This is a genomic window from Cobetia sp. L2A1 (assembly GCF_009796845.1).
GTDB lineage: Bacteria > Pseudomonadota > Gammaproteobacteria > Pseudomonadales > Halomonadaceae > Cobetia.
Map to the genome: position 1 here is coordinate 3,054,233 of NZ_CP047025.1, position 461,373 is coordinate 3,515,605.

At 58.6% G+C, this 461,373-nt stretch carries 365 protein-coding genes, 10 tRNA genes, 1 other RNA gene, 5 pseudogenes and 2 riboswitches (2 of these 383 only partly in view); of the genes and pseudogenes, 160 read left to right on the forward strand and 221 right to left on the reverse strand.

The annotated features are described in order from the left end of the window. The 9 genes from lon to nrdR all read right to left on the reverse strand — a co-directional run. Positions 1-1,444: the 5' portion of an endopeptidase La gene (gene lon / locus GQR90_RS13035; RefSeq protein WP_158774483.1), read on the reverse strand. 1,013 nt of this gene lie to the left of the window's left edge; 1,444 of the gene's 2,457 nt are visible here — the first part of the coding sequence; it begins with the start codon at positions 1,442-1,444; its stop codon lies off the left edge, out of view. A gap of 198 nt (positions 1,445-1,642) precedes the next feature. Further along, entirely contained in the window at positions 1,643-2,923 is a 1,281-nt protein-coding gene (locus GQR90_RS13040) for a DUF945 family protein (RefSeq protein WP_158774484.1), read from the reverse strand. A gap of 119 nt (positions 2,924-3,042) precedes the next feature. Beyond that, the gene (locus GQR90_RS13045) at positions 3,043-3,516 is read right to left on the reverse strand and encodes a phosphatidylglycerophosphatase A family protein (RefSeq protein WP_158774485.1); all 474 of its coding nucleotides are present in this window, start codon (positions 3,514-3,516) and stop codon (positions 3,043-3,045) included. Then, positions 3,513-4,598, reverse strand: coding sequence for a thiamine-phosphate kinase (locus tag GQR90_RS13050; protein WP_158774486.1), 1,086 nt, complete (start codon positions 4,596-4,598; stop codon positions 3,513-3,515). Before GQR90_RS13050 ends, GQR90_RS13045 begins: the two co-directional genes overlap by 4 nt. 1 nt (position 4,599) lies before the next feature. Next, positions 4,600-5,115 (reverse strand): transcription antitermination factor NusB, encoded by a 516-nt coding sequence (gene nusB, locus GQR90_RS13055; protein WP_158774487.1) that lies wholly within the window; start codon positions 5,113-5,115, stop codon positions 4,600-4,602. Beyond that, a complete protein-coding gene (gene ribH, locus GQR90_RS13060; protein ID WP_158774488.1) occupies positions 5,112-5,594 on the reverse strand; it encodes a 6,7-dimethyl-8-ribityllumazine synthase in 483 nt (160 codons plus the stop codon). The genes nusB and ribH overlap by 4 nt, the downstream gene beginning before the upstream one ends. A gap of 112 nt (positions 5,595-5,706) precedes the next feature. Beyond that, positions 5,707-6,864: a bifunctional 3,4-dihydroxy-2-butanone-4-phosphate synthase/GTP cyclohydrolase II gene (gene ribBA, locus GQR90_RS13065; protein ID WP_158774489.1), complete on the reverse strand. Its 1,158-nt coding sequence runs from the start codon at positions 6,862-6,864 to the stop codon at positions 5,707-5,709. Positions 6,865-7,020: 156 nt separating this feature from the next. Next, positions 7,021-8,247 (reverse strand): bifunctional diaminohydroxyphosphoribosylaminopyrimidine deaminase/5-amino-6-(5-phosphoribosylamino)uracil reductase RibD, encoded by a 1,227-nt coding sequence (gene ribD, locus GQR90_RS13070; protein ID WP_158774490.1) that lies wholly within the window; start codon positions 8,245-8,247, stop codon positions 7,021-7,023. A gap of 53 nt (positions 8,248-8,300) precedes the next feature. Beyond that, positions 8,301-8,789, reverse strand: a complete 489-nt coding sequence (gene nrdR / locus GQR90_RS13075) for a transcriptional regulator NrdR (RefSeq protein ID WP_158774491.1) — start codon at positions 8,787-8,789, stop codon at positions 8,301-8,303. 300 nt (positions 8,790-9,089) lie between these two features. Here nrdR and GQR90_RS13080 point away from each other — a divergent pair, with 300 nt between their 5' ends. Continuing rightward, positions 9,090-9,338, forward strand: a complete 249-nt coding sequence (locus GQR90_RS13080; protein WP_024951164.1) for a GlsB/YeaQ/YmgE family stress response membrane protein — start codon at positions 9,090-9,092, stop codon at positions 9,336-9,338. 143 nt (positions 9,339-9,481) lie between these two features. Further along, positions 9,482-11,332: a sugar phosphorylase gene (locus GQR90_RS13085; RefSeq protein ID WP_158774492.1), complete on the forward strand. Its 1,851-nt coding sequence runs from the start codon at positions 9,482-9,484 to the stop codon at positions 11,330-11,332. A gap of 133 nt (positions 11,333-11,465) precedes the next feature. Here the strand turns inward: GQR90_RS13085 and GQR90_RS13090 are convergent, their stop codons facing one another. The 10 genes from GQR90_RS13090 to GQR90_RS13135 form a co-directional block, all read right to left on the reverse strand. Then, positions 11,466-12,677: a glycosyl transferase gene (locus GQR90_RS13090; RefSeq protein ID WP_158774493.1), complete on the reverse strand. Its 1,212-nt coding sequence runs from the start codon at positions 12,675-12,677 to the stop codon at positions 11,466-11,468. 1 nt (position 12,678) lies between these two features. Further along, positions 12,679-13,569, reverse strand: a complete 891-nt coding sequence (locus tag GQR90_RS13095; protein ID WP_158774494.1) for an HAD-IIB family hydrolase — start codon at positions 13,567-13,569, stop codon at positions 12,679-12,681. 357 nt (positions 13,570-13,926) lie between these two features. Beyond that, positions 13,927-15,228 (reverse strand): TRAP transporter large permease, encoded by a 1,302-nt coding sequence (locus GQR90_RS13100; protein WP_158774495.1) that lies wholly within the window; start codon positions 15,226-15,228, stop codon positions 13,927-13,929. Further along, positions 15,228-15,863, reverse strand: coding sequence for a TRAP transporter small permease subunit (locus GQR90_RS13105; protein WP_158774496.1), 636 nt, complete (start codon positions 15,861-15,863; stop codon positions 15,228-15,230). The genes GQR90_RS13100 and GQR90_RS13105 overlap by 1 nt, the downstream gene beginning before the upstream one ends. Before the next feature lie 141 nt (positions 15,864-16,004). Then, a complete protein-coding gene (locus GQR90_RS13110; RefSeq protein ID WP_158774497.1) occupies positions 16,005-17,048 on the reverse strand; it encodes a TRAP transporter substrate-binding protein in 1,044 nt (347 codons plus the stop codon). A 172-nt stretch (positions 17,049-17,220) separates the two neighbouring features. Further along, positions 17,221-18,081, reverse strand: a complete 861-nt coding sequence (locus GQR90_RS13115) for a FadR/GntR family transcriptional regulator (RefSeq protein ID WP_158774498.1) — start codon at positions 18,079-18,081, stop codon at positions 17,221-17,223. A gap of 354 nt (positions 18,082-18,435) precedes the next feature. Next, positions 18,436-18,717, reverse strand: coding sequence for a DUF6506 family protein (locus GQR90_RS13120; RefSeq protein ID WP_158774499.1), 282 nt, complete (start codon positions 18,715-18,717; stop codon positions 18,436-18,438). Between the two features lie 220 nt (positions 18,718-18,937). Further along, positions 18,938-20,200, reverse strand: coding sequence for a serine hydroxymethyltransferase (gene glyA / locus GQR90_RS13125; RefSeq protein ID WP_158774500.1), 1,263 nt, complete (start codon positions 20,198-20,200; stop codon positions 18,938-18,940). A gap of 228 nt (positions 20,201-20,428) precedes the next feature. Then, complete coding sequence (locus GQR90_RS13130) at positions 20,429-23,092, reverse strand: ABC transporter permease (protein ID WP_158775511.1); 2,664 nt, start codon at positions 23,090-23,092, stop codon at positions 20,429-20,431. Between the two features lie 79 nt (positions 23,093-23,171). After that, positions 23,172-23,960, reverse strand: a complete 789-nt coding sequence (locus GQR90_RS13135) for an ABC transporter ATP-binding protein (RefSeq protein WP_158774501.1) — start codon at positions 23,958-23,960, stop codon at positions 23,172-23,174. Positions 23,961-24,045: 85 nt separating this feature from the next. On the opposite strand from GQR90_RS13135, the gene GQR90_RS13140 reads away from it, so the two are divergent. Both GQR90_RS13140 and ppk2 read left to right on the forward strand, forming a co-directional pair. Next, entirely contained in the window at positions 24,046-24,789 is a 744-nt protein-coding gene (locus tag GQR90_RS13140) for an arylesterase (protein ID WP_233266298.1), read from the forward strand. Between the two features lie 94 nt (positions 24,790-24,883). Further along, positions 24,884-25,810: a polyphosphate kinase 2 gene (gene ppk2 / locus GQR90_RS13145; protein WP_158774502.1), complete on the forward strand. Its 927-nt coding sequence runs from the start codon at positions 24,884-24,886 to the stop codon at positions 25,808-25,810. Here the strand turns inward: ppk2 and GQR90_RS13150 are convergent. Next, positions 25,807-26,721, reverse strand: coding sequence for a DMT family transporter (locus tag GQR90_RS13150; RefSeq protein ID WP_158774503.1), 915 nt, complete (start codon positions 26,719-26,721; stop codon positions 25,807-25,809). The two genes, ppk2 and GQR90_RS13150, sit on opposite strands and share 4 nt — an antisense overlap. A gap of 152 nt (positions 26,722-26,873) precedes the next feature. On the opposite strand from GQR90_RS13150, the gene GQR90_RS13155 reads away from it, so the two are divergent. Next, the gene (locus tag GQR90_RS13155) at positions 26,874-27,884 is read left to right on the forward strand and encodes a zinc transporter ZntB (protein ID WP_158774504.1); all 1,011 of its coding nucleotides are present in this window, start codon (positions 26,874-26,876) and stop codon (positions 27,882-27,884) included. 98 nt (positions 27,885-27,982) lie between these two features. On the opposite strand, the gene GQR90_RS13160 is transcribed toward GQR90_RS13155, so the two are convergent. After that, complete coding sequence (locus GQR90_RS13160) at positions 27,983-28,315, reverse strand: SelT/SelW/SelH family protein (protein WP_158774505.1); 333 nt, start codon at positions 28,313-28,315, stop codon at positions 27,983-27,985. A 251-nt stretch (positions 28,316-28,566) separates the two neighbouring features. On the opposite strand from GQR90_RS13160, the gene GQR90_RS13165 reads away from it, so the two are divergent. The 5 genes from GQR90_RS13165 (at position 28,567) to GQR90_RS13185 (ending at position 34,468) form a co-directional block, all read left to right on the forward strand. After that, a complete protein-coding gene (locus tag GQR90_RS13165; RefSeq protein WP_233266539.1) occupies positions 28,567-29,886 on the forward strand; it encodes an MFS transporter in 1,320 nt (439 codons plus the stop codon). A 208-nt stretch (positions 29,887-30,094) separates the two neighbouring features. Continuing rightward, the gene (locus GQR90_RS13170) at positions 30,095-30,535 is read left to right on the forward strand and encodes a PAS domain-containing protein (RefSeq protein ID WP_158774507.1); all 441 of its coding nucleotides are present in this window, start codon (positions 30,095-30,097) and stop codon (positions 30,533-30,535) included. A 284-nt stretch (positions 30,536-30,819) separates the two neighbouring features. After that, entirely contained in the window at positions 30,820-31,065 is a 246-nt protein-coding gene (locus tag GQR90_RS13175) for a PA3496 family putative envelope integrity protein (RefSeq protein ID WP_158774508.1), read from the forward strand. Between the two features lie 167 nt (positions 31,066-31,232). Next, positions 31,233-32,894, forward strand: coding sequence for an energy-dependent translational throttle protein EttA (gene ettA / locus GQR90_RS13180; RefSeq protein ID WP_158774509.1), 1,662 nt, complete (start codon positions 31,233-31,235; stop codon positions 32,892-32,894). 197 nt (positions 32,895-33,091) lie between these two features. Then, on the forward strand, positions 33,092-34,468 hold the full coding sequence (locus GQR90_RS13185; RefSeq protein WP_158774510.1) for a DUF2254 domain-containing protein: 1,377 nt from the start codon (positions 33,092-33,094) through the stop codon (positions 34,466-34,468). A 96-nt stretch (positions 34,469-34,564) separates the two neighbouring features. Here GQR90_RS13185 and GQR90_RS13190 read toward each other — a convergent pair whose 3' ends face one another. The 15 genes from GQR90_RS13190 to GQR90_RS13260 form a co-directional block, all read right to left on the reverse strand. Beyond that, complete coding sequence (locus GQR90_RS13190; protein ID WP_024951135.1) at positions 34,565-34,726, reverse strand: DUF1328 domain-containing protein; 162 nt, start codon at positions 34,724-34,726, stop codon at positions 34,565-34,567. A 383-nt stretch (positions 34,727-35,109) separates the two neighbouring features. Then, positions 35,110-35,493 (reverse strand): TlpA family protein disulfide reductase, encoded by a 384-nt coding sequence (locus GQR90_RS13195; RefSeq protein WP_158774511.1) that lies wholly within the window; start codon positions 35,491-35,493, stop codon positions 35,110-35,112. An 8-nt stretch (positions 35,494-35,501) separates the two neighbouring features. Continuing rightward, on the reverse strand, positions 35,502-36,419 hold the full coding sequence (gene lpxL, locus GQR90_RS13200; protein WP_158774512.1) for an LpxL/LpxP family Kdo(2)-lipid IV(A) lauroyl/palmitoleoyl acyltransferase: 918 nt from the start codon (positions 36,417-36,419) through the stop codon (positions 35,502-35,504). A 60-nt stretch (positions 36,420-36,479) separates the two neighbouring features. Beyond that, a complete protein-coding gene (gene alr, locus GQR90_RS13205) occupies positions 36,480-37,613 on the reverse strand; it encodes an alanine racemase (RefSeq protein ID WP_158774513.1) in 1,134 nt (377 codons plus the stop codon). Positions 37,614-38,088: 475 nt separating this feature from the next. Next, positions 38,089-39,462: a TolC family outer membrane protein gene (locus GQR90_RS13210; protein ID WP_158774514.1), complete on the reverse strand. Its 1,374-nt coding sequence runs from the start codon at positions 39,460-39,462 to the stop codon at positions 38,089-38,091. A gap of 411 nt (positions 39,463-39,873) precedes the next feature. Further along, positions 39,874-40,848 (reverse strand): RNA polymerase sigma factor RpoS, encoded by a 975-nt coding sequence (rpoS, locus tag GQR90_RS13215; RefSeq protein ID WP_158774515.1) that lies wholly within the window; start codon positions 40,846-40,848, stop codon positions 39,874-39,876. Between the two features lie 61 nt (positions 40,849-40,909). Next, complete coding sequence (locus tag GQR90_RS13220; protein ID WP_233266300.1) at positions 40,910-42,163, reverse strand: peptidoglycan DD-metalloendopeptidase family protein; 1,254 nt, start codon at positions 42,161-42,163, stop codon at positions 40,910-40,912. After that, positions 42,156-43,109, reverse strand: coding sequence for a DUF368 domain-containing protein (locus GQR90_RS13225; protein WP_158774516.1), 954 nt, complete (start codon positions 43,107-43,109; stop codon positions 42,156-42,158). Before GQR90_RS13225 ends, GQR90_RS13220 begins: the two co-directional genes overlap by 8 nt. Further along, positions 43,106-43,762, reverse strand: coding sequence for a protein-L-isoaspartate(D-aspartate) O-methyltransferase (locus GQR90_RS13230; RefSeq protein ID WP_233266540.1), 657 nt, complete (start codon positions 43,760-43,762; stop codon positions 43,106-43,108). Before GQR90_RS13230 ends, GQR90_RS13225 begins: the two co-directional genes overlap by 4 nt. A gap of 239 nt (positions 43,763-44,001) precedes the next feature. Further along, complete coding sequence (surE, locus tag GQR90_RS13235; RefSeq protein ID WP_158774517.1) at positions 44,002-44,748, reverse strand: 5'/3'-nucleotidase SurE; 747 nt, start codon at positions 44,746-44,748, stop codon at positions 44,002-44,004. A 98-nt stretch (positions 44,749-44,846) separates the two neighbouring features. Beyond that, complete coding sequence (truD, locus tag GQR90_RS13240) at positions 44,847-45,989, reverse strand: tRNA pseudouridine(13) synthase TruD (RefSeq protein WP_233266302.1); 1,143 nt, start codon at positions 45,987-45,989, stop codon at positions 44,847-44,849. After that, complete coding sequence (gene ispF, locus GQR90_RS13245; RefSeq protein ID WP_158775516.1) at positions 45,982-46,482, reverse strand: 2-C-methyl-D-erythritol 2,4-cyclodiphosphate synthase; 501 nt, start codon at positions 46,480-46,482, stop codon at positions 45,982-45,984. Before ispF ends, truD begins: the two co-directional genes overlap by 8 nt. An 82-nt stretch (positions 46,483-46,564) precedes the next feature. Continuing rightward, the gene (gene ispD, locus GQR90_RS13250; protein WP_158774518.1) at positions 46,565-47,329 is read right to left on the reverse strand and encodes a 2-C-methyl-D-erythritol 4-phosphate cytidylyltransferase; all 765 of its coding nucleotides are present in this window, start codon (positions 47,327-47,329) and stop codon (positions 46,565-46,567) included. Then, entirely contained in the window at positions 47,326-47,700 is a 375-nt protein-coding gene (gene ftsB, locus GQR90_RS13255) for a cell division protein FtsB (RefSeq protein WP_158774519.1), read from the reverse strand. The genes ispD and ftsB overlap by 4 nt, the downstream gene beginning before the upstream one ends. A gap of 330 nt (positions 47,701-48,030) precedes the next feature. Further along, complete coding sequence (locus tag GQR90_RS13260; RefSeq protein WP_158774520.1) at positions 48,031-48,627, reverse strand: NUDIX hydrolase; 597 nt, start codon at positions 48,625-48,627, stop codon at positions 48,031-48,033. A 149-nt stretch (positions 48,628-48,776) separates the two neighbouring features. Here GQR90_RS13260 and GQR90_RS13265 point away from each other — a divergent pair, with 149 nt between their 5' ends. Together GQR90_RS13265 and GQR90_RS13270 are read left to right on the forward strand one after the other, a co-directional pair. Then, complete coding sequence (locus tag GQR90_RS13265) at positions 48,777-49,406, forward strand: CoA pyrophosphatase (RefSeq protein WP_158774521.1); 630 nt, start codon at positions 48,777-48,779, stop codon at positions 49,404-49,406. 55 nt (positions 49,407-49,461) lie between these two features. Beyond that, positions 49,462-50,121, forward strand: a complete 660-nt coding sequence (locus tag GQR90_RS13270; RefSeq protein ID WP_158774522.1) for a 2OG-Fe(II) oxygenase — start codon at positions 49,462-49,464, stop codon at positions 50,119-50,121. 48 nt (positions 50,122-50,169) lie between these two features. Here GQR90_RS13270 and GQR90_RS13275 read toward each other — a convergent pair whose 3' ends face one another. Continuing rightward, on the reverse strand, positions 50,170-51,621 hold the full coding sequence (locus GQR90_RS13275; RefSeq protein WP_158774523.1) for an MFS transporter: 1,452 nt from the start codon (positions 51,619-51,621) through the stop codon (positions 50,170-50,172). Positions 51,622-51,840: 219 nt separating this feature from the next. Further along, positions 51,841-52,593, reverse strand: a complete 753-nt coding sequence (locus tag GQR90_RS13280) for a class I SAM-dependent methyltransferase (protein WP_158774524.1) — start codon at positions 52,591-52,593, stop codon at positions 51,841-51,843. Positions 52,594-53,010: 417 nt separating this feature from the next. Between GQR90_RS13280 and GQR90_RS13285 the strand changes: the two genes are divergently transcribed. The 6 genes from GQR90_RS13285 (at position 53,011) to thiC (ending at position 60,742) form a co-directional block, all read left to right on the forward strand. Beyond that, on the forward strand, positions 53,011-54,045 hold the full coding sequence (locus GQR90_RS13285; RefSeq protein ID WP_233266541.1) for a lysophospholipid acyltransferase family protein: 1,035 nt from the start codon (positions 53,011-53,013) through the stop codon (positions 54,043-54,045). Between the two features lie 78 nt (positions 54,046-54,123). Beyond that, positions 54,124-55,455, forward strand: coding sequence for a PQQ-dependent sugar dehydrogenase (locus GQR90_RS13290; RefSeq protein ID WP_158774525.1), 1,332 nt, complete (start codon positions 54,124-54,126; stop codon positions 55,453-55,455). 283 nt (positions 55,456-55,738) lie between these two features. Beyond that, positions 55,739-56,545, forward strand: coding sequence for a TIGR04283 family arsenosugar biosynthesis glycosyltransferase (locus GQR90_RS13295; RefSeq protein WP_158774526.1), 807 nt, complete (start codon positions 55,739-55,741; stop codon positions 56,543-56,545). A gap of 85 nt (positions 56,546-56,630) precedes the next feature. After that, positions 56,631-57,338, forward strand: a complete 708-nt coding sequence (locus tag GQR90_RS13300) for a TIGR04282 family arsenosugar biosynthesis glycosyltransferase (RefSeq protein WP_158774527.1) — start codon at positions 56,631-56,633, stop codon at positions 57,336-57,338. An 82-nt stretch (positions 57,339-57,420) separates the two neighbouring features. Further along, a riboswitch (TPP riboswitch) is annotated at positions 57,421-57,559 on the forward strand. Positions 57,560-57,688: 129 nt separating this feature from the next. After that, positions 57,689-58,348, forward strand: a complete 660-nt coding sequence (gene tenA / locus GQR90_RS13305; protein ID WP_158774528.1) for a thiaminase II — start codon at positions 57,689-57,691, stop codon at positions 58,346-58,348. Between the two features lie 127 nt (positions 58,349-58,475). Further along, positions 58,476-58,618, forward strand: a riboswitch (TPP riboswitch). A 282-nt stretch (positions 58,619-58,900) separates the two neighbouring features. Beyond that, positions 58,901-60,742 carry a phosphomethylpyrimidine synthase ThiC gene (gene thiC / locus GQR90_RS13310; RefSeq protein ID WP_199269557.1) on the forward strand — a complete coding sequence of 614 codons (1,842 nt, stop codon included), beginning with the start codon at positions 58,901-58,903 and terminating at the stop codon, positions 60,740-60,742. Positions 60,743-60,871: 129 nt separating this feature from the next. Here thiC and GQR90_RS13315 read toward each other — a convergent pair whose 3' ends face one another. The 4 genes from GQR90_RS13315 to GQR90_RS13330 all read right to left on the reverse strand — a co-directional run bounded on the left by GQR90_RS13315 (position 60,872) and on the right by GQR90_RS13330 (position 64,882). Beyond that, entirely contained in the window at positions 60,872-61,150 is a 279-nt protein-coding gene (locus tag GQR90_RS13315; RefSeq protein ID WP_158774530.1) for a peptidylprolyl isomerase, read from the reverse strand. Positions 61,151-61,428: 278 nt separating this feature from the next. After that, on the reverse strand, positions 61,429-61,827 hold the full coding sequence (locus GQR90_RS13320; protein WP_158774531.1) for a phasin family protein: 399 nt from the start codon (positions 61,825-61,827) through the stop codon (positions 61,429-61,431). A gap of 269 nt (positions 61,828-62,096) precedes the next feature. Beyond that, on the reverse strand, positions 62,097-63,368 hold the full coding sequence (locus GQR90_RS13325) for a nuclease-related domain-containing protein (protein WP_158774532.1): 1,272 nt from the start codon (positions 63,366-63,368) through the stop codon (positions 62,097-62,099). Positions 63,369-63,580: 212 nt separating this feature from the next. Further along, positions 63,581-64,882, reverse strand: a complete 1,302-nt coding sequence (locus GQR90_RS13330; protein ID WP_233266306.1) for a GNAT family N-acetyltransferase — start codon at positions 64,880-64,882, stop codon at positions 63,581-63,583. Between the two features lie 89 nt (positions 64,883-64,971). On the opposite strand from GQR90_RS13330, the gene GQR90_RS13335 reads away from it, so the two are divergent. Both GQR90_RS13335 and pncB read left to right on the forward strand, forming a co-directional pair. Then, positions 64,972-65,334 carry a DUF4190 domain-containing protein gene (locus GQR90_RS13335; protein WP_233266309.1) on the forward strand — a complete coding sequence of 121 codons (363 nt, stop codon included), beginning with the start codon at positions 64,972-64,974 and terminating at the stop codon, positions 65,332-65,334. Between the two features lie 185 nt (positions 65,335-65,519). Next, a complete protein-coding gene (pncB, locus tag GQR90_RS13340) occupies positions 65,520-66,692 on the forward strand; it encodes a nicotinate phosphoribosyltransferase (RefSeq protein ID WP_158774533.1) in 1,173 nt (390 codons plus the stop codon). Between the two features lie 117 nt (positions 66,693-66,809). Here the strand turns inward: pncB and GQR90_RS13345 are convergent, their stop codons facing one another. The 4 genes from GQR90_RS13345 to gap form a co-directional block, all read right to left on the reverse strand. Beyond that, positions 66,810-67,670, reverse strand: coding sequence for a dienelactone hydrolase family protein (locus tag GQR90_RS13345; RefSeq protein WP_158774534.1), 861 nt, complete (start codon positions 67,668-67,670; stop codon positions 66,810-66,812). Between the two features lie 66 nt (positions 67,671-67,736). Next, entirely contained in the window at positions 67,737-70,163 is a 2,427-nt protein-coding gene (locus GQR90_RS13350) for a diguanylate cyclase (protein WP_158774535.1), read from the reverse strand. A 205-nt stretch (positions 70,164-70,368) separates the two neighbouring features. Then, complete coding sequence (locus tag GQR90_RS13355) at positions 70,369-70,773, reverse strand: hypothetical protein (RefSeq protein WP_158774536.1); 405 nt, start codon at positions 70,771-70,773, stop codon at positions 70,369-70,371. Positions 70,774-71,425: 652 nt separating this feature from the next. Next, positions 71,426-72,430, reverse strand: a complete 1,005-nt coding sequence (gap, locus tag GQR90_RS13360; RefSeq protein ID WP_158774537.1) for a type I glyceraldehyde-3-phosphate dehydrogenase — start codon at positions 72,428-72,430, stop codon at positions 71,426-71,428. Between the two features lie 356 nt (positions 72,431-72,786). On the opposite strand from gap, the gene edd reads away from it, so the two are divergent. The 5 genes from edd (at position 72,787) to GQR90_RS13385 (ending at position 79,486) form a co-directional block, all read left to right on the forward strand. Next, positions 72,787-74,643: a phosphogluconate dehydratase gene (edd, locus tag GQR90_RS13365; protein WP_158774538.1), complete on the forward strand. Its 1,857-nt coding sequence runs from the start codon at positions 72,787-72,789 to the stop codon at positions 74,641-74,643. Positions 74,644-74,656: 13 nt separating this feature from the next. Beyond that, positions 74,657-75,673: a glucokinase gene (gene glk / locus GQR90_RS13370; RefSeq protein WP_158774539.1), complete on the forward strand. Its 1,017-nt coding sequence runs from the start codon at positions 74,657-74,659 to the stop codon at positions 75,671-75,673. A gap of 44 nt (positions 75,674-75,717) precedes the next feature. Further along, positions 75,718-76,596 carry a D-hexose-6-phosphate mutarotase gene (locus GQR90_RS13375; protein WP_158774540.1) on the forward strand — a complete coding sequence of 293 codons (879 nt, stop codon included), beginning with the start codon at positions 75,718-75,720 and terminating at the stop codon, positions 76,594-76,596. Positions 76,597-76,799: 203 nt separating this feature from the next. Next, positions 76,800-78,503: a glucose-6-phosphate isomerase gene (gene pgi, locus GQR90_RS13380; RefSeq protein ID WP_158774541.1), complete on the forward strand. Its 1,704-nt coding sequence runs from the start codon at positions 76,800-76,802 to the stop codon at positions 78,501-78,503. Further along, positions 78,503-79,486 (forward strand): carbohydrate kinase family protein, encoded by a 984-nt coding sequence (locus GQR90_RS13385; protein ID WP_158774542.1) that lies wholly within the window; start codon positions 78,503-78,505, stop codon positions 79,484-79,486. The genes pgi and GQR90_RS13385 overlap by 1 nt, the downstream gene beginning before the upstream one ends. Before the next feature lie 233 nt (positions 79,487-79,719). Here GQR90_RS13385 and GQR90_RS13390 read toward each other — a convergent pair whose 3' ends face one another. The 10 genes from GQR90_RS13390 to GQR90_RS13435 form a co-directional block, all read right to left on the reverse strand. Beyond that, a complete protein-coding gene (locus GQR90_RS13390) occupies positions 79,720-80,790 on the reverse strand; it encodes a porin (protein ID WP_158774543.1) in 1,071 nt (356 codons plus the stop codon). 666 nt (positions 80,791-81,456) lie between these two features. Further along, positions 81,457-82,842, reverse strand: coding sequence for a TRAP transporter large permease (locus GQR90_RS13395; protein ID WP_158774544.1), 1,386 nt, complete (start codon positions 82,840-82,842; stop codon positions 81,457-81,459). After that, on the reverse strand, positions 82,839-83,411 hold the full coding sequence (locus tag GQR90_RS13400; RefSeq protein ID WP_199269431.1) for a TRAP transporter small permease: 573 nt from the start codon (positions 83,409-83,411) through the stop codon (positions 82,839-82,841). The genes GQR90_RS13395 and GQR90_RS13400 overlap by 4 nt, the downstream gene beginning before the upstream one ends. A 180-nt stretch (positions 83,412-83,591) precedes the next feature. After that, a complete protein-coding gene (locus GQR90_RS13405; protein WP_158774545.1) occupies positions 83,592-84,581 on the reverse strand; it encodes a TRAP transporter substrate-binding protein in 990 nt (329 codons plus the stop codon). Between the two features lie 426 nt (positions 84,582-85,007). Then, positions 85,008-86,036 carry a ProQ/FINO family protein gene (locus GQR90_RS17655; protein ID WP_233266542.1) on the reverse strand — a complete coding sequence of 343 codons (1,029 nt, stop codon included), beginning with the start codon at positions 86,034-86,036 and terminating at the stop codon, positions 85,008-85,010. A gap of 104 nt (positions 86,037-86,140) precedes the next feature. Next, positions 86,141-86,692 (reverse strand): dihydrofolate reductase, encoded by a 552-nt coding sequence (locus tag GQR90_RS13415; RefSeq protein WP_158774546.1) that lies wholly within the window; start codon positions 86,690-86,692, stop codon positions 86,141-86,143. Beyond that, positions 86,689-87,483: a thymidylate synthase gene (locus GQR90_RS13420; protein WP_158774547.1), complete on the reverse strand. Its 795-nt coding sequence runs from the start codon at positions 87,481-87,483 to the stop codon at positions 86,689-86,691. Before GQR90_RS13420 ends, GQR90_RS13415 begins: the two co-directional genes overlap by 4 nt. Before the next feature lie 184 nt (positions 87,484-87,667). Then, positions 87,668-88,471 carry a prolipoprotein diacylglyceryl transferase gene (lgt, locus tag GQR90_RS13425; protein WP_158774548.1) on the reverse strand — a complete coding sequence of 268 codons (804 nt, stop codon included), beginning with the start codon at positions 88,469-88,471 and terminating at the stop codon, positions 87,668-87,670. A gap of 126 nt (positions 88,472-88,597) precedes the next feature. Continuing rightward, positions 88,598-89,380, reverse strand: coding sequence for a sulfite exporter TauE/SafE family protein (locus GQR90_RS13430; RefSeq protein WP_158774549.1), 783 nt, complete (start codon positions 89,378-89,380; stop codon positions 88,598-88,600). A gap of 125 nt (positions 89,381-89,505) precedes the next feature. Beyond that, positions 89,506-92,325 (reverse strand): response regulator, encoded by a 2,820-nt coding sequence (locus tag GQR90_RS13435; protein ID WP_158774550.1) that lies wholly within the window; start codon positions 92,323-92,325, stop codon positions 89,506-89,508. Positions 92,326-92,560: 235 nt separating this feature from the next. Here GQR90_RS13435 and GQR90_RS13440 point away from each other — a divergent pair, with 235 nt between their 5' ends. Then, positions 92,561-93,451, forward strand: a complete 891-nt coding sequence (locus GQR90_RS13440) for an NRDE family protein (RefSeq protein WP_158774551.1) — start codon at positions 92,561-92,563, stop codon at positions 93,449-93,451. A 77-nt stretch (positions 93,452-93,528) separates the two neighbouring features. Here the strand turns inward: GQR90_RS13440 and ptsP (GQR90_RS13445) are convergent, their stop codons facing one another. Together ptsP (GQR90_RS13445) and GQR90_RS13450 are read right to left on the reverse strand one after the other, a co-directional pair. Beyond that, the gene (gene ptsP / locus GQR90_RS13445; RefSeq protein ID WP_158774552.1) at positions 93,529-95,826 is read right to left on the reverse strand and encodes a phosphoenolpyruvate--protein phosphotransferase; all 2,298 of its coding nucleotides are present in this window, start codon (positions 95,824-95,826) and stop codon (positions 93,529-93,531) included. 153 nt (positions 95,827-95,979) lie between these two features. Then, a pseudogene (locus GQR90_RS13450) lies at positions 95,980-96,465 on the reverse strand (RNA pyrophosphohydrolase); the annotation flags it as partial. Positions 96,466-96,725: 260 nt separating this feature from the next. On the opposite strand from GQR90_RS13450, the gene GQR90_RS13455 reads away from it, so the two are divergent. Beyond that, positions 96,726-97,394: an HAD family hydrolase gene (locus tag GQR90_RS13455; protein ID WP_158774554.1), complete on the forward strand. Its 669-nt coding sequence runs from the start codon at positions 96,726-96,728 to the stop codon at positions 97,392-97,394. A gap of 256 nt (positions 97,395-97,650) precedes the next feature. Continuing rightward, positions 97,651-99,042, forward strand: a complete 1,392-nt coding sequence (locus tag GQR90_RS13460; RefSeq protein WP_158774555.1) for an FAD-dependent oxidoreductase — start codon at positions 97,651-97,653, stop codon at positions 99,040-99,042. A 112-nt stretch (positions 99,043-99,154) separates the two neighbouring features. On the opposite strand, the gene rsd is transcribed toward GQR90_RS13460, so the two are convergent. From rsd to GQR90_RS13490, 6 genes are all read right to left on the reverse strand, one after another. Beyond that, the gene (gene rsd, locus GQR90_RS13465) at positions 99,155-99,652 is read right to left on the reverse strand and encodes a sigma D regulator (protein ID WP_158774556.1); all 498 of its coding nucleotides are present in this window, start codon (positions 99,650-99,652) and stop codon (positions 99,155-99,157) included. A gap of 127 nt (positions 99,653-99,779) precedes the next feature. Continuing rightward, positions 99,780-100,337 carry a disulfide bond formation protein B gene (locus GQR90_RS13470; RefSeq protein ID WP_158774557.1) on the reverse strand — a complete coding sequence of 186 codons (558 nt, stop codon included), beginning with the start codon at positions 100,335-100,337 and terminating at the stop codon, positions 99,780-99,782. Positions 100,338-100,593: 256 nt separating this feature from the next. Continuing rightward, a complete protein-coding gene (gene gshA / locus GQR90_RS13475) occupies positions 100,594-102,192 on the reverse strand; it encodes a glutamate--cysteine ligase (RefSeq protein ID WP_158774558.1) in 1,599 nt (532 codons plus the stop codon). A 164-nt stretch (positions 102,193-102,356) separates the two neighbouring features. Next, positions 102,357-104,780 (reverse strand): Tex family protein, encoded by a 2,424-nt coding sequence (locus tag GQR90_RS13480; RefSeq protein WP_158774559.1) that lies wholly within the window; start codon positions 104,778-104,780, stop codon positions 102,357-102,359. A 154-nt stretch (positions 104,781-104,934) separates the two neighbouring features. After that, on the reverse strand, positions 104,935-105,432 hold the full coding sequence (gene msrB / locus GQR90_RS13485) for a peptide-methionine (R)-S-oxide reductase MsrB (RefSeq protein ID WP_158774560.1): 498 nt from the start codon (positions 105,430-105,432) through the stop codon (positions 104,935-104,937). A 233-nt stretch (positions 105,433-105,665) separates the two neighbouring features. Next, entirely contained in the window at positions 105,666-106,427 is a 762-nt protein-coding gene (locus GQR90_RS13490; protein ID WP_158774561.1) for an SDR family oxidoreductase, read from the reverse strand. A 455-nt stretch (positions 106,428-106,882) separates the two neighbouring features. Between GQR90_RS13490 and GQR90_RS13495 the strand changes: the two genes are divergently transcribed. The 5 genes from GQR90_RS13495 to GQR90_RS13515 all read left to right on the forward strand — a co-directional run bounded on the left by GQR90_RS13495 (position 106,883) and on the right by GQR90_RS13515 (position 111,503). After that, positions 106,883-107,443 (forward strand): FxsA family protein, encoded by a 561-nt coding sequence (locus GQR90_RS13495; protein ID WP_158774562.1) that lies wholly within the window; start codon positions 106,883-106,885, stop codon positions 107,441-107,443. A gap of 564 nt (positions 107,444-108,007) precedes the next feature. Continuing rightward, positions 108,008-108,301 (forward strand): co-chaperone GroES, encoded by a 294-nt coding sequence (locus tag GQR90_RS13500; protein WP_158774563.1) that lies wholly within the window; start codon positions 108,008-108,010, stop codon positions 108,299-108,301. 56 nt (positions 108,302-108,357) lie between these two features. After that, a complete protein-coding gene (gene groL, locus GQR90_RS13505) occupies positions 108,358-109,998 on the forward strand; it encodes a chaperonin GroEL (protein WP_158774564.1) in 1,641 nt (546 codons plus the stop codon). A gap of 193 nt (positions 109,999-110,191) precedes the next feature. After that, the gene (locus tag GQR90_RS13510; protein ID WP_158774565.1) at positions 110,192-111,025 is read left to right on the forward strand and encodes an RNA methyltransferase; all 834 of its coding nucleotides are present in this window, start codon (positions 110,192-110,194) and stop codon (positions 111,023-111,025) included. Between the two features lie 274 nt (positions 111,026-111,299). Next, entirely contained in the window at positions 111,300-111,503 is a 204-nt protein-coding gene (locus tag GQR90_RS13515; protein WP_158774566.1) for a hypothetical protein, read from the forward strand. Positions 111,504-111,709: 206 nt separating this feature from the next. On the opposite strand, the gene rpsA is transcribed toward GQR90_RS13515, so the two are convergent. The 8 genes from rpsA to GQR90_RS13555 form a co-directional block, all read right to left on the reverse strand. Then, the gene (gene rpsA / locus GQR90_RS13520; RefSeq protein ID WP_158774567.1) at positions 111,710-113,398 is read right to left on the reverse strand and encodes a 30S ribosomal protein S1; all 1,689 of its coding nucleotides are present in this window, start codon (positions 113,396-113,398) and stop codon (positions 111,710-111,712) included. A 305-nt stretch (positions 113,399-113,703) separates the two neighbouring features. Then, positions 113,704-114,423: a (d)CMP kinase gene (gene cmk, locus GQR90_RS13525; protein WP_158774568.1), complete on the reverse strand. Its 720-nt coding sequence runs from the start codon at positions 114,421-114,423 to the stop codon at positions 113,704-113,706. Then, positions 114,420-116,708: a bifunctional prephenate dehydrogenase/3-phosphoshikimate 1-carboxyvinyltransferase gene (locus GQR90_RS13530; protein WP_158774569.1), complete on the reverse strand. Its 2,289-nt coding sequence runs from the start codon at positions 116,706-116,708 to the stop codon at positions 114,420-114,422. Before GQR90_RS13530 ends, cmk begins: the two co-directional genes overlap by 4 nt. Positions 116,709-116,719: 11 nt before the next feature. Further along, positions 116,720-117,841 carry a prephenate dehydratase gene (pheA, locus tag GQR90_RS13535; protein ID WP_158774570.1) on the reverse strand — a complete coding sequence of 374 codons (1,122 nt, stop codon included), beginning with the start codon at positions 117,839-117,841 and terminating at the stop codon, positions 116,720-116,722. Positions 117,842-117,853: 12 nt separating this feature from the next. Continuing rightward, entirely contained in the window at positions 117,854-118,945 is a 1,092-nt protein-coding gene (gene serC, locus GQR90_RS13540) for a 3-phosphoserine/phosphohydroxythreonine transaminase (RefSeq protein ID WP_158774571.1), read from the reverse strand. 58 nt (positions 118,946-119,003) lie between these two features. Next, on the reverse strand, positions 119,004-121,838 hold the full coding sequence (gene gyrA / locus GQR90_RS13545; RefSeq protein WP_158774572.1) for a DNA gyrase subunit A: 2,835 nt from the start codon (positions 121,836-121,838) through the stop codon (positions 119,004-119,006). A gap of 220 nt (positions 121,839-122,058) precedes the next feature. After that, positions 122,059-122,541 carry an acyl-CoA thioesterase gene (locus GQR90_RS13550; protein ID WP_158774573.1) on the reverse strand — a complete coding sequence of 161 codons (483 nt, stop codon included), beginning with the start codon at positions 122,539-122,541 and terminating at the stop codon, positions 122,059-122,061. 184 nt (positions 122,542-122,725) lie between these two features. Then, positions 122,726-123,841 carry a YHYH protein gene (locus tag GQR90_RS13555; protein WP_158774574.1) on the reverse strand — a complete coding sequence of 372 codons (1,116 nt, stop codon included), beginning with the start codon at positions 123,839-123,841 and terminating at the stop codon, positions 122,726-122,728. A 245-nt stretch (positions 123,842-124,086) separates the two neighbouring features. On the opposite strand from GQR90_RS13555, the gene GQR90_RS13560 reads away from it, so the two are divergent. Together GQR90_RS13560 and GQR90_RS13565 are read left to right on the forward strand one after the other, a co-directional pair. Next, positions 124,087-125,007: a recombination-associated protein RdgC gene (locus GQR90_RS13560; RefSeq protein WP_158774575.1), complete on the forward strand. Its 921-nt coding sequence runs from the start codon at positions 124,087-124,089 to the stop codon at positions 125,005-125,007. 108 nt (positions 125,008-125,115) lie between these two features. Beyond that, a complete protein-coding gene (locus tag GQR90_RS13565) occupies positions 125,116-126,378 on the forward strand; it encodes a 1-acyl-sn-glycerol-3-phosphate acyltransferase (protein WP_158774576.1) in 1,263 nt (420 codons plus the stop codon). Between the two features lie 178 nt (positions 126,379-126,556). On the opposite strand, the gene GQR90_RS13570 is transcribed toward GQR90_RS13565, so the two are convergent. Then, a complete protein-coding gene (locus GQR90_RS13570) occupies positions 126,557-128,029 on the reverse strand; it encodes a TrkH family potassium uptake protein (RefSeq protein ID WP_158775523.1) in 1,473 nt (490 codons plus the stop codon). Between the two features lie 384 nt (positions 128,030-128,413). Here GQR90_RS13570 and GQR90_RS13575 point away from each other — a divergent pair, with 384 nt between their 5' ends. From GQR90_RS13575 to GQR90_RS13670, 20 genes are all read left to right on the forward strand, one after another. Continuing rightward, complete coding sequence (locus GQR90_RS13575; protein ID WP_158774577.1) at positions 128,414-129,145, forward strand: beta-ketoacyl synthase chain length factor; 732 nt, start codon at positions 128,414-128,416, stop codon at positions 129,143-129,145. Continuing rightward, complete coding sequence (locus tag GQR90_RS13580; protein WP_158774578.1) at positions 129,145-130,020, forward strand: lysophospholipid acyltransferase family protein; 876 nt, start codon at positions 129,145-129,147, stop codon at positions 130,018-130,020. Before GQR90_RS13575 ends, GQR90_RS13580 begins: the two co-directional genes overlap by 1 nt. A 40-nt stretch (positions 130,021-130,060) precedes the next feature. After that, positions 130,061-130,330, forward strand: a complete 270-nt coding sequence (locus GQR90_RS13585; protein ID WP_158774579.1) for a phosphopantetheine-binding protein — start codon at positions 130,061-130,063, stop codon at positions 130,328-130,330. Further along, positions 130,320-130,592 carry an acyl carrier protein gene (locus GQR90_RS13590; RefSeq protein WP_233266311.1) on the forward strand — a complete coding sequence of 91 codons (273 nt, stop codon included), beginning with the start codon at positions 130,320-130,322 and terminating at the stop codon, positions 130,590-130,592. Before GQR90_RS13585 ends, GQR90_RS13590 begins: the two co-directional genes overlap by 11 nt. Beyond that, complete coding sequence (locus GQR90_RS13595; protein WP_233266313.1) at positions 130,589-131,227, forward strand: hypothetical protein; 639 nt, start codon at positions 130,589-130,591, stop codon at positions 131,225-131,227. The genes GQR90_RS13590 and GQR90_RS13595 overlap by 4 nt, the downstream gene beginning before the upstream one ends. Beyond that, complete coding sequence (locus GQR90_RS13600) at positions 131,227-133,209, forward strand: AMP-binding protein (RefSeq protein ID WP_158774581.1); 1,983 nt, start codon at positions 131,227-131,229, stop codon at positions 133,207-133,209. Before GQR90_RS13595 ends, GQR90_RS13600 begins: the two co-directional genes overlap by 1 nt. Continuing rightward, positions 133,206-134,024, forward strand: a complete 819-nt coding sequence (locus GQR90_RS13605; protein WP_158774582.1) for a glycosyltransferase family 2 protein — start codon at positions 133,206-133,208, stop codon at positions 134,022-134,024. The genes GQR90_RS13600 and GQR90_RS13605 overlap by 4 nt, the downstream gene beginning before the upstream one ends. Further along, positions 134,021-135,088 carry a glycosyl transferase gene (locus tag GQR90_RS13610; protein ID WP_199269432.1) on the forward strand — a complete coding sequence of 356 codons (1,068 nt, stop codon included), beginning with the start codon at positions 134,021-134,023 and terminating at the stop codon, positions 135,086-135,088. Before GQR90_RS13605 ends, GQR90_RS13610 begins: the two co-directional genes overlap by 4 nt. A gap of 37 nt (positions 135,089-135,125) precedes the next feature. Beyond that, positions 135,126-136,751: an HAL/PAL/TAL family ammonia-lyase gene (locus GQR90_RS13615; RefSeq protein ID WP_158774583.1), complete on the forward strand. Its 1,626-nt coding sequence runs from the start codon at positions 135,126-135,128 to the stop codon at positions 136,749-136,751. Then, a complete protein-coding gene (locus GQR90_RS17830) occupies positions 136,748-137,320 on the forward strand; it encodes an acyl-CoA thioesterase (RefSeq protein ID WP_158774584.1) in 573 nt (190 codons plus the stop codon). The genes GQR90_RS13615 and GQR90_RS17830 overlap by 4 nt, the downstream gene beginning before the upstream one ends. Beyond that, positions 137,317-137,913 (forward strand): LolA family protein, encoded by a 597-nt coding sequence (locus GQR90_RS13625; protein ID WP_158774585.1) that lies wholly within the window; start codon positions 137,317-137,319, stop codon positions 137,911-137,913. The genes GQR90_RS17830 and GQR90_RS13625 overlap by 4 nt, the downstream gene beginning before the upstream one ends. Beyond that, positions 137,910-140,306 carry an MMPL family transporter gene (locus tag GQR90_RS13630; RefSeq protein WP_158774586.1) on the forward strand — a complete coding sequence of 799 codons (2,397 nt, stop codon included), beginning with the start codon at positions 137,910-137,912 and terminating at the stop codon, positions 140,304-140,306. The genes GQR90_RS13625 and GQR90_RS13630 overlap by 4 nt, the downstream gene beginning before the upstream one ends. 136 nt (positions 140,307-140,442) lie before the next feature. Further along, the gene (locus GQR90_RS13635) at positions 140,443-141,792 is read left to right on the forward strand and encodes an NAD(P)/FAD-dependent oxidoreductase (RefSeq protein ID WP_158774587.1); all 1,350 of its coding nucleotides are present in this window, start codon (positions 140,443-140,445) and stop codon (positions 141,790-141,792) included. After that, positions 141,789-142,619, forward strand: coding sequence for a DUF3261 domain-containing protein (locus tag GQR90_RS13640; RefSeq protein ID WP_158774588.1), 831 nt, complete (start codon positions 141,789-141,791; stop codon positions 142,617-142,619). Before GQR90_RS13635 ends, GQR90_RS13640 begins: the two co-directional genes overlap by 4 nt. Continuing rightward, the gene (locus tag GQR90_RS13645; RefSeq protein WP_158774589.1) at positions 142,612-144,018 is read left to right on the forward strand and encodes a beta-ketoacyl-ACP synthase; all 1,407 of its coding nucleotides are present in this window, start codon (positions 142,612-142,614) and stop codon (positions 144,016-144,018) included. The genes GQR90_RS13640 and GQR90_RS13645 overlap by 8 nt, the downstream gene beginning before the upstream one ends. Then, the gene (locus GQR90_RS13650) at positions 144,012-144,587 is read left to right on the forward strand and encodes an ApeP family dehydratase (RefSeq protein WP_199269433.1); all 576 of its coding nucleotides are present in this window, start codon (positions 144,012-144,014) and stop codon (positions 144,585-144,587) included. The genes GQR90_RS13645 and GQR90_RS13650 overlap by 7 nt, the downstream gene beginning before the upstream one ends. Then, positions 144,587-145,402: a 3-oxoacyl-ACP reductase FabG gene (gene fabG, locus GQR90_RS13655; RefSeq protein WP_158774590.1), complete on the forward strand. Its 816-nt coding sequence runs from the start codon at positions 144,587-144,589 to the stop codon at positions 145,400-145,402. Before GQR90_RS13650 ends, fabG begins: the two co-directional genes overlap by 1 nt. Then, a complete protein-coding gene (locus GQR90_RS13660; RefSeq protein ID WP_158774591.1) occupies positions 145,402-146,658 on the forward strand; it encodes a beta-ketoacyl-ACP synthase in 1,257 nt (418 codons plus the stop codon). The genes fabG and GQR90_RS13660 overlap by 1 nt, the downstream gene beginning before the upstream one ends. Before the next feature lie 182 nt (positions 146,659-146,840). Next, positions 146,841-147,362: a heavy metal-binding domain-containing protein gene (locus GQR90_RS13665; RefSeq protein WP_158774592.1), complete on the forward strand. Its 522-nt coding sequence runs from the start codon at positions 146,841-146,843 to the stop codon at positions 147,360-147,362. Between the two features lie 44 nt (positions 147,363-147,406). Further along, positions 147,407-148,159: a 4'-phosphopantetheinyl transferase family protein gene (locus GQR90_RS13670; protein ID WP_158774593.1), complete on the forward strand. Its 753-nt coding sequence runs from the start codon at positions 147,407-147,409 to the stop codon at positions 148,157-148,159. A 5-nt stretch (positions 148,160-148,164) separates the two neighbouring features. On the opposite strand, the gene GQR90_RS13675 is transcribed toward GQR90_RS13670, so the two are convergent. The 11 genes from GQR90_RS13675 to GQR90_RS13725 form a co-directional block, all read right to left on the reverse strand. Beyond that, positions 148,165-149,913, reverse strand: coding sequence for an ATP-dependent nuclease (locus GQR90_RS13675; RefSeq protein WP_158774594.1), 1,749 nt, complete (start codon positions 149,911-149,913; stop codon positions 148,165-148,167). A 109-nt stretch (positions 149,914-150,022) separates the two neighbouring features. After that, positions 150,023-150,379 carry a RidA family protein gene (locus tag GQR90_RS13680; protein ID WP_158774595.1) on the reverse strand — a complete coding sequence of 119 codons (357 nt, stop codon included), beginning with the start codon at positions 150,377-150,379 and terminating at the stop codon, positions 150,023-150,025. Positions 150,380-150,665: 286 nt separating this feature from the next. Beyond that, a complete protein-coding gene (locus tag GQR90_RS13685) occupies positions 150,666-151,559 on the reverse strand; it encodes a universal stress protein (RefSeq protein WP_158774596.1) in 894 nt (297 codons plus the stop codon). Positions 151,560-151,766: 207 nt separating this feature from the next. Continuing rightward, positions 151,767-153,254: a SulP family inorganic anion transporter gene (locus GQR90_RS13690; RefSeq protein WP_158774597.1), complete on the reverse strand. Its 1,488-nt coding sequence runs from the start codon at positions 153,252-153,254 to the stop codon at positions 151,767-151,769. A gap of 215 nt (positions 153,255-153,469) precedes the next feature. Beyond that, entirely contained in the window at positions 153,470-154,432 is a 963-nt protein-coding gene (locus tag GQR90_RS13695) for a DMT family transporter (protein WP_158774598.1), read from the reverse strand. Further along, entirely contained in the window at positions 154,432-155,292 is an 861-nt protein-coding gene (locus GQR90_RS13700; RefSeq protein WP_158774599.1) for an HAD family hydrolase, read from the reverse strand. The genes GQR90_RS13695 and GQR90_RS13700 overlap by 1 nt, the downstream gene beginning before the upstream one ends. A 132-nt stretch (positions 155,293-155,424) precedes the next feature. After that, entirely contained in the window at positions 155,425-156,393 is a 969-nt protein-coding gene (locus GQR90_RS13705) for a cyclodeaminase (protein ID WP_158774600.1), read from the reverse strand. A 99-nt stretch (positions 156,394-156,492) separates the two neighbouring features. Continuing rightward, positions 156,493-157,614 carry a pyridoxal-phosphate dependent enzyme gene (locus GQR90_RS13710; RefSeq protein WP_158774601.1) on the reverse strand — a complete coding sequence of 374 codons (1,122 nt, stop codon included), beginning with the start codon at positions 157,612-157,614 and terminating at the stop codon, positions 156,493-156,495. Between the two features lie 3 nt (positions 157,615-157,617). Then, complete coding sequence (locus GQR90_RS13715) at positions 157,618-159,063, reverse strand: aminotransferase (RefSeq protein ID WP_158774602.1); 1,446 nt, start codon at positions 159,061-159,063, stop codon at positions 157,618-157,620. Between the two features lie 74 nt (positions 159,064-159,137). Then, on the reverse strand, positions 159,138-160,655 hold the full coding sequence (locus tag GQR90_RS13720; protein ID WP_442778526.1) for an NAD-dependent succinate-semialdehyde dehydrogenase: 1,518 nt from the start codon (positions 160,653-160,655) through the stop codon (positions 159,138-159,140). Between the two features lie 239 nt (positions 160,656-160,894). After that, entirely contained in the window at positions 160,895-161,443 is a 549-nt protein-coding gene (locus GQR90_RS13725; RefSeq protein ID WP_158774603.1) for a hemerythrin domain-containing protein, read from the reverse strand. A gap of 299 nt (positions 161,444-161,742) precedes the next feature. Between GQR90_RS13725 and GQR90_RS13730 the strand changes: the two genes are divergently transcribed. Beyond that, on the forward strand, positions 161,743-163,104 hold the full coding sequence (locus GQR90_RS13730) for a replication-associated recombination protein A (protein ID WP_158775528.1): 1,362 nt from the start codon (positions 161,743-161,745) through the stop codon (positions 163,102-163,104). 207 nt (positions 163,105-163,311) lie between these two features. On the opposite strand, the gene lolA is transcribed toward GQR90_RS13730, so the two are convergent. The 3 genes and pseudogenes from lolA to GQR90_RS17840 form a co-directional block, all read right to left on the reverse strand. Next, on the reverse strand, positions 163,312-164,037 hold the full coding sequence (lolA, locus tag GQR90_RS13735) for an outer membrane lipoprotein chaperone LolA (RefSeq protein ID WP_158774604.1): 726 nt from the start codon (positions 164,035-164,037) through the stop codon (positions 163,312-163,314). 189 nt (positions 164,038-164,226) lie between these two features. After that, positions 164,227-165,795, reverse strand: a pseudogene (locus GQR90_RS17835) (DNA translocase FtsK); the annotation flags it as partial. Between the two features lie 1,488 nt (positions 165,796-167,283). Continuing rightward, positions 167,284-168,237: pseudogene (locus GQR90_RS17840) on the reverse strand (DNA translocase FtsK 4TM domain-containing protein); the annotation flags it as partial. 86 nt (positions 168,238-168,323) lie between these two features. Here GQR90_RS17840 and aat point away from each other — a divergent pair. From aat to infA, 3 genes are all read left to right on the forward strand, one after another. After that, on the forward strand, positions 168,324-169,037 hold the full coding sequence (gene aat / locus GQR90_RS13745) for a leucyl/phenylalanyl-tRNA--protein transferase (protein ID WP_158774605.1): 714 nt from the start codon (positions 168,324-168,326) through the stop codon (positions 169,035-169,037). Positions 169,038-169,155: 118 nt separating this feature from the next. Next, positions 169,156-169,956: an arginyltransferase gene (locus GQR90_RS13750; RefSeq protein WP_158774606.1), complete on the forward strand. Its 801-nt coding sequence runs from the start codon at positions 169,156-169,158 to the stop codon at positions 169,954-169,956. Positions 169,957-170,261: 305 nt separating this feature from the next. Beyond that, complete coding sequence (gene infA / locus GQR90_RS13755; protein WP_024953359.1) at positions 170,262-170,480, forward strand: translation initiation factor IF-1; 219 nt, start codon at positions 170,262-170,264, stop codon at positions 170,478-170,480. 488 nt (positions 170,481-170,968) lie between these two features. Here infA and clpA read toward each other — a convergent pair whose 3' ends face one another. The 3 genes from clpA to icd all read right to left on the reverse strand — a co-directional run bounded on the left by clpA (position 170,969) and on the right by icd (position 175,328). Beyond that, positions 170,969-173,236 (reverse strand): ATP-dependent Clp protease ATP-binding subunit ClpA, encoded by a 2,268-nt coding sequence (gene clpA / locus GQR90_RS13760; RefSeq protein ID WP_158774607.1) that lies wholly within the window; start codon positions 173,234-173,236, stop codon positions 170,969-170,971. Between the two features lie 33 nt (positions 173,237-173,269). Beyond that, complete coding sequence (gene clpS, locus GQR90_RS13765; protein WP_158774608.1) at positions 173,270-173,671, reverse strand: ATP-dependent Clp protease adapter ClpS; 402 nt, start codon at positions 173,669-173,671, stop codon at positions 173,270-173,272. 394 nt (positions 173,672-174,065) lie between these two features. Further along, positions 174,066-175,328, reverse strand: a complete 1,263-nt coding sequence (icd, locus tag GQR90_RS13770) for an NADP-dependent isocitrate dehydrogenase (protein WP_158774609.1) — start codon at positions 175,326-175,328, stop codon at positions 174,066-174,068. Between the two features lie 100 nt (positions 175,329-175,428). Here icd and GQR90_RS13775 point away from each other — a divergent pair, with 100 nt between their 5' ends. The 10 genes from GQR90_RS13775 (at position 175,429) to GQR90_RS13820 (ending at position 185,643) form a co-directional block, all read left to right on the forward strand. Continuing rightward, positions 175,429-176,151 carry a pseudouridine synthase gene (locus GQR90_RS13775; RefSeq protein WP_158774610.1) on the forward strand — a complete coding sequence of 241 codons (723 nt, stop codon included), beginning with the start codon at positions 175,429-175,431 and terminating at the stop codon, positions 176,149-176,151. Further along, a complete protein-coding gene (locus GQR90_RS13780) occupies positions 176,151-176,600 on the forward strand; it encodes an NUDIX domain-containing protein (RefSeq protein WP_158774611.1) in 450 nt (149 codons plus the stop codon). Before GQR90_RS13775 ends, GQR90_RS13780 begins: the two co-directional genes overlap by 1 nt. 195 nt (positions 176,601-176,795) lie before the next feature. Beyond that, positions 176,796-177,959, forward strand: a complete 1,164-nt coding sequence (gene mnmA, locus GQR90_RS13785; protein ID WP_158774612.1) for a tRNA 2-thiouridine(34) synthase MnmA — start codon at positions 176,796-176,798, stop codon at positions 177,957-177,959. Further along, complete coding sequence (gene hflD, locus GQR90_RS13790; protein ID WP_158774613.1) at positions 177,956-178,591, forward strand: high frequency lysogenization protein HflD; 636 nt, start codon at positions 177,956-177,958, stop codon at positions 178,589-178,591. The genes mnmA and hflD overlap by 4 nt, the downstream gene beginning before the upstream one ends. Positions 178,592-178,726: 135 nt before the next feature. Continuing rightward, a complete protein-coding gene (gene purB, locus GQR90_RS13795) occupies positions 178,727-180,094 on the forward strand; it encodes an adenylosuccinate lyase (protein WP_158774614.1) in 1,368 nt (455 codons plus the stop codon). A 302-nt stretch (positions 180,095-180,396) separates the two neighbouring features. Next, positions 180,397-181,632: a cupin domain-containing protein gene (locus GQR90_RS13800; protein WP_158774615.1), complete on the forward strand. Its 1,236-nt coding sequence runs from the start codon at positions 180,397-180,399 to the stop codon at positions 181,630-181,632. 5 nt (positions 181,633-181,637) lie between these two features. Continuing rightward, positions 181,638-182,069 (forward strand): GNAT family N-acetyltransferase, encoded by a 432-nt coding sequence (locus GQR90_RS13805; protein ID WP_158774616.1) that lies wholly within the window; start codon positions 181,638-181,640, stop codon positions 182,067-182,069. 428 nt (positions 182,070-182,497) lie between these two features. Continuing rightward, complete coding sequence (locus GQR90_RS13810) at positions 182,498-183,157, forward strand: hypothetical protein (RefSeq protein WP_158774617.1); 660 nt, start codon at positions 182,498-182,500, stop codon at positions 183,155-183,157. Positions 183,158-183,387: 230 nt separating this feature from the next. Beyond that, a complete protein-coding gene (gene aceA / locus GQR90_RS13815) occupies positions 183,388-184,698 on the forward strand; it encodes an isocitrate lyase (protein ID WP_158774618.1) in 1,311 nt (436 codons plus the stop codon). A 441-nt stretch (positions 184,699-185,139) separates the two neighbouring features. Then, positions 185,140-185,643 carry a glycine zipper 2TM domain-containing protein gene (locus GQR90_RS13820; protein WP_158774619.1) on the forward strand — a complete coding sequence of 168 codons (504 nt, stop codon included), beginning with the start codon at positions 185,140-185,142 and terminating at the stop codon, positions 185,641-185,643. Positions 185,644-186,219: 576 nt separating this feature from the next. Here the strand turns inward: GQR90_RS13820 and GQR90_RS13825 are convergent. Then, positions 186,220-186,504, reverse strand: coding sequence for a hypothetical protein (locus GQR90_RS13825; RefSeq protein WP_158774620.1), 285 nt, complete (start codon positions 186,502-186,504; stop codon positions 186,220-186,222). Positions 186,505-187,026: 522 nt separating this feature from the next. Here GQR90_RS13825 and GQR90_RS13830 point away from each other — a divergent pair. Then, on the forward strand, positions 187,027-187,509 hold the full coding sequence (locus GQR90_RS13830) for an FKBP-type peptidyl-prolyl cis-trans isomerase (protein WP_158774621.1): 483 nt from the start codon (positions 187,027-187,029) through the stop codon (positions 187,507-187,509). 142 nt (positions 187,510-187,651) lie between these two features. On the opposite strand, the gene GQR90_RS13835 is transcribed toward GQR90_RS13830, so the two are convergent. From GQR90_RS13835 to GQR90_RS13855, 5 genes are all read right to left on the reverse strand, one after another. Further along, positions 187,652-188,347 (reverse strand): DUF3047 domain-containing protein, encoded by a 696-nt coding sequence (locus GQR90_RS13835; RefSeq protein ID WP_158774622.1) that lies wholly within the window; start codon positions 188,345-188,347, stop codon positions 187,652-187,654. An 81-nt stretch (positions 188,348-188,428) separates the two neighbouring features. Then, positions 188,429-189,046 carry a CDP-alcohol phosphatidyltransferase family protein gene (locus GQR90_RS13840; RefSeq protein ID WP_158774623.1) on the reverse strand — a complete coding sequence of 206 codons (618 nt, stop codon included), beginning with the start codon at positions 189,044-189,046 and terminating at the stop codon, positions 188,429-188,431. Between the two features lie 101 nt (positions 189,047-189,147). After that, positions 189,148-190,899 carry an ABC transporter permease gene (locus GQR90_RS13845; protein WP_158774624.1) on the reverse strand — a complete coding sequence of 584 codons (1,752 nt, stop codon included), beginning with the start codon at positions 190,897-190,899 and terminating at the stop codon, positions 189,148-189,150. An 8-nt stretch (positions 190,900-190,907) separates the two neighbouring features. Beyond that, on the reverse strand, positions 190,908-192,191 hold the full coding sequence (locus GQR90_RS13850) for an ABC transporter substrate-binding protein (RefSeq protein ID WP_158774625.1): 1,284 nt from the start codon (positions 192,189-192,191) through the stop codon (positions 190,908-190,910). A gap of 66 nt (positions 192,192-192,257) precedes the next feature. Then, on the reverse strand, positions 192,258-194,525 hold the full coding sequence (locus GQR90_RS13855) for an FAD-dependent oxidoreductase (RefSeq protein ID WP_199269434.1): 2,268 nt from the start codon (positions 194,523-194,525) through the stop codon (positions 192,258-192,260). A 360-nt stretch (positions 194,526-194,885) separates the two neighbouring features. Between GQR90_RS13855 and msrA the strand changes: the two genes are divergently transcribed. Beyond that, complete coding sequence (gene msrA, locus GQR90_RS13860) at positions 194,886-195,575, forward strand: peptide-methionine (S)-S-oxide reductase MsrA (RefSeq protein ID WP_158774627.1); 690 nt, start codon at positions 194,886-194,888, stop codon at positions 195,573-195,575. An 89-nt stretch (positions 195,576-195,664) separates the two neighbouring features. Here the strand turns inward: msrA and GQR90_RS13865 are convergent, their stop codons facing one another. Further along, positions 195,665-196,936, reverse strand: a complete 1,272-nt coding sequence (locus GQR90_RS13865) for an MFS transporter (RefSeq protein WP_158774628.1) — start codon at positions 196,934-196,936, stop codon at positions 195,665-195,667. 222 nt (positions 196,937-197,158) lie between these two features. On the opposite strand from GQR90_RS13865, the gene GQR90_RS13870 reads away from it, so the two are divergent. After that, positions 197,159-198,079: a LysR family transcriptional regulator gene (locus GQR90_RS13870; RefSeq protein WP_158774629.1), complete on the forward strand. Its 921-nt coding sequence runs from the start codon at positions 197,159-197,161 to the stop codon at positions 198,077-198,079. Positions 198,080-198,147: 68 nt separating this feature from the next. On the opposite strand, the gene GQR90_RS13875 is transcribed toward GQR90_RS13870, so the two are convergent. The 5 genes from GQR90_RS13875 to GQR90_RS13895 all read right to left on the reverse strand — a co-directional run bounded on the left by GQR90_RS13875 (position 198,148) and on the right by GQR90_RS13895 (position 206,917). Continuing rightward, a complete protein-coding gene (locus GQR90_RS13875) occupies positions 198,148-198,753 on the reverse strand; it encodes a C40 family peptidase (protein ID WP_158774630.1) in 606 nt (201 codons plus the stop codon). Between the two features lie 327 nt (positions 198,754-199,080). Further along, positions 199,081-201,708, reverse strand: coding sequence for a DUF1266 domain-containing protein (locus tag GQR90_RS13880; protein WP_158774631.1), 2,628 nt, complete (start codon positions 201,706-201,708; stop codon positions 199,081-199,083). A 256-nt stretch (positions 201,709-201,964) separates the two neighbouring features. Then, positions 201,965-205,045, reverse strand: coding sequence for an efflux RND transporter permease subunit (locus GQR90_RS13885; RefSeq protein ID WP_158774632.1), 3,081 nt, complete (start codon positions 205,043-205,045; stop codon positions 201,965-201,967). 3 nt (positions 205,046-205,048) lie between these two features. Next, on the reverse strand, positions 205,049-206,203 hold the full coding sequence (locus tag GQR90_RS13890; protein ID WP_158774633.1) for an efflux RND transporter periplasmic adaptor subunit: 1,155 nt from the start codon (positions 206,201-206,203) through the stop codon (positions 205,049-205,051). Between the two features lie 102 nt (positions 206,204-206,305). Next, a complete protein-coding gene (locus GQR90_RS13895; RefSeq protein WP_158774634.1) occupies positions 206,306-206,917 on the reverse strand; it encodes a TetR/AcrR family transcriptional regulator in 612 nt (203 codons plus the stop codon). A 310-nt stretch (positions 206,918-207,227) separates the two neighbouring features. On the opposite strand from GQR90_RS13895, the gene GQR90_RS13900 reads away from it, so the two are divergent. Further along, positions 207,228-207,587 carry a putative quinol monooxygenase gene (locus GQR90_RS13900; RefSeq protein ID WP_158774635.1) on the forward strand — a complete coding sequence of 120 codons (360 nt, stop codon included), beginning with the start codon at positions 207,228-207,230 and terminating at the stop codon, positions 207,585-207,587. A 117-nt stretch (positions 207,588-207,704) separates the two neighbouring features. Here GQR90_RS13900 and GQR90_RS13905 read toward each other — a convergent pair whose 3' ends face one another. From GQR90_RS13905 to GQR90_RS13940, 8 genes are all read right to left on the reverse strand, one after another. Beyond that, on the reverse strand, positions 207,705-208,184 hold the full coding sequence (locus GQR90_RS13905; RefSeq protein WP_158774636.1) for a YcgN family cysteine cluster protein: 480 nt from the start codon (positions 208,182-208,184) through the stop codon (positions 207,705-207,707). 85 nt (positions 208,185-208,269) lie between these two features. Further along, positions 208,270-208,566: a YcgL domain-containing protein gene (locus GQR90_RS13910; RefSeq protein ID WP_158774637.1), complete on the reverse strand. Its 297-nt coding sequence runs from the start codon at positions 208,564-208,566 to the stop codon at positions 208,270-208,272. Between the two features lie 104 nt (positions 208,567-208,670). After that, positions 208,671-209,858, reverse strand: a complete 1,188-nt coding sequence (gene rnd, locus GQR90_RS13915; protein ID WP_158774638.1) for a ribonuclease D — start codon at positions 209,856-209,858, stop codon at positions 208,671-208,673. A 160-nt stretch (positions 209,859-210,018) separates the two neighbouring features. After that, positions 210,019-210,645 carry a recombination mediator RecR gene (gene recR, locus GQR90_RS13920; RefSeq protein ID WP_158774639.1) on the reverse strand — a complete coding sequence of 209 codons (627 nt, stop codon included), beginning with the start codon at positions 210,643-210,645 and terminating at the stop codon, positions 210,019-210,021. Then, positions 210,645-210,977: a YbaB/EbfC family nucleoid-associated protein gene (locus GQR90_RS13925; RefSeq protein ID WP_158774640.1), complete on the reverse strand. Its 333-nt coding sequence runs from the start codon at positions 210,975-210,977 to the stop codon at positions 210,645-210,647. The genes recR and GQR90_RS13925 overlap by 1 nt, the downstream gene beginning before the upstream one ends. 157 nt (positions 210,978-211,134) lie before the next feature. Beyond that, entirely contained in the window at positions 211,135-213,387 is a 2,253-nt protein-coding gene (gene dnaX / locus GQR90_RS13930; protein ID WP_158774641.1) for a DNA polymerase III subunit gamma/tau, read from the reverse strand. 361 nt (positions 213,388-213,748) lie between these two features. Then, positions 213,749-213,845: signal recognition particle sRNA small type (gene ffs / locus GQR90_RS13935), an RNA gene on the reverse strand. Between the two features lie 133 nt (positions 213,846-213,978). Next, positions 213,979-215,076: an AbrB family transcriptional regulator gene (locus GQR90_RS13940; protein WP_325064274.1), complete on the reverse strand. Its 1,098-nt coding sequence runs from the start codon at positions 215,074-215,076 to the stop codon at positions 213,979-213,981. 200 nt (positions 215,077-215,276) lie between these two features. On the opposite strand from GQR90_RS13940, the gene GQR90_RS13945 reads away from it, so the two are divergent. From GQR90_RS13945 to GQR90_RS13955, 3 genes are read left to right on the forward strand one after another with little or no spacing between them, the layout of a single operon-like run. After that, a complete protein-coding gene (locus GQR90_RS13945; protein ID WP_158774642.1) occupies positions 215,277-216,077 on the forward strand; it encodes a response regulator transcription factor in 801 nt (266 codons plus the stop codon). After that, positions 216,074-217,732 carry a sensor histidine kinase gene (locus GQR90_RS13950; RefSeq protein WP_233266315.1) on the forward strand — a complete coding sequence of 553 codons (1,659 nt, stop codon included), beginning with the start codon at positions 216,074-216,076 and terminating at the stop codon, positions 217,730-217,732. Before GQR90_RS13945 ends, GQR90_RS13950 begins: the two co-directional genes overlap by 4 nt. Then, positions 217,726-219,018: an ABC transporter substrate-binding protein gene (locus tag GQR90_RS13955; protein WP_158774643.1), complete on the forward strand. Its 1,293-nt coding sequence runs from the start codon at positions 217,726-217,728 to the stop codon at positions 219,016-219,018. The genes GQR90_RS13950 and GQR90_RS13955 overlap by 7 nt, the downstream gene beginning before the upstream one ends. Before the next feature lie 77 nt (positions 219,019-219,095). On the opposite strand, the gene mscK is transcribed toward GQR90_RS13955, so the two are convergent. Next, positions 219,096-222,704: a mechanosensitive channel MscK gene (mscK, locus tag GQR90_RS13960; protein ID WP_233266316.1), complete on the reverse strand. Its 3,609-nt coding sequence runs from the start codon at positions 222,702-222,704 to the stop codon at positions 219,096-219,098. A gap of 274 nt (positions 222,705-222,978) precedes the next feature. Between mscK and GQR90_RS13965 the strand changes: the two genes are divergently transcribed. The 4 genes from GQR90_RS13965 (at position 222,979) to GQR90_RS13980 (ending at position 225,779) form a co-directional block, all read left to right on the forward strand. After that, positions 222,979-224,157 carry a phospholipase A gene (locus tag GQR90_RS13965; protein ID WP_233266319.1) on the forward strand — a complete coding sequence of 393 codons (1,179 nt, stop codon included), beginning with the start codon at positions 222,979-222,981 and terminating at the stop codon, positions 224,155-224,157. A 437-nt stretch (positions 224,158-224,594) separates the two neighbouring features. Further along, positions 224,595-224,933, forward strand: a complete 339-nt coding sequence (locus tag GQR90_RS13970) for a DUF883 family protein (RefSeq protein WP_233266321.1) — start codon at positions 224,595-224,597, stop codon at positions 224,931-224,933. Then, complete coding sequence (locus tag GQR90_RS13975) at positions 224,933-225,355, forward strand: phage holin family protein (protein ID WP_158774644.1); 423 nt, start codon at positions 224,933-224,935, stop codon at positions 225,353-225,355. The genes GQR90_RS13970 and GQR90_RS13975 overlap by 1 nt, the downstream gene beginning before the upstream one ends. Positions 225,356-225,428: 73 nt before the next feature. Beyond that, the gene (locus GQR90_RS13980) at positions 225,429-225,779 is read left to right on the forward strand and encodes a YqjK-like family protein (RefSeq protein ID WP_158774645.1); all 351 of its coding nucleotides are present in this window, start codon (positions 225,429-225,431) and stop codon (positions 225,777-225,779) included. Between the two features lie 172 nt (positions 225,780-225,951). Here GQR90_RS13980 and GQR90_RS13985 read toward each other — a convergent pair whose 3' ends face one another. After that, on the reverse strand, positions 225,952-227,151 hold the full coding sequence (locus tag GQR90_RS13985; RefSeq protein ID WP_158774646.1) for an MFS transporter: 1,200 nt from the start codon (positions 227,149-227,151) through the stop codon (positions 225,952-225,954). 175 nt (positions 227,152-227,326) lie between these two features. Between GQR90_RS13985 and GQR90_RS13990 the strand changes: the two genes are divergently transcribed. Continuing rightward, on the forward strand, positions 227,327-228,235 hold the full coding sequence (locus GQR90_RS13990; protein ID WP_158774647.1) for a LysR family transcriptional regulator: 909 nt from the start codon (positions 227,327-227,329) through the stop codon (positions 228,233-228,235). A gap of 107 nt (positions 228,236-228,342) precedes the next feature. Here the strand turns inward: GQR90_RS13990 and GQR90_RS13995 are convergent, their stop codons facing one another. The 17 genes from GQR90_RS13995 to GQR90_RS14075 form a co-directional block, all read right to left on the reverse strand. Beyond that, positions 228,343-229,539 (reverse strand): NAD(P)/FAD-dependent oxidoreductase, encoded by a 1,197-nt coding sequence (locus GQR90_RS13995; RefSeq protein ID WP_158774648.1) that lies wholly within the window; start codon positions 229,537-229,539, stop codon positions 228,343-228,345. Positions 229,540-229,741: 202 nt separating this feature from the next. Continuing rightward, the gene (locus tag GQR90_RS14000; protein WP_088742768.1) at positions 229,742-231,331 is read right to left on the reverse strand and encodes an ABC-F family ATPase; all 1,590 of its coding nucleotides are present in this window, start codon (positions 231,329-231,331) and stop codon (positions 229,742-229,744) included. A gap of 109 nt (positions 231,332-231,440) precedes the next feature. After that, positions 231,441-231,722, reverse strand: coding sequence for a peptidylprolyl isomerase (locus GQR90_RS14005; RefSeq protein WP_158774649.1), 282 nt, complete (start codon positions 231,720-231,722; stop codon positions 231,441-231,443). Positions 231,723-231,969: 247 nt separating this feature from the next. Then, positions 231,970-232,057, reverse strand: a tRNA-Ser gene (locus tag GQR90_RS14010). A 148-nt stretch (positions 232,058-232,205) separates the two neighbouring features. Continuing rightward, positions 232,206-232,778 (reverse strand): YiiD C-terminal domain-containing protein, encoded by a 573-nt coding sequence (locus GQR90_RS14015; RefSeq protein ID WP_233266323.1) that lies wholly within the window; start codon positions 232,776-232,778, stop codon positions 232,206-232,208. Further along, positions 232,778-233,338, reverse strand: coding sequence for a nitroreductase family protein (locus GQR90_RS14020; protein WP_158774650.1), 561 nt, complete (start codon positions 233,336-233,338; stop codon positions 232,778-232,780). The genes GQR90_RS14015 and GQR90_RS14020 overlap by 1 nt, the downstream gene beginning before the upstream one ends. A 57-nt stretch (positions 233,339-233,395) precedes the next feature. Further along, entirely contained in the window at positions 233,396-234,274 is an 879-nt protein-coding gene (gene queF / locus GQR90_RS14025; RefSeq protein WP_158774651.1) for an NADPH-dependent 7-cyano-7-deazaguanine reductase QueF, read from the reverse strand. Between the two features lie 144 nt (positions 234,275-234,418). After that, positions 234,419-235,192 carry an ABC transporter permease gene (locus GQR90_RS14030; RefSeq protein ID WP_158774652.1) on the reverse strand — a complete coding sequence of 258 codons (774 nt, stop codon included), beginning with the start codon at positions 235,190-235,192 and terminating at the stop codon, positions 234,419-234,421. Next, entirely contained in the window at positions 235,189-236,157 is a 969-nt protein-coding gene (locus tag GQR90_RS14035) for an ABC transporter ATP-binding protein (RefSeq protein ID WP_158774653.1), read from the reverse strand. The genes GQR90_RS14030 and GQR90_RS14035 overlap by 4 nt, the downstream gene beginning before the upstream one ends. Positions 236,158-236,587: 430 nt before the next feature. Then, positions 236,588-236,662 (reverse strand) — tRNA-Gly (locus GQR90_RS14040). Between the two features lie 28 nt (positions 236,663-236,690). Further along, positions 236,691-236,766, reverse strand: a tRNA-Glu gene (locus tag GQR90_RS14045). A 4-nt stretch (positions 236,767-236,770) separates the two neighbouring features. Beyond that, positions 236,771-236,845: transfer RNA gene (locus GQR90_RS14050), tRNA-Gly, on the reverse strand. Positions 236,846-236,915: 70 nt separating this feature from the next. Next, positions 236,916-236,991, reverse strand: a tRNA-Glu gene (locus tag GQR90_RS14055). A gap of 72 nt (positions 236,992-237,063) precedes the next feature. Beyond that, positions 237,064-237,138, reverse strand: a tRNA-Gly gene (locus GQR90_RS14060). A gap of 37 nt (positions 237,139-237,175) precedes the next feature. After that, a tRNA-Glu gene (locus GQR90_RS14065) sits at positions 237,176-237,251 on the reverse strand. 72 nt (positions 237,252-237,323) lie between these two features. Next, positions 237,324-237,398, reverse strand: a tRNA-Gly gene (locus tag GQR90_RS14070). Between the two features lie 27 nt (positions 237,399-237,425). After that, positions 237,426-237,501 (reverse strand) — tRNA-Glu (locus tag GQR90_RS14075). A gap of 253 nt (positions 237,502-237,754) precedes the next feature. Between GQR90_RS14075 and msrB (GQR90_RS14080) the strand changes: the two genes are divergently transcribed. From msrB (GQR90_RS14080) to htpX, 4 genes are all read left to right on the forward strand, one after another. Next, positions 237,755-238,201, forward strand: coding sequence for a peptide-methionine (R)-S-oxide reductase MsrB (gene msrB / locus GQR90_RS14080; RefSeq protein WP_158774654.1), 447 nt, complete (start codon positions 237,755-237,757; stop codon positions 238,199-238,201). A gap of 169 nt (positions 238,202-238,370) precedes the next feature. Continuing rightward, on the forward strand, positions 238,371-239,366 hold the full coding sequence (gene ylqF, locus GQR90_RS14085) for a ribosome biogenesis GTPase YlqF (protein ID WP_158774655.1): 996 nt from the start codon (positions 238,371-238,373) through the stop codon (positions 239,364-239,366). Between the two features lie 194 nt (positions 239,367-239,560). Next, positions 239,561-240,799, forward strand: coding sequence for a pyridoxal phosphate-dependent aminotransferase (locus GQR90_RS14090; RefSeq protein WP_158774656.1), 1,239 nt, complete (start codon positions 239,561-239,563; stop codon positions 240,797-240,799). 176 nt (positions 240,800-240,975) lie between these two features. Continuing rightward, positions 240,976-241,875, forward strand: a complete 900-nt coding sequence (gene htpX / locus GQR90_RS14095) for a protease HtpX (protein ID WP_158774657.1) — start codon at positions 240,976-240,978, stop codon at positions 241,873-241,875. 111 nt (positions 241,876-241,986) lie between these two features. On the opposite strand, the gene GQR90_RS14100 is transcribed toward htpX, so the two are convergent. Next, entirely contained in the window at positions 241,987-242,610 is a 624-nt protein-coding gene (locus GQR90_RS14100; RefSeq protein WP_158774658.1) for a TetR/AcrR family transcriptional regulator, read from the reverse strand. Between the two features lie 10 nt (positions 242,611-242,620). Beyond that, on the reverse strand, positions 242,621-243,514 hold the full coding sequence (locus tag GQR90_RS14105; RefSeq protein ID WP_158774659.1) for a dimethylarginine dimethylaminohydrolase family protein: 894 nt from the start codon (positions 243,512-243,514) through the stop codon (positions 242,621-242,623). A gap of 164 nt (positions 243,515-243,678) precedes the next feature. Between GQR90_RS14105 and GQR90_RS14110 the strand changes: the two genes are divergently transcribed. Genes GQR90_RS14110 through argE form a run of 6 tightly spaced genes read left to right on the forward strand, consistent with a single transcriptional unit; the run spans position 243,679 to position 247,986 of the window. Further along, positions 243,679-244,479 carry an amino acid ABC transporter ATP-binding protein gene (locus GQR90_RS14110; protein WP_325064275.1) on the forward strand — a complete coding sequence of 267 codons (801 nt, stop codon included), beginning with the start codon at positions 243,679-243,681 and terminating at the stop codon, positions 244,477-244,479. An 18-nt stretch (positions 244,480-244,497) separates the two neighbouring features. Continuing rightward, a complete protein-coding gene (locus GQR90_RS14115) occupies positions 244,498-245,277 on the forward strand; it encodes a transporter substrate-binding domain-containing protein (protein WP_158774660.1) in 780 nt (259 codons plus the stop codon). Between the two features lie 58 nt (positions 245,278-245,335). Continuing rightward, a complete protein-coding gene (locus GQR90_RS14120; protein ID WP_267902034.1) occupies positions 245,336-245,863 on the forward strand; it encodes an ABC transporter permease subunit in 528 nt (175 codons plus the stop codon). Further along, positions 245,797-246,066 carry an ABC transporter permease subunit gene (locus GQR90_RS17765; RefSeq protein WP_267902035.1) on the forward strand — a complete coding sequence of 90 codons (270 nt, stop codon included), beginning with the start codon at positions 245,797-245,799 and terminating at the stop codon, positions 246,064-246,066. Before GQR90_RS14120 ends, GQR90_RS17765 begins: the two co-directional genes overlap by 67 nt. Further along, positions 246,059-246,823, forward strand: coding sequence for an ABC transporter permease (locus GQR90_RS14125; RefSeq protein ID WP_158774661.1), 765 nt, complete (start codon positions 246,059-246,061; stop codon positions 246,821-246,823). The genes GQR90_RS17765 and GQR90_RS14125 overlap by 8 nt, the downstream gene beginning before the upstream one ends. 8 nt (positions 246,824-246,831) lie before the next feature. Next, positions 246,832-247,986 carry an acetylornithine deacetylase gene (gene argE / locus GQR90_RS14130; RefSeq protein ID WP_199269435.1) on the forward strand — a complete coding sequence of 385 codons (1,155 nt, stop codon included), beginning with the start codon at positions 246,832-246,834 and terminating at the stop codon, positions 247,984-247,986. Between the two features lie 97 nt (positions 247,987-248,083). Here the strand turns inward: argE and nhaC are convergent, their stop codons facing one another. Together nhaC and pdxB are read right to left on the reverse strand one after the other, a co-directional pair. Beyond that, positions 248,084-249,634 (reverse strand): Na+/H+ antiporter NhaC, encoded by a 1,551-nt coding sequence (nhaC, locus tag GQR90_RS14135; RefSeq protein WP_158774663.1) that lies wholly within the window; start codon positions 249,632-249,634, stop codon positions 248,084-248,086. Between the two features lie 343 nt (positions 249,635-249,977). Then, complete coding sequence (pdxB, locus tag GQR90_RS14140) at positions 249,978-251,156, reverse strand: 4-phosphoerythronate dehydrogenase PdxB (RefSeq protein WP_158774664.1); 1,179 nt, start codon at positions 251,154-251,156, stop codon at positions 249,978-249,980. A 215-nt stretch (positions 251,157-251,371) separates the two neighbouring features. Here pdxB and GQR90_RS14145 point away from each other — a divergent pair, with 215 nt between their 5' ends. Beyond that, positions 251,372-251,650 (forward strand): WGR domain-containing protein, encoded by a 279-nt coding sequence (locus GQR90_RS14145; RefSeq protein ID WP_158774665.1) that lies wholly within the window; start codon positions 251,372-251,374, stop codon positions 251,648-251,650. 161 nt (positions 251,651-251,811) lie between these two features. Here the strand turns inward: GQR90_RS14145 and GQR90_RS14150 are convergent, their stop codons facing one another. Together GQR90_RS14150 and rlmKL are read right to left on the reverse strand one after the other, a co-directional pair. After that, entirely contained in the window at positions 251,812-252,153 is a 342-nt protein-coding gene (locus tag GQR90_RS14150) for a glutaredoxin family protein (protein ID WP_158774666.1), read from the reverse strand. Positions 252,154-252,157: 4 nt separating this feature from the next. Further along, positions 252,158-254,374, reverse strand: a complete 2,217-nt coding sequence (rlmKL, locus tag GQR90_RS14155; protein ID WP_158774667.1) for a bifunctional 23S rRNA (guanine(2069)-N(7))-methyltransferase RlmK/23S rRNA (guanine(2445)-N(2))-methyltransferase RlmL — start codon at positions 254,372-254,374, stop codon at positions 252,158-252,160. A gap of 489 nt (positions 254,375-254,863) precedes the next feature. Between rlmKL and rmf the strand changes: the two genes are divergently transcribed. Beyond that, on the forward strand, positions 254,864-255,073 hold the full coding sequence (gene rmf, locus GQR90_RS14160) for a ribosome modulation factor (RefSeq protein WP_024953135.1): 210 nt from the start codon (positions 254,864-254,866) through the stop codon (positions 255,071-255,073). Positions 255,074-255,899: 826 nt separating this feature from the next. Here rmf and GQR90_RS14165 read toward each other — a convergent pair. The 8 genes from GQR90_RS14165 to doeA form a co-directional block, all read right to left on the reverse strand. After that, positions 255,900-256,946, reverse strand: a complete 1,047-nt coding sequence (locus GQR90_RS14165) for a quinone-dependent dihydroorotate dehydrogenase (protein ID WP_158774668.1) — start codon at positions 256,944-256,946, stop codon at positions 255,900-255,902. Positions 256,947-257,167: 221 nt separating this feature from the next. Next, a complete protein-coding gene (locus tag GQR90_RS14170) occupies positions 257,168-258,271 on the reverse strand; it encodes a hypothetical protein (RefSeq protein ID WP_158774669.1) in 1,104 nt (367 codons plus the stop codon). 279 nt (positions 258,272-258,550) lie between these two features. Beyond that, positions 258,551-263,389: an NAD-glutamate dehydrogenase gene (locus tag GQR90_RS14175; RefSeq protein ID WP_158774670.1), complete on the reverse strand. Its 4,839-nt coding sequence runs from the start codon at positions 263,387-263,389 to the stop codon at positions 258,551-258,553. Between the two features lie 422 nt (positions 263,390-263,811). Next, entirely contained in the window at positions 263,812-264,942 is a 1,131-nt protein-coding gene (gene trmA / locus GQR90_RS14180; RefSeq protein ID WP_158774671.1) for a tRNA (uridine(54)-C5)-methyltransferase TrmA, read from the reverse strand. A 222-nt stretch (positions 264,943-265,164) separates the two neighbouring features. Then, positions 265,165-266,115 (reverse strand): glutamate racemase, encoded by a 951-nt coding sequence (gene murI, locus GQR90_RS14185; protein WP_158774672.1) that lies wholly within the window; start codon positions 266,113-266,115, stop codon positions 265,165-265,167. 50 nt (positions 266,116-266,165) lie between these two features. Further along, the gene (locus GQR90_RS14190) at positions 266,166-266,660 is read right to left on the reverse strand and encodes an Lrp/AsnC family transcriptional regulator (RefSeq protein ID WP_158774673.1); all 495 of its coding nucleotides are present in this window, start codon (positions 266,658-266,660) and stop codon (positions 266,166-266,168) included. Further along, entirely contained in the window at positions 266,657-267,745 is a 1,089-nt protein-coding gene (gene doeB / locus GQR90_RS14195; RefSeq protein ID WP_158774674.1) for a N(2)-acetyl-L-2,4-diaminobutanoate deacetylase DoeB, read from the reverse strand. Before doeB ends, GQR90_RS14190 begins: the two co-directional genes overlap by 4 nt. Positions 267,746-267,787: 42 nt before the next feature. After that, positions 267,788-269,098 (reverse strand): ectoine hydrolase DoeA, encoded by a 1,311-nt coding sequence (doeA, locus tag GQR90_RS14200; RefSeq protein ID WP_158774675.1) that lies wholly within the window; start codon positions 269,096-269,098, stop codon positions 267,788-267,790. A gap of 378 nt (positions 269,099-269,476) precedes the next feature. On the opposite strand from doeA, the gene GQR90_RS14205 reads away from it, so the two are divergent. Next, on the forward strand, positions 269,477-270,424 hold the full coding sequence (locus tag GQR90_RS14205) for a 2-hydroxyacid dehydrogenase (protein WP_158774676.1): 948 nt from the start codon (positions 269,477-269,479) through the stop codon (positions 270,422-270,424). A gap of 34 nt (positions 270,425-270,458) precedes the next feature. On the opposite strand, the gene GQR90_RS14210 is transcribed toward GQR90_RS14205, so the two are convergent. Beyond that, complete coding sequence (locus GQR90_RS14210) at positions 270,459-270,914, reverse strand: Lrp/AsnC family transcriptional regulator (protein ID WP_158774677.1); 456 nt, start codon at positions 270,912-270,914, stop codon at positions 270,459-270,461. A gap of 132 nt (positions 270,915-271,046) precedes the next feature. On the opposite strand from GQR90_RS14210, the gene GQR90_RS14215 reads away from it, so the two are divergent. After that, entirely contained in the window at positions 271,047-272,216 is a 1,170-nt protein-coding gene (locus GQR90_RS14215; protein ID WP_158774678.1) for a PLP-dependent cysteine synthase family protein, read from the forward strand. A gap of 137 nt (positions 272,217-272,353) precedes the next feature. Here GQR90_RS14215 and GQR90_RS14220 read toward each other — a convergent pair whose 3' ends face one another. Beyond that, complete coding sequence (locus tag GQR90_RS14220) at positions 272,354-272,914, reverse strand: DJ-1/PfpI family protein (protein ID WP_158774679.1); 561 nt, start codon at positions 272,912-272,914, stop codon at positions 272,354-272,356. 276 nt (positions 272,915-273,190) lie between these two features. Here GQR90_RS14220 and GQR90_RS14225 point away from each other — a divergent pair, with 276 nt between their 5' ends. The 3 genes from GQR90_RS14225 (at position 273,191) to GQR90_RS14235 (ending at position 276,262) form a co-directional block, all read left to right on the forward strand. Further along, positions 273,191-273,973, forward strand: a complete 783-nt coding sequence (locus tag GQR90_RS14225) for a hypothetical protein (protein ID WP_158774680.1) — start codon at positions 273,191-273,193, stop codon at positions 273,971-273,973. 176 nt (positions 273,974-274,149) lie between these two features. Then, a complete protein-coding gene (locus tag GQR90_RS14230; protein WP_158774681.1) occupies positions 274,150-275,076 on the forward strand; it encodes a lysine exporter LysO family protein in 927 nt (308 codons plus the stop codon). A gap of 163 nt (positions 275,077-275,239) precedes the next feature. After that, positions 275,240-276,262, forward strand: a complete 1,023-nt coding sequence (locus GQR90_RS14235) for a LacI family DNA-binding transcriptional regulator (RefSeq protein ID WP_233266325.1) — start codon at positions 275,240-275,242, stop codon at positions 276,260-276,262. 26 nt (positions 276,263-276,288) lie between these two features. Here GQR90_RS14235 and GQR90_RS14240 read toward each other — a convergent pair whose 3' ends face one another. Continuing rightward, a complete protein-coding gene (locus tag GQR90_RS14240; protein WP_325064276.1) occupies positions 276,289-276,885 on the reverse strand; it encodes a gluconokinase in 597 nt (198 codons plus the stop codon). Between the two features lie 249 nt (positions 276,886-277,134). Between GQR90_RS14240 and GQR90_RS14245 the strand changes: the two genes are divergently transcribed. From GQR90_RS14245 to betT, 7 genes are all read left to right on the forward strand, one after another. Next, positions 277,135-278,493 carry a GntP family permease gene (locus GQR90_RS14245; protein WP_158774683.1) on the forward strand — a complete coding sequence of 453 codons (1,359 nt, stop codon included), beginning with the start codon at positions 277,135-277,137 and terminating at the stop codon, positions 278,491-278,493. Between the two features lie 300 nt (positions 278,494-278,793). Further along, the gene (locus GQR90_RS14250) at positions 278,794-280,146 is read left to right on the forward strand and encodes an efflux RND transporter periplasmic adaptor subunit (protein ID WP_158774684.1); all 1,353 of its coding nucleotides are present in this window, start codon (positions 278,794-278,796) and stop codon (positions 280,144-280,146) included. Next, positions 280,143-283,268, forward strand: coding sequence for an efflux RND transporter permease subunit (locus GQR90_RS14255; protein WP_158774685.1), 3,126 nt, complete (start codon positions 280,143-280,145; stop codon positions 283,266-283,268). Before GQR90_RS14250 ends, GQR90_RS14255 begins: the two co-directional genes overlap by 4 nt. Continuing rightward, the gene (locus GQR90_RS14260) at positions 283,265-284,701 is read left to right on the forward strand and encodes an ATP-binding protein (RefSeq protein WP_158774686.1); all 1,437 of its coding nucleotides are present in this window, start codon (positions 283,265-283,267) and stop codon (positions 284,699-284,701) included. Before GQR90_RS14255 ends, GQR90_RS14260 begins: the two co-directional genes overlap by 4 nt. 59 nt (positions 284,702-284,760) lie before the next feature. Continuing rightward, positions 284,761-285,504 carry a response regulator gene (locus GQR90_RS14265; protein WP_158774687.1) on the forward strand — a complete coding sequence of 248 codons (744 nt, stop codon included), beginning with the start codon at positions 284,761-284,763 and terminating at the stop codon, positions 285,502-285,504. A 348-nt stretch (positions 285,505-285,852) separates the two neighbouring features. Continuing rightward, complete coding sequence (locus GQR90_RS14270; protein ID WP_158774688.1) at positions 285,853-286,965, forward strand: Spy/CpxP family protein refolding chaperone; 1,113 nt, start codon at positions 285,853-285,855, stop codon at positions 286,963-286,965. A 733-nt stretch (positions 286,966-287,698) separates the two neighbouring features. Next, positions 287,699-289,732 (forward strand): choline BCCT transporter BetT, encoded by a 2,034-nt coding sequence (gene betT / locus GQR90_RS14275; RefSeq protein ID WP_158774689.1) that lies wholly within the window; start codon positions 287,699-287,701, stop codon positions 289,730-289,732. A 122-nt stretch (positions 289,733-289,854) separates the two neighbouring features. Here the strand turns inward: betT and GQR90_RS14280 are convergent, their stop codons facing one another. Genes GQR90_RS14280 through ptsP (GQR90_RS14290) form a run of 3 tightly spaced genes read right to left on the reverse strand, consistent with a single transcriptional unit; the run spans position 289,855 to position 295,705 of the window. After that, positions 289,855-291,621 carry a PTS fructose-like transporter subunit IIB gene (locus tag GQR90_RS14280; RefSeq protein ID WP_158774690.1) on the reverse strand — a complete coding sequence of 589 codons (1,767 nt, stop codon included), beginning with the start codon at positions 291,619-291,621 and terminating at the stop codon, positions 289,855-289,857. Next, a complete protein-coding gene (locus GQR90_RS14285; protein ID WP_158774691.1) occupies positions 291,618-292,691 on the reverse strand; it encodes a 1-phosphofructokinase family hexose kinase in 1,074 nt (357 codons plus the stop codon). The genes GQR90_RS14280 and GQR90_RS14285 overlap by 4 nt, the downstream gene beginning before the upstream one ends. 23 nt (positions 292,692-292,714) lie before the next feature. Then, positions 292,715-295,705, reverse strand: a complete 2,991-nt coding sequence (gene ptsP / locus GQR90_RS14290) for a phosphoenolpyruvate--protein phosphotransferase (RefSeq protein ID WP_158774692.1) — start codon at positions 295,703-295,705, stop codon at positions 292,715-292,717. Between the two features lie 290 nt (positions 295,706-295,995). Here ptsP (GQR90_RS14290) and cra point away from each other — a divergent pair, with 290 nt between their 5' ends. After that, complete coding sequence (gene cra / locus GQR90_RS14295; RefSeq protein ID WP_158774693.1) at positions 295,996-297,027, forward strand: catabolite repressor/activator; 1,032 nt, start codon at positions 295,996-295,998, stop codon at positions 297,025-297,027. 43 nt (positions 297,028-297,070) lie between these two features. Here the strand turns inward: cra and GQR90_RS14300 are convergent, their stop codons facing one another. Then, complete coding sequence (locus GQR90_RS14300) at positions 297,071-299,455, reverse strand: ATP-binding protein (protein WP_158774694.1); 2,385 nt, start codon at positions 299,453-299,455, stop codon at positions 297,071-297,073. Positions 299,456-299,580: 125 nt separating this feature from the next. Beyond that, positions 299,581-300,222 carry an oxidoreductase gene (locus tag GQR90_RS14305; protein ID WP_158774695.1) on the reverse strand — a complete coding sequence of 214 codons (642 nt, stop codon included), beginning with the start codon at positions 300,220-300,222 and terminating at the stop codon, positions 299,581-299,583. Between the two features lie 255 nt (positions 300,223-300,477). On the opposite strand from GQR90_RS14305, the gene GQR90_RS14310 reads away from it, so the two are divergent. Then, positions 300,478-302,676, forward strand: a complete 2,199-nt coding sequence (locus GQR90_RS14310) for an alkaline phosphatase family protein (RefSeq protein ID WP_158774696.1) — start codon at positions 300,478-300,480, stop codon at positions 302,674-302,676. A 54-nt stretch (positions 302,677-302,730) separates the two neighbouring features. Further along, entirely contained in the window at positions 302,731-303,744 is a 1,014-nt protein-coding gene (locus tag GQR90_RS14315) for a histone deacetylase family protein (protein WP_158774697.1), read from the forward strand. Positions 303,745-303,915: 171 nt separating this feature from the next. Here the strand turns inward: GQR90_RS14315 and GQR90_RS14320 are convergent, their stop codons facing one another. From GQR90_RS14320 to GQR90_RS14350, 7 genes are all read right to left on the reverse strand, one after another. Continuing rightward, a complete protein-coding gene (locus tag GQR90_RS14320; protein ID WP_158774698.1) occupies positions 303,916-304,734 on the reverse strand; it encodes an MOSC domain-containing protein in 819 nt (272 codons plus the stop codon). Positions 304,735-304,805: 71 nt separating this feature from the next. After that, on the reverse strand, positions 304,806-305,987 hold the full coding sequence (gene modC, locus GQR90_RS14325) for a molybdenum ABC transporter ATP-binding protein (protein WP_158774699.1): 1,182 nt from the start codon (positions 305,985-305,987) through the stop codon (positions 304,806-304,808). After that, entirely contained in the window at positions 305,980-306,672 is a 693-nt protein-coding gene (gene modB / locus GQR90_RS14330; RefSeq protein ID WP_158774700.1) for a molybdate ABC transporter permease subunit, read from the reverse strand. The genes modC and modB overlap by 8 nt, the downstream gene beginning before the upstream one ends. Positions 306,673-306,813: 141 nt before the next feature. Beyond that, on the reverse strand, positions 306,814-307,707 hold the full coding sequence (gene modA / locus GQR90_RS14335; RefSeq protein WP_233266327.1) for a molybdate ABC transporter substrate-binding protein: 894 nt from the start codon (positions 307,705-307,707) through the stop codon (positions 306,814-306,816). Positions 307,708-308,105: 398 nt separating this feature from the next. Beyond that, entirely contained in the window at positions 308,106-308,525 is a 420-nt protein-coding gene (locus tag GQR90_RS14340; protein ID WP_158774701.1) for a DUF6789 family protein, read from the reverse strand. A 316-nt stretch (positions 308,526-308,841) separates the two neighbouring features. Beyond that, the gene (locus tag GQR90_RS14345; protein WP_158774702.1) at positions 308,842-309,531 is read right to left on the reverse strand and encodes a glutathione S-transferase N-terminal domain-containing protein; all 690 of its coding nucleotides are present in this window, start codon (positions 309,529-309,531) and stop codon (positions 308,842-308,844) included. 93 nt (positions 309,532-309,624) lie between these two features. Beyond that, entirely contained in the window at positions 309,625-310,344 is a 720-nt protein-coding gene (locus GQR90_RS14350) for a glutathione S-transferase N-terminal domain-containing protein (RefSeq protein ID WP_158774703.1), read from the reverse strand. 277 nt (positions 310,345-310,621) lie between these two features. On the opposite strand from GQR90_RS14350, the gene GQR90_RS14355 reads away from it, so the two are divergent. Both GQR90_RS14355 and GQR90_RS14360 read left to right on the forward strand, forming a co-directional pair. Next, positions 310,622-312,181, forward strand: coding sequence for a carbon-nitrogen hydrolase family protein (locus GQR90_RS14355; RefSeq protein WP_158774704.1), 1,560 nt, complete (start codon positions 310,622-310,624; stop codon positions 312,179-312,181). 4 nt (positions 312,182-312,185) lie between these two features. Beyond that, the gene (locus tag GQR90_RS14360) at positions 312,186-313,067 is read left to right on the forward strand and encodes a zinc-dependent peptidase (RefSeq protein ID WP_233266329.1); all 882 of its coding nucleotides are present in this window, start codon (positions 312,186-312,188) and stop codon (positions 313,065-313,067) included. A gap of 37 nt (positions 313,068-313,104) precedes the next feature. Here the strand turns inward: GQR90_RS14360 and GQR90_RS14365 are convergent, their stop codons facing one another. Then, on the reverse strand, positions 313,105-314,040 hold the full coding sequence (locus GQR90_RS14365; protein WP_233266331.1) for a LysR family transcriptional regulator: 936 nt from the start codon (positions 314,038-314,040) through the stop codon (positions 313,105-313,107). A 214-nt stretch (positions 314,041-314,254) separates the two neighbouring features. Here GQR90_RS14365 and GQR90_RS14370 point away from each other — a divergent pair, with 214 nt between their 5' ends. The 12 genes from GQR90_RS14370 (at position 314,255) to GQR90_RS14425 (ending at position 329,213) form a co-directional block, all read left to right on the forward strand. Then, on the forward strand, positions 314,255-315,460 hold the full coding sequence (locus GQR90_RS14370; RefSeq protein WP_158774705.1) for a TauD/TfdA family dioxygenase: 1,206 nt from the start codon (positions 314,255-314,257) through the stop codon (positions 315,458-315,460). A 125-nt stretch (positions 315,461-315,585) separates the two neighbouring features. Continuing rightward, the gene (locus tag GQR90_RS14375) at positions 315,586-316,761 is read left to right on the forward strand and encodes a GGDEF domain-containing protein (RefSeq protein ID WP_158774706.1); all 1,176 of its coding nucleotides are present in this window, start codon (positions 315,586-315,588) and stop codon (positions 316,759-316,761) included. A 279-nt stretch (positions 316,762-317,040) separates the two neighbouring features. Beyond that, complete coding sequence (locus tag GQR90_RS14380) at positions 317,041-317,862, forward strand: DUF1338 domain-containing protein (RefSeq protein ID WP_158774707.1); 822 nt, start codon at positions 317,041-317,043, stop codon at positions 317,860-317,862. Next, positions 317,859-318,917, forward strand: coding sequence for a succinylglutamate desuccinylase (locus GQR90_RS14385; RefSeq protein WP_158774708.1), 1,059 nt, complete (start codon positions 317,859-317,861; stop codon positions 318,915-318,917). Before GQR90_RS14380 ends, GQR90_RS14385 begins: the two co-directional genes overlap by 4 nt. A 493-nt stretch (positions 318,918-319,410) precedes the next feature. Further along, positions 319,411-320,211, forward strand: coding sequence for an ABC transporter ATP-binding protein (locus GQR90_RS14390; protein ID WP_158774709.1), 801 nt, complete (start codon positions 319,411-319,413; stop codon positions 320,209-320,211). A gap of 126 nt (positions 320,212-320,337) precedes the next feature. After that, positions 320,338-321,162 carry a transporter substrate-binding domain-containing protein gene (locus GQR90_RS14395; RefSeq protein WP_158774710.1) on the forward strand — a complete coding sequence of 275 codons (825 nt, stop codon included), beginning with the start codon at positions 320,338-320,340 and terminating at the stop codon, positions 321,160-321,162. 142 nt (positions 321,163-321,304) lie between these two features. Next, positions 321,305-322,021, forward strand: a complete 717-nt coding sequence (locus GQR90_RS14400) for an ABC transporter permease (RefSeq protein ID WP_158774711.1) — start codon at positions 321,305-321,307, stop codon at positions 322,019-322,021. A 41-nt stretch (positions 322,022-322,062) separates the two neighbouring features. Beyond that, positions 322,063-322,815 carry an ABC transporter permease gene (locus GQR90_RS14405; RefSeq protein WP_158775551.1) on the forward strand — a complete coding sequence of 251 codons (753 nt, stop codon included), beginning with the start codon at positions 322,063-322,065 and terminating at the stop codon, positions 322,813-322,815. Positions 322,816-323,050: 235 nt separating this feature from the next. Further along, the gene (locus GQR90_RS14410) at positions 323,051-323,815 is read left to right on the forward strand and encodes a transporter substrate-binding domain-containing protein (RefSeq protein ID WP_158774712.1); all 765 of its coding nucleotides are present in this window, start codon (positions 323,051-323,053) and stop codon (positions 323,813-323,815) included. Positions 323,816-324,168: 353 nt separating this feature from the next. Next, a complete protein-coding gene (locus GQR90_RS14415; protein WP_158774713.1) occupies positions 324,169-325,455 on the forward strand; it encodes an efflux RND transporter periplasmic adaptor subunit in 1,287 nt (428 codons plus the stop codon). After that, positions 325,452-328,646, forward strand: a complete 3,195-nt coding sequence (locus GQR90_RS14420; protein ID WP_158774714.1) for an efflux RND transporter permease subunit — start codon at positions 325,452-325,454, stop codon at positions 328,644-328,646. The genes GQR90_RS14415 and GQR90_RS14420 overlap by 4 nt, the downstream gene beginning before the upstream one ends. 156 nt (positions 328,647-328,802) lie before the next feature. Then, positions 328,803-329,213, forward strand: a complete 411-nt coding sequence (locus tag GQR90_RS14425; protein ID WP_158774715.1) for a hypothetical protein — start codon at positions 328,803-328,805, stop codon at positions 329,211-329,213. A 132-nt stretch (positions 329,214-329,345) separates the two neighbouring features. Here the strand turns inward: GQR90_RS14425 and GQR90_RS14430 are convergent, their stop codons facing one another. The 5 genes from GQR90_RS14430 to GQR90_RS14450 form a co-directional block, all read right to left on the reverse strand. Continuing rightward, positions 329,346-329,987, reverse strand: a complete 642-nt coding sequence (locus GQR90_RS14430) for a nucleotidyltransferase family protein (protein ID WP_158774716.1) — start codon at positions 329,985-329,987, stop codon at positions 329,346-329,348. Next, complete coding sequence (locus GQR90_RS14435; RefSeq protein ID WP_158774717.1) at positions 329,984-331,024, reverse strand: XdhC family protein; 1,041 nt, start codon at positions 331,022-331,024, stop codon at positions 329,984-329,986. The genes GQR90_RS14430 and GQR90_RS14435 overlap by 4 nt, the downstream gene beginning before the upstream one ends. A 107-nt stretch (positions 331,025-331,131) precedes the next feature. Next, complete coding sequence (locus GQR90_RS14440; protein WP_158774718.1) at positions 331,132-333,510, reverse strand: xanthine dehydrogenase family protein molybdopterin-binding subunit; 2,379 nt, start codon at positions 333,508-333,510, stop codon at positions 331,132-331,134. Continuing rightward, positions 333,497-334,099 carry a (2Fe-2S)-binding protein gene (locus GQR90_RS14445; protein ID WP_158774719.1) on the reverse strand — a complete coding sequence of 201 codons (603 nt, stop codon included), beginning with the start codon at positions 334,097-334,099 and terminating at the stop codon, positions 333,497-333,499. Before GQR90_RS14445 ends, GQR90_RS14440 begins: the two co-directional genes overlap by 14 nt. A gap of 514 nt (positions 334,100-334,613) precedes the next feature. After that, positions 334,614-335,336 carry a glutamine amidotransferase-related protein gene (locus GQR90_RS14450; protein WP_158774720.1) on the reverse strand — a complete coding sequence of 241 codons (723 nt, stop codon included), beginning with the start codon at positions 335,334-335,336 and terminating at the stop codon, positions 334,614-334,616. Positions 335,337-335,610: 274 nt separating this feature from the next. On the opposite strand from GQR90_RS14450, the gene GQR90_RS14455 reads away from it, so the two are divergent. Next, positions 335,611-336,801 (forward strand): MFS transporter, encoded by a 1,191-nt coding sequence (locus GQR90_RS14455; RefSeq protein ID WP_158774721.1) that lies wholly within the window; start codon positions 335,611-335,613, stop codon positions 336,799-336,801. A 93-nt stretch (positions 336,802-336,894) separates the two neighbouring features. Here the strand turns inward: GQR90_RS14455 and astB are convergent, their stop codons facing one another. The 8 genes from astB to GQR90_RS14495 form a co-directional block, all read right to left on the reverse strand. Continuing rightward, positions 336,895-338,256, reverse strand: a complete 1,362-nt coding sequence (gene astB, locus GQR90_RS14460; RefSeq protein WP_158774722.1) for an N-succinylarginine dihydrolase — start codon at positions 338,254-338,256, stop codon at positions 336,895-336,897. 107 nt (positions 338,257-338,363) lie between these two features. After that, on the reverse strand, positions 338,364-339,863 hold the full coding sequence (gene astD, locus GQR90_RS14465; RefSeq protein ID WP_158774723.1) for a succinylglutamate-semialdehyde dehydrogenase: 1,500 nt from the start codon (positions 339,861-339,863) through the stop codon (positions 338,364-338,366). Positions 339,864-340,004: 141 nt separating this feature from the next. Next, on the reverse strand, positions 340,005-341,036 hold the full coding sequence (gene astA / locus GQR90_RS14470) for an arginine N-succinyltransferase (RefSeq protein ID WP_158774724.1): 1,032 nt from the start codon (positions 341,034-341,036) through the stop codon (positions 340,005-340,007). After that, complete coding sequence (locus GQR90_RS14475) at positions 341,036-342,097, reverse strand: arginine N-succinyltransferase (protein ID WP_158775552.1); 1,062 nt, start codon at positions 342,095-342,097, stop codon at positions 341,036-341,038. Before GQR90_RS14475 ends, astA begins: the two co-directional genes overlap by 1 nt. An 11-nt stretch (positions 342,098-342,108) precedes the next feature. Next, entirely contained in the window at positions 342,109-343,329 is a 1,221-nt protein-coding gene (locus tag GQR90_RS14480; RefSeq protein WP_158774725.1) for an aspartate aminotransferase family protein, read from the reverse strand. Positions 343,330-343,506: 177 nt separating this feature from the next. After that, positions 343,507-344,508, reverse strand: coding sequence for a GlxA family transcriptional regulator (locus tag GQR90_RS14485; protein WP_158774726.1), 1,002 nt, complete (start codon positions 344,506-344,508; stop codon positions 343,507-343,509). A gap of 206 nt (positions 344,509-344,714) precedes the next feature. Then, positions 344,715-345,917 carry an enoyl-ACP reductase FabV gene (fabV, locus tag GQR90_RS14490; protein WP_158774727.1) on the reverse strand — a complete coding sequence of 401 codons (1,203 nt, stop codon included), beginning with the start codon at positions 345,915-345,917 and terminating at the stop codon, positions 344,715-344,717. Between the two features lie 162 nt (positions 345,918-346,079). Then, a complete protein-coding gene (locus GQR90_RS14495; RefSeq protein WP_158774728.1) occupies positions 346,080-346,250 on the reverse strand; it encodes a hypothetical protein in 171 nt (56 codons plus the stop codon). On the opposite strand from GQR90_RS14495, the gene GQR90_RS14500 reads away from it, so the two are divergent. After that, positions 346,249-346,653: a DUF7079 family protein gene (locus GQR90_RS14500; protein ID WP_158774729.1), complete on the forward strand. Its 405-nt coding sequence runs from the start codon at positions 346,249-346,251 to the stop codon at positions 346,651-346,653. The two genes, GQR90_RS14495 and GQR90_RS14500, sit on opposite strands and share 2 nt — an antisense overlap. Before the next feature lie 175 nt (positions 346,654-346,828). On the opposite strand, the gene GQR90_RS14505 is transcribed toward GQR90_RS14500, so the two are convergent. From GQR90_RS14505 to GQR90_RS14555, 12 genes and pseudogenes are all read right to left on the reverse strand, one after another. Further along, entirely contained in the window at positions 346,829-347,497 is a 669-nt protein-coding gene (locus tag GQR90_RS14505; protein ID WP_199269436.1) for a transglutaminase-like cysteine peptidase, read from the reverse strand. Between the two features lie 20 nt (positions 347,498-347,517). Next, entirely contained in the window at positions 347,518-349,446 is a 1,929-nt protein-coding gene (locus GQR90_RS14510) for a bifunctional diguanylate cyclase/phosphodiesterase (protein WP_158774730.1), read from the reverse strand. A 68-nt stretch (positions 349,447-349,514) separates the two neighbouring features. Continuing rightward, entirely contained in the window at positions 349,515-350,822 is a 1,308-nt protein-coding gene (locus tag GQR90_RS14515) for a TolC family outer membrane protein (protein ID WP_158774731.1), read from the reverse strand. Positions 350,823-350,855: 33 nt separating this feature from the next. Continuing rightward, positions 350,856-352,241 (reverse strand): HlyD family type I secretion periplasmic adaptor subunit, encoded by a 1,386-nt coding sequence (locus tag GQR90_RS14520; protein WP_158774732.1) that lies wholly within the window; start codon positions 352,239-352,241, stop codon positions 350,856-350,858. Continuing rightward, a complete protein-coding gene (locus GQR90_RS14525; protein WP_233266334.1) occupies positions 352,234-354,408 on the reverse strand; it encodes a type I secretion system permease/ATPase in 2,175 nt (724 codons plus the stop codon). Before GQR90_RS14525 ends, GQR90_RS14520 begins: the two co-directional genes overlap by 8 nt. 97 nt (positions 354,409-354,505) lie before the next feature. Continuing rightward, positions 354,506-364,507 carry a VCBS domain-containing protein gene (locus tag GQR90_RS17675; protein ID WP_442778550.1) on the reverse strand — a complete coding sequence of 3,334 codons (10,002 nt, stop codon included), beginning with the start codon at positions 364,505-364,507 and terminating at the stop codon, positions 354,506-354,508. Beyond that, a pseudogene (locus GQR90_RS17845) lies at positions 364,490-364,819 on the reverse strand (VCBS domain-containing protein); the annotation flags it as partial. The pseudogene GQR90_RS17845 and the gene GQR90_RS17675, both read right to left, overlap by 18 nt. After that, positions 364,749-370,370, reverse strand: a pseudogene (locus tag GQR90_RS14535) (VCBS domain-containing protein); the annotation flags it as partial. The pseudogenes GQR90_RS14535 and GQR90_RS17845, both read right to left, overlap by 71 nt. Before the next feature lie 180 nt (positions 370,371-370,550). Next, positions 370,551-372,671, reverse strand: coding sequence for a transglutaminase family protein (locus GQR90_RS14540; protein ID WP_158774735.1), 2,121 nt, complete (start codon positions 372,669-372,671; stop codon positions 370,551-370,553). Positions 372,672-372,687: 16 nt separating this feature from the next. Further along, positions 372,688-373,686 carry a DUF58 domain-containing protein gene (locus GQR90_RS14545; RefSeq protein ID WP_158774736.1) on the reverse strand — a complete coding sequence of 333 codons (999 nt, stop codon included), beginning with the start codon at positions 373,684-373,686 and terminating at the stop codon, positions 372,688-372,690. Continuing rightward, positions 373,683-374,612, reverse strand: coding sequence for an AAA family ATPase (locus GQR90_RS14550; protein WP_158774737.1), 930 nt, complete (start codon positions 374,610-374,612; stop codon positions 373,683-373,685). Before GQR90_RS14550 ends, GQR90_RS14545 begins: the two co-directional genes overlap by 4 nt. A gap of 80 nt (positions 374,613-374,692) precedes the next feature. After that, positions 374,693-375,256, reverse strand: a complete 564-nt coding sequence (locus tag GQR90_RS14555; RefSeq protein ID WP_233266335.1) for an NUDIX hydrolase — start codon at positions 375,254-375,256, stop codon at positions 374,693-374,695. 102 nt (positions 375,257-375,358) lie between these two features. On the opposite strand from GQR90_RS14555, the gene GQR90_RS14560 reads away from it, so the two are divergent. Together GQR90_RS14560 and GQR90_RS14565 are read left to right on the forward strand one after the other, a co-directional pair. Continuing rightward, complete coding sequence (locus GQR90_RS14560) at positions 375,359-377,050, forward strand: acyl-CoA dehydrogenase family protein (protein WP_233266336.1); 1,692 nt, start codon at positions 375,359-375,361, stop codon at positions 377,048-377,050. After that, positions 377,047-377,574, forward strand: coding sequence for a copper chaperone PCu(A)C (locus tag GQR90_RS14565; RefSeq protein ID WP_158774738.1), 528 nt, complete (start codon positions 377,047-377,049; stop codon positions 377,572-377,574). Before GQR90_RS14560 ends, GQR90_RS14565 begins: the two co-directional genes overlap by 4 nt. A 179-nt stretch (positions 377,575-377,753) precedes the next feature. Here the strand turns inward: GQR90_RS14565 and GQR90_RS14570 are convergent, their stop codons facing one another. Beyond that, on the reverse strand, positions 377,754-378,365 hold the full coding sequence (locus tag GQR90_RS14570; RefSeq protein ID WP_158775560.1) for a LysE family translocator: 612 nt from the start codon (positions 378,363-378,365) through the stop codon (positions 377,754-377,756). Between the two features lie 294 nt (positions 378,366-378,659). Further along, positions 378,660-378,745: transfer RNA gene (locus GQR90_RS14575), tRNA-Leu, on the reverse strand. Positions 378,746-379,102: 357 nt separating this feature from the next. On the opposite strand from GQR90_RS14575, the gene queA reads away from it, so the two are divergent. The 5 genes from queA (at position 379,103) to secF (ending at position 384,782) form a co-directional block, all read left to right on the forward strand. Further along, positions 379,103-380,131 carry a tRNA preQ1(34) S-adenosylmethionine ribosyltransferase-isomerase QueA gene (gene queA, locus GQR90_RS14580; protein ID WP_442778551.1) on the forward strand — a complete coding sequence of 343 codons (1,029 nt, stop codon included), beginning with the start codon at positions 379,103-379,105 and terminating at the stop codon, positions 380,129-380,131. Between the two features lie 165 nt (positions 380,132-380,296). After that, positions 380,297-381,415, forward strand: coding sequence for a tRNA guanosine(34) transglycosylase Tgt (gene tgt, locus GQR90_RS14585; RefSeq protein WP_439644509.1), 1,119 nt, complete (start codon positions 380,297-380,299; stop codon positions 381,413-381,415). 191 nt (positions 381,416-381,606) lie between these two features. Then, entirely contained in the window at positions 381,607-381,942 is a 336-nt protein-coding gene (gene yajC, locus GQR90_RS14590; RefSeq protein ID WP_158774740.1) for a preprotein translocase subunit YajC, read from the forward strand. A 71-nt stretch (positions 381,943-382,013) separates the two neighbouring features. Next, the gene (secD, locus tag GQR90_RS14595) at positions 382,014-383,864 is read left to right on the forward strand and encodes a protein translocase subunit SecD (protein ID WP_158774741.1); all 1,851 of its coding nucleotides are present in this window, start codon (positions 382,014-382,016) and stop codon (positions 383,862-383,864) included. A gap of 12 nt (positions 383,865-383,876) precedes the next feature. Further along, complete coding sequence (gene secF / locus GQR90_RS14600) at positions 383,877-384,782, forward strand: protein translocase subunit SecF (protein WP_158774742.1); 906 nt, start codon at positions 383,877-383,879, stop codon at positions 384,780-384,782. Between the two features lie 166 nt (positions 384,783-384,948). Here secF and GQR90_RS14605 read toward each other — a convergent pair whose 3' ends face one another. After that, entirely contained in the window at positions 384,949-385,743 is a 795-nt protein-coding gene (locus GQR90_RS14605) for an inositol monophosphatase family protein (RefSeq protein ID WP_158774743.1), read from the reverse strand. A 472-nt stretch (positions 385,744-386,215) separates the two neighbouring features. Between GQR90_RS14605 and GQR90_RS14610 the strand changes: the two genes are divergently transcribed. The 14 genes from GQR90_RS14610 (at position 386,216) to der (ending at position 401,006) form a co-directional block, all read left to right on the forward strand. Continuing rightward, positions 386,216-387,013: an RNA methyltransferase gene (locus GQR90_RS14610; RefSeq protein WP_158774744.1), complete on the forward strand. Its 798-nt coding sequence runs from the start codon at positions 386,216-386,218 to the stop codon at positions 387,011-387,013. Between the two features lie 9 nt (positions 387,014-387,022). Next, positions 387,023-387,979 carry a serine O-acetyltransferase gene (gene cysE / locus GQR90_RS14615; RefSeq protein ID WP_158774745.1) on the forward strand — a complete coding sequence of 319 codons (957 nt, stop codon included), beginning with the start codon at positions 387,023-387,025 and terminating at the stop codon, positions 387,977-387,979. A 212-nt stretch (positions 387,980-388,191) separates the two neighbouring features. Next, complete coding sequence (locus GQR90_RS14620; RefSeq protein ID WP_158774746.1) at positions 388,192-388,665, forward strand: Fe-S cluster assembly transcription factor; 474 nt, start codon at positions 388,192-388,194, stop codon at positions 388,663-388,665. Positions 388,666-388,763: 98 nt separating this feature from the next. Next, complete coding sequence (locus tag GQR90_RS14625; RefSeq protein ID WP_158774747.1) at positions 388,764-389,912, forward strand: aminotransferase class V-fold PLP-dependent enzyme; 1,149 nt, start codon at positions 388,764-388,766, stop codon at positions 389,910-389,912. A 15-nt stretch (positions 389,913-389,927) separates the two neighbouring features. Next, the gene (locus GQR90_RS14630) at positions 389,928-390,254 is read left to right on the forward strand and encodes a HesB/IscA family protein (RefSeq protein ID WP_158774748.1); all 327 of its coding nucleotides are present in this window, start codon (positions 389,928-389,930) and stop codon (positions 390,252-390,254) included. Between the two features lie 262 nt (positions 390,255-390,516). Then, positions 390,517-390,945, forward strand: a complete 429-nt coding sequence (gene ndk / locus GQR90_RS14635; RefSeq protein ID WP_024952379.1) for a nucleoside-diphosphate kinase — start codon at positions 390,517-390,519, stop codon at positions 390,943-390,945. Between the two features lie 326 nt (positions 390,946-391,271). Next, entirely contained in the window at positions 391,272-392,429 is a 1,158-nt protein-coding gene (gene rlmN, locus GQR90_RS14640) for a 23S rRNA (adenine(2503)-C(2))-methyltransferase RlmN (RefSeq protein WP_158774749.1), read from the forward strand. Positions 392,430-392,683: 254 nt separating this feature from the next. Next, entirely contained in the window at positions 392,684-393,493 is an 810-nt protein-coding gene (gene pilW, locus GQR90_RS14645) for a type IV pilus biogenesis/stability protein PilW (RefSeq protein WP_158774750.1), read from the forward strand. A 273-nt stretch (positions 393,494-393,766) separates the two neighbouring features. Beyond that, entirely contained in the window at positions 393,767-394,732 is a 966-nt protein-coding gene (locus tag GQR90_RS14650) for a RodZ domain-containing protein (RefSeq protein WP_158774751.1), read from the forward strand. An 11-nt stretch (positions 394,733-394,743) separates the two neighbouring features. Next, positions 394,744-395,859, forward strand: coding sequence for a flavodoxin-dependent (E)-4-hydroxy-3-methylbut-2-enyl-diphosphate synthase (gene ispG, locus GQR90_RS14655; protein ID WP_158774752.1), 1,116 nt, complete (start codon positions 394,744-394,746; stop codon positions 395,857-395,859). Between the two features lie 111 nt (positions 395,860-395,970). Next, positions 395,971-397,254 carry a histidine--tRNA ligase gene (hisS, locus tag GQR90_RS14660; RefSeq protein WP_158774753.1) on the forward strand — a complete coding sequence of 428 codons (1,284 nt, stop codon included), beginning with the start codon at positions 395,971-395,973 and terminating at the stop codon, positions 397,252-397,254. A gap of 90 nt (positions 397,255-397,344) precedes the next feature. Continuing rightward, on the forward strand, positions 397,345-398,001 hold the full coding sequence (locus tag GQR90_RS14665; RefSeq protein WP_158774754.1) for a YfgM family protein: 657 nt from the start codon (positions 397,345-397,347) through the stop codon (positions 397,999-398,001). Further along, complete coding sequence (bamB, locus tag GQR90_RS14670; protein ID WP_158774755.1) at positions 397,998-399,173, forward strand: outer membrane protein assembly factor BamB; 1,176 nt, start codon at positions 397,998-398,000, stop codon at positions 399,171-399,173. The genes GQR90_RS14665 and bamB overlap by 4 nt, the downstream gene beginning before the upstream one ends. 408 nt (positions 399,174-399,581) lie before the next feature. Then, the gene (der, locus tag GQR90_RS14675; protein WP_024952386.1) at positions 399,582-401,006 is read left to right on the forward strand and encodes a ribosome biogenesis GTPase Der; all 1,425 of its coding nucleotides are present in this window, start codon (positions 399,582-399,584) and stop codon (positions 401,004-401,006) included. 119 nt (positions 401,007-401,125) lie between these two features. Here der and GQR90_RS14680 read toward each other — a convergent pair whose 3' ends face one another. Then, complete coding sequence (locus GQR90_RS14680; RefSeq protein ID WP_158774756.1) at positions 401,126-401,989, reverse strand: ATP-binding protein; 864 nt, start codon at positions 401,987-401,989, stop codon at positions 401,126-401,128. A 232-nt stretch (positions 401,990-402,221) separates the two neighbouring features. Between GQR90_RS14680 and GQR90_RS14685 the strand changes: the two genes are divergently transcribed. Both GQR90_RS14685 and GQR90_RS14690 read left to right on the forward strand, forming a co-directional pair. Then, positions 402,222-403,058 carry a M48 family metallopeptidase gene (locus GQR90_RS14685; protein ID WP_158774757.1) on the forward strand — a complete coding sequence of 279 codons (837 nt, stop codon included), beginning with the start codon at positions 402,222-402,224 and terminating at the stop codon, positions 403,056-403,058. A 195-nt stretch (positions 403,059-403,253) separates the two neighbouring features. Then, a complete protein-coding gene (locus tag GQR90_RS14690; RefSeq protein ID WP_158774758.1) occupies positions 403,254-404,450 on the forward strand; it encodes an EAL domain-containing response regulator in 1,197 nt (398 codons plus the stop codon). 144 nt (positions 404,451-404,594) lie between these two features. On the opposite strand, the gene GQR90_RS14695 is transcribed toward GQR90_RS14690, so the two are convergent. The 3 genes from GQR90_RS14695 to GQR90_RS14705 form a co-directional block, all read right to left on the reverse strand. Continuing rightward, positions 404,595-404,909 (reverse strand): Hpt domain-containing protein, encoded by a 315-nt coding sequence (locus GQR90_RS14695; RefSeq protein WP_158774759.1) that lies wholly within the window; start codon positions 404,907-404,909, stop codon positions 404,595-404,597. 219 nt (positions 404,910-405,128) lie between these two features. Next, positions 405,129-406,949, reverse strand: coding sequence for an ATP-binding protein (locus tag GQR90_RS14700; RefSeq protein ID WP_158774760.1), 1,821 nt, complete (start codon positions 406,947-406,949; stop codon positions 405,129-405,131). A 36-nt stretch (positions 406,950-406,985) separates the two neighbouring features. Next, positions 406,986-407,534 (reverse strand): hypothetical protein, encoded by a 549-nt coding sequence (locus GQR90_RS14705; RefSeq protein ID WP_233266337.1) that lies wholly within the window; start codon positions 407,532-407,534, stop codon positions 406,986-406,988. Between the two features lie 135 nt (positions 407,535-407,669). Here GQR90_RS14705 and GQR90_RS17680 point away from each other — a divergent pair, with 135 nt between their 5' ends. Together GQR90_RS17680 and GQR90_RS17685 are read left to right on the forward strand one after the other, a co-directional pair. Then, positions 407,670-408,068: a response regulator gene (locus tag GQR90_RS17680; RefSeq protein WP_158774761.1), complete on the forward strand. Its 399-nt coding sequence runs from the start codon at positions 407,670-407,672 to the stop codon at positions 408,066-408,068. Between the two features lie 5 nt (positions 408,069-408,073). Continuing rightward, positions 408,074-408,406, forward strand: coding sequence for a winged helix-turn-helix domain-containing protein (locus tag GQR90_RS17685; protein ID WP_233266338.1), 333 nt, complete (start codon positions 408,074-408,076; stop codon positions 408,404-408,406). Between the two features lie 9 nt (positions 408,407-408,415). Here GQR90_RS17685 and aroE read toward each other — a convergent pair whose 3' ends face one another. The 3 genes from aroE to GQR90_RS14730 all read right to left on the reverse strand — a co-directional run bounded on the left by aroE (position 408,416) and on the right by GQR90_RS14730 (position 410,957). Then, complete coding sequence (gene aroE, locus GQR90_RS14720) at positions 408,416-409,246, reverse strand: shikimate dehydrogenase (RefSeq protein ID WP_158774762.1); 831 nt, start codon at positions 409,244-409,246, stop codon at positions 408,416-408,418. A 45-nt stretch (positions 409,247-409,291) separates the two neighbouring features. Continuing rightward, positions 409,292-410,212, reverse strand: coding sequence for an oxygen-dependent coproporphyrinogen oxidase (gene hemF / locus GQR90_RS14725; protein WP_158774763.1), 921 nt, complete (start codon positions 410,210-410,212; stop codon positions 409,292-409,294). Positions 410,213-410,375: 163 nt separating this feature from the next. Next, positions 410,376-410,957 (reverse strand): L-threonylcarbamoyladenylate synthase, encoded by a 582-nt coding sequence (locus tag GQR90_RS14730; RefSeq protein WP_158774764.1) that lies wholly within the window; start codon positions 410,955-410,957, stop codon positions 410,376-410,378. Positions 410,958-411,195: 238 nt separating this feature from the next. Here GQR90_RS14730 and GQR90_RS14735 point away from each other — a divergent pair, with 238 nt between their 5' ends. Further along, entirely contained in the window at positions 411,196-412,089 is an 894-nt protein-coding gene (locus GQR90_RS14735) for a 5'-nucleotidase, lipoprotein e(P4) family (RefSeq protein ID WP_158774765.1), read from the forward strand. 148 nt (positions 412,090-412,237) lie between these two features. Here the strand turns inward: GQR90_RS14735 and dprA are convergent, their stop codons facing one another. Together dprA and GQR90_RS14745 are read right to left on the reverse strand one after the other, a co-directional pair. Further along, positions 412,238-413,464: a DNA-processing protein DprA gene (dprA, locus tag GQR90_RS14740; RefSeq protein ID WP_158774766.1), complete on the reverse strand. Its 1,227-nt coding sequence runs from the start codon at positions 413,462-413,464 to the stop codon at positions 412,238-412,240. 85 nt (positions 413,465-413,549) lie between these two features. Then, entirely contained in the window at positions 413,550-414,602 is a 1,053-nt protein-coding gene (locus GQR90_RS14745) for a LysM peptidoglycan-binding domain-containing protein (RefSeq protein WP_199269437.1), read from the reverse strand. Positions 414,603-414,848: 246 nt separating this feature from the next. Here GQR90_RS14745 and def point away from each other — a divergent pair, with 246 nt between their 5' ends. The 5 genes from def to GQR90_RS14770 all read left to right on the forward strand — a co-directional run bounded on the left by def (position 414,849) and on the right by GQR90_RS14770 (position 421,007). Continuing rightward, entirely contained in the window at positions 414,849-415,358 is a 510-nt protein-coding gene (gene def / locus GQR90_RS14750; protein WP_158774767.1) for a peptide deformylase, read from the forward strand. Positions 415,359-415,559: 201 nt separating this feature from the next. Further along, positions 415,560-416,552, forward strand: a complete 993-nt coding sequence (gene fmt / locus GQR90_RS14755; protein WP_158774768.1) for a methionyl-tRNA formyltransferase — start codon at positions 415,560-415,562, stop codon at positions 416,550-416,552. Then, positions 416,549-418,000 carry a 16S rRNA (cytosine(967)-C(5))-methyltransferase RsmB gene (gene rsmB / locus GQR90_RS14760; RefSeq protein WP_158774769.1) on the forward strand — a complete coding sequence of 484 codons (1,452 nt, stop codon included), beginning with the start codon at positions 416,549-416,551 and terminating at the stop codon, positions 417,998-418,000. Before fmt ends, rsmB begins: the two co-directional genes overlap by 4 nt. 123 nt (positions 418,001-418,123) lie before the next feature. Then, positions 418,124-419,497 carry a Trk system potassium transporter TrkA gene (gene trkA / locus GQR90_RS14765; protein WP_158774770.1) on the forward strand — a complete coding sequence of 458 codons (1,374 nt, stop codon included), beginning with the start codon at positions 418,124-418,126 and terminating at the stop codon, positions 419,495-419,497. Between the two features lie 61 nt (positions 419,498-419,558). Continuing rightward, complete coding sequence (locus GQR90_RS14770) at positions 419,559-421,007, forward strand: TrkH family potassium uptake protein (RefSeq protein ID WP_158774771.1); 1,449 nt, start codon at positions 419,559-419,561, stop codon at positions 421,005-421,007. Positions 421,008-421,104: 97 nt separating this feature from the next. On the opposite strand, the gene GQR90_RS14775 is transcribed toward GQR90_RS14770, so the two are convergent. The 10 genes from GQR90_RS14775 to GQR90_RS14820 form a co-directional block, all read right to left on the reverse strand. Continuing rightward, positions 421,105-421,977, reverse strand: a complete 873-nt coding sequence (locus GQR90_RS14775) for a tRNA-uridine aminocarboxypropyltransferase (RefSeq protein WP_158774772.1) — start codon at positions 421,975-421,977, stop codon at positions 421,105-421,107. 105 nt (positions 421,978-422,082) lie between these two features. Next, positions 422,083-423,027: a bile acid:sodium symporter family protein gene (locus GQR90_RS14780; RefSeq protein ID WP_158774773.1), complete on the reverse strand. Its 945-nt coding sequence runs from the start codon at positions 423,025-423,027 to the stop codon at positions 422,083-422,085. An 81-nt stretch (positions 423,028-423,108) separates the two neighbouring features. Beyond that, positions 423,109-423,858 carry an SIR2 family NAD-dependent protein deacylase gene (locus GQR90_RS14785; protein WP_158774774.1) on the reverse strand — a complete coding sequence of 250 codons (750 nt, stop codon included), beginning with the start codon at positions 423,856-423,858 and terminating at the stop codon, positions 423,109-423,111. Between the two features lie 85 nt (positions 423,859-423,943). Continuing rightward, the gene (aceK, locus tag GQR90_RS14790; RefSeq protein ID WP_158774775.1) at positions 423,944-425,719 is read right to left on the reverse strand and encodes a bifunctional isocitrate dehydrogenase kinase/phosphatase; all 1,776 of its coding nucleotides are present in this window, start codon (positions 425,717-425,719) and stop codon (positions 423,944-423,946) included. Positions 425,720-425,980: 261 nt separating this feature from the next. Further along, the gene (ttcA, locus tag GQR90_RS14795; protein WP_158774776.1) at positions 425,981-426,952 is read right to left on the reverse strand and encodes a tRNA 2-thiocytidine(32) synthetase TtcA; all 972 of its coding nucleotides are present in this window, start codon (positions 426,950-426,952) and stop codon (positions 425,981-425,983) included. 196 nt (positions 426,953-427,148) lie between these two features. After that, entirely contained in the window at positions 427,149-427,370 is a 222-nt protein-coding gene (locus tag GQR90_RS14800) for a hypothetical protein (RefSeq protein WP_158774777.1), read from the reverse strand. 412 nt (positions 427,371-427,782) lie between these two features. Beyond that, positions 427,783-428,430 carry a 3'-5' exonuclease gene (locus tag GQR90_RS14805; RefSeq protein ID WP_158774778.1) on the reverse strand — a complete coding sequence of 216 codons (648 nt, stop codon included), beginning with the start codon at positions 428,428-428,430 and terminating at the stop codon, positions 427,783-427,785. Positions 428,431-428,475: 45 nt separating this feature from the next. Further along, on the reverse strand, positions 428,476-430,428 hold the full coding sequence (locus GQR90_RS14810; protein WP_233266339.1) for a DUF294 nucleotidyltransferase-like domain-containing protein: 1,953 nt from the start codon (positions 430,426-430,428) through the stop codon (positions 428,476-428,478). A 161-nt stretch (positions 430,429-430,589) separates the two neighbouring features. Beyond that, entirely contained in the window at positions 430,590-432,392 is a 1,803-nt protein-coding gene (locus GQR90_RS14815; RefSeq protein WP_158774779.1) for a sodium:solute symporter family protein, read from the reverse strand. Between the two features lie 63 nt (positions 432,393-432,455). Next, positions 432,456-432,713 carry a DUF4212 domain-containing protein gene (locus GQR90_RS14820; protein WP_024950819.1) on the reverse strand — a complete coding sequence of 86 codons (258 nt, stop codon included), beginning with the start codon at positions 432,711-432,713 and terminating at the stop codon, positions 432,456-432,458. 549 nt (positions 432,714-433,262) lie between these two features. On the opposite strand from GQR90_RS14820, the gene GQR90_RS14825 reads away from it, so the two are divergent. Further along, positions 433,263-437,282 (forward strand): hybrid sensor histidine kinase/response regulator, encoded by a 4,020-nt coding sequence (locus GQR90_RS14825; protein WP_158774780.1) that lies wholly within the window; start codon positions 433,263-433,265, stop codon positions 437,280-437,282. A 212-nt stretch (positions 437,283-437,494) separates the two neighbouring features. Here the strand turns inward: GQR90_RS14825 and GQR90_RS14830 are convergent, their stop codons facing one another. The 4 genes from GQR90_RS14830 to GQR90_RS14845 all read right to left on the reverse strand — a co-directional run bounded on the left by GQR90_RS14830 (position 437,495) and on the right by GQR90_RS14845 (position 442,575). Next, positions 437,495-438,157 carry a response regulator gene (locus GQR90_RS14830; protein ID WP_158774781.1) on the reverse strand — a complete coding sequence of 221 codons (663 nt, stop codon included), beginning with the start codon at positions 438,155-438,157 and terminating at the stop codon, positions 437,495-437,497. A gap of 228 nt (positions 438,158-438,385) precedes the next feature. Continuing rightward, positions 438,386-439,348, reverse strand: a complete 963-nt coding sequence (locus GQR90_RS14835; RefSeq protein WP_233266340.1) for a DMT family transporter — start codon at positions 439,346-439,348, stop codon at positions 438,386-438,388. Positions 439,349-439,626: 278 nt separating this feature from the next. Then, entirely contained in the window at positions 439,627-441,573 is a 1,947-nt protein-coding gene (acs, locus tag GQR90_RS14840; RefSeq protein ID WP_158774782.1) for an acetate--CoA ligase, read from the reverse strand. A 363-nt stretch (positions 441,574-441,936) separates the two neighbouring features. Then, positions 441,937-442,575 (reverse strand): SprT family zinc-dependent metalloprotease, encoded by a 639-nt coding sequence (locus tag GQR90_RS14845; protein WP_158774783.1) that lies wholly within the window; start codon positions 442,573-442,575, stop codon positions 441,937-441,939. A 173-nt stretch (positions 442,576-442,748) separates the two neighbouring features. On the opposite strand from GQR90_RS14845, the gene GQR90_RS14850 reads away from it, so the two are divergent. After that, on the forward strand, positions 442,749-443,465 hold the full coding sequence (locus GQR90_RS14850; protein WP_158774784.1) for a YecA/YgfB family protein: 717 nt from the start codon (positions 442,749-442,751) through the stop codon (positions 443,463-443,465). Between the two features lie 95 nt (positions 443,466-443,560). Here GQR90_RS14850 and GQR90_RS14855 read toward each other — a convergent pair whose 3' ends face one another. Beyond that, positions 443,561-444,682 carry a phospholipase D-like domain-containing protein gene (locus tag GQR90_RS14855; RefSeq protein ID WP_158774785.1) on the reverse strand — a complete coding sequence of 374 codons (1,122 nt, stop codon included), beginning with the start codon at positions 444,680-444,682 and terminating at the stop codon, positions 443,561-443,563. Positions 444,683-444,911: 229 nt separating this feature from the next. Between GQR90_RS14855 and plsB the strand changes: the two genes are divergently transcribed. Next, positions 444,912-447,446, forward strand: coding sequence for a glycerol-3-phosphate 1-O-acyltransferase PlsB (gene plsB, locus GQR90_RS14860; RefSeq protein ID WP_158774786.1), 2,535 nt, complete (start codon positions 444,912-444,914; stop codon positions 447,444-447,446). A 124-nt stretch (positions 447,447-447,570) separates the two neighbouring features. On the opposite strand, the gene GQR90_RS14865 is transcribed toward plsB, so the two are convergent. The 8 genes from GQR90_RS14865 to ampD all read right to left on the reverse strand — a co-directional run bounded on the left by GQR90_RS14865 (position 447,571) and on the right by ampD (position 458,402). After that, positions 447,571-448,407 (reverse strand): class I SAM-dependent methyltransferase, encoded by an 837-nt coding sequence (locus tag GQR90_RS14865; RefSeq protein ID WP_158774787.1) that lies wholly within the window; start codon positions 448,405-448,407, stop codon positions 447,571-447,573. A gap of 159 nt (positions 448,408-448,566) precedes the next feature. Then, the gene (locus GQR90_RS14870) at positions 448,567-449,382 is read right to left on the reverse strand and encodes an undecaprenyl-diphosphate phosphatase (RefSeq protein ID WP_158774788.1); all 816 of its coding nucleotides are present in this window, start codon (positions 449,380-449,382) and stop codon (positions 448,567-448,569) included. Between the two features lie 124 nt (positions 449,383-449,506). Then, a complete protein-coding gene (tsaB, locus tag GQR90_RS14875) occupies positions 449,507-450,202 on the reverse strand; it encodes a tRNA (adenosine(37)-N6)-threonylcarbamoyltransferase complex dimerization subunit type 1 TsaB (protein WP_158774789.1) in 696 nt (231 codons plus the stop codon). Between the two features lie 252 nt (positions 450,203-450,454). Next, positions 450,455-451,111, reverse strand: coding sequence for an adenylate kinase (adk, locus tag GQR90_RS14880; RefSeq protein WP_158774790.1), 657 nt, complete (start codon positions 451,109-451,111; stop codon positions 450,455-450,457). A gap of 461 nt (positions 451,112-451,572) precedes the next feature. Continuing rightward, entirely contained in the window at positions 451,573-452,334 is a 762-nt protein-coding gene (locus tag GQR90_RS14885; RefSeq protein WP_158774791.1) for a TerC family protein, read from the reverse strand. A gap of 208 nt (positions 452,335-452,542) precedes the next feature. Continuing rightward, positions 452,543-454,564: a pyruvate dehydrogenase complex dihydrolipoyllysine-residue acetyltransferase gene (gene aceF, locus GQR90_RS14890; RefSeq protein ID WP_158774792.1), complete on the reverse strand. Its 2,022-nt coding sequence runs from the start codon at positions 454,562-454,564 to the stop codon at positions 452,543-452,545. Between the two features lie 94 nt (positions 454,565-454,658). Next, the gene (gene aceE / locus GQR90_RS14895) at positions 454,659-457,334 is read right to left on the reverse strand and encodes a pyruvate dehydrogenase (acetyl-transferring), homodimeric type (protein WP_158774793.1); all 2,676 of its coding nucleotides are present in this window, start codon (positions 457,332-457,334) and stop codon (positions 454,659-454,661) included. A gap of 456 nt (positions 457,335-457,790) precedes the next feature. Further along, entirely contained in the window at positions 457,791-458,402 is a 612-nt protein-coding gene (gene ampD / locus GQR90_RS14900) for a 1,6-anhydro-N-acetylmuramyl-L-alanine amidase AmpD (RefSeq protein WP_158774794.1), read from the reverse strand. A 222-nt stretch (positions 458,403-458,624) separates the two neighbouring features. Here ampD and nadC point away from each other — a divergent pair, with 222 nt between their 5' ends. Then, positions 458,625-459,488 carry a carboxylating nicotinate-nucleotide diphosphorylase gene (gene nadC / locus GQR90_RS14905; protein ID WP_158774795.1) on the forward strand — a complete coding sequence of 288 codons (864 nt, stop codon included), beginning with the start codon at positions 458,625-458,627 and terminating at the stop codon, positions 459,486-459,488. A 65-nt stretch (positions 459,489-459,553) separates the two neighbouring features. Continuing rightward, positions 459,554-460,228: a class I SAM-dependent methyltransferase gene (locus GQR90_RS14910; protein WP_158774796.1), complete on the forward strand. Its 675-nt coding sequence runs from the start codon at positions 459,554-459,556 to the stop codon at positions 460,226-460,228. A 126-nt stretch (positions 460,229-460,354) separates the two neighbouring features. Here the strand turns inward: GQR90_RS14910 and GQR90_RS14915 are convergent, their stop codons facing one another. Then, complete coding sequence (locus GQR90_RS14915) at positions 460,355-460,888, reverse strand: GNAT family N-acetyltransferase (RefSeq protein ID WP_233266341.1); 534 nt, start codon at positions 460,886-460,888, stop codon at positions 460,355-460,357. A 69-nt stretch (positions 460,889-460,957) separates the two neighbouring features. Then, positions 460,958-461,373, reverse strand: the 3' portion of a protein-coding gene (gene mtnC / locus GQR90_RS14920; RefSeq protein WP_158774797.1) for an acireductone synthase. The gene runs 265 nt beyond the window's last position; only the last 416 of its 681 coding nucleotides appear in the window; the start codon falls outside the window, past its right edge; the stop codon is at positions 460,958-460,960.

A 461,373-nucleotide genomic window follows, 5' to 3' on the forward strand; every position in this document is an offset into this window, starting at 1 on the left:
GCACCTCAAGTAGTGCCGAGGCAGGGTCACCCTGGAAGGATTGCCCCAGCTTGTCGATCTCATCCAGCATGATCACCGGGTTCTCGACTTTCACTTCCTTGAGTGCCTGTACCAACTTGCCAGGCATCGCGCCGACGTAGGTGCGACGGTGGCCTTTGATCTCCGACTCATCACGCATGCCCCCTACCGAGAAGCGGTAGAACTCGCGCCCCAAAGCCTGAGCGATAGAACGACCGATGGAAGTCTTGCCTACTCCGGGCGGGCCGACCAACAAAAGGATTGAACCGCCAACGTCACCCTTGAAGGTCCCTTCAGCGAGGAACTCGACAATCCGCGATTTGACATCTTCCAGGCCATCATGATCCCGATTGAGCACCGTACGCGCATGGGCCAAGTTCAGCTGATCGGTCGAGGTGATGCCCCACGGCAATGAGGTCAACCAATCGAGATAGTTACGCGTCGTACCATATTCCGGTGAGCCGGTTTCCAGCACCGACAACTTGTCGAGCTCATCATCGATACGCGACTGGACACGCTCTGGCACCTTCAATGCCTCGAGACGGCCACGAAAGGTATCGACATCATTCTCGCGATCATCCTTGGAGATACCCAATTCACGCTGGATGACCTTGAGCTGCTCGCGCAGGAAGAACTCGCGCTGATGCTTCTCCATCTGCGCATTCACCTGCTGAGAGATTTCGGTCTGCAACTGGGCGACCTCGATCTCCTTACGCAGCAGGGGTAACACCTTCTGCATGCGCTCCATCACCGGTAGAGACTCCAGCACCTCCTGTAGCTCTGCCCCCTTGGCGGAAGTGATGGCAGCAGCGAAATCCGTCAGTGGACCCGGTTCATGAGGGCTGAAGCGATTGAGATACTGTTTGAGCTCCTCACCATAGAGCGGATTGATCGGCAGCAGCTCCTTGATGCCATTGATCATGGCCATCGCGTAGGCGCGTGTTTCATCGCTTTCGGTATCCACCAGCTCTCGCGGGTAGGTCACTTCCACCAGATACGGCGGTTTGCGTGACAGCCAGCGCTTGATGCGGAAACGCCGCAAGCCCTGTGCGATGAACTGCACCTGCTCTTCCCCGTCTTCCGGTTTGTGCACACGCACGGCCGAGCCAATCTCGGGGAAGCTATCGACCTCGAGCTCATCGACCTCAACATCGCCGACAAAGACAAGACCCACAGCATGATGCGGCGTATTGCCTACCAGCTGCATGGTCTCAGCCCAGCGCTGCTTATTGATCACCAGCGGCTGCACCTGGGCAGGAAAGAAGGGACGATTGTGGATAGGCAGCAGATAAAGACGCTCAGGTAGCTGATCACCACTGGGCACCAGGCCACCAGTCGTCGGCTGGTCATGCTCCTCGGTCTGGGTGTCATCCTCGAAGCCAGAGAGAATATCGTCGTGATCGGAAGTCTTTTCGTGACGTGACATGTAACCCTCTTGAAACCGGGCCTCGGCTGAGGCGATTAACGTCTGCAATGCGGCCAACCACACGCTTTATCAAGTCCAGTAACAAACGGGAATACGGAAACGACGATGCCCGCCAAAAGGCGGGCATCGTGACAACATCGTACGGACCTCTCTCGATACTGCACTTATCGCAGCGTCGAGAGAGACTGCACCAGAGACTCAGTAGATCGGAGTACCGTTGATGCTCAGCTTGTCACCGTCAATGGTCAGCACCACATTCTTGTCAGCAGCTTCCGGCGACAGACCTGCCATCAGCGCCAACATCGGCGGCACGTTACGGAATTCAAAACGGCCACTCATGCGGTTGAGGAATGCCTGCTGGCCTTGCGTAGTCTGCAGCTCGGCAATGCTCAAGCCAGTAATGTCGGTTCCGTCCAGAATCAGCTGGCCATCACCCTGCATATCAACACCAAAGACCTGGCTTTTGGCTTCGAATGACTCGAGTGTCAAACGCGGGGAAGTGCTCAGCATCGTGAACAGCGGCGCCTCAACTTTCTCGAGCATCGCCATCTGCTCATCTTCACTCAGCTCTTCAAAGGGCTTGCCTGCCTCTTCCATCAGCCCTTGCAGCTGAGTAATGAGGTCATAAACAGCGGCGCCCTGCAGACGATCAAGCGACATTGATAGCTTGCCACTCGCCATTTGCTGGTCTCCAGCACTCACATCCTTGACAGCCAGTTTCATCAAATAACGCAGCTCTGTCGGATCAAGACGCGTCTCACCAGCGTAGCTGATGCCTGTCGCGACAACTGGCGGCTGGCCCGTGCCATTGTCGACGGTCAGAGTATCAAGCGTGATGTTGTCATCCTGACGGAAATCATTGTCCTCACCACGGTAGAGCCCATTCAGACTCAGGGTGCCGACGCTGATCGTTTCCTTGCCATTCATGATATCAAAGGGAGTGATCTCACCTTTGACCTTGATTTCAGGAGCATCACTACCGTCATGGGAGGCCGTTAGTTCACCGCCCTTGAAGTCAAACCGCGTGCCGCTCTCAGGGTCCTGCCACACGAAAGCCGGCAGTGTCAGCACAGTGTCGCTGGCGCCGCTGAGGTTATCGACACTGCCATCAAAGGTAATCGCCTTGTCATCACCGATGACATCGGAGATGACGTCGTGCGCCGGCGTACCCAACAGCAACTTGACGTTACCCTTCATGTGGGTAGATAGCAGGCCGTGACCCGCTTCATAAGGCAGCTCAATGCGGACGGGGCCTTGCTCTGCGCCAGTCGACAGCTCCATCTCGACACGACCGGTAGACCCGAACCAGCCGCTATCAACATCAGTACGACTCGCCTTGATATCAGAGCTCTTGTCGAGCTCCGCAATCATGCGCGCCATTTCATCGTCAAAACGCTGACTGGAATAAGCCACACCGCCAACATAACCGGCAGCACCAATCGCGACGACTACCGCCGCAGTTACAAGTCCCTTGCCCATCGTCATTATCCCTTGTGTCTCGTTATTTAAGCATCGCACCGTCTGCGCAGTACGTCATATATCGCGTAACGAAGCCATTCATACAACGGGCGCCAGCAACGTCGGTGAAGCCATCAACGTCAGTGGAACCATAGCCAGAGATGCATCGTCGACCAGGCAAAGATACCAGCAAAGATGTCGTCCAGCATGATGCCGAATCCACCTGCCACACGGCGGTCCGCCCAGCGTATCGGCCACGGTTTTAGTATGTCGAAGACTCGGAAGACCACGAAACCCCACAAGGCAGCCTGCCATGAGAACGGAACGGCCACCATCGTGATCCAGTAACCGACAAACTCATCCCAGACGATACCCGAGTGATCGTGAACCCCCAGATCCTTCGAGGTGCGATCACAGATCCAGATACCAACCAGTGACGCTACCAGCACTATTGCAAGATAGGGCCATAGACTGAGGCTTGCCATCATCCAGTAGAAGGGAATCGCAGCGAGAGTCCCGAAGGTTCCCGGTGCAAAGGGTGCAGTACCGCTGCCCAACCCGAAGGCCAGGAAGTGAACAGGCCGCCGCCACACACTGGCAGGTGCACGATTCATGAAGACACCTCCGCAGTATCATCCGCTGGAAAATGCTGCCAACTTTGCCCTGCTGCCGTCTGCTCGACGCCGTCATTCAGCAAAGACACACGATGCGTCCCACTCTGTGTCGTCTGCATACGGCCAATGACGGTCAATGACAGATTGAAGGTGTGCAGAGCCGCAATGGCCGTCTCGAGGTTGGCCTCAGGAAGTGTCAGCAGCAATTCGTAGTCATCGCCACCATTGAGTACAGCCTGCTGGGCTTCCTGCTCGCCTAGCGCAGCAATGAGTTCTGGCGCCAGTGGCAACTGACCCAACTCGAGAACTGCTGACAATTGGCTGGCACGACAGATATGCGCCAAGTCGCCCATTACCCCATCGGACACGTCCAATGCGGCACTTGCAAGTTCGCGTAGCGCCAGACCAGCATCAATACGAGGTTCAGGACGAAGATAGGCGGCAAGACAGGGATCAAGTACATCACGCTGCCCAGTCTGCCATGCCTTAAGGCCGGCATGTGCCAACCCCGGCTGGCCCGTAATGACGACAAGATCACCCTCACGGGCACCATCGCGGCGAAGAATCGGCAGCGAAGCACTGTCTTCAATGTGCTTGTCAGTGAGGCTTTCGTGACAAGCGGGATCTCTCACACCGCCACGTACCAGCGAAGAGCTACCCAACACCAAGGGCAGCTCACCATGCACGGTAATCGTGATGGAGAGCGGGCCACTCGTGACATCTCCGCCGACCAGCGCAATGCCGTACCGATCAGCCAATGCGTGAAAACCGGCGGCAAATCCATGCAGCCAATCTTCATCGACATTCGGTAGTGTCAATGCCAACAATGCCCAGCGTGGCGTGGCTCCCATGGCAGCAAGGTCAGACAGATTGACCGCCAGAGCCCGGTGCCCGATAGCAGATGCCGGCGCATCCGGCGGAAAATGTACACCCGCCACTGAGGTATCGACACTGACTGCCAATTGCATGCCGTCGCCGGTAGCAAGGAGTGCACAGTCGTCACCCGGCCCCATCAATACGCCCGGAACCCCAGACAGATCACGATGGAAGTAGCGGGCAATCAGCTCGAATTCACCCGGCATGTCAGCGCAGGCGAGCCTGGGTTACCTCGGCGCTGCGCAGTCTCACTGCCAGCTTGTCGAGGATCCCGTTGACGTATTTGTGCCCATCAGTGGCACCAAACGTCTTGGCCAGCTCGACCCCTTCGTTGATCGCCACGCGATACGGTACGTCCATGCGTTTGGATAGCTCGTAAGCCCCAATACGCAGGATCGCGAGTTCAATTTCGTCGAGATCCTGCAAGCGACGATCCAATAGCGGGCTGATGCTGGCATCCAGCTCTTTCTGGAAGCGCGGCACGTTGTGCAGCAGCTCGTGGAAAAGTGCCTGGTCGGCGATGCGCATCACCTCGACCCAGTTTTCGTGCAGTTCAACGTCATCATCGATCGGCTGGCTACGGAACTCAGCTTCAATCGTCGTCATGCTCTTGCCGGTCATCTGCCACTGGTAGATGCCCTGCACGGCCAACTCACGCGCGGCACGACGTGCCTGCTGCTGCTTGGACGGTGCACGTTCGTTACGCTCTTTACGTTCGCTCACGCGTCACCTCCGAGAGCCTTGAGCAAGGAGACCATTTCCATCGCCGCCATGGCAGCTTCAGTACCCTTGTTGCCGGCTTTGGTGCCAGCACGCTCAATGGCCTGCTCAATGGAGTTGACCGTCAGCACGCCATTGGCGACCGGAGTATTGAACTCGAGCTGCAGACGCGACATGGCAGAATTGCATTCACCCGCCACGAATTCGAAATGCGGCGTGCCGCCACGAATCACGGCACCCAGCGCAATGACGGCGTGCGGCTTGACCTTGGCCAGCACCATCTTCACGGCCAGCGGAAGTTCCCAGGCACCCGGCACATGAATCAGATCGATGTTTTCCTCATCGACGCCGTGGCGTACCAGAGAATCGACCGCGCCTTCCACCAGGCTGTCGACGACATGGTGGTTGAAACGCCCGACGACGATGACGTAACGGCCATCGACATTGGTGAAAGTGCCTTCAAGTTGAGCAATCGGTTGCATGGTCAGTCCACAATGCTAGCGCCCCGGAAGACCGGGGCGGGGATATCGTTCATACCGAGAGTGACGGCCGGAACAAGGCTGCCACCCCCGCCATTTGGGGTTGCCGGAACGCTTACGCGCCCTCGGCCTCAGCGCCTGCATCAGTCGCCGTGTCATCACTGCCGACCAGCTCGACCACTTCAAGGCCAAAGCCGGACAAGGCAGAGAACTTCCACGGTGAACTGAGCAGACGCATCCGGCCGACACCAAGATCCCGTAGGATCTGAGCGCCAGTACCGGTCGTCAGATAGTTGCCCGCACCATCGGACTCGTTGGTGCGCTGCGCACGGCGTCGTCCGAAGAAGACGTCGAGACGATCCTTGTAATCCATCTGGTCACTGCCAGTATCCAACAGTACCAGTACGCCTGCGTCTGCGGCGGCCACTTCGCTCAGCGCATCATTGAGTGCCCAGCTACTGGTGCTACCCGGCTGACGCAGAGTGAGAAGATCGCGCATCGGGTCCTGTACATGCACGCGCACTGTCGTCAGTGCGTCGACTGTCGGCGTGCCTTTGACCAATGCCAGGTGATGACGACCCTGAATACGATCGCTGAAGCAATGCAGTGTCAACGAGCCAAAGGCCGTCTCGACCTCTTCACTGTCCAGCACTTCAACCGTCTGCTCATTGTTGATGCGATACTCGATCAAATCGGCAATCGTGCCGACTTTGATGTCGTGCTGCGCCGCAAACAGTTCGAGCTCTTCACGACGCGCCATGCTGCCGTCATCATTCATGACCTCACAGATCACGCCCGTCGGCCCAAAGCCGGCCATCTCGGCCAGATCACATGCGGCTTCGGTATGGCCTGCGCGGCGCAGAACACCGCCCGGCTCTGCCATCAACGGGAAGATGTGACCCGGCTGCACGATATCCGCGGGGCGCGCGTTACGTGCGGCAGCAGCCTGAACGGTACGTGCGCGATCAGCAGCTGAAATGCCGGTAGTCACGCCTTCGGTGGCTTCGATGGACAGTGTGAACTTGGTGCCAAAACCGGAGCCATTGGCTTGAACCATCAGTGGCAGCTTGAGCTGTTCACAGTGTTCACGCGACATCGGCATGCAGATCAGACCGCGTGCATGGCGAGCCATGAAGTTGATGTGTTCAGCAGTCACGGCCTCGGCGGCGACAATGATGTCACCCTCGTTCTCACGATCCTCGTCATCCATGAGGATGACCATCTTGCCTTGCCGGATATCCTCGACGAGTGCTGCGATGCCTGATAGCGCCATGCTTGCTCCACTTTACGGGCCGCGCCGACCATAACCAGGCCCGCGCGTGTTATCAAAAAGTCGGGCGTCAGGGTACCCCGCCGCCTCGTTTTGCGCCAGCTCCCCGCGACGCCACTGTCGCCAGACAGCGGCAAGTGCGTGCGCAGGCTGACAAATTCAATCGCTCGTTACAGCGTTAACGCCTGTCCCGTCTTCTATCTCAACATCCGACGTCTCGACCTCCGTCAACGTGGCAGGCACTGCCGTGATACGCCAGTCGCGACCTATCGCACGAATCTCGCGAATTTCAAGGCGGCGCTGATTGGCCATGCTATCCAGTCCCGGCAGTGCCAACAGTGGACGGGCTTCACCGCCCAACAGTGTCGGTGCCATGAATAGCTGCATCTCATCGACCAGCCCGGCACTCAGCATGGCACCTGCCAGCACCGCTCCTGTCTCCAACAGCACCTCATTGGCCTGCTCATGCTCGGCGAGATAGGACATCAGAGCCGCAAGATCGACACGACCGTCCTTTCCTGCTGGCAAGGACAACACCTCAGCGCCAGCCGCTTCCAATAGCATGCGGCGCTCCGCCAGCGCGGACGCCTTATCCGCAACGCAAACTAGCAAGGTTCTACCATCCTGCTCGAGAATACGCGCCGCCAGTGGTAAGCGCAGGCGAGAATCCACGACGACTCGTAGTGGCTGAAGAGCCGCCAGCGCCTCGATGCCCAGCGGGTGGTCTTCAAGACCGAGCTGGTCCGCTCGGACATTGAGGCGCGAATCATCAAAGATGACCGATTCGATACCGCTCATTACCACGCTGGAACGTGCACGAAGGCGCTGCACGGCGCTTCGCGCCTCAGGGCCGGTGATCCACTGGGATTCACCGGAAGCCATCGCGGTACGGCCATCCAGGCTCATGGCCTGCTTGAGGCGCACGAAAGGACGACCGCGCTCCATCCGCGACAGGAAGCCGGGATTGAGCGCCCTTGCCTCTGACATCATTACCCCGACAGTCACGGTGATGCCTGCTCCTTCGAGCAGCGCGATACCGCGACCGGCCACCTGCGGGTTCGGGTCACGCATGGCAATCACGACACGCGACACGCCCGCGGCAATCAAGGCACGAGCACATGGCCCGGTACGGCCCGTATGTGAGCAGGGTTCCAGCGTGACGTAGGCGACTGCCCCCACTGCACGTTCACCGGCAGACGCGAGCGCATTGACCTCAGCGTGCCCCTCACCTGCGCGCACATGAAAGCCGGTGGCGATCACGCTATCAGTATCTGAATCCACCAATACGCAACCGACGCGTGGATTCGGATGAGTGGTGTAGCTACCTAGCCGCGCAAGACGCAAGGCGTGCGACATATGGGCGATATCGCGGGATTCGGGAGACATGCAAATCCTTGGAGACATGATAAGAGGCAAGCGGGGTCCGTCAGCGCCCGGCGTCAGACCTGGTCGTCGTCTTCACCAGGCAAGAAATTCGGTTCCTGAGCAAGGCGGTCGATCTCGGCGCGAAACTCATCGAGATCCTGAAAGCGACGATAAACAGAGGCAAAGCGAATATAGGCGACCTGATCGAGGCGCTTGAGTTGCTGCATGACCTCATCCCCGATACGACGCGCTTCTATCTCGCGCTCACCGGTCGCGCGTAGGCGCTGGCGAATACGCTCGACCGCCGCCTCGATAAGCTCCGAGGATACCGGACGCTTCTCAAGCGCACGCAACATGCCGGCGCGCAGCTTGTGCTCATCGAAGCTCTCCCGTGAACCATCGCCCTTCACCACCCGAGGCATGACCAGCTCGGCCGTCTCATAGGTCGTGAAGCGCTCACCACAGGTTGCACACTGCCGACGCCTACGCACCTGATCACCCTCGACCACCAGACGTGAATCCGTGACCTTGGTTTCATGAGTTCCGCAGAAGGGACAGTGCATTGTAAGGGGCCTGCTTGGGTGCGAGGCGGCTGCGTCCTGTGCCGTGAAGCAAAAGGCAATGGACAAAAGGCAGCGATGCCGAGAGAACATGGAATGACCACTATTGTAACCGCTAAGGCGCTTGCACGGGAGCCTATGTCAGTGAGATCACTTCTAAGCTAGCCTTGGGGAGTGAACTTGAAATTCGCGCGCTTCACCCTGAGCCTGAAGACAGGCGGCAAAGTCTCACAAAGACAGCCGCCCACAATGTGAATGACCTTCACACTTACGATACTTACGAATGACGCAAGGAGACGCGACATGGGAATCATTGCCTGGATCATCTTTGGACTGATCGCCGGCATTATCGCCAAGGTCATCATGCCCGGCAAAGACCCCGGCGGCATCATCGTCACCAGCATCATCGGTATTCTGGGTGCTGTCATCGGTGGCTGGGTGGGCACAATGATGGGCTTTGGACAGGTGACTGGATTCAACCTGGCCAGTTTCATCATCGCCGTGGTAGGCGCAGTCATTCTGCTGATTCTGTATCGGGTTATTCGCAAGTAGCGGACATTAGGCTAACGGCGCTGACTGTGGCCGTATTTGCTCTGTAAACGCCCGATGACAAGACAACGGCCAGTCGGCATACGCAGTCTGGCCGTTGTCTTGCATGGTCAAGTGACATGCCCTGATGCCTTCGAGGATTGTTCATGCCCGATACGCCACCTCCTGCTCACTCATCCGCGCTTCATTCGCTCTGCCAGCCCTTGTCACACGACGCCTTTCTCAAGCACGCACAACAGTTGCTCGCACAGCTCTACCCTGAGCGCCAGGATGAAGTGCTCCGACGAATGGAGACTCTGCTCGACTTCCATCGCACTCGGCTAGCCCCGCGTGTCGCGGCAGGAGAAGCGCTCTGGAGCGAACGCGACCAGTGGCTGATCACCTACGGTGATAGCCTGCAGCGACCCGATGAAGCACCACTGGCTACCCTCAATGACTTCCTCACCAGTCAACTAGGCGAATGCCTCTCCGGTGTCCACGTATTGCCCTTCTTCCCGTGGAGCAGCGATGACGGCTTCAGCGTGGTGCACTACCGCGAGGTCAATCCAGCACTGGGAGATTGGCAGGACATCCGCCGCCTGAGTGAACAGCGTGACCTGATGGCCGATCTGGTCATCAATCATTGCTCTCGTGAGTCGCTGTGGTTTGCCGATTATCTCGCGGGTGTACAACCAGGCCGCGACTACTTCATCGAGATGGACCCCGAGACCGACGTATCTGCCGTCGTGCGCCCGCGCCCCTCTGCTCTGCTCACACCGGTGCATACTCGTCGTGGCCTGCGCCATCTATGGGCGACCTTCTCGGATGATCAGATAGACCTCAACTTCGGCAATCCGGATGTACTGCTCGAGTTCATTGGCATTCTGCTCTATTACCTCGAACAGGGGGCACGCATGATTCGCCTCGATGCCGTCGCCTTCCTCTGGAAACGCCTCGGCACCTCCTGTATTCATCTCGAAGAAACGCATGCGGTGGTGCGCCTGCTGCGCGCCATCGTCGATCATCTCGCCCCCGGTAGCCTGTTGATCACCGAGACCAACGTTCCGCACGCCGAAAACATGTCGTACTTTGGCCTGGATCGTCTCTCGGAGAAGAACCTCAAGGCGATCGACGGCAAGGCTCAGGCCGATGAAGCTCACCTCATCTACCAGTTCACGCTGCCGCCACTGACGCTTCACACGCTCACCTCGGGTGATGCCAGCGCCCTGACCACCTGGGCGACCAGCCTGCCGAAGCTGCCCGCTGGCTGCAGCTACTTCAACTTCACCGCCAGCCATGACGGGATCGGCGTCCGCGCACTTGAAGGCCTACTACCGGATCACGAACGCGATACGCTGGTGAGGCTAGTGCATGACTTCGGTGGCTACGTCAGCATGCGTGCCAACCCCGGCCTCGCTGATACGCCGTATGAGCTCAACATCAGCTACTTCGATGCTCTCAAGGGCACACGACGTGGACGTGATCCGTGGCAGATCGAGCGCTTCATCGCCAGCCAGACACTGATGTTGAGCCTGCAAGGGATTCCTGGCCTGTACCTACACTCGCTGACCGCCACCCCGAATCATCAGGAAGGGGTTGAGCGCGATGGTCACCTGCGGGCCATCAATCGCCGCAAGTGGCAGCGCGACGAGCTGGAAGCGCTACTCGCCAGTCCCAATACCGCGACACACGAAGTCTTCCATGCCTTGAAGCGCCGTATGGAGCTTCGCCGCGAAGAGCCCTGCTTCCATCCTGATGCGCAGCAACAGGTCTTTGATCTCGGGCCAGATTTCTTCGTCTTCGAGCGCGTCAATCATGAGGGCCGCCGTCTGCTGTTCGCCCTCAATGTGACGGATCAGCCGCGCGTATTACCGCTACCAGAGCACTGGCAGAACGTACCGCTCACTGATCATCTTTGCCACGACAAGGCCTTCGATCCGGCCATGGCGCGTCGCCCGTATCAAGCCGCCTGGCTGATGGAGCAGAGTGTGCGACCTCCGGCCATTGAGGTGGTATGACGACGCATTGCCAGCACTGCTGTCGCCATCACGCAGCACATTCGCACTTCACACGTCAGATGACACCGTAAAAGAAAAGAGGCTGCCATTGGCAGCCTCTTTTCATGGTGCGTAACGCATGAGCTAGCAGCGCTTACTGGTTATCCAGCTCAACGGCTTCGTGCATGCGCTCGAGAAGGTCCGGCACCGCGGCTTGCACGCGATTCCAGCTGGGAATGAATGGCTTGTCGCGCGGGTTATCGAGGAAAGCAGTGCCGGCATCCATGATATTGGCAGCAAACAGCTCGACTGCCGCTTCTTCACTGTGGCGATCGACGGTCAGGCCATTCATCAAGGCATCGTTGTAGTAGGTTTCAATCAGGTCCAGCGCGATACGGTAATAAGTTGCCTTGATGGTACGGAAGGTTTCGCCGTGAATCTCGACGCCCAATGTTGCCAGCTTGCGGTACATCGCCTTGGCGATATCGAGACTCATGCGATTGAGCCCCCCGAGGGCATCTTCCTCCGACAACGGCTGATGCTTGTGGTCGTACGCATCGGCGATATCGACCTGACACAGGCGCTTGGTGGAGTAGTTACGATGCACCTCTGATAGCACACCGATTTCCAACCCCCAATCACTGGGGATGCGAATGTCAGCCAATACATCAGTGCGCATCGAGAACTCGCCGGACAGCGGGTAACGATAGCTATCGAGATAATCAAGGTACGGCAAGGGTCCGTAAACTTTCTTGAGCGCGCGAATCAGTGGCGTCACCATCAAGCGTGCCACTCGCCCATTCAACTTACCGCCTGCGATACGCGAGTAATAGCCCTTGCAGAATTCATAGTGGAACTGCGGATGTGCAACCGGGTAAATCAGTCGCGCCAGCAAGCTGCGATCATAGGTAACGATGTCGCAGTCGTGCAACGCCACCGCTTCGGCAATACCGGAGGCCTGTACATAGCCGGAGCAGTACCAGACATTGCGTCCCTTGCCTGCCTCCATCGGTGCCAGACCATGCTCGGTCAGCTCGTCATCCAGTGCGCGCAGGCGCGGGCCGTCATTCCACAGGATGCGGTGATGCTGCGGCAGATGGGAGAAGAATTCCTTTGCGTGCTCGAACTGGTCACGATCAGCGCGATCCAGCCCAATGACGATCTCGCTAAGATAAGGCACACGGGCCAGCTCATCGACAATATGCTTGAGTGCTGGTCCTTCGAGCTCGGAATATAGCGATGGCAGAATGAGGCTCATCGGCCGCTTGCGCGAGAAGCGCATCAGGTCTGCCTCGAGGTCCTCCACCGGACGGTCAGTCAAGTTATGGAAGTTGGTGATAATGCCGTTCTGATAGAAATCACTCATGTCAGCTCCTCGTGGCGTATTCGTGATGCGTGAATCCATTCGCTAACCAGTGCGACAGCCCCTCGACCCAACCTATAGGCCCTGGAGCACTCGCTCGGTAGCAGCGACGCTCGTCTCTCAGTCCGGGGAACTCTGCCAGTTCGCGATCACGCTGCGAGGTGTCGCCCTCACTTGGAATCAAGACTCCGTTATCCACTGCCGCCAATAGCGGTAGGTCATTGGCACCATCACCAAAGCCCAGTGTCCATGGACGAACCCGTTCGCAGAGTCGATAGCGGGCAATCAGATAGCGGGCTGCAACGCCCTTGTCAGTCTGGCCGGTGACGTGATGGAAGCGTCCGCCGCGCGTCAAACGAAGATCATTGGCTGCCAGTCGCGCCTTGAAAGCGTCGAGGCGCGCAGGGCTGTCTTGCCATATCAAAGGCTCGCTGGCATCGCGGCATGCCGCCAACGCTGCCTCTTGCGGCGCGAGCCCCGTCAGTTCACAGATGCGCTCAGTACTCATGCTGGCAAAGCCTTCAAAGGAAAACTCCTCTTCCAGCGACACAAGTACCGCCAGAATCGTGCTACGCGGCGTCGCGACGGCAACACGGCATAGATCATGCTCGTCCGGGTCGCTCGCTTGCTCAAGCGGATACGCTGCCAGCCAATGCGCCGGCAATGCCACGACCCCTCCGTTCTCGGCGATCCACGGCTGTCCTGCCAGACCCAGTGACTGCATGAGCGGTGCAAGCTCTGCGGCAGTCTTTGAGGTATTCGGCACTATCCAGTCACCTCTGGCCCGTAATCGGGTCAGCCAGGCACGCGCCGGACCAGGCGAGTAATCATGGTGGTCCAGCAATGAACCATCCAGATCCGTCAGCAACAGTAATGGGGGTTGTACCTCGGACATGCGTACTCTCCTTTTAAGACGCCTATGCGCCTTCAGCCCTGCATCCGGCCCTGCCTTTCAATGCGACATCTGTTCTCTCGAAAACATGTTCCAGGAAACATGCTTAGCGAGAACATTGCAGGGAATGTGCCACTCTGGTGCACCTGTAACGGTAGTCCACCTGTTTCATCTTCAGTAGTGCTAACCTCATACGAGTTATGCACCGTAATAGTGCGCAAAACCTCTTGTCTCTCGCACTACGCAACATTGCAGCGCAACCAGAAACGCCTTCGCATGAGCGAAGGCGTTGTGAGGTGACACTATCGACATCATTCAGACGAGGTCTACGCGGTAGGCCCCGAAGGCGCTGTAAACCACCTAGACCAGCCACAATGATAACTGCGGCCACAGCAACAGCAGTGCCAGTACACACAATTGGATGGCGATGAACGGTAGCAGCGAGACGAAGATGTCCTTCAGGCTGATGCCCTCAGGGGCTACGCCCTTGAGATAGAAGGCGGCAGGCCCGAAGGGTGGCGACAGGAAGGACACCTGCATGTTGACCGCGAACAGCACACCGAACCACACCGGGTCGTAACCGAGCTGAATGATGATCGGCACGAAGATCGGCAGGGTCAGCATCGCGATGCCGATCCAGTCGAGGAACAGCCCAAGCAGCAGCAGGATCGCCATCATCACCATGATGATCGCCAGCGGCGGAATATCGAGTCCCAGAATCATGCTCGACACGAAGCGGTTGCCGCCCATCAGGTTGTAGACCCCGACCAGCGCCGCCGCACCGATGCCGATCCAGATGATCATGCCGCAGGTGTTCATGGTCTGGGACAGCGCGCGCTGCATCAGGGTGATGGAGAATTCACCACGCAGCATCACCGCCACCAGCACGCCGAAGCTGCCCATCGCCGCGGCTTCCGTCACCGAGGCCACACCGCCGTAGATGGAGCCAAGTACCAGCCCCGCGATGATCGCCGGAACACCGACAGCCTTCAAAAGCTCACGCTTGCTCTGGAAGCTGGCGCGCCGCTCTTCCTCAGGCATCACCGGCCCCAGCGCGGGATTGCGCAGGCAGCGGATCAGCACATAGAGGATATAGCTTGCCATCAGCACGATGGCCGGCGTGATGGCCGCGGTGAACAGATCAGCAATTGATTGGTTGGCGATCAGGCCATAGATGATCAACACGATGGAGGGCGGCATCATGGTGCCCAGCGAGCCCCCGGCACATACCACGCCGATGGCGATGTGCTTGTCATACCCGAGCCTGAGCATCTGCGGCAATGCCAGAATCCCCAGCAGCACGATCTCGCCGCCGATGATGCCGGACATCGCGGCGAGGAAGAACGCCACCACGATGGTCTGGATCGCCACGCCACCGGGCAGGCGTCCTGCCATCACCCGCATGGCATTGAACAGATCCTTCGCGATACCAGAGCGATCCAGCAGCGACGCCATCAACACGAACATCGGCACCGCGACCAGCGAATACTCGGTGACGAAGCCATAGACCCGACTGGTGACCAGCGGCAGCGCCATCGGGCCGAACCAGCCAAACGTATAGCCCAGCGCTACTAGCCCGGTGACAAAAGCCAGCGGTAGACCCGTGACCAGCAACGCGAAGATCGCGCCGACCAACAGCATCGTAGCCGTTGCAATATCCATCAGCGCTGCTCCTGTTCATGCGTGCCGTGGCTCGCGTCATTGCGCTTTGCGCCGCCATTCGCATCCGGTGCCTTGGGCGAGAAGAAGGTCTGATACAGATGCCACAGCGCCTGCAGGGTCATCACTGCCAGCGCGAACAGGATCACGCCCTTGGTCATCGCCGGAAACGGCGGATTCCATGAGGTGCCAGAACGCTCCAACTGCCACTCCCCCAGTGGACTGTGCGACGCACGCCAGAACATCACCCATGCCGCGTAGCTCATCGCCATGCAGAACACCAATGTCATCACGTCATTGAAGCAGTCCAGCGCGTAGCGAAAGCGTGCGCCGACCAGGTCGTAGAGCACGCGCACGCGAATATGGCGGTTGTTGGCCAGCGCCGCCGGGCCGCCCAGCGCGAAGCTGGTCGCAACCAGGAAGATCACCGTCTCATGCACCCATGAGGTCGGCGAATTGAGGCCATAGCGCATCACCACCTCAAACACGCTGATCGCCATCGCCAGCAATACCACCCACGCTGCCGCACGCGTGCCCTTGCCGACCCAGCGGTCCAGCGGCGTACGTGTTCCCAGATTCGGGTCGTGATCATCAGACGCCTCCGGCAAGCCGGGCGACGCCACATCATGTTCCGCCATATCGAATTCCTTGCTGACTCACAGCATTGGTAACCGACGCCTTGTGAACGGCGCCTTGTAAACGACAACCGGCGTACCCTCAGGACACGCCGGCCGTCTCCTCTGCGCCTCATGACACACATGAGAAACTCGCGCGGAGAGTTACATCAGGTTGCGATCAGTCAGGAAGGTGACCACGGACTCATAGACCTTGCCGGTCAGCTCGTTCTTCTCGGACCACACCTTCCACTCCTGCTGAGCGATACGACGGAACTTGGCACGCTCTTCCGGCGCCATATCAATGACGTCGATCTCCGGATTGGCACGTGCAGCGCTGACGGCCTTGAGGTCGCGCGCTTTAAGAATGAACACCATGTCATAGGCCATTGAGTCGGTCGCGGTCTCCATGATCGCCTTCAGATCTACCGGCAGACCGTCCCAGATCTCTTTATTCATCGATACTGCCACCATCGGCAATGAGTGGAAGCCCGGATAAGACGGATACTTGGCGAAGCTGTGCAGGCCCTGGTCGTCATTGGTGGCGAAGACGGTGTAGTCGGCGGCATCGATCACACCCTTCTCGAGACCGGTGTAGACCTCGGAGCCCGGCAGGTTGACGGGGGCAGCACCTGCCTTCTGGAAGATGTTGTAGACCATGCCTTCTGGCGCACGCACCTTGAGGCCCTTGAGATCATCGACAGTACGAATCGGTCGTTTGGAGACGAAGGACTCGAGACCCGTGGCACCGGCACCGATCAGATGCACGCCATAGGGCTCGACCAGTTCGTTGTAGAGCTCCTCACCCCCGCCGTGCTGCATGTACTCAAGAAACTCCAGCGGATCGCCCCAGGCGCCGACCAGATTGCCCAGCATGCCAAAGGCGGGATTCTGACCAGAGAAGTAGGATGGATCTGTCAGATGGCCCTGCAAGATGCCCGAACTAACCGCATCCAGTGTCTGGTTGGCCTGTACCACGGCGTTGACCGGGAGAATCTCAATGGCGATACGGCCATCTGACATGGTCTTGATGTTGTCAGCCCAAGCCTTCTTGACCTCAAACTGCGGTTCACCCGCAGTTTCGGAGGTTTGAAAGGTCCACTCATATTCAGCAGCCCAGCTAGGCGAAGCCAGCATGGCCCCTGCGACGACGCCAGATAGCAGTAGGCTGTTACGAAGACGGCGAGTGGAGATAGTGGGAAGCGGCATGGTGAAACTCCTTGCTTGTTGTTATGGCTGGCGATGGCTTGTTGTCATGACTCACCCGATATGGCGTGAGGTATGCAGGATGGCGCCATGTCGACGGAGAACATGACACTCGTGAGAGTACGCAATGATGAAATACGGCATGGCGACACTGGCGCTGGCTACGCGCACTGGCTTAGTCGCGCCCTAGCGGGGCCGACAGACTGGGTAACCGACCGAAGCGGCGCAGAAGTTCAAGCGGCTCCTGGGCACGACTCTTGCTGACAACGTCTTCATCCAGCTCCGCCACCACCAGCCCCAAGTCACGTGCTGTACGGTCCAGCACGCTCAATGTCGCAGCATGCGCGGCCTCAGGTTGGCGCAGGCGAATCGCCTCCATCACCGCACGATGACGGCCGAGACTATCGCCGAGTTCCGACGCATTATGATTGGAGGTGGCGACCAACAGGCTGATAGAGGGCTTGAGCACATGGCCAAGCTGCGCCCAGATGACATTATGGGTCGCGGAAAATATCGCATCATGAAAGGCAATGTCAGCGGTATCGAATTCAGCCATTGCGCTACCACCAGTGACAGCGGCAGCCATGCCGTTATAGGCCTGCTCGATGGCCGAGAGGTCCTGGGCGGTCGCTTCTGTCGCTGCCAATGCGGCGACGAAAGGTTCAATTGAAACGCGGAAGGCATAGATATCGCGGGCCAGCTGAGGATGCGGCATCGCGTAGCGCGTCATCCAGCCAGTCACACGAGGGTCAAGCAGATGCCACCCACTAAGCGGATTGACGCGCGTTCCCTGTCCCGTGGTGCGAGTAAGAATGCCCGCGTTGACAAGACTTTGGATCGCGGTACGCACCGTGGCGCGACTCTGAGAATGCTGATCACAGAGATCCAGCTCACGGGGAATCATGCTGCCTGGTGGGTAGCGATTCTCGAAGATGGCTTGAGCCAGCCACTCGGCAACATCAATGCGGGTAGCCGTCGACGGCTCTGTCGGACACGGGCTACCAGAGCCTACAGCGCCCGAGCGAGAAATGGTCATGGTGTAGCATCCCTTGATGGCGTGGCGCGATTATTGTTCGCAGAGACCTTCACCCTCGAGATCTTTGCTTCAGCGCGCTCTTGTCGATCAAGGAATAGCCCATGTCAGACATGACGGCAAGACAGGTTAGACCAACGACGGGCCCAGACTTTGGTCATGCATTTTCGCAACCTCATGTTGCAAAAGGGCTTTCTCTAATCCCATTTCCAAGCGGTCAACCTGGCTTGCAAGAGATGGCCTTGGCGTCAAAGGCAGGAAAAGCTAATTAGAAGGGCTGCTAATAAGCTATAGCTAAAATAGTTAGTTGGAATAGACAGTTGGAATGGACGGCTGGAAGAAGCATCCAATAGGGACTCAAGATGCGAATTGCACGCGCCCGACACTCACCAGACGCTCAGCACCACTGTCGGCGATGACCGTTCTGACAACCGCTTCTCCCGCCTCACCAAAGCTGCTGGATAGCTCTATCTGACTTACCCCTTGCGCCACCAGCTCACTGACCAAGCGTTCGGCTGCCCTGAGCGAGCTGAGCGTCGCCACTGACAGGCGTACCTCACCGCTACCCTGACTGCTCAGGGAGGTATTGCCGCTACTCTCGACCAGAATCAAGAACGCGTAATGCTGCATGCTGGCCATGATAGCCTCCTTGCACTTGTTGAGATGACTCAGTGTGAGACTAGACTGTTGGATCAGCGATGTAGGCTGACTTTTCTGAGCCATCGATCACCTCGCGACCGATACAGAACGGGGGATGGCTGCCACCGATCACTCATGAAAAAACGCCTGCCGCTTTCGCGACAGGCGTTCTCATGTCCAGCCTTGCTTGAGCCCGATAGGCGAACTCACTCAAACGCGCTTACGCGTAGACCGGCAGACGCGCACAGACGGTGGATACCTTGGCCTGCACTTCAGCTTCGATAGCCGTGGAATCACCGGCTACCATCGCGTCGAGGATGTCGCAGATCCAGCCTGCCAGATCCAGACACTCCTGCTCCTTGAAGCCACGAGTCGTGACCGCCGGCGTCCCGATACGCAGACCGGACGTGACGAACGGCGACTGCGGGTCACCCGGAACGGCATTCTTGTTGACGGTGATGTGGGCACGGCCCAGCGCAGCGTCAGCATCCTTGCCGGTCAGGCCCTGCTTGACCAGCGACAGCAGGAACAGGTGGTCTTCAGTACCGCCGGAGACGACTTCGAAGCCGCGCTCGAGGAACACGGACGCCATCGCCTGAGCATTCTTCACCACTTGCTTCTGGTACGTGGTGAAGGACGGATCCATCGCTTCCTTGAAGCAGATCGCCTTGGCCGCGATGACGTGCATCAGCGGGCCACCCTGGCCACCCGGGAAGACAGCGGAGTTCAGCTTCTTCTCGATGGCAGCGTCACCTTCGGCTGACAGGATCAGCCCGCCACGCGGACCGCGCAGGGTCTTGTGCGTGGTGGTGGTGACAACGTGTGCGTGGGGCAGTGGGCTCGGGTAGATACCGGCCGCGACCAGACCCGCCACATGCGCCATGTCGACCAGCAGGTAGGCACCTACTTCGTCAGCGATCTTGCGGAATTCTGCCCAATCGATGATCTGGGAGTAGGCGGAGAAGCCAGCGATGATCATCTTCGGCTGGTGCTCACGCGCCAGGCGCGCGACTTCGGCGTAGTCGATCAGGCCATTCTCGCCCAGACCGTACTGGACGGCATTGTAGTGCTTGCCGGAAAAGTTCGGACGTGCACCGTGAGTCAGGTGACCGCCGGCGTCCAGGCTCATGCCCAGAATGGTGTCACCCGGCGTGACCAACGCCTGGAAGACAGCGCTGTTGGCCTGGGAACCAGCGTGCGGCTGAACGTTGGCATAGGTCGCGCCAAACAATTCGCAGGCACGATCTATGGCCAGCTGCTCGACCTTGTCGACGAACTCGCAACCGCCATAGTAACGCTTGCCCGGATAGCCTTCCGCATACTTGTTGGTCAGCTGGGTGCCTTGTGCCTGCATGACCCGGGGGCTTGCGTAGTTCTCGGAGGCGATCAGCTCGATATGAGCTTCCTGGCGAACGACTTCGTCGTCCATCGCGCTCAGAAGCGCATCATCAAAACCGGCAATCTGCATGTCACGGGTGAACATCGGGTGTCCTCGCCTGAAGGGTGATGACGACAGCGATGTCCGGCACGGCCGGTTCGCCATCTAGGGGTAAGATCAGGACCAGCATGATACCTCAGCCAGCGACGCGATTCACATGAATCAGCGTCATTGTTAATGCGAAAAGAACTGATCAACTGAGCAAGGCGGCCCCATGAATGAGGGAACATCCATGAGGCCGAAAAGCACGCTATCCTCTACCGAGCGAGTGGATCACTGCAGGGCGCGCAGGCCCGCCATCGGGGGCTGACGCCGCACCTCGCGCGACAGCCAGAACCCCAGCCCACCGACCAGCAGTGCCCCCAGCAAAGGCAAGCTGATCCAAAGCCAGGGATGCAGCGCCACCGGCAGCCCCAACCAGCCGGAATAGAGACCGACCGCCGCCCCTTCCGCCAGCATCGCCCCCAGCAGGCCACTGAGCATCCCCAACAGCACGAATTCCGCCGCCTGAAGACGCGCCAGCAAGCTCTGGCCGGCGCCGAACACCTTGTAGAGCGCCCCTTCATGCTCACGTGCGGGACGACTGGCGACCAGCGCCGCGTAGAGCACACTGGCACCTGCCAGCAGTACCAGACCGAGAATCAATTCCACAGCCCGCGAGACCTGGGCGATCAACTCCTGCACTCGTGACAGGATAGCGTCGATATTGATCAACGAGACGCTGGGATAGTCCCGCACCAGCGGTGCCAACTTGCGATCATCCTCGAGATGGAAGGCCGTCATGTAGCTGTGCGCAAAGCCATCCAATGCGCCCGGTGGGAAGACGACGTAGAAGTTGGGTTGGAAGCTGTCCCAATCGACGAAGCGGGTATTGACCACTTGCGCCTTGATGACCTCGCTGCCGACGGTAAATGACAGCGTATCGCCCAACGTGAGTCCCATGCGCTCCGCAAGGTCCTCCTCCATCGAGACGGGGACACCCTGTTCACCGGCAATGGTGATGCGCTGCGCCGGAGTGGCATCGGCAAAGGTTTCCATCGGTGTCCAATCACCAGCCGTCAAACGATTGTGGTTCGGCAGGTCACGGTGCCAGGTCAGGTTGAGCTCACGTTGCGGTACGCCCTGCTTCTCCCCATCCCCTTCGCGATCAGCGCCCTCCTGCATACCACCTGCCGCCGGCTCCTGGTCAGCGTCAGCCTTTTCCAGCGCACGTTGCTGAGAACGACCCAGCAGAGACTCGCCATTGAGCACCGTGATGCGTCCTCGCACCATCGGGTAAAGCTCACTCTGACTGTCACCCGCCTGTTCATCGACCAACGCGGCCAGCTGCTCACCAAACGCCTGCTGCTGAGAGGACTGGATATTGATGGCGAAGTGATTGGGCGCATCGACGGGAATCTGTGCCTGCCAGCGACTGATCAGATCGCCACGCACCAGCGCGATCAAGGCCACCGCCGCAAAGGTGACGGCGAAGGCCACCAGCTGCCCGAGGCTCGCGCCACGCCGCCTGGCAAGCAGACCGCCAGCAATGCGGATCGGACGACTCCAGGCGCCCTGGCCACGCGTGCGCGCCACGATGCGCACCATCAGTGCCAGCAATAGATGCCCCACGACCAGCAGCAGCCCAAGGCCGACGATGCCACCGACCAGCAAGCCAGCCGCCAGCACCAGATCGCCCGAGTAGAGCCACATCAGCGCGCCGAACACCAGGCTCGCCATCGCCACCACGATCCACGCCGAGGCCGGCATGGGCGCCAGTTCACGCCGCAGTACCTTGAGTGCACTGACCTGACGCAATCTCAGCAGCATCGGGCCTGCAAAGCCCACCAGCACCGCCAGCGCCGTCAGAATGCCCAGCAGCAACGGCAGCGGCCCGGGGGCAGGCAAGGTCAGCGGCAGGAAGCGCTCCAACAGCGCCACAAGCCCCATCTGGCCCAGCAGGCCAAGCACGGCCCCCGCGGTACTCGCCAGCAATGCCAACCAGCCAAGCTGTGCGGCAAACAGGCGTGACAGTTGACGCTGGGAAGCACCGAAGCAGCGCCATAGCGCCGCACTGTCCAGATGACGCTCCACATAGCGGCGTGTGGACATCGCCACCGCAACACCGGCCAGCAACACCGCGACCAGCCCGGCCAGACTCAGGTACTTGTCAGCCCGCTCCAGCGAACGCCCCAGACGCGGCCGATCCTCGCGCACATCCTTGAGACGCACCTCAGCGTTGTCAGCGCTCGCCAATAGCGGTGCAATGGCATCACGCGCCTGTTGAACCGCGGCGGGATCACCGGCGGCCAGCAGTCGATATTCCATCCGCGATCCTGGCTGAATCAGACCGGTGGCGTCGAGATCCTGCATGTTGAACATCAGCCGCGGACTGAATTCAGAGAAACCGCCCTGCTGGTCCGGCTCCCGCGTGATGAGCCCCGTCACGGTCAGCGTCTTGCTGCCCACCGTGACGCTGTCGCCAAGTTCAAGACCCAGCGCCGTGGCCAGCCTCGAGACCAGCCATGCTTCGCCCGGCGGGGGGATGGCAGCACGTGTCTCGGACCCCGACGTTTCGCCACCAGAAGACTCACCGCTCATACCTTCAACGAGAGTGTCGGGAGTATCGGAAGCCAGCTCGACCTTGCCCATCAAGGGGTAACCCGGCGTAACGGCCTTGAGGCTTGAGAGCACGAAGGCATCATCATGCGAGGCCATCGAGACCATGCCCAGCTGTGGCGACATCGTCAGGCCAGCCTCCTCGAAGGCTTGCGTAAAACGAGGGTCGAGCGGGTTGCTGGATTCCAGCACCAGATCACCGCCCAGCAGCTGACCGGCCTGACGCGTCAGGCCACGATCAAGGCGATCCAGAAAGAAACCGATCATGGTGGTGGCGGCGACCGCCAACATCAAAGCCAGAAACAGTGCGCGCACATCACTGGCACGCAGGTCGCGCATCAGGCCGCGCAATGCCAGCGGCAGACGTGCGCTTCGAGAGCGGGGCGGCGATGAAGAGGTGCGCGAAGACGATGTGACCTCAGACATGCTGTCCTCCTGGAGCATCCGGTATCGCGTTGGCGTCTGATGTTGCCTGCCACTCCACGAGTTTTCCGTCTTCAAGGTTCAGACAGCGATCACAACGACGCGCCAGCGTCAGATCATGCGTCACCAGAACCAGCGTCGTGCCACGCTCACGATTGAGCGTGAACAGTAGATCTGCAATGCGATCGCCTGTGGCGGTATCCAGGTTACCGGTCGGCTCGTCGGCAAATACCAGCCCGGGAGCTGCCACAAAGGCCCGCGCGATAGCGACACGCTGCTGCTCTCCTCCAGAAAGATGTCGCGGCAGGTGGCTCACTCGCTCAGCTAACCCTACCCTCGCCAGCCAATCACGCGCCTTCGCCTCGATATCTCCTTGAGGGGCGAGCTCCAGCGGCATCAGCACGTTTTCAAGCGCCGTCAGCGTCGGCAATAACTGGAAATTCTGGAACACGAAGCCGACTTGCCCCGCGCGCAGCGCGGCACGCCCATCCTCATCAAGCCCGGAGAGTGAGGTGCCAAACAGGCGAATCTCACCCTCGGTGGGACTATCGAGTCCCGCCAGCAACCCCAGCAACGTCGACTTGCCTGAGCCACTCGCGCCGATGATTGCCACGCTCTCACCGGAGTTCACGCACAGCTCGAGATGCTCGAGAATGGTCAAGCGCCCCTCACCACTGACGACGCGCTGCGCTAGTCCGCTGACTTCAAGCACCGGGCGCGGGGCCTGAGACACCAGATGATTTGACGTGAGTGGTGCGTCGTTAATGATAGCGTTATGTGACATCGTGTCTGCTCGCTTATGGTAGAGAACGGAGCGGGGACAGGCCCTGAATCCGAAGAAGAGAGTCCGAAGTAGACGGAGATGAACAATGAGAATGCTGTCTGAGTGGCGCCTCACACCCCAACGCCCTTTTCTGAATACGCTGCGCCTGAGCAATCTGCGCCTGAACAACGTGCTGACAACGCTACGTGCAACGCTAAGTTCGGCGGCACTCGCCGCCCTACTGACACTGAGCTCACAGGCTGCGTCTGCGGCCAGCACAACGACCGACGGCCCTTGGCTGGTGCTGGGCGACTCCATCTCGGCAGGCTACGGTATCGATAGCAGCCAAGGCTGGGTCGCCCTGCTGGATAAACGTCTTGATGAGACACTTGGACGTGATGCACCTGATGTCATCAACGCCAGTATCAGCGGCGACACGACAGAGGGTGGTCGTAATCGTCTCGCTGCGTTGCTCGACAAACATCATCCCTCACTGGTCATGATCGAGCTAGGCGGCAACGATGGCCTTCGTGGGCTACCGCCCCAGCGCATGCAAGCCAACCTGGCCAGCATGCTGGAAACGGTTCAGGCGACGGGTGCGCAGCCTGTACTGCTGGGCATCGAGATTCCACCCAACTACGGCCCGGCCTACACCAAGGCGTTCCGTCAGGTCTACCGGACGCTCGAAACCCAGTATTCGGTGCCCCTGGTGCCCTTCATTCTTGACGGAATCGCCACGGCACCTGCCAGCCAGGAGCTAATGCAGCAGGATCGCATTCATCCTACGGCCAAAGCGCAACCGCAGTTGCTGGATATCATCTGGCCGACACTCGCACCGCTCGCAGAATAACCCTGCACTCTCCCACCTTGCTGAGAGATGACATCCCTCGGCAAGGGGGATAACGGATCACTTCTCGTTGTTCACCTAACGTGAGATTCCTGCCATGAATACACCTCGCAAGCGTACCTCGGCCTCGAAACAGAACAAGACCTCGAAACAGAGCAAGGCCACGAAACAGAGCAAGTCTTCGTCACAGGAGGCCCCTCAAGGGCCACGCATGACGCTGGGGCCGGTCTCAACCGATGCCTACCCGTACGAGAAGCGACTCAAGCGCAAGATCTACGAAGCGGAGAAGCGTGCCCTGCAGATAGAGCTGCTCAAGGTGCAACATTGGCTGCGAGAGAGTGGTGAACGACTGGCCATCGTGTTCGAGGGGCGAGATGCCGCGGGCAAGGGCGGTACCATCAAGCGCTTCATGGAATATCTCAATCCGCGTTTTGCGCGCGTCGTGGCACTGGACAAGCCCAACGAGACCGAAAAGGGTCAATGGTATTTCCAGCGCTATGTTTCACGCTTCCCGACCAGCGGTGAGATCGTGCTGTTCGATCGCAGCTGGTACAACCGCGCCGGTGTCGAGAGCGTGATGGGATTTGCCAGCGAAGTGGAGATCGAGCGCTTTCTGGTGCAGGTGCCGCAGCAGGAGCGCCTTTGGGTGGAGGACGGCCTGCACTTGGTGAAACTGTATTTTTCCGTCTCCCGCGAGGAACAGTCCAACCGCTTTGCCAAGCGCGCCGCCGATCCCCTGACACATTGGAAGCTGTCCCCCATGGATGCCGTCGCGCAGGAGAAGTGGGATGACTACACCCGTGCCGCTGAAAGCATGTTCGCACGGACTCACAGTCGCCACGCGCCGTGGACACTGATTCGCTCCGATGACAAACGCCGTGCACGGATCGAGGCAATACGGCATGTACTCAGCCAACTCGACTATCCAGGCAAGGACAGCACGCTGATCGGTACCCCGGACCCGCTGATCGTGGTGGATGCCGATCGACTGATACTGCCGGATGAAGACAAGCAGAGTGACTAGACTTCCAAGGGTGTAGGCGCCTTCTGCAACTGTTGCAGACCCAATCCGGCAAGTATCAGTATCAGTCCAGCAAGGGTCGAGGTGAGGATCGGCTCACCGACAATGAAGTGCAGTAGCGTCAATGAAACCGGCGGTGACAGGAAGATAAGGTTGGAGACCTTGGCAGTACGCGACACCTTGTGGACTGCCAATTGCCAGAGCACGAAGGCAATGCCCATCTCGCACACACCGACATACACGCCTGCCGCCAGCGCCTGCGGATTGGCATTACTGCCGATCAAGTTCTCGAAACCCGGCCCCATGGCGACCAGCACTGTCAGTACCGGTACTGCAATGCTGAAATTCTGCCACTGCGCAACCAGCGGGGCGCGAGCATCACGCGCATTCAGTAACCAGTAAAGCGCCCACAGTAGCGTCGAGCCCAACGCCAGCCCGACACCGAGCGGATCAGCAAAGGCGACATTGAGCACCTCACCCCGCGTGGCGATGGTCCACACCCCCGCATAGGCGATCAGTCCGGCGGCAACATCAATACGCGTCAAGCGCTGAGCCAGGATGGGCACCGCGAGGAAGGCCATCGCCAGTGCCCAGGTGTAATTCAGCGCCATGGCTTCCTGTCCCGGTAGACGCGCATAGGCACCAAACAGCACCAAGTAATAACCGACCGGATTCATCAGTCCTGCCCACAACGCTGTGCGCCAACCACCACGCCAACCGGTACTTAGCGCTTCGCGCAGGCGACCCTGGCGCCACATCAGCACACCAATCAACGCCCAGGAAACCAGTGCCGCCAACCACACCAGCTCCAGCGGCGTCATCTGCACCAGTGCGAGCTTGAAGGCGGTCGCGACGGTCGACCACAAGCCAACCGCACCGAGCCCGTAAAGCATGGCTTCCCTGTCCCGACTCATGGCATCCTTCCTTACATTTCTGGTGTTGCCTTCCTGGCAACGATAACGACAGCTGCCATGCTGCCTGAGGCTTCATGGCGCTTGAGCCAACGGCTTGAGCATGACGTGCCCTACCTGGTGCTGCAAGCGGGCCATTGAAAGGAATCTCGTGAATGACATCTGTAACTGACCCACAGACACTCGCTAGTCAAGACTCGCCCGCCACCGCACTAGTGAGCGCCTATCGCCTTGACGGCAAGGGCGGCGCTACTGTGTTGAATGACGCAGGACTCCGCTGCGAGTGGCAGGATCCCGAGGCATTGATCTGGATGCATCTCGATTACACCCGCGGCGACGTCAATGACTATCTGGAGGGTATCGCACAGCTGGATGGGCCTAGCATCGAGGCGCTGACAGAGTTGGACACCCGGCCACGTGTCGCGCGCTTTGGCGGCGGCATGGTCACTACTCTGCGTGGCATCAACCTCAACCCGGGTGCCGCTCCGGAAGATCTGCTCTCACTGCGCCTGTGGATGAGCCCGACACGTCTGATCACACTGCGCCGCCGCCCCTTCCAATCGATTACCCAGGTACGCGAGCAGCTGGAAGCCGGCCAGGGCGCCGAAAGCATCTCCTGGCTGCTGGCCATGATCAGTGATGCGCTGGTGGATCGGGTCGCGGAGCTGAGTCACCGACTCGATGATCAACTGGCCATCATCGAGGATGATCAGCTCAACGACATCGATATCGACCCAGACGACATCACGCGTCTGCGCCGCCCGTTGATCACGCTGCGACGCTTCATGGGCCCGCAGCGCGACTGCCTCGCCCAGCTCGCCCAAGGGCCACTGTGGATCGACGAGTCAGCACGGCTCGACCTGCGCGAGATTGCCAACCAGCTGTCACGCTACGTGGAAGATTTTCAGGCCATGCAGGAACGCGCGTTGATCATTCACGAGCAGCGCACCAGCGAACACAACGAACAGCTCAACCAGCGCATGTATCTCCTCTCGGTCATCACCGCCGTCTTCCTGCCGCTGGGCTTTCTGACGGGCCTGCTGGGCGTCAATGTCGGCGGTATTCCTGGTAGCGATAGCCCATGGGGCTTCACCGCCTTTGTCGGCATGACCCTCGGCGTAGTCGCGATGCAGATGTGGCTGCTCAAGCGCAAACGCTGGTGGTAAGCGATTCGCCATGACGTGCTGTTTCACTGGCCAAACGTTCACTGGTCACTCAATCACTGACCAGCACGCAACATCCAGCGACACCGTCACTCTTTTCGTCATTGTGACGGTGTCGCTTGCTCGCGGCTGGCACGGTCGATGTGGCCGAGGTCACGCTCCGGATCCAGCACGTCGCGAACGCGCTGCTTGAGATCACGACTATCAGGGAAGCCGCCATCACGCTTGCGCTCCCATAGCACCTGCCACTCGTCATCTGGGGCTGGCTGGCACAGCACCTCAAAGTGGCCGCCGTGGCTAGGCGCCAGTGCCACTTCACCGAGATCCTCCCCGAAAGTGGAAAGTAGCTCCTGCGCATACCAGGCAGCTCTTAGGAGCCAGTTGCAGCCAGTGCAGTAGTGAATGCGAATCTTGAGAGTGGACGGATGTTCCATGAGCCTATGCTTTCCTGTTGTCAGCGAATGATCAGATGCACTCACTTCACTGCAGTGAACGTATAAGGTCAATGCCGTGTTATCAGCGTCATGCTGTGCATTCACAGACGGGCATATGATAATAGCGTCTCAGTCGACGATCTGCGGAGCCTCTCATGTCAGCCCCCTCGCCCTCCTCTTCCGGCATCCCTTCTGACGTTGCCTCTGCTGCCAATGGCCATCGCACTGTGCAAAGTCGCTTTTTTGAGCGCATGACCGGCGATGAAGACTCACGCATGTGCAAGGAAATTTCCGAGGATGCCTGTCATCAGCAACCCGGCAACTTCATGCGCCACCTGCTGGCCTCGTTGGGTACCAAGCTGGCCGATGAATTGGCGAGTGCGCGCCTGGTGTTGCCGTGGTTATTGGGACTGATTGGTGCGCCGGTATGGATGGTCGGCCTGCTGGTACCGATTAGGGAAGCCGGTGCCCTGTTACCACAATTACTGGTCGCCGGTTTCATCCGACCACTGCCACAGCGCAAATGGGTGTGGGTCGCTGGCGCTGCGTTACAAGCACTGATGGCTCTCGGACTAGTGATGATTGCGCTGCTGTCACAGAGTGATGCCGCATCTCGTCACGGGCTGGATAGCACTCTTGATGGCACCCTGGCGGGCAGCCTGGTATTGGCACTGCTGGTCGTACTCTCACTGGGACGAGGGGTCGCCTCCATCGCCACCAAGGACGTACTGGGCAAGACGATCGCCAAGAAGCGTCGTGGTCGCCTGATGGGATGGAGTGGAGGCGTGGCCGGAGCCCTGACGCTCATTTCCGGCGGCGCGTTGATGCTGCTGGACCAGCAACCCGGCCAACAGGTGCTGGCCATCCTGATGGCCATCGCAGCGCTTGGCTGGATACTCAATGCCGTGTGCGCGGCGCTGATTCAGGAAGATAGCGGTGCCACTGGAGGTGGTGCCAATGCGTGGGATACCGTGCGCGAAGGCTTCCGTCAGCTCAAACATGACGCTGCCTTCCGCAACTTCAATCTGGCCCGCGCCCTGCTGTTATCAAGTGCTTTGGCGCTGCCCTACATTGCCCTGCTGGGTCAGCAGCAAAGCGGCGAGAGTCTCGGCGGCCTGGGCGTACTGGTACTGGTGTCCGGGCTCGCGGGCATGGTCGCCAGCCCCATCTGGGGCAAGCTTGCTGACACCTCAAGCCGGCGTGTGATGCGCAATGCAGGCGCGGGGGCATCGGTCTGCTGTGCCGTGGCCGGTAGCATGGTGTGGTGGCCAGAATCACTTGCCAATAACGTCTGGAGCTACGCACTCGTCTATGGGGCGCTAGTGGTGGCGCACGCCGGCATTCGCCTTGGCCGCAAGACCTACGTGGTTGACTTGGCCAGCGCCGACAACCGCGCCCTGTATGTCGCGCTCTCCAATACGCTGACCGGCGTATTGATGCTGGCACTGGGGCTAGTCATCGGTGGACTGGCCCAGTGGCTGGGCAGTGAATGGCTACTACTGATTCTGTCAGGAGTGGCCGCCAGTGCTGCCCTGTGTGCCCAACGATTGCCCGAGGTGGAGGATGACTGAGGCTGCCCGCCGCTAGCCTTGCCACCGCCATGCACGCCCAGCGACGCCATCACATTAGCGGCTGCGATTGCATAAGCCGTCATGCCCCGCCATAGTAAAACCCATCAAGGTGCTGTGCTGTCCGGGGACACGGACAGGCGCCGGTTTATCAAGTTCTCTCAGGCTCGGCCCCAGGGCCGGGTTCTTCTGCCGCAAGGATCAGAGTCAGATGAAAAGACCCCACATGATCAGCCCCGAGCTGCTCGAGAGAGTCGTGAATGCCTCGGACGATGGCATCGTGGTGGCCGAACAGGAAGGCGATGAGAACATCCTGATCTACGTCAATCAGGGCTTCGAGCGTCTTACCGGCTACAGCGCCGACGAAATTCTCTATCGCGACTGCCGCTTCTTGCAGAATGACGATCGCGATCAGCCGCAGCTGGATCGCGTACGCGATGCTTTGCGTGAAAAACGTCCGTGCCGGGAGGTCCTGCGCAACTATCGCAAGGATGGCAGTCTGTTCTGGAATGAACTGTCCATGACGCCCGTCTTCGATGAGCATGACAATCTGCAATACTTCATCGGTGTACAGAAGGATGTCACTGATCTGATGACAGCCCTTGAAGAGCTTGAGCGCTTGCGCGCGGCACAAGGCATCAGTGCCAACTGATCTCTCAGCAGTTACCTGAGTGGATGACGGCCTTGTGCGCCCTTTCTGATAACCGACAACGCCTCCCGATTTGGGAGGCGTTGTCGTATCCAGTGATCACGATCGAGACCGATGACGTATTTAGCACCACTTCCATGTTTGCAATGAGGGCGCCCATCTCACGTGAAAGGCTTGTCATCGTCAGCCGTGAGCGCTATATAGCCAATGAGCCCTCGGCACGATGCCGACGGCGGTGTCTGACGCCTGTCGTTGGGCAGACTGTTTCATGATCGGGAGGTCCGCCAATGGCCCGCGAGCAATTCCTCGACGATATTGATGCCACTGCATTGGCCGAAGACGCGCCCAGCGAGGTCGACTTCGAGCTTTCCTCATCCCGTGCCCAGAGCAAGGCTGTCCGCAGCGACTCTCGCCAACGCCTTGAAGCCTTGATGGAAGAGCGCGCACTTGCGCGCGCCATTCGTGAGGGCTGGGACGAAGAAGCGGATGATGACGAGGTGCTGGATGCCATCGATTGGGGGGAAGAGGAGTAATTCACTCCTTTAGCCAGTGACGTACGTGAAATGATGATTGTCTGTCGTGCTGCAGGAGGTACGACAGACAATCACGGCAATGACATGCATGCTCCCCGACTGGTCAAGCGCGGCAGCGGGCACTATCATCAGCGCGTCATTCCATTCTCCAACCTAATTGGAATTCCATGGCGCAATTCGTCTATACCATGAACCGGGTGGGCAAGGTCGTTCCCCCGAAGCGCGAGATCCTCAAGGACATCTCGCTGTCCTTCTTCCCGGGTGCCAAGATCGGTGTACTCGGTCTCAACGGCTCCGGCAAGTCCTCGCTGCTGCGCATCATGGCAGGCGTCGATCAGGACTATAACGGCGAAGCTCGTCCCATGCCGGGCCTGAATGTCGGCTACCTGCCGCAGGAGCCGGAGCTGGACAATTCCAAGAACGTACGCGAGTGCGTCGAGGAATCTCTCGCCCACATCAAGAACGCCCAGAGTGAGCTTGATGAAGTCTACGCGGCCTACGCCGAGCCAGATGCCGATTTCGACGTTCTCGCGTCACGTCAGGCCAAGCTGGAAGACCTGATTCAGGCCTCCGATGCCCACAACCTGGAGCGCAAGCTGGAAGTGGCCGCCGAAGCGCTACGTCTACCACCGTGGGACGCCAATGTCGGCGTATTGTCCGGTGGTGAGCGTCGTCGTGTTGCACTATGCCGTCTGCTGCTTTCAAGCCCGGACATGCTGCTGCTGGATGAGCCGACCAACCACCTGGATGCCGAATCCGTCGCCTGGCTGGAACGCTTCCTCCACGACTATGCTGGCACCGTTGTGGCCATCACTCACGATCGCTACTTCCTCGATAACGTCGCAGGCTGGATTCTCGAGCTTGATCGTGGCCAGGGTATTCCCTTCGAAGGCAACTACTCCTCATGGCTTGAGCAGAAGGACGCCCGTCTGCAACAGGAATCCAAGCAGGAAGCCTCGCGTAACAAGGCTATCCAGCAGGAACTGGAGTGGGTGCGTCAGAATGCCAAAGGCCGGCAGGCCAAGAGCAAGGCGCGTCTCAACCGCTTCGAGGAAATGCAGTCCGGTGATTTCCAGAAGCGTAACGAGACCAACGAAATCTACATTCCGCCGGGACCGCGCCTCGGCGACAAGGTCATCGAGCTGCACAATGTCACCAAGCGTTTTGATGACAAGCTACTGTTTGATGACCTGTCCTTCACCATCCCGCAGGGTGCCATCGTCGGCATCGTCGGTGGTAACGGTGCGGGTAAGTCAACGCTCTTCAAACTGCTGACCGACATGGACACACCGGATAGCGGTGAAGTCGTGCTGGGCGAGACCGTCAAGATCGCCTATGTCGAGCAGCTGCGTGATGGCCTGGAAGATAACCAGACCGTCTGGGAAGCCGTCTCCGACGGCCAGGACATCCTCAACATCAACGGCCATGAAGTGTCGTCGCGTGCCTATGTCGGCCGCTTCAACTTCAAGGGTACTGACCAGCAGAAGCGCCTGTCTGATCTCTCCGGTGGTGAGCGCGGTCGTCTGCAGCTGGCTCAGACCCTCAAGCAAGCAGCCAATGTGCTGCTGCTGGATGAGCCGTCCAACGATCTGGACATCGAGACACTGCGTGCACTGGAAGAGGCCCTACTGGCCTTCCCGGGCTGCGCGATGGTCATCTCGCACGATCGCTGGTTCCTGGATCGCATCGCAACCCACATCCTCGCCTATGAAGGTGAGTCCAATGTGGTGCTCTTCGAGGGGGGGTACTCGGATTACGAAGCGGATTATCACGCCCGTGTCGGTAACGATGCACCCAAGCGCATGAAGTACAAGCGCATCGATGCCTGATCACTGAATGTGATCAACTCATCTGAAAAACGCGTTTGATCAAGACGCCCTCACTGGCCAACCAGTGGGGGCGTCTTGCCATCCAGCATTCTTGCAGTTACCGCCGTGACAGGTCATAACGGTCACAACGCGCTCTGCAGCGTCTCGCCTCAAGGGAGGCCTCATGATCGAGAAGTGCTTATGACAAGGAAACACTCATGACCCGTTGGATACGACAACCTCTCATGTGGTTACGCGCCTACACGACCAGCATTGCCTACCTGCCTAGCTTGCTGGCAACGCTCTACATCACGTTGGGCCTGCTTTCTGTGTTGCCCTCGGGATTGACTACTGCGTCTTCATTACCTGGCAGTGACCTTCTCCAGGCACTGACTTTCAAGGAGCACGACACACCGCGCACATTGTTGGCAGCATTGGTGGGCGGTCTTATCTCACTGATGGTATTCAGTTTCACCATGGTGATGAGTGTGCTGACTCAGGCCGGTGCGCAGTTCTCTCACAAGCTATTGCTGGGATTAGTCACCGAGCGCCACCATCAGCTGGTACTCGGCCATTATCTCGGTAGCCTGCTATTCCTGCTGATCAATCTCATGGTCCCCAACGAAGGTGATGCTCCCACGCTGTGGCGCTCGCTGGCGGTCTATCTCGGCGTGATGATGATGGTCAACTGCCTGGGCATGTTCATCTACTTCATCCATCAGGCATCACAATCGGTACAGATCAACGCTGTCGCGCGCCGACTGGCCGGGCGGACCCGTGCCTCACTCGAGCGCCTACGTAAGCGTAATCGCGGCAACGGTTATAGCGAGCGGGAAGTCACTCGCAATGATGATCACTGTCAGCTGCTACGCGCCCGTCGCCGAGGCTATGTCCAGCAGGTCGACTTCGCCGCCCTCCGCATACTCGCCACTGAGCATGACATGGTGGTGCATCTGGACTTCGCTCTCGGTGCCTTTATCGTCAGCGGCATGCCGTTGATGCGCATCGAATGGCCAAATGGACTGCCAGAGGGCTTCACTGCTGGAGATGAGCTCGATGAGACCCAGCAGGCAGAGTTGATCAATAAACTGCGTGCGGCTCTGGGCTACCTGGATGGTGAGTCAGTGGATGACCTTCATGAGCATGGCCTCACCCAGTTGATGGAGGTCGCCATCAAGGCGCTGTCTCCCGGTATCAATGACCCCGGCACTGCCCGCCTCTGCCTGCATCAGCTTACCGAGCTGCTCGGTGAGCGCATGCTGCTACCCTCCTGTAACTGCTGCGTCGATGATCAGAAACGGGTCAGGGTCAGCTGGGCCATGGAGTCCTTTGACAGCCTGCTCTATCGTTCCATTTCGCCCATCCTGCACTATGGCCGAGATGACCTCTCGATCTGCCTGGCATTGCTGGAGCTGCTCAAGACATTGTCATTGCTGGGTGCAGAGCCCGGGCATATTGCGCTACTGCAACAACATGCCGACAAGGTCGTCGATGCCATTCTTCCCCAGGCAGACTTCGAGATAGATCGGCGCTTCATTGAACTGAGCCTCAAGGCCGGCCATCATCAGCTATCGCTCCCCAGCACGCCTTGGTAGGCCAGTCGCAGTAGGTCAGTCGCAGTAAAATACGAACGCCCGCATCGGTTCATCACCGAGTGCGGGCGTTTCTTGTTGAAGCAAAGCCTTGCTAGATCAGGGCTTGCGACGTCCTTTGAAGAACGACACCAGGAACAGAATCAGGAAGATAACGAACAGCACCTTGGCAATGGTGGCTGCTGTACCCGCGATACCGCCAAAGCCGAGTACCGCAGCGATGACAGCAACGATCAGAAAGATAATGGCATAGTTGAGCATGGCAATTCCTTATGTCATGTGAGTAGGAACAGGGCGCGACCCTAGCATGGGCGGTAAGTCCGGCAGCAGCTCAGGTGGCGGCGATCAATTTCCGCAGCCCGCATAGGTGAATATCGTGATAAAAGGTATTGATGTCAAGGCAATGTCTTACTCCCGTGCAATTCTTGATTCAGTTTTTCAGCAGGGGTTGAAAGTCATCAGCATGAGCCGCACGTCTTGTATCAGGCACGCGACAGGTTGCACTCGGTTGACCGCACGCATGCAAGCTCGGACAAGTGGCGTGACTTGTCGGGTGCCTCCTCCTTCCATCAAAAAGCCCCGACAGGCATTGCCTGTCGGGGCTTTTTGATGGTGTCACCAGTCATGTCGAGAAGAATCAATCGTTACAGGGCAGCGATGAGCGCCTCGGCGTAGGCGACAAGATCCTGTTCATTCATCACTTCAACACGATTGAGGCCACTAGCAATGCTGGCTGGCTGGCCATGACGCACCAGCAAAGTGCGCGGATAGCCGGCACCGCCGATTCGCTCACTCAGCTGAGCATGAGCATCACTGAGGTAGACGCCTCGCGTCTCCTGCACACACAGGGTGATCAGCGGCAAACCACCTCGTGCCAACGCCGCTTCAAAAGCCACCAGTGCCGGGCGCTGACGTACGGCACAGTCCGGACACCATTCAGCGATCTGGTTGAGTACGAAGCTATCTCCTGCAGCAAGGCGCGCTTCGACATCAGACAGTGCAGCGCGGGAAGACAGATCACTAGACATAAATCACCTCAATACAAGGACGGGTCGGTTTTCTGGGGACGCGTCTTGAAGCGCCGATGCAACCATAGATACTGCTCGGGATGCTTGCGGATCGCTCCTTCGATGAAGGCATTGATACAGGTGGCATCTGCTACTTCATCACTGCTGGGGAAGTTTTCCAGCGCCGGCAGATACTCAAGCGTATAGGTATGATCATCCGGATTACGATGGAACATCAGCGGCATGACAGGCGCCCCCGTCATACGTGCGATCTTGGCCGTCAGCCTGATAGAGGCAGCATCGATACCAAAGAAAGGGGCGAAGACACTGACATCACGCCCAAAATCCTGGTCCGGAGAATACCAGACATTATGACCACCCTTGATGCGCCGTACCACGCCCCGCAGGTCATGGCGATCAATGGCAGAACCAAAGAAGCTATTGCGGCCACGTGTCATGAAGCGCTCAAACAGCGGATTGTCATGCGGACGATAGACGGCATCAGCGGGGAAGAACAGCGAGTGCAATGCCCCGCCGATATCCAGCGTCGAGAAGTGGACACCGATGATCAGCGCCCCCTTGCCCTGTGCCATTGTCCGCTCCATGTGCTCCTGCCCCTTGAAGGTGACACGATCTCGCATGTGCTCGGGATCACGACACCAGGCAGTGGCTGTCTCGAAGATGCCGATGCCATTGGCATGAAATGTCCTGCGTACCTGGCGTTTGCGCTCGGCCTCACTCCATTCGGGAAAACATAACTTCAGATTGGTATCGGCAATGTGGCGGCGACTCTTGGCAACGCGCCACGCTAGCTCACCGATACCTCGCCCCAGCCATAACTTGGCGCTCCAAGGCAAAAAGGCTGACACCTTCATGGCACCGATGCTCAGCCAGGTCAGCCAATAGCGGGGATGTGCGAAACTTTCGGGATAGGTCTTCTTGGCCATGGCTCTCTCGTTCAACGGGCAACTGCGGCCATTGTAGCCCGCCCAAGCCTTGCCGTCAGGTCAGGCGTAAGTGCCACCAGTCCCAGAGATACTCTGTGCAGCAATGCTCTGGCGGCCACCGTGATAGCACTTGGGAACACGCGGCAGTATGCCGGTCAGCAGTGTGTAGCTGATGGTGTCGCAACTGGCAGCAACACGATTGACATCAAGCCCCTTGCCCCATAACACCACGCGGGACCCGACTTGCGCCCCGGTGATATCCGTAATATCGATTGTCATCATGTCCATCGATACCTTGCCCGCCAGTACGGTCTCCTGCCCTTCCACGAGTACCGGCGTGCCATCCACGGCATGGCGGTCATAGCCATCACCGTAGCCACACGCAATAACGCCGATACGGGTCGGACGTGTCGCCACGAAACGGCCGGCATACCCCACAGGCTCACCTACGGCGACCTCGCGTACCGCAATGATGGCGGTGGAGAGCGTCATGACAGGCTTCAGTCGACGGCTGGCATCATTGGCCCCTTCAAGCGGATCGGCCCCGTAGAGCATGATGCCCGGACGGTTCCAGTCACCGTGAGCCTCGGGGCAAGCCAAGGTGGCAGGGGAATTGGCCAGACATAACGGCAACTCCAGTGTGGAGGCAAGTGTCTGGACAGCAGCCAGCTGTTTGCGAAAGTAGTCAGGCGATAGGCTATCTGCAGTGGAAAAATGCGTCATCAGGTGCAAGTCACGTGCCTTGCCACTCGCCTCAAGTCGCGTCTTGGCCTCAACGGCCTCCTCTGCAGTAAAGCCCAGACGATGCATACCGGAGTCGAACTTAATCCAGCAGGAGAGTGGCGCAGAAAGTTCGGTAGCTTCCAGCGCGGCTAACTGCCATTCACTGTGAATCGCACACCAGAAGCCTTGTTGAGCCGCCAGCACATACTCTGCGGCCTCAAACACACCTTCCAGCAGTACCACAGGATGCGTGACGCCACCGTCACGTAGCGCCAGTGCCTCTTCGATTGTCGCAACGGCAAACGCTGGAGCGAGGTCTGCCAGTGCATGCGCGCACGCGACAGCACCGTGACCATAGGCATCAGCCTTGATGACGGCTAGAGAGCGCGAACCGGGCGCCAGCTCACAGGCGAGCTGATAATTATGACGCAAGGCATCCAGATCAATATCGGCACGCAGCGGGCGAGACATGGGAAATACTCCAGCAAGGGTAAAAGTCAGACGGGGCAACAATAAGACAACACAAGGCTGTGCCTTGATGCCTTTGAACTGCCTTCAATTATTTTCCATTGAAGCGTTCAGGTCACGCCCAAAAACACCAAACTTTCCACACATTAAATTAGCTATAATCTGCCTTTATCAATTAAAACAGTTTTATCATCTACACGATGACTTTCAGGCTAGTCATCCTGTCTGTCGGCAAGGCACTTGACTGATCAATCCCTGCTGGATGGCGCTTTCACGTGACCGCGAGGCGCGACTCGTTCAGCAACCATTTCTGCCATGCGCAGGTGGCAAGGACCACTCACATCTTGTGGCCCAAAGACGCCAATACCCCCGCAGGCATTGCCTGCGGGGGTATTGGGAATACGGCATGATATACAGCCAGCGCCATCAAATTTCAGACAACTGGCCGCTGAATGTCGCTCACACGACATTCAGGGTGTCATTGGTCGAGGCTTGCCGGCTGTTCCGGTTCTTCATCCGCCAGCAGCAGTGACACCTGTTGGTCATTGACGAGACTCTCGTTCAGGTCACGCACGGTGCTGATGTCGATGATGCCTGCTGCCTGACGCAGATTGAGCAGATCCAGCACATAGGTGTAGCGCGAGGTCGCGTAATCTGACAAGGCTTCGTAGAGGGCCTGTTCGGCATCCAGCACATCCACGATATTGCGAGTGCCCACTTCATAGCCGGAACGCGTCGCTTCCAGCGCACTGCGGCTGGAGACGATGGCCTGCTTGCGTGCCTTGACGGTCAACACATCACTGCGCACCTGGCTGTAGAGAGAACGCACACTCTGGGTCGTGGTGCGTTGCTGGTTGAGCAAGTCATATTGACTCTGCTCCAGCAGGTGAGAGTTCTGACGAACCTGGGCAGAGGTACGACCACCCGTATAGATCGGAACCTCCGCCTGAATGCCAATCTGATTGTATTCTTCGAAGCCATCGGAAATCTCGGCCGCACTGTCTTCGTAGAAGTAACTGGCAAAGGCGCTGAGAACCGGCAAGTGACCCGCCTGTGCCGTCTTGACGTCACCCTTGGCGACATCGATACCCTTTTGAGCCGCACCAATCAGCGGGTTGTTGGCCAGACCCATTTCCACCCACTTCTGACGACTGGCCGGCACCGGCGCTTCGATGGCGAGATCTTCCTTCAGTCCATCAATGGAGTCGTACTGCTTGCCGGTCAGCTGCTGAAGGTCTTCAAAACTGACCTGCAGGTCTGCCGCTGCGGAGATACGTTCAGCACGCGCATCATCGTAGGAGGCGCGCGCTTCCTGAACGTCGGTGATGGCGATCAAGCCGACCTCGAACTGCTGGTTGGCCTGATCCAGCTGACGAGAGAAGGCCTTCTCCTGAGCGATCTTGGCATCCAGAATGTCATTGTTGCTCAGGATGGTGAAATAGGCCGAAGCCACATCATAGAGAATCTGTTGCTGATCAGAATCCAGCAGCAGCTTCTGTTGCCTGGTCGTGTCCTTGCTGGTCGACAGCTCATACCAGCTGGCCGCATCGAAAAGCGCCTGGCTGGCCGAGACTTCAATGCTGCTGCCGAAATAACTGCCCTCGGAAGACGGGCTGGAACTGTAGTTGGTGATATCCGTATGTTGCGCCGTGGCGGTCGCGGAAATCTGAGGGAGCAGATCAGCAAGCTCGATGCGCTCATTGTCCTCGACACTCTGATAGAGAGAGCGGCTGGATGACAAGCTAGCATTGTGCTTTACGGCATCACGCGTGATGTCGAGCAAATTGGCAGCCTGAGCCTGGGTCGCGAAACCCATCGCCAGCACCAGTGGCAAGATACGAAATTTGGCCATTTATGCGTGTTCCTGATCGGTGACAGTCGTGACCTGCATGATGCACCAAAGGCACCAGAGCAAGGTGAAAAGTCTCTTTCACAAGCCGGCTGGACAAGTGCCTCAGCCGGCCTCAGCGGGTCGGGAGAAAAGTGAGCCTCAGTCTAATCGCCGCTCTGTGAAGCGTCCAGTTAGTTGGCTAACTTTATGAACGATACAGCGTTTCCCTGAAGACAACAGTGAGACTAGAACGTGACCCGGGATGCAAGGCTGGACCGAAGTCGGCGTCACCGCTTTCAGGATGCATCGTCGGCTGAAGGTAGCCACCTTGTCTGAATAATAATCAGGAAATATGAAAACGGCCCACCTCGATCAGAGGCAGGCCGCTTCAATGGTGACCATCGCAAGAAGACGATGAAGAACGGCAGCGATTCACTCGAAGATGGATTCCAACGACAGCCCCTGTTTTTCAAGCATGCGCCGCAGTTTCTTGAGGGCCTCGACCTGAATCTGACGCACCCGCTCACGCGTCAAACCAATCTCTTCCCCCACCTCTTCAAGAGTGGCTGCTTCGTGGCCGCGAAGGCCGAAGCGCCGTACCACCACTTCCATCTGTTTTTCCGTCAGTTCCGCCAGCCACTCATCTACATGTGCCTTGACGTCGACATCCACCAGACTGGATTCGGGGCTGGTATCGTTTTCGTCCGCAATGGTCTCGATCAGAGGCTTGTCGCTCTCGCCTCCCATGGGATAATCGACAGAGGAAACACGCTCGTTAAGACCCAGCATCTTCTTGACCGTGGCGACCGGCTTGTCGAGGAAATTTGCAATTTCCTCGGCCGTCGCCTCGTGATCAAGCTTTTGAGTCAACTGACGCGCGGCTCTCAGATAGATATTGAGTTCCTTGACGACATGAATCGGCAGACGAATAGTGCGTGTCTGATTCATCAATGCTCGCTCAATGGTTTGCCGGATCCACCAGGTCGCATAGGTCGAGAAGCGGAATCCGCGCTCGGGATCAAACTTCTCGACGGCACGAATCAGCCCGAGATTTCCTTCCTCGATCAGATCAAGCAGCGACAGACCTCTGTTCAGATAGCGCCGCGCAATCTTGACCACAAGGCGCAGGTTCGACTCGATCATGCGCTGACGACCCGCGGGGTCGCCGGCTTGCGCCAGACGCCCGAAGAAGACCTCTTCCTCGGGCTTGAGCAACGGGGAGAAGCCAATCTCGTTGAGGTAGATCTGGGTAGCATCCAGGCTTTGGTAGTGCTTGCGCTCTTCACGGTTCAAGGCGCGTTCAAAGGCAGCCTCTTCCGCTTCAGCCTCAAGCGTCTCGTCTTCCTCGACATCATCGAGAGACAACTCCGCCTCAGCCTGATCGATATCCTTTTCCAGCATGCTCATGTCGATACCCCGTTGTCTCTGATCTGATGCCAGGAACTTGTTGTTGTGGCAGCGGCGGGAATCAGCGGTTGGGCAAGAACTTCAGTGGGTCTTTCGGTTGCCCATCCTCACGAATCTCGAAGTGCAGCTGCGCGCGTTCGGCGTCAGTCGCTCCCAAGGTGGCAATTACCTGTCCGGCATCGACAACATCATTCTCCGATACCTTCAGACTTTCATTGTGTGCGTAGGCACTCAAATAACGGTTGTTGTGCTTGAGGATAATGAGGTTTCCGTACCCGCGCACACCACTACCGGCGTAAACCACAATGCCCGGCCCTGCTGCCTTGACAGGTTGCCCCTTTTGACCAGCGATATCAATGCCACCTGTGACACTCTTGGACTCACCGAACTTGCCGATGATTTCGCCTTGCGTAGGCCACTGCCAGTCAACGTCTTTTACGGGGACGTAGGTTTTCTTGGCAGGTACGGCCTCGGGCGTCGCGCCAGCCACATTGGTGCCTTTTTCAACTGTATCAGCGCCATTTTTCACGCTAGCAGCAGCCTTCTCACGCTCAGCCTGTGCAGAAGCCGCTGCTTGATCTGCCTTTTCCTGTGTTGCCTTGCGTGCTGCGGCCTGCGCTGCGGCGGCACTATTGGACGCATTTGTCGCAGCAGAGTCTGCAGCCGTTCTGTTGGAAGCGAGGGAGTCAGAGGCAGTAGAACTGGCCTGAGAGACAGACTCATTGGCGGTGCGAGCCGTTTCTGCCAACGCCTCTTCACTGCCTTCCTGATAGATCGGGCCGGGCGCCGTACCTGCGGCTGCAGCGGCGCCCGTGGCGGCTGAAGAGACACCACCAGCTCCCGTGGTCAATGACTGTGCCTGGCTTGAGCGCTGCTTCTGCTGAGCAAGCGCAGCTTCATCCGGCGCTAACCAGTCCGGCACTTCCGTACCTGCAATATTGCCACTATCACCACTGCCCAATCCTGTGGCAACCACTCCACTACCCGAGGCCGCATTGACAGTACCGGCATCACTGGCATTCGCTGGCAACTGCGCCTTGGGATCCAGACGCAGTGTCTGCCCTGGCTGCAGAGTGTAAGGGGGATTCAAGCCATTCATACGTGCCACATCACGGAAGTCCTGGCCGCTCTGCCAAGCGATGCCATACAGCGTATCGCCACGCTGAACGGAGTAGGTATTGGACGTGATGCGAGCATTGCCGCCGGTAAGATCCTGAACCTGTGGCCGCGTCGTCGCTGTACTGCATGCTGCCAAGGCGCCTAATACCAGCCCTGCCAGCGTAAGCCTGATTCCCTTGTTCATCCTGTCATTCATGTTCCTGCTCCTTGCGGGAATTCTTGGAAGAGTCGTCTGAACTGGAGCGTTCTCCAGCAAACCAGACCAGCAATATGCCAGCCAGCATCACGGCGATCGCGACCCACAACTGGGCAGGCTCTCCCGTCACGCTGGTATAGGTGTCCGGCGTCATGAATTGATAGTCCAGCGGTACTTGCTCACCTTTGGGACCGATACGATAATCGGTAATCGTGCGCCACGGCCAGAGTACCGGCAGTGACCCGAGAATGAAGCCGGTCAATAGCATCAGTGTCGCGGTGTGATGGTGACGAAACAACCATGACAATAAACGCGAGAAGGTAAAGAGGCCTATTGCGCAACCACTGCCAAACAGCAGAATAAGCTGTACATCGAAACTTTTGATACCTGTCATCACGGTGCCATACAGGCCCATGGTCAATAACAGGAAACTACCGGATACCCCTGGCAGCAGCATTGCACTGATGGCGATGGCGCCCCCAGCCACCAATACCCAGGAGGCATCACTCGCAGCAGGCAACAGACTGGGTAGCTTGCTGGCCAGTACCACGCCGAGCGCAAGCCAGATCAGATAGCCGATCTTGAATTCGGTAATACGCCGCGCCACGATCACACCGGAGCACACGACCAGCCCGAAAAAGAAGGCATTGAGCAATAGCGGTTGAGTACCCATCAACCAGGTGACCAGATGCGCCACCGTGATCAGACTGGCAAAGATACCGATGACCAATGGCAGTAGAAACGCCAAATTCAGATGCTGCCACAGCGCCTTGAAACCATCTTTGCGCCATACGCCGATGGCAGAAGGTCCGAAGCGCTTGATGGTATCGATCAATTCTTCATAGATGCCGGTTACAAAGGCAATCGTGCCGCCGGATACCCCGGGCACCGCATCGGCAGCTCCCATGCCGACACCCTTGAAGAACACGCTCAAAGCTCGTTTCACCTGATCACTCCTTCGAGCAGCGGCACGAAGCGCACCGCCTCGAGTCGCTGAATATCCTGAGTATCACCAACGTGGCGCACTCGTGTCAGCCACTGGCGATCACTATCGTCTTCGGCCAATGGCACAATCATCACACCGCCAGGTGCCAGCTGATCCAGCAACGCTTGAGGCAGCTGGGAGGCGCATGCCGTTACCACTATTAGATCAAAACCCTCTGCTAGCCCTTCCCAACCGTGGCCACCATCGGCATGACGCAGTTCAATATTATCCAGTGCGAACCAACCGAGTCGCTGCCGAGCACGCAGATGCAATGAGGCAATACGCTCAAGCGATGCAACCCGACCAAATAACCGTGCCAGTAGCAAGGTCTGATACCCCGAACCGGTACCCACCTCAAGCACGTTGCATTCCCCGAGCGGACGGGGAGCCGCTATCAGCGCCAGTTCTGTCATGCGGGCATGCATATAGGGCTGGGAGAGCGTCTGCCCTTGCCCGAGTGGTAACGCAGTATCTTCATAGGCACGGTGCGCCAGCGCTTCATCGAGGAAGAGATGGCGTGGCTCACTGGCCATCAAGGCCAGCACTCGCTCATCGTGAATACCGGCATCTTCCAGACGCGCCACCATGCGGTCACGAGTCCGCTGCGACGTCATACCAATACCGCTTAGCTGTTTGGTATCCGGCCGTCTCAACTGCAGCGAACCATAACTTTCAGGCAAGTCTTCTGACGAGTTGTCTGACTGCAGAAGAGAGAAACCGTTCTGATACGCATCCTTCATGGTATTCATTTGCATCCTATCAACCGACGTATTGGGCGCCCGGCTCTCTGATCATTCTTCGAGCGTGCCATGCATCAGCCCCGCGTATCGAAGCAGCTCAACAGAACTACCTCTTAGGTCAGCGCTTCAAGCCACTGCTCAACATCATGTCGAGCAGAATGGGAGGTCAGGTCCGTCATCAATGGTGTGATGGAGACATAACCTGCTGCCACGGCAGCAAAATCAGTATCGTCACCACCATCAATGCCTTCACCCGCCAAGGCGATCCAGTAGCGAGTGCGCCCACGAGGATCATGCACTGCGATAGGCGCCCCCGCCGGACCACGATGTCCCTGCCGTGTGACACGGAAGCCACGAATCTCGCTCCATGGCAGGTCTGGCACATTGACGTTGAGCAGCGAGCGCGGGGGCAGGGCCAATGTCTCGGAAGCGCCGACGAGGCTAGCGGCCACGCGACCAGCGGTCTCGAAATGGGTCTTGCCGCACAGCGACATCGCTATCGCTGACATGCCGAGCGAGCGCCCTTCCATCGCTGCCGCCACGGTGCCTGAATACAACACGTCATCGCCAAGATTGGCACCATGGTTGATTCCAGAAATCACGATATCCGGCTTCTCATCCCAAATACCATTGACGCCGAGATAGACACAGTCCGCTGGCGTACCGTCGACGCTATAAAAGCCGTTGTCCATCGCCGACAGCATCAGTGGGCGACTGAGTGTCAACGAGTTACTGGCCCCGGAGCGATCACGATCTGGCGCGACAACGCGAATACGCGCCTGCCCCACCAATGCATCATGTAACGCCTTCAGGCCCGGGGCATGCACTCCATCGTCATTGGAAAGCAAAATCTTGCGCATCATCTCGCCTTTTGGTGATCGTGTCGGTATCGATTGACCAGTCACGGCACTACCGTGACGGTGCGAGACAGTATCGCGACTGATGCGACTGGCTGGCGTTACAACAACGGATGCGTGATCAGCTCACGCAACAGGCCGGTCGCAAAGCTGCCGCGCGGCAAATCAAAGTGCAGCCAGACACTGGCATCCGCCCCCGATTCATTGGCCATGGCCGGTGTCACATCCCACTCAAGGCGTGGCTGGCTCGGTATCAGACGCAGCGGACGACGCTCGGTTTTGACTCCAGCCTGTTCAAGCCCGGCACACAACTGTGGCCAGCACGCCGGCAGCGCCTGCTCAAGTTCAGCGACCTGCGCATGCGTCTCAAGACGTCCGGTTCCCCATAACGGTCCAGTAGGATGGATATCGCCACTCGCCAAGCGCTCCGCCAATGTGTCAGCAGCTTCGCTTCCATCGGTCACGAAGCGAGAACCGGTACCATTGAGTGAAAACACCTCTCCGGTCAGCGCCGTGGTCCAGCAATGCGCGGTGATACGTGCGGCCAGTACCTCGTTGAACAGGAAGCTGCGTGCGGTAGATAGCAGCATGCCGCTGCGATCATCACGCTTGCGCCAGCCCCTCGCCAGTACCGCGCGAGCACGCCCAAGGTTATGACCTTGATGGCCAAACCGCTGCGGGCCGAAATAGTTGGGCACGCCCTCACGAATCAAGGTCGCCCAGCGCGTCTCGAAGCCAGGATGTGCAATGGCCTCACCGCTGACCTTGAGCGCAAAGCGATTACCGCGATGCACGCCACGCTTGAGTTTGCGTGGGTGGCGCACACTGGCAAGTACGCGCACGCCAAGCTCCGCCAGTGAATCAGTGAGTGAAGCCGGCGCTTCACGTCCCGGCAGCCACACCGACACCCACTGCTGTGTTACGGCTTGCTTGTCCTTGAGGCCTGCGATACCGATATCACGCGGCGCGACCTCACACAGACTTGCCAAGTGGCGACATAGATCATCCGTGGTCAAGCCACGTTTCTCGACCCATAGCCACTGGTGTTCGCCATGCCCTTCCGGCACGAAGTCCATCAGTTCGGTGACCTGAAAGTCTTCCGGTGATTGACGAAAATGGCCTGTGCCAAGCGGTCCACCATGTGCATGCGGCCAGCGTTGCATCAACTCAGCTTCCTTGACCCAGGCTTCACTGCCGGCCAATTTAAGCTGGGCGAGTGCCGCCGTAAATAGCGCCTCAGACATGCTGCTCTCCACGACCCGTCGGCAATACACCCAACAGCACTACTGCCTCAGCAGCGATGCCTTCCTTGCGACCAGTGAAACCCAATTGCTCGGTGGTCGTGGCCTTGACGTTGACGACGGCCATCGGCACAGCGAGATCCTGTGCGATGACAGTGCGCATCGCCTCGATATGTGGTGCCATCTTTGGCGCCTGGGCCATCAGCGTGAGATCGACATTACCGACACCGAAGCCCGCAGCATGCACTAGACCCACGACATGGCGCAGCAGGCCACGACTATCCGCCCCCGACCACTCACTGTCGGTATCGGGAAAGTGTTTGCCGATATCACCCATTGCACACGCCCCCAGCAATGCATCGCACAAGGCATGCAGAAGCACATCACCATCGGAGTGAGCGACAAAGCCGTGATCGTAGGCAATCTTCACGCCGCCAATCATCAGGTGATCGCCATCACCAAAGCGATGCACATCGAAGCCATGGCCAATACGCAGTGCCATGGGCACATGGCCAGCATGGGTAGCAGGTGAGCAGGATATCTTGCCAGGGTCAGTCATAGCATTGCAGTCAGTCATGTCAGGCAGGCGTCCGGGAACGATCGGCAAGTACCTCGCGCGCCGCCAATAACAGGCATGCCATGGCGAGGTCTTCCGGATGAGTGATCTTGAGATTATCGCGAGCACCGACGACCAACATCGGCGCACGGCCACATGCCTCCAGTGCCGATGCTTCGTCTGTGATCAGCAAGGGATTCGATGCCAGTGCATCACGCAGCGCTGTGCGGAGTAATCCCAACCGGAAGGCCTGCGGCGTGAGTGCATGCCACAGGCCAACACGTGATTCGGTATGCGAGATCTGCGGGCTATCGCTTGAGGAACTGGCAGCGGCACGCTTCATCGTATCGCTGGCAGGCGCCGCCAGGATGGCCCCATCTTCGGCCTGCTGTGCGGCAGCGACCAGTGTGCGGATATCGTCTTCACGCACACAGGGGCGCGCGACATCGTGCACCAGTATGAGGTCATCATCGTTGGCGATCTGGCTCAGACACTCAAGGCCAGAGAGTACGCTGTTGGCCCGTTCAGTACCGCCATCGGCCCGCAGCCAGTCCTGCCACGGCACCATTGATGGTGAGAAGTAGCCATCATCCGCACCCAGTACCAGACACAGGCCAGCATCAGGCAGTGCACGCTTGAGGGTGGCAAGCGTCGCCTCAAGCACGCAACATTCAGGCGAGAGTTCAAGATACTGCTTGGGTCGATCTGCTTGCATACGACTCCCCACACCAGCAGCAGGCACCAGGTACCATACGCGTACTGACGGGGCCGAGGCACTCAGCGTCATTGATTGAGTACCTTGGGCAATCCTTCTTCCAACCCCTTGCCTTCCAGCGCACCATCAGCCACTTCGTCAGGTGACGGCGCCTTACGCTCGGGCACCGCGACATTGGGCACCCACAGGAACTGCTCGTCCTTGCGCACCATGCCGAGATCGTTGCGCGAACGCTCCTCGATTGCCGCCAGACCATTCTTGAGGTCAACCACCTCGGCGCCCAAGCGCTGGTTGCGATTATCCAGCACCGCATCTTCCCTGGAGAGCTGTTGCACACGCGCCCGAATATCGAATAGTTCGGTGATGCCATTTTCGCCCCACCACAACCGGTACTGAAGCATTACCAGCAGTAATAGCAGTGAGATATTGATCCATTTGAGCATGGCAGTGTCCTTGGCCGTTGCAGCGGGCATTATGCCATCATCATGGGCCGTGGCGCAGGCTCTGCGCGTGCAAGCATCACGATCATTTGCCCACGATATTGAAAGAGGCACATGACAGGTACATGCTGGCTTTATGTATTCCCGGCGCGGCACTGGAAAGCGTCAAGGAAGCGGCCTTTACCACCGGTGCTTGACGCATTGGCAACTATGACGCCTGCTTTGAAACACGTGGTTACGAGGAAGTCGCCTTCGATTGCTGGCAACTGGAAAGCCTTTGAGTCAGAAACGGCCCACTGCTGAGTCGCGAGGCCAGCCGTACCATGTCAGGCATCAGCCAGGCAGGTAGGTGGTAGCAAAGAAGCGCTCACGGGTTTCAAGATCAATCTGCTCGGTATGCATTGGATAACTATCAGCAGTACCCGTCACGCCCTGGGCTTGACGCTTGCGGTCTTCGAAGTATCGCCGCAACGTCACTTCCATGGTCGGGAAGGCCAGCGACTGCCAGGGAATCTCTTCTTCTGCGAACAGCGCGACTTCGAGACTCTCGATACCGGCAGAAAAGTCACTGATCAGATCCGCCCGAAACAACATGTAGACCTGATTGATATGCGGCAGGTCAATCAGCGTATAGAGGCCCTTGAGATCGACCTCGGCACCCGCTTCTTCACGGGTTTCACGCGCTGCGGCTTCTGCCATCGTCTCGGCGTTCTCCATGAAACCGGCAGGTAGCGTCCAATAACCTAACCGCGGCTCTATGGCACGACGGCACAGCAGTACCTTGCCGTCACGTACCGGCAATGTGCCAGCAATGATGCGCGGGTTCTGATAATGAATGGTGCCGCAGCTATCGCACAGATAGCGCATTCGATCATCACCTTCTGGCACCCCCAGACGCACCGTCTCGCCACAGTGGCTGCAGTAATTCATCCGCTCTCCCGTAAGGCCTATCGGCTTCTGCTGATGGTGTACTGATGGATTGATACTAAATGGTGCTGCTGCTCATCTTGCGGATCACGGCATTCACCTTGACCGGCTCAACGCTAGCGCCACAAGATGGAAGCCACAGAGGACCCGACATGCTAGAAGCCCTGCGCCAGCGTCTGCAAACATATGAACCGCACATCTCGACCAGCGAACAGCCTCGTGCTGCGGTGTTGATCGCGCTGATCGATCGCCCAGAACCGACGCTGCTACTGACGCGACGTGCCAGCCATCTTGCTCAGCACCCCGGTCAGGTCGCCTTTCCCGGCGGTAAAGCCGAGCCTCATGATATCAGTCTGCTGGCCACTGCGCTGCGCGAGGCCGAGGAGGAAGTTGCACTTCCACCAAACGAGGTTGATATCTTCGGTCAGCTCAGTGAGGTGATATCGCTGCACGGCATGGCGGTAACGCCCTTTGTAGGACGTATTCCGGCAGACCTGCCACTGTGCGCCGACCCTGGCGAGATTGAGCAGATTTTCGAGATGCCGCTGAGCATGCTACTCAGGGATGAGCGGCAACATACCGATGTCATCACCGTGGGTAACGAAAAGTGGTACGTGCCCAGCTATCGGGTGGCTGATCAAGTGCTGTGGGGCCTATCGGCGATGATGCTGGTAGAGCTAATGGCGATCGGTTTCGGCCATACCATCAGCCTGCAAGTTCCGCCGCCAGCCGGTGCTCCACTTCGCCATCTACCGCCGCGCCCTCACACGCCGGTTGTTTAGACGTGCGTGCTCCTCTATAACTCTCCGCCCACGCCATCCATCTTCGGAGCGCATAATGCCTGCTGCACCCGCCCCTCTGCTGGACCCCATCGCGTTAAATTGTCTGATCGACGAGCTGGTCGAGCACGGCTACAGCGTGCGCCCGAACTTTTTACCAATACCTTTGATCCGTCAGTTGAACGATGAGTTATCCGCACTGGAAACGCAGCAGCGTTTGACGGCAGCAGGCATCGGACGTGGGCACGCGCATGATCTTCGCCCTGATATTCGCGGTGATGCCATCCGCTGGCTGGATCGCGAATCGCGTGCTCAACGGGCATACCTGGAAGCGATGAATGTTCTCAAGGATGAGCTCAATCGCGCACTGTATATGGGCTTGTTCGAGTACGAAGCACACTTCGCTCACTATCCTGTCGGCAGCTTCTACCGTAAGCACCTGGACAGCTTCCAAGGCCGGGGCAATCGTCTGATCTCAAGCGTCTTGTACCTCAACGAGCAGTGGCCAGCCGATGCCGGTGGCGAGATAGTGTTGTACGACTCGCAGGACGACAGCCGAGAGATCAGGCGCATCACGCCAGAAGCAGGCACCTTCGTGTGCTTTCTATCCGAGCAGATGCCGCATGAGGTGCTGCCCACCAGCCAGTCACGCGCTAGCGTGACTGGCTGGTTCCGGCGAAATGCTTCGCAAGGCAATCTGGTTGATCCATCACGCTAACCCAGCGAATCAATCACGCCGAAACATCGTGAATTCTTCAGTGAGCCCCTACTCCTTTTGAAGCTTGTGCTCATCAAATGCCTGCTCATCAAGTGCACGCTGATCATGCAGCGATTGCTCCTCCTTGACTTCGATCTCCTCAAGACTGTCCAGTGAGGCGTCGGTAATCAGCTCCGGCATATCCGCGACCAGTTCCCGGGTAACCTCCACCAGTGGATCATCAGCCCCGGCATCGCGCAGATGCTCTTCTGCCGCTTCAAGCAACTCAGGCCCAACCGCAAGCTCAGTCCCCAGCGGGGTCTGTGAAGCATGTGTCTCGAAGGGTGCCATCGGTTGCGGTGCCGGACGCATCACACGACGCCAGACGAAGAAGACCAGCATCACGCCGCCCATCACGGCCAGACTCAGTGCCATGCCGGGCATCGCGCCCATACCCGCCATCGGAAGTGAGACGATGGGCGGCGATAGCGTCGAGCCAACCGCATTGATCAACAGCAGCCCCTGACTCATGCGCACCAGCGCACCCGCGGGCGCACGGTCTGCCGCATGGCTGACAGCCACTGGATAGAGCGTAAAGGCTGCGCCTCCCAGCATGAACAGTGTCACGAGCTGTGCAATACCCTCACTCGCCGGCCCCATCAATAGACCCGCCAACGCCACGATGGCGATCGACAGGATGATCAACACCTGCTGACGATCATGGCTGTCCGACCAGCGACCGATAGGGTATTGCAACAACATGCCGCCCAATACGACCAGCGCCATGCGTTGCCCAATTTCTGCCGTGCCCAGCGCGGCCTGACCCGGGGTCACATCACTCAGCGCCAACGGCAGCAAGCTATAAAGCACTGCCACCACTACACCCGATGCCAGACAACCGAAGACGCCGGTCGGCGTGATACGAACCAGCCGCCACGGACTCAGTGGCTCGGACTGCTCGATCAACGGCGAGACACGTGGCAACAATACCAGGGGGAGGACTGAGGCAGCCGCCAGCATGGCAACCAGCATAAACGCTGATTCCAGGCTCAACATGGCCGTGACGCCCAATAACAGCTGACCCAGCACGCTGGCGCCATAAAGGACGATCATATATAACGCCAACAAGCGGCCACGCACCGCAGGATCTGACGCGCTTAGTAGCCAGCTTTCAATCACCAGATAGACGCCTACCAGTGCCCAGCCAATCATCATGCGCAGCAAGAACCACACGACAGGATGATCACTCAGCCCCATGGCAAGCGCTGCCACCGCAACCAACGAGGCAAAACAGGCATATGCCCGAATGTGGCCGATGCGCAGAAGCAGACGGTCATTAATCAGTGCGCCGAGGCCAAGCCCCAGATAGTAGGCAGAACTGATAAGGCCGATCGCTTCACTGGAGACCCCTGACGCCGACAGGCGCAGCGGTACCAGTGAAGTCAGCATGGCGTTGCCGATACCCAGCAGCGCGAGGCCAAGCAAGGGAGCGAGGGACATCAACAGCAGATGACGGGGCATGACCATTTCCTCAGCCGCACGCCAAAGAGCGGCCGGCCTGTGACGCATTGCGCGAAAATCAACGGGAAGGGGAATCTACCCTGCGAGAATACGTCAGGGCGCCGGCAATATAGAGACAGTTAGCGTCAAAACCAAGCCTTTTTACGCCACTCTTTCCAAACCATGCTCCGACAGCATCACGTGTCGACTACGCGCTCACTCGACACGCTCGTATACCCATCAGTACCGGGAGTCAGGAAGGCGGAAAATAGTGCAATCCGGTGCGACCTGCTGATACTCCAGACCATGCTCGTCAGCTAGCCATTGGAAGGTCGTCGGGCTAAATAGGCAGACATGAGTGGGGTCACGCAGATAGTGCCAGCGCATCAACGCTTCATGATCATCAAAGGCGGGTTGCGTCATCACCCCCAGCAGCCCACCGGGCTTGAGACAGGCTAGCCATTGGCGAAATACCGTTCGCGGATCATAGAGATGCTCAATGACTTCGGTAGCCACGATAAAGTCGTGCTGGCGAGCGAGTGGCGCAGGGTCCGGATGATAATAGAGATCGTAGAGTGCTATTGGATGACCAGCCTCTTCAAACATTCGTGCCAGCGCGGGCCCGGGACCACAGCCGAAATCCAGTCCACTGGCACCTTCAGCGAGCCGTTCACGCATCGGCAAGAAGAGTTTGGACAAGAAGCGACGATAGCGTGGGTCATCCGGCCCATTTTCATGCTGATCGTAAACGGCCTGCTCCGCCTGAGCATCCAGCCGTTGCGAAGGCGCAAGATATAGCAAACGACACTCTGGGCAACGCAGGTAATCTCGCTCATCGGCAGGGGGACGCTGTCCCGTTGAGGGGCACGGTCTACGACGCTGAACCAGATGTAGCTCATGCTCGCTATTCAAGGCACCACACAGTGGACAGCAACGGTCAGACGTCACAAGCAGCCGGCCATCGAGGGAAACAGTAGCATTAGGGGATGACATCAAGACTCCGCGGCGATTGCCAGAGGTATCGACAGCCTGGCTGTCAGACAAGGAAGCACGAAAGATAAACGCCGGCAGGCAAGCCAAACGCAACAATTACAGAAGAAAAAAATTACAGAAGAAACAATCTGAAAAGGGACACATAAGCGAATACGCGTAAGCTGATGGCCATTCATCACTGTCTACCGCACACGCTTTATCCAAATAATACTGCCTGCTGGAATGGCACGCACGATCCGAGCCGCAGCGTACAAGCAATTCTGTTTCAGTGATGCCTGCAGCTCGCATTGCCCTCTGGCACAATGGGCGCCATTCGGCATCGCGACACAGCCTCTGAACCAGGCATCCCAGATGGATGCCTTTAAGACTGACAAGTGCGATAAATCACGCCAAACCACCGGAACTTCATGTGTGACGATGGAAAAAACTCTCAAGCGTTTTGAAAAGGCGATGGAACAACGCCTTTTACCTGTCAAGGCCAATGCCGTGGCGTGGCTCTGGAAGCGGCTCTCCGGCCTGACGACATCCCAGCTATGGTGGATGGCGCGTCCGTTGGCACGTGTGGTGCAGCTGCTCAACCCTCGCGAACGCAGAGTCACGCGCAAGAACCTTGGTCAGGCATTCCCTGAACTGAATAAAGAGACGCGCGCAAGGCTTGCGACCGATAGCCTCACTCACTCCACGGCTACCATGCTGGAACTGGGCAGAGTGTGGCTCGGAGACGAAGATGCCGTACGTGAAAGCATCCTCGAAGTGCATGGCCGTAATCTACTCGATGAAGCACGCGCTGAAGGCCGTGGCGTGATTGTACTGGCGCCTCATTTCGGCAACTGGGAAGTTCTCAACTTCTGGCTCTCCAGCCACTTCCCGTTTACTGCCATGTACGAGCCGCCCAAGTTCACACGCCTTGATCCCATCATCCGCCATGGTCGCGAACGGATGGGTGCGAGCCTGGTACCGACCAACTCACGCGGTGTGGCGGCCTTGCTAAAGGCGCTCAAGCGCGCGGAAGCGATTGGCATTCTCCCGGATCAAGAGCCCGGACGAGGCAGTGGCGTGTTCGCAGAGTTCTATCGTCGCCCAGCCTATACCGCTACCTTGCTGCCCAAGCTGGTTGCGCGCACCGATGCACGCGTCATCACGGGCGTTGCTCAGCGCCTTGAGAGTGGTCATGGCTTTGCCATTCACTTCCTCGCGGCAGATGAGGGCGTATACGACGAGAATGAGACGATATCAGCGCGCGGTGTGAACGCCTCGGTAGAAGACGCGATCGCCTTGGCACCTGCGCAGTATCAATGGGAATACAAGCGCTGGCGCAAGAGCCCGGAAGAGATGGCCAAACAGCCGGACTGGCGCGAGAAGCGCTTCTATCCCCGCGAAGTCTCATGGCTGTCGCTCAAGGGCTGGCGTCGACAACTCAAGCAACGACGTCGTAATACCTCCGAAGACTGATACCCCGCTGGCACAATAGCTGACGAGCTTCCAGACTACTCTCGAATGTACGATGCCGTGACGCTCGAGGAGACGGAAATGCCAGCAGGTATCCATAAGCTCAACCACACGTGGCCACTCGCCAACTCACTGGCGAGTGGCTTGCTCGCAAGTGGTCTATTGATGAGCATCCTGCTGGGCACAACGACGGCCATAGCTGACACAGCCTCTCCCGCTGTCTCTTTCACACTAGGCACCAGCGATGATGTTCCCAAGGACGCACCGCCGCTAAAGCTCCCCACAGGAGCCACACTCCGCTTCATCGCGGCGCTTGATGGCCCGCGCATGCTGCATGTCACCGATCAAGGTGAGCTGCTGATCGGTTCCAACGCTGGTCAAGTATATCGCGGCCAACTTGCTGACAATGGTCGTCTTTCGTCGTTGGAAACACTGGTAACACTACCCGGCTATCCGCATTCAGTGATCGTGCGTGACTCTACATTATATGTCGCCACGACTGACGCATTGCTCGCAGCCGACTATGCACCTCGACGCAGACTCTCTCCGCAAGACTTTCGCCACGTGATCGATATCCCCGGAGGTGGCGGCCACAACTCGCGCACGCTTAGTATCGGGCCGAACGGTGCGCTCTATCTCGCATTGGGGATACAGGGCAACTGCTCGGATCAATATCTGGCCGGGACACTCCCCCGCTATCCTTTCAGTGAGCAACGAGGGGGTGTGATGCGTCTTGATGAACGGCTGGCAGATCAGAAGAATCAGCCTCAGTGGCAGCCCTGGGCGAGTGGCCTGCGCAACCCGGTAGGACTTGCCTGGCAAACACAGCAGGACGGTGAATCTCGCCTATTGGCCACGAACAATGGCCCTGATCACTGGGGATATGAGCACCCACATGAGCTGCTGGTCGCTGCCACCGAGGATAGCTTCCACGGCATGCCCTGGTATCAATGGAAAGACGGTGAGCCGCAGCGCGATGACTGCATCAATAGCACCTCACCACGTCCGCAGCAGGAGATAGCCTTGCCTTTGGCCGAGATACCAGCTCGCAGTGCGCCCATGGGGATAGCAGTAGTCCCTAAGGGGCATCCACTTGCCTCGAGCATGGACGTCATCATTGCCATTCATGGCAGCTGGGGAACGGCGCCTGCTGGCAAGGCCTGGGGGGACCCTGCCAGTCGACGAGCGCCACGCCTGTTGGGCATAAAGTTGACGCGTGATAGTGGTGGGACTGGAAAACAGAGGCAAGAGCAGCAGCCTGCCACCCTGGTACCACTATTGACAGGGCTTCAGGACAATACCAGTGGCGAACGTTGGATTCGTCCGCTGGATGTGGCATTTGGCCCGGACGGTAGCCTCTATATCACCTCCGATGCAGGTGCATCAGGCCTCTACCGCATGACTTTCCAATAGTGCCGCCATGACTCAATAGTCGTATAAACAGTAGACAGGCTCAACGTATTCAACTCCCCCAGGGCCCGGGGAAACGTTTTATTACTCTCAAAAGAGCGCTATTGCGTTTCAATTTCTTGATATCTGCGGACTTATTACAATATCTCTCGACGAAAAGCATGATGCGGCCCACGACAACGTCTATTATCCGATGAAGCGTTGATCAAGCGTTCTACGGCAGTGCATCCAGGCTGCTGGCACCTGCGTATGCTTCAGATACAACGCCATCGCCGGAGCCTGCGCCATGACCCAGCAGACACCCTCACGCCTGTCCCCCGCAACGACCTCTTCCACCAATGAAGGGCGCTTTCCGACACGTGCACCGTGGCTGAGCATCATCATGCCAGTCCATAACGAGGCCAAAGGCATCGTATCTGCACTAGTCGCCCTGAGCCGCCTTCGTGCAGGGGGAGATTGTGAGGTTATCGTGGTGGATGGCGGTTCGACGGATAACACCCGCTCGATGGCGACTGCCCTCTGCGATGCCTGCCTCAGCAGTGAGCCCGGTCGTGCCGTGCAAATGAATGCCGGCGCAGCGAGAGCACGCGGCCAATGGCTGTTATTCCTGCACGCAGACACTCGCCTACCAGACAATGCACTCGCATTACTGGCAAGCGCCGTTGACACTCATCGTCGCTGCGACTGGGGACGCTTTGATGTTGCGATAGAGGGGGAATCTGTCTGGTTACCAATGATTGCGCGCATGATGAATCTGCGGTCTCGTCTCACCAGTATCAGTACCGGCGATCAGGGCCAGTTCGTACGGCGCTCAACCTTCGAAGCAATAGGTGGCTTTGCCGATATGCCGCTGATGGAAGATATCTGGCTGAGTACACAACTCAAGCGACTCACCTCTCCGCTAAACATTGAAGTACAGGTGCATACCAGCGGACGACGCTGGGAGACGCAAGGCATCTTACGCACCATCATCAAGATGTGGGGCCTGCGCCTGGCAGCCTGGTGTGGTGTTTCTCCCGTGACGCTAGCGCGTATATATGGTTATCGCGCTGCTGCGTTAGCCAGCGATCAACAACAGCTGCCCCATGCTTGATTCCATGTTTTTCACCCAGTCGTCACTCATTGCAGGTGAATGTACATCAGTAGCATCGGAGGCCACCGGCTACGACACCCCTCGCATGCCTCTAGCGAAGCCGACGCTGATTATCTTCGGGCGCCTCCCTGTGCCGGGTCAGTGCAAGACGCGCTTGATTCCGGCGCTAGGCGCACAAGGTGCCGCCCAACTCTATTCGCGCATGCTGTTGAGAACGCTGAGAGAGGCGCAAGCAGCCAATCTGGGAGATGTCATTCTGATGCTGACGCCTTCCCCGCAGGCTGCGCGCCTGGATGCTTCTCTTGCACCGCTGATGGCAGAATTGGATCGTGAGTTGTCACATGGCCTGGTGCATGAGCCGAATACGATTCGCATCACACTCGAAGCTCAACCGGAGGGGACGCTAGGTGAGCGCATGCAACAGGCGATGGCACGCCATCTGCCCAACGGGCCAGTGATGCTGATGGGCTCCGACCTACCTGCGCTAGACAGCCAGCGACTGCGAGAAGCTGCGGATGAACTGGCATTGCACGATGCCGTGCTGCAGCCCTCGAAAGATGGCGGTTATGGACTGATAGGCTTGAACCAGCCCTGTCCCGACGCCTTCTCCCTGGCTCGCTGGAGCCATGCCAATGTATGCCTCGAGACACTCACTCAGCTTACTCACGCTGGGCGAGCGACGTACTGCCTGCCCGTTAGCTGGGATGTCGATGAACCTGAAGATCTTGAGCAACTTGCACTCGATTTTCCTGCTCTCATGAAGGAGCACTCTTCTCCCTTTCTAATCAGTTGAACCTGTCAGCGGCCTCCCAAAGTCGTATATAGATCCTTGCACGCCCCTCTTCCCGTGAGACCTCAGACTGTTACACTCGAGCCATAGCTTGACGGGGTGCCGGTAACACCGGCTGAGATGTCATGTGCAAATACCGATAACAAGATCGGTCTTGCGTAAGTGACGAGCCCGCCGAACCTGATCCGGCTAGTACCGGCGTAGGAATCAAGCGAGAAGGAATGCCGTCCATCGGCCAATGCCTCATTCGGCATATGTCGCCTTCTTGTCTCCTTCCGGTATCAGCCCGCTTGAGCCAATGCACCGCAACTACCCGCCCAGGGTTAGCGGAATGCTCACAGAGGGAGACGTCGATGCCTAGCTTTAAAGACCTGACAGACGCCTGCACCGATGAGTGGCAGGACTATCTGCAGCATGATTTCGTGAGCCAGCTAGGTAAAGGCTGCCTGCCAGAAGATACCTTTCGCCACTACCTTCAGCAGGACTACCTGTTCCTGATTCACTTTGCGCGTGCCTGGGCACTAGCAGCTTACAAGAGCCGCAGCCTCTCCGAGTTACGCCAAGCCACTGCCAGTCTCGACACCATCCTCAATACCGAGCTTACGCTGCATATCGGCTACTGCGCCGAATGGGGTATTAGCGAGGATGACCTGAGTGAATTGCCTGAATCCCGTGCCACGCTCGCTTATACACGCTACGTTCTGGACTGTGGCCAGCGCGGCGACCTGCTCGATTTGCATGTTGCTCTGGCGCCCTGTCTGATCGGTTACGGTGAAATTGCCGAATGGTTACTGGACCAGGACAGCACTCTGATCGAAGACAACCCTTATGCCGACTGGATCGCCATGTACTCCAGCGACGACTTCAAGCAAGCCGTGGAAGCCGAACGTGAGTGGCTGAATGCTCGCCTATCTGAAGTGTCAGAGCGACGACTCGGTGAATTGGTTGATGTATTCCGTGATGCCACGCGCCTGGAAATCGATTTTTGGCAAATGGGACTGGATCGTAACTAAATGCTTATCATTAGCCTCACGGATAATAATATTATCATTTAGATAATTTAAATATAAAACAGGATGTCAGATCCTGAATGGGAAATGCCTCTACGGTGCCAACGCATTTCTGCCATTGAATATCTGAAGACGCTTGACGGGGTGCTGGTGGAACCGGCTGAGATCCTGCATGCATCGCCTCGCTGTCCTGACAGACGAGAGTTGCCAGCAAGGGGTCCCGTGGAACCTGAACCGGTTAGGACCGGCGTAGGAATCAAGCTGATGGTATGCCGCTTCGTGCGGCGCTGTCCTGCTCTGGATCTCATGATTGATACTGGGTCAATACAGACGCCATCCCTTCCCTACGCACGGTCTTCCCATGATGACGTCCCATGACGCCGCCCCTATGAGGAGACCTGCATGAGTACTGCCACATCTACACAAGATGAAAACGCTCGCGATCGGAGCACTGAAGACAAGAGCGTACCCAAGGCTCGCGCCCGCACCGATCGAAAAGATGGTAGCCGTCACCTGGCCAGTGAAGCGCGTGTCGATGACGCAGCCATTGCGCCCATGAGTGGTTCTCGCAAGATCTACATCGAAGGCTCTCGCCCAGACATTCGTGTTCCCATGCGCGAGATAGTCTGCTCCCCGACTCAGACAGCCAATGGGCTGGAAGAAAATCCGGCGATTGTTGTCTATGACACATCAGGGCCTTATACCGATCCAGCCGTGGAAATCGATATTCGGCGCGGTCTGGCACCGCTTCGCGAGCACTGGATCGAAGAACGCAATGATACCGAACAGCTCACTCAATTAAGCAGTGAATATGGACGTATTCGCCAGACTGATTTACGTCTGTCTTCACTTCGCTTCGAGCTTGATCACCGCCCTCGCCGCGCACTGGCAGGCAAGAACGTTACTCAGCTTCACTATGCTCGTCAGGGCATCATTACTCCCGAGATGGAATACATCGCCATCCGCGAGAATCAGCGCCGCATTGCCATGCGTGAAGAATACAAGGGTAGCGAGGCCGTAGAAGCGATTCTCGGCCATCAACACCCCGGCCATAGCTTCGGCGCCAGTCTACCGACAGAAATTACAGCGGAATTCGTGCGCGAAGAAGTCGCACGTGGCCGTGCCATCATTCCCGCCAATATCAATCATCCAGAAAGTGAGCCGATGATCATCGGACGTAACTTCCTGGTGAAGATCAATGGCAATCTAGGCAACTCGGCAGTGACCTCCTCCATCGAGGAAGAGGTCGACAAGATGACTTGGGGCATACGCTGGGGCTCCGATACCATCATGGACCTTTCTACTGGCACCAATATCCACGAAACGCGCGAGTGGATCCTGCGTAACTCGCCAGTTCCCATCGGAACAGTGCCTATCTATCAGGCACTCGAAAAGGTCGATGGCGCGGCAGAAAACCTCGACTGGGATATCTTCCGCGACACATTGATCGAGCAGGCCGAACAGGGTGTGGATTACTTCACCATTCACGCCGGTGTACTGCTGCGCTATGTGCCGCTAACCGCCAGTCGAGTTACCGGGATTGTCTCGCGCGGCGGCTCGATCATGGCCAAATGGTGCCTCGCCCATCACGAGGAAAGCTTCCTCTATACGCATTTCGAAGCTATTTGTGAGATCTGCAAGGCCTACGATATCAGCCTGTCGCTGGGTGATGGCCTGCGCCCGGGCTCGGTGGCAGACGCCAATGATGCGGCCCAGTTCGCCGAACTGGAAACGCTGGGGGAGTTGACCAGGATTGCCTGGAAGCATGACGTTCAGGTCATGATCGAGGGGCCGGGGCATGTTCCGATGCACTTGATCAAAGAGAATATGGACAAGCAGCTTACCGAGTGTGATGAGGCACCCTTTTACACGCTCGGACCGCTGACCACTGATATTGCACCGGGTTACGACCACATCACATCGGGCATCGGTGCCGCGATGATCGGCTGGTTCGGCTGCGCCATGCTCTGCTACGTCACACCGAAAGAGCACCTGGGCCTGCCTAACAAGGATGATGTCAAGACAGGCATCATCACCTACAAGATCGCCGCACACGCTGCTGACCTGGCCAAGGGACACCCGGGCGCTCAGCGTCGAGACAATGCCCTTTCCAAGGCGCGCTTCGAGTTTCGTTGGGAAGACCAGTTCAATTTGGGGCTGGACCCGGACACCGCGCGCAGCTTCCACGATGAGACGCTGCCCAAGGACTCCGCCAAGGTCGCCCACTTCTGCTCCATGTGCGGGCCGAAGTTCTGTTCGATGAAAATCTCTCAGGAAGTCCGCGACTATGCCAATGAGCACGGACTGAATGGTGACCCCGATAGTGTCAAGGCAGGCATGCAGGAGCAGGCCGAGAAATTCAAGCGCGAAGGCAGCCAGCTTTACCAGGAGGTCTGATGCTTTTCGCTACACGATAATGCCAACATGAAAAACGCCCTCAGCCATAAATGGCTGAGGGCGTTTTCGTTTTATCCATATCTTCTGACACGCTACTTGCCAGCGCGCCGTCTACCGCTCACCGAATGATCAGGTGCGGCTGGTCACTTCCAGAAGATGGTAACCGAACTGGGTCTTCACCGGACCTTGCACGGCATTGATCGGTGCACTGAATACGACTGCATCGAATTCCTTGACCATCATGCCCGGGCCAAAGGCACCCAGATCACCGCCGCTACGACCGGACGGGCAAGAAGAGTGCTCACGAGCAGCATCAGCAAAATCACGACCATTTTCGATCTCGGTCTTGAGGGCTGCACACTGTTCTTCACTGGAAACGAGAATATGACGCGCTGTGGCCTGTGCCATGACTATCACCTGTCACTGATCAAATGGTACCGCGCAAAGCGGCATGGCCTGCCATTGTGGCGCAAGGCGACGCTCGCCGCTAGCATCCGGCGCGTACTCGTCGATGATATTGGATAGCCTCGAGTGTGGCGTACTCTACAGAACGAGAGCTCTATACCGTGCTACGAGCCATGCAAATGACAACAGTGACAAGTTCCAGACACACAAACGCCCACCCGGAAGGCCGGATGGGCGTTTTTATACAGCTCCCTCAATCGAGAGCTGTGAGCAGATGTCGCTTACTTGGCGGCTTTCTGCATGGTCTCGGAGGCAGACTTGGCATTATTCTCAGCCATCTCCTGACCTTTCTTGGCATTGGTTTCAGCCAGTTCCTGACTCTTCTTGGCGAAGTCCTGATTCAGCTCGACCACTTTCTGTGTGTCGCTCTGCAGGCGCTCGCCGAGTGTCTTGACGGTTTCCTGCTGTTCCTTGACGAAGTTCTGCAGGCCTTCGCTATCCTTGACTTCAAGCAATGCACGAGCTTGAGCAATGGAGGCGTCAGCATAAGACTTGGTCAGCTCCATCTGGGCGCTAATCAACTTTTCGCTGTAATCAATGCTCAGGGCACTGAAAGCACGCAACGGAGCGAACATATCGTCGAACTGCTTGGTGGACTTATCAAAATTGGCATTGAACATGTGGCACCCTCCAGGGTTTTGGCATCACGCTGAAATGAATCCGGAGCTACGCTCCTTCGGCTATCAGGATTGAACCAAGCTTGTGCGCTATCGCGACCGAGCCATCACTACCAAACCTTCACTTACCAATAGTGCTCTCGACCAGGTTCCATCCTCGCTGCAATGCAGCATAAACCACTACTTGCTGCACCGCAACATTATGATGGCGGTATTTCCATATACGCGAGGATTCATTTCCCTGCCGCCTCTGCAAAGGTCTACAAGCACCTTTATAGCTGCTCGCGGCAACGCTCACACAACAGCCGTCCGCACAATGCCTCAATCTGGTTCGACTGCTGGCATAACACGATACTGTCCTTGGACAACCAGCGACGACATCCGTCACAGCGCGGCAGACCCTCGATATTTCGTGATGGACCCTGCATGTGCTTGCCAAGAGAGCCATCACCCTCGATCGCCTCAATATCAGTCTCTATCTCTCTATCGTCACCAGCGTGCGAAGGCTGACCCCAGTGTGCTGCTTGCAGCCCTCGACTTTCAAAGGGATGACTCTCTACTGCCTTCGGTGCCGATGATAGGGATTTGAGGGCAGACATCGGCAAATCGGCAAACGCTTGTCCTGACCCCGCGCCCTGATCGGTAGGCTGTGCCGTTACCGAATCACTGTGTTCAACGGAAGACGCACTCAGAGCAGCGGGTACCCAACGATACGCAGAAGCCGCGCCGTCCGCGCTTACACCACGCGAGGATTCCTGTGTATCGGGTGATAAACCAAGCCGCACCGGCCAATCAATCGTTGAAGTGACATGTTGTGCTGCAATTGCGCGCCCCAACCGTCGTAAACGCCGCTTATCAATTCGGTGCGTGAAACTACGCAAACGCGTGATGGAAGCCGTGCGCCCACTCACCTGCAGGCACTGCCTCCGGAGACGCGACATCGACACCAGCGCACGACTATCCACGATATCTTCCGGCGGACGACTTGCCTGTGATTCATCCGCTATCACGACCCGATACAGGAGTTGTGGCTGGAGCGTCATTCCCATGCGTAACGGCAACAGGCCAGACACATCCAACCAATCTCGAAATAGACGGCGATGCTCTGTAATCGCCAGCAATGGCGAAGGTGTCAATAGTCGCTCCTGGAAATCACCGGAAGCCTCCTCACTTTGGCTCGCCTTGTCGGTACCACCGGTGTGCGTCAGCAGCTCTCCAAATGACGTAATAGTCAGCTGAAGATCAAAGCACGATGCATCCAACACCCAGGCCTGCATCAGACAATTGATAAGCAGGTGATCAATTTCGATCACCTTGTCTTTCTGCCAAAGTCGCAGATCATGCAATACGATCCAGTCATCGCGTGCGCCCAGCAGTGAATCCAGCTGCGTCGCCAATGTGCGGCGACGCACCTGGCGGGCACGCATCGTGCGAAGCGCCTGCAAGACTTGATGACGCTCGCTGCCGGCAAGGGCAGCATCCTGGGCCAGCACCTCCAGCACCAGGACGTCATACTCCCTTGAATCACATTCCTTGATCAGCATGGGAGCCCCTGAAATTAGAATATTAAAATATAGCTCAGTATAGCTCCCCATCCGCAATTTTTCTTGCCATGCAATAGGCGAGCAATACCGATTTGGCGGTAGCTGAATCGAGTCATTTCAGCGCGCTGACGCCTTGATACCGGATGGCCAAAAGGAATAAAAGCTTGATCTGCATCAACCTTATTCAGGCCAACACCTGACTTATTGGCTGACTACTCGTCCTGTCGATAAGGCAGCATGTCGGTTACCTGCTGCCGCGCCTTGGCTATCCAGCGCGTTTCCTCTTCAACCGCTTCCGTCACCGCATCTTGTAACCCGGGGTGAACGAGCCAGTGTAATGACCAGGTATCGTAGGCTGAAAAGCCACGACTAATCTTGTGCTCACCCTGCGTACCGGGATCAAAGCGTGTCAGCCCGCGCGCTAGACAGAACTCAAGCCCCTGGTAGTAGCAGACCTCGAAATGCAGACAGTCGGCTTGAACCTCACTGCCCCACCAGCGCCCATACAGGCAATCACTGCCAATCAGGCATAGTGCGGCAGCGACAGGTATCTGTGCTGCATCACGCGCCTGAATCAACAATAGTGCCTCGGGCATGCTCCGCTTGAGTTGGTGGAAAAATTCAATAGGAAGGTAGGGCCGTTGCGCGCGCTCCCGATAGGTCATGCAGTAGCAGCGATAGAAAGCTTCGATATCCGCGTCACCAATCTGTTCGCCACTGAGGCGGACCAGTGAAAAGCCCTGCTCGGCCACCTTGCGACGTTCACGTCGAATTTCCTTGCGGCGTCGAGAGCGCAAGCCATCGAGGAAGGCATCGAAGTCTCGCTCGCCACGAGACTGCCAGTGATACTGCATACCTGGACGGCGAATAAGGTGCGGCACGGCTGCCTGCCAATCGATGCACTCATCTTGCTCGACGAACAGCAGATGAAAGCCACTATGCTCGTAGCGACGTAAAGCACCACCAATGTCGGCCGCAGGCGCAACACCGGCCTCAAGATGCGGCCATAGCCACTTCAACAGTGCACGCCGCGACGGCGTATCTCCTGCGTCATCTCTCATTACCAGTCGTGGCCCAGCACTCGGCGTAAAGGGAACGGCCGTGAGCTGCTTGGGATAATAACGCCCGCCTGCCCGTTCCAACGCCTCAGCCCATTGTTGATCAAAGACATACTCACCGCGAGAATGCAGTTTTAGATAACGCAGCAGGCCGGCCAGCAGACGCCCATTCTCATCGCGTATCAATAGATGCGCCGGATGCCAACCTGTGGCCGCGACAGCCGCTCCACATTCTTCAAGGGCTACAAGATAAGAATGTTGCAAAAAAGGGTAGTCACAACCGGCCAGACGATTCCACTCATGCGCCGAGATGTCACTGATAGAAGCGAGAACCTCCAACCGCCAGCCATCAGTCTTCTCGACAAGGCTATCGGGCACTCCCGAGTTGTCAGGCATATCCCGCTGGGAGGCATTCTCCTCCAGCCCATCCTCTGCTCGCCATTGCCCTATCACCATTTTCTCCTCTTGTTCTCCCCGGGAGCAGACATGCCGCCCGCACCAGGACATGCTAGTGTGTCGTCATGATGCAGGACAACGAGACCACCATGACAGACACATCGACACCACCCGAAGAATCATCTGCTGATCAAGCATCAGGGCCGACCACAAGACAGGCCTCTACGCCAACTCCGCCCGCTCAGGATATTCATGCCAGCACCAATTCCATGGCGCTGGTGGGATTCGCCTTGAGTGTACTTGGGTGCTTGCTAGCACCTGCGGCACTGGGTGGTGTTGTCTGTGGCCATATTGCACGCAGTCAGATCCGCAAGTCCGGTGAAGCGGGGGACAGCTGGGCACTCGCTGGATTAGTGCTTGGCTATCTACTGATCGCTCTGTCGTTGGCGGGCCTGCTGATATTCGGCGGGATGATGATGACCATGTTCGGTATCATGGCGTTTAGTAGTTGACCGTTAGTCGTTGACCGTCGGCTGTCAGGCATTCGCGATTTACTATAAGCCTCAGCGACTTGATGACCCCGTTTTTCTTTCGATATTGCCTCCCAGTGCCAACGGGACGTGCTTGCCTTGACACCAGGCCTGTCCCGTCAGCGATTCCGGTTCATCCGAGCCGCCTTACACTTGAGCGAGCCTCGATGTTGCACTCGATTCTCGATAATGATTTCTACAAGTTCACCATGCAAAATGCAGTGGTGAAGTTGTTCCCCTACGCCCGTACCCGTTACGCCTTCATCAATCGAGGCGAGCATGCTTTCCCACCGGGCTTTGGCGATGCGCTTCGCGTAGCCGTGGACAACATGATCCACCTTGCTCTGACAGCAGAGGAAAAATCCTTCCTTGAATTCAGCTGCCCGTTTCTTGATCCGACCTATCGTGACTTCCTCGCGGGTTTCCGCTTCGACCCCTCTGAGGTTGTCATCACTCAGGTCGGTGACGCACTGGATGTGCATATCGAGGGCTACTGGTATCGCTCCATTCTGTGGGAAGTGCCACTGATGGCGCTGATCAGTGAGCTCTGGTACCAGCTGGGCGGCGATAACCGTGATAGTGATCAGGTGTTGCACGATAGTACGCTGGCCAAGATAGAACACTACAAGCGACTCGGCATTCGTGTCGCTGAATTCGGTACGCGTCGCCGTCACTCCTACGATGTGCACGACAAGGTTGTCGCCACTCTCAAGGAGCAGGGTCGGGGCTGCTTCATCGGCACCAGCAATGTCCACATGGCACAACGTCATGGAATCAAACCCATTGGCACTCATGCCCACGAGTGGTTCATGTTCCATGCCGCGCGTTTCGGCTTCAAGATGGCCAATATTCTGGCGCTGGAAAATTGGGTCAAGGTCTACCGGGGAGACCTGGGAATTGCGCTGTCGGATACCTTTACCAGCCGCGCTTTCTTCCGTAGTTTCGACAAGAAGTTTGCCAAGCTATTTGATGGTGTACGTCATGATAGCGCCGACCCCATTGAGTTCGCTGAAGCCACCATCCGTCACTATGAATCGCTGGGTATCGACCCTAAAACCAAGACCATCGTGTTCTCTGATGGATTGGATACCGACAAGGTTGACCGCATCGTGCGCTACTGCGCCGGACGCATCGGCATGTCCTTTGGAATCGGTACCAACTTTACCAATGATATTGGGCCACAGCCGATGAACATGGTCATCAAGATGACCGAGGCACGCCCGGAAGGACAGGAGTGGGTGCCCGTCATCAAGCTCTCCGATGTGTCCAGCAAGCATACCGGCGATCCGGACATGATCCGGCTTGCCCATCAGGTCCTCTCGCTGAAAGAACTGGATTAAGCCTCACGTGGCACTGTCGCTACAGGCATAAAGAAGCCCGCCCGGGTCTCAATACCGGGCGGGCTTCTTGTCACTACACGACACCTTGTTACGCGGACTGAGTATAGTGACTCAAGGCTACCGCGACGACTTCGGCGACTTGAAGACTTCATTGAACAAGTTGAGCATCACCTGCCACGACGCTGCATCAGCCGCCGCGTTATAGCCTAACGGGAGGTCGAACTTGGCAGCCTTGGCATCCGATTCAGAATTGGTGAATGCATGCTTGGCACCAGGATACTGAATCAGCGTTGTACGGGTATTCAGCGACTGGAAGGTGGCCAGCAGACTATCCAATCCTTCCTGAGGCACCATCGAATCCGCTTCGCCGTTTTGAATCACGACACGACCTGCAAAAGGCTTGGGCTCTTTCACCACGACAGCTGGACTACCGTGGAAACTGACGACAGCCTTGAGCGGGGCCCCGGTGAGCGCCATGTTGAGAACGATAGCTCCTCCGAAACAGTAGCCAATCGCAGCCATGCGATCACCGTCCACTTCCGAACGCGAGCGCAACACTGCCAATGCCGAGTTGAAGCTCGACTCCGCCTTGGGCCAGTCCTGCATCACTGCTGAAGAAAAGGCTTTGGCATCCTCGGGATGCTGAGCTGTCTTCCCATTCCCGTACATATCCACTGCCATGACGACATACCCAAGCCCTGCCAATTGCTCGGCGCGCTTGCGAGAATAACTGTTCAATCCCCACCATTCGTGTACCAACAGAATGCCCGGACGACGCCCTTTTGCCTTGGCATCACGCGCAATCAGACCGACGTGTTCTTCACCATTGGCGCGGTACGTGACTGTCTCTGTCACTACCTGCGGCCCTTCCAGACGATTGATCACCGGCGCATTCTCGGCGGCCAACGCGTAGCCTGCAGAAAACACCGATTGCGCAAACAGCATAGTGCCGGCGCACCAGGTATGTAACGTTCGCATCGCCTACTCCTTGTACGAGATTCTAGACACCGGCAACAGGATTCAAGCCAAGCATGCCGGTATTCCTCAATTGTCCCCGCTCGTCGTCTGCGATGCCAGTATCACGCAGTTGCGGCCACTGCGTTTGGCACTGTAAAGCGCCATATCAGCACGATGCAGATAAGCTTCACGGCTTTCTCCTCGCTCTGGGGATGCCACTCCGATACTGATAGTGCATCTCAATTTCAACGTCTTGAACCTGAACTCCAGCGCGGCAACCTGCTGACGCAGGCGCTCTGCCATGCCAACACCAGTAGCAGTCCCGGCATCGGCCAGTAACACCGCGAATTCCTCTCCCCCTAGCCGCGCGAAGCAATCATCGCGGCGTAGCTGCTGACGACAGGCCTCTCCCAGATGCGTCAACACATGGTCTCCTGCGGCATGGCCGTGGCTGTCATTGATCCTCTTGAAGTGATCAATATCAAACAGAATCAATCCCACTTGCTCTCGTGAAGATGAAGCCAGCAACGTGTCCAGTGTCTCGAGGAAGCAGCTGCGTGTCATGGCTCCTGTCATGGCATCGGTCATCGCCTCTTGCTCGCGACGCTGCTCAATCAATTTACGCTCATGAATATTGCGCGACACTGAAAGAACTCTTTCATAGCGTCCAGTCTCAGCGTCCATCGATGGCGTGGAGATCGACTCAAACCATAAGGTATGACCGTCCTTGTGCTGAATGCGAAAATCGACCCGAAACACTTCACCCAGGCAAGCCGAGCGATGTACCTCCTGAGCCACACGTGCCATATCATCGGGATGAATTAGCTGCTTTATCTTCCGCCCACGAATTTCCTCGACACGAAATCCACATAGCTTCTCCACCGATGGGCTGATGTATTGGCAAATACCATCCGAGCCCTCGATGCTGACCAGATCACTCACTGAATTCAAGATGAAGCGATAACGCTCCTCGCTCAACCGCAAGGCGCGCTCGATACGATGACGAGCTGTCACATCATCACAGTAGCCATTCCAGGTAATACTGCCATCCAACACATCGGCAGGTTGTGGCAGCGCGACACAGGCCAGCCATCGCTCCTGTCCATCGGGATGCTCATACCGCAACTCCAACTCCAGGGGAGATTGCTCATCTGCGCTACACCGTGCCGATGCCAGCAGTTCAAGGTGATCTAGATCAGAGATACGCGACAGAAAGAGAGAGGTATCGGCAAGTACCATCTCAACCTCTAGCCCCAGTAACTGGACGGCGACCGGTGATAAATAGGTATAGGTAAAAACATCATCTCGACTCACCTTGCACTGGAAGATGACACCAGGCATCTGTTGCGTCAGATGCTCTAACTGGCGTCGGCTCGCCTCACCATGACTGACATCGCTCAGCTGGCCCAGCAGTTCAGCTACCTCACCGTCGGAGCCATAACTCAGATGCATATCATCCTGAAAATAACGCTGCCGACCGTCAACATGGCGGAAGGCATAGCAGAGACTCAAGCAGGTCAACCGGTCACGAATCGCCGCAGCGAAACGCTCACGACAATCAGCAAGTTCTTGCGGATCCATTCGTGTCTGCCAGATACGCGGACTGGCCAGTAATAGATCGCGTGACAAGCCTGTCAGGGCCTCACTGCCCGCAGAGATAAACTGCAGTTCTTCCGGCGGCCATTCTCCACGAGTGGCATATCGGGTTCCGGGGGTATCATGGGCATGCTGAATCAGTTGATTCTGCTGACTAATGGCCTGTTCAAGGCGTAGATGAACAGCACTGGTGTCTCGCGTCATGACGGCAATCTGCTGGGCTCCATCACCATGACATCGCCCTAGACTGACCAGTTGCACGGACAAACGACATTCTCCGCGGGGCAGAGACAGACTGATATCGCAGTACCGCGGCTCTGCACCATTCAAGCAACGCATGACATGAGTGTAATACAGGTGATCCAGCGACTTTCCTCCATGCGCATAGGCCGCATCGTGATAGAGGTGCCAAGCAGGGTTGGCATGCTGGAGACTCAACGTCGTCTCATCCAGTGACAGAATCGCCATGGGATCGCGACTGCGGACCATCATCAGCCGATAGGCCCTCAATTGCTGGCGTTCTTCTTCAGCTTCCTGCTCACGCTGAGTGATATCCGAAATCCTTCCGCAGACAGGATGCCCCTCGCCCGATGCCCACAGGAACTCTTCAAGCAACAGTGCCTGCCCGCTACGATCACGTATTCGATAGCTGATACGCTCAATCCTGCCCACGGATGAGCGAAAATCACTCAGCCGCTGACGATCCGCTATCGACACCAGCGACAACCACAATCCGGGTTGCTTGAGAAAGTCACGCACCGAATACCCTAGCAAGCGTTCAGCTGCCGCATTCAAGCCAATAAAACGCCGACCATCAGCGCTGAGCGTAAACATGACATCTGCGATAACAGCGTGATGATGCAGCAGCAAACGGCTATCCGTGAATGACTCCGGCAACGTGAATCCCCTCTTCGTCATGCGGTTCTCTTCAGAATGCCTTACCCGGCACGCTCACAGCCAGCAACGCCTACCAACGCTGAGCGCTACTGGCTGCATGTCATAGAAGAAACAACACAAACGCGAAAGCCCGGAGCAATGCTCCGGGCTTTCGCGTTTGTGTTGTTTTCAGCCTTGGACATCAAGCTGGTGGCACGACTCAAATAGCGTGGATAGCCATCGCGATTCATCCCTGCGCAGAGCGCGGAATAATGTCGTCTGTCGCCGTAGAGGAATGACTACCTTGCTGAGCAGAATGTCGCTCATCACCTGAGGATACCTTCCGACGAGAGTCACTTCGCACCGGAGTCTTCTCACGAGACTGCTTTTCACGCGAAGTACTCGCGCCCTCATCAGAATGACGTTGTTGTTGCGACACTCCCAGGCGAGTCCGTAGGTGTTCCATCAGCGCTCGGAAGTCATCAGGCTCCATCGCAATTCGCTCAGCAGCAGCACTTTCCTGCCATAAAACATAGATGGCCGGCTGCTCACGTCCAAGATCCATGCCCACCACTTTCCCCTGACGTTGAGTACGCGGGTCTCGCAGTGTGGCACCGATCAGTTCATGTGCTTCACGGATGGCATCGTGCATCTGAGACAGCCTGCTATGGAAGTCGAAGATCTGCCGGTTAACAAGTGGCAGCGCGGCAATACCTTCCCTGCATTGCACGCAAGATGTAAAACTCACAGGCCAATACCACCTACCTGCATGAATCGACACTCATCGCAAAAAACTCACTCATTCTTGAGTACGTCAGCGTGTCAAGGCCAAAGTGTAACACACTAGGCAAGATTCGCTACTCGACGCACATTGATTTCGACGAAGCCAGCATGATGGTGATTGTTAACAACATTTTAGCGCACGTTATGTCACATGACATTCAAACCTGTCGCCATCTCCTGAATTCACGTCGCATATAAACCACTCCATTGATGCTGACAGCCGACATGAGTGATCAGGTAAGTGGCGATAACGACATCTGCCTTGGCGCTGTGTAGAGACGAAAAAAAACCTCCCCGCAAGGGGAGGTTCAAAGAGTGGATGACGCGATGTCATTCCGAGCAGCATCGATAGCCGGTCTTGGCGCCAACCCTGACCGACCGCCGATTTAAAGGGGACGAGTGACTTTGCCTTGTCCGTGGAGCCTATGCGCGACGCGAGAATCCTCGGGCCACTCGTCCTCACCTGTTGAGAGCACCGCCTCAGAGGCGACGCCCTTCTGATTCATGGTGCGTGTTCAGTCTTAGCTAGCAGCTTGCATGGCAAGCGCAGTGTCGAGCATGCGGTTGGAGAAGCCCCACTCGTTGTCATACCAGGCCATGACCTTGACTAGGCGATCATTGCTGACGCGCGTGTGATTGCTGTCAAAGGTCGAGGAATGCGCATCGTGGTTGAAATCGATGGATACCAACGGCAGCGAGTTGACGGCCAGCACGCTGGAACCTTCGGCAGCACGGGCAACGATCGCGTTGATCTCTTCGACAGTGGTGTCGCGAGACGCAGTGAAGGTCAAATCAACCAGTGACACGTTGATGACCGGCACGCGGATCGCCAGACCGTCCAGCTTGCCATTCAGCTCTGGCAGCACCAGGCCAACGGCAGCTGCAGCGCCCGTCTTGGTCGGGATCATGGAATGGGTAGCGCTACGCGCGCGGTACGGATCGGAGTGGTAAACATCCGACAGGTTCTGATCGTTGGTATAGGCGTGGATGGTCGTCATCAAACCATTCTCGATACCCACTTCTGCATTCAATGCCTTGGCAACCGGCGCGAGGCAATTGGTGGTGCAAGAAGCGTTGGACACGACCTGATGCTCAGCCGTCAGCACATCTTCGTTGACGCCGAAAACGATAGTCGCATCAGCGTCGCCACTCGGTGCAGAGATCAGCACACGCTTGGCACCCGCCTCGATATGCTGGGCAGCAGCAGCACGCTTGGTGAACAGGCCAGTACATTCCATGACCAGATCAATGTTCAAACTCGCCCATGGCAGCTTGGAGGGGTCACGCTCAGCCAGGATGCGGATCTTGTCGTCGCCAACAAACAGATTTTCTTCATCGAAAGACACTGTTTCAGCGAAACGACCATGCACGGTGTCGCGGCTCAACAGATGAGCGTTGAGCTCCGGGGCGCCCAAGTCATTGATGGCAACCACCTGGATACGATCATTGTATTTACCTTCATACAGCGCACGCAGTACGTTGCGACCGATGCGACCAAAACCATTGATGGCGACGCGTAATGTCATGACTCAACTCCTGTGGCGTATGGCTCGTGCAGGACAGCACTTACTACCGGAATGATAGGTAAGCAAATGCATCTTATGAAAGTATCCTACACGCTTTTGCCATAATTTGGCCGAAAGTCGTCCAGTCTTCAAGCAGTTTTTTTGCTAAATTACCGAATATTCCGAACAAATGCATTTTTCGGGGCCCATGAAGCGATAATGTAGCCTGTACCCGATAAGGTAGCAGCACCAAGAGACTTTACACTGCTTCTACCACTGGATAGCGTCGCTCAGAGTGAGTACGCCTACAGCACGGAAAATGCCTGTTTATTCGCAAGCCTCGGCGCCCTGCGCCGCCTGATCAATGAGGTAAGAGCATGTCAGTCAACCCGACCGTCGAGCGCGTGACCCAGCGCATCATTGAACGCTCCAGCGAGCGCCGTGCCGCCTACGAGCAGTTGATGGAAGCGCAGCAGCGACGCGGCGTGCACCGCTCAGAACTGTCTTGCGGCAATTTGGCGCACGGCTTTGCAGCCTGCGGCGAGACCGACAAGAATCGCCTCAAGCTGATGAACTCAGCCAATCTGGGTATCATTTCAGCCTATAACGACATGTTGTCGGCACATCAACCTTTCGAGGACTATCCGCGCATCATCAAGGAAGCGGTACAGGCCATGGGCTCTACCGCGCAGTTTGCCGGCGGTGTCCCAGCAATGTGTGACGGCGTGACCCAAGGTCAGCCGGGCATGGAGCTATCGCTATTCTCCCGTGACCTGATTGCCATGGCTGCCGCTGTCGGCCTGTCTCACAACATGTTTGATGGTGCGCTATTCCTTGGCGTTTGCGACAAGATCGTGCCGGGTCTGTTCATTGCGGCGGCACGCTTTGGCCATCTGCCCAGCCTCTTCGTACCTGCTGGCCCGATGCCTTCTGGCCTTCCCAATAACGAGAAGGCACGTGTTCGCCAGCTGTTCGCTGAAGGCAAGGTAGATCGCGATGCGCTGCTTGAAGCCGAATCTGCCTCTTACCATAGCGCGGGCACATGTACCTTCTATGGCACTGCCAACTCCAACCAGCTGATGGTAGAGCTGATGGGTCTGCATCTGCCGGGTGCCTCCTTCGTGAATCCGGGCACTCCACTTCGCGAAGCACTGACGCGTCATGCTGCCGAGCAAACCATTCGCAATAGCGAAGTCGGCGGCGACTACCGCCCCTTCTATCGCCAGATTGATGCACGCGCCATCGTCAACGCCATGGTCGGCCTGCTGGCCTCCGGCGGCTCTACCAACCATACGCTGCATCTGGTCGCGATGGCCGGTGCTGCCGGCGTCACCATCACCTGGGATGATTTCACCGAGCTGTCTGCCGTGATTCCGAGTCTGACGCGCATCTATCCGAACGGTCAGGCTGATATCAATCACTTCCAGGCAGCAGGCGGCATGAGCTTCCTGATTCGCGAACTCCTGAACGCTGGCATGTTGCACGACATCACGACTCAGGCTGGTGGCACTCTTGCCGACTACGCCCAGGAACCTTTCCTTGAGAATGGCAAGCTGGTCTGGAAAGACGGCCCGACGGACAGCCTGGATGAAGACGTTCTCCGCCCTGTCGCCAATCCGTTCGCGCCCACCGGTGGCCTGACCGTATTGGCTGGCAACCTGGGTCGCGGTGTCATCAAGGTATCCGCCGTCAAGGCAGAGCATCGTATTGTCGAAGCCCCGGTGCGCCTGTTCAGTGATCAGGACGAAATGAAAGCAGCCTTCGAAGCCGGCGAGCTGGAACAGGACATGGTCGTCGTCGTGCGCTATCAAGGGCCGCGTGCCAATGGCATGCCGGAATTGCACAAGCTGACGCCGTATCTGGGCATTCTGCAAGATCGTGGCTACAAGGTGGCATTGGTCACCGATGGCCGCATGTCGGGTGCGTCTGGCAAGGTACCGGCAGCCATCCACATGACGCCGGAAGCCCTTGATGGCGGCCCGTTGGCCCGCCTGCGTGAAGGTGACCTCGTGCGCCTGGATGCCAATGCCGGCACGCTTGAAGCGTTGGTCAGCGAGAGCGAGTGGGACAGCCGTGATGCCGAGCACGTCAGCCGTGATACCTATCACCACGGTTTGGGTCGCGAATTGTTCTCCGGCATGCGCTCTCTGGTCGGTGGCGCAGAAGAAGGTGCCTCCAGCTTCGCTGGCTACGGCGATCTGCCGGGCAGTGGTCACGACCGCGACACGCACTGAAGGCACCCGACCAATGATTACTGAGTCGCCATCTCGCGTTGCTCTGGTCGGTGATATCGGTGGTACCAATGCCCGGCTGGCACTTGTCCAGTCGGGCAGCCACACACTGCATGAGATCCAGACGCTTGCCTGTGCCGATCATGTCGGTCTGGTGGATGCCATCCAGACCTATTATCAATCACTAGGCCTCACGCTAGAGAACCAACCGACGCAAGCGTGTCTCGCCTTCGCCTGCCCAGTGCACGATGAGCACGTGAAAATGACCAATAATCACTGGGAGTTCGACAAGTCTGACGTGCGCACCGCACTCAGACTTGAGCACTTCAAGTGTATTAACGATTTCACGGCCATGGCGCTGGGCGTACCGCACATTTCCACCAGCGAACGCATTGCTATCGGCGCTGAAGTGACTACAGGCACTGGGAATGACGCCTCCCCACGCCTGGTGATTGGCCCCGGTACCGGGCTAGGCGTCGCGGGATTGGTTCGTGGTGCCCATAATTGGATTCCGCTGGCAACGGAAGGCGGGCATGTCGGCTTCGCACCGACCGATGATATCGAGGATGGCCTGCTCACCATCTTCCGCCGCTGGCACGGCCGCGTCTCGGTCGAACGCCTACTATGTGGCCAAGGAATGCTCGAGATCTATCAAGCACTCGGTGAGCTGCGTGGTCTACCGACACCACTGAAGAGCGCCGCTGGTGTCAGCCAGGCAGCACATGCCCAACACCATCAAGGCCAGCCGGATGACCCACTGGCCTTCGATGCGGTACTGCGCTTCATGAAGATTCTTGGCAACGTGGCGGGTGATGCCGCGCTGACATTAGGCGCGCGCGGCGGTGTCTATCTGTGTGGTGGCGTGCTGCCTCGCAACCTTGATCTGCTGACTCAGAGTGATTTCCGGCGTGCCTTCACCGACAAGAACCGCATGAGTCGTTACAATGCCGCGATACCCACCTGGGTGGTAACCGCGCCGTGGACCGGTCTGCTGGGCGCTGCCGAGGCACTGCACAATGAAGAGGTGGCGTGATGCACTGTCATCCGCCGCCTCCTGAACCGTCGAGGTAGTCCGAGATGATTCCCGAAAGCTTGCGCGCATTGGTCGATGCCACCGCTGACCAACGCAATGTCGAGTGGCAAGGCCGTACCCTGCTCATCATCAATCAGTCCTGGGGCGAACTGGTCGTCTGCCACCAAGGGGCTCAGGTGCTGCACTATCAGCCGACCGGCGATTCACCGTGGCTATGGGTCACCGCAACGCCTGCTGCATTGCCGGGCAGCATTCGCGGTGGCATCCCATTGTGCTGGCCATGGTTTGCCGATGAATACCCCGAAGGTGAAACCGAACTGCACGGCCCGGCACGCAAGGCTGGCTGGCGTATCGATGCCGTCGACGAAGGTGAGGAAAGCGTCGAAGTGCACGCTTCCCCCGACACCTCTTTGCATGCCGCGCTCACGCCACGCGTCGTCATCTTTGCCGGTCGGCAGTTCCTCAAGGTCGAACTGATCACCGAAAACCGCGGTGAAGTGCCGATCAAGATGACAGCCGCCCTGCACAGCTACTTTGCCGTGCCAGATGCCTTCAAGTGCCGTGTGACCGGCCTCGCCGGCGCCAGCTATCTGGACAAGCGCCAGGACTTCTCACGCTTCGATCAACAGGGTGAGCTGGGAATACGTGGCCCGCTCGATCGCATCTATCAGTCCAGCAAGATCCAGGTACTGGAAGACGGTCAGCGCCGATTGCGTATCGCCAAACAGGGCTCCGATTCCACCGTGGTCTGGCATCCGGGCGATGCACCACCGGCAGATACCAGCGTCGAAGATGCCCGTGGCTTCCTGTGTGTCGAAACTGCCTGTACGCGCCTTGACCCGGTCTGGCTACCACCGGGTGCACAGCACCTGCTGGTTCAGCATATTTCACCGCTGATGGATGATGAGACAGGTAACGACTGACAATCACCTGCCATGCTTACCACTTCCGCATGGCAGGTATTCTTGCTGACAGGTCAATTGGCTGCTCATTGACTGAATCGTGTCATTCATTTTCGACACGCAAGCCAGATAGCGTTGACGTGAGACAGGAGTGCGCTGTCTGGCACCGGAATGCTGCTTACGCCAACGTTTGATCTCCAACAACCAACACGATGGACACACCCATGCTGCAATTGACTCGTAGTGTTTCCTGGCAGGCTCTGACCCAGCTGGGTGAGGTGACCCGCAATGACCGTATCCGCGACTATTTCTCCGCGGACCCCAAGCGCTTCGAAAAGATGAGCTTGCGTGTCGGTGGTCTATTTCTCGACTACTCAAAGCACCATATTTCTGACGAAGTACTCACGGCATTGATAGAACTGGCAGACCACTCTGCCCTCGTGCAGCGGCGCGCCCAGATGTTCTCTGGCGATATCATCAACGTGACCGAGAATCGTCCGGTGCTGCACACAGCGCTACGCAGTCAGGACAACACGCCGGTGATCGTCGATGGCAAGGACGTGATGCCGGAGATCCAGAAGACGCGCGAGCAGATTCGCGCCTTCTCTGAAGCCGTGCGCAGTGGCGAGTGGAAAGGCTATGACGGACAACGCATTCGTGACGTGGTCAACATCGGCATTGGTGGTTCAGATCTTGGCCCCAACATGGCGTGCCGCGCCTTGCTGAAGCATCGTCATCCGGAGATAAACTTCCACTTCGTCTCCAATGTCGACGGCAACCATATCCAGAAAGTGCTCAAGCGCCTGGATCCGGCGACCACGCTGTTCATCGTCTCCACCAAGACCTTCTCCACCCAGGAAACCCTGCTGAACGCCAAGACGGCGCGTCGCTGGTTCCTGGAGCACGCAGGCCAGGATGCCGATGTGGGTGCCCACTTCGTGGCCGCCTCGACCAATCGCAAGGCTGCCAAGGAATTCGGCATCCGCGAAGAGAACGTCTTCGAATTCTGGGCCTGGGTCGGCGGTCGCTACTCCATGTGGTCATCCATCGGCCTGCCAATCGCGCTGTCCATCGGCTACGAAGGCTTCATGGACCTGCTCGAGGGTGCCTACGAGATGGACCAGCACTTCATCCATGCTCCGATGGAAAGCAACATGCCGGTCCTGATGGCCCTGATCGGCATCTGGTACATCAACTTCATGGGCGCTGAAACCCAGGCTGTCGTGCCTTACGATCAGGCGCTGCACCAGCTGCCCGCCTTCCTTCAGCAGCTGGACATGGAATCCAATGGCAAGTCGGTGGATATCTTCGGCCGCCCGGTCGACTACAAGACTGGCCCGATCGTATGGGGCGAGACAGGCTCCAACGGCCAGCACGCCTTCTTCCAGCTGCTGCACCAGGGCACGCGCTATGTCCCGATCGACTTCATTGCCTCTCTGAAGCCGGAGCCGGGGACTGAAGAACATCACTTCGCGCTGATCACCAACATGCTCGCGCAGGCGAATGCCTTCATGGAAGGCAGCCAGGACGGCAGCAATCTTGATCCACACTACAGCTGCCCGGGCAATCGTCCGTCGAGCACCTTGCTGCTGGACGAGCTGACGCCGCGCAATCTTGGCGCGCTGATCGCACTCTATGAGCACAAGGTCTTCGTGCAGGGCGTGATCTGGAACATCAACTCCTTTGATCAGTGGGGCGTGCAGCTCGGCAAGCGTATCGCGGGCGAGATCAGCGCACGCATCGATACCGACGTGCAGGCCTTCGATCCGTCCACCCAGGGACTCCTGGCGCTGGTACGCGAATATTTCCCGGCTGGCAGCGAGACTTCCAAGCCTGATACTGTCTCCACGACAGGCGATGATGTCGCCAAGAATCGCAAGGGCGCGAAAGCCGCCACTTCCTCCAATACCAAGGGAGCCACCTCCTGATGACCCCTGTAATCGCGTTTGGTGAAGCGCTGGTCGACATGCTGTCCAACAAGCTTGGCAATGTGTCTGTCGAGCAGGAAACCTTCACTCCGTACGCGGGTGGTGCACCGGCCAATGTCGCCGTTGCCTGCGCACGTCTCGGCTTGCCCAGCCACTTCGTCGGCATGCTTGGCTGCGATAGCTTTGGCGACTTCCTGCATGAAGAGCTGAGTGCCCATGGCGTACGTCTGGACCATGTAAAACGGACAAGCGAAGCGCGTACCGCCCTCGCCTTCGTCTCACGTGATGACGAGGGAGAGCGCCAGTTTGATTTCTATCGTCCGCCGGCGGCTGACTTGCTGTTCCGTCCGGAGCACGCCGGCCCTGAACTCTTCGCCACTGCGGCCATCTTCCACCTGTGCAGCAACAGCCTGACGGAAAGCGCCATTGCGGATACCAGCTTCGTACTGGCTTCTCGCGCACGCGCTGCGGGCTCACTGGTCAGTGTCGATGCCAACCTCCGACACAACCTGTGGCCAAACCAGCAGATTGATGTAGCACTAGTCACCCGCTTGCTCGATAACGCCGATATCCTGAAGCTGTCACAGGAAGAAGTGGATGCGCTGACTCAAGGGCAAGAAGAGTCAGCATGGCTGCAGGCGCGTCTGACAGCCGGTGTGCGTCTTATCGTGCTGACAGATGGCCCTGGCACCATTCGTGCCTTGGTGCGCGGACAGAGTGATGAAGCACGGACCATCAGTGTCACTCCGCCTATCGTCAAGGCAGTGGACACGACAGCCGGAGGCGACGCCTTCATCGGCGGCTTTCTCTCCGCCATCAGTGAGGCAGGCATCAATGCAGCACAGCTGGCAGACTGGTGTGAAGATGAAAGCAACCTGCAGGGCGCACTAGCACGCGCTGCAGCGTGTGGCGCCTTTGCCGTCACACGCCCGGGTGCCTATTCTGCATTGCCGACACGAGAAGATCTGATCACTCTCATCTAATCGTGCCGCTGCACCATGTAAAATGGCCGTGACAAAAAAGCCTCGATGATCGAAAGATCATCGAGGCTTTTTTTGATCTTTTCCGCCTGCCAGACAACATAACATTGGCTTCATCCCGGCACGCGCCAGAAAAAATGACAGGAAGATCGCCTGTCGTCGAGAGAACGCGAGACATAAAAAAGCCGGCCCCGTGGGACCGGCTTTCATTAGCTTGCTAGACAGTGAAGCGTGTCTTAGAAACCGTAGTAGATGCCGACTGCAGCGCCGTCGCCATCGTCGCCATCACGATCATACTGGGCGTATTCAATGTAGGTGTACATCGCGGAAGAGATGTTGTAAGTCACACCCAGGTTGAATTCGTTGTACGAATGGTCGCTGCCATCGCCAGCGTCGGAATCAGCACTGATGTACTGGTATGCGTTGGATTCAGCATCAACATACTGGTAGGCGCCGTAGACATCGCCCATACCGTAGCCGTAGCGCGCGCCGATACCGTAGTAATCAACATCAGCATCTTCGTCATCTGCATCAAAGCGTTCAGCTTTGACAGAGATACGCAGCGCATCAACGGTGTACTGAGCATTCAAGCCGTACTGCTCACCGATATCACCAGTAGAGCCTGTGCCTTCAGCTGTTCCATCGAACTGACCAAGGTCGTCATACACGGCAGCGATGGAGAAAGCACCGACAGTGTACTTACCACCGGCGAAGAAGGACGCCTGATTGGAATCAGTGACGTTCTCACTTTCAGCATCACCTTCAAAGTTTGTACCAACAGCGAACTGCATGCCGCTCATGACCGGAGACATGTACTGCAGTTTGTTGCCTTCGCGAGTCTGGCTGGATCCATCACCCTTCAGGATCTGACCGCTTGAATCAGACAGGTCGAAGTATTCGTTGTTGGACAGCGGATCCTGGACCCAGTCATCAACCAACTGATCCCAAGAACCGATACGTGCGTCACCGAAGGAACCCTTGGCGCCGAGGTAAGTCTGGTCGCCGTCATTAACGCCGCCATTGCTACCTTTGGATTCGTCAGCGTTGAATTCGAACTCAGCCTTGAAGTAACCAACGATGTCGTCGTTGATCTTGTGCTCACCTTTGACACCCAAGGTAGAACCGTTATCGGTCAGCTCGCCATCAGCGTCTCCACCCAGAGAATCGGTGTAGGCGTAAACCAGCTGGAGGTTACCGTACAGGTCAAGCTTGGTGCCGTCCTGATTATAGACGGTAGCAGCAGATGCAGAAGTAGAAGCCAGAGCAACAGCGCCGGCGATGGCAGTAGCCAGAAGTGTCTTTTTCATCGCGATAATTCCTTAACTAGCGTTAACTGTTCGATCGTGTCTGCCGGTGGCAGTGGCCGGGGTTCCGGGCGCTTGATGACGCCTCTAAAACCCGGTGGCCTTGTTATTATCCAATGCTCGCAGGGAAACCATATACCGGGCTTTCAGGATGTGCAACAGAAAAAAACACTGTTTTCGATCACTTGTCCTGAACCTATACGCCGGTCGAATGTCTGGCGTGCCTACACTCTAGTGCTTGAGAATGAAGGATTCATGACAACCACGGCTTTTCTCAAGGGTTCTCGATACATCGCTCACGACTGACGATTAGCGTGCGGCATTCAATGACGAATTTTTTCATTCACTACAAAAGTAGTACGCCATATCGCGATAAATGCATCACCTCATGAGACACACATCATGAAACGCACCCGCCCCCTACCCCTCGTTATTCATCACTTTTGTTATTCAAGAGTCTGAATACGCCAATTGATCTCCTTCCGAGATACTCTCGACTCATCTCAATGCCACGCAAGAGGTGTGGGCCATGATGCCAGCAAGGAGGTGCCAAAAAAGAAATACCCCGGCCACTGCATTACGTGGCTGGGGAAAGTACTTGATGATAATGAATGAGTTACCACATGGGCCGAGAAAAATCTCCTCGTCTGCTTTCCTCTGAATGACTCATTAACCACTCAACAAGTTAGGCAGGAACAGCGAAATGGACGGCACATAGGTAATCAGCACCAGGAACAGCAACAACAGCGATAGCCACGGCAGCGCCGCCCGGATGACCCATGTCATCGGTTTGCCAGTAATGCCCGCCGTGACAAAGAGATTGAGCCCCACTGGGGGTGTCAGCATGCCGATCTCCATGTTGACGACCATGATGATACCCAGGTGGATCGGGTCGATACCCAGTTGCATGGCAATCGGGAACAGAATGGGCGCCATGATCAACAGGATAGCGGAGGGTTCCATGAAGTTGCCTGCCGCCAGCAATAACAGGTTCATGACAATCAGGAAGCCCCACGCTGGCAGCCCCCAGCCAATGATGGTCTCGGCGATGGTGTGCGGAATGCGCTCAGTCGTCAGCACGTGAGCAAACAGCATGGCATTGGCGATGATGAACAGCAGCATCATCGAAACTCGCGCGCCATCCAACACGACCTTGTTGACCTCCTTGTCCGTAAACGAGCCAATCAGCCCTGCCGGTACCTGCCAGAGTGCGCGTAATCCCGCCACACCCCAAGCCTCCCCCCCTCTGCGCCATGGCACGTCTTTCAATGGCCCCATGTCACGATATCCGACCACCGCAATGAACCAGGCGTAGACTGTTGCCACCGCGGCAGCTTCTGTCGGGCTTGCTACACCACCATAGATCGAGCCCAGCACGATCACGATCAACATCAAGCCGCCCAGCGCCACGACACCTGAGCGAGCCAGCGCACGGAAACCGGGGAATGGCTGTGATGGCAGCTTCTTGATACGTGCCGCAATATAGATAGCCACCATCAAAATACCGCCCATCAGCAATCCCGGAATCAGGCCCGCCATGAACATCTTGGCCGCAGAGACTTCCGTGGCGGCCGAGTACACCAGCATGACGATGGAAGGCGGAATCAGGATGCCAAGTGTGCCGGCATTGGTGATCACCCCAGCGGCGAATGACTCGCTATAGCCTTGACGCACCATGCCCGCGATGACGATGGAGCCGATGGCCGCCACCGTCGCGGGAGACGAGCCGGAGACGGCCGCGAACAGCATGCATGCCAGCACTGACGCCATCGCCAGCCCACCGCTTACATGCCCAATCGCATCAGTGGCGAAGGTAATCAGGCGACGTGCGACACCACCGGTCGAGAGAAAGGTACTGGAGAGTATGAAGAAGGGAATCGCCAACAGGGTGTAATGATGCGACAGCGCTTCAAACAGCTTTATGGCCACTGACCCTAGTGAGTCACTCGAGAACAGCAGGATAGTCGTGACGCTAGAGAAGCCCAGTGCAAAGGCAATCGGCATGCCGAGAAAAATGCCGCCAAACAGCAGCGCAAACAATGTGGCTATGGTCATCGCGGGATTCCTTGATCACTGTCAGCCCTGTCTTGATCAACAGCACCCTCCGTCTGAACCAGGTGCATGCTGTCTTCGCCTTCATCATGGAAACCAAAGCCGCTAGCCTCACCACGAATCACCTTCCAGCCCAATACCGCGAAACGTAGCATCAGCAGTAACAGTGCGATCGGTAAAATAATCAGGGCATACCACTTGGGCACCGGAATATCGTCGAGCTCGATACCGATCAACTGCATCAGAGAAATATATTCATAACTGCCCACCAACAGCATCACGCAGTACGCCATGCACACGACCAGGGCGATCAACGTCGTAATGCGTTGCCATAGCATCGGCATCATCTTGACCACGACATCCACACCGATATGCGCGCCCTGCTTGACGCCCCACGAGACACCGACCAACACGAACCAGCCCGCGAGATACAGCGTGGCTTCCTGCGACCAGCTGATGCCGGTATTGAAGACGAAGCGCAATACCACTTCGACAAAGACCAGCAGCACCATCGCTACCAGCAGCAGCGAGAACAGTATCTCTTCTGCCTTGTGAAGCCATCTTAGGATCATGGCAATGTCCTCGTGTCGCCCTGCTCTCTCGATCATGCATCAGGAGAATGGCGCCACTTCATATGTAGGTGCAGATAGAGAGGTGTCGACAAGACAAGGCAACGCTGTCTATCTGTCAGATACGATTACCCCACCTGAAAAGTGCCTTTGCATCGGCATCTGTCAGATGGGGCAAACGGATTACTGGTTCGCAGCTTCGGCAGCATCAACGATGTTCTGACCGATGTCGTCGGCAAACTCACCCCATACCGGCTTCATGGCATCTACCCACTGCTGACGCTGAGCAGCGTCGAGCATGACAATTTCACTTTGGCCCGAAGCGATGATGGCCTGCTTGGCCTCTTCATTCTTGGCTTCAGACAGCTCGTTGCCATAGACGATGGCTTCATCAAGCGCAGATTTGACCTCGCCACGCACATCATCTGGCAAGCCTTCCCAGAAGCGGGCAGAGGAGACCACCATGTAGTCCAGCACACCGTGATTGGACTCGGTGATGTACGGCTGCACCTCAAAGAACTTCTGTGAATAGATATTGGAGTACGTGTTCTCCTGACCATCAATGGCACGGGTCTGCAGCAGAATGAAAACTTCCGAGAACGGTTTTTTCAGCGAGATAGCATCAATGGCTTCAAACTGCGCCTCGAGCACATCAGAGGTCATGATGCGGAATTTCTTGCCACTGGCATCTTCCGGCACCGTAAGCGGCGAAGAAGCGGACAACTGCTTCATGCCGTTATGCAAATAACCCAGGCCGACCAGCCCTTTTGATTCGAGCGATGTCAGCAGCGACTGACCTATCTCGCTTGCCTGGAAGCTTTCCACGGCCGCCATGTCCTTGAACAGGAAGGGCAGATCAAAGACCTGCAGCTGATCAGTGTATTTCTGGAATTTGGACAGTGACGGCGCGGCCAGCTGAACATCGCCTAGCAGCATCGCCTCCAGCACCTTGTCATCGCCATACAACTGAGAGCTGGGATATAGCTCGACATCTACCTTGTCGCCGAGTCGCTCTTCTACCAGCTGCTGGAATTTCTTGGCCATCTGGCCCTTCGGCGTATTCTCCGCCACCACATGCGAAAACTTGATGGTGATCGGATCAGCCATGACAGTGGTCGAGGCGAATAGAATGGCAGCGCTTAATGCGGTTAGCGCTGGCTTGAAAAGGCGCATGGCAGTTCCTCTTGTGTCTCGGATATTGTTGGTCTTGTGGTTATCCCGTCTGCGTATTGCACTCCCTCATCGTTCATCCCCGTCATCCTGAGCGAAGGGCAAGAGAACTTGGCAGACATGATGCGCGAGCATGGATACCCCAGAGCAATGCGAGCAACAGGCCACTTACACTCCATTCTTGATATTTCTGTTGCTAATCAATCTCTTGAAGATAAAACACTGACTCTCTGCTCTCACGCTAGCGCTGTCTGGATCATCGCACTGTGCGGTTTTCCGCCCATCAACGACAAAGCCCCTGTGCGGAAATCCGCACAGGGGCTTTGCTCACTCCAACAAACCGGCGCCTGCACACGAGGCTTGATCACGAGAAAAGTCAATGCCAGGCAGCTTGGCCCGTGATTGATATCGCGATCAGTACTGCGTGCACTACGGCCGGTTCTTGGCCATCAGTTCACTGAGCTTATGACTGATTCGCTGATCGGCCGCTTGCTCTTCACGCGCCTTCTGCTGACGGGTGAGTTCATCCAACTGCTGGCGCGCATGCAGTGCTTCATCTTCTGTCACCGCCCCAACGGATTGACCTTCCAGATCCACCCGCTGAGTACCCGCGCGCACTGCCTTGAGGTAGCGTGGCAGATGCACGTAACCCGCCAACGCTCGACGTACCAACTTGTCATCCCACTGCTCGTTTTCCAGCAGTTCGATATGGATGCCAATCTTCAGCGGGCGAGTATGTCCCTTGAAGAAGGTGTCCGGATAACGTCGATACCACTGCTTGAGAAGCGCCTGAGGTGACGGCTGCGTGCTGGTGGTCGGAGCGTCAGAAGACTGTGCAGTGGAAGGCTGAGCAATAGAAGGCGACGAGTCCACGACCGATGCTGAGTCTTCTACTGCATGGGCAATTTCATTGGCCTCGACCACTTCGCACGGCATCTCATCAGACATTGGCATCGGTGCCGCTTCAACCATCCGCGACGCTAGCAATGAGGCAGGCACCTGGTCTGCCGCCAGCTGTTCAGTGGCAGCTTCAGCATCCGCCTGCGAACACCGGTCACTTTCAGCCTGCGCATGAAGGCTCGCGGCTTGTGCAGCATGCTGCGCTGCCTGAAGCGCATCACGTAGTTGCTCGCCGAGCTCTTTCAGCTCAGCGTCACGTGCCAACAAGGACTCATGCAGCCCACTTAGCTGAGATTGCTGCTGTTGCAATTGCTGACGCGCACCTGACAGCTGCTCGCTCAGCGACGCACGCTCGCTGCGCAGTGCAGCAAGTTCAGCAAGTTCAGCATCAGCCTCTCCCGCCAATGAAGCCTGTTGCTCCAGACGCGTCAGCGACTCACGCAGATGTGCGTTTTCCAACTCCAGTGCCGCACGGGCCTGGCGATCACCGTCACGTTGCTGTCGCTGTGTGTCGGCTTCATTTTCAAGCGCAGAATACAGCGCTTCGAGGCGATCCATCGTCAAGGCCTGAGCCTCCCTTGCACGCTGTGAGCAGTTCCGTTTGGCACCAGTCTGTGTCAGCACTCGCTGACTGTAAAGCGCCCGCAAAGCAACCGCTGCTGTTAGACGTCGCTACGCTCGTAGCGCACGAAGTCGTAGGCCGGCATTCCTTCGCCACTCTCACCCGGTACGCGCTGCGCTTCTTGCCAATGTGCGTCGAGTGCCGGGAAGTGAGCATCGCCTTCAATCTCGACAGCCACTTCGGTGAGATAGAGCCGCGTCGCGACCGGCAGTGCCTGTGCATAAATCTGGCCACCACCGATGACCATGATCTCGTCAACACCTTCAATCATGGCGTGACGATCAGCCATGTTGAGAGCCGCTGCCAGATCGTGACAGACCCGCACACCGTCATGCGCGAAGTCTGTATCACGCGTCACGATAATATTGAGGCGATTGGGTAACGGTCGACCGATGGAGGCAAAGGTCTTGCGCCCCATGATGATGGGCTTGCCCTGGGTCACATACTTGAAGAACTTGAGATCTTCCGGCAGATACCACGGCAGTTGATTCCCGACACCGATTACGCGATTGACCGACATGGCCGCAATCATCGCCACCGGAACGACAGTATCGGCTTCTGCTCCAAGCGGTGCGAACGCTGAATTGCTCATACGGCCACCTTTGCCTTGATATGCGGATGGGATTCATAGCCCTCGATGGCAATGTCATCGAAGGTGAAATCAAACAGATCTGTCACGTCAGGATTCAGCACCAGTTGCGGCAAGGCCAGCGTTTGACGACTGAGCTGCTCACGCGCCTGCTCCAGATGATTGCTGTAAAGGTGCGCATCGCCAAGCGTATGAATGAATTCGCCCGGCTTCAGGCCACACACCTGCGCGACCATCTGGGTCAACAGTGCGTAGCTTGCAATGTTGAACGGCACACCCAGGAAGATGTCAGCGCTGCGTTGATACAGCTGGCAGGATAGTCGTCCGTCTGCCACATAGAACTGGAACAGTGCATGACACGGCGGCAAGGCCATTTCATCGACCAACGCCGGATTCCAGGCAGACACCATCATGCGGCGTGAATCGGGATTGGTCTTGATCTGTTCGATGACATTGGTGATCTGATCGACACTGCCGCCTTGCGGGTTCGGCCAGCTGCGCCACTGATAACCATAGACCGGCCCGAGATCGCCATTCTCATCGGCCCACTCATCCCAGATGCGCACACCATTTTCCTTGAGGTAGGCAATATTGGTATCACCCTTCAAGAACCACAACAGCTCGTGGATGATTGAACGCAGATGCAGCTTCTTGGTCGTCACCAGCGGAAAGCCTTCCGCCAGGTCAAAGCGCATCTGGTGGCCGAAGACACTCAGGGTGCCGGTACCGGTGCGATCGCCCTTTTGAGTACCGTTTTCCAGCACATGGCGCATCAGGTCTAGATAGGGTTGCATGGTATCGGGTCCGTACGGCGTAACAGGCTTGCGCTGCAAATAGCACAGGCCTTCATGAATTCGGATTTATTTGCTCAGCGATATTTTCAGCCGCCAGATACGCAAAGACGCAGCCATTGGGCCGCGTCTTTGCGTATCTGGCGATGGAATTCTACACCACCGAATCGCCTTTTTCTTCATCCATTCACGAAGCGCCTATCACCGGCGGCTGCGCCACTTGCTGACCACGTGACCACGCCATCAGGAACAGGCCGAACAGCACCATCGGTAGCGACAGCAGCTGGCCCATGGTCAGCCAGTCGAAAGCGATGAAACCGAGCTGTGAATCCGGCTGACGGAAGAATTCGGTGATGAAACGGAAGCAGCCGTAGAACAACAGGAACAGACCAGAGATCAGCCCTTTCTGACGTGGCTCACGCGAGGCAAACCACAGAATGGTGAACAATGCGACGCCTTCCAGCGCAAACTGGTAGAGCTGAGACGGATGACGCGGTTCTGGCCCGTACAGCGGATATACCATGCCCCAAGACACATCGGTGATACGTCCCGGTAGCTCCTGATTGATGAAGTTACCCAATCGCCCGGCGCCGAGGCCAATCGGTACCATCGGTGCAATGAAATCGGTGAGCTGGAAGAACGTCAGCTGATGACGACGGGCGAACAGCAACATGGCGATGAGCACACCCAACAGGCCGCCGTGGAAGCTCATGCCGCCATCCCAGACCTTGAAGATCCATACCGGGTCCGCCAGCAGCTTGTCAAAGCCATAAAAGACGGCGTAGCCAAGACGTCCGCCCAGCACCACACCGAGGGCACCAAAGAAGATCAGGTCGCCTACCGCATCCTGACTCAGGCCAACCCGTCCACGGCGCGCACGCGCTAGCCCCCAGGCAGCCGCAAAGCCGATCACGTACATCAAGCCGTACCAATGAATCTTGAAAGGCCCGAGCGCCAGCGCCACGGGGTCAATCTGAGGATATTGCAACATGTTGAAACCTTGAATGAGGAAGTCGGGCAACGCTGAATATGGCAGCGAGCCACTTGCGGCCAGCTTAGCAGCCAGAGCGTAACAGTCAGAGCATGAACGCCACCTGCCAACGGCAGCGTCAGACGATCAACCGAACAAGAAACGCAGTCCGACAACGACCAGAATCAGCGCAAACATGCGCCGGAGCAGTGATGCAGGTAGCGCATGCGCCAGCCGCGCACCGACGCGCGCAAAGGGCACCGAGACCAGCACAATTCCGATCCATGCCCCCCAATGAACATAGCCTAGCGTGTGCTCAGGCAAGCCCGGGGCATTCCAACCCACCACGATATTGGTCAGTGCTGCCAATAGCGCGATCGGAAAACCCGCAGCCGACGCCGTGCCTACTGCTTCGGTCATCCGCGCTTGCCAGCTGGTCAGCATGGGTATCATCACCGTGCCACCACCAATGCCAAACAACGCAGACACCACACCAACCGTGCTGCCACCCACAAACTGGCCGATCCGCCCGGGCGCTTGCGCCATCTGGCCGATGCGCAGATTCAACCCCATCTTGAGCGCGACCAGCAGCACAAAGCCTCCAAACAGCAGCTTGAGCATTTCACCGCTCAGCACGCTGGCCAGTAGCACACCCAATCCCGTGCCAACCAGCAACCCTGGCAGCAGCTGCTTGAGCCAGTCCATGCGCACGGCACCGCGCGCATTATGCGCGCGCGCCGATGACAGAGATGTCACCACAATGGTGGCAAGCGACGTGCCGATAGCCAAGTGCATCAATACGTCAGGTGCCACGCCCTGCAATACAAAGGCCGCCGCCAGCACTGGCACAATGATCAACCCACCACCAATACCAAACAGTCCGGCAATCAAGCCTGCCACTGCTCCCAGCAAGGGATACCACCACCACATATTCAGTTCCTTGTGTTCGTCATATCACTGCCAATGCTTCTGGATGTGGCGTTTTCAGACCGCTCGCGCGACGTGACACTCGGCGACTCATCAGATTAACGACTTGCGCTTTACCGAGTGACGACTTACTGCATGTCTTCACTCGGAGGAACCTCACTACCAGGCGTTGTCAATGCGGCAGGCGGCGTCAACACTACCTCCGGCAGCCACATGCGTACCTTATCAATCAGCGCCTGAGGACGATAAGGCTTACCCAGATAGTCATCCAACCCTGCGGCAAAGAAACGCTCGCGGTCTGTCTCACTGGCATTGGCGGTCAGTGCAATGATGACACTGCGACGATCACTGCCGACCGCTGCTTCCTGCTCCCGCCAGCACTGCGTGGCACTGACACCATCCATGCCGGGCATGAAGATATCCATGAACACCAATGCATAGAAATGCTGCGTACGCGCGGCCAGTGCCTCCTCACCATTACTGGCGGTATCCACCACAAGACCCTGACGGCCCAGCACGGTGCGCGCAAGCATGGCATTCACCGGCCCATCATCGACCACCAATATGCGTATTTCAGTGGGTTTGCCCGGCCAGGTCAGTGGCAGCAGAATCTCCAGCGCCTCTTCTTCACCCAGACGGATCTGACGGTAACTGCCACCGAGCTCATCGATGAGGCGTCGTGCCATGAGGAGACAGGAAGGTGCCTTTCGCCCGATATCGAGTCCACAATGCGCACGAAGTTCCAGCCTCAGGCAGCATTGTGTCGCTTGATCCGTCTGTTCCGACGACGATAGATCAAGGGATTGCTCGGAGACAAGCGCGACATGTGGCTGCTCAACCACCTCAACCAGCAGGCGATGATGGCTGGCATTCTCACGACGACAACCATCTTCCGCCAGGTGCTCGAAGAGCTGTGCCATACGCCGCACATCGCCTTTGAGAGTCTCCGGCAACGGTCCCAGCTGCCATTCAAACGGCGAGCCATCATCGTGATAGCGTTGCTGCATGTCATCCAGCAATGCGCTAAATGTCACCGTCGGAGAGAAAGCATTCTCCTCCAGTGGCGTACGCACCACCTCGTCGCGCTCAGTCAGGGCATCCAGCAGCTGCGCTACGCTATCCAGACGCCCTTGCAACAGGCTCAGCTCAGCATCTTCGAGTTGACGCTCGCGGCGTAACTGGCCGATCTTGCGTACCAATCCTTGCAGCGGCGGGGTCAGCTCCGCATGCAGCATGTCGAGGTAATCACTTTTGAGTCGTGCCTCTTCACGAGCACGATCACGCGCTACCAATAGTTGTTGGCTGGCCTGATCATGCTCCGACTCATCAATCATGACCCCTAGCACCTGGGCAGGGTCATTATTGAAGCGACACAGCTCCAGGCGAATACGCCGCATGCGGCCTTCGGCATCATGTACGCGCAGCTCGCGACTATTGGGCACATTGGGATTGGGCTCCAGCATCAGAAGACTGCCTACCGAACGGCCCAATGCTTCATGCAGCACCAGCCCGAACATCTTTTCAAACGCCGGGTTCGCCATGGCCAACAGACCATGGCGCATCACGAAGGCAGGCAGTGGCAAGGCATCCAGCTCATGACCACGCCCACGGCGCAGCAGCGCCACCGCTGCACGATGACGCCGCAAGATGTCATCTGCAGGGTTCCACTGACGCCTTAACACCGGATACTCCTCCATGATTTCGCCACGCTCGAGGCGCTCATTCTGTCTGGCCAGCCACTCCAGTGGCTGCCCAAGGCGCTGGTCCAGTCGACGCAGACGCCATTGCAGAATCAACATGCTGACCGCGAACACCAGTAGCAAGGCGCCGAAACTCCCCATCAGCAAAGCCGCCAATGGCATTTCGCTCGGCACGTCGAGTCGTGTCTTGGCAATCAAACGCCAGCCATTGATCGATAACGTATCCCACACCACTACCTGCCCACCGTGAGTCCCCATCAAGCTCGCGCCACGCAATCCGGAATCCAGCTCTCGTGCAAGCTCGGCAGGCAAATACCGAGGCTGACCATCGCTGGTATTCGTACTCGCCGCCCATACTTCGAGCCCGTCACCAACCAGCCAATAGGATTCCGACCGCCCATGCCCAGGCAGGACTAATCGTGATTCCATCTGCGGTAGTGCCAGATCGAGCCCCACACGGGCTTTTTCACCACTATTCAGCGTGACTTCTACCAGCGCCGTGACCTGCGTCAGCCCTGCCGGCCCGGCGTGCGGTGGAAGCCAGACCACACTAGGGGCGCCTTTGTCAGAGCTTTGAGATAACTGGCGCACCGTAGCGGGCAGTACACCGGTATAGGGCATGTGCTTCGCCCCCGGCGCAAAGGCATCCAGTACATTGAACCAGGGGTACAGCATGACCATGCTGTTATCGAGACTGACAAACAGTCGCGAGATCAAGGGATCTGATGAGTAGAGGTCAGACAGCAGCCACTGCATCTGCATCAATCGCTGTCCGGCCTCACGATCGCTATCGGTCAGGGCACCATGGAATTCACCATAAAGCGCAGCGCCGCCTCGGGTAATCGGGCGAAACAGCTGACCCTGTTCAGTCAAGGCGAACTGACTCAAGGGGCCATCATCGGTGCCTTCACCGAAATCGAGATGACGTCGGGTATAGCGCGCGAGAACCTGAAGCCTGCGTTGCTGAGTCTCAAGGCGCTCGCTGACCAACGCGGTGGCTAATGCATGCTGCTGACGCAACCCGCTCAATGCCATATCAATGGCACTGTGCCGCGCGCTGTCCCAGATCACGATGGCACCGACCAGACAGCTAAGGGCTACTGCCAGCTCCGCCAACAATAGCGGACGAAGGGTCAGACGAATCATTCGCTGCCACATCTTCTCCAGCCCACTGCCAGAACGTCCGACATTGGTGCCGGATGACGGCACAACTGATGACTCGACAGGGGGAGTACGGCGCGAGAACATGATCTAAAAGCATCCTGTAGGTGAAGCCGTCGGTGTGGAGTCAATGATAGGACTGCAAAGCCTGCTACCCATCATTGTCAGGTCGCCGTGACCGACTCTCGATCCCAGCGGCTGGCAGGCGTGAGCCATCGAGCGAAAACAGCAGCATACGCAAGCGACTGGCAGGCGTCATGCGACGCGTACCCCGCCTGGCACGTTATTCATCCCTGATACCCTTTATCGCTGGAGTCGTGACATGTGCCTGATGGCGTTTGACTGGCAGCCCATGGTTGCACAAGGCGAGTGCCTGATCCTGATAGGTAATCGGGATGAATTTCATGCCCGCGCCACCACTGGCCTATGTCAGTGGCCGGACAATGCTCTCTGTGGTGGGCGTGATCTGGTGGCGGGGGGCGGTTGGCTGGTCATGCATCGTAGTGGTGCGCTGGCCACGCTAACCAATGTCCGGCAGCTAGACCGTCAATCACCGGCCGCAACCCTTAGTCGAGGACGACTGGTGACGGCGGCGGTACGGCAAGCGGTGCCTGGCACCCCCGACCTTGCACTGAAGGATTGGCTTGAAGCGCTGGTGGCGGGAAAGACCGTCTCAGCGGCGTTGCAAGCGGATAACGCGCAGCAGCGTACCCCCATGGCATTGGCTGAATTTGACTGGTGCAACCTGCTGGTCTGCGATGGCCAGTCACTCTGGCGACTGCATCACGGCCCGGAGGGCAGTCAGCTAACCTCTCTGCCGGCAGGCATCCATAGTCTGTCCAACGGACATCCTGATACCGAGTGGCCCAAGCAGCAACGGCTTAGCCAGCACTTGGCTGCACTAACGGCGCGCAAGGCATGCCTCAGTGATGAGGACTATCTGGATATCTTGAAGGACAAATGGCGGCCGCCTGTCGCGCGATTGCCGGCGACAGGCCTGAACTCTGCACGAGAAGCATTGCTCTCCAGCCCTTTTATCATCAGCCCGGAATATGGCACACGTGCCGCGACCCTGGTGCGCTGGCAACGCGATGGCACTCAGCAGACACTCACGCTTCACGAGCGCCGCTTCAGCCCAGAAGGTCACTGTGTTGCCAGTCGAAAAGGCATCTCGCGCCATGATGACGCGACACAGGGTTGGCAGCTGAGTTAAGGCACGAGGTATTTGGTCGCTGTACAGCCTCCCCAAATCACCAAACCATTCAGACAGCGCCGTTCAAACAGAGCCGTTCAAACAGAGCTCGCCGCACTCGGAACGACCGGTGCATGGTCACGCGGGGGCAGCAGGTGCGCCAGATCCCATGATTGCAGACGGTTCAACAACAGTGCGTGTACTTCACTCGCCGTCGGCTGACACAACACCTCACTGACCAGCCCTTGCGCTGCCGTCAGTGAGACACGTCGAATAGCCGCCCGTACGCGGGGCAAGCTAGGCGCATTCATCGACAGGCTTTCAAACCCCATGCCGAGCAACAACAACGCTCCCGCCGGATCACCGGCCAACTCACCGCAGACGCTGACCGGCACACCCAGGCGCAGGGAATCTTCAGCAAGACGCGCCAACGCCCTCAGCACCGCCGGATGGCAAGCATCATAGAGACTGGCCACGCGTGGGTTATTGCGATCAACCGCCAGCAGATATTGGGTCAGATCATTGGAACCCACCGAGAAGAAATCGACGCGCGTGGCCAATGCCTCCAGCTGATAAAGTGCTGCCGGCACCTCGATCATCACGCCAACGCTCGGCCGCGAGACATTGACGCCATCTTCTCCCAGCTCGATCAGAGCACGATTGATCAGCGCCAGCGTGGCATCTACCTCTTCTATCCCTGAAATCATCGGTAGCATGATACGTAAGTTGTCGAGACCTTCGGCGGCTCTCAGCATGGCCCTCAACTGCACCATCAACACTTCAGGGTGATCCAGCGTGACACGGATACCGCGCCAGCCAAGGAAGGGATTGGCCTCCTTGATCGGAAAGTACGGCAAATCCTTGTCACCGCCGATATCCAGCGTGCGCATGGTAACGGGCAGTGGTGAAAAACCGCTCAACTGTTCACGGTACAGGCGAGCCTGCTCCTGCTCACTGGGAAAGCGGTCGCTCATCATGAAGGGCACTTCGGTACGATAGAGACCCACCCCGCCGACTCGTGTCTTGAGCGAGGCCACGACATCAAGCGCAAGGCCAGTATTCACCATCAACGGCATGACATGGCCGTCAGGCGTCACGCTCGGCAAGTCCTGTTCCTGTTCCAGCAGCGCACTCAAGGCATGTTCCTCCTCGATCTGCCGTGAATAATGGGCGCTGAGCTCTGGCCCCGGGCGCACCACCAATCGACCACGGTGGCCATCAAGAATCACCGGCGCACCGCCGAGTCGCGATAGCGGAAGATCCACCATGCCCAGCACGGTGGGAATGCCCATCGCACGCGCCAATATGGCGACATGCGATGTGCTGGAGCCACTGACGGCGACCAGTCCCTTGAGACGCTCCCGCGGGACCTCGCCCAAGGTGGCTGGGCTGATCTCGTGCCCGATCAGAATCGTGTTCTCGGGGTACTCGATCGGGCCGCTTTCACCCTCTTCCTGAAGGTGTGACAACACGCGACGCCCAAGATCACGAATATCGGCGGCACGTTCACGTAAATAATCATCATCGACCCGCTCAAGATACTGAACATGCCGTCGCACGATATCGGCCAGTGCAGCGGGAGCCCACTGCCCTTCGCGAATACGCTTTTCCACTTCCTGCCCAAGCGCCGCGTCACCCAGCATCTGCTGGTAGACCTCGAACAACGCGTGCTCCTGAGTGGAAATTCGACTGGCGAGACGCTCCGCCGCGACGCGAATTTCCTCGCGCACCGCATTGATCGCCTCCTTGAGGCGCGCAATCTCGAAATCAATATCGGTAGGGATCAGATCAGGCACGGAATCAAGATCGGCCGGCGGCGACAACACGAACGCCTTGCCGATAACGACACCAGGAGCGCCCGCCACACCGGAGAAGATCGCCTGGCCACTGGTGCCCGCGAGCTTGCCTAGCGCTCCCGTAGCCAATGCATGTGCCAGTACGCCTGCTAGCTGCGCGCCCAATGTGACGAGGAAGGCTTCTTCACCCTCATCAAAACGGCGCTTTTCATGCTGTTGAACGACCAGCACACCCAGCACCCGCCGCTGATGAATGATAGGGACGCCGAGGAAGCTGGAGAAGCGTTCCTCGCCGGTTTCCTCGAAATAGCGAAACTGGGGATGTGCGGGAGCATCCTCGAGATTGAGGGGCTCCTCGCGTAGCGCCACCATGCCAACCAGCCCTTCACCGCGTGCCAGACTGACCTGCCCCACCGAGGAAGAACGCAGACCGATAGTGTCCTTGAGCACGAAGCGATCGGTCTCAGGAGCCAATAGATAGACGGAACAGACGTCTGTCTTCATGGCCTTGCGTATACGCAGCACCATCGTCGCTAACGCCGCGTCCAGAGAACGCGCACCATTGACCTCCTGAACAATACGACGCAGTACCTCGAGCATGGGAGTGCCCTTTACAAGTAATGAAGCCCGGGTTCAGCCGGGTGAGTGGCGGTCGTTGTCAGCGGCAGCGTCCGGCGCGCTGTCACATGGGCCTAGTGAATCACGTAGCTCAAGTGAAAATGCATCCTCAGCGGCCATGGGTATCATGCCATGCTCGGTATCTACCAGTCGCTGCAAACGAGGCGCCAGTTCACGCAGAGCCCGTCGATAGACCTCACGCTTGAAAGCCACCACCTGGCCCAGCGGATACCAGTAGCTGACCCAGCGCCAGCCATCGAATTCTGGCTTGGGCGTCGTATCTACACTTACGCGGCTATCCTGGCAGCGAATCTGTAGCAGGAACCACTTTTGCTTCTGACCAATACAGATCGGTCGGGAGTGCGTTCTAACCATGCGTCTGGGTAACCGGTAGCGCAGCCATCCTCGAGTGCAGGCCAGTATCTCGACATCTTCAGCTTTCAGGCCGATCTCTTCTTCGAGTTCGCGATACAACGCCTGTTGCGGTGTCTCGTTTGGCTTGATGCCCCCTTGAGGAAACTGCCACGCATTCTGTCCTACCCGGCGCGCCCAGAGCAGCTGGCCCTCACAGTTGGCAATGATGATGCCAACGTTGGGGCGAAAGCCGTCAGCGTCGATCACGGATGTCACCTTTGATTCGTTAATTGAAACCATTCTTCCACAAAGGCTGAAAGCGCTTCAATACACGGTTTGGCGGTGTGAAAGCCGGAGCACGTCTGCAATAATCGCATCTACCATCGTATTGCAGTGCAACACAGTCGCCGAAAAAACATCCTCGGCCTCCGTACACCCGCGTAAACACTGGGCTGGCACCATGCCTCACCCGATTGTCTACGTCTGTTGTCCGCCCTTGAAAGGTCGGACAGAGCAAGGAGTTTTCCGTGAGTCTGGCCATCTTTGATCTCGACAATACCCTGATCGCCGGGGACAGTGATCACGCCTGGGGCGAATTTCTGGTCGAACAGGGCGCTGTCGACGCCAAGATCTACCGTGAAGCCAACGAGCGCTATTTCGAGCTTTATCAAAGCGGCGAGCTGGATATTCACGAATATCTGGCCTTCTCTCTCAAGCCATTGGCCGAGAATAGTCCTGAACAGCTGGCTGCCTGGCACCAGCAATTCATGGCCGCCAAGATAGAGCCTATCATCTTGCCACGCGCCGAGGAGCTGCTGGCCCGTCATCGTGCTCGTGGTGACACGCTGTTGATCATCACTGCGACCAATCGCTTCATTACAGCCCCGATCGCCGAGCGACTGGGTGTGGATGAGCTGATCGCCATTGAGCCGGAAGTCATTGACGGCCGTTATACCGGCCGGGTCAGTGGTGTCCCCAGCTTCCAGGCTGGCAAGGTAACGCGCCTGGAAGAATGGCTGTCAGAGCGCGATCACACGCTTGATGGAAGCACCTTCTACAGCGACTCAATCAATGATCTTCCCCTGCTCGAGCGTGTCGATACTGCCATCGCAGTGGACCCGGATAAGCAACTACGGGCGGCCGCCGAGCGAAATGGCTGGCGAATCATCTCGCTTCGCGACGCGAAACAACCATAACTACCTGATTGTAGTAAAATTAATAGACCCATAAGGGATTGCAGATCCAGCTATAAGGTTTTCATGTGGCTACAAGCCTTCAGCATAAAGTCGACCTTATTTGCTAAATCATTTCACTGCAGATGTGTCTATAATGTTTATCCATCGAACCGTCGAGCCTGCCGGGGCACATGTTGCCCTGCCACGGCAGGACGGCCCCCGGTAGCCCGGTCGGGCATCGGGGGATGTCCCTCACCAACCTTGAGCGTGAGCAGCCATGTCCTCAACGACATACGATGTCCTGATTATAGGTGGCGGCGTGTCCGGCACCGCCCTTCTCTATGAACTCGCCCGCTATACCGACCTCAAGTCGATTGGCCTGGTGGAAAAGTACGACCACGTCGCGATCGTCAACTCGCACGGACGTAACAACTCCCAGACCATCCACTGCGGCGATATCGAGACCAACTACACGGTCGAGAAGGCGCGAGTGACCAAGCGCACTGCAGGTATGGTGGTCAATTTCTCCACTAAGCTCGCGGCCGAAAAGCGCGACCATATCATCTACAGATACCCGAAGATGGTACTGGCGGTGGGCGCCAAGGAATGCCAGTTCCTGCGCAAGCGTTTCGATACCTTCAAGGAGCTGTTCCCGAACCTCAAGCTGCTTGAGCGCGACGACATCGCCGTGCAGGAGCCGAAGGTGGTCGAAGGACGTCGTCCTGACGAGGAAATCGTCGCACTGGGGTCTACCGACGAATATACCGCCGTCAACTACACCACCTTGTCCGAGGCGTTCGTCAGTGAAGGCGAGAGGGCAGCAGCTGACAAGGGCATGAACTACGACGTACGCCTGTCTACCGCAGTGGAAGACATCCGCAAGGAAGGCGACGTCTACAAGGTCAAGACCGACAAGGGCGAGCTTAGCGCTCGTTACGTCGTTGTCAGCGCCGGTGGCCACTCTCTGTTGTTCGCGCACAAGATGGGCTACGGACTGGACAAGTCTTGCCTGCCGATGGCTGGCTCCTTCTACTTCACACCGAAGGTGCTGAACGGCAAGGTCTATACCATCCAGAACGAGAATCTACCGTTCGCTGCCGTCCATGGCGATCCGGACGTACTGGTAGAAGGCAAGACTCGCTTCGGACCGACCGCCCTGATGCTGCCGCTGCTTGAGCGCTACAACGGCAAGACCTTCTGGGAGTTCCTCAAGGTGCTGCGCCTGGACCGCAACGTCGTCAAGGCCCTCTGGGACCTGATGAAGGTGCGCGACATCCGCAACTACATCTTCAAGAACTTCATGTTTGAAGTGCCGATACTGCGTGAGCGTCTGTTCCACGGCGACATCAAGAAGATTGTCCCGAGTCTGGAAGTCAAGGATGTCAGCTTCGCCAAAGGCTTCGGTGGCGTTCGCCCGCAGCTGATCGACAAGAGCAAGCAGAAACTTGTCATGGGCGAGGCCAAGATCAACCCGGGTACTGGCATCGTCTTCAACATGACGCCGTCACCGGGTGGCACCAGCTGCCTGGGTAACGCGGAGAAGGACATGTTCCTCGCCCAGGAATTCCTGGGCTTCAATATCGACATGGAAGCCTTCGAGCGTGACCTGCTGACTGGCGAGATCGAACTGACTGAGCTTGAGCGTCCGGAAGCCTCCTCGCTGATGTAACGGTAGATTTGGTTCATCACGACGAGCGCCATAAAAAACCCCGCCAGCTTCTGCTGGCGGGGTTTTTTATGGCTGCAAGGGTGCGCAGTACGCATGAGGCTGCGCCCAGGCGTCAGGCCACTGGCTGCTGGCGCGTCTGGCATGCTGGCTCATGCACGGCATGCAGACGCTGAATCAGCTGATCTTCCAGGGAAAATCGCTCTGCCAGGCCTTCCTGAAGACGCGCCAGCCATTCTGGCAGACGAGTACGGTAGTGCTGACAACGCGTCGGACTGGAGAAATCCTCATCGAAGGACAGTACCAGTTCGGTCGAGGGCTCAAGTCGCAGCATCAGCTTGTCAGCCACTGCCAACGCACTCGTATCCTCAAACACGCGCCCTTCTTCCTTGAGCTGAGGATACACCTCGAAGTGTCCCGCCGAGATGTAATCCATCAATAGCTCAATGAAGCGATTGACGCGCGTCATGTCGAGCTGCTCGAGATCACTCACACAGGCTTCGTGCAAGTCCATGAAGCTGACTAGCATCTCGCGGCGCTGGTCCAACCAGCGATCTATCAGCTGATGAACGCCACGAAAGCGTTCCGCCGCAGTGGTGCATTCCTCCAGCATGGGCGCCTCCTTTGGCATAACCCGATCAGGATAGGTCTACCGGTCTCGGCCAGACCCGTTGCAAACCCACTATCCTCCATGCATTCGGCGCTGCCAACCCCCTACCTTGTTGTCAGAGGGTATGGCTTCAACGGCGAAAGCTGCTCCACAACATCGCCAGCGGTACCAGTGCCAGTACGCAGAAGCCCATCAATGACCACTCGGGAATCGAAAGTCCCAGCAACTGGCCACTGATCTGCGCACATTCTCCGGAGGCATTCAGTACCTGGGTAATCACATCCCAGACCGGCAGTACTTCCAGCATGTAGTTGAGCCCCGGGCCACAGCTTGGCACTTGATCCGGCGGGAGTGACTGCAGCCATACATGGCGGCCTGCCAGCACGATAGCCCCGATAGTCCCCGCGAGGGCACCTAGCGCGTAGATACGTGTACCGATACGCCCGGGACCATGCAATGCCCCCAGCAGGAAGAATACGCCAGCGACTGCCACTGCCACACGCTGGAAAATACACAGCGAACACGGCGCCATTCCAAAGGCAAACTGCAGGATGAAGGCTACGCCTAACAGAATCGCACAGCCGAGCGCCCCCAGCAGACACCACTGACGTCCGCTCCAGTGCGCGAGACATGATAGCCCGCCTTTACGTACTGCTTGCTGTCCTGAGTCATGTTCCGCCTGTGTCATAGGTTGTCCTTGCCTGCCTGGACTCCTGGGGAGTCGTGATGAAATAAAGAGATTACGAGACGACGCCATATGACTGCGCGACGGGCTCGGTGCCATGGATATTATCGTGCTGCATACACTACCGGCGCCTCCAGAAGAAGGCGCCGGTAGCAATGGATCAATGACCTGACAGCTGTTCAGACCACATCATGATCCTGGTGCGCTCATCATGCCTTGGCCTGATGACCTCAACATGAATCCGCGTTGCGCCCCAGACTCAGGAGGGATGCGCCGAATGAGCGGAGGCAAAGTACTCGGCCATGAAGGTATCAAAGTCCTGATGATCGCCCGCCTCGATATCCCCCTGCTGCTGCAGAGATGTCTCGACCAATTGATCCAACAGGTAGCCCCGTGCGCGCTCCATCGGCTCCGCCTTGAACTGTTCCGCCTGCCCCTTCGCCAGCGAAAGGACCTCATCGACGAAGTTACTGCCGTTATCAAGCATACTGGTCAGCAGGCGACCTGATGGCGTGCTTTCGGGCTGATCGAAACGAGGGGCAAGTGCGGCCAGTGCATCACGATGCTCATTGTTGGCCTTGCCACCACTATCCAGCAGACTTGCGACCTCACCCAACTCGTCCATCACGTTGGCCGCCAACTCGCGCAGTCTGCGCTCTTCACCCTTCACGTTTAGGGTCAGTTCAGGATCGCGCCCTGACTCGACGACACGGCGCTTGCTGTTATCGAGGTTTGCGCACTCTTCATCATCAATCCACGGACTGTCGGTCAATAGACACCAGACGAGGAAGGTATCGAGGAAGCGAATCTGGGTTTCGTCGATCCCCAATGGCAGGAACGGATTGAGATCCAGACAGCGCACCTCGATATATTCGACGCCACGTCCTTCAAGCGCCTGACTCGGTGTCTCGTTCTGCTTGGTGACTCGCTTGGGGCGGATATCCGAGTAGTACTCGTTCTCGATCTGCAGGATGCTGCTGGAGAGCTGTGACCAGCTGCCATCCGCCTGTTTTACTCCCAGTTTCTCGTAATCCTTCCACGGCGTGACGATGGCATGACGCAGTGTCCCAACGAAGTTGTCGAGAGAGTTGAAGCAGATCTTGAGCTGCGCCTGCACCTTGTTCTGATAACCAAGATCCGACATGCGCAAGCTGGTCGCGTAAGCCGAGACCAGGCTACGGTCCGCCTGACGCTTGAGACGATCATCGTTACCGCCCTCAAGGAAGCTCTCATCGATACCCGGCGAGGCACCAAACAGATACAGAAGAATCCAGCTGTGGCGACGGAAATTGCGAATCAGCTCGAAATAACGACGCGAACGGAAATCACGTGCATCTTCGCCCTCAGCCTCTTCAAGACGCTGTAGCAGTGCCCAGAAGTCATCCGGCAGTGAGAAATTGTAATGAATGCCGGCAATCGACTGCATGATGCGTCCGTAACGCACATCCAGGCCCTTGCGGTAGACATGCTTCATGGTACCGGTATTGGAGGTACCATAATCAGCGATCGGCACGCTGGCATTACCGTTCAGACGCGGCGGCATGCTCGCCGGCCATATCAGCTCATCACCCATATTGCGATAACTGAAGCGATGCAGGTCCGCCAGGAACTCCAGCGACTCCTTCGGGCGCGTAAACACCGGCGTGATGTACTCGAGCAATGACTCGGAATAATCCGTGGTGATATACGGATGAGTCAGCTTGGAGCCCAATGCTCGCGGATGTGGAGTCTGGCTGATGTGACCATCAGCATTGACCCGCAGGCCTTCCTTCTCGATACCACGGCGCAGACGCCCGAAGAGCCCTTGACGGGCCGGTGCCTTGAGTCGCGCAATGGCGGACGCGAGTTGCTCGGACAAGGTATTAACCCTTTCGCATGGGGAGAAGCCCAGCCTCTCCGGTCGAATTGGATGACCATGGCTGGCGGCGTGCGCTATATGCCATGCAAGACGCGAACGACTGTCATCGTTCGCGTCTGATCAGTATGCCCACATTATGGGCGCGTAAAAAATGCTTTCAAGGCTTATGATTTTGGCTTGCGAGCATTGAGCAGCGCGGCAGCCATTGCATTATTGGCGGGTGCTGCTCCGCCTCCTGCCTGATTACCACCTGGATTCCCACTACGATTCTGACTACCGGTCGTGGGGCGACCACGTCCACTGCTTGTGCTATCTCCTCCACGACGCCCTTCATTGCGAGCTTCTTTGCTGCCAGGGGTATCACTCATGCGCATACTCAACGCGATACGGGCGCGAGGAATATCGACTTCCATCACCTTGACGGTAACGATGTCGCCCGCCTTGACCACTTCACGTGGATCAGACACGAACTTCTCTGACAGCGCCGAAATATGTACCAGCCCATCCTGATGCACACCGATGTCGATAAAGGCACCGAAATGGGTAACGTTGGTCACAACACCCTCAAGCTTCATGCCCGGCTCAAGATCCTTGAGTTTCTCGACGCCATCCTTGAACTCGGCGAAGCGGAACTCAGGACGCGGATCACGCCCGGGCTTGTCCAGCTCCCGCAGGATATCGGTGACTGTCGGCAAGCCGAAATTTTCGTCGATGAATTCGGCAGGCTTCACGGTACGCAGGAAGGAGCTGTCGCCCAGCAGACTGGGCAGATCACGACCATGAATCTTGGCGATACGCTCGACCAGCGAATAGGCTTCGGGGTGAACGGCGCTGGCATCGAGAGGATTGTCTCCAGCGGCAATGCGCAGGAAGCCAGCACACTGCTCAAAGGTTCGCGGCCCGAGGCGGCTTACCTTCAGCAACTCCTTGCGTGAGCCAAAGCGGCCATTGGCATCACGGTGTGCGACGATATTCTCGGCAAGCGTCGTATTAAGGCCCGCCACACGAGATAGCAATGCACTGGACGCCATGTTGAGGTCAACACCGACGCCGTTGACGCAATCCTCGACGACTGCCTCCAGGCTACGTCCCAGCTGTACCTGGCTGACATCATGCTGATACTGACCGACCCCGATGGACTTGGGCTCGATCTTGACCAGTTCACCTAGCGGGTCCTGCAGACGACGTGCAATGGAGACGGCCCCTCGAATGGTGACATCAAGGTCCGGAAATTCGCGCGCAGCATATTCTGATGCCGAGTAGATGGAGGCGCCCGCCTCATTGACGATCACCTTCTGCAAACGGCGCCCGGTCAGGCGCGTCAGTACATCTGCCGCCAGCTTGTCGGTCTCACGAGAGGCGGTACCGTTGCCGATCGCGAGTAGCTCGACGTCATGGCGCTCGACCAGACGCACCAATTCAGCCACTGAAGCATCCCAACGATTATGCGGCGGGTGGGGGTAGATGGTGGCCTGATCCACATACTTGCCGGTGGCATCCACTACCGCGATCTTGACACCGGTACGCAGGCCAGGGTCCAGGCCCATTGTTGCCTTGGGCCCCGCAGGCGCAGCGAGCAGCAAGTCCTTGAGGTTATCGGCGAATACCTGAATGGCCTCCAGCTCAGCACGTTCACGCAGGCGACCGACCAACTCGCTTTCCAGATGGGTGTACAGCTTGACGCGCCATGTCCAGCGCACCACTTCCTTCAGCCAGCGATCTGCCGCACGACCGAGATCTTCGATCTTGAAGTGATGTGCAATGGCACCTTCCATCGGATGGCGTGGCAACTCGTCTTCATCCGGCAGTTTGAGCGCCAGGCTCAAGATGCCCTCATTGCGCCCGCGCAGCATGGCCAGTGCACGGTGTGACGGCGCCTTGTGCAGTGGCTCATCATGCTCAAAGTAATCAGAGAACTTGGCGCCCTCCTGCTCCTTGCCCTTCATCACGCGTGCGCTGAGGATACCGTCGTCCCACAGTCGCTGACGAAGACGCCCCACGAGCGCAGCATCTTCGGCGAAGCGTTCCATCAGGATCTGCTTGGCGCCATCCAGTGCTGCCTTGGTATCAGCAACCTCCTTGGCTGCATCAACATAGCTGGCCGCGTACACTTCCGGGTCAAGCGTCGGATCTGACAACAAGGTATCCGCCAACGGCTCGAGCCCTGCTTCACGGGCGATCTGAGCTTTGGTACGACGCTTCTTGCGATAAGGCAGATAGAGATCTTCCAGCCGCTGCTTGCTATCAGCTGCCAGGATATCGCGCTCCAGCACCGCATCCAGCTTGTTCTGCTCAGCAATGGACTCCAATACCACCTGGCGGCGGTCTTCCAGCTCACGCAGATAGCGCAGCCGCTCTTCCAGAAGACGCATCTGGGTATCATCAAGCCCGCCAGTGGCTTCTTTACGGTAGCGCGAGATGAACGGCACGGTGGCACCGCCATCCAGCAGCTCGACAGTGGCACTGATCTGTTCTTCACGTACGCCAAGCTCGCCGGCCAGCGCTTGCTGGATACGACGGGCAGTGGTGGCAGGTGAAAGCGTCGGTGCAGGGCGGGAGTTAGTGGCGTCAGTAACGGTAGCGTCCATGAAACATCGGTCCCTTCACGGCAGAATTCATGCGGCAAAATGCAGACGGCCCGATCATCGAATCGACCGGGCCGTCTGCATCACGATGCCGTCACGTTACCACAAAGCACCGATATTGCTTTAGCTACGCACACAGCGGGAGATTGGCAATGGATCAGGCCGGTACGAAGCGCAGTGCGACGCCATTATTGCACCAGCGCAGCCCCGTCGGTTTCGGACCATCTTCAAAGACGTGTCCCTGATGACCACCACAGCGCGCGCAGTGATACTCGGTACGCGGCCAGACCAGTCCGTAATCGGTCTTGCTCAACAGATGGCCATCGATGTGCGTGAAGAAGCTTGGCCAACCAGTGCCTGATTCGAACTTGGCCGTCGAGGCAAACAGAGGCAGATCACAGCCTGCGCAATGATAGCTACCATCACGATGCTCCTTGTTGAGTGCACTGGAGCCTGAACGCTCGGTACCCTCTTCTCGCAGTACCCGATACTGCTCGACACTCAAGCGCGAACGCCACTCTTCGTCACTCAGTGACAGCTCGGTGATATCGGCCGAGCGCTCGAGCTCAGGTTCAGGGCGTGCGGCTGCCAATTTCGGCAGCGCCAGCATCGCTCCACCACCCAGTAACAGCCCCATGAATTGACGACGTTGCATGACGAGACTCCTTGTGCGAAATGAACCGTGATACTCACCATACGCATTACAGTACTTTCCGGATGCATGCCCGACTTCACCGCCCATCAGGCGCACTCATCTCAGCCGATGAAACGTGGAGATGAACCGCAACCGAAAGCCAAAAAGCCTCCACGACCATGGAGGGTCGTGGAGGCTTTCAGATACCGGACTACCGATTCAGGTACCACGTGGCGCAGCCAGAATCGCGACAATCAGATACGCAGACCGCCATCACACTCGATCACACGGCCGGTGAAGTAGTCATTATCGAAGATGAACGCCACGCTGCTTGCAATATCTTCCGGACGCCCCAGGTCACGCATGGGAATGCCGCTCTTGATCTTGTCGAGCATCTCCGGCTTCATGCCTGCCGTCATCTCGGTGGCGATGAAGCCCGGCGCCACGGTACCAACACGGATCTTGTAGCGCGCCAGCTCCTTGGCCCAGGTCACGCTCATGGCTGCAACACCTGCCTTGGAGGCAGTGTAGTTGCTCTGCCCCATGTTACCGGCACGCGAAATGCTGGAGATATTGACGATCACACCCGGCTGACCAGCCTCGATCATCTGACTGGCGGCCTCACGGGTACACAGGAAGACCCCCGTCAGATTGACATCAATGACCTGCTGCCAGCTGGACAGCGACATTGTCTTTTCCACTACGCCGTCACGTGCCTTGATCAGCAGACCATCACGCGTGATACCGGCATTATTGACCAGCCCGCTCACTGGCCCCAAAGACCCCTTGATCGCCGAGAAAGCTGCCGTCACCGAGTCTTCATCCGCCACGTTGGCCACGAATCCCTGCGCCTTGACACCGGTAGCCGCCAGGCTCGCGACGGCATCATCCAGTCCACCCTGCTCGATATCCAGCAGCGCCAGCACAGCCCCCTTCTTGCCCAGGTGTCGCGCCATGGCCAGACCCAAGCCACGTGCTCCGCCTGTAATCGCAATGACTTTGTCGTTAAGCTCCATTTCACCTCTCCCCTGATTAGCTATCGACATGTCCAGTGTGACTGTCGAAGGTGATCGTCGCATGCCGTGCGATGATCACATTGAGTGTCGATTGTCCCGAAATCACGAACGTGATCAATTTCTCCAATAACGACATGGTGCAGTGCAACAGGTTGCCGCGTGTCGTGCCTCAACGCTTGAAAAGCTGACCAACGCAGAGACTCACTTTTCTCAACGCTGCGTCCTTGGCAGTCCATTGGCACGCGCGCGTCACTCCATGCCGAGAGTGACGTCAAGACATTCATGGTGCACTGCAACATAGCATGGCACCCCACACCTTACTGCGCCAGCGTAGACCGCGCTGAGCGTAGCTTTATCAGGCCAGTAACCGCATTCTCCGACTGTTCCCCGCTCGGCGGCTGGTTTACCCTTAGGGGATTGGCATGTACTGCCGCTTACGTGATCCGGGAGACATAATGCCCATACTGCTAGTGATTACCCTGTTCGGGTTGCTGGACTTCATCGTGTTGTTCAGCCTCGGCAGCCAGATTGGACTATTGCCCACGCTGGCAATGATACTGATTACCGGTGCCATCGGTTTACACCTGATCAAGCGTGAAGGACGTGCCACCTTGATGCGTGCGCAGGAACGCCTGCAACGCGGAGAAATGCCGTCTGGTGAGCTGATGGAGGGTGCAGCTCTCATCTTTGGCGGCGCGTTATTGATGGCGCCAGGCTTTCTGTCCGATGCACTCGGGCTGCTCTGCCTGTTGCCCGCCTCGCGAAGCCTGCTGACACGCAGTGTGAGCGGCAATGGCACGCTGGCGCGTTTCTTCAAAAAACGCTTCAATACATCGCATCCGTCGCAAAAGACGCATGCTGGCAGCTGGGGGGCAACAGAACACGACACTGACCGCAGTACGTCCCATACCGAACGTGACAGCCAGCACACCAGCGACCAGCAAGGTCAAAACCGTCAGAACGATGACCAGCCACTGGAAGGCGATTACATCAGCCGTGACGAACCCCGTCTCTGATCCAGCACTGCGGCGCATGGCCCATGGTATCTGCACGCCTGTGAAATGATGCCAATGGTCCAATATCCATCCTGCTCTACGCCCTGCTTTATCAAGCAAGCAGGCAAGCGAGTGACAGCAGTACGCCTTCTGCCCATATCTTCTGCCATCAACACAGCGTTAACCTGTGCGGATAGCTTGAGGTGTAGCGGAGAATGCAGCGGTGAGAAGTACGAGCGGCAGTTCACTCTTGCACCAATGGACATTCTCGGCACCCCACATCTTCATGATGTGGCAGCTGTGCTCGGATACACTCAAGCCCTCGATTCATCATGGTGATCCACCTGATATTGTGTCGCCTTTCAGGTGAATAGCTTTTGTGCGACGCAAAAAAACTTCGAGTTTGTGTTTTTTTTATGATCGCCTACTTGAAAGCTGCCATCTCGCCACCATAAATGCGAAGCAATGGATAACAGCCAAGCCTTGGCGGCGTGGCTGAACACTCGGTAGGCAACCCCATTGAACGTCAGATTGGCCGGCAAAGACCGACAGCTGACGGGATTTACCATCAGGAGAACGTGAGCAATGAACATCCGTCCCTTGCACGATCGCGTCGTGGTCCGTCGCGTGGAAGAAGAAAAGAAAACTGCAGGTGGCATCGTTCTGCCCGGCAGCGCCCAGGAAAAGCCGACCCGTGGCGAGATTCTCGCTGCCGGTAACGGTCGCATCCTCGAAAACGGTGAAGTTCGTCCGCTAGACGTCAAAGTCGGCGACATCGTGATCTTCAAGGATGGCTACGGCGTCGAGAAGCAGAAAATCGACGGCGAAGAGGTGCTGATCATGAGCGAGAGCGACATCCTCGCCGTGGTGGAAGGCTGATTTCCGGCGTTTCCGGTTCAAACGCTTCGACTTACTGATTAAAGGTAGAGATAACAATGGCTGCAAAAGACGTTCGTTTCTCCGATGATGCTCGCAAGCGCATGGCGCGTGGCGTCAATGTCTTGGCTGATGCCGTCAAGACCACCCTCGGCCCGAAGGGTCGTAACGTGGTTCTGGAAAAATCCTTCGGTTCACCGACCGTGACCAAGGATGGCGTGTCTGTCGCCAAGGAAATCGAGCTGAAAGATCGCTTCGAGAACATGGGCGCCCAGATGGTCAAGGAAGTAGCTTCCAAGACTTCTGACGTTGCGGGTGACGGTACTACCACTGCAACAGTGCTGGCTCAGTCCATTGTCAACGAAGGCCTGAAAGGCGTGATCGCGGGCATGAACCCGATGGATCTCAAGCGCGGCATCGACAAGGCTGTCATCGAAGCCGTCAAAGCCGTGCGTGCACTGGCTGTGCCGTGCACCGACACCAAGGCCATTGCTCAGGTCGGCACCATCTCCGCCAACGGCGATGCGCGTATCGGCGAGATCATCGCTGAAGCGATGGAGAAAGTCGGCAAGGAAGGCGTCATCACCGTTGATGAAGGCCGTGGCTTTGAAGACGAGCTGGAAGTGGTCGAAGGCATGCAGTTCGATCGTGGCTACCTGTCTCCGTACTTCGTCACCAATCAGGACACCATGACGGTCGAGCTCGAAGACCCGTACATCCTGCTGGTTGACAAGAAAATCTCCAACATCCGCGAGCTGCTGCCGGTGCTGGAAGGCGTTGCCAAGTCTGGCAAGCCGCTGGCAATCGTCGCTGAAGACATCGAAGGCGAAGCGCTGGCGACTCTGGTCGTCAACACCATGCGCGGTATCGTCAAGGTCGCGGCCGTCAAGGCGCCGGGCTTCGGTGATCGTCGCAAGGCCATGCTGCAGGACATCGCTGTCCTGACTGGCGGCACCGTAATTTCCGAAGAAGTCGGCCTCACCCTCGAGCAGGCCAATCTGGATCATCTGGGCACCGCCAAGCGCGTAACCATGTCCAAGGAAAACACCACCATCATCGATGGCGCCGGCAACGAAGGCGATATCGAGGCACGTGTTTCCCAGATCCGTGCTCAGATCGAGGACACCTCCTCTGATTATGACCGCGAGAAGCTGCAGGAACGTGTCGCCAAGCTGGCCGGCGGCGTTGCTGTCATCCGTGTCGGTGCTGCTACCGAAGTCGAGATGAAAGAGAAGAAAGCCCGTGTCGAAGATGCGCTGCACTCCACTCGTGCCGCTGTCGAAGAAGGCGTCGTGCCTGGTGGCGGTACCGCACTCGTGCGTATCTTGAACCAACTCGTCGACCTCAAAGGCGACAACGAAGACCAGACTCACGGTATTGCCATCGCGCTGCGCGCCATGGAAGCACCGCTGCGTCAGATCGTCGCCAATGCGGGTGAAGAAGCCTCTGTCGTGCTCAACAACGTCAAGGCTGGCGAAGGTAACTACGGTTACAACGCTGCGACTGGTGAATACGGCGACATGTTCGCCATGGGCGTATTGGACCCGGCCAAGGTGACACGTACTGCACTGCAGTCTGCGGCCTCCATCGGTGGCCTGATGATCACCACCGAATGCATGATCGCTGAAGATCCGGAAGACAAGTCTTCTGGTGGCGGCGGCGACATGGGTGGCATGGGTGGCATGGGCGGCATGATGTAAGCCAGCCCTACCCCACGACCCATCTGTCGTGAACGAACCGCTCCTGCACAGCAGGGGCGGTTTTTTTGTGCCTGTCATCCTCACCTCATGCCACCTGACGCATTCCTCGCGCCGCGCTACACTAGCTACCTTTTTTCCAGCACCGCACCCTATGGTCACTGTCGACCGATCACTGCTCGCCCAGGATTTCCTCATGACTGACACCCCCGCCTCTCCGCAGGCCACCACCACTCTCGACAACCTGCGTGTCGTACTGGTACAGACCTTCCACCCGGGCAATATCGGCGCCACTGCACGTGCCATCCTGACCATGGGCATCAAGGACCTGGTACTTGTCAATCCCCGCTGCTTTCCCGATGAGGAAGCCACGCGCATGGCAAGCGGCGCGTCTGCACTGCTGGAGAATGCACGCGTCGTTGAAAGTCTCGAAGAGGCAGTCAGTGACTGCCAGCTAGTCATCGGCGCCAGTGCGCGCCTGAGGAGTTTGCCACTGCCTCACTTCGACGAGCCTCGCGAGATGGCCGCGCGTGCCATCGACACGGCGCGCGACGGGAAAGTGGCCCTGGTATTTGGTCGTGAACGCTTCGGCCTCACCAATGACGAGATCGCCTGCTGCACGCATCAGGTATCGATTCCCGCAAACCCCGATTACGGCATCCTGAATGTCTCTCAGGCCGTACAGGTGCTTGCTCACGAGTGCCACAGTGCGTGGCGCGCAGGAAATACTCAGGAGCAGGCCACGCCACGTCGTGAAGATGACCAGCTACCCACACGCGAGCAGCTAGGCCACTTTCATGAGCACCTCGGCAGCGCACTGCGTGGTTCCGGCTTCCTCAATCAACCGCACTCCCAGACAGAAGAGCGCTTGCGTACGCTGTTTGCCCGCGCCGAGCCCACGCGTCGAGAACTATCCATCCTGCGTGGCATGCTGGCCAATCTGGAGCGCCAGACCGCGGCGGCTGAAGCCAACAAGGCAGATGGCAACGCGGCGGATAGCCACAAGAGCCACACAGAAAAGAACGACTGAGCAGAAGCGTCTAGATAACATGTGAGGCATGAATCCGGCGCGATGCTGTCAGCGCAATGTCATCTTCCTGACATGGGTCAGGGCACAGTCTCGAGACTCCGCTATTCTTGTTCAGCACTCACCTGGTTTACACCAACCCGGTTGCATCAACTTCTAGTTGCAGTGACAGGCAAAGGCTCCCGAGACATGAAAGCAATGACAGAATGCTTAGGGAAAAAAGAGAAGAGCCAACCCTGAACCTACGCGTGTTCAATAGACTCACGGAGCGCCTCACATGACTCAGATAGCCGAAAACGCCAGCCATAAGACCGAGCACCTCACCCAGGAAATCCATCAGCTCGAGGGACGTCTGCACCAGACAGACCCTCGTCAGGATCCGACGTTATATCGCAGTCTGTATTGCAAGATATCTCTGCGCCAGATGCAGCTGCTGGCGAACACCAGCCAGCAGACTGGTCAACACCACCACGCTGGCTAGGAAATGCACGCGTGTATGTGTTGGACTCTATCGAGTTGCCATAAAAAAACCGCCACCCCTAAGGGTGGCGGTTTTTTTCGTACCATCACAATGAATCATCACGACGATGGATACGTATTCGGAGACAGAGGAACCACCATCATGCGATCGCTGATCCTCTGTAGATCCGAACAGCACCTCTCACCAGGAGAGGTGCTGTTCAGGGATCACTCCTGACCTTGGCCTAGCTGCTGCTTGATCAGGTCACCGATGGTCGTCGGGCCGTTGCTCTCGACTTCCTGGGTACGCGGCTTGGCAGCCTGGCTACGCGGTGCTGCTTCAACCTGGTCCTTGGACTTGACGGACAGGTTGATCAGGCGGCTCTTGCGATCCACACCGACAATCTTGGCTTCGACAGCATCGCCGACGCTCAGGACGTTGCGTGCGTCTTCGACACGATCAGCGCTGATTTCAGAAGCCTTCAGGATAGCGATGACGTCAGTCGCCAGCTCTACCTGAACTTCCTTGGCATCGATGTCGACAACACGACCGGACACGATAGCGCCCTTGTCGTTGACGGCCAGGTACTCAGAGACCGGATCGCTCTCGAGCTGCTTGACGCCCAGAGAGATGCGCTCACGTTCCGGATCGATGGACAGGATGACCGCTTCAGCTTCTTCGCCCTTCTTGTAACGACGCACGGCTTCTTCGCCAGCTTCGTTCCAGGAAATGTCGGAGAGGTGAACCAGGCCGTCGATGCCGCCTTCCAGACCGATGAAGATACCGAAGTCAGTGATTGACTTGATGGTACCGGAGACACGGTCGCCCTTGTTGTGCTTGCCGCTGAAGTCTTCCCACGGGTTGGTGGTGCACTGCTTGATACCCAGGGAGATACGACGACGCTCTTCGTCGATATCCAGAATCATCACTTCCACGTCATCGCCGACATTGACGACTTTGGACGGGTGGATGTTCTTGTTGGTCCAATCCATTTCGGAGACGTGAACCAGACCTTCGACGCCCTCTTCCAGCTCGGCGAAGCAGCCGTAGTCGGTGAGGTTGGTGACGCGTGCGTTGATCTTGGCACCTTCCGGATAGCGCGCCTTGATGTTGACCCACGGATCTTCGCCCAGCTGCTTGAGACCCAGAGACACACGGTTGCGCTCGCGGTCGAACTTCAGCACCTTGACATTGATCTCGTCGCCGACAGCAACGATCTCGGACGGATGCTTGATGCGCTTCCATGCCATGTCGGTGATGTGCAGCAGGCCGTCAACGCCGCCGAGGTCGACGAAGGCGCCGTAGTCGGTCAGGTTCTTGACGATACCCTGAATCTGCTGACCTTCCTGCAGAGTGGCCAGGAGGGCTTCACGCTCAGCGCTGTTCTCGGCTTCGAGGACGGCACGACGAGACACGACAACGTTGTTGCGCTTGGCGTCGAGCTTGATGACCTTGAAGTCCAGTTCCTTGTTCTCGAGGTGGGCAGTGTCGCGCACAGGGCGGACATCGACCAGAGAACCCGGCAGGAAGGCACGGATGGTGTTGATATCGACGGTAAAGCCACCTTTGACCTTGCCGTTGATCACGCCTTTGACGATCTCGTCTTTCTCGAAGGCTGCTTCCAGCTCTTTCCACGCTTCGGCACGCTTGGCCTTCTCGCGGGACAGGCGGGTCTCACCGAAGCCATCTTCGACGGCTTCCAGTGCGACCATGACTTCGTCGCCGATGCTGATGGACAGCTCGCCGTTTTCGTCACGGAACTGCTCAGACGGAATCTGACCTTCAGATTTCAGACCGGCATTGACAGTGATCCAGTCGCCATCGATGTCCACGATGGTAGCGGACACAATTGCGCCCGGCTCCATGTTGATGTCCTGGAGTGACTGTTCAAATAACTCAGCAAAGCTCTCGCTCATGGTATTCCTACAATGATCAACGTTTGGGGCGGCTTGCACCGCAGTCTCCGTACCACCAGCAAGTACGGGCCATATCTACATATCCCCGGGGGTGTTAGCGCTGGTTCGAGATACACCGGCTTTCAGCCTGCCGCCAATGCACCCCATGACACCTTGCCGGGGGATTGATGATGCTGATGCACCATCTAGGTTCCACTATGTTCATTTCGTTCGCTTGAGGCGAGCGAGGCCCGCCACTGCCTGGGCCAGAAAGGCTTTCACGCAGCAGCAGACCTTCAATCTGTTGTTCTGACAGCCCTACAAGTTCAGCGTGCTGCTACCAGGCCGTATTCGACCAGTAGCTGCTGTATACGTGCGACTACCTGATTGATATCGAGATCCGTCGTATCAAGGATCACGCCATCAGTAGCAGGCTTTAGCGGAGCAATCGCTCGGCCCATGTCACGCGCATCTCGCGTCTGTATTTCTGTCAAAAGGCTCGAAATATTAGCATCGACACCCGCTTCCTGCAACTGGATGTGACGTCTACGCGCCCGTTCCTCGGCAGAAGCCGTCAGGAAAATCTTGAGCGGCGCTTCAGTGAATACCACTGTGCCCATGTCGCGACCATCTGCTACCAGCCCAGGCTCACGGGCAAAAGCGCGCTGACGTGCTAACAGTGCGGCACGCACGCGTGGCTGGCCTGCAATGATCGAAGCATTGTTACCGACCGTCTCAAGGCGAATATCCCGCGTGACATTCTCGCCTTCAAGAATCACCCGTGTGGTTTCACCTTCTGCATTGAATTGCACATCGAGGTGCTCAGCGATGGTCGCCACGGCATCCTCGTCGTCCAACGCCACGCCGTGACGCTCAGCGGCCAGGGCTGTCAGTCGATACAGCGCGCCAGAATCCAGCAAGTGCCAACCGAGGCTTGCAGCGACAAGACGACTGATGGTGCCCTTGCCTGCCCCGCCCGGGCCGTCGAGAGTCAAGACCGGCGCGTTGCAGATCTGGCTGTGATGAGGTGTCGCTTCACCGCTCATGAAGCCTCCTCACCGGGCGCGACGGCACCGAGACTCTCGACCTGCATCCCCACTTCAGTCGCTAACGCCACGAAGTTCGGGAAGGAGGTAGCCACGTTGGCACAATCGTCGATCAGAATCTCACCCTGGGCACGCAGCGCAGCGACACTGAAGGCCATCGCGATGCGATGATCACCGTGACTGTCGACAAGACCGCCACCGTAAGCGCCGCCACGGATATCGATACCATCGGCAACGACTTCGTGCACGATGCCCAGCTGTGCCAGGCCGTCTGCCATGACCTGAATGCGATCGGATTCCTTGACGCGAAGTTCCTCGGCGCCACGCAGACGTGTCATACCCTCGGCATTCGCCGCCGCAATGAACAGCGCCGGGAATTCGTCGATGGCCAGCGGCACCTGATCTTCCGGGATGTCGATGCCCTTGAGCGGCGCATAGCGAATATGCAGGTCTGCCACTGGCTCGCCGCCAACTTCCCGCTCATTGGAGACGAGCAGGTTCGCGCCCATCGCCTTGAGGATGTTGATCACGCCGATGCGCGTCGGATTGATGCCAACGTGCTCCAGCACCAGATCAGATCCCGGGGTGATCGCCGCCGCGACAAGGAAGAAGGTCGCGGAGGAAATGTCAGCCGGTACGTCGATAGGGCAGGCACTGAGGCTACCACCGCCAGTCAGCCACGCCTCGGCACCTTCACGCTCGACCTTGTAACCAAAGCCATTGAGCATGCGTTCGGTGTGGTCGCGCGTCGGGGCAGGTTCGATGGCACGTGTCTCACCTTCGGCGTAGAGACCGGCCAACAACAGGCAGGACTTGACCTGTGCAGAGGCCATCGGCATCTCATAACGGATGCCCTTGAGCGGCTGGCTGCCGTGGATACGCAGCGGCGGACGGCCATTCTCGGCGGTATCGATCACTGCGCCCATTTCGCGCAGCGGATTGGCGACGCGGTCCATCGGACGCTTGGTCAGCGAGGCATCGCCCGTCAGCTCACTGTCAAAGGCCTGGCCGGCCAACAGCCCCGCGAACAAACGCATCGCCGTGCCGGAGTTACCCACATACAACGGGCCCGGCGGTTGCTTGAGGCCATTGAGGCCAACGCCGTGGATGGTCACGCGACCCTGATGCGGACCCTCGATGACGACACCCATGTCGCGGAAGGCTTGCAACGTCGCCAGACTGTCTTCGCCCTCGAGGAAACCTTCGACTTCCGTCACGCCAGTGGCCAGTGCGCCAAGCATGATGGAGCGATGCGACATTGATTTGTCACCCGGCACGCGAATGCGCCCCTGGACCTGCCCGCCGGGCAGCGCACGGTACCGCACGTTCTGCTGTTCCATGGTCTGATAGCTCGTCTGTGTCAAAAGGGTATTGAAGTAGTGTCGGGCATGGCTGGCGCGGGTAAAGATCCCCAGCATCGCCTCGCCATCACCCGTAGCCACGGCCGCACGTACGCGTGCCACCCCAGCCTCAAATTCGTCCAGCGCCTCAAGCACCGCATCACGGTTGGCCAGATAGACATCACGCCACATCAGCGGATCACTCCCCGCGATGCGCGTGAAGTCACGAAAGCCACCGGCAGCGTAGCGGAAGATCTCCAGTCGTTCATCCTGACGCGCCAGGCTGTCGACCAACGAGAAGGCCAGCAGGTGCGGCAGATGACTGGTACGCGCCAGTACTTCGTCATGACGCGTCACGCTCATTTCCAGCAACTCGGCACCACAGGCTGCCCACAGGGCAGAGACACGCGCTATCGCCTGTGGGTCACTGTCCGGTTCAGGCGTCAAAATCACCTTGTGGTCACGATAGAGCTCAGGATTGGCGGCTGCCACCCCACTCTTCTCGGAGCCGGCAATCGGATGCCCCAAAATCAGCCAGGGAGGCATGCGATCAAATACGTCGATCGCGGCATCGCGGATCGCGCCCTTGGTACTGCCGACATCGGTCACGACAGCGTCATCATCAAGCAGTGGGGCCAACTCTGCCATGACCCCCTGCATCGCCATCACCGGCACGCAAAGCACCACGAGAGAGGCACCCGGTACCAGTGCCGCCAGACGCGTACTGCCACCATCGATCAGCTTCATGCGCTGGCCGAGGCAGATCTCATTGGAATCACGATCGCAGGCCAGTATCTCGCCACGATGCCCTGCCGCACGCAATGCTGCTGCGAGCGACCCGCCGATCAAGCCGAGGCCGACCAGCAGGATGCGTCGCTCGCTGGCAAGCAACGCGGGCTCGGCGACTGAAGCAGCCTCACCCAGCCGTTGGTCTTCTTGTCTCATCAAGGCCTGGCTCACAATACACCGACGGGATAAGAGCCCAGTATCTTGACGTCCGCCGCACACCGGCGCAGCGACTCAAGCGTCTCGCTGATGAGCGGATCATCGCGATGGCCGCGGAAATCGATGAAGAAGACATAGTTCCAAGCGCCCGAACGGGACGGACGTGTCTCGACACGTGTCAGATCGATCTGATTCTTGTGGAACGGTGCCAGCAGGTCGTGCAGTGCGCCCGGCTGATTGCGCATCGCCACCACGATGGAGGTCTTGTCGTCACCGGAAGCCGGTACCGAGCTGTCACCGATGATCAGGAAGCGCGTGGAGTTGTCCGGGCTGTCCTCGATCTTCTCCTCGACCTTTTCAAGCTCATAGAGCTTGGCGGCCATGTCGCCAGCAATCGCCGCGCTGTGCCACTCGGTGCGTACCTGACGTGCCGCCTCGGCATTCGAAGACACTGCGATACGCTCGGCATGCGGGAAGTGGGCATCCAGCCACTTGCGGCACTGAGCCAGCGACTGGGCATGAGAATAGATACGCGAGATCTTCTCGCGACGCGTGTTCGGCCCGACCAGCAGATGGTGGTGAATGCGCAGCACGACCTCACCGGAGATCTTGAGCTGCGAGCCCATGAACGAATCCAGTGTGTGATTGATGACGCCTTCGGTGGAGTTCTCCACCGGTACCACGCCGTACTGCACCGCGCCGGCTTCTACTTCACGGAACACCTCATCGATGGCTGCCATCGGCTTGGTGACGGCGCTATCACCGAAGTGCTTGAGCGCCGCCTGCTGGGTGAAGGTCCCTTCCGGGCCGAGATACGCCAGACGAATCGGCTGCTCCAACGCCAGGCAGGCTGACATGATCTCGCGGAACAGGCGCGCCATCTCCTCACCCTTCAGCGGGCCGGGGTTGTTGGCCATGATACGGCGCAACACCTGGGCTTCACGCTCCGGACGATAGAACTGTACCTGTCCATCCTCACCGACATCACCAGCCGCCAGCTTGACCTCAGCGACCTGCTGCGCACAGCTGGCTCGCTCACTGATCAGGCTCAACAGCTCACTGTCGATGGCATCGATACGCTGACGCAGATCGCCCAACGTGATCTGACCGGCATTTCCCCTGGAATCCGACATCTGCCCTCTCCCTTAGCCGTGACGACGCGCGAAGTCGCCCATGAAATCGACCAATGCCGTGACCGCAGCTTCCGGCACCGCATTGTAAAGGCTGGCACGCATGCCGCCGACACTCCGGTGGCCGGCCAGATTCAGCAGCCCTGCCGCTTCGGATTCGGCCAGGAAGGCCGCATCAAGACGATCATCAGCCAACACGAAGGGGACGTTCATGCGCGAGCGGTTCTCGATCACGATCGGATTGGAGTAGAAATCATTGCCGTCGATAGCGGCATACAACGTCTGCGCCTTGCGATCATTGATGGCATTCATGGCTGCCAGACCGCCCACCTCATCCTTCAACCACTCGAACACCAGGCCAGACAGATACCAGGCGTAGGTCGGCGGCGTATTGAACATGGAATCGGCTTCAGCAGCCGTCTTCCAATTCAACATGGTCGGGCAGTCCTTGCGGGCACGATCCAGCAGGTCTTCACGCACGATGACCAGTGTCAGGCCGGCCGGACCGATATTCTTCTGCGCACCGGCATAGATGACGCCAAAGCGGCTGACATCCAGCGGGCCAGACAGGATGGAAGACGACATGTCACACACCAGCGGCACATCCGCCGGCACCTCGGGAATGTAATCGAACTCGAGGCCACCGATGGTCTCGTTGGCGGTGTAGTGCAGGTAGCCTGCATCACCGGACAACTGGATCGCATTCTGACGCGGCACGGCGATCAGACCATTGCTCTCGCTGGAAGCAGCCACATGGCTGCCGACGGCCAGATGCTCGGCCTCCTTGATCGCCTTCTTGCCCCAGATACCGCTATACAGATAGTTGGCAGCACCGCCTGCGCCCAACAGGTTCAGCGGCACGCCCGCAAACTGGGTCGAGGCGCCACCCTGCATGAACAACACGCGATAATTGGCCGGAATATCCAGCAGTGCGCGCAGGTCAGCCTCGGCTTTCCTGGCGATGGCCACGAATTCGTCGGAGCGATGACTCATCTCCATGACGGACAATCCGCGTCCCTGATAATCCAGCATCTCGTCGCGAGCGCGTTCGAGGACGGCGGTCGGTAGTGCAGCAGGACCGGCGCAGAAATTGAACTTGCGTGTCATGTCGTCTTATTTCCCGAAAGTGAAGCGACCGCCCCGAAGGCGGTCGCAATCCAGCGTCTTATTCCGCGTCTGTCGGCGGTGTATCCGTCGACTCGACATCGTCTCCTGCAGCGGTGTCTTCTACACCGCCGACTCCCGCCTGCACCTGTTCATCGGTGCTCTGCAAGCCTTCTTGCCCTTCATCAAGAACGATGTCTTCGTCGTAGATGACAACTTCCTCTGGCTCATCAACACGGACCGTAGTCACCAGTCGCTCTTCTTCTGCAGTACGGATCAGCGTCACGCCCTGGGTGTTACGCGAGGTGGTCGACACCTCGGAAACACGGGTACGTACCAGCGTGCCGCGATCGGTGATCAGCATCAGCTCATCCTTGTCGCTGACCTGAACTGCGCTGACCAGATCACCATTGCGCTCGCTAATCTGCATCGCGATAACCCCTTGGCCACCACGGCCACGCAGCGGGAACTCTTCCAGACGCGTGCGCTTGCCGAAGCCATTCGCGGAAGCCGTCAGGATGTAGCACTGCGGCACCTCGCCAGACGCTTCAACTACGGCGCTGACCTCAGCGGCACCTTCTGCGGCACCCTCAGTAGTCGCGTCGAGGCTGGCGTCGATCTCGGCACTGACATCAACCTCGGTCTCACTGTCATCAGTATCGATGGCCGTGGTACGCGGAATGATCAGGCTGATGACATGGGCACCGCCAAGCAGACGCATGCCACGCACACCGCGTGCAGTCCGGCCCATGACACGCACGTTCTGCTCTTCGAAGCGGATCGCCTTGCCATTGGAAGACAGCATCATCACGTGATCAGAGCCGGACGTGATGTCAGCACCGATCAGACGATCGCCTTCTTCTATGTCCAGTGCGATCAGACCCACGCTACGCGGACGCGAGAACTGGCTGAGCGCAGTACGCTTGACCGTACCGTTGGCGGTCGCGAAGAAGATATAGCTGTCGGCAGCATAATCGCGTACCGGCAGGATAGTGGTCACCCACTCGCCGTCTGCCAACGGAATCAGGTTGACCAGCGGCTTGCCGCGCGAGCCACGAGATGCCTGCGGCATCTCGTAGACCTTAAGCCAGTACACCTTGCCCTTGTTGGAGAACAGCAACACAGTGTCATGGGTCGAGGCGACCAACAGGTGCTCGATGACATCCTCATCCTTCATCGCGGTGGCGGACTTGCCACGGCCGCCGCGCTTCTGGGCCTGATAATCAGACAACGGCTGCGTCTTGGCGTAACCGGTACGCGAGACGGTCACCACCATGTCTTCCTCATTGATGAGGTCTTCGATGGTCAGGTCACGACGGCTGGTATGAATCTCGGTACGACGCTCATCGGCGTACTGGGCACGTACTTCACGCAGCTCTTCACGAATCACTTCCATCAGCAACTCGGCAGACCCGAGAATCGCCATCAACTCAGCGATACGCTCGAGGATGGAGGAGTATTCCGCCAGCAGCTTCTCGGTCTCAAGACCGGTCAGGCGATGCAGACGCAACTCAAGAATGGCCTGTGCCTGTGCCGGTGACAGCTTGTAGTTGCTGCCATCGTCGGCCAGACCAAGCCCATCGGGCAGGTCTTCCGGGCGACAGGAGGTTGCACCGGCGCGTTCGAGCATCCCGACCACCTGGCCTGGCTGCCACTCACGTGAGATCAGCTTTTCCTTGGCTTCGGCTGCACTCGGCGACGCCTTGATCATCGCGATCACTTCATCGATGTTCGAGATAGCCACCGCGAGACCTTCAAGAATGTGGCCACGTTCACGGGCCTTCTTGAGCTCAAACAGCGTACGACGAGTGACGACTTCGCGGCGATGGCGCACGAAGGACTCGAGGATCTGCTTGATATTGAGGATCTTCGGCTGGCCGTCATGCAACGCGACCATATTGATACCGAACACCGTCTCCAGCTGGGTCTGGGAGAAGAGGTTGTTGACGACAACTTCGCCGGACTCGCCACGCTTGGTCTCGATGACCACGCGCAGACCGTCCTTGTCGGACTCATCACGCAGCTCAGCGATGCCTTCGATCTTCTTCTCTTTCACCAGCTCGGCGATCTTCTCGATCAAGCGCGCCTTGTTCACCTGATACGGCAGCTCGGTGATGATGATGTGATCACGGCCGGTCTTGTCGTGGTGCTCGATGGTGTGCACGGAACGCACATAGATGCGGCCACGGCCGGTGCGATAGGCTTCAATGATGCCCGCACGGCCATTGATGATACCGGCGGTCGGGAAGTCCGGCCCCGGAATGAATTCCATCAACTCATCGATGGTCATGTCGCCGTTGTCGATCAGTGCCAGACAGCCGTCGATGACCTCACCCATGTTATGGGGCGGGATGTTGGTGGCCATGCCTACCGCGATACCGGAAGAACCATTGACCAGCAGGTTCGGGGTCTTGGTCGGCAACACGGCAGGAATACGCTCGGTGCCGTCGTAGTTATCGACCCAATCGACGGTCTCTTTCTCAAGATCGGCCAGCAGCTCATGCGCCAGGCGCGCCATGCGCACCTCGGTATAACGCATGGCGGCGGCACTATCACCGTCAATGGAACCGAAGTTCCCCTGGCCGTCGACCAGTACGTAACGCATGGAGAAGTGCTGGGCCATGCGAACGATGGTGTCGTAGACCGCGCTGTCACCGTGCGGGTGATACTTACCGATCACATCGCCGACGACACGGGCGGATTTCTTGTAGGCCTTGTTCCAGTCATTACTCAGTTCGTGCATCGCGAACAGTACGCGACGGTGAACAGGTTTGAGTCCATCGCGGACATCCGGCAAGGCACGCCCGATGATGACGCTCATCGCGTAATCGAGGTACGACTGTTTGAGCTCGTCCTCAATGTTGACTGGCAGTATCTCTCTGGCGATCTCACCCATGATTCGTCAAATCCTTGAACTCAACTGTTGGCGCCACTGCAACAGCGGCCCTCTCGACCAGTGTTGCAGCGCGGCAGTGACGTAAAGCGGACACAGGGTGCCAGCTCCGCGGCACCGAAGTGGCGGGATTATACCACTTGCGGGCTCGCCTAGCAGCCCACACGACATCGCAAAGGGACGCTGTGCAGCACAGCGCCGCTATCCTGCACCTCATCAGCGCTCACGCTTCCTCTTCAGCGACTAGCGGGCGCAGCATGTCCGCAATCTCTCCGTCCAGCGGCATGGCACGCCCACTGGCAGTATTCATCAGCACGAAGGTGAAGTCAGCGCGTGATACCAGCACGCCAGAGCGCGGATGCACCTCACCCATGCGATGCTCGCCGAGATGAATCTCCTGATGCATGATCATCTTGCGACGCCCGACATGAGACAGTCGGGTAGTGATCAGCAACTCATCATGCACCGTAGCAGGATAGCTCCAGTCAAGATTGACGTTCACCGCCACCATGGCGATGCCTTCACGCTTCAGGTCAGCGAGATCAAGATGCGCGAGCATGTAGCCCCAGCGCCCTTCCTCATAAAACTCCAGATAGCGGGCGTTATTGACGTGCCCATAACCGTCCAGATGAAAGCCGCGAACGGTCAGCATCGCACGACTGGTGACGCCTGAAGCGGAACCCGGCGCGGCCTTCGACGTACTCATATCATCCTGCATCCTTGCATCTCCTTGTTGTTGACCATCCGCTGTCATTCGACTGCCCTTCACCGAATGCCGTCGTGTCTCACCACTACTGCTGGCGACCAAGCCGAACCCGTGGCTAACTTTCCGAATTCACATGGACCGATCTTAGGCTGGTCATCGGCACAAAAACAAACGTTTGCGCGTCTCAGTCCTTTGCTGCATCGGGCATGGGCCTGTCATTGTCATCAGCGCCTGCGAAATGCCCCTTCTCGCCCATGAAGCAACCAAAGATCTGGTTATCGCCCGGCGCGGAGGCATGGTAGTGATAGCCACGTACCGGATCCGTCTCGCCACCACACTCGTCGAGATCGTCAGGGACATTGCCATCCTTGTCCTTTCTGGCATAGATGGCATATCCGTCCAGGGCATAGCCCATCATCGGTGAATGACCATCGTCCTGAAGGCCGACTTCCGAACAGCCGGTGGCGGCGTGGTAGTGATAACCCTCGTGCGGATTGGTATGGGCACCACAATCATCCAGTACACCCAGCGTATGCGAGCTGAGAATCAGCTCCAGAGGAGCCGGCGGACCGAACAGCACTCCGTTCAAGGCCACGCCGGTATTGGTGCGACCCATGAGCGAGCTGGACTCCGCCGCCGGCACTGGCACCTTGGGAATCACGACCGTCTTCTTGATGCCCCCGTCCAGCTCCTCAAGCGGGCATTCCAGGCAGAAGTTCTCGAAGCCTTCGATCGGATTCGGGTCACCGGCCACTTCGCAGCCGCGTGCGCCATCAATCACGGTGATCTCCCCCGTATTGACGTCATACATCTGCCACTCTTTGTCCTTGTAGAGAGTGGAGAGATTCTTGATGAATTCGCCGTCCACTTGATAGAGCGTGCCCTCGCCATCGATCCAGGTGCCACCCTCATCCGCCCCGGAATTGATGTTGGGGGGACAGAAAGGCCCTTCTGGCGAAGTGTCCGGGTCCGCTGGTGCACCGGCCACGGTGAACTGATAGCAGGTCGTCTGCGTACCGCCGCTCAAGGTGCAGTCGACGGTCTCGACATCACCGACGATCGCACCATCGAGGAACATGCCGGGGTCAACTTCTGGCTGGGAAGCACTTTTCGCAGTCGTCGCGGAGGACGCTGCCTTTCCTGCCTCCTCCTGGTCGTCTGCCTGTGAAGAGGGGGAAACACCCTGCTGCTGGCTCGCCTGTTCGCTTTCTTGCGCTTCCTTGCCTGAGTCGTCTCCGTTGCAGCCATGCATCAGCAAGGCCAATGACAGCAACGATGCGACCTTCAGTGTCTTTTCCATGAGATTCCCTGTGATGATCTTTCTTTTGAAGGAGGCAAAATCCCCGCAGAGACGGTACGCGTCATCGCCATTCAGCCTTCAGTCTAAACCACCATCGTGCATGCTCAATGACACCGCTGACAGCAACCTCATCGATACCGAGACGCTGAGTCGCGGCCACGACGGATGACCCGCCGCACGAGTTTCGCCATAATACGCGCCATTCAAACGGGCACGCCCGCTCATCGGACTCAAGGATTGGCCGCATGTGGTTCAAGCATCTCCAACTTTATCGCCTGCATGACAGCGCTCCGCTAGAAGAAGGCCGACTGGCCGACGCCCTCCCTGAGCATCTATTCCGCCCTGTCACCGGCGTCGAGGCCCGGCGTATTGGCTGGGTAGCACCGGGTGGCCGTAACAGCGATATGCTGGTTCACGAGATTCAAGGTCACTTCCTGATCAGCGCCCTGCGCCAGGAGCGCGTACTGCCCTCCGCGGTGGTCAAGGAAGAGCTGGAAGAGCGCGTTGCCGAGCGCGAGACCGCCGAAGGTCGTCCGCTACGCCGTCGTGAAAAGCTGACGCTCAAGGAGCAGATCTACGAAGAGCTGCTGCCGCGTGCCTTTACTCGCTCTTCGCGTACCGACCTATGGTGGGACAGCCGCCGTGGCCTGATCGCCGTCAATGCCTCCAATGCCAAGCGCGCCGAAGAAATCCTCGACCTGCTGCGCCAGACACTGGGCTCACTCAAGGTCACGCCGCTAGCCGTGGCCCATCCGCCGTCCCAGGTGATGACCACCTGGCTGCGCGATGTGGCGTCGCGCCCGGAAGATCTGATCGTCGGTGACCAGGTCGAACTCAAGTCACCGGGCGGCGAAGAAGGGGTGCTGCGCGCGCGCCAGTTCGATCTCGATGGCGAAGAAATCCAGACCGCGTTGAATCTTGGCCGTGTCGTCAGCAAGCTGGCACTCGAAGTCGATGGCCGTGTTGCACTGGTACTCGGCGAAGATTTCACGCTCAAGAGCCTGAAGTTCGCTGACGCCGTCGTTGACGAAGCCAATGCTCAAGACGACGCTGAAGATCCGATTCTGCGCCTTGAGACTGATTTTGCACTGATGGCTCAAGTGCTGTCTGGCGTGATTGAACAGATGACCACCTGGCTGGGTGGCGAAGCCCAGCCAGGTAGCTGAGTAAGGCCGGCATGTTGGCTTTAGAGTGAGACATTCACTATCTGAGCCATATGCCGGACTGCTGCTACCTTCTTTTTTCAACATGACAATACCGGATGACGCGCGTCGATGACTGACACAGCAACGCCTAGCCCTGCCACGACCGCCGAACAAGACCCGTTCGCCGACATTCGCCCGTACCGAGATAACGAGGTAGCGGAGGTGCTGGTGCGCCTGGAGCAGGATCGCGAGCTGCTCGACACCCTGACTCGCTTCCGCATGCCAGGCCTGACCCAGCGATTCCCGTGGCTGGCACGCCAGATCGCACGCCTGGCCATCAAGCGCGAAATGCGTGGCGTGAAAGATGTCGCCAGCTTCCAGAGCCGCATTGCCGGCTATATGGCGCGCATGATTCACACCACCACGACCAGCTTCGAGACCGCGGGGCTTGAGCGCCTGTCGGAGGATACGCCCTACCTGTTTCTGTCCAATCATCGCGATATCTCGCTGGACCCGGCCTTCGTCAATTACGCCCTCTATCGTCACGGGCGTAACACGGTGCGCATCGCGATTGGCGACAACTTGCTGCAAAAGCCCTTCGTCACTGACGTGATGCGCCTCAACAAGAGCTTCATCGTGCCGCGCTCAGCCAAGGGCAAGCGCGCGATGCTGGCCGCCTATCAAGCACTGTCAGGCTACATCCGTCACTCGCTGACGCACGACAAGCATTCCATCTGGCTGGCCCAGCGTGAAGGTCGTGCCAAGGACGGCCGCGATGGTACCGAGACCGCCATCATCAAGATGCTGACCATGTCGGCGCGCATGGCCGACAAGACCCGTCCATTCAGCGAGACGGTCAGTGAACTCAATATCGTGCCGGTCTCCATCAGCTACGAGTTCGATCCCTGTGATCTGCAGAAGGCACGTGAACTGGCTGCACTCGCCAACGACGGCCGCTACGAGAAAGTGAAGTACGAAGACATCCAGTCCATTGCCGCGGGTATCAGTGGCCACAAAGGACGGGTCAAGCTGGTGTTTGGCGAGCCGCTCAAGGGCGACTTCGAGACACCTGAAGATGTGGTGGCTGAGGTCGACCGACAAGTATTGGAGCACTACACCCTCTACCCGAGTCATCAGCTGGCGCTGGAAAAGCTGGCCGCCAGTCGCCCGCTGCTGCGCGAAGAGCCGCGTCTGGCCTCGGCATTGGATGTCTCTGCCATCAGTGGCGCCGAGCGCGCGACCTTCGAGAATCGTCTTGCCGGTGTACCTGCCGAACTCAGAGATTGGTGGCTGGTGCAGTACGCCAACCCGATTCTCAATCGTGAAGGCTTGAGCATTGACCTCGATGACAAGCTGGATGCCGCACAAGAGCAAAACGCCGCACAAGTCTGATCGCTGGCTGAAGCGAAAAGGCAGGCGCCCTTTCAAACGTCTGCCTACGCGCAAGATACAAAAAGCGCCAACGTCTTGAGACGTTGGCGCTTTTTGTTGGCACATGTCCGCCAGCGACTACATGACCTGACAAGGGAGCCAATCTGCGCAGGCAACCTACGAGGACATGGCTACCGGTTTACTTTCTCCAGAAGCTCGGCGAGAACAGCACCAGCACGGTCAAGATCTCAAGTCGCCCCATTAGCATGCCAATGCAAAGCAGCCACTTGGCGCTGTCAGGCAGCGTCGAAAAGTTACCCGCAGGGCCAATGATGTCACCCAGCCCCGGGCCAACATTGGTGACTGCCGTCGCCGCACCTGTCACGGCCGTAATCAGATCAAGTCCGATAAAAGACAATGCCAGCGCCAGCCCGCCAATGGTCATGAAGAAGAAGAACGAAAAAGCAATGACCGCACGTACCACTTCATCCGGCAAGGCACGCCCGTTATAGCGCTGCGAGAACACGCCGTTGGCATGTATCAGCGAACGTAGGTGATTACCAAGCATGATCAGACCAATCTGCAGGCGAAAGATCTTCATGCCCCCGCTGGTGGAGCCACTGCAGCCACCGACGAAGGTCAGGTAAAAGAAGGCCACTACCGCAAACGGCCCCCAGGCACTGTAATCGTCGCTGGCATAGCCGGTAGTACTGACGACAGAAATGACATTGAAGGTCACCTGCGTCAGGGCAGCAAACAGCGGCTGACCACCCATCACTCGATACAGTGTCAGTGCCACGATCACCCAGCCCAACAAGCGCAGAAACCCGAGTACTTGCGCATCACGCCACAACACCCCCGCGCGATCCTGCCAGGTGCGAATGAACAGCACGAAGGGTAGCGAACCCAGCAACATGAACAACGAACTCATCCACAGCAGGTGCGGACTGTCAGAGTAGACCCCCATCGAGCTATCGTAATTGGCGAAGCCGCCGGTCGAGATTGACGTCATGCCGTGCACTACTGCATCCAGCCCCTGCATGCCGCCCAGCCAATAGGAGAAAGTAGCCAGCACGGTCAACCCCAGGTAGACCAAGCCAATCGCCTTGGCCACGCCGCCAGCGCGCGGCAGTACCTTGTCAGACCAGTCAGAAGACTCGGTCTGGAACAAGCGCATGCCACCGACCTTGAGGAAGGGCAGGATAGCGATCGCCATCACGATGATGCCGATGCCGCCAATCCACTGCATCAGACCACGCCACAACTTCAGGCCATCCGAGAGACCTTCGATATTGCTTATCACGGTGGAGCCGGTCGTCGTGATCGCCGATACCGACTCGAAAACGGCATCCGTCACGCTCAGATGTGGTGCACCAAACACCAGTGGCAAGCTCGCATAGGCTGATACCAGCACCCAGCTCAAGGTCGTGAGCACGAACATGGCACGTGGTTTGAGTTCAAGCTCAACCTTGTGCGACATCGCCAGCATCAGCACAGCCGAACCCAGCGTGAGGCCCAGCGAGATCAGAAAGGCGCTAGCATCACCGTCGTCCTCCTTCAGCAGGATAAACAACGGCACGAGCATCATCATGGCTACCACACACAGCAGCAGAGCGAGAATCCTGACCACTGGTAGCCACTCATCAAGCTGTAGATGTCGTAAAAACCGCATTTTTCGCAAGCCCACTGCCGACTCCAGCGGCGAACTCATGTCCTTGACCCGCGTATGATCAACGTCATGCTACGTCCCCATCCTTCATTCCCATCACGCTTGTGGCGCCTCGACTCGGCGCTTCACGTACTATTATTTCTTTTTGGTACACGTCAGCCAAACCTCCCAGCGCACCGACAGTGCGGCGATACCCTACACCGTCGCCAGCAGCTGTCCAGTTTCCGCGCACTGGACTTTGCCTGAGAGTAGAATCAGCGGCCTGATACCATGGCATTAACCAGCCCCTTTCAACGGCACAACCGTGCACCAGCTTGGGCTGCCGATCCCCTGTACGTTACACTGAAGACCCATTATGGCAACGATGCGTTCACGGACAGACATCTCATGCATCTGACTGACTGGCGAGCCTGGCAGGCGAGTGCGACTCGCACCGCACATGACAGCCGCGTCGAGATCACCCCTACCCCGCGTGCAGAGCAAGTGCCCGCCATGCTACGCCGCCGCCTGAGTTCGGTCGGCCAGGCGTGCTGCACACTGCTGTCTGTATTGGACCCGCACGCCAACCTGCCGGTAATTCACGCCTCACGCCACGGTGATACCACCAAGATTCTCGCCCTGCTCGATGCTGCCACTCAGCCAGACGAAGCCTTGTCTCCGGCGCGCTTTTCGCTCTCCGTGCACAACGCCATCCTCGGGCTGTACTCCATTGCCAGCCAGTCTCATCAACCGCTTGAGGCCGTTGCTGCCTGCGGTAACGAGTTCGAGGCCATGATGAGCGAAGCACGCGGCTACCTGACGGAACGCGATGAAGTCATCGTGCTGTTTTCCGATATCGCCGCGCCGGATGCCTTCCTTCATCACGGCAACTATCCTGCCCATGCCTCAGCGGTGGCGATGCGCCTGAGCCGCACCACGACAGCAGGCATCAACAGTGCAGCCCTATCAGCCCACGCCGCCAGACAGGTCACTCACCAAGATGCCCCGTCACCTCTTGAGGTGATTCATTGGCTGGAGCAAGCCGAACACCTTCCCGAGGCCACTCTCGCCTGCCGCCGTCAGCATTGGCAGCTGAGTGTTTTGCATCCAACGCCTCATATAGCGCCCGATCACGACTGATGCGTCTCACTCTCTCCTCACCTCTCGGACGCCTGTGGCGTGGCATCGCCACCGCCGTCAGCTTCACCGCCTTCGGGATCGGTGGCGTGCTGTTAGGCGTCCTGTTGCCACTGCTCGCACTCTTGATACGTGATGATGCGCGCTGCCAGCGTCTGGCACGCAGCGCTATCCATCACTGCATGCGCGGCTTTGTCGGCCTGATGCGCGGCCTGGGTGTGCTCGACTATCAACTGCTGGAGTGTGAACACCTCCAGCGCCCGGGCTTGTTGGTACTGGCCAATCATCCGACGCTAATTGATGTCGTTTTTCTGCTGGCGTTGATCCCGCATGCTGATTGCGTCGTTAAAGGAAGACTGGCGCGTAATATTTTCACGCGTGGACCGATTCGCGCAGCGGGCTATATCACCAATAGTGAGCCGGCAACTGTCCTCGATGCCGCACGCGTTAGTCTGGCGCGTGGCAATGCGCTGATTCTGTTTCCAGAAGGAACGCGTAGCGTGCCGGGCCGCGCGCTCAAGTTTCGCCGGGGGGCTGCCAACATCGCGCTGCGCACACCCAATGACATTACACCGGTACTGATTGACTGCCAGCCCAGTACGCTCACCAAGGGCGAACCCTGGTATCACATTCCCAAACGGCGCGTGATGCTGCGTTTCAAGGTACTGCCTGACATTTCATCAGAGGCTTCCTGGCCGAGAGACTCGCATGCTCTGTCAGGGGCGCCATCAGCAGTGCCATCAGAGATGTCACCAGCAACATCACAGAACACCGACAGCGCTAGCCCGCCGACGCCGCTATCACGTGATGCCCGCCAGCTGACCCGTCAACTGGCCGCAACCTTCGCCGACGAGCTAGCAGCCTTTCAAGGCCCGTAATTCCGGCCACCTTCTCCATTAGCCGCCCAGAGGATATTTCATGAGCGATACGCCGACACTTGAGCTCGAACTCAAGCAACTGATCATCGACACGTTAGAGCTCGAAGACATCACCGCGGATGATATCGTCGCCGATGAACCGCTATTCATCGATGGCCTCGGCCTCGACTCCATCGATGCTCTCGAGCTGGGCCTGGCACTTCAGAAGCACTACGGCATCACGCTGGATGCGGAAGCCGAAGACACTCGTACCCACTTCTCAAGCCTGAATGCTCTGCGTGAACTGGTGGAGGCGCGTCGTGAGCGCTGATCACACTACCGTCACTCGTGACGATATCCATGCCCATGTGCGTAGCACTCTGATTGAGCTTTTCGAGATAGAAGCCGACGACATTCATCCTGAAGCACGCCTCTATGAAGACCTCGATATCGACAGCATTGATGCCGTCGACCTGGTGGTCGAGCTCAAGAAGTTCACCGGCCGACGCATCGAAGCCAATGACTTCAAAAGCGTACGAACGCTGAATGATGTGGTCAACGCTGTGGAACACCTGATGCAGCGCCGAGCATGAAACCGCTGTCCGCTGACAGTCATCGCCGCCCGCCCCTGCTGAGCGTCATGCTCAGCGGGCTGGGGGTGATGGCTGCTCTGTGCTGGCCATTGCTGGTCTATGTCTTGTTGTCACGGCTGACAGCAACGCCCGCCATGGACTCAGCCGCTACCAGCTCAGCCACTGCCAGCGGACAGACATCACCGTGGATCTGGGCACTGATCGTCTTCGGCGCCGTGCTGATGCAGCGTCTGCCCATCGCCTGGCCTCTCAGGCTCGGGCTTGCGGGCCTGCTGATCGGCGTCAGTATCGTGAGCGAGGCCGAACTGGGCCTGCGCGCTTATCCGGTGCTGGTCAATCTGGCCATGCTCAGTGTGTTTGCCACCAGTCTGTGGCACGGCATGCCAGTGATCGAGCGCCTCGCGCGCTTGCAGGAACCTGACCTGCCGCCAGCGGGCGTGCGCTATACCCGCCAGGTCACTCGCGTGTGGTGCGGCTTCTTCATCATGAATGCCAGCATTGCCACCTGGACGGCGCTGTACGCCGACCTGGCGACCTGGACGCTTTATAACGGCCTGATCAGCTATGGACTGATGGGCCTTCTGTTTAGCGGCGAATGGCTGGTTCGCCGCCGCCTGCGGAGCTCGCACACCTGATGTCCTCCTTGCCCCATACGCCTGACGATAGTCGCCACACCGCTATGCTGAGCAGCTTGAGCTGGCGCCGCCACGCACGCCAGGCGCCGGATGCCACGGCATGTTGGCTGGCCACTCCCGGTCAGCCGCTGACAGCGCTGAGCCGTGCCGATCTGATGGCGCGCATCGCGGCTTGGCAGCAGTGGCTCGACCATCAGCCCGCAAGCCGACCCGGCGCACGTTGGGTGCTGTTTCAGACCACGACACTTGGAGCCTGCGTTCAGCTGTTAGCGCTGTGGGAGCGTGGCATGCTCGCCGTACTGCCAGGTGATGATCGCCCCGAGACACTCGCTCGGCTACGCGAGACCAGTGTCGGCCAACTACCCGCGACGACCGTGGATGGCTGGCCTTCACAGACGCATGCAGTAGCGCAATCGACAGCACGACTGACAGGACAACAGACAGCACCCGAGCAGCGCATTTCCCGCCAGCTCGCGTTGGCACTGTGTACATCCGGCTCAACCGGTGAACCGCTGCAGATCACCAAGCGCTTCGATCAGCTGGAAGCCGAGCTGGCAGTGCATCAGCAATTATGGCCGCTGACATCAGGTAAAGGAGACAGTCCTGACACCATCGTCAGCCTGAGCCAGGTCAGTCATCAACATATCTATGGCCTATTGACCGCCCTGCTGCGACCGCTGTGTGCCGGCGTGCCGTTTCTCAGTGAAGCCTGCCACTATCCAGAGCAGCTCAGTGCAGCCATCAGTCAGCTCGCAAGCCAAGGCTATCGTTGTCAGGTGATCAGTTCACCGGCACAGCTGGCACGCCTGCCACAGACAGCCACCGCTGAGACTGGCCAGGTATTGCGTATATTCTCGTCAGGAGCGCCGCTGCCAGAAGCAGCAGCCCGCCACGCCGAAGCCAACCTTCATGCGCCGGTCATCGAGATTTACGGCAGCACCGAGACCGGTGGCATCGCCCAACGTCGTCAACGTGACGGCGTAGAATGGAGCCCTCTGCCGTGTGTGGAGCTGCGTTTTTCTGGCGAGAACCAGGAAGACATTTCCAGCCAGGAGGTGCCGATGCCAGCCAGTAGCCTCTGGCTGCGCTCGCCGTTCCTCAATACGCCCAGCGAATGGTGGCCGCAGGCTGACAGAGCTGAAATCTGCGAACACAGGCATCACGACGGTCAGCCGCGCTTTCGTCTACTCGGGCGCAGTGACCGACTGGTCAAGCTGGCCGGCAAACGTATCTCACTGAGCGCGGTGGAACGTTGCCTGAACGAACAGGCGGAGGTACTGGACGTGCGCTGCCTGCCAATGCCCACCCGCGAGCATCGTCTCGGCGCCGTGATCGTCATGGCACCGGACGCCCTCCCGCACGATCACAACACCCGCCGCGCACTCATTGCGCATTTACGCCGCGCGCTGATGCCAGGCTTCGAGCGCATTGCATTGCCGCGTTATTGGCGCTTCGTCACCCGCCTTCCGCTCAATGCGCAGGGCAAGTTCACCAGTGAGGCAATCGCACGCCTGTTTGCTGATCTCGATGATCACCGCCTGCCACGCTGGCTGGGCGAGCACTCGAGTGGGCCAGAGCAACTGACGCTGGAAGCCGAGGTACCTGACAGCCTGATCTATCTCGATGGCCATTTTGCACAACAGCCACTGGTACCCGGCGTGGTGATGCTCAAGTGGGCACGCGATCTCGGCAAACGCCTGCAACTGAACGGTCAGCAGATAGATGACGCGCACTTCATGCGTCTGGAGCGAATCAAGTTCTCAAGCCTGCTGCTACCGGGCATGCGCTTCACGCTCGACGGGACATTGGTGCGTGATGGCCACGGGCTGCGCGTCGACTTCCGCCTCGCTTCCGGTGCCGGCCTGCATGCCAGCGGCCGTCTGCGTTATGCCGTCAGTGATCCGTCACGCCTATCTGAATCATCATCTGCGCAGCCACCCCTGGCACCCCAACCGTCTGCACACTCACCGGAGGCGTCATGAGCCAGTCTCACTCGCCCTTGCTCACCGACGATGACAACCTGCGCCCTTGCGTGGTGATTCCGGTTTATGACCATCCCACCACCATCGCCAGGGTTTGCGCCGGCCTTGCACCGCTCGGGCTACCCATCGTGCTGGTGGATGATGGGTGCAGCGCACCGTGTGCCGAGGTGCTGGATACGCTCGCCGCCGAAGGCCATCACCTGGTACGCCGTGAGCACAATGGCGGCAAGGGCGCGGCGGTGCGTAGCGGCCTGACTGCTGCTGAACAGCTCGGCTTTACGCACGCCCTGCAGATAGATGCCGACGGCCAGCACGAGGTCAGCGACCTGCCCGCCTTCTTGAGCGCCATGCGGGCTCGTCCCGAGTGTCTGCAGATCGGCTACCCCGAATACGATGCCAGCGTGCCGCGCATTCGCTTCTACGGTCGCTATGCCTCACACGTCTGGGTATGGATAAACACGCTGTCATTGGCGATCCGCGACACCATGTGCGGCGTGCGCCTGTATCCGATCGCCGCCACCAACCGCCTGCTGCTGAGGCATGATTGCGGCGACCGCATGTCCTTTGATACCGAGATACTGGTGCGTTGGTATTGGGCCGATGGCGATGTCGCCAACCTGCCGGTGCGGGTCAGCTATCCCACCGATGGCGTCAGTCACTTCCGGCCTGGCCACGACAACCTGCTGATCAGCACCATGCACACACGACTGTTCTTCGGCATGTTGCTGCGCTCACCCAAGCTTGCATGGCGCACGCTCAGCACACGTGGTGCATCAACCGACAGTCCCACTACTCCTTCAGAGAGGCACGAATGACGCATTGGTCACGCTTATCGGAGACCGGCTCGCTAAACGGCATGCGTCTGATGGTGGCCATTCGCCGCCGACTGGGTGCCTGGCCGTTTCGCATCGCACTATTCCCCGTACTGGTGTGGTACTTCCTGCTACGCGGTAGTGCACGCCGCGCCTCCTTCGATTACTTGAAGCGTCTCGATCCTACTCTGAGCGGCCTGCGCCTGTGGGCGCGTAGCTTCGCCCACTTCATGCAGTTCGGTGAGGCGGTGATGGACAAGGTATCCGCCTGGAGTGGTGAGATTCCGCTTACCTCACTCGTCGGTACCGGCCCGGAAGATCTACGCCAGGCAGCACTGCGTCGCGAAGGCGGCGTCATCCTTGTCGCTCACCACGGCAACCTCGATGTCATCAATGCGATCGGTGAGCGCAATGACATTGACCTGTGCGCACTGGTCCATACGCGCCATGCCGAGAAATTCAATCAGTTGCTGGAGCAGGCCACCGGCCGCAAGCCGCCGCAGGTGATAGAGGTCAGTGACATCACGCCCGCCACGGCGATGGTCCTGGGTGATCGCGTCAATCGCGGCGGCTTCGTGGTGATTGCCGCCGATCGCGTGTCGATTCCGCCCACCGCCGACACAGTGCCAGCTGATACAAGCACTGCTGACACACACGAGGGCGGCGTGATCTCGGTAACGACAACGGCCGATATCTCGCTCAAGCCACGCGTGCATCACTGTGACTTTCTGGGAGAGTCCGCCCCCTTTCCGGAAGGCCCCTTCATGCTGGCCGCACTGCTGCGCTGCAACGTCTACACCCTGGGCTGCGTACGTGAGCGTGGCGGCGCTCATCCACGTTTCCGGGTCGATTTTGCGCCCTTTGATGACAGCCGTGACATCAAGCGCAGCGCTCGTCAGGCATGGATCCATCAGGCTATTCAGCGCCACGCCAAGCACCTCGAAGCACGTGTGAAGCGCCATCCACTACAGTGGTTCAACTTCTTCGATTTCTGGCATCAGGTGCCCAGCAATGAGTCCGCATCTGACAGCACTGACAGCACGCCAAGTACTGACAACAACGCCTGATCTCCGCCACTTTTTTCTTTTCGTCTGGAACTCCGTCATGCCACAGCCTGTTACCGCCAGCTCATCGGCCCTGATTCTCGAGGGTCGCGAGATCAGCCTCGAACAACTGATTGATGTCGCTGAAGGTCGCCTTGAAGTGTGCCTCAGTGATGACCCCATCTTCCGCGCACGTATCGAGGCCGGCCCGGCACTGCTGGAGCGGCTGCTGGAAGAGGAAGGTGTGGTCTACGGCGTGACGACCGGTTACGGCGATTCCGTGACTCGTGCCGTGCAGGGTGCTGAAGATCTCGAAGCGCTGCCACGTCATCTCTATACCTTCCACGGCTGCGGCATGGGCGCGAACCTGGACGTGGTCAGCAGTCGCGCGGTGGTCATGGTGCGCCTCATTTCACTATGCCGTGGAGTCTCCGGTGTCAGCGTCGCCCTGCTGGAGCGCCTCACCTGGCTGCTGAATCACGACATCCTGCCGCGTATTCCCGAAGAAGGCTCCGTCGGCGCCAGTGGTGATCTCACGCCGCTGTCTTACGTGGCCGCTGTGCTGTGTGGTGAACGTGAGGTATGGGTACGCCCGAGCGCCGACCAACCCCATGCCCTGCGCCCGACGGCGGAGGTGTTCACGGAGCATGGCCTCGCGCCCTACGTGCTGCGTCCCAAGGAAGGGTTGGCGCTGATGAATGGCACTGCGGTGATGACAGCACTGGCCGCCCTCGCCTTCAGCCGTACCACCTACCTGAGTCGTCTGAGCAGCCGTATCACTGCACTGGTGGTACAGGCGCTGGAAGGCAATCCCTACCACTTCGATGCTGACCTGTTTGCCGCCAAGCCGCATCCCGGTCAGGCACGCGTGGCGCAGTGGTTGCGTGATGATCTCGCGCATCCGGCAGCGCCCGAGGTCGATGCCACACCCATCAACTCACCACGCCTGCAAGACCGCTACTCGACACGGTGTGCGCCGCACGTCATCGGCGTGGTCGAAGATAGCCTCGACTGGTGGCGCCGCTTCCTCGAGACCGAACTCAACAGCGCCAACGACAATCCGCTGATTGACGTCGATGCTGGCAAGATCCTGCACGGCGGCCACTTCTACGGCGGCCATGTCGCCATGGTGATGGACAGTCTCAAGATAGCGGTCGCCAATCTGGCCGACCTGCTCGATCGACAACTGGCCCTGCTGGTCGACAGCCGCTACAACCGCGGCCTGCCCAGCAATCTGAGTGGTGCCACGCCGGAACGCGCAGCGCTCAACCACGGCTACAAGGCAGTGCAGATCGGCGCTTCCGCGTGGACGGCAGAAGCCCTCAAGCAGACCATGCCTGCCAGCGTCTTCTCACGCTCCACCGAGTGCCACAATCAGGACAAGGTCAGCATGGGCACCATCGCCGCGCGTGATGCACTGCGGGTACTGACACTGGTCGAGCAGGTCGCCGCGGCCACGCTGCATGCGGCGATTCAAGGCACCGAGCAACGTGCTGCACTGGCCGGAGACAGCGGCACGCCGCCGGTGCTGGCGGGGTTTGTCGAGATGCTACGCCACGACATCGCACGCCTTGAAGAAGACCGTGGACTGGAAGCCGATCTACGCCTGCTGTGTGCGCGCATCCGTGAGCGTCACTGGTCGTTTGAGCTGGCAGCAGTCGGCGGCGCAGAAGGAGCGCAGGCATGAACGAGTTCACGAGCCTGAATTCAGACCCTTCCGAGACCAGACCCATCGACACGCTCCTGCCGGTCGCCACGGTTGAAATGGAAATCCCCTTCCACGATGTCGACATGATGGAAGTCGCCTGGCACGGCCACTATGTGCGTTATCTCGAGATCGCGCGCTGCAAGCTGCTCGATATGCTCGACTACAACTACTCGCAGATGCGCGAATCAGGCTTCGCATGGCCGGTGATTGATCTGCGCCTGCGCTATGCAGGCCCGGCACGCTTCGGCCAGCGCATCACGATCACTGCGCGCCTGCGTGAGTGGGAGAACCGCCTCAAGCTCGACTATGTGATTCGCGATGCCGAGAGTGGCAAGCGATTGACGCGTGGCTACAGCGTGCAGGTTGCGGTGGGACTGGAGGATGGCGAGATGCTGCTGGCCTCGCCGCGCATTCTGATCGACCGGCTAATGAACTGGCAGACGATTCAGCTATCTGAAGAGCAATCGACAGAGATGTCTGAAGCACCACTGTCCAAAGTACCGCCGGAGAAGAATGCCAACGGCCATACAGGAGTCTCTCACTCATGATGCAACGCTTGCTTCGCCTACCCGCCCTTGCGGCGGCTGCTACCTGTCTCGTGATGCTCAGCGTTTCGCTGCCATCTGCTTACGCTGCCGAATTTGACGCGCGCGCACTGACCGAACAACTGGCGCGCAGCGCGCCAACCTGTGGTGATTTCAAGCAGGTACGCTGGCTGGAGGATGTCGGAGTCGATGTCAAAAGCCGCGGCCACTTTGCCTTGCTGGGAGATCCGGTCTCGCCCGAAGGGCTGGTGTGGGAGACCACGTCCCCCATCGAAAACCGTCTCGAGATGCGCCCCGGCTCAGATCAGGGTCCGAATGGAGAAAAGCTGCCCGCGGACCAGCAAGCCATGGCAGAACTGTTGATCAATTTCTTCCACGGTGACTGGCAGACACTTGAGGAGCATTTTGATCTCACGCTCACGGGCACGCCGGATGATTGGCAGGCCACGCTCACGCCCAACAATGCCCAGCTGGCCGAGGCCATCGAGCACCTCGAGATTGACGGCAGCAGCTGGCTTGAACACCTGACACTGAACAGTACCGATGGTGATCGCCTCAACCTGACGCTTACGCCGCGTAGCCAGTGTACTGAATGACGCCTTCGCCTCTCGAATCAGGCGCTGTCGCAGCCCCCAAAGGCCTTGATCGCCGCGGTTGGCGTTGGGGGTGGGCCTGCGTCCTGCTGGTGTGTGCCGTACTGCTCGCCCTCAAGCTGGTGCCACAAAGCCCATGGCGGGGCGCGATTGATACTCGCATTACCGCCATGCTGCCCCAGCAGGAGCGCAGTCCGCTGGCCACGCGCGCCGAATCTCTCGATGACACTGCCAATCGGCTGGTCATCCTGCTGGGGGCTGCCGACACTCGCCAAGCGTCCGTGGCCAGCCGCGACGCCGCGGCGAAAGCATTGCGCGACGCGCTGGCGCCGCTCACGACGCTGGATGACGCCCGTAGCCTCGAAAGCCTGCGCCTGCCCACCGAGGTGCAACCGGCGCTGATCGCACCTGAACTGCGCTCGCTGAGTGACGAGCAATGGCAGGCACGCGCCCTTGCACAACTCTTCCAGCCAGGCGGCCAGCGTGATCTGGTACGCGACCCGTTCGGACTGGGCAGTGCCTGGCAGTCGTGGCTCACGCCGAGCAACCTGCGTCTGAGTGACGGCCAACTGTTACTGCGTGATCCCGAGGCACAGAAAGGCACGCCAGCCAGTGTCGGCTATCGCATGATCAGCGCCACGCTGACCGGTAGCGCCTATGCCATGGAAGACCAGCAGCAACTGCAACAGGCGGTGGACACCGTGACGGCAGCCTACCCCGAGGTACGCCTGCTGCGATCTGGGCTGGTATTCCACGCCAGTGCCGGTGCGCGTCAAGCCAAACACGAGATGTCGACCATTGGGCTGGGCTCGCTGATCGGCATCTTGCTGCTGCTATGGGCAGTGTTCCGCACGCCGCGTCGCCTGCCGCTATTGATGCTGCCGGTCGCGACTGGCGTGCTGTTTGCCTTGCCGCTGACGTGGTGGGTCTTCGGCAGCCTGCATGTGCTGACACTGGCGTTCGGGGCCAGTCTGATCGGCATCTCCATCGACTATGTGCTGCACCTGGAATGCATGCGTCGCCTCGCCGTGCGGGATGCAAGAACCGCCAACGTTGGCCTGCAACGTCTGTGGCCAGGCCTGACACTGGGACTACTGTCGAGTCTGGCGGCCTATCTGGCGATCACGCTGACACCCATGCCTGGCCTGCGCCAGATGGGCATGTTTGCCGCGCTGGGATTGATTGGCGCCTGGTTGAGCGTACGCCTGTGGTTGCCACGTCTGCCGTTACCGGCTGACGCGACCCGCGAGGATTCACCGGCAGCGCGCAGTGCCGCATGGCTGGCGCGCTGCATTCCCGGCAAGCGCAGCTGGGCGCTACTCACACTGGTGCTGGCCGCTGCGCTGACCAGCCTTTATGGGTTGCGCAGCGATGATCGCCTCACCCAGCTCAACCCTTCCCCCCAGGCGCTGATCGATCAGCAACGTGACGTGCAGCGTCTGCTCGCCGAACCGGATGGCCTGCGCTACCTGATCGTGAGTGCCGACGATGGCGCCACCCTGCTGACGCGTCTGCATCAGCTTGAGCCCACCTTGACGCAACTCGCGGAGGTAGGAGAACTTGGCCACTGGGCAAGTCTCGCTCAGCAGCTGCCGACGCTCGCTCAGCAAGAGGCCAATCTGAGCGCCCAGCGCGAGCGGACGGCAACGCTGCTACCGAAAGTACTCAGCAAGGCAGGCTTGCCGGTGGCGCTGGTAGAGCGCGCAGACAAGGCGCTGAAGGATGCACACTCGCTGCTGCCAGCCGACTGGGTCGCACTGCCCGCCGGCGAGATGGGTCAACGACTATGGTTGAAGGAGCAGGATTCAGCTGTCGGCATCGTACGCTTCGGTGACATCAGTCCCGGCGCGGGTGATGCTCTCGAGACGCTTGCCGCTGGCGACCCGACCCTCGAATACGTCGATCAGGTCGCACGTCTCTCCCATACACTGGGGCGGATTCGTAGCGAGATGGCATGGTTGGTCGGCAGTGCAATCATGTTGATCAGCTTGCTCCTGGCGCTTCGCTATCGTCGCGCCAGCTGGCGAGCACTGTTGCCGCCACTGGGCGGACTGGTACTGACACTCTCGGTGCTGACGCTCGCTGGAATCGGTCTCAATCTGTTCCATCTGCTCGGGCTGCTATTGGTACTGGGGATTGGTCTTGATGCCGGCATCTTCTGTGCCGAGCATCCTGCGACAACGAGGCACAACCCACGCACAGACGAGGCGGCGACCCAAGCCAACCGCCGCGCGTCACAGGCCAGCCTGCTGGCAATCTCGCTCTCGTGTGCCTCCAGCCTGCTCGCTTTTGGGCTATTGAGCTTCAGCCAGACACCGGCACTGGCCGCGCTCGGGCTGGCCTGCCTGCTCGGCTTGACCGCGACATGGTGCCTGGTGCCCTTCGCCCGCAGCTGAGAAGTCCCCAGCACATTGGACTATTGGGAATACTGGAGGTATTGCGCGCACTCTCCACGAGACCCGCAAGACCCGCAAAACCCGCAACTCGCACACCATAACGATAACGAACGCGATAACGACAGGGGACGACGCCATGGACACGGCCAACGACTCGCACAAGGGTGTGAACACACGCGCAGAGAAAGAGGTCATCATCATCGGCGCAGGCCCGGCCGGCGCTGCAGCGGCAGCCTGGCTGGCACGTGCTGGCCATGCGGTGCGCGTGCTGGAACGCAGCCACTTCCCGCGCTTCTCGATTGGCGAGAGCCTGCTGCCACGCTGCATGCAACATCTCACCGCCTGTGGACTGATGCCTTACGCCGCGGCAGGTGGCTACCAGCCCAAGACTGGCGCTGCCTTCACGCGGCGTGGCGAACATCGTCACATCGATTTCCGCGACAAGTTCAGTGACGGGCCGGGCACCACCTGGCAAATCGAGCGTGCTGACTTCGATCAGCGCCTGATCGAAGGTGCGCGCGAATACGGTGCCAAGGTCGAATTCGGGGTGACCGTCAACGGCTTTTGCGCCGCCAAGGGCAATGATGGCCCACGCCTCACGCTTGACGATGGCCGTGAGCTGGAAGCCGCCTTCGTGCTGGATGCCAGCGGTTATGGTCGCGTACTGGCGCGCCTCGAATCCCTCGAACGTGACCCACGTCTGGAGCCACGCGTCGCGCTGTTCGGGCATGTCCATGACGGCATCGCAGGCCTCACGCCGCCTGCCGAAGGCTATCATCGCGACAACATCCTGATCGCCTCGCATCCGGTGCACCCGGATGTCTGGTATTGGCTGATTCCCTTTGCCAATGGCCGCGCCTCGCTGGGCGTCGTTGGCCCGCGCGAGCTGATCGAGGCAACCGGCGATGATTCAGAAAATTCCCTGAACAAACAGCAGCGTCTCTGGCAGTGGGTCAATGAAGAACCGCGTCTGAACGAGCTGCTGCGTGATGCCACGCCAGCCAATGCCGTGCAATCGCTCGGCGGCTACAGCGCTGATGTCAGTCGTCTGCATGGGCCAGGCTATGCACTACTCGGCAACGCGGGGGAGTTTCTCGACCCGGTATTCTCCTCCGGCGTCACCATCGCGCTGGAATCAGCGCTGCGTGCGATGCCGCTGGTCGAGCGCGAACTGGCCTGTACCGATGAAGGCCAACGTCCGGATTGGGCCACTGAGTTCGAGCAACCCTTGCGCCGTGGCATCAACGTATTCCGTGAATTCGTCACTGCCTGGTATGACGGACGCCTGCCCGAGATCATCTATCATCCTGATCCCCATCTGCGTATTCGCCAGATGATCAGCGCCGTGCTCGCCGGTTACGCCTGGGATGAACAGAACCCCTTCGTCAGTGCCAGCCATCGTCGTCTCACCGCCCTGGCCACGCTCTCTGCCAGTGCGCATGACACACGGCAGTCGGCGGCCAGAAAAGGTAAAATATCGTCATGAACTCACTGCCCTCCTACGCCAACGATGCATCAACTCACTTGTCAGGCATTGTCTGTAAATTGCGTGCACACTGCCGACCGCTGCTCGCCGCTGGCCTGGGACTAGCTGCCAGTCTATTGCTGAGCGGATGCAGCCTGTTCGCCCCACAACCGCTGAGCGCGCAAAGCCCGATGCCGGCGCTCTCCAGCCTGCAAGAGACGACGACACAACGTCTGAGCCTGCAAATTGAACGTAATGATACTGCACAGAGTCGTGCTGAACGTGATGTTGGCAGCGATGGCGACAAGGCTGCTGAATCAGCCGATCGCCTGCCGCCACTGCTCGGGGTACTACGCCAATCGCCGGAGGCCATGCGCCTGGTGCTGCTCAGCGTGCAGGGCCAGCGCCTGCTGACGCTGGTGCATGACAAGGACGGCAGCCGCTTCGAGAATGCGCGCCCCGATGTACTGGAAAAGCTGCCCTTCACCGCTGACTGGCTCGCGAGGCGCATCAGCTGGGTGCATTGGCCGCAAGCTGCCATCGACAAGGCCTTCATGGGCACTGACTGGCAGCTGGTACAGACCGGCGACTGGCAGCATCCGAATCAGCCCGCGCAGCGCATCATCCGGCAGGGAAATGAGGTCATCGCCGAGCTGGATCGTGACGCACAGGGCCGCGTCTCGTTGCGAGACATGGCGGCAGACATGGTACTTGTCCTGACGCCGCTAGCATCTGCAGATGCGCCGCCTCCGACGGCTGCGACCCGCACCTCATCGCGTGAGTCGGCGCTTCACTTCAACACTGATTCTCTTGAACTAGCCTCACTGGAACCGTCTACGCATGACTGATATCGCTTCATCCTCGGCTGCTGGCTCGACGGCGACCTCAACGGCTGACCTGGGCGTTGGTGCCTCAGGCTCAAGCTCCGCCTGCCGTCTGTCACGCCCCGGCATCGTCTGTCCGCTAGGCGCTGATCATGGGCTGATTTCCAGTGCCCTGTTCAGCGCTAGCCGTGGCCTGCGTATCAGTGATGATTTCAGTCCCGGTACACCGCTACCGCTGGGGCGTGTCACCACGCAACTGGTAGATGACGGCGAATGGCCTGCGCCGATGCGCTCGCGCAACAATCGACTGTTGGCAACGGCATTGGAGCAGCTGACACCAGAGCTTGAAGCCCTGCGTGTGCAGGGCATCGCGCCAGAGCGCATCGGCGTGGTGCTCGGCACCAGTACCTCCGGCATCGGCGAAACGGAAGCCGCGATGGAGGCACACCGCGCCGGCGTGGCGCAGGGGACAGACAGCGCTGATAGCTGGCCGACGAGCTTTGAATATCGTCGTCAGGAACTGGGCGCGCCCGCCGAGTGTGTCGCCTGGTTGAGTGGCGCAGCCGGGCCGGTCTACACCCTCTCCACTGCCTGCACTTCCAGTGCCAAGGCGCTCGCCAGCGCACGACGTCTCCTTGCATCTGGTCAGTGTGATGCGGTGATTGCCGGAGGGGCGGATAGCCTGTGTTACATGACCGTCAAGGGCTTCATGAGTCTGGAAGCCGTCAGCCGCCGCGAATGCCTACCACTGGGCGCGGCGCGCGATGGCATCAATCTCGGCGAGGCGGCAGTGCTGTTCGTGGTCACGCGGGAATCCGGTGGCATACAGCTGACCGGCGTAGGCGAATCCAGCGATGCCCATCACATCTCCGCGCCCTGCCCCAATGGCAGCGGTGCCGAGGCCGCGATGCGGGCTGCACTCGTCAATGCGCGGCGCTCGCCGAGCGAGATCGACTACATCAATCTGCACGGCACGGCCACGCCGCTCAACGATGCGATGGAGAGCCTGGCCATCAGCCGCTTGTTTTCCCAAGACGCCGAAGGCGCAGAAAGCACAGATGACGCCCACACGCTGATGCCCGCCGTCAGCTCGACCAAGGCATTGACCGGCCACACCCTGGGTGCCTGTGGTGCGCTGGAAGCCGCCTTCTGCTGGTTGACGCTGCAACACGGCCGCCTGCCGCCACATGCCACGCCGCGGGATGCGCTTGATCCCGAGCTGGCCGCGCTCAACATCGTCTATCGTGATCGCCCCGAGACCCCGCCGCTGCGGGTGATGAGCAATGCCTTCGCCTTCGGCGGCAACAATATCTCGCTGGTGCTGGAACGCCACCCAGCCTCGACAGAACGGTCTACGGAGCCATCTGCCGAGCTGACCAAGGAGCCGTCTGCCGAGCTGACCAAGGAGCCTTCCGCATGCTGACATCGCCCTCGGATTGCTGGCCGACCCTGCCCTGTGACATCGGCCCCTATGTGCCACACGAGGCGGGCATGTGCCTGCTGGATCGCATACTGGCCTGCGATGCCACCTCGCTGATCGCCGAGGTCTGCCCCACCGCGGATGATCTGTTCGCCGAACCGGACGCCAATGAGCAGCCCGTGATTCCCGCCTGGGTGGGACTTGAGTGGATGGCGCAGGCCATCGCGGCGTGGTCTGGCCTGCAGGCCGCGCGTAGCGGGCAGCTGCCACGTATCGGCTTTCTGCTCGGCAGTCGCCGGTTTGAAAGCGAAATTGCTGCCTTTCGATGCGCGCATCGCTGGCAGATTCATGTGCAGCTCGACTATCGCGCCACTAACGGTCTGGGCGCCTTCACGGCACATATCAGTGATGACAGCGGCACCCGCGTCGCCAGCGCCGGAGTGAATGTCTTCGAGCCAAGCGACGCTATCGATAGCCCTGCTGACAGTTCAGCCAACACCGATTCCAACGCCCCACTTTCCTCACCCGGACAGCAGGATGCTGCCGGTGCCTCATTGCAAGGTAATCCCTGATGTCTGCCATTCCCTCTTCTGACGTGCATGCTGACGTGCGTACTGACGCCACCTCTGACAGCGGCCCCGAGACTACCCCTGACATCCACAGCCGCGAGTGGATTCTGGTCACCGGCTCCAGCCGCGGCATCGGCCGCGCTATCGCACTGCGTCTCGCCCGCGACGGCTACAACCTCGTGCTGCACTGCCGCTCACGCCGTGACGCTGCCGAAGCGGTCGCCCGCGAGATCACCACGCTGGGCGGCGAATCGCGCATCCTGTGCTTTGACGTCGCCGACCGTGCCGCAGCCAAGCTGGCGCTCGAAACCGACATCGAGACGTATGGCTGCTATTACGGTGTGATCTGCAACGCCGGCATTCATGCTGACAATGCCTTTCCCGCGCTGACCGATGAAGACTGGGACAGCGTGATTCGCACCAACCTTGACGGCTTCTATAACGTGGTCAAGCCACTGGCGATGCCGCTGGTGCGCCGCCGCAAGCCGGGCCGCATCATCGTGATGTCGTCCGTCTCCGGCATGATGGGCAACCGGGGCCAGGTCAACTATTCCGCCGCCAAGGCGGGGCTGATCGGTGCCGTCAAGGCACTGGCGGTAGAGCTGGCCAAGCGCCGTATCACCGTCAACGCGGTTGCGCCAGGCGTGATCAATACCGAGATGACTGACGGCGTCGAGATGGAAGAGGCGCTGAAGATGATTCCCATGCGCCGCGCCGGTGAGGCGGAAGAAGTCGCCGCCACCGTGGCCTTCCTGTGCTCGAAGGATGCTGGCTACATCACGCGCCAGACCATCGCCGTCAATGGAGGCATGTTCTGATGACAACGACATCCTCCCTGCGCGGCCACCGTGTCGTCGTCACCGGCATGCACGGCTTCTCGCCGATCGGCAATGACTGGCCGACGCTGCGCGCCAATCTCAAGGCGGGCCAGACCGGCATTCGTTATATCGAGGAGTGGGACAAGTACGACGGCCTCAACACGCGTCTCGGCGCGCCCGTCAACGACTTCACGCTCCCCACGCATTACAACCGCCGCGCACTGCGCAGCATGGGGCGCGTCGCACAGCTGGCGACGCGTTCCAGCGAATTGGCGCTTGAGGCGGCGGGCCTGCTCGACAGCGCGCTCAAGGAAAGCGGCCAGATGGGCATCGCCTATGGAGCCTCCGCCGGTGAGCCAGCCGCAGTGGCGGACTTCGGCAACATGCTGATCAACCACTCCACTGACGGCCTGAACGCCAACTCCTATATCCGCATGATGGCGCACACCGCGCCGGTCAATATCGGCGTCTTCCTGGGTATCAAGGGGCGGATCCACACCACCTCCAGCGCCTGCACTTCCGGCAGCCAGGGCATCGGCTATGCCTATGAGGCCATCCGCTTCGGTCGCCAGACCGCGATGGTGGCCGGTGGCTGCGAGGAGCTATCCGCCGCGGATGCCGCCGTGTTCGACACCCTCTTCGCGACCAGCACCTGCAATGACCATCCAGAGCGCTCACCTCGCCCCTTCGATGCCGAGCGGGATGGGCTGGTGATCGGCGAAGGCGCCGGCACGCTGATACTGGAAGAGCTTGAACACGCGCTGGCGCGTGGCGCGACCATTCACGCCGAGATTCTCGGCTTTGGCACCAACTCCGATGGTCGCCACGTTACCCAGCCAGATGCCAACATGATGGAAGCCGCCATGCGCATGGCGCTGGAAGATGCCGGTGTCGAGGCCTCTGATATCGGCTATGTCAGCGCCCATGGCACCGCCACCGAGCGTGGTGATATCGCCGAGAGCCACGCCACCTACGCCGTATTCGGCGATCGTACGCCCATCAGCGCCTTCAAGAGTTTCACCGGCCATACACTGGGCGCGTGTGGCGCACTTGAAGCCTGGGTCGCCATCGAGATGATGCGTGAGGGCTGGTTCCACGGTACCGCCAATCTGGAGAACGTGGACCCACACTGCGCAGCGCTTGATTATCTGCGCGCCGGTGGACGCGAGATCGAGACAGATACCGTGATGAGCAACAACTTCGCCTTCGGTGGCATCAACACCTCGCTGATTCTGCGTCGCTGGCAAGGCGACTGAGCAGCGTTTGAGGCCGCAAGACAGTGTCGCGACTGGACGACTTTGCAGCGAGCAAGTTCTAGCGCAATATACGCGCCCGCTGCATGGGCTAAGGTGTAACAAGCATCGCCATTGCGCCACAGCCGTCCGCGATTCATGCCTTTCGCTCACACTACCGTTCATAGCTTCATGAGGAGATTCAGATGGTGTCATCCGTTCGCCAGCAGTTATCGTCCCTGCCGCGCATCCCGCGCGCAGTACGCTCGGCCCGTGTGCTGGCGCTGAGCGCCGTCATGCTGATCGGTTCAGCAGGCCTGCTGGCCTCTGCACCGGCGGCAGCGCGGGATACGCAACACTTCCTGCCGATCATGCCGGTAATGGCCAGCACCGCGGCCAGCCAGCGGCTGGGCAAGGATGTCGCCTTCTTCTTCGGTGATAAAAAGCCCTACGAGCGTATCGAGAAGCGTGGTTGGGCGCGGGCGAATCCGAAGACCAACTCGTCTAACAAGAGCGATGCTGAAGCCTGTCGCTGGGTGTTCCTCTCTGCGCTGCGTGAACTGCAGGAAAAAGCGCGTGAGTATGGTGCCAATGCCGTTATCAACATTCGCAGCGATTACGATAACGTGGCCTATTCCAGTGCCGAGAAGTACGAATGCCACTCGGGCAATATCGTCTCTGGTGTCGCGCTGCGCGGTGATCTGGTGATCCTGCATCCCAAGAACTGATGATCGCTGGCGATGAACGGGATGATGGGCAGGCGACAAGCCGCGTGAACACGCCTGCTGACTCGCCAAGCGTGCCGCCCAGCACCGCGCACCCCGCGATTCGCTGCGTGGTGCTGGGCGCGGCGCAGACGATTGTCTCGCATGACCCTCATGCACTCGCCGCCTCGCTGGCGGTGAGTGGCGTGCTGTTAGCTTCACCCTCTCGGCCAGCCCGCCTGTGGCTGGCCGAGGCGTGTGTGCTGATCCCGCCTGCTGCCCCCAAACGCTCGGCCACGCCATCATTGGGCGAGCGACAAGCGGCTGTGGATAACACGGTCATCATTGAGTCACATCCGCCAACTGACGCATCATCTTCGCAAATGCCCGTCAGCCGGCCATCGCCCGCTAAGGCCCGCCGCCGCCAGCAACGTGAAGCCGAATCCCACCTCGCCCGTGTGCTGCTGTGTGAACTCGCCGCGGCTCAGGGTATTGCGCTACCACTTGCCGACTGGTCGCCGCGTGGCCAGGCACCCCACCACCCCGCGCTGCCTGAAGGCTTCTACGTCTCCATCGCCCACCGCCACGGCCATGTGCTCGTCGGCCTCGCCACCGCCCCGCTCGGGCTGGACCTCGAATACCACAACCCCCGTCACGCTCACGACCTCGACGCCCGCATCGCCATGCTGCCCCTGGACGCACGCGAACGCCTCGCCAAGGCATCACACCTCAGCGAGACAGAAAGACTGGACGGGTTTTATCGGGAATGGGTGCGGTATGAGGCTACATTAAAGATCACACACAACCATTTTAAATATTAAATTTATCAGCTATAAATGCTTGTGATTTTTTCAAGCATACGAACAGAAATCTGAAATTCTTCATTGTTAATATGATTTAGTGCTTCATAGGGTTTTGAACCAGTACCAGGAGGTAATCCTAACTGTTCCTCTATGTCATTAACAAGAACTAACCCACAACCCACTTCATCTTCAATTGCATCCAAAATCTTTTGCGTAGAAATGTCAGCAGCATTTATAGCATCTCTACCCTTGTGTAATTGATGATCTAAATCATATACTGCAACATATGGAATAAGGAAGCAGTTTAAAAGCTTGATATATTGAGGAATACTATTTTTCGAACCACAATCAATTGCGGTATACTCATAATTAAATACATCAAGCCTTTTAGCTAAGGCAGGAATAACCGCTTTTTCAGTCGCGCCTTCTAAGAGTATAACTTTCTTGGCAAAAAACAGTTCACTTCTATCCGGATTTATCCAATATGTGAGATTGAAATCCCTTTTTTCATTACCTTCAAATATATCACCCGCACACTTCCTTACAACAGTGCCTACTTCATCATTACTTTTATCAGCAATATATATAGAGCGATACCTTTCCAAATCGATGAGACCGCTTGAGTGGGTACATATAATTACTTGACTACCTAGATCCGAAAGCTTTACAAAAGAATCAAAGAGCTGCCTTTGTGCTTGCGGATGTAAATACAACTCAGGCTCTTCAAATATAAAATATTTTGAATTTGATATTCTGACATCTTCATCGGCATGTATTCTTCCCGGAGTCTGCTTGGCCAATACTTGTACCAACGCAAGTGTCAATGCTCTTTGAAGGCCATGACCTTTTCTCACTATATCCGTTCTTACACCATCGTCGATCCAGATCTGAGTATTAGACTTAATAACACTATCAATGTCAGGCTCCTTTATTTCAATATCTATCTTTGTGCCCCAGACGCTAAGCTCACGAGAAAGAGAAAGTTCAAGATCAGTTATTTCCTGAGGCCTTCTTTCATGATGCTCGCCATCATCATTTAAATTGAAAATTGAAAACAACTCAGCCAACCTCTCTTTAGCCGACCTCCAATCATGATTGCTTTCAGACATAGAGGATATTACACCGGAATAAATCCTACCAAAGACACTAGATTCTTTTGAGCTAAAATCAGACACAGCATCTTTTACTGCGGGTATGAAGTACAATTCTCCAAAACTACTTGCAGCAACAGACTTCAAGCCCAAGAATTCAGTCTCTTCTTTTTGGTAAATAAATTCTAGCTCCCCTCTATGCTCCTCAATATACGAGGCTTGAGCATTCACTACATCTTGCTTATTAATCCGCCCTTGAGCAGGTAAGAAATCTATTAAAGGCGTACCTTCAACATTTTCTCTTTTTGTATAACTAGAAGCTTCCTCTTCTCTAAGCCACTCTATAGTACACTTTTCAACAAAACCTCTATATTCAAAACTTCCTCCTTTGTATGCAGTCTTACGCACAGTTATTTTATTATCAGAAGTCAAATACTTGGTAAACTTGGCTTTTTCTACATCCGACAAATCGTTAAAAACTATCTCAACAAACAAAATTTCAGAGTCACAATTAAAATCTAAATCCTGGTGCTTTAATTGACTGAAGAAAAACAGTATTGCAGATAGTATATTTGACTTACCGTGATTATTCCTTCCGATAATCACCATTAAATCTTGCGCTTCGATATCTATCTCTTTGATAGATCTCCAATTAGATATCTTCAGAGAATCAAATCTCATAAAAAAGCTCCATTAAAATAGAAAATCTTAATCTACTTAAAGAAGTTAACAAGAATAAAAAAACCCGCCAGAGAAATCTCTGGAGGGCTTAGAAAAACCATACTGCGAGTTACTTAACGGCGGCGACCACGGTAATTTCACACAGCAGTTCCGGGCTGGCCATGGGGGCTTGTACGCAGGCGCGGGCGGGGGCGTGACCTTGTGGTACCCAGCTATCCCAGACGGCGTTGAAGGTGCTGAAGTCGTCCATCGTCTTGAGGTAGACGGTGGCGGAAAGCAGATGCTCGCGGTCGCTGCCGACTTCTTCAAGCAAAGCGTCTACGCGAGAGAGCATGCTTTCTGCCTGGACGGTCATGGTTTCAAAGCGGTGTTCTGGCCCAGCGACCTGACCACACAGGTAGATGGTGTTGTTGTGGATCACGGCGCGGCTCATGCGTGGCTTGGTGTCATGGCGTTGAATCGTCATCGAGAATGTCCTTTTACTGTTCTTCTTGGATTGATGAAAGGCGCTGCCCATCAATATGACGAGTGACGCGCAATAGAGTGCATCATCAGCGTTCCAGATTCCTGCGGGCCGCGCAACGCGACCTGCGAGGTAATTATCGTTACAGAGCAGAGTTTCTTGATTGCGCATGTGCTTACACACACCCTGCCCCACGAAAAACGCCGCAGGCACGCCAACGATTGGCGGCACCTGCGGCGCGTGTTTCCACATCCACCTGATGGGGTGGCTAGCGCTGATTGTCTAGTACTTAACGAAGGATAAGCAGCGGCACGGTGGCGTGACGAATCATGTCGGTGGTGGTGCTGCCGACCAGCAACTGGCGAATCCGCGAGTGGCCGTAGGCGCCCATCACCTGCATGTCGATGGCGTACTCGGTGGAGTATTCCCGCAGACAGGTTTCTACCTGCCCGGCCTTGAGACTCGTCTTGACGTCAAAGCCCGCTGCCTGCAGCACATCACGTGCGGCATTGAGCGGTGTCTGATTCTCGACCGAATCCGCGCCTATCATCACCAGATGCAGCTCTGTGCCTTCCAGCAGCGGGCTGGCCGCCAGCACCTGCACAGCGCGACGAATGGTGGCACTACCATCAAAGGCGATCAGCACCTTGGTCGGCGCGGTGAAGACACCGGGCACTACCAGCACCGGACGATGCAGGCTGCGAATCACGCGCTCAAGATTGGTACCGAGATGCTCACTGGCCTGATCACCACTCTCACCACGCTTGCCCAATACCAGCAGGCGAATCTCGTCTTCAAGCTCTGTCAGTGTCTCGACCAGCGCGCCATTGCGCTGACGCGGACGCGGCGACTCGACACCCCCTTGTGCGGCGCGCTCGCAGGCGGCCTCCAGCATCAGGCGGCCTTGCTCCTGGGCGATACGTCCCCGCTGCTCATCCAGACTTGCGAGCTCTTCCAACAGGTGTTCACGCGCGCCAAGCCCGATGCTGCCGGAGAGATCACCCATGGTGGCCTCACCGACCACTTCATGGCGGTCAATCACGTGCAGGATGCTCAACGGTGCCTTGAGCTTCAGACTGACCCATACGGCGGCATCACAGACGGGGACGGCAAAGGCGGAGCCGTCAATGCAGGCAGTGACCTTGTCACTGTCTGTCGAGGCGACTGCAGACGATTCGCTCATGGCATGCTTCCTTTGTCTTGGCGGATGGCGTGGCGTCATCCGGTGAAAAGCGTTTCTTGGTGTGATTTCAGACTACCACTGCAACACGGCGGGCAGCCAGTTGCCTGACTGCCCGCCGTGGGGGATTACCGCTGTCTTTCAGGGGCTGTCCTCATATCTTGCGGAAAAGCACTCGCAGGATGTCCTGATGAGTGTCACTGACGAGCATCAGTGACTCATCAGTTTCTCGACGGCATCCGGCTTGTCGTGCACCGCGAAGCGATCTACCAGCGTGGCGCTGGCTTCGTTGAGGCCGAGCACCTCGACCTCGGTGCCTTCACGACGGAACTTGACCACCACGGTATCCAGCGCACCGATGGCAGTGATGTCCCAGAAGTGCGCACGGCTAACGTCAATCACCACGCTCTCGACAGTTTCCTTGAGGTCGAAACCGGCGGTGAATTGTTCGCTGGAGGCGAAGAACACCTGGCCCACGATACGGTATTCACGCGTGCGGCCATCGGCATTCATGTCGCTACCGATATGCAGCACCTGACCGATTCGGTTGGCGAAGAACAGCGCCGACAGCAGCACGCCGACCAGCACTCCGATCGCCAGGTTGTGCGTCGCGACCACGACGGCCACGGTCGCCAGCATGACGATGTTGGTGGACATCGGGTGACTCTTGAGATCACGGATCGACTGCCAGGAGAAGGTACCGATGGAGACCATGATCATCACCGCGACCAGTGCGGCCATGGGAATCTGCGACACCCACGGGCCGAGGAACACGACCATGATCAGCAACACAACACCGGCCACCATGGTGGAGAGACGCGTACGTCCACCGGATTTCACGTTGATCATCGTCTGGCCGATCATCGCGCAACCCGCCATGCCACCGAAGAAACCGGTGACGAAGTTGGCGGCGCCCTGCCCCTTGCACTCACGGTTCTTGTCGGAGTACGTGTCGGTCAGGTCATCCACCAGTGTGGCGGTCATCAGGGATTCAAGCAGGCCGACCAGCGCCAGCGGCAGCGAGTACGGCAGGATGATCCACAGCGTTTCAAGATTGAAGGGGATGTCCGGAATCAGGAATACCGGCAGGCTGTCCGGCAGTTCGCCCATGTCACCGACGGTACGGATATCAAGACCGACGATCATCGCGAAGAGGGTCAGCACGACGATGCAGACCAGCGGTGACGGCAGGATCTTGCCAATCTTCGGTACCAGCGGCAGCAGATAGATGATACCAAGGCCAGCAGCCGTCATGGCATAGACGTGCCAGGTGACGTTGGTCAGCTCCGGCAACTGAGCCATGAAGATCAGGATGGCCAGGGCATTCACGAAGCCGGTGACGACGGAACGAGATACGAAGCGCATCAGCGAGCCAAGCTTCAGATAGCCGAAGATGATCTGGAACACGCCCGTCAGGATGGTGGCGGCCAGCAGATATTCGAGGCCGTGGTCCTTGACCAGATCGACCATCAACAGCGCCATTGCGCCGGTTGCCGCTGAAATCATGCCCGGACGACCGCCCGCAATGGCCGTGACCACCGCGATCGAGAAGGAGGCATACAGGCCGACCTTGGGGTCGACACCGGCAATGATGGAGAAGGCGATCGCTTCGGGAATCAGGGCCAGTGCCACCACGAGTCCCGACAGGATGTCGGGTCTGAGGTTCGAGAACCACTGCTGTTTGAGGCTGCTTGTCATCGGGTCATCCGCAACATAGGGTGAGTAACAGGGTGTAGGTCGGTCTTGGACCGGAGCGATACATGTCGTGATGCATCGCCATGACAGCACTTGTGCGTGTCTTTCGCCGCCCGTGGCCGCTTTTTAGCCATACGCTATTCGCTCCGGGCGCCGTGTTCGGGCGTCCAGAGGGCTGTCATTCGACAGTAGAGAAACTCAGGGAGACAGGCATTCTATCAGCTGGACAGCGCCGACGCATCCGTCGTGTCGCGCCGTAGGTGGCGATCCATCAGGCTCTTGGCCAACATGGCACCCAGCACAAGGCCACCCCCCACCCAGCCACGCGGACTGAGCGTCTCATCCAGCGCCCACCACACCCATAGAATGCCGAACACGCTTTCCAGCAGCATCAGCAGTGCTACCTCGGCCGACGGCAGGTAGAGCGGGCCGCGCTGAATGAAGGTAAAGCCCAGCGGCGACAGGCCCAGACACAGCAGTGCCAGCCAGCCAGCGCGGTGTGCAAAATCGGCGGAATCCGACGGCCATAGCTGCTGGAGAACGCTCTCGTTACCGTGGGCGGCGAGCCACACACAGGTCAGCAGACCACACAGTCCGGTCAGCAGCCCCGACAACGTCAGCATCGGACTCATGTCGCTACCGGGCCGCGTTCGGCACAGCGTGAAGTTGGCGGCCAACGAAAGACTACAGCCCACCGCCAGCAGATTGCCTGCCAGCGAGCCGCTACCGGCCTCGTCCAGCACCAGCAAGGCGATGCCCGCCAGCGACGCCAGAATGGCCGCCCAGACATGCAGCCGTTGGCGCTCGCCCAACCATAGGCGTGACATCAGCGCCGCAAACAGCGGACTGGCGGCAAGGATGATCAGCACATTGCCCGCACGGGTGTACTGATTGGCAAGCACGAAGCCCAGCGTCGAGCCGGTAAACAGCAGCGCGACCCACAGCCCCGTGCGTCCACAACGCCGTACCGTAGCAAGGCATTGCGTCACGCTACCGCGATGCGTCAACAACACGATGCAGGCGAAGCCCAGCGCGGTCAGCACACCACGCCAGAACAGCAACGGCCCATCCGCGACATCTGCCAGTCGCAGCAACAAGGCATCTGGCGAAATCAGCAATACGCCAAAGGCCGTCAGTGCCACGCCGCGGGCAGAGGATGAGATGGGTGACGGCTCTCGCATCAGTCTGACTGACGCGAGAGGCGCCAATCGACCACCGGCCACCCGCGTGATTCAGCCAATGCGCGCAACGGTGCATCCGGCTGGGTCGCATGGGGATGGTCAACACGCTCCAGCAGTGGCAGGTCATTGTGGGAATCGGAGTAGCCCCATAGCGTCTGCGGCATGCGGTGGTTGCGGTCGGCCTTGGCAAGCCAGGCATCCAGCGCCGCCAACTTGCCTTCGCGGAAGGTGACAATCCCGGTAGTGGCCCCCGTGAAGCAGCCGTTGTCATCAAAGGCAGGATGCGTGGCGAGCGCGCCATCTGCGGTGAGGCGACTGGCGATCGGGCCGACGAGGTGATGCATCGACGCAGAGATGATCAGCGTACGATGCCCTGCTTCACCGTGCTCCGCGAGCCGTGAAATGCCGCCCTCCAGCAGGCGTGGCATCACCATTTCCTCAACGAAATCATCGACCTCGCGACGTACCTCATCACGATGACGGCCAATCAACGGGCTGAGCAGGTGCGCGACATGGGCATGGATATCCAGCGTACCGGCGTGATATTCGATCTGTTGCTGATCGCCCAGCGCCATGAACGCCTCGACATCCTCAATCCAGCCGCAGGCGGCCATCCAATGCATCCACATGCCACTGCAATCGCCGTCGAGCAAGGTATCGTCGAGATCAAACACGGCCAGTGGTGCATCCAGCTCACAGAGATGGCGCAGATACCCCTCACCCGGCGGCAGTAGTGGCGGCAACAGCGTCACGGCATCGCAGTCAGCGCAGAGGTCTGCCAACGGTGTACGGCAGGCCTCCACATCGGGGGCGGCATTCAGTGCGCGGGGAGCGCGAGGCGTTGGCAAAGGTCGAGTCACGACTGGCTCCAGGTGGACAGAGGATGGCGCGGCGTCCTGCCGTACCATGCGTGACCCTCGCATGCAGCGCCGCGCTGGGCAAGCGCCTGCATGCAGCAGACATCAATCCGGGCGCCTGTACCGGCAACGCCATCATGGATGCGTCAGTCGTGCCAAGGCCAGGCTGGCGATGGCGGTATCCTGCACACCGGTACCGGTGAGATCGGCCACGGTGATGAACTGTTGGCCATCGTCTTCGTCATTGGCTTGCTCGCGCAGTCGATGCCCCGCTGCCAGCAACGCGCCCAGCTCATGCACCTCAAACGAGGGCACCCCTTCCAGCCCCTTGAGCTCACCATTGGTTTCCGACTGGCTGCGGCTGTCGCACACGAAGTGATTGCAGCCGGCCAGTACGTCGCACTCAAGCTCGCGCTTCTCGGGGCTATCGGACCCCATGGCCGTGACATGCACGCCGGCCGGCAACATCGAGAGCTCCAGCAACGGCGAGCGTGACGGCGTGGCGGTGACGATGATGTCAGCGTTTTCGCACACGGCGTGCAGGCTGTCGTGACTGCGTACCGTCAGGCCGAGGCGCGCCTCTGTCTCACGTGCGAAATGCTCGGCACGCTCCTTGTCCCGCGCCCAGACATCGACACTCTCGATATCACGCACCAGCCGCAACGCTTCCAGCTGCAGGCCTGCCTGCTCACCCGCACCGATCAACGCGACACGCTTGCTGTCGGGACGTGACAGACACTCTGCCGCCACCGCACCGGCCAGCGCCGTGCGGATGGCCGTGAGATAGCCGCCATCATCCAGCAGCGCCTCGGCCACCCCTGTCTCGGCGGAGAACACCACCATCAGGCCATTGAGGCTCGGCAGGCCGCGCGCAGGATTGTTGAAGAAACCGGGGCTGATCTTGATCGCGAAATGCTTGAGGCCACGAATGTGCGCGGTCTTGACGTCGACCTCGCCGTTGGCCTCTTTAATCGCCATCGACAGGATCGGCGGCTGGACCACTTCGCCACGCCCCAATGCCATGAAGGCATCGCGGATAACCCCGAGCGCCGTGGCATCCAGCCCCACAACCTGTTCAATCTGTTCACGTGTATAGATCTGCATGCGTACTCCTCCTTCACATCGCCACTTTCACAATGGCGGGGCCGCTCGCACTCACTGTATCCCGCAAGCTCACTGTGTCCTTCATGCCAGCGGCAGTATTCATGCCAGCAATGCACGCGCCTGATCGAGCGTTTCCAGGCTGACGCCGTTGCCGCTGATGATCAGCGCGACACGCTTGCCGCGAATCGACTCGGCCAGCTGTGGGTCTGTCTCACCGAGACGAGACGCTTCCAGTGCCGCCAGCCCGACCAAGGCTGCACCTTCGACCAGCAGCTTCTCTTCTTCCAACAGCAGCAGCATGGCACGCGCAATGGCGCGCTCACTGACGTGATGGTGCGCATCCATCACACGGTGCACCAGTCCCAGCGTGGTGTGATTGCCAAGCCCGATGCCGCCCCCCAGCGAGTCCGCGAGACTCGCGACCTCCTCGACTTCCACTGGCTGGCCGGCTTGCAGGCTATGCCACATCGCCGCGCCGTGGGTCAGGCTGACGCCATGTACCTGGATCTCGGGTCGAATCGCCTTGAGCGCTGCACCGATACCGCCGAGCAGACCACCGCCAGATAACCCGATCAGCACATGATCAAGCTGCGGGCAGTCTTCCATCAACTCAAGTCCGATGGTGCCCTGACCGGCAGCGATCAACGGATCATCGAAGGGTGGCACCGCCAGCATGCCCTCCTCCTCGACCAGCCGATTGACCTCATGAAAGGCCTCATCCTGACTACGCCCGATACGCCGCACCTCGACACTGCCCTGGCCAGCACCTGAACCGGACACCTCGCCCAGCGCTTCGATGGCGCGCACCTTGTTGGCGGGCACCTGCTCGGAAAGATAGATGATGGCGCGCAGACCACGCCGCATCGCGGCATAGGCAAGCGCCCTGCCGTGATTGCCGGTGGAAGCAGTGGTCACGCCGCGCTGGAGACGCTCGAAGGCATCCCCTGTTGCCTGCTCGGCCACGGCGGCCAGCAGATTGGTGGCGCCACGCAGCTTGAAGGCACCGGTGGGTTGGCGTGTCTCCAGCTTGAGCATAATCTTGGCATCGAAGCGCGCGGACAGCGCGGGTGAGGGCACCAACGCCGTGCGCTCCACCCCCGTAGGGGGGGCGGAGACTCCTGCAGATGAGGAAGGAAACAATCGCTGACGCGCGGCGTAGATATCGGCCAGTGTCAGCGGTGTTTCCCGTGGGATACGTAACGGTGGCAGGGACAACACCATGGCTTACAGATCACCGCTGGCGATGAGTTCCTGATGCACCTTGTCTACCGCGCGACGGGCACGCGCCACGATGTCATCAATCTCTTGCGGGGTGACGATCAGTGGTGGCGCAAACCCGAGAATGTCGCCCTGCGGCATACCGCGTGCGATCAAGTCCTCTTCCAGCGCAGCAGCCGAAATACGCGGGCCAACCTTGAGCGCGGGGTCGAACGCGCGTCGTGCCGCGGGTTCCGGCGAGAATTCCAGCGCCGCCAGCAGGCCGATACCACGCACATCACCGACGATGGGGTGACCTGCGAAGGCATCCTGCATGGCGTTTTGCAGATAAGCGCCAGTCTCACGGGCGTTCTCGACCAGTCGCTCACGACGGATGATCTCCAGATTGGCGACCCCTGCCGCCGCACCCAGCGCGTGACCGGAGTAGGTCCAACCGTGGCCGATGGCACCAAATTCACCGGTGCCCTGCTCCAGCACCTTCCATACACGATTGCCGACTATCACCCCGGACAGCGGCTGATAGGCGCTGGTCAGACCCTTGGCGATGGTGACCAGATCCGGCTTGATGCCGAAGTGCTGATAACCGAACTGACTGCCGAGACGCCCGAAACCACATACCACCTCGTCACAGATCAGCAGGATGTCGTGACGCTTGAGCACCGCCTGAATGGCGTCCCAGTAGCCTTCGGGCGGTGGCACGATGCCGCCGGTGCCGAGCACTGGTTCGCCAATGAAGGCGCCGACGGTCTCTGGCCCTTCGGCCTGGATCATCGCTTCAAGCTTGTCGGCACACCAGGCGGAGAAGGCCTGCTCGCTCATCTCGGCACACTCGGCAGGACGACGGTAGTAGTCCGGTGCCTCGGTATGCAGGATGCCCGCAATCGGTAGATCAAAGTGATCATGGAAGGCGGCCAGACCGGTCAGTGAACCGGATGCAATACCGGAGCCGTGGTAGCCGCGCCAGCGCGAGATGACCTTCTTCTTCTCCGGCTTGCCGATCACGTTGTGGTAATAGCGCACCAGCTTGAGCTGGGTCTCGTTGGCGTCACTGCCGGACATGCCGTAATAGACCTTGGACATCTCGGGGCCAGCCAGCTCGAGAATCTTCTCGGACAGCGCGATCTGCGGCTCATTCGAGTGGCCGACATAGGTGTGGTAATAACTGAGCTTGAGCGCTTGCGCGTGGATGGCATCCGCCACCTCGGTACGCCCATAGCCGATGTTGACGCAATACAGGCCCGCGAAGCCGTCAATCAACTCGCGACCATCACGCTCACGAATGCGGATGCCTTCACCACCGGTGATCACGCGACCCGGCAGGTCGCCCTGTGCGAAGTCACGCAGGTGGGTGGAGGCATGGAAGGTCACCTTGCGATCACGGCGGATCAGCTCTTCAGTGCTGGTGGAGCTGTCAAAGCTGGCAGCTTGGCTGGGAGTGTTATCGGTGGTCATGAAGATCTCCTGAAAAGGGTCGGACAAGACGTAAACAACGAAGCGGTATCAACGGGACACCCGCCGAAAAGCCATCAACTGCCGGAAGCACTCGGTAATCCCCCCAGGCAGTAGTACTTGATATCCATGTATTCCTCGAGCCCTTGGCGGCCGCCTTCGCGGCCAAGCCCGGACTGTTTGACGCCACCAAAGGGAATCGGCGCACCGGTCATCTTCACCGAATTGACCGAGACCATGCCGAAACGCAGGCCGCGCATCAGTTGCCAGATGCGGCGAATGTCATGGGTATAGACATAGGCGGCCAGCCCGTATTCGGTGTCATTGGCCATCGCGATCACCTCATCCTCATCATGCCAGGCGGTAACCCCTGCCACGGGAGAGAAGGTTTCCTCGTGCCATGCCCGCATGCTGGGCGTGACATCCGCCAGCAGCACCGGCATGAAGAAGTTGGGCCCCGGCGCCATGCTCTGATCACCATAAATCAGACGCGCACCCTGCTCGACGGCGTCATCGACGATGGTTTGCGCCTTGGCCACGGCGTCGCGGTGAATCAGCGGGCCGAGATCAATACCCGAGACCAGCCCATTGCCGACCTTGAGCTTTTTCATCAAACGTACGAAGTGCGTCAGAAAATCTTCATAGAGGCTGTCGTGAACCAGGATACGGTTGGCGGCCAGGCAGTCCTGCCCGGAGGTCTGGAACTTGGCATCCACTGCGGCGCGCGCCGCCTCTTCGGGGTCCATGTCCGGCCCGACGATGAAGGGCGCATTGCCGCCGAGCTCCAGCGAGACTCGCTTGACGCTATTGGCGCACTGGCTCAGCAGCAGACGGCCAACGCGTGTGGAGCCGGTGAATGACAGCGCTGCAACGCGTGAGTCATCGCATAGCTGTTTGGAGACCTCTGCCGCCTCGCCAGTGATGACACTGAACACACCGGCCGGAATGCCGGCGCGCTCAGCGAGTTCCGCCAGCGCCAGTGCGGAGAACGGCGTCTCGCCCGCCGGCTTGACCAGCACCGTGCAGCCCGCGGCCAGCGCGGCGGCTGCCTTGCGGGTGATCATCGCCAACGGGAAGTTCCACGGCGTGATCAGTGCGGCCACGCCGATCGGCTCACGCAGGGTGCCCAGCGCCGCCCCGGGAATGTGGCTGGGAATGGTCTCGCCGTAGGCGCGGCTGCCCTCTTCGGCGAACCAGTGAATGAAACTGGCACCGTATTCAACCTCACCACGAGCGTCCGCTAGCGTCTTGCCCTGCTCGCGGGTCATGAGCATGGCGAGGTCTTCCTTATGCTCTCGAATCAATCGATACCAGGTGTCCAGCAGCTCGCCGCGCTCATCGGCGCGCAGCAGGCGCCACGCCCGCTGGGCCTTGTCCGCCGAGGCAATGGCGGCGTCGATCTGATGGGATTCAAGCCACGGCACCTGCCCAAGGCGCTCACCGGTAGCGGGGTCAAACACGGCCTCTTCACGGCCGCCCTCGCCATGTACCCAGCAGCCGTCTACATAGGCGAGCTGGCGGAATAGACGTGGGTCTTCGAGTGCCATGCCATCGCTGGCGCTGGCCCACTGACGGGTAAGGGATTGAACACTCATGGGCTGCCTCCACGGTCGAAAGACCGTCGTCGAATATCACGCGCAAGACAGAACCCGCCGTCGTGGCGGGTGCTGTGTGATGTCTTCAGTGTGGAGGATGTCGAGCGTCGAAACTTTCGGTACTCGCCACTACGGCATAGCGTTTTTTCTGTATATACCGTGTGAGGTTGAGGTTTTTTCTGTATGGCGGGGATCGGTCTATCAAGGGTGAGCGATGCGAGCGCTATCGAGCGCAAGCATCAGGCAGTCTCCACATCGCTTTCGGTCAGCTCGGCATAGAGCTCCGGATAAGCTTCCTGGAGGCGTTCAAGCTCTTCACGCGCATGGGGAATGGCGTCGGTGAGCTGTTGCCACTCTTCATCATTGAGGTGATCACGCATCAGCGGAAATAGCTCCTGACGCTCGGCACGCAGGTAGTCACGGTGAGACTCCACGTAGTCGTGAAGGTCTGAATTGAACTGTTCCATCGGAACGATCTGGTCCATCAGGATGCTGTCGAGATTGTCAGACAGCTTGGACAGACGGGTGTGCAAGGTGTGGTACTGCTCAATCAGTCGCTTGCACAGGGGCGTGGCTTCAGTAGAACGCTCACACAGCATCTGACTGCATTCGCGCTCCAGCGGAATGATAAAGCCCTGCATGTAATCAAGGATGTAATCCACGACTTCGCGCATCATGCGAAAGTCCGGCCGTTCGCCACTGACCAAGGTTCTATGGCGGTGCGATAGCACATGCAGCAGACGAGCCATATTGGCGTGGTCCTGGCGCAGCTGAGTCACATTGGGCATGACTTTCTCCTCCTAATGGAACAGGTGGCCGATGCTGGCAGACAGTGCTGCCGCCTCGGGCATTGCGACAGTATGTGGCAATGTCGTCATGCTCAAGTGTAGGACACATCACCCAAACGCTCGTTAGACGTTGGGCGGGATTGCCTTTATTAGCATGACATGCTGTCAAAAAAGCGTGGCATTCAGCGCCTTATCACCTGCTGATTTGTACAGGATCATGTGATCAGCGATGATGAGCAAAGGTGACGCGCTCTGCGCCCTCAACCTGCCAGCCACGCCTGATGGAGCCTGAATCCCCGATGGATCTCTTTGCCGATACTGCCTCGAATGCCCATGCGCCGCTGGCCTTCCGCATGCGTCCACGTACGTTGGATGACTACATCGGTCAGTCGGCGCTGGTCGGGCCGGACATGCCGCTACGTCAAATGGTCGCGACCGGGGTCGTGCGCTCAATGATTCTGTGGGGCCCGCCCGGTGTCGGAAAGACAACGCTGGCCGAGATTCTGGCTCACGGCTGCGATGCACATCTGGAGCAGCTGTCGGCAGTGATGGCGGGCGTCAAGGACATCCGCGAGGTGGTCGAGCGTGCACGTCACCATCAGGCCAGCGATCGTCAGACGGTGATGTTCCTCGATGAGATTCACCGCCTCAACAAGAGCCAGCAAGACGCGCTGTTGCCGCATGTGGAATCCGGTCTACTGACGCTGATTGGTGCGACCACCGAGAATCCGTCGTTTGAGGTCAACTCGGCACTGCTCTCGCGGGCACGGGTGTATGTACTCAAGGCGCTGGAGGTGGATGATCTTGTCGAGGTGCTGATGCGGGCGCTGAGTGATGAGGAAAACGGTCTCGGTGCCCGTGCCATCGAGGCCAGTCGCGAGACATTGACCCGCATTGCGCGGGCGGCCTCCGGAGACGCGCGTCGCGCATTGGGCCTGCTTGAAACGGCCTGCGACTTCGTCCGACGCGAATCTTCCCCAGATGGCGCGGTGCGTGAAATCCTCGAAGATAGCTCGCTGGAGGCAGTGCTCGGCCATCAGGCCTCAAGCTTCGACAAGCAAGGCGACGATTACTACGACCTGCTGTCGGCCATTCACAAGTCGGTGCGCTCTTCTCGGCCGGATGCGGCACTGCTGTACATGGCGCGCTTCATGGATGGCGGCGGTGATCCGCTCGACGTGGTACGCCGACTGGCGGCAGTGGCCTCTGAAGATGTCGGTAATGCCGACCCGCGCGCCCTGCCGCTGACCATCGCCGCATGGGACGCCTACCTGCGCCTCGGTGATTACGAGGGCCAGCGGGCGATTGCCCACGCCGCGATTCATCTCTCCATCGCACCGAAGAGCAATGCCATCGATGTCGCCTGGAAAGAGGCCAAGGCCTTCGTGCGCCAGCAGCCGCACTTCGGGGTGCCGGTCTATTTGCGTAACGCGCCAACGACACTGATGAAGGAGCTGGGCATGGGCGAAGGCTATCGCTATGCCCACAACGAGCCCAATGGCTACCCTGCCGGCAGTGCGCATAATGCCTGGCCACAGGAGTTGCCCACGCAGCAGTTCTATCGCCCGACCCAGTATGGCGGCGAGAAGCGCTTTGCAGAGGTCGAGCGTTGGCGGCGTGAGCTGGATGACTACGCGGATCAGAACCAGCCTGCGCAGTAGCGCCGGGAATTAGCACCGAGAATTAGCGCCGGGAATTAGCGCTCGGGATCAGTGAAAAGCACTGAGCTGCGCCATTCAAGCAGCCCAGTCAGCTACAACATGGACAGCGCCCATACACACAAACGCCCGGACCAATGGACCGGGCGTTTGTGTGTGGCCGTCAGCTAGTGCCTGGCGATGAATTCATCAACCGGGAATGGCAAGCGATTAGCGACCCGCCGCTGACTGCTCACGAATGACATCAGCGCCTTTCGGAATCTGGAATACGAAACGGCTGGCCTCAAGCGTCGGATTGAATTCAATGTTGTTGAAGTCGATCGCGGTGCGCTGGCCAGTGGAATCCGCCATCTGCAGCATGTCGAGACGCTCATTGTCGAAGGTCAGCTTGAGGCTTTCAAAGAGCGTATCCGCCTGCTTGGGCGTCAGCGTGAAAGTCTCACGAGCACCCTGCTGCTGGCGCTCCACTTCGTAGTTGGCGGTCAGCTCACTGGCACGCCCGGACAACAGCAGTGCGGGGGTGTGAGTGACACGCTCATCCAGCGGCTGCACGGTGACCTGCTCAAGATCCGGGTCGTGCAGATAGACTTCCTTGCCATCAGAGACCACTTCCTGACGATACGGCGCATCGACACTCCAGCGGAACTTGCCCGGACGCGACAACCACATCTTGCCGTGCGCTTCCTGCAGGCGCTGGCCCGAACCATCGAGAATCTGCTGATCGAAATCCGCCACGTAGGTCTTGAGCGGCTCCAGCAGCCTCGACAGGCGGTCTCCCGCGGCCTGATCGGCCTGTACCGGAAGGCTGGCAACACCAAAGGTGACGCCCACCGCAAGCGCGGCGCCCAAGGCCTTGAACTTGCGAGTCGATAGCGCCTTGAATTTACGGGTAGAGATGACAGTCACAACTGAATTCAACAGGGACAGAGTTTTCATGCAGCTCCTTGCGATGAGGAAGGCACTGATAGCTGACGGAGCACACCGCAGGCTCATATCGTCTTCAATGCGTTCATCACTTCAGCAATTCGGGGTGGGTCACGTCAGCAACTCGGTAGCCGCTGACGTGATATCTGAAGGCTTTGACAGGGGCGGAGACAAAAAGCTCCCCGCCCAATATCACGGTCATCAACCGTTGGCGTTAGGCGCAATCACTTCCCGCGAGCCATTGGTGCCCATCGAGGACACCACACCCGCCATTTCCATCGCCTCGACCAGGCGCGCTGCGCGGTTGTAACCGATCTTGAAACGCCGCTGCACGGCAGAGATGGAGGCACGACGTGATTCAATCACGTAAGCCACCGCCTCATCGTAGATAGCGTCTTGCTCTGCATCACTCTCTTCGCCATCGGCTTCAAGCCCCGCCAGCGCATCTGCCTGCACGCCACCGGTAAGGATTTCCTCGATATATTCCGGCGTACCACGACGCTTCCAGTCATCGACCACTCGGTGGACCTCATCATCATCGACGAAGGCCCCGTGGATACGGGTCGGAATACCGGCGCCTGCAGGCAGGTACAGCATGTCGCCGTGACCCAGCAAGTGCTCGGCTCCGCCCTGATCGAGGATGGTACGTGAGTCGATCCGCGAGGAAACCTGGAAGGCCATGCGTGTCGGAATGTTCGCCTTGATCAAGCCTGTCACCACGTCCACCGAGGGACGTTGAGTGGCAAGAATCAGGTGGATACCGGCCGCACGTGCCTTCTGTGCCAAACGAGCGATCAGCTCCTCGACCTTCTTGCCGACGATCATGAACATGTCGGCAAACTCATCGATCACGACCACGATGTAGGGCAATTTCTTCAACACTGGCGGATGCTGATGCATCTCCCAGGGCTGCGGTTCCCACAGCGGATCTGCAATCTGCGCACCATGCGCCTCGGCCTCATCGATCTTGGCATTGAAGCCCGCCAGATTACGCACACCCATGGCCGCCATCAGCTTGTAGCGACGCTCCATCTCGGCGACACACCAGCGCAGTGCATTGGCGGCCTCCTTCATGTCGGTGACCACAGGGGCCAACAGGTGCGGGATACCGTCATAGACCGACAGCTCCAGCATCTTGGGATCGACCATGATCATGCGCACTTCTTCCGGCGTCGCCTTGAGCAACATCGAGATCAACATCGAGTTGATACCGACCGACTTGCCCGAACCGGTAGTCCCGGCGACCAGCAGGTGCGGCATCTTGCCGAGGTTGGCAACCACCGGCTTGCCACCGATGTCCTGACCCAAGGCAAGCGTGACCGGCGATTCCGCCAGCTGATAAGCATCGGAATCAAACACTTCACGCAGGCGAATCATGGCGCGATTGGGGTTGGGTATCTCGATCCCGACCGTTGGGCGGCCTGGAATGACTTCCACCACACGCACGCTCTTGACCAGCAGTGAGCGCGCCAGATCCTTGGCAAGGTTGGAAATCTTCGAAGCCTTCACACCAGCGGCAGGGCGGATCTCGAAGCGCGTGATGACGGGCCCAGGCCAGATGTCAGCGACTTCTGCCTTGACGCCATACTCACGCAGACGCGTCTCGAGCAGTTCGGCCATATCGGCCAGCTCCTGCTCGGTGTAGTTGGGCTTCTGCTCATCCGGCGGTGTCAGCAGGCTCAGCGGGGGTAGATCCCCTTCGGGCTCTTCCTCGTGATCCATACCTTCACTGCGTTGACTCTGCAGGTGCTCTACGGTCCAAAGTGTCGGACCACCGGGATCGGCAATCGCTGCCTGTGCATCCGCAGCGGTCGCCAGACGGCCGGCAGAGGGGTCCATACCCGCTTCATCGCCTGCATGCGCCCATGCCGGACGCTCAGCCGATACTTTCGGTTGCTGCTCTTCAGGGCTCGCCGGTGGTGCAACCGTTGGCGCAACTGTTGGTGCAACGGGAGCTGACACGGAGGGAGACGCAACAGGGGGAGGAGCAATGGGCCGCGATTCGCTCGCCGGTAGCTGACTCGTCGGCGCGGGACTAGAAGGCGTCTGACTCGCAGACGGTGCTGTCTTGCCCGCAGGGGCCTCAAAGGCGTCATCCCAGGACACCGCTGCCTTGCGTACCTGAGCGCCGGCCGCTGGAACGCCAGCCGCTGGAACGCCAGCCGCTGGAACGCCGCCCCTTGAAGCACCAGCGCCAGCAACACCTGCTGCCATCACTCCCGCACCGGCAGCGATACCCGCCGCTGTCGTGGCGAATGAAGCACCACTGGTCGGTAACGGTGCATCACCCTCGTCCTTGGGCTCTGGCGGCTGATTACTGCTGTCTGCGGAGATGTCAGGGCAATGCAAGCGAGAGCGCACGCTTGCCTCCGTTTCTTCGGCCGCAAGCGACTCACGGGAGTCCGATGTCGCAGATCCCGAGGTAGCCGCGATAGGTGCAGCGGGTGCAGCACTTGAGGGTGTAGCGCTTGTAGATACCGCTGGTGCTGTCTCCTCCCGGGATGCTGTCACAGACTCAGGCGCAATCACCGTTTCCTGACGGGCAGAAGGTGCGAAGGTAGATGCCGCATCCCATTCCTTCGGCGTCTCTTGAATAACAGGCTCGACGGCAGAGTGAGTTGCTCCTTTCTGCGCCGGCACTGTCCCCGCATGACGCTGACGCTCAGCCTCGATAGCCTCGCCTTCTGGCAGACGCGAGCGAGTCACATCTACATGCGCGGTGCGCGGTACCGCTGCCATTTCAGAGGCAACGGCAGTCTTGAGTGCTGCCGCCAGATCAACCCCTTCAATGCTCACATTCGCGCTCTGCACGGTCATGCGCTCAGTATAAGCAGCACCCGGCACCTTGGCAGACGGCGTAGTCTCAGCTGTCTGCCAAGGAATGTTCGTACTGCGATCATTGGTGAAGTCGTCATCACGTGCGGTAATGGCAGACGCTTCTTCTTCTCCCATGGAGGGTTCGACACGACGTTTGCCACGCGGCTCTGCGGCGATACCGGTAGCGTCCTGAGCAGTCCCGAGCAGTATCTCGTCGCTATCTTCATCCCATTCGCCATGATCATCATTGCGACGACCAGGCATCAGACGCTGCCACCAGCTCAACGCCGGGGCATCGTTCTCGTCCTGCGTCTCGTCACTTTCTTCATGACCCAGACCTTCTTCGGCATAGGCCGCTTCGTCATCGTCATCATCACGACGACTATTGAAGCGTTCACCACACCAGGCGATCAGGCGTGAGCAGCCATTGCCCAGCTCATCCATGACGGTCAACCATGACATGCCCGTGAACAGCGTGAAGCCGAACAGGAAGCTGGCCAGTGAGACCAGTACCGTCCCACCCATGCCGATCAACAGCGTCAGAGCACCCGCGATGCCCTTGCCCAGAATCCCGCCAGCACCGTTGGTCAGCTGACTATCCGGACTATAGAACTGGATCTCGCCAATGACGCAGGTCGCCATGATCAGCAAGAACAGTCCGCCAGCACGCACTGCAATAGTCGTGGGGTCCCATACCAGTTCGGTACTGGGTTGACGCATCAGACGCCAGGCACCGAAGCCCAGCATTGCTGGCCACCACAATGCACTGCCGCCAAAGAGCGAATACAGCACATCAGACAGCCAGGCACCTATGCTGCCCATCCAGTTGGCCGGCGTGGCCTCAGGCCCGCTATACGACCATCCCGGATCCGTTGGCGCGTAGCTGAACAGCGCCAGTAGCATGAAGACGCACAGACTGAGCATGACAATGACCGCGCCTTCACGGCCGACGCCCTGGAGTGTGGTCGTCAGTCGTGAAGGCGGACGCGCCGCTGCCTCTGCGCGGCGCTCAGCACGAATCTCCTGGCGTTCAGCGCGCTCAGCCTGTCGATCTGCGCGACGTTGGGCCGCGGCATTGTCTTTGAGGCTGTCCTCCTTGCTGGTCTCCTTGGCGATAGGCTTGCCTGACACCCTGGGTGTCTTGCGAGCAGGACTCGCCTTGGCAGCCGATGCACCGCGCAGACGCGCAAAGAAGCCCGGCGAGTCCGCTTTCTGGCGGGCACGCTTTCTCGGTGTTGCTGCCGCTCGGCGGCTGCGAGTCTCAGGCTTTGCCTGGTCCCGACTTGTCTTTCTGGCACTCTTGGCAGTCAAGTCGCCATCCCCCTTGCACCTTGTGGGCGATTTTCCATGTACCTTCAGCCGGTTATCATAACCATTCGATGGCAGTGACGTCACAATTGCCGATTCACATCAGCTCATGACACAAAGGTGTCATGAGATCGTTGCTCCGTGCATGTTCACGAACCGACAAGAGATTGCCAATGCTGCCCTGGCTACCCCCTGCTCCCGTCCGCTTTCCACATGCTTCCTCAGCCCTGAGCGAGCCTGATGGCCTGCTGTGCGCTGGCGGTGAACTCAGTCCCGAGTGGCTGCTAGCCGCCTACCCGCGCGGCATCTTCCCCTGGTTCAGCCCCGGCGACCCTATCTTATGGTGGTCACCGGACCCTCGCATGGTGCTGGTCCCAAGCGAAATACGTGTTCGTCGCAGTCTGGCCAAGCGCCTACGCAATGCTGGCATGCACTTCAGTATGGACCGCGACTTTACCGGCGTAATCAGTGCCTGTGCCAGCATTTCCCGCGACGGACAGGCCGGTACATGGATATTGCCAGAAATGCGTGACGCCTACATCGCTCTACACGCCATGGGACATGCCCACAGCGTGGAAGTTTGGCAGGATGATACGCTGGTAGGCGGCCTTTATGGGGTTGCCTGCGATCGCGTGTTCTTTGGTGAATCGATGTTCTCGAAGGTCACCGACGCCTCCAAACTGGCGCTGGTAATACTGTGTCGTGAACTCGAGGCGCGCAATTTTCAGTTGATCGACTGCCAGATGCATACCCCACACCTGGAAAAACTAGGCGCCCGTGGCATCGCCCGTAACGATTTCATCAGCTATCTTGACCAGTATGCCACTGGGCGTGGGCGTGAAGGCAAGTGGTCACTGACGTGCAGCCCCCCACAAGACGGCCCTTGAGGCCCTCATGGTCATGTTACCGAGGCAAAAGGCAGTCAAGGAAATCTATCGGCAAACCTCTATACGAGGAGAGACATTCTGACGGTCTCGGTAATCTAGCGTAGGAGACGAGGCAAAAGTGAGCAGTCATACCCCGAAAAAACCGCAACGCGATCTGCGCTTCTTCCTGACCGTGCCCCATGCCTGCAGCTATCTTGAAGATCGGCAGGCGACGACACTGTTTCTCGATCCTCAGGAAGCACCCAATCCCGGCGTCTATGATGCACTTGCCCTGCTCGGTTTTCGTCGCAGTGGGTCGCACCTCTATCGCCCTCATTGCGGTGATTGTCGTGCCTGTATCTCGGTGCGTGTGCCGATTGGCGACTTTACTGCCAATCGTACGCAGAAAAAGCTGATCAAGCGCAATGCTGATCTCGTCATCGAGGAAGGACCCGCCCTTTTCGATCCGGAGCACTACCGGCTATACGCGCATTATATTCGCAGCCGCCATGCCGACGGAGACATGTTTCCGCCCAGCCATGAGCAGTACCGCACCTTTCTGACCTCGCGAGATGAGTACGCTCGACTGGTCAGCTTCCGCCTTGATGGACGTCTGGTGGCCGTCGCTGCGATGGATCGCATGAGCCACGGTCTCTCGGCCATCTATACCTTCTACGACCCTGATGAAGCATTTCAGCACCGTTCGCTAGGCACCTATGCCGTGCTCTGGCAGATAGAGCAGGCACATCGCGAAGGTCTGGCCCATCTCTATCTGGGCTACTGGATTCGTGATTGCCGCAAGATGAACTACAAGCAACATTTTCAGCCGCTTGAATATCTCGACGGCAGCCACTGGCGGCGGCGTATTTCGGCAAGCTTCAGTGACAGTCATCTGCCATTGAGCCTTATCCAGCCATATGAGTCGCATATCATCGAATAGCGATGAATCTCACATCCCTGTCGACGATTGTTCTCCAGCCGTCATCTCATTCGACTCGTGATTCACACGCCTACCTGGTCTCGCTTATGCTGCACGAGGGACGGGTGCCGCACCCTGTATACATTTTTATCTCTCCCGAGCTGCCCACAGGGGCTCAAGGAGCGTACAATCGCGCTTCGACTTTGCCTTGCTGCCGTGCTTACGGCACAATATCGCGTATCGAAGTCCCGACTCCGGCGCTTTTTGTGCTTACGCGGTTCGGAACAACCTGCATTATTCCCAGTATCAGATGAGGATCAGCCTATATGGCGCGTGAAGATCATATTGAAATGGAAGGCGTTATCGTCGACACCCTTCCTAACACCACTTTCCGGGTTGAACTGGAAAACGGTCACATCGTGACTGCCCACATCTCCGGCAAGATGCGCAAGAACTACATCCGCATTCTGACCGGTGACAAGGTCAAGGTTGAACTGACTCCATACGACCTGTCCAAAGGCCGTATCGTCTACCGTTCGCGCTAAGCACGGTCAGACTGCCACGCCGGTTGCCATGAAAACGATCAATAAGCGAGTACTTGATTCGCAAAACGCTCGACATGAAACCGGCAGGCTTAACCGGTCATCCCTGGCATTCAGGCGCATGTGTCATTCCCGCCTGATCCCTCCGCCCGGAACCGGACCATCGAGATCGCATGACGTGCCATTCAATGTCATGAATGTGACTGTCTCGATGTGATACGCCTCAGCATTCCGGTGATGCCGCTTTCCCAAAGGATGAGTTCGAGTCCGGACGCCATTCATGGCCTTCGCTCCCATCCCTATGGTGCAAGCGGCTCATCCCCCGGGATGCCTCGCCTTTTATTATCTTCTCGATACTGCTGCTTTCAGCGGTAGTTTTCGCATGGATACGATTTGTCATCTGGCATCACATGACAATGGATTACGCACAAAAAAAGCGGCCAGTGCCGAAGCACTGACCGCCTGTTGCTGCCGTTAATTCACGATGGCATTCACGCCATCTCGGCTTCTGTTTCCAGATGCAACTCACCATTGTCGACGGTGACGTGCACGATACCGCCAGACTCTGACAGGTCGCCAAACAAGATCATCTCAGCCAACGGCTTCTTGAGCTTCTCCTGGATGACACGGGCCATCGGACGAGCCCCCATGGCAGGGTCATATCCCAGCGTCGCCAGCAGATCGCGTGCTTCGTCATCTACATCCAACTGAACACGCTTCTCATCGAGTTGCGCCTGTAACTCGACCAGGAACTTGTCGACAACGTTACGCACGACGGAGAGATCCAGCGCGCCGAACTGGATGATACTGTCCAGACGGTTGCGGAATTCCGGCGAGAAGGTCTTGCGAATGACTTCCATTGCATCGGTGGAATGATCCTGATGCTTGAAGCCAATCGAGCGACGCGCCACCTGCTCAGCACCCGCATTGGAGGTCATCACCAGAATGACATTACGGAAGTCTGCTTCACGTCCGTTGTTATCGGTCAGGCGGCCGTGGTCCATTACCTGCAGCAGCAGATTGAAGACTTCTGGGTGGGCCTTCTCGATCTCATCCAGCAACAGCACGCAGTGCGGCTGTTTGGTGATGGCTTCCGTCAGCAGCCCACCCTGGTCGTAACCAACGTAGCCTGGCGGCGCCCCGATCAAGCGTGACACGGTATGACGCTCCATGTACTCGGACATGTCAAAGCGTACCAGCTCGATACCCATCAACGCGGCCAATTGCTTGGCGACCTCGGTCTTGCCGACACCTGTCGGCCCTGCAAACAGGAAGCTACCTACCGGCTTGTCAGGTGCCTTCAGGCCGGCACGCGATAGCTTGATGGCAGCAGAAAGGCCCGTAATGGCCTCGTCCTGCCCGAACACCAGCATCTTGAGATCACGTTCGATGTTGGAGAGCAGTTTCTTGTCAGAACTGGAAACCGTCTTCGGCGGAATCCGTGCGATGGAGGCAACGATGGCTTCCACCTGCTCGACATCGATGGTATCCACACGAATGGCTTCAGGCAGCAGACGCTGGTGTGCACCGGCCTCATCAATCACATCAATCGCCTTGTCCGGCAACTGACGGTCGTTGATGTAGCGGTCAGCCAGGCGCACTGCAGTCTCGAGCGCCGCATCGGTGTACTTGATCGCGTGATGCTCTTCGAAGCGACTACGGAGCCCTTTGAGAATCTTGATGGTGTCCTCGACCGAGGGCTCCATCACATCGACCTTCTGGAAGCGACGCGCCAGGGCGCGGTCCTTCTCGAAGATGCCACGGAATTCCTGGAAGGTCGTGGAACCGATACAGCGCAGCTCGCCGGAAGACAGCAGCGGCTTGAGCAGGTTGGAGGCATCCATCACGCCACCAGAGGCCGCACCCGCGCCAATCACCGTGTGAATTTCATCGATGAACAGAATCGAGTTCGGTTCCTTGCGCAACTCGGCCAGCAAGGCCTTGAGTCGCTTCTCGAAATCACCGCGATACTTGGTGCCCGCCAGCAGTGCACCAAGGTCCAAGGAATACACCACGGCTTCCTTGATGACATCCGGCACGTCGTCTTCGACGATGCGCTTGGCAAGGCCTTCGGCAATGGCAGTCTTGCCGACACCGGCTTCACCGACCAGCAGCGGGTTGTTCTTGCGGCGACGCACCAGAATCTGCACCACACGCTCAAGCTCACTGTCACGCCCGATCAGCGGATCAATCTTGCCGAGACGCGCTTGCTCGTTGAGGTTGGTGGCGTAGTTGGTCAGCGGATTGTTGCTGCCACCTTCGCTGCTTGCCTCTTCACTCTCTTCGCTCTCGATGGAAGCCTGAGGCGCCTGGGTGTGACCTGCCACCTTTGAGATACCGTGTGCGATGTAGTTGACGGCATCGACACGCGCGACATTCTGCTGCTTGAGGAAATAGACCGCCTGGCTTTCCTGCTCGGAGAAGATGGCCACCAGCACATTGGCACCGGTCACTTCACTCTTGCCAGAAGACTGCACATGGAATACCGCACGCTGGAGCACGCGCTGGAAGCCCAGCGTCGGCTGGGTCTCGCGGTCTTCCTGCTCTTCCGGAATCAGTGGCGTGGTGGAATTGATGAAGTCCTGGAGGTCGACTCGCAACTTGTCCAGATTGGCACCACAGGCGCGCAGGACGTCGGAGGCTGAGGCATTGTCGAGCAGTGCCAGCAGGAGGTGTTCCACGGTCATGAATTCGTGGCGCTTGGAACGTGCCACGGTGAAGGCCGTGTTCAGGGTCAGTTCAAGTTCTTTGCTCAACATGGCAAGTCCCCTCTAGGCCGCGTCTTGGTCGGATTACTCCGCCCGGTCGATGTCGCACAGCAGCGGATGCTGGCACTCTCGAGCATATTGATTCACTTGGTGGCATTTCGTTTCCGCGATGTCGCGGCTGAAGATGCCACAGGTTCCTTTACCCAGATGATGGACAGCGAGCATGATCTGGACTGCCTGCTCCTGATCCTTGTTGAAAAAGGCGGTCAGCACCTCCACGACGAAATCCATCGGCGTGAAGTCATCATTGTGCAGAACAACCTTGTACATGGGCGGTGGTGCCAGTTCGGGTTTCGCTGTGGCGAACGCCAGATCGCCATCGTGATCTTCCTGATGCGTCGGCTCTTGAGCCAACGGGACCTGGTTCCTGATCAGCAGCGCCTCCGAGAAGGAAGGTCTGCCGCGTGATGTCTCTATCTTGAACATAAGGGGCTGATCCGGTGAACACAAGCAGTGGCGAAGCAGATTGCCTCAACGCGCCGCGACGAGATGAACATTCGGCCGCCACACATTGGTATTGGTGTGATGAGGAAAAGATGAGGGCATGTCGAGCATGTTGCAAGCATTGCTCACCGATACCATCTCATATAGGTGAATCAATGCATGCCTGACGGAGTGCCTGACCGTTTTCCGCGGGCATTGAAATCGCACAGAAACCGTGGCTATCGAGCAACAGCAGGCACTAACCAATGAGGCATTTATCGTCTAAAAACGATTCTAGACGCAAGAAGGCCCTCGGACATGTCCGAGGGCCTTCTGCTGAAACCTGTTACGCATGCCTGAGGCTGAAAAATTCAGCGTTTCAGACTAACGCAGGGTCTCAGGCATCCATGTTGTCAGCAACAGCCTGACCGAACTCGGAGCACTTGAGCAGCTTGGCATCATCCATCAGGCGATGGAAGTCATAGGTGACTTCGCCCTTGGCGATGGCCTTCTCGACGCCTTTCAGCACGAGATCAGCCGCTTCAACCCAACCCATGTGACGCAACATCATCTCGGCAGAGAGGATGAGTGAGCCCGGGTTGACCTTGTCCTGACCGGCATACTTCGGTGCAGTACCGTGAGTTGCCTCGAACATGGCGACGTTATCGGACAGGTTTGCACCCGGCGCGATACCGATACCACCCACTTCCGCCGCCAGAGCGTCGGAGAGGTAGTCACCGTTCAGGTTCAAGGTGGCGATGACATCGTATTCTGCCGGACGCAGCAGGATCTGCTGCAGCATGGCATCAGCGATGACATCTTTTACCACGATGTCCTTGCCGGTATTCGGGTTCTTGAAGCTCATCCACGGGCCGCCGTCGAGCAGCTCGCCGCCAAATTCTTCCTTGACGACTTCGTAGCCCCAGTCCTTGAAGGCACCTTCGGTGAACTTCATGATGTTGCCCTTGTGCACCAGAGTCAGCGACGCACGGTCGTTGTCGATGGTGTACTGGACAGCCTGGCGAACCAGACGCTTGGTGCCTTCCAACGAGACCGGCTTGACACCGATACCGCAGTTCTCCGGGAAGCGGATGTTGGTGACACCCATCTCTTCACGCAGGAACTTGATGACCTTATCGGCTTCCGCAGACCCTGCCTTCCACTCGATACCGGCATAGATGTCTTCGGAGTTTTCGCGGAAGATGACCATGTCGACATCAGCCGGCTTCTTCACCGGGCTCGGCACACCTGTGAACCAACGCACCGGGCGCAGGCAGGTGTACAGATCGAGTTTCTGACGTAGTGCGACGTTCAGGGAGCGAATACCGCCGCCCACTGGTGTCGTCAGAGGACCCTTGATGGAAACGACGTAATCCTTGACAGCCTCGAGAGTCTCTTCCGGCAGCCAGGTATCCGCATCATAAACGTGAGTCGCTTTTTCACCGGCGTAGACTTCCATCCAGTGAATCTTGCGCTCACCGCCATAAGCCTTGTCAACGGCGGAGTCGATGGCAATCTTCATTGCCGGAGTCACGTCCACACCGATACCATCGCCTTCGATGAACGGGATGACCGGATTACTCGGAACGTTGAGGGTATTGTCGGAATTGACGGTAATCTTCTGGCCGCCTTCCGGAACGACAATCTTCTGGAACCCCATTGATAACTCCCCTGTCATGGATTCAGTGGAGGCGCGAGTATAGCACCCGTGCCGCTTCTCACAGTAGGCTTATACGGCAGCCGCGACAAAAGTCTAAACCATGTCTCTCATATATCTGCTACACAAGCCCTATCGCGTTCTAACGCAGTTCACTGACCGCGACAAGCAACGTCAAACACTCGCTGACTTCATCGATGTGCCCGACATCTATGCTGCCGGACGCCTCGACTATGATTCGGAGGGATTGCTGCTATTGACCAGTGATGGCGCGCTCTCCCACCAGATTGCGCATCCGAAAAAGAAGCAACCCAAGACCTACTGGGTACAGGTAGAGGGTGCCCCTGATGAGCAGGCGATTGCCCAACTAAGCGCCGGTGTCGAGCTCAAGGATGGCATGACTCGCCCTGCCAAGGTGAAGCATATTGACCCGCCCACGTTGCCAGACAGGCAACCCCCTGTGCGCTTTCGCGCGAGCATTCCGACCCACTGGCTGGAGATCGTGATCAGCGAAGGGCGCAATCGTCAGGTACGCAGGATGACCGCACATGTCGGCCTGCCCACCTTGCGACTGGTCCGTGCAGCCATCGGCCCATGGAAACTCGAGGGGCTGATGCCTGGCGAATGGCGCAGTGAGGAGGTCGAGATGCCAACTGCGTCAGCTCGCAAGGAACGCCCTGCTGCTCGTCATAAAGGAGCCGCCGTCAGACAAACGACTTCTGAAAAATCCAGTCTGGGAAAAGCCGGTTCTGGGAAAACCAGCTCTGGAAAGCCGCGCTCGAATGGCCGCCGCTTCACCACTCCCCCCAAGGGAAGGAAGTCCTGATGACGACTCGCTGGACACCCCATGCCACTGTCGCCTGTGTAGTCGAGCGCGCAGGAAGCTATCTGATCGTGGAAGAAGACAAGGGGGGGCCATACACCCTCTTCAATCAGCCTGCCGGTCATATCGAACCCAACGAGCGCATCATCGATGCCGTGCATCGTGAGGTACGCGAAGAAACGGCCTGGCGCGTCTTGTTGACCGGCTACCTCGGCCTCTACGTGAATGTGGCAGATGATGGCACGCACTATCACTCTCACAGCTTTGAGGCGGCCGCGCTCGAGTTCCTGTGCACGCCACTGGACCCTGACATCATCAGGACGCACTGGCTGACGCTTGAGGAAATCGAGCAACTGGAAGCCATGGGGCGCCTGCGCAGCCCGCTGGTGACACGCCGTATTCGTGACAGCCAGCGTGGCAAGCGCTTCCCGCTGGATGTCATCCACGACTAGGTGCCATTCTCTATTGAGCGCTCACCAATGAATGGGCGCTTGTCGAGTGCGCGGCAAGGGACACAGTCCGCGGGGTGAATCCCACCCCTGCCTTCAGGTATAATCCCGCCCAATTACGCGACGCCAGCCGAAAGAAAGGTCCGCCGCCTCACCTGTTTGTGACAACCCGCGGCCGCGCGGGTGACGAGAGAACTGATGACCGCTGAAACCGGTACCGGAACCAAGGTCATCGTCGGCATGTCCGGCGGTGTCGACTCCTCCGTCTCTGCCCTGTTGTTGATGGAGCAGGGCTACCACGTCGAAGGCCTGTTCATGAAGAACTGGGACGAAGACGACGGTAGCGAATACTGCACCGCCATCGAAGATCTGGCCGACGCCCAATCTGTCTGCGACAAGCTGGGCATCAAACTGCATACCGCCAACTTCGCCTCGGAATACTGGGACAACGTCTTCGAGCACTTCCTGGCGGAATACAAGGCCGGGCGGACGCCGAACCCTGACATCCTTTGCAACCGCGAGATCAAGTTCAAGGTCTTCCTTGAATACGCCGAGATGCTGGGTGCCGAGCTGATCGCGACCGGTCACTACGTCCGTGGTGGCGTGCGTGACGGGCGTGCGCGTCTGCTCAAGGGACTGGATGCCAACAAGGATCAAAGCTACTTCCTGCATGCCGTGCCGGAAGCTGCCATCGCGCGAACGCTGTTCCCGGTCGGCGAGCTGGAGAAGCACGACGTGCGTGCCATCGCCGAGAAACATGAGCTGATCACCGCGCGCAAGAAGGACTCCACCGGCATCTGCTTCATCGGTGAGCGTCGCTTTGCCGACTTCCTGAAGCAGTACCTGCCTGCCCAGCCCGGCAAGATCGAAACCCCTGACGGTGACGTGATCGGCGAGCACATGGGGCTGATGTACTACACCCTCGGTCAGCGCCAGGGCCTGGGTATCGGTGGCCTCAAGCGCTATCCCGATGCGCCTTGGTTCGTCTGCGCCAAGGACCTTGAGCGCAATGTGTTGATCGCTGTGCAAGGCAAGCATCATGATCTGCTCTACACCCAGGCGCTGAGCACTGAAGCCGTCGACTGGGTGGCGGGGGAACCGCCACAGGCCGATGGTGAGCTACGCATTCGCTGCAAGAATCGTTATCGCCAGGAAGATCAGGGTGCGACGCTGATCATCAACGACGGTCAGCATGTCGAAGTGCGCTTTGACGAACCACAACGCGCCGTGACACCCGGCCAGTCTGCCGTGTTCTATCTTGGCGACATCTGTCTGGGCGGCGGTGTGATCGATGCTGCCTGGAAACTCGCGGCAGAAACCTCTGCCCCGACCTCCGGCCCCCAGGAGTCTGCCGCGCAATGACCAGCGTGCCGATCCGTCCCGTCAGTGATACCACCACCCGCCAGGCACTTTCGCTGGCCGGTGTCTTTCAGGCTGCTGCACTGGTCGATGAACTGGCGCGTAATGGCCAGTGCGACGAGCGCGCCTGGGAAACGCTCATCAAGGCGACGTTGGACACCAATCCGGAAAGCTTTGAAGCCATCTATGGTGGCCATCACAACCATCTGCGCCTTGGCATCGATACCGTCAGCGCCGTGATGGACCGCCGTCAGGTCTCACCGGTGGTAATGCGCTACGGCTTCTCTCTGGTCATGCTGATGAGCAAGCTCAAGAAGAACCCGGACATGCTCGACGCGCTGGGCACTGGCCTCACCCGCATTCAGGGCCAGGCTGAGCACTTCGGGCCGACCCACGAAAACGTGGTCGCAAGTCTGGGTGAACTCTATCAACAGACGCTCTCCACCTTCCGCTACCGGATAGTAGTGCAGGGCGATCCCGGCCTGCTGCAACAGCGCATGATGCCTGAGCGTATCCGCTGTGCACTGCTCGCTGGCGTGCGTTTTGCGCTGCTGTGGGACCAACAGGGTGGACGCCGCTGGAAGTTGGTCTTCCAACGTGGTGCCCTGAAAAAATCGCTGCTTCAGCTCGATTGAACCGGGTGCAGGTGCAATCGCACTGCACCCGGTACTGCCACGAATTCGCTTCAACAACGCTGGTGCCTTTTGCCGGGCACCGAGACACTTGAACTGGCAGCGTCATTGCCCTGCCACCATCGGAAGATCTTCATCATGCAGCTGTCCGCCCTCACCGCCCTGTCTCCTGTCGATGGCCGCTATGGCGCCAAGACCGAGGCCCTGCGCGAGCACTTCAGTGAATTCGGCCTGATTCGTGCCCGTGTCATCGTCGAGGTGCGCTGGCTGCAACGCCTGGCCGCCCATGCCGAGATTGCGGAAGTGCCGGCCTTCTCCGCTGATGCCAACGCAGTACTGGATGCCATCGTCAGTGATTTCAGTGTTGACGATGCGCAGCGCATCAAGGATATCGAGAGCACCACCAATCACGATGTGAAGGCGGTCGAATACTTCCTGAAGGAAAAAGTGGCCGACAACGCAGAACTGAATGCTGTCACCGAATTCATCCACTTCGCCTGCACCAGCGAGGACATCAACAACCTGTCCCACGCCCTGATGTTACGCGGTGGCCTGGACAACGTGCTGCTGCCGGAAATGAAGAAAGTCACCGAGGCCATCGTCGCGCTTGCTCACCTGCACGCTGAACAGCCGATGCTGTCGCGCACGCATGGCCAGACCGCCAGCCCGACGACCCTTGGCAAGGAAATGGCCAACGTCGCCGCACGTCTGCGTCGTCAGCTGGCGCAGATCGAGCGCGTCGAGATGCTCGGCAAGATCAACGGTGCCGTAGGTAACTACAACGCCCACCTGACCACCTATCCGGCCATCGACTGGGCGGCCAATGCCGAAACCTTCGTCGAGAGCCTCGGGCTGACCTTCAATCCATATACCACCCAGATCGAGCCGCACGACTACATCGCCGAGTTGTTCGATGCCGTCTGTCGCTTCAACACCATCCTGATCGATTTCAATCGTGATGTGTGGGGCTACATCTCGCTGGGTTACTTCAAGCAGCGCACCGTGGCGGGCGAAATCGGCTCCTCCACCATGCCGCACAAGGTCAACCCGATCGACTTCGAGAATTCCGAAGGCAACCTCGGTATCGCCAACGCGGTACTTGGCCACTTGGCGCAGAAGCTGCCGATCTCTCGCTGGCAGCGCGACCTGACCGACTCCACCGTGCTGCGTAACCTCGGTACGGGCCTGGCACAAGGCTTGATCGCCTATCAGTCTGCTCTCAAAGGCATCAGCAAGCTGGAAGCCAACCCGGAGCGTCTGAATGCGGACCTCGACAATAGCTGGGAAGTGTTGGCGGAGCCGATTCAGACCGTCATGCGCCGCTACGGCATCGAGAAGCCCTACGAGAAGCTCAAGGAGTTGACCCGTGGCAAGCGCATCGATCAAGCCGGCTTCGCCGCCTTCATCGAGACGCTGGAGCTGCCGGAAGACGTCAAGGCTGAGCTGAAAGCTCTCAGCCCGGCCAGCTACATCGGTAATGCCGTTGCACAGGCCAAGGCGCTGTAAGCCAGCCTGAACGCCGCATGCCAGACAACGCCGGGGCCTATGCTCCGGCGTTGTGTGTTACGCAGCGTACTTTACGCAGCGTGCTTGCAAGTAGTGCATTGGGCATTTCGCCATGCACGCTAGACACAGAATTCATCACCGCCGAGGCACATGTCTCGGTGGGTAGGCTAAAAGTGCCCAGGTCATGACGTGGGCACGCCATGAATCGCATCGCCGACTGCCTACCGGTAGCGGCTTCACCGACGTCATCGTGAGACAAGCGGTCGCCTGACTGACTGCTGCTCACGTTCGAGAGGTTCTGCATGAGCACATCCCCCGCCCCCCAAAATACCGACACGCCATTGGCGCTGTTGGGCGGCCTGAGCATCCGTGATTTCCTGCGTGACTACTGGCAGCAGAAGCCGCTGCTGATCCGTGGCGCCTTTGCAGACTTCGAGATGCCGCTGGAAGCCGATGAACTGGCCGGCCTGGCGTGTGAGGACGGTATCGAGGCACGCCTCGTCGAAGAGAACGGTGCGGACAAGGCATGGCAGGTCAGCCACGGCCCCTTTGATGACGCCACCTTCGCACGTCTCGATGCCAAGACCGACAGCCACTGGAGCCTGCTGGTACAGGCAGTGGATCACTATGTCCCCGATGTCGCAGCCCTGTTCGAGCCGTTCACCTTCCTGCCGCGTTGGCGTCTCGATGACATCATGATCAGCTACGCACCGACCGGTGGCAGCGTCGGCCCACACCTGGATAACTACGATGTCTTCCTGCTGCAGGCCCAGGGCCAACGCCACTGGCAGCTGGGCGGCATGCTTGGGGAAGATGCCGAGATCATCGACGGCATCGATCTGCGCATCCTCAAGCACTTCAACGTAACGCCGGGCGAAGACTGGGTACTGGAACCTGGCGACATGCTTTACGTACCGCCACGTCTCGCTCATCACGGTGTCAGCCAGTCCGATGACTGCATGACCATCTCCGTAGGCTTCCGTGCACCATCTGCCGATGAAGTCGTCACCTCCTACGCGGATTATCTCGGTGCCAGCCTGCCGGAATCGCTACGCTACCGAGATGCGGGAATGGCTCCCGTCGCCAATGCCGGCGAACTTGACGATGCAGCGCTCGAGCGCGTGCGTGAGCTGCTGCTCAACACCCTCGACAACCCGACCCAGCTGGCCCAGTGGTTCGGTCGCTATATGACCCAGCCCAAGTATCTTGAACAGCTCGCCACACGTGAACCGGCACTCAAGCAAAATGAACTGGTGGAATACCTGGAAGATGAAGGCGTGCTGGTGCGCACCCTCGGTTCACGCTTCGCCTTCCGCCATGCGGACGACGGCAGCAGTACATTGTTCGTCGATGGTGACGGTATTCCGGCCACACAGGCCCTTGCTGAGGCCCTCGCCTCCAGCGACCGACTCACTTCGGTGTTGCTTGACTACACCACTGACGACCTTGATCGAGCCGCCGTGGTCAGCCTGCTGACCGCACTGATCAATCGTGGCAGCCTGATACTGGAATGCGACCTGCAGGATGAAGAGGACTAAACGGTATGAGCGATGCAATGATCAGTCTGGAACGCGGTGACTGGCAGACCCTGTCCAGTGATGCCAGCGAGATCCGCCGAATCGTCTTCATGGTCGAGCAACATGTTCCAGAAGATGAGGAGTGGGACGGCCGCGATGATGCCTGCGAGCATTTCCTCGTGCGATTGGAAGGCCGTCCGGTCGGCACTGCTCGCCTACTGCCGGATGGTCATGTGGGTCGGGTCGCTGTGCTGTCTGAGGCACGTGGCCTCGGGCTTGGTCAGCATCTGATGGAGGCCTGCATTCTTGCGGCGCGCCAGGCAGGTCATGCTGAGGTGCTGCTCGATGCCCAGACCCATGCGTTGGTTTTTTATCAACGCCTGGGTTTCACAGCCTTCGGTGACGAGTTTATTGATGCAGGTATACCGCACCGCAGCATGCGCTTGATTCTGAACTGATTTTTAGCATCATTTAATAAAAACCGACTCTTTCTTTGAGTCGGTTTTTTTGTGTCCATAATAATCTTGTAGTCTAGTTACAACGCGACCCATGACCAAGTCATCATTCCACAAAGCCCATGAATACTGACATCATGGCGATATTGAAATGTATTAAAACAAACGTTTTACCAAGAAAACACCGGCAACGTTGAAACCATCATGAAACGACCGTTTTAATACGACCAAGGAATGAAAGACAACTGATGATTTCAGGCGGATGCTAGGGAATAAGTACATTACGCTGCACTGCCGCATATTCAGGAGACACGCTCATGCATGCCACAGACTCTCGAATGCATGTCACATCACTCGTCAATGTGATCGGGCAACCGACAGACACCGTGTTGGCTGAGCAGTGGCAGTGCCCTGAGATACGAGCTCGCGTCATGAAACTGGCTCGTCCAATGCTGGATCTACTCCCGGCACTTTTACCGGAACCGATGACAGCGCAGGCAAAGACGATCTGCCATCTGAGCCGCGACAAGCGCTGGCAGATGCCAGGTGCTGACTGGCAGATCACACAGCACGCTGACCGCTGGCAAATTTCACATCGCTCGACAGCACAGCATTCGACGGGAAGGGAGCAGAACGAAGACAGGCGCGTGGAGCAGGCAGTAGACACTCTCTCGCAATTGACATTGAGCGGGCTGGCACACGACGTCACAGGGATGAGTATCGGCAACCGCCCACTCCCCTTGGCTTTCTGGACACTGGCTGCCGCGCGGCATCGCGGTGAACGTCATGCCGAACTTGCCATCATGCAGATCAGCAGTGTGCGAGAAGCACTATGTTGGGGAGAACTGATCCCGCGCCTTCGGGCACCCGATGGTCGCCCTCCCCGCGTAGCACTGACCTTGAGCGCATGTGAGGTACCCACACTGGAAGCGAGTCTCTACTTTCTGCTGCCATGGCTCGTCAGTATCACGCTGATACCGGCAGAAAACGCCACAGCGGCCTGTCTTGCCGTACTCGAAGAGCGCATTCGTCCAATCCCGGCGATTGGAGAAAGCAACGAGATGCCCGACGTCATGTGCCATTACGCCTGACGTTACGCAAAGGAAAGTGAAAGATTATATATAACAATAAGTTAGTGCGACTCAGTATCGACATTATTTAGCTGAATATGCATAAAAACAATCAATCGTCACCAGCAGCTACTGGCTGCTCTTGTCAGCACTACAGCCACATTTTTTGGATGAAGCAGACAAGACACGACAAACAGACATGATAAGCCAAGGGCCACGGCCCTACGACGAAGCCATCAGGAGATGCCACCATGAGTCATTCACGTGCCGATCAGATTGCCGCAATCGAAAAGGACTGGGCCGAGAATCCGCGCTGGAAGGATGTTACCCGCCCTTACACTGCTGAAGATGTCGTGCGGTTGCGCGGTTCTGTGCCTGAAGCAAACACGCTGGCGACTCGCGGTGCCGAAAAGCTGTGGAAGCTGGTGAATGGTGATGCCAAAAAAGGCTACGTCAACTGCCTGGGCGCATTGACCGGTGGTCAGGCCATGCAGCAGGTCAAGGCAGGTATCGAGGCTATCTACCTCTCCGGTTGGCAGGTTGCCGCGGACAATAATACCAGCGAAGCCATGTATCCCGATCAATCACTGTATCCGGTTGATTCCGTCCCGACCGTGGTCAAGCGCATCAACAATACCTTCCGTCGTGCTGACCAGATCCAGTGGCACAAGGGTGGCAATCCAGGCGATGAAGGCTTCGTCGATTACTTCGCACCGATCGTGGCGGATGCCGAAGCTGGCTTCGGTGGTGTGTTGAATGGCTACGAGCTGATGACGGCGATGATTCGTGCTGGCGCCTCCGGAGTGCACTTCGAAGACCAGCTGGCCTCGGTCAAGAAATGTGGCCACATGGGCGGCAAGGTACTGGTCCCGACGCAGGAGGCCGTACAGAAGCTAGTCGCTGCACGTCTCGCTGCTGACGTCGCCGGCGTGCCGACACTGGTTATCGCACGTACCGATGCCAACGCTGCTGACCTTATCACCTCTGACGTGGATGATTACGACAAGCCCTTCCTGACCGGCGAGCGCTCCAACGAAGGCTTCTACCGCGTCAATGCCGGTCTCGATCAGGCCATCTCTCGCGGACTGGCCTACGCCCCGTACTCTGACCTTATCTGGTGTGAAACTGCCAAGCCGGATCTTGAAGAAGCACGTCGATTCGCCGACGCGATCAAAAAGGAATACCCGGACCAGCTGCTGGCCTACAACTGCTCTCCCTCCTTCAACTGGAAGAAGAACCTCGACGACGCCACCATCGCCAAGTTCCAGCAGGAACTGTCCGACATGGGCTACAAGTACCAGTTCATCACGCTGGCCGGCATTCACAACATGTGGTTCGGCATGTTCGATCTCGCCTATGACTACGCACGTGGCGAAGGCATGAAGCACTATGTCGAGAAGGTACAGGAAGCTGAATTCGCGGCTGCCGAGAAAGGCTACACCTTTGTGGCACACCAGCAGGAAGTCGGCACTGGCTACTTCGATGACATGACCAACGTCATCCAGGGCGGCAACTCATCTGTCACCGCACTGACGGGTTCAACTGAGGAAGATCAGTTCTAGGCGATAACCTTCAGACATTGACGAACCCGCTCGGGAGTAATGCTAGAAAGCGCGATAGCGCCGGGCGCAATAAGGAAGATTTTCGTCGCACCTTGTGCTGCCATGACAAGACACGTTACCAATGCGCCTTACAAGCCCGCTCACGCGGGCTTTTTTGTCGCTGAAAGCTACGTCTCGGCACCCTCTCTTCAGGGTACGAACTACGCGACGCTGTAGCATCAAAAGAGCGTCGTCTCAGCGTTTCAAGACGTGGAACCCGCTATCGTCAGCGTGGTCTATACTGTTAGAAAACAGTGTTCTCTCAGTGTCTGAAAGACGTATCATGCCACGACACGACGAGAGCCTACTGGCGGTCAATGGAAGTGATCGCCTACCAAGCATCGCTCTCAGCACCCTTATCAAAACCTCAAGTGACACCGCTTCATGCAAGGAGAAACCACCATGACGCCTTCCCTTATCAAGAACCGACGTACTGCCACTCGCCGCTGGTTGCCTGTCATTGCTATCGGCATGCTAACGCTAGGCGGCTGTGCCAACAGTGATATCTACTCCGGCAACGTCTACACCGGTGACCAGGCCAAGCGTGCCCAATCCGTCACCTACGGCACTATCACATCGCTGCGCCCGGTACAGATTCAGGCGACCGATGAAGGTAGCAGCGTACTGGGCGGCATTGGTGGTGCAGTCTTCGGCGGCTTGCTCGGCAGCCAGATTGGTGGCGGCTCTGGTCGTGCCATCGCGACAGCAGCAGGCGCCATCGGGGGCAGTGTCGCCGGAAAGGCGATTGCTGATAATGTCGATCGGGTCGACGCCTACGAAATTGAAGTTCGCCGTGATGCAGGCGACAGCCTCATTGTCGTCCAGAAAGCCGACACCGCCTTCACAGTGGGTCAACGTGTCCGCCTCGTCGGCTACGGCGCCAACCTGAGCGTCGCGCCTTATTGAGTAAGTCGTAACTAAAAAGGCCATCTCTAAAAGAGATGGCCTTTTACTATAATAGTATCGAAAAATCGATCCGAATCTTGCTGAGTGTCGGCAATGGAAACGTCCTCAAAAACGCAGGAATCTGCGTAGAAACTAATTAGCTTCCTATACAAAGACGGCTTTTTGTGCAAGGTTATAGGTATGAAGCTTGACCACGCTTTATGCCCAACTTTCTGCCGAGGAGTTGCTATGTGCCCTGCTTCCACCGATGCCCCGCATGCTGACCACTTCGCACGCGCTTGCTTGAATCAATCCGGTTCTGCGTTGGAGCTGCCATTTCATCTTCTTCAGTCGCGCCAGCCTTTCCAGTCACTCAAATTAGCGTTGGCGCTTGCGATGTTGGGGGCAGTGGCATTGTCGCCAGTCATTCCGGTGACCTAGGCAGGCGCGGTTACTACGACTGAGCGTCATTGGATCCTTCACGTAGGCGTGTACACCACCACGGCATGGAATTCCAGGTCCCAGACACACGAAAGCCGGGCATATGCCCGGCTTTCGTGTGTCTGGGATACGCCATGGTGGCGTATCCCAGGGAAATCAGTGCATCTTGACCTTGCTCATGCCCCAGCAGATCAGCTTGCCACCAATGAAGATAATCAATGTCAGCATGATCAGTGCCATCAACATGGAGATGGGATTGACGATGAAGGTGGCACCCAACACTGCCAACGCGCCGCCCCATACATAGCGGTCTCCACTATCAATGCTGAGGGGCTCAGGAATGATGCGTTTGACGGTGGCGCCCAGCGAACCTTCCCAGCAGTTCAAGCACAACATGTAGAACGCCGCAAAGCTCACCAGCCAGATCAATGTCACGGTCATCGAAATTCTCTCCTGAAAATAGGGGTCGCATGGAGCATGTGATTGTCATTTCCCGTTAGTGGTCACGGGGCGGAACATGCGGAGCGAGAAATGCCATTGACGTCTCGCGCCAGAAATCCGCCATGTCCGAGTAGGCAGAGTAACCACACCCTGATGCCCTCGCAAGCTGGTGAGCGCATCCTTCTCATGCTGATCGTCGCAAGTCCTCTATACGAGGAGCAGATTGCCTGCCAACAGACAGCACGACGCTTGCTGTCGTCAGTGTTTTTTGACTGACGTGGAGGTGCGGCGACCAGCCACGCCATATACAAGAAAAATTCTGCCAGCAGGGTTGAAAAGTGCACTTGCGGGCGTCACCTATTATTTCAAGACAGGATAGCGTGCGCTGAACCACTCTTGTGGTGATGTCACCAGCAGGCCGGAAGCCACGTAATACGCGGCTTTTTTCCGTCATCCCCCCTGACAGTCACCTCAGGGGCACGCTATTATTGACGTTCATATACCTATTGAAAGGCCCCTAACATGCAAATCGCCCAAAATGCCGTAGTCTCTTTCCACTACACCCTCACCAACAACGACGGTGAAGTGCTGGACACTTCTGAAGGTCGTGAGCCGCTGGCCTACATCCACGGCGCTGGCAACATTGTTCCGGGCCTCGAGAAAGAACTCGACGGCAAGCAATCCGGTGACGCACTGAAAGTCGCTGTGACACCGGAAGAAGGTTACGGTGAAGTTCAGGAAGCACTGGTCCAGGAAGTGCCGCGCGATGCATTCCAGGGTGTCGAAGACATCGAAGCAGGCATGCAGTTCCAGGCACAGACCCAGGGCGGCCCGCTGATGGTCACCGTCACCAAGGTCGAAGGCGACACTGTCGTTGTCGATGGCAACCACCCGCTGGCCGGCGAGACCCTGAACTTCGACGTCCAGATCACCGAAGTGCGTGAAGCTTCTGCTGAAGAACTGGAACACGGTCACGTTCACGGTGAAGGCGGCGTGGAGCACTAAGCTCCGCCTCTTCCCCTGCAAGATGACAACGTCGTCTGACAGGTGCCCCACACTCGCTGTGTGAGGCCTGAGCAGAAAGCCCCGCCCCTGAGTCATCAGAGGCGGGGTTTTTTTGTGTCTATCCACTCAATCAATGGGTTGACTAGCTACCACATTGCGGCGGTGTCGCGTCGCTAGACAGGCTCAGACCGCGGAAATAGGCGGTGGCAGACCCACCGGCATTATCACCATCTGCCATCAGCGCAAGTCCAGAAATCTTGCTTGGCGTGCTGTCGAACAAGGCCGCGTAGTCCGCACGCAAGTCACGGACTTCCGCTACCCACTGACCAACCTTGTCTGCACCCGACTCTACCGCCAACAGCACGGCGCGATCAGTGAATGCGTTGTCCCAGTGGCTATCCTTGGCTTCATTGCTTGACCACACGTAGTTGATCGCCTCAACCTGCCACGGCAGGATGCCAGTCTTGTTGACGACATACAGGCGCGCCGGATAGTCATCGCCATTCTTGGTCTTCTCATTCAGCGCCGGATAGATGCTATCAACCTGCCAGCACCACTTCAGATAGGGGGTCTCTTCCAGAGAAAGGTCTTCCTCGAGAAAACGTGCCGAGGCCTGGCCTTGCGCCTGCGCCTCCAGCGCAGGCAAGCCGTCACGCTCAACCACGCGATAGGCGGTATGACCTTCAAAGGTTTTCTCACCCCATGCCAGAATCTGCGCAGGCGTGTAGGCCTTGTCAGCAGCAACGGCGGCAGATGACAGCGACACTGCCACAAGGCCTCCTGCGAGCATTAGCGCGGCAGGGATAGCGGCAGAGGTCAGACGAATAGTGAGCGACATGGACAGACTCCATAAAGGCATCGGGATGGCGATGGTGGCGAGTGTGATAAAAGCGACTTCACCATCAGGCAAGGACAGGTTTCAGCCCTGCGCCCGCAAGGTGACATACCCTCCCCATACGCGCGTTAGCGTGGTCAGGATGCAAGCTGCGGCAAATATCCACGCCAACAGTGCAAAGTAATGAGGCATCAAACAGACCAGTACGAAGAAGCCGATAGTCTCGGTACCTTCAGTCAGGCCATCCAGATAATAGAAGGCCTTACGGGTGAAGTTGGGCCGTTCTATCTGGTGCTTGGCGGCCATGATGGCAAACGCCAGAAAGCTTGACCCCGTGCCCACAAAAGCGAACAACAGCACCACTGCAGCCATGGCATTGGCAGTGGGGTCGGCCAATGCAAAGCCGACCACCACGCCGGCGTAGAACAAGAAATCGAGACAGATATCCAGATAGCCACCGGCATCTGAGCTCAAGCCGGCGTGGCGGGCCAGCGCACCATCCAATCCATCCACTACGCGGTTGATCAAGATGGCCACCAGTGCCAGCCCGAAATGACCAAAGGCCAGCAGCGGCAAGGCAGTAATGCCGATCACGAAGCCGGTAATCGTCAGCTGATCAGGATGCAGGCCGCGTGCTGCTGCGCTACGTGCCAGGCGTTTCAATGGCGGTTGTACCCAACGTGAGGTCCACTTATCCAGCATGCTCCGCTCCCGCATGAGTAAATCGATGAGTCCGTAAATTGATCATTGGCGAGCCAGGTCTCTGCGCCATCTCGTTGTGACATGCATGGTTCTAGCTCGCTTCATCCGCGCGTCGGTACCACGGCGCGACCTGCTGGCACCCAACGTGCCAGCAGGAAAATCAACAGCGGCAGACAGGCTTGCAGACAGGCGGCTACCGCCGTCAGGCGAGGATCAGCCCCCGTTGCCAGTGCCAGCGTCTCGGTGGTCAGGGTTGGCACGCGTCCACCGCCCAGCACTACGGTAGGCACGTACTGGGCGATGCTCACCGCGAAGGCGACGGCCCAACTGATGGCTAGCGGCCGCAGCATCAAGCGCAGACGAATGCCGATCAGCGCTTCAAGTCGCGAGCTGCCCAGCAGCCGCGCCGCCTGCTCCAATCGCACATCGAAGCGTGCCCACGGGCCTGCCAAGGTCAGCCAGGCATAGGGCAGTGTGAACAATAGATGGCCGATCACCACACCCGGCCAGCCGGGACTAGCACCTAGACTCAGCCAGCCGACCTGAAACCCGAACAGGAAGCTGGCTTGTGGCAATAACAGCGGCAGGTAGAGGCACACGACAAAGCCACGCAAGCGTCCGCTTTCCCGCTCACGCTCGAATACCGCGACACTGAGAATGACCGACAAGGTGGCAACCAGCACTGCCAGCCACAGACTGTTTGTGAAGGCATCGCCTAAACCGGCCAACGCCTGCTGCCAACTTTCCAGTCCCCAGCGCGTGGGGAGCAGTGACGGGAAGAACCAGCTTCTGGCCAGTGACTGCAGCGCAATCACGGCAAACGCCAATAGTGAGGTCACCGTGACAATGCCCAGCATGATGCGAATGATTCGGCTGATGCTTTCTGACTTGGCGCCTCTTGCGACACTTGCAGGACCAGAGACTTCGCAGGCTCTGGCCGGCGGATTATCCAGTGTCCAATCGCGGTGCCACCGCAGTAACTGACGTCCCAGCGCAGCCCCTAGCGCCATCATCACGATGACCAGAAGTGCCAGGACCAGCGCACCGACACTCGCCGGCAACCGTGCCGTCGGATCACTGTCACGCCATAATTCAACCAGTCGTACCGCCAATGTTGGCGTGCGCGTTGGGCCAAGCACCTGTGCGACATCCACCACCGCGAGCGAATAAGCCAGTACAGCACCAATCGGCAAGGCAATCGCCCGTATCACCTGTGGCATGAGGATGCGCCAGCGCAGCTGAGGGATGCTGTAGCCGAGCGCCTGCCCTGCCTGTAACTGCGCTCTGACGGGCAAGCGGGATAACGCTGTCTGGGCCATCAACATCAAGAACGGAGCTTCTTTCAAGGCCAGACCGATCGCCAGCGTGATGCCATGAGCATCGGGCAGCGGGAATTGCGGTGGCACCAAGACCTCGAACGGTGCCAGTAACAAGCGCATCAGCACGCCACTCGGCGCTGCCAGCCACAATAGCCCTAATGCGAGCGCCAGATGCGGCATCGCCAGAACGGGTGCCAGCAGTCGCTCGAGTCGCTCCCCAAAAGCCGTGCCTGCCGCTGCCGTCAACCAGCCCAGTGTCAGTAGTATCGCCAGCAACGTACCGCCGACTCCACTGATCAACGTCAGGCGAAAACCATCAGCCAGACCCGGCAATGCCCACCATCGTTGCCAGGCAACGTCAGAGACATGCTCGAACCCAAGCGTCGGCCAGAGGCCAAAGGCAGGCGCCACCAATCCAGCCAGCCCCAATGCCGTGGGGCCAAGCAGCAGCAACAGCACCCCCCAGCGCAGCACGCGGGCCGGTGTCAGCGATAGCGATACTGCACCGGACTCAGTGCGTCGCCTACCGGTCATCAGCTGTCTCAGTTGCGATAGCGTCGCGCCCACTCGGCCTCCAACGCGTCAGTCCAGCTGGGGTGAGGCTCACTCAACGGCGTGCCAAGTGCCTCAGGGCTCATGCTGCCCGCCAAGCTGGGTAGCTCATCGAAGGCTTGACGCTTTTCATCAGGCAAGCGTGCCACATCAAGCACTGTCTCATCGCCCCAGCGCGAAGGGTCAGCCTTGGCCGCCTGCGCTGGTGCTGACATCAACTGATTGATCCATACCAGTGCTGCAGCCTTGTGCTGCGCCGTAGCCGGAATCGCCAGATAGTGCACATTGCCGAGTGTGCCGCCGTCATGAATGTAGGGTTCTATTGTCGGCGGCAACCGCCCTTCCTTGCGCCCATTGGCGACTTCTTGCGACACGAAGCTCAAGGCGATCCAGACACTGCGTTGTGCGAGCAGTTTCATTTGCTCCTCGGCACCGGCCGGCTGACGCTCACCCTGCGCCCACATCAGCGGATGCAGCGCATCCAGATACCGCCACAAGGGGGCTGTGATACGCGCAAACTGCGTATCATCCACGAAGGATGTCGCGAGTACATTGCGTTGCTCAACCGGTATCAGCTCAATCAGGGCCTGTTTGAGAAAGGTGGTGCCATGAAAACTGGGGGGCTGAGGGTAAGTCACCCGCCCCGGATTCTCTCGTGCCACCTCAAGCAATGCTGACATGGAGCGCGGCGGCGCTTTGAGCAGCGCCGTGTCATACATGAAGATCAGCTGGGCACGGCCCCACGGTGCTTCCATACCGTCGGTCGCCAGCCCGAAGTCGCGCGAGCCAATCCCTTTCAGCAGGTATTCACTGTTGGGGAGGCGAGAAACGAACGGCCCCCATGCCAGTCCGGCCTGCTTCAAGGCACGAAAGTTCTCGCCGTTGATCCAGATGGCATCGATGCTGCCGTCGCTACGACCCGCCGCCTTCTCGGCCAATAGCGTCGAGACACTTTCAGCCGTATCGGCAATCTTGACGTGACGCACTTCAATCCCATGACGCTGGGCTGCAATCCGAGCCTGGTCACGCAGATAGGAATTGGTGGCTTCGCTACCACCCCATGCATGGAAATCGATGCGCTGGCCACGCGCCTTTTCAGTGATGGCCTTCCATTCCAATGCTGCAAGTTCAGGCACTGCCTTTCCCTTGCCAGCATCGGCGGCGTACGCGATCGAGGTAGCCCAGGGGCTCGCACTCACTCCTGCGATAACCAATAGTGATCCACCCATCAGCGCCAGCGCACGACGGCGACTCGGCAAATGATCAGTCTTCATGAGAGGTGTCTCCGATAAGGAAATGCCGCGACGCTGTACAAACAGGTCGCGGCATCGAGTTATGGATTAATGCTTATCCGCTGCAGAGGTATCCGAAGAGGCCGGTGCCTCCGCGGCAATAGATGCTTGAGTAGTGCTGGAAGCGTCAACCGCCGTCAATGTCTTGGTCGGCTCGAAGCGTCCGTTACGACGCCAGGTGAAGTAACGATCCAGCACCTTCAGCACACCTTCAGGCTTATGCGCATTCTTCCACATGCCCGCTGCGGCCTTGTTGGCCTCCGACAAGGTCGGGTACGGATGTATGGTGGACAACACCTTGTTGAGACCGATGTTGTGTTTCATCGCCATGGTGAACTCAGCCAGCCATTCCCCTGCAAAAGCACCGACCAGTGTCACGCCCAGAATACGATCACGTCCCTTCTCGGTAAGCACCTTGACGAAACCTTCAGTGGAACGCTCAGCCAGCGCACGATCACTCTCGCCCATATCGTAATGAGTGACTTCGTACTCGTAACCCTGAGCCTTGGCTTCGCTCTCGTTGAGACCGACACGCGCCACTTCCGGCTCGGTGTAGGTGACCATCGGCATGATGCGGTAGTCGACCTTGAAGGTTTTCAGACCGCCGAACAGCGCATTGACCGCTGCGTGCCATGCCTGGTGTCCTGCGGCATGGGTAAACTGGTAAGGGCCGGCCACATCACCACAGGCCCAGATATTGGGCTGCAGCGTCTGCAGGGATTCGGAGACATCGATGGTGCCACGCTCGGAGACTGCAATACCCAGCGCCTCCAGGCCAAAGCCTTCGACATTGGCTTCACGACCGATGGCGACCAGCAGCTCATCAAACTCGATCCAGCTCTCTTCACCCTCAGGAGAGCTGACCACCAGGTGACGCATCGGCTGACTGTCTTTGCCGGTCAAAACTTCGATACGTGTGGCTGTGGAGTTGATACGCAGATCCACACCTTCACCGGCCAGTTGCTCATGCATCAGCGTGCTGACCTCTTCGTCTTCACGCGGCATGACACGCGGTGCACCTTCGATGATGGTGACGTGACTCCCCAGGCGCGCAAAGCTCTGCCCCAGCTCCATGCCGATCGGGCCAGACCCCAGTACCACCAGACGCTTGGGCTGTATCTTGAGGTCCCACAGGTTATCGGAGGTCAGCGGGGTAATCAGCTCGATACCCGGGATGGCAGGCACTCGCGGACGCGCACCGGTCGCGATCACGATATTGCGCGTGGTCAATACACGACCATCGACCTCCACTTCCCAAGGCGTTTTCAGCATGGCTTGGCCGGTATGCACTTCAACACCCAGGCTTTCGTAACGCTCGATACTGTCATGCGGCTCGACACTCTCGACCACGTCATGCACATGACCCATGACCTTGGCGAAGTCGATTTCCGGCTCATTGGCGGTGATACCAAAGCGCTCGGACTGGCGAATCTCATGTGCGGCTCGTCCAGCGCGAATCAATGCCTTGGAGGGAACGCAACCCGTGTTGAGGCAGTCGCCGCCCATTTTATGACGCTCGATCAGCGCCACTCGCGCATTGACCGCAGACGCAATGTAACTGGTGACCAGACCGGCAGAGCCGGCGCCGATCACGACCATGTCATAGTCGAAGGTCTTCGGCTTGGTAAAGCCAGCCTGCTGCTTGCGCTTGCGCATCAACCCCACGATACGATTGGCAATCAACGGGAACAGACCCAAGGCGATGAAGGAAGCAATCAGGGCCGGAGACAGGATATCGGACAGCGATTCCAACTGCCCAAGTTCACGACCAGCATTCACGTAGATGGCAGTACCGGCCAGCATGCCCAGCTGGCTGGCAACATAGAAGGTGACCACACGCATGCGAGTCAGGCCCATCACCAGATTGACGATGAAGAACGGGAATACCGGTACCAGACGCAGCGTGAACAGGTAGAACCCCCCTTCACGCTCGACACCACGGTTCAGGGATTCCAGCTGACGGCGGAAGCGCTTCTCGATACTTTCACGCAGCAATGTACGCGAGATAAGGAAGGCCAGCGTGGCACCGATCGTACTGGCGAAGGAGATGAGCAACAGCCCCCAGCCGAAGCCGAAAAGTGCGCCACCAAGCAATGTAAGCAAGGCTGCGCCGGGCAGAGAAAGGCCCGCCATTGCCACATAAACGACAAAGAAGACGCCCGCCACCAACACAGGCGACTCATCGAAGAGCACCTGGAAATTCGCCTGTTGGGCCTTGAGGCTCTGCAGTGTGAAATACTCCTGCGCACCGCTAGCGAAGAAGATAACAATGGCAGCGATGATAGCCACCAGGAGTAAGAGCTTACGTTTGTTCACAGACGATATCCTTATTCCGTTCCTGCCGAGTATGGGCATTTAAATTGGATGTACCGTTTCCTTACGAAGCTCATCACATACTGGATGCAGTCTTTTGCACACAGCACCCCATACTGTCGACACTGAATTCACGTTTTAACAAGCACAGCCAAGGCGTTGTCACTGGTCATTCTATCAGCTTGCTCTGAGCACTCGAGGGCAACGGTCAGCCTATAGTGGCATCCAGATGGCACTTGTGTGCGTAGAAACTTGATACGAGCGTCAACCCAGCATCTTGTCAGCACCACTCACGGGCATGGGGACATTGTTCCATGACCTTATCTTCATACAGCAATGATCCGCTTTTTTTCTGGAGACATCATGACCCGACACGCACTCTTCTCTTCTCATACATTGCGCCGTGGCACGACTCGCGCCGCGCTGATTGTCAGCTTGTGTAGTGGCCTGCTATTGGCTGGCCACGCCAATGCCTTCGACCTCGCGAAAGTCCCTCAGGGAGTCGCGAGTGGCGTCGATGCAGGTCAAGAAGTTGCCATCTTTGCGGGTGGCTGTTTCTGGTGCATGGAAGGTCCCTTCGACAAGCTCGAGGGTGTGATCTCGACCACCTCCGGCTACACCGCCGGTGAGAAGGACGACCCAACCTACAAACAGGTATCCGCAGGCGGTACGGGGCATACTGAAGCGGTCAAGGTCGTGTTTGATCCTGACAAGGTCAGCTACGACACCCTGCTCGACGTCTTCTGGCACAACATCGACCCCATCGCGGTCGATCGCCAGTTCTGCGACGCCGGCACTCAATATCGCAGCGGTATCTACACGCTGGATGAGGCGCAGCGAAAAGCCGCTGAGGCCAGCCGCACGGCATTGAAAGACAAGTTCCCCGAGGGAATTGCCACTGAAATTGAAGCCGCTGGCCCTTACTATGCCGCCGAGGAATACCACCAGGATTTCTACAAGAAGAATCCAATACGCTACCGCTTCTATCGCTCGGGTTGTGGTCGTGATGACCGCCTCGAGGAAATCTGGGGCGATGAGGCACCTGCACACTAAGCCAATTGTTTAACAAGAGTTTGTCGTGGTAGACACGAAAACGGCTCGCCAACTGGCGAGCCGTTTTTTATTGCACCGACACCCGACGATTACTGAGTCGTGGCGGCTTTGCGCCCGCAATACACTGCCAGCCCTAGCGTAATCAGCAGTACCAGCACCGCACCGACAACGACCCCCGGCCAGCCGGCGGCTTGCCAGAAGGGTTCCAGCCAGAAACCGCCAAGGCTCGCACCCAGATAATATGCCGTCAGATACAGCGCGCTGGCGCTGGCACGCGCGCCCTCGGCATTACGCCCTACCCACGCGGAGGCGGTGGCATGCGCGAGGAAAAACCCGAAGGCGTTGATGCTCAACCCGACCATCATGCCGATCAGCGACTGACTCAGTGTGAGAAATGTGCCGACGATCAACAGGCTGGTGCCCAGCATCATGGTCAGCGCCTGACCTGTGCGATGCACTGCTGCCAGATTCTGTTCACTGTTGTGCTCGTCTTCCTGCTGACTCCCTTTTACACCACCGAGCCCCCGGACTTTTGTCCCATCTCGCCATCTTTGCTGCAGGTGGGCCAATCGCTGTGCCAACTTGCCAGACTGTGATGCACCGAAGGTGCCAGCCAGATAGGTCAGAAACAGCAAACCCAACCACTGACTACCCAGTGACCACGGCGCTGCACTCAGCCGGAAGGTCATGTAGCTATACAGATTGACGAAGATGAAGAAATTCAGGCCACCGAGCAGAAAGACCGGCCACAAACGCGGGTTACGCAGATGGCGCCCAAGTCCTGCCAGCATGCTAATCAGATTGAGTGGCTGAGCCACGAAACGCCGCTGACGAGGTAACCACTGCCATAACGCACCCAGCGCCAGCAGACTGAAGGCCCCGATAACGGCAAAGCTTGCCTGCCAGCCCCAGTGCTCCGCCACGAAGCCACCGGCAACACGGCCAGTGATACCGCCCAGAGAGTTGGCACTGATGTACAACCCGACCGCTACCATCAGTGCAGGCTGTTCCATCTCGTCACTCATATAGGCCACTGCCACCGCCGGGAGCCCGCCGAGCAAGAAGCCCTGCAAGGCACGGACGGCCAGCAGTGACCAGAAACCGTCTACCAACAGCGCAAGACCAGAACAGGCTACACCACCGGTTAGCGTCCATAGCAGAATGCGGCGGCGTCCCAGCGCATCGGAGAGTGGACCAAATATCAGCAACGCCAATGCCAACGTCAAGGTGCTGACAGACAACGTAAGACTGGCTTGCAGTGAGCTAAGCCTCAGGTCACTTGCCAATAACGGCAGTATCGGCTGCACAAGATAGAGATTGATGAAGACCAGAAAGGAGCCAAGACACAGCGCTTGTGTCATGCGCCGCCATTCACTTCCATGTGCTTGCAGGGCGTCAGGAAGAGGGGCGTCATGCCCGGTCAACGATGTTACGGCTAGGGGAAGCGCCATCAGGTACCTACAGACAGAATTATCAGGGGGATGATGCAATTCTGACGTCCCGATCAGCATCAGTAAAATAGCTCGACATGATGCATGACATCAGTAAAGGTGATGGCATGCCAACGCATGGAGATATCCCTCATGAAACTGCCCTTCGACCTGCGTGCTCTCGAGCTGTTTGTCAGTGTCGTCGAACACGGTAGCTTCACTGCGGCGGCCCAATCTCTGAGTCTCGCCCAATCAGCGGTCAGTCAGTCAATAGCAGGCCTGGAAACCCGACTGGGCAAGCCGCTGCTGATACGCGGGACGCGTGGCCTACGTCTGACGTCGGCGGGCGACACTCTGCTGGAACATGCCAGACCGCTATTGGAGCAGGCGCAGCGCACCGCTCTGGCAATGGCCGAGCTTGATGGCCTCGTGAAAGGCGAGGTGCGTATCGGGGTCTCCTCAATGCTGGGGTCTTACTACTTCCCGCCACTGCTGATGGCGTTCAAGGCACGCTACCCGAACCTCAAGCTCAGTGTCATCGAGGGCGGTACCTTGAGCCTGCGTCAGATGATCGATAGCGGTGAGCTGGATCTCGGTGTTGTCGTCGAGGAGCAGGCAGGCGCAGAGACCACGGGGCTGGTCAGTCGACACTTCCTGAGCGAAGAAATGGTGGTCTGTCTATCCAATGATCATCCTCTGGCCAGCCGCCACCAGATAAGCGTCGAGGAGTTCTTTGCCGAAGAGTTGGTCGTATTCAAGCGCGGCTACTTCCACCGTGACTTCGTCGAGCGTCTGGCCAGCCAGCACGGGCTGACTGCCAGCATTGGTTTCGAGTCCAACCTGATCGCGTTGAACAAGGCAATTGTCGCGCGGGGCTTCGGTATCACTACCTTCCTGCGCCGCGTAGTAGAGGATGACCGCGAGGCCAATAACCTCACCGCTATCTCCTTTAGCCAACCGGCCTGGCTAGAGCTATCGCTGGCGTGGCGTCAGGAGCGCGGTCTATCTCGTGCAGAACAGGCCTTTGTCGACTTTGTCGTCGAGCATTCTGCCGATCATCGAAGCTGCCACTGACAAAACCAAAAACACCCAGCCGTGGCTGGGTGTTTTTGGTTTGTCGTGAGTGCTGGCGATATTTTGCGTTACTGACTACGCATCGCCAGTTTCATCTGCATGACTTCGTACGGCATCGGGCGGCGTGATTGCCAGTAATGCTGCGCCCAGTACACATTATCCAATCGCGATAGCTTCACACCACGTGAGGTGGAAGCATGCAGGAAGTAGCCATTACCGACATAGACACCGACGTGGTTATAGCGACGGGAAGGACGGAAGAACACCAGGTCACCCGGCTTCAACTGCGACTTGTCGATACGCTTGCCACGTTTCGCCTGCTCCGAGGTGGTACGCGGCAGCTCAATCCCAAATCCGTCACTGAACACATGCTGCATCAATGCCGAGCAATCAATCCCACCGGTATTGGTGCCTCCCAACCGATAAGGCGTTCCCGCCCACTGATCGTGCTCATCCATCAGCACTTCACGAATACTCGGCCCTGAATATGACGCAAACTGCGAGTCCTGGGCACTCTGTTGGTTTCCTGCCTGCTGCCGATAACGCTTGAGCTTCGGCAGTTCCGGCAGATCAACATCGTAATACGCCATATCTCGAGGAGAGGACGAATTGCTTGCACACCCCGCTATACCCAACGGCAGTATCAAAAAGCAGCACAATAACGCATGGCGCATCCAGCATTCCTCGTCGTGGGCCCGGCGCTGCAATGATGAAGGTAATCAGCGCTTGCGGACGGCGATAACAGATGAAGCATGACAAAAACGTAAAATAGGCACGCTCCCCAATGAGGAGAAACATTTACCTGCCTAAAACGCGAATCAGAAAACCAGCAACACACTTCAGTAACGAGCACAGGATAAAGGGCTGCTCGCACGATAGTAGTGCATGTTTACGCAATCCGTATGCCATTGCCCACAAGGCTAGACCAAAGTATCAGAAGAAAATTCATCGGAGAGACTACCGACTCCTTCGGCAACTCAGCTGTCAGCGAACCATAAGCATCAATGCAGCGTGCGAGCATCACCGCTCAGGATATCCAGGTGCAGCGCTGGCCAATGGCCGGGCCGAGCACCAGGGAAGTCGAGACTCGACCATGCACCTGCTAACGGCGGCGCCGCAGTCAACCACTGAATCAATGCATCACGGAAACCACGCAGGAAGCTGTCACGTTGGTCAGTATCGCCCATGAAGAAGGCATACCCCGCGAACAGGCCGCGTGCATATTCCTTCCAACTGCCGTAGTGATCCCGCGCCATGTTGTAGGCTGTCTCCAAATACGCCGTGAAGGCAGCCTCATCCAACCACCCAAGCTGACGACCCGCAATCGCGAGATCCACCATCTGAGCGATATCCCACGCGGTCATGTCCAGTTCGTTGCAGCGTGCCTCGTTGTCTCTGACCCGCCGCAGACGATCTAGATGTACCTGCTCGTCATCACCTCGTTCAGCACTTTCAAGCACCTCGATCTCATTATCGAGACGAGAGCGATTGAGCGTATAGGGGCCATAATTGATCAGATACTCATCACGATCACCGGCATCACGCAAGAAATCGAGAAATCCCGTCAACATCTCAGCATTACCGAGACCATAGTGACCTTCCAGCCAACCACTAAGTTCCTCGATACCGCGACCATGCTCCACCATCGGCTCACCCCAGCAGGGCGTATTGAGTGGCCCGCTAAGTGCCAGCGAGGTAAAGCGATCGAGGCTTGGGCGAAATCCCGGCTCTTCCCAGGCGCGCGGATGCCAGTCGAGCCAATGGAACAGGCTGCCAGGGTCTTCGAGGTGCCAGCGGATCTCATTGGATAGCGGATGATCCTCAAGCTCCGGCACCGCGGATTCCCAAACCGCCCACGCTTCCAGCAAGCGCCGCGCGTCTGGATAGAAGCGGCATAGCACACTGCGCAGACGCTCGGCACACTCAGCCAACTCCTCGGCGACAAAGTCGGTCGTGTCCTGCACCATCAGCAAATAGAAGGCATACTTTTCCGCCATCACGATGCTGGCAGGATGACGATGGCATATCGCTAACCGCTGACGACACTCAAGCTCAACACTGTCGGCACGCCCGAAGGGTGTCTGGGCATCGGGCAAGGCACCGCGCGCGGCGTCTGCCGCCAGCTGATTGAGATGGTGTGCCTGCGCCGGTAGCCAGAAACGCGCCATACCCTGCGCACCATCACGGGTATCCAGTGCCAACGTCTCGTTGAGATATTGACGCGCCTCGTCGCGACGAGCCTCATCAATGTCAGACAACAATCCCTGACGATACAGAATGTCAGGCTCACGAATACTGGCGATGGCCAGTACCCAGTGACGACTGTCACTGCGCCAGCGGCGGATCGCTGTGCGTGAACGCTCACGCAGGTGCTCAGGTAGCAGTGAATGCAGCGGACAGCGCAACGGGGTCAGTGGAGAAGACATCAGCGGACGCCAATCACTGTCGGTGTCATGCATCAGGTCAGCACCTTCGAAAAGCCCCCGACCGCGCTGATAGGCACGCGCCACACCCTGCCAATCGGCATAGCGACGCACCAGCAAGTCGATACCGTGGGCAGCGAAGTCTTCACCCTCCTCACGGCTCAGCCAGCCAGCACAGAGGCCGGCAAAGGACAGGTCGACCAACCGCAGCCAGTCCCATGCAGCAAACTCCAGCGGCTCACCGCGATCCATATAGCTGAGCAACAACTCACCATACGCCACCGGCGATGGCCCTTGCTCAAGCGCACTATCGGCGAGCTCTACACTGGCAGCAGCATGCGCAGGCGACCCTTTTTGACCTGCTGCCTTGCGCGCAGCCTCTTCTTCGGCTGCGTCACTTTCCAGCTCACTGAGCCATGCTGCGCGCTCACTTCCACTGGCACCGAGCAGACGTGCACTGTCGATATCCCAACCATAGCGATGGCCTTGAGCCGCCAGCCATAGCAGCAGCCGGATCAACTCATCACGTCCGGTGATCGCCCAGGTATCACCGAGCCAGCGCTGAACACCTGGCCAGTGCGCCTCGGCAGAAAAACCGCTTTCGGCCACTTCGCAAAATCCACTCGCGTCACGCGTGACGTCATGACCACCGACCCAAGGTGAAAAGATGGCACGCGCCATCCACACTCGGTCACGCTCGCCCTGCGGCCACAGCTCAGTCGCAGACACGCCAGGCATTTCCTCGAGCGCATCCTGCAGGCGCGACCAGGTAACGCCGGCATCTTCCTTCTCGAGCTGCGAGAGCGCCAGACTGGCTTCAAAGAAGCCATCGTCGCCGCGTGTCCAGCCAGCATCGCTACGGGAATGCGCGAGAGCTTTCAGCCAGTCATCAAGCGAGCTGAAATGCCCACTGATTGCCGTGAGCAGCCGTAGCTGCCAGCCACGCGTACGCGCAGCAGACAACCAACCAGCGGTGCGGGCCAGCGCCAATAATTCCAACGCCTCAAGCTGATGTAACGGGTCCGGCGTGTCATTCGGGAAGGCTTCAAGCAAACGCCATCCCAATTCGCCTGCGTCAGGGACTTCCATCGCCTTCAAACGCGCGCACGCCTCTTCAGGTGTCCACACCGTTTCCGGCTCTGCACTGAAATCCCAACCGCATAACACCAGCTGCTGCCCCCACCAGGCACTCAGTGGTTCGACCAAGGCACACCTCACGACTCGACAGGATTCGACAAACGCATCGATTCAGAAAGGCCGCATGTAGCGACCAACGGCGCATAGTGTAACGGAAAGGCGCTTCACGCGATGCCCCCTCAAGCGAACCTGACACGGTTGATTATCGTGTTACGCGTCGAGGGAATTGGCAAACACCACCCATCGTCAACACTACGCCCGATGACAGCACTGCTGTCATCGGGCGTAGTGGCATCAGCAGATATCATATGTCACAGGTTTGGCACTAGCCCTTTGACACTGCAGTCTGGCTAGTCGGAATACGGAATAACGCACAGTACGCTACCGGCAGCACGACCAACGTCAGCAGCGTAGCAACCCCCAGTCCAAACACGATAACGACCGCCATGCTGGAGAAGAAGGCATCCGGAAACAGCGGAATCATGCCCAGCATGGTGGTGATGGCCGCCATCGACACTGGCCGCACACGACTGACCGCGGCCTGCACCACCGCCTGGAAGCGATCTTCCTGCTCCGCAAGCTGCACATTGATTTCCTCCACCAGCACGATGGCATTCTTGAGCACCATGCCCACCAGACTCAGTGTCCCGAGCAGTGCCATGAAGGTGAACGGTGCGCCGAACACGATCAGTCCACTGATGATACCGATCAGCGTCAACGGCACGATAGACCAGATGGCCAGCGCCTGACGAAGGTTGGAAAACAGCAGCACGGTAATCACGAACATGCCCAGCAGCCCCATCGGCAGCGAGGAGAACAGCGCCTTCTGAGCATCGGTTGAGGTCTCGAACTCCCCTCCCCACTCAAGGTGATACCCCTCCGGCAGCTCGATGGCATCGACCTTGGGCCGGATACGCCCCAGTACACTGGCCGCCGTCTCGCCAGACAGGGGCATTGGCTCGGCATACACCGCCAGCATGCGCTCACGATTCCGGCGCTTGATCAGAGGATCCCGTAGTTCGGTCTTGAGCGTACCCATGACTGAGCCGGCCGGCACGTAAGTGCTCTGCTCCTCACTCCATACATTGAGACTCGCCAGCGTATCCAGATCAAAGCGCTGCTCCTCTTCGCCGCGCAGCAGAATCGGAATCAACTCCGAGCCTTCGCGATAGACGCCAACGCTTTCGCCATCGCTATTGATCAACAGTGCCTGGTGCAGTGCATCACGCGTCACCCCGACGCGACGCGCCTGATCATCAAGAAACTCAGGCTCAAGACGATTGACACGATTACGCCACGACAAGCGAATACTGTCTGCCAGCGGTTCTTCCTCGAACACGCCACGCACCTTGGCTGCCAGCGGACGCAACACTGTGGGATCTTCTCCGTAGAGGCGCGCCTCGAGGCTCGCCTTGGCCGACGGGCCAACCTGCAGCGCCTGCACCTTGTACTCCACATCAGGATACTGGCGACGCAACAGATGTATCACCTCTTCCATGCGTGCCTCACGACTGACGATGTCTTGTGTCTCGACGATCAGCTGTCCAAAGCTTGCGTAGCTGTCTTCCGGCGCATAGGTCAGCGTGAAGCGCTGGGCACCACCCCCGGTGACACTGGTGACGTGATTGACCTTGTCCATAGCCAACACCTGCCCTTCAAGACGCGTCATGCGCTGCTCCGTCTCGAGCACATCAGTGCCTTCCGGTGTCCAGACATCGACGAAGAATAGCGGCGTGGAAGCATCCGGAAAGAAGGCATTCTTGACCTGCCCAAAGCTCATCACGGCCAACACCAGCAGTGCCAAGGCCCCGCCCAATGTCAGCCAGCGCAGGCGAATCGCCCAGCTCAGCAGGCTGCGGAAGACACGGAAGATCACACCACGATAAGGGTCATCGAATGCATCGTCTGTCTCGGATGGTACGCGCTCACGGGCTTCACGAAAGAACATATCGAAGAAGAAAGGCGTCAGTGTCAGCGCGGTGATCCAACTCAGCAGCAGCGAGTAGCAGAGCACCCAGAACAGCGAGCCGACAAATTCACCCGTCGCATCAGGAGAGAGGCCAATGGGCGCGAAAGCCGTGATCGCAATCACCGTGGCACCCAGTAGCGGCAAACGATTCTGGCTAACCACCTCATGTGCCGCCTGACGCTTGGTTTTACCGCGCTGCAGGCCGATCAGCATGCCTTCAGTAACCACGATGGCGTTATCGACCAACATACCTAACGCAATGATCAGTGCGCCCAGCGATATTTTCTGCAGTTCGATACCATGCAGTGACATCATCACGAAGGTGCCCAGAATGGTGATCAGCAGTACCAGCCCCATCAGCACGCCACTCTTGAAACCCATGAAGAGCAGCAATACCAGAATCACGATGCCTACGGCCTCGGCCAGATTGATCAAGAAGCCGGAGACCGCCTCGTCCACCACCTGCGGCTGGTGATAGACCGTCGTCAGCACCATGCCCAGTGGCATGCGCGACTCCAATACTGCAAGACGCTGATCGACGCGTTCACCTACCTCAACGACGTTGACGCCGGAGCCAAACGAGATACCCATCGAGAGCGCTGTCTTGCCATCGGCGTGATAGGTCCGCGAGGGCGACTCGGTGTATTCACGACTCACCGAGGCAATATCACCGAGATGGACCAGGCCGCCATTGCCGGGCCGACCGACGACCAGTTGCTCGAGATCACGCACGCTGGTGAATTCGCCACTGGGCTGTAGCTCAAGCGACAGGCCATTCTGGCGAATGCGGCCGGCATTACCGACCACGTTCTGCGCATTGAGCAGGTTGGCAAGCTGATCCGGCGAGATATTCAGCGCCTGCATGCGATCACGGTCCAGCGCCACGATAACCTGTTCACTGCGCGCGCCAACGATGGAAACCTTCTTGACGCCCTCGACCAGTGTCAGCTCACGCTGCAATAAATCAGCCTGATCTTCCAGGTCATGTGGCGAATACCCTGGCCCGCTGAGGTTATAGAGCAACCCGAACACATCGCCGAAATCGTCATTGATGATAGAGGCGCTGCTACCCGGCGGCAGGCTCGACTGGGCATCATTGATCTTGCGGCGCAATAGATCCCAGTACTGCTGCATCTCGTTGGCACGCACGCTGCTCTCGAGTTCCAGCGTGATCTGTGACAGCCCGGAACTGTTGACTGAACTGACACGCTTGAGATGCGGAATCTGCTGGATGGCCTTCTCCAGCGGCAGCGTGACCTCCTCTTCCACCTGTTGCGGTGTCGCACCTGGATATTGGGTAATCACCACTGCATTACGAATAGTGAATTCAGGGAACTCGAGCTGTCCGAGGCCGAAGAATGACACCACACCGCCGACTGACAGCAGCAACACCACCATCCAGCTGATGACCTTGTATCTCAGGAAATAATCGACCATGGATTAGAGCCCCGCTTCCTTGACCCAGGGGCGCACGCGCTCCCCGGCGGTCATGCGACTGGCACCGGCGGTGACCAAACGGTCACCCGCGCTGAGCTCACCACTGATCACCATCCCTTCGCCGGTCGCTTGCAACACCTTGACCTTGATGGCCTCGATCGTGCCCTGCTCAGCGCCATCGGCAGAAACATAACGCCAGACCACTGGCTGGTCGGGTACTGAATCACGCATCACGACGGCCGCCAGCGGCACTCGCCACTGTCCCTTCACGGCGCCCGTCAGCTGCTGCATATCCAGTTCCACCGTAGCGCTCATGCCCGATAGCACGGTGATGTCTTGCGGTTCCGGTAGTGTCAGGGTGACCTGATAACTCAGCGAGCCTTCACTGGCACTGGCATCATGTTCCTTATAGCGAGCCGGATAACGTATCTTGCCGCTGCCAAAGCGCACCCACGCCAGTGCTGAGTCTTCACGACGGCCAGCAGCGACACGTTCACGATCAATGCCACGCACCTGACGTTCCGGCATGTTGAAGGTGACATCGATCTGACCCGGCTGCTGGAGTATCGCGATGGTCTCCTGAGCCGTGACAACCTGATAGTTATCCACCGGCACACGGGCGATCACGCCGGCATAAGGCGCCTTGAGCCTGGTGTAGCTGAGCTGGTCTTGTGCACGCGAATACTGAGTCTGCGCCGACTGGAACTCGGCACGCGCCTCATCAAAGCGCGCACGACTGATGGCCCCCTTCTCAACCGAATACTTCATGCGCTTGTAGGTAGCCTGCGCCAGATTGAAGCTGGAACGGGCATTGTTGAGATCACTATTGGCATCACGATCATCCAACAATGCAATCAGCTCGCCCTTCTCGACTTTCTGTCCGGCTTGCACCGACAACGTACGTAACTCACCGCCAATTCGGAATGACAGATTGGCGCGCTCAGAGGCTTCCACGATGCCAGGATAGCGCTGGATGACACCGCCGCTCTCGTCGGACAACACAACCAGCTTGACCGGATACACCTGCTGACGAGATAGCGGGGCTTCTGGTTCGCTGCAGGCCGCCAGTCCCGCCGCCAGCGCAAGGCCGAAGACTGTCCTGAGAGTGCAACGCCATCCGGACAATGCGCCAGGCAACACAGGAGGTGAAAGAGTCATCGGCTAGCCCTTGGATATGTATGAATGAGAGGTCTGTCACACGCGAAAGATCTACATTTCATCAGCGGCGACGTGGCGCCCTTCTTAAATCTCAAAAACGCCTCAAGAACGCAGTGCGATTGCATCCCAGGCCATGTCAAAGCCCTGATCAAAGCTTGCATCACTGATGGGAGGCACCTGGCAGCCTTGGCCCTGCAGCAGGCTGTAGATCGTGCGGAACATGAATATCTCGATCAGCACCAGCTCGATCGGCTTCAGGATGCCACTCCGCTTGCCCGCCTCGAAGGCGTCCAGCAACGCACTGGCCTTCTGCTGATTTGCGATCTTGAGCGCATCAGTCATGTGAGAAGAATGTAGAAACTGATCGTGAAAGCGAAACAGCGCGGGCTCGCGACGCCCCAGCTTTATCAACGCCTGCCAGACACGCCTCATGGCGGTCTTGAGCTGATGCACATCATCACGACAGACGTCTTCAGTGGACGATGGTGTCTGAAAAGCCTCGACCGCCACGTCAATGATGCGCTGACTGACATCGACGAAGGTCGCCTCCAACAGGGCTTCCTTGTCACGGTAATAGAGATAGACCGTGCCGGGCGACATACCCGCGGCCTTGGCGATACGTGCCACCGACGTCACGGAAAAGCCATGCTCGGACACCTCCATCATGGCGGCCTCCAGCAAGGCCTTTAGCTTGTGCTCATCGCGGTGACGCATGATTGAGGACCTGTCACAAAGGTGGGCAAAAGACTGAGGCAGGCAGAGGACTGAGATGATCAGAGGGCCGGAGTCGACTGGATTGCCTGAGCAGAAACAAGGAGAAAAGATGAAAGCTCGCGTGCATCTAAAATAAATGAACGTTCATTTATTCACAACTGCTGGTTGCATCAGACATGACGATTTCTCTCCTGAGAGCGCTATTCATCAGGCCCGACAACTGACATCCTCACGGATACCGTGTCGCACCCCTGTCATCAGTGCGGCGTAGCCTGCAGCATGTTACCGATACACCATTCGAGGAGTCTGCATGTCCAGTCAGGTCTATTGCGTTGCCCGCTTCGAAGCCAAATCCGGTGAGGAAGCCGCCGTCTTCCGCGCACTTCAACAGCTTGAGCCTAACAGTCACCGTGAAGACGGCTGCATTCAGTACACCATCACTCGTGCGCATGGCAGTGAGGATGATGAACGCGATACCAGCGGCTTCCACTTTGCCTTCCTGGAAATCTGGGCAGACGAGGAATGCTTTGAAGCGCATTGTCGTCGCGAGGAAATCGCTGGCTTCTTCGCTCGCGAAGTGGAGGCCGAGTCAGGTCGCATCGCGCGTGCCCAGGTCGATATCTACAGCGATGAGCCTTTCGACTACGACGCACCGCAATTGCCAGAGTAAGCCATGGCGCCGAAGTTCACTGCTGGCGACATGCCCAAAGCAGCTACCGACGCGCAAAAAAAAGCGCAGCTCATATGAGCTGCGCTTTTTTTGCGATGGATACCGGCGAGAGCCATGTCAGCTCTCTGGATCAATGATCGCGATGATGTGCTCTTCAAGATCCTGCTTGCGTACCGAGGTTTCAGAGACCGCAAAACGCGAGACCGAGATACCCGCCCGCTTGACGCTTTTCGCATCGCCGGTCAACAGCGGATGCCATTCCGGCAACTCGCGACCTTCATTGAGGCGTCGATAACCGCAGGTTTCCGGCAGCCAGCGCAGCCTGCCTACCGTCTCGACATCCAATGGAATGCAACCTGGCACGCGCGTGGTGCGATTGGGATAGTCACGGCAGCTGACCTTGCGCACGTCCAGCAGGCGACAGGCCACATCCAGCACCGCGATCTCACCGCTGTCTTCATCCTCGAACTTGAGCAGACAGCATTGACCACAGCCATCACACAGTGCCTCCCACTCGGCGGCATTCAGTTCCGAAAGCGCGTGATGCTCCCAGAATCGCTCACGCAATCCGCCGTCAGGTGGCGTGGCATTGCTCATCGTATTCTCCTCGCCCTGCCGGGCAGCAGGGTCTGTCTAATCCAGTCGGGGCGGGTCGCGCGGTCAGGACACTGACCCATCAATATCAGTAATGCGTTTCTGGCGGCGTCACGCCCAACTCTTTCAGAAGATTTTCCTTGGCCGGCGGCATCTGTAGATAGAAGCCCTGCTCACGGATCTTCTCCAGTACGGTCACACTATCCACACGCGCCAACGGCTTGCTGGCGCGAATCAACAGCGTCATCAGTGCGGTCGGCTTGCCGAATATTCCCAACAGGGGTTCCGGCACGTCCTTCAGGCCATGCGCCTTTTCGACATAAAGATACATCTCGTCGTTTTTCGCACTCTTGTAGATCTCGCAGATCATCTTGTCGTCAGTCATGGTGCCATCCATCGTCCAACAGCGCTTGCGCGCATCAGTATCCCTCTCGACCGCGGGCACAGCCGAAGGATGCTAGCGATTTTCATCTTCTACTCACGCACGGACTATTCGGCCAGTGCCTTGGCAAGGCGATCAGCCAATAGCGCTCCGCGCCAACCGCTGGGCAGTGGTAATGCTTCGCCGTCATGGTCCGCAATCACCAGCGCTTCCATGTCACGACGTCTGCCAAGAATTTCCGGCTTGACGCCTTGGGCTTCAGCGACGGCGTTCACTTCTCGCTTGAGACGCTTCATGCGGTTCTTCCACTCCGGTGCCAGCGGTGAAGGCGGTACACGCGGCAATTGACTGTCATCAATCATGGCCACGTCCTTGAGAATCGCCAGTACGGTATCGCCTTCACGCTTGATCTGCGGTGGACGCATGCCTTCAACCTTGGCCATCTCGAAACGATTGACCGGGAGACGCTCACAGATACCGAACAGCTGCGGATCTGCCAGCAAGCGTGAACGTGGAACATCACGCTTTCGAATCTGCACTTCACGCCATTCACACAGTGCCTGCCAGGATGCCAGGCCCCGTGGACTCAGCTTCCACAGGCTACGATGACGCTTCCAGTACTCCGGGTCAGGCGTCGAGCCACCACTGCTGCCCGGCGCACTGCAGTCTTCCTCGAGCCACGCCATGCGCTCTAGCTTTTGCAGCGCAGCGCGTTGCTCTGTCCATACCTGCGGAAGAAACAGCACATCCAGCGCAGCATAATCACACTGCGACTGCGTCAGCGGACGCTTGAGCCAGTTGGAGCGCGTCTCTTCCTTCGGCACGGTAACACCGGCGACTCGCTCGACCAGGCGCTGATAGCCCATCGAGGCTTCGCCCCCCGTCAGGCCTTCAGCGATCTGGGTATCGATCAATGGTGTCGGTGCGACACCCGCCCAGCGCAAAAACACTTCCATGTCTTCGCCACAGGCGTGCAGCAACTTGAGCGGCCCCTCAGCACCCAACAGGCGCTTGAGCGCATCGCTGGCTGGCACGACGGTCGGGTCAATCAGGAAGATACGCGGTGTGGTGCCATCTTCACCCGGCAGCTGACCATCACGTGCCGCCATCAACTGCACCAACGCCGGAATCGGGAAGAAGGTGGACTCACGGATGAATTCGGTGTCCAGCGCCAACCAGTCGGCGCCCTCGAGCTCGGCACAGGCAGTCGCCAGGGCTTCAGGAGTCTCGACCCAGACGGCTTCGAAATCTAGCTCTGACAACAGTGCAGCGGAAGCGGGGAGTTGATCGCTCATCAGGGGAGGAATCTCACGGTGACAGGCTTGCCCGGGCAAGCGGAAAAATGAAGGTGACGGGCACTTGCCAGACACCGGGCGGCAAACGACAACGGGCGTGGCGGCTTCTGACCACCACGCCCGCAGGCGTATTCCTATGTCACGGCAAGCGCCGTAACCGTCAAATCTCGCCGAGGTTAAACGGCAGGCGACCGCTGAAGGCACGACTCAAGGTCCCGCCATCAACATATTCAAGTTCACCCCCCATCGGCACGCCGTACGCCAGGCGCGTCATCTTGAGCAGCTGCCCGCCATGATTCACGTCGCGTAGCTGCTCAGCAATATAATGCGCCGTGGCCTCGCCTTCGACTGTGGGGTTGGTGGCCAGCACCAATTCCTCAATCTGGCTTTCGCGCACACGGGTTTCCAGCGCATCAAGGCCGATATCTTCCGGCCCGATACCATCCAGCGGTGAGAGATGGCCGTGTAGCACGAAATAACGTCCCACATAGCCACCCGCACCTTCGATCGCGAGCTGATCCGCGGGGGATTCCACCACGCACAGCACACGATCATCACGCCGAGGGCTCAAGCACAGCTGACAGATCTCTTCTTCAGTCAACGTACGGCAGCGGGCACAGTAGCCCACTCGTTCCAGCGCTTCGCCCAGCACGCCGACCAAACGGTCGGCGCCCACACGGTCGCGCTCCAGCAGATGCAGTGCCATGCGCTGCGCAGTCCGTGGGCCTACGCCTGGCAATACTCGCAGCGCTTCAAGCAGCTGATCAACCAGCGGCGAAAACCCCATTAGAAGGGCATCTTGAAGCCAGCCGGAAGATTCATCCCTGCAGTCGCCTCTTCCATCTGTTTCTTGGAAGCGACTTCGACCTTGCGTACCGCGTCATTGACAGCAGCGGCCAGCAGGTCTTCCAGCAGTTCCTTGTCTTCTTCCATCAGACTCTGATCGATCTCGACGCGCGACACGTCATGACGGCCGTTCATGGTGATCTTGACCATGCCTGCACCAGATTCGCCGTGAACTTCAGCCTTGGCTGCTTCTTCCTGAACCTGCTGCATGCGCTCCTGCATTTCCTGCGCCTGCTTCATGATGTTGCCCATACCGCCTTTTCCACCAAACATGGCTCACCTCATCACTCGTCTATTGAACTTGAAATATGCCTCGGAAGCCGCGTCAAACCGTGGCGTGGCTTCCTGACAGCCGGTGCAACGTTCATGTCGCAGCGGCCCTTGTGCTGTTTTGCCTTTTCGCGTCACTGCCGCCGGAGACTGCCCGGCGTCAGAAGTTGTCCGGCTCGAAGGAGTTGACGCTGTCTTCGAGTAGCCGCGCGTCCAACTCCTGCTCCAGCAACTTGATATGCGGGTCAGTACGCAAGGCTTCAACCGCACGCACATGGCGTTCGCCCAACATGCGAATACGACGGCCGTGTGGCGTCTCCAATCCTTCAGGAAGCGGCGCAATATTGATCTCAAGCACACGCTCAACCCCCTGTCCCGCTAACGCATCATGAATGCGGTCCCGGTGCACATCCGCCATCATCGCGGACTGGGCAGGATCAAGACGCAGCTTGAGATGCGTGCCGTCATCGTGCTCAACCAGACAGTGCGCACCGATATTCCGCGTGATGCCACCGAGGCCCAGCGCGGGGAACAGCTCTAGCCATGCCTCATGATTCAGGCGCCCATCTTCGGCTTGCGAAGTCTGGGCGGCAGCGGAGGCTGGTGCGACCGGAGCTGATGCAACCGCCGCTGGCTCAACAGGAGCCGAAGCCACCGGCGCTGATTCAGGAGCCTCCTGCTCAGATGCTGGCGTAACAGGGCCTGATTCGGCAACAACAGGCGCGACTGGAACTGAAACCGATGCTGGCTCAGTCGGGGTGGCAACAGGCGCCATCTCGGCCGGAGCCTCAGCACCGCTGCCAAAGGCAGCGCTCAAGCGTGCCATCGCCGAGCTAGCTACCTGACGGGCAGGTGCGGAATCAATTGCCGGCTCAGGCTGCACGGCTGGTTCTGGTACTGGCTGCACTGCTGGTGCTGGCTGCACGGCTGGTGCTGGCTGCACGGCTGGTTCTGGTGCTGAATAAGGAGCCGGTTGCGGCGTAGTCTCATTGTCCGGCGTCATTTGCGTTTGCGGCGCAGACACCGACTCACCACTGTCTAGCCCGCGAAAGCCGGCATCCTGAGCGTCGTAGGGAACGTCCTCCGTCGCCCACGGGGGCGGCTCTTCCGCCATCGGTGACATCGGCTCTGACACGGGAGCGGTAACAGGTGCAGCAGGCGCTTGTGCGACAGGCGCAACAGCGGCTTGCGCCGATTCTACCGGGGGCGCAACAGATGCCGGTGCTGGGGGAGCAACAGGCGCTTGAGGGGCTGGTGCGGCAGGCGTACTTGCGGTTACCGCAGGCTGACCTGTCATCGGCAGCGGCGTCTGTGACGGCCGCGGCACGCCCTGTGGGCGGAAGGCCAACATGCGTAACAGCGTCATTTCAAGCGCGGTGCGTGCATCGGGCGCATTGCCCATGTCACCACGACCCTGCAAGGCAATCTGGTAGTAAAGCTGCACGTCTTCGCCGGTGAAACGACAGGCCAGCGCCAGTAGCGCCTCACGGTCGCCATGGCCATTATCCAGTGCACTGGGCACCATCTGGGCAATCGCCAGACGGTGGAAGACGGACGCCATGTCATCCAGCACGCCGCCGTAATCCGGGCCCTGCTCGGCGAGCGTCGCGACTTCCGCCAACAAGCTTGCCGCATCCAGCGAGGCCAGACATTCCAGCAGCGCCAGCACGTGGCGGTGGTCCAATGTACCCAGCATGGCGGCGACATCTTCACGACGCACACTGCCATGACCGAAGGCAATCGCCTGATCGGTCAGGCTCATGGCATCACGCATCGAGCCATCGGCCGCCTTGCCCAGCAGCCACAGGGCATCTTCCTCGAAGCTGACTTCCTCGCGAGCGAGAATGTCCTTGAGGTGGTCAACCACGCGTACCGGCGGCATGTTCTTGAGCGTGAACTGCAGGCAACGCGACAGAATGGTGACCGGCAGCTTCTGCGGATCGGTCGTCGCCAGCAGGAACTTCACATGGGGCGGCGGCTCTTCCAGCGTCTTGAGCAGCGCATTGAAACTGTGCGTCGACAGCATGTGCACCTCATCGATGAGGTACACCTTGTAGCGGCCCTGGGTCGGTGCGTACTGGACGTTGTCCAGCAGTTCTCGCGTGTCCTCGACCTTGGTCCGCGAGGCGGCGTCGACTTCGATCAGGTCGACGAAGCGCCCTTCGTCGATTTCGCGACAGGTACCGCACACGCCACACGGCGTGGAGCTGACGCCCTCTTCGCAGTTCAGGCACTTGGCGAGAATGCGTGCCAGCGTCGTCTTGCCGACACCGCGGGTCCCGGTGAACAGATAGGCATGGTGCAAGCGCCCCTGATCGAGGGCATTGACCAGCGCACGGCTGACATGCTCCTGACCGATCAGTTCGTGAAAATTGCGCGGGCGCCACTTGCGCGCCAATACCTGATAGCTCATTGAGCGGGGCATTCCTTGGGTGACCTTGGAACCTGTCCGAGCGCGGCGAACATGCACCACCGTCGGCCGACAGGCGGAGACCCTGCTTGAGGTCTCACTGAGAATGCGCTCATTCTAGCGACTTGCCGAGTGGCTTCAAAGCACGTTGCCATATCCGCATGAGGATTAAGCCACGAGCACTCAAACGGCAGGCACGACAAAGCGCCCGAAAGGACACAACCAGGGGGTATGACACAAGGTTTCGGTATTTGAAAAACGCAGATGTTTCAAAAGCAGGAGAGTAAAACGAGGCAGGTCATTCCACGAGCCTGAGACCTTCATGCGACTGACTGAAGTTTCAAAGCCCTGAAATGGAGGCGGCCCCTATCAGCCACATCCCGGCACACGCGTCAGCCGATACCGTTGCTCCCTTCCGGGCCTGGCGGAGTTTTCAGCCTAGCATTGCGAGAGGACCAACAAGGGCCACCACAAACATGATCATCACTCGAAGAGTGATCTGCTCAACCGCTTGAACTTCAAGCACTTGGCGTTATCAAGGCGCACACTATAACAACACATCCCGCCCCTCACAAGAGGCAATGCCACTGCTGCCTAGCGCACGTCATCGTCAGAGGGCCGAGACCGAAAGTGACGCACCATCAGCGGTAGCGCCAACATCAATACGATCATGCGCAACAAGTGATGGAAGGCGACGAAGATCGGGTCCAATCCCAGCGCGACGGCCAACAACGCCATCTCCCCGATACCGCCGGGCGCCAGCGCCAGAAAGGCCACGTCTCGCGGCACCCCCATCAGCTGGTGGATCAACTCCGCAAAGACGCCCAGCACCGCCAACGCAATCAGTGTCGCGACGCCCGACTGCCCCATCAGTCCCGCCAGCATGCGCGGCGACAGCCCCTTGAAACGCGCCCCTATCGCGCAGCCCAACACCAGCTGCATCACATCCGTCCCCCACACTGGCGGCGCCAGGCGTGCGACGTCGGCAAGCGACAGCACCATGGCTACCAGCAGCGGCCCCAACAGCGCCGAGTTCGGCAAGCGCAGGCGCTTGGCTATCGGTAGAAGGAGTGGCAACAACAGTACCAGCCACAGCCCACCCACCGGCATCTGTCCGGCGCTACCGACCTCCCCCCCACCTTCCAACAACCAATAGAGTGGTGGCAGGATCAAGATCACCAGCAGTACCCGCAGCGATTGGGCCACCGCGATACGTTGTGGATCTCCACCGCTGCGCTCACCAATGATCACCATCGCTGTCAGCACGCCTGGCACCGAGGCAAACCAGGCACTGGTGGCATCGAAGCCACAGCGCCGATACCAGGCAGCACAGGCCAGCGTCGAGGCCCAGACGCCGAGCAGCAACAGCAGCGCCGACAACCACCAGCTGGAGAGATGCGAGACCAGTTCCGGCGATACCCGCGCACCCAACGTCAGTCCCAGTACGCCCAGAAACAGGCCGCGCAGCCATTCGGGCACGGCGAGTGTCAGTCCGGCCATGGCCCCCAGCAGATTGGCGACCAGGGGGCCCAGCATCCACGCCAGCGGCATGCCGGTCAGCTGAAAGAGACCACCACCTGCCAACCCCAGCGTCAGAGAAACGCACAATGGCATGACGATGCCAGGCTGATCAGAATTCCCGCTCGTGAAAAGCTGTTCCCGCTGTCTTTGCCACCAACGCGCTAATGCCATGTTTCTGTCCTTGTCGACGTCATCCCTGTTGATGGCTGCCAGTGCCCTTCACCCTGTTGGCTTGCGCTTGCTGACGACATGAAAGCGACAAGCAATGATACGCTTGGTGACAACCCTTGCTGTCGCTGCAACCCTACCCCGATTCATCACATCATCGGCAGCCGTGACACCCTGAAAACCGCGCATCTCCCGGAGCCCGGATGAGCCCTCCTGACCCGATAGCCTCTCGCGACGCCGCCACGCCATCGTCTCCTGCCCTGTTGCTAGTGGAGGATGACGCTCTGCTGTCCAGCACCCTATGTCGAGTCTTTGAAAGTGACGGCCTGCATGTCACCCATCTGGACGATGGCGGTGAAGCGCTCGCGCGTCTGACGCCCGCTGCGGATCATGGCTTCGCGCTGATCGTGCTGGACCTCAATCTTCCCGGCGCCTCGGGGCTTGAGATATTGGCCGCACTGCGCCAGCACGATAGTCACACGCCAGTATTGATACTGACGGCGCGAGGGGCCATCGAAGACCGCGTGCGTGGGCTGGATCTCGGGGCCGATGACTACCTCGCCAAGCCCTTTGCACTCGATGAGCTTGAAGCGCGTGTCCGTGCCCTGCTACGTCGCCATGCCGGCCAGCAATTCAGTCAGAAAAACGTACAGGCGACGCCGCGACTGGCCATCGGCAGTCTCGTGTTTGAACCCCTCAATGGGCGCTTCCTGCTGGCAGGCTCGCCGCTGGCCCTGCCGCCACGTGAGCAGCGCCTGCTCGGCTGCCTGATTCAACATGCCGGTGAGCCAGTCGATAAAGCACGTCTGACCGAGGAGGCATTCGGTAGCCACGAAGCCGTCGGCGATAACGCCATTGAGGTCTACATGCATCGCCTGCGCAAGCGGTTGGAAGGCAGTGATATCCGGCTGCGGACGGTACGTGGGCTTGGCTATCTACTGGAGCATACTTCACCTCCCGCGACGTCACAGACCAGCACACCAGCTGCGGGGGCACCCGAGTGAGCGATGCTGACAACTCGACAGACACCATCGGAGAGTGCTCCGCGTCGATGGCGATCAGGCCCATCAGCCTTTACCGGCGCTTACTGAGCTGGCTGCTCATCCCGCTATTGGCGCTAGGCACCGTATTGCTGGTGCAGGCTTTTCTGTCGGCACGCGATGCAGCAGACCGCGCTTATGATCGTCTGCTGGAAGCATCGCTGGTCACCATCGCCGAACAGGTCAAATGGCAAGATGGCCAGCTATGGCTTGACCTCCCCCCGGCAGCGCTTGAGATGCTGGCCACCGATGCACAAGAACGTGTGTTCTACAGTCTGGTCGATGCCGAGGGCAAGCAGGTCACCGGCAACACGCGTCTACCGGATGCCAATACCCTCGCAAACGGCCCGCAAAACTCACAAGAGGTACCAGGACGCAGCGGCGAACTGGCCTTTCGTGATATCGCCTGGCAAGGGCAGGCACTGCGACTGGGCAGCCTCGATACTCGTCTCGGGGGCTGGGGGGAGGACCCTCGACATGGCCAGCGCTTCAGCATCCGGGTCGCCCACACGCGTGAAGGGCGCGAAATGCTGACGCGTGAATTGTTCAGCGGCTCGCTGATACGTATCGCTGGCATGGCCGTACTCGCGCTACTGGTGGTGTTGATCGGGGTACGTTTGGCACTGTCACCACTGATACGTCTCAGACGTGCTATCCGTGAGCGCGATCCTCGCAGTCTGGCGCCGCTCAATCTCTCGCTACCACGAGAACTGGAAGAACTTCGCAATACGCTCAATGAGCTGCTGGCACGGATGCGACGCGTACGTGCCAATCAGGAGCGCTTCATTGGTGACGCCTCGCATCAGCTGCGCACGCCGCTGGCCGGCCTCTCCGCGCATGCCGAACTCGCACTGCGCAACGATGACCCTGTTGCCTGGCACGCTGCGCTGAAGCAGATGCAAGCCACCGCCAGCCATACCGCGCATCTCGCCAGCCAACTGCTCTCGCTGACACGACTCAATAATCCTGAAGTACAGCCTGAGCGTGTACCACTGGAACTGGCCGCCCTTGCTCGCGCCACCGTCAGTCGTCATTTCCTGCGCTGTGATCGTGCGGGGGTCGATCTCGGACTGGAAATATCGCCCGAGATCGACAATACCGCCTGGACCCTCGGCGTGGCGTGGCAACTTGAGGAGGCGCTGGCCAACTTGATCGACAATGCCTGCAAGCATGGCGCGCATATCGTCACGCTGACGCTGACGCGAGTCGCTGTTACCGCTGATGACGGGGCACCTGAATCATTGCCGGGGCGCCTGATACTCAGCGTAGAAGATGATGGCCCCGGCATTCAGGCCGAACGTCGCCTACTGGTGCTACGTCCCTTCCATCGCCACGCCCAGCCGGACAGTGAACCAAGTCCTGACAAACGTGAGGGTGCCGGGCTGGGGCTAGCGATTGTCGACGGGATTGCCCGTCATCACGATGCACGCCTGACACTGAGCGATGCCAGCATTCATATCAATAATACCCGGACCCACCCCGGCGCCAATGCTGATGCTCGCGCAGGCACTGAGGCAAGCATCACGGAAACGCCGCGGCGTGGACTGCGCGTCAGTCTGCATCTTGAACCCTGCCCGCCACCGGCCAGTGATAGCCTCGAAGGAGACTCTGCATGCTAGCCACTCATTGCTGGCGCTCTAAGGCACTGCGTTCACCTCTGCTGATGTCAACACTGTGGCTAGCGAGCTTGCTGCTAGCGAGTCTGACATTGACATCCGCGGCTTACGCGACGGAGGTACAGCCTGATGTCGATCTGCAAAGTGATGAGCATCAGACACTGTGGCTGCGGAATGGCCAACCGCTGAATGAGCGCAAAACGCGGGTGAACGTGACAGATGGCGACGCGGCATCTGGAATGACATCCGATGCGATAACAGCGACGGCCAATAGCGCCGAACTCGAGATTCATGCCGCGCTGGACCTACCCGAGATACGCTCGCTGCTGATCCGCTACAGCCGTAAGCATCCAGACCTGCTCATACATTACGTCAATCGTTCTGCCCTATTGCTGGAGGCGCAATATCTGGAGGCACCGCTCAAGACACGCGCAGACCTGATGATTTCCTCCGCCATGGGGCTGCAATACCGACTGGCCAACCAGGGCCACGCCCGAGCACTGGATGCCCCGAATCTAGCAAAATGGCCCGACAACTCACGTTGGCGAAACGAGCTGTACGCCGTGAGTTTTGAGCCTATCGTGATGGTGGCACGGCGTGATGCCATGAAGCGGCTGGCAGACCTCGAGGGTCTGCGCAATCCTCGCGATATTCTACGCAGCCACCGTGATCTCTGGCACCTGCTGGAGACACGCCGCGACATGCTGCGCGGGCGCATCATCACCTATGACCCGCGTACCAGCGGCTCAGGATTCACCTATGCAGTCTCCGACGCCCGTCAGTCACCACGTTACTGGACACTTGTGCGCGCCATGGGGCAAGCCGACGCTCGGCTCGTCAACACCACCGGCGCGATGCTGAAAGCACTGGCCGAGAACAAGGTGGACATCGCTTACAACCTCGTCGGCCCCTATGCCGTGACCTTCGCGCGCACGCATCCTGAACTTGAGGTGATCGTGCCGGAAGACTATGTGTTGATTCAGCGCCGATTGGCTTTTGTTCCCCGCCAGGCACCTCACCCTGAGGCAGGCGAGGCCTTTCTCGACTGGTGGCTAAGCCCAGAGGGCCAGCAAAGCGTCGCGAGCGAAAGCGAACTAGGTGCCCTGCATCCTGAAGCCCGCGGCGAAGGCAGCGCCCATGATCTTCGTGAACGACTTGGCGATGCACTGCGACCGATCGAAATCGGCCCCGGCCTGCTCGCGACGCTCGACCGCCTCAAGCAAGCCAGCTTCTTGAGCCGCTGGACCCTGGAACTACAGGCACCACCCCCTGTGACGCAGAAGCAGTAATATCTTGTGAATGAGTTCAACACGCACAAGGCGCCCAGTAGGCGCCTTGTGCGTGTCATGACGGCAGACCATGTGGCCTAGCGCCCTCCGGCATCACCACCGCCTCCGTCGCCGCCATCCTCTGCATCTGGCGTCGACTCACGTAGCCCGGCATCCTCACGACCTGCCAATGCATCGTTGGTCGGCTTGCGGCGTGCGATCAAGGCACCGCCTTCAAGGTGCTCACTGCTCTCTGGCGAACCGCTGGCAGGCCGCTGCATCTGCGGCAGCATATCGCGCTGTTCTACCAGCCGCTCGGTGCCGTCCTGACGATGCAGCCAGACATCCATCTGCTGGAAGGCAACCTTGATGCCATGCTCGCGGAAGCGTGCATCGACCAATCGATTGATCTCATCGGTCGCGTACAGGCGATCGGTAAGATCATTGACGTAGATGCGCAACTCAAAGCCGAAGTTGTCCTTGTTGTACGTCAGGCAGAACACCAACGGCTCTGGATCCTTGAGCACCCGCTTGTTCTCCTGAGCGGCCTGCAGCAACAGTCGATGTGCCAGATCCAGATCACTGCCATGCGCGACACCGAAGTTGAGCACCACCCGCGTGACGTTGTCAGACAACGACCAGTTGATCAGCTGATCGGTGACGAACACCTTGTTGGGGATGATGATTTCCTTGCGGTCGAAATCCGTCACCGTCGTCGCGCGAATCCGGATACGATTGATCGTCCCATGCAGGTTACCGACCGTGATGGTGTCGCCGATACGCACCGGACGCTCGAACAGGATGATCAAACCCGAGATGAAGTTGGCAAATATCTCCTGCAACCCGAAGCCCAACCCGACACCCAATGCCGCAACCAACCACTGCAGCTTGTCCCAACTGACCCCCATGCTGCCGAGTGTCATCACGAAACCGGTCGCCATGATCACGTAGGACAGCAGTGAAGTGATCGCGTAGCTGGAGCCCTGCTTGAGCTCCAGGCGGGACAGGATCGACACTTCCAACAGGCCCGGCAGGTTGCGCGCCATCATCACCGCCACGGCGAGAGTGACCATCGCGGCAATCAAGTCCGCCAGCGAGATAGGGGTCGCTGGATCACCTTCAACCGAGGCCGCGATATCCCAGACGACAACACTGTCGAGATAGCTCAGTACGTTGAGCAGGTCTGCCCACACGACATAGAAGATGAACAGGAAGCTGATGACGAGAATCAACTTCGACAGTCGTAGCGACTGGGAGTTGACCTGCTCCATGTCCAGCGGTGGCTCTTCCACCACTTCCACGCCACCTTCCGCACCTTCCTGTACCTGGGCACGTCGCCGCGCGATAGCACGACGATAGGCCAGTCGACGTGCGGCAACAGCCAATCCGCGCACGACAGTCGCCTCGACCAGAATCCAGGCACCGAATAGATAAAGTGTCGTGATGAATCGGCCACTCAGGCGTAGCGCGGTGTACTCATACCCCAGGCAGATCAGCACACCCAGCGCGACTGGCACCATCGCCAGTGCAAGGCCAAGCGCCAATCGGAACAATTTGAGACCGAAGAACGGCACGTGCGCCAGAATCAACCGCGACAGGAAGAGGCTCATCGCGACCAGTCCCACGAACAGGATCAACAGCCCCAGCGGGCGCTCAAGCAGGTTGAGATCCGCCTCGGCGATGATGTTGGTGATCAGGATGACCGGCAACAGCGCGCATCCGATCCACCATAGCTGGCGGCGCAGCTCAGCCACATAGAGTGCAGGCCACTGGAAGTGGCGCTCCGCCACACCATCTCTGACCAGCAAGCGGCGGAAGATACCAAAGATGCCCCATGCCAGTGACAACTTGAGCAAGGCCTGTCCCAGCGCCCACAGCATGATGCCCTCGCCCAGCGACAACACGCTGCCGACCAGCGCCAGGGCCAATGCTCCGGGGATCGCCAGCAGGACGTTGAGCAGGATGGCGCGTGGCGTGTGCAGCTGTGTGTCCTGTTTGAGACGCCCGATCTGCGCGTGCAGATCCGCCAGACGCGCCCGAATGCGTGAACGCTTCCAGGTGATGAAGATCAACAGCAACAGGCCCGGCAGACCGATCCAGAGATCATTGAGCTGGAAGCCCTTGGACAGCCCGGCCATGACGGCACGCCACACCGTTGGCTTGAGCTCTTCACTGAGCATCTCCGGTGTGCGCGTCAACCAATCCAGACCCAGCGGCTTGCCATTGGCCACCCAGAACAACTGCTCCTCGATGGTCTGGCGCAGTCGTCCTGACACTTCCAGGAGTTGTTGCTGATTGAGCTGCAGGTCGATGGCCCGTGCCAGCAGGTTGTCATATTCCTTGTCGAGGTTGTCGACCAGTTCCTTGCGTGCCTCCAGCTGACGCGTCAGTGCCTGACGCAGCGCATCACTGATCTCACCGTTGTCACTATTGCCACCAGGACGTTCCAGGGCGGCCGTTTCGCTCAAGACCTGGGTTTTCAGGTATTGGGGAATGTCAGCGAGCTGTTCACGCACTTTGTTGAGCTCGAACTGCTTGAGACGCAGATCCGCGATCTCTTCCTTCAAGTCTTGACGAACATCCACCTTGGGCAGACGACTCTGCTGCTCACGCAGGATACGCGCCAGCAACACGCTCCCCTTGATGGCTTCGATCTGCTCGCTCATGGTGCGCTCGACCTGGGTCACGCGGTCCAGCTGGGTTCGCACTTCCAGGCCATCGCGAATCACCGCATTCACGCGATCCGTGATCGCCAGCAGCTGGCTGCTCAGCTCGCGATTGCGGTCAAGCACCTGCTGAAAGATGGGGTCGCTTGCCAGCGCGGCGTTCTCGCCGCTGGTAGCATCGGCGATAGTCTGCTCGGACTGATCACGACGCTTGTCATTGACCAGGCCTTGCACCAGGGTCAGGTCCTTCTCCAGCCCTGAGATACGGCGGCTGTAAAGCGACTTGCGCACCTGTGCCAGCTCGCGCAGCTGAGAGCTGCCATTGAGTTCGGCATGGCTCAGCGCAGCGCGGGTCTCCGCCAGCTGAAGGCGTGCTTCAAGCAAATCGCTGGCCGTGCCGCTCAGCGTCTCATCACCATTGCCCGCCAGCTGGGTTTGCAGGCGCTGCACCTGCTGTTGAGCATCGGCGAGCGTGGAGCGAGATCGCTCTGGCAGACTCTGGGCATTGATGAGAAGGCGATTGGCCGTCGCCAGCTTGTCCTGCAGATCTTGCAGGGTGCTGAGCGTGTTGCTCATGCGCTTGTCCAGCGCCTCCACCGATTCCTGCTGTAGTACATCGGTATCGAGCGTGCCGGTATCGTCGCTGGGAAGACTGACCAGTTCGGCCTGCCCGGCGACGAGATCAGACGGCGCTGACTTGAGTTCATCCTGCAAGCTTTTCAGATTGCTGGTGGCCTCGGTGAGGTCATCCAGCACGTTCAGCGTTTCCTTGAGATCTGCAATCCTCTGACGCGTATCGGCATCAGGACTCTGGACGCTCTGCAAGTCTTCCAGCTGACTCTGCACAGCATCGTGCTTGGGCGCATCTGCGCTCGCCAGCAGGGGCATGCTGCCGATCACCATCAACAGCAGCACACCGGCCAGCGCTGACAATCTCAAGGGGTTATTGCCTATCACATCCATCTCCTCAACCACGCCATCGCTCTGATACGGCATCCCTAAGGCCCGCAGTGCCTGCATTGTCGGCTGCGTCTGCAGCACGTGCAATCACTGCCACGAAAACAGTCCCTTGCCGGTTTCTGCAAGCCCCGTCCCATTCTCTTCTCGCTGCCTTCTCAACACCATCTCGCAGCATCACCGGCAAACGTCGCCCATTAGGCACATCTAAACTGTTACAGCGCAGCGACAGTCACTGTCGGCATCAACGTGCTGGAACAGGGCCCCTGACAGCCAGTAGAATGGCAGACTTGTCATGCTCATTGCTCCATACTCCGCTGGCCGTCTCCCCGCGGCGTTACCCCACCAGGATATCCTCATGCCTTTCCGTCTCATCTCTACCGGATTCCGGCCAGCGACCGTGTGCCTATCCGGTTTGCTGGCGACGGCCCTGATGACCTTCTCGGCGTCATCCAGCGCTGCCGTGCCCTACTCCATGGACTCCCAGGGTCGCATGGTGCTGGCCAACGGCCAGCGCTTCACTCCCCAAGAACTGGGACTGACCCCCGCACAGGCACGTGCTGGCGCCAAGGAAAACAGTACGCGACGCATGCCAACCTATTCGCCGCCGCCTCCCAAGAAAAGCAAGGCGGCAGAACCAAGCCTCGTCTCTGCAGATGAGAGCGACGCTGATGGCATTCAAACGGATGGCACGCAAGCGGAGGGTACTCAGACAGAAGACAGCATGGCCCAGTTGCGCGCACAGGAGCGGCTGTCTCTTGAAGACAATGCCGAGAACAACCCGTTGGCCATCACGGCGTACAAGCGCAACTACCTGCTGCCATGGGCCTACAACTCCACACCCAATGCTGAAGACTTCGATGCGGTGACGAAAGAAGGTGATGTAGACAACTCGGAAGTGAAGTATCAGATCAGCTTCAAGGTCCAGCTGATGAACGATATCTTCAAGGACAACGGAGATATCTTCTTTGCCTATACCCAGCGCAGTTGGTGGCAAGCATACAATTCCGATGCATCATCTCCGTTCCGCGAGACCAACTACGAGCCGGAAGCCTTCATTCAGTTCGACAACAAACTGGAACTGCTGGGCTGGACCAATACGCGCAACCGTCTTGGCTTCGCGCATCAGTCCAACGGGCGTTCTGATCCGCTGTCACGCAGCTGGAACCGTGTCTACGCTGACATGATGTTCCAGAATGGCGACTGGGCCGTTGCCATCACACCGCACTGGCGCATACCGGAAGATTCCGACGACGATGACAACCCGGATCTCGACGATTACATCGGTTACGGTGACATCACTCTGGGTTACACCACGGATCAGCACGAAATCACCTGGATGGTGCGCGGCAACCCCTCCAAGGGCAACTTCGGCAATCAGGTGGATTACTCCTTCCCGATGTTCGGCAAGGTCCGTGGCTACGTGCAGTACTACCACGGCTATGGCGAGAGCCTGATCGACTACGATCACAGCGTTAACCGCTTTGGTCTCGGCTTCTCGATCAATACCTTCTTCGCGGGTCTGCCGGAAACCTGATCGCAGCCCATCGAAAGCTCCGACAGAGCCGAGAATCATGCAATACGGGCAGCCTGAGCTGCCCGTATTGCCATGTCTCCCTCGTCAATGCAGTCCTTTTCTTCCTCCTCCTTTTGTCACTCACCCCCTTTTCTCCCTCGCCTTGCCCTTCTTTCAGGTTTGATCCAGATCACGCCTTGCGCTCGATTCCCGATGATATTGCTGTCTATTGACTCTTTGCCCTTGTGTTTATTCCGACCGGCCCCAACGATCTAGACATGACCACGTAAAACGTCCCTCATCAACATCCGGACGCCGTCGCACGCTTCATCGCAACACGAGGTCATGCCCTGCCGCCTGCGGCGCCCCAGGGAAGATGGCATTCGAGAATCATCTGCGCAGTCCACTGCGCTCACCATTCACGAAGTCTCATTCGATATACGGGAAGGAATTACATCATGGCTATGCAAAAGATCGGTGATCACTCTACGTCAGCTACCAGCGCCAACACTGAACAGCTGAAAGACGACCTGCGCCACCTGTCCCAGACCGTCGAGGACCTGCTGCAGGCCTCCGCCGATGACTCCCGCGAGAGCATGAAAGAAGTGCGTGCCCGCGCTGAAACCCGTCTGCAAGCGACCCGCGCTCGCCTGAGCGAGCAAGGTGATCGCATCGCGGCAAGCGCCCGTCAGTCCGCTGACTGTGCCGATCGTTATGTCCACGACAACCCGTGGACCAGCATCGGCATCGGCGCCGCCGCTGGCGTTGTCTTCGGCATTCTGCTCGGCCGCCGCTGATGCAGGAACAAGGGCCGGTTGAACGCGTACTTGGCGCTATCCGCCGCCTGACAGCAAGCCTTGTGGAAAGCGGCGAGACGCGATTGCGTCTCGCCGTGCTGGAGCTGGAGGAAGAACGCGAGCGGTTGTTCGTGCTCCTGCTGCTGTCTGGAATCGCCTTGATGCTGATCTGTTTCGGCATCGGCCTGGCCATCTTATTGGTGGTTGCGGCGTATTGGGACACTCATCGGCTGCTCGCCATCGCCCTTTGCAGCGGTACGCTGCTGATACTGGGAGGATTGATCGCCTGGCGCATCAAGGCCATCGCTTCACGGCGTAGCCTGTTGCGCTCGACACTCAGCCACCTGAGTACTGACAGCGAAAACCTCAAGGGCGTACGTACTGAAGCACTGGCTCGCCAGCGTCAGCGCGAGCACAACTGATGATGTGTAAAAAGGGGCTACATGCGCCAGATCCGTTGGATGTGGCGCATGCACTCGTCAACAGGGAGGTCATATGAGTCCTTCAGGACAGTCAGCCTTGCAACGTGATCCCCAATTATCCGTTTCTCACCAGGCTCGCGGGGGATCATCGCATCCTCGCGATGTCCGCCGCGCTGAACTCGAAGCACGCATCACGCAACAACGCCTCGATGTCAGCCATGCCATGCGGGATCTCGAGACTGCCACGGCGCCGATTGATCGTGGTTGGGCCAAGATTCAGCAATATCGTGGGCCGCTGGTACTGATCGGTGGTCTGGTGGCAGCGCGCGGTGGCTTCAAGCCCAAGAAGGGCTTGAGCCTGGTGAAGCGCGGCTTGATGGGTTGGGTGATGATTCGGCGCCTTCGGGTGCTGTTCAACAAGTAGTCGCGATACACTGCCTCAACCGTCTTCAACAGTCCGTTCCAGCCACAGACAATGGCGCGCCACGCGACGTTCAATCCGTCGGACGCCATGCAGAAAAGCCCCGTGACCTGTCATTCAGGTCACGGGGCTTTTTTTCGTTTCAGCATGGTCAAGCACTATGTCTATCGATGACTCACTGTGCCTGTCGGCTGTTGCGCTTGAGCAGATGATCCGCCAGATAGAGCACCGCGAAGACAAGGCCCAATACCGCGGCAAAGCCAAAGACACTGCGACTGCCGCCTGGCAAGAACTCCAGGAAAGAGGTCAGGAACTGACCGAGGAAGAGCGCCATGGTCAGGTAAGACAAGTTACGCCCCCGAACAGCGACATGGCTGCGCTCTACCGTCATGTGATTGAGCAGCGGAATGGAGAAACCGAAGCCCATGCCGGACAGCACGATACCCAAGCCCATCACCTGAATGCTGTCCGCCTGTTGAAAGACGAACAGGCTTGCAGAATACAGCGCGAACGCCACGATCAATATCGGCATCTCGCCCAATCCGCGGGACACGCGGGGCATCTGCATCGCCGCCAGCACCGCAACCAGCGAGATGGCCGCCAGGAAGATACCCGTCGCGGTTTCGCTCAGTCCCATAACATTCAAGCGCATCGGCAACATCACGATAGCGCTGAAGAAGAGCGTCATCGAGACTGCCGCCGCCAGATAGACGCTATTAAGGGAAGACGCTATAGCTCCTCCTGCTCCATGACCTGCCTCATCTTTCGGCGCCGGTGGTGACTGCTTGGGCACCAACACCCACAACATGACCAACAGCAGCCATGCCAGCAGATAGAGGGCAAAGGGCCACTGCCAGGCGATACCGGCCAGTACACCACTGACGAACAGGAAGATGACGCCCCCCAGCTCGATGGACATGCCCTGTTGCGCAATCATCGCCAGACGCGCGTGGCCGTGATACCACTCGGAAATCAACGTGGTACCGCTTGCCATCACCACCGCCGTGACGCCACCAAGCAGAATACGGTCAGCAAACACCACGGCCGTGCCGTCAAGCAGAGCGCCGCCTGCGCCCAACAAGCCATAAAGGAACAGCCCGCCGATCAGGGCGCGATAGGCACCGATGCGATCGATCATGCGCCCAGCGAGTGGGGCAAACAGCACCGCACCCAGTGAGGGCAAGGTAATCAACCAGCTGGCATGACTTTCCACGCCCAGCGCAGCTGCAATGCTCGGCAGACCCGGTGCCACGACGCAGCCCACCATGATGGTCAGGCAGGCGATGGCCAGTAACGTAAAACGACCGCCAGAGGACAGCGGACGAGGCGAGTCACTCTCGGGGTGAGTGACTGCATCACACGAGGATGTATTCATTTGGGCTCCACACAGCTTCAGGACCATCGCACCCACTCACGCATTGGCAAGTGCGCCATGCGTGTGCACGAGAATGGCAGACCATCAGACTAGCGAGCTGCGACTTATAGTGGAAATGATAAGATATGATATGACTCATGCTTAATGAGCATCAATCACCTTGCCGGAGCTCGCCGTGGAACTACGCACCCTGAGAACATTCGTGACCGTTGCCACGCTGAAAAGCTTCTCCGCGGCCGCGCGCGAGCTGCATATCGTGCAACCGGCCATCAGTCGCCAGATCGCCGATCTGGAATCAGAGCTGGGCGTCAGCCTGCTGTGGAGAAATACTCGTGAAGTGCGTGTCACTGCCCCGGGGGAGGCCTTGCTGGAAGAAGCCCAGCGCATGCTGGCGCTGGAGGTACAGGCGCGCAAGCGCGTGGCACTGGCTGCCAGCGGCCAGACCGGCACATTGCGCATTGGCTACATGAGTTCTGCCTGCGCGAGCTTCGTGCCGAGCCTGATGCGTGACTTTGCCAGACACCATCCTGATGTCACGCTCGTATTGCACGAGATGACCGCGCAGCAGCAGCTGGATGCCTTTGCGCGCGAGGAGATTGATGTCGGCCTGTCTCGTCCGCTGCCCCTGGAGCTGCGCGAGACGCTGACAGTTCTGCCAGTGTATGACGATGAGTTGATGGTGGTGGTGCCGAGGGATCATCGGCTTGCAAAGCGCAAGCGCCTCGCCTTGCGCGAACTGAGCCATGAGGACTTCGTGCTGTTTCAGCGTGACCAGGCCACGGGCCTGTTCGACCACATCATCAGCGCCTGTGGTGACGCCGATTTCTCGCCCCGCATCACGCGACAGCCAGCACTGATGCAGACCCTGCTGAGCGAAGTGGCCGCAGGATTGGGCGTGGCTGTCGTCCCGGCATGTATCCGGCGCCTGCAATGCGATGGCTGCCACTTCATTGCGCTACGTCCAGCATTAAGGGCAGTACCGCTGGAGCTTCACTACCCCGACACGCCATCACGTCCTGTCATCGAGGCGTTCGTCGCGCTGGTCGAAAAGGCCATTCCCGCCATACGCGAGCAGATGGCGTGAACGAATTCAGGCGTATCCGGCGTAGCGATTCAGCACTCGGTCCTCATCAGCTCAACCATTCATCAGCTTAACCATTCATCAGCTTAACCATTCATCAGATCAGCCACTCAGCAGTTCAGACCGCAGGCCACGGCAGACGACCACGCCCACTGGAAGTTGTAGCCGCCAAGCTCGCCGGTGACATCGAGCACCTCACCGATGAAGGCCAGCTGCGGTAGATCGCGCACGCTGAAGTCTTTCTGGGAGATGGCATCAGTGACCACACCGCCCATGGTCACCTCCGCGGTACGCCAGCCTTCGGTGCCCGCGGGTTTGAGCTGCCAGTGATTGAGCGACTGTGCCAGCTGCTCGATGCGTGCATTGGAAAGCTCCGCCAGACTACGCTCGCTGATACGCCCAGCGTCCGCATCCTGCCATTCCACCACCGATTGAGCGAGACGCTTGGGCAGTCGCTCACCCAACCACGGACCCACCTGGCGCTTGGGATGCTGCTCACGGAGTGCGATCAGTTCGTCATAGGCGTTCACCCCTGGCAGGAGGTCGATGTTCAGCGGCTGACCCGGCATCCACCAAGAGGAGGCCTGCAGCATCGCCGGCCCCGACAGACCACGGTGGGTGATCAGCATCGGCTCGCGGTACTGACCCTTGCCAGCGGTCACGCTGACATCACAGGACAGTCCCGAGAGCGGCGAAAGGCGCTCCTTCCACTGCGAAGTCAGCGTGAACGGTACCAACGCGGCGTAGGTATCTGTCACTTCCAGACCAAACTGGCGCGCGATGTCATAGCCAAAGCCACTGGCACCCAACGTCGGAATCGAAAGCCCGCCAGTGGCGACCACGACACGTCCTGCCGTATGCGAACCGTTACCCGTCGCAACGCGCATGCCCTCGCCTGCCTGCTCGATCGCGGTGATGCGAGTATTGAGGCGTATCTCCGCCCCTGCCCACTCACACTCCGTCATCAGGATCGCCAGCAGATCCTTGGCGGAATCGGCACAGAACAGCTGCCCCGGCTTCTTTTCAACGTGCTCAAGCCCATGACGCTCCACCAGTTCGAGAAAATGGTGCGGCGTATAGCGCTTGAGCGCCGAGATGCAGAAATGCGGATTGCGCGAGAAGAAGTTGGACGGCCCGGCATCCAGATTGGTGAAGTTGCAGCGCCCACCGCCGGACATCAGGATCTTCTTGCCGGCCTTGTTGGCGTGGTCCAGCACCAGCACACGCTTGCCCTGATAGCCCGCCGTGGCGGCACACATCAGGCCTGCTGCGCCTGCGCCGATGATGATGACGTCATATGTGGCCATGCGTGAAACCCCAAGCTGCAGAAAGGAAACGGAACGAAGAAGCCGACGATCAACCATGAATTGTCATGTGCTGATCGTCGGCGGCGTAGTTTACCAGAAGCCAGATGATGATTCGGGGCTAACGCTGGCCTGAGACGCCAATTGCAAAAAGCCCTCGCTGCCAAGGGCAGCGAGGGCTTTTCATGGGGCGTGCACTGCTGCCTTAGACGATAACGCCTTGGCTACGCAGGTAATCATCATAGGTGCCGCTGAAGTCGACAACACCATCTGCACTCAGCTCGATGATGCGTGTCGCCAGTGAGCCCACGAATTCGCGGTCATGGCTGACGAAGATCAATGTGCCAGGGTAGTTTTCCAGCGCAAGGTTAAGCGCCTCGATGGACTCCATGTCCAGGTGGTTGGTCGGCTCATCCATCACCAGCACGTTGGGTTGCTTGAGGATCAGCTTGCCGAACAGCATGCGACCCTGCTCACCCCCGGAGATGACCTTGACCGACTTGAGGATATCGTCGTTGGAGAACAGCATGCGACCCAGCGTGCCACGCACGACCTGCTCGCCACCGCTGGTCCACTGCGCCATCCAGTCATAGAGCGTCATGTCAGTAGCGAAGTCGTGGGCATGGTCCTGGGCGTAGTAACCCACGTCCGCAGCATCGGTCCACTTGATGCTACCCGCGTCCGGATGCATCTCGCCGACCAGCGTGCGCAGCAGTGTGGTCTTGCCGATACCGTTAGGACCGATGATCGCGACACGCTCACCAGCAGCAACCGTGAAGCTGAAGTTCTCAAACAGGGTATTACCGTCAAAGCCCTTGGCCAGCTTGTCGACCAATACGGCGTTGTTATGCACCTTCTTGGTCTGCTCGAAACGAATGAACGGACTGATACGCGAAGACGGCTTGATCTCGCTGAGCTGGATCTTGTCGATCTGCTTGGCGCGCGAAGTTGCCTGCTTGGCCTTGGAGGCATTGGCAGAGAAGCGGCTGACGAACGACTGCAGCTCGGCAATCTGCGCCTTCTTCTTAGCGTTGTCAGATTGCAGTTGTTCACGCGCCTGGGTCGCGGCGGTCATGTACTCGTCGTAGTTGCCCGGGAACAGACGCAGTTCACGGTAGTCCAGGTCGGCCATGTGCGTGCAGACACTGTTCAGGAAGTGACGATCGTGAGAAATGATGATCATGGTACTGGAGCGCGACGTCAGCACGTCTTCCAGCCAACGGATAGTGTTGATATCCAGGTGGTTGGTCGGCTCATCCAGCAGCAGCAGGTCAGGATCAGAGAACAGTGCCTGTGCCAGCAATACACGCAGCTTCCAGCCCGGCGCTATTTCGCTCATCGGCCCAAGGTGCTGATCAATGGGAATATCGAGGCCCATCAGCAATTCACCGGCACGCGCTTCAGCGGTATAGCCGTCGAGTTCAGCGAATTCGACTTCAAGCTCCGCGACCTTCATGCCATCGTCTTCGCTCATGTCCGGCAGCGAGTAGATACGGTCACGCTCAGCCTTGACCACGGCCAGACGCTCATGACCCATGATCACGGTGTCGAGCACCGTGTATTCCTCATAGGCGAACTGGTCCTGACGCAGCTTGCCCAGGCGGATATTGGGTTCGAGCATGACGTGACCGCCGGACGACTCCAGATCGCCACCGAGGATCTTCATCATGGTCGACTTGCCGCAGCCGTTGGCACCGATCAGGCCGTAGCGATGGCCACGTCCGAACTTGGCGGAGACGTCTTCAAACAGCGGCTTGGCACCGAACTGCATGGTGAGGTTGGCGGTAGAGATCACGAGGGAGTATCCGTTTGGAATGAAAAGATGGGCGGCATTGAGAAATACGAGTGGCGTAGCAGAAGCTGAAACGCCATTCGAGGCACTAATTTGAGACGCTATCCGAGGACTAGCCGCGGAAGAACACCTCAAGCAGGTGATAGCCGAACTTGCTCTTCAGCGGTCCCTGCAGGCTATTGAGCGGCCCCTTGAAGATGGCGCGATCTATGCCGCCAACCATCTGTCCTGGACGCACTTCGCCAAGATCTCCACCCTGCTTGCCAGAGGGGCAGGTGGAATGCTTTTTCGCCAGCTTCTCGAAGGGTTGGCCGCGCTCCAGTTCTTGCTTGAGGCGCTGTGCTTCAGCCTCACTCTTGACCAGGATGTGACGGGCCATGGCAATACGGGCCATGCGATGTCCTCCGAGGGGATAGGCCTGCACTCCTCGGTGATTCATGGCAGTTGAGCCACGATCAAGGGTACAGAAAGGCGGCATGATAGCAGCTACCAAGGTCTTACGCTGCCTTCATCTATGGCACCCTTCAGTGACCTGCCAATCATGGACTGGTCTCAGGCGGGCTATCGGCCTATCAAATCGCGGCTTGAGATCGTGCATAACGCGAAAAGCCCGCATCTTGGGATGCGGGCTTTTCTGAATCTGGTGGAGGAGGAGGGATTCGAACCCTCGAAGCCTTGCGACTTACACACTTTCCAGGCGTGCTCCTTCGACCACTCGGACACTCCTCCAGATCAGTATTCTCACGGGCGACTCAGCTGTGCCGTGTTTCCCTTGAGAACGCGGCGTATATTATCGATCCACGGGAGGCATTGCAATACTTTTCCAAAATCTTTCATATAGATAGCGTCAATCCACCTCACTTACTACCACGCCCATTCACCCTGCCGGTGCCAGCACCACGTAGTCGCCTTGCGCCTCAAAGCACACTACCGGCGAGGATGATGCTTCAGTCTGACACCACAGTTGCTGGACCAATGTCAGGCGCGCCCGCCGCCCCACCAGAAGCCGTTCGCTGACTCCGACAAGCGCCTGCTCATCAAGTGGCGCGCAGCTCATGCGGTACGCTGCATTGACGGGGGATAGAAACTGCTGACTGGCGCGCGAGACGACGATATCGCGCTGGATACCCCGGGCACGCAGCCACAGTGTCAGCCAACTCCAACCACACAGCGTCGCTTCGAGACTCATGGCACCCCCGAAGGCCGTGCCCTTGTCATTGAGGTTAGGGGCCAGCGCCAACTGCCAGTCGAGCCGTCCCTGCGAGTGCAATGGATCAGACCAGCGTATCCCCGTGAGACCCAGTTGCCCGGCCAGCGGGATCGCACGCGACAGCCAATCACGAAACTGGTCGAGGTCTTCCGCGACAGGCATCTGCACACTGCCCTGCTGTCCATCAGAACCACAGGGGAGTGCAAGCGGAGGAAACGCCTCTCCCGGCTGACGACTCATTACTGCCAACGTTCGACGAAATCAGCGCTGTCGCGTGCAGCCAATGGCTTGAGACGACCGCCCGGGGTACCGAGATAGAGGAATCCGACCAGCTCATCGTGCTCACCCATTCCAAGGCCTGCATGCACGGTGGCATCGAAGGCATAGCCGCCGGTGCGCCACATGCCGCCCAGCCCCAATGCCTGAACGGCAAAGAGTATGGCATGTGCGGCACACCCAGCACTGACGACCTGCTCAACCCTCGGCACCTTGGGATGATCCGGCGTGACCCTGGCGATCACGGCGACCACCATCGGCGCACGCAGTGGCTTCTTGCGAGCAGCAGCCTGCGCGGCCTCATCACCGGCAGGCGACTTGTTGCGCTCTGCTTCAGCGAACAGCTCACCAAGACGCTCAAGCCCAGCTCCGGTGAACTCGATGAAGCGCCACGGCGTCAGTACTGCGTGGTCAGGTGCGCGCAGCGCCGCCTGATAAAGCGCTTCCATCTGCTCGGCATTCGGTGCCGGCGCCATCAACTTGCCCATCGAATTGCGTTCGTGCAGTAGCGTCAGCGCGTCCATCGTCTCTCCTGTCGCACACATCAGATAAGAATTATTCTCACACTATCATGCAGCGTGTTACTGACGCGACAAGCGCAGCGGCAGACTGGCACGCGCCTCGCCTTCAAGATCAGCCGTTGCGCGCCACGGGCTGATATCCAGGCCACCACGCCTCATATAACGGGCCATGACCAACAGCGACTCCGGCTTCACGCGCGCCATCAGATCAACGAACAGATGCTCGACACAGTGTTCATGGAAGTCCTGATGCTGGCGATAGCTGATCAGGTAAGCCAACAGGCGCGCGCGATCAATGCGCGGGCCGCGGTAGCGGATCCACACGCTGCCCCAGTCCGGCTGACCGGTAACCGGGCAGTTCGACTTGAGCAGATGGCTGTGCAGGTCTTCACTGACGATGTCGCTCTCATCCGCCATGAGCAATTCGGGAGATGGCGTGTAATGATCGACAGTGACTGCCAACTCATCGAGACACTCACCCGGCAGGCGCTTCACCTCAAGCTCAGCATCATCCAGCCCCATCAGACGCACCTCGACCGGCGCACCGGCAGCGCAAGCGAGATCCCGCTCCAGCACCGCCTGAACGTCGGCCTGTTCCTTGAAACACGTCTGATTGAGGCTATTGAGATAGAGCTTCCATGACTTGGATTCAATCAGGTTGGGTGACGCTGCCGGCAAGCGGAAACGCGCAATACGCACCCACGGCTTGCCCGCCTCATCCAGCCAGGAAACTTCAAAGGCATGCCACTCGTCATCACCGACGAACGGCAGCTCAGCGTCACTGATCCCGATTGGCCCACGATTGGCAGCGCGCGCGATCGGAAACAGCAGACTGGCATCATATTGCTCAGGATAAGCAGACTCACGGCCGAGCGGCGCATCCTTGAGAGTTTCGGGACGCGCCTCATCAGGCACATTGACGGCAGTGGGATGAGCCATGACAGCACTCCAGAAATAAAAGGCGGAAACAGGATGATGACACTTGAAACCTGTGGCACAGACAGCGAAACGCCGGCAATGAGCCGGCGTTTCGTGCACTGGCGCGATGACGCGCATCTTAGCATCTTCTGCGACTTTTCATCTTCAGCTACGGATACCCTTGCCACGTTCCAGCAGCCATAGCGCGAAGGTGAACATGCCAATGATGAAAACGGCAATGGCCGCCAGCGCTGGTCCTACGTTGATGTCAGACACCCCCAGAATGCCGTAACGGAAGGTATTGACCATATAGAGGATGGGGTTCGCCAACGACACGTTCTGCCAGAACTCCGGCAACATGTTGATGGAGTAGAACACCCCACCCAGATAGGTCAATGGTGTCAGAATGAAGGTCGGGACGATGGAGATATCATCAAACTTGCGCGCAAACAGCCCATTGATGAAGCCACCGATCGAGAACAGCAACGCTGTCAGCACGACCACTCCGATGGTCAATATCGGGTGATGGATATCGAGATCGGTGAACAGGAAAGCTACCGCTGTCACGATGATACCCACACCAAGGCCACGCGCCGCCCCCCCAATGATATAGCCGAGAAGAATGATCCACGACGGCAACGGCGACACCATCAACTCCTCAATGCTGCGCTGAAACTTGTTGGAGAAGAATGACGAGGCAACATTGGAATACGAGTTGGTGATCACCGACATCATGATCAACCCCGGCACGATGTAATCCATGTACTTGATGCCGTCCATGGTGCCAATTCGCGAACCAATCAAGTTACCGAAAATGACGAAGTACAGCGTCATGGTGATGGACGGCGGCAACAGGGTTTGCGGCCAGATACGTGTGAAGCGACGGATTTCCTTGACGACGATGGTGGTTAGCGCCACCCATAACTGACGGGGATTCACTGCGCGATCTCCTTGGCGACGTTAGAGGCAATACCGCTTTCAGCGTTGGAGCGCTCGACCAGATTGACGAACAACTCTTCCAGGCGATTGGCGCGGTTACGCATCGAGACAACCGTAATACCGGCAGCACTGAGGGCAGCAAAGGCGTCATTGATCGACTGTCCTTTGCGTACGGACAGCGACAACTGAGTCGACTCGCTGAGCGAGACCTCAAAACCTTCAATGACCGGCGCCACCAGGAGCGGCTCACGCGTATCGAGCAGGAACGTTTCAATATCCAGCTGCTTGAGTAGCTTGCGCATACTGGTGTTATGCACAATTTCACCATGATTGATGATGGCGATATTGCGACACAGACTCTCGGCCTCTTCCAGATAATGCGTGGTGAGGATGATGGTAGTGCCCTCTTCCTTGTTGATGCGGCGCATGAAGTCCCACATCGAACGACGCAACTCGATATCGACGCCTGCGGTCGGCTCATCGAGAATCAGCAGGCGTGGCTTGTGGATCAACGCGCGAGCGATCATCAAACGACGCTTCATGCCACCCGAGAGCGTACGAGACGCCGTATCGCGTTTGTCCCACAACCCGAGATCCTTGAGCAGGCGCTCGGCCCGTGGCCGCGCTTCTTTCATTGGCATGCCGTAATAACCCGCTTGGGTCATCACGATATCCTGGACCTTCTCGAACTGATTGAAGTTGAACTCCTGCGGAACCACGCCGAGGTGATACTTGGCCTTTGAGAAGTCCTTGTCGATATCAATCCCGAAGACCTCGACCTTGCCCGCCGTTTTTTGCACCAGCGAACACACCACACCAAGTGTTGTGGACTTTCCGGCGCCGTTAGGGCCGAGCAACGCGAAGAAGTCACCCTCGGGAACATCGAGATCAATTCCCTTGAGCGCTTCAAAACCGTTGTCATAAACCTTGGTCAGGCCACGGATGGACAAGGCAGGTCGTGACATCAGACACCTATTTTATCAATGTGCGCTGCCATGAAAAGACAGCCAGAAAGAAGCGTGCCCGCCAGCTACCAAGGCGATAGAAAAGGCACGCAGAATGAGAGATGCATGGTAACGCATCCAACACACCGGCATCAGGCCTGTTGTGGGCATGGCATTGGTGCAATGAGAGAAACAACGACACAGGAGATCCGAGGCGACAGGTATCGCAATGCAAGAAAGATCAGAAAGCAGCGGGAAGAAGCAAGAACAGCGAGGTATCAAGGAAACTCAGACACAAAAAAATCGCCGATGACGATGACACTATGAGCATGTGTCTGTCAGGCGATGGCGTACTGCGATGTCAATCTTCACTTCATATTCGACTGGAGCGGGAAACGAGATTCGACCGGGCTGACGTTCAGCTCGCGACTCCGTTGACCCTGGACTCGACTGGAGCGGGAAACGAGATTCGAACTCGCGACCCCAACCTTGGCAAGGTTGTGCTCTACCACTGAGCTATTCCCGCCTGTCGAGTACTGCGCTATGCAATGAAATGGCGTCCCATAGGGGGTTCGAACCCCTGTTACCGCCGTGAAAGGGCGGTGTCCTAGACCACTAGACGAATGGGACGTATTGGAGCGGGAAACGAGATTCGAACTCGCGACCCCAACCTTGGCAAGGTTGTGCTCTACCACTGAGCTATTCCCGCACCGAATGTCTTGAACCGAAGTTCTTGACAGTAATTCCATTGCTGGCTTGCCACACCATCATGCCCTGCATGGCGTCCCATAGGGGGTTCGAACCCCTGTTACCGCCGTGAAAGGGCGGTGTCCTAGACCACTAGACGAATGGGACGTACTGGAGCGAGAAACGAGATTTGACCGGGCTGACGTTCAGCTCGCGACCTTATCGCATTGCCTTTTCCTTTGGAGCGGGAAACGAGATTCGAACTCGCGACCCCAACCTTGGCAAGGTTGTGCTCTACCACTGAGCTATTCCCGCAACACTAGCAGATCATGCGACCACACAAGACCGAAAATGGCGTCCCATAGGGGGTTCGAACCCCTGTTACCGCCGTGAAAGGGCGGTGTCCTAGACCACTAGACGAATGGGACGTACTGGAGCGGGAAACGAGATTTGACCGGGCTGACGTTCAGCTCACGACCTTGTCGCATTGCCTTTTCCTTTGGAGCGGGAAACGAGATTCGAACTCGCGACCCCAACCTTGGCAAGGTTGTGCTCTACCACTGAGCTATTCCCGCACTCCGGTCTCTACGCTGCAAAAAAAGTGGCGTCCCATAGGGGGTTCGAACCCCTGTTACCGCCGTGAAAGGGCGGTGTCCTAGACCACTAGACGAATGGGACGTAACGTTATTGCCTCGTCGAGGTGGCGCGTATATTACAAAGCGCCTCCCCTTTCGTCAACCCCCTGCTTCGACTGGATTTTTCCCATATTGGATACATGGCTTGTGGTCACGCCCTTGCGCCCGCATTCTTAAGACATATGTTGTCAGCTACGACGACATCCACCCATTTCCATTTCGGTCCCATCCTCCCAACACGGAAGTCCGGTACATGATGGTCAGACCCGAAATAGGCCTTTCCAGAAGGATCCTCCATGAGCGAGCACGACTCCCAGACTCAACCGACTAACGCTGATCAAACACAAGACAAGCTGATTCGTAGCGAAGATGAATGGCGCGCCCGCCTGACGCCTGAACAGTATCGCGTCGCACGGGAAGCGGGCACCGAGCGCCCCTTCACCGGCGATCACGAAGTCAGCCCGACAGCCGGCACCTATCACTGCATTGCGTGTGACGCGATATTATTCGACAACGACACCAAGTTTGATTCCGGCTGTGGCTGGCCGAGCTTTGATCGCCCCTATCAGGATGCCGCCATCGAGGAGCACTTCGATACCAGCATGGGCATGCGTCGCGTCGAAGTGCGCTGCCGCCGCTGCGAGTCCCATCTGGGTCATGTCTTCCCGGATGGCCCGACCGATACTGGTCAGCGCTACTGCATCAACTCAGTCTCGCTACGCTTCAAACCCGTTCGCGACTGAAGCGCTGGCGACGGAGCGCAGACAGATATCGCTCAACCCATGCGTTGACGGCCTCTGGTAGAATGCGTCGCCATACGCGTCTCTGCACCTCATCCCTCAATCAGGGAGAGGTGCAGGACAGAGGTTACAGGACAGCCGTCATTTCCCATGACGGCAGGAGAGAAGCGACATGCTGGGCTGGTATCCGGGGCACATGCACAAGGCACGCCGTCAGATAAAGGACGCCCTGCCGGAGATCGACGTGGTGATCGAGGTGCTCGATGCCCGTCTCCCCTACTCCAGCACCAATCCGGTGCTGGCTGAGCTGACCCGTCACAAGCCGGTTCTCAAGCTACTATCGCGTGCAGATCTTGCAGACCCGATACGTACCCGCGAATGGGTCGAGTACTTTGATGCCCAGCCCAATACTCGCGCGCTGGCAATCACGACACTGGATGCCCGAGATCTCAAGCAGATTCCCAAACTATGTCGCGAGATGGCCGGGCATATCCGTGTCGATCGCGATGCACGCGTGATGGTGATGGGTATACCCAACGTCGGTAAATCGACACTGATCAATGGCCTTGCCGGGCGCAAGATCGCCAAGACCGGCAACGAACCCGCCGTCACCAAGCGTCAGCAGAAGATCCGCATCGACGGCGGTATTGCGCTGATCGACACCCCTGGGGTGATGTGGCCGAAGATAGAAGATCAGGCCAGCGCCTATCGTCTCGCCGGTAGCGGTGCCATTCGCGATACTGCCATCGATTACACCGATGTGGCGGTGATCGTGGCCGCAGAGCTCGCCAAGCGTTATCCGGCCGAGCTGACCGCGCGCTACAAGCTCAAATCGCTACCGACCTACAGCGCCAATCCGGATGCTGAGCGCGTCGAGAGCGATGGCCCACGTAGATTGGACCTGATGGCGCTATCGGGCTTCAACGGCGTAGCCATTCTGGAAGAGATTGCCAGCAAGCGCGGTGGGCTCCGTGCGGGAGGAAGTCTTGATCTGCATCGCGGAGCCGAGGTACTGCTGCACGAACTACGCGACGGAAAACTGGGCCGTATGACCCTTGAAACCCCCGCGGACATACCAGCGGAGCCGGTGCCAGAAGCCAGTGGCGAGCTTGAGAGCACAGGTGAGTCTGAAAACAATGGCAAGAACAGTGGCGAAACAAGTACCTAACCTTTTGCCGCCCCTCTTATGCTAGCGAAAAATCCTGCCAGATACCCTCTGGCAGGATTTTTTTCTGCCTGGATAATTCAAACCACAAATTTAACCACGCTATTGCCGCTTTACCGTGGCGCAGCGGGCAGCCGCCGCGATATGCTGGATGCTCGCCCCCACACCTTCTGTGACGGAGATCTACGGAAAGCATCATGGATACCGAGCAAAAAAAGCCCCGCGAAATTCGCAAGTCACACAAACTGGATAATGTCTGTTACGACATTCGTGGCCCTGTCCTTGAGCACGCCAAGCGTCTCGAAGATGAAGGCCATCGCATTCTCAAGCTCAACATCGGTAATCCCGCACCGTTTGGCTTCGAGGCGCCGGAAGAAATTCTCCAGGATGTGATGCGTAACCTGCCCACTGCGCAAGGCTACTGTGACTCCAAAGGGCTCTACTCGGCGCGCAAGGCGATCATGCAGGAATGTCAGCGCAAGGACATTCAAGGCGTTGGGATCGAAGATATCTACATCGGCAATGGGGTATCGGAGCTGATTGTCCTGGCGATGCAGGCATTGCTCGACGATGGCGATGAACTACTGGTCCCTGCACCGGATTATCCTTTATGGACCGCTGCGGCCAATCTGGCTGGTGGCCGCGCAGTGCATTATCTGTGTGATGAAGCGCAGGACTGGGCACCGTCGATCGAGGATATCCGCGCCAAGGTGACGGCCCACACCAAGGGCATCGTGCTGATCAATCCGAACAACCCGACTGGTGCGGTCTATCCGCCCTCGGTAGTAAAGGATATATTGCAGGTCGCTCGTGAGCATGGGCTAGTCGTGTTCTCTGATGAGATCTACGACAAGATTCTCTATGACGACGTCGAACACGTGTCTACCGGCGCACTCGCCGATGACTTGTTGATCGTGACCATGAATGGCCTCTCCAAGAGCTATCGCTGTGCGGGCTTCCGTTCTGGCTGGATGATTCTTTCAGGCGACAAGCGTCCGGCCGCTGACTTCATCTCTGGCCTCGACATGCTGGCCAGCATGCGCCTGTGTGCCAACGTTCCGGCACAGCACGCCATTCAGACAGCCCTTGGCGGTTATCAGTCCATCAATGATCTGGTGCTGCCAGGCGGACGCCTGCTGGCTCAACGCGATGTCGCCTGGAAGAAGCTCAACGAGATCCCGGGCGTCAGCTGCGTGAAGCCCAAGGGTGCGCTTTACATGTTCCCGCGCCTCGATCCTGAGATGTATCCCTTCGAGGATGACCAGCAACTGGTGCTGGAACTGCTGCTGGAAGAGAAGATGCTGCTGGTACAGGGTACCGCCTTCAATTGGCCGACACCTGATCACCTGCGCATCGTCACCCTGCCCTACGCCGACCAGCTGGAAGAGGCGATTGATCGTCTGGCGCGCTTCCTTGCCCGGCGCCGCAAGGCCTGACCCTCATTCACGCACTGTCTGAACGCCACCCCCCTCTTGTACTCACGAGTAGCGATTGGCGTACTGTTCGATATACGCTTTCCTGGCTATCAAGCTGGCTGTGATTCATATCGCTGTCAGCCTGGTGGCCAGATAATTGCGCCTTACCGAACCTTTGGCATTGGAGACCTGACCCCATGATGCGGATTGCCCTCTTCCTGATCACCAACCTGGCGGTAGTGCTGCTGGCCAGCATCACCTTACGCCTGCTGGGCTTCGATGGTTATATGGAAGCCAATGGCATCAACTACACCGCACTGCTGATCTTCTGCTTCATCATCGGCATGGCGGGGTCGGTGATATCCCTCTTCCTCTCCAAGAGGATGGCCAAGTCCTCGACAGGGACCGTAATCATCGAGCAGCCGCACAATGACACCGAGCGCTGGCTGGTTAACACCGTGGAAGAGCTAGCGCGCGATGCCGGCATCAAGATGCCGGAAGTCGGTATCTTCCCGGCCCAGCAGTCCAATGCCTTCGCGACCGGCTGGAATCGCAACGACGCACTGGTCGCTGTCTCCGCCGGTCTGCTCAATGGCATGCGCCCGGAAGAAGTCCGCGCGGTACTGGCGCATGAAATCGGCCACGTCGCCAATGGAGACATGGTGACCTTGACGCTGATTCAGGGCGTGGTGAACACCTTTGTGATGTTCTTCGCGCGCATTGCGGCACACGCCATCGATGCCTTCTTGAAACGCGGCAATAATAACGGTGGCCTGGGGATGTTCGGCTACATGGGCGTGGTGTTCGTACTGGAGTTGGTGCTGGGTCTGCTCGCCTCGATGATCGTGGCCTGGTTCTCGCGCTGGCGCGAATACCGTGCCGATGCGGCAGGAGCACGTCTGGCGGGCAGTGGCGCGATGATCAATGCTCTCGCGCGGCTCAAGCAGGAGCACGGCCTGCCCGACCAGATGCCGGACAGCATGACCGCACTCGCCATCACCACAGGCCAGAGCCGCAAGCTGATGGAGAAACTGTTCGCGAGTCATCCGCCGCTGGATGACCGCATTGCAGCGCTCAAGGCAGCGGCTGACAAATAAGCCTTGTGCCTCATCCAGACCTGACATCTCACCATCAGAAATGAAAAAGCCCGCCACGTTCATCACGTGGCGGGCTTTCTTGTCAGGTGACCCTGTTGCGCACAAGGCTTCTCAGGATGAACCTTTCCACCCCGACAGCCCCAATAGGCTCACGGCGGCCTCAAGACCTATCTGCTGCAACTCGCCCACATCCAGCGTGTCACCACGCAGGGCGCCCTCGATCCAGAGACCATCAACGAGCCCGTTGAGCGCGATGGTCAGATGCTGCAACCTCGTCTCATCCTCCTCACGCCCTTCCGCCAGCAGCACATCTTCCACCAGGCGCCGAAACAGTCCGGTCGTTTCGCGATAGGCCTCGCGACGAATCTCGGCCATGCGCGGATCGCCGTAGGTCAATGGCAGAAAGTTGGCCCACAGCAACAGCGTCTGCGGCGTCACGATCGGCGGTGACAGGTTGGCCTTGAGAAATGCCTCCAGTCTCTCATGCGGTGCCAGATCGCGCCCTTCTATCGTATCGGAGGCATCGGACAGCAACCGCTCCAGGAAGCGACGATAGGCCGCATAGAGCATGTTGTCCTTGCCTTCGAAATAGAAGCGGATCAACCCATTGGACACACCGGCATATTCCGCGACACGTCGCACCGTCGTACGTGAAATCCCTTCGCTGGCAATGCAGGTCAGGGTCGCTTCGATCAGGTCATCCTCTCGGGCGTTGTTGTCTCGACGGCTAGCCATGGATCGTGAATTACCCCTCGCGCAGAATCGGGTTGGTCAGACAGGTAGGGCCACCTTCGCACGCCATGCACAGGGCGTCACCTTCAAATGTCCGTACACGCACGCCAGCCGCTTCCATCACGGCACGTGTCTGGGGGAAGCCATCGATCATCACGCAATCGTTGGGTGACAGCGGCATGACGTTGAGGCTCAGGCCCAGCGACTGGTGGAATTCCTCTTCCGGGGCGACCACGAAGCGGATGCCACGTGCTTTCATCAAGGTCCAGAGCGCAGCAGGAATCAACTTGGGATGCACCAGGTAGGTGTCATCCGCCAGCGGCGAGATCACTGACATCAGGTGCAGACAGGCTGCTTCGCCCTCCCAGACGGGCAAGTCAAAGCCCAGCACCTCGATACCGTGTGGATTGAGCAGCGCGTTGAGCTGACGTACGCCTTCCCGATTGGAACGGAAGCCCATGCCGACGACCAGGGTGTTCTCGTCCAGCCACAGCGTATCGCCGCCCTCGATGGCCGCATCGCCTTCCAGTCGACCGATGACCGGAATGCCCGCCTGCTCGTACACCTGGCCATGACGGCTGGGCTCGTCCCTGCGCAGGGGCTTGCCCATCTGGAACAGCACGGCGCCGGCACGGGTCACCACTGAGGCATCGCGGGTGAACATGGCGTCTGACAGCCCATCATTGGTGTCCTCGATCCAGACGATCTCAGCACCACTCTCCTCCACCATCTCGACCAATACCTGGTACTGGCTGATGGCTTTCTCGGCGTTGAAGTAATGGTTGTAGTGCCAGACCACCGGGTCAGCATTGCGCAGGCTGTCGCCGGGCCGACGCATCAGGACACGCGTCATTGGCGCGGCCATGGAGTGGCACCCGAATCGGGAAAGAGAAGTGGTGATCGACATGGAGAAACCCTCGCTGGATGGTCTGGCAGTCGCAATTGACTCGCAAGTTATACAGATGCATAATTTTTATACGGATGCATAGTCTGGTACAGATACATGACTTTATGCAACTGCATAGTCATTGTGTGAATGCATAACAACAAGATCCATCAGAGGACTCGCGTGTGCCTCATCTCCCTGTCAGCCCGATACGCAAGACGAATGACGACCCTGTCATCGACATCCGCGGCCTCTGGAAATCCTTCGATGGCCATGAAGTCCTCAAGGGCATCGACCTCACCGCTCAACGTGGTGACGTGATCTCGTTGATCGGCAGCAGTGGCTCGGGAAAGTCCACCCTGCTGCGTTGCATCAACCTGCTGGAGACACCCAATGACGGGACATTGCGTCTGCTGGGCGAAGACGTAGCACTGCGAAGACGCGGCCAGCAACTTGAGCCCGCCAACCGCCGGCAGCTGCGTCTGCTGAGAGCGCGTCTGGCGATGGTGTTCCAGAACTTCAATCTCTGGCCACACATGAGCCTCGAAGAGAACCTCATGGAAGCGCCGATGCAGGTACTTGGACAGTCGCGCGCCGAAGCCCGAGAGCATGCTCACCAGCTACTGGAACGCGTCGGGCTGCATGCCCATCGCAACGCCAGGCCCACCACGCTCTCCGGCGGCCAGCAGCAACGCGGCGCCATCGCCAGAGCCCTGGCCATGTCACCGGATGTGCTGCTCTTCGATGAACCGACGTCAGCGCTTGACCCTGAACTTGTCGGGGAAGTCCTCGAGGTCATGCGCGGTCTGGCAGCGGAAGGCCGCACCATGATCATCGTCACGCATGAGATGAAGTTCGCCGCGGATGTCGCGAACAAGGTCATCTTCCTCAACCAGGGCAGCATCGAGGCCCAGGGCACCCCCGATCAGATATTCCGTACCCCCTCTTCCGAGCGCCTCAAGCAGTTCATCGGCTCGGTAACCTGAATCAGGAGAAAACCAACAATGAAATCCCTGTCCACTCCCGTTATCGCTTCTCTGGGCGCCGTTGCTCTGACCCTTTGCACCACTGCCCAGGCGGATGTCGTCCGTATCGGCTTCGCCAGTGAGCCCTACCCACCGTTCGCCACTCTTCAGTCCGATGGCAGCGTGACAGGCTGGGAAGTCGATATCGCCAATGCCGTCTGTGATGCGGCAAAGCTTGAGTGTGAGGTCGTCACCTCCTCCTGGGATGGCCTGATTCCCGCGCTGACCACGCGCAAGATCGATGCGATCGCCGCCTCACTGTCCATTACCGAGCAGCGCCGCAAGGTCATCGACTTCTCGGATAAGTACTATCAGACCAGCGCTGCCGTAATGGGTGCCAAGGGCGATGACATCATCCCGACGCCAGAAGGGCTGGCCGGCAAGACACTGGGCGTACAGTCAGCCTCCATCCATCAGACCTACGCCAAGCGACATTTTCCCGACACGCGAGTGCGTGAATACCAGACTCAGGATGAGGCCAATCAGGACCTGTTTGCCGGACGCATCGATGCCACGCTGGCCGACATCCTCGCCCTGGACAATTACCTCGCGACGGAAGATGGCGAGCTGTGCTGCGACATGAAAGGCAATGTCGCTCACGACGAGAGCATTCTGGGCTCCGGCGTCGGATTCGGCGTGCGCAAGGGTGACAGCAAACTGCTGGAACGCCTGAATGCCGGCATTGCCGAGATTCGTGCCAGCGGTCGTTATGACGAGATCAGCAAGCAGTACTTCGACTTCAACATCTATGGGGATTGAAGCGCTGCGACACATGTCTCGACTGTCTCGCCCTTGTCATATCGCGTGAGGAAATTGCATGGCTGACTATCGCAACATGAGCATCGGCGAGCTGCTGTCGCTGACGCCGCCGGGGTGGGGAGGCGCTCTGCTGGATGGCCTGGTGCTATCGCTGCAGGTGGCGGCAAGCGGCTACCTCATTGGCCTGATGATCGGCATCGCAGGTGCGGCGGGCAAGATCTCGGGGGGCCCCATCACCCGAGATCTTCTCACGGGCTATACGACGGTCATTCGTGCAGTCCCAGAGCTGGTACTCATCCTGCTGGTCTATTTCGCCGCGCCCGAAGCCCTGAATCAACTTGCGACGGTCGTGGGTGCAGGTCCTCTCGAGATCAGCCCCTTCGTCGCCGGCGTGGCCGTCATCGCCCTGGTACAGGGCGCCTATGCCACCGAGGTCATTCGCGGCGCCATCACTGCCATCCCCAAGGGGATGCATGAAGCCGCACTGGCGCATGGCATGGCATGGCGCCATTCGCCATCATGCGACGCATCACCTTGCCACTGTTGCTGCCAGGCGCCCTGCTGGGCCTTTCCAATCTCTGGTTGATCGCGACCAAGGACACGGCATTGCTGGCGGTCGTGGGTTTCACGGAACTGACGCTGGCCTCGCGTCAGGCGGCCGGTTCCACCCGCCATTACCTACTCTTCCTGGGCGCGGCGGGCGTGCTGTATCTGATCGTATCGCTGGTCTCGAATCTGCTGTTCAAAGGGCTGGAACGTCGAATGAGCAAGGGGATCCATCATGGCTGACAGCAGATTACCCCTTCACCGTATCGTGCTGGTCGCGATTATCGCCGCCATACTCGTCGCGATCGGCACCCAGATGCATTGGGAGTGGATTGCCCAGTATCGGGGCGAGATCGTGAAAGGCATATTGCTGACGCTGGTGTTGCTGGTCTCCACCAGTGTGGCAGGATTCTTGCTGGCGGTGCCCCTCGGGCTGATACAGGCCAGAGGGCCACGCCCTCTGGCCTGGCTGGCACGAAGCTTCTGCAACCTGATTCGCGGCACCCCTCTACTGTTGCAGCTGTGGATACTGTATTACGGACTGGGATCTCTCTTTCCGTATATTCCCGGCTTGCGCGGCAGCTGGTTGTGGCCGGTACTGGCAGATCCCTGGATCTACGCTTTCTGTGCATTGACCCTCTCGTTTGCGGGCTATGAAGGTGAAATCATGCGCGGTGCCTTTGCCGGTGTACCTCGCGGCGAACTTGAGGCAGCACGCTCGCTGGGCATGTCGCCTTTCAGCATTCTCAGACGCATCTGGCTCCCCAGAGCCGTGCAGCGGGTCTTGCCAACGCTGAATGGTGAGCTGATCATCCAGCTCAAGGCGACGCCGTTGGTCGCGACCATATCCGCCGTCGATACCTATGCCGTCTTCGGGCGCATCCGCCAGGAAACCTATATCGTCTACGAACCGCTGCTGCTGATGGCCTTGATCTATCTGGTCATCGCGGGACTGATCACCCTCGGCTTTCGCTCCCTCGAGAAACGCCACGCTTCATGAGGCCTGACATGCAACGCACCCTCGATATCCTCAGTCGCCTCATCGCCTTCGATACCACGTCGGACCGCTCCAATCTGGCGTTAATCCACTTCGTGCGAGACCTGCTGGCAGAGCATGGCATCCAGGCAACCGTGCTCTTGAATACCAAGGGTGACAAGGCCTCACTTCTGGCGACGATAGGGCCGTCCGTCGCCGGGGGTGTAGTGCTCTCCGGCCACACCGACACCGTGCCCGTCACGGGACAGTCGTGGGCCCAGGACCCGTATCAGGCAACGCTGCACGACGATCGCCTGTACGGTCGCGGCTCGGTGGACATGAAGGGCTTCATCGGTCTGTGCCTGGCGATGGTGCCGCATTTCCTCGCATCGCCTCTCAAGCGACCGATCCATCTTGCGTTCTCCTACGATGAAGAAAGTACCTGCATGGGCTGCCTGCCACTGATCGATCACATGCGCGCCACCCTGCCAGAGGTCACTGCCGTCATCATCGGAGAGCCGACGCAAGGCCGCGTGGTCTCGGCACACAAGGGCGTGCATTCCTGGCGTACGGAAGTGACAGGCGTACCGGCTCACTCAAGCCGACCAGATCTTGGTGTCTCGGCCACCTTCTACGCCGCGCGCATCATCTCCGAACTCGAACGCACGGCGAACGATCTTCGCACTCATGCTTCACACGGTGAGCTGTTCGAGCCGCCCTACTCGACCCTGCACGTCAGCGCCATCCAGGGTGGCAATGCGCCCAACATCATCGCCAAGGATGCTCGGCTGCACTGGGAGCTGCGCAACCTGCCCAGCGACACGCCAGAATCGGTGCGCGAGCGGGTCGATGGCTTTACCGATCAACTGGCGCGCGAGATGCAGACACAGTCATCGGATTGCCTCATCGAGACACTGGAAGACTATGCCTCGGTGCCTGCACTCATGCTGGAGCCTGGCGGCAAGGCAGAGGCATTGGCGTTCGCCCTGACAGGGCAGCACGAACAGTGCGGTGTCGGATTCTGCTCGGAGGCGGGATGGTTCCAGGATCGTGGATTCTCGACTGTCGTCTGCGGACCGGGCTCGATCGCGCAAGCGCACAAGGCCAATGAGTTCATCGAGGTGGCAGAGCTGGAGCGTTATCGCGAGTTCCTGATGCGCCTGACGGAACATCAGGGTGCTGACTGACAGGTGATGCACCCGATCGCAGACAAGAAAGCCCGCCACGTTCATCACGTGGCGGGCTTTCTTGTAGGGCATGCCAAAGGCAATCGCCTTTAGTATTTCAACGAATATCGCCGCCCTCATGCGAGGCATCCAGCACCCACGACTCCGACTGTGGTGTCGGCTCCATCTCTCCCTCGTCCTCCTCGAGCCGCTCCAGCTTGAAACCTACCATGGCGTAGATGACGGCCAATGCGAGGTTGATCAGGTTGAATAGCGCAAAGGGCAGATAGCTGAGCGTCGCCACACCAAGCGTTGCCGCCATGTAGGCACCGCAGCTGTTCCAGGGGATCAGCGGCGAGGTGATGGTGCCGGAATCCTCGAGGGCACGCGACAGATTCACCGGTGCCAGGCCACGACGACGGAACTCGGCGCGATACATCCGCCCGGGCAGGATCACGGAAATGTACTGATCCCCCGTGACCACATTGGAGGCGAGGCAAGTGCACAGTGTGGTGATGATCAGGGAACCGGCATTGCGCGTGGCGCCCAGCAGACTCTGTACCAGTCGCTCCAGCAGGCCAAGACGCTCGATCACGCCACCGAAGGTCATCGCGGACAGAATCAGCCATACGGTATTGAGCATGCTGCTCATGCCACCCTTGGAGAGCAGCGAGTCGATCACTGCATCACCACTGTGAGAGACATAGCCGTCAAACATCGACATCCATACGCCTTTGAGCAGCACCAGAGCCGTGGACATGTCCGTGGCATCGGCCAATCCAGCCACGGCCTGCGGCTGGAAGATGACAGCGAAGACGCCGCCCAGCACGGCCCCCAGGAAGATCGTCGGGAAGGCCGGCATCTGGCGCACGGCCATCACCAGCAAGACCAGCAGCGGAATCAACAGGTGCAGCCCGATGTTGAACTGTTCGCCCAGCTGGGCACGCAGGTTCGCGACCTGCTCTGGCGTCTGCAGGCTGGTGGCGGTGTCATGTCCCAGCCACAGGAAGCCCGCCAGTGCCAGTACGAGACTGGGAACGGTCGTCCACAACATGTGTTTGATATGCGCAAACAGCGTGGTACCGGCAGCGGCTGGCGCCAGGTTGGTGGTATCGGACAGCGGCGAGAGCTTGTCACCGAAATAGGCCCCGGAAATGACGGCGCCTGCGGTGATCGCTTCGGAAAGCCCAAGCCCATCAGCGATGCCGATCAAGCCGATACCGATGGTCCCGGCGACCGTCCAGGAACTGCCGACCGACAACGCCACCAGTGCGCAGAGCAGGCAGGCGGAGGCATAGAAATATTGCGGCGCGATCACATCGAGACCGTAATAGATCATCGCCGGCACGGTGCCCCCGAGAATCCAGGTACCGATCATCGCCCCTACCGCAAGCAGAATCAGCACGGCGCCCAGCGATATCTGGATACCCTTGTTGATCCCATCCTCGATGTCATTCCAGCGATAACCATTCTTGAGACCGATCAGCCCAGCAATCATGGCCCCGGACAGCAAGGCGATCTGATTCGGCCCCCAGGAGGCATCAGCGCCAAACAGCACGACCGCCAGCACCAGCATGGCGATCACCAGCACGATAGGAATCAGGGCATCCAGCAGGGTGGGCGGACGGGGTCCACCGGCCTCTGCGGACTTGTCGGAGTGTTGTTGCATGCAGATAACCATCTTCAGGAAAAAGGCATGCCGTCACGCACCGTGAGCACGGGCGCGGGGAGAGGCATGATGGGCGGGGAACCGGCGAACCTGAATGAGCCAATGTCAGGCCCTGCCTTGCTACCAGCGTATGTTGCTACCGCATTTTAGCGGGGCATTATATCGACCAAGGTCGCAAACCGAAACGTCTCCGTCGGGTGACTTATCGATTCACGCGTCCCGCCAGAGATGGCGCTGCGCCACTTGAGTCGTCATCAACCTGAACGCCCCTGCCGGCATGACCGACAGGGGCGTTGTAGCGTGACATCGTCACGCGATTCTGATGCACGTGAGCGTCACGTCATCATTTGGTCACCAGCTTCACGCGGGAGAAACCGAAGCCTTCGAGCACTTCGCGCAGCTCGCGCGCGTTCTTCTTGAGCTCGACGCGCAACGTGGAGAACTCACGGCGCAGCGGGTATTCACGGCGATAGCGCACGAACCCTTCGGCATTGCCGAAGCGGCGCTGATAACGTCGCAGACCGAGTGCATCACGGCGCACGTCGTAGCAGGCACGTACGCAAAGACCAAGTGCCTCTTCGGGCGGTGCCCATCCCGTCAGCACCAGCTTGCGCAGCCAGGGATCCGGCTTGAGCTGCCCCAGCTTGCGACGTGCAGGCAAGCCGAAGTAGCGACAGGCCTGCTGATAGATGATCTCGGTGCCCTGCATCTTGCCATCCAGGCTATGCCCGGCAATATGCGGTGTCGCGATATCCACCAGCGCTGCCAGCTCGGCATCGATGTCCGGTTCATTTTCCCACACATCCAATACCGTCAACAGGTCGTCATGCTCCAGCAGACGCTGCTTGAGCGCGTCAGTATCGACACAGCCGCCACGGCCGGCGCTGAGCAGCACGCTGCCGGGCTTCATCGCACGAATGCGTTCGGCATTCACGAGATGATGGGTCGGATGCTCACCCGTCGTGACCATCGGCGTATGCACGCAGATGACGTCACACTCCGCGATCAAATGATCGATATCCACGAAGCGCGGCGTCTCGCGTATCTCGTACGTGGCCCCTTCTGCGGCCGCACGCGGCGGGTCACAGACCAGCACTTCAGCGCCCAGAGACTCCAGACGCTTGATCAGACGCGAACCGACCTGCCCTGCCCCGATTACGCCAAAGCGACGATTGAGCTGCAGATCCAGCCCCTCCTGCTCGGCCAGATGCCACAGTGATGACAGCACGTAGTCCACCACCGAGTCGGCGTTGCAGCCTGGCGCATTGGTGAAATGAATTCCCGCAGACTCAAGCCAATCGAGATCAACGTGGTCGGTACCAATGATTGGCGAACCGACGAGGCGCACACGAGTACCGGCCAGCAACGCCTCATCCACTCGCAGAGTAGAGCGGCAGATCAACATATCAGCGTCCTTGAGGACAGCATTGTTGATCTCACTGGTCGGCAGACGAGTCACTTCACCTAGCTCGGAGAAGAATTCATCTGCCAAGGGGACGTTATCATCCACAATGATGTGCATCTGTTGCCTATTCCTTCCTGTGGCAATGGAGTTGTACTACGAGCATGGTGCGCCGACGTATCAGCTTTTATCACGTCATACCTTGTCGCAAGGCTCGCGAAGATTACAATGGTATGATTTCCTGCCCATCGTCGTGCCATCTTAGGCGCACGCCGTGGACGTCACAAGCTTGTGACAACCGCCAGGCCATCACTGTCTCACTCTGGGAGTCACGCGTGATCATCCGCTGGGAAAGCCATCACGATTACGTTCTGGTCCATGTGCATCAGGACATGTTCGGCGACTGGATCGTCAGTCGCTCATGGGGCCAGATTGGCACCCAGTTCGGCGGGCTGAAACATGATCTCGCCGAAAACTATGAGCAGGCCATGACATGGGTCACTGATCTGGCGCATATCCAGGCGTCACGCGGCTTTACCAAGGTGCTGGAAGCCACCGCCGACAGCCCTGAAGCTGAGGATGCCATGCATCAGATGTCGCTGCTGGAAGGCTAGATCGCTCAGTAGACATATTCTGACGAGCACGACATATCAAATGCCACAGACAAAAAGACCGCCCATGCAGCCATGCACAGGCGGTCTTTTTGGCTACAGCCTGTTTCTCATGTGAGAAACAGGCCTCGGTCAAGATAACCAACTCAGCCAAGACAGCAAGCTCAGTTGAGAAAGCGGCGTCCATTGCGCATGACCACCGACTCGGGAGCCTCAGCATCGTGTTCCAACGATGAGACTACTTCTGTCACGACCAGCTCGACACCCTGCATCGTTAGCCACTCCGGCAACATTTGAGGAGTGTCAGCAAACGAATACTCTTCGCCTGCCGACGTCTTCAGTACCGGAATACGGAGGGCATAACGCGCCACCCACACTGCCTCATCCGCAACCTCGACCCTCTCCAGCACCACTTGCGCGCCTAACTGCGCAAGCGTTGCCTCGAGTTGCGCGCACAGATGGCAACCTGCCGTGGTAAACAGCTGTAGCGACACAGGCGCGCTCATGCAATCAGCCCTTCACATCACTAGCACGACGAATGCGATAAACGTGATGGATATCCGGACGACGTTTGAAGTCAGGATCCAGCAGCTTACGTGACAGATTTTCCACCACCAGGTGTTCGCTCACACTGTCATCCAATACGAAACGACGATGGTTATTGGAGAAAATCAGTGTACCGCCCGGTGCCAGGCTCGCTACCGCCAAGTCAATCAACCGCGCATGGTCGCGCTGAATGTCCAATGTCCCCTCCATTTTCTTGGAGTTGGAGAACGTCGGCGGGTCCATGAAGATCAAATCGAACTGCTCGCGGGAGCGCTCCAGCCACTTGAGGCAGTCACCCCGTACGAGCTGATGACGCTTCTCGTTGATGCCGTTGAGCTTGAAGTTCTCGCGCCCCCAGTCCAGATAGGTATTGGACATGTCGACACTGATGCTTTCGCTCGCCCCACCCAGTGCGGCATGCACACTGGCTGTCGCGGTATAGCAGAATAGATTGAGGAAACGCTTGCCCTCAGCCTCGCGTGCCAATAGCTTGCGGACCGGACGGTGGTCGAGGAACAGGCCAGTATCCAGATAATCCTTGAGATTCACCCACAGCTTGGCATCACCCTCTTGCATCTCGATGCGCTGGCCAGAGGTATCCTGACGCGTGTACTGCGCCTTGCCGGCCTGGCGAGTCCGCTGCTTGATATGAATATCATTCGGCGAACACCCCAGCACACCGGGTATCGCTGCCAGGGCATCCATCAAACGACGCTGGGCCTGACTGGCATCCACGGACTTGGGCGGCGTGTATTCCTGCACATGGACGTGACGGCCATAGATATCGATGGCCAGCGCATATTCCGGCATGTCGGCATCGTAGAGACGATAGCAGGTGGTATTGCTTTGCTTGAGCCAGCGAGCCAATGCCTTCTGATTCTTCTTCAGGCGATTGGCAAACATCTGACCGCCTTCACTCAGCGCAGGCTGACTGCGAGCATCTTCGGCCACGCTGTCTTCATCAGCCGCGCGCTCACGCATTGTCACGTCAATCATGAGCAGCTTGCATTCGAGCTGACCATTGCGGAAGGCGTATTGGCGGTGAGCACGCAGCCCGAGACGGTGACCCAAATCCGGGTTGCCGGTGAACATCGCCAGCGTCCAGCCACCGAAGTGGCGCTTCATGCGCTCACCCAGGCTTGCATAGAGCGGCACCAGTGCCGGCAATTCCCCCAGACGCTCGCCATAGGGCGGGTTGGTGATCACCAGGCCAGTGGTAGCTTCCGGCGGGCAGGTCAGCTCCGCGACGGAAGCACCTTCAAATTCGATCAATGCCGGAATGCCGGCACGCATGGCGTTGGCACGTGCCGCCGAAATCGCCTGCGGGCTGTAATCACGACCGAAGAGGCGCGCTGTCACCTGACGACGACCCGCAATGGCGCGCTGCTCCATCTCTTCACGTAGCGCCGTCCAGATACGCTCGTCGTGGCGACCCCAGTGACGGCAGGCAAACTGCTCGCACAGCGCTTGAGGTGCGATATCTGCCGCCATCAGTGCCGCTTCGATCAACAGCGTACCGGAACCACACATCGGGTCGACCAGGCTTTCACCACGTGCCGCGCGTGCTGGCCAGTCAGCACGCATCAACAGGGCCGCGGCCAGGTTTTCCTTGAGCGGTGCATGAGCAATGTCCGGACGATAGCCACGCTGGTGCAGGCTACGTCCGACAAGATCGATCCCCAGCGTGATGTAACCGTTGTGCAGATGCGCATAGATACGCAGATCAGCGCCCTTGCCATCAACGATAGGCTTGTTTCGCCCTTCTTCGAACATTGCCTCGACAATGCCGTCCTTGACGGTCTGAGCGCCAAAGAAAGTGTGTCGGATATCTTTCCACGTTCCGTGGAAATCGACGGCGATAGAGGCACGATCAGGTAATTCCATCGCCCAATCGACACCCGAACTCGCCTTGCGCAGCTGCTCGCCAGTATCCACGCCACCCACACGAGTCAGCAGGCGAATGATGCGGTTGGCCAGGCGTGACCACAGGATGGTGCGGTAGGCCATTTCCTGACTGCCATTGAAATGCACACCAGCGACAGTAGTACCAGTTACCTCGGCACCCAAGGCAGTCAGCTCGTCGGCCAGCAGCGTTTCGATGCCGCGCGGGCAGGTCGCGAACCAGGTGGATAGCGGATTGCTGGGCGCACGGGGCGAGGTCGCAGAGGTTGTGTCAGTCATGAATCTCTCACCGGCAAATGCCGGACTTATTCCTGTGAGTTGGCTTCTGGCACTAGCGATATTCCTATACGGCTGTCGACAAGCCAGAGGCAGTGTTCTAAAAACTATAGGTGTAGCTACGAATTCGGATAGGTTACTCGCCATGCAACATCGAGGATCAAGGAGCGAAACCCTCATTTGGGCAATTTTCCAAACCCGCACAGGTATCAGCAGTGTCGGTACAGGAGAACGGCGACCTTTCCATCATCACACTCGAGCGTATTCAGGTAAGGCTTTCAATCATCTCACACCCGCGACCTTTTCCGACATGACTGGTCAACAGAACGAGATGATGAAACACGAGGCAAAGGTGTCTGAAAGGGCATCGGCCTACTCTCTCAATCGACGCTTCATGCTGTATCTGGCGTCTGCGATCAGGCCATGCCTCATCGAGACATCAATGCAGACAGTGATTCACAGCGCCGATGGGTTCTCACATAGAGGTCATCCATGAAGAGACAGAAACGTGATCGTTTTCAGCGTGCCTATGTTCACGGTTACAAGGCCGGAGTGACTGGCCGTTCCCGTGACGAATGCCCCAGTATCGATGTGAATATGCGTGAGTTCTGGATGAGTGGCTGGCGCGAAGGACGTGGAGACCAATGGTCTGGTATGACCGGGGTTTCTGGCATACACAAGAATCCGATGGTGCTGTCCTAGGGTACTGTTCCCTGCTAGATACTGTTCCCTGCTAGATAATGTGGAGTCGTCTCAATACACCGATGTCAGATGCATGAATCATCACATGATGGATGTGACATCGGCATGATGGCGCTTGGCGCCATTCACCCCGCCCACGCAGCCTGATGCGCTGCGCAAGCGGATTTCCGGCATCACGCCACCGGCAAGCCTCTCACAAGGCACCGGCAGGCACGTATAGAGAGGACTCGAGGTGTTCACGGTGAGCCGGCCAATGCCGATCTCACCCGGAAAAATCCCAAGGTTGTCGCAGTGCGGCAACCCTAACGACCAGGGAGGTAACGCCTTATTTCTACCTTGATGACGCACGGTTCGGACGGGATAGCGAACGTGTAGGCAATGGGGCCTGCACGATCGACTACCTTGAAGACCACGATGTTGGCGCTCGTGTCGCGGCACTTGCCATCATGTTCCATGACAAGCGCAGCAGGCGACGGCCTGCAAGGACGACGGTCCAGCGCGGAGCACGACACGGGCATACGTTCAATTGACTGCATCCGCAGGCTTCTCAGAAGCCGCAATACGCTTCAGGCCTGCAATCACCAACCACGGTCCCGATGAGCTCAATGGGCCTCACCCAACCCGTCATCCTTGGCGGAAAAGCGCTTCGCATCGTGCACGCTGGCTGGACATGGCAGCCAACACGGCCCTGACAGATCACGAAGTAACCCTCTGTCAGCGCCATTTCATCTTCACGCCGGTACCGAGGCCGCTTCCTGATACCAGGGAGCGGCTTTTCTATTGATCGTATGTACGCGTCCAGTCAACGCGATGGCCTGTCTGGCCATTACACCCGTATCAGTGTGTCGGCCTTCTCCAATGCACGTACACACTCGCCGACCAATGATGGGCCGCGGTAGATCAAGCCAGAATAAAGCTGGACCAGATCAGCGCCAGCAGCGACCTTCTCACGCGCGCTTTCACCATCGGTGATACCTCCCACGCCAATGATCGGCATCTGCGGCAAGGCCTCACGCAGCCCGCGGATCACACGAGTGGAGGACTCACGTACTGGAGCCCCAGACAACCCGCCCGCCTCATTTGCATGAGGGCTACCCGCCACGGCTGCGCGTTCAATGGTAGTGTTGGTCGCAATCACCCCATCGATACCGTTGTCCGCCAGCGCACGAGCCACAAACAGAATCTCGTCGCTATCCATGTCCGGTGCGATCTTGATCACCAGCGGTACTTTCTTGCCGCGCTGACTATCCAACAGGTCACAACGCTGACGTAACCCGGCCAGCAGTTCGCTCAGGTGATCACCGAACTGAAGATTTCGTAGTCCTGGCGTATTGGGCGATGAGATATTCGCGGTGATGTAGTCAGCATGGGCGTGCACAGCGTCCAGACAGAGCAGGTAATCGCTCAATGCATCATCGACAGCAGTGGTCAGATTCTTGCCAATATTGATGCCCAATACGCCTTGGTACCGTTGTTCCCCAGTCTGGCTCGCTTTGACGCGCTCGATCAGGTGTGCGACACCGGCATTGTTGAAGCCCATACGATTGATGATCGCCTGATGCTCTGGCAGCCGGAAAAGGCGTGGCTTGGGATTACCGTCCTGCCCTTTCGGCGTTACCGTGCCGACTTCGACAAACCCGAAACCGAGCGCGCCAAGTGCCTGAACGTGATCGCCATTCTTGTCGAGCCCTGCCGCGAGTCCGACGCGATTGGGAAACGTGAGTCCCATCAGCGTAATCGGATCTAGCGGAGCCTCTCCGCCAAGTCCACGCCCCAACCCCAGACGGTGCGCCATATCGAGTGCGCTGAGTGTCACGCCATGAGCCGTTTCCGGGTCGAGTCTGAACAGTAGAGAACGGGCGAGCGAGTACATGGCAATCTCCAGGCAACAGACGGGGTCGTGGCAGCAAGCTGGACCACGAGCAAGACTGGGCGCGGATTATACCCGAACCCTCGAACAACAGACACCGCAAGACAGATTGCCCTGCCAATGCGAGCATAAAAAAGGACGACCCCACATAGAGGCCGTCCTTGAGCTATCCGATGAGGTCTTCCGTTAGCGCGACGCTTGCCAGAATGGCCTCCTTGTCCGGATCATTTCACATCAAGCTGCTGCACGCGGATGGTGTAATTGGTGGCACCTTCCATGGACGTGCCGTACTTGCGACCACTGACCCAGACGGTATAACGACCCGGCTCCAGCACGGTCTTGAGATGGAAGTCACCCTCGAAGCCAACCCCCTTGTCACTGGCCACAGCGTTGCCGCTGGCATCCAGCAGGCGCATTTCCAGCTTGTAGGTGCCTTCGCTACCCGGGAAGGTCTCACTATCGATGGTCACGGTACCGCGCTCACCCACATCGAAGGTCAAGACCTCACCCTTCTCGTTGATACGCACATCGGTCACGATCTCGTCGAAGCGACGATCCTGCGGTTCGGCTTCTGCCTGGGTAACAGCAGCGCTGCCCGTGGCAGCAACCGCCGCCTGACCAGCGTCAGCAGCACTGTCAGTCGCCGCCATGGCACCGGAGGCCGCAGCACTGCCTGTCTCGGCGGCCTTGCTTTCACGTGCAGCCTGCTCGGCAGCAGCGACAGTGGCCGGCTTGATGGTCGCGACTTCGTCATCGGAATCGACGAAGGCAGTACGACGGCCGTCACCATCAGTGTCGAGGAAGACCAGACCATCGCCGGTCTCGATACCACTTTCCTCGGCAGTCAGCTTCTCACCGCTCTCGCTGAGACCCGCCACGTTCACTTCGTAGGTGTTGCCTCCTGACTTGCCCGCCCCCAGCTTGTCGCCACGCACACGCAACTTGTAGGTGCCTGGCTGAAGGTCGGTGCTGATCATCAAGCCATCGGAGGCACGATCACCTTCTGCTGTCACGACGGTCGCACCCTGTTCATCTTCCAGGGTCGCCTTGAGCGTGTAAGGGTCGGTCACATCGAAATTGGCATGACCATCAATTTCGTAGCGTCCCGCTTCCTTGATGGTGAACTGGTGAACGCTGGTGCCGCCAAATTGGAAGTTCTGGCTGTGTGCATCACTACGAGGCTTGAGGAACTTGGAGACATCAAGCTTTCCCGCAGCGGCTTCAGCACGCTGCTGAGCGGGACTGCCATCTGCCAGCGCAACCTGGAAAGTCAAGGTAGAAAGGCCGAGCGCAATGGCGCAGGCAAGGGGTAACGCACGATGTGACATGGTGTCTCTGCCTTGTTGTACTGGAACTTTGAAAACGGATGTCTCTGAGTGTTGCCGCAGCAACTTTCAAGACGTGTCATTAAGGTCTACACAAGCCGTTCCCCAGCATACCAGACAGCTGGCGACAGTTACCTTACCGTGGGCGTGGTGATCTGTTTTTTCTTGTTCTGACATGAAAAAAGCCCTCACCAGAGGTGAGGGCTTTCTGTCGTGCCACTGCCGTCACTCAGGCGGCGGCAACAGGGAGCATGGTTCGTCAGCCCCCTGCCATTCTCGTCATCAGGCTTCGCGCTTGGACTCGGCCAGGTCAACCAGTTCACGCAGTGCAACCGCGAACAACGGGAAGCTTAGCGGAGCACCACTCTTCATTTCACCGAGCAGTGAACACCAGCGACCCACCAGGTGCTCATGGCTCGTCATCCAGCTGTCGACACGCTCATCGATCTCACGCGGTGCATTGTCCTGCTTGAGCACACTGACGGTGAGTGCCAACTGCTGGCGATCGAGGTCATCGCGGAAGCTCTCACGTGCCTGGGCCTGCCAGCTGTCCTGTACGTCCAGACCGCTGATCTTGTCACCGACCCACGGTAGCTCGAGGCGATGGCCGATACCATAGAAGGTTTCTGCCACACGATTGATCTTCTCACCCGTCACCTTGGCAGCCTCGATGATGCCGAGACCCGCGTAGAGGCTTGAGGTGGCCGCGATGGTGCTGGCCAGGGCTTCCGGAACGCCTGCATCAACGTAACCATCGCGACGGGCTTCCCAGTTCTCACGCGCTTCACCCTTGAGACGCTCACCGATGCTTTCCGACAACTGTGCCAGACGCGGCGCGAAGTGACCGATGCACTCCTTGACACTCATGGCGCTGCGCTGACGCAGGAACCAGCGAGTCGAACGACGCATCAGACGCATCAGATCACTCATCATGCGGTACTGCAGTTCTGCCGGCACCTGGTGATCCAGCGCTTCGATCTGCACCCACAGCGCTTCAAGGTTGAAGCTGTCACGCGCCACGATGTAGGCACGTGCAATCTCGGCCTTGCCTGCACCGGTAGTGTCTTCAAGACGACGCACGAAGGCGATACCCATGTGATCGACCAGGTCATTGGCGATCTGGGTCGCGGCAATCTCACGCTTCAAGCGGTGCTGATACATCTCCTGCGGGAAGCGCTCCATCAGGACGCGCGGGAAGGCACGTTCCAGATGTTGCTGCACATAGCTATCGTCCGGCACATCAGAGGCGATCAAGCTGGTCTTGAGATCGCTCTTGGCGTAGGACACCAGCACCGACAGTTCCGGCAGCGTCAGCGCTTCATCAGCGTTGCCACGCTCGATCAGTGCTTCATCAGAGGGCAGGAACTCGAGTTCACGATCCAGCGTGCCCGCGGCTTCCAGCTCATTGATGAAGCGACGGAAGACGCCCATGCCTTCCTTGGACTGAAGCTCGGAGAGCGACAGTGCCTGAGTCTGGCGATAGTTGTCCTTGATCACCAGCTCGCCGACTTCATCTGTCATTTCGGCCAGCTGCTGATTGCGCTGCTTGTCGGTCAGATCGCCGCGGGCGACGATGTCGTCCAGCAGAATCTTGATATTGACCTCGTGATCCGAGCAGTTCACGCCGCCCGCATTATCAATGAAGTCCGTGTTGACACGCACACCACGCTTGGAAGCTGCTTCCATGCGGCCACGCTGGGTCAGCCCCAGGTTGCCACCCTCGCCAACGACCTTGCAGCGCAAGTCACGACCATCGATACGCAGGCCATCGTTGGCCTTGTCACCGACATCGGCATGCGTCTCGGCGGAGGACTTGACGTAAGTCCCGATACCGCCGTTCCAGACCAGATCAACCTGCGCCTTGAGCATCGCGTTGATGAGCTCGTTGGGTGCCAGGCGGTCTTCGCTGATGTCGAAGACTTTCTTCATCTGTGGGCTGATGGCGATGGTCTTGGCATCACGCGAGAACAGGCCGCCCCCTTCGCTGATCAGGCTCTTGTCGTAGTCATCCCAGCTGGAACGCGGCAGGCGGAACAGACGTTCACGCTCGGCGAAGCTCTTCGCGGTATCCGGGGTCGGATCGACGAAGATGTTGCGGTGGTTGAAGGCACCGACAAGACGAATCTTCTCGGACAGCAGCATGCCGTTGCCGAAGACATCACCCGCCATGTCACCGATGCCAACCACGCTGAACTCGTCTTCCTGGATGTTGATACCCATTTCGCGGAAGTGACGCTGTACACCAACCCAGGCACCCTTGGCAGTAATGCCCATGCCCTTGTGGTCGTAACCGTTGGCACCGCCGGAGGCGAAGGCATCGCCCAACCAGAAGCCGTACTCATTGGAGATGGCGTTGGCAATGTCAGAGAAGGTTGCAGTGCCCTTGTCCGCCGCGACCACCATGTAGGGGTCGTCTTCGTCGTAACGAACGACGGCGGTCGGCGGCACTACATCACCACCCGACAGGTTATCGGTGATGTCGAGCAGTGCACGGATGAAGATCTGATAGCAGGCGATGCCTTCTTTCTGGATCACATCGCGGTCTGTGGTTTCCGGCATGCGCTTGCAGACGAAACCGCCCTTGGCACCAACCGGCACGATGACCGCATTCTTGACCTGCTGTGCCTTGACCAGCCCCAGCACTTCGGTGCGGAAATCTTCGTGACGATCCGACCAACGCAAGCCACCACGCGCCACCTTCCCACCGCGCAGGTGCACGCCTTCGACACGTGGCGAGTAGACGAAGATCTCGAACATCGGACGCGGCTTCGGCACGTCGGGAATATTGCGCGTGTCGAGCTTGAAGCTGATGTAATCCTTGGCCTGGCCGTCAGCAGCTGGCTGGAAGAAGTTGGTACGCAGCGTGGCCATCATCAGGTCCACGTAGCGACGCAACAGACGGTCGTCATTCAGGCTGGAGACCTGATCGAGAAGACCATTGATGCGTTCACGGCAAGCACTGACATCGTCTTCAACACCCTGACCCTGTGGATCAAAGCGCAGGTTGAACAGCTGCACCAGCTCGCGGGTGATGTCTGGATGACTGCCCAGCGCATTGGCGATGTAGGCCTGAGACAGTCCGAAACGGATCTGCTTCAGATAACGTGCATAGGCACGCAGCATCGCCACTTCACGCCAATCAAGGCCAGAGCCGATGATCAGGCGGTTGAAGGCATCGGATTCCGCTTCGCCAGACCAGATCTTCTTGAAAGCTTCAATGAAGCTCTCGCGAACCTCAGACAGCTCAACCGCACCCTTGCCGTGATGCTCGAGATCAAAATCATGCACCCAGCAGTTGGCGTCGGTACGTGCGATCTCGTAAGGACGTTCGCCGATGACGCGCAGGCCCAGGTTCTCGAGCACTGGCAGCACGTCAGACAGCGGAATCGGCTTGTGCTTGTGGAACAACTTGAGATTGACGCCGGAATTGTCGTCTTCCACCAGGCGATAGGTGCTCAGTGCAACGGTATCACCCTCATCCAGCGCCCGCAGGTGACCCACGTCGTAGACGGCGGTGCGCGGCGAGAAATCGTCACGGTAGCTGCCCGGGAAGGCATCACGGTAGCGCGTCATCAGCTCATTGGCCTGTTCTTCGCCAAAGCCTTCGACCATTGCCTCGTGAAGCTCATCACGCCAGCTACGTGCCAGCTGGGCAATCTTGTTCTCCAGCGCGCGCATGTCGTACTGGCCCGGCTCATCGCCCTTGAAGCGCAGGATGAACTGGATACGCGTCAGCACGGATTCGGATAGATACGGCGTGAAGTCACCGAAGGTGGCGTCCAGCTCTTCGCAGAGCAGATTCTGGATGCGCACACGCAGGTCGGTGGAGTAGACATCGCGCGGCACGAACACCAGCACGGAGAAGAACTTGCCGAAGCGGTCTTCACGCACGATCAAACGCACGCGACGACGCTCACGAATATTGAGGATACTGGTCGCGGTACGCGTCAGTTCATCGGTGGAGATCTGGAAGAGGTCATCACGCGGATAGACTTCCAGAATCTGCAGCAGATGCTTGCCGTTATGCCCCTTCGGATTGACGCCGGCAGCTTCCATGACGGCCTGCACTTTGCGGCGCAGAATCGGCACGTTACGCGGGCTCTGGTTGTACACCGTGGAGGTATAGAGCCCCAGGAAGCGGCGTTCGCCGATCACACGGCCTTCAGCGTCGAAACGCTCGACGGTGATGTAATCCGGATAGGCCGGGCGGTGTACGCGAGCGTGGAAGGCACTCTTGGCGAACGACAGCAGTTCCGGAATCAATACGTACTGGTCGCTGTCGATGCTCTTCTGGTGACGGGACTGCTCGTGATAGCGCTCGAGATCCAGCTTCAACACCCCCAGCTCCGAGCCTTCGACCTTGCTCAGCACACGGGAGCCATCTTCCTGCTCAGCGACGGTGTACTCCTCATAGCCCAGGAAGGTGAAGTGGTCGTTGCCCATCCACGTCATGAAGTCGCAGGCTTCCTGATAATCAGCCTCAGAGACGGTCGGCGGACGTTTGTCGCGCAACTCCTGCAGCGCCTGAGCCCCTTGCCCACGCATGGCTTCGAAGTCATCCACGGCAACGCGAACTTCTGCCAGCACTTCACGCAGGCTGGCTTCAAGATCTTCAAGCGCGGCCTGGTCCGTATGACGATCAACCTCGATATAGATCAGGGATTCACGTGTCTGCGGGGCATTTTCAGCGCGCGGTGACGTGACACGCTCAAGCTTGCCAGCCGCGTCACGCTCGACAGATAGCACAGCATTGTGGATGGCGTGCACGGTGATGCCACGGCGGTTGAGCTCGATACGTACCGAGTCAACCAGGAACGGCATGTCGGCATGCAGCACTTCGATGATGGTGTGGGTCGACTGCCAGCCATGCTTCTCGAAGTCAGGATTGTAGGCGCGAACCTTGGGAGCATCATGGCTCTGCAGGAAGTGCCATACCGCCAGCGTGGAACCGTAGAGGTCATCCAGCTTGCGCTCGGCCATGTCCTCGAAGGAGGCCGTCGCGTGGTAATCGCGCGCAAACGCTGCGATTGCCTGCACCTTATCCTTGGGAAGTCGCTTGTTCAGCTGCTCTTCAAGCTGCGCAAGGAATTCCTGCTTGCCGTCCGTTGCCACGTGTAGCATCAATCACCTCGACTGACCTGATAGAAGTATCAGGAAAAATAGTCATAGAGAATCCGCGCTCGCCTGTCATCAGGCTTCAAGTCACAGATTCATTCAGTGCAGCACAGACTAGCGCAGTCTGCGCCTCTGCTACATGCCTGTTCCATATTGGTCATGCAGCATTACATCTGTGCATCAGGTATTGACTTGCGCGCCAGCACATGAAACGAAAGTCTAATACGGGCATGAAATACCCATGCAGACGTAAAGTGCTCATGAAAAAGCCCCGTTGCCAGCTACCTAGTAGGCAGATGGCAACGGGGCTGTGTAATTTCAAGCACCGAGACAAGTCACGAGCAGATATAGTGCCGCTTTGTGAGCGCGTTCAGTCGTCACTGTTTTTCAATTCATTCACTTTCTACTGCGCCCACCTGCCGTCCAGCTCACTTTTTAACGAGATAGACGCCACATTCCAGGTGATCGGTATAAGGAAACTGGTCAAACAACGCGAAGCGTTCGATACGGTGAGTACGGCACAACACTTCGAGATTATTGAATAGCGTCTGCGGGTTGCAGGAAATATAGACAATGCGCTCGTAGCGGGCTGTCTGTTCGCAGCTGTCATCATCGAGACCCGCACGCGGCGGATCCACCAGAACGGAGCGGAAGTCGTGGCTTTCGAGATCCATCTCCGCTACGCGACGCCCGTCCTTCTCGCCCGCCAGTGCCAGCGAGAAGTCTTCCGCTGACATGCGCACCACCTGAGCATTCTCGATGTTGTTGGCAGCGAGATTGATTTGCGCCGATGCCACCGAAGTGCGCGAGATTTCAGTCGCCAGCACGCGGCGGAAATTCTCGGCCAGCGCAATGGTAAAATTACCATTGCCGCAATAAAGCTCGACCAGATCGCCCTGATCGCGACCTTCCGCCGCTGCCTTGGCCGGATGCGTCACGTCGCGCGCCCAACTGAGCATCGAACAACACATCTCGGCATTGGGCTGGGTAAAGCTGTTCTCGACCTGCTGATAGACATACTCGCGCCCATCAACCTCGAGACGCTCGAAGACGTGATCCTGAGTCAACACGATGTGCTGCTTGCGCGAGCGACCGATGATCATGATGCCGAGATCTTGCTCCAGCGCACGCGCTTCAGCTTCCCAGTCTTCTTCGAGCTTGCGGTGATAGATCAGCGTGATCAGCGCCTCGCCACTCAGCGTGGTAAGAAAGTCGCACTGGAATAGGCGCTCACGCAGTACCGGGCTTGCCTTGATGCGCTCAAGCAGCTGCGGCATCAACGTATTGATGCGCTGACTCGCGACCGGAAACTGATCCATGCGGACGACGGTCTTCTGCTTCTCACCTTCAGAATCGATCTCGACCTCAAACATGGCGTAATAGAGGTCATCGTCTTCGTGCCAGATACGGAATTCGCAGCGCATGCGGTAATGACTGGACGGCGAGGCAAATACCTCAAGTTCCGGCGCATCGAAGGCTGCAAAACGTGCCTTGATCTGCTCAGCCTTCTCGGCAAGCTGGCTCTCGTACTGACTAGGATCGACGACGGGTATGGCCACACTGACTCCTGCCTGCGGGCATACCGCAGTACTGAAACGATGAATAAAGGCACGCAGGCAGTGTCACCAGATGACACGCCAGGCACGTCCATTTAGAGGTTGGGCGCGCTAGCCTACCACCAGCAGCAGGAAGCTCAAGTGTGAGATGAAGGGGAATACGGACAATACGTGCTGACCACCACCAGCAAGTGCGCCATGCCATCGTGTCACGTCATGCCAACATCAGAGGTCATCTTCCAGTAGCAATGCGTGCGCTGGTGCAAAGCCCTGACTGGCCAATGCGATGGACAACCCTGCTTGCTCGACATCGGTCGCCAATGCGATACCTGCAACCGCCTGTTCACGGGTGCCAGCATCCGACGCCCTCAGCGATAACACCTCGGCGACTCGGCGCGCAATCGCGGCACCGGAATCGATCAGCGCCACGCTGCCCTGGCCGCCCGGCACCTCTGGTGATCCTTTTACCAAAGCCGCGGAGATGTCAGCGCTCAGTAGCGGGAAATGCGTGCACCCGAGAATGACCACTTCCAGTTCATCTACGGCGGCCAGGTCAGCCAGGCTGGCCGCCACGACGTCAGGGCGCGCGGGTTCGCCGCGCAGGCGTCGTTCAGCCTCCGCCACCAGCGGATCAGCAGCGACACGAATCACGCGACAGTCGGCGGCGAAGTCATGAATCAGTTTTTCGGTATAGAGACGGCGCACAGTGGCAGAGGTTGCCAGCAGCGCAAACACCGGAGGCTCGCCTTGCGCTCGGCGCGATACGTCCTGACGAGCACGCGCCAGCACCGCAGCAGGCTTGATGGCCGGCACGGTACCAATCACGGGAATGGAAAGCGCCTCACGCAAGGCAGCCAGTGCCAGCGTACTGGCGGTATTGCAGGCGACGACAAGAGCACGTGCGCCACTGGCCTTGACTGCAGCCACACAGACCTCGGTAATTCGCGTCACCAGCCAGTCGTCCGCCTTGGTGCCGTAAGGCAGCGCCGCATTGTCGCAGACATAGGCCAATGGCAGCGCTGGCCACTGACGACGAATCTCGGCCGCGACCGACAGGCCACCGACGCCGGAATCAAAGACCAGCACAGGGGCATCAGCGTGCCCATTCAGACACTCGATGCCGTACTCCGGATCCGGAGGAGCAACATGAGACAGGTGGGCGATGGAAGGCGCCATGATGATGAGGTCTCGCTGGGCGGATGAAGAAGGTCAGCTTGAAGGGCGCGCTATTTTACCTGTTTGGTCACGATGTAGGTGAAATAGCGATCAATCCCCAACTCGGAGATCAACCAGCGATCGATCAATCGCTGATAGGCGTCGATGCTCGCCGTCTCGAGTCGCAACAGATAATCCACACCGCCGCCGACCGCGACACACTCGATCACCTCATCCGCCTCGCGCATGGCCTTCTCGAAGCGCTGGAAGCTTGCCGCATCATGATGTTTGAGGTGGATCTCGACCCACACCGGCGTGCGAGGAGCTGTTGCCAGCTGGCCTGTTTCCTCCAGCAGTGACTGATTGATACGCGCCGCATACCCTTCAATGATGCCGGCCTGCTCAAGACGCTTGACGCGCTCCCAGCACGGACTGACCGAGAGATTGATCTCCTCTGCCAACCGCGATTTGGTAATGCGCCCGTCACGTTCGAGAATCGTCAGAATCTTGAGATCAAAGGCATCGAGCTTCGGTGCAGGCAGCACGCGGATGTGGCTCGCGCTCATGTGGCATCACGCGCGAGGTCATCCACCACCTCCGCGATGACCGCCAGCGTATCGCCCAGCGCTACCTGGGCCGGAAAACGCCGCGCCACCAATACACCATCACGTTCAGCGCGGTACTCCACCGCCGGTTGCCCGGCGCGCCCCAATGGATACACCCGTGCCACGCACTGCCCGACCTCTACCCGCTCGCCGAGGGCAACGCATAATTCCAACAGGCCTTCATGCTCACTCTGCACATAGCAGCTGGCATCCGGCATATCGATCAACAGCGGCGCCTTGGCATGAGACGCAAGAGCGGCGTTCGTCAGCTCATCTTCGAGCTGTGCACGGCTACGATTCTTGAGCACACCACTGAAGGCAAGAAAGTTATCGACGCCGCGATCCGCTATCGCCTGACGCTCCGGCGTGGTCGAGCCCCCACCACCCAGTTCCGTCGTGACGAATATCTTGCCCTGCCGCTCCACTGCGGTGTCGTACAGCGCCTCGGCATCCAGCTCGAACATCATCATCGCGGAAGGTGCGCCGAAGGCCAGTGCGCCCGCAAGACTCTCTGCTTCCTGATGGCGGCAATGCTCCACGCCAAGTGAAGCCTCGAGATAGTCGAGACGATGCGCAGCAGCGAATGGCAGGATGTCCAGCGTACGGCCACCCGAGTGTAGATCGAGCGCGTAGTCACACTGCGGCACCAGCACGCGAGTGAAGTAGTCAGCGATCTGTTGCGTCGGGCCGCCCGCCGGGTCACCGGGAAAACTGCGATTGAGGTTGCCGCCATCCAGCGGCGAACAGCGGCGACCAGCCCGTGCGGCTAACGCGTTCATGGTTGGCACGATGATGACGCGCCCTTGAATCTCTTCCTGCGTCAGACGCGCCGCCAGCTTGTAAAGCGCAGTGATGCCTTCGTACTCGTCGCCATGATTGCCGCCGGTCAGCAGTACCGTCGGACCTTCACCGTTGGCGATCACGCTGATCGGGGTCATTACCGCGCCCCAGGCCGAATCATCGGTAGAAATCGGCAGTTTGAAGAAGCCATGCCGAACGCCAGCAGCGTTCAGATCAATGGTCAGGCTGACGGGGGATTCGCGCATACAAGGCCTCCTTGGCCGGACGGACTGCTCACTCTACAGACACTACTTCACAAATAACTGACGCGGCACATGACATAGCGGTTCAGCGCCGTTTTCCGTAATCAGGATCGACTCGGTGATTTCCAGCCCCCAGTCATCCATCCACATGCCGGGCATGAAGTGGAAGGTCATGCCGGGTTCCAGCACTGTTTCGTCACTCGGACGAAGACTCATGGTGCGCTCCCCCCAGTCGGGCGGATAGCTCAGACCGATGGGGTAACCGCAGCGAGCACCACCACGGTCGAAACCGTATTTATCCATCGCTGCGCCTAGTGCCAGCGCGATGTCACAACACCGGTTGCCAGGCTTTGCAACGGCCAGACCGCGCTCGATGCCTTCCAGCAGGGCCGACTCACCTCGCACGAAGTCACGCGGCGGACGCCCCAGAAAGACCGTGCGCGAGAGCGGTGCGTGATAGCGCTTGTAGCAGCCAGCGATCTCGAAGAAGGTGCCCTCGCCCTTGCGAAACGGCGTGTCGTCCCACGTCAGGTGAGGCGCTGCGGCATCACTGCCGGTGGGCAGCAAGGGCACTATTGCGGGATAGTCTCCGCCAAGAACCTCACCATTGGGCCCAACGACACCCTCGACACCGACGCGATAGATCTCCGCCACCAGTGCACTCTTGGGCAAGCCCGGTTCAATCAGATCCAGAATGCAAGAATGCATCCGCTCAACGATACGCCCTGCCACTCGCATGTAAGCGATTTCCTGCTCCGACTTTATCGCCCGGCACCAGTTGACCAGCGAATTGGCATCCACCAACCGTGCGTGTGGCAACTCCTTGACCAGCGACAGGTGCGCACGCGCCGAGTAGTAGTAGTTGTCGAGCTCTACGCCAATCACGCCATCGTGCCAGCCACGCTGGGGAAGGATGGACTGGGCAAGAAACTCCATCGGGTGCATGTCCGGATTCTGCACGTAGTAATCCGGATACCACTGGATGTTGTCTTCCGCCATCCAGCAGGTACGCAGCGCACCATTACCATCCTGGCGACGCCCGTACCATACCGGCTCACCAGCAAGGGCAAGTAGCACACATTGATGCACATAGAAGGACCAGCCGTCATAGCCGGTCAGCCAGGCCATGTTGGACGGATCAGAAATCACCAGCACATCGAGTCCGGCACGTGCCATGGCCTCGCGAACACGCTGGATTCGGGCACGATATTCACCAATGGCGAAGGCTTGGCGCCCAGCAGACAGCGCACGCGGTGTCCAACCCTCAGGATCAGCCTGTGCCTCACTGGCCGGCAGCGTATTGAGCCCAGCGAAGGGAGGCTGGATAACGTGCGAATGGGACGGGAATTGACTCATGCAGCGCTCCTGTTCAATCAGGCCTAGAGACAAGCAGCACGTTGGGGCGGAGCAATACGCTCTGCGCTGATCGTCAGCACAGGCGGCATATATGCGTACATCCGAATTCCCCTCTTGATTCGAGTCTGTCACTCTGCCGACAGCGGGTCAAAATCTTGCCATGGCGGGCCAAGGCCCACTCTGGCACTTTCACCTTTCGTCGCAGCCCTTGCAAGACCCAGCCTCATCTTGGGTCGTTTTCGGGCAAGAGACGCGTCTCGCGCGTGTCATTGTCCGCGCATTGGCGAATGTCCTTGCGTGGACATCCCTGCCCATATCACGCGCTGTCTACCACGCGCGATATCTATCACACACGTCATCCACACGAAGGAGAACCGTATGCGCATACTCGTCCATACCGAAGGTGCTGAACGCTGGTGCGAGGCACTACGCCAACGCCTGAACGATGAGAGCCTCGAGATATTCGTCGATGATGGCGAGCGTCTTGGCGACATTCTGGTGGTGTGGGCGCCTCCCGCTGAGCTGTTCGAGCGCCATGTAGGCCATGACGTGAAGGTGATTCTGAATCTGGGTGCCGGCGTGGACAGTCTGCTACAGAATCCGGCTCTACCGAACGACGTGCCGGTGATCAAGTTACGAGATGCGGGGATGGCCAGCCACATGCTCGATTACGTGCGTTACGGCTTGCTGCATTTCCGCCGCGACTTCGATCGCTATGCCGGGCAGCAGCGTGCTGGCGAATGGGCCCCGCATCGCGTGGTCCGCGCGGCTCACTATCCCGTGATCGTGCTGGGCCTGGGGGCCATTGGCGCGCAGATCGCCGAAGGGCTGGCCGCAGATGGCTATCCGGTTCACGGGTTCAGTCGCAGTGCTCACACGCTGGCCGGCGTTACCTGCCACCACGAGCAAGGCGATGAGGGTCGCACGCTGCAGGAAGTCCTGCGTGACAAGTCTCTGGGCCTCAAGGCGGTGATCAATCTGTTGCCCAATACCGAGGCCACCCGCGACGTGCTGAATGCGGAAGTCTTCGCTGCGCTGGCAGAGGATGCGGTACTGATCAATCCGGGTCGCGGCAGCAGCGTGGTCGAGGCCGATCTGGTCGCGGCGCTGGATGCCGGTACCTTGCGCGGGGCTTTGCTGGACGTCTTCCAGCATGAGCCACTGGCCGCCGACAGCCCGCTATGGCAGCAATCCCGCGTGATCATCACACCGCATGCGGCAGCTCCGACCCCGATGTCCGGTGCGGCGGACCAGCTGGTCGACAATATCCAGCGCGTGCAACGCGGCGAAACACTCACGGGCGTCAGCCGCGAACATGGCTATTAAAGCCAGTAACGGATAAGCAAGTGACAGCGGTGAGTTAGATCGGTAGTGCCGTCGTCGACTTGATGCACTCCATTGCGAAGCGTGCCGAGACATCGCTCAAGCCTTCGATGGCATTCACAAGCTGCTTGTAAACACGGTCGTAGGCATTCATGTCTGCGACCTGCACCTTGAGCAGGTAATCGTAGTCGCCGGCCATGCGATAGAACTCCGTGACTTCCTCGAAGCTTTCGATGATGGCCACGAAACGCTCGAACCAGTCTCGTGAGTGATCGCATGTCTTGAGCTGCACAAAGGCCGTCAACCCGAGACCGACACGCTCAGCGTCCAGCAATGCCACCCGCGCGGTAATCACGCCACACTCCTCCAGCCGCTTGAGGCGCTTCCAGCACGGCGAGGTGGTCAGGTGCACTGCCTCTGCCAGTGCCGCCAACGACAGGCTGGCATCACGCTGCAGCAATCTCAGCAAGGTGCGGTCAGTAGCATCGAGCAATATTTTCTCCACAATGTCCTCCTCGCAATTAACTATTGCTTTAAAAAATGGCCTACGCCATGAGAACTGGCAAGTTTTGCTTTGACTCTCGCCGTACCATTGAAGCTCCCTTTTGCGAATGGATGCGCTCAAATGACGTCACTTGTGACTCCTCCTGTCTGTTACCCGCCGTCATTGCGTTCACCATCGATCGATCGTGCTGCCCAGATATCACAACGCGCCTGGCAACAACACAGCCTGATGACATTGGCCGCCCTCAAGGCAGCCACGCCGCAGACACCGCTGAGAGCATTCACTCTACCGGGCTTCGCTGAGGCTCACGTATTGATCAAGGACGAGCGCGCCCACGCCAGTGGCTCGCTCAAACATCGTCTGGCCATGTCACTGTTCGAGCAGGCTTTGGTCGAGGGTTGGCTGACACATGGACGACCCGTGATCGAGGCCTCATCGGGCTCGACTGCAGTCTCGGAGGCCTGGTTGGCACGCCAGCTGGGACTTGAATTCATTGCCGTGGTGCCAGCAGCCACCGCACCCGACAAGCTGGCAGCGATTCGTGCAGAAAAGGGGCAAGTCGTGAAGGTCAGTGATGCCGCACGACTATGTCAGCACGCGCAACAGCTGGCTGACGACAGCGGCGGCCACTTCATCAATCAGTTCCGACACGCTGCCACCGCCAGCGATTGGCGAAGCGTCAGCAGCCTACCCGGGGAGTGCTTGCGGCAGATCGCCGTGCAAGGCCTGCCGCCACTGGAAGCTGTATTGCTGGGTGCCGGTACTGGTGGTAGCGCCACAACCTTCGCGCGCCATCTACGCCTCAAGGGCGAACGTGCCAAGGTCATCGGTGTCGATCCGGAACACTCTGTCTACGTAGACTGCTGGCAGCATTTCCAGACTCATGGCATACGCCAGACCGCGCTGACGCCACCCTGTGCCAGCAACCCCATCGAAGGCATCGGACGGCCCTGCGTGCTGGAAGCCTTCCGCCCAGAGGACTTCGATGACTATCTCCCTATCGAAGACAGCCGCAGTCAGGCGGCAGCACTGTGGCTAGCGGAGTATGCCGAACGTACCGGACAAGAGGAGCTGGCGGTCGGGCCATCCACCGGCACCGCACTCGCCGGATTACTGCAGACACTAGAGACACGTCGAGCACGCGGTGAATCCTTCCGCGGCAGCTGGTTGATATTGGCCTGCGATTCCGCCAGCCGCTATGCCTCGACATTTGGCTGCCAGACATGGCGCGAACATCATCAATCGCGACTGGCACCTCACATGTGCTGGTTGGAGCGTGTCGTTTGCTGACATCACTGGCTGCAATAGCCATCGTTCAATAGAGGCCCGTGGCAAGTCACACCCCAAAACGACAACACCCCGCCAAAAGGCAGGGTGTTGTCTCATCAGCACTGAGTCATGCCTTCAGCGCTGTGTCATGTCGTCCCTCACACCAGCAGCGCATTGAACTGACGCAGCCATTCAGGATGCGCCGGCCATGCCGGGGCAGTGACCAGCTTGCCAGAGGTCACCGCATCGGTGACATCAAGCGACACGAACTCGCCACCCGCCAATGTGACTTCCGGCGCGCAGGCCGGATAGGCGCTGACGCGATACCCTGCCAGTGACATCGCCGCGGCCAATAGCTGCGGACCATGACAAACTGCCGCGATCGGCTTGTCAGCGTCGACGAAATGACGCACCAGTGTCAGCACCCGTTCATCCAGACGCAGATACTCTGGGGCACGCCCGCCGGGAATCAGCAGCGCGTCATAGCTGGTGACATCGATGTCAGCGAAGCTGGCATTGAGTGCGAAGTTGTGGCCCGGCTTCTCGGTATAGGTCTGATCGCCCTCGAAATCGTGAATCGCCGTCTTGACGATATCGCCTTCGCGTTTGTCCGGGCACACCACATCTACACGGTGCCCCATCGCCTGCAGTGCCTGGAAAGGCACCATCAGCTCATAATCCTCTACAAAGTCTCCGGCAATGATGACAATGCTGGCCATGATGATCTCCTGATTAATCTAGCGGGGGAGTGGAGCACTACGCGGTGCGTGAAGAAGATGCGCAGCTCCGGGAAATAAGTGCAGGTCACGAACAAGGCGTCTACAGAGTACCTGCCCATTGCGCATGAGCAAGCGCTGAAATACCGTCTTGACGCAAAGAGAGAAGCTACCAGGGAACCTTGCGCGGTTTCTTGCTTCCAAATCAGTACCCTTCTCCCTCATGACACCCCATTCATACTGCTGGTCACGGTTTGACCACCGGTCACAGGAGTTACCATGCTTGCGAACTCTCCTGTCTTGCCTTGCTGGACCCGACTGCGCCGCCCCGTCAGCCTCAAAGGCCTCAGCAGAGGCTGGCTGGCCGCACTGGCGTTGATGGCGGGCGTTGCCCATGCCGACGACAGCACTCTCACGTCGACACTCATGCCCCCCGTCACCTTTACCGCGCAATATACGCTTGCGCTCGATGGTTGGCCCGACGTGCCGATCACCCAGCGTGTCAGCCAGAGCGGTGAGCTATTCATTGCCAGCATGGAGGCCTCTATCAAGGTCGCCAGTGGCTATGAGCAAGGCCGCTTCACTCTCGATGGCGACACGCTCATGCCAGCAGGTTATCGCTCAGGCTATCGCTTGGCCGGCATCGGCAAGGACTACACACGTGAAGCACCGAGCAAACAAGACGCGGTATTACCAGATCGCCAGACGTTACTGGTCATCCTCAGTCAGCAAACGGATGCGCAATGGGCACAGGGAAAGTGTACGGCTGCCGTGCCCTGCTCTCTCGACTATCTGGATCACAAGGGACGTACACGCACACTGATGTACGAAATTCAGGGCGAGGAATCACTGCAGGCCGCGGAACAGACCTTCCGCACGCTGCGCATTGATGCCTGGCGCAAGCATCGTGATCAAAAGCACTATCGGATCTGGCTGGCGCCACGCTGGCCGGGCCTGATGGTAGCGCTCGATTATCTCGACTACGAAGACAACGCACCCGGAGAAGACCCCGAGGTGTCCGCCCATCTGGTACTTGATCAACTCAGCAGTTCACGCCGCTGATCCAGCAGAGCGTTCGACCATCAGTGGCGCTAATCTGCCATCAGCAAGTCTTCTATCAAAAGCTGATGACAGGATTATCTCCTTCCTTCGGCAACCGCTATAGTGGACCCTCCTGCGGCCAATACCGCTCATCGATGTCTTGTGGTCCACTGGGCCAGCCTTACCAAGGAAGGGTCATGCTTTCGGGTCTTGTCTTTATTCTGCTGCCACTGATTCTCGGCTACCTGGTTCATGTCGAGCAGCCCTCACGGCTGGCAGTGGTCAATCACACCGTCAATGCCTCGATCTACGTCATCCTGTTCTTGATGGGCATGGGGCTGGCAGCACTCGAGCAGCTCGGCGCCGGCATGGCGGCCATGAGTAGCCAGGCACTGATCCTGTTTGCCATCATCACGCCGCTAAATCTGCTGGCGCTGTGGTGGCTTTCAAAGCGCAGCTCGCTACGCGCAGACCCTTCCCGGGTGGTTGAGGGCGCACCGATGACGCGGTGGCAGGCACTGTCTGGCTCACTGACGCTCGCCGTGGTTGTGGCGCTGGGGGTCGGTGGCGGCGTATTACTGGGCATGATGGACGTGCAACTCGATACCGATACCCTCGCCGAGTGGGCGCTTTATGTCCTGCTGGCGCTGATCGGCTGCCAACTTAGAAGCTCCGGCATGAGCCTGCGCCAGATTCTGCTCAATCGTCATGGCCTGTTTATCGCGCTGACAGTGATGGTCAGCTCGCTTGTGGGGGGGGCCCTTGCAGCACCGCTGCTTGAAATCGACTGGAACCAAGGCATGGCCATGTCTGCCGGTTTTGGCTGGTATTCGCTGTCAGGGATTCTGGTCGGCGACCAGCTCGGCCCGATTCTGGGCGGTGCGACCTTCTTCAATGATCTCGGCCGTGAACTGCTCGCCTTTCTGCTGATCCCGCTGACCATCCAGCGCTTCACACCGTTGGCCATCGGTTTTGGCGGGGCTACCTCGATGGATTTCACCCTACCAGTGATTCAGCAGACTGGCGGCGTAAGCTGTGTGCCCGTCGCCGTAGTGTCGGGCTTCCTGCTATCACTTGCCTCACCGCCCATGATCATCTTCCTGCTATCGCTCAGCCATATCTGAATCACGAGGCATAGCTGCGCACGACAATAGCGAGCCACCAGCCTGCTACCGGCCCCCAAGCGAAGATTGGCAGTTGCACGATGGGCCATCAGCTTGCTCATGAGGGCCATAAGCGGTAACACTCGTGCCATCTTTCTCAGCCGCTCAAAAGAACATGCCGCCTTTGACGACCAAATCGCCCCGCCTCAAACGCGTGACACTCGCCGACATTGCCGCCCGTCTCGGCGTGACCAAGGTCACGGTGTCACGTGCCCTCAATCAACCCGAGAAAGTCTCCGATGCCATGCGCGAGCGAGTCCGCGAATGTGCCCATGAATTGGGCTACATGCCCAACCGACAGGCCGGCAGCCTTGCCAGCGGTCGTTCACACCTGATCGCATTACTGATTCCCTCGTTGTCCAATGCCGTCTTTTCAGAGCTGCATCGTGGATTGGCAGCTCCGTTGGCAGCACGCGGATATCAGCTGTTGATTGGCCACACCGGCTATTCGATGGCGGAAGAAGAACGCCTGATCGAAACCTGGCTATCATTCGGCGTTGATGGGTTGGTGCTCTGCGGCAGTCGCCATAGTGATCGCGCCCGCGAGATGATTATCCGCGCGGGCTGCGCTGTCGTGGAATGCATGGAGAAGCGCGAGACACCGATCGACATGGCGGTAGGGCTCGATCAACACGCCGCCGGCCGCGCCATGACGGATGCAATGATCACGCGCGGGCACCAGCGTATCGGCTTGATGGCAGCACGCATGGATCAGCGTGTCGAACAGCGCCTGGCCGGCTGGCGATCAGCGCTTGAGGCAGCCGGCCTCTCTCAGGAGTGCCTGATGACGACGACGGCGCCTTCGAGTGTCCAGCTGGGCAGCGAACTACTGATCGAGATGCTCCAGCGCTGGCCAGCGCTGGACGCCATCTTCTGCTGCAACGATGACTTGGCAGCCGGTGCACTGTTCGAATGCCAGCGCCGCGATATCGCCGTACCTGCCGATATCGCGCTGGCGGGCTTCAATGGGCTGGAAATGACACGTAGCACCTGCCCGCCGTTGGCAAGCGTGGTGACACCGCGGCGAGATATCGGCACCCGCGCTGCCGCACTAATGTTGGCTCGCCTTGATGGCGAGACAGAGGCTACGCCCAGTGGACACTGGGAAGATCTCGGCTTCAGCCTGCAGCTCGGCGGTAGCCTCTAGCATGATCCCATCTTCCATTCCGTGCCTCATGCCCCCTTCATTGCCGATGTCTGGGCACGAATCCGCCTCTCGAGCTGTGCGACCAGTTCATCGGGACTGGCACTGATATCCACCCGATAAAGATGCTCTTCCTCTCCATTCGGCGCCTCCAGTGTCGCCAGCTGGCTATCCAGCATCGAGGCACCGCGGAAGAAGTGATCCTGGCGGGCTTCCAGACGCTCCAGCAACAGCCCCCGTGAGCCATCAAGGAACACGAAGCCCAATCCAGAATCACCACCACGCAACTGATCACGATAGCGGCGCTTGAGCGATGAGCAAGCCAATACCAGGCTGCGTTTCTCGCATTGGGCGTCCTCGATCAGTTCAGCCAGTCGCGCCAGCCAGCCATGACGATCATCGTCATCCAGCGGAATCCCTTGTGCCATCTTGGCCACATTTTCCTCGCCGTGATAATCATCGCCATCGATGAATTCCGCCTCCAGTTGTGCCGCCAGCTGCTGGCCGATATGCGACTTCCCACAGCCGGAGACGCCCATCACGATCAATCGCACACCCTCTTCGGGCAAACGATCACGCTCAGACATCGATGAGAGGGATGATGATGGGTCTACTTGCGGCTGCATGTAACGAGCTCTCCCTGAGAGGGTTCCATGCCCTTCGATGAGGGCAATACCATGGGTCATACGTGAGAATAACGCAGATCGAGAATGATCCATGCCGTTTGCTTACAGCGACATGCACCTTTCGGATCATTGCGCCGGCGCTTATGTTACCGGTAACTTTCATCTTGCACGATGAAACACGCCTCCTACAATACGCCTTTGGGTAGTGCCCTTCCCTAGGGTCATTACCAGCCGCAAGAGTTCGCCATCATGTCCTCAGATAGCACCCTCATCCTGGCCGCCCTCGGCGGTATTCTGCTGCTGTTATATCTCGTCATGCGCTTGCGCCTGCATGCCTTCGTGGCACTGCTGGTCGTCAGCCTTGGCGTTGGCCTCGCTACCGGTATGCAACCGGAAGCCATCATTGATTCCGTGACCAACGGCATGGGCAACACTCTCGGCTTTGTTGCCACCGTGGTTGGCCTTGGCGCCATGTTCGGCAAGATGCTGGAGGTGTCCGGCGGCGTAGATCGCATGGCCAATACTCTACTGGGGCGCTTCGGCACCTCTCGCTCCCAGTGGGCGCTAGCGCTGACCGGCTTTCTGGTCGCGATTCCCGTCTTTCTCGACGTTGCCTTCATCATCCTGGTGCCGCTGGTCTATGCACTGGCTCGTCGCAGTGGCCGTTCGCTGCTCTACTACGGTATTCCGCTGCTGGCTGGCCTGGCCGTCACTCACTCTTTCATTCCCCCGACACCGGGCCCGATTGCGGTCGCCAAGCTGATCGGCGCTGATCTCGGCTACGTCATCCTGTTCGGTACCCTGTGCGGCTTGCCGGCCATGATCGTGGCGGGTCCGATCTTCGGCCGTTTCATCGCGGCGCGCATTGACGCGAAGATCCCCGATTACATGGAGAACACCGGCAGCGTGATGAGTGATGAAGAGGTCGAGATCCGTGCGCCGGGCTTCGGGCTGATTCTCTCCATCGTGCTGCTGCCGCTGGCGCTGATCGTGCTCAACACCGTCTCCGGCGCCATCTTCGGTGACGACAGCCCGCTGGTCGGCTGGCTAGGCTTCCTCGGCCATCCCTTCGTGGCATTGAGCCTAGCAACACTGATGGCCTTCACACTGCTCGGCACCCGTCGTGGCATGACACGTGAACAGGTAATGGAAGTCGCGACCAAGGCGCTGGAGCCGGCAGGTATCATCATCCTTGTCACGGGTGCCGGCGGTGTCTTCAAGCAGATGCTGATCGATTCTGGCGTTGGCGATGTGCTGGGCAACCTGATGGCTGACAGCAACCTGCCGCCTATCCTGCTCGCCTTCCTGATTGCGACTGGGGTACGTGTCATCCAGGGCTCCGCGACCGTTGCCATGATTACCGCCGCAGGCTTGATGGCACCGGTCATCAGTACGCTTGGCCTCTCGGGGCCGGTACTGGGGCTAGTGGTAATCGCTATCGCCAGCGGTGCAACCGTGCTTAGTCACGTCAATGATTCCGGCTTCTGGCTGGTCAGCCGTTACTTTGGACTGACCGAGAAAGAAACGCTGAAAAGCTGGACGGTGATGGAAACCCTGATCGGGGTGATCGGGGTTTCCATGGCACTGCTGATCGGCCTGTTCGTGTAGATCACCAGTAGAGGTAACAGCCGTCAGGCACTCTCTGGATTGCCTCCTGCGCTGATCTGCGTTCTATCCAAAAGACTGCCGCCTAGCGTGGCAGTCTTTTGCTTTCGAAAGCCATTCAATCTTCTCAGACGCACCGCCTCTCCTGACGGGATTTTTACACGCTATTTACCTGATCAAGACGGCAAGATAATGGCATGATGTCACCATCCATTATTCCGCCTGCTTCTTTACGCATGATCGCCTGTCATTGAGCGTTCGATGAATGCGCATATGGGCTTGCCTTCTCTGTCTGGAGTCCTTATGGACACTCACTCTGAATCGTCTACGCCCCCTTCGCCGCCCGCCTCTGGCGAAAAGACACCGCCCTCGTCACGACGCCTCATCTGGATGCGCCTGCTGGCCGTGATCATTCTTGCGCTAGCAGTCGCGCTGGCCGCCTGGTGGATGACTCATCGCCCCGGAGCACCCAAACGTGCGGCAACCGAAGCCCCTGCCCCGACGGTTGAGGTAGTAATGGTGAATCATCAGACGAGCGCCCCGACACTTGAGGGTTTCGGGCGCATCATCGCCGATCGCGAGACCACCATCTCGACTCGCGTCAGTGGGCTGCTGGCCGCCTTCCCTGAAGGGATAGAGGCAGGTCGTGAAGTCAAGAAGGACCAGCTGCTGGCCAGCGTCGACAAGGTGGATTACCAGTTGGCATTGCGTCAGGCCGAGGCGGACCTCGCCACTGCCCAGGCAAGCCTTGCCACCGAGAAAGGTGAGCAGATTCGTGCTGCTTCCGAGTACAAGACATTCGGTCGCAATCTGCCCGCTGCCCAGAAGGCATTGGTACTGCGCGAGCCACAACTGAAATCGGCGCAAGCCACGGTGGAAAGTGCCGCGGCCAGTCGTGATCAGGCCAGAGCCAATCTGGCACGCACCGACATTCGCGCTCCCTTCGATGGCCTGGTCAGTGAGCGCTTGGTCGGCGAAGGCAGCGACATCAATGCCTTTACGGACCTGTTGACGATGGTCGCCTCGGATCGCTTCTGGGTGCGCCTCAACCTGCCACAGGCCGATATGGAGTGGCTGTCGACCCATGCCCGGGATGGTCAGGGAACGCCGGTATTGATCTCCAGCAAGGCCTGGCCAGAAGGTCAGCATCGCCTCGGTGAAGTCTGGAGTGTACTGCCGTCGCTGGAAGAGAATGGCCTGTTGACGCAGGTGATGGTGGCCGTGGATGACCCACTGGCTCTCAAGGTCTCCGACGAGGCACGCACAAGTACGCCAGCACTGCGCATTGGCGATATCGTCGAAGCCAGCCTAAGCCCTACGCGCACGGCATCGTTGATCGAACTCCCGATCAGCGCCCTGCGAAGTAATCAGGAAGTCTGGGTACTGACGCCAGACAACTATCTCGAGAAACGCAGCATTCGACTGCGTCATCTCGGCAATGACAGCCTACTGGTGGCCGATGGCCTCGTGGATGGCGAGCGTGTCATCACCAGCGCGCTGAGTAGTGTCGAAGCGGGCATGGCGCTTCGTGCACAAGGCGATGATACTCCCGCCACACAGCCCGCCACACAGCCCGCGCCGTCCGATGAGGCAGGCACGAAGAGCAAGACACAGGCGATGAGCACTAGCGCTTCAACCACGGGAAGCGACTCATGACGGTACCGTCTCGCCTCAAGGGCCCGATCAGCTGGATGCATGACCACGGTGTCGCTGCCAACCTGCTGATGCTGTGTCTCATTCTCGGTGGCTTGCTGATGTCGAGCCAGATCAAGAAAGAGGTGTTCCCCTCTTTTGAGCTCGAAATCATCAACGTCAGCGTCAGCTATTCCGGTGCAACACCGGACGAAATCTCTGAAAGTCTGCTTCAGGCGATGGAATCGGCGGTTCAGGACGTGGAGGGGGTCGACGAGATCACTGCCACTGCGCAGGAAGGTCTCGGTACTCTGTCCATCGAACTACAGGACGGCGTGGAAACCATGCGCGTCTATCAGGACATTCAACAAGCCATCGACAGCATTACCACCATGCCAGATGAAGCGGATCCGCCCCTCTACTCGTTGGCCGGTCGCTCGCGTAGCGTGATGGAGCTGAAGCTGCATGGTCAGACGGATGACCTGACACTGCGCAATGTATCAGAGCGCCTGCGCCTGAGCCTGCTCGACAGTAGTGACATCACAAAGGTGGAGCTGACCGGCATTCGCGACCGCGAGGTGCATGTTTCCCTCGATGAAGGCGCTTTGCGTCGCTACGGCTTATCACATCAGGACGTAGCCACTCTGATCGGCAATCAAGCGCTGAATCTGGCCGGTGGTAGCCTGGATACCCAACAGGGCGAGTATCTGGTGCGCTATGAAGCGCGCCGTGATGGCGCGGTCGAATTCTCGCAGCTTCCGGTCATCTCGAGCCAAGAAGGCAATGTCATACGACTTGGCGATATCGCCATCGTCAGTGATGGCTTTGCTGACAGTGACAAGGAAGTGCTCTATGACGGCGAGCCTGCGATCGGCCTCGACATCTATCAGGTCGGCAAGCAAACCCCGACAGCGCTCTCCGAGGCCACCATGGCCATGCTGCCGAGCCTGCAAGCCAGTCTGCCGCGCGGGCTCACCCTGAGCGTCGAGGACGATGATTCCCTCGTCTATCAAGACCGCCTGGAATTGCTGCTCAAGAATGCCTGGATGGGACTGGCGCTAGTCCTGGTATTACTCGGGCTATTCCTTGAAGCACGCCTGGCCTTCTGGGTCACGCTGGGGATTCCGACGGCCTTCCTCGGTGCGATGCTTTTCCTGCCACTGGTCGGCGTTTCCATCAACATGATCTCGATGTTCGCCTTCATCATTGCGCTGGGCATCGTGGTGGATGATGCGATCATCGTCGGTGAGAACATTCACTCGTATCGCGAACGTGGTGCCAGCTTGCGCGAAGCCTCCATTCTCGGTGCTCGTGAAATTGCCGTACCGCTGGCGTTTTCAATCCTCTCCAATATCGTGGCCTTCATTCCGCTACTATTCTTGCCCGGCTTTCTTGGGCTGGTCTTCGGGATCATCCCGCTGGTCGTCATCACTATCTTTGCCCTGAGTTGGATCGAGGCCGTCTTTATCCTGCCGGCCCATCTGGGGCATTCAAGTGAGAAGCCTGTACGCTGGTTGGCACCGGTAGATCGCTTGCGGCATAGCGTGCAGCAGCACCTCGAGCGCTTCACCCGGCATCGCTTCCAGCCATTCCTCGAGCGCTGCCTGGACTACCGTGGCCTGACAGCCATCTGTGGACTGGCACTGCTGGTGCTTGCACTCGCCTGGATGGCCAGTGGCCGCCTCGGCTTCTCACTGATGCCGCGCGTGGAGTCCAATCGCGCCGGAGTCACCGCCAATCTGCCAGTGGGTAGCCCGATCAGTCAGGACCGCGAGGTGCGTACCCTGCTGCTGGCGGCGCTTGATCGTGTACGTGCCCGTGAGGACAGCCTCGCCATCTACTCCACTAGCGCGGAAATCGATGGCGACTCTCTCAGTATCGTGGCCAATCTGGATACCACGGTCGAAAAAAACTGGTCGCCATCACAGGTAATCAACGCATGGCGGGAAGAGGCGGGAGATATCGCCAATACTGAATCGTTACTCTTCGAGTCCGATATCGGTGGCCCGGGCCGTGGTGCCGGGCTGACAATCCGATTGTCTTCAACGAATAACAACACACTGATGGATGCCGCCAGTGCGCTAGGGGCTGCGCTAGAGGATTACAGCTCACTGTCCGATATCGATAACGGCCTGGATGATGGCAAGCGCGAACTCTATCTCAAGCTCAATGCCTATGGCCGCTCACTAGGACTGGATGGGGCGACACTCTCCCAGCAGCTACGGGGACCGCTCTCAGGCGCGACTGCGCTCAAGCAGCAGCAGGGACGTAGTGAAGTTGAGGTCAAGGTATTGTTGCCCGAAGCACAGCGCGCGAGCCTTGCGCAGCTCGAGAGCTTTGGTGTCCAGACAAGCAATGGTATCAGCGTTCCACTAGGGTTGGTCGCCGATATCGAGCAGGGACGAGCAGCCTCCAGCATCTTGCGTATCGACGGGCGGCGCGTGATCGAAATCACCGCCAACGTCACGCCATCGGATGCTGTCAGCCAGGTGATTACCAGCCTGGAGCAGGAAGTCTATCCACAGCTTGAAAGCCAGTATCCCGGCTTGAGCATCAGCTATGGTGGCCGTCAGGAAGAGACCGCTGATAACCTGGGTTCACTCAAGATCTCGCTACTGCTGACACTGGCGGCGCTCTATCTACTGTTGGCGCTGCCCTTTCGCAGCTATCTGCAGCCGCTACTGGTCATGTCCGCGATTCCCTTCGGGCTGATCGGTGCTGTCATCGGCCATCAGCTGATGGGCTACGGATTGTCCGTGATCAGTCTGATGGGCATGCTGGCGCTGTCGGGCATCGTCATCAATGATGCACTGGTGCTGATCGACTATGCCAATCGGCAACGTCTCGCTGGCGCAAGCCCGCGTGAAGCGATCTTGCAGGCCGCCACCCGACGATTGCGCCCCATACTGCTGACGACCCTGACCACCTTCTTCGGGCTGGCGCCGATGATCTTCGAGACCTCGCGTCAGGCGCGTTTCATGATTCCCATGGCAGTCTCCATTGGTTTCGGGATTCTCTTCGCGACGGTCATTCTGCTCATCCTCGTACCCTCACTTTATCTGCTACTGGAAGATGCCCAGCACGCTGGTCGCCGCCTGCTAGGATTGGCACCGCGTCAAGAGCCCCAAGAGGAGCACTCAGCATGATTCAACGCCTGGCCTCCATGCGCTCTCGTTTGTCGATACGTCTATTCGTGACCCTGCTGGTCGTCAATGCCGTCATCGGTACCAGCATCTACTTGTTCGTATCGCGCAGCATGGATCAAGGCTTCGTGGACTATCTGAAGCGCACACAGCAAGAGCGCGTGCAAATCATATCCAGTCAGCTTGTCGACAGCTATCGCACGACAGGTGACTGGCAATGGATGCAAGACCGTCGAGTCTGGGGGCGTATCGTTCATTCCGAGCCGACACTGTCGACGGCGGAGCACCCTCCCATGCCACCGCCTCCCGGCGGAGAAGAGGTCGGCCGACCGCGAGACTACATGTTGATAGATGTAGATGGCCGACGTCTCAATGGCCCGCCTCGCCCATTACCCGGCATGCGCTTCATTCCCTTGAAGCTCGACGGCAAGAAGATAGGTGAACTCGGCTACCTGCCGATCGGTGTGGTGTTGAAGCGTAGCAAAGACGAATATCTTGACCGCCAGTCACGCAACCTGGCCATCATCATGCTGTCCTCGACCTTTGCCTCATTACTGGCGGCGGCAGGTATTGCCTGGTGGTTGGGGCATCGCGTGCGTGACCTGGCGAGTGGTGCCAGCCGACTGACCAAAGGGGATTACGCCACGCGCATCCCGATACGCGGTCGAGACGAGTTGTCACGCCTGGCCGGTGACTTCAATGCATTGGCTGCAACGCTTGAATCCAATCGCGACTCACGCCAGCGGTGGGTCAGCGATATATCGCATGAACTTCGCACGCCGCTGGCGGTGCTCAAGGGCGAAATAGAGGCCATGCAGGATGGCTTCCGTCCCATGAGCCATGCAAGCCTTGGCTCGCTTGCCCAAGAAGTGGATGCACTCAACCGGTTAGTCTCTGATCTACGCCTGCTGGCGCAGAGCGATGCTGGTACGCTCAATGCTTGGCGCAAGCCCTTGTCGCTCGACACCCAACTTGCCGACAGCCTTGAGGACCTCAGTGGCTGGCTGGGAGATGCAGGCATCCACGTCGAGACCAATCTTGATCTGCCATTGCAGATAAATGGTGATCTGCAGCGGCTACATCAGCTGTGGAGCAACCTGGCCTGCAATACTCGCGCCTATACTGATGCACCAGGAGTGCTGAAAGTCAGCCTGCATCGCGAGCGTGCACGTGCCGAAGATGGCGAAAGCCATCCGGGGTGGGCGGTGGTGCGCTGGGAAGATTCAAGTCCTGGTGTGCCGGAGGCCGAACTAACTCACCTGACCGAGCGTCTATACCGTGTAGAGAACTCGCGTAATCGCACCAGCGGCGGCTCAGGACTGGGATTATCGATCGCCAGTGCGCTAGTGGCAGCACATGATGGGCAGCTTATCCCGGGCCAGTCATCACTGGGTGGATTACGCTGGGACATTCGCTTGCCTCTGCTGGTGAGCTGACCGCTACCCCTTTACCGTTCTCCACGACCCGTTACTTTTCTCTTCAAGGATCTCTGAGCATGAGCGACATTCACACCGACACTTCCGATGCCCTGTCACAAACTCAGAAATCACTGATCTTGGTAGTAGAAGACGAGCCCAAGATCGCCAGCCTGTTATGCGACTATCTCGATGGTAGTGGCTACCGCACTCGTCACATCGATGATGGCAATGCGGTAATCGCCGCCTCCCGCGAGGAGACACCGTCACTGGTACTGCTGGACCTGATGCTGCCGGGAACGGATGGTCTAACGCTGTGCCGACAGCTACGCGCTGAAAACAGCCAGCTACCCATCATCATGCTGACGGCTCGCGTCGAAGAGGTGGATCGCCTGCTAGGGCTGGAACTGGGCGCAGACGACTATATCTGCAAGCCGTTCAGCCCGCGTGAAGTCGTGGCCCGCATCAAGGCCGTGCTACGTCGCAGTCAGGCACTTGAGCAAACCTTGTCTGAGAGTTCTGACAAGGGGCAGCTACGCCTCAACGAGGATGGCTGGCAGGCACTGGCAGATGACCAGGATATAGGTCTGACCGCAGTGGAATTCCAGCTGCTCAAGGTGATGATGCAGTCACCGGGACGTATCTTCTCGCGTGATCAGCTGATGGATCACATGTATCGCGATCACCGTATCGTCTCGGAGCGCACCGTGGATTCTCACGTCAAGAAGCTACGCCGCAAGATTGCCACTATCTGGCCAGACCGTGACGTCATTCGCTCCATCTATGCCGTTGGCTACAAGTTCGAGCCTGACATGCTCGAATGACCTCCCGCATCCTGTACGCCGAGCCGTGGGGTGGAAACCCTCATGATTCAAACGTTTGTGCGAAAACATGACTGAAACATGACAACCGACGTCTGTACCCACAGACGGCGGTTGCGTTTTTGTTGCACCCGCAATGCCAATTTCGTACCCGTTACTGTCCGATACTGATGTCACTACCGCAGCACAGAGCAATTGCCTAACAAGAGAACAGCTGCAGCGTTCTCAAGGTATTCAGAAGCAGACAATACGTCAGTTTCTCTACTCAACTGCATAAATCCGGCACATTTACCCCCAAGAGTGACATGACTGAATGATGCCGGCTTTTACTTTCGACACACGGAGTACGCCATGAATCGCATTTCTCGTAAGCTCATCGTTTCAGGTCTTCTGACCGCTCTGGCGCTGCCGATGACCGCCATGGCAGCAAGCGATACCAAGAATTCCGCACACGATTCGTCCAACCGCAAAGCAGGCATGGAAAAGATTCTGGCCAGCTGGAACCTAAGCGACGAACAGAAGCAACAGCTTGATGAGCTCCAGCAGCAACGCATGGAAAGCCGCAAGCAGCTCAAGGATCAGGATTTCAATTCTCGCCAAGAGCGTCATGACGCCATGGAAGCACAGCGCGATGAGCACGCTGCTGCTCTCGCCGAGATTCTCGACGAGAACCAGATGAAGGTGATGCACGCCTATTGGGATGCCGCCAAGCCGATGCACGGCAAGCACGATGGAAAGCGTGACGGTAAGGCAGAGCACCAGAAAGGTGACCAGGCCAAGGCTGGTGACAAGCACATGAAGCGCGGCGGTGATGAACGCATGGCGATGATGGACGCACTGTTCGACAGCTGGAAGCTTGACGACAGCCAGCGCGACAGTCTGAAGTCCAGCTTCGGCGCCATGCGCGATGACATGGCGGCGCTCAAGGACACATCTTTCGACTCCCGTGATGACCGTAAGGCTGCCGTTGCATCACTGCGTGATACCCAGCACGAGCGTCTCGCCAAGGTCCTCAATGACGACCAGATCAAGGTGCTGGACATGATGCACCAGCGCGATAAGCGCGGTGACAAGATGGCAGAGCATGAGCAGCGTGAAGGCATGAAAGCGCTGATCGCTAGCTGGAACCTCAGCGACGATCAAGAGCAGTCGCTCAAGGATATTCGCAAGGACATGCGTCAGGAAATGCACGAAGGCATGAAGCAGGCGCGTGCTGACATGAAGGCAGCCAAGTCTGATGACATGTCGAAGGCGGATCGCAAGGCTCAGCACGAGAAGCAGCGCGAAGCACGCTTGGAACTGCGCAAGGAAGGCCGTGAAAAACTGGCCAACGTTCTCTCCGCTGAACAGCTCGATGCCCTGGAAGCCTACATGGCCAATGGCATGCATCACGGCCCGAAGCACGATCAGAAGCACGGTGGCGACCACACCAAGCCGGCCTCCGACAAGGCATCCAAGGCCTGATCACCGCACGACATGAGCGGGCAAACGTCACGCTGATGTGACGATTCATCCCTTCTGACATGGCCAACGCCGCCCCGATCACATTCCAATGTGGTCGGGGCGGCGTCGTTTTATGCTAATGACGACATACGTCTGTCCCATCGCGACAGGCGATGGCAAAAAGCTGTCGCACGCGCTGTCATGTGGCCTGCAGCCGATTCAATCACGACAGGCTATAAGAGAAAACGACAGTAGTTCGCTATTTTTATGCGCGAGGGGTTATATTTTTATTGAACAATCAATTAACATAATTCTGCGAGGCCTTGAGTATTACTTCGCGTGATGACGACAAGAGGATTCAACAAGACACGTGCCCCACCCCGGGAAACACGCTCAGCCTCCTCCACCGCGCCAGGGCAATACTCAAGACAATGGGCCATGACGGCTCCCCGATAGCTATACCGTCATGACGCACGAATCCGTTTCATGGCATCTCGATGTCTGCCGTGAGATGCCCAGCAATCCTCTCGTCTCCCGATACGCCATATCAGTCATGGCGTCCTTGTCGATATCCCGTGGCTTCCCTCGGCGTTCAGACAAACAGTCTGATGCCTGGCAATGACGCATGATATCGCCACGGAGCGTGTCGTTCGTGTCCGTCTTTCCCGAGCATTTTCCCGACGCCGATAGCGCGGGGAAAGCGTTCAGGAAAGCACCAAGCACGAGTGAATCTTTCCTCTGACAGGAGTTCCTCATGCAGAAACCTGCTTCCGCCGAGAGCGCATCACTGCCCTCGAGTCGCATCAACCCTACCGTCTTCTACGGTTCCATCGTCGGCATTCTGGGCTTTCTCGCCTTCGCGATGTTGTTCACCGAGCAAGCGGACAAGTGGATTGGCAGCGCGCTAGCCTGGACCATCGACACCTTCGGTTGGTTCTACATGCTGGCCATAGTCTCCTATCTGGTATTTGGCGTATTGATCGCCTGCTCACGCTTCGGACGGATACGTCTGGGACCCGATGATTCGCGCCCCGAGTTCTCATTGATGTCCTGGGCAGCGATGCTGTTTGCCGCCGGCATCGGGATCGATATCCTGTTCTATTGCATCGCGGAGCCGCTCTCCCATTACGTCGCGCCGGTCACCGGAGACCCGATGACCCAGGTCGCGATTCGCAACGCAATGGTCGAGACCTTCTTCCACTGGGGGCTCTCCGGTTGGGGCATCTACGTGCTTGCCGGCATGTCACTGGCGTACTTCAGCTATCGCCACCGTCTGCCGCTGGCCATTCGCTCGGCCTTCTATCCACTGCTCGGTAACCGCATCAATGGCCCGATCGGTAACGCCGTCGATATCTTCGCGATCATTTCCACCGTGTTCGGTATCGCCACCTCGCTGGGCATCGGCGTCATCCAGCTGAACTACGGTCTCAAGTTCATGCTGGGCATTCCCGAGAACATCGCCGTCCAGGCGGCCCTGATCGTGGGCGTGATGGTGCTGGCGACCATTTCGGTGATCACTGGTGTCGAGAAAGGCATCCGCCTGCTGTCTGAATTCAACATGCTGCTCGCCACCGCGTTGTTGATTTTCGTACTGGCTGTCAGCGACACCTCCCAGCTACTCAATGCGCTGGTACTGAATATAGGCGACTACTTCACCCAGTTCGTCAGCAAGAGCTTCGACACCTACGCCTACACGCCGGATACCGATGAGTGGATGAGCTCCTGGACCCTGTTCTTCTGGGGCTGGTGGATCGCGTGGACACCGTTTGTCGGCCTGTTCCTCGCCCGTATCTCGCGTGGCCGGACCATTCGTCAGTTCGTGTTTGGTGCACTGTTGATTCCGCTGAGCTTCATGATGGTCTGGATGAGCGTGTTCGGTAACGCCAGCATCGACATGGTCGCCAACCAGGGCGTCACCTCATTGGCTACCGAAGCCCTGAATGCGCCACAGAACACCATCTATACCTTCCTGGAGCAGCTGCCGCTGTCAGGCATCACCACTGCAGTCGTGGCGATTCTCGGCATCGTGTTCTTCGTGACATCGGCTGACTCTGGTGCGCTGGTACTGGCCAATTTCACCTCCATCCTCAAGGATGTGAACCACGATGCGCCGATCTGGCTGCGTATCTTCTGGTCCGCCATCATCGGTCTGCTGACGCTCGCGCTGCTGATGGTCGGTGGCCTCGGTGCGCTGCAAAGCGCCGTGGTCATCACCGCCGTGCCCTTCTCCATCGTATTGATCTTCATGATGATCGGGATGTACAAGGCACTGATGATCGAAGACCGCAAGGAAAACGTGCGCCAGGACAACAGCTGCGTCTATGAAGGTGTCGACTGGCATGAGCGCCTGGATCACGTGCTGGACTTCGCCCAGAGTGGCAGCGCCGAAGCAACGCTCAAGCGCTCTGTCCGTCCGGCACTCAACCAGCTGGCAGAAGAGCTCACCCGACGTGGCCAGGCATCTAGCGTCACGGAAGAGCAAAGCGACGATGAGCCGCTGCCGCGTGTGACGCTGGAAGTCGAGTTCGAGGACACCTCCAACTTCGTCTATCAGGTACGTTCCGTACGTCAGCAGACACCGAGCTTCATCGATGCCAATGACGACTTCTATCTGCGCCTGGCGGTCCACCTTTCCGAAGGGGGTAGCGGTCAGGAACTCAACGGCCTGTCTCGCGCCCAGGTGCTGGATGAAGTCGTTACCGCCTATCAGCAGCACCTGGCCTTCGTGCGTCACGATACGGTCAATGAAGCACCGGTGATGCCAGGAGTGATCGGCAAGCAGTCCTGACAGGGCTGCTCCATCTGACCGTCTTCAGAGAGAGAGCTCTGCAGACGGTCAGACACTAAAAAGCCCCGCTCGGGTAAATAACCGAGCGGGGCTTTTTAGTGTTCAGTTGCCCATGAGCATTCTCAGCTCACGGCAACCGTCTCGACCTGCTGCGCGCCCTTCTTGAGCAGCGCATAACTGATACCGGTGACCAGAGTGCCAGCCACAATGGCGCCCAGATACAGCAGCGGCACATTGATGGCATTGGGGATCAACAGTACGAATAGCCCGCCATGCGGTGCGACCAGCTTGGCACCGACCAGCATCGACAGTGCTCCCGTTATCGCGCCTCCGGCCATGCAGGCCGGAATCACGCGCAGCGGGTCCTTGGCGGCAAACGGGATCGCCCCTTCGGAGATGAAGCATAGGCCAAGCACGAAACTCGCCTTGCCAGCTTCACGCTCCGGCTCGGCAAACTTGCGACGGGCAATGAAGCTTGAAAGCCCCATGCCAAGCGCTGGCACCATGCCTGCCGCCATGATGGCGGCCATCGGGGCGTAGGTCTCGCTGGCGAGCAGACCCACACCGAACGCGTAAGCAGCCTTGTTGACCGGACCGCCCAGATCGAAGCACATCATCGCGCCAAGCAGGATACCTAGCAGCACCGCATTCGCAGACCCCATTGATTCCAGATAACTGGTCAGCGCCAACATCAGGCTCGCCACGGGGGTACCGACCACATAGATCATCACCAGACCAGTGATCAAGCTCGCCACCAGCGGGATGATCAGGATCGGCTTGAGCGATTCAATCGACTGCGGCAGCTTGACGTAACGGCTCAGACCCAGCGCGGTATAGCCGGCCAGGAAACCGGCAATGATGCCGCCGAGGAAACCGGCATCCAGTGTAGAGGCCAGCAAACCGCCGATCATGCCAGGGGTGATACCCGGGCGATCAGCAATGGAATAAGCGATATAGCCGGCCAGTACTGGAATCATCAGCTTGAAGGCTGCACCGCCACCGATCTGCATCAGTGCTGCCGCCAGAGTGCCCTCCTGCTCGAAGGCCTTGATGCCGAAGATGAAGGACAGCGCGATCATCAGACCACCCGCCACCACCATTGGCAGCATGAAGGACACCCCGGTGAGCAGATGCTTGTAAGGGCCACGCTTCTCACCCTGTTGCTGACCACTGCCTTTCTTTTCACTGCCTGCCGACTGGACTTCCGCTCCCGCAAGCGCCTCTTCAATGGTATCGCGCGGCTTCTTGAGCGCCGTGCCGGTCGAGGTACGCCAGACACGCTTGCCAGAGAAACGGGTTGGGTCAACCTCGATATCACAGGCCAGAATCACCACTTCAGCATTCAAGATCTCTTCTTCGGTCAGCGCATCCTGCGCACCGACAGAGCCTTGTGTCTCGACGCGTATCGGATAGCCCAATGCACGACCTGCTTCGCTCAATGCTTCCGCCGCCATGAAGGTATGGGCCACGCCCGTCGGACACGCAGTCACTGCCACGATGGACGGCATCTCTTTGCTAGCCATCGATCGTGATGCAGTGGGAGCCATCGCCGCACTGGCCAGATCACTGCTGTCAAGCGGGCGAGCACGCGACTCTGCCATCAACAGGAAAGCCTCGGGATCCGGAAGCGCTTCCTCAATGGAGGCAATGTGTACCTGCTTGCCAATGAAGCGCTCAAGGCCTGCACTTGCCGCTGGAGAAGCGGCCACGATGATGAGTTCTGCAGCATCCAACTGTGCCTGACTGAGGGTAATCTCAGCCTCAAGCTGAGAGTGCATGTCGACGACAGGGTTCCAGCCCTGGCGACGAGCGGCCTGCTCCAGACGGCGCGCCGCCAGGAAGGTAGTCGCCATGCCACTCGGGCAGGCGGTGACGATAATGACATTCATTGGCGTGGCTCTCCGGCTGTCTCGATATCGGCGGGGACCAATGTCTCGATGCTGGTATGTTGTTGGAGGGTCTTCATCTGTGGAGCGAGCGGATTGCCAGGCCCCGGGTGCGTCACTGCCTCAGCCGACAAGGCCGTTGCAAAGCGCAATATCTGTTCACGCGTGATGGATGAGGCTGCGGGATAACACAGCACGCCGTGCAGCATGGCGGCCAGTAATGTATCGCCGGCACATACGGTACTGACAACCTGCATACGCGGCGGCCGTGCACGCAGCGTATCGGCGCCAGGACTGGCCCATAGCACACCCTCTGGTCCGGCAGAAATCAGTGCTTCACGAATGCCATGTTCCCCAAGTCGGGACAGCGCCCGCTCGCGGGCGGCATCACTGTCCAATGGCTCTCCAGCCCACAGCGCCAACTCCTGCTCATTGGGTTTGACGGCGGTAGGACGTGCCGTGAGGCCAGCTTCCAACGCCGCGCCGCTGGTATCCAGCCAGCAATCCACCGACTGGGCCTGCACGCGACTGATCAGTGATGACAGCTGGGTATGCGTGATACCCGGTGGCAGGCTGCCGGCGATCACTACTGCACTACGCGGACGTTCATCATCACGTCCGCCACCAGGGCCACGCTGATCAATCCACGCATCAATACGGGTTTCCAGGCATGCAAAAGCGGTGGCGTCCACCTGCATGCCAGTCCCGTTGATATCAGTCACGCGGCCACTGCCCTCGCCCAGTTTGACGTTGATACGTGTCGCGCCCGGCACGCGCTCGAAAGCATCCGTCAGACCCCACTCAGCAAAGGCTGCGGTGAAGTCGGTCTGGTTCTCATCCCCCAGAAAGCCGGTCAGCGTGACCGGATGTCCGAGAGACGCCAGTACCCGCGCGACGTTGATACCCTTGCCGGCAGCTTCCAGCTGCGTGCCCTGTGCTCGATTGACCTTTCCCAGCGTCAAACTGCTCAAGGCAATGGTCAGATCAAGGGCTGGATTGAGCGTGACGCACAGCACGGGGCAAGTGCTCACATCGCGCACATCCTCAGTGGCAGTGGCGGTAATGTTCGTCATGACGTCTTTCGTCGCGCTTACCATCACACCGACTCCTGGTTAACGGTATCAACTGCTGCGCCCGACTCATGAGATGCCCTGTCAAGCAGCGCTTCCAGCTCGCGCCGCACGTCTTCAGATGTCGGCTGAATCAGTGCGATACGTGCCTGTTCGCGCGCAGTGGCTAGATCCAACTCGCGTACACGCGCCTTGACCAGCGGAATCTGACGACTGGAGACAGACAACTCATCCACACCCAGTCCAACCAATACGCCGACGGCTTGATCATCACTCGCCAACTCACCGCACACCCCGACCCAGGCACCGTGGGCATGTGCTGCGTTCACCGTCATTTCGATCAGTCTCAACACAGCCGGGTGCAGGCCATCTGCCTGAGCGGAAAGCGTGGCATGGCCCCGGTCAATCGCCAGCGTGTACTGGGTCAGGTCATTGGTGCCGACTGAAAAGAAGTCGACTTCGGGCGCAATACTGGCAGCCGTCAAGGCGGCAGAAGGAATCTCGATCATCACGCCAATCTGCACATCACGCGTGAGCGGCTGGCCGTGCTCGGCTTCATGCGCTGCATCCAGCTCGTCACGTACACGATCGACGATGACACGCGCAGCGCGTAGCTCAGCGAGGTCTTTCACCATCGGGAACATCAAGCGGATAGGCCGTGCGCCGGCCGCTGTCAGTAACGCTCGTACCTGGGTCTCGAGCACCTCAGGGCGTGTCAGCGCCAGCCGAATGCCGCGCAGACCCAGGAAGGGATTGTCTTCCCGCGGCAGCGGCCAGTAGGACAGCGGCTTGTCACCGCCAACATCCAGCGTACGTGCGACCAGCGGTCGGCCATCGAGAGCATCCAACGCTTCACTGTACTGGGCAATCTGTGTCGCCAGATCCGGTGCCTGCGGATGTGCCATGAAGACGAACTCGGTGCGCAGCAGTCCCACACCTTCCGCGCCACGCTCAACGGCGTCACCGGCATGCGCAGTATTCCCCAGGTTCGCGACGACTTCGACGTGATGGCCATCACGTGTCACTGCCCTCTCCATGCGGGTTTCCCATGCGGCAGCCTGACGCTGCTCGCGGCCAGCAATGGCCTCTTCAGCACGTGCACGGCGACTGACAGAAGGTGCGACGCTAACGCGACCCCGCTCACCATCGACAATAAGCTCAGTGCCATCGGCAATCGCCAACACCGTCTGGCCGGCACCGACCACGGCCGGAATGCCCAGCGAGCGTGCCAGGATGGCGCTGTGGGAGGTCGCACCGCCCAATGCTGTCACCAGTCCGCGAACACGTGTGGTATCAAGGCGCGCCACATCAGACGGTCCGATATCCTCCGTCACCAGCACGTGTGGTGTTTCCGGTGCTCTCGGTAGCGGCGTCTGTGTCAGAACGCCCAATACGCGACGCCCGACATCTCGCAGATCTGCGGCGCGTTCGGCCAGCAGGCGGTCTGCCAGGTTTTCCTGCGCGCGGGCGGCACTGTCGATGGCCGACCACCAGGCTGCTTCGGCACTGCTGCCCTCTTCAAGACTTTCACGTGCGGCGGCGAACAGCTCCGGGTCCCCAAGCATCTCTTCATGCATCGAGAGAATCTCGGCCATCTCGGCTCCATCGGCACGATTGACCAGTGCCTGAAGCTGCAGACGCGCCTCTTGGATGCCGACATCAAGGCGTGTGGCCTCGCTATCCGCGCCCGCATCACTTTTTGCGGCGTAATCAAAGCGCGGCAGGCGCATGACCCAGCAGGGAGCAATCGCCATGCCCGGTGACGCTGCCACGGCAGGTACCACACTATCCGCCGCCGGTGCCTGTATGTCCGGCGCCTGCTCGGCTGATTCCATCACGGAGACACCCGCTGTCGGGCGCTGGTCCGCCAGTGGCTCAACGGCTTCACCCAACCCTGCCTCCACCACGGCGACCATGATCGCCAGCGCGGCTTCACCCTTGGCCTGATCGTCCCCCGCGACACTGAATACCAGTGTCTGACCACGACGCGCGCCCAGTCCCAACACCTTGGTCAAACTGGCGGCACTGACGACTCCATCCCCGCCCTCCTCAAGGCGTAGCGACGGAATTACACCGTAGCGCTCACCGGCGTCACGTGCGGCCTGCACCAACTGCTTCGCCGGACGCGCATGCAAGCCGTGTGCATTGAGGAGTGTCACGCGGGCCAGCTGTGCCGAGGTAGATTCACCCGACAACCGCGCCAGCAAGGCGGATGCCGTGAGGCCGGGCAGGCGCTCACCATTGCCGTCTTCCAGCAACATGAGTAGACGTTCGAGCAGCGGACGATGCTGTTGTTGATGCGTCTCAAGCGCGAGACAGGCCAGTGCATTGATGCGTCCGTGACGCGTCTCCAGTGTTTTCTCGGGAGTCACGACGGCCAGTCCAGCCTGAGACACGTCTCGATCTGATTGCACCAGCCAGATGCCTTGCCCTAACGCACGCGGTTCAGCCGACAACATCGCGCCGATGAAGTCATCACCGACACAACCGGCCTGGCGCAGCCGCGCGGCCGCCGCGAGAATCAGCTCATCACGATCACGCGCGGGAAAGCCCGCCAGCACGGTATCAGCGTCCAGACGCGCCGGTTTCACCTCTTGGCCCAGCTCCGCGAGAATCTGCTCCGGCTCGCGAGCGGTTGCCAAACGCTCACTGACGCCTTCTCGGTCTAGCACACGAGTCAACGCACGTAGAATATCGAGGTGCTCATCAGACTGGGCAGCAATCGTGACCAGCAGATAGACGCGATTGCCATCATGCCACTCCACCCCTTGCGGGAATTGCAGCACACGCACCCCCGTCGCGAGAACGGCCTCACGGCTCTCGGGCGTACCGTGAGGAATCGCGATTCCCTGCCCCAGATAAGTCGAAGACTGTGCCTCGCGGGCCAGCAGTCCCTCGCGATAGGCGGGTGTGGCACGTCCACCCGCTACCAGCGCATCGGCGGCCTGCTGTAGAGCATCACGCCAGTCACTGGCATGGGCGGCGAGGAAGATATCCTCACGATCAAGGCTGAGCATGGCAGGCTCCTGGAGGCCCCTCTCACAGACGGGCTCTAATGGAATGGCACATATCATCACGGCGATGACACTTAGATGAATCGTGTCACCTATTGAGTTTGATGCTGGAGGGATTATGGGATTTTATCAAGTCATAAGCTGCCAAAACCCGCTATTCCCTACTATACCTTGGGCGTAGGCCCGCCTGTGATAAGGGATAGCGTCAATAATTTGCACCTGGCTTCACAAGTACGCATCATCTTGTCACGGTGTCGCGGCAAGCGGCCCACTTCCTCAGCAAGGACAGCGGCATGACCCTGGCAGAAATCGCTCGCCTCGCGGGCGTATCAAGGACCACCGCCAGCTATGTGGTCAACGGACAGGCACGGGCACGGCGTATCAGTCCACAGACCGTGGAGCGAGTCATGGCCGTGGTGCAACGCCATCATTATCGCATTGATGCACAAGCGGCGGCGCTGCGACGTGGTGAAAGTCGCACCTTGGGATTCATGCTGCCGGACCTGGAAAATGCCAGCTATGCACGGCTGGCCAAACTATTGGAGCGCGGCGCACGCGAGCGTGACTATCAGCTATTCATTGTCTGCTCTGACGATGTGCCGGATACCGAGCGTGAACTGGCACGCATGCTGAAGGCGCGTCGCGTGGATGCGCTGATCACGGCTAGCTGTCTGGCTCCGGAAGACCCCTTCTACCGCGAACTGGGGCTGGATGGCTTCCCTGTCATCGGCGTTGACCGAGCGCTGGATACACATCATTTCGCCAGTGTCGTGAGCAACAATGAAGATGCCGCGCGCCAGTTGACGGCCGCCGTGTTGGAGCATTCCCCGCAGCGACTGCTGTGGCTGGATGCGCTGCCGGACATGGCGATTTCACAGGAGCGCGCCCAAGGCATGCAAGCAGCGCTGAAGGATTATCGCGATCAAGCGGGCAGTCTACCGATAGAAGAGACGACGCTGCATGCCGCACGTTATGAGCGCGATGCTGGCGCGACGGCATTGAAGGCTTATCTCGAACATTCGCCCATGCCTGAGGCCATCGTGACGGCCTCTTATACTCTGATGGATGGTGTGCTCGACGTATTATTCAGTGACGGGACGCCGACCAATCCACCCAAGGCCATGGCCAGCTTTGGCGATGACCGTCTGCTGGATTTCCTGCCGCTGCCCATCCACTCATTACCCCAGTGCCACCAGCGTATTGCCGACACCACACTGGCACTCGCATTGCAGGCCATCAAGGGCAAAACCATTCCAGGTGTCACACTGGTCGAGCGCGAACTACGCCGACGCCTGGCAGGGACTCAGCACGGCCGTCAGCGCTAAATCCCACCGCGGATGTGAATGTATTGATAGCGAGGCATGCGCATCAGGCATTGTCTGTCACGCGATAATCACGAATCTCGGCCAGCAATGCACTGACGGCGGCTTCGATACGCGCACGAGGTGCATGCGCTGCCAACTGCTGCTCAAGCAGCCGAGCGGCATCGCTCAGGAGCACGTGACCCAGCGTGGCAGCACTGCCGTTCAGCAGATGCGCTTCATGGCGAAGCTGGGCAAGGTCCATGCAATCCAGTGCATGCGTGAGCCGCTGATACTGCTGGTTCAACTGTTCGTCAAAGACCTGCTCCAACGCTGCAATGCTGTCTGCATCCAACTCATCGTGCAGAGCCCTTTCCTCGCCCGATGCGCTGGCCGCTGTGCTCACGCCTCTCGGCTGCTGAAAGGCAACGTTCGGTGCTGCTGTCACTGTCCTGGTCTTGTTCACGCCATGGAAGGCTTGCTCGAACGTTGCCGCCTCGAAGCCTTCTGCCTCAGAAGGCGCGATGCGCCATTTCCCTTTTTGATCGACCTGCCAGCGCACCAGCATGTTTGCGAGCTGCTGACGTCGCATGGGTTTGGACAAGAAATCGTTCATGCCCGCGGCCAGGCAACGTGCCCGCTCACCGGCTTCAACATTGGCGGTCATGGCCACAATCAAGCTGGGTGGGCGCTCTTCGCTGCGCTCCAGTGAGCGCCAACGGCGCGCGACTGCAAAGCCATCCAGTTCGGGCATGCGTAGATCAAGCAATACCAGCACGACGTCCCGATGGCTTGCATGCCAGGCTAACGCTGCCTTGCCGCTCTCAACCGCAGCCACCGAATAGCCCAACCCACTGAGCATCGCACGCGCCACTTCACGGTTGATGTGATTATCATCGACCACCAGCACCTGCTCGCCACGGCTACGCGATAAAGCGCGTGAATCATCCGGTGGCTCGAGAAGACTCGATGTTCGTGTCAGCGGTAGCTCGAACCAGAAGCAGGCTCCCTTGCCGGAGCGACGCTTGACACCCAGCCGCCCTCCCATCAGCTCGACCAGACGGCGCGAAATCGAGAGTCCAAGTCCAGTGCCGCCGAAACGTCGTGCCGTTGACAGGTCACCTTGAGTAAAAGGCTCGAACAAATGAGCGGCCTGCTCATCAGTGATACCAATGCCAGTATCATCGACCTCAAAACGGATACGGCCAGCTGGCAATGACTCCACCCGCAGACTCACCTCCCCCTGCTCAGTGAACTTGAAGGCATTGGAGAGCAGGTTGAGCAACACCTGACGCAGACGCACCGAGTCGCCCATCACGTGCTCTGGCAGCAGAGGAGAGCGACGGTCAACAAAGATCACTCGCGTGTCGTCCATCAACGGCAACAGCAGATCAATCACGCCATTGATCGCCAGATGGATATCAAACGGACGGCGCTCGACACTCAGCTTGCCGGCTTCGATCTTGGAAAAGTCCAGTACGTCATCGACCAGCCCCATCAAGACCTCGCCACTATCGCGCAGGCTGGTAGCATAACGACGAGCACTGCAGTCCAGCGGCTCGGCAAGCAGCAACTCACTCATGCCGATCACCCCATTGAGCGGCGTGCGAATCTCGTGGCTCATGGTGGCCAGAAAATCCGACTTGGCGCGATTGGCCTGCTCGGCACGCGCGGCCTCGTGCTTGAGAGCAGAAGACAGCATCAATAGCTGTTGCCGGGATTTCTCGCGCCCGCGAGCCTGCAACCAGAGCTGTCGACTGACCATCAACGTGGCCAGCAGCATCAACCCCAACAGCAACAGCATCAGTCGGACAAGCTGGTCACGACCATGGCGCTCGGTCGTCAGTTCCTCCGCCAATCGTGCCCTGACACGCAGCAATAGTGTTTGAGTCGAATCGGTAACGGCATCGCCAAGCTCTTGCAGGTCCTCAATACTGGCCGTATCCGGCGCCGCATCGGTGTCGCGCCAAGGCGCTAGCCGTGTATCGATATAGTCGACCTGATTCATTATTTCATCGGCCAGCAACGGCACCGCCGGCAACGTCATCAGATGACGTTGAAAATCACCGCGACGGAAGATATAGGTACGACTGTAGAGCAGCTCGTAAGTCTGCAATGTCTGTTGCCAGATCAGCTTCCGTTCCGGCTCACCTGCCTTGGGATAACGGGATATCATGGAGGCAAAGCTAATCGCTTCTCGATCCAGCTGGTAGATGGACCAAACCGCATCATCGCGCGTGCGATCTTCCAGGCGGACCTGGTTATGCAACGTGATGCCGCCTACCCCCAACGCAGCCAGCAGGCAGGCAATACTGATGGCCATGCCCAGCCACAAGGGCCAGCGCGCTTGAGCGGCAGGAGTCAGCGCATCCGTGGCATCAGATGACAACGCGATGTGTGACGCCTCCTCCTGCTGATCAGGTGGCGGTGATGAGTCCGGCTGCCGCTTCACTGCATGACTCCAGATTCAAGGGCTAGCAAATGACCACGCCTTCGTAAACGCTATTGCACAGGCATGCCGAAGATAACTGGCACTGCGGTCAATGGTGTTGACGAGAGAAAGCACCACCCGCGCCATCATTTTATATTCAACTCGTTGACCTGCCATACGCTACGAAAGCGAATCTGCTCGTTGAGCAGTTCAGGATGAGCATCGAAAGGATAGAGAATGAACAGCGGCCCAAGATCACGCACCGGCATTCGCTGACCATCACGCTGGGTGGCAAGCAAGACGTCATAGTCTTCGATATCACTGATGGGAATATCGGCGGAGAATTCATTGAGAGCACTCACCTTCAGTGAAGTGACCTTATCGGCAACACGGTTTATCAGCTCACGTATCAGCGGACCGCTGAAGATGACACGGCCTTGTGTCCAGGGAGTATGAGTAGCCATCACGCGGGAAGGCAACGCTTCCAGCATGTCCATATCGAAGTGCGCCTGAGGTGAGGTGCTAGTGCCGGCATTGCCACAAGTAACAGCGCCATTGATCATCAGTACCACGGCCCCCTTCGGTGCCGGTAGACAGTCATTGGCCGCGAGGAAATGACGCTCACCTGGCATGAAGGTCGTCTCGGCAGCGATGGCTGCCTGGCCGATCATTCCCGCCAGCACAACTGCGCCAAACGTGAGAGTACGCCTTGCATATACCTGCCACAGACTGCCTTGTCTGGACTCGACCCTTGCTAGCGACGGACAACCTGCCGACTGCTCATTCATGCTTTTTCCCATGCTATTGTGCGAACGCCAAGCTCGGCAAGGTGCCAACTCTACGCTAGCTGGTCTGTCAGTTGCGAGTCTGTATTGAGCACTCAGCATCGCCTTCCCTGAGGCATCGTGAAGCTGGATGATAGTTGGATGGAATGTATCTTGAGGCGGCTAGCGCATTGCACTCATGCGCACTCACGCTGTCCATGTCCTTAGCTGCCCGACGATCGCCCCCTATCCTTATCATCAATCGAGTCCGTTTTATCAATGCCTGATTCCCGTGCTCCTCTCGAGACAAATGATACCCTGCCCCGTGTGCTGGCTGGCCCGATACTGCGTCGTGTCACACCAGAGGGCGTCATGCTGTGGCTGGTCACATCACGCCCACAGCAGGCACGCATCTGGTTATTGCCCGAGCATGATGACCAGCCGCTGCCATCAGGAGAAGACCATCTTCCTCAGCAGGCAAGCTGCACGCTGACAGAGCATCTGACGATGCCACTTGGCACGCACGCCTGGCTGATGTTGATCGAGGCACATCCAGCCACTCCTCTACCCGCAGACAGAGCCATCGCCTATGAGCTGGCGCTTGCCGAGCGCGATATCCCGCTCACGACAGGAGCCGACGCGACAGACGTGATGCCAGCAAGCACGGCTGCAGCAACGGCTGCGAATGCACGGGAGAATACATGGCATGGCATTGCCGACTGGGGCCCCGAGATCTGCTATCCCGACGAGCCACTGCCGCGCTTCCGCTTGCCTTCCAGGCTAACGCGCATTGCTCATGGCAGCTGCCGTAAACCGCATCACGGTCTCACTGAAAAGGAGACGGAACAGCACGCTGGCAGTATCGACATAGCGCAGGTGAACGGGCCCGCTGGCGATGGGCTGGTCGCACTGGACAGCTGGCTCGCCAAGCGCCGCGATGACATGCGCGAATGGCCAGAGGTGATGCTGTTTACGGGTGACCAGATCTACGCCGACGATGTGGCCGGCCCGATGCTGGGTGCCATTGATCAGTTGATTGCCGGACTCGGCTTGCCGGAGGAGACGCTGATGGGAGCCGAGGTGTCAGATACCCGCGAGCTGCGCCAGCACCCCTCGCACCTTTATCATCGTCCGCAGTTACTCCCCGACATGCCTGCCAACGAAGGGCTGGCCGCCAGTTTCTTCGGTGCCAAACGCAAGCCCATCTTTACCTCTACCGGTGCTGACAATCACCTGATCGGTCTGTCGGAAGTGCTCGCCATGTATCTATTGGTGTGGTCGGACGTGCCGTGGAATGCGCTGAGTATCGAGTTGGAAGACCCCAAGGCACTTGAGGGGCATGATGCAGCCACCTGTCAGCGGCATGCCGAAGAAGCCCGTCACGTGCGGCGCTTTCGCGCGGGGCTGGGCCAGGTACGGCGCCTGCTGGCCAATGTACCCAGTCTGATGATTTTCGATGATCACGATGTTACCGATGACTGGAATCTCAGCGCTGCCTGGGAAGAAGCCGCCTATGGGCATCCCTTCTCGCGGCGCATCATTGGCAATGCTCTGACCGGCTACCTGCTGTGCCAGGGTGCAGGCAATGCCCCCGAGCCGCTGCGCCAATTATTGGATGAGGCCTCGGAACTATTTACCGATGCGCTGCTCACGAAGTCGTCCTTTTCAAGCTCCCCCGCCAACATGCCGAGTGGCGAATCATCCACCAGCACAACGACAGACCATCATTTCAATGTCGACCTTCAGGATGCGCTGATCACGAATCTGGAGCGCTGTGAGCGCTGGGACTATCAGTTGGATACCACGCCCGCGCTGATCGTGGCGGACACTCGCACCCGTCGCTGGCGCAGCGAGCGCAATCTCGCCAATCCATCTGGACTCATGGACTGGGAAGCTCTATGTGATCTGCAACAACGCCTGGTGGAACATCGCGCCGTGGTACTGGTGTCAGCGGCACCCATGTTTGGCGTCAAGTTGATCGAATCCATCCAGAAACTGTTCACGCTCGCTGGTAAGCCACTGATGGTCGATGCCGAGAACTGGATGGCGCACCGGGGTGCGGCCAGCGTGATGCTCAACATCTTCCGTCATTCGCGCACGCCGCAGCACTTCGTGATTCTCTCCGGTGACGTGCACTACTCCTTCGCCTACGACGTGCGCCTCAGGCACCGCCGCTCGAGTCCACATATCTGGCAGATCACCAGCAGTGGTATCCGCAATCGCTTCCCGGTCGGTCTTCTCGATGTGCTTGATCGCCTCAATCGCTGGCTGTATGCCCCGCGCTCGCCCCTCAATCTGCTGACGCGACGACGCAACATGCACATCACGCCACGGCGTCATGATGCGGCCAGCCATGGTGAGCGACTGCTGAATGCCTGCGGTATCGGGCTGGTCGATCTCGACGCGGACGGCCGTCCGATTGCGATCCGCCAGCTCACGACCAGCGGCGAGGAGATTCACTTCCTCCCTCAGCGCTGACACGTCGCCTTCATGCATCATTTGAATGCCACCGCCCGACTGCGAGAGATCTGCATGCCCATCGTCCCGCTGCACTCTTCAGCGCCTCCTGCCGCCGCTTCCAAAGCGTCAAGCGATTGCCCACCGCTGGCGCTGATCCACCACCCCGGCTATCGGATCGCCCTGCCGGAGAAGCACCCCTTTCCGATGGACAAGTTCAGCGTGCTCAAGCGACTGCTGGACCATCAGCTGGCCCAGTATCCCCAAGCCGTCGAATGGGTGACTCCCGTCCCCGCTGACGAGGATGACCTACTGCAGGTGCACACCCGGCGCTACGTTCACGAATTCCTGACTGGTACGCTCAGCACACAGGCGCAGCGGCGCAGCGGCTTCGTGTGGAACGAGGCATTGCGCGAACGTAGCGTGCTGGCCGTCGGCGGCACCCTGGCCACCGTGCGTGAAGCACTCGCGCGCGGACTGGCTTGCAATACGGCCGGTGGTACACACCATGCACATCCTGAAGCAGCCAGCGGGTATTGCCTGCTCAATGACATTGGCGTAGCAGCACGCCAGGCGCTCGATGAAGGAGTGCGCCAGGTACTGGTGGTCGATCTCGATGTGCATCAGGGGGACGGTACGGCGCTGATCTTTGCTGACGAGCCGCGCGTCTTCACGCTCTCGCTGCACGCCGAGAGCAACTTCCCCGCACGCAAGCGGCGCAGTGACCTCGATGTGCCCCTGCCCAAGGGCATGGGCGACGACGACTATCTGGACGTGTTGTCGCGCACTTTGGATGAGGTGTTGCCACGCGTACGTCCTGAGCTGGTGATCTTCGATGCCGGCGTCGACCCGCATGCTGCGGACCGCCTGGGCCATCTGGAACTGACGGATGCTGGCCTCTACCGGCGTGAGCATCATGTGATCGAACGCTGTCGCGCCGCGGGCGCAGCTGTGGCCTGCGTGATTGGCGGCGGCTACGACCGCGATATCGAGGCGCTCGCCTGGCGTCATAGCCAGCTGCACCGCGCGGCGCTTGATGTCTGGCGTGAAGCGCACGGCCAGCCTGCGCTATTCGGGCCTCCCACCTGACCCCTTTCAGTGATCTGTGCGCAATGAGACAAGTGCTGAAGCGACGAAAACGACAGAGCCCGCCACCTTCCGGTGACGGGCTCTGCGTTCAATATGGTGGCGTCAGACCTACGATAGCGGAAGGCGACTCATTGACCCGTCATCCAGTAGACCGTCACTGAGACCTCTCCGTCATTGATGCGTGATCACTTCGACGTCATCACCGACATGCACTGTGACATTGCCGTGCGCGAGATCCAGTGCGATCAGATTATAGCCAAAGTGTACCTGGCCATCATCAAAGCGCCGTACCCGCGCCAGTGTCGCCAGCGGCTCCTTGTCATCACGCTTGAGACCCGTGGCAGGATCGACATTGACCATCGCGCACCGCGTACAGGATGACACCAGTCGGAAGCGCACGTCGCCAATCCGCACTTCCTGCCACTGATCTTCAGCCCAGGCATCGGCACCACTGATGACCAGATTGGGCCGGAATTGATCCATGCCATGATCGGCCGTCGGTGTCTCGGCATTCAGCGCCGCCAGTGAAGCCTCATTGGCCAGCAGCAGCGGAAAGCCATCGGCGGCACTGACGCGTTGATCAATCACATCACGATAGCGGGTCGATTGCTCACCGAGCCACACCAGTCTCACCGCCATGCCGACCTGCTTGCTCAACCAGGCATCTGCCTCATCGCTGACACTCAGAGCCGTGAATTGGTCGGCCCACACCTGGATATCGAGGCGCTCGGCCTGAGGGTCCGTCGCGAAGGTTATCTCACCACATTCGGGTCTATCGAGGTGAGCAAGCCGCCAGTGCCCCGCGCCTTGCTCACGCAGGGACAGACGCTGCAGTAGCGGATGCGTGCGCGCCGTCACGAACTTGCCCCGTGCGGCGACTATGACAAAGCGACGGTCCTGCACCAGCCCTTCTTCACCGACCACGGCCGACTCAAGTGCCTCACCAGCACCCGACTTCATCGGATAACGCCACAGATGGGCCAATTGCATGGAGATCTTCCTTGTAAGAGAGGGTCTGACGCAGCATGCCAGAAAGACGGTCAATCGACACGCTGACCGTCTCAGCGGGCCTTCGCGTCTGGCGCAGGCTGAGCAGCGGGCCCGGAAAGCGACTCCAGTGCATCATCAGAGGCATCCAGGCTGATCACGTCAGGGCCAGACAGCGCGACGCTGGAAATCAGAGCCTTGACGCCAAGTCCGACCTTGAGCCCCAGCTCACGACATACCAGGCGGTCCACTCGCGCTCTCACACGCTGCCCGGCAATACCCAACACCAGCTCAGCGCTGGCATGTCCGCGCTCGGTCTCTATCTCATGTATCACCGCAGGTAGTACATTGCGCAGGCTGGTGTGCTCCGGTGTCTTGAGTGCAATGCTGATGTCACGTGCACGCAGCCGCAAGCGGACGCGCCGTCCAACAGGCATCGCCAGACGCGCCAGCTGCAGGCTCAGCCCAGCGCCCAACCCCAATCGCGTCAGCTGCCACTCATCATCATGAGAGAGCACTTCTGCACTGAGCAGCGAACCGGCCTCGAAGCGGCCCGTCTGAGGAGCCAGATCAAGCCGCGACAGCATGTCACCAATCTCGCCACTGGCCGTGATACGACCGTTATCCACCAGCGCCAGTCGATCAGCGACGGCAAAGAGCTCACGAGTATCGTGGCTGACGAACAGTATCGGGATCTCGATCTCACGCGCCAGCCGGCCGATGTACTGCAACAACTCTTGTTTGCGTGCGCCATCAAGACCCGTCAGCGGCTCATCAAGCAGCAACATGCGAGGGCGTGACAGCAGCGCACGGCCGATAGCGACACGCCGAGACTCGCCCCCGGATAGCTGTCCGGGCATCCGAGCGAGCAAATCCTCTATGCCCAGCAGCGTCACCATCTCGTGCAGGCGAGCACGATTCTCCTGACGCTTGGCAGGCGTAAGCGCGCGTGGCATTCCATAACAGAGGTTGCCGCGCACGGTGTAATGCGGGAAGAGACGCGGCTCCTGGAAGACCACTCCCAGCTGACGACGATGAGCCGGCACGAAGACGTTATCCTCACCACCGGCGAGGCATTCGCCTGCCAGCCGTAGATGGCCATGATCCGGACGTTCCAGACCAGCGATCAGCCTCAGGATGCTGGTCTTGCCACTGCCCGAGCGGCCAAACAGTGCCGTGACGCCACGCGCAGGCACCTTGAGGGTGGCATCCAGCTGAAAGGTGCCTTGCAGACGGCTGAGATGGAAATCAAGCATCACGCCCCTCCATCCGCAAGCGAGCACGACGCGCCAGCCATTCAGAAGACAGTAGCGAGATCATTGCGATGACGACCGCTATTGCACACAGCCGCGCGGCGGCATTCTCCTCCCCTGGCGTCTGGATCAGGGTATAGAGCGCCAGCGGCAGTGTGCGGGTTTCGCCAGGAATATTGGCGGCAAAGGTGATGGTGGCCCCGAACTCAGACAACGCGCGAGCGAAGGCCAGGGTGCCACCGGCAAGAATCCCCGGCAGCGACAGTGGCAGCGTCACGGTCAACAGCACACGTAACGGATTAGCCCCCAAGGTGCGCGCAGCCGCCTCAAGCCCGGGGTCAATGGCCTCAAGCGAGAGCCGCATGGCGCGCACCATCAGCGGGAAGGCCATCACGGCAGCCGCCACGGCAGCCCCCTGCCAGGTAAAGGGCAGCACGATGTCGATCTTTGCCAACCATTGCCCGATGGTGCCATTGCGCCCAAAGGTAATCAGCAGCAGATAGCCCACCACGACGGGCGGTAGCACCAGCGGTAGATGTAACAGACCGTCTACCAGCGCCTTGCCGCGAAATTCGCGGCGCGCTAGCCACCAGGCAGCAGCAAAGCCGGGAATCAGGCTCACACCGACGGCCACACAGGCCACCTTGAGACTCAGACTCAGGGCTTCCCATTCCAGGGCACTCAGCATCGGCTCTCCTCGAACATGGTGGTGATCCTCCTCAAACAGGCAACAGCTCACTATTGCGCACCGTTTGGCCACCGCACAGCAAGCAACTCATTACACCAGTGTATCTGTCGTCCATGACGCCGTCATGGACGGTGTAGGTTCTCAAGAAGACGTATCGGCCGCAGGAGCAAGCTTGGCCCCCTGCAAGGTCGTGAAGCCGAAGCGGTGGAAGATGGCACTGGCTTCATTGGTACTTAGCCAATCGCGGAAGACCTCGGCCTCCGCGCTGGGCGACTCACCGCCTCTGCTGATCAATGCGGCAGGATAATGAATGGGATCATGACTGGAATCCGGCAATAGCCCTATCTGGTGCACACGGTGGCTGATGGAAGCATCAGTGGCATACACGATGCCCAACGGCGCCTCACCATGCTCGACCAGCGCCAGCGCCGCACGCACGTCTTCTGCACTCGCCAGATGCGAACGTAGCGCCTCCCACTGCCCCAGTGATTCCAGTGACTGACGGGCATAGATGCCGGCAGGCACATGGTCCGGATCACCCACGGCCAGGCGCGTGTCATCGCCAGTGGCGGTCAGGCGCTCTGCGATATTGGTGACATCCGCGCCATTGCTGAGCGTAGGATCAAGCTCACTGGGACCCGGGGCGACCAGCGACAGGCGATTGCCCAACAGATCATGACGCCCCGTCACCACGATACCGGGCTGCTGCTCAAGCCAGTCCATCCAGCGCTCATTGGCGGACAGATACAGCTGTGCTGGTGCACCACTGGCCAGCTGGCGCGCCAGGGTCGACGACGATGCATAGACCGGCATGATGTCGACCTCTGCCAAGCGCTCATAACGAGCCTCGATGGCATCCATCGCATCGTGCAGTGATGCAGCGGCCATCACGCGGATCTGCGGACGTTCATCTGCCTGTACCGGTGCCATATACAGACTGATCAACAGCGTCGCTACGCCACCCGCCAGTAAATGCCCGCGGGAAAGCTTGCGAGGCGAAGAGAGATAACACGTCATTCGGGGCAATCGAAACATCGAGCCGTCCTTGATCATGAACAGGTGAAAGCATCACACCATGATGACAAGAAAAGGCCTGAAAGCGCCATGGTTTGAGAGTCGAGGATCAGCTGTGCAAACCATCTGACCGGCCCTGCGTCGGATTCATCGCCGAAAGACGGACCAGGGCCTGCCCCTCCAGCCCAGCCACAATCTGCTTTCGGCTGGATAACTGTCAGGGCTCTTACTGTGGTGAATGCCGCTGTCCGTAGCCAGTATGTTATTGAGTAAACGCGTCCGAAATGTTGAATTACGATGGGTTTGTGATCTATTAGCCCTGAATGGAACGCCGAAGCTCAGTTGCCGCCGGAGCGGCCGTAGGCCGACAAGCGAATCCGAAGCGCGGTAACGCGCCGTTGACGTCAACCGGTAAGCCGCTAACCAAGTTTCGAGTAAGCGTAGCCGAGCACAGCACCAAAGAAGATGTGCAGCATGAGCGAAGCCATCGTAACCATAGGACCGATACCCAAGGCGAAAAGACCGTTACCGGCCAATGGCATGAAGGCGATCATCATACCCAGCCACGCCAGAACTCCGACGACGATGCCAGATACTACATATCCGCCCGGTAGCTGCCGATGAAACATCGCAAACAGCACACCCCAGACAGCGCCCAGGACAAAATGCAGAATCCAGGCAATGGCAGGAGTGACGGACATGCCAAATGCTCCGAGTGCATCTGTCCAGTCGGTAATGACATTGAATGCAGGCATGACGCCCATCATGGCCTTGATGATCATCAGCGCGGATAATGCAATCGTGGCAATAAGGCCGGCAAAAATTCCTCTTAGAAACATTTTCTATCTCCTGTTCAAGCATGGTTGAAGACTACGAAGTCTCTTGCTGATCCCGCGCTCTGCGAGGAGCAGTCTCCAGAATTCTGGCAAGACCGCTGCAGACAGTTACCTTGGTTTTTTCTGGCCCTCTGTCGGTGCTTTTTTTCGTTGTAACTTCCACGAACGAGTCTGAAGATCAGGTTCCGGCGGCCTTGGTGTGCAAATCTTGTGGACATCTGCCGCGCAAGCTCAGCGCACTGATTGAGCATATTCGTCGCCACGTGCCGGCAGACTGGCAACATCAACCTATTACCGAACGATCGTCAGTGTCTCCTGCTTACGATTGCTGACCAAACAGGTGACGACGTGCTTCTTCATCCATCGCCACATTGGCCGCCGGATTGATGTCATCGATGCGCGCCATCGCTCGCTTCACGCCGTCACGCTCCGCCATACGAGTGCGATAGGCGGCGACTGCCGGGAAGTTTGCCAGATCAATCCCCTGCTTCTCGGCCTTCAGCCACGGCCAGATGGCCATGTCGGCAATGCTCACGGACTCACCTGTCACGAATGAGTGTCCTTGCAGCTGACGTTCCAGCACGCCGTAAAGTCGCTCACCTTCTTTCATGTAACGCTCGATCGCGTAGTTCACCGGCTCGGGCGCGTAATGCTTGAAGTGGTGAACCTGCCCCAGCATCGGCCCCAGTCCGCCCATCTGCCAATGCAGCCACTGCAGAACATCATTGCGGGCGCGCACTTCACGCGGCAGGAACTGCCCTGTCTTGTCAGCCAGATACTCGAGAATCGCGCCGGACTCGAAGACCGAGATCGGCTCGCCACCATCGGCAGGCGCATGATCGACGATCGCCGGCATGCGATTGTTGGGCGAGATGGCCAGAAATTCTGGCGTGAACTGCTCACCCTTGCTGATGTTCACTGGAATGAGGCGATACTCGAGACCGGCCTCTTCCAGAAATATCGTGATCTTGTGGCCATTGGGCGTGGTCCAGTAATACAGATCAATCATGCTGCACTCCTCAAGCAGGGCACGATGAAAAAGGCCCGGTCGCCCTGAAGCGTCCGAGCCTTCGTGAAGATCGTCAGCGAATCACGTGACGCGCTACTGCGGGATATCGCAGGCACGCGGCGACTTGCGTGCCATGCCGTCATAGAGGTCCATCATGCGCTCGCGCCACTGCACCAACGGGTCACTGGCGTCTTCCGTCTCACCGAAGGGTGAGGTTTCCGACACGATATGGGCCCAGATGAAGAAGCCGAAGACAAGATAGTCCGCCGCCGCCGGTGCATCACCATCCATGAACGGCTGGCTACCCAGCAAGCCACGCAGCGGCTTGAAGGCGTTGTCGAGAATGCCGCGTGCGACCTCGACATTGTTGAACTCTTCAAATGACATGCCAAAGCGCTCCTCGCGGGCGCTCTGGAAGTATTCGCGGTCATCCGGATGAATGGCCTGAACCAGGTCCAGCGCCACCAGGCGGAAGAAACCGACGGCCATGACCTGCTCGGTATAGACCTTGACGAAATTCAGGCGCGCCTGCGCCAGTGCATCCCCGATCAGCGGACCATCACCGGCATTCGGGTAGTGCTCGTCCAGATGCTTGAAGATGTCATAGCTGTCCATCGACACGCCAAAGTCATCCTTGAGCACCGGTACCGTGGTGGATTCACAGAAACCGATCGGGCTCTTGTCGGTGAACAGCATCGGTGCGAGTTCCGCCTTGATGCCCTTGTGGGCCAATGCCAGGCGTGCACGCCAGCAGAACGGCGAGAAACGCAGACGATCATCACGGCCACGCAATTCATACAATACTGGGGTCATACAAATATTCTCCGGCGTCAATGAACCTTCTTTCAGACGTCAGCCGTCACCTGCGCACGTCCGATCTCTGAGAGAGTTTTGGACGCTGTGACGCATAAATGCAAGAAGAATGAGCACTCATTCAATTTTGAAAAGGTGTCATGTCCCACCCTCCCTCATAGCGCAACCTTATTGCCGCCCTTGCAGTGATCCGCTACCGGACCCATTGAAGAGGGTATAAAATATTGGCGTGTGTCGAGATGGCACCCGCCATCCCGTTCCGCTTCAAGGAGTCCCGATGTCCGTCGAAGACCTGCATTTAAACCTGCGTAACCTGCAGGAATCAGACTATCCCCAGCTGAAGCGCCTGATGGATGGCATCTATGACGACATTGGTGGTGCCTGGCCTGATCACACCATCAATCGCCTGATCGCCGAATTCCCGGATGGACAGCTGGTAATCGAGGATGGCGACACGCTGGTCGGCGTAGCCCTGACGGCACTGGTGGATTACGACGCCTTCTCCAATCCACATAAATACGATGATCTGATCGGCCATCGCGAAGTCATCCTCAACAAGGCTGACGGCGACGCGCTTTATGGCCTCGATGTGCTGATCGACAAGGCCTATCGTGGTTATCGCCTTGGCCGGCGCCTCTATGAAGCGCGCAAGGAGCTATGCCGCTCCATGAATCTTCGCTCCATCCTGGCCGGCGGACGTATTCCCCAGTATCACGAATATGCAATCAAGCTTTCGCCGACCGAATACATCGATAAAGTAGAGCGTCGCGAAATTCACGACCCTATTCTGTCGTTCCAACTCGCTAACGGCTTCCTGGTCAAGCGTCTATTACGCCAGTATCTGCCGGAGGACGAGGACTCCCAGGGCTACGCGACTTTGCTCGAGTGGAGCAACATCCTCTTTGAGCCAGCCCAGCGCGTACTGGAAAGCCGCAAGACGATGATTCGCGTGGGCGCCGTACAGTGGCAGATGCGCGAATTCGCGTCTGTCGAGGCGGTGCTCAAGCAGGTTGAGTACTACGTCGATGCACTGTCGGACTACCAGAGTGACTTTGCCGTCTTCCCTGAACTGTTCAACACGCCGCTGATCGGTCTGCTGGAAGATCAGAGTGACCCGGTGCGCTGTATCCGCTTCCTCGCGAGCTTCACCGAGCGCTTCAAGCAGGAAATCTCGCGCATGGCCGTGGCCTACAATATCAACATCGTGGCCGGTTCCATGGTGGAAGTGGGTGAGGACAATGAGATCTACAACGTCACCTATCTCTGCCACCGCGATGGCGAGATCGATCGTCAGGCCAAGCTGCACATCACCCCGCAGGAGCGTCGCGACTGGATCATCAAGGGCGGCGACGAGTTGGCGGTGTTCGAGACCGATGCCGGCCGTATCGGCATGCTGATCTGCTACGACGTGGAGTTCCCGGAGTTGTCACGCCTGCTGGCCGATCAGGACATGGATATCCTGATGGTGCCGTTCTGGACGGATACCAAGAATAGCTACCTGCGCGTGCGTCACTGCGCACAGGCACGTGCGATCGAGAACGAGTGCTACGTGGTGGTGTGCGGCAGTGTTGGCAACCTGCCGTCCATCGAGAGCCTCGATATCCAATACGCTCAGTCGGCGGTGTTCTCGCCGTCAGACTTCGCCTTTCCGCATGATGCGGTGATGGCCGAAACCACGCCGAATACCGAGATGATCATGTTCTCGGATCTGGATCTGGAGCGCCTCAAGGTGCTGCGCAGCGAAGGCTCGGTCACCAACCTCAAGGACCGCCGCAAAGACCTCTTCGACCTGCGCCTGCGCGACTGGTCCTGGAAGTCTGGCAGCCGCCAGGAGTAAGCCAGTGACACACTGGTGGCAACAGCTTTGGCGATCGCCTCATCATCACCAAAGCCGCCCCACGGCACCATCACCATCCTCCTCACAGGCTGAGGGGGATGGCCTGTGGCAGGCCGTGATGCAACGTCTGCCTATTCTCGAGGGGGTGGATGCGCCATCGCTGGCCCGTCTTGAGCGGCGTGCACGTCATCAACTGCATGACTGGAGATTGACCAGCGCCGAGCCCCTCGAGAACATCGAGGCGTTGGCGCTGGCCACACAGGCCATGCTGTTGCTCAACGGCTGGCCACAAGCCGAGCGCTGGCAGGATGCTGGCGCTCGCGTGCATGAGGTCATGCTGCCGGAACATGCCATCACCCGTGAGGTGGAAGACGTCGATGAAGCCGGGGTGGTGCATGTCTTCGAGAGCACCCGTGCTGGTGAGACCTGGTATCAGGGGCCGGTGGTGGTCACGCAGGAAGACCTCTCTGCCAGCGGCGACTGGAGTGGCTTCAATGTGGTGATCCACGAATTTGCGCACAAGCTCGACATGGCCAATGCCACCGATGCCGATGGCTTCCCGCCGCTACCCGTGCACATCAGTGCCGATGAATGGTTTACCACCTTTACCGCTGTCTGGGACGACCTGACGGCGCGCCTCTCGCGTGGCGAAACCACGCCCATCAACGACTACGCTGCCAGCCATCCCGCCGAATGCTTTGCCGTGTGCTGCGAGTATTTCTTCACGGCACCACGCACACTCAATGATGCCTATCCCGAGCTGTATCAGTTGCTGGAACGCTTCTTTTGCCAGTCACCACTCAAGCATTGTCCCGCGTCAGCCCAGGCACGCCCTCGGCTTCACTCTGGCGCTCTTACGCAGTCTCAATCTGAACAACCAACGTAACCTCGCCACACTATCCAGATCATGCATTCTACGGCGTCTACGCTGACGGCAAGCATTGTGCCGAAAGCAGAAAATCCCACAGCCGTTGCGCTGTCGGCCGTAACGGATGCGAGCGCGCACGTACCAGCCAAAAGTGTTGCTCGGCAGGTACCGCCAATGGGAAGACCTGCTGCAGCCCACGGTTGCCCGAGGCACACCAGAGCGCGAACAAGCCATCATGTACCAGCGCCACTCCCATCCCCAACCGCGCCATTTCCAGCGTCATCACCTGGGTATCACAGGTAATGGTGCGCGTTGCGTGCTCCAGCGCCAGCTGGTCTGCCGACATCAACCACCGCCGCCAACCCACGGCAAATCCCGCTGCGTGCAGCAAGGTGGTACCAGACAGGTCTGCCGGCGTGTGAAGGCGGCTGGCAAGTGTCGGCGCGGCCACTGCAATCATGCATTCCTCAGTGTTGCCGACCTGAATGGCCTCGGCCTCTGGCCAATCGCCCTGCCCATAGCGTAATTCGATATCGACATCAGCATCATCGAAGTCGCTCTGCCAATAGGCGCTGACCAGCCGCAATGCGATATCGGGCTCTGCCTGATGGAAGATCGCCAGTCTCGGCAGTAGCCATGCCTGCTGCCCCATCGGCGTGGCACGCAAGCTGACGGGGGCTGCCCGCGAAGGCCCAAAGACCTCAAGCGTACCCTCATGCAGACGCTGAAAACCGCTCTGCAGAGCAGGCAGCCAAGCTTGGCCAGCAGGTGTCAGGCTCAAGCTGCGTGCATGACGCACAAACAACGGCTGACCGAGGCGGTCCTCCAGCTGGCGAATACGCTGACTGATCGCGGACTGGGTGATGTTGAGCTCCTCTCCCGCGAGAGTGAAGCTCAAATGACGCGCAGCTGTCTCGAAAGCCTGTATCCATGCCAGCGGCGGTAGCGGCTTGGGCATGGCAGTAGATAGAGCATCCATGGTGTGCTTCACAGCAGGTTCCTCACGACACTCTGAATGATGCGGTTCACAAAGCAGCTCACAAAACACCTCACGTCAGATTTTCCATGGACTCACGCCCACACACATTAGCGCAGCTTGGTCATGAGCGTCATATTCCGCGTTGGTCAGTGCCAACGATGTGCAGGAGAATGGCCTCGTTTCACCTCCAGTCAACCGGAGGTTCATCGGTACAAGGACTGCATTCATGAATGAGCTCGCGACGCCCACCACCGACATTCTCTCCCGCACTCAGTGGGCCATGAAGGAATATCAGCCGCATCACACCGGTACACCGCTGATACAGGGAGAATATGACGCGTCGCTGGCCACACTTGTCTGGGCAAGCGGCGAACAGGCCAGCTTTCCTCTAATCTGGCTGCGCGATCACTGTGCCTGTGATGGCTGCCGCCATCCTCAGACGTTTGAACGCACCTTCATGCTGCTCGACGATGCTGCCCTGACCGTGCAGCAGCTGTCTCTCGAGTCAGGGAATCTCATGATTGAGTGGAGCGACAGCCACCTCAGTCACTTCGATGCCGGCTGGCTGCATCAACGCCGTCCGAGTGATTCACTGCCAGAGACACCGGTGCCTGAAAGTCAGGCATGGCAACTGTCGCACCAAGCGCATGTCACCACGTTCAGTGACTACATGGCGGGAGGGAAAGCGCGTCTTGTCTGGCTGGAAGCCTTGTGTCGTGATGGCGTTGCCGTGCTGGATGAAGGCCCTTTCGAAGGGGGTGAGATTGATAAGATCGCCGCAACCATCGGGCCCATTCGCCCGACCAACTTTGGTGGTCGCTTCGAGGTCTATTCCAAAAAGGCGCCCAATAACGCGGCCTACACCCCGATCGCGCTTGAGCTGCATACCGATTTACCCAACTGGCATCAGCCGCCGGACATCCAGATGCTCTACTGCCTGGCCAATGATGCCGACGGTGGAGAATCGCTCTTTGGCGACGGCATGGCAGTTGCTGAGGAACTGCGTCAGCGCGATCCGCCGGCATTCCAATTGCTGGCCGAGACAGCTGTCGACTTCCGCTTCGCCGACGAGACGACGGATCTGGTCGCGCGCGAACCGGTGATTCATCTGGATGCCAATAGCAAGGTGATTGAGGTGCGCTTCAATAACTGGATTCGTGACAGCCTACGCCTGCCACTGGAACAGATGCAGGCCTGGTACGCTGCCTATCGTCAGTTCTGGAGCATCCTGCGGGAACCGGCCTTCCGTATTCATCTCAAGCTCAAGGCCGGCCAGATGGTGGCTTTCGACAACCGTCGCGTAATGCATGGGCGTAATTCCTTCGACCCCACTACCGGTCATCGTCACCTGCAGGGCTGCTACGTGGATTACGACATGGTCGAATCTGCACTGCGTGTCACGGCGCGCGAGCTGACAGGCAGCGGCGCCTGAGCAACACGGAAACTACCGCTGAATCAGCAAGCGTTGAACCACGGCCTACTCTGCGCCGTGGTTCATTCCAGCAGACCACGCAAGGCAATGGCATCCTGTTAGCTCGGCTATTCAGGGATCGCCTCATGAACCCCATCACGCTTTGCTTTCTCGATACTTCTCTCGAGCGGCGCTATCGACGGCACCAGCTTGATGTCTCTCAGAAGCTCACCCGAGTCACCATTCCGCTGAGCTGTGTGCTGTTCGCATCCTACGCGTTGATCGAGATCAATCTGCAGGAACACTACGAAACCTTGCTGCAGCTGCGCACCGCCATTCTGGTCAGTGTACTGGGACTGTTCCTTCTCTCACGCATCTCGCGCTTCAGACATCAGGTCAACGGCATTCTTTGCCTGGCGTCACTGTCGACAGCGGCGGGTACGCTGATGATGTTCCATCTCGGACATGACAATGCCGGGGAACATCATGGCGATGATCAGGGCGGATTTCCGGTCTACTTCGTCAGCTTGCTGCTGCTGGTCTTCTGGACGTATACCCTGCTGGGGCTGCAGTTCATCTATGCCATGGCCTGCGGATTGTTGATCTGGCTGGGCTGCACCGCCAGCTGTGCCATTCTGCATAGTGGCTCCGGGGTATTGGTGGAGGCCAATGAAGCCTTCTTCATGATGTCCGTCAATCTCCTGAGCGGAATGAGTGCCTACGCTCGTGAGCGCCAGAGCCGCCAACTCTTCCTGCATGAATGCCACATCACCGGCGAGCGCGATGACCTGCGCGACCATGCGATGTGCGACTCCCTCACCGGCCTGCTCAATCGACGTGCCCTGCTGGAGCGACTCGATCAGATATTGGATATCAAGACGCAAGGTATCGTTCAGGCCGCTCTATTCATCGATCTTGATGGTTTCAAACCCATCAATGACAGACACGGCCATCAGATTGGCGATCAGGTGCTAAGCATCATCGCGGAGCGACTGAGCAATACGCTTCGCGGTAACGATATTGTCGGACGCCTTGGCGGCGATGAGTTTCTGGTCCTGATCAGTCGTGAAGGCGATGGCCGCAAAGGGCCCGAACAACTTGCTCATCGTCTGGTAGATGCCATCAGCCATCCCATTCATCTGGCGCTCGATGAGGAGCCACTGATCATCGGTGTCAGTGCCAGTGTGGGTATCAGTCTGTTCCCCTTCTCGGGGGCCACGCCAGAAACCGTCATCGCGCGGGCAGATAGCGCCATGTACGAAGCCAAGAAACGCGGGCGCGGCAGGGTAGTCACCGGCAATCCTCTCAAGCTCGTGCTGTAGAGAGGTGCGACTGTGCTTCGATTGATGGCAACGAGACAAGCACCTCTCAGACCAACGGCTAGAGGGCCCTGCAGGGCTTACATGGTGCGGACAGCCGCTTTCATCCAACCGACCTCAAGACTTGCCACGCGCGCGACACTCGCCAATGGTGGGCTGACAATATGTCAAGGTGCACCACACTGATGGTGACACCTTATTGCTGTCATCCGCTCTGCTGTCGCGCCACCTTTTCTTGTGGTTGGTCGATGAGTCAAGCGGGCTTAGAGAGGACCTTACGTCATGGATATCCAGCAATTCTTCGCCGCCCTATGGGACGACTACGTCGCCATGACACCGCAGGCACAGAAGATTCAAGATGCCTTTGTCGCCGATGGTGAAACCATCGTCAACGACCACGTGGCCTTCCGCACCTTTGATCGCGGACCGATCACCCTGGCAGCGCTGGAACCGCATCTGCTGGCCCTCGGCTATACCCGCTTTGCCCCCTATGACTTCACTGAGAAGAAATTGCGCGCCTTTGGCTATCTGCCACCTTCGGCGAACCTGCCGCGCGTCTTCCTCTCCGAGCTGAAATGCGACGAGCTGTCGCTACCCGCCCAGTCAATCATCGATGAACTCGTCAGTCAGATCCCACCCAGCGCTACCCTTGAGCCTTCCGTACTGTGGGCAGGCCGACTGTGGCAGGCACCGACCTTCGCGCAATATCAGCGCCTGATGGAAGAGAGCGAATACGCCGCCTGGCTATCGATCATCGGCTTGCGCGCCAATCACTTCACCATCAGCGTCAATGCGCTCACGACCCACGACACGCTCGACAAGGTACTTGCACGCGTCGAAGTGCTTGGCTTGAGCATCAATCCCGCGGGAGGCCGTATCAAAGGCTCACCCGAAGTATTGCTGGAACAGGCCTCCACATTGGCCGACCGTCAGTCCTTCACCTTTGCCGGCGGCGAGCAGCATGAGATTTCCACCTGCTACTACGAATTTGCGCGCCGCTACGTTGATGGCGACGGCCAGCTGTATCAAGGCTTCGTGGCGGCCAGCGCTGACAAGATATTCGAGTCCACCAACACCACCCCTCGGGAGAACGCCCCCTCGTGATTGCCGACTGGCTTGACCTGACACTTGAAGGCCACGCCAGCGCGCGAGGCATGGGACGCATCCCCAGCGGGCGCTACGAGATCGTGGCACCCGGCGTGCTCGAGATCTATCCGGACCACAGCGGTCCGCGCGCGCACCCCGTGGTGATCTCCGCGGGTATTCACGGTAATGAGACTGCGCCCATCGAGCTGCTGGGCGAGTTGGTCGCAGGCCTTGAGAGCGGTCGTCTGATGGCCGGCGCACCCCTGCTGCTGATTCTCGGTAATCTGCCGGCAATTCGCAGTGGCGAGCGCTTTACCACCACCAATCTCAATCGATTGTTCAGGCGTGCAGACGCTGACGGTAATGCGGCGCACAGTGACTGCCCAGCAGACGATGAGCCAGCACGTGCCCGCCAGCTGATGGCAGCCGTCGACACCTTCTATGCGCGCTTTCCGCCGACGGAGAGCACTCGTCGACTGCACTACGACATGCATACCGCCATCCGCGGTAGCCTCTATCCCCGCTTTGCGGTGGTACCGTACAGTGAAGGCGCAGCCATCAGCTCTACCCAGTGGTCACATCTCAGTGCCGCTGGGCTGCAGGCTGTACTGCATCAACATCAACACAGCTGGACCTTTTCGCATTACTCGCGCCATTACCATGATGCCGATGCCTTCACGCTCGAGCTGGGGCAGGTACACCCTTTCGGCGAGAATGACATGGTGGCACTAGCCCCAATGTCTCAGCTGCTGGCGGCACTGGCGATGGGCATCGAAGCACCGCATGCAGCACCGGAGAGAATGGCCTACTTCAAGGTTGAGATAGAGCTGATGCGGCGCTCTACCGACTTTCGCCTGTGCTTCAATGACGACGTCGCCAACTTCACCACCTTCACACCAGGCACAGTGGTAGCTGAAGATGGTGAAGCAGGCCCATGCACGGTCGGCGATACGCCGCTCAGCGTGGTCTTCCCCAATGCACGGGTCGAGATCGGCGCACGTGCCGCGCTACTGCTGGCCGCTTGCGAGCCGCCACAGCTTGCGCTCGCATCAGATCGCACCTCCTTTGAATGATCACGACACCGCCGCGTACTGCTCACGCGGCGGTGTCGCCATGCTCTGCCCCTGACTTATCTGCACTGACTTATCTGTACTGATTCATCTGCCACATCCCATAACGATAACAGGCAACTCTCATGACCCTTTCGATTATCCGCGAACCTCTCCCGCCCTCCTTCCTATCCATATCATTCCCCACTTGCCAGAGCGCCGTCAGCTGTCACTGCTCGTCACCTCAACCAAAGTTGTACTTGGAGACACTCGCCGACAGCAGTTAACCCTGCGGTGAGCTGGTAGAATCGGCCCCCTTTCCCCGACCGCGACCACTGGTGCCCGCTATGGCGGCATACGTCACGGATGGCCGATATTCCCCCGACGCCGCCTCGCGCCGCGTCGACCGCGAACAAGTACCTCTGAGTGATGCCCTGACACGGCAGACTCAAGGCGCAACGAGGCAACCACCACACTATCGGTGGTGCGGGACTTGTGCATGGATCGGAGTGACAGCATGACCCTGAATTCCCCCGCGACCGAGAGCACGAGCAGCGAGGTGCTGCCTCTTGAGGTCCGTAATATCACCAAGTCCTTCGGCACCAATCAGGTGCTCAAAGGCTTGTCGCTTGAAGCACGCAAGGGTGATGTCATTACCCTGATCGGCGCCTCTGGCTCCGGCAAGAGCACTTTTCTGCGCTGCATGAACCTGCTCGAGCAACCTGATGGCGGCGACATTCTCGTCCACGGCGAACAGATCGGTTTCAAGACTACCCGTCGAGGCCGCGAGCCCGCCGACTGGCGTCAGGTCGAGCGCATGCGTGCCCGCCTCTCGATGGTTTTCCAGAGCTTCAATCTATGGGCGCACATGACGCTTTTGGAAAATGTCATCGAGGCACCGGTCCATGTGCTGGGCAAGCCGAAGAAGGAAGCCATCGCGCACGCACGCAGTCTGCTTGATCGCGTCGGCCTGCTGGAACGTGCTGACTATTATCCTGCCCAGATGTCCGGCGGCCAGCAGCAACGCGGCGCAATCGCCCGTGCACTGGCGATGGAGCCGGAAGTGATGCTGTTCGATGAGCCAACCTCGGCGCTCGACCCGGAGCTGGTCGGTGATGTGCTCAAGGTCATGCGTGATCTAGCCGAGGAAGGCCGCACCATGGTGGTAGTGACACATGAAATGAGCTTCGCGCGCGATGTCTCGAGTCAGGTGATCTACCTGCATCAGGGGCTGGTTGAAGAATCCGGCAAGCCAGCCGACGTGCTGGAAAATCCGCAGTCTGATCGCCTCAAGCAGTTCCTGGCACCCAAATACTGAGCTACCCGGTCGATCAATCGGCGCTCTCTCTGGCACGGTGCTTCCGTGACCGGCACAAGATCCATCGCTACGAGCGCATCTGCCAACCGCAGGCCTCGGGGCGGACAAGACTCAGGAATGTCAGTGATGAAAACGTTCGTAACACGCTCTTTGATGGGCATCACCCTCGGCCTATCGACTCTCGCCATGACTGCAACTCCCGTGCAGGCTGCCGATGTGCCCGACCCACTACGCCTTGGCATTGATATGCCCTATGCCCCCTTCGGCTACAAGCTGCCGAGTGGAGAGCTGACCGGCTTTGAGATAGAGCTGGGCAACGCCTTGTGCAAGCAGCTCGCCACTCACTGCGAATGGGTCGAGCAGGACTTTGACGGTATCGTCCCGGGCCTGTTGGCGCGCAAATACGACGTCATCATGTCAGCGCTGACCATCAACGAAGAACGCAAGCGTCAGGTACTGTTCTCCGAGCCCTACTTCACGCCGCCGTCCGGCTGGTTCGTCAAGGCCGATAGTCCGCTGGCCAAGGTCACCGGCGCGCTCGACAGCGAAGTACTCAAGGGCACTGTCATCGGCGTGCAGCGCGGCAATCTACAGGATCACTACGTGACCGACGTCTATGGTCAGGTGGCAGAAGTGCGTCGCTACACCAAGCTGGATGACCTGGTACTGGACATGGATAGCGGTCGCGTCGACATCGCTTTCCTCGACCAGCCGGTCGGTCAGGACACGCTGGTAAATGCCGATGACGGCGACTTCGTCAATGCCGGCACCGCCATCAGCGAACCGAAGAAATACTTCGGTGACGGCTTCGGCATCGCCATGAAGCAGCGTGATCGCGCTCTCAAGAAATCCATTGATACGGCGCTGGAACAGCTAAAGGCCGACGGCACGCTCAAGCGCCTGAAGGTCAAGTACTTTGCAGCGGACAAGACCGCGACTACCAGCCAGTAAGTCGTCAAGCGGTAGCGACATCGTTACCGCTTATGACCTGCTGAACATCTGACGGATAGCATTTGCGCTGATACTGCCTGCCGAAGCCCCTTTGTGGGCAATCGCATGGCCTATCGTATCAGCGCTTCACGGGAGAATTCCCATGATCGACCTTCAAGGCTATGGCCCGAGCCTGCTGGCGGGAGCCTGGGTCACGGTGCAGCTAGCCGTACTCGCACAGTTACTGGCCATCATGCTGGGGCTATTGACCGCCACGGCCAAGATGTCACGTTCTATCCCGCTACGATGGATCGCGACGCTCTACACTACCGTCATCCGTGGCGTACCGGATATCGTGCTGATGATGCTGCTGTTCTTCGGTGGCCAGATAGGCATCAACATGGTCACCGACTGGCTCTACGAGAGCTATGGCTTCGATGTCTTCGTCAATGTCGATGAGTTCACCGCGGGTGTCGTCACCATCGGCTTCATCTTTGGCGCCTACATGGGCGAGACCTTCCGCGGTGCCTTCATGGCGGTAGATGCCGGCCAGGTTGAGGCCGGACGTGCCTATGGCATGAGCGACTGGAAGGTATTCAAGCGCATTCGCTTCCCGCTGATGATGCGACACGCGCTACCAGGGCTAGGCAACAACTGGATGGTACTGCTCAAGACCACTGCATTGGTGTCGGTGATCGGACTGGTCGACATGGTGCGCGTGGCCAGTGAGGCCGCCAAGGCGACTCACGAACCCTTCACTTTCCTGTTGCCGGTGGCCGCAGGCTATCTGTTGATTGCCACCGTGTCCGAGTGGGGGCTGGCACGCCTCAAGGTGCGCTATAACACCGGATTCGGGGAGGCCAGCGAATGGAACAACTAAACGACGCGGCCCAGTCAGGCTTCATCGCTCAGCTCAGCCAGATGATCAACGATGTACTGAGCCAGAACTACATCTTCACCGCGACCACCTTGTGGCATTACTGGGACGGCTTGGTCACGACCGTGCAGCTGGTCTTCCTGTCACTGATCATCGGGCTGGTCCTCGCCGTACCACTGGCGATTCTGCGTGGTTCGCGCCGGCGCTGGGTCAAGATGCCCGTCTATCTGTACACCTATGTGTTTCGTGGTACGCCGCTATTGATCCAGCTCTATCTGATCTACTACGGCGTGGTGTTCTTCGATGGCTTCGATATCTCTTATGGGATTGGCAGCCTGCATGTGCCAAGCATTCAGGACACCTGGCTATGGGAGTACTTCAAAGGTCCCTTCGTGCCGGCATTACTGGCTTTCGTACTCAACACTGCAGCCTATACCACCGAGATCTTCCATGGCGCCATCCAGTCCACGCCCAAGGGCGAAATGGAGGCTGCCCGAGCCTATGGCATGTCACGCGGCAAGATGATGCGCCGTATCATCATGCCCAGCGCTTTCCGCCGTGCACTGCCGGCCTATGGCAATGAAGTCATCTTCATGCTGCACGCAAGTGCCATCTGTAGCGTGGTCACTCTGCTGGATCTCACTGGTGCAGCGCGCGACATCTATGCCCGCTTCTATGCCCCCTTCGAAGCCTTCCTGTTTGTGGCAGGCATCTATCTGTGCCTGACCTTCACCATCATTGCCATTTTCCGGCAACTGGAGAAACGTCTGCTGGCACACCTCAGACCCTTAAGCTGAACTGAGAAAGCGCTCCCCAGGAGCGCTTTCTCTTACCAATGATTCACATGGCCGGAATAAATCTCGTTTAACGATCGTTTGAATCCGACCATTTACCCCCTTCTCGACAACGCCAGTCTGGGCTAATGTGGGATGGACTATTCTGACAGTGGCGCCGGGTCATCTCATATACCTGGCTCAATACACCGCTGCTGATCAGCAAGAACGACAAACAACAACGATGGATGGGAACGACATGAAGAAGTTGCTGGGAATTTCCCTGCTGGGCGCTGCCCTGATGGCCGGTGGCGCACACGCTGCCGACGCACTGCGCATTGGTGTCGACGTGCCCTACGAGCCGATGGAATACAAGACGCCGGATGGCGAACTGACCGGCTTCGATATCGAGTTGGGCAATGCCATCTGCGCCAAGATCGATCGTGAATGCGAATGGGTCATTCAGGCATGGGACGGCATCATTCCGGGGCTGATGGCACGCAAGTACGACGCGATCATGTCGTCGATGACCATCAATGATGAGCGTCGCGAGAAGGTACTGTTCTCCGACACCTACATCACCCCGCCGTCTGCCTGGTTCGCGCCTGCCAAGAGCACGTTGAGCGAAGCCTCGCAAGAAGCACTCGAGGGCAAAGCCATCGGCGTGCAGCGCGGGACTCTGCAGGATAACTATGTCAGCGACCTTTACAGCAAGACATCTGACGTCAAGCGCTACACCACTGCCGATGACCTGGTACTCGATATGGACGCCGGTCGTCTCGACATCGCCTTCCTCGATTTCCCGGTCGGCAAGTCCACCCTCATCGATGGTGGCAACGGCAACTACAAGGCGGTCGGCGAAGTCGTCACCGAACCCAAGAAATACTTCGGCGACGGTTTCGGCATCGCCATGCGCAAGCGTGACAAGGACCTGGCCGAGCAGATCAATGGCGCGTTGGCGGAACTGAAGTCCGATGGCACCTACGACACCATCCACACCAAGTACTTCGGTGAGAAGAAATAAGCACTCCCACTTTTCATGAGTGAACGAGTAAGTAGGTGCGTAAAACCTCAATATCGAGTAGTGCGTTTCCCTCTCTGATGTTTAGGTGCCATGCAAGACAACAAGCCCCGCCGGCCTTCGCCGCGGGGTTTTTGCGTTGAGTCAGGGTCTTAATTCCGGACAGGTCCACCATTGAAGCAACGCGATATAGAACGCCATCAACGAGCAGGGCTCTGCCTGTCGCAGATAAAAAACACTCGCCCTGCACAATTGGTGCAAATTTAGAACCAAAGCAGTGTGTCCAAGGGGACTTATCCCGAACCGTCCAGCTCTCTAGGATCCCCTACCATCCCTCCCTGCAACGGTAGATTTCCATGTCGAGACTGAACTCACGTCCGGCGCGCCTTCCTCGTATCGCCTCTTCCCTGCTGCTGACTCTCGGTGGCCTATTGGCGCTCAGTGCCTGCAGTGACGGCAAGAACGAAGAAGCGGCTAGCGCTCAACAAACTCCGCCGCCCATGGAAGTGGTCGCTGCCAAGGCACAGTCCGTCGCGGCTTGGCACACCTACACCACGCGCCTGGAATCGCCACAGAACGTCCAGCTGCGCCCGCGTGTCAGCGGTGAAGTGGAAGAAGTGCTGTTCACTGAAGGTAGCCAGGTCACTGCTGGCACACCGTTGGTACGCCTCGACAAGCGTCCCTTCGAGGCCGAGGTCATGCGTCTCGAGGCAGAAGTCACACGTAGCCAAGCCCTGCTGACCAATGCCCGCAGTGAATCCGGTCGTGCCGCCAGTCTGGTCAAGCGCAACCTGATTTCCCGCGAAGAAGCTGATTCCCGCAGCTCCAATGCCGCTGGTCTCAATGCTCAGCTCAAGGCTGCTCAGGCCCAGCTGGCTCGCGCACGCCTGGATCTAGACTACGCGCTGATTCGTGCCCCCATCGATGGCCGTCTGTCAGATGCGCGCATCACGCGCGGCAATATCGTAGAAGCCGGGCAGAGTATATTGACCACGCTGGTGGAAACTCGTCAGCTGGATGCCTATGTCGACATCAGCGAGCTGACCTGGAATCGTGACTTCGCCAACGTCGCTGCCGGTGATCATCTGCCGGTGGAACTGCAGCTGGCGGGGCAGGATGATTTCCCTTACTACGGCAAACTCGATTTCATCGACAATAGCGTAGATACCGACACCGGTACCCTGCGCGTCGGCGCTACCTTCAATGCTGATAGTCCTGCACTGCGCCCGGGCGCCTTTGCCCGCCTGCGCATCGCATCGCCTGAAATTCATGAGGCTGTGCTGATTCCGGAACGTGCCATCGGGACTGATCTGGATCGTGAATTCGTGCTGGTAGTGGGCAAGGACGACACCTTGGCCTACCGTGGCATCACCACTGGCCCACGCTTTGGCCCGCTGCGCGCCGTCATTGATGGGTTGGCTGCGGGCGATCGTGTATTGGCGAGCGGCCCCGCCAAGGCAGGCCCGGGCATGCCGATCACACCCAAGCTCATCGAGATGGAAGATGACGGTGAGCTCAAGGCACTCGCTGAGCGTATTGCACGCCTCGAGATGAGCGGAGCAAAGAAAGTCAACAAGAGCAACGATCAGGATGCTGCTCCACTGGCTGAGGCTGATCGCCAAGCTGCTGGAGGCCGTACGTGAACATTTCCAGCTTCTTCATCAAGCGGCCGGTCTTTGCCGCGGTACTGTCAATTCTGATCGTGATCTCGGGAATGCTGTCGTTGTTTCAGCTACCGATTTCTGAATATCCCGAAGTCGTGCCACCGACCGTGGTGGTGCGCGCCAACTATCCGGGTGCCAACCCGGAAGTCATCGGTGGCACCGTCGCTACGCCGCTGGAGCAGGAGATAACCGGCGTCGAAAGCATGCTGTATATGGACTCCCAGGCGACCGCTGACGGCAATCTGACGTTGACCGTGACCTTCGCGCTGGGCACCGATCTCGACAAGGCACAGGTACAGGTGCAAAACCGTGTCACGCGAGCCACGCCTCGTCTGCCTCAGGAAGTTCAGCAGCTGGGCATCACCACCGAGAAGGCCTCGCCGAACCTGACGATGGTGGTTCACCTGACATCGCCGGACGGCCGCTATGACCAACTGTGGCTCTCCAACTACGCGCGTCTCAACATCCAGGACAATCTCGCCCGTCTCGATGGTGTCGGCGATGCCCGCCTGTTCGGTGCTGGCGAATACGCCATGCGCGTGTGGCTGGACCCGGACGCCGTGGCCGCTCGCGGCCTGTCTGCCGGTGACGTAATCAGCTCGCTACGCGCCCAGAACCAGCAGGTCGCCGCCGGTTCACTCGGTGCGCAACCTTCTCCGAATGCCAACCAGTTCCAGCGTCTGCTCAATGTGCGTGGCCGTCTGGAAAGCGTCGATGAGTTCCAGGATATCGTCATCCGCGTCGATGATAATGGCCGCATCACCCGCCTCGGCGACGTGGCACGTGTCGAACTCGGTGCCGACAGCTATTCACTGCGTGCCCAGCTGGACGGCAAGGACGCCGTGGCGATGCCCATCTTCCAGCGCCCCGGCTCCAATGCCATCGCGCTATCGGATTCCGTACGCGCCCGCATGAGCGAGCTGTCCGAGGACTTTCCGCAAGGCGTCAGCTACGACATCGTCTACGACCCGACCGTCTTCGTGCGCGGCTCCATCGAGGCGGTCATCGACACCCTGTTTGAAGCCATCCTGCTGGTCGTGATCGTGGTGATCCTGTTCCTGCAGACCTGGCGTGCCTCGATCATCCCGCTGATCGCCGTACCGGTTTCACTGATCGGGACCTTTGCAGTCATGCAGCTGATGGGCGTCTCCATCAATACGTTGTCGCTGTTCGGCCTGGTGCTCGCCATCGGTATCGTGGTCGATGACGCCATCGTGGTGGTGGAGAACGTCGAGCGAAACATCGAGCTGGGACACGCCCCAATCGAGGCCACCCAGATCGCCATGCGCGAGGTGACCGGCCCGATAATCGCCATCGCCCTGGTGCTGACGGCGGTGTTCGTGCCGACCGCCTTCATCAGCGGCCTGAGCGGCCAGTTCTACAAGCAGTTCGCATTGACCATCACCATCTCGACGATTATCTCGGCCTTCAACTCACTGACGCTGTCACCGGCACTGGCCGCCCTGTTGCTCAAGCCCCACGGCAGCAAGCCTGACTGGTTGACTCGTGCCATCGATGGCCTGTTCGGGCGCTGGCTGTTTGCTCCGTTCAACCGTGCCTTCAATGCCATGTCCAACGGCTACACTGGTCTGATCAAGAAACTGCTGCGCTTCGGCCTCGTGGTTGGCCTGCTCTACGTCGTGCTGCTCGGCGCCACCGGCAAGCTGTTCGATAGCGTGCCTGGCGGTTTCATTCCGGGGCAAGACAAGCAATATCTGGTTGCCATGGCCCAATTACCGGACGCCGCCAGTCTCGACCGCACCAGTGAAGTCGTCGCCGAAATGCAGAAACTGGCACTGGAAACACCAGGCGTGGCACACACTGTCGCCTTCCCGGGCCTATCGGTGAACGGCTTCGTCAACACGTCCAACTCGGGCATTGTCTTCACGCCACTGGACAGCTTCGAAGACCGCCAGTCACCGGAGCTTTCCGCACAGGCCATCGCCGCCGAGCTGAACCGCAAGTTCTCGGGCATCGATGAAGCTTTCGTGGCCGTGTTCCCACCACCGCCGATTCTGGGGCTAGGTACCACCGGTGGCTTCAAGCTGCAGCTGGAAGACCGTGGCAACAAGGGCTTCGAAGCGCTGTTTGGTGCCGTGCAGACCATTACTGCCAAAGGCAACGCCGACCCGAGTCTGAATAGCGTCTACTCCAGTTTCCGTATCCAAGTGCCGCAGTTCGACATTGATATCGACCGCGAGCAGGCGATGATCATGGGCATCCCATTGGAACGCGCCTTCGAGACGCTGCAGATCTACATGGGCTCGCTGTACGTCAACGACTTCAACCGCTTCGGACGTACCTATCAGGTGCGTGCCCAGGCAGACGCCAGTGCGCGCCTCGACCCGGACGATATCCGCAACCTCAAGGTACGTAGTGAAAACGGTCGCATGATCCCGCTGGGCAGCTTCGTCCAGATCACGCCGACCACTGGGCCGGACCGCGTGATGCACTACAACACCTATATCAGTGCGGACATCAATGGCTCACCGGCACCGGGCATCTCGACTGATCAGGCCAAGACCGCGATGGAGAAGGTGCTGGCCAGCAACCTGCCACAGGGTATCGGCTACGAATGGACAGAAGTGACCTACCAGCAGGTGTTGGCCGGCAACACCATGATCTACATCTTCCCGCTGGTGGTGCTGCTGGTGTTCCTGGTGCTGGCCGCCCAGTACGAGAGCTGGTCACTGCCGCTGGCAATCATCCTGATCGTGCCGATGACGTTGCTGTCAGCGCTGGCAGGCGTCTGGCTGACGGAGGGCGACAACAACATCTTCACACGGATCGGGTTGATCGTATTGGTGGCGCTGGCCTGCAAGAACGCCATCCTGCTGGTCGAGTTCGCCCGTGAGCAGCAGCATGAAGGCCATAGCCGTTTGGACGCCGTATTGACGGCCTGTCGTCTGCGTTTACGCCCCATCCTGATGACATCGGTTGCCTTTACTGCCGGTGTGATTCCGCTGGTACTCGCGTCTGGCGCAGGCAGCGAGATGCGCAAGGCAATGGGGGTGGCGGTGTTCTCCGGCATGATCGGCGTCACGTTCTTCGGACTGTTGTTGACGCCACTGTTCTATGTCGGCATCCGAAAGATGGTCGAGAGACGTACAGAGAGTCAGGGCAATGCTGATGAGGGAGTCACTACTGACACCAAGGTGACGACTGAGTAGCGGTTCATTGCCTTCAGACACGGACGTCATCGGAGCAACAGCTGCTCTGATGACGACTCACTGGCAACACTGCCATGCCAGTCACGGGATATTTCTCATGACTGGCACTCGGCATAATGCCAATCATTCTTTCCCCAACACTCGGGAGCAGGTGCCATGTACGCCGATGCCTTCAATGATCTGGCCCTTGAGGCTGAACTCGAGAACTTCGCTCACCGCTGGTTCTCCCTGCTCAATCGCCTGGCGCCGTCCGTGGAACTGGCTGAACTGCTCAGCGATGACGCCTGCATTCAATTGCTGGATGAATCACTGTCCAGCAGCGACTTCCTGGCCAACTGGGAACAGCGTCGTGGTGACCTGCTGGTCAACAGCCATGGCCTCGGATGGGTGCGAGCGCAGCGCGATAGTCTGAACTGCGCGACGCTGCGCATGGGCGGTGAGCATCGTGCCGTACTGCGTGATGGCAGCCTGTTGCACACTCACTTCGATGCCGAATGGGTGCTCGACCTGAGCTGGGGCGAACCACGCATTCAACGTATCCAGTTGCTGGACGTGCGCATGATCTAGCTCATCTGTCGTTGATGACTCGCCATGTTCGACGCTAGACGAAAAATGCCCTGTCACTTCATCGTGACAGGGCATTTTTTGTTGAGACTGCTCGCAGCAAGGCTGCTCACATTGAAGACATGCGTGCGGTCGCTATTCGTAAAGCCCCGCCAGCATTGCAGGCGTATCGACGTCACGATGAATGCCAGCATCACAGACAGCCACCTCATGAAGGCAGTCACGGTGACAGGCAACCACCTCTCGCGCCCCATCTCCACATTCAAGCATGGCCAGTTCAGGCCAGAAGCGCCGCCCGAACACTACCGGATGGCCAGGAGCGCCCTCAAATACCGGTCGCACGATGCGCTCCTCACTCGCGTGAGCCTGCAATGTCTGCACCGTCGTTGCCGCCACCGCCGGCATGTCCGCCAGCCATACCGTTGCCGACGGTATATGCGCCAGTGAGTCATCTTCTGCCAACTGTCGAAAGGCATCTCCCACACTTGCGCCCAATCCCAGTACAGCATGTGGCGCACGCCAGACACTCGATGCATGAATGCGAGAAAACCGCTCTCCCAACAATGCCTTCACATCATCGTCTTCGCGCAGTATCAATCGCCACGGCATCTCGAGAGACATGACGCGCGCCAGCGTCGCCGTGAGCAAGCTCGTACCCCTTGAGCCCAGGCCACTCGGCAAGCGAGCAAGGCGCTTGTCGCTGCCGAAACGACGGCTCTGTCCCGCTGCCATCACCAGCACCACGCTATCGGCCGTCTCGACAATGGGGGGGCTCACAGTGCGTGACGCTCACGGCCACGACGTATGCGCACGATATCGGCCATCACCGCCAGGGCGATCTCGGCGGGTGTCTTGCTACCCAGATTCAGCCCGATCGGCATCACGATACGGCTGATCTCTCCATCATTCAGGCCACCGCTGCGGGCCAGACGCGCCGCACGCGCCTGCGAGGTGCGCAGCGATCCCATCACCCCGACGTAGAAAGCCGGCTGGCGCACGGCCTCGATCATCGCCAGGTCATCAATGCGCGGGTCATGGGTCAGTGCCACCACGGCAGTCGCCGCATGGCAGCCACCGGCAGCGATGAAGCGTGACGGTAGTTCACGACGCAGCCTGACACCGGTCAAGGGGGCATTGCGTGCATCCCAGCTCGCCAGCATTTCCTCACGCGGCTCGCAGATGATGACCTCGAACCCGAGGCTGACCGCAAAGGCGGCGCAGGCTTCCGCCACCGGCGACAAGCCCGCCAACAGCAGCCGCGCCACGGGACCGACCCGCAGCTGATAGCCGCTCGCCTGCCCGTTGGCGTCGTTCAGTCGCTCAACTCGCTCGCCCAGCCCACTGTCCTCTTCCAGCGCACGGCGTGACGTCTCGCCGAGAATGACATGACGCAGACGCGGGGTCTGGCCTTCGAGTGTAGCTCGCAGCGCCTTCAGATGGGCAATGTCGTCTTCGCAGGCCGTGAAACGCTCGACCAGCACCTCAAGCAGACCCCCACAGGGCAACTCGATACTCGCGCCCTGATGCCCTCCCTCACCGTAGCGGATGACCTGAGCGGCGGCGGTGAATTCACCTTTGGCGAGACGTGCGAGAAAGTCGTCCTCGACGCACCCACCCGACAGTGAGCCACGATGCAGTCCCTCACCGCGCGCCACCAGCCAGGCGCCGGGCTCCCGCGGCGAGGAGCCGAAGGTAGCCAGGACAGTACACAGCCAGATTGGCTCACTGCTTGGCGCACAGGCCCCCGTTTCGGACGCCGAGGATTCCAGCCACTCGATCGCCTGACAGATCACTTCAAGATCTAGATGCTGCATCGGGAATCTCTCATGTCAGAAGAATACCCCGTCTCAAAAGACAGAAAACCCGCCAGCCCGGAGTATCTCGGGGTGGCGGGCAATGCTATTGCGGGCGTCAGACGCGATCAGACGTCGCTGAGCGCCGCCTTGAGGGCTGCGGGACGCATCGGCAAATCACGCAGACGCACACCCACCGCGTGCTGGATGGCATTGGCGACTGCCGGTGCCACCACCGTGGTGCCCGGCTCGCCAAGGCCGACCGGCATCTCGGTGCTGTCGACGAATTCGAGATCCATCTGCGGCACCTGATGCATGCGCAGCGGCTGGTAGGCACCCAGATTCTGCGCGACTGGGCCACCGTCGCGATATTCGGTACCTTCGTGAAGGGCCATCGAGACACCCCACAGCAACGAACCCTCGAGCTGAGCCATGGCACCGTCGGGATGCGCCAGCGTGCCGGCATCGACCACCGTCGTCAGTTTCTCGAGCTTGACCTCGCCAGAGGCGCGATCCACCTTCACGCGCGCCACGCAGGCGACCCAGGTCGGCATGCTACGCTCCTGACCGAAGCTCAGCGCCACGCCCATTCCCGTGTCGGCGGGCAGGTTGTCACGCTCGCTCCAACCTGACTTTTCCATCACGCGCGTGAGCACCGCGCGCAGTCGCTCGGCACCACCGGTACTGACCGGTGCCTTGCCAGCGTTGCGGCCTTCAGCATCCAACAGCGAAAGGCGGAATTCGGCCGGGTCCTGCTTCGCGGCTTGCGCCAGTTCGTCGATGTGCTGTTCGACCGCCCACAGCGTCCAGCCCGGCGCGACGGAGCGCAAATAGCCCGGGATGAAGGCGTCATGGACCGTCTTGTTCTGCTGTGCCCACACCCGTTGGGTGCCGACGTTGTACCAGTGATCGGCGCCGCTGATGGAGAAGGAGTCCAGCTTGCCGCCGCCTTCGATGGCTTCTGCCAGGAAGGCCGGTATCAGCGCCGCCGTCGGCCAGCCAGCCGCCGCGGCATGCTCGGATGCCACGACACGCCCGTTGGCATCGAGGCCGGAACGCAGACGCTGCACCGACGGTGAACGCACACAGTCGAAACGGCTATCGTCAGCGCGCGTGAAGATCATCTTCACCGGGCGTCCCATTGCCTTGGCCGCCAGCGCTGCTGGTACTGCGTAATCACCATGCAGGCGGCGCCCGAACCCCCCCCCCAGATACAGCTGATGATGGGTGACCTTGCCGTCGTCCAGCTCCAGTGCCTTGGTGACCAGTGCCGTCAGCTGGGACTGCTGCTGATTGCCGCAGTGGATGTGCCAATGGCCATCCTCTTCGTAGGCCAGCGCATTGGCCGGCTCCAACGTGAAGTGCAATACGCTGGACGTGGTGAAGGTGGAGTCCACCGTGGTGACAGCCCCTTTGATAAAAGGCGCAGGGTCGCCCTGGTCTACCAGCAACGAGCCATTGTCACGACTCGGCGCGCTGACCAGACGCTGGCCCTCGTCCTGCATCATCGTCTCATCGATATGGTAGCTATCGCCCTTGCTCCACTCGACCTTGAGCAGATCAGTGGCACGCATGGCCGCCGAGAAATTATCGGCGATGACGGCCAGCCAGCCCTGACAGATACCGGACGGGTCCTTGAGCTCGATGGTCTGACGATAGCCGATGACCTTCTGAGCCTCACTGTCATCCACGGCCGTGACCTTGCAGCCAAAGCGACTCGGTGGCATGACCGGGCGCGCATGCAATGTCTTGCCGACACGCGCTTCCACATCGGCAGGCAGGGTGTAATCGATGCCGTAGACCGCCTGGCCGTTGGTCTTGGCGGGTACGTCCAGCGCATTGCCCTTGGTGCCCAGCACCCGACGCTCAGATGCCGGCTTGAGCTCAATGGCTGCAAGCTCATCTTCCGAGAAGCTGCGCTCCAGTCCTGCAGCAATGATCTCACCGTAACCCAGTGACTGCTCGCCGCTGATGACACGGCCCTTGCGTGCCTTGCAGCTATCGACGGACACACCCATCTGCTTGGCACCCGCTTCAATCAGTGCGAAACGCCCCGCAGCGCCGGCTTGCGATAGCGGCTGATAGCTATGATTCACCGACCAGCTGCCGCCGGTGATCATGTAGCCCCACTTGGGGTCGCTATCGACATATTCGACTTCCACGGACGCCAGATCGGCTTCAAGCTCCTCGACCACCAGGCGCGCCAAACTGGTCGCGACGTGCTGCCCCATCTCGGCCTTGGTGATGTGCACGGTGACGGTGCCGTCGATGGCGATGGCATACCACATGGTCGGCTCGAAGCCACCTGCCGCCAGCGTCTCGCTGGTCGAGTTCCCGGTACTGGCTGCCGCCCAGGATACGCCGGAAACACCGAAGGCCATCATCGCGGAACCGGCTACGCTACCAATCAGGAAACCACGCCGCGTGATACCGCTCTGGCCCGGCTTGTGCTGCGCTGCAGCCTGTTCGCGCTGGTGCTTGGCCAGCGTATCTTCAAACCTTGCCATGAGACGACTCCTCGGCGGTAGAACGGATAGCGCTCTCATCGACAGAGGCGGTAGCACGCGGATCAAAGCTGCCCACACCGGCAGTCGCCGCCGTGGCGTCGGTCTGCTGACCGCTCGTCTGAGCAGTGGCACGTTCATTGGCGATGTTGGCGGCACGCTTCACGGCACGGTGGATACGCACGTAGGCCATGCAGCGACACAGGTTGCCGGCCATGGCGGCGGTCACCTGTTCATCGGTGGGGTTCGGCGTGTGCTTGAGAAAGTCGGCGGCCTGCATGATCTGACCGGACTGGCAGTAACCGCATTGCGGCACCTGCTCTTCGACCCAGGCCTGCTGGAGCGGATGATCGTCGTTGTCGGCCAGCCCCTCGATGGTGACGATATCGCCACCTTCGGCCGCCAGCACCGGCAGTACGCAGGTGCGCGCCGCAGTGCCGTTAAGATGCACGGTACAGGCGCCACACTGGGCAATGCCGCAACCGAACTTGGTTCCGGTCAGACCGAGATGCTCGCGCAGCACCCACAGTAGTGGGGTTTGCGGGTCGACCTCGAGACTGACGGCCTTGCCGTTCAGAGTAAAGTTGGCCAAGGGGCTTCTCCTCAGGAGCGTGAAACAAAAACGTGAAATCAGGCAGCCACATCGTCCGCGACACTTTTCGCAGTCAGAGATGTACCCGGACAGACATGGGGGACAAAACGGTCATACCTCGATGACGATGTCATCGGGCATGCATCAAAGCGCATATCGAGACTATCGAGCTGCTGAGCATCGGTGTCAGGAAACCGACGACGCACAGCATGTCCATCAGCTCAGGCAACACCTCGGCAGCGGAATTCTACAGACCCTCGACTGCCGGTGGGGATGCGTGGCAGGCAACAGTGTGATGCCTGCCACGCAGAATACCCAACGCAAGACGCCACCCCGCTGTTCCGCGAGATGGCGTCTTGCGTCTCATGCTGCCCAGTATAGCGGCTGAGGCGAGCGAACATGTAGAAGCTGTACAAGAAACTGCGTAAAAACCGCGGTATCTCGAGACAAGAGCCGCTACCGTCAAGACTGTCAGTACGTCAGATACGTCGCGTGGAGGTATCGAGCAACAGACTCAAGCGACAGACATCCTGTCTTGCCAATACCGCATGAAGGCCAGCAGCCAATGCGTCATCACCACGCTGTCTGGCTCGACGCTCAATGAGGCCTCGCCCTCGCGTACGCGATGCTCGCCGATACGCTCACGCCGCAGCTGCATCAGATCACGCGAGTAGCCGGGACTGAATTCCGGATGTCCCTGCACCCCCAGACAGCTGCCGACTTCCAGCAGGTAGTAAGCACAGAAGCTGCTGTCGGCGAGTACCTGAGCGCCCTCGGGCAGCTCTGCCACCTGATCCTGATGACTGACGACCAAGTCCAGCCCCGACTGGGCCGGCTGCATCCACGGGCGCTGCTCTCGCACGCGGTTGAACGACAGGCCGACGCCCCAGCCACGCGCATGCTGCTCCACGCGACCACCCAGCGCCTTGGCGATCAACTGATGGCCAAAGCAGATACCCACCAGTGGTATCTGCGCCGCGTGCACCTGCCGCACGAACCCACACAGCCCCTCAACCCAGTCGAGACCATCATTGACCCCGCACTGCGAACCGGTGGTCAGCCAGCCATCACAGGCGGAAACGTCATCCGGCAACTCGCCCTCCAGACACCGCCACACACTGAGGCGAATCGACGGATCCACCCGCTTGAGCAGCGTCTCGAACATGGCTGGGTAGTTGCCGTGACGCTCGATCAATGCCGGGTTCACGTCATCGCATTGCAACAAGCCAATATGCATCGCTACCTCCCAAAGCCTCATGGCGCACGGGCCTGAGACACCCTCAAGATGTGGGCCTGAATTGATGTCACCAACCTCGCACCATCGCTCACCAAGCGAACGTATTCCTGCAAGGCTGACAGCGCTGTCGCTTATGCTACCGCTACTGACGTAATCGGGACGCGCCCTTTGATGAGAATAAAGTGAAATACATCGATCACGCGCTAAAGATGATCTTTCGTCCACGGACAGCGGCATAGGCAATCACGATGATAACGACAGAGGTGGGCCAGACATGCAACTGAACTGGAAGGCAGCAATTGCATTGGCCGCGCTGATATTGGCGATCAATACCGGCGCGCGACAGGCAATGGGCTTCATGCTGCCGCCGATGGCGAGCGAACTGACCTGGGGGATGGGTAGCCTGTCCTTTGCGTTGGCCATACAGAATCTGGTATTTGGCCTGTCAGCGCCGATTGCCAGCAAGCTGTCAGATCGCTTCGGCACGCTGAGCATCTTCCTGGTCGGCAGTCTGTGCTACGCGGTGGGCATGGGCATCACTGCCATCTGGCCAACGCCGACGGTGTGGATGCTGGGGGCCGGGGTCCTGGCCGGCATCGGCATCGGGGCCACCACCTTCCCGCTGGTGCTGGCAGCCGTCACTCGCGTGGTACCGATCGAACATCGGGGGCTGGGGCTGGGCATCGCCTCTGCCGGTGGCTCGCTGGGACAGCTGATCTATTCCGTCGCCACGCCGATACTGGTACTGATCGACTGGAAGGTCGCGATGTTAGCACTGGGCGCAAGCTGTCTGTTGTTGATTCCGCTGGCGCTCCCCCTGCTGCGTCGGCCGGCACCCGGCAGCCAGCCAGAACTTGAAGACCTGCCCATCGAGTGTCCGCTATGGCAAGACCGCCGCTTTCTGGCGCTGGCCGGCGGCTTCTTCGTCTGCGGCGTGCATGTCGCCTTCATCGCCACTCACCTGCCCAACTTCGTGGTCGCCTGCGGGCTGCCGCTGAACGTGGCAGGCAATACCCTGGCCATCATCGGGGCGCTCAACATCGCCGGTACCATCTGTTTCGGTGCCTGGGGCGGACGGCGTCACCCACCGCAGCTGTTGATGCTGATCTATCTGTGCCGCGCAGCCCTGGTGATGGCGATGGTGGTCATCCCGCCAACCAGCGCCCTGCTTTACACCTTCGGCGCGATCATGGGCGTGCTGTGGCTGTCCACGGTGCCGTTGACCAGTCAGGCGGTCGCGCTCTACTTCGGTCAGAAGCGTCAGGCCTTCGTGTTCGGCATGGTACTGGCGGCCCACCAGATGGGCGCTTTCCTCGGCGCATGGGGCGGTGGCGTGGTCTATCAGATGACCGGCAGCTATGACCTGCTGTGGATCTCCAGTGGCGTCTTGGGCCTACTGGCAGCGCTTGTTCATTGGCCGGTGCGTCATGAACCCAGAAGAGTCTTGCAGCCCCAACTGGCATGAGTGAATGAGCGAGCGATAGATGTTAGCCACGAAAAAGCCCCCATCGGCATCCGGTGGGGGCTTTTTTCTGATAGCGACGCTCGGCTCACGCGCTCAGCGCTGGAAGGCGTACACGCTGCCAACCTTCAATAGCTGCGTCAGCTCATCAAGTGCGGTGAGTGTCTCTTCCGCCAGTCGTGGATCTGCCAGATCAGCCGGTGTCAGGCTGTCGCGGTAATGACGATTGACCCAGCCGCTCAGCTCGCCGTGCAAGGTGTCATTCATCAACACGCGGCCTGAGAGTGCTGCGCGCTCGGCATCACTCAGCACGACACGCAGACGCAGACATGCCGGGCCACCGCCATTGCGCATGCTCTGCTTGACGTCTTTCACCAACACTTCGCCAATGGGATTCGGCCCCGCCAGAATTGCACTCTGCAGCGCATTCCACACCGTTTCATTCTCCTGACACTCACCCGGCACCACCAGCGTCATGCTGCCATCGTCGTTGGAGAGCAGCTGCGAGTTGAACAGATAGGACGACACGGCGTCCTCGAGACTGACCGCCTCCACCGGGACGCGTATCGGTATCAGCGGCGTGGAAAGCTTGGCGCGAATCTCGTCGAGTACCGCCTCCTCATCGCGGAAGGCCAGCTCGTGGTAGAACAGCACCGAGCCATTGCCTACCGCAATCACGTCGTTGTGAAAGACACCTGCATCAATGGCATCCGGATGCTGCTGCGCGAACACGGCCTGAGCGTCGCTCACGCCATGCTGACGTGCCACGGCCTGGCTGGCTTCCAGTGTCTGGCGTGCTGGATAGCGGTGTGGCTCGACACCATCGCCACCGAAGGCCTGACGGCCATAGACGTAGAGGTGCACGCCCGGCCCGCCATGGCCATCGCACAGCCGCGTGTGATTGGCCGCGCCTTCATCGGAAAACGCGGGAGTGGCAGGCAGTGCGGCGTGATGCGCAAAGTGAGCATCATCGGCAAAGATGGCCCCCAGAATACGTCCGGTGGTCGCGGGCTCCAGATAGCGGTGGAAACTCGACTGCAGATTGGCGGGCGTGAAATGCACCCGCCCATCACCACTGTCGCGTGATGGCGTGACGGTAGCGGCATTCGCCGTCCACATGCTGGAAGCGGAGCACACCGCGCGCAACAGCTGTGGCGCCTGCTCACTGGCGGCCTTCAAGACGTCGGCATTGCTACCGCTGAAGCCCAGGTCCCGCAGCGCGCCGAGATCCGGGCGCTGCTGCGGCAGCAGAACCCCCTGTGCATAACCCAGATCCGCCAACGACTTCATCTTGTCCAGGCCTTGCAGGGCTGCTTCACGTGGATTGGAGGCTAGGCCGCCATGACGCATCGACGCCACGTTGCCGTGGGCCAACCCGGCGTAATTGTGCGTCGGGCCGACCAGGCCATCAAAATTCACTTCACGAAAGCCCGCGATCACGCGAGAGGCATCAGACATGGATCTCTCCTGACACGACGCCGCGGCGCCATGCTCATCAATGGGGGGTTATGGCGCTCTCAGGCCACCCTCGGCACACATTCACTTCGAGTCGTATTCGCCTCGAGTCACAGACGAATACCGGCGGGCAACGTATCCGGCAGCACCAGACTATCCGCTTCCATGGAGGCAACCGGATAGCTGACGTAGTCGGCCGCGTAATAGGCGCTGGGACGATGATTGCCGCTATCGCCGATACCACCGAAGGGAGCATCACCGGAGGCGCCGGTGGTCTGACGGTTCCAGTTGACGATGCCCGCGCGGATACGCAGCAGGAAGTCATCCCAGTCAGCACGCTCACCCCCGATCAGCCCCGCCGACAGGCCGTAGCGGGTATCGTTGGCCAATGCGAGAGCTTCATCCCAATCCTGATAACGATGCACCTTGAGTAGCGGACCGAAGAATTCTTCATCCTCAAGTGTCAGGCCAGTGACATCGATAAGCGCTGGGCTGAGCAGGCTGGTGCCCTCCGCCACACGCTGCATGCGCACGATGACATTGCCACCCAGCGCTTCAAGATCACTCTGGGCCTTGAGCAAACCATCAGCGGCCGCCACGCTGGCCAAACCACCGTAGAACGGGGTGTCTTCATCAAACTGACCGCCCACGCGCAGCTCGCGCAGGGCCGTGGCCAGGGCCTCGATGAGACGATCACCGACCTCACCCACCGGCACCATCAGACGGCGCGCACAGGTACAGCGTTGGCCACCGGAGGCAAATGCCGATTGGATGATGGCAAGCACGACTGCCGCTTCATCCTGCACGTCGCGCACCACCAACGGGTTGTTACCGCCCAGCTCAAGCGCCAACAACTTGCCGACCTGACCCGCAAACTGACGATGCAGTAACTTGCCGACCTTGGCGCTGCCGGTGAACAACAGTCCATCGATGCCTTCGGACTGGGACAGCGCCTGGCCTACCTCTGCCGCGCCCTGCACCAGATTGATCACGCCTGCCGGCAAGCCGGCGGCCTCCCAGCATTGCAGGGTGAGATCAGCGGTGGCTGGGGTCAGTTCAGAGGGTTTGAACACGCAGGTATTGCCCGCCAGCAGCGCAGGCACCATATGCCCGTTGGGCAGATGGCCCGGGAAGTTGTAGGGGCCGAAGACCGCCATCACGCCATGCGGACGATGGCGCAGCACCGCCTGGGTGCCAGCGACATCCTTGCTACGCTCGCCGGTACGCTCGTGATAGGCCTTCACCGAAATCGCGATCTTGGCCATCATTGCGCCGACTTCGGTGCGCGCTTCCCAGAACGGTTTGCCCGTCTCGCTGGCAATGCTGGTCGCCAGGGCTTCACGGTGTTGCTCCAGCTGCTCGCGGAAGCGCTCCACCACGACCAGTCGTGCCTCAAAGCCGAGCTTCGCCCACGCAGGGAATGCCTGCCGCGCGGCTGCGACAGCATGCTCGACCTGGTCTGCACTGGCAGCCTGTGCTTCCCACAACGGTGCGTGAGAGACAGGGTCAGCCTTGGCAAAGGAAGCCGCTTTACCCGGCAGCCACTCACCACCGATGTAAAGCTGCTGACGCACAGCGAGCGTGGCAGAAGTCGAAGTCGTATCGGTCATGGCTTGCCTCATGGAGATGGCGCGTCGCCGAAGCGACGCTGACGAAAGGGGGACGAGGTGGTGGGTGTACCTCCCCGTGAAAGTCGGTGTGAAGGCCGATGCCTGAATCAACCCGAGAACAGAGAAGAGCCCGTGCGAATCTCAGCCGGCCAGCACGCGCAGGTAATCTCCCGCGGCAACCGCTAGCCGCCCAGCTTCATCACGATGGAGGCGAACATGGCATTCGCCATCGTCATCCTGCGTGACACCATGGCTGATCCAGCTGGCGCGGAAGTCCGCCATTGAGGTAGTGGACGCCATGATGGAGGGCCGTTCAGTTGCGGGGGCATTGCCTTCTATCAGCTCGACGCGGGCCAGCTGACTGTCACGCACGGCGCGCACATCATCGATATAGGCTTCCACTGTCGGCCCGCCATCGAAGATGTCGACGTAACCTTCCCAGCGCAGCCCTTCCTTCTTGAGCATCGCCACTGCCGGCCGAGTGTGCTCGTGCACCTGGCCGATGGCAGCGCGAGCAGGCTCGGACAGGAACGGCGTGTAGATGGGAAACTTGGGCATCAGCTCGCCGATGAAGCTCTTCTGGCCCATGCCGGTGAGGCGATCGGCCTCTTCGAAATCCATCGGGAAGAAGTGGCTGCCCAGGCACTCCCAGAAAGGACTACGCCCTTCGGGGGTAAATACGCCACGCATCTCGGCCAGCACCTTGTTCGGAAATACCTCACGAAACTGAGCCATGAACAACCAGCGCACCTTGGAAAGCAGCGCACCATTGCGATCACGTCGCCAGTCTTCACGCAGAAACAGCGAGCAGACTTCAGCGTTACCAGTGTGGTCCGAACACAACGTCAGGGTGTCCAGGGTGCGATGGAGATTCAGCTGCACCGAGGAGTGCGCCAATGACCCCAGCCGGTAGTGATAGAACGGTGCATCGCTGCCGACACAGGCTTCGATGGCGCAACACCCGGCGATACTGCCGTCGCTGTCGTCTTCCAGCACGAAGAAGTAAAGTCGGTCTTCGGACTTTTCGCGGGCCTCGAAGGCCGCCAGCGTGCGTTCTATCTTGGCGATCAGAAATTCATGATTGTCGGGAAGCGAGGTGAAACCGACGCCAGTTTCGCGCGCCAATACCTTCAGCCCTTCAATATCGTGTCGGGCAATCGGACGAATACGCATCACAGCTCTCCTTCGTCGACAGCCGGCAACGGCATCGGCACTGCCAAGACGGCACGCCCTTCTTCCACACCCAGTATTTCGGCCTGCTCTGGCGTCAGCATCAGCTGCCCTGTCGGCGTCAGTGCATAACGCGCCAGTACGCAACGGAACCCGCCCAAGTGCTGATTGGCAACCATCGCTGGCACCGCATCCGGCAAGCTTTCTGCAGGACGGATACGCACTGGATGCCAACCACAATTCGCGAAGGTGTGCAGGCGTTCACGTTCAGCCAGCAGCAAGGGTCCGGCATCAAAGATGTCGACATGGCGTGAGCGCGAGAAGCCCTCCGCCAGCATCTCTTGCATGGCATATTCGTGGCGCTGGTTCTCACGCCCGATGGCGGCGCGCGCCTGCGGCGTGAGCAACGGCAGATAGAGCGGAAACGGTGGCATCACCTCGGCAATGAAACTCTTGGAGCGTATGCCTGCCATCTGATTGATTTCATTGAAATCACGATCAAAGAAATGCTGGCCAACGCTATCCCAGAACGGACTGATCTGACACCCGTCACGCATTTCCAGATAGCCCGGAAAAGCCACCGCCAGCTCACTGGCGAAACGCTCGGGATACTGAGCGATGAACATCAAGCGCGCACGTCGCAGCAAGCTGTCGGCATCTGTCTCGCGATAGCGGGCATCCAGCGACAAGGCACACAGCAGCGTCGCGTCCGAGACCTCATGAGACAGTGCCAGTGTCTGCACTTCATGGCGGACATTGAGCTGCTGGGAGGCGTGAATCAGCGTTTCCTGGCGGTAGGTGTAATAAGCCTCGCGCGCGCCTGCCTCGGCGCGCAGAGAGGCAGTGCCTACCACTTCTTGCGTTTCAAGATCTTCCAACACGAAACAGTAGGTTTCATCACCCGGGAAATCGATCTCGGCACGTAGACTGCGCTGGGAGCGCGTAATGCGCTCCTCAAGACGATCACGATGTGGCGGCAGATTGGTCAGTCGTGGCGTTGCCGTCGCCGCGAGCCGCTCAAGTGCAAGCAGATCGCGACTCTCGGCAGGACGCACGACCAGCATCGGCGCACTGTTCATGCCGATGCAGTGCCAGAGACAAAGTTCGCCACGGCGAGTTCGAGTTTATCGAGCCCACTCTGGATCTCGTCTTCACTGATCACCAGTGACGGTGCGAGACGCAACACGTCAGGACCGGCGATCAGCACCATCAGGCCTTCCGCCATCGCCAGATTCAGGATGTCCTTGGCGCGCCCTGCATAGCCTGGCGCCATCTCGGCACCGATCAGCAAGCCCATGCCGCGCACTTCCTTGAAAACGCCGTGATGATTGCCGATGGCTTCAAGTCCCTTGCGCAGCAGCTCGTGACGATACGCAACACCGGCGAGCACTTCGGGGGTGTCGATGGTTTCCAGCGCCGCGAGACCGACGGCACAGGCCAGCGGGTTGCCGCCATAGGTGGAACCGTGCGTACCGATGGCCATCGCCGGCGCGATACGGTCAGTCGTCAGCATTGCGCCCAACGGGAAGCCGCCACCGATGCCCTTGGCAGTGGTCAGGATGTCCGGCACCACGCCAAAGTGCTCATAAGCGTAGAGACGGCCAGTACGACCGGCACCACTCTGCACTTCATCAAAGATCAACAAGGCATCGTGCTGGTCACACAGTTCACGCAGGCCCTCAAGGAAGGATTGATCCCCTGGAATGATGCCGCCCTCACCCTGCAGCGGCTCGACGATGATGGCGCAGGTATCGTCGTCCATCAGCTCACGCACGGAGTCGAGGTTGTTGAATTCCGCGTGCAGGATGCCCCCCGGGATCGGACCGAAGCCCTGAGAGTACTTGGGCTGTCCGCCGACGCTGACGGTGAAGAAGGTGCGACCATGAAAAGACTGACGGAAGGAGATGATCTTGTCCTTCTTCTCGCCATGCTCGTTGTAGGCGAAGCGACGGGCCAGCTTCAGGGCAGCTTCGTTGGCTTCCCCACCGGAGGAGCAGAAGTAGACCTTGTCGGCGAAGGTGCGCTCGGTCAGCGCCTTGGCCAGCGCCAGCGCAGGCTCATTGGTATAGACATTGGACAGGTGCCAGACCTTGTCGGCCTGATCCTTCAGCGCCTTGACCAATGCCGGGTGGCAGTGGCCCAGAGAGGTGACAGCGATACCGCCCGCGAAATCGATGTACTCACGACCCTCCTGATCCCACAGACGGCTACCCTCACCGCGCACCGGAATGGCAGCCTGGGGTGCGTAGTTAGGCACCATGGCATGATCGAAATCGGCACGGGTCAGCTGGGTCATCGTCTCTTCCTCATCGCAGGGTCGGACCGGGGCGCTGATGGCACACAGCAATCCCTCGGGCTATGACACTCGAGTATAGGGAGACAACGTGACAATGACTTTCAGGGAAAGGACGGCGACTTATGTCAGGTGACGGCTTTTACCTGCAAGACGACCCATTATCTGCAATACGACCAATCAGCCGTGCTGAATGAGACGTTCGTCGCGGGGGCTGCGCCCGAAATGATTGCGGAAGGCAGTGGAGAAATGGGCGGCGCTGGAGAAACCCGTCGCCAGCGCGATCTCACCAATCGGCTGATCGCTCTCACGCAATAGCTGACGCGAACGTGCAAGGCGCAGGTCGAGATAGTAGCGACTGGGTACGGACTGCAGGTGCTTCTTGAACAGCCGCTCCAGCTGACGCCGCGAGATACCGAGATGCTCGCCGATCTCGTGCGTGGTAAGCGGCTCCTCGATATTGGCTTCCATCAGCGTGACGGCCTCGACCAACGGCTGCGGCGCGTGAGCAAAGCGGTTCTTGAGCGGCACATGCTGTGGCTCATCGGCCAGGCGAATACGCTCACAGACGAAGTGCTCCGATACCTTCTCGGCCAGCTTGCGGCCGTGATGCTGCGCGATCAACGTCATCATCATGTCCATCGCCGCGGTACCGCCACCACAGCTCAGGCGGTCCCGGTCCAGCTCATAAAGCTGATGAGATACCCGTACCTGTGGGAAATCACGCCGAAAGGACTCTGAACGCTGCCAGTGCACAGTAACGCGATAACCATCGAGCAGGCCGGCGCGCGCCAGCTCCCGCGTGCCGGTAGAGATCCCCCCCAATGTCACACCGCGTTCAGCGAGTCGCTTCAGCCATGTCAAGAGAGTGGGATCAGTGGCCATCACTGGCAGTCCGCCTTCACCGACTGGCTGACCACCACACACAAATAACGTGTCCAGATGGCGGGCATCGCTAGCTACCAGACTATCAGGCGCTAACGAGAGCCCAGCCGCCGAGGTAACGCCGCGCCCGTCGATGCCAAAGGTGACGGCGCGATAGAGCGTCTGCCCTGCAAGCTGATTAGCCACCTGCAGAGGCTCCAGCGCACAGGCCTGAGACAGTAATGAAAAGCCGGGCAGCAGGACAAAGCCAATCTGGCGCTGCTGCGCCTTGGGAGAAACCAGTGCATCCACAGGCATGGGAATCCGTCAGGGTCCTTCAGGGGCTGTCATGAGGGAGAACGCCATATTGTGCCACGCCTGCCCCGCCCTGCGCGTCGCAAGTGAGTCAGCGAGTGAAAATCGACGATCCATGATCGAAAACGCCACCCCGAAGGGTGGCGCTTCATTACACCGCACCAAGTGCGGCTCGCGCATTGCTTCTGCGCGTCCTGTCTCTCAATCAATTACATCTGAACCACATCGAATTCGACATCAGTGGCGACATCAACATCGTAGTCAACATCATCTCGCGTGAAGCCGAACAGCTTGAGGAATTGCTGCTTGTAGCTGGCATAGTCTGTGATATCGAACAGATTGTCGCTGGTGACCTTCGGCCACAGTTCCTGACAGGCCTGCTGAACGTCATCACGCAGCTCCCAATCGTCCAGGCGCAGACGGCCAGACTCATCGGTCACGATATCACCGTCACCGTAGAAGCGATCAGCGTAGAAGCGGTTGAGCTGCTCGATGGTACCTTCGTGCAGGCCCTTCTCCTTCATGATCTTGTAGACCATCGAGATATACAGCGGCATGACCGGAATCGCGGCGCTCGCCTGAGTCACCACGGACTTGAGTACGGCGACGTGTGCGCGTCCACCACGAGCAGAAAGCTTGTCGTGAATGCTGCCAGCAGCGCGGTCAAGATCTTCCTTGGCGCGACCCAGTGCACCATGCCAATAGATCGGCCAGGTGATTTCGGTACCGATGTAGCTGAAGGCCACTGAGCGAGCACCTTCGGCCAGCACACCAGCCTCGTCCAGCGCCTGCATCCACAGCTCCCAATCCTGACCACCCATCACGGTGACGGTATCGTCGATTTCCTGCTCGGTAGCAGGTTCGACTTCCGCCTCGATGATGACATCCTTGTTGGTGTCGATGGCAGTTGCGCGGTAGGTCTCACCAATCGGCTTGAGCACGGAACGCTTGAGCTCACCGCTGTCCGGCATCTTGCGCACCGGAGAGGCCAATGAGTAGATGACGAGATCGACTTCGCCCATGTTGGCCTTGATCAGCTCGATGGCCTTGGCGCGCGTCTCGTGGGAGAAGGCGTCGCCATTGATCGCCTGGCTGTAGAGGCCTTCAGCCTTGGCGAACTTGTCGAAGGCGGCAGAGTTGTACCAGCCCGCGGTGCCGGCCTTCTTCTCGGTACCCGGCTTCTCGAAGAAGACACCCAGGGTGTCAGCGCCGTAACCGAACGCTGCCGTGATACGCGCCGCGAGGCCGTAACCACTGGAGGCACCAATCACCAGCACCTTCTTCGGACCGCCGTCACGCTTGTCACCGACGGTCTTGCGGGTGATGGCGATCTGTTCGGCAACGTTCTGCTCGCAGCCCTTGGGATGAGTAGTGGTGCAGATGAAGCCGCGAACCTTGGGTTTGATGATCACGTAAAAACCTCGTTTGCTGTTGGCCCGGCGTGTACCCGCCGATGCTGATACCCGCTCCGCGATAGCGGCAACTCATGGCTGCCTGCCGATATCGGAGCGTATCGTGAGTATGGCGTTCGAATCGGATAAAACCGGCATTGAAACCAGCTTCTGGGCGCTATTCTAGCGATTGTCGGCCACGCTGTCCGCCCCGACCACGCTATCCACCTCAGTCCAGTGAACAACTGGAGCCAGGTAGGGCCGCTGCCGTATCATGATGTTCTTCTCTTCGTATTCGTCTGACGTCCATTCGTGCCTGGCATGCTGGACCCCGGCTTCAGGATGTCCCGCCATGAACGATCACCTCGCACCCGATGTAGCAGCCCTGCTCGAACGCCGCCAGGATGTCTGGCTGGCGTTGTCGCCACTCTGGCTGGAACGCGATCCACGTGAAGCCGATTATCAGCACATGGCGGAGGTCGTCGAGGCGCAAGGCATCGGCTTTCGCGAACTCGAGCAACTTTATCGACTGGAAATGGCACCGGTGCTGGTACGTGAACAGGTCGGCATGACGCCCAACTTCAAGGGCTTCGACGACAGCCGTCTATTGTCACGCTTATTGCAGCACACCCATCGCTTGAGTCGCGGCCGTCGCCTGTTCTGGCTCCTGTTTTCGGGCCTTGCCACCATGCCCAGCCGTCACCGTTACGGCAACCTGATCGAAATCCTCTACTTGCGGGGCAATACGCCAGAGTAGTCCGTCAAAAGGATGTCGCAAGGAATCAGTATTGCCGAAGCTGCGCTCGACCTGACATCGCTCAACCGTATACCTGCCACGCAATATCAACAGCAAAAACGCACAGCGCCCCGTGATCTTGAGGTCACGGGGCGCTGTGCGTTTTCATACCTGCCTGTCATGACTGCCATCCAGCTCAAGGGCGCTTACGCAAGGGGACTCTGAGCACGCCATCTGCCCGACGTTTCTGCCAATCAGTCAAACTTGATAGTCCTCGACTGTCACTGATCCGCTCCCCGCCTTCAAGTCGCTTGCTCATCCACAATGCACTGCCATTGAAGCTGTAGATGGGCAGTAGATCCGTCCGCTCGCTAGCCGGCAAGATTGAGCTATTCAGATTATCGAGCACATCAGGATTGCGCGTATTCGCCGCCTGATAGGTCACCACCATATGAAACTGATTGAGACGCAACGCCTTGACGTAATGCAGACGAAGCGAGCTCTCAGGCACATCCAGCTCGCGCAGTGTCAGGTATTTCGCCATCGCAAAGTCATCGCAATCACCGGCACCGGCACCCAGGAACTCCTGCGGCGTTGCCCAGTAATCCTTCCGACCCCAGACACTGATGTCATCGGTGAAACGCAGGCGATTGAAGAAGTCATTCACTTCTCTCAACTGGCGCCTCACCGGTACACCCTCAAGGCGATTCATCAACTGATGCCACTGCTGCACACGTGTCCAGCCGCCAGAGCCGTATATCTCGATAAAGCGTCGCGCATCAACCGCTTGCGCCAGGCCCGCTCCTACCAAGAGAGACAACCACAGCCAGACCACCAGTCCCTTCCACCAGCGACGATGAGTCATGACGAGGCATCCTTTGCCACTCAGCGAGTATTTCTTTCCATGACATCAACGGCAGGCGATACGTAACCCTGATAACCATCAGCACCGACAGACATGACACGTGCCTGGTCCGCTGTGGACTCAACACGCGTGACAATGACCTTGGATTCAACCTGATGCGCCGTCATGCACAGACTCTGCAGTAGCTCGGTATCGACATCTTCACGCTTGAAGAACGCCTGATCGATCTTGACGTAATCCGGGCGTAGTGCAGACAAATACTTCAACTCCTTCAACTCACGTGCAAAGCGATCGATACCGCCACGTGCACCTAGTCGACGTGCACGACGGAACAGCGTCTTGACGCGCTCTTGATACCGCAGCGCAATACTCTCTGACACTTCGATATCGAGGCGCTGACAGACACTCGGATGCGCACTCAACCAGTTGAGCAACCCGACGAAACTAGCCTCGTCATCAAAGGTTTCTCGCGTCAGGTTGAGAGCCAGACGTGGCGCTTGAATCCTGTCGATATGCATCGCCAGCCATTCCAGTGCTCGCAGATCGAAGCGCGCCCCAATACGGAAGTGACGGATAACCGGCAGGAAATCACCAGCCCGATGTAGCTCATCTCCTTCGCGCAGGCGTGCGAACAACTCTCGATGTAGCTCGGTGCCATCATTCAGCAATACAGGCTGCGCCACGAAATCGAGTCCATTGTCAGCGTCCAGCGCCGTTTCGATGACATCCCGCCATTCGCCACGCGGACGGGCCTGGCCACCCTCCGGTGCCAGCCCGACTTCACTGCCCTCTTCAATAGCCTGCAGCAGCGTGGCATCGGCAATCGTGTACATCTGCGTACGCAGCATGCCCGGCTCACGTCGAACTGCACCGATGGCACAGCTGATATACGGGGTTTCAGCCAGTGGGTTGGCATCCAGCAAGCTATCAATATCGCCTGCCAACTCACCCAGGAAAGTCCGGAGGGTGGCTTCATCAACTTCCGGCAACAACAACCCGAAATCATAGTTACCCAAGCGTGCAGCAACGATCGGCTCGCCTTCGAGCTCACACTGCTCAAGGGTCTGAGCAATTCCGCGAATCAAGGCATCACGCCCTTTATAACCCTGCTCGTGATAGACCTCTTCAATGTGTGCAGCGCGCAGCAAGACAAAGCTTCCACCCAGTGGTTCGCTCAGCCATTCATCGACGGCACGATTGAGATAACCACGATTGCCAAGCCCAGACACCGAATCCTGCTCAGCTTGGCGCTGGAGACGCGCCAATTGCGCAGCTTGTGCCTCGAACTGGGTCTGCAGCCGCTGCCCAAGACGATTGACCGCTGAGGTAATCCCCTTGAGTTCCGCGACACTCGTCTCTTCCAGCGGTGCATCAAAACGCTGGGTTTCCATCTCATTGAGGCGATTGGATAGACGATCGAGCGGTCGCAGCAAACGTCTCATCACCACGGAGGCGATCAGCAAGCAAAATAGCCCACCCAATAACAGCCAAAGCCCGAGGCGCTTGGCTAACGCCCAGAGCTGATCATGCCCTTGAGCAGGCTCGCCCGTCAGACTGATGGTTCCCAGCGATGCCCAGCCACCAGGCAATTCACGACTTACCGTTTCCACCTGGATGGGTATCATTTCACGGAACCACTCAGGGGCCAGACTCTCACGCTCAATATCAAACGCAATGGGCGCGGGTATCGCAACACTTTCCAGTCGAACATCCCGGACGTATCCACCATCCAGGGTGGCACGAATCAATGCTTCTGCACTGGCCGCATCACCAAGCTCAACATGCGGCACCAGTGCAAGACTCAAGCTCTGGGCAAGGTTCGAGAGTTCGACTCGCTGTCGTTCGGCCAGTGCATCTCGGGTGTTGTTGACCTGAATGAAGAAGATACCGAAGGAAAAGACCAACAGTAGCAACAACATCAAGGTAAACAGGCGGCGCGAAAGACTCATCTGATTTCCTCATCAGCCGTCGGCATATGGGCCACGGCACCACTTGTCAAAGTGACACCGTGAGTCACTCAGCCCTGTTGTTGGACTGGCACGGAAACACTCATGGAATCCAGTAATGCCCCGGTCGCGGACAGCAGGCGATAGTTGGCAGTTTCCAGATCAAATCGAGCACGAATCAGATTCTGCTGCGAGGTGAAAAGCTCACTCTCGCTGTCCAGTAGATCCAGCAACGTACGACGGCCGATATCGAACTGCTTGCGATAGCTCTCACGCGTATCCGTGGCTGCACGCACGTAGCTTTCGAGATAATCGATCTGACGTTTGAGGTTCTCGCGGGCATTCCAGGCCAGACGAATTTCGTCACGGACATCACGTACGACACGATCATTATCGTGCTCGACGGTTTCCAGTGCCGCCTGACGACCGCGAATTTCAGACTGGTCACGTCCGCCGCGATAAAGGTTGTAACTCATGACTAGCTCAACGCTCCAGTCATCGTCTCCACTATCTTCCTGATCGTAATCATCATTCAGCGTGCGATTACCTTCGAGGCTGAATTCCGGATAGTAATCGCCCTTCTCAGCATTCACTTCATGACGTGCGGCATCGATGGACACTCGTGCCGACGCCAATAGCGGATTACGCTGATTGGCTTGCTCGTAGGCACTATCAACATCAGCACTGATCAGGCTGGTATCAATCGTTGGCAAGCTCAATTCAGACGGTTGCTCACCGACCAGACGCAGATAGGCTGAACGCGAGTCTTCAAGATTGTTCTGTGCCGACAGTACGCTGGCTTCTGCATTGGCCAGGCGACCATCTACCTGACGTACATCACTACGCGCACCAAGACCGGAATCAGCCCGACGTCCGATATCGCTGGAGATACGCAGGTGAGCATCGAGATTCGCTTGTGAATACTTGAGGATCAGCTCATCACGCATGACCTCCAAATAGGCACCAGAGGTATCCAGTGCAATATCGTTGGCTTCTGCAGCGACTTGAAGACGCTGATAATCGGCTTCCGTTTCTGCCTGACGAATCCGCTCCAACGTTGTGTCGCCATCCCACAGCAACTGGCGAATGGTCAGATCAAGACGGCGATAGTCATGCCAATCATCGTAATCCGTGGAATTATCGCTTTCCGCATCAAACTTGCCGTAGCCCAGTCGCGCAGTTAGATCGACCGTCGGGCGATAGGCACCACGCTGGGTTTCAGCCTCTTCAAGACGCTGGATGTGGCGTGAAACCTGAAGGCGCGTACGCGGATTATCCATCACCGCCTTCGAGACAGATTCTTCCAGTGTCAATGCCGATGCCTGAACGCTGACGCTAACCCCTGCTATAACGCTTAGCGCCAAGAGTGTCTTTTTCATTATGATTTATCCTTTAGCACATCTTGCCCTTGATCAACGTTCACGCAAGGCACCTTGCCTGGCGCGCAAAATTGGTTTCATCAGATATTGCAGTACGGTTTGCTCACCAGTGATGACATCGACACTGGCCTGCATGCCCGGAATAATCGTGAGGGGGTCTGCTTCGGTGCCAAGATGATTGAACTCAGTCAATACCTTGATCTCGTAGAAGCTATTGCCCTCCTCATCCTGCACGGTGTCCGCACTGATTTGCTCAACCTTGCCCTCAAGACCACCGTATATGGTGAAGTCATAGGCCGATAGCTTGACTACCGCAGGCTGCCCAATTCTCAGGAAGCCAATGTCTTTGGGTGCTACCCGAGCTTGAACCAGCAACTGATCTTCGATGGGAACGATCTCCATCAAATCTTCACCAGGCTCAATCACGCCGCCAATAGTATTGATATTCAGCGTTTTAATGGCGCCCTGAACCGGAGAAGTCACCAAAGTACGATCAAGACGGTCCTGAAGACTGGTACGCCCTTCACGTAAACGACCAAGATCTGCCTGAGTTTTGGCAAGTTCATCTGCCGCACGCGAGCGGAACTCCTGCGCAACACCAACGCGATTTGAAATCGCTTCATCCAGTTCGGACTGTTTACCAGGCACCGCGATACGCGCTGATTCAAGATCACCACGCAGGTCATTCACCTCGCGCTGAATCTTGAGTAAATCGACTTGAGACACCACCCCTTCACGCACGAGTGGTGCTGTCATGCCCAGCTCACGTCGTGAGAGCTGGTAGCTGCGATCAAGGCTATTGATACGAGACTTCAGCTCTCGAAGCTCCTGCTCTTTCTGAAGAATCTGCTCTCGTGAGCCATTCAACCCGCTATTCAATTGGTTGAGGTGCGTACGATATGCAGTCATGGCGCGAGACACCAACGCCGGGCTTCGTGCCTTGAAATCATCATCAAATGGCAATGCCGTATTATTCACCACCACTTGACTCTTCCAGTCAGGGGCAGAGGCATCAACCTCGATGGAGGATAGCTCGGTATCGTATTGCATGATGGTCGCTTGCAGGCCATCAAGCGTCGATACCCTCTCCCGTAAATCAGAGCCAGCACTCGTATCATCGATCCGAAGCAGTGGCTCACCCGGTGAGACGATTTGACCTTCCTTGACGTAGATTTCGCGCACGATACCACCTTCAAGGTTTTGCACGACCTGAAGGTGTGTTGATGGCACGACTTTACCGGAACCACGCGTCACGACCTCAAGGCTTGCCTGACTGGACCAGATGACAAATATGGCGATGAAGGCCAGCACCATCCAGATCAGGATGCGTGACTTCCACGGCGTCGCGAGCAATACCGCGGAACTGACATCATCCAGATGGTGAAGATCGCGCTGTTCAATCGGTGCCTTATCAGCCACGTTTCACCTCCTGAGGACGGCCAGCAACACGCCCTTCATTCAGTGCATTTAGCACCTTCTCCTTGGGCCCATCAGCAACGACGCGTCCCGCTTCCATCACGATCACACGATCGACCACGTCCAGCATGCTGCTCTTGTGCGTGACGAGCACCATGGTTTGACTACGTGGCAATGACTTGAGCATGCGTCGCAGACGTAGCTCTGCGCGGTTATCCATATGGGATCCGGGCTCATCCAGCAGCAGTAATGGTGGGCGCATCAGCAGTGCACGTGCCAGCAAGACTGTCTGCCGTTGGCCGCTGGAGAGCATGCGTCCACCCTCACCGACCTGACGATCCAATCCTTCCGGGTGATGGCGTGTGAATTCGGTCACGCCGGCTGCGTCCGCCGCGAGATCAATCTGAATGTCACTGGAATGTGGCTGCCCTAGCGTGATGTTGTCGCGAATGGAACCAAAGAACAGCGCACTATCCTGGCCCGCATGGCCAATGTGGCGACGGACATCAGCAGGATGCAGCTGATTGAGGTCCAGGCCATCGATTCTCACGCTACCGGCGGTAGCGCGATACAGCCCGCAGATCAGGCGCTGCAAGGTACTCTTACCGGCTCCGATACGACCGATGATTGCCACTCGCTCGCCAGGTTCGATACTCAGAGAAATATCCGTCACGGCTGGAGGAGTATTGGGTGCATAGGCAAAGCCAACACGATCGAACTCGATACGCATCTGAAGCTGTTCACGATGCACATAACGGCGATCTTCAGCCTCTTCTGGTAGCGCCATGATCTGATCCAGTGCCCCCATGGCACTTCGCGTCTGCCCGATACGCGTGATCAACAATGCCAGCTGGCCAAGCGGCTGTAGTGCACGCCCGGAGAGCATGACAGCGGCAATCAACCCACCGACAGACAGACGTGCATCAGCAATCAGATAGACCCCGTAAACCACCAGTGCAACGGTAGTTGCCTGAGTGAGCGACATGCTTAGCGAACTGACCGATGTCGTCAGGTTGCGGCTTTTCACTCCCCAATGAGCGATCTGCCCGACGGCACGCTCATAGCGACGCTGGGTTTCTCCCTGAGCATTGGCCAGCTTGAGACTCTCCAGGCCAGATACTGCTTCCACAAGGCGAGCATTGCGCTCTGTCGCCAGGCGTGAGCCTTTCTCGATACTGCTACGAAGTGGTTTCTGAATCGCGAGGCTATAGATCATCAAGATGACCAACGCTGCCAACGGCACAAGTACCAATGGGCCAGCCACAATCCAGATGATCAGCAAGAAGAGCAAGGCAAAGGGCAGATCGACCAGCGTAGATAGCGTTGCAGAGGTGAAGAACTCTCGAATCGAGTCAAATTCTTGCAGGTGCTTGACGTATCCCCCCACTGAACCGGGCCGCGATTCCATCCGCAGATTCATGGTCTTGGCAAACAGCTTCGAAGTCAGCAGCACTTCGGATTTCTTGCCCGCTGTATCCATGAAATAGGCGCGCGTCTGCCGCATCACGAAGTCAAAGATCATGATGATTGCCATGCCAGTCGCCATGACCCATAGCGTATTGAACGCAAGGTTAGGCACGACCTTGTCATAGGCATTCATCACGAACAGTGGCGATGCAACGGCAAACAGATTGATCAGAACAGAGGCCAGGATCACATCGCGATAGATGGGAGCCGACAGTTTCAGCGTCGACCAGAACCAGTGCCCATCACTTTGCTTGAGCGTTTCTGGCGCACGCTCATCAAAACGATGCTCCTGCTTCATATAGACAACGCGACCATCGTGACGCGAGGCCAATGTCTCGATGTCCACTAGCTCGTCGCCATCAGCCTCAGGCTGGTGGATACGTGCCTTGCCGGTATCCTCGTCGACCTCAAGCAAAACGACAGCACGGCCCTCGTTCAGCATCAAGATACACGGCATCAACATATCGCTGATGGCCGTGATCTTCTGGCTGACCAGTTTGGCGCTCAGGTTAGCTCGCGCTGCAGCACGATCGATGAGTGCCAAGGGTAAACGCCCTTCCTCCATTGGCAAGCCATCGACCAGTACAGCGGCAGACCTTGGATTCCCGTGATAACGCGCCATGAAGACCAACGCATTCAGGAGGGGGTCGCCCTCCTTTTCTCCAACGGGGTCTGGTCTTAGTGGCGTGGGTTGATCACTCAACCTGTCCTCCTTAGTGGGGCACTTCGTAGGCGACTATACGATGAGTCTAATGCAGGAATGGGAGATAGCCTAAGCCATCTCCCCTAGTTCCTCATATTTAGCCGTCAATACTGGTCTTGAGACTGTTGCTATCAAGCAGCGACTGGATGATCTGCGTATCCGTATCTCCCCCAGAGGTCAGGTCCACATCGCTCAGATTGATCTCCTGAGTGACATTCGTCCCATCCGAACCATCAGCACTGATCTCGATGTTGGTCCCCCCTGCGCCGTCTGACTCGAAGTGCAGGAAGCTGGAGAGACTATTGGCATCCTCATCCGCCTGGAGAAGATCAGACAGATCCAGCACATCGCCTCCAGCAGCACTGAAATCAGTGATGGTATCCGTCGCCATGCCACCTTCACTGTTGACATCATCACCAGACAACCAAGCGAAGGTATCAGCACCATCACCACCGGTCAGGATGTCATTGCCAGCACCACCGACAAGCAAATCATTGCCTGAACCACCAGCCAAGGTGTCGTTGCCACTGCCACCTCGCAGCGTATCGTTGCCACTCCCCCCCTCCAGGCGATCACTGCCTATCCCGCCACTCAGAGTGTCGCTACCCCCCTCTCCAATCAAATAGTCAGCGTAGAAAGGACCATCACCATCCCCCGTCAGAGTGTCATTTCCGTCAGTACCAATGAGAACAGTCAGCTTGTCGACATCGATACTGACACTGGATTCGTTGGTATCTCCGTCATTGTCGACCGTGACATAGGCAAAGGTATCCGATGAACGAGCGCTGATATTTTCAGGCGGCGTATAAGTAAAATCACCCGTATTAGTATTGAACAGCATGGTGCCGCCCAGCTCTGTCGAAATGGACAGCTCGAAGCTATCTGCATCATATGTGCTGTTGTTCGTTCCAGTAGCAGTGACCGTATTGGCGTCCGGGTCATAATCGTAAGTGGTGCCATCAATACTGATCTGCTTCAGGTAGCCTCCATCGGCTCCCAACAGGCTGCCATCCACAGAACTGCCCGTTATCAGCTGCCCACTCACCGCCCCCTGTACGGTATCCGCAAGGCTATCGTCGAGATCAGAGAAGTTGGTCACGACGGTACTGTCTAGGTTTTCAACAGCAGAGCCATCATAGGCAATCGGATCAAGGTTGCTCTCGGTGACACCTTCACCCAAGCCTATTGCATAAGACTTGACGCCATTTTCCACCAAGAAATCAGTCCAGATTTCTTCTTCTTGCGGAGAAATTCCTCTATCGCTGTAGTAAACGGTATTTCCGACGAGAACATCTAACTGGCTGGAGTCTCCATCTCCATAATTGGGGCTACCATCAGAGAAGAAGTAGGAAATACTTTGCGCGTTTTCCAATGCCCCATCTTGCGAATAGTTCTCCATAGCCGCAGCAAGGGCGGAGTCATAGTTAGTGACACCATCCGCCACAAGATCGTCCAAGATGTCCACGACTTCATCGACACTCAGCCAAGCATCTTGCGCTGTAGCCACTGTCGAGAACGTTACTAGGTTGATACGTACATCACCAAAGTCGTCATAGGCCCCGATCAATGTCTTGATAGAGCTAATGGCGCTTTCAAGTCGAGTCTCACCATTTATGCCATCGTCCTCCCCCATGGAGCCGGACACATCAAGGATGATGGTGAGGTTGGTATCCACCAGTGTCGCCGAGAAGCTCTGCGCCTCTTGCTGCTCGGGTGCATCGTCCTCGATGCCGATCGTCAAGGTGCCGGTAGAGCTGGCACCTTCGGCATCCGTCGCGAGCACGCCGAAGTCCAGAGACAGGACGTCCTCGCCATCTTCCGAGTGATCGACCGCCTGACTCAGAGTGAAGGTATAGGCACCCGTGTCATCGATGGTCACCGTCGCGACTTCGTTGCCAGCCGCATCGGTGGCTATCAGTGACTGAGTCCCACTGCCACTCCAGGTAACAGCACTACCGCCAGAAGTGAGAGTCGTCGTCGGCTCTGTCAGTACCAGTGACACGCTGTCACTGTCGACATCCGTGACCGTGACCGTACCGGTGACCGTGGTGGCATCCGTGGTGTCCGTAAAGCCATCGGCTGCATCGCTGTCGGCGATACCACCCTCGAGCCCTTCTTCGCTCACGCGACCTTCCGTGTCGGTGACGACAGGGGCGTCATTCGTCCCCACGATGCTGATGACGACATCCTGAGTATCGGTAGCACCTTCTGTATCCGTGACGGTGACGGTGTAGGTCAGTGTCAGCGATTCACCTGCCGAGAGATAATCGAAGCTGTCGTCCACCGAGCTGCTATCAAATGTCCAGTTGAGCGTCCCTTCGTCACTGTCGTCCGCAATGATCGAACCGGCATCCACACCGAGCAGGGAGAGCAGGTCATCATTGCTGAGAGTGTCGGTATTACCCACGCTGGAAACACTGGTGACACTCGGCGTCACGGTATTGCTGAGATCCACATCGGACACAGTCAAGGTACCGCTGGCAGTCAGCGCTGAATCCGTTTCCGTCAAGCTCGCGGACGTGCTGTCGCCACTGCTGACGGTAATGTCAGGAGCATCGTTGCGGCCATTGATGGTGATGGTCAGCGTGGTGCTGGAGGTATCACCGTCAGCATCCGTGATCACGTAGGTATAGACGTCCGTGACCGACTCGCCCAACGCCAGGAACTGCACGTCGTCGAATGCGGACTGATAGCTGTAGGAGCCATCCGCTTCCAGGGTCAGTTCACCATATTCACCCACCACCACAGCTGCCGAGCCAACACTCACCGCAGCGGTATCTGTGCCGGAACTGACAGAGGTCACGCTCACGGCATCAGCACCCAGTGTGTCTGCCGTGGCTGATGTGCCTTCGACGACATTGCCAGTAACCGCTGAACTACGGTTCTCGCCAATGTTGCGAGTATCAGCGTTGGCCGTCGGCGCGGTATCCAGGACGGTGACATCCAGGCTATCGGCACTGCTCTGACCGGCAAGGTCAGTCACCACGACTGCGAAGCTGTCGATGACGTCGCCTTCGGAATGATCCGCTGCAGTACCATCCTCAACGTAGCTGTAAGAGACGGTCCCCGTCTCGGCATCGTAGCCACTGACCGTCAGCGTACCTTCATCATTGGAGATCACCACCGGTGTGGTGCTTGCCTCGGTGATATCGATACCAGCGATGGTCACGGCGGCAATACCTGCCGCAGCGGCGACCGCGAAGGAATCCGTCACGGCCGTCCCTGTTGCCTCAGTCACTTTCTTGTCTTCGAGCGTGATGACTGGCACAGCATCATCAGTACCCGTGATGACAATATCCACTGTCGTCGTGGAACCATCACTGAGCTGCACGACATACTGCTCAGTAATGGTGTCGTCTGATGTCAGGCCCTGCACAGCGGCGGTATCGTTATCCAGCGTATAGGTCCAGTTGCCATCCGCATCGACTGCGAAGGAACCGTAGATACTGCTGTCATCGGTAGCAGCCGTGAACGTCGGCGCATCATTATCGATATCAGTCGCTGTCAGAGTACCGCTGGCTTCCGTCACACCATCTTCGACGACTGCACCATCATCAGCACTGATGACGGTGGGATCATCAATCGCTTGCACATCCTGGAAGCTGAGGATCGCTTCATCAATCTCGGTACCATCCGTGATCACATAGGTGGTATCAGGCACCGGGCCGTTGTAGTTCTCACCTGGCGTGAAGGTGAAGCTGCCATCGATATTGATGACCAGGGTACCGACATCACCCAGATCTGCGACGTCTCCAGCAGTGTACGTCGTGCCATTGGTGGTGAAGCTGACAACGGTCAGTTCATCACCGTCGGCATCTTCATCATTAGTCAGCACATTGCCATTCACCGGTGTGTCTTCTTCCACCAGAATCGGGCCGTCATCGTAGGCCACCGGCTTGTCGTTGAGCCCTTGTACATTGATGGTAATGACAGCCACGTCCGAGTCACCATCAGCATCGGTGATGGTGTACTCGAACTCTTCCTTGGCCAGATCGCCAGCCCCCAACGCCTGCGCGCGCACGTCGTCCAGGTCATAGCTGAAGGAGCCATTGGTGTTGATCGTCAGACTTCCATAAGCACCATCGACTGTGACACTGCCACCGTTGTCCACGAGGGAGATACCATCAAGCTGCGTGATGGTAACGGCATCAGCACCAAGCGTATCTTGGCCACCACCCACCACACTGGAGATGACGTTAGTGCTGATTACCGGACCACCGCTAGTTGACGTATCGTCTTCACGAATGGTGTAGGTGTCGTCGTAGGCCGTTGGTGCTGTATCCAGAATCGTGACATCGAAACTATCCGTCGCCGTCGCACCGGTAACATCCGTCACCACGACCGTGAAGCTGTCGATCACGCTGTCATCACCGGCAGAGTGATCTGCCGCCGTACCGTCTTCCACATAACTGTAAGAGACAGTGCCGGTATCGGCGTCGTAGCCAGTGATGGTCAGGGTACCTTCACCACTGACAATCTTGACCGGCGTAGTGCTGGCATTGGTGATGTCCTGGCCATCCACCGTCACCGTGGCGATGCCAGTATCAGCATCGACAGTGAAGGTATCCGTGATGGTCGTGCCACTTCCCTCGACGACAGACTGATCATCCAGAGTGCTGATGGTTGGTTCACCATCGTCTGCACCAGTGATGGTGATATCGACGGTGGTGCTGGTGCCATCAGACAGCTGCACGACGTACTGCTCGGTAATGGTCTGACCTTCGGTCAGCCCCTGTACTTCAGCACTGTCATTGTCGAGCGTGTAGGTCCAGCTGCCATCGGTATTGACGTCGAAGCTGCCGTAGACACTGCTGTCATCGGTCGCGGCGACAAAGGTCGGCGCGTCGCCGTCCACATCGGTCGCTTCCAATGTTCCGGCGGCCGTCAATACGTTGTCTTCACTCACGGCGCCAGTATCTGCGGTGAGTATCGCCAGATCGTCAGATCCCGTGATATTGATGGTCAGCGTGGTGGTTGAAGTATCTCCATCACTGTCTTCCAGCACATAGGTGAAGACATCTTCCGCCTGCGCACCATCAGCCAGTGACTGAGTCTTGGTGGTATCCAGGACATAGGTGTAGCTACCGTCGCTGTTGAGCGTCAGCGTGCCGTAGTCGCCCGTAACGGTGGCACTGCCTCCGTCCGCAATCCCTTTGTCGTCCAGCTTGCACACCATGAATGGCGTATCGGCGCCCAGCGTATCGGCGGTGTCATTGGCACCGTCAATCACGTTGCCCGTCAGTTCATCCGTCGCATCTTCATCAATGGTGCGCTCATCCGGATTGGCCGTCGGCGCAGTATCCAGAATCTTGACGTCGAGACTATCCGTGGCCGTCGCACCGGTAATATCCGTCACCACCACCGTGAAGCTGTCGACCACGCTGTCATCACCAGCAGAGTGATCTGCCGCAGTACCGTCTTCTACATAGCTGTAAGAGACAGTGCCCGTGTCAGCGTCGTAGCCGGTCACGGTCAGGGTACCTTCACCACTGACGATCACGACCGGAGTAGTACTTGAACCGGTGATGTCCTGACCATCCACCGTCACTGCAGCGATACCCGTATCGGCCTCGACAGTAAAGGTGTCAGTAATGGTCGCACCCGTCGCTTCGGTCACTTCCTTGTCTTCCAGCGTGACAGCCGGAGCAGCGTCGTCAGCACCGGTAATGACGATATCGACCGTGGTGCTGGTGCCATCAGACAGCTGCACGACGTACTGCTCGGTGACAGTCTGACCTGCGGTCAGCCCCTGTACTTCAGCAGTGTCATTGTCGAGCGTGTAGGTCCAGTTGCCATCGGTGTTGACGTCGAAGCTGCCGTAGACACTGCTGTCATCAGTGGCGGCGACGAAGGCCAGATCGGCATTGTCGGCGTCAGAAGCGGTCAGCGTACCGCTGGCTTCCAGGGTGCCGTCTTCCTGCACGGCGCCGGCATCGGCAGTGATGACCGGCAGGTCGTCGGTGCCGGTGATGACGATGTCGACCGTGGTGGTCGAGCCATCGCTCAGCGTGACGGTGTACTGCTCGGTGACGGTCTCGCCCGCGGCCAAGGCCTGGGTCTCGGTGGCGTCGTTGTCGAGCGTGTAGGTCCACGCGCCAGTCTCATCGACCTCGAAGCTGCCGTAGACACTGCTGTCATCGGTGGCGGCGACGAAGGCCAGATCGGCATTGTCGGCGTCCGTGGCCGTCAGTGTGCCAGTCGCTTCCAGGGTGCCGTCTTCCTGCACGGCGCCGGCATCGGCAGTGATGACCGGCAGGTCGTCGGTGCCGGTGATGACGATGTCGACCGTGGTGGTCGAGCCATCGCTCAGCGTGACGGTGTAGGTCTCGGTGACGGTCTCGCCCGCGGCCAAGGCCTGGGTCTCGGTGGCGTCGTTGTCGAGGGTGTAGGTCCAGCTGCCATCGGCGGCCACGTCGAAGCTGCCGTAGACACTGCTGTCATCGGTGGCGGCGACAAAGGCCAGATCGGCATTGTCGGCATCAGAAGCGGTCAGCGTACCGCTGGCTTCCAGAGTGCCATCTTCCTGCACGGCGCCGGCATCGGCAGTGATGACCGGCAGGTCGTCCACGCCAGTGATGACGATGTCGACCGTGGTGGTCGAGCCATCGCTCAGCGTGACGGTGTACTGCTCGGTGACGGTCTCGCCCGCGGCCAAGGCCTGGGTCTCGGTGGCGTCGTTATCGAGGGTGTAGGTCCAGCTGCCATCGGCGGCCACCTCGAAGCTGCCATAGACACTGCTGTCATCGGTGGCGGCGACGAAGGCCAGATCGGCATTGTCGGCGTCCGTGGCCGTCAGTGTGCCAGTCGCTTCCAAAGTAGTGTCTTCAGTGACTTCACCGCTGTCATTGGAGATCACGGCGCCGTCGTCCACGCCAGTGATGACGATGTCGACCGTGGTGGTCGAACCATCGCTCAGCGTGACGGTGTACTGCTCGGTGACGGTCTCGCCCGCGGCCAGCGCCTGGGTCTCGGTGGCGTCGTTGTCGAGGGTGTAGGTCCACGCGCCAGTCTCATCGACCTCGAAGCTGCCGTAGACACTGCTGTCATCGGTGGCGGCGACGAAGGCCAGATCGGCATTGTCGGCGTCCGTGGCCGTCAGTGTGCCAGTCGCTTCCAGGGTGCCGTCTTCCTGCACGGCGCCGGCATCGGCAGTGATGACCGGCAGGTCGTCGGTGCCGGTGATGACGATGTCGACCGTGGTGGTCGAGCCATCGCTCAGCGTGACGGTGTAGGTCTCGGTGACGGTCTCGCCCGCGGCCAAGGCCTGAGTCTCGGTGGCGTCGTTATCGAGGGTGTAGGTCCAGCTGCCATCGGCGGCCACCTCGAAGCTGCCATAGACACTGCTGTCATCGGTGGCGGCGACGAAGGCCAGATCGGCATTGTCGGCGTCCGTGGCCGTCAGTGTGCCAGTCGCTTCCAAAGTAGTGTCTTCAGTGACTTCACCGCTGTCATTGGAGATCACGGCGCCGTCGTCCACGCCAGTGATGACGATGTCGACCGTGGTGGTCGAACCATCGCTCAGCGTGACGGTGTACTGCTCGGTGACGGTCTCGCCCGCGGCCAAGGCCTGAGTCTCGGTGGCGTCGTTGTCGAGGGTGTAGGTCCACGCGCCAGTCTCATCGACCTCGAAGCTGCCGTAGACACTGCTGTCATCGGTGGCGGCGACGAAGGCCAGATCGGCATTGTCGGCATCAGAAGCGGTCAGCGTACCGCTGGCTTCCAGGGTGCCGTCTTCTGCCACAGCACCGGAATCGGCGGTGATGACCGGCAGGTCGTCGGTGCCGGTGATGACGATGTCGACCGTGGTGGTCGAACCATCGCTCAGCGTGACGGTGTACTGCTCGGTGACGGTCTCGCCCGCGGCCAGCGCCTGGGTCTCGGTGGCGTCGTTGTCGAGGGTGTAGGTCCAGCTGCCATCGGCGGCCACGTCGAAGCTGCCGTAGACACTGCTGTCATCGGTGGCGGCGACAAAGGCCAGATCGGCATTGTCGGCATCAGAAGCGGTCAGCGTACCGCTGGCTTCCAGGGTGCCGTCTTCTGCCACAGCACCGGAATCGGCGGTGATGACCGGCAGGTCATCGGTGCCGGTGATGACGATGTCGACCGTGGTGGTCGAGCCATCGCTCAGCGTGACGGTGTACTGCTCGGTGACGATCTCGCCCGCGGCCAAGGCCTGGGTTTCCGTCGCATCGTTGTCGAGGGTGTAGGTCCAGCTGCCATCGGCGGCCACCTCGAAGCTGCCGTAGACACTGCTGTCATCGGTGGCGGCGACGAAGGCCAGATCAGCATTGTCAGCATCAGAAGCGGTCAGCGTACCGCTGGCTTCCAGAGTGCCGTCTTCTGCCACAGCACCGGAATCGGCGGTGATGACCGGCAGGTCATCGGTGCCGGTGATGACGATGTCGACCGTGGTGGTCGAGCCATCGCTCAGCGTGACGGTGTACTGCTCGGTGACGGTCTCGCCCGCGGCCAGCGCCTGGGTCTCGGTGGCGTCGTTGTCGAGGGTGTAGGTCCACGCGCCAGTCTCATCGACCTCGAAGCTGCCGTAGACACTGCTGTCATCGGTGGCGGCGACGAAGGCCAGATCGGCATTGTCGGCGTCCGTGGCCGTCAGTGTGCCAGTCGCTTCCAGGGTGCCGTCTTCCTGCACGGCGCCGGCATCGGCAGTGATGACCGGCAGGTCGTCGGTGCCGGTGATGACGATGTCGACCGTGGTGGTCGAGCCATCGCTCAGCGTGACGGTGTAGGTCTCGGTGACGGTCTCGCCCGCGGCCAAGGCCTGAGTCTCGGTGGCGTCGTTATCGAGGGTGTAGGTCCAGCTGCCATCGGCGGCCACCTCGAAGCTGCCATAGACACTGCTGTCATCGGTGGCGGCGACAAAGGCCAGATCGGCATTGTCGGCATCCGTCGCGGTCAGTGTGCCAGTCGCTTCCAGGGTGGTGTCTTCAGTGACTTCACCGCTGTCATTGGAGATCACGGCGCCGTCGTCCACGCCAGTGATGACGATGTCGACCGTGGTGGTCGAACCATCGCTCAGCGTGACGGTGTAGGTCTCGGTGACGGTCTCGCCCGCGGCCAAGGCCTGAGTCTCGGTGGCGTCGTTGTCGAGGGTGTAGGTCCACGCGCCAGTCTCATCGACCTCGAAGCTGCCGTAGACACTGCTGTCATCGGTGGCGGCGACGAAGGCCAGATCGGCATTGTCGGCATCAGAAGCGGTCAGCGTACCGCTGGCTTCCAGGGTGCCGTCTTCTGCCACAGCACCGGAATCGGCGGTGATGACCGGCAGGTCGTCGGTGCCGGTGATGACGATGTCGACCGTGGTGGTCGAGCCATCGCTCAGCGTGACGGTGTAGGTCTCGGTGACGGTCTCGCCCGCGGCCAAGGCCTGGGTCTCGGTGGCGTCGTTGTCGAGGGTGTAGGTCCAGCTGCCATCGGCGGCCACGTCGAAGCTGCCGTAGACACTGCTGTCATCGGTGGCGGCGACAAAGGCCAGATCGGCATTGTCGGCATCAGAAGCGGTCAGCGTACCGCTGGCTTCCAGAGTGCCATCTTCCTGCACGGCGCCGGCATCGGCAGTGATGACCGGCAGGTCGTCGGTGCCGGTGATGACGATGTCGACCGTGGTGGTCGAGCCATCGCTCAGCGTGACGGTGTACTGCTCGGTGACGGTCTCGCCCGCGGCCAAGGCCTGGGTCTCGGTGGCGTCGTTATCGAGGGTGTAGGTCCAGCTGCCATCGGCGGCCACCTCGAAGCTGCCATAGACACTGCTGTCATCGGTGGCGGCGACGAAGGCCAGATCGGCATTGTCGGCGTCCGTGGCCGTCAGTGTGCCAGTCGCTTCCAAAGTAGTGTCTTCAGTGACTTCACCGCTGTCATTGGAGATCACGGCGCCGTCGTCCACGCCAGTGATGACGATGTCGACCGTGGTGGTCGAACCATCGCTCAGCGTGACGGTGTACTGCTCGGTGACGGTCTCGCCCGCGGCCAGCGCCTGGGTCTCGGTGGCGTCGTTGTCGAGGGTGTAGGTCCACGCGCCAGTCTCATCGACCTCGAAGCTGCCGTAGACACTGCTGTCATCGGTGGCGGCGACGAAGGCCAGATCGGCATTGTCGGCGTCCGTGGCCGTCAGTGTGCCAGTCGCTTCCAGGGTGCCGTTTTCCTGCACGGCGCCGGCATCGGCAGTGATGACCGGCAGGTCGTCGGTGCCGGTGATGACGATGTCGACCGTGGTGGTCGAGCCATCGCTCAGCGTGACGGTGTAGGTCTCGGTGACGGTCTCGCCCGCGGCCAAGGCCTGGGTCCTCGGTGGCGTCGTTATCGAGGGTGTAGGTCCAGCTGCCATCGGCGGCCACCTCGAAGCTGCCATAGACACTGCTGTCATCGGTGGCGGCGACGAAGGCCAGATCGGCATTGTCGGCGTCCGTGGCCGTCAGTGTGCCAGTCGCTTCCAAAGTAGTGTCTTCAGTGACTTCACCGCTGTCATTGGAGATCACGGCGCCGTCGTCCACGCCAGTGATGACGATGTCGACCGTGGTGGTCGAACCATCGCTCAGCGTGACGGTGTACTGCTCGGTGACGGTCTCGCCCGCGGCCAAGGCCTGAGTCTCGGTGGCGTCGTTGTCGAGGGTGTAGGTCCACGCGCCAGTCTCATCGACCTCGAAGCTGCCGTAGACACTGCTGTCATCGGTGGCGGCGACGAAGGCCAGATCGGCATTGTCGGCATCAGAAGCGGTCAGCGTACCGCTGGCTTCCAGGGTGCCGTCTTCTGCCACAGCACCGGAATCGGCGGTGATGACCGGCAGGTCGTCGGTGCCGGTGATGACGATGTCGACCGTGGTGGTCGAGCCATCGCTCAGCGTGACGGTGTACTGCTCGGTGACGGTCTCGCCCGCGGCCAAGGCCTGGGTTTCCGTCGCGTCGTTGTCGAGCGTGTAGGTCCAGCTGCCATCGGCGGCCACGTCGAAGCTGCCGTAGACACTGCTGTCATCGGTGGCGGCGACAAAGGCCAGATCGGCATTGTCGGCGTCCGTGGCAGTCAGTATGCCAGTCGCTTCCAGGGTGGTGTCTTCAGTGACTTCACCGCTGTCATTGGAGATCACAGCGCCGTCGTCCACGCCGGTGATGACGATGTCGACCGTGGTGGTCGAGCCATCGCTCAGCGTGACGGTGTACTGCTCGGTGACGGTCTCGCCCGCGGCCAGCGCCTGGGTCTCGGTGGCGTCGTTGTCGAGGGTGTAGGTCCAGCTGCCATCGGCGGCCACGTCGAAGCTGCCGTAGACACTGCTGTCATCGGTGGCGGCGACGAAGGCCAGATCGGCATTGTCGGCGTCCGTGGCCGTCAGTGTGCCAGTCGCTTCCAAAGTAGTGTCTTCAGTGACTTCACCGCTGTCATTGGAGATCACGGCGCCGTCGTCCACGCCAGTGATGACGATGTCGACCGTGGTGGTCGAACCATCGCTCAGCGTGACGGTGTACTGCTCGGTGACGGTCTCGCCCGCGGCCAGCGCCTGGGTCTCGGTGGCGTCGTTGTCGAGGGTGTAGGTCCAGCTGCCATCGGCGGCGACCTCGAAGCTGCCATAGACACTGCTGTCATCGGTGGCGGCGACGAAGGCCAGATCGGCATTGTCGGCATCAGAAGCGGTCAGCGTACCGCTGGCTTCCAGGGTGCCGTCTTCCTGCACGGCGCCGGCATCGGCAGTGATGACCGGCAGGTCGTCGGTGCCGGTGATGACGATGTCGACCGTGGTGGTCGAACCATCGCTCAGCGTGACGGTGTACTGCTCGGTGACGGTCTCGCCCGCGGCCAGCGCCTGAGTCTCGGTGGCGTCGTTGTCGAGCGTGTAGGTCCACGCGCCAGTCTCATCGACCTCGAAGCTGCCGTAGACACTGCTGTCATCGGTGGCGGCGACGAAGGCCAGATCGGCATTGTCGGCATCAGAAGCGGTCAGCGTACCGCTGGCTTCCAAGGTGCCGTCTTCCTGCACGGCGCCGGCATCGGCAGTGATGACCGGCAGGTCATCGGTGCCGGTGATGACGATGTCGACCGTGGTGGTCGAGCCATCGCTCAGCGTGACGGTGTACTGCTCGGTGACGGTCTCGCCCGCGGCCAAGGCCTGGGTCTCGGTGGCGTCGTTGTCGAGGGTGTAAGTCCAGCTGCCATCGGCGGCCACGTCGAAGCTGCCGTAGACACTGCTGTCATCGGTGGCGGCGACAAAGGCCAGATCGGCATTGTCGGCATCAGAAGCGGTCAGCGTACCGCTGGCTTCCAGGGTGCCATCTTCCTGCACGGCGCCGGCATCGGCAGTGATGACCGGCAGGTCGTCGGTGCCGGTGATGACGATGCCGACCGTAGTGGTCGAGCCATCGCTCAGCGTGACGGTGTACTGCTCGGTGACGATCTCGCCCGCGGCCAAGGCCTGGGTTTCCGTCGCATCGTTGTCGAGGGTGTAGGTCCAGCTGCCATCGGCGGCGACCTCGAAGCTGCCGTAGACACTGCTGTCATCGGTGGCGGCGACAAAGGCCAGATCGGCATTGTCGGCATCAGAAGCGGTCAGCGTACCGCTGGCTTCCAGGGTGCCATCTTCCTGCACGGCGCCGGCATCGGCAGTGATGACCGGCAGGTCGTCGGTGCCGGTGATGACGATGTCGACCGTGGTGGTCGAGCCATCGCTCAGCGTGACGGTGTACTGCTCGGTGACGGTCTCGCCCGCGGCCAGTGCCTGGGTCTCGGTGGCATCGTTGTCGAGGGTGTAGGTCCAGCTGCCATCGGCGGCCACGTCGAAGCTGCCGTAGACACTGCTGTCATCGGTGGCGGCGACAAAGGCCAGATCGGCATTGTCGGCATCAGAAGCGGTCAGCGTACCGCTGGCTTCCAGAGTGCCATCTTCCTGCACGGCGCCGGCATCGGCAGTGATGACCGGCAGGTCGTCGGTGCCGGTGATGACGATGTCGACCGTGGTGGTCGAGCCATCGCTCAGCGTGACGGTGTACTGCTCGGTGACGGTCTCGCCCGCGGCCAAGGCCTGGGTTTCCGTCGCGTCGTTGTCGAGCGTGTAGGTCCAGCTGCCATCGGCGGCCACGTCGAAGCTGCCGTAGACACTGCTGTCATCGGTGGCGGCGACAAAGGCCAGATCGGCATTGTCGGCATCCGTGGCAGTCAGTATGCCAGTCGCTTCCAGGGTGGTGTCTTCAGTGACTTCACCGCTGTCATTGGAGATCACAGCGCCGTCGTCCACGCCGGTGATGACGATGTCGACCGTGGTGGTCGAGCCATCGCTCAGCGTGACGGTGTACTGCTCGGTGACGGTCTCGCCCGCGGCCAGCGCCTGGGTCTCGGTGGCGTCGTTGTCGAGGGTGTAGGTCCAGCTGCCATCGGCGGCCACGTCGAAGCTGCCGTAGACACTGCTGTCATCGGTGGCGGCGACGAAGGCCAGATCGGCATTGTCGGCGTCCGTCGCGGTCAGTGTGCCAGTCGCTTCCAGGGTGGTGTCTTCAGTGACTTCACCGCTGTCATTGGAGATCACGGCGCCGTCGTCCACGCCGGTGATGACGATGTCGACCGTGGTGGTCGAGCCATCGCTCAGCGTGACGGTGTACTGCTCGGTGACGGTCTCGCCCGCGGCCAGCGCCTGGGTCTCGGTGGCATCGTTGTCGAGGGTGTAGGTCCAGCTGCCATCGGCGGCGACCTCGAAGCTGCCGTAGACACTGCTGTCATCGGTGGCGGCGACAAAGGCCAGATCGGCATTGTCGGCATCAGAAGCGGTCAGCGTACCGCTGGCTTCCAGGGTGCCGTCTTCTGCCACAGCACCGGAATCGGCGGTGATGACCGGCAGGTCATCGGTGCCGGTGATGACGATGTCGACCGTGGTGGTCGAGCCATCGCTCAGCGTGACGGTGTACTGCTCGGTGACGGTCTCGCCCTCACCCAAGGCTTGTACTTCATCAGCATCGTTATCGAGGGTATAGGTCCAATCACCAGATTCATCGACACTGAAAGTGCCATAAGTATCAGTCTGGGTATCGGCTACGACATCAGTCCCTGCAGCATCATCCAGGCTGCCTGTGACTACAGTGATACTGTCTTCCGTTACCGCGCCAGAGTCGCCACCAATCAGTGCGCCGACATCATTGCTGGTGGCAGTGTTTCCGGCCGAGTCCGTGACGGAGGCTTCGACGCTATAGCTACCTTCGCTCAGCGGCGTCTCTGCATCGACGGTGTAGGTGCCATCTTCGACAGTCGCAGTGACGGTTTGCTCGTTACCTTCGCTGTCGGTGATGACAAGCGTGACGGTGCTGCCGTCTTCGGCATCGGTAGTACCCACGATAGTCGGAGTGGTGTCGGAGGTCAGGGCCGGTGCATCGACAGTCAGCGTCGGGGCGGTCAGATCGATCTCGCCCACGTCTGTGCTGATCGCAGTATTGCCGGCCGAGTCCGTCACGCTGGCGTCAACGTTGTAGTCGCCTTCGCTCAGCGGCGTCTCGACATCGACGATATAGGTGCCATCTTCGACGGTCGTGGTGACGGTCTGCTCGTTGCCTTCGCTGTCGGTGATGACAAGCGTGACGGTGCTGCCGTCTTCAGCATCGGTGGTACCAACGATAGTCGGCGTGGTGTCGGAGGTCAGGGCCGGTGCATCGACAGTTAGCGTCGGAGCGGTCAGATCGATCTCGCCGACATCATTGCTGGTGGCGGTGTTTCCGGCCGAGTCCGTGACGGAGGCTTCGACACTGTAGCTACCTTCGCTGAGCGGCGTCTCGACATCGACGGTATAGGCGCCATCTTCGACAGTCGCGGTGACTGTCTGCTCGTTGCCTTCGCTGTCAGTGATGACAAGCGTGACGGTGCTACCGTCTTCGGCATCGGTGGTGCCGACGATAGTCGGCGTGGTGTCAGTGGTCAGCGCCGGTGCATCGACGGTCAGCGCAGGAGCTGACAGATCGATCTCGCCCACGTCTGTGCTGATCGCGGTATTGCCGGCTGGGTCCGTGACGGAGGCGTCGACGGTGTACTCGCCTTCGCTCAGCGGCGTCTCGGCATCGACGGTATAGGTGCCATCTTCGACGGTCGCGGTGACTGTCTGCTCGTTGCCTTCGCTGTCAGTGATGACGAGGGTGACAGTGCTGCCGTCTTCGGCGTCGGTGGTGCCGACGATAGTCGGAGTGGTGTCAGAGGTCAGCGCAGGTGCATCGACAGTCAATGTCGGCGCAGTCAAGTCAATCTCGCCCACGTCATTATTGGCCGCGGTGTTGCCCGCCAGATCAGTCACAGAGGCGTCAACGCTGTACTCACCTTCGCTCAGCGGTGTTTCAGCATCGACGGTGTAGGCGCCATCTTCGACAATGGCAGTAACCGTCTGCTCATTGCCTTCACTATCAGTGATGACCAGCGTGACCGTACTACCATCTACCGCATCGGTGGTGCCCACGATGGTTGGAGTCGTATCAGAGGTCAGCGCCGGTGCATCAACCGTGAGCGAGAGCACTGTAACGTCGGCGGCATTAATATCCGTATCAAAGCCATCTTCGTCTTCATCGGTATAGCTTGAGTCCGTGAAGCCACCTTCATACTGATAAGACGTCCGTTCGACACGTCCGTCACGACTTACACCGGAGGCATCAAGGAAACCACTACGATCACTGCCCGGCGCACCACCATTATCCCCCGCCGCTGGCTCTTCCTGGATAGCCGTCGGATCATCCCCGCGCGCAATAGCCTCACGCAATGCCTCTATTGCCGGGTCTACGGGCGCCTCACCGCGGCTCTCGGCCAACAGCATCTCGACCTCTATCGGCGAGCCTTGAGGCACCACGAGCTGCGTACCATCTTCCAGCACTATGATCGCACCCTGTGGTGCCACCAGAGATGCGGACGGATCCAGCGTCATCCCTTCGACGACACGTTGTGCCTCGTTACCTGAGGAAACAACGAGAACTGTGCCTTCAGTGCGAATGACCTGGACCATGGGACGTACTCCTACGAGGAAAGGGCGTTCGATCAAGGCAGTCGTGATACCAATGGCATGATCGAAAAAATCAGATGATTACATTTTGATACACAAACTCACTCAAAGCAACCCAACTGAATGTGGCAATCTTCTCCTCCTCAAGTAATGAATAGCTTGATCTCGGAAAGGCTTTACAAATTAATCGATCAGATTCGCAGCATCTTTTTTTGGCTTGTATTTAAGCTTGAGAAGATGCGTCTTCCATTGTCTCTCAACGCTATGAATCACCACCCCATCACCATCATTAACTTCTACATTAGAGATATTACTGTAAAGCCACTGTTCAATCAGATCGGCCAAAGATAACAACGTCTGTGTGTGTTCATGCTGGCACGCCGCAATACGCCGGAGATGACTACCGGGAGCTTCGCCAACCATTGGCCCAAGACCGGAACACTCGAGTCGCCTGACGAGTCGACCATAAGCTCTAACGCCTGCATGGGCCGATACACGACGTCCTGACCACAATACCAACCCGGCTCCCAGCAGAGTCACGCTAGCGAGCAGACCCAATATCCCCCAGGCAAGCCATTCCCAGCGAAATTCACCGAACACCCTTCGCCAGAGATTCCGCTGCTCATCCAAGCGAAAGCCCACTACGCTGCGCTGCCAGCGATATTCAAAACGCTCCCAATACCGTCTTAGATCACTCAACAGAGGATTATTCAGAGTAAAGGCGCGTAGGCCAGCATCCGCCATGAAGCCTGGCTGACCTTGCAAGCTCAGCGCACCCTGAGCAATACGCTCAGGAGCAACCGCAGCCGTAGGATCAAATCGATGCCAGCGGCCAGCGTAGAACACCTCGACCCAAGCATGTGCATCATATTGGCGAATACTCAATTCTTGCTCATTGCCTGCGGCATCTCCCTGTGATTCTCCGCCCAGATAGCCTGCCACCATGCGCGCAGGGAACCCTACAGCCCTCGCCAGAAAGACACTGGTAGAAGCGTAGTGCGTACAGTAACCACTCTGACTATCAAACAAAAAATCATCAACACGACTCTGTCCCTCGAGGCGAGGCGGAGTAAGCGTGTACTGAAAAGGATTGCGATTAAAGTACTGAAACAGCAACCGCATGAACTGCTGAGGATCCCCTCCCGCCTGCCGCTGTAGCTGCCTGGCGAATTCATGTGCACGAGGATTATCCGAATCCGGCAGCAGTAGATTGAGGCGTTGCATCCACTGCGGAGCAGCGAATGGGGGCGCACCAGAGGATGCTAGCTGTAATAGCTCGCGCGTATTGAGTGACGTCAGCCCTTCCAGTGTGCCATCCACTAGATAACGCGATTCACGACTACTGCTCAACGGTGCCCCCAGGCTCGGCCGCCATGGACGAGGATCCGGCTCCAGCAATAGTTCATAGCGATACCGAGCGGTATCAGCGCCGCTGACACGGCGACTATTGAGCACATAGCGGGATGCCGGGCCTCCTAGCGCTCGTTGCAAGCGCTCTGGCGTCGCGCGAGACCAGCGAACTCCATCAAACAGACTCAGCGTATAGACGCGCCAATAACGCTGAGAAGTCGCCGGCAATCCTTCGTCGAAACGTGCTCTGAAAGCTAGTGAATCACTACGTCCCAGCGCAGCAATGTCACCAGGAGATACGCTGTCAGTGAGCCCTGTCGTCGCTTCATTAAGCTGAGGTAGATTCCACAGGGGTGGTAGACGCGGAAAAAGAATAAACAGTCCCAACATCAGCGGTAAGGACAAGCCCATCAGCCAGGCCGTTTCACGCACTGCTTCACGACGGGTACCCGCACCGGCAATCAATACCAGCCCTCCCACCAGCCAACCCACCGTCAGCACAGCTGCTGCTGCCATCAGGGGGCCCTGGTCATGCAGGAAGGCAGCGGCAAGCACTACAAAGCCGAGCCCACACACCACCCGACCATCACGCAGACTGTCTGTCTCCAACAACTTGAGTAGATAGATACCAACCAGTAACCCGATCATCGCTTCCAGCTGCAGTACCTGACCGTATTCAAGGAATAACCCTGCCGCCACCATCGAGACCGCCGCCAGCCGCAACAGAATGCCTGCACGTGGTATTCGGGCGCGTAACTGCTGAAAACGCCACAGGGCCGCCAGCAATGCGGGCAGCCCTAACCATATCGGCATCCACAGCAAGTGCAGAGATAACACGAGACACTGACCGATGAATAGATGACGTAACTCAAGCCAGCCAAGCGCCTGATCTGGCGTCAGCGGGTTACGCTGCCACCAGTGATGCGGCATGCCACTTGCCTTGTCATTGATCATGCAGCACTACCTTGCATCATGTGGCACTCCCGTCAGCGCTGTCGTTCATATCTACCGCAAGCTGCTGAGCCGACCAGGGCAATACGCGCTCGCCCCCAAACAACGCTAGCGCTTCCAGCACACGTCGACGATGTGCACCACCACTGGCAATCGCCAGTGTTTGCCCCGGTAGTCGCAGGCCATAAGTGGCCTGAGCGTCTTCAGCCGCCAATACGCGAGCCGTCAACTCACCAAGACGTTGCTCCATGTCCCCACGACACGCCGCGTAGTCAAGCCATAGCGAAGGCCGTACTGGCGTCTCGAAACGCTTGGTAACCAGCTCCCCACTCCTCCCCCAGTGCTTCCAGGCCACATGCGAGGGTGCATCTCCTGGCACATAGCGACGTAATCCTGCGAAGTCCCCCTGCTCAACGTGTTCAAGCGTTCGACGGCTACCCTGTGGTGCTGAGGGCAGTTCTGGTCGCGGATGGATGAGTACCGGCATATCGATGGCAATCCAGGCCCACAGGCGCACCAGCCCCAATGGCCAGCGGGATTCGAGGGTCAAGGTCGGTAGCATGAACTGGCCACGCACAGCGACGGGCAGCCCAAGCGGCACACTCCCCTCACCGGCATGGATTTCAAGTCGCTGCTTGCTGGTACCCAGATGTACATCAATGGCATGTGAGCGCGCCCGACCATTCAATCGCACGATGAGTCGTAACTCTCCACCTGCATACGCTTCGCCGTCGGCCACCAGCTGAACACGAACACCAGCCAGATTCCGCCAGCTGCGAAAAATGCTGATCAACGCTAGCGAGAACAGCCAGAACGCCAATCCATGCGCCAGAGAGTTCTCGTAGTTGATCCCCAATAACAGTAGCAACACCACCAGTACCGCCCAGAACAGGCCAAAGGGTGTCGGTAGAATCATCAGTCGGGCATGGTGGAGCGCCTCACCTCCCCCGATGGACATCCGTCGCGTCATGCGCGCCTTGAAGCGTGCCCACCCGCCATTCCCTGGCACTCGTTTCATGCGGGAACCACTGCCACCTGCCCCAGAAGATGCCGCGCCACAGCCTCGCCTTCCGACACACTGCCTTCACAAAGACGATGGCCTACTACCGACGCCCATACCGATTGAACGTCTTCTGGTAGCACGTAATCCCGCCCCGCCAGCAATGCCCACCCACGCGCCGCACTCGCCAGTGCCAGCACACCACGCGTCGACAGTCCGTAGGCCACTTCAGGAGAGCTACGTGTTGCCGCGACCAATGCCTGCAGGTAGTCCAATAATGGATCTGACAAACGGACGCGCTCGGCTGCAGCCTGCCATTCCTTCAATATCGCCACGGGCAACAACGGGCGCAATGCCTCGATATGCTGACGACCGGCATTGCCTTTGAGAATTTCACGCTCGGCAGCAGGCTCTGGATAACCTAGCGAGATGCGCATCAGAAAGCGATCCAACTGTGACTCGGGCAACGGGAAGGTACCTGACTGCTGAAGAGGGTTCTGAGTCGCAATCACGAAAAAGGGATCAGGCAGCCGACGCGTTTCGCCCTCTACAGTGACCTGACGCTCTTCCATGGCCTCAAGCAATGCACTCTGGGTCTTGGGGGTAGCACGATTGATCTCATCGGCCAGTATCAGTGAATGAAAGACAGGGCCGGGATGAAAACGGAAGCTGCTCTCACGGGGATCAAAGACCGACACCCCGAGGATATCCGCTGGCAACAAGTCACTGGTGAACTGGACACGCTGCATATCAGCACCAATCAAGCGCGCCAACCCTTGCGCCAGTGTCGTCTTGCCAAGCCCCGGAAGATCTTCGATCAACACATGCCCACGGCAGAGCAGACAACACAGCGCGAGACGTATCTGACGAGGCTTACCGGCCAATACGGTCGACAACGCAGCCTCTACCTCTTCAAGTTGCTGCAGCGATACCTTGGCATTCATGCACGAACTCCAGGATTGAGATAGCGGGAATGCGCTAGCGCACTAGCAGCAATGAACATACGACAAGTCACGCTGCTGACTCACTCGGTCACATTCACGGAGAGAAAGCCATCACGAATCAGACGCTCAAGCGCCATACGACTGTCAGGCGTTGAAGGATGCAATTTCAGCGCCTCTTCAGGCATCGCCCAAAAGGCATCGGCCACTTCTTCGGCTTGGAGCATCAGCGGTCCGTCATAGCGAACGAGATAGGCACTCCCGTAAACATGGTTGGTAGCATCGGTATAACGGAAATCAAAACAATGCTTGAGCGGCACTCCCCGCACACCAATTTCCTCTTCAAGCTCACGCCGCGCCGCGACATGTACTGCTTCACCGGCGCCGACCACCCCGCCACTGGCTAAATCGAAATAGCCTGGAAACACCTCTTTACTCAGGGTGCGTCTCTGTATACACAGCTCTCCCTGCGCATTGAGAACAAACGCATAGGTAGCACGATGCCAATAACGATATTGGCGCATCAAGCGACGCGGCGCCGTGCCGCATGGGCGGTTGCACGCATCGACCAACTGGATGATTTCGTCCTGGATCACCGTTCCCTGTTCCCTGTTCCTTGAATGAAACCGGCGCTCAGCACCGGCCAATGAGTCCCACGTTAGCAGAACGCGATGCAACTGCCCTCAACTCCACTCCCACGCCACGGGTGTCCTACGCTATCAATATCCCTATCGCGACAGGAAACCATGATGCCTGAGCCACGCCCGTTGCCTCCTTCTGAACATCTGCCACCTTACACACGACACATGACACACCGTGATGAGGTGCTCAACCAGGCCGAGTCACCGCTCCGCCAGGCCTTTGTCGATGATCACCCGTTACGCGAGGCCCTGCGCCGCGAAGCACCCGGCCTGTCGGCGCAGGTGCTGATACGCTTGGCCGAACTTGGTGCAGTCGTTGGCTCCACCGACACTCGCACATTGGGCTTTGCTGCCAATCATCATATTCCGCAACTGCGTAGCTACACCCCACAGGGACGTCGTCTGGATGAAGTCGAGCATCATCCGGCATACCACCAACTGATGCGACTGGCTCTGGAGGGTGGCTGGCACAGTGTCGCCTGGGAAGAGGAAGGTCACGGCGGGCATCAGGCTCATGTGGCAGCTCTCTATCTATTGACCCAAGCGGAGCCAGGGTTCTGCTGCCCGATCACCATGACTCACGCGGCCTGGCCAGCACTGCGTCAGAACGAGGCACTGGCAGCCTTCTGGAAACCACGCCTGCGCGCCCATGCCTACGACCCGACATCGCGCGCTCCGCGTGACAAGCACAGCGCCACCTTTGGCATGGCAATGATAGAGCGCCAGGGTGGCAGTGATGTGCGCACCAACCTGACCCGCGCCGACGCGACAGTGGATGGCTACCGCCTCAACGGACACAAATGGTTCATGAGCGCACCAATGTCAGATGCCTTCCTGACACTGGCTCAGCTTGATGAAGGGCTGACCTGTTTCGTGATACCGCGACGCCGTGAGGATGGCAGCCACAATGGCCTACAACTGCAACGCCTCAAGGACAAGTGCGGCAATCGCGCCAATGCATCCAGCGAGGTCATGCTGGTTGATGCATTGAGGCAGCGATTGGGCGAGCCAGGACGCGGTATCACCACCATTCTCGAGATGGTGCACCAGACGCGACTCGATGCCGCCACCGCGCCTGTCGCGCTGATGCGTCAGGCACTAGTAGAGGCCCTGCATCACTGCCAACAGCGACATGCCTTTGGTCGCCCACTGGCCAGACAGCCATTGATGCAGCAGGTACTGGTAGACCTCGCGCTGGAGGTAGAGGCAGGCATCGCCCTATGCTTTCGGATTGCGCGCCAGTTTGATGATGCCGTAGAAGACGCCGAGGCCAGGCCACTGGCTCGCCTTGCTCCAGCAATCGCAAAATACTGGCACAACCGACGTAGCCCCGGCCTGCTGGCAGAAGCGATGGAATGCCTGGGAGGCAATGGCTATATAGAGGAGCACTTGATGGCACGTCTGTACCGAGAGGCGCCAGTGAATGCCATCTGGGAAGGCTCGGGCAACGTGCTGTGTCTCGATGTACTGCGCACACTGTCGCGTTACCCACAGGCTGGTGAAGCCCTGATGGCCGAGCTGTCCGCAGCGGGAGGTCAGTACCATGAATACGACACGGCCTTGGCTGCCTTTGAACACAGCCGATTGCTACAAGAACCAGAAGAAGCGCAGGCACGCCAGCTAGTGCAGTCTCTCGCCGTCCTGTGGCAAGCCGCACTGCTCATACGGCATGCCCCTCAGCCAGTGGCAGACGCCTTTTGCGCCACACGACTCAGCGGCGGCATCCCTGGCGCCAGCGGTGTATGTGGCCTCCCCCGTGGCATGTCATCCGACCAGATACTGTGCCGAGTACTGCCATGACTTCCAAGAACAAGACATCCAGTGTGACATCCCTACTTGCTCGCCAAGTCTGCTGCCTGCTACTGGCATGCACTCCACCATTGACACCATGGCTCGCCGTTCATGCTAGTGACACTGCTATCAGCACTCCCGCTCAACTTGAGGTCGAGCACGCCTTCGCACTCCCCACACCGCCAGGTGCGACGACTGGCGCGCTCTACCTGACACTGACGACTCCCAAGGGAGCAGCAACTCTGACAGGAGCCAGTACGCCGTGGGCACAAGTCATCGAGATGCATGACATGCAATTCACCAATGAGCGCATGAAGATGCAGAAACTCGATAGCCTCCCGATTCAGGCAGGAATGCCGCTCAAGATGATGCCCGGCGGTGGCCCTCATCTCATGCTGATCGGCTTGTCTCACCCCCTCACTACGGGGAGCAAGATCCCGCTGACTTTGCAATTTCTCGCACGGCCTGACAGCCATGTTGAGGTATCAGTGAAGGACTATGACGATGTCATGACCTCCACTGCCGCCCAGTAGACGCCATGGACTGAACACCCTCATCGATCATCACTCACGCCGTCACCAAGCACACAACGCAAAACCCTCTGACACAGGATGCCAGAGGGTTTGAATAATCATCGCGCCAACGATGACCACATGCATTACGTCAAGCGTGCTTGCTGGTAACACCCTGCTCGCTCACTGAAGATCACCCATCAAGCCCCCATCACCACACGTAGCGCCAATGCCAATAACACCACGCCAGTCAGACGATTGATCCACACCGAGCGTGCCTGCAGCCATGGCAATACCCTCGAATGGGATAACACCAACGCCACCAGCACGTACCAGACTCCATCGATCACCATCGCCGTCAGCACCACCAACCACCTGCCTGCCTCACTCATGTCCGGAGTAATGAACTGACTGAGTAACGCAACAAAGAACAGGATAAGCTTGGGATTGGCTAGTGCCACCAGCAAGCCATCACGCGCTGCCATCGAGCGCGACGTGCTGGCTCCCTGTATCTCCAACGCACCTCCGTGACCCGACCGGAGCGCCTTGTATCCCAGCCACGCCAGATATACCGCTCCCAGCAACATCACTGCACGGAAGGCTCCCGGATAATGCGCCACCAGCGCCCCCAACCCCCACGCTGTCGCAGCCGCATAGATACCCACCCCGAAAGCGTGGCTCACTCCCGCCACTACACCAGAGCTTCTCCCACCCGCCAAGGTATGCCGCAACACCATCGCGAGACTCGGCCCAGGTGACATGGCGCCCATGGCGCAAAGCGCAACAAGTGACAACCAGAGGTTCAGCGGCATCCAATGCATGGCAGACATCCATCATTCATTCAAATAGGTGTGGATAAAACAAAATCCAGACACAACGATGCCCATCAGCGCGTATCAGCACAATATGCTCGCGGCTAAAGGCTAAATGACGGACACGACGAAACGCACTGATAAGTGCGCAGGGGAAGTACCAGGATCAGAGCAGGAGCGATACAACAAGATGCCACGCAGAAAGATGATACTGACTGCTAGGACGTGCCAAAGGGCACTGACAACCAAGGGGAGCTACTACGAGGAGTGACGTTGCGTCACTGAATCTAGCTATGGTGCCGGTGGTCGGACTCGAACCGACACGCCTATTAAGCGGCGGATTTTGAATCCGCTGCGTCTACCAATTCCGCCACACCGGCAACGGGACGAAATTATACGGAATATGGCGCCAAGGTCAACAATTTTTAGTGTCAGAACAGCCACCTGCAACATATCGTCACGACGACCCATCGTACAGGCGACACAACGAAGTCCGAGAGCAGGGCTTCGCGTCAGGCGCGGCATTCGCTATCATGGACGACCTTTTTTCGCCCGCCCTGCCCAGAGCCTCGAAATCTGCTCCGCAGGAGGATGGATACTGTCTTTCCTTATTGCATGCACGCATGCAGCGATGTGCCTTATGTGCGTCGTTCTATCAGAGCTTCACGTTGGCCATGTCACGTATCGATTCCGGTGATGCCTCGGGCGTTGCCACCTCAACTACCGCTCGTCCGCTCATGCGTAGTGATTATGACTTCTGCCTGCCGGATGAACTGATTGCCCGCTACCCGTCCGAGCAGCGCAGCGATTGCCGCCTGCTGCACCTGGATGGCAAGAGCGGTGACATCGTACATCATCGCTTTCCGGATTTACTCGAGCTACTGGCGCCCGGCGACGTCGTGGTGTTCAACGATACCCGCGTAATTCCGGCACGGTTGCATGGCCACAAGGCGTCAGGAGGCAAGATTGAAATGCTGCTGGAACGCCCGCTGGATGCGCAGCGCGGTCTTGCACATATCCGTTCGAGCAAGTCTCCGAAACCGGGGACTGAGCTGATCTTCGAAGGCGGCATCACTGCTGTCGTCGAAGGCCGTCAGGATGCGTTGTTCGAGCTGCGCTTCCACGGTGAGACGCCAATGATCGAACTACTCAATCAACATGGCCATATGCCACTCCCGCCGTATATCAATCGCGACGACGAGCTATCAGACCGCGAACGCTACCAGACGGTCTACGCCAAACGTGATGGTGCCGTAGCTGCACCGACGGCCGGCCTGCACTTTGATGAGCCAATGATGGCTGCGATGGCCGACAAGGGTATCGAAACGGCTTTCGTCACCTTGCACGTCGGTGCAGGAACCTTCCAGCCGGTGCGCGTCGACAGCATTCTCGAACATCACATGCACAGTGAGTGGATCGAGGTCGGCCAGGAGACGTGCGACAAGATTTCTCAGGCTCGCGCGACTGGGCACCGTGTCATCGCGGTCGGCACCACTAGCGTGCGCTGTCTGGAAAGTGCTGCCAAGGCACACGGTGGCGAGCTGGCAGCGTACTCCGGCGACACCGACATCTTTATCTACCCGGGTTATGAGTGGCAGGTCGTCGATCTGCTGATCACCAATTTTCACCTTCCCGAATCGACGCTATTGATGTTGGTATCTGCCTTTGCCGGCTATGAAAATACCCGTGCGGCCTATCAAGCTGCGGTGGAAGAGCGCTATCAGTTCTTCAGCTATGGCGATGCCATGCTGCTCGAGCGCGTCTAACACGGACGAAACAGCTTCCTATAACTTTCGGCGATTGATTGGGGACGTGAACAGCCCTGATCCACGTCATGAGCAGTTAACACGACGTGCGCTACCCTTTTGACACACCTGCTGCGGCCTGTTTCGCCGCCAAGCGAAGAGAGAACCATGCGTAAAGAATGCTTCATGAGCTTCGAAAAGCTCGCAACCGATGGTCGCGCACGTCGCGGTCGCATGACCTTCCCGCGCGGCACCGTGGAAACACCCGCCTTCATGCCGGTCGGCACCTACGGCACCGTCAAGGGCATGACTCCGGAATCCATCAAGGAAATCGGTGCCGAGATGATTCTTGGCAACACCTTCCACCTGTGGCTGCGCCCGGGCACGGAAGTCATCGAAGCGCACGGCGATCTGCATGACTTCGCACAGTGGGACAAGCCGATCCTGACCGATTCCGGCGGTTTCCAGGTCTTCTCGCTGGGCAAGACACGCAAGATCACCGAACAGGGCGTTCACTTCCGTTCACCGGTCGATGGCTCCAAGGTCTTCATGGGCCCGGAAGAGTCCATGGCAGTTCAACGCTCGCTCGGCTCCGACATCGTGATGATCTTCGATGAGTGCACGCCCTATCCGGCGACTCATGACGAAGCTCGTAAATCGATGGAAATGTCGCTGCGCTGGGCTCAGCGCTCCTACGATGCGCATGGCGACTCCCCATCAGCCCTGTTCGGCATCATCCAGGGCGGCATGTATCCGGATCTGCGTGAGCAGTCGCTGGAAGGCCTGAAGAAGATCGATTTCGACGGCTATGCCATTGGTGGCCTGTCCGTGGGCGAGCCCAAGGAAGAGATGATCAAGGCTCTTGATTACCTGCCCGAGTGGATGCCGGAAGACAAGCCGCGCTACCTGATGGGTGTCGGCAAGCCAGAAGATCTCGTTGAAGGCGTACGTCGCGGTGTCGACATGTTCGATTGCGTGATGCCAACCCGCAACGCACGTAATGGCCATCTGTTCACACCGACCGGCACGGTCAAGATTCGTAACGCCGTCCACAAGCGTGATACGTCGCCGCTGGATCCGGAGTGTGATTGCTACACTTGCACCAATTTCTCACGCGGCTATCTGCATCACCTTGATCGTTGTGGAGAAATGCTCGGCTCAATGCTCAACACCATCCACAATCTGCGCTACTACCAGACCGTCATGGCTGGTTTGCGCGGTGCAATTGAAGCGGGTACATTGCAGGACTTCGTGGAACAGTTTTATGCCGCGCGCGGCCTGCCAGTGCCGCCACTGGCCGACTGATCGGTTCTCGGCCGGAGGGTTCGCCATCCGGCTCGGACTCGTCTCGCACTCTCCATTGCATTCGTCAGATTGCATACATTAAGGGAGCGCGACTCGAGTCGACGATTCATGAAATCGTCAGTTGGAAGCTGTCAGTTAAAAATCAGGCTCATCGCACAACAACAGTTCACCCGTAACCTCTGGAGATACACATGCTGGAATTTCTCATTCCTGCCGCACACGCTGAAGCTGAGGCTGGCATTGCCGGTGGCGGCGCCATCGGTCAGATTGTCATGCTGGTCGGCTTCGTGGTCATTTTCTACTTCCTGCTGTGGCGCCCGCAGTCCAAGCGCGCCAAGGAACACAAGAACCTGATCAGCAACCTGGCCAAAGGTGACGAGATCGTCATCGGTGGCGGCCTGGTCGGACGCATCATCAAGGTCAACGAACAGTTCCTCACCATGGAGCTGAACGAAGGCAACGAAGTCAACGTGCAGAAATCTGCCGTGGCCGCAGTACTTCCGAAGGGCACCATCAAGTCCATCTGATCCCCTCCTGCTGCCGGCCCCTGTGCCGGCAGCATGCTTTTCTCTCCCGCTCCACCAAGGACAGGGCTGCCATGCTCAACCGTTATCCGCTTTGGAAGTACCTGGTCATCTGCCTGGTACTTGCCGTCGGCGTGATCTACGCATTGCCGAACCTTTACCCCGAAGACCCGGCCGTGCAGATCAGTGCCGCCAGCGGCGCCGAGGCCGTCGACCAGCAAGATCTCGACCGCGCCATCAGCGCGCTGGAAAATGCAGGCATTACGCCCAAGTCCCAAGAACTCAACGGTTCCACTGGCCTGATTCGTCTGACCAGCAACGACCAGCAGCTGCATGCCAAGGAACTCATCAGTGACACGCTTGGCGACAACGCCATCGTCGCACTGAACCTGGCCGATGCAACGCCCGCATGGCTCTCGAGCATCGGTGCATCGCCGATGAAGCTGGGGCTTGATCTACGCGGCGGCGTTCACTTCCAGCTGGAAGTCGACATGGACGCTGCCGTCAAGCAGCGCCTGGAAGTCAACGCCAGCGCCATCAAGGAAATTCTGCGTGAAGAGCGCATTCGCTACCGTGGCAGCGAAGTCAACGATGGAACACTGAGCCTGACCTTCGCCGACGGCGACGATCGCTCCAAGGCCCGCTCCCTGATCTCACGTGACTTCCAGGACTTCGAGTACGATGAGCGTGATATCGACAGCGGCTCCGTACTCGATCTCAAGATGACAGCGGCTGCCGTCAAGGAGATCCAGGATTATGCGGTCAATCAGAACCTGACCACGATCCGCAATCGCGTCAATGAACTGGGTGTGTCCGAGCCGCTGGTTCAGCGTCAGGGGCCGAACCGCATCGTGGTCGAGCTGCCGGGCGTGCAGGACACTGCCGCCGCCAAGCGCGTTCTGGGCGCAACGGCCAATCTTGAGTTCCGACTCGAAGCGACCGACGACACGCCGGCCAGCGAGATGGAAAGCTTTGCCTTCCGTAGCCAGCCAGGCCGTACCGCCAACATCATGAAAGACGTGATCATCAGCGGTGACAGCGTCTCCAGCGCCAGTACCAGCTTTGATGAAAGTGGCCGTCCGCAGGTCAACATCAATCTTGACGGCACCGGTGGCTCGATCATGAACCGTGTGACGCGCGCTGCGATCGGTCGCAACATGGCAGTGCTGTTCATCGAGCACAAGACGCGTACGCGCACGGTGATGGAAGACGGTGAAAAGGTCGATAAACGCATTCCCTACACCGAGAAGGGCCTGATCAGTCTGGCGACCATCCAGAGTGCTCTGGGTAACAGCTTCCGCATCACTGGCCTCGACTCACCGACGGAAGCCAAGGAGCTATCGCTGCTGCTGCGTTCAGGCTCGCTGGCTGCACCGATCTACTTCGTGCAGGAACGCACCATCGGCCCAAGCCTTGGGGCCGAGAACATCAAGAGCGGCATTCTGTCCATTGAACTGGGCCTGTTGCTGGTCGTGCTGTTCATGCTGGCGCGCTACAAGGCATTCGGCATTGTCGCCAACGTTGCCTTGACCGCGAATCTGGCAATCCTGATCGCTGCCATGTCGATGCTGGGTGCAACACTGACGCTACCGGGCATTGCCGGTATCGTATTGACACTGGGGATGGCAGTTGATGCCAATGTGCTGATCTTCGAGCGTATCCGTGAGGAAATGCGCACCAAGATGCCGTTGCATCAAGCCATCCATACCGGTTTCGAGCGTGCCTTCACCTCCATCATTGATGCGAACATCACCACCCTGCTGGTCGCGGTGATCCTGTTCTCCATCGGTAGTGGTCCGGTCAAGGGCTTCGCGGTGACGCTGTCCATCGGCATCCTGACGTCGATGTTCACGGCGATCATGGTGTCGCGCGGCATCATCAATCTTGCCATTGGTGGCAAGACACTCAAGAAACTCTGGATCTGAGGGGCCATCGTGATGCGACAGTTTGACTTCATGAGCAAGCGGCGCGCGGCCTTCATCGTCTCCATCGTGTTGACGATCGTGGCCATTGGCGCCCTTGTGATTCACGGCCTGAACCTGGGTCTCGACTTTACCGGCGGCACCCTGGTGGAAGTGAAATACCAGGTTGCACCGGCCCTTGAAAACATCCGTCAGACGCTGGACGCCGCTGGTTACCGGGATGTCTCGGTGCAAACCTTCGGGGCCAGCAATGAGATTCTGGTGCGCCTGCAACAGAGCTTCGAAGCCGGTATCGGCAACGATATCGTCGCCCAGCTCCAGGGAACTGGCGATCAGGTCAGCCTGGTGCGTGCAGAGTTCGTCGGCGCACAGGTTGGCGATCAGCTGCGTGACCAATCTGGTCTTGGCATGCTGCTCGCACTGGCGGTAGTGATGATCTACGTAGCCTTCCGCTTCCAGTACAAGTTCGCTATCGGCGCACTGATCTCACTGGGTCACGATGTCGTGATTCTGCTAGGCATCTTTGCCCTGTTCGGGCTCGACTTTGACCTGACCGTACTGGCGGCAGTATTGGCTGTCATTGGTTACTCGTTGAACGACACCATCATCGTCTACGACCGCATTCGCGAGAATATTCGCAAATCGCGCACTGACGACATGCCGGCGATCTTCAACGACGCAATCAATGCCACGCTGTCACGTACGCTCTCTACCTCCGGCACCACGTTGTTGGTGCTGTTGGCGCTGTTCTTCCTTGGTGGTGACATGATTCATAACTTCGCTATCGCGCTGATCATCGGCGTTGTGGCGGGCACCTTCTCCTCCATCTATGTAGCGGCAGCGTTGCTACTGGTGGTTGGCCTGAAGCGTGTAGATCTGATCCCGCCGCCGAAAGAGCAGTTCGAGGACGGCGCACCCTGATACATCACCCCGGGATATTGACCCCGGGGTGATGTGCTAGCGCTAGCAGCAACCGGCACCAGATGCCGGGCACAAAAAAGCCCACCTCAATCGAGGTGGGCTTTTTTCGTTCTCTTGATTCGTCCTCATATGCAGCGCAGGGACTCGTCAGAACATCTTTCTGCTGTTACAGGTGCGGCTGCATGGTCTGCGCCAGTGCCTTGTACAGACGTGCACCCGCAGCCATCAGCGTACCTTCGACAACCACGACAGGTGTGCCATCAGCACTACCGGCCAATGCGCCACATTCCTTCAGGAACAGGCTGGCAATCTCACTATCACCCGATTCCAGACCCAGCACGTAGACGGCATCGATACGACCAGCCGCCAGATCGAGCACGTCAATCAGTGCACAGCCGCTGGTACGCAGCGTGTTCAGCTGCGGGCCGACCTGCTGAATGATAGAGAGGTAAGTCGTCAGGTGGCGCGAACGCTGCCAGACGTCAGGTAGACCCATCGCCAGTCGTGCACCGTCGATCGTCGTAGCGTTGGTGACGCGAATACGGTGACCTGAATGCTGAGCACCGCGACCACGGCTGACGATGAATTCTTCGTCAGTAAACGGCGCGATGACCACGGCGTGCTCGGCACGTCCCTTGAACAGGCAAACCACTGACAGGGCGAAGCCTGAAGCGGCAGATGCCAGATTGGAATAACCGTGCACCGGCTCAACACGCCAGTGGTAGTCAGAGCCTTGGCCTTCACCATCGCGATGGTCGGTATAACGGCCGGAAAGGCCGTGCTGCGGATAGCCACGTTCCAGCTGGCGTACTATGTGTGCTTCGGCGCGACGTGCAGTATCTTCGATGAAGGTATCGAGATCTTTGTCGTTACGAGCAACTTCGATACGTTCACGTGCACGAACGAACTGCTCTGCGGCGCCGCGTGCAGCACGTAGCGCAAATTGGACCATCGGATGCATGATCAAAGCCTTGACGAGTCGGGAGCTGTTAAAGAACGGTGCATGACGCAATGCGGAACACAAACACTGCGAAGCACAAGTCGTGCGCAACTGGAATCTTGCAAGAGTAAGCACGTTGCAAAGCGCGATGCGTGGTGCAATGTACGCATCGCGCTGTATAGCGCAGCATGTGACGACAGCGAGTGCCAATCAGATGATGCGGTATAGCAGGACGGCGTAGTCTAGCAGAAGGTATACATGGCTGCCATCGCCACACTCGACCTTGGTAGAGCTTTGCGGTCATTATCGGAGCCTGGATTCTCGCGAGAGATACCCTCGATCGCCCCCGACCCACTCCTCGATCTCGATGCAGCAACCTGCTCACAAAGACGGCTTCATGCTAGGATATCGGGTTCTGGCACCCCGCTGTTTCTTGGCGGTCCGCTGGTCGTGTCGGCCGCCCTATCCTTCAATTGCTACCCTGGAAGTCCTCATGCTTGAACGTCTGCGCATTGTCCTGATCGGCACCAGCCATCCCGGCAACATCGGTGGAGCAGCTCGTGCCATGCTCAATATGGGCTTGGCCGACCTCGCGCTGGTCGCACCACGCTGTCAGGTGCAATGTCAGGAATCCGCCTCGCGGGCGTCAGGTGCCGATACGCTCGTCGCGAGTGCTCAGGTACATGAAAGCCTGGAAGACGCCGTAGCGGACTGCAGCCTGGTCGTCGGCTGCAGTGCTCGCTCACGCAATCTGCCGTGGCCGATGATTACACCGCGCGCCTTTGGAGCGACGCTTGCTGACGAAATTCGCCTGCCGGATGCTCGCGTCGCGATCGTATTCGGCCGTGAAGACTCCGGGCTTTCCAACGAAGAGCTACAGCGCTGCCATCGCCACGTCCATATTCCGACCAATCCAGATTTCAGTTCACTGAATCTGGCGGCAGCAGTACAGGTCCTGGCATATGAGTGTCGACAGGCGTGGCTGGCCGAGCAAGAGGCTTCGGGTGAGACACCGCGTGCTGAAGACGAGCAGCCCTTCGGTATCGACTGGGACAGCCCTCTCGCTAGCCACGCCGACCTGGAGCGTCTCTTCGAACATCTCGAGAAGACCCTGGTCAGCATCGATTTTCTGGACCCGGAACAGCCGCGCCAACTGATGGCTCGCCTGAGACGCCTGTACCTGCGCGCCCGCCCTGACAGCATGGAAATCAATATTCTGCGCGGTATTCTGTCAGCGGTAGACAAGCAGGTTCGTCAGGCACAGACCGCCGCGGCTCCCCGCGCCCATTGAGGACACGCCATGTTCACTCGACTGCGTGAAGACATCAACAGCGTCTTTGCCCGTGATCCGGCGGCGCGCAATGCGTTTGAAGTACTGACCAACTATCCGGGCCTGCACGCCCTGCTGGCCCACCGTATCAATCACTGGCTGTGGCGACACAATGCCAAGTGGCTGGCGCGTACCGGCTCGACTCTGATGCGCTGGCTGACCGGTATAGAGATTCACCCCGGCGCGACCATTGGTCGACGCTTCTTCATCGATCACGGCATGGGCGTCGTGATTGGCGAGACCGCGCTGATCGGTGATGACGTGACGCTCTATCACGGCGTCACGCTCGGCGGTACCACCTGGAATGCCGGCAAGCGTCACCCGACGTTAGGCGATGGCGTGATTGTCGGTGCCGGCGCCAAGATTCTTGGTCCCTTCACGGTCGGCGCTGGAGCCAAGGTTGGCTCCAATGCCGTGGTCACTCGTGAAGTCCCCCCTGGAGCTACCGTCGTCGGCATTCCCGGCAAGATCGTCAAGCGCGCTGAGCCGGATGTCGATGATGCACCGGACGTCGATCCCGAAAGCCGTGAGGCCATGAAAGAGAAGTTCGGCTTTGATGCCTACGGGATGGGCCAGGAGATGCCTGACCCTGTGGCGCGCTCCATGCACGCCATGCTTGATCACATGCATGCCGTAGACAAGCGCATTGAACAGATGTGCGGCACGCTACGTAAACTGGATGCAAGCTACCGTGCGGGTCACTTGCCGGAGCTCAACGATGCTGACTTCGCGCAGCTGATTGATGAGCTGGGGCCATGCGGTGGAGATACGGTAGCAGTCAAGGCAAGCAAGGCTTCCAATGCCTCTGACACGACTAACGATGCCACGTCCACGCCTGTGACTGACGACCACACTTCCGATGTAGCACATCACGTTACGGCTGACATTGCGGATGAGCAATCCAGCCCTCAGCGTCAGCATGGTTAAAGTTGACCAATTCAGTCGGGATTGACCGCGAATCGTTGGCTCACCATAATGGTTAGCCTGGCTTGCGCTCACTGATGGTCACTGCATAGTCGCTACACACCAGCCACTATCACGCCAGCGACGACACACCAGTCACCAGCAAGGTGGCAGTAAGGCTCATGCTTCACTGCCACTCCTGACACCATCTGCCTCACCAGCTCACGGGTTTTGCCATGCGCCTGACCACCAAGGGACGTTACGCCGTCACCGCGATGCTCGATCTGGCGCTGCATGCCAAGTGCGGCCCGACCTGTCTGGCCGATATCGCCGTACGCCAAGGCATCTCGTTGTCCTATCTGGAGCAATTGTTCGCTCGCCTGCGACGTGCCGGTCTCGTCAAGAGCGTGCGTGGCCCCGGTGGCGGCTATCTGCTCGACATCGAGCTTGAAGCCACCTCGGTGGCGCGCATCATCGATGCCGTCAATGAGTCAATGGACGCCACACGCTGCCAAGGCCTGTCGGACTGTCAGTCGGGAGATACCTGCCTGACACATCATCTATGGTGCGATCTGTCTGACGAGATTCATGGCTTTCTTGACGGCATCAGCCTTGCGGACCTTGTCGCGCGCGAAGAGATCCGGCACATCGCCAGCCGACAGCGCGAGGCCTGCGAGCCTACGCCGATCACACTGATGGAAGGCGGCTGATCAGCGGCAATCAACATCCGCCGCCATGCTTACCACGCCTTGCATTTGAAACATTCCGCCTCTCTTACTTCAGTCAGTCGTGTCTTCAGGAAGTCACCATGTCCCAGCCGATCTATCTCGATTATGCCGCCACCACGCCTGTCGACCCCCGGGTCGCCGAGCTGATGATGCGCCACCTGACGCTGGACGGCACTTTCGCCAATCCAGCGTCACGTAGCCACATGCCTGGCTGGCTGGCCGAACAGGCTGTCGAGGGCGCACGCCGTCAGGTTGCCGAACTGATCGGTGCCGACCCGCGCGAGATCGTCTGGACCAGCGGCGCCACCGAAGCCAACAACCTGGCATTGAGCGGTTACATGCGCGCCAATGCCGAGCGTGGCCGTCACCTGATCACGTCGACGATCGAGCACAAGGCGATTCTGGACACCGCCAGTGCGCTGGAGGCAGAGGGATTCAAGGTCACGCGCATCGCCCCCCAGCCAGACGGTCGCATCAGTCCTGAAAGCCTGCGTGAAGCATTGCGCGACGATACCGTGCTGGTCTCGTTGATGGCGGTCAACAACGAGCTGGGTAGCGTCAATGATCTCGAAGCGCTGGGCGCCGTCGCACGAGAACATGGCGCAGCTTTCCACGTCGATGCAGCCCAGGCACCGGGCAAGGTAAAGATTGACGTCAGCCAGCAACCGATTGATCTGCTGTCGATGTCGGCCCACAAGGCTTATGGCCCCAAGGGGATCGGTGCGCTTTACGTCCGCCGTCAGCCACAGATCAAGATTGATGCACTGATCCATGGCGGTGGACATGAGCGCGGCATGCGTTCCGGCACACTGCCGACGCATCAGATTGTCGGCATGGGCGAGGCCTATCGTCTGTCCAGCGAACAGTTTGATGCCGACCAGCAGCATCTTGTCGCCCTACGTGCACAATTCGTGGCAGGCCTCAGTGGGCTTGAAGGCGTGCACTTCAATACCGATATTGCAGTCAGCGTGCCCAACATCCTCAATCTCGCCTTTGACGGCGTAGAGGGCGAAGCACTGTTGATGGCATTACGCGGTATCGCAGTTTCTACCGGTTCGGCCTGCAACTCCGCGAGCGTCGAACCTTCATTCGTACTCACCGGCATTGGGGTATCTCGTCCACTGGCGCTCGCATCGCTGCGTTTCAGCTTTGGTCGTTTCACTACCACTGCCGACATTGATTCCGCGCTCTCTGAACTCAGGCATGCCCTGAGCGCACTGCGCGCCTGACCCGGGAGAATTCTCATGGCACATCTGTCGATTTCCTCCGCTGCCGCCGACCAGATCCGCGTCGTACTGGCTGAGCGCGGACATGGCTTGGGCCTACGCGTCTCGGTCAAGCCCAGTGGCTGCTCCGGTTATAGCTACGTGCTCGACTTTGCCGATGAAGCCAATGATGGCGATGCCGTTTTCGTCGACCACGGCGCCACGGTCTATGTGGATAACGAAGCTCTCACCGTACTCGACGGTTCCGAAGTGGATTACGTCAAGGACGGGCTGAATCGCTTTTTCCGCTTCAAGAACCCCAACGTCAAAGACGAGTGTGGGTGTGGCGAGAGCTTCAGCGTGTAGATCTAGCTTCAGCGTGTAGATCTAGCTTCAGCGTGTAGGCCTGATCTCAGCGCTTAGCGCCCACAGCAGCATCTCGGCGGTCAATATTGTCGAGATGCCTGCCATCTTCACGTCATCGACTGCAGGCAGGATGGATGCAGCCGATGACGTGAGCAGCTATAATGCCGCCCACTTTTGTCGCGTCGCATACCGACAGAGCCCTTATTTCGCCACTCGGCCTTTCCCGAGTGGCTCTTCAAAGCTTGTCTCAGGAGAATTACCCATGGCTACACAGCGCACTCTGTCCATCATCAAGCCCGATGCCGTTGCCAAGAACGTGATCGGCGAAATCTACACGCGCTTCGAGAAAGCCGGCCTGCAGGTCATCGCCTCCAAGATGGTTCACCTGTCCAAAGAACAGGCTGAAGGTTTCTATGCCGAGCACAGCGAACGCGGTTTCTTCGGCGAGCTGGTCGGCTTCATGACTTCTGGTCCGGTCATGATCCAGGCGCTCGAAGGCGAAGAAGCCATCGCCAAGAACCGTGATCTGATGGGCGCTACCAACCCGAAAGAAGCCGCTGCCGGTACCATCCGTGCCGACTTCGCAACGTCCATCGATGCCAACGCTGTTCATGGTTCCGATGCTCCGGCTGCTGCCGAGCGCGAAATTGCTTACTTCTTCGGCGAAAACGAAATCTGCCCGCGCGGTTGATTTCTCTTGTGCGACTGAATGACCACTTGTTGTCTAGTCGTGCATGACGCGACGGCCCTGCCTGTGCGGCGGGGCCGTTGTGGTATCGGACGTGCTGAAACGTCTGGCCTTGTGCTCGACATTTGAGCAGGTCCGATACGCTCTGACAGGCGCTGCAGGCTTTTACCAGTGCCCTGTGCCAGTCGAAATGACTGTCACTACCGACTGACGGCAAACGCCATACGAGGTCTGCGACACATCGCCACCTCCTCCTGACAGCGCCGCCCCGCATGCGCCTTTCATCTCCATCTGCGCCTGCCCACCCCTGACTCGACCGGCCCAACACCATGACTGATACCACTACGACTACCCCTGACACTACTGCTCCTGCGACCGTCAAGCTCACCAATCTGCTGGGCCTACCGCTCCCCGCGATGGAAGCCTTTTTCGATAGCATCGGCGAGAAGAAATTTCGCGCCACACAGGTATTGAAATGGATTCACCAGGAAGGCGTCGATAACTTCGACGAAATGACAAACCTGGCCAAGCCGCTGCGCGATCGCCTCAAGGCAGTCGCCGAGATTCGTGCGCCGGGCATCATCTATGAAGGTGAATCCAAGGACGGTACTCGCAAGTGGGTGTTGGAAGTCAGTGATGGCAGCTACGTCGAGGCCGTACTGATCCCTTCTGAAAACGGTAATCGCCGCACCTTGTGCGTGTCCTCCCAGGTCGGCTGCTCGCTGGATTGCAGCTTCTGCTCTACCGGCAAGCAGGGCTTCGAGCGTGATCTGACCGCCGCCGAGATCATCGGTCAGGTATGGGTCGCGACGCGCGGTGCAGTAGACCGCAAGGACACCCGCAAGCGCCCGGTCACCAACGTGGTGATGATGGGCATGGGCGAGCCGCTGATGAACTACGACAATGTCGTACCGGCGATGAAGCTGATGCTGGATGACAACGCCTATGGCCTGTCCAAGCGTCGCGTCACCCTATCCACGTCTGGCGTGGTACCCAAGCTTGACCAGCTTGGCGATGAGATGGACGTCAGTCTGGCGATCTCTCTGCACGCAGCCAATGATGAGCTACGCAACGTGCTGGTGCCGATCAATCGCAAGTGGAATATCCGCGCCCTGCTCGACGCTTGCCATCGTTATCTGGCCAAGTGCGATGACGCACGCATCATCACCATCGAATATACGATGATGAAAGACGTCAACGACCAGATTCATCACGCCGAAGAGCTGGCGGCACTGCTCAAAGAGCTGCCGTGCAAGATCAACCTGATTCCGTTCAATCCGTTCCCGAACTCCGGATACGAAAAGCCGTCACGCAATCAGGTCATGCGATTCCAACAGCGTCTTTACGAGCTGGGCTATACCGCGCCGGTTCGCGCAACGCGCGGTGATGACATCGATGCGGCGTGTGGCCAGCTGGTGGGTCAGGTCAAGGATCGTACCCGCCGTGCCGAGCGTTATATCAACGCCATCCAGCTCGACGCTGAATAAGCTCAGCCTGACTGCTCACTATCGGCAGTACGGTACTGATGCTGCTTTACGTCTCACGGGAGCCCAGCACTGATAGCGGCCCCGTGAACCAGCATTCTTTGACATGTGGCATTAGCCAGTACAGTGAGCAAACGCGCGCCGCCCTTCCCGCCTTGACTTGTCAGGGGTGCGGCGCTTTGATGGAGGCGCTTTTGTTGCTTGCAGCGATCCTCGCCAGCAGGCATACCACAAGCCTTTCTTTACGCGAGGATTGCATGCCGAGTCGTCTGCCACGTCATCGCTTTACTGCCCACCGTGCTACTGGCCATGCCAGAGCCCTTCTGCTGTGTCTCGGCATTGCCAGTCTGACTCTGTCAGGTTGCGCTACCCGCGTTGAGACCAATGACCCTTACGCCGCTCCCGATTCCAACAAGGCTTCCGCAGCATATGTGGAGCTCGGGGAAGCCTATTTAGGTCGTAATCAGCTACAACGTGCCGACAATGCTTTCCAGAAGGCACTCAAGCTTGAAAAAACCAACGCCCAAGCCAAGGCCGGGTTGGCGATGATCTATCAGCAGCAGGGCGAAAATGTGCTTGCAGATGATTATTTCAAGCAAGCCATTGCCAGTGATCCTTCGTACACGCGTGCGCGCAACAACTACGCTGCCTTCCTCTATTCACGTGGCGAATATGTTGAGGCCTGCCAGCAACTGCAGACCGCCACGGATGATCTGACCTATGACAATCGTGGTCAGCTATATACCAATCTGGGGCGTTGTCAGCTGCAGCTAGGGAAAATGGAAGACGCGCGCGATAGTTTCAATCGTGCCGTCAGGATCAATCCTCGTGAATCTGAAGCCTGGCTCGCACAAGCACGGATGGCGCACGCCGAAAACGACAATGAAACGGCCCAGAAGGGATTAAGTCGTTACTTCCGCCTGGCCGGAACCGATAGAAGTAGCCTGGAGCTGGCCGTCTCAGTCGCCAAAGCGCGCGGCGACAATCGCCTGGCCGATCTTTATGCACGACAGTTGGAACAGGTCAGGACGCGAGAGTCTGGAAGTACCATCATCCGCACTCCCTAGTCGCTATCGGCTGCCATTGTCTTAATACGGTAGCGTCCCCAGCAACCGCCGTCGCTGTAAGCAGTATTGAGAAGACCGAAAAGCCGGTGAAAATCTCATCGCGGGCTTGGTATAGTGCCGAGGGTAGCGGACCATTGATGGCTCCCCACGCCAGGCACGGCTTTTACTGTTATCTCGGGCTGCGTCGTGCTCGCATTGAAAACATGTCCAGATACGCCGGAAGAACGCCCGGATGTGCGTTCGGTAGACAGTTTTTCCTTACAAGGATGCGCTATGAGCGAACATCAATCCGCCCCTGATCAGCCCGTCAGCGATTCACTGCCTGGCAAGCTTCTCAAGGCCGAGCGCGAACATCAGGGATTGTCACGTGATGAGGTGGCAACTCAGCTCAATCTGCGCCCCAGCCTGATCGACGATCTTGAACGCGATCACTACGATCAGATTCCGATCATCGCCTACCGACGTGGCTATCTGCGCGCCTATGCGCGCCTGTTGTGCATGGACGAGAAAGCCATCGTCAGTCAATACAATGTGCATTTCGGTACTGCCGAAGTGGAACGCCATGTCCCCGCGATGAATCCGTCAGTGCGTCCGCCAGGCAAGCTGGGAAAATACCTGTTCCGCCTCGTCAGCCTATTGGTCATAGCAGGCCTGATCGGTCTGAGCTACGTCTGGTGGCAGAGCGGTGACTACGGTCGCACCACGCCGGCAGAGCAGAGCGACAGCGTCGCTGCAGATGGTATCGATGACAGCAGCGATCCCGTCGTCAACGCAGATGGCTCCATCGAACTTTCCCTCGCACAATCAGCGCCAGACGACGCGTCTTCTGCTGCGCTGGAAGCTGATGTGCCGCAGGCTTCTACAGCGGCCGACGCCGGCGAAGGAACGGCATCGCAAGAGGCGAATGCTCCGTCAGACGACCTCAGCGAAGCGCCAGCAGGGGAATCTGCCAGCGAAAGTGATACCGCGCTGACCGAGACGGCAGCACCCGCAGCCGATCCCCGCAAGCTCGAGCTGACCTTCAATAACGATTCCTGGACCGATATTCGCGATGCCACCGGCAAGAAATTGCTCATTGGTACCAATCCTGCCGGCAGCAGCACGACGCTAGAAGGCCAACCGCCGTTCAAGCTCACCATCGGCAAGTCCGCGGGTGTCATTCTCGAATACATGAACAAGCCGGTTGATCTGAAAAGCGCCACACGCGGCACCATCGCCAAACTCACTCTCGGTGAATGATCCGGACTCCCATGCATAGTCACTCCCCCATCAAGCGCCGTGTCTCGCGCAAGATTTATGTCGGCAATGTCGCTGTCGGCGGCGATGCACCGATTTCCGTGCAGAGCATGACCAACACCAACACCAATGATGTCGCCGCCACCGTCGCGCAGATCAAGAGTCTCGAAGATGCCGGTGCCGATATCGTGCGCGTCAGCGTGCCAGACATGGATGCTGCCGAAGCCTTTGGCCGCATCAAGAAGCTGAGCAATATCCCGCTGGTCGCCGATATTCACTTCGACTACAAGATCGCGCTACGCGTCGCTGAACTGGGTGTTGACTGTCTGCGCATCAACCCTGGCAATATCGGGCGTGAAGACCGCGTGCGTGCCGTGGTCAGTGCCGCACGCGATAACGGCATCCCGATCCGGATTGGCGTCAATGCAGGCTCGCTGGAAAAGGACTTGCAGAAGAAATACGGCGAACCTACACCGGCTGCGCTGGTCGAATCAGCCATGCGCCACATTGATCACCTTGATCGCCTCGATTTTCAGGAATACAAGGTCAGCGTCAAGGCCAGTGACGTCTTCATGGCGGTCGCCGCCTATCGTGATCTGGCCAGCCGTATTGAGCAACCACTGCACCTGGGTATCACCGAGGCGGGTGGCCTGCGCTCTGGCACCGTGAAGTCTTCCATTGGTCTCGGTATGTTGCTGATGGACGGCATTGGCGACACCATCCGTGTATCGCTGGCAGCTGATCCAGTCGAGGAGATCAAGGTCGGCTTCGACATGCTCAGAAGCCTCAAGCTGCGCGCCAAGGGCATCAACTTCATTGCCTGCCCCAGCTGTTCGCGTCAGAACTTCGACGTCATCAAGACCATGAACGAGCTGGAAGCACGCCTTGAAGACGTGCTGACACCGCTGAATGTCTCGATAATCGGCTGTGTGGTCAATGGCCCGGGCGAAGCCAAGGAGACCGATGTCGGTCTAACCGGCGGCAGCCCTGCCAACCTGGTCTATCTGGACGGCAAGCCGGCCAGCAAACTGACCAATGAGACCCTGGTTGAAGACCTTGAGCGCTTGATTCGCGCCAAGGTCGCTGAAAAAGAGGCCCTCGAGGCCGACACTATCATCCGCCAGGGCTGAGCACGTCTCAGTCGGCTTGCGTATCATCGTGATACGCCTTCGTCTCCCCGCCTTCTTCCATGCCTGCATGGGGACGTTGCGGGGAGATGTGCAAGAATTCAGGAGAGAACGTTGAGCACCAAGATCCAGGCCATTCGTGGCATGAACGACCTGCTGCCAGACCAGTCACCGGTGTGGCAATACTTCGAGCACCAGGTGCAGGCACTGATGGCGCAGTACGGATATCGTGAGATCCGCACGCCCATCGTCGAGCAGACGGCGCTGTTCAAACGCTCCATCGGCGAAGTCACCGATATCGTCGAAAAGGAAATGTATACCTTCGACGATCGTAACGGTGACAGCCTGACCCTGCGCCCGGAAGGCACTGCCAGCTGTGTGCGCATGGCGATGGAAAACGGCTTGGTGCACAACCAGATTCAGCGCTTATGGTATACCGGCCCCATGTTCCGCCACGAGCGTCCCCAGAAGGGGCGTTATCGCCAGTTCCATCAAGTCGGCGTTGAAGCCTATGGCATGGAAGGCCCGGACATCGATGCCGAGATGATCCTGATCTCAGCTCGTCTGTGGCGCCAGCTGGGCCTGCTTGAGCACGTGACGCTTGAGCTGAATTCGCTGGGCAGTCTCGAAGCACGTGCTGCCTATCGCGAGCTGCTGGTCGAGTACTTCACACAGCACCTCGAGGTGCTTGATGAAGATTCCAAGCGTCGCCTGCACACCAATCCACTGCGCATCCTCGATACCAAGAACCCGGAGATGGCGGCGGTAGTCGATGCTGCTCCGCGACTCGGTGATCATCTGGATGAAGACTCCCGCGTGCACTTCGAGGGCCTCAAGGCACGCCTCGACGCCGCTGGTATCGAGTACGTCATCAATCCGCGTCTGGTGCGCGGCCTCGATTACTACTCGCGTAGCGTGTTCGAGTGGACCACCACTGCTCTCGGCAGCCAAGGCACCGTGTGTGCCGGTGGCCGTTATGACAGTCTCTTCGAGCAGCTGGGCGGTAAACCCGTACCAGCCGTCGGCTTTGCGATGGGTATCGAGCGTCTGATTCTGCTACTCGAAACCCTCGAGCTGGTACCGAAGGACGTACATGAGACAGTCGATGTCTATCTGATGTCGATGGGTGAGCAGGCTGAAGCTGAATCCATGCGCCTGGCAGAAGACCTGCGCAGTGCGCTACCGAGCCTGCGTCTCGTGCTGCATTGTGGTGGTGGCAGCTTCAAGAGCCAGATGAAGAAGGCCGACAAGAGTGGCGCACGCGTGGCGCTGATTCTCGGTGAGAATGAAGTCATCGAAGGCACGGTTGGCATCAAGTTCCTGCGCGAAGAACGCGATCAGGAAACGCTGAACCAGCGCGCCTTGGGCGAGCATCTCGGCAGCGTCTTCAGCGCCTGAGACCGCCAGTGAATAGTAGGCGAGGACATACGTGATCCCCGCCTCCCGAATGCATGTGCCGGTGTACCGGCCTGGTCAAGGAGACCGCCCGTGGCGGAAGAGCTCAGAAGCGAAGAAGAACAGCTTGATGCCATCAAGCGCTGGTGGGGCGAGAACGGTAAGTCATTGATTGCCGGTGTCGTGCTGGCCGGTGCCGGTGTCTTTGCCTTCAAGGCGTGGCAGAACTATGATGCCAGCCAGTCCGAAGCGGCCTCCCTGCGCTATCAACAGCTGGTGAGTCTGGTCAGCCAGCCCAAACTGGATGAGGCCGGCACTCAACAGGCACGCACGTTGATTGGTGAGCTGGAAAGCAACCATGGCGATAGCCTCTACACCCAGATGGCGCACCTGCTGGATGCCAGCATGTCGGTGAAGGCTGAGGATCTGGACGCGGCAGCCAAGGCGCTGCAAAGCGTGCTCGACAATAGCGATGACAGTTACCTGCAAGGACTGGCGAGCCTGCGTCTGGCGCGCATCGAAGTCGAGCGTGGCGACAGCGACAAGGCACTGAGTCTGATCAAGAGTCCGCCTGCCGCTCTAGCCGCACAAGCCGCAGCAGTACGAGGAGATGCCTTGGTCGCGCTGGACAAGCGTGATGAGGCGATCATGGCCTACCGAGAAGCCAGTAATCTCTCCCAGCAAAGCGGTCAGCCGATCTACGGCCTTGATCTGAAACTCGCCGATCTGGCAGCGGAGTCTTCCTCATGAGTCTGAGTTCCCATTTACGATTGAGCCGTTTGGCACTGCCGGCCTCACTGTTGGCCGCCAGCCTGCTGGCAGGGTGTGCCAGCAGCGCACAGCCGGAATATGCCCCCAAGGACCTAGCCGACTTTGATAGCAAGGTCTCCCTGGATTCCGCATGGAGCGAATCGGTCGGCAACGGTCTTGGGCGCGCCCACTATCCATTGGCTCCGATCATCGCCAACGACCGCCTGTTCGTGGCGGCCGAGGAAGGTGAACTTGAAGCACTTGATGCCAAGAACGGTGATGATGTCTGGCAGGTCACGCTGACCTCTGGCATCACCAGTGCTCTGAATGCTGATGCGTCACGCCTCTATGTCGGTACCCGTGATGGCAAGGTCAGCGCGATCAATCAGGAAGACGGCAGCATCGAATGGAGCACACGTGTCTCCAGTGAGGTGCTGGCTGCGCCGCAGTACAACGACGAGTTGGTCGTCGTGCAGAGCGTCGATGGTACCGTCACGGCGCTCGACCGTTTCACCGGTGAAGAGCAGTGGGCTTACACCGCCACGATTCCAGCATTGACCTTGCGTGGTACCGGTGCACCTCGCGTCATCAAGCCTGTCACCTTCGCGGGCTTCGCCAATGGCAAGCTGGTTACACTGGATAACCGTTCGGGCCAGGAACTTTGGGACCTGCGCGTCGCGGTACCTGCCGGACGTACCGAAGTGGACCAGTTGGTCGATCTTGATGGTCAGCCGGTATTGACCCAGGATGGTCGCCTCTATGTCACCAGCTACAATGGTCGTCTGATCGCACTCGACGCCCGTAACGGCGAGCCACTGTGGGACAAGAAGTCCTCCAGCTACCTGACGCCCATCGTGGTCGGTGATTACCTGTTCAGCATCGATAATGCCAGCCATGTGCTGGCGATGGATGCCAATACCGGTAATGTGCTGTGGAAGTCGGAAGATCTGGAAGGCCGCTGGCTGACCTCTCCGGCCTTTGTCGATGGCAAGCTGGTCGTGGGTGATTATGACGGCTATGTGCATCTACTTGATGCCCAGAGCGGCGAGATTGTCGGTCGCTATGACGGCGGCGGTGACGGCATCAGCATCACCCCGCTCACCGATGGCAAGCGTATCTACATCTACACCAATGACGGTGAGCTGACGGCACTGGATCTCGAGACTCCCTGAGCCATCCAGCGCCATGTGCATGAACGCTGATACGACAACGGCAGCCCAAGGGCTGTCGTTGTCGTATCAATGCTGGCATACGCCATTGGTAGCGCCCCTCAGGCAATGCTAGAATACTGCCCCCGCAGATCGAGTGCGATTGTCAGCCGAATGCTTTACGAGGCAACCGGCATGATATGGCTATCGATTCAGCCACAAGATTTTTCCGCAGGCAGTGGTAACTGCCCGCCTGCGGACCATACTGGATGAACGCGTCTACGGCTGCAGGCCAACGGCGGCGTCCAGTGCCCCATGTCCGATATCATCGCTATCGCCCTGCCTGTACAAGGTGCTTTCCGGCCATCATGGTTCGAAGCAGACCGTCCGGGGCCGGCATCGATGCTATCCCTGCGAATGCTGTGAGATTTCATGAACCCCGTGATCGCCCTGGTTGGCCGACCGAATGTCGGCAAGTCGACGCTATTCAATCGCCTGACCAAAACCCGTGATGCCCTGGTGGCCGACTTCCCCGGCCTGACCCGTGACCGCAAGTACGGTACCGGCAAGGTCGGCGGCAAGCCTTACACTGTCATCGATACCGGTGGTATCAGTGGTGATGAAGAAGGCCTCGACCTGATGATGGCTGGCCAGTCTCTGGCTGCCATCGATGAAGCCGACATCGTGCTGTTCATGGTGGATGCCCGCTCTGGTCTCAACATGGCCGATGAAGCCATTGCTAACCATCTACGCGTCAACCAGAAGAAAACCTGGTTGGTCGTGAACAAGACGGATGGCATGGACGAAGAAATCGGCAAGGCTGATTTCTGGGGTCTCGGCCTTGGCGACCCGCGCGCCATCGCTGCCGAACATGGCCGTAACGTCACCGTACTTCTGGAGGAGGTGCTCGCACCGTATCCGGAAGTCGAGGAAGGTGAAGACGAAGATCAGCACCCGGAGCTTGATGACCGTGGCGTACGCATCGGTATCATCGGCCGCCCGAATGTCGGCAAGTCGACGCTAGTCAACCGTCTGCTGGGTGAAGAGCGCGTTGTCGTCTTTGACCAGGCAGGCACGACGACGGATGCTGTCGAAATTCCCTTCGAGCGTCGTGGGAAGCCGTATCTACTGGTCGATACCGCGGGTATTCGTCGTCGCAAGAACGTGAGCGAGATGGTGGAAAAGTTCTCCATCATCAAGACACTGGAAGCGATCAAGAAATGTAACGTCGCCGTGATGGTGCTCGATGGCAGCCAGGGTCTGGTCGAACAAGACCTTCACCTGCTGGACTTCGTGCTGACCAGCGGTCGTGCGCTGGTACTGGTCGTCAACAAGTGGGATGGCCTGGAGAGCGAAGCCAAGGAGAAGATGCGTTCCGAGATCAAGCGTCGTCTGGGCTTCACCGACTATGCAGATCTGCACTTCATCTCGGCGCTTCACGGCACCGCGGTAGGCGATATTTATCCGTCTATTGATCGCGCCTTCGATAGTGCGATTGCCCGCTGGTCGACCAAGCGTCTGACCACTCTGCTGCAGGACGCCACCCAGGCGCACCAGCCGCCGATGATCAACGGCCGTCGTATCAAGTTGCGCATGGCTCACCAGGGCGGTGCCAACCCGCCGCTGATCATCGTACACGGCAACCAGACCAACTCGCTGCCGGAAGCCTACAAGCGCTACCTGATCAACACCTTCCGCAAGGTACTCAAGGTCAAGGGTACGCCGATGCGCTTCGAGTTCCGCTCCGGCGACAACCCCTTCGATGGTGCCAGAGGTACCGATGATCGCGAGCGCGCCAAGGAACGTTCACTGGCCCGCACCAAGGAAGCACGCAAGGAGCGCAAGCAGCGTCGATGATGATGCGGCATTGCTGAACGCTTACCAGTAACGCGGTTGGAAGTACCAAAAACGCCGGCTCCGCAGATAACTGCAGAGCCGGCGTTTTTTGGCTAAAAAAAGATCAATATGGATGTGACTCAGACTTCCAACGTCTTCTGCCCCGCCCACATGTTGGCAAATTGCCAGGCAGCGCGTCCGCTACGTACGCCACGCTGAGTGGAATAGCGCAATGCCTCGCCCCGGGCCGCCTCATCAAAGCTCCCCTCGCCCAGACGCCATTCGACCCAGTGCTGACACGTCTCGAGATAGGCCTCCTGATTGAACGGATGGAAGGCCAGCCACAGGCCGAAGCGGTCCGACAGCGAGATCTTCTCTTCCACCGCATCACCATGATGTAGCTCGCCATCCACGATGTGCGTGTCATGGTTGTCGCTCATCTGCTCCGGCAGCAGATGGCGACGATTGGAGGTCGCGTAGAGCAACACATTCTCCGGCGGCCCTGTCAGCGTGCCGTCCAGTACACTCTTGAGCGCCTTGTAAGCATCATCACTGCCCTCAAAAGACAGATCATCGCAGTAGACGATAAAGCGATGCGGCTGATGCGCCAGCTCTGCCACCAATGACGGCAGCGCGGGCAGATCATGGCGATCAATCTGAATCAGGCGTAATCCCTCATGACCCAGAGTATTGAGCAAGGCACGCACCAGTGATGACTTGCCGGTACCGCGCGCACCCCATAGCAGCGCATGATTGGCGGGCTTGCCGGCCAGAAAGGCGCGCGTATTCGCCATCAATTCACGCTTCTGCCGGGCAATGCCGAGCAGATCTTCAAGCGTGAGTGCGTCGCGTGGCGCGATCGGGGTAAGGCGCCCACCCAATGGATGACGTGTCCATAGTGCGGCGATATCGCGATTCCAATCAACGTCGATCACGGTAGGCGGCAGCAGAGGTTCCAACCGATCAAGCAATTGATTGAGACGACATTCAAACTCTGGCGACATGATGACTCCCTGTCAGATACACAATGATTAGGTCGTAGTGCAGACCACTGCAAATGATCTCTCAGTATGCCACGCCAATAGATCGAATCAGGCAACTTCGCCCTGTAAGCCCAGCAATCAATGATTCCGAAAAACTGCACAAGCGAAGCTGTCCGGTTATGCTGTCTGCACTTTTCTTGCACTTTTTCCTTTTGCTGCAGTGCCGATTGACATCATTACCCAGGAGATCACCATGCCAGGATTGCTCCCTTCATCCACCCTTCCGTTACGTCGCTTGCTACCACTTGCCGCCATCGCGACCGCTGTCACGCTAAGCGCCTGCGCAAGCTCTCCACTGGGCCGTAGTCAGCTGACGCTCTATTCCGACCAGGAGCTGGAAAAGATGGGCGCGGCTAGCTTCAGCAAGTATCAGGAAGAACTGCCGGTGGTTGAGGGCAGTGAAGACGCCTATGTCAGCTGTGTCGCCAACGCCGTGACGGCCAAGGTACCTGCGAGTTATGGCATCGCACAGTGGGAAGTGAAGGTCTTCAAGGATGAGTCTGCCAACGCCTTCGCACTTCCGGGTGGCCACATCGGTGTCAATACCGGACTGCTGGATATCGCTGAGAATCAGGATCAACTGGCTACAGTCATCGGACACGAGATTGCTCATGTACTGGCGCGGCATGCCAATGAACGTGTCTCAACGCAATCGCTGACCTCTGCCGGGCTTTCATTGACGCAGGCGCTGACAGGCCTGGAGGGTGCGGGAGGCGACCAGTTAATGGGCCTGCTGGGGATGGGGGCCGAATACGGAGTACTCAAGCCCTTCTCACGCTCACATGAATCCGAGGCTGATCTGATAGGCCTCGATCTGATGGCCGAAGCCGGCTTTGACCCGCGGGCCAGCGTCAAACTGTGGTCCAACATGAGTGCTTCTGGCGGTGGCCAGCCACCAGTATGGATGTCGACACACCCGAGTGATGAGCAGCGAATGGCGGCACTAAACGAGCGCCTGGCGACAGCCCTGCCAATATACGAGAAGGCACGCAACGCTGGCGAGAAACCCAACTGCAATCGACTGCGCTAGTCTCCCTTCCATGAAGCAAAGAGGCGCCCGAGGGCGCCTCTTTGCTTCATGGGAAATGTAAACACTCGTTGCCAAGTGTGTCTATATCGTCTCTGACCAATAGTAAATTGCTAGTCTGTTAGCACGCCCTAACGCTTTGTGGCCATCCTCTCCCTCGGGCATAGACATTGCGTTCACTTGTAAAGGAACTGCAGCATGACTCGATTTGCCCTCATCATTGACGACGACCCAGACTTCCGTGAATTACTGTCGGGATTACTTTCCGCTCACGGTTATAGTTGTACCGAGAGTGAAGGATTACAGGATATTGCCTGCAACTCTGGCCGTCTGGAAGCCGATCTCATTCTGGTCGATTATGAGCTTGGTGATTTTACTGGCGATGATGTACTCAATTATCTACGAGAACGTAATGTGGAAGCCGGTATCATTCTAATGAGTGCCTGTCATTCCAGTGAGATGGGAACGATGGTTGATCGGGGACGTCGAGGCGGATTGAACATGCTGGGACAACTCGGAAAACCCTTCGATCTAAAGCATCTGGCCTCCATGCTCAATAATCTCAAACTGCATCATAATCCGCTGACTGTCGGCGAATTGGACGACGCGCTTTCCCAACAACAACTTCATCTGGTCTATCAGCCAAAGATAGATCTCGGGTGCGGAAAACTGACGGGGGCCGAAGCACTCGTACGCTGGCAGCATCCGCTCCGGGGCATGGTGATGCCCAACCAGTTCATTACCCTCGCTGAGCGTAGTCATCGTATCGATCAACTGACGTGGCAGGTACTGGATCAAGGCTTCCGTCAGCAGACACTATGGCGCAAGCAGGGGTTAAATCTGAACCTGGCACTCAACCTATCCCCTGAGTTATTGCGCACCCGTGACATGCTTAAAAATCTTGATGCACTTGCCAGTGAACATGATATCGACCCACATTCCATCACGCTGGAGCTGACGGAAAGCTGCGGAATCGACTGCCTCACCTACGCACGCCATCTGCTCAATGCCATACGCGAGCGTGGTTATCGTCTGGCATTGGACGATTTTGGCACTGGGTTTTCATCCATGATGCAGCTTTATAACCTGCCCTTTGACGAGCTGAAAATCGATCAATGCTTTGTGGGGCGCAGTGACAGTCATCCTGAAGCCAGAGCCATCACACGGACGATTGTAGAGCTAGGCCAGCGCCTTAATCTCGCCGTCGTTGGCGAAGGTATCGAGACATCAGAGCAGCGCGACTATTTACGTGATACTCAATGCAATATTGGACAGGGTTATTTATTCGCACGGCCACTTGCTGTCGAGGCCTTTAATGCCTGGCATCATCAGCCACCGATAGCCGTGAGTGAGTTAGCAGCGCCGAAAGCAGCTACACGTCATGTCAATATCTAGATGACACAAGACCCGGCCAAGGCCGGGGTATTTCGATGATATTTCAATGTATCCTTCCCCCCATCTTCATCATTACTACTCCTTTTTCATATAGTGATCTCCAGACCGTCAACTTGACACGCACACTCACTCTCTTGAAGGCCCTCATACCTGCAGAAAGCCCCTCTGTACGAGGGCATGACGTGTCATATCCCCTAGTGCTTCGAGTTGCTGTAACTGCTGGCAAATCATCTCATCATCGCTACTGGCCAACGCACTTTCCAGCATCTTCGCGGCACTGGCCAGTCCCAGGCACCCAAGCGATGCCGAGGCCCCCTTCAGTGAATGGGCCTCACGCTTGAGCATGGTGTAGTCACTCTGAACATGCAGTGTTGCCATCAGCTCCACACGGCGATCAAGGCGCTTGAGATAATTATTGAGCAGTTGAGAAAAGGCCTCAGCATTTAGGGTGTCCAGCAATTCTCGACAGGTATCCATCTGTAAAAGCGACTGTAACTTTTGCTCAGAAAGCTCCCTCTCCCCGGCTGAATTCCTAGCTTCGTGTATATCATCAGAGGGATATGCCTCGTGCTGAGCGAACGCCACATTCTCCCCTGCCGCCGATACACAGATAGCGGTCAACACAGCATCGGGCGGTGCATGAGAAGGGGCATCTGACGCAGAAGAGACGACAAGATGCTAACGGAGCACTCGACTCAGATCATTTCGCGTAAAGGGTTTATGCAGTACTGCATCCATACCGGCTACCAGGCAACGCCGAGCATCTTCCTGCATCACGTTAGCGGTCATGGAAATGATGGGGAGATGAACTCGTCCAGCTTGACTGGCCTCGATTTGACGCCAGCGACGCGTCGTTTCCAGGCCATCCAGTATTGGCATCTGCATGTCCATGAAGATCAGATCCACCGCTGAGCCTTCTCGGGACAGCCACTTCAGCGCCTGCTCACCATTATCGACGACCGTCACCTGTTGACCCAGAAATTCGAGCATCGCACGGGCCAGTGATTGATTGATCTCATTATCTTCTACCACCAGGATTCGGGCCTGTGGCAGTGGCGTATCTACAGCCATCTGCTCAGGACATGCATCCGAGGCAGCTAGCTCGGGAAGCGTAACAGTGCACCAGAAGCGACTACCCAATCCGCGATGACTTTCCACTCCAATCTCACCACCCATTGCCTCTACCAAGCGTCTGGAAATGGCCAATCCCAAACCAGTCCCTTCATGGCGACGGGCCATGGACGTATCTACCTGAGTGAAGGGGGCAAACAAGTGCCCAAGCTGGTCGTGATCAATACCACAGCCACTATCTTGCACCTCGAAATGCAAGGTATCACTCCCATGGGAGCGGATGCCTAGTCGAATAGTGCCTTCAGGACAGAATTTGAACGCGTTGTTGAGCAGGTTGGTCAGCACCTGACGCAGACGATTGATATCGCCCTCGACCCAGGTAGGCAGGTCATCCGCACGCTCTTCCAGGAACATGCAGGTGTGTTCAGATGCTGTGCTATCGCACTGGCGGGCATAGTGCGCCACGAGCGAATCAAGGAAGTCCGGCAACGAAAAACAGCGCTGATCCAGCTCTAGATTGCCGGCCTCGATCTTCGAATAATCGAGTACGTCGTTAATGACAACCTGGAGGCTCGCTGCGCTCTGGCGCAATGTCTCGATATACGCTCTGCCGCGAGAAGACGTGATTTCCTCACCAATCAGATCTGCCACACCCACCATGCCATTGAGTGGAGTACGAATCTCGTGACTCATGATGGCCATGAACTCAGACTTGGCCTGACTGGCTGCCTGCGCCAGTTGCACCATGCCATCAAGCTCTCGCGTACGCTCTTCGAGCATTCTCGCTTTCGAAGCACGCTCGCGTGTTTCCGCGACAAGCGCTACCACGAGTACCGCACCACTCAGTGTCAGCAGCAACAGCAATATCAAGGCCAGCGTATAGAGTTCCAGTAGCTCCTTACGTTCATTGGAGCGCTGAATGGCAGCCTCTGCATTGATATCCAGCAACAATTCACCTGTCAGTCCTTGCAGTGATGTCAGGCGCGCCAGTAACTGTTCCGACAGCAGCTCATCACGCCCACCGCCATCAATCAGTACCAGGATATCTTTATCCAGTGCCTCGACTCGCGGCAGGCTCGCCATCAGCTGTGCATGAAGCTCAGGTATTGCCTTGAGCATGCGACCCATCTCACCACTTTGCAGCAGCTGCACACGACTGAAGAGGATATCGAGACGTAGTAGAAGCTCACTGTCATCTCTCAAGGGGGCCGGGGTAGGTGACAATCGCCCCTCAGCGATCACCAGGCGTAATTCGCGCACTTCTCGATCGTACTGATAAATCCCCCATATCATGTTTTCGCGCAGCTTGTGCTCAAGTGTTTGTTGGTGCTGATAAACCAATGCACCTGTCACGAGTACCAAGACAAAGAATAGCGTCGCGGCAATCGCGACGCCGGCTCTGAAATACATCGATCGGAGTGGATTCATGAGTAGGCATCCTGCCAGACGCGATTGAGACAGTAATTAATCGTCGATTTCGATGCGTTTCACCTGCCAGACAGAGCGAGTCATGATTTGCTCATTGAGTAGATCGGGCTGCTCGCTGAAGGGATAAATGATGAAGATGGGACCATTGTCACGCACCCGTAAACGTTTACCGTCGATTTGCATTGCCAGGATGACCGGATAATCAAAAAAATCCTGTACTGGCACGTTCGCGGCATAGTCATTAAGCGCCACGATACGCATCGTGCCGCTTTCCGCACCCACGGCCTCCATCAGAGCAGACCCTAACGGACCACTGAAACGCATCTCGCCATCGTGCCAGGGAGTCATTGTCAGAGTTTCACGCTGCTCCAGTGCTGCCAGCATTTCACGATCAAAGTGCGCTTCATTGCCCGCATTGGTGTGCTCGATATTACCGGTAACCCTCAACACGACCGGACCTTGCGGTGCTTCAAGCGCCATGACGACAGGCGATAACAGCAATGCACTTAGTAAACCGTACGATACCCAGCGCCGACACTGAGCAAGTTGCGAAATGACATGAAGATACCCAGAAAACTCAAGCATGCGACTTACTCCACTCGATAATAGACAGTCATGAGTATAAGCCGCCGCGTTTACGCCAACCGTGAACCATTGTGACGTCGTATCACGATAGAGACGCGTAGACTTATGCCATGAATCCATCAGGGAGGTGACGGCATGCACATCGGCATTCTGGAGGATGATCAAGATCAACGTGATTATCTAATGCTCTGCCTGCAGACACAGGGTCACGAGCTAGCAGGGTTTGAGCGTGCCAGTCAGTTATTGCGCGCCCTGCGCGAGCAGAATTTTGACATGCTGATTATCGATTGGCAGCTGCCAGATGCCTGCGGCATGGAGCTGACACGTACATTGCGCCGCGAGCATGGCTGGCAGGGGTTGATTCTGTTCATCACCGCAAGCCAGGGGGAAGAAGACGTCGTGCACGCACTGGAGCATGGCGCTGATGACTTCCTGAGCAAGCCCATCAACCCGAAGGAACTCACGGCGCGAGTGGCAGCGCTTGGCCGACGACTGGCCGACGACTGGCCAATAGTACTGCCAGCAACGCACTGAATGAGGTGGAGGATATTCCCGAGCACTACCGAATAGAACAGGAAGAGCACACCATCTGGTGCGCAGGAGTCCAGGTCAATCTGACACAGCGTGAGTATCAGCTCGCCGTACTCTTGCTGCGTCATATAGGAGAGCTATTTTCACGCGCCTATTTGCTGGAGATGATATGGGGAATCAACGGTGACATCTCTACCCGCACCGTCGATACCCATATCAGCCGCCTGCGCCGCAAACTAGGATTTGATGGTAGTCATGGCCTCAAGCTGAGAAGCGTTTATCAACATGGCTATCGACTAGAGCTCTGCAGCGATGGAGAAAGTGCTCGCAAGATCGCCTGAATCTCTCCATCAAGCCGTCAACAACTGACGCAACATCCGCGCAACGGGCGCAGTATCCGGCCGCTTGTGGCGCCACAGAAAGTAGGATTCTGCTGCTTGCTCTACCAGCATGCCCAAGCCATCCTCTGAACGTGCGCCGCGTTCAGCAGCCCAGCGCATGAAGACGGTGGGTTCTGCGCTATACATCATGTCGTACGCCAGCGCGTGGGCGGTAAACAACGCATCCGGCAATGGCGGTAGCTCACCGCCTAACGATGCACTGGTTCCGTTGATCACTAGATCAAACGTACCCTCAATCTCCTCAAAGCTTCCGCCTGACAGCTGTGTATCCCCAAGTGCCAGGTCCGAAAAGTCAGCGGCAAGCTCACTAGCTTTTGAAGCCGTGCGATTCGCGATGGTCAGTGCGGCAGGCTGCTTCGCCAACAAGGGCTCCAGCACGCCACGCACGGCGCCTCCTGCACCCAGCACCAGAATACGTGCACCCGCGAGCGGCGCCGTCAGGCGCTCTAGATCCCGCACCAGGCCCACTCCATCCGTCGTGTCACCGTAGACCTGACCATTTTTACCCAGTAGCAGAGTATTGACGGCGCAAGAGCGTTGAGCGCGCGGTGTCAGCACGTCGACAAGTCGATACGCTTGCTCCTTGAAGGGCATGGTGACATTCGCACCTAGCCCGCCTTCAGCGACAAACTCGGCCCAACCACCGGCAAAGTCATCTGCCGGCGCCAGCCGTGCCTCATAGCTCAAGGAGTCTCCCAGCTGCTCAGCGAAGGCACGATGAATCAAGGGAGATTTCGAGTGGGCAATAGGATTGCCAAATACAGCATAACGAGACATCAAGACTCCGGGACAGTCACACGGTAAATATCAGGACAACGGATACCATCAGGCGCTTTCACCCAGCCAATCACGCGCATGCAGGAAGTCGCGATACAACACCGACTCGGCACTGCCTTCTTCCGGCTGATAGCCGTATTCCCAGTGTACGACCGGCGGCATCGACATCAGAATCGACTCGGTACGTCCGCCGCTTTGCAATCCAAATAGCGTGCCACGGTCCCATACCAGGTTGAACTCGACATAGCGGCCACGGCGATACAGCTGGAAGTTACGCTCGCGCTCACCGTAAGCCGTTTCACGACGGCGTTCGACGATCGGCAGATACGCTTCCAGGAAGCTATTGCCTATGGACTGCTGGAAGGCGAAGCAACGCTCGAATCCCCATTCATTCAGATCATCGAAGAACAAGCCACCCACGCCGCGTGTTTCATCACGATGCTTGAGATAGAAGTACTCATCACACCAGGTCTTGTAACGCGGATAGACATCGCTTCCGAAGGCAATGCAGGCATCAAAGGCCGCCTGGTGCCAGTGACGTGCATCCTCGAATTCAGGATAGAACGGCGTCAGATCGTAGCCCCCACCGAACCACCACACCGGTGCCTCACCTTCTTTTTCGGCAATGAAAAAGCGCACATTACCGTGGCTGGTTGGCACATGCGGATTATGCGGATGTAATACCCAGCTAACGCCAACCGCGTGAAAGCTGCGGCCCGCCAACTCGGGCCGAACAGCCGTGGCAGATGCCGGTAACTGTAGGCCGAAGACATGTGAGAAGTTGACGCCGCCCTTCTCGAATACATCACCATTCTCCATGACTCGCGAACGACCACCGCCGCCCTCTGCTCGCTCCCAGCTGTCTTCACGGAAACTTGCCTTGCCATCACAGGCTTGCAGCGCATCACACAAGCGGTCCTGCAGGTCGAGCAGGTAGACCTTGACGTCTTCGAGATTGGCGTGGGCCACGGTGCCTCCGGTGAATCGAAAAATGAAAAATGAAAAAGAGCAGCGAGCCATCTGCCCGTCTCCTCGCTGACGAGAGACTGTCAGCATACCGCCACCTCGAGGTGATGGCAGACGGCGCTTTACTTGCACATGATCTACATCAAGGCCATGGCGTACGCGACACTCAGGCCCGCAATATCATACCGGTAGCAAGATCACGAATGGTGCTTGGCCGCACATAACCACCCAGCGGGCCGTCGAGAATCACATCATCCACCAACGAGGTACCAAAGGTGCCACGTATCTCATCGATGCTCATCGCTGGCGCTTCGCCTGCACGATTGGCCGAAGTGGAGACAAGTGGGCCATCAAACGCAGCACACAGCGCCTGTACCAATGGATGATCACTGACCCGCACCGCAAGACTGACATGCTCACCACGCAACAAGGGATGGGCACGACCGTTATCCGGCACCAGCCAGGTAAAAGGCCCCGGCCAACTAGCCACTAACTGCTCACGTTGCGTTGTCGAGATACCGACAAGCCACGGCTCGAGCTGGGCGATATCGCCAGCGATCAGGATCAACCCCTTGGCGGCATCCCGAGACTTGAGCTGAATCAACCGTGCCAGCGCTTCACCATTGTCAGGATCGCACCCTAACCCCCAGACAGCCTCAGTCGGATACGCAACGATTGCGCCGCGACGCACACAGTCCGCAGCATCTGCAACAGCGATAAGATCGAACGGGGCAGCACTTGCATTCATGATCCGCACAGGCCTCCTTGAGACAGGCAACACAATGGGCTGACCTCGACAGTGAGTCACAGGTACATCGCCCGAACAGGCCGCAATTCTAGCATGCTCATCAGCATGAGACCGACGCAACGATGTGTCATGCAGACACGACTTATCGTCACACTCTCGTCACGGCATGATGGATAATGCTGCACTCCGACGCTTCGATCAGCACACCCTTATTCCTGAATAAACAAGGACGTATTCCATGCGCCGTTACATGACGCTCAGTACTACCGCTGCCCTGCTGCTGACAATGGCAGGTTGTGCTAGCTCTACCTCTCAACCTGAAGCTCCGTCCGCACCCAGGCCCGGCATGAGTGAGGCGCCATCCGCGCTGTCTCAAGCGGCACCGATCAGTGATCAGGCCATGCTGGCCACCTTGTGGGTACAGCGCAGCGCCGAGTTTCACGCCCTGTCGCTACAGGCGTTCAACGTCGCGCACGACCGCCTGAATATAGCGCTTGCCCGTCGCACTCAGCACGACAAGCCACTGGCCGTGGTGGTCGATGTCGACGACACCGTGCTCAACACCACCAGCTATGGTGGCTGGGCACTGCGCGAAGGCCGTACGTATGACAGCCAAAGCTGGGCAAACTGGGTGGACGATGCCGTCTCGACAGCGTCTCCGGGGGCGGTGGACTTCCTGAACTACGCCAGCGCCAGCGGCGTCGATGTCTATTACATCACCAATCGCAAGGCCGCGGGAAAGCAGGCGACCATCGCCAACCTTGCGGCGCTTGGCTTCCCGCAGGCAGATAACGCGCATGTGATGCCGCGCACCGAGAGCTCCAACAAGACTGAACGTCGCGCCATCGTGACGGCAGACCACAACATCGCGATTCTGATGGGCGATAACCTGGGCGACTTTGATCAGGCCTTCCAGCAGGACACCAGTACTGCACGCAATGCCGAGGTGGAGCAACACGCCAGCCAGTTCGGCCGTCGCTTCGTCATGCTGCCCAATCCGACTTATGGTGAGTGGGAGGGCGTTATCTATCAGGGCAACTGGGATATCAGTGAGACAGAGAAACGCGCGATGCGCGATGCTGCCCTGAATGTCTGGCAATCAGAGACGGGTACCGTAACGACAGGTCAGTAACGACAGGTCAGTAACGACAGGTCAGTAACGACAGGTCAGTAACGACAGGTCAGTAACGACAGGTCAGTAACGACAGCAATGTCAGGCCAATAAAAGAACGCCCTGCAAAGTCCTTGCAGGGCGTTCTTGTTCAACCAATGTCACTTGCTCAAATGCGCTTCCAGCCGCCGGGCGCCTGAACCGCTTTCCCTTCAAGCTCCAGCTCCAGCAGTTGCATGCTCAACTCACTCACGTGACTTCCACTGAGCTCTACCAATTGATCGAGCGCGGTCGGTATTGCCCCCAAAAAGCACAAGGGTGATGCCTCCTTGACACCCGGTAGTGAAGGAGATGCCAGTGACGGCAACTCCTGCGTCATGGCATGCGTCAGCGGCTGCTGTCGCGAAACCGGATTTCTCTTCTGGCGAGGGACAACAGAATAGCCTTCAGCCATGACCGCCTCCGGCATGAGGTGATTCAGCTCTGCCAGCATGTCGTCCACATTGCGCACTAACGTGGCACCCTGCCGAATCAACTCCAGACATCCACTTGACGCGATATCCTCGATACGCCCGGGCAGTGCAAACACCTCACGATTCTGCTCCATCGCCAGCCGCGCACTGACCAACGAGCCACTGCGCAACGTCGCCTCTACCACCAGCACACCGTGTGACAACCCAGTAATCAGGCGATTACGACGCGGAAAATGACGTGCATGTGCGCCGGTACCTGGCGGATGCTCTGACAACAACAGTCCGCCGCTATCAAGCAAGCGCTGGCGCAAATGATGGTGCTGTGCAGGGTAGGTCACATCCACACCGCAGCCCAGCACGGCGAGCGTCGAGGGACGTGCTGGGAAATCGTCATCGGAAAGTCGCGCGGCTGCCGATAGTGCACCCTGATGAGCCGCGGCATCTATCCCCAACGCAAGGCCACTGGCCACACTCCACCCTCGTCTCACCAGCTCACCGGCAAACTCATGGGCATGTGCAAGCCCCGCCTGGCTCGCCTTGCGCGCACCCACAATGGCCAGCTGTGGGAGTTCGAGAAGTTCACATCGCCCCAATGCCCATAGCGTCAGCGGCGGGTCTGGCAACGTATCGAGCATCGCGGGCCATTCAGGGTCTGCTGGCGTCAGGAGATAGCAACCATAAGCCGGCGAGTGCCATTCGAGATCTGCCATGACCTGCTGATATAACGGCGAGGACGTTGGTCGCTCGCACCAAAGCCTCAGTGAGGCCGACAAGCGCGGAGGTAACGCAGCCAACCAGCCCTGTGGCCAGTCTGCATGCTCTCTCAACTTGGCACCGGTATGGCTACCGAAACCCGGTAGTCGCGCCAGAAACGCAAAATCCGCTCGCGAGGGGATACGCTTTTCGACATTGCTATCGATCATCACGTATTACCTCCCGAGCGGATCATTGGCAGCCTTGACCGATATTCATGCCACAGCTGCATCATCAACTATTTCAGGCTTGGCCTCAGCCATTCGGTTCCAGCAACTTGTCGCCGACGCTGAGTGGACGCCCTGCCTGCATCACCAAGGCATAACTGACCTTTTCGTAGATGCGGAACACCATCAAAAGCCCACCTTCTTCACCCGGCAGGGTGATGCTCTCCCCTGTTACCGGGTCTTCAATCGTCTCGCCACGACGCTCTACACCGAACACATATCCAGGCTCGATACCTTCTCGACTACCACGATTGAGCGCCACGATGTCATTGCGGCCAATGTTGCGCAGGCCATCAGGCGCCGCGAGGATGATACCGCCGGTATCTTCTGCGGGCGGTTGCGGTTGGAAGCTGGTGGTAATGGCGCCACCATCGGCGGGCAACAGTAGATCACCATTGAGAATCTCGCGGTTGGAAGACAGCACGCGCATCACGCCGATATCACCCTCCTGACGCTCAAGCTTGACGTCACCGATACTGACCATTTCCAGTCCCAGGAACTCTTGAGTGTCGGGGTCCACATAACGATCGCCTTTGCGGTAGACGCTGTAGGTGTCGTAGCTCCCCCATTGGCCGCGCGCATAGATGGTATCGCCGGCACCACTGATCAGACGGGTATCATCACCCGCCACGATATAAGGTACGCCTTCGATCTCTTCAGGCTTTACGACGCGATGGTCTGTCAGGAATGCCGAGATCTTTTCCAGCGGGATGGGTGGCACAGCCTCACGCTTGGGGATCTTGCGAATCGACGGCGATAGCTTCACGACGCCACCTTGGCCACGCTCCAGACGCAGACGTGGCTCACCATTCTCGTAGTAAAGGGATATCCGGTCGCCCGGATAGATCAGATGTGGATTCTTGATCTGCGGATTGGCACGCCAGACTTCCGGCCACAACCAGGGTTCACGTAAAAAGCGGCCAGAAATATCCCAGAGAGTGTCACCGCTGACTACCACGTAGGTAGAGGGTACATTGTCACGCACTGTTGCCGCCTGTGCCTGCGACATCCCTGCGCTTGCCCCCAGCGTCGTCATACCGAGGAGTGCCGTGAACACGGCATTGCCGACCAGTCGTTTCATGCCCATTCATGCGTCCCTTGCGTTATTGCCACCCATCACTGTCGGTGGTGGTGATCTTTTTTCTGAAATCCGTACCGTGAAAATCCGTCTGCTTCGCGCGCCACGACCCCTGACAGCACGCGAGATCAATCTTGACTATTGCCGCGATAGTAGCAGCATTGACGGCCATCGGTTCCGTTCCTCGCTTGTGCACACTACAATATCAGTCAAATCCTTACTGACAGCACAACGGTAATTACACCAGTCATGGCCAAGCGCGAAATTCTTGAATTCCCCGATGAGCGTCTGCGCAATGTTGCAGTACCGATCGAGACGATCGATGCTGAACTGCAGACCCTGATCGATGACATGATCGAGACCATGTATGACGCTAGAGGCATCGGCCTCGCCGCCTCACAGGTCGACGAACATCGCCGTCTGATCGTCATCGACGTCAGCGAAGATCAGTCCCAGCCGCTGGTGCTGATCAACCCCGAATACACGCCTATCGGCGACGAGAAGGAACCGATGCAGGAAGGCTGCCTATCGATCCCTGAGTATTATGCCGAAGTTCCGCGTTACTTGAAGGTACGACTCAAGGCACAGGACCGCAACGGCGACGCTTACGAACTTGAGGCCGATGGTCTGCTGGCGCACTGTATCCAGCATGAGAACGACCACCTGCAAGGCACGTTGTTCGTCGACTACCTCTCTCCGCTCAAGCGGGATCGAGTGATGAAGAAGATGCAAAAACGTCATAAGCTACAGGAAGACTGATCTCATCGAGTCGGTGCAACTGACAGCATTGAGTTGTCATTAGTGACCTGCTCCCTGGGGAGACATATCGCACGGAGGCTGGGGGATCCCCCTCGGCCTCCGTGCTCGTTATTGCTGATACGTTATTACGAGCATGCCCTTCCTGCTCCGCCAGCACCTTGAACCCGGTATCATCCGCGTTCCCCATACGAGAGTTCTTGCATGTCGAAAGCCCTGCGTATTGCCTTTGCCGGCACCCCCGATTTTGCTGCCGAGTGCCTGACCGCCCTGCTAGGCAGTCAGCATCACATCATCAGCGTCCACACTCAGCCGGATCGCCCCTCTGGCCGTGGACGCAAGCTGACCCCCGGCCCCGTCAAGCAGCTGGCGCTTGAGCATGCCATCCCCGTGCATCAGCCGCTGAACTTCAAGGACGACGCCGACCGCCAGGTTCTGCGCGATCTCAACGTCGATATCATGGTGGTCGTGGCCTACGGACTGATTCTGCCGCAGGCAGTGCTCGACATTCCGCGTCTCGGCTGTCTGAACATCCATGCTTCACTGCTGCCACGCTGGCGGGGTGCTGCACCGATTCAGCGCGCCATCGAGGCGGGTGACAATGCCTCTGGCGTTACCATCATGCAGATGGATGCAGGTCTCGACACAGGTGGCATGCTGTTGATTCGCCGTACATCCATCACCGCTAGTACCACGGGTGGCGAGCTGCACGACGCACTCGCTGCCCAAGGGGGTGAAGCGATCGTCACGGCACTCAATGCGATTGCCGAGGGTGATCTGCCAACGACACCACAGCCCGAGGAAGGCGTCACCTACGCCGCCAAGCTCTCCAAGGCCGAAGCCGAGCTAGACTTCACGTGCCCGGCATCTGAACAGGATGCACGCATTCGTGCCTTCAATCCTTGGCCGGTCGCCTGGACGCGCCTTGAGGGCGAACCATTGCGCCTGTGGATGTCACGCACCAGCGAGCAGCGCCTTGATATCGCTGTCACGCCAGGCACGCTCCTGGCCCCGAGCAATGACTGCCTGCGCATTGCCTGCGGCGATGGCCATGAGGTGCTGGAAATCACTCGTGCCCAGCTGCCCGGTGCCAAGCCATTGAGCGTCAAAGATCTTCTCAACTCCCGTGCTGCGCGCTTTCCCGAAGGACTTGTCCTCGGCGCCAGCCACACTCCTGATACCGAGACTTCCGCATGAGCCAGTCAGACAATCCGACCGCCAAGGGTAACGGCAAGAAGCGTAACTCCCTGCCGCCCGCCCGTCCCAAAGGTGGCGGTCAGAAGCATGGTGGTGCACGCCGCCAGCCTGACAATGCACCGGCCTCTCCGGGTGCCGCGGTTCGGGTCGCAGCGGCTCGCACACTCTCTCCGGTACTGGCCGCACGTAGCTCGCTGAACATGGATAGCCTGCCGTCTGGCGTTGCTGGCCGTGACCAGGGTCTCTACAAGGCATTGTGCTTCGGTGTCTGCCGCCAGCTGCCACGTCTGGATGCTCTGGCTGGTCAGCTGTTGAAGTCGCCCTTCAAGTCACAGGATCAGGATATTCATGCCCTGCTGCTGCTGGGCCTGTACCAACTGCTTTACATGCGTATCGCTCCGCATGCCGCCGTCGGTGAGACCGCGGGGGCTGCGCGTGGTCTCGGCAAGGGCTGGGCGACAGGCGTGCTCAACGCCTGTCTGCGTCGCTTCCAGCGTGAGCAGGAGGAGCTTGAAGCTGAAGTCGATAAAGATCCTGCCGTCGCGCTGTCTCATCCCCAGTGGCTGATGGATACCTTCCAGCGCAACTGGCCGGACGACTGGCAGGCCATCGCCGAAGCCAATAATGCTCAGGCGCCGATGACGCTACGCGTCAATGTGGCTGCCATCAGCCGCGAGGACTATCTCGCTCAGCTGGCAGAAGCCGAGATTGATGCTGTCGCCTGCCCGTTTGCCGAGCACGGTATCACTCTGACCGCTGCCTGCGATGTCAGCGCACTACCAGGCTTTGAGGAAGGTCTGGTCAGCGTGCAGGATGAAGCCGCTCAGCTCGCTGCCCAGCTACTGGCACCCGCAGTGACGGCCATCAACCCCGAAGGCGAAGGTGTCCGTTTACTCGACGCATGCACCGCCCCCGGTGGCAAGCTGGCTGACATGCTGGAACGCTTTCCCGCGCTGGACGCGACGGCCATTGATATCGACGGCGAACGCCTTGAGCGTGTAGAAGAAACGCTTGAGCGTCTGCAGTTGGGTGCTGGTGTCGTCTGCGCTGATGCCTGCGAACGCGATTGGTGGGACGGCGAGGCCTTCGACGTCATCCTGCTTGATGCCCCCTGCTCCGGCAGTGGCGTCATCCGCCGCCATCCCGACATCAAGCTGCTGCGTCGTCCGAATGACATCGGTGATCTCGCGCGCCTGCAGGGCAAGCTGCTGGCCAACCTGTGGAGCATGCTCAAGCCAGGCGGCACGCTGGTCTATGGCACCTGCTCCATCATCACGCAAGAAAATGCTCGCGTGATGGACCGCTTCCTGGCGGGTACGCCGGATGCCAAGGCCGAAACTATTCGCGCTGATTGGGGCCGCGTCTCTGGTGCTGGTCGTCAGATGCTGCCACAGATCAATGGCCACGACGGCTTCTATCTGGCGCATATTACCAAGGCCAACGTCTGATACCTGTTGGCAGGTGAGCATGACAGCGTACTGACAGCCGCGCCCCGACACCGGGGCGCGGCTGTCTTCCGTCATGGCACTGGTTTATCCTGTGCCGACTGAGCAACAGCGGACGAGCCGGACATGAAAATCATCATTCTGGGTGCAGGCCAGGTCGGCGGGACGCTCGCAGAGCATCTCGCCCACGAAGAAAACGACATCACGGTCGTGGATATCGATAGCGAGCGGCTACGTGATTTGCACAACCGACTCGATATACGGACCGTGACCGGTGCCGCCAGCTACCCACAAGTACTGCGTCAGGCCGGTGGCGAAGATGCCGACATGCTGATTGCGGTGACCAATTCAGACGAAGTCAACATGATCGCCTGTCAGATCGCCCACAGCCTGTTCCATACGCCGACCAAGATCGCGCGGGTGCGCTCCACCGCCTACCTGACCCGCAAGGGACTGTTCTCGCATGATGCCATCCCGGTCGATGTGCTGATCAGTCCCGAGCAGGTCGTCACCGACCACATCCGTCGCCTGATCGAGTATCCCGGTGCGTTGCAGGTACTGGATTTCGCCAATGGTGTTGCCCAGCTGGTGGCGGTCAAGGCCTATTACGGCGGGCCCCTGGTCGGTCAAGAGCTCGGTTTCCTGCGTCGTCACATGCCCAATGTGGATACACGTGTCGCGGCCATATACCGTCGTAACCGCCCGATCATTCCGCGGGGCGACACGGTCATTGAAGCGGATGATGAGGTGTTCTTCATCGCCGCGCGCAAGGATATTCGTACCGTGATGGGCGAACTGCGCCGTGTTGATAGAAACTTCCGCCGCGTCGTCATCGCTGGTGGCGGCAACATCGGTGAGCGCCTTGCGGAAACGCTGGAGCATACGCATCAGGTCAAGATCATCGAGCACTCATTGGCGCGCTGTACTGCCCTTTCAGAGAAGTTGGACCGCACCGTCGTCCTCCACGGCAGTGCCACCTCCAAACGGCTACTGCTGGAGGAGAACATCGAAGATTGCGATATCTTCTGTGCGCTGACCAATGACGATGAGGTCAACATCATGTCGTCAATGCTCGCCAAGCGTCTCGGCGCCAAGAAAGTGCTGACCCTGATCAATAACGCGGCCTACGTTGATCTGGTTCAGGGCGGCGAGATCGATATCGCCATCTCGCCGCAGCAAGCTACCATTGGCGGCCTGCTGACTCACGTGCGCAAGGGTGACATCGTCAACGTCCATTCGCTGCGACGTGGCGCAGCAGAGGCCATTGAAGCCATTGCCCACGGTGACGAGCGCTCTTCAAAGGTGGTCGGGCGGCGTATCGAAGATATCAACCTGCCGGATGGCACCACTATCGGCGCTATCGTGCGCGGTAAGGAAGTGCTGGTGGCGCATCATGATCTGGTGGTGAAATCCAATGATCACGTCATTCTGTTTGTTGTCGACAAGCGGCGCATCCGAGAAGTAGAGCGACTCTTCCAAGTCGGACTGACCTTCTTCTGATGCCGGCTATCATGTCCGACATCCCACACACCACCCTCATCACGTGCAGCGGAGGCGACGCATGAGCTTGCGCGTGATCTATCGCATCCTCGGCATCCTGTTGATGCTTTTCAGCGTGACGCTGGTGCCGCCGATGGTGATCTCGCTCGTGTTCGAAGATCGCACTCTAAGCGCCTTCGCCATCGCAATGGGCATCACTCTGCTGACGGGTTTTCTGCTCTACTATCCCAATCGACGGGCGCGCAAAGAGCTCAGAAACCGTGATGGGTTCCTGATCACGGTACTGTTCTGGACCGTACTGGGAGCCTTCGGGTCATTGCCTTTCATGCTGGCAGAAGACCCGAATCTGTCGATCATCGACGCCATGTTCGAATCCTTCTCAGGCCTTACCACGACTGGTGCGACGGTGATGACAGGCCTCGACCTGCTGCCGCACTCCATCCTTTATTATCGCCAGCAGCTACAGTGGTTAGGCGGCATGGGGATCGTGGTATTGGCGGTGGCGATCCTGCCGACATTGGGTATCGGTGGCATGCAGCTCTATCGCACCGAGATTCCCGGCCCGCTGAAGGATTCCAAGCTGACGCCGCGTATTACCGAGACAGCCAAGGCACTGTGGTATATCTACGCTGCGCTGACGCTGGTGTGCTTTGCCAGCTACTGGGCAGCCGGCATGAGTTGGTTCGATGCACTGGGACACAGTTTCTCGACGGTTGCCGTTGGCGGATTCTCGACACACGATGCCAGCATCGGCTACTTCGATTCCGCTACCATAGAGATGATCTGTGTGTTCTTCATGGTGGTGTCTTCAATCAGCTTCGGGCTGCACTTCGCCGCGTGGCGCGAAGGCCGCATCAGCCACTATCTGCGGGATCCGGAAACACGTTTCTTCCTGATTCTGCTGCTGATTCTGAGCTGCGTCACCATCGCTGGCCTGCTGCTCACCGGCAGCTACGATGATAGCAAGGCATTGCGCCACGGGCTCTTCGAAGCAGTATCCATCGCGACCACCACTGGCTTCGGCGTCGCCGACTTCACCGGCTGGCCTGGCGTGCTGCCGATGATGCTGTTCATCGCCGCCTTTATCGGCGCGTGTTCCGGCTCGGCGGGGGGGGGCATGAAGGTCATTCGCATTCTGCTGATCCTCAAGCAGGGAGCACGCGAGATCTACCGTCTGATTCACCCCAATGCCATCCTGTCGATCAAGGTAGGACGCATGCGTATCTCGGAAGGCGTGGCCGAGGCAGTCTGGGGCTTCTTCTCCGTCTACCTGCTGCTGTTTGTACTGATGATGCTGGGCATGCTGGCGACAGGTCTCGATCAGGTGACTGCCTGGTCAGCCGTCGGGTCGGCACTCAACAATCTGGGCCCGGGGCTCGGTGGGGTCGCCACCCACTTCGGCGATATTCCCAGCACTGCCAAAGGCATTCTGATATTGGCGATGTTGCTCGGCCGCCTCGAGATTTTCACCATCCTGGTACTGTTCGCACCTGCCTTCTGGCGGCGCTGACACCAGCATTCAGACAATGAAAAATGCCTCGCCGGAGATTCCGACGAGGCATTTTTCATATGATGTCATCTAAGCGTAAGGAGTGTTGCGTCGTAGGTTACTCGCTGCTGTCGCTAGCTTCACGTCTGGCCAACAAGCGAATCATCGCCGCTGTCGGCTCCAGTACATAGTGAATACGGCTAGCACGGTAGCAATCGTTAAAAGCGTCAAAGTAATCATCCAGCACACTGGCTGCGGCCTCTTCCCCTGCCTGACGCAATAACTCTGCGGCAACCTCTGCCGTGCATAGATGTGCCTCGGATGCAGCCTTGCGCAAGTGATAACGAGTGAGCCGCCGGGAGTGCAGCGGCAGTACCGGCAAGCCATCCAGGTAGGGGCTCCTTCGGAAGATACGCCGCGCCTGACGCCAGGTACCGTCAAGCATGATAAAGACAGGAATACGCAGCTCCCCCGTCGCGGTATGCGTCGGCACGCCCTCACCCACCCCTGCAATGGCGTTCACATCTACCACACGATCAGCATAGTCCGACTGATCATCCGGGAAGATGATGAACGGCTGATAACGATCATCCTCCAATAACGCCAACAACCGCGGATCTGGCTCGACGCGATACCAGCTGAAGACGTCAGTACCTTCCAGTACATCACCAATCAACCGCCCGGTGTTGGTCGGCTTGTAGTGTTCCAGCGGGTGCGTGATCAACCAGAAGCGGATACGTGACTCTGCCTTGACGCGATAAGGACACAGGCAGTTGAGCTGTGGCAGACGGCAGGCCTCGCAGCGAACTACCTGACTGCCGCGGGCCTTGAACTCACGCCGCGGATGGCTACCTTGCCATTCCTCAGGCTCGCCACTGGGCAGTGTAGTGATGCCGCCCCTATCCTTGGTATCACGGTCATCAGAAAAGGAAAGGTCTTCGGCCAGAGCGGTCGGCTCGGCATCTGCCAACGAGGAGCGGGAATCACACATGATGAGCAGTCAAGGCCAAAGAAAAAGGGACGCGCATTCTAGCATGCGCGTCCCCTCTCTCATGACCTCACCAGATCATATTGCCTCTAACGCTACCCCCAGAGACTACACCTCGTAACGATGCTTGCTACCCGTGACGAACTTCGGCGGACGGCGCTTCCAGTAACCCGCCAACAGCGAGCCTGACACGTTGTGCCAGATGGAGAAGATCGCCCCGGGAAGAGCTGCCGTCGCCGAGAAGAACTGACTCGCCAATGAGGCGGCGAGGCCAGAATTCTGCATGCCGACCTCAATGGCGATGGTGCGCGCGGTACGCTCATCCAGCCCGAATAGACGCGACAGGCCGTAACCAGCACCCAGGCCGATCGCGTTGTGCGCGACCACGGCCAATGCGACCAGCGGGCCGAGTGTGGCAAGGCGACCGACATTGAGCGATACCACGATAGCAATGATCAGTACGATCGCCAGCATGGCCAGACTCGCCAATGCAGATTCCCACTCGCGAATCGCATCACGCGCGAAGTGATGCACGATCACACCGAGCACGATGGGTGCGACTACCAGCTTGGCGATGCTGAACAACATCCCGCCCACCGGCACATTGATGTCGGTACCCAGCAGCCACCAGGTCAGCAGAGGTGTCATGACGATGGAGAGTAGCGTCGACGCCATGGTCATCGATACGGACAAGGCGACATGGCCACCCGCCAGCCATGTCATTACATTGGAGGAGGTACCTCCAGCCGTCGCACCGACCAATACCATGCCAACGGTCAGCGCCGGATCCAGCCCCAGTACCCGCGCGATCAGGAAAGCAGCCAGGGGCATTACGGTATATTGAAGAAGCAAGCCCAGCGCGATGGGCCATGGACGACGAGCCACACGGATAAAGTCTTCGCGTGACAACGTCAAGCCCATGGCAAACATGATCAGCGCCAGCAGTGGCTGAATGAAGTCCTTGAGCGCGACAAAAGGCGTCGGCGCAATGACTGCGAGGCCTGCAAAGACCAAGGCCCACAGGGGGAAGAAGCGATTGAGCGTCTCGAACATACTCTGGATTTCCGGTCGCCGAGGGAGCCTCGCCCCTCAGAATTGCTGGCCTGCCACCCACGGAAGGCCTGAAGCCGCGCATCATAACGTATCAGGCAAGCCAAGATGACCCTGATACAACCAATGGCGCACAAGGCGCGGCAACGCCTGACCAGCACTCTCGGCTAACGGAAGCACTCCCGGCTCGGCGAGCTCATTGGCATTGGGGTCTATCAGAATGATCGGAGCATCCAATGGTGCCGCCGCATAGAGATTGGACGCCGGCATCACCTTGAGTGACGTACCAACGATCAACAGCAGATCGGCTTCGGCTGCGAGTTCCTCGGCAATCCCGTAAAGCGGCACAGCCTCGCCAAACCACACGACATCCGGCCGTAGCTGACTGCCCTTGTCACACAGGTCACCCAGTCGTATACCGCCGCGAGTCAGTGGATAGCGCAGACCATGATCGACACTCGAACGCGCCTTGAGAATCTCGCCATGTAAATGCATGACCTCGCGGGAACCCGCACGCTCGTGCAGATCATCAATATTCTGAGTGATGACCGACACACGAAAGCCATTCTGCTCAAGCTCTGCCAGCGCCTTGTGAGCGGCATTGGGTCGCGCCCGCCTTACCTGAGCACGGCGATCATCATAAAAGCGCAGCACTTGTTCCGGGTCACGCCGAAACGCCTGCGGCGTAGCGATGTCCTCCAGTCGATGCTCCTCCCACAAACCATCCTCGGCACGGAAGGTACGCAGACCACTTTCAGCGCTGATGCCAGCACCGCTAAGTACGACCAGATGACGCCCATGCCGTGCGCCCGGGTCCTTGAAACCTTCACTCATCGAACATTCTCTCTGCTGGTCAGCCGCGTGAATGAATAGCACGGGGAAGTACTGCTGGCATTGTCTCACTCAATAATGAGCGCGTTCAGTCATCTATAAAGTCCTGACTGCGATCAATACCAAAGCGCCGTTTGTTGCGATAGGGATACACATCAATCACGCGGCCAGCCGCAATGGCATCCTGTAACCCTCGCCACCAACTGGCTTGAAAAATCTCCGGGTGCAGCTCATGGAACAGCTTACGCAGCCCCATGTCTGCAAACAGGAAAGGACCAAATTCTTCAGGAAAGATGTCATTGGGTCCGACCGAATACCACGGCTCGCTGGCCAATTCCTGCTCAGGATAATGCGCCTCGGGAATCTCGCGGAAATTACACTCCGTGAGGTAATTGATCTCGTCATAATCATAGAAGACGACGCGCCCATGACGCGTGACACCGAAATTCTTGAGCAGCATGTCGCCAGGGAAGATATCGGCGGCCGCCAGCTGCTTGATCGCATTGCCGTAGTCGTTCAGTACCGCACGCGTCTCCTCTGCATCACACTGTGCCAGATAGAGATTGAGCGGTGTCATCATGCGCTCGGTATAACAATGACGGATCAGTACCTTGTTGCCACGCAGACTGATGGAAGAGCCACAGACCTCCAACAGCTCAGCTAGACACTCGGGATCAAAATGATCACGGCCAACGGCAAAGTTGGAGAACTCTTGAGTGTCCGCCAGTCGTCCGACACGATCATGACGCTTGACCAGGCGATACTTCTCGCGCACCTGATCACGGCTCATGTCCTTGCCGGGCGCGAAACGGTCCTTGATCAGTTTGAACACCAATCGGTAGCTAGGCAGCACGAATACCGCCATCACCATGCCCCGCACACCCGGTGCGATGATGAATTGATCCGAACGACTCGCGACATGTTCATTGAGGCCGCGGAACAATTCTGTCTTGCCGTGCTTATAAAAGCCGATGGCGGCATAAAGCTCGCCGATGGGCTTGTCTGGCATCAGGGTCTGCAGGAAACCTACCACCTCGCCAGGCACCTCGATTTCCACCTGAAAATAGGCGCGGGTGAACGAGAAGATGATCGAGACTTCTTCCGGCTCGATGATGACGGTATCCAGATAGACACCGTCACGCTCGGTATGCAGTACCGGTAACACCAGGGGCAGCGTCTCTCCACCACCTTCGATACGCCCGACCAGATAGGCACCTTTATTGCGATAGAACACGCTACGCAACACCTCGAAGGCTGCATCCGGTGCATCGCGGACATGTGCCGGTAGAACATCAAGCAGCATCTCGGCACCCAGCGTGACATCGCGTCCTTGGTGCTCAAAAGCAATGCCGAGTGGGGCCTCGCACAGTACGCTCTCAAGCGCACCTGCCCAGTTACCGCTCACAGGGACACGGTGACTGATGCTCAACCCTGAGTGACGGGCAGGCTCCTGCCGCGAAGATGAAACGAACATCCACTCATCGCGGATGTGCCGGTGAGAAAACACGTTACAAAATATGGAGTTGTAGAACGTCTCTGCCAACTTATAGTCAAGGCGCTGGTCGATCAAGGCCATGTAGTGCTGCTTGGCATCGGTCCACAACGTACATTCGTTCAGTCGCTCTGTAACGAAAGCGCGCTCAAGCCGCTCCATCGTCGCTGCCACTTTCTCGTCATACAGGTTGATACGTGCCGCCGACGCTTGCTGCGCCTCGCGCCAATCGGCCTCAATGAAACGTCGCCGTGCATCACTGGAGATATGCTTGAAGCGCGAGCGATATTCATCGAAGCCATGTAGCACCGTCGCTGCCAGCCGCAGCCCCTGCTGACCATTGCCCCGTTCCTCACTTTCGTACCTGCTCATGCTTGCTCTCCCCTGCCCGCCCGAGTCGGCACGTCCCTCCGCGCCCCTCACCTCTACCATCTATATACCAAGCATGCGAGGTAGTAACACGTCAGGCGAGACGACAATGGTCGTGGGCGTTCAACCCTCCATCACCGAATGCTCATGCCTGAAACCAAAACGCCACCTCGCAAGAAGCGAGATGGCGTTTGAACAAGCGTAAGCAGCACGCTTTCTTATATCAGAGCTATATCAGAGCCAGTACTGCGTTGGCACAGAGGGCTAAACCTCTCGCCCCAACGCCATATCGAGACCAGACGCCGGCTGAACACGACGTTCTGCCTCGAAAAGGTCCTCGGCCATGCTGGCTTGCTCGGAGTCCATGTCCAGTGCATCGATGCGTGATGCCTTGAAACGATCTCTGGTGTCATCCAACCCGGCAAAGTCGAACAGCTCACGGTCCGCAAGGTGCGACGGCGCAACGGAGGTTACCGCATGGAACATGGTTTCCAGGCGCCCCGGATACTGGCGCTCCCAGTCCTGCAGCATGTCCTTGACCACCTGACGCTGCAGATTTTCCTGAGAACCACACAGGTTGCAGGGAATGATCGGGAATTCACGCGCGGCGGAATAGGCCTCGATATCGGATTCACGGCAGTAGGCAAGCGGGCGAATGACGATATTGCGCTGATCATCCGAGAGCAGCTTGGGCGGCATTGTCTTGAGCTTGCCCCCGAAGAACATATTGAGGAATAAAGTCTCGAGAATGTCATCGCGATGATGGCCAAGCGCTATCTTGGTCGCACCGATTTCCTGGGCAAAGCTGTAAAGCGAGCCACGACGCAGGCGCGAGCAAAGCCCGCAAGTAGTCTTTCCTTCCGGCACCTTCTCCTTGACGATGGAGTAGGTGTCGCGCTCGAGAACGTGGTATTCGACACCGACCGACTCAAGCCAGGCGGGCAATACATGCTCCGGGAAGCCGGGCTGTTTCTGATCTAGATTCACTGCCACCAGGCTGAACTCCACCGGCGCATTGCGCTGCAGGTTCATCAGGATATCCAGCATGGTGTAGGAGTCCTTGCCGCCAGACAGGCATACCATCACCTTGTCACCATCACGAATCATGCCGTAATCAGTGATCGCGGTACCGACCTGACGCCGTAGCCGTCGTTGCAGCTTGTTGAGGTCGCGCTTGCTGGTGGCACTGAATGTGCCACGGGTGTCCGTAAAGGACTCGGTATCAGGTGTGAGCATGGCAGTCAGGGCAGGCAGTTTGGAAGGGCGCACAGTCTAGCACTCGCCGATGGCACGTCACAGAGGAAGTCAGGCAGGGAGGGGTCGCGAGACAATGGCGTCATACAATGCACAACGCCCGCGAAAGGCGGGCGCTGAAGCAATTTATCGATGACGACTAAAGACGTACAAAGAGTTATAAAGAAGAACGACAACCTCAGAACAGTCGTAGTACTTCCAGGTAACGAATCACCACACCGCCAAGCATCACGATGATGCCAAAGCGTTGCAGGCGGAATTCAATGGCGGTCAGCGCCAGTTTACGCGACCAGAACATCAGTACACCACGTACATCCTGCGTACGACGGATATAGTGGCTGTAGGAAAACAGCACAATGGCAAGACCGAGAATCAAAAGCGTGTTGGTCGCGATCAGCATGTCGCACCTCGTGGGCAAAAACCCTAAGTCGGCAATAAAGGCATCAGGTATCCGAAGCCTTATCTGAAACCGGGCCTCGAGCACATGCCCGAAACCCGGTGGCCATCACCTGGCGCAGTGATGGCGATCCTGAGATGCGAAAGCATTCTCAGGCCTGACAGAGGCTGACTGACAGCAGGTCCGTGTTGCGAATGGCCTCTGCACGCTGTCGCCGCTTCATTATGATTATCAAGACTGCTCGGTATTACATCCTACATGGCTGGCCGTATTGCTGGCCTGGTGTGCACTGGCGTGTAATTTTGGTCAACCTCAGCCCCTCTTTGGGGCGTTGCATGAATCCAGTGTGTACAAGCCGAACGCTCATCGCCATTGGACATTCCGTCAACAGACCTTGGGTTAATATCCAAGAGGCTTATACCAGCCGCTTGCGAGCCTTATCCGATGATTCTGGCAACATCAGGCGCTGTGCCATCAGTGCACTGGTGACGGCGTCGCCCAGGGCGGTATGCCGACCGATCACTGGTACGCCCAGAGCGTCGGCCATGGCCTCAAAACGTAGATCAGGATGAGACTCTGGTTGTGCATGGTGGCAACTACGTAGATAGTCACGTGCCAGATCATGGCGCCGGTTAGGTAAATCAAAGCCCAACCGCGGCCGTAAATGCCGATTGATCACGGCAACATCAAAATCAATGCACCAGCCCACTAGCGGCCGGTTGCCGATAAACGCCAACAAGTGCTTCAGGGCATCGCCTAATGATTCGCCGCCGTGTAGATCAATACCACGCAGGCGATGAATACGGATCGAATCAGCCTGCAGGCTATTGGGTCGCTGAAGATGAATCGAGAGCGCACTGGATGTCTGTATGCGCCGTACATCGAAGCGTACCGCCGCTATTGATACCAGCTCCGCTCGACCGACCTCCAGACTGGTGGTCTCGCAGTCCAGTGCTACCCGCTCCCCTCCCAGATCATCGCCATGCCACGGCATGAATAGCTCGGAAAACTCACCATGCGCATGCCGGCGGCGATCAGCGGCACGTCTTATCTGCTGAAACATGCATCCTCCTTGGAGCAGATGCCCAGTACTCGATCGAGAGGTCTCTCAATATTCGAGGTGGTAACGGTGGGTCAGGCGTTGCTTGAAGTCCTTTACTCGACTGAGGGCATCACGCAGCAGATCACGCTCCAGAGATGACAGTGACTGAGTGATGATCAAGTTGGCACTCCCCTCATCCATGTCATCAGACACTGCCCCCAAAGTCCTCTCCGCTGATGCCGGGATAGCTGATGCTTCATCCAGACGGCGTAGCTGTTGGCGCAGGCGTAGCTCGGAAAACAACGATAGCGACTCAGAGAGGTCTTCGCTGTCACGCGCTCCGATACTGCCATCCGCGACAAGAGCGTCCAACCGAGCAAAGGTACTGGTTGCCATCACGCCACGTTCCAGCGCCATCGTGCGTACGCCATGGACGAGAGGAAAAATGCCACCTTTCTTGATATCGATGCCATGTCGCGGCGTACGCAGCGAGCCGAACAGTGTCAGCGGTGTCGAGAAACGTAACGCCGCACGAGCGAAATGCGAAAGCAGCAGCGCATCATGATTGACGTGACGTACCAGGTGACTGCGCAGGCTATCGACCAATTCCGCATTGCCGCCACTCGCTCGCGCATCAAAGACGATGGCCAGATTCATCAGAGCCTCACCGTCACGCCCCGCGCACCATCGGGCAATCTTGCCACGCCAACGCGACTCCGTAGCGACCCAATGCGGATTGGTGACCATCACGTTACCTGGACATGGCGGATAACCCAGTCGTGCAAGCGCAGCGCTGAAGCTTTCCATGACTGCTTCGCACTCAGGCCACTGATCACCATCAGCGAGAATCAGCCCATTGTCCTGATCGGTTTTAAGCAGCTGTTCTCCACGTCCTTCGCTACCCATCAACATCAGACAGCAGGTCTCTCGCCGCGCCTCGGTTACCGTCATCACGAAGGTACGCTCGACAAGTCGCCCATTGAGCGCGCTGAGCAGTGCCATCGCGTGTCGTAGATGCACGCCCTGCAGCACTAGCGCGCGTATGAGTTCCGGTAGACGAGCACTGGCCAGCGCCAGCGCTTCCATATCATTGGCACGTTCAATCTCCAGACTCACCAACTGACTACGATTGGAAAAGAATCCCAATACATCAGTGAGCTCAATCACACCGACGACAAGTGAATCCGGTCCCGGCGACTGCTGTACCACGACCCTCGCGACGCGATGACGCGTCATCTGGACAAGCGCCTGAAAGAGGTAGTCATCGGCCGTGACAGCCACCAGTGAAAAACTGCCCAGAGGAGCCAATCGATGTGTCGGCGCCAGCCCCTCCAATACGAGCGCATTGAGTAAATCAGTACGCGTCACAACGCCATAGCGCCCTTCCACCTCGATAATCAGACTGTCAGCGCGCGCTGCCTCCAGCGCTCTCACACCAGCATCGATACTGCTGGTAGCCGCGACCACCAATGGCGGTCGCATACAGTCCATCACGCGAGCCAGCATGAAGTCTGTCTGGTCACGACTCGGTCCAAGCCGGGTATCACGGTAGGCAGCTAGCAACCGTGCTTTATCACGCAAACTGCGCTGAAAAAAGTGACCAAAATCGGGGTTATCCGCGCACAACTGATGAAAAATTGCCGCCGGAAGTTGATAGCACAAGGTTTCCTGCTCACAGACAAAACGTGTGCGGCACTCACCGTTGAGCAGCGTCAGCGCACCAAAAATATCCCCCTGGCTGTAATGTCCAATATGCAAACTGGCCCAGGCATCCCGCCCTTCGTGGGCAGCCTGTTCCAACACGGACGACTCTGGTAGCGGTGTCTCGGGGGCCAACTCCGCCACCTCTCCCTTGTGAATGATGTAGACGGCGTCACCTACCGCGCCTGGTGTCAGCGGCTGGGCCAACGCTTCGAAATAACGAAGATCAACACTTTCCGCCAGACGCTGACGACTGCGTGAATCCAGCAGCCTGAACGGAGGCTCATCGAACGGTATATCAACCAATGTGGCTTGCATGACACGAACTCCACCTGTGCCCGTGTAGCGGAGTGCTGCTACGCGGGCCATCAAGCCACAAGGCCCCACCTGCGCAAGCACAGCGGGGCCTTGAGATATATGGGCCTGTCTACGTGACACTCTTTTCATTCACATGGACAGACCCTGCTACCTACCTTTCATCAGTGATCCACTGATGCCCCTGCACCGCGCGGGATACGGATATCCTCGACGATGTGCTGGATGTACTCGGGCGGTGGCGGTGTCACCTTGCAGACCAGTACCGCGACGAGGAAGTTGAGTATCATCCCCACCGTACCGATGCCTTCCGGCGAGACACCTAGCAGCCAATACTCAGCCGTGTTCAGCTCTGGCGAGATGAACTTGAAGAACACGATATAGCTGAAGGTGAAGATCAGCCCTACCAGCATCCCAGCGATCGCTCCTTCCTTGTTCATCCGCTTGGAGAAGATGCCCAGCAGGATGACGGGGAAGAAGCTCGATGCTGCCAATCCGAAGGCAAAGGCTACAACCTGGGCCACGAATCCGGGCGGATTGATACCGAAGTAGCCGGCAATCACGACTGCCACCGCTGCCGCCAGTCGCGCCGCCAACAACTCCTGCTTCTCAGTGATATTCGGCTTGAGCGTCTTCTTCAAGAGGTCATGCGAGATTGCCGACGAGATGACCAGGAGCAACCCGGCCGCTGTCGATAGCGCGGCCGCTACACCACCTGCGGCTACCAACGCGATGACCCAGGCCGGCAGATTGCCGATTTCAGGGTTGGCCAACACGATGATGTCGCGGTCGATATAAACCTCGCTCTCATTGTCAGTGGGCGCGTTGCTCAACAGACGCTGGCCATGCTCACCACGTGCTCCCTGACTGTCTGACGCACCTTCATAGGTGGGCGTACCGACAAACGGATCACCTCCGCGCATCTGGATGATGCCATCAGCATTCTTGTCGACCCAGCCGATCAGTCCCGTGTTTTCCCAGTTGTAGAACCATCCCGGCAACTCTTCATAAGCAGTCTCATTGACCGTCTCAATCAGATTGACACGAGCAAAAGCGCCCACGGCCGGTGCAGTGGTGTACAGCAGTGCAATGAAGAACAGTGCCCAACCCGCAGAGATGCGTGCATCACGTACTGTCGGGACGGTGAAGAAGCGCACGATGACGTGAGGCAAACCAGCAGTACCGCACATCAATGCAGCTGTAATGAAGAAGACATCGATAGTGGATTTTGAGCCTTCGGTGTACTCGCGGAAGCCGAGATCAGTCACAATTTGATCAAGTTTGTGCAGTAAATATACCCCCGTATCATTGCCCTGAGCATCTACCAGCGTACCGCCAAAGCCAGTCTGGGGGAGTACGTGACCCGTCATCATGATGGACAAAAATACTGCCGGCACCAGGAAGGCAAAAATCAGTACGCAGTACTGGGCAACCTGGGTATAGGTGACGCCCTTCATTCCACCGAGCACGGCATAGAAGAAGACAATCGCCATGCCAATCATCACACCGATATTCACATCGACTTCAAGGAAGCGTGCAAACACGATCCCGGTACCGCGCATCTGACCTGCCACATAAGTGAAGGAGATGAAGATGACGCAGACGACGGCGACAGTACGTGCAACGCTCGAGTAGTAACGGTCACCTACGAAATCCGGCACGGTAAACTTGCCGAACTTGCGTAGATAGGGCGCCAGCAACATCGCCAGCAAGACATAGCCGCCAGTCCAACCCATCAGATAGACAGAGGCGTCATAACCGGAGTAGGCAATGATCCCTGCCATGGAAATGAAGGAGGCCGCAGACATCCAGTCCGCTGCCGTAGCGGCTCCATTGGCAATAGGATGTACACCACCTCCGGCGACATAGAATTCCTTGGTAGACCCGGCTCGCGACCAGACCGCGATACCGATATAGAGCGCAAACGAGGCGCCCACAAACAAATACGTGAGTAGTTGAACATCCATTGGCGTTGTCCTTGGCGATATCGATCATCTTGTTATTGTGTAAGACGAGACACGAGACATTCCCTATTGCTCATGAACGTCGAAGCGCTCATCGAGCTTGTTCATTGAACGGGCATACATGATGATCAGCGCGAGGAAGAAGTAGATCGCTCCCTGCTGGGCGAACCAGAACCCCAGCTTGAAACCGAAGAAATGAATGTTATTGAGCACATCGACCAGCAATATTCCACATCCGTAGGACACGACAAACCAGACCACGAGATACCCCATGATCAGCTTGATATTGGCGGCCCAGTAGGCCTTGGCATTCGCTTCTTTCATGACGACATTCTCGTGTTGTTATTGTGGTTTGTGACAGGTCGGCTAGCACCTTGTCGGCACATTACCGCTAGATGCCACTCACTGTACTTTTCTCGGTCGTTTGATATCCCCTGCCGTTACCGTTGCTTTTCAAGAAACACGAATACTCGTAATTGACAGTAGACAAGACAGATGGTGACTGCAGGCTGACTTTAGTCGCTAACGTTAGCCATCTCTTCTTGATTGCTCGACCAAGTATAATAATTACTTTCTTATCAATTAGTTATGTTATGACCTAAAGGTGCAATCCCTTGGTCTATTGGCCAAATGAGTAAGCTTGAAACCGAGATCACTCCACACACCGCTACTCGAGAACGTGCCATCCCCTGACAATCCTTGCGTGAAACAAGCGCAATTTTCTGCCTGACACGCTCAAAATTCGTCTCTGTGATGGATATACAATGAAGCTGGCAGGCAAATACGATCAGCCTCAGTACCTTTGGTGGGAGGCAATGCTTGGGCCTCGTGGCAGGGCCTGCGTAGAATGGCGCTTCCAGAGAGGAGAGCGACATGTTCCAGGGGTGGTGGCTGATTGCAGTGGCACTCGCATATATTGCGGTGCTGTTCACAATTGCATGGCGCGGGGATCGCAACGCCAAGAAAAATGGGTCACCTAATCGGCGACCGGCGGTCTATAGCCTGGGGTTAGCAGTTTATTGCACCAGCTGGACCTTCTACGGCAGCGTCGGTCAGGCTGCGACCAGCGGCTGGGCCTATCTGAGTATTTTTATCGGGCCGATTCTGACCTGCCTGCTATTCTGGCCGATCCTTCTGAAGATGATTCGTGTCGCCAAGCGGCAGAACATCACCTCGATCGCTGACTTCATTGCCTCACGTTATGGCAAGACACAGTCGCTGGCCGTATTTGCCTCGTTAGTGGCTCTCATCGGCACCCTGCCGTATATCGCCCTGCAGCTCAAGGCCGTTTCCAGCGCTTATCAGGTCCTGACAGATACCAGCGATGTGACACGTACACCGTGGCTTGGCGATACCGCCTTCTATGTGGCGGCGATCATGGCGTTGTTCGCGATCCTGTTCGGCACACGCCATACCGATGCGACTGAGCATCACGTAGGTCTATTGCAAGCGATTGCCTTTGAATCACTGATCAAGCTGGTCGCTTTCCTGATACTGGGTTCCTATGTCACCTGGGGGATGTTCGATGGCCTGGGGGATCTGTTCACCAAGGCCGATACCTACCTGGCGCTGCAACAGCAACTGGAAACCCAGACCTTCGGTTCCGGCTTCTGGGCACAGACGCTACTGGCGATGCTGGCCGTCTTCTGTCTACCGCGCCAATTCCATGTTGCGGTCGTCGAGAATACCCACCATGAAGATGCCCGTCGTGCGCGCTGGCTGTTCCCGATCTATCTGATCGCAATCTCCTTCTTCGTACTGCCCATTGCAGCGGCGGGCCTGACGCTATTCCCGGATGGCTCTGTCTCACCGGATAGCTTCGTGCTTGCCCTGCCCATGGCAGCCGGTCAGACATGGCTGACATTACTGACCTTCATTGGTGGCTTCTCTGCGGCAACCGGCATGGTCATCGTTGCGGCGGTAGCGGTATCGATAATGATCTCCAACGAGATCGTCATCCCGCTGCTATTCCGTCTACGCTGGTTTGATACCGAGGCCCGTGACTACAGTCATATCGTGCTGCTGGCGCGCCGTCTGACCATCGTGATGATCCTGGGACTGGCCTATGGCTTCTATCTACTGATTGCCGAATACAGCACCCTTTCTGCCATCGGTCTGCTGTCATTTGCTGCAGTGGCCCAATTCGCGCCATCCCTGATAGGCGGACTTTACTGGAAGCGTGGTAATCGACTGGGTGTCATTGTCGGCCTGAATGTCGGCTTCGCCGTATGGGCATGGACGTTGTTGGTCCCTGCGCTGGCACAAGCTGGCCTGATGCCAGTGGAAATGGTCAATCATGGCCCGCTAGGCATCGACTGGCTGTCCCCGCATGGCCTGTTCGGATTCCCCTTCAGTGACCCGCTGACCCACGGCGTGATGTTGTCACTCGGCCTCAACCTGTTCTTCTATATCTTTGTCTCTCAAATGACGCCGCAACGCGTGGTTGAGCGCATTCAGGCTTCATTGTTCGTCGACAGTGTCGAGACACGTCAGACCAGCGTCTCGCGTCCGTGGACCGGCTCCACCTCCGTTTCAGACCTGCGCGTACTGTGTGAACGCTTCTTGAGCGATGAACAGGTAGAACGTGCTTTCGAGGACTACGGCCGTCGCAGTGGACAACCGCTGGAGCTGCATGCACGGGCTTCCATCGATTTGATCCAGTTCACCGAGCGCTTCCTGGCTTCCGTACTCGGCGCCTCCTCGGCGCGTATCGTGGTCAACTCGGCACTCCAGGGACGCGGCATCGGTATCTCGGACGTCATCTCGATCGTCGATGAAGCCTCGCAGGTACTGGAGTTCAACCGCGCACTGCTGCAGGCCACCATCGAGAATATCCATCAAGGCATCAGCGTGGTTGATCAGCACATGCGACTGGTGGTGTGGAACCAACGCTATCTGGACATGTTCCGCTTCCCGGACAATCTGATTCGGGTCGGTGCACCGATAGACCGAATCTTCCGCTATAACGCGCACAACGGTGAATACGGCCCCGGTGATCCGGAAGAACACGTCGATCAGCTGCTGGACGCCATTCGTGACGGGGTGCCACATCGCTATGTGCGTTACCGCCAGGACGGCAGCGTGATGGAAATTCAGGGCAACCCGATGCCCGGCGGCGGGTTCGTTTATACCTACCAGGACATCACTCAGCAGAAGAGCACCGAAGAGGCGCTGATCCGTTCGGAAAACAATATCCGCATCTATACCGATAACGTGCCAGCGCTGATTGCCTACTTCGACAAGGAATGTCGTTACCTCTTCACCAACCGCGCCTACGAAGCGGTAATGGGGATCGATCGCACCGCCGTCATCGGTGAGCCAGCCGAAGCCGCAATGCCGGAAGATATCTATCGCCAGCGTGCCCCGTGGATGACACGTGCACTGGCAGGTGAGCGGGTATCGTTTGAAATCTCGCTGGAAGCACCGGAAGGCGGTGTGCGCTACATGCTGGTCACCTACACACCGCACTTCAGCACCAAGGGCAATATTCTCGGCTTCTTTGCCCTCTATCAGGACATTACCGAACGTCGTCTGGCAGAAATTGCACTCAAGGAGACTAACGAGAATCTGGAAGAGCGCGTCCGTGTACGTACGCGTGAACTGTCACAGGTCAACGAGGCACTACGTACCGAGAACCGCGTACGTGCCGAGGCCGAGCAGGCATTGCGTCAGGCCAAGAAGCTGGCAGAGGATGCCAATGCCTCAAAAACCCGCTTCCTCGCCGCGGCCAGCCATGACTTGTTGCAGCCTTTGAATGCCGCACGCCTGTTCACCTCTGCCCTCTCGCAGCAGGTCGAGGGTGAAATGAAGACCACCACCAATCATATCGACAACTCACTACAGGCCGCCGAGGAACTGTTGAGCACCCTGCTCGACATCTCCAAGCTGGATGCCGGCGCATTGGCACCGCGGCGCAGCATATTCCGCCTCTCCGATGTCCTCAAACCGCTCAAGGCGGAATTTGAAGTCATGGCAGAAAATCGCGGGCTAGACCTCAAGGTCGTGATGACGCAGCTGGCGGTAGACTCTGATGGTCAGATGCTCAGACGCATCGTGCAGAACTTCCTGTCCAATGCTGTGCGTTATACCCGCCAAGGACACGTACTGTTGGGCTGTCGTCGTCTTGGCGACCGTATCCGTATCGAGGTGTGGGATACCGGCCCCGGTATCCCTGAATCCAAGCTGACCGAGATATTCCAGGAGTTTCGCCGTCTTGATCAGACCGAGCGTCACAAGGAAAGTGAAAAGGGGCTCGGTCTTGGGCTGTCGATAGCCGAGCGCATGAGCCGCGTACTGGACCACCCAATCACGGTGCGTAGCTGGGTGGGTATCGGCACCGTCTTCGCCGTCAGTGTCCCGATCAGCAAGGCACTGCCAGCTGCCGAGCACCCTGATGCCATACCCGCTCGCAAGCGTGCTGGCAACAAGCTGACCGGTTCACGCATCCTGTGTATCGACAATGAGAGTCTGATTCTCGAGGGCATGAAGGCGATGTTGTCTGGCTGGGGCTGTGAAGTGTTCACCGCCACCTCTATCGGGGGAGCTAAATCGGTCATCCGCAACCTGGATGGTGATCCCGATGCCATTCTCGCCGACTATCACCTCGACAATGAGGTTACTGGCTTGATGGCACTGGATGCATTGGACGAGCGTCTGTCCAGCTCGGTGCCGGGTGTCGTGATCACCGCTGACCGTACTGATGAGGTCGCCGAGGAAGTGCGACGTGCTGGCTATCATCTGCTGCTCAAACCGGTTCGCCCTGCGGCACTCCGCGCTCTGTTGACGCGCACTCTGCAGGCCAATCGTGCCGAGAAGCATGTCAGTCTCGGAACTGGCGACGCGTCGGACGCCTCAGACGCAGCCGATACCTCGGAGACTCCACCGACAGACTAGTCGTTGCCCACATGGCCGTCGTCTTATCGCGGCGGCCATTGCGCTTGAGGGGAAATCGTCAACGATCGCCAGCACCTACGATGCCCAGTACCAGAAATGAGTCATGACTGTCAGCAGAAACGCAAAAGCCCGCCCTGTCAGTGACAGGACGGGCTTTTTCATGCTTTCAGCAACCTGCTGCGGCGGGCCTTACCTCAAGAACGAACCTGATGTCAGGAACGAACCTTCGGCGGCTCGACTTCAAGGCGCTGGGCCGCGATCACGGCCTGAGTGCGAGAATGCACACCGAGCTTACGCAGAATGGCAGTCACGTGAGCCTTGATGGTGGCTTCAGACACACTCAACTCATAGGCGATCTGCTTGTTGAGCAGACCTTCAGTGAGCATGTTGAGCACGCGGAACTGCTGCGGCGTCAACGAGGCAATGGCTTCGGCAAAGCGTGACTCATCTTCACTCGAATCGCCCATGGCTTCGGCGATATACGTCGGCAGCCACACCTCACCCTCAAGGATCTCGCCAATCGCTTCGGCAATCACATCAAGGCTTGCGGATTTCGGAATGAAACCGGAGGCTCCGTAATCGATCGCGCGGCGCACCACGTAGGGCTCCTCACTACCGGATACAACAGCAACCGGGATATCCGGGGTCTGACCACGCAGCTGAATCAAACCGGAGAAGCCATGGGCTCCCGGCATGTGCAGGTCCAACAGGATCAAGTCAGCATCGGGATGACGGGCAACAGCTTCGTTGGTCGCTTCCATGCTGTCGGCCTCAACGATCTCCGCCTGAGAGGCCACTTGCCTGAGCGCCTGCGTCAGTGCGGCACGAAAAAGCGGATGATCGTCTGCAACGATAAACTTCTGGGCAAAGGCCATTGAGTCTCCTCCAAAACCCCGATGGTGATCATCGTCGACCTTCCTGGCCGACCAACAACCGCCGTTATTTTCTAGCATGTTACCCCATGGAACGCGCGTTTAACAAAGCAGCCCACCATCGGGAGACATACTGATGTTTCGCTCGGGGAACACGAGTATCGCACGGATTGAGGCCCGATGAGCGATCAATCCCTGCGCAAGTTCTGACAGCACCCTAGGGATGGCGAATCAGACCACCCTACCCGCAACGCGGCTGGCATGCCAGCCGACCAATGCCACACCGGCAATCAGCGCAAAACCGATCAGGCTGGCCACGTCCGGCACCTCTCCCCAAAGCGCCCACCCTGCCAACGCCGAGAAGACGATGGTCAGATAGGAATAAATCGAGACCTCACCTGCCGGTGCCATTCGATAGGCGGTCGTCATCAGAATCTGACCACCCGCCGCAAACAGACCAATCCCCAGCAGTGCCAATGCCTGTGGACCGCTCGGCATTACCGGATCCATCAACATTGGCACCAGTGTCACGACGGTTGAGACCAACGAGAAATGTAGCACAATCGTTGCCGAGGCTTCGCGCCCCTTGAGCGCACGAATCAGCGTATAGGCTGCACCGGCCAACATCGCCGAACCAAGGCCGATCAACGCCGGTACCAGCGCCTCGGCACCGCCTTCGGCGAAAGCCAACTGGGGCTTGATAACCAATGCAGCACCGCTAAAAGCGATCAACATGCCGACTAGACGCCAGCCACCAAGCCGCTCAGCCAGAAACAGTCCTGCAAACAGACTGACAAAAAACGGCGACAGCTTATTGAGAATGGTGGCATCCGCCAGCAGCAGATGATCAATGGCGTAAAAGAAGCTCATCACCCCGCCCAGTCCAATCAGTGAACGCGCCAGCAATAATGGCTGATGATGCCAGTGGCCAAGTAATCGATCCCCCGCAATACGCACCATCACGACGGCCACACCAAGACTGATCAGGTTACGCACAAAGACTTTCTCGAACAGTGGCAGGTCACCGCTCAGTTTTACCATTGCGCCCATCAGCGCAAAGGATATGGCCGACAGGCACATGAGTACCACCGCACGTGGGCGATCCTCCCCATCCGAAGAGGCTGCGGCCGATGGCTCGGATGATGACGACTGGGGAGGTGTCGAGGATGTATCGGAATTACCTGCCACAGCCATGAGATGTGTTCCAGAGAATGAGTAAATAAACGTGAAGATAAACAGGCACACGCGCCGCCAAGCGAATGTGTCTGCGAGCAATCGCAGAGAGGTGCATCAAGGGCATATAGAGTAGAGCGCCGCCCTGGATAGCTCAAGCTTCAGGCAGGTGACCTGCGCGCCACCCAAAGTCGGAACACGAAAAAGCGCGGAAGCCAGGCTTCCGCGCTTTTGTCATATCGTTACAGCATCACAGGTTCTAGGCGCCTGAGCCGCCTATCACCCCATCGTCATACCGCTCAACGATTGGCGCGATGCTCGATCAATTCGTCGACTACTGACGGATCTGCCAGTGTCGAGGTATCACCCAGGCCATCGGTTTCATTGGCGGCAATCTTGCGCAGGATACGCCGCATGATCTTGCCAGAACGGGTCTTCGGCAGCCCCGGTGCCCACTGGATGACATCCGGGGAGGCAATCGGTCCGATATCCTTGCGCACCCACAGGGTCAGCGCCTTCTTGAGCTCATCCGTCGGCTCGATGCCATCATTGAGCGTCACGTAGATATAGATGCCCTGCCCCTTGATGTCATGGGGATAGCCAACCACTGCTGCCTCGGCCACTGCCTCATGCGCCACCAGCGAGGACTCGATCTCGGCGGTCCCCATACGATGCCCGGAGACATTGAGCACATCATCGACGCGACCCGTGATCCAGTAGTAGCCATCTTCGTCACGCCGGCAACCATCGCCCGTGAAGTACATGCCGTCGTAGGTCGAGAAGTAGGTCTGGATATAGCGCTCGTGATTGCCCCAGATCGAGCGCGCCTGTCCCGGCCAGCTGTCGAGAATCACCAGATTCCCCTCGGCGACTCCTTCCAGAATATTGCCCTCATTATCGACCAGCGCTGGCTGCACACCGAAAAACGGCAACGTCGCAGAACCGGGTTTGAGGTCAGTAGCACCGGGTAGCGGTGCGATCATGATGCCGCCAGTTTCCGTCTGCCACCAGGTGTCGACCAGCGGGCAACGGCCTTTGCCGATGACGCGATGGAACCACTCCCATGCCTCGGGATTGATTGGCTCGCCCACCGATCCAAGCAGTCGCAAACTGTCACGGGAACTGGAATCCATCACCGCATCACCATGCGCCATCAATGCACGTACCGCCGTCGGCGCGGTGTAGAGGATGTTGACCCTGTGCTTATCGACGATTTCACCGATACGACCGTGGGTCGGATAACTAGGCACGCCCTCAAACATCAGCGTGGTAGCGCCATTGGCCAGTGGCCCATAGACGATATAGCTATGGCCCGTCACCCAACCGACATCAGCGGTACACCAGTAGATATCACCATCGTGATAATCGAATACATAGCGATGCGTCATCGCCGCATAGAGCAGATAGCCACCAGTAGTGTGCTCCAGACCCTTGGGCGTGCCGGTGGAGCCTGATGTGTAGAGGATGAACAGCGGGTCTTCCGCCCCCATCGCTTCAGCTGGACACTCGCTGGATTGGCGATCGACCAGCTCATGGAACCACACATCACGGCTGTCCCACTGCACCTCACCACCGGTCCGCCTTACCACCAGTACGTGATCAACACAGTCAGTACCGTCGCGCTCCAGCGCCTCATCGACATTTTCCTTGAGCGGCACACGCTTGCCGCCGCGCAGCGACTCATCGGCAGTAATCACGATACGTGAGCTTGAATCGCTGATACGTCCCGCCAGTGCATCCGGCGAGAAGCCACCGAACACAATCGAGTGCACGGCACCGATGCGGGTACACGCCAGCATCGCCATCGCGGCCTCAGGAATCATCGGCATATAGAGCGTCACGACGTCACCGCGATTGACGCCCAATTCCTTGAGGCCATTGGCAAACTGGCAGACACGCGCATGCAGCTCGCGATAGGTGATCGACTGGGATTCGTCAGGGTCATCGCCCTCCCAGATAATGGCGACCTGATCACCGCGCGTCGCCAGATGCCGATCAAGACAGTTGTGCGACACGTTGAGCTGTCCATCCTCGAACCAGCGCACATCGACATTGCCGGGGCCAAAATCGGTATTGCGAATGATCGAAGGTGCACGGAACCAGTCCAGCGTCTTGGCCTGCTCGGCCCAGAAGTCGTCGGGAGCCTCTACCGACTGCTTGTACATGGCCTTATAGCCTTCGCGGTCTACCCAGGCACGGGCAGCGACGTCGGATGCGACCGGATGGAGCTTGGCATGTTCGCTCATGATGGTACGACCTCTGACAAGTTGGCGGGCGACGCAGGTATCGACATTATTATTGTCTGGAGCGGATGGCATGCATGGCGAGACGCTGGCCATGGCAAAACTGCCGATGGAACATTCATACGCTCTTGAAGACGACACCTTGCGAGTCGATCAAAGTCAGATCCAGCTTAAACCCAAGCATGGGGGGGCCACACACTAGACCTTGGTAGAAAAATTTTTACTATTAATTTCAACTATTTATCAACAAATAGAACCAAGGTCACAGCGACTTTCGGAGGAGAAGAACACTCCTTTGGGAGGAGAGAAACCCGATATTGCGTGATTGCAGGTATCAACGGGGGATGCGAGAAAAGAAACATGGCCTTATGACGAGACCAATGGCCCGATCAACATTTCACCGCAGCGACGGCAGCGGTAACGGTGACCACGGCAGGCATTGGCATGCCGACGATGGCTGAAGTAATGCGGTGCATCACAGGCGCAGCCGTAGGCCCACGGCATGGGACTGGCTGCCGAGACATCCATGCGATGTGTCACGTCGGGCATCACGCCATACAGATTGGTCATCACCTGCTGCCATTCTGGCCCATGCGGCTTGACGCGATGCCTACCCGCACGCTCCACCACTTCCATCACTACCCAATGCGCCACTTCATGCGGCACCGTCTGAGACAGGAAGTGTTGGCGATTCTCACTGAGAAGCTGCCAGTTGAAGCGCAGCCGCTGACGCGCCGAGTCCGCGGTACCCGCAGTGCGTCCCTTGAGACGGCAGGAAATAGACGGCATGCGCAGTGCGGGAAATAACACTCGCGCACGCGCCAGACAGGCCAGCGCCTGAGCCTCTAGTGCGGCATGCAAGGCTGGGGCCGTCAGTGCCGCCAGCGTCGTCTCATCGGCCAATGGCAACGGCGCAGCTGGCACCTCTCCCAAACAGGCCAGTGCATGGCCTGCGGGAAAGCGGTAGCGGCTAACGACAACGCGAGGCGTGGAAGGAGAAGGCATGACACGAACACCAGAGTGCAGGAAAGATGGCTGAGCTGAACGACTCAGTCTCAGTCGCGCGTATAGATACCGAGCGTCACAAAATACTCAGACACAAAATGATACACTAACGCCATTCGCAGTTGCTTCAGGGCGCTGCCCGACTCCTATCCCTTGCACGTGAGACTCTCCCCATGGCCGAGCCTGTCCAGACCCAGCCGCTGCTGGATGATGAATCCCTCGATACTCTCGACGAATTCCTCGAATCCGACCTGGTCGGCCCGGAAGCGCTCGATATCATCAGTGCGCACGGCTTCATGCTGGCGCTAGCCATTGCGCCGCGTGAAGTGCCGTCCAGCCTGTGGTTGCCGGAGCTGTTCCAAGGCCAGCCGGCCTACGAAAGCCCGCAGCAGGAAACCGAGATCGTCGCGCTGTTCGAGAAGATGCGCAGCAATGCCATTGAGGCACTGGAGCACGGCATACTGCCAGAACTGCTATTCGAGCTGGAGCTGGGCGGAGTCGATCCGGTCGAGACACCGATCGGCGACTGGTGCGCGGGCTTCATGGAAGGCGTCTTCATGGACGAAGAGGCATGGTTTGGTACGCAGGAAGAGTCTGCTGCTGAACTGTTGTTGCCTTTCATGGCCATTTCCGGCGTCTTCGATGATGAAGATGCTGAAATCGGCGAGCTGATTGCCGACCCCATCGGTGCCCAGCGCTTCGTCAATCAACTGCCCGAGTTGCTGCTGGATCTGTACCTGCTGTATCGCGTGCCGCCGGAAAGCCCCAAGCCGTCACCACGCCGCAAGGGATCTGCTACACCAGCTACCGTTGCACCGGGGGCAGCGGGCATCCCGCGTAGCAAGCACGCTGGCAACAAAGGTGGTGGCAAGGTTGGCAAGAAGCGCTAAGCCGCTTGTGCTGATAGTCAGCTGAAAAAACACCGGGCAGCCTCTACAGGCTGCCCGGTGTTTTTTTGCCTACTCTGAAAATTCGCCAGATCCATTCAGCGCAGGCGCGTCACGAGGCTGTCGAGAGCGCCATACCCCCACTCACGACACCTCTGAAGCCAAGGACGTTTCAGCCAGGCAGCCTGTGTAATCTCTACGCTACGCGTGAAGTGGCTCTCGAAGAGTGCTGCTACCTCTGCCGCAAAACGGTGGTCCTGCACCTCCTGATTGGCCTCAAGATTCCACTGCAGGCTCCAGTGATCAAAATTGCACGACCCTATCGTGACCCAATCATCCGCCAGCGAAAACTTGGCATGCAGAAAGCTTGGCTGAAATTCATGGATACGCACCCCTGCCTTGAGCAATCGCGTATAAAATCGCTGTCCCGCCGAGCGCACGCCTGGATGATCGTGATGATTCCCGGCAATCAACAGACGCACATCGACACCCCGCCGTGCAGCACGCCGTAGCCGGCGTCGCATGCTGTAGGTCGGCACGAAGTACGGCGTGCAGATCCACAATCGCTTGCGGGCACTGCTGGACTGATGCTGCAACGAGTGTCGAATGGCCTGATAGCGGAAACCATGCCCCCAGACAACACGTCCACGCATGCCGAGATAACCATCAACACGCGTCGCGCTGATGTTCACACCACATACTGCCTGACGACTACCGGGCCCAGCACTGGCCTGCGAGTCCCACACGCGCGCAAAGAGACGCACCCAGTCCCTGATGCAGGGTCCCTGAATGCGAACCGCCACCTCTGACCACGCCTCAGCAAACACATCCACCGCACCGAAACCGCCGGTGAAGCCTACCTCCCCATCCACCACGAGTAACTTGCGATGATCACGGGTCAGATTACCGCTCAATCGCCACCAGCGAAGCGGGTTATAGATGCGCAGCTGAATACCAGCATCAATCATGGTCTGCCGGTCCGATTCATTGAGCCCTAGCGACCCGAAGCCATCCAGCAACACCAGTACATTGACGTCGCGTCTACGTGCCGTACAAAGCGCTTCAATCAATATATGGCTCAAATGCCCGCTTTCGGCCAGATAGAGTTCGAGTAAAATCGATTGCCCTGCTTCATCCACTGCCTTGAGCATACTGGGCAGGAAACGTGCGCCTTCCGGCAGCAAGGTAAAACGATTGCCTGATCGCCACATTCCCAGCATCCCTAGCCTCCTGTGACCCCAGCGCCCTGACATGACAGCCGAGATCGGCGTCATTAGACAGAATGCGTATAATGATCAATATCATGCACATGACCACGCGCACCAGTCAGATCATATGGAAGTACCAATAACCCCGATTCACCGTCTCTGATGCATTATCTCTGTTTTATTCATCGCGATACCGCGGCCCTCAGCTGATCGTCTTCGAGCACACCTGCGAGACTTCCCCATGTCGCCAGTCACCCTGCTAGTGCGTCCCTTGCGCAACCTCAGCCGCCGTCTACTGGACAAGTGGGTGGAGCTGCGCGCGGTCGAGCCCGATATCAATGCGCTCGATCACAGTGCACTGAATCTCGATCCTGATCTGCCGGTCGTCTACGTCTTCCCCTATCAGGCGCTATCTGATGAGCTGGTGGTAGAGCAGCTCTGTGAGGCACGTGGCCTACCCTCACCGACACTGTCATTGAGCATAGGTGACCTACGCCTACACCACTCACGTCTACGGCTATTGCGCCGTTCGCGTAACGACAAGAGTCTGCTGTCACGTCGCCTGGCACATCTGATTGAAGCATTGGAAACCGCATCGGACGACGTTGAGGTGCAGCTGGTGCCGGTCAGTGTGTTCTGGGGGCGCGCGCCAGGTAAGGAATTCGGTTTCTGGAAGTTCATCTCTGCCGACAGCTGGCGCGTCACCGGTGTGCTACGGCGTGCCATTGCCATCATCGTGCACGGCCGCTCGGTTGATGTTCACTTTGGTCAACCGTTGAACCTGCATGCAGTCTTGCGAGAAGGTCCAGAAGATCAGGCGCTGGCACGCCGCCGTGTCGCGCGGCTGTTGCGCGTGCATTTCAGGCGAGTGCGCACTCGCCTACTCGGACCGGATCTCTCTCACCGCCATACCATGATCCGTAATTTGCAAAAAGCACCGCCCGTACAGGACGTTATCGCTGGGCTGGCGCGTGAGCAGAATCAGCGACCGGCTCGTCTGGAAAAACGCGCACTGAAGTATGGCCGCGAGATCGCCTCGAACATGGGGTATCCGGTGCAGCGCTTTCTGGCGCATGCTCTCAAGCGCCTATGGAACAAGCTTTATGACGGTGTTGAGGTGCGTGGCATGTCACGCGTCAAGGCGATTGCCGGCGATTGCGAGCTGATCTATGTACCCTGCCATCGCAGTCACATCGACTACCTTCTGCTGTCCTACGTGCTGTTTCACGAAGGGTTGATGACGCCGCATGTCGCGGCTGGCAAGAATCTCGACATGCCGATCATCGGGCCTATTCTGCGCCGCGGTGGTGCCTTCTTCCTGCGCCGCAGCTTCCGTGGCAATCGTCTTTACGGCGCGGTATTCGATGAATATGTCCACCAGTTGATTACCCGCGGGCATCCGCTGGAATATTTCATCGAGGGGGGGCGTTCACGCACTGGCCGTATGCTGCCACCGCGGCCGGGCATGCTGGCGATGACACTGCGCTCCTTCTTGCGTGATACCCGTCGTGAAGTCGCATTCGTGCCGGTCTATATCGGTTACGAGAAGGTCTTCGAGAGCCTCAGCTATCAGCGTGAGCTGTCGGGGGCCAGCAAGAAGAAGGAATCACCACTGGACCTGTTCCGCGTATTGGGCCAACTCAAACAGCCCTTCGGCAAGGTCTACCTGAATATCGGTGAGCCGCTGAAGCTGGGGGCCTGGCTGGATGAGAGCACGCCTGACTGGCAGGCGAGCCGTCACCAGCGCCGGCCGGAATGGCTGACCACCGCGGTACCGCAGCTGGGTCACGAGATCGCGACGCGCATCAATGCTGCCGCCGCCCTCAATCCTGTCTCGCTGACAGCGCTGGTGCTGCTCTCCACTGCGCACCATGCCATCGAGGCGAGCCTGATGCAGCGTCAGCTCGCCATGTTGGTACGCCTGGCGAGCAAGCTGCCGGGCCGTCAGGATCATACCCTGCCCGACGGAGACCCTCTGGATTGGCTGGCCCACTGTCAGCATCTTGGTTTGATCACGCTGCGCCCACAAAGCCTCGGCGAGCTGGTGATTGCCACGCCGGAGCAGGCCAGCCTGTTGACCTGGTATCGCAACAATGTTCTGCATCTGTTGGCGCTGCCGGCATTGATCGCCTTCGCTTTCCGCAACAACTCACAGTTCACGCTCGAGACCCTCTCTGATCAGATCAGCCCCGCCTGGCCAGTGCTGGTGCGTGAATTATTTGTGCCGGAATCCGCTGATCTGACGGCGGATATCGCCACGACACTGGCCCTGCTGAGCGAAGAAGGCCTGCTGGAACATCAACCGGCGACTCCAGAGACGCCCGAACGCTGGTCACGCCCCAACGCCAGCAAGGAACCTTCTGAGCAGCTACGCCTACTCGCTCAACCAGTGCAACCTACGCTTGAGCGCGGCTATTTGCTGCTCGCCGTATTGTTACAGCATGGCAGCGGCGCACTGGACCGCGAGGCGCTGGAGAATCACTCTGGTGCGCTGGCAGAGCGCCTGACGCTATTGTCAGGGCTGAATGCTCCCGAGTTCTTCGATAAGCGCCTGTTCAGCGGTCTTCTCGATACGCTGCTGGAACTGGACTTCATCTGGCTGGTAGACGGCCAACTGTGCTTCAGCGAAGCGCTTGAGGGGCTGCAGTTACGAGGGCGTGACCTGTTCGATCCTGCGCTGCGCCATCGCCTTCAGCATGTGCGTCTGCGTGATAAGGAGACCGAGGGTGAATCTGAGAGTGAGACTGAGAGCGAGGATAGTCCTGCCAACGAGTAATGATCGCCTCATCACACCAGCCCGATAAAAAGACCCCGCGCGCGACTCTCATCGCAAGCGGGGTCTTTGGGTTTCTTATGTCTGACGCCAAGCCTTGGAGGCGCCAGAACAATGCCGGTTTGACCTAGCGCAGTGCCTGTTTCACATAGACGTCGTAGCGACTGGTCTTCTCTTCCACCATGTGACTTGGCGCGATGCCGCCAATCGGTTCCGCCTTGCGTGGCCGCTTGACCACTACACGATGCGTGGCGACATCAAGCGCGGCCGCAAGCAGTGCCGGTGCATCAGCGTCATCCCCTGCCAATGTACGAAAGACACGCATCTCCTTCTTCACTAGCGCCGACTTGTCACGGTGTGGATACATCGGGTCCAGATGCACCACCTGCGGTGGGTGATCCCACTGCGCGACCAGTTCACCCAGATCACGACAGGCATCACCGTGCAGCGCCTGCATGCGTAGCGCTATTTCACGCACCTCCTCATCCCAGCAACCCTTCGCTCGCGTCAACCCATCGATCAGGATCGCCGCAGTGGCAGCAACGCGCTCCACCATCAGTACCGGTGCACCAAGGCTTGCCAGCACGAAGGCGTCGCGCCCAAGACCTGCTGTCGCATCGACAACGCTGGGTAGCGCACCACGATTCAGGCCACAGGCACGGGCAATCAGCTGATTGCGTCCACCACCGAAGCGGCGACGATGATCGACACGCCCTGTCACGAAATCCACACACAGCGGCTTGCCATATTCACGCTCATCACCGGCAATCACTAATCGCGGCAATCCCTGCTCGTCCAGCTGTACATCCAGCAACAATGACGGCAAGGCATCGTCATCATGAATGGCGATACCGAAGTGGGCGGCCAATGTCGCAAGCTCCGGACGCGCGTCAACACGAGAACGGGCAATGGCAATCACGGGAGCAGCGTCAGAGGGATTAACGGGGGCATCGGGTGGAAGCATGAACGAGCTCTATGATGGACTGAAGAAAGAGAAGCAGGCGCTCAAGCGCCTGGTTATCTCTACGGGCGATTCCAATGGGCTATCAGACTGGCAGAAACGCTGACGGCGCCGCAATAGCGACGCCGTCAGTGAGCAAGCTTACGTCATCAAGCAGATGGCTTACAGCAACAACATGCCAAACAGCAGCGCCCCCAGCAACAAGCGGTAGATCACGAACGGCAACATGCCGATGCTGTCGATCGCCTTGAGGAACAGCTTGATGCAGACCAGTGCCGACAGGAAAGACAGCAGCACGCCCAACGCCACGTCAAACAGCTGCGCTTCGGTACCCGTCTCGATCAGCTCCAGACTCTTGAGCCCGCCAGCAGCAAGAATCAGCGGAATCGACAGCAGGAAGGAGAAACGCGCGGCGCTTTGGCGCTCGAAACCCAGAATCAGCGCCGCAGTGATGGTGATGCCGGAGCGAGACGTGCCGGGAATCAGCGCCAGTGCCTGAAACAGGCCGATGATCAGCGCGCCTTTCAAGGTCAGCGCTGCCAGATCACGCGTCCGGGTGCCTTTGGCATCCGCCCACCACAGCAGCAGACCGAAGACGATGGTAGTGGTCCCGATCACGGCAATCGAGCGTCCTGCCGTTTCCACCACATCACCGAATATTCCACCGAAGATGACGGCGGGCAGGGTCGCCAACAATACCGCCCAGCCCAGTCGACTGTCTTCCGTCTGACGGGTGGCCAACGTGCCAGGACCACTGAACTGGCTGAACCAGCCACCGAGAATATTGATCACATCCTTGCGGAAGGCCAGCACTACCGCAAGCAGCGTACCGATGTGAACCGCAACGTCAAAGGCCAATCCCTGGTCCGGCCAGCCGAACACCTGTGACGGCAAGATGAGGTGAGCAGAAGACGAGATCGGCAAAAACTCGGTCAGTCCCTGAATGATGGCCAATGCCACCACGTGCATGAGTTCCATGAAACATCCTTTTTCAACACCGGGTCTCGATGACCCACATGGACGACAGAAGTGACGTCACGACAAAACGGGCAGTCTGATGGCAAAACCTTAGGTCATGCTTATCAAGGTAATAGCGGGATTATCAGCGCCAGGCGACTTCATTGCGCAGATAGACCGGCTGCGCCTCGACAGCAGCGACGGCTTCTCCGCGGGCAAACGCCTGAGCAGCCAGTATCACCATATCCTCGGCGTCTGGCTGAGGCTCTGGCAGACGCTGCGCCAGGCTGGCACGCAGCACGTCAGGCAGTGCATCGTGCATGACCAGGCCAGAGCCAATCGCCAACCAGTCATGCTCACGCAGCTCTGCGGGTAGCTCCAGCAGGCCTGGCGCGCAGACCTGCTCCGGTAACACCTGCTTAATCTCGATATCGCCATCACTGCTCGTCATGACGCGATAGGCGCCCGTGTAGAGCTCACCCATGCGGGCATCCAGCATCGGCAGTACGAAGCGTGCGTGATGGTGGCGGTGAGCTTGCAGCGCCAGCGCTTTCAGCGTCGAGACGCCGATGACCGGGCACTCGAGCCCGAATGCCAGGCCCTGGATGGTGCCGGCCGCAATACGCAGACCAGTAAAGGAGCCAGGTCCGTGGCCGTAGGCCAGTGCATCGAGATCGCTCAAGGCGATATCAGCACTCGCAAGGAGTGCCTCGATCATTGGCATCATCAGCTGGGTATGCTGGCGTGGTGCCTCGCAACGCTCGGCGATAACGACGCCGTCTTGCCACAAGGCAACGGAGCAGGCGGAGGAGGATGCATCAATAGCCAGAAGCGTGGTCATGGCAGGGTCATCATCAGAAAATGTGACGCGATTCTACCTGTCCGCCGTAAGCAGCAAAAGACGCAGGCTGTCCACGGCAGGTGTCGGCAGCAGGCGTCAGTCGTACCGTACCCCCCGTAACCACGCTAGAGCGTGGTATACCGCAACTCACGATTTCTTTTCACGCCTCCCAAGAAAACGCCCGCAGACAATGTCTGCGGGCGTTTTCGAGTCACGTCAGTCGCACAATCGTGCAACGACTGGCAGCGGTGCTCAGTGCTCCAACGCACTGACCAGCTGACCGCGAATGTCATCGACGGAGCCGATGCCTTCGATGCGGTGATAAGCCGGCGCTTGCGCAGCACCAGTGGCAGCCCAGCTGGAATAGTACTCGACCAGCGGCTCGGTCTGCTCATGGTAGACCGACAGGCGGTTACGCACGGTAGCCTCACGGTCATCTTCACGCTGGATCAGCGCTTCGCCTGTAACGTCGTCCTTACCCTTTTCACGTGGCAGGTTATATTCGATGTGATAGACGCGACCGGAGTCCGGGTGCACACGACGACCAGACAGGCGCTTGACGATTTCTTCATCGGCAACTGCAATCTCGACCACATGATCAAGTTTCACACCGGCTTCCTTCATGGCATCCGCCTGCGGAATCGTGCGCGGGAAGCCATCAAACAGGAAGCCATTCTCGCAGTCGGACTGGCTGATGCGTTCCTTGACCAAAGCAATGATGATTTCGTCGGACACGAGCCCGCCGGTATTCATGATCTCCTTGACCTTGAGTCCCAGCTCGCTGCCGGCCTTGACTGCTGCGCGCAACATATCCCCGGTGGAAATCTGCGGGATGTTGAAACGCTCGCAGATGAACTGGGCTTGGGTGCCCTTGCCGGCGCCGGGGGCGCCCAACAGGATCAAACGCATCGGTACTGCTCCTTGAGTGTGCAAATAAAAAATAGAGAACGAGTGTCAAAAGAGTTATCCGACGCTTGCGCGTCCCGCCCTCGGCGGCAGATGGCCATCCGAGGCGCTCTGGTCATCGACGCTATCGATAGCTTTGACATGATCGAGGTCGTCAATGGCCAGAATGAAAACAGAAATCGGACCGACTGGTGACGAGCATTCATTACCTGCTCGCACTGACGATCTCATTATGTCATTGGCATGCAACGTATAACCCGACGATACCGCTCACACGGCGATGGCACAAGCACACCAAAGGCGCGTATGCCGCCCGACACAGCCGGTGTCGTCGGTCCATTAGGAGGTGCTATCAACGCTTGTGATCAATGCATACGGTCAGTGTCATGCTGCAAAGAAATGCGCCCCCTGCGACGCTAGGTCGCAGGGGGCGTGAGCCACTCAGGTAATTTATGCGTAAACGCTTATTCTGACGTATCTGCTGCCTGGCTACTACGACGCAGGCGCACTGTCTTGGCGCGCTTGCCGCGCAGACGAATATTGAGCATCTCCACCGCCAGCGAGAAAGCCATCGCCACGTAGATATAGCCCTTGGGTACGTGAACACCGAAGCCTTCCACCATCAACATCATGCCGACCATGATCAGGAAGGACAGTGCCAGCATCTTGATGGTCGGATGGCGATCGACGAAATCACCGATCGGCTTGGCGGCCACCATCATGATGCCAACGGAAATGACGATCGCGATGATCATCACCGTCAGGTGATCGACCATACCGACAGCCGTGATCACCGAATCCAGCGAGAAGACGATATCGATCAACGCGATCTGGATCATGATCGCCATGAAGCTGGCACCGCCCTTCTTCGCGCCCTCGTCCGCAGGGTCTTCCCCCTCCAGATTGGCATGAATCTCATGCGTACTCTTGCCGAGCAGGAAGAGGCCACCGAAGACCAGAATCAGATCACGCCCGGAGAAGCTGAAGTCTGCCACACTGAACAACGGCGTGGTCAGAGACATCAGCCACGACAACGACAGCAACAATACGATACGCATGCCCATCGCCAGCCCAAGTCCAATCATGCGGCCACGTTGGCGTTGGGACTCTGGCAGGCGAGCCACCAGAATCGACAGGAAGATGATGTTGTCGATGCCCAGCACGATTTCAAGCGCGGTCAGAGTCGCTAACGCCACCCACGCCGAAGGGTCCATCAGCCATTCCATTGCCTTGCTCCTTGACCTGTTCGACAGGATTCAGTCCAGAGAGAATATTCACACATCAAGCATGGCATGTTGCGGGTACCAGCAACAGATATCTCGTCATTGCCTCGCCAACGCAATCGAGGGGCAACCGGCATAAAAAAACGGCCTCCCGAAGGAGGCCGTTCTGTCAGTGAGCCATGCATCACTCACTGGATGACTGCATCAATCGTTACAGCAACATACGACGCACGTCAGTCAGCACCTGAGCCAGGTAAGCAGTGAAACGTGCCGCATCTGCCCCGTTCACTGCACGGTGATCGTAGGACAGGGACAGCGGCATCATCAGGCGCGGCTGGAAGGTCGCGCCATCCCACACCGGCTTCATCTGCGCCTTGGAGACACCAAGAATGGCGACTTCCGGCGTGTTGACGATCGGTGTGAAGGCAGTGCCGCCAATGGAGCCAAGGCTTGAGATGGTGAAGCAACCACCGGTCATCTCTTCGCGCTTGAGCTTCTTGGTCTGCGCCTTCTTGGCCAGCTCCACGGACTCCTTGGCCAGGTCCAGCAGGCTCTTCTGATCCGCATTGCGGATCACCGGTACCATCAGACCGTCCGGCGTATCCACTGCGATACCGATGTGCACGTACTTCTTGTGCACCAGGGTCTCGCCATCAGATTTGAGGCTGACGTTGAATTGCGGATACTTGGCCAGCGCATGCGCAGCCGCCTTGATCATGAACGGCAGCGGCGTGAGCTTGGCACCTGCTGCTTCTGCCTCGGCCTTCATGGACTTGCGGAAGGCCTCAAGCTCGGTGATGTCCGCTTCGTCGAACTGCGTCACGTGCGGGACATTGAGCCAGCTGCGATGCAGGTTGGTGGCACCGGCCTTCATCAGGCGGCCCATCTTCGACTCTTCGATCTCGCCGAACTGACTGAAGTCCTGATCCGGCACCTGCGGGATACCGGCACCGCCGGTGGCCTGCGCGGCAGAGGCTGCCGGTGTGGACTTGGCCTTCTTCATCATCTGCTTGACGTAGGCCTGGACATCTTCCTTCACCACACGACCCTTCGGACCGCTTGGCGTGACATCAGCCAGATCAACACCAAACTCGCGAGCCAACAGGCGCACTGCCGGGCCAGCATGTGACTTGGCACCCTTGCTCGGCTTCTGTGCGGCCATCTGCGCTTCCGGACTCGGCGTTTCAGCCGGCGTCGGTGCAGGCTTCTTCGCTTCGGCAGCCTTGGGGGCGGCCGGAGCTTCTGCCTTGGCAGCCTTCGGAGCCGGAGCTGCGCCCGCCACTTCGATATAACCGATCAAGTCGCCTTCGGAGACCGTGTCGCCTTCCTTGACGGAAAGCTCGACGATCTTGCCCGCGTACGGGCTCGGCACATCCATGGTCGCCTTGTCGGATTCCAGCGTGATCAGCGCATCTTCCTCGCCAACCTCATCACCGACTGCCACGCCCATTTCAATGATCGGCACGCCGTCGCTGCCGGAGATGTCAGGCACGCGCAATTCCTTGCGCTGCGGCTCGCCGGACGTCTGCTCTTCTTCGGCTGGCGCTTCAGTTGCCTGCTCTTCAGACGCTTGTTCTGCCGGGGCTGACTCGGTAGAGGCCGCATCGTTGGAGGAGGCATTGTCACCGCCTTCACCGGCAATCTCCATCTGACCGATGACGTCACCGGAGGAGACGCTATCGCCTTCCTTGACAGTCAGCTTGACGATCTTGCCCTTGTGCGGGCTAGGGACATCCATGCTGGCCTTGTCGGATTCCAGGGTGATAAGCGCATCTTCAGCGTCGACTTCGTCGCCTTCAGACACCCCCATCTCGATGATCGGCACCGGCTCGGATTCGCCCAGATCCGGCACGACGATGTCGACGGTCTGGGTGCCACCAGAGGCAGCCTTGGGCTGAGGAGCAGCCTCTTTCGGAGCCTCCTGCTTGGGAGCCTCTTCCTTCGGCGCGTCTTCAGCCGGCTTGGAAGCTTCTTCGGCCGGCGCATCGCCAGACCCTTCAGCTTCCAGCTCCAGAATGTCATCGCCTTCGGAGACGGTATCGCCTTCCTTGACGAGAATCTTCACCACCTTGCCGCCCTTCGGTGCCGGCACATCCATGCTGGCCTTATCGGACTCAAGCGTGATCATGGTGTCTTCGGCGGAGATGACATCTCCCACCGCCACCGTTACCTCGATGATCTCGACATCGGAACTACCGCCAATGTCGGGAACCTTGATGATTTCGCTGCTCAAGATCGTGCTCCTTCCAAAACGTGCACGGGGAGCGGCACCATCATCACTCTCTCCTTGAGAGTGTAGTGCCGCTCGCCTGTTCCGCGATCTCCGCTCAGACGTTCAGCGGATTCGGCTTATTGGGGTCGATGCCATAGGTCTTGATCGCTTCCGAAACGACCTTACGGTCGATCTCACCGCGATCCGCCAGCGCCTTCAGCGCCTGAACGGTGACGAAGTTACGGTCGACTTCAAAGAAGTGACGCAGCTTCTCGCGAGTATCGGAACGGCCGAAACCATCAGTACCGAGCACGTGATAGTCAGTCGGCACCCAGGCGCGTACCTGGTCGGCGAACAGCTTCATGTAATCTGTCGCTGCAATCGCCGGCCCATCACGCCCTTCCAGGCACTTCGTGATGTGCGGCTTGGCCGGGGTCTCTTCCGGCTTCAGGAAGGACTGACGGTCAAACTCGAGCGCTTCACGACGCAGTTCGTTGAAGCTGGTGACACTCCAGATGTCAGCATCGACACCGTAGTCGTCCTTCAGCATCACCGCAGCCGCTTCGACTTCACGCAAGATGGTGCCGGAGCCCATCAGCTGGACACGTGCCTTGCCGTCTGTCGCGCCTTCCTTGAGCAGATACATACCCTTGATGATGTCATCTGCGGGCACCGTTTCAAGCACGGGTTGCTCGTAGTTTTCGTTCATCACTGCCAGGTAATAGAAGATCGGCTCATGCTGCTCGAACATGCGTTTCATGCCGTCCTGCACGATGACCGCCACTTCGTGAGCGTAGGTCGGATCGTAGGTGCGGCAATTCGGGATGGTCGAGGCCAGGATATGGCTGTGGCCATCCTGGTGCTGCAGACCTTCACCGTTCAGCGTCGTTCGACCGGCAGTACCACCCACCAGGAAGCCACGCGCCTGCAGATCGCCTGCGGCCCACGCCAGATCACCGATGCGCTGGAAGCCGAACATCGAGTAATAGACGTAGAACGGCATCAGCGGCAGGTTGTGGTTGGCATACGATGTTGCCGCCGCGATCCATGCTGACATGGCGCCCGCTTCGGTGATGCCTTCCTCGAGAACCTGACCTTTCTGGTCCTCGCGGTAATACATGATCTGACCCTTGTCGACCGGCTCGTACTTCTGACCCGCTGCCGTGTAGATCCCCAGCTGACGGAACATGCCTTCCATACCGAAGGTACGTGCTTCATCAGGGATGATCGGGACGACACGCTCGCCGAGGGTCTTGTGCTTGACCAGGCCATTGAGCACACGCACGAAGGCCATGGTAGTGGACACTTCACGACCGTTGGAACCCTTCAGCTGGGACGCGAAGATCTTGTCGTCCAGCGGCGGAATTTCCAGCGTTTCGTACTCGGTGCGGCGCTGCGGCAGATAGCCGTTAAGGCGCTCACGCATCAAGTGCATGTACTTCATTTCCGGGCTGTCATCGGCCGGCTTGTAGTACGGCACTTCTTCCAGCTGTTCGTCGGTCAACGGGATACCGAAGCGATCACGGAATGTCTTCATCGCCTCGTATTCCATGGTCTTGACCTGGTGGGCTTCATTGGCAGCTTCGCCATCGCCCATGCCCATGCCGTAACCCTTGACGGTGTGCGCCAGGATGACGGTCGGACGACCATTGGAGTTGTTGACCGCTTCGTGGTACGCCGCGTAGACCTTGTACGGATCGTGACCACCACGGTTCAGACGCCAGATATCGTCGTCTGACATGTCCTTGACCAGATCGGCCGTCTCCGGATATTTTCCGAAGAAGTGCTCACGCGTGTACGCGCCGCCATTGGCCTTGTAGTTCTGGTAGTCGCCGTCGACCGCTTCGTCCATACGCTTCTGCAGGATGCCTTTCTTGTCCTGCTCGAACAGCGGATCCCAGAAACGCCCCCAGGTGACCTTGAGCACGTTCCAGTCTGCACCACGGAAGACGCCTTCCAGCTCATCCATGATGCGGCCGTTGCCACGTACCGGGCCGTCAAGACGCTGCAGGTTGCAGTTGATGACGAAGATCAGATTATCGAGATTCTCACGGCCTGCCAGTGAGATGGCACCCAGGGATTCCGGCTCATCACACTCGCCGTCACCCATGAAGCACCACACCTTGCGATCGTACATGGACTTCAACTCACGGGAGTTGAGGTACTTCATGACGTGCGCCTGGTAGATCGCCTGAATCGGCCCCAGCCCCATGGAGACAGTCGGGAACTGCCAGTAATCCGGCATCAGCCACGGGTGCGGATAGGAAGACAGGCCATTGCCGTCAACTTCCTGACGGAAGCTATCCATCTGTGCTTCAGACAGACGGCCTTCCAGGAAAGAACGAGCATAGATACCCGGCGCCACATGGCCCTGGATATATAGCAGGTCACCTTCAAAGTCCCCTTCCGGTGCACGGAAGAAGTGGTTGAAACCTACGTCATAAAGCGTCGCACTGGACATGAAACTCGAGATGTGACCGCCCAGGCCCTTATGGGCACGGTTATTGCGAATCACCTGAGCGATGGCGTTGTAACGGATAAGCGAACGGATACGACGCTCCATGAACAGGTCGCCTGGCATGCGCGCTTCGCGATGCACAGGGATACTGTTGCGATGGGGCGTGGTCACCGAGAAGGGTACCTGATGGCCATCACGACGCAGACGGTCGGCTAGGCGTGACATCAGGTACTGGGCACGATTTTCGCCCTCACGATCCAGAACCGATTCCAGGGAGTCCAACCATTCCGTGGTTTCGATCGGATCGAGATCTTCTCTTGCCTCCAGACTCATAGACGTCTCTCCGAGTGAAGAAATTTTTTGTCAGATGCTCCGACGAAATGCTACGTCGGAACCAGTGGCGCTCTTCAGTGTGGGCGTAGCCTTCTGGATGGACTACATCTCCGATAAAGCGTCTGAGGCGGCATTGACCGACCGTCAGGTGCGACATGCGTTGTGCGCCAAAGCGGGGCACAAGATGCCGTCATTTGGCGTGAAAGATACCGCAAACACCCCCCCGTGCCAATTCGGAGAGCAGAGTCCTCACGCAATAATGCAGGTGATGCCTCCCCGCCTCACCACTGGCCTGCGCCACTTTCCGGCAGAGGTTCACACCCCGTTCATACAAGACGTGTTGGTCGAGTGTGTAATAAAACTACCAACATGCCCCGTCACTGCGCACTTCATCGACTGTCCGCATGAATCCGCACTCGAAATGCTGCAATGCACCATGACGGCGCAAACACGACCTTAGTCCTGAATGTCATCCAGCAGTCGATCAAAATATGCCCAGTCAAAAGCAGGACCAGGGTCCGTCTTGCGCAACGGCGCAATCCGCGCATGCGAGGTAATTCGGTCGCGTGTCAGTGCTGGATAGCGCTGCAGCAGCCCTGCCACCGCCCTCGCCAACGTGCGGTACTGCACATCGCGATACGGATGGACCTCATCACCTTCCAGTTCGATACCGATACTGAAGTCGTTGAGCTCGACTCGCTCACGTTTGCCATCATGCCAGCGTGAACGTCCGGCATGCCATGCGCGGCGGTCAAAAGGGACAAACTGCACCAGCCGTCCATCACGCTGTATCAATACGTGCGCCGAGACACGTAATTGATGAATATCAGCAAAATAAGGATGATCACCCGGATTCAGCTGATTGGTGAACAGCTGCTCGATGGCAGGCCCACCAAAACGCCCCGGCGGCAAACTGATGGAGTGCAGCACCAGCGCCGACACTTCTCCCTCAGGACGGGCATTATGATTGGGCGAGGGCACGCAGCGAGCGCTCTCCAGCCAGTGCTCGGCGGTGACCGCCAGGCGAGCCAGCGGGCTCGACCGAGGGAAGGAAGACAAGGGGGGCATCAAGAACTCCAGACGGAAACGGCGTCGCACGCAGGGCAATCAGATAGTTGGGCGGGAACATATTGGCTTCGCCCCCGACGAACAGTGACTGACCACCCGCGTGGCTTTTCCTATAATGGTCTTCATTATGGCATGCTCGGCAGCCATGGGTCTGTGCCACCGGCGTTGCGCCGCCAGCAGGCCCTGCTCCGGCAGCACTTTTCGCACAAGGACCCGATACGCATGCACTTCCACGACGCCCTCGCCGAAGATATCCGTACCAGTGCCGCTCGCCTGCTTGCCGAGGATGTCGGCGGTGGCGATATCACTGCCGAACTGATTCCGGAGCGCCAATGGGCCAAGGCCCGTGTCATCAGCCGTGAACCTGCAATACTCTGTGGTGTCCCTTGGGTCGACGAGCTGTTTCGACGCCTCGACTCGCGCGTCAGCCTCAAGTGGCTAGCCAGCGATGGTGACCGGATCGAGGCAAATGAGCCCTTCCTGGAGCTGGAAGGCCCGGCACGCTCACTACTGACCGGTGAACGCGCCGCGCTCAATCTGTTGCAGACACTGTCCGGCACCGCGACCCGTGCCAGCCACTATGCAGCACTGATAGAAGACAGCAATGTACGTCTGCTGGATACCCGCAAGACACTGCCGGGCATGCGTGTCTCTCAGAAGTATGCCGTCAGCTGCGGCGGTGGCCATAACCATCGTATCGGTCTGTATGACGCCTTCCTGATCAAGGAAAACCACATTGCCGCTTGTGGGAGTATCGCAGCCGCCGTGCGTGAGGCCCGCAGCATCGCCTCCGACCTCACCTGCGAAGTGGAAGTCGAGAATTTCGAGGAGCTTGAGCAAGCACTTGATGCGGGCGCTGATGTCATCATGCTGGATAACTTCGACAACACCCAGTTGATTGAAGCCGTTGCGCGCAACAAGGCACACGCGACGCCGGCTGTGCTGGAGGCTTCCGGCAACGTCAATGAGACCACCCTGCCCGGCATTGCCGCCACGGGCGTGGACTGTATCTCGATGGGCACCCTGACCAAGGATGTGACCGCTATCGATCTATCGATGCGCGTCTACACTGTCGAAACCCGCTAGCCCATCGGCAGACCCCAGCGACTTGGTGGCTGCACCCTATTCGCCATGCCGCCAGGGAGGCGCCCATGTCCCCTTCTCCTCCTCTCAGGCCATCGCCTGCCCATAGGCCAAAAGCCAGTACATCCAAGGCACGTGGAGGCTGGAAGACTGCTCGCTGGAGCCTTTACGCACCGATTTATGATGGGGTAGCAGCACGCGTATTGAAATCGGCACGCCGAGAGGCACTCGCCACGCTGGATCTAAAGGCGGGTACACGCGTGCTGCTATTAGGTGCAGGTACGGGGCTCGATCTGCCTTTCCTGCCGCGCGATATCGAGCTTGAAGTCATCGATGCCTCACCCGCAATGCTGCGTCGCTGCCGTGAGCGTGCCGAGATACTGGGCTTCGATGCCAACGTCAAGCAGGGCGATGCCATGGCACTCGACTTCCCTGACGGCTACTTCGATGTCGTGATCGCCCACCTGATCATTGCTGTGGTGCCTGAACCACAGGCCGCCTTGAATGAGGCGCTGCGTGTGCTGGCGCATGACGGGGAGCTATCGCTGCTCGACAAGGGACTGCGCGGCACGCAGCCAGCAGGCATCGTCCGGCGCCTGCTCAACCCGCTGGCACGCATGATCGCGACCAACCTCAGTGTGCCGCTGGACAGCCTGTTTCAAGGACATGCCGTGCAGCGACTCGAGGATCGTGACCTTGGCCCCGGTGGGCTGTTGCGTCATATGCATCTACGCAAGGTCTGACTCAGCAGTAACGCCCGCTGGCCGGGCACACAAAGCGCGACAAAAAAACCGCCGCCACTGGATCTCCAGTGGCGGCGGTTTTTTTGTCCAGACTCGCGATGACACAATCTGTCCATCATACGCAGGTCAGACTTGGGACTCATTGTTCAGACGCTTCTCGAAGCGCTCACGCTTGAGGCAGATGCCATCACGCTTGACGTGCTCCAGTCCCAGACTCTGCCAGCCACGACGTATCAGCCCCGGTGACAGCATCAGACTGGCCTCGAGACTGACGACACGAACGCTGCGTCGACGCAGATCACTCTCGGCGGCGGCCAGCAGCCTTGAACCAATCCCCTGCCCGGTCAGCCCCGGATAGACATATAGCATCTCGATACGTGCCAATGGCCATTCGGGTACGTACTCGCAAAAGCCGACACAACGACCATCACGCTCTGCCACCAACACCTCGAAGCGATGCTGACGCGCTGCCCAGCGCTCAGCATCGCGCGGCACACGCCCCGCCCACTGCTCACGCTGGGCCAGATCATAAAACCCCGCGGCTCCCTGCATGACAGCTTGATGAAAGACCTCAGCCTGGTCTGCTGCGTGCTGAGTACGTGCCGGTACGATACTGATGCGCGCATCCTGTAGTTCGTTGCTGTCTGTCTGGCTGTGCAATCGTTCGTCCTCCTTATGCCCTCTCGAAAGAAGACCCTGCGGATGTCCCGGCGTACCGGTGCTGTTCAATCAACCACTGAATGATATTTCATCAAATCGACTGGCCTGCGGATGGTCACCCGTGACCATGCCCGGCTCACGCACCAGCTGCCATGTCTGGAAGTCAGCGGCAGCCGCTGCATCCAGCTCAGCGACGACATCCGACAAGAACAGAATCTCTGCGCCCGGCACCCCTAGCTGGCCAGCGATACGACGATAACTGTCGGCTTCCTGCTTGGGTCCGGTCGTGGTGTCAAAGTAGCCGGCAAACCACGGTGTCAGGTCTCCCGCGTCGGAATGACCGAACAACAGCTTCTGCGCCTGGATGGACCCTGAAGAGTAGACATACAAGGACAGTCCGCGTTCCTTCCAGTCACCAAGTCCCTTCACCGCATCGGGATACACATGCCCAGTGAAGTCTTCTGCTTCGTAGCCACGCGCCCACA

Bases quoted from the DNA above. Each gene is read 5' to 3' on its own strand.
- GQR90_RS13995 (WP_158774648.1), bottom strand. From the start codon at position 229,539: ATGGCCACATATGACGTCATCATCATCGGCGCAGGCGCAGCAGGCCTG.
- GQR90_RS14315 (WP_158774697.1), top strand. From the start codon at position 302,731: ATGCCCATCGTCCCGCTGCACTCTTCAGCGCCTCCTGCCGCCGCTTCC.
- GQR90_RS14215 (WP_158774678.1), top strand. From the start codon at position 271,047: ATGACGTCACTTGTGACTCCTCCTGTCTGTTACCCGCCGTCATTGCGT.
- thiC (WP_199269557.1), top strand. From the start codon at position 58,901: ATGAGTGGTTCTCGCAAGATCTACATCGAAGGCTCTCGCCCAGACATT.
- GQR90_RS13980 (WP_158774645.1), top strand. From the start codon at position 225,429: ATGAGTCCTTCAGGACAGTCAGCCTTGCAACGTGATCCCCAATTATCC.
- GQR90_RS14345 (WP_158774702.1), bottom strand. From the start codon at position 309,531: ATGATTGATCTGTATTACTGGACCACGCCCAATGGCCACAAGATCACG.
- GQR90_RS13120 (WP_158774499.1), bottom strand. From the start codon at position 18,717: ATGGCCAGCATGCAGCATTACGCGTTCTTGATTCTGGTCGAGAGTAGC.
- GQR90_RS13515 (WP_158774566.1), top strand. From the start codon at position 111,300: ATGACTCAGATAGCCGAAAACGCCAGCCATAAGACCGAGCACCTCACC.
- GQR90_RS14630 (WP_158774748.1), top strand. From the start codon at position 389,928: ATGGCACATCTGTCGATTTCCTCCGCTGCCGCCGACCAGATCCGCGTC.
- pheA (WP_158774570.1), bottom strand. From the start codon at position 117,841: ATGTCGGATTCCAGGGGAAATGCCGGTCAGATCACGTTGGGCGATCTG.
- GQR90_RS13805 (WP_158774616.1), top strand. From the start codon at position 181,638: ATGAGCGATGCAATGATCAGTCTGGAACGCGGTGACTGGCAGACCCTG.
- GQR90_RS14350 (WP_158774703.1), bottom strand. From the start codon at position 310,344: ATGACCCCAGTATTGTATGAATTGCGTGGCCGTGATGATCGTCTGCGT.
- GQR90_RS14865 (WP_158774787.1), bottom strand. From the start codon at position 448,407: ATGCTTCCACCCGATGCCCCCGTTAATCCCTCTGACGCTGCTCCCGTG.
- ftsB (WP_158774519.1), bottom strand. From the start codon at position 47,700: ATGCTCAAATGGATCAATATCTCACTGCTATTACTGCTGGTAATGCTT.
- GQR90_RS14310 (WP_158774696.1), top strand. From the start codon at position 300,478: ATGCCTGATTCCCGTGCTCCTCTCGAGACAAATGATACCCTGCCCCGT.
- GQR90_RS13430 (WP_158774549.1), bottom strand. From the start codon at position 89,380: ATGTGGTGGTGGTATCCCTTGCTGGGAGCAGTGGCAGGCTTGATTGCC.
- betT (WP_158774689.1), top strand. From the start codon at position 287,699: ATGCAGAAACCTGCTTCCGCCGAGAGCGCATCACTGCCCTCGAGTCGC.
- GQR90_RS14415 (WP_158774713.1), top strand. From the start codon at position 324,169: ATGTCGAGACTGAACTCACGTCCGGCGCGCCTTCCTCGTATCGCCTCT.
- GQR90_RS14395 (WP_158774710.1), top strand. From the start codon at position 320,338: ATGAAAACGTTCGTAACACGCTCTTTGATGGGCATCACCCTCGGCCTA.
- GQR90_RS14560 (WP_233266336.1), top strand. From the start codon at position 375,359: ATGCCTGAGCCACGCCCGTTGCCTCCTTCTGAACATCTGCCACCTTAC.
- GQR90_RS14105 (WP_158774659.1), bottom strand. From the start codon at position 243,514: ATGTCGATCACCACTTCTCTTTCCCGATTCGGGTGCCACTCCATGGCC.
- GQR90_RS14150 (WP_158774666.1), bottom strand. From the start codon at position 252,153: ATGAGCGCGCCTGTGTCGCTACAGCTGTTTACCACGGCAGGTTGCCAT.
- GQR90_RS13970 (WP_233266321.1), top strand. From the start codon at position 224,595: ATGGCTATGCAAAAGATCGGTGATCACTCTACGTCAGCTACCAGCGCC.
- GQR90_RS13730 (WP_158775528.1), top strand. From the start codon at position 161,743: ATGGATCTCTTTGCCGATACTGCCTCGAATGCCCATGCGCCGCTGGCC.
- GQR90_RS13150 (WP_158774503.1), bottom strand. From the start codon at position 26,721: ATGAGTCGGGACAGGGAAGCCATGCTTTACGGGCTCGGTGCGGTTGGC.
- cmk (WP_158774568.1), bottom strand. From the start codon at position 114,423: ATGAGCGGTGAAGCGACACCTCATCACAGCCAGATCTGCAACGCGCCG.
- GQR90_RS13600 (WP_158774581.1), top strand. From the start codon at position 131,227: ATGTCCTCCTTGCCCCATACGCCTGACGATAGTCGCCACACCGCTATG.
- GQR90_RS13910 (WP_158774637.1), bottom strand. From the start codon at position 208,566: ATGACTGACGACAAGATGATCTGCGAGATCTACAAGAGTGCGAAAAAC.
- GQR90_RS13110 (WP_158774497.1), bottom strand. From the start codon at position 17,048: ATGCCGCTTCCCACTATCTCCACTCGCCGTCTTCGTAACAGCCTACTG.
- GQR90_RS13810 (WP_158774617.1), top strand. From the start codon at position 182,498: ATGAAACTGGCTCGTCCAATGCTGGATCTACTCCCGGCACTTTTACCG.
- GQR90_RS14125 (WP_158774661.1), top strand. From the start codon at position 246,059: ATGGCTGACAGCAGATTACCCCTTCACCGTATCGTGCTGGTCGCGATT.
- ispG (WP_158774752.1), top strand. From the start codon at position 394,744: ATGCATAGTCACTCCCCCATCAAGCGCCGTGTCTCGCGCAAGATTTAT.
- GQR90_RS14370 (WP_158774705.1), top strand. From the start codon at position 314,255: ATGAATGAGCTCGCGACGCCCACCACCGACATTCTCTCCCGCACTCAG.
- GQR90_RS14435 (WP_158774717.1), bottom strand. From the start codon at position 331,024: ATGCAGCATCTAGATCTTGAAGTGATCTGTCAGGCGATCGAGTGGCTG.
- GQR90_RS14625 (WP_158774747.1), top strand. From the start codon at position 388,764: ATGTCCCAGCCGATCTATCTCGATTATGCCGCCACCACGCCTGTCGAC.
- GQR90_RS14735 (WP_158774765.1), top strand. From the start codon at position 411,196: ATGCGCCGTTACATGACGCTCAGTACTACCGCTGCCCTGCTGCTGACA.
- GQR90_RS13965 (WP_233266319.1), top strand. From the start codon at position 222,979: ATGCCTTTCCGTCTCATCTCTACCGGATTCCGGCCAGCGACCGTGTGC.
- GQR90_RS13395 (WP_158774544.1), bottom strand. From the start codon at position 82,842: ATGACCATAGCCACATTGTTTGCGCTGCTGTTTGGCGGCATTTTTCTC.
- GQR90_RS14225 (WP_158774680.1), top strand. From the start codon at position 273,191: ATGCTTGCGAACTCTCCTGTCTTGCCTTGCTGGACCCGACTGCGCCGC.
- cra (WP_158774693.1), top strand. From the start codon at position 295,996: ATGACCCTGGCAGAAATCGCTCGCCTCGCGGGCGTATCAAGGACCACC.
- ptsP (WP_158774552.1), bottom strand. From the start codon at position 95,826: ATGCTCGAGGTACTGCGTCGTATTGTTCAGGAGGTCAATGGTGCGCGT.
- GQR90_RS14700 (WP_158774760.1), bottom strand. From the start codon at position 406,949: ATGAATCCACTCCGATCGATGTATTTCAGAGCCGGCGTCGCGATTGCC.
- rpsA (WP_158774567.1), bottom strand. From the start codon at position 113,398: ATGAGCGAGAGCTTTGCTGAGTTATTTGAACAGTCACTCCAGGACATC.
- GQR90_RS13080 (WP_024951164.1), top strand. From the start codon at position 9,090: ATGGGAATCATTGCCTGGATCATCTTTGGACTGATCGCCGGCATTATC.
- GQR90_RS13105 (WP_158774496.1), bottom strand. From the start codon at position 15,863: ATGGCGGAACATGATGTGGCGTCGCCCGGCTTGCCGGAGGCGTCTGAT.
- GQR90_RS13390 (WP_158774543.1), bottom strand. From the start codon at position 80,790: ATGAAAAAGACACTTCTGGCTACTGCCATCGCCGGCGCTGTTGCTCTG.
- GQR90_RS17830 (WP_158774584.1), top strand. From the start codon at position 136,748: ATGAACGAGTTCACGAGCCTGAATTCAGACCCTTCCGAGACCAGACCC.
- aat (WP_158774605.1), top strand. From the start codon at position 168,324: ATGCTGCCCTGGCTACCCCCTGCTCCCGTCCGCTTTCCACATGCTTCC.
- GQR90_RS13195 (WP_158774511.1), bottom strand. From the start codon at position 35,493: ATGTCTAGTGATCTGTCTTCCCGCGCTGCACTGTCTGATGTCGAAGCG.
- groL (WP_158774564.1), top strand. From the start codon at position 108,358: ATGGCTGCAAAAGACGTTCGTTTCTCCGATGATGCTCGCAAGCGCATG.
- gyrA (WP_158774572.1), bottom strand. From the start codon at position 121,838: ATGGGTGAGATCGCCAGAGAGATACTGCCAGTCAACATTGAGGACGAG.
- GQR90_RS13565 (WP_158774576.1), top strand. From the start codon at position 125,116: ATGACTGACACAGCAACGCCTAGCCCTGCCACGACCGCCGAACAAGAC.
- fmt (WP_158774768.1), top strand. From the start codon at position 415,560: ATGTCGAAAGCCCTGCGTATTGCCTTTGCCGGCACCCCCGATTTTGCT.
- GQR90_RS13905 (WP_158774636.1), bottom strand. From the start codon at position 208,184: ATGAGCAATGCCACGCCACCTGACGGCGGATTGCGTGAGCGATTCTGG.
- GQR90_RS14115 (WP_158774660.1), top strand. From the start codon at position 244,498: ATGAAATCCCTGTCCACTCCCGTTATCGCTTCTCTGGGCGCCGTTGCT.
- doeA (WP_158774675.1), bottom strand. From the start codon at position 269,098: ATGAGTCAATTCCCGTCCCATTCGCACGTTATCCAGCCTCCCTTCGCT.
- GQR90_RS13295 (WP_158774526.1), top strand. From the start codon at position 55,739: ATGACCCAGCAGACACCCTCACGCCTGTCCCCCGCAACGACCTCTTCC.
- GQR90_RS14770 (WP_158774771.1), top strand. From the start codon at position 419,559: ATGAGCTTGCGCGTGATCTATCGCATCCTCGGCATCCTGTTGATGCTT.
- fabG (WP_158774590.1), top strand. From the start codon at position 144,587: ATGTCTGCCATTCCCTCTTCTGACGTGCATGCTGACGTGCGTACTGAC.
- secF (WP_158774742.1), top strand. From the start codon at position 383,877: ATGCGACAGTTTGACTTCATGAGCAAGCGGCGCGCGGCCTTCATCGTC.
- yajC (WP_158774740.1), top strand. From the start codon at position 381,607: ATGCTGGAATTTCTCATTCCTGCCGCACACGCTGAAGCTGAGGCTGGC.
- GQR90_RS13675 (WP_158774594.1), bottom strand. From the start codon at position 149,913: ATGAGATTTGATTCTCTGAAGATATCTAATTGGAGATCTATCAAAGAG.
- GQR90_RS13220 (WP_233266300.1), bottom strand. From the start codon at position 42,163: ATGAATGACAGGATGAACAAGGGAATCAGGCTTACGCTGGCAGGGCTG.
- lolA (WP_158774604.1), bottom strand. From the start codon at position 164,037: ATGAAAACTCTGTCCCTGTTGAATTCAGTTGTGACTGTCATCTCTACC.
- GQR90_RS13170 (WP_158774507.1), top strand. From the start codon at position 30,095: ATGAAAAGACCCCACATGATCAGCCCCGAGCTGCTCGAGAGAGTCGTG.
- GQR90_RS14550 (WP_158774737.1), bottom strand. From the start codon at position 374,612: ATGAATGCCAAGGTATCGCTGCAGCAACTTGAAGAGGTAGAGGCTGCG.
- GQR90_RS14120 (WP_267902034.1), top strand. From the start codon at position 245,336: ATGGCTGACTATCGCAACATGAGCATCGGCGAGCTGCTGTCGCTGACG.
- bamB (WP_158774755.1), top strand. From the start codon at position 397,998: ATGAGTCTGAGTTCCCATTTACGATTGAGCCGTTTGGCACTGCCGGCC.
- GQR90_RS13705 (WP_158774600.1), bottom strand. From the start codon at position 156,393: ATGCAGATCTATACACGTGAACAGATTGAACAGGTTGTGGGGCTGGAT.
- GQR90_RS13140 (WP_233266298.1), top strand. From the start codon at position 24,046: ATGAGAATGCTGTCTGAGTGGCGCCTCACACCCCAACGCCCTTTTCTG.
- GQR90_RS14680 (WP_158774756.1), bottom strand. From the start codon at position 401,989: ATGTCGCCAGAGTTTGAATGTCGTCTCAATCAATTGCTTGATCGGTTG.
- GQR90_RS14265 (WP_158774687.1), top strand. From the start codon at position 284,761: ATGAGCGACATTCACACCGACACTTCCGATGCCCTGTCACAAACTCAG.
- aceK (WP_158774775.1), bottom strand. From the start codon at position 425,719: ATGAGCAGGTACGAAAGTGAGGAACGGGGCAATGGTCAGCAGGGGCTG.
- GQR90_RS14570 (WP_158775560.1), bottom strand. From the start codon at position 378,365: ATGCCGCTGAACCTCTGGTTGTCACTTGTTGCGCTTTGCGCCATGGGC.
- GQR90_RS13550 (WP_158774573.1), bottom strand. From the start codon at position 122,541: ATGAGTACGTCGAAGGCCGCGCCGGGTTCCGCTTCAGGCGTCACCAGT.
- GQR90_RS13885 (WP_158774632.1), bottom strand. From the start codon at position 205,045: ATGGTCGATTATTTCCTGAGATACAAGGTCATCAGCTGGATGGTGGTG.
- GQR90_RS14620 (WP_158774746.1), top strand. From the start codon at position 388,192: ATGCGCCTGACCACCAAGGGACGTTACGCCGTCACCGCGATGCTCGAT.
- ettA (WP_158774509.1), top strand. From the start codon at position 31,233: ATGGCGCAATTCGTCTATACCATGAACCGGGTGGGCAAGGTCGTTCCC.
- lgt (WP_158774548.1), bottom strand. From the start codon at position 88,471: ATGTTGCAATATCCTCAGATTGACCCCGTGGCGCTGGCGCTCGGGCCT.
- htpX (WP_158774657.1), top strand. From the start codon at position 240,976: ATGATGCGGATTGCCCTCTTCCTGATCACCAACCTGGCGGTAGTGCTG.
- hflD (WP_158774613.1), top strand. From the start codon at position 177,956: ATGACCAGCGTGCCGATCCGTCCCGTCAGTGATACCACCACCCGCCAG.
- GQR90_RS14250 (WP_158774684.1), top strand. From the start codon at position 278,794: ATGGACACTCACTCTGAATCGTCTACGCCCCCTTCGCCGCCCGCCTCT.
- GQR90_RS14020 (WP_158774650.1), bottom strand. From the start codon at position 233,338: ATGGACGCGCTGACGCTACTGCACGAACGCAATTCGATGGGCAAGTTG.
- GQR90_RS13345 (WP_158774534.1), bottom strand. From the start codon at position 67,670: ATGCGAACGTTACATACCTGGTGCGCCGGCACTATGCTGTTTGCGCAA.
- truD (WP_233266302.1), bottom strand. From the start codon at position 45,989: ATGTCTGAGGCGCTATTTACGGCGGCACTCGCCCAGCTTAAATTGGCC.
- GQR90_RS14165 (WP_158774668.1), bottom strand. From the start codon at position 256,946: ATGTACTCGCTCGCCCGTTCTCTACTGTTCAGACTCGACCCGGAAACG.
- GQR90_RS14810 (WP_233266339.1), bottom strand. From the start codon at position 430,428: ATGCAAGCCACATTGGTTGATATACCGTTCGATGAGCCTCCGTTCAGG.
- pgi (WP_158774541.1), top strand. From the start codon at position 76,800: ATGCTGCAATTGACTCGTAGTGTTTCCTGGCAGGCTCTGACCCAGCTG.
- GQR90_RS13635 (WP_158774587.1), top strand. From the start codon at position 140,443: ATGGACACGGCCAACGACTCGCACAAGGGTGTGAACACACGCGCAGAG.
- GQR90_RS13405 (WP_158774545.1), bottom strand. From the start codon at position 84,581: ATGCGCCTTTTCAAGCCAGCGCTAACCGCATTAAGCGCTGCCATTCTA.
- doeB (WP_158774674.1), bottom strand. From the start codon at position 267,745: ATGCGCGAATCCCCCGTCAGCCTGACCATTGATCTGAACGCTGCTGGC.
- gap (WP_158774537.1), bottom strand. From the start codon at position 72,430: ATGACATTACGCGTCGCCATCAATGGTTTTGGTCGCATCGGTCGCAAC.
- GQR90_RS14850 (WP_158774784.1), top strand. From the start codon at position 442,749: ATGGCCGAGCCTGTCCAGACCCAGCCGCTGCTGGATGATGAATCCCTC.
- GQR90_RS13595 (WP_233266313.1), top strand. From the start codon at position 130,589: ATGAAACCGCTGTCCGCTGACAGTCATCGCCGCCCGCCCCTGCTGAGC.
- GQR90_RS14685 (WP_158774757.1), top strand. From the start codon at position 402,222: ATGCCAGGATTGCTCCCTTCATCCACCCTTCCGTTACGTCGCTTGCTA.
- glk (WP_158774539.1), top strand. From the start codon at position 74,657: ATGATTACTGAGTCGCCATCTCGCGTTGCTCTGGTCGGTGATATCGGT.
- GQR90_RS13955 (WP_158774643.1), top strand. From the start codon at position 217,726: ATGCTAGCCACTCATTGCTGGCGCTCTAAGGCACTGCGTTCACCTCTG.
- GQR90_RS13100 (WP_158774495.1), bottom strand. From the start codon at position 15,228: ATGGATATTGCAACGGCTACGATGCTGTTGGTCGGCGCGATCTTCGCG.
- GQR90_RS13725 (WP_158774603.1), bottom strand. From the start codon at position 161,443: ATGCCCAATGTGACTCAGCTGCGCCAGGACCACGCCAATATGGCTCGT.
- pilW (WP_158774750.1), top strand. From the start codon at position 392,684: ATGCCGAGTCGTCTGCCACGTCATCGCTTTACTGCCCACCGTGCTACT.
- GQR90_RS14870 (WP_158774788.1), bottom strand. From the start codon at position 449,382: ATGGAACTCATGCACGTGGTGGCATTGGCCATCATTCAGGGACTGACC.
- GQR90_RS14835 (WP_233266340.1), bottom strand. From the start codon at position 439,348: ATGGCTGTGGCAGGTAATTCCGATACATCCTCGACACCTCCCCAGTCG.
- GQR90_RS13095 (WP_158774494.1), bottom strand. From the start codon at position 13,569: ATGTCCGAGGTACAACCCCCATTACTGTTGCTGACGGATCTGGATGGT.
- GQR90_RS13555 (WP_158774574.1), bottom strand. From the start codon at position 123,841: ATGGAAAAGACACTGAAGGTCGCATCGTTGCTGTCATTGGCCTTGCTG.
- mnmA (WP_158774612.1), top strand. From the start codon at position 176,796: ATGACCGCTGAAACCGGTACCGGAACCAAGGTCATCGTCGGCATGTCC.
- ptsP (WP_158774692.1), bottom strand. From the start codon at position 295,705: ATGCTCAGCCTTGATCGTGAGGATATCTTCCTCGCCGCCCATGCCAGT.
- GQR90_RS17655 (WP_233266542.1), bottom strand. From the start codon at position 86,036: ATGGATCGCCTCGAAGCGCTGTATTCTGCGCTTGAAAATGAAGCCGAC.
- GQR90_RS14780 (WP_158774773.1), bottom strand. From the start codon at position 423,027: ATGTTCGAGACGCTCAATCGCTTCTTCCCCCTGTGGGCCTTGGTCTTT.
- GQR90_RS13115 (WP_158774498.1), bottom strand. From the start codon at position 18,081: ATGACCATTTCTCGCTCGGGCGCTGTAGGCTCTGGTAGCCCGTGTCCG.
- GQR90_RS14885 (WP_158774791.1), bottom strand. From the start codon at position 452,334: ATGGAATGGCTGATGGACCCTTCGGCGTGGGTGGCGTTAGCGACTCTG.
- GQR90_RS13775 (WP_158774610.1), top strand. From the start codon at position 175,429: ATGTCTCTCATATATCTGCTACACAAGCCCTATCGCGTTCTAACGCAG.
- rsd (WP_158774556.1), bottom strand. From the start codon at position 99,652: ATGCTGGAGGAATGCACCACTGCGGCGGAACGCTTTCGTGGCGTTCAT.
- alr (WP_158774513.1), bottom strand. From the start codon at position 37,613: ATGTCTCGCCCGCTGCGTGCCGATATTGATCTGGATGCCTTGCGTCAT.
- GQR90_RS13315 (WP_158774530.1), bottom strand. From the start codon at position 61,150: ATGGCACAGGCCACAGCGCGTCATATTCTCGTTTCCAGTGAAGAACAG.
- GQR90_RS13160 (WP_158774505.1), bottom strand. From the start codon at position 28,315: ATGGAACATCCGTCCACTCTCAAGATTCGCATTCACTACTGCACTGGC.
- GQR90_RS13780 (WP_158774611.1), top strand. From the start codon at position 176,151: ATGACGACTCGCTGGACACCCCATGCCACTGTCGCCTGTGTAGTCGAG.
- GQR90_RS13265 (WP_158774521.1), top strand. From the start codon at position 48,777: ATGCTAGAAGCCCTGCGCCAGCGTCTGCAAACATATGAACCGCACATC.
- GQR90_RS13835 (WP_158774622.1), bottom strand. From the start codon at position 188,347: ATGTCGCTCACTATTCGTCTGACCTCTGCCGCTATCCCTGCCGCGCTA.
- GQR90_RS13090 (WP_158774493.1), bottom strand. From the start codon at position 12,677: ATGAGTGATTTCTATCAGAACGGCATTATCACCAACTTCCATAACTTG.
- GQR90_RS13285 (WP_233266541.1), top strand. From the start codon at position 53,011: ATGGAAAAAACTCTCAAGCGTTTTGAAAAGGCGATGGAACAACGCCTT.
- GQR90_RS13560 (WP_158774575.1), top strand. From the start codon at position 124,087: ATGTGGTTCAAGCATCTCCAACTTTATCGCCTGCATGACAGCGCTCCG.
- GQR90_RS14485 (WP_158774726.1), bottom strand. From the start codon at position 344,508: ATGCCTGTGGATGCACTGGTTTCTCCCAAGGCGCAGCAGCGCCAGATT.
- pncB (WP_158774533.1), top strand. From the start codon at position 65,520: ATGTTGCACTCGATTCTCGATAATGATTTCTACAAGTTCACCATGCAA.
- GQR90_RS13185 (WP_158774510.1), top strand. From the start codon at position 33,092: ATGACCCGTTGGATACGACAACCTCTCATGTGGTTACGCGCCTACACG.
- GQR90_RS14515 (WP_158774731.1), bottom strand. From the start codon at position 350,822: ATGAAAAAGACACTCTTGGCGCTAAGCGTTATAGCAGGGGTTAGCGTC.
- GQR90_RS14245 (WP_158774683.1), top strand. From the start codon at position 277,135: ATGTCCTCAGATAGCACCCTCATCCTGGCCGCCCTCGGCGGTATTCTG.
- GQR90_RS14690 (WP_158774758.1), top strand. From the start codon at position 403,254: ATGACTCGATTTGCCCTCATCATTGACGACGACCCAGACTTCCGTGAA.
- GQR90_RS13840 (WP_158774623.1), bottom strand. From the start codon at position 189,046: ATGCTGGATAAGTGGACCTCACGTTGGGTACAACCGCCATTGAAACGC.
- astD (WP_158774723.1), bottom strand. From the start codon at position 339,863: ATGACCGATACGACTTCGACTTCTGCCACGCTCGCTGTGCGTCAGCAG.
- GQR90_RS14855 (WP_158774785.1), bottom strand. From the start codon at position 444,682: ATGCTGGGAATGTGGCGATCAGGCAATCGTTTTACCTTGCTGCCGGAA.
- icd (WP_158774609.1), bottom strand. From the start codon at position 175,328: ATGGGGTTCCAGAAGATTGTCGTTCCGGAAGGCGGCCAGAAGATTACC.
- GQR90_RS13665 (WP_158774592.1), top strand. From the start codon at position 146,841: ATGGTGTCATCCGTTCGCCAGCAGTTATCGTCCCTGCCGCGCATCCCG.
- rlmN (WP_158774749.1), top strand. From the start codon at position 391,272: ATGACTGATACCACTACGACTACCCCTGACACTACTGCTCCTGCGACC.
- nhaC (WP_158774663.1), bottom strand. From the start codon at position 249,634: ATGCAACAACACTCCGACAAGTCCGCAGAGGCCGGTGGACCCCGTCCG.
- glyA (WP_158774500.1), bottom strand. From the start codon at position 20,200: ATGTTCACCCGTGACATGCAGATTGCCGGTTTTGATGATGCGCTTCTG.
- GQR90_RS13510 (WP_158774565.1), top strand. From the start codon at position 110,192: ATGACTGACACCCCCGCCTCTCCGCAGGCCACCACCACTCTCGACAAC.
- secD (WP_158774741.1), top strand. From the start codon at position 382,014: ATGCTCAACCGTTATCCGCTTTGGAAGTACCTGGTCATCTGCCTGGTA.
- GQR90_RS13890 (WP_158774633.1), bottom strand. From the start codon at position 206,203: ATGACTCTTTCACCTCCTGTGTTGCCTGGCGCATTGTCCGGATGGCGT.
- GQR90_RS14260 (WP_158774686.1), top strand. From the start codon at position 283,265: ATGATTCAACGCCTGGCCTCCATGCGCTCTCGTTTGTCGATACGTCTA.
- rmf (WP_024953135.1), top strand. From the start codon at position 254,864: ATGAAGAGACAGAAACGTGATCGTTTTCAGCGTGCCTATGTTCACGGT.
- msrB (WP_158774654.1), top strand. From the start codon at position 237,755: ATGAGCGAGCACGACTCCCAGACTCAACCGACTAACGCTGATCAAACA.
- GQR90_RS14015 (WP_233266323.1), bottom strand. From the start codon at position 232,778: ATGAGTCGTCAGCCGGGAGAGGCGTTTCCTCCGCTTGCACTCCCCTGT.
- GQR90_RS13045 (WP_158774485.1), bottom strand. From the start codon at position 3,516: ATGAATCGTGCACCTGCCAGTGTGTGGCGGCGGCCTGTTCACTTCCTG.
- GQR90_RS14650 (WP_158774751.1), top strand. From the start codon at position 393,767: ATGAGCGAACATCAATCCGCCCCTGATCAGCCCGTCAGCGATTCACTG.
- tgt (WP_439644509.1), top strand. From the start codon at position 380,297: ATGAGCTTCGAAAAGCTCGCAACCGATGGTCGCGCACGTCGCGGTCGC.
- aceA (WP_158774618.1), top strand. From the start codon at position 183,388: ATGAGTCATTCACGTGCCGATCAGATTGCCGCAATCGAAAAGGACTGG.
- modC (WP_158774699.1), bottom strand. From the start codon at position 305,987: ATGCTTGATTTCCATCTCAGCCGTCTGCAAGGCACCTTTCAGCTGGAT.
- GQR90_RS14410 (WP_158774712.1), top strand. From the start codon at position 323,051: ATGAAGAAGTTGCTGGGAATTTCCCTGCTGGGCGCTGCCCTGATGGCC.
- GQR90_RS14230 (WP_158774681.1), top strand. From the start codon at position 274,150: ATGCTTTCGGGTCTTGTCTTTATTCTGCTGCCACTGATTCTCGGCTAC.
- GQR90_RS14175 (WP_158774670.1), bottom strand. From the start codon at position 263,389: ATGCTACACGTGGCAACGGACGGCAAGCAGGAATTCCTTGCGCAGCTT.
- GQR90_RS13040 (WP_158774484.1), bottom strand. From the start codon at position 2,923: ATGGGCAAGGGACTTGTAACTGCGGCGGTAGTCGTCGCGATTGGTGCT.
- GQR90_RS14005 (WP_158774649.1), bottom strand. From the start codon at position 231,722: ATGGCCCGTATTGCCATGGCCCGTCACATCCTGGTCAAGAGTGAGGCT.
- GQR90_RS14910 (WP_158774796.1), top strand. From the start codon at position 459,554: ATGTCCCCTTCTCCTCCTCTCAGGCCATCGCCTGCCCATAGGCCAAAA.
- pdxB (WP_158774664.1), bottom strand. From the start codon at position 251,156: ATGCACATCATTGTGGATGATAACGTCCCCTTGGCAGATGAATTCTTC.
- GQR90_RS14205 (WP_158774676.1), top strand. From the start codon at position 269,477: ATGCGCATACTCGTCCATACCGAAGGTGCTGAACGCTGGTGCGAGGCA.
- GQR90_RS14800 (WP_158774777.1), bottom strand. From the start codon at position 427,370: ATGCTGATCGCGACCAACACGCTTTTGATTCTCGGTCTTGCCATTGTG.
- ampD (WP_158774794.1), bottom strand. From the start codon at position 458,402: ATGCCCCCCTTGTCTTCCTTCCCTCGGTCGAGCCCGCTGGCTCGCCTG.
- GQR90_RS13645 (WP_158774589.1), top strand. From the start codon at position 142,612: ATGACTGATATCGCTTCATCCTCGGCTGCTGGCTCGACGGCGACCTCA.
- GQR90_RS13260 (WP_158774520.1), bottom strand. From the start codon at position 48,627: ATGAATTACTGCAGCCACTGTGGCGAGACGGTGCGTCTGGGGGTGCCA.
- tenA (WP_158774528.1), top strand. From the start codon at position 57,689: ATGCCTAGCTTTAAAGACCTGACAGACGCCTGCACCGATGAGTGGCAG.
- GQR90_RS14705 (WP_233266337.1), bottom strand. From the start codon at position 407,534: ATGCTTGAGTTTTCTGGGTATCTTCATGTCATTTCGCAACTTGCTCAG.
- GQR90_RS14090 (WP_158774656.1), top strand. From the start codon at position 239,561: ATGGATACCGAGCAAAAAAAGCCCCGCGAAATTCGCAAGTCACACAAA.
- GQR90_RS13500 (WP_158774563.1), top strand. From the start codon at position 108,008: ATGAACATCCGTCCCTTGCACGATCGCGTCGTGGTCCGTCGCGTGGAA.
- GQR90_RS13330 (WP_233266306.1), bottom strand. From the start codon at position 64,882: ATGGTGATAGGGCAATGGCGAGCAGAGGATGGGCTGGAGGAGAATGCC.
- infA (WP_024953359.1), top strand. From the start codon at position 170,262: ATGGCGCGTGAAGATCATATTGAAATGGAAGGCGTTATCGTCGACACC.
- GQR90_RS14280 (WP_158774690.1), bottom strand. From the start codon at position 291,621: ATGAATGTCATTATCGTCACCGCCTGCCCGAGTGGCATGGCGACTACC.
- GQR90_RS13290 (WP_158774525.1), top strand. From the start codon at position 54,124: ATGCCAGCAGGTATCCATAAGCTCAACCACACGTGGCCACTCGCCAAC.
- purB (WP_158774614.1), top strand. From the start codon at position 178,727: ATGCAGCTGTCCGCCCTCACCGCCCTGTCTCCTGTCGATGGCCGCTAT.
- lpxL (WP_158774512.1), bottom strand. From the start codon at position 36,419: ATGGCCAAGAAGACCTATCCCGAAAGTTTCGCACATCCCCGCTATTGG.
- dprA (WP_158774766.1), bottom strand. From the start codon at position 413,464: ATGATCGATAGCAATGTCGAAAAGCGTATCCCCTCGCGAGCGGATTTT.
- GQR90_RS14605 (WP_158774743.1), bottom strand. From the start codon at position 385,743: ATGCATCCGATGGTCCAATTTGCGCTACGTGCTGCACGCGGCGCCGCA.
- GQR90_RS13275 (WP_158774523.1), bottom strand. From the start codon at position 51,621: ATGCCCCGTCATCTGCTGTTGATGTCCCTCGCTCCCTTGCTTGGCCTC.
- GQR90_RS13925 (WP_158774640.1), bottom strand. From the start codon at position 210,977: ATGTTTGGTGGAAAAGGCGGTATGGGCAACATCATGAAGCAGGCGCAG.
- astB (WP_158774722.1), bottom strand. From the start codon at position 338,256: ATGTCTGATGCCTCTCGCGTGATCGCGGGCTTTCGTGAAGTGAATTTT.
- GQR90_RS13625 (WP_158774585.1), top strand. From the start codon at position 137,317: ATGATGCAACGCTTGCTTCGCCTACCCGCCCTTGCGGCGGCTGCTACC.
- GQR90_RS13605 (WP_158774582.1), top strand. From the start codon at position 133,206: ATGAGCCAGTCTCACTCGCCCTTGCTCACCGACGATGACAACCTGCGC.
- GQR90_RS13270 (WP_158774522.1), top strand. From the start codon at position 49,462: ATGCCTGCTGCACCCGCCCCTCTGCTGGACCCCATCGCGTTAAATTGT.
- GQR90_RS13865 (WP_158774628.1), bottom strand. From the start codon at position 196,936: ATGACACAAGCGCTGTGTCTTGGCTCCTTTCTGGTCTTCATCAATCTC.
- GQR90_RS13335 (WP_233266309.1), top strand. From the start codon at position 64,972: ATGACAGACACATCGACACCACCCGAAGAATCATCTGCTGATCAAGCA.
- GQR90_RS13130 (WP_158775511.1), bottom strand. From the start codon at position 23,092: ATGCGCGACCTGCGTGCCAGTGATGTGCGCGCACTGTTTCTGGCTTTG.
- GQR90_RS13320 (WP_158774531.1), bottom strand. From the start codon at position 61,827: ATGTTCAATGCCAATTTTGATAAGTCCACCAAGCAGTTCGACGATATG.
- GQR90_RS13830 (WP_158774621.1), top strand. From the start codon at position 187,027: ATGCAAATCGCCCAAAATGCCGTAGTCTCTTTCCACTACACCCTCACC.
- GQR90_RS13135 (WP_158774501.1), bottom strand. From the start codon at position 23,960: ATGTCACATAACGCTATCATTAACGACGCACCACTCACGTCAAATCAT.
- def (WP_158774767.1), top strand. From the start codon at position 414,849: ATGGCCAAGCGCGAAATTCTTGAATTCCCCGATGAGCGTCTGCGCAAT.
- GQR90_RS14500 (WP_158774729.1), top strand. From the start codon at position 346,249: ATGAACGATCACCTCGCACCCGATGTAGCAGCCCTGCTCGAACGCCGC.
- trkA (WP_158774770.1), top strand. From the start codon at position 418,124: ATGAAAATCATCATTCTGGGTGCAGGCCAGGTCGGCGGGACGCTCGCA.
- GQR90_RS14220 (WP_158774679.1), bottom strand. From the start codon at position 272,914: ATGGCCAGCATTGTCATCATTGCCGGAGACTTTGTAGAGGATTATGAG.
- clpA (WP_158774607.1), bottom strand. From the start codon at position 173,236: ATGTTGAGCAAAGAACTTGAACTGACCCTGAACACGGCCTTCACCGTG.
- GQR90_RS14170 (WP_158774669.1), bottom strand. From the start codon at position 258,271: ATGTCACATCGTGCGTTACCCCTTGCCTGCGCCATTGCGCTCGGCCTT.
- rnd (WP_158774638.1), bottom strand. From the start codon at position 209,858: ATGAGCGATCAACTCCCCGCTTCCGCTGCACTGTTGTCAGAGCTAGAT.
- GQR90_RS13680 (WP_158774595.1), bottom strand. From the start codon at position 150,379: ATGACGATTCAACGCCATGACACCAAGCCACGCATGAGCCGCGCCGTG.
- GQR90_RS14355 (WP_158774704.1), top strand. From the start codon at position 310,622: ATGTCCGTCGAAGACCTGCATTTAAACCTGCGTAACCTGCAGGAATCA.
- GQR90_RS14545 (WP_158774736.1), bottom strand. From the start codon at position 373,686: ATGAAACGAGTGCCAGGGAATGGCGGGTGGGCACGCTTCAAGGCGCGC.
- GQR90_RS13470 (WP_158774557.1), bottom strand. From the start codon at position 100,337: ATGACACAGGCGGAACATGACTCAGGACAGCAAGCAGTACGTAAAGGC.
- GQR90_RS14440 (WP_158774718.1), bottom strand. From the start codon at position 333,510: ATGGCAAGGTTTGAAGATACGCTGGCCAAGCACCAGCGCGAACAGGCT.
- clpS (WP_158774608.1), bottom strand. From the start codon at position 173,671: ATGTTCAAGATAGAGACATCACGCGGCAGACCTTCCTTCTCGGAGGCG.
- GQR90_RS13530 (WP_158774569.1), bottom strand. From the start codon at position 116,708: ATGAGACAAGAAGACCAACGGCTGGGTGAGGCTGCTTCAGTCGCCGAG.
- adk (WP_158774790.1), bottom strand. From the start codon at position 451,111: ATGCGTTTGATCCTGTTGGGCGCCCCCGGCGCCGGCAAGGGCACCCAA.
- GQR90_RS13570 (WP_158775523.1), bottom strand. From the start codon at position 128,029: ATGCGGTTTTTACGACATCTACAGCTTGATGAGTGGCTACCAGTGGTC.
- GQR90_RS13580 (WP_158774578.1), top strand. From the start codon at position 129,145: ATGCGTCTCACTCTCTCCTCACCTCTCGGACGCCTGTGGCGTGGCATC.
- GQR90_RS14405 (WP_158775551.1), top strand. From the start codon at position 322,063: ATGATCAACGATGTACTGAGCCAGAACTACATCTTCACCGCGACCACC.
- GQR90_RS14745 (WP_199269437.1), bottom strand. From the start codon at position 414,602: ATGAAACGACTGGTCGGCAATGCCGTGTTCACGGCACTCCTCGGTATG.
- GQR90_RS14390 (WP_158774709.1), top strand. From the start codon at position 319,411: ATGACCCTGAATTCCCCCGCGACCGAGAGCACGAGCAGCGAGGTGCTG.
- msrA (WP_158774627.1), top strand. From the start codon at position 194,886: ATGACCCGACACGCACTCTTCTCTTCTCATACATTGCGCCGTGGCACG.
- GQR90_RS14035 (WP_158774653.1), bottom strand. From the start codon at position 236,157: ATGTCACGACCTGCCTTGTCCATCCGTGGCCTGACCAAGGTTTATGAC.
- GQR90_RS14400 (WP_158774711.1), top strand. From the start codon at position 321,305: ATGATCGACCTTCAAGGCTATGGCCCGAGCCTGCTGGCGGGAGCCTGG.
- GQR90_RS14255 (WP_158774685.1), top strand. From the start codon at position 280,143: ATGACGGTACCGTCTCGCCTCAAGGGCCCGATCAGCTGGATGCATGAC.
- GQR90_RS13490 (WP_158774561.1), bottom strand. From the start codon at position 106,427: ATGGAGCTTAACGACAAAGTCATTGCGATTACAGGCGGAGCACGTGGC.
- edd (WP_158774538.1), top strand. From the start codon at position 72,787: ATGTCAGTCAACCCGACCGTCGAGCGCGTGACCCAGCGCATCATTGAA.
- GQR90_RS13050 (WP_158774486.1), bottom strand. From the start codon at position 4,598: ATGCCGGGTGAATTCGAGCTGATTGCCCGCTACTTCCATCGTGATCTG.
- GQR90_RS14285 (WP_158774691.1), bottom strand. From the start codon at position 292,691: ATGACGAACATTACCGCCACTGCCACTGAGGATGTGCGCGATGTGAGC.
- GQR90_RS13400 (WP_199269431.1), bottom strand. From the start codon at position 83,411: ATGATCCTAAGATGGCTTCACAAGGCAGAAGAGATACTGTTCTCGCTG.
- cysE (WP_158774745.1), top strand. From the start codon at position 387,023: ATGTTCACTCGACTGCGTGAAGACATCAACAGCGTCTTTGCCCGTGAT.
- GQR90_RS14320 (WP_158774698.1), bottom strand. From the start codon at position 304,734: ATGCAATTGGCCCATCTGTGGCGTTATCCGATGAAGTCGGGTGCTGGT.
- GQR90_RS13985 (WP_158774646.1), bottom strand. From the start codon at position 227,151: ATGAATACATCCTCGTGTGATGCAGTCACTCACCCCGAGAGTGACTCG.
- GQR90_RS13820 (WP_158774619.1), top strand. From the start codon at position 185,140: ATGACGCCTTCCCTTATCAAGAACCGACGTACTGCCACTCGCCGCTGG.
- GQR90_RS14830 (WP_158774781.1), bottom strand. From the start codon at position 438,157: ATGGCCTTTGCCCAGAAGTTTATCGTTGCAGACGATCATCCGCTTTTT.
- GQR90_RS13695 (WP_158774598.1), bottom strand. From the start codon at position 154,432: ATGCGAGAGCCGTCACCCATCTCATCCTCTGCCCGCGGCGTGGCACTG.
- ribH (WP_158774488.1), bottom strand. From the start codon at position 5,594: ATGCAACCGATTGCTCAACTTGAAGGCACTTTCACCAATGTCGATGGC.
- recR (WP_158774639.1), bottom strand. From the start codon at position 210,645: ATGGGGTTTTCGCCGCTGGTTGATCAGCTGCTTGAAGCGCTGCGAGTA.
- GQR90_RS13230 (WP_233266540.1), bottom strand. From the start codon at position 43,762: ATGACGTCGCAGCGGACTCGTGACCGCATGGTGGCGCGTCTGGAAGAT.
- GQR90_RS13615 (WP_158774583.1), top strand. From the start codon at position 135,126: ATGCCACAGCCTGTTACCGCCAGCTCATCGGCCCTGATTCTCGAGGGT.
- GQR90_RS13850 (WP_158774625.1), bottom strand. From the start codon at position 192,191: ATGAAGACTGATCATTTGCCGAGTCGCCGTCGTGCGCTGGCGCTGATG.
- GQR90_RS14450 (WP_158774720.1), bottom strand. From the start codon at position 335,336: ATGCATATTGGCTTGTTGCAATGCGATGACGTGAACCCGGCATTGATC.
- GQR90_RS14475 (WP_158775552.1), bottom strand. From the start codon at position 342,097: ATGCTGGTCGTGCGTCCTGCCGAGAGTCGCGATCTGCTTGCACTTGAG.
- GQR90_RS13630 (WP_158774586.1), top strand. From the start codon at position 137,910: ATGACGCCTTCGCCTCTCGAATCAGGCGCTGTCGCAGCCCCCAAAGGC.
- GQR90_RS13385 (WP_158774542.1), top strand. From the start codon at position 78,503: ATGACCCCTGTAATCGCGTTTGGTGAAGCGCTGGTCGACATGCTGTCC.
- msrB (WP_158774560.1), bottom strand. From the start codon at position 105,432: ATGCAACGTCGTCAATTCATGGGGCTGTTACTGGGTGGTGGAGCGATG.
- GQR90_RS13280 (WP_158774524.1), bottom strand. From the start codon at position 52,593: ATGTCATCCCCTAATGCTACTGTTTCCCTCGATGGCCGGCTGCTTGTG.
- modB (WP_158774700.1), bottom strand. From the start codon at position 306,672: ATGCTGAGTGCCCTGGAATGGGAAGCCCTGAGTCTGAGTCTCAAGGTG.
- GQR90_RS14455 (WP_158774721.1), top strand. From the start codon at position 335,611: ATGCAACTGAACTGGAAGGCAGCAATTGCATTGGCCGCGCTGATATTG.
- rsmB (WP_158774769.1), top strand. From the start codon at position 416,549: ATGAGCCAGTCAGACAATCCGACCGCCAAGGGTAACGGCAAGAAGCGT.
- GQR90_RS13480 (WP_158774559.1), bottom strand. From the start codon at position 104,780: ATGGACGCTACCGTTACTGACGCCACTAACTCCCGCCCTGCACCGACG.
- GQR90_RS14375 (WP_158774706.1), top strand. From the start codon at position 315,586: ATGAACCCCATCACGCTTTGCTTTCTCGATACTTCTCTCGAGCGGCGC.
- GQR90_RS17765 (WP_267902035.1), top strand. From the start codon at position 245,797: ATGCGACGCATCACCTTGCCACTGTTGCTGCCAGGCGCCCTGCTGGGC.
- rpoS (WP_158774515.1), bottom strand. From the start codon at position 40,848: ATGAGCATGCTGGAAAAGGATATCGATCAGGCTGAGGCGGAGTTGTCT.
- GQR90_RS14820 (WP_024950819.1), bottom strand. From the start codon at position 432,713: ATGAAAGAAGCGAATGCCAAGGCCTACTGGGCCGCCAATATCAAGCTG.
- ndk (WP_024952379.1), top strand. From the start codon at position 390,517: ATGGCTACACAGCGCACTCTGTCCATCATCAAGCCCGATGCCGTTGCC.
- GQR90_RS13975 (WP_158774644.1), top strand. From the start codon at position 224,933: ATGCAGGAACAAGGGCCGGTTGAACGCGTACTTGGCGCTATCCGCCGC.
- GQR90_RS13155 (WP_158774504.1), top strand. From the start codon at position 26,874: ATGACATCTGTAACTGACCCACAGACACTCGCTAGTCAAGACTCGCCC.
- GQR90_RS13640 (WP_158774588.1), top strand. From the start codon at position 141,789: ATGAACTCACTGCCCTCCTACGCCAACGATGCATCAACTCACTTGTCA.
- GQR90_RS14495 (WP_158774728.1), bottom strand. From the start codon at position 346,250: ATGGCGGGACATCCTGAAGCCGGGGTCCAGCATGCCAGGCACGAATGG.
- GQR90_RS13435 (WP_158774550.1), bottom strand. From the start codon at position 92,325: ATGTTCTCGCGCCGTACTCCCCCTGTCGAGTCATCAGTTGTGCCGTCA.
- GQR90_RS13175 (WP_158774508.1), top strand. From the start codon at position 30,820: ATGGCCCGCGAGCAATTCCTCGACGATATTGATGCCACTGCATTGGCC.
- GQR90_RS13085 (WP_158774492.1), top strand. From the start codon at position 9,482: ATGCCCGATACGCCACCTCCTGCTCACTCATCCGCGCTTCATTCGCTC.
- GQR90_RS13895 (WP_158774634.1), bottom strand. From the start codon at position 206,917: ATGCGTCACCGCGATGAGCACAAGCTAAAGGCCTTGCTGGAGGCCGCC.
- GQR90_RS13610 (WP_199269432.1), top strand. From the start codon at position 134,021: ATGACGCATTGGTCACGCTTATCGGAGACCGGCTCGCTAAACGGCATG.
- GQR90_RS13715 (WP_158774602.1), bottom strand. From the start codon at position 159,063: ATGACCACCGATAACACTCCCAGCCAAGCTGCCAGCTTTGACAGCTCC.
- GQR90_RS14540 (WP_158774735.1), bottom strand. From the start codon at position 372,671: ATGATCAATGACAAGGCAAGTGGCATGCCGCATCACTGGTGGCAGCGT.
- surE (WP_158774517.1), bottom strand. From the start codon at position 44,748: ATGCGCAAGATTTTGCTTTCCAATGACGATGGAGTGCATGCCCCGGGC.
- GQR90_RS14565 (WP_158774738.1), top strand. From the start codon at position 377,047: ATGACTTCCAAGAACAAGACATCCAGTGTGACATCCCTACTTGCTCGC.
- GQR90_RS14775 (WP_158774772.1), bottom strand. From the start codon at position 421,977: ATGTGTGATTCCCGCTCCTCGTTGGCAGATGCCGAGCCGACCGCTCTG.
- GQR90_RS13690 (WP_158774597.1), bottom strand. From the start codon at position 153,254: ATGACAAGCAGCCTCAAACAGCAGTGGTTCTCGAACCTCAGACCCGAC.
- GQR90_RS13945 (WP_158774642.1), top strand. From the start codon at position 215,277: ATGAGCCCTCCTGACCCGATAGCCTCTCGCGACGCCGCCACGCCATCG.
- GQR90_RS13495 (WP_158774562.1), top strand. From the start codon at position 106,883: ATGCCCATACTGCTAGTGATTACCCTGTTCGGGTTGCTGGACTTCATC.
- GQR90_RS14815 (WP_158774779.1), bottom strand. From the start codon at position 432,392: ATGGATGTTCAACTACTCACGTATTTGTTTGTGGGCGCCTCGTTTGCG.
- der (WP_024952386.1), top strand. From the start codon at position 399,582: ATGAACCCCGTGATCGCCCTGGTTGGCCGACCGAATGTCGGCAAGTCG.
- GQR90_RS14380 (WP_158774707.1), top strand. From the start codon at position 317,041: ATGGATATCCAGCAATTCTTCGCCGCCCTATGGGACGACTACGTCGCC.
- acs (WP_158774782.1), bottom strand. From the start codon at position 441,573: ATGAGCGAACATGCCAAGCTCCATCCGGTCGCATCCGACGTCGCTGCC.
- GQR90_RS14505 (WP_199269436.1), bottom strand. From the start codon at position 347,497: ATGACTCATCGTCGCTGGTGGAAGGGACTGGTGGTCTGGCTGTGGTTG.
- astA (WP_158774724.1), bottom strand. From the start codon at position 341,036: ATGCGTATTCGTCCGATTGCCCGACACGATATTGAAGGGCTGAAGGTA.
- GQR90_RS14845 (WP_158774783.1), bottom strand. From the start codon at position 442,575: ATGCCTTCTCCTTCCACGCCTCGCGTTGTCGTTAGCCGCTACCGCTTT.
- ttcA (WP_158774776.1), bottom strand. From the start codon at position 426,952: ATGCTCACACCTGATACCGAGTCCTTTACGGACACCCGTGGCACATTC.
- GQR90_RS13650 (WP_199269433.1), top strand. From the start codon at position 144,012: ATGCTGACATCGCCCTCGGATTGCTGGCCGACCCTGCCCTGTGACATC.
- ispD (WP_158774518.1), bottom strand. From the start codon at position 47,329: ATGACGCTGAGTGCCTCGGCCCCGTCAGTACGCGTATGGTACCTGGTG.
- queA (WP_442778551.1), top strand. From the start codon at position 379,103: ATGCGTAGTGATTATGACTTCTGCCTGCCGGATGAACTGATTGCCCGC.
- GQR90_RS13825 (WP_158774620.1), bottom strand. From the start codon at position 186,504: ATGACCGTGACATTGATCTGGCTGGTGAGCTTTGCGGCGTTCTACATG.
- tsaB (WP_158774789.1), bottom strand. From the start codon at position 450,202: ATGACCACGCTTCTGGCTATTGATGCATCCTCCTCCGCCTGCTCCGTT.
- rlmKL (WP_158774667.1), bottom strand. From the start codon at position 254,374: ATGACTGACACAACCTCTGCGACCTCGCCCCGTGCGCCCAGCAATCCG.
- GQR90_RS13585 (WP_158774579.1), top strand. From the start codon at position 130,061: ATGAGCGATACGCCGACACTTGAGCTCGAACTCAAGCAACTGATCATC.
- GQR90_RS13900 (WP_158774635.1), top strand. From the start codon at position 207,228: ATGTCCAGTCAGGTCTATTGCGTTGCCCGCTTCGAAGCCAAATCCGGT.
- GQR90_RS14480 (WP_158774725.1), bottom strand. From the start codon at position 343,329: ATGACCCAGCTGACCCGTGCCGATTTCGATCATGCCATGGTGCCTAAC.
- GQR90_RS14240 (WP_325064276.1), bottom strand. From the start codon at position 276,885: ATGCAGCCGCAAGTAGACCCATCATCATCCCTCTCATCGATGTCTGAG.
- GQR90_RS13940 (WP_325064274.1), bottom strand. From the start codon at position 215,076: ATGGCATTAGCGCGTTGGTGGCAAAGACAGCGGGAACAGCTTTTCACG.
- GQR90_RS13165 (WP_233266539.1), top strand. From the start codon at position 28,567: ATGACCGGCGATGAAGACTCACGCATGTGCAAGGAAATTTCCGAGGAT.
- GQR90_RS13660 (WP_158774591.1), top strand. From the start codon at position 145,402: ATGACAACGACATCCTCCCTGCGCGGCCACCGTGTCGTCGTCACCGGC.
- modA (WP_233266327.1), bottom strand. From the start codon at position 307,707: ATGTTTCGATTGCCCCGAATGACGTGTTATCTCTCTTCGCCTCGCAAG.
- murI (WP_158774672.1), bottom strand. From the start codon at position 266,115: ATGGCGCCTTCCATCGCCCACCTGTCTCATGTTGCTCCTCCGGATCCG.
- GQR90_RS14305 (WP_158774695.1), bottom strand. From the start codon at position 300,222: ATGAATGAGCAGTCGGCAGGTTGTCCGTCGCTAGCAAGGGTCGAGTCC.
- plsB (WP_158774786.1), top strand. From the start codon at position 444,912: ATGTCGCCAGTCACCCTGCTAGTGCGTCCCTTGCGCAACCTCAGCCGC.
- ppk2 (WP_158774502.1), top strand. From the start codon at position 24,884: ATGAATACACCTCGCAAGCGTACCTCGGCCTCGAAACAGAACAAGACC.
- GQR90_RS13375 (WP_158774540.1), top strand. From the start codon at position 75,718: ATGATTCCCGAAAGCTTGCGCGCATTGGTCGATGCCACCGCTGACCAA.
- GQR90_RS14730 (WP_158774764.1), bottom strand. From the start codon at position 410,957: ATGAATGCAAGTGCTGCCCCGTTCGATCTTATCGCTGTTGCAGATGCT.
- dnaX (WP_158774641.1), bottom strand. From the start codon at position 213,387: ATGAGCTATCAGGTATTGGCGCGCAAGTGGCGCCCGCGCAATTTTCAC.
- GQR90_RS14190 (WP_158774673.1), bottom strand. From the start codon at position 266,660: ATGAGCGCGAGCCACATCCGCGTGCTGCCTGCACCGAAGCTCGATGCC.
- nadC (WP_158774795.1), top strand. From the start codon at position 458,625: ATGCACTTCCACGACGCCCTCGCCGAAGATATCCGTACCAGTGCCGCT.
- GQR90_RS14825 (WP_158774780.1), top strand. From the start codon at position 433,263: ATGTTCCAGGGGTGGTGGCTGATTGCAGTGGCACTCGCATATATTGCG.
- GQR90_RS14100 (WP_158774658.1), bottom strand. From the start codon at position 242,610: ATGGCTAGCCGTCGAGACAACAACGCCCGAGAGGATGACCTGATCGAA.
- GQR90_RS13325 (WP_158774532.1), bottom strand. From the start codon at position 63,368: ATGCTGATCAAGGAATGTGATTCAAGGGAGTATGACGTCCTGGTGCTG.
- serC (WP_158774571.1), bottom strand. From the start codon at position 118,945: ATGACACGCAAGTTCAATTTCTGCGCCGGTCCTGCTGCACTACCGACC.
- GQR90_RS13350 (WP_158774535.1), bottom strand. From the start codon at position 70,163: ATGACGAAGAGGGGATTCACGTTGCCGGAGTCATTCACGGATAGCCGT.
- GQR90_RS13300 (WP_158774527.1), top strand. From the start codon at position 56,631: ATGCCTCTAGCGAAGCCGACGCTGATTATCTTCGGGCGCCTCCCTGTG.
- argE (WP_199269435.1), top strand. From the start codon at position 246,832: ATGCAACGCACCCTCGATATCCTCAGTCGCCTCATCGCCTTCGATACC.
- GQR90_RS17680 (WP_158774761.1), top strand. From the start codon at position 407,670: ATGCACATCGGCATTCTGGAGGATGATCAAGATCAACGTGATTATCTA.
- GQR90_RS14785 (WP_158774774.1), bottom strand. From the start codon at position 423,858: ATGAGTGAAGGTTTCAAGGACCCGGGCGCACGGCATGGGCGTCATCTG.
- aceE (WP_158774793.1), bottom strand. From the start codon at position 457,334: ATGAGTCTGGAGGCAAGAGAAGATCTCGATCCGATCGAAACCACGGAA.
- GQR90_RS13720 (WP_442778526.1), bottom strand. From the start codon at position 160,655: ATGAGTGTTCAATCCCTTACCCGTCAGTGGGCCAGCGCCAGCGATGGC.
- GQR90_RS13210 (WP_158774514.1), bottom strand. From the start codon at position 39,462: ATGGCCAAATTTCGTATCTTGCCACTGGTGCTGGCGATGGGTTTCGCG.
- GQR90_RS13440 (WP_158774551.1), top strand. From the start codon at position 92,561: ATGTGCCTGATGGCGTTTGACTGGCAGCCCATGGTTGCACAAGGCGAG.
- GQR90_RS13190 (WP_024951135.1), bottom strand. From the start codon at position 34,726: ATGCTCAACTATGCCATTATCTTTCTGATCGTTGCTGTCATCGCTGCG.
- GQR90_RS13800 (WP_158774615.1), top strand. From the start codon at position 180,397: ATGAGCACATCCCCCGCCCCCCAAAATACCGACACGCCATTGGCGCTG.
- ribBA (WP_158774489.1), bottom strand. From the start codon at position 6,864: ATGGCGCTATCAGGCATCGCAGCACTCGTCGAGGATATCCGGCAAGGC.
- GQR90_RS13575 (WP_158774577.1), top strand. From the start codon at position 128,414: ATGCATCTGACTGACTGGCGAGCCTGGCAGGCGAGTGCGACTCGCACC.
- GQR90_RS13460 (WP_158774555.1), top strand. From the start codon at position 97,651: ATGTCCTCAACGACATACGATGTCCTGATTATAGGTGGCGGCGTGTCC.
- GQR90_RS13875 (WP_158774630.1), bottom strand. From the start codon at position 198,753: ATGCGCCATGCGTTATTGTGCTGCTTTTTGATACTGCCGTTGGGTATA.
- GQR90_RS13420 (WP_158774547.1), bottom strand. From the start codon at position 87,483: ATGCAACCCTATCTAGACCTGATGCGCCATGTGCTGGAAAACGGTACT.
- GQR90_RS13710 (WP_158774601.1), bottom strand. From the start codon at position 157,614: ATGGTGTTGTCCCTGCCACCGTTACGTATCCCACGGGAAACACCGCTG.
- GQR90_RS13845 (WP_158774624.1), bottom strand. From the start codon at position 190,899: ATGACCGGTAGGCGACGCACTGAGTCCGGTGCAGTATCGCTATCGCTG.
- GQR90_RS13415 (WP_158774546.1), bottom strand. From the start codon at position 86,692: ATGAGCAATTCAGCGTTCGCACCGCTTGGAGCAGAAGCCGATACTGTC.
- GQR90_RS14270 (WP_158774688.1), top strand. From the start codon at position 285,853: ATGAATCGCATTTCTCGTAAGCTCATCGTTTCAGGTCTTCTGACCGCT.
- GQR90_RS14805 (WP_158774778.1), bottom strand. From the start codon at position 428,430: ATGTTTCAGCAGATAAGACGTGCCGCTGATCGCCGCCGGCATGCGCAT.
- nrdR (WP_158774491.1), bottom strand. From the start codon at position 8,789: ATGCACTGTCCCTTCTGCGGAACTCATGAAACCAAGGTCACGGATTCA.
- GQR90_RS14425 (WP_158774715.1), top strand. From the start codon at position 328,803: ATGTACGCCGATGCCTTCAATGATCTGGCCCTTGAGGCTGAACTCGAG.
- ribD (WP_158774490.1), bottom strand. From the start codon at position 8,247: ATGTCTCCCGAATCCCGCGATATCGCCCATATGTCGCACGCCTTGCGT.
- queF (WP_158774651.1), bottom strand. From the start codon at position 234,274: ATGGCTCATCCCACTGCCGTCAATGTGCCTGATGAGGCGCGTCCCGAA.
- GQR90_RS13355 (WP_158774536.1), bottom strand. From the start codon at position 70,773: ATGCACGATGCCATCCGTGAAGCACATGAACTGATCGGTGCCACACTG.
- GQR90_RS13685 (WP_158774596.1), bottom strand. From the start codon at position 151,559: ATGAGCGAATCGTCTGCAGTCGCCTCGACAGACAGTGACAAGGTCACT.
- GQR90_RS14340 (WP_158774701.1), bottom strand. From the start codon at position 308,525: ATGTTTCTAAGAGGAATTTTTGCCGGCCTTATTGCCACGATTGCATTA.
- GQR90_RS13870 (WP_158774629.1), top strand. From the start codon at position 197,159: ATGAAACTGCCCTTCGACCTGCGTGCTCTCGAGCTGTTTGTCAGTGTC.
- GQR90_RS14610 (WP_158774744.1), top strand. From the start codon at position 386,216: ATGCTTGAACGTCTGCGCATTGTCCTGATCGGCACCAGCCATCCCGGC.
- ylqF (WP_158774655.1), top strand. From the start codon at position 238,371: ATGCTGGGCTGGTATCCGGGGCACATGCACAAGGCACGCCGTCAGATA.
- GQR90_RS14510 (WP_158774730.1), bottom strand. From the start codon at position 349,446: ATGAGTCTTTCGCGCCGCCTGTTTACCTTGATGTTGTTGCTACTGTTG.